At 68.9% G+C, this 450,433-nt stretch carries 412 protein-coding genes and 9 tRNA genes (2 of these 421 only partly in view); 178 read left to right on the top strand and 243 right to left on the bottom strand.

The genetic code is table 11. From position 1 onward, the window contains the following. Positions 1-1,104, top strand: the 3' portion of a protein-coding gene (locus AC1VNM_RS02305; RefSeq protein ID WP_377156135.1) for a fumarate hydratase. Its footprint begins 435 nt before the window's first position; the window shows 1,104 of its 1,539 coding nt (coding positions 436-1,539); its start codon lies beyond the left edge, outside the window; the stop codon is at positions 1,102-1,104. A gap of 103 nt (positions 1,105-1,207) precedes the next feature. On the opposite strand, the gene AC1VNM_RS02300 is transcribed toward AC1VNM_RS02305, so the two are convergent. Continuing rightward, positions 1,208-2,089 carry an AraC family transcriptional regulator gene (locus tag AC1VNM_RS02300; protein WP_483105731.1) on the bottom strand — a complete coding sequence of 294 codons (882 nt, stop codon included), beginning with the start codon at positions 2,087-2,089 and terminating at the stop codon, positions 1,208-1,210. A gap of 119 nt (positions 2,090-2,208) precedes the next feature. On the opposite strand from AC1VNM_RS02300, the gene AC1VNM_RS02295 reads away from it, so the two are divergent. Together AC1VNM_RS02295 and AC1VNM_RS02290 are read left to right on the top strand one after the other, a co-directional pair. Next, on the top strand, positions 2,209-3,354 hold the full coding sequence (locus AC1VNM_RS02295; RefSeq protein WP_483105730.1) for a M23 family metallopeptidase: 1,146 nt from the start codon (positions 2,209-2,211) through the stop codon (positions 3,352-3,354). Between the two features lie 256 nt (positions 3,355-3,610). Next, positions 3,611-4,516, top strand: a complete 906-nt coding sequence (locus AC1VNM_RS02290; protein ID WP_483105729.1) for a c-type cytochrome — start codon at positions 3,611-3,613, stop codon at positions 4,514-4,516. A 45-nt stretch (positions 4,517-4,561) separates the two neighbouring features. On the opposite strand, the gene AC1VNM_RS02285 is transcribed toward AC1VNM_RS02290, so the two are convergent. Beyond that, a complete protein-coding gene (locus AC1VNM_RS02285; protein ID WP_483105728.1) occupies positions 4,562-5,917 on the bottom strand; it encodes a mechanosensitive ion channel family protein in 1,356 nt (451 codons plus the stop codon). Positions 5,918-6,089: 172 nt separating this feature from the next. Beyond that, on the bottom strand, positions 6,090-7,043 hold the full coding sequence (locus AC1VNM_RS02280) for a histone deacetylase family protein (protein WP_377156139.1): 954 nt from the start codon (positions 7,041-7,043) through the stop codon (positions 6,090-6,092). Between the two features lie 58 nt (positions 7,044-7,101). On the opposite strand from AC1VNM_RS02280, the gene AC1VNM_RS02275 reads away from it, so the two are divergent. The 5 genes from AC1VNM_RS02275 (at position 7,102) to mltB (ending at position 13,653) form a co-directional block, all read left to right on the top strand. After that, the gene (locus AC1VNM_RS02275) at positions 7,102-8,055 is read left to right on the top strand and encodes an AAA family ATPase (protein WP_377156142.1); all 954 of its coding nucleotides are present in this window, start codon (positions 7,102-7,104) and stop codon (positions 8,053-8,055) included. A gap of 72 nt (positions 8,056-8,127) precedes the next feature. Beyond that, positions 8,128-9,162, top strand: coding sequence for a DUF58 domain-containing protein (locus AC1VNM_RS02270; protein WP_377156143.1), 1,035 nt, complete (start codon positions 8,128-8,130; stop codon positions 9,160-9,162). A gap of 145 nt (positions 9,163-9,307) precedes the next feature. Then, positions 9,308-10,105, top strand: a complete 798-nt coding sequence (locus tag AC1VNM_RS02265; protein WP_483105727.1) for a CPBP family intramembrane glutamic endopeptidase — start codon at positions 9,308-9,310, stop codon at positions 10,103-10,105. 93 nt (positions 10,106-10,198) lie between these two features. Next, a complete protein-coding gene (locus AC1VNM_RS02260; protein ID WP_483105726.1) occupies positions 10,199-12,262 on the top strand; it encodes a transglutaminase TgpA family protein in 2,064 nt (687 codons plus the stop codon). A 236-nt stretch (positions 12,263-12,498) separates the two neighbouring features. Continuing rightward, complete coding sequence (gene mltB / locus AC1VNM_RS02255) at positions 12,499-13,653, top strand: lytic murein transglycosylase B (RefSeq protein WP_483109221.1); 1,155 nt, start codon at positions 12,499-12,501, stop codon at positions 13,651-13,653. Between the two features lie 37 nt (positions 13,654-13,690). On the opposite strand, the gene AC1VNM_RS02250 is transcribed toward mltB, so the two are convergent. Further along, a complete protein-coding gene (locus AC1VNM_RS02250) occupies positions 13,691-14,263 on the bottom strand; it encodes a hypothetical protein (RefSeq protein ID WP_483105725.1) in 573 nt (190 codons plus the stop codon). A gap of 176 nt (positions 14,264-14,439) precedes the next feature. On the opposite strand from AC1VNM_RS02250, the gene AC1VNM_RS02245 reads away from it, so the two are divergent. Continuing rightward, positions 14,440-16,572, top strand: a complete 2,133-nt coding sequence (locus AC1VNM_RS02245) for a glycoside hydrolase family 13 protein (RefSeq protein WP_483105724.1) — start codon at positions 14,440-14,442, stop codon at positions 16,570-16,572. Positions 16,573-16,578: 6 nt separating this feature from the next. Here the strand turns inward: AC1VNM_RS02245 and AC1VNM_RS02240 are convergent, their stop codons facing one another. The 3 genes from AC1VNM_RS02240 to glk all read right to left on the bottom strand — a co-directional run bounded on the left by AC1VNM_RS02240 (position 16,579) and on the right by glk (position 21,404). Continuing rightward, positions 16,579-16,950, bottom strand: coding sequence for an XRE family transcriptional regulator (locus AC1VNM_RS02240; protein ID WP_377156152.1), 372 nt, complete (start codon positions 16,948-16,950; stop codon positions 16,579-16,581). A 409-nt stretch (positions 16,951-17,359) separates the two neighbouring features. Beyond that, the gene (locus AC1VNM_RS02235) at positions 17,360-20,152 is read right to left on the bottom strand and encodes a TonB-dependent receptor (RefSeq protein ID WP_483105723.1); all 2,793 of its coding nucleotides are present in this window, start codon (positions 20,150-20,152) and stop codon (positions 17,360-17,362) included. Positions 20,153-20,402: 250 nt separating this feature from the next. Continuing rightward, the gene (gene glk / locus AC1VNM_RS02230; RefSeq protein WP_483105722.1) at positions 20,403-21,404 is read right to left on the bottom strand and encodes a glucokinase; all 1,002 of its coding nucleotides are present in this window, start codon (positions 21,402-21,404) and stop codon (positions 20,403-20,405) included. 422 nt (positions 21,405-21,826) lie between these two features. On the opposite strand from glk, the gene AC1VNM_RS02225 reads away from it, so the two are divergent. The 5 genes from AC1VNM_RS02225 (at position 21,827) to AC1VNM_RS02205 (ending at position 43,908) form a co-directional block, all read left to right on the top strand. Then, complete coding sequence (locus AC1VNM_RS02225; protein WP_431102547.1) at positions 21,827-23,740, top strand: glucokinase; 1,914 nt, start codon at positions 21,827-21,829, stop codon at positions 23,738-23,740. 176 nt (positions 23,741-23,916) lie between these two features. Next, positions 23,917-29,442, top strand: a complete 5,526-nt coding sequence (locus AC1VNM_RS02220) for a hypothetical protein (protein WP_483105721.1) — start codon at positions 23,917-23,919, stop codon at positions 29,440-29,442. Beyond that, positions 29,364-40,124: a C80 family cysteine peptidase gene (locus AC1VNM_RS02215; protein WP_483109220.1), complete on the top strand. Its 10,761-nt coding sequence runs from the start codon at positions 29,364-29,366 to the stop codon at positions 40,122-40,124. Before AC1VNM_RS02220 ends, AC1VNM_RS02215 begins: the two co-directional genes overlap by 79 nt. Positions 40,125-40,189: 65 nt before the next feature. Continuing rightward, positions 40,190-42,403, top strand: a complete 2,214-nt coding sequence (locus AC1VNM_RS02210; protein WP_483105720.1) for a type I secretion system permease/ATPase — start codon at positions 40,190-40,192, stop codon at positions 42,401-42,403. Then, positions 42,400-43,908 (top strand): HlyD family type I secretion periplasmic adaptor subunit, encoded by a 1,509-nt coding sequence (locus tag AC1VNM_RS02205; RefSeq protein ID WP_483105719.1) that lies wholly within the window; start codon positions 42,400-42,402, stop codon positions 43,906-43,908. The genes AC1VNM_RS02210 and AC1VNM_RS02205 overlap by 4 nt, the downstream gene beginning before the upstream one ends. A 191-nt stretch (positions 43,909-44,099) precedes the next feature. Here the strand turns inward: AC1VNM_RS02205 and AC1VNM_RS02200 are convergent, their stop codons facing one another. From AC1VNM_RS02200 to AC1VNM_RS02185, 4 genes are all read right to left on the bottom strand, one after another. Then, entirely contained in the window at positions 44,100-45,212 is a 1,113-nt protein-coding gene (locus AC1VNM_RS02200; RefSeq protein ID WP_483105718.1) for a TIGR03364 family FAD-dependent oxidoreductase, read from the bottom strand. A 114-nt stretch (positions 45,213-45,326) separates the two neighbouring features. Beyond that, positions 45,327-47,051, bottom strand: coding sequence for a putative 2-aminoethylphosphonate ABC transporter permease subunit (locus AC1VNM_RS02195; protein WP_483105717.1), 1,725 nt, complete (start codon positions 47,049-47,051; stop codon positions 45,327-45,329). Beyond that, positions 47,048-48,130 (bottom strand): ABC transporter ATP-binding protein, encoded by a 1,083-nt coding sequence (locus tag AC1VNM_RS02190; protein WP_483105716.1) that lies wholly within the window; start codon positions 48,128-48,130, stop codon positions 47,048-47,050. The genes AC1VNM_RS02195 and AC1VNM_RS02190 overlap by 4 nt, the downstream gene beginning before the upstream one ends. Positions 48,131-48,142: 12 nt before the next feature. Continuing rightward, positions 48,143-49,234 (bottom strand): putative 2-aminoethylphosphonate ABC transporter substrate-binding protein, encoded by a 1,092-nt coding sequence (locus AC1VNM_RS02185; RefSeq protein WP_483105715.1) that lies wholly within the window; start codon positions 49,232-49,234, stop codon positions 48,143-48,145. A 114-nt stretch (positions 49,235-49,348) separates the two neighbouring features. Here AC1VNM_RS02185 and AC1VNM_RS02180 point away from each other — a divergent pair, with 114 nt between their 5' ends. Continuing rightward, positions 49,349-50,212, top strand: coding sequence for a LysR substrate-binding domain-containing protein (locus tag AC1VNM_RS02180; protein ID WP_483105714.1), 864 nt, complete (start codon positions 49,349-49,351; stop codon positions 50,210-50,212). 53 nt (positions 50,213-50,265) lie between these two features. On the opposite strand, the gene AC1VNM_RS02175 is transcribed toward AC1VNM_RS02180, so the two are convergent. Then, the gene (locus AC1VNM_RS02175; protein ID WP_483105713.1) at positions 50,266-52,356 is read right to left on the bottom strand and encodes an alpha/beta hydrolase family protein; all 2,091 of its coding nucleotides are present in this window, start codon (positions 52,354-52,356) and stop codon (positions 50,266-50,268) included. Between the two features lie 282 nt (positions 52,357-52,638). Here AC1VNM_RS02175 and AC1VNM_RS02170 point away from each other — a divergent pair, with 282 nt between their 5' ends. Further along, positions 52,639-53,112, top strand: coding sequence for a hypothetical protein (locus AC1VNM_RS02170; RefSeq protein WP_483105712.1), 474 nt, complete (start codon positions 52,639-52,641; stop codon positions 53,110-53,112). Between the two features lie 37 nt (positions 53,113-53,149). On the opposite strand, the gene AC1VNM_RS02165 is transcribed toward AC1VNM_RS02170, so the two are convergent. The 3 genes from AC1VNM_RS02165 to AC1VNM_RS02155 all read right to left on the bottom strand — a co-directional run bounded on the left by AC1VNM_RS02165 (position 53,150) and on the right by AC1VNM_RS02155 (position 55,284). Beyond that, positions 53,150-53,992: a tripartite tricarboxylate transporter substrate binding protein gene (locus AC1VNM_RS02165; protein WP_483105711.1), complete on the bottom strand. Its 843-nt coding sequence runs from the start codon at positions 53,990-53,992 to the stop codon at positions 53,150-53,152. 187 nt (positions 53,993-54,179) lie between these two features. Continuing rightward, the gene (locus tag AC1VNM_RS02160) at positions 54,180-54,953 is read right to left on the bottom strand and encodes a class II aldolase/adducin family protein (RefSeq protein ID WP_483105710.1); all 774 of its coding nucleotides are present in this window, start codon (positions 54,951-54,953) and stop codon (positions 54,180-54,182) included. Between the two features lie 85 nt (positions 54,954-55,038). Further along, on the bottom strand, positions 55,039-55,284 hold the full coding sequence (locus AC1VNM_RS02155) for a hypothetical protein (RefSeq protein WP_483105709.1): 246 nt from the start codon (positions 55,282-55,284) through the stop codon (positions 55,039-55,041). Here AC1VNM_RS02155 and AC1VNM_RS02150 point away from each other — a divergent pair. The 3 genes from AC1VNM_RS02150 to AC1VNM_RS02140 all read left to right on the top strand — a co-directional run bounded on the left by AC1VNM_RS02150 (position 55,277) and on the right by AC1VNM_RS02140 (position 56,334). Beyond that, the gene (locus AC1VNM_RS02150) at positions 55,277-55,426 is read left to right on the top strand and encodes a hypothetical protein (RefSeq protein WP_483105708.1); all 150 of its coding nucleotides are present in this window, start codon (positions 55,277-55,279) and stop codon (positions 55,424-55,426) included. The two genes, AC1VNM_RS02155 and AC1VNM_RS02150, sit on opposite strands and share 8 nt — an antisense overlap. A gap of 106 nt (positions 55,427-55,532) precedes the next feature. Continuing rightward, on the top strand, positions 55,533-55,730 hold the full coding sequence (locus AC1VNM_RS02145) for a hypothetical protein (RefSeq protein ID WP_377156185.1): 198 nt from the start codon (positions 55,533-55,535) through the stop codon (positions 55,728-55,730). A 64-nt stretch (positions 55,731-55,794) separates the two neighbouring features. Beyond that, positions 55,795-56,334 (top strand): hypothetical protein, encoded by a 540-nt coding sequence (locus AC1VNM_RS02140; protein WP_483105707.1) that lies wholly within the window; start codon positions 55,795-55,797, stop codon positions 56,332-56,334. A gap of 134 nt (positions 56,335-56,468) precedes the next feature. On the opposite strand, the gene AC1VNM_RS02135 is transcribed toward AC1VNM_RS02140, so the two are convergent. The 16 genes from AC1VNM_RS02135 to AC1VNM_RS02060 form a co-directional block, all read right to left on the bottom strand. After that, positions 56,469-57,293: a nucleotidyl transferase AbiEii/AbiGii toxin family protein gene (locus tag AC1VNM_RS02135; protein ID WP_483105706.1), complete on the bottom strand. Its 825-nt coding sequence runs from the start codon at positions 57,291-57,293 to the stop codon at positions 56,469-56,471. 44 nt (positions 57,294-57,337) lie between these two features. Further along, positions 57,338-58,156, bottom strand: coding sequence for a type IV toxin-antitoxin system AbiEi family antitoxin domain-containing protein (locus tag AC1VNM_RS02130; RefSeq protein WP_431102529.1), 819 nt, complete (start codon positions 58,154-58,156; stop codon positions 57,338-57,340). Between the two features lie 102 nt (positions 58,157-58,258). Next, entirely contained in the window at positions 58,259-59,452 is a 1,194-nt protein-coding gene (locus tag AC1VNM_RS02125; RefSeq protein WP_377156193.1) for an acyl-CoA dehydrogenase, read from the bottom strand. 81 nt (positions 59,453-59,533) lie between these two features. Next, a complete protein-coding gene (locus AC1VNM_RS02120) occupies positions 59,534-59,986 on the bottom strand; it encodes a RidA family protein (RefSeq protein ID WP_483105705.1) in 453 nt (150 codons plus the stop codon). 13 nt (positions 59,987-59,999) lie between these two features. Beyond that, complete coding sequence (locus tag AC1VNM_RS02115; RefSeq protein WP_377156195.1) at positions 60,000-60,443, bottom strand: acyl-CoA thioesterase; 444 nt, start codon at positions 60,441-60,443, stop codon at positions 60,000-60,002. Positions 60,444-60,476: 33 nt separating this feature from the next. Then, positions 60,477-61,190 (bottom strand): ABC transporter ATP-binding protein, encoded by a 714-nt coding sequence (locus AC1VNM_RS02110; protein ID WP_483105704.1) that lies wholly within the window; start codon positions 61,188-61,190, stop codon positions 60,477-60,479. Beyond that, a complete protein-coding gene (locus tag AC1VNM_RS02105) occupies positions 61,187-62,005 on the bottom strand; it encodes an ABC transporter ATP-binding protein (RefSeq protein WP_483105703.1) in 819 nt (272 codons plus the stop codon). Before AC1VNM_RS02105 ends, AC1VNM_RS02110 begins: the two co-directional genes overlap by 4 nt. After that, on the bottom strand, positions 61,998-63,047 hold the full coding sequence (locus AC1VNM_RS02100) for a branched-chain amino acid ABC transporter permease (RefSeq protein WP_483105702.1): 1,050 nt from the start codon (positions 63,045-63,047) through the stop codon (positions 61,998-62,000). Before AC1VNM_RS02100 ends, AC1VNM_RS02105 begins: the two co-directional genes overlap by 8 nt. Before the next feature lie 4 nt (positions 63,048-63,051). After that, positions 63,052-63,972, bottom strand: a complete 921-nt coding sequence (locus AC1VNM_RS02095; protein ID WP_431102524.1) for a branched-chain amino acid ABC transporter permease — start codon at positions 63,970-63,972, stop codon at positions 63,052-63,054. Positions 63,973-64,009: 37 nt separating this feature from the next. Then, positions 64,010-65,233 (bottom strand): ABC transporter substrate-binding protein, encoded by a 1,224-nt coding sequence (locus AC1VNM_RS02090; protein WP_483105701.1) that lies wholly within the window; start codon positions 65,231-65,233, stop codon positions 64,010-64,012. 46 nt (positions 65,234-65,279) lie between these two features. Continuing rightward, entirely contained in the window at positions 65,280-66,938 is a 1,659-nt protein-coding gene (locus AC1VNM_RS02085; protein ID WP_483105700.1) for a benzoate-CoA ligase family protein, read from the bottom strand. Between the two features lie 10 nt (positions 66,939-66,948). Continuing rightward, positions 66,949-68,100 carry an acyl-CoA dehydrogenase family protein gene (locus tag AC1VNM_RS02080; RefSeq protein WP_483105699.1) on the bottom strand — a complete coding sequence of 384 codons (1,152 nt, stop codon included), beginning with the start codon at positions 68,098-68,100 and terminating at the stop codon, positions 66,949-66,951. 8 nt (positions 68,101-68,108) lie between these two features. Then, positions 68,109-68,948, bottom strand: coding sequence for an enoyl-CoA hydratase family protein (locus AC1VNM_RS02075; RefSeq protein WP_377156208.1), 840 nt, complete (start codon positions 68,946-68,948; stop codon positions 68,109-68,111). A gap of 73 nt (positions 68,949-69,021) precedes the next feature. After that, positions 69,022-69,597: a MarR family winged helix-turn-helix transcriptional regulator gene (locus AC1VNM_RS02070; protein ID WP_377156210.1), complete on the bottom strand. Its 576-nt coding sequence runs from the start codon at positions 69,595-69,597 to the stop codon at positions 69,022-69,024. Next, positions 69,597-70,385: an SDR family NAD(P)-dependent oxidoreductase gene (locus tag AC1VNM_RS02065; protein WP_483105698.1), complete on the bottom strand. Its 789-nt coding sequence runs from the start codon at positions 70,383-70,385 to the stop codon at positions 69,597-69,599. The genes AC1VNM_RS02070 and AC1VNM_RS02065 overlap by 1 nt, the downstream gene beginning before the upstream one ends. A gap of 16 nt (positions 70,386-70,401) precedes the next feature. Further along, the gene (locus AC1VNM_RS02060; protein ID WP_483105697.1) at positions 70,402-72,750 is read right to left on the bottom strand and encodes a bifunctional salicylyl-CoA 5-hydroxylase/oxidoreductase; all 2,349 of its coding nucleotides are present in this window, start codon (positions 72,748-72,750) and stop codon (positions 70,402-70,404) included. 232 nt (positions 72,751-72,982) lie between these two features. Between AC1VNM_RS02060 and kynB the strand changes: the two genes are divergently transcribed. The 5 genes from kynB to AC1VNM_RS02035 all read left to right on the top strand — a co-directional run bounded on the left by kynB (position 72,983) and on the right by AC1VNM_RS02035 (position 78,367). Then, the gene (kynB, locus tag AC1VNM_RS02055) at positions 72,983-73,630 is read left to right on the top strand and encodes an arylformamidase (RefSeq protein ID WP_483105696.1); all 648 of its coding nucleotides are present in this window, start codon (positions 72,983-72,985) and stop codon (positions 73,628-73,630) included. Between the two features lie 29 nt (positions 73,631-73,659). After that, positions 73,660-74,976 (top strand): kynureninase, encoded by a 1,317-nt coding sequence (gene kynU / locus AC1VNM_RS02050; protein WP_483105695.1) that lies wholly within the window; start codon positions 73,660-73,662, stop codon positions 74,974-74,976. An 8-nt stretch (positions 74,977-74,984) separates the two neighbouring features. Beyond that, entirely contained in the window at positions 74,985-75,893 is a 909-nt protein-coding gene (gene kynA / locus AC1VNM_RS02045; RefSeq protein ID WP_483105694.1) for a tryptophan 2,3-dioxygenase, read from the top strand. A gap of 243 nt (positions 75,894-76,136) precedes the next feature. Beyond that, positions 76,137-77,954, top strand: coding sequence for a M24 family metallopeptidase (locus AC1VNM_RS02040; protein WP_483105693.1), 1,818 nt, complete (start codon positions 76,137-76,139; stop codon positions 77,952-77,954). Positions 77,955-78,085: 131 nt separating this feature from the next. After that, on the top strand, positions 78,086-78,367 hold the full coding sequence (locus AC1VNM_RS02035) for a hypothetical protein (RefSeq protein WP_483105692.1): 282 nt from the start codon (positions 78,086-78,088) through the stop codon (positions 78,365-78,367). A gap of 43 nt (positions 78,368-78,410) precedes the next feature. Here AC1VNM_RS02035 and AC1VNM_RS02030 read toward each other — a convergent pair whose 3' ends face one another. The 4 genes from AC1VNM_RS02030 to AC1VNM_RS02015 form a co-directional block, all read right to left on the bottom strand. Further along, on the bottom strand, positions 78,411-79,253 hold the full coding sequence (locus AC1VNM_RS02030; protein WP_483105691.1) for a LytR/AlgR family response regulator transcription factor: 843 nt from the start codon (positions 79,251-79,253) through the stop codon (positions 78,411-78,413). Between the two features lies 1 nt (position 79,254). Then, entirely contained in the window at positions 79,255-80,346 is a 1,092-nt protein-coding gene (locus AC1VNM_RS02025) for a sensor histidine kinase (RefSeq protein ID WP_431102510.1), read from the bottom strand. Between the two features lie 226 nt (positions 80,347-80,572). Beyond that, a complete protein-coding gene (locus AC1VNM_RS02020; protein WP_377156224.1) occupies positions 80,573-80,827 on the bottom strand; it encodes a hypothetical protein in 255 nt (84 codons plus the stop codon). Positions 80,828-80,976: 149 nt separating this feature from the next. Next, entirely contained in the window at positions 80,977-81,546 is a 570-nt protein-coding gene (locus AC1VNM_RS02015; protein ID WP_483105690.1) for a hypothetical protein, read from the bottom strand. Positions 81,547-81,793: 247 nt separating this feature from the next. On the opposite strand from AC1VNM_RS02015, the gene AC1VNM_RS02010 reads away from it, so the two are divergent. After that, positions 81,794-84,058, top strand: a complete 2,265-nt coding sequence (locus AC1VNM_RS02010) for a RelA/SpoT family protein (RefSeq protein WP_377156228.1) — start codon at positions 81,794-81,796, stop codon at positions 84,056-84,058. Here the strand turns inward: AC1VNM_RS02010 and greB are convergent, their stop codons facing one another. Beyond that, a complete protein-coding gene (gene greB, locus AC1VNM_RS02005; protein ID WP_483105689.1) occupies positions 84,059-84,628 on the bottom strand; it encodes a transcription elongation factor GreB in 570 nt (189 codons plus the stop codon). A 117-nt stretch (positions 84,629-84,745) separates the two neighbouring features. Between greB and AC1VNM_RS02000 the strand changes: the two genes are divergently transcribed. Then, entirely contained in the window at positions 84,746-85,855 is a 1,110-nt protein-coding gene (locus AC1VNM_RS02000) for a CaiB/BaiF CoA transferase family protein (RefSeq protein WP_483105688.1), read from the top strand. A 116-nt stretch (positions 85,856-85,971) separates the two neighbouring features. Here AC1VNM_RS02000 and AC1VNM_RS01995 read toward each other — a convergent pair. The 6 genes from AC1VNM_RS01995 to hemC form a co-directional block, all read right to left on the bottom strand. After that, positions 85,972-86,048 (bottom strand) — tRNA-Arg (locus AC1VNM_RS01995). A gap of 111 nt (positions 86,049-86,159) precedes the next feature. Continuing rightward, positions 86,160-86,236 (bottom strand) — tRNA-Arg (locus tag AC1VNM_RS01990). 94 nt (positions 86,237-86,330) lie between these two features. Then, entirely contained in the window at positions 86,331-87,578 is a 1,248-nt protein-coding gene (locus tag AC1VNM_RS01985) for a heme biosynthesis HemY N-terminal domain-containing protein (RefSeq protein ID WP_431102505.1), read from the bottom strand. Positions 87,579-87,588: 10 nt separating this feature from the next. Beyond that, positions 87,589-88,767 (bottom strand): uroporphyrinogen-III C-methyltransferase, encoded by a 1,179-nt coding sequence (locus AC1VNM_RS01980; protein WP_483105687.1) that lies wholly within the window; start codon positions 88,765-88,767, stop codon positions 87,589-87,591. After that, complete coding sequence (locus AC1VNM_RS01975; protein WP_483105686.1) at positions 88,764-89,618, bottom strand: uroporphyrinogen-III synthase; 855 nt, start codon at positions 89,616-89,618, stop codon at positions 88,764-88,766. Before AC1VNM_RS01975 ends, AC1VNM_RS01980 begins: the two co-directional genes overlap by 4 nt. Next, positions 89,618-90,547: a hydroxymethylbilane synthase gene (gene hemC / locus AC1VNM_RS01970; protein WP_377156235.1), complete on the bottom strand. Its 930-nt coding sequence runs from the start codon at positions 90,545-90,547 to the stop codon at positions 89,618-89,620. The genes AC1VNM_RS01975 and hemC overlap by 1 nt, the downstream gene beginning before the upstream one ends. A gap of 456 nt (positions 90,548-91,003) precedes the next feature. On the opposite strand from hemC, the gene ppc reads away from it, so the two are divergent. Continuing rightward, positions 91,004-93,748 carry a phosphoenolpyruvate carboxylase gene (gene ppc / locus AC1VNM_RS01965; protein WP_431104845.1) on the top strand — a complete coding sequence of 915 codons (2,745 nt, stop codon included), beginning with the start codon at positions 91,004-91,006 and terminating at the stop codon, positions 93,746-93,748. Between the two features lie 19 nt (positions 93,749-93,767). On the opposite strand, the gene AC1VNM_RS01960 is transcribed toward ppc, so the two are convergent. After that, a complete protein-coding gene (locus AC1VNM_RS01960) occupies positions 93,768-94,595 on the bottom strand; it encodes a LytR/AlgR family response regulator transcription factor (RefSeq protein ID WP_483105685.1) in 828 nt (275 codons plus the stop codon). A 58-nt stretch (positions 94,596-94,653) separates the two neighbouring features. Next, on the bottom strand, positions 94,654-95,844 hold the full coding sequence (locus tag AC1VNM_RS01955; RefSeq protein WP_483105684.1) for a sensor histidine kinase: 1,191 nt from the start codon (positions 95,842-95,844) through the stop codon (positions 94,654-94,656). Positions 95,845-96,006: 162 nt separating this feature from the next. Between AC1VNM_RS01955 and argH the strand changes: the two genes are divergently transcribed. From argH to AC1VNM_RS01935, 4 genes are all read left to right on the top strand, one after another. After that, positions 96,007-97,461, top strand: a complete 1,455-nt coding sequence (argH, locus tag AC1VNM_RS01950) for an argininosuccinate lyase (RefSeq protein WP_483105683.1) — start codon at positions 96,007-96,009, stop codon at positions 97,459-97,461. Continuing rightward, positions 97,458-97,976 carry a hemerythrin domain-containing protein gene (locus tag AC1VNM_RS01945; RefSeq protein WP_483105682.1) on the top strand — a complete coding sequence of 173 codons (519 nt, stop codon included), beginning with the start codon at positions 97,458-97,460 and terminating at the stop codon, positions 97,974-97,976. The genes argH and AC1VNM_RS01945 overlap by 4 nt, the downstream gene beginning before the upstream one ends. 55 nt (positions 97,977-98,031) lie before the next feature. Next, on the top strand, positions 98,032-99,279 hold the full coding sequence (dinB, locus tag AC1VNM_RS01940) for a DNA polymerase IV (protein WP_377156245.1): 1,248 nt from the start codon (positions 98,032-98,034) through the stop codon (positions 99,277-99,279). A gap of 140 nt (positions 99,280-99,419) precedes the next feature. Further along, positions 99,420-99,686: a hypothetical protein gene (locus AC1VNM_RS01935; RefSeq protein ID WP_483105681.1), complete on the top strand. Its 267-nt coding sequence runs from the start codon at positions 99,420-99,422 to the stop codon at positions 99,684-99,686. Positions 99,687-99,995: 309 nt separating this feature from the next. Here AC1VNM_RS01935 and AC1VNM_RS01930 read toward each other — a convergent pair whose 3' ends face one another. Beyond that, positions 99,996-100,490, bottom strand: coding sequence for a YbaN family protein (locus tag AC1VNM_RS01930; RefSeq protein WP_483105680.1), 495 nt, complete (start codon positions 100,488-100,490; stop codon positions 99,996-99,998). A gap of 100 nt (positions 100,491-100,590) precedes the next feature. Between AC1VNM_RS01930 and AC1VNM_RS01925 the strand changes: the two genes are divergently transcribed. Continuing rightward, the gene (locus AC1VNM_RS01925) at positions 100,591-101,550 is read left to right on the top strand and encodes a LysR family transcriptional regulator (protein ID WP_483105679.1); all 960 of its coding nucleotides are present in this window, start codon (positions 100,591-100,593) and stop codon (positions 101,548-101,550) included. A gap of 104 nt (positions 101,551-101,654) precedes the next feature. After that, complete coding sequence (locus AC1VNM_RS01920; protein WP_483105678.1) at positions 101,655-102,806, top strand: alpha-hydroxy acid oxidase; 1,152 nt, start codon at positions 101,655-101,657, stop codon at positions 102,804-102,806. An 82-nt stretch (positions 102,807-102,888) separates the two neighbouring features. Here the strand turns inward: AC1VNM_RS01920 and AC1VNM_RS01915 are convergent, their stop codons facing one another. Beyond that, positions 102,889-105,048 (bottom strand): S46 family peptidase, encoded by a 2,160-nt coding sequence (locus AC1VNM_RS01915; protein WP_377156252.1) that lies wholly within the window; start codon positions 105,046-105,048, stop codon positions 102,889-102,891. A gap of 240 nt (positions 105,049-105,288) precedes the next feature. Here AC1VNM_RS01915 and AC1VNM_RS01910 point away from each other — a divergent pair, with 240 nt between their 5' ends. From AC1VNM_RS01910 to AC1VNM_RS01900, 3 genes are all read left to right on the top strand, one after another. Then, positions 105,289-105,552 (top strand): hypothetical protein, encoded by a 264-nt coding sequence (locus AC1VNM_RS01910; RefSeq protein ID WP_377156253.1) that lies wholly within the window; start codon positions 105,289-105,291, stop codon positions 105,550-105,552. Positions 105,553-105,755: 203 nt separating this feature from the next. Next, positions 105,756-106,448 carry a DNA adenine methylase gene (locus AC1VNM_RS01905; RefSeq protein WP_483105677.1) on the top strand — a complete coding sequence of 231 codons (693 nt, stop codon included), beginning with the start codon at positions 105,756-105,758 and terminating at the stop codon, positions 106,446-106,448. Next, on the top strand, positions 106,445-107,296 hold the full coding sequence (locus AC1VNM_RS01900; RefSeq protein ID WP_483105676.1) for an 8-oxoguanine DNA glycosylase: 852 nt from the start codon (positions 106,445-106,447) through the stop codon (positions 107,294-107,296). The genes AC1VNM_RS01905 and AC1VNM_RS01900 overlap by 4 nt, the downstream gene beginning before the upstream one ends. A gap of 65 nt (positions 107,297-107,361) precedes the next feature. On the opposite strand, the gene AC1VNM_RS01895 is transcribed toward AC1VNM_RS01900, so the two are convergent. Then, the gene (locus tag AC1VNM_RS01895) at positions 107,362-108,912 is read right to left on the bottom strand and encodes a methyl-accepting chemotaxis protein (protein WP_483105675.1); all 1,551 of its coding nucleotides are present in this window, start codon (positions 108,910-108,912) and stop codon (positions 107,362-107,364) included. A 133-nt stretch (positions 108,913-109,045) separates the two neighbouring features. Then, positions 109,046-111,490: a DNA internalization-related competence protein ComEC/Rec2 gene (locus AC1VNM_RS01890; RefSeq protein ID WP_483105674.1), complete on the bottom strand. Its 2,445-nt coding sequence runs from the start codon at positions 111,488-111,490 to the stop codon at positions 109,046-109,048. 90 nt (positions 111,491-111,580) lie between these two features. On the opposite strand from AC1VNM_RS01890, the gene AC1VNM_RS01885 reads away from it, so the two are divergent. The 4 genes from AC1VNM_RS01885 to AC1VNM_RS01870 all read left to right on the top strand — a co-directional run bounded on the left by AC1VNM_RS01885 (position 111,581) and on the right by AC1VNM_RS01870 (position 114,667). After that, the gene (locus tag AC1VNM_RS01885; RefSeq protein ID WP_377156260.1) at positions 111,581-112,048 is read left to right on the top strand and encodes a RidA family protein; all 468 of its coding nucleotides are present in this window, start codon (positions 111,581-111,583) and stop codon (positions 112,046-112,048) included. After that, positions 112,048-112,545 carry a disulfide bond formation protein B gene (locus AC1VNM_RS01880; protein ID WP_483105673.1) on the top strand — a complete coding sequence of 166 codons (498 nt, stop codon included), beginning with the start codon at positions 112,048-112,050 and terminating at the stop codon, positions 112,543-112,545. Before AC1VNM_RS01885 ends, AC1VNM_RS01880 begins: the two co-directional genes overlap by 1 nt. A gap of 49 nt (positions 112,546-112,594) precedes the next feature. Continuing rightward, positions 112,595-112,984 carry a VOC family protein gene (locus AC1VNM_RS01875; RefSeq protein WP_377156263.1) on the top strand — a complete coding sequence of 130 codons (390 nt, stop codon included), beginning with the start codon at positions 112,595-112,597 and terminating at the stop codon, positions 112,982-112,984. A 93-nt stretch (positions 112,985-113,077) separates the two neighbouring features. Next, on the top strand, positions 113,078-114,667 hold the full coding sequence (locus AC1VNM_RS01870; RefSeq protein WP_483105672.1) for an alkaline phosphatase D family protein: 1,590 nt from the start codon (positions 113,078-113,080) through the stop codon (positions 114,665-114,667). A 145-nt stretch (positions 114,668-114,812) separates the two neighbouring features. On the opposite strand, the gene AC1VNM_RS01865 is transcribed toward AC1VNM_RS01870, so the two are convergent. The 7 genes from AC1VNM_RS01865 to AC1VNM_RS01835 all read right to left on the bottom strand — a co-directional run bounded on the left by AC1VNM_RS01865 (position 114,813) and on the right by AC1VNM_RS01835 (position 124,257). After that, a complete protein-coding gene (locus AC1VNM_RS01865; RefSeq protein WP_483105671.1) occupies positions 114,813-115,478 on the bottom strand; it encodes a helix-turn-helix transcriptional regulator in 666 nt (221 codons plus the stop codon). 253 nt (positions 115,479-115,731) lie between these two features. Beyond that, positions 115,732-117,120: a DUF1501 domain-containing protein gene (locus AC1VNM_RS01860; RefSeq protein WP_483105670.1), complete on the bottom strand. Its 1,389-nt coding sequence runs from the start codon at positions 117,118-117,120 to the stop codon at positions 115,732-115,734. A 38-nt stretch (positions 117,121-117,158) separates the two neighbouring features. Beyond that, entirely contained in the window at positions 117,159-118,955 is a 1,797-nt protein-coding gene (locus tag AC1VNM_RS01855; protein WP_483105669.1) for a DUF1800 domain-containing protein, read from the bottom strand. 357 nt (positions 118,956-119,312) lie between these two features. Beyond that, positions 119,313-120,707, bottom strand: coding sequence for a DUF1501 domain-containing protein (locus tag AC1VNM_RS01850; protein WP_377156270.1), 1,395 nt, complete (start codon positions 120,705-120,707; stop codon positions 119,313-119,315). Positions 120,708-120,731: 24 nt separating this feature from the next. Next, positions 120,732-122,456 (bottom strand): DUF1800 domain-containing protein, encoded by a 1,725-nt coding sequence (locus tag AC1VNM_RS01845; RefSeq protein ID WP_483105668.1) that lies wholly within the window; start codon positions 122,454-122,456, stop codon positions 120,732-120,734. 450 nt (positions 122,457-122,906) lie between these two features. Then, the gene (locus AC1VNM_RS01840; RefSeq protein WP_483105667.1) at positions 122,907-123,545 is read right to left on the bottom strand and encodes a CoA transferase subunit B; all 639 of its coding nucleotides are present in this window, start codon (positions 123,543-123,545) and stop codon (positions 122,907-122,909) included. A gap of 10 nt (positions 123,546-123,555) precedes the next feature. Continuing rightward, positions 123,556-124,257 (bottom strand): CoA transferase subunit A, encoded by a 702-nt coding sequence (locus AC1VNM_RS01835; RefSeq protein ID WP_377156275.1) that lies wholly within the window; start codon positions 124,255-124,257, stop codon positions 123,556-123,558. A 167-nt stretch (positions 124,258-124,424) separates the two neighbouring features. Between AC1VNM_RS01835 and AC1VNM_RS01830 the strand changes: the two genes are divergently transcribed. From AC1VNM_RS01830 to AC1VNM_RS01815, 4 genes are all read left to right on the top strand, one after another. Then, positions 124,425-124,847 (top strand): PaaI family thioesterase, encoded by a 423-nt coding sequence (locus tag AC1VNM_RS01830; protein ID WP_483105666.1) that lies wholly within the window; start codon positions 124,425-124,427, stop codon positions 124,845-124,847. A 29-nt stretch (positions 124,848-124,876) separates the two neighbouring features. Next, complete coding sequence (locus AC1VNM_RS01825; RefSeq protein WP_377156278.1) at positions 124,877-125,431, top strand: LuxR C-terminal-related transcriptional regulator; 555 nt, start codon at positions 124,877-124,879, stop codon at positions 125,429-125,431. Positions 125,432-125,700: 269 nt separating this feature from the next. After that, positions 125,701-126,051 (top strand): HU family DNA-binding protein, encoded by a 351-nt coding sequence (locus AC1VNM_RS01820; RefSeq protein ID WP_377156279.1) that lies wholly within the window; start codon positions 125,701-125,703, stop codon positions 126,049-126,051. A 106-nt stretch (positions 126,052-126,157) separates the two neighbouring features. Continuing rightward, entirely contained in the window at positions 126,158-128,140 is a 1,983-nt protein-coding gene (locus AC1VNM_RS01815) for a B12-binding domain-containing radical SAM protein (RefSeq protein ID WP_483105665.1), read from the top strand. Positions 128,141-128,264: 124 nt separating this feature from the next. Here AC1VNM_RS01815 and AC1VNM_RS01810 read toward each other — a convergent pair whose 3' ends face one another. Continuing rightward, on the bottom strand, positions 128,265-129,572 hold the full coding sequence (locus AC1VNM_RS01810; RefSeq protein ID WP_377156282.1) for a cyanophycinase: 1,308 nt from the start codon (positions 129,570-129,572) through the stop codon (positions 128,265-128,267). Positions 129,573-129,809: 237 nt separating this feature from the next. Between AC1VNM_RS01810 and AC1VNM_RS01805 the strand changes: the two genes are divergently transcribed. Further along, complete coding sequence (locus AC1VNM_RS01805) at positions 129,810-130,889, top strand: hypothetical protein (protein WP_483105664.1); 1,080 nt, start codon at positions 129,810-129,812, stop codon at positions 130,887-130,889. Between the two features lie 151 nt (positions 130,890-131,040). Here AC1VNM_RS01805 and AC1VNM_RS01800 read toward each other — a convergent pair whose 3' ends face one another. From AC1VNM_RS01800 to AC1VNM_RS01770, 7 genes are all read right to left on the bottom strand, one after another. Next, positions 131,041-132,138 (bottom strand): threonine aldolase family protein, encoded by a 1,098-nt coding sequence (locus AC1VNM_RS01800; RefSeq protein WP_483105663.1) that lies wholly within the window; start codon positions 132,136-132,138, stop codon positions 131,041-131,043. 150 nt (positions 132,139-132,288) lie between these two features. Then, on the bottom strand, positions 132,289-133,038 hold the full coding sequence (locus AC1VNM_RS01795; RefSeq protein ID WP_377156288.1) for an SDR family NAD(P)-dependent oxidoreductase: 750 nt from the start codon (positions 133,036-133,038) through the stop codon (positions 132,289-132,291). 101 nt (positions 133,039-133,139) lie between these two features. After that, positions 133,140-133,724, bottom strand: coding sequence for a TetR/AcrR family transcriptional regulator (locus AC1VNM_RS01790; RefSeq protein WP_483105662.1), 585 nt, complete (start codon positions 133,722-133,724; stop codon positions 133,140-133,142). 77 nt (positions 133,725-133,801) lie between these two features. Continuing rightward, entirely contained in the window at positions 133,802-136,042 is a 2,241-nt protein-coding gene (locus tag AC1VNM_RS01785) for a xanthine dehydrogenase family protein molybdopterin-binding subunit (RefSeq protein ID WP_483105661.1), read from the bottom strand. Continuing rightward, complete coding sequence (locus AC1VNM_RS01780; RefSeq protein WP_331617973.1) at positions 136,039-136,512, bottom strand: (2Fe-2S)-binding protein; 474 nt, start codon at positions 136,510-136,512, stop codon at positions 136,039-136,041. The genes AC1VNM_RS01785 and AC1VNM_RS01780 overlap by 4 nt, the downstream gene beginning before the upstream one ends. 2 nt (positions 136,513-136,514) lie before the next feature. Further along, on the bottom strand, positions 136,515-136,835 hold the full coding sequence (locus tag AC1VNM_RS01775; protein ID WP_483105660.1) for a c-type cytochrome: 321 nt from the start codon (positions 136,833-136,835) through the stop codon (positions 136,515-136,517). Positions 136,836-137,147: 312 nt separating this feature from the next. Continuing rightward, positions 137,148-137,474, bottom strand: a complete 327-nt coding sequence (locus AC1VNM_RS01770; RefSeq protein ID WP_483105659.1) for a hypothetical protein — start codon at positions 137,472-137,474, stop codon at positions 137,148-137,150. 74 nt (positions 137,475-137,548) lie between these two features. On the opposite strand from AC1VNM_RS01770, the gene AC1VNM_RS01765 reads away from it, so the two are divergent. After that, positions 137,549-137,788, top strand: a complete 240-nt coding sequence (locus AC1VNM_RS01765) for a hypothetical protein (protein ID WP_483105658.1) — start codon at positions 137,549-137,551, stop codon at positions 137,786-137,788. After that, positions 137,785-138,339 (top strand): hypothetical protein, encoded by a 555-nt coding sequence (locus AC1VNM_RS01760; protein WP_483105657.1) that lies wholly within the window; start codon positions 137,785-137,787, stop codon positions 138,337-138,339. Before AC1VNM_RS01765 ends, AC1VNM_RS01760 begins: the two co-directional genes overlap by 4 nt. Positions 138,340-138,361: 22 nt before the next feature. Here AC1VNM_RS01760 and AC1VNM_RS01755 read toward each other — a convergent pair whose 3' ends face one another. Further along, on the bottom strand, positions 138,362-139,603 hold the full coding sequence (locus tag AC1VNM_RS01755; RefSeq protein WP_483109219.1) for an MFS transporter: 1,242 nt from the start codon (positions 139,601-139,603) through the stop codon (positions 138,362-138,364). Positions 139,604-139,694: 91 nt separating this feature from the next. Here AC1VNM_RS01755 and AC1VNM_RS01750 point away from each other — a divergent pair, with 91 nt between their 5' ends. Beyond that, entirely contained in the window at positions 139,695-140,141 is a 447-nt protein-coding gene (locus AC1VNM_RS01750; RefSeq protein WP_483105656.1) for a winged helix-turn-helix transcriptional regulator, read from the top strand. A 12-nt stretch (positions 140,142-140,153) separates the two neighbouring features. Here the strand turns inward: AC1VNM_RS01750 and AC1VNM_RS01745 are convergent, their stop codons facing one another. Together AC1VNM_RS01745 and AC1VNM_RS01740 are read right to left on the bottom strand one after the other, a co-directional pair. Further along, positions 140,154-140,729 carry a hypothetical protein gene (locus AC1VNM_RS01745; protein WP_483105655.1) on the bottom strand — a complete coding sequence of 192 codons (576 nt, stop codon included), beginning with the start codon at positions 140,727-140,729 and terminating at the stop codon, positions 140,154-140,156. Positions 140,730-140,849: 120 nt separating this feature from the next. Further along, the gene (locus tag AC1VNM_RS01740; protein ID WP_377156303.1) at positions 140,850-144,200 is read right to left on the bottom strand and encodes a di-heme oxidoredictase family protein; all 3,351 of its coding nucleotides are present in this window, start codon (positions 144,198-144,200) and stop codon (positions 140,850-140,852) included. A gap of 342 nt (positions 144,201-144,542) precedes the next feature. Between AC1VNM_RS01740 and AC1VNM_RS01735 the strand changes: the two genes are divergently transcribed. From AC1VNM_RS01735 to AC1VNM_RS01720, 4 genes are all read left to right on the top strand, one after another. Continuing rightward, a complete protein-coding gene (locus AC1VNM_RS01735) occupies positions 144,543-145,202 on the top strand; it encodes a TetR/AcrR family transcriptional regulator (RefSeq protein WP_483105654.1) in 660 nt (219 codons plus the stop codon). A 100-nt stretch (positions 145,203-145,302) separates the two neighbouring features. After that, on the top strand, positions 145,303-145,917 hold the full coding sequence (locus tag AC1VNM_RS01730) for a Dps family protein (RefSeq protein ID WP_377156319.1): 615 nt from the start codon (positions 145,303-145,305) through the stop codon (positions 145,915-145,917). 22 nt (positions 145,918-145,939) lie between these two features. Then, a complete protein-coding gene (gene xth, locus AC1VNM_RS01725; RefSeq protein ID WP_483105653.1) occupies positions 145,940-146,746 on the top strand; it encodes an exodeoxyribonuclease III in 807 nt (268 codons plus the stop codon). Positions 146,747-146,978: 232 nt separating this feature from the next. Next, positions 146,979-148,550, top strand: a complete 1,572-nt coding sequence (locus tag AC1VNM_RS01720) for a hypothetical protein (protein WP_483105652.1) — start codon at positions 146,979-146,981, stop codon at positions 148,548-148,550. A 103-nt stretch (positions 148,551-148,653) separates the two neighbouring features. Here the strand turns inward: AC1VNM_RS01720 and AC1VNM_RS01715 are convergent, their stop codons facing one another. Further along, positions 148,654-149,565 (bottom strand): LysR family transcriptional regulator, encoded by a 912-nt coding sequence (locus AC1VNM_RS01715; RefSeq protein WP_483105651.1) that lies wholly within the window; start codon positions 149,563-149,565, stop codon positions 148,654-148,656. A 210-nt stretch (positions 149,566-149,775) separates the two neighbouring features. Here AC1VNM_RS01715 and AC1VNM_RS01710 point away from each other — a divergent pair, with 210 nt between their 5' ends. The 4 genes from AC1VNM_RS01710 (at position 149,776) to AC1VNM_RS01695 (ending at position 154,213) form a co-directional block, all read left to right on the top strand. Continuing rightward, complete coding sequence (locus tag AC1VNM_RS01710) at positions 149,776-150,129, top strand: cyclophilin-like fold protein (RefSeq protein WP_483105650.1); 354 nt, start codon at positions 149,776-149,778, stop codon at positions 150,127-150,129. Positions 150,130-150,200: 71 nt separating this feature from the next. Continuing rightward, entirely contained in the window at positions 150,201-151,301 is a 1,101-nt protein-coding gene (locus AC1VNM_RS01705; protein WP_483105649.1) for an alpha/beta hydrolase, read from the top strand. Beyond that, positions 151,298-152,521, top strand: coding sequence for an MFS transporter (locus tag AC1VNM_RS01700; RefSeq protein ID WP_377156329.1), 1,224 nt, complete (start codon positions 151,298-151,300; stop codon positions 152,519-152,521). The genes AC1VNM_RS01705 and AC1VNM_RS01700 overlap by 4 nt, the downstream gene beginning before the upstream one ends. 114 nt (positions 152,522-152,635) lie before the next feature. Further along, a complete protein-coding gene (locus AC1VNM_RS01695) occupies positions 152,636-154,213 on the top strand; it encodes a hypothetical protein (protein ID WP_483105648.1) in 1,578 nt (525 codons plus the stop codon). A gap of 79 nt (positions 154,214-154,292) precedes the next feature. Here the strand turns inward: AC1VNM_RS01695 and AC1VNM_RS01690 are convergent, their stop codons facing one another. Together AC1VNM_RS01690 and AC1VNM_RS01685 are read right to left on the bottom strand one after the other, a co-directional pair. Beyond that, entirely contained in the window at positions 154,293-154,706 is a 414-nt protein-coding gene (locus AC1VNM_RS01690; protein WP_483105647.1) for a hypothetical protein, read from the bottom strand. A gap of 130 nt (positions 154,707-154,836) precedes the next feature. Continuing rightward, complete coding sequence (locus AC1VNM_RS01685) at positions 154,837-155,736, bottom strand: LysR family transcriptional regulator (RefSeq protein ID WP_483105646.1); 900 nt, start codon at positions 155,734-155,736, stop codon at positions 154,837-154,839. A 146-nt stretch (positions 155,737-155,882) separates the two neighbouring features. Between AC1VNM_RS01685 and AC1VNM_RS01680 the strand changes: the two genes are divergently transcribed. Continuing rightward, positions 155,883-156,632, top strand: a complete 750-nt coding sequence (locus AC1VNM_RS01680; protein WP_483105645.1) for an SDR family NAD(P)-dependent oxidoreductase — start codon at positions 155,883-155,885, stop codon at positions 156,630-156,632. 148 nt (positions 156,633-156,780) lie between these two features. Continuing rightward, positions 156,781-157,794 carry an SDR family NAD(P)-dependent oxidoreductase gene (locus tag AC1VNM_RS01675; RefSeq protein ID WP_483105644.1) on the top strand — a complete coding sequence of 338 codons (1,014 nt, stop codon included), beginning with the start codon at positions 156,781-156,783 and terminating at the stop codon, positions 157,792-157,794. A 111-nt stretch (positions 157,795-157,905) separates the two neighbouring features. Here AC1VNM_RS01675 and AC1VNM_RS01670 read toward each other — a convergent pair whose 3' ends face one another. Then, positions 157,906-158,769 carry an alpha/beta fold hydrolase gene (locus AC1VNM_RS01670; protein WP_483105643.1) on the bottom strand — a complete coding sequence of 288 codons (864 nt, stop codon included), beginning with the start codon at positions 158,767-158,769 and terminating at the stop codon, positions 157,906-157,908. Between the two features lie 74 nt (positions 158,770-158,843). Then, entirely contained in the window at positions 158,844-159,845 is a 1,002-nt protein-coding gene (locus AC1VNM_RS01665) for an alpha/beta fold hydrolase (protein ID WP_483105642.1), read from the bottom strand. A gap of 228 nt (positions 159,846-160,073) precedes the next feature. Here AC1VNM_RS01665 and AC1VNM_RS01660 point away from each other — a divergent pair, with 228 nt between their 5' ends. The 3 genes from AC1VNM_RS01660 to AC1VNM_RS01650 all read left to right on the top strand — a co-directional run bounded on the left by AC1VNM_RS01660 (position 160,074) and on the right by AC1VNM_RS01650 (position 163,344). Next, complete coding sequence (locus tag AC1VNM_RS01660; RefSeq protein ID WP_483105641.1) at positions 160,074-161,165, top strand: LysR family transcriptional regulator; 1,092 nt, start codon at positions 160,074-160,076, stop codon at positions 161,163-161,165. A gap of 162 nt (positions 161,166-161,327) precedes the next feature. Further along, positions 161,328-161,822, top strand: a complete 495-nt coding sequence (locus AC1VNM_RS01655; protein WP_377156350.1) for an Ohr family peroxiredoxin — start codon at positions 161,328-161,330, stop codon at positions 161,820-161,822. 85 nt (positions 161,823-161,907) lie between these two features. Then, entirely contained in the window at positions 161,908-163,344 is a 1,437-nt protein-coding gene (locus AC1VNM_RS01650) for a catalase (RefSeq protein ID WP_483105640.1), read from the top strand. 70 nt (positions 163,345-163,414) lie between these two features. Here the strand turns inward: AC1VNM_RS01650 and AC1VNM_RS01645 are convergent, their stop codons facing one another. Continuing rightward, entirely contained in the window at positions 163,415-163,921 is a 507-nt protein-coding gene (locus tag AC1VNM_RS01645; protein WP_483105639.1) for a hypothetical protein, read from the bottom strand. Positions 163,922-163,972: 51 nt separating this feature from the next. Then, the gene (locus tag AC1VNM_RS01640) at positions 163,973-164,452 is read right to left on the bottom strand and encodes a carboxymuconolactone decarboxylase family protein (protein ID WP_483105638.1); all 480 of its coding nucleotides are present in this window, start codon (positions 164,450-164,452) and stop codon (positions 163,973-163,975) included. Positions 164,453-164,670: 218 nt separating this feature from the next. Between AC1VNM_RS01640 and AC1VNM_RS01635 the strand changes: the two genes are divergently transcribed. From AC1VNM_RS01635 to AC1VNM_RS01610, 6 genes are all read left to right on the top strand, one after another. Next, the gene (locus AC1VNM_RS01635) at positions 164,671-165,651 is read left to right on the top strand and encodes a LysR family transcriptional regulator (RefSeq protein ID WP_483105637.1); all 981 of its coding nucleotides are present in this window, start codon (positions 164,671-164,673) and stop codon (positions 165,649-165,651) included. A gap of 170 nt (positions 165,652-165,821) precedes the next feature. Further along, positions 165,822-166,301 carry a carboxymuconolactone decarboxylase family protein gene (locus tag AC1VNM_RS01630; protein ID WP_377156354.1) on the top strand — a complete coding sequence of 160 codons (480 nt, stop codon included), beginning with the start codon at positions 165,822-165,824 and terminating at the stop codon, positions 166,299-166,301. Between the two features lie 98 nt (positions 166,302-166,399). Then, positions 166,400-167,155, top strand: coding sequence for an SDR family oxidoreductase (locus AC1VNM_RS01625; RefSeq protein ID WP_483105636.1), 756 nt, complete (start codon positions 166,400-166,402; stop codon positions 167,153-167,155). A gap of 192 nt (positions 167,156-167,347) precedes the next feature. Further along, complete coding sequence (locus AC1VNM_RS01620; protein ID WP_483105635.1) at positions 167,348-167,980, top strand: glutathione S-transferase family protein; 633 nt, start codon at positions 167,348-167,350, stop codon at positions 167,978-167,980. Between the two features lie 13 nt (positions 167,981-167,993). Next, entirely contained in the window at positions 167,994-168,755 is a 762-nt protein-coding gene (locus AC1VNM_RS01615; protein WP_483105634.1) for a CDGSH iron-sulfur domain-containing protein, read from the top strand. Further along, on the top strand, positions 168,752-169,483 hold the full coding sequence (locus tag AC1VNM_RS01610) for a peroxiredoxin-like family protein (protein WP_483105633.1): 732 nt from the start codon (positions 168,752-168,754) through the stop codon (positions 169,481-169,483). The genes AC1VNM_RS01615 and AC1VNM_RS01610 overlap by 4 nt, the downstream gene beginning before the upstream one ends. Before the next feature lie 197 nt (positions 169,484-169,680). On the opposite strand, the gene AC1VNM_RS01605 is transcribed toward AC1VNM_RS01610, so the two are convergent. The 6 genes from AC1VNM_RS01605 to AC1VNM_RS01580 all read right to left on the bottom strand — a co-directional run bounded on the left by AC1VNM_RS01605 (position 169,681) and on the right by AC1VNM_RS01580 (position 177,719). Then, positions 169,681-170,868 carry a bifunctional alpha/beta hydrolase/OsmC family protein gene (locus tag AC1VNM_RS01605; protein WP_483105632.1) on the bottom strand — a complete coding sequence of 396 codons (1,188 nt, stop codon included), beginning with the start codon at positions 170,866-170,868 and terminating at the stop codon, positions 169,681-169,683. 12 nt (positions 170,869-170,880) lie between these two features. After that, positions 170,881-171,264 carry an OsmC family protein gene (locus AC1VNM_RS01600; protein WP_377156366.1) on the bottom strand — a complete coding sequence of 128 codons (384 nt, stop codon included), beginning with the start codon at positions 171,262-171,264 and terminating at the stop codon, positions 170,881-170,883. A gap of 109 nt (positions 171,265-171,373) precedes the next feature. After that, positions 171,374-172,255: a glutathione S-transferase family protein gene (locus AC1VNM_RS01595; RefSeq protein WP_483105631.1), complete on the bottom strand. Its 882-nt coding sequence runs from the start codon at positions 172,253-172,255 to the stop codon at positions 171,374-171,376. Between the two features lie 49 nt (positions 172,256-172,304). After that, complete coding sequence (locus AC1VNM_RS01590; protein ID WP_483105630.1) at positions 172,305-172,757, bottom strand: cupin domain-containing protein; 453 nt, start codon at positions 172,755-172,757, stop codon at positions 172,305-172,307. A 184-nt stretch (positions 172,758-172,941) separates the two neighbouring features. Next, a complete protein-coding gene (locus AC1VNM_RS01585; RefSeq protein ID WP_483105629.1) occupies positions 172,942-174,864 on the bottom strand; it encodes a CocE/NonD family hydrolase in 1,923 nt (640 codons plus the stop codon). 29 nt (positions 174,865-174,893) lie between these two features. After that, complete coding sequence (locus tag AC1VNM_RS01580; protein WP_483105628.1) at positions 174,894-177,719, bottom strand: ATP-binding protein; 2,826 nt, start codon at positions 177,717-177,719, stop codon at positions 174,894-174,896. 136 nt (positions 177,720-177,855) lie between these two features. Between AC1VNM_RS01580 and AC1VNM_RS01575 the strand changes: the two genes are divergently transcribed. The 4 genes from AC1VNM_RS01575 (at position 177,856) to AC1VNM_RS01560 (ending at position 181,579) form a co-directional block, all read left to right on the top strand. Then, positions 177,856-178,851: a LysR family transcriptional regulator gene (locus AC1VNM_RS01575; RefSeq protein WP_483105627.1), complete on the top strand. Its 996-nt coding sequence runs from the start codon at positions 177,856-177,858 to the stop codon at positions 178,849-178,851. Positions 178,852-178,950: 99 nt separating this feature from the next. After that, a complete protein-coding gene (locus tag AC1VNM_RS01570) occupies positions 178,951-179,568 on the top strand; it encodes a glutathione S-transferase family protein (protein ID WP_377156375.1) in 618 nt (205 codons plus the stop codon). 10 nt (positions 179,569-179,578) lie between these two features. Beyond that, a complete protein-coding gene (locus AC1VNM_RS01565) occupies positions 179,579-180,637 on the top strand; it encodes an acyltransferase family protein (RefSeq protein WP_483105626.1) in 1,059 nt (352 codons plus the stop codon). Between the two features lie 72 nt (positions 180,638-180,709). Next, positions 180,710-181,579: a hypothetical protein gene (locus AC1VNM_RS01560; RefSeq protein WP_483105625.1), complete on the top strand. Its 870-nt coding sequence runs from the start codon at positions 180,710-180,712 to the stop codon at positions 181,577-181,579. Between the two features lie 43 nt (positions 181,580-181,622). Here the strand turns inward: AC1VNM_RS01560 and AC1VNM_RS01555 are convergent, their stop codons facing one another. Beyond that, complete coding sequence (locus tag AC1VNM_RS01555) at positions 181,623-182,042, bottom strand: acyl-CoA thioesterase (RefSeq protein ID WP_483105624.1); 420 nt, start codon at positions 182,040-182,042, stop codon at positions 181,623-181,625. A gap of 106 nt (positions 182,043-182,148) precedes the next feature. Then, positions 182,149-184,032, bottom strand: coding sequence for a hypothetical protein (locus AC1VNM_RS01550; RefSeq protein ID WP_483105623.1), 1,884 nt, complete (start codon positions 184,030-184,032; stop codon positions 182,149-182,151). A gap of 397 nt (positions 184,033-184,429) precedes the next feature. Here AC1VNM_RS01550 and AC1VNM_RS01545 point away from each other — a divergent pair, with 397 nt between their 5' ends. From AC1VNM_RS01545 to AC1VNM_RS01520, 6 genes are all read left to right on the top strand, one after another. Beyond that, on the top strand, positions 184,430-184,714 hold the full coding sequence (locus AC1VNM_RS01545; protein ID WP_483105622.1) for a hypothetical protein: 285 nt from the start codon (positions 184,430-184,432) through the stop codon (positions 184,712-184,714). A 68-nt stretch (positions 184,715-184,782) separates the two neighbouring features. Beyond that, entirely contained in the window at positions 184,783-186,198 is a 1,416-nt protein-coding gene (locus AC1VNM_RS01540) for a M20/M25/M40 family metallo-hydrolase (protein WP_483105621.1), read from the top strand. Then, on the top strand, positions 186,195-187,130 hold the full coding sequence (locus AC1VNM_RS01535) for a LysR family transcriptional regulator (RefSeq protein ID WP_377156386.1): 936 nt from the start codon (positions 186,195-186,197) through the stop codon (positions 187,128-187,130). The genes AC1VNM_RS01540 and AC1VNM_RS01535 overlap by 4 nt, the downstream gene beginning before the upstream one ends. Before the next feature lie 72 nt (positions 187,131-187,202). After that, positions 187,203-188,186, top strand: coding sequence for a Bug family tripartite tricarboxylate transporter substrate binding protein (locus AC1VNM_RS01530; protein WP_483105620.1), 984 nt, complete (start codon positions 187,203-187,205; stop codon positions 188,184-188,186). 11 nt (positions 188,187-188,197) lie between these two features. Further along, the gene (locus tag AC1VNM_RS01525) at positions 188,198-189,436 is read left to right on the top strand and encodes a CaiB/BaiF CoA transferase family protein (protein WP_483105619.1); all 1,239 of its coding nucleotides are present in this window, start codon (positions 188,198-188,200) and stop codon (positions 189,434-189,436) included. Continuing rightward, positions 189,433-190,254, top strand: coding sequence for an enoyl-CoA hydratase/isomerase family protein (locus AC1VNM_RS01520; RefSeq protein ID WP_483105618.1), 822 nt, complete (start codon positions 189,433-189,435; stop codon positions 190,252-190,254). The genes AC1VNM_RS01525 and AC1VNM_RS01520 overlap by 4 nt, the downstream gene beginning before the upstream one ends. A gap of 19 nt (positions 190,255-190,273) precedes the next feature. Here the strand turns inward: AC1VNM_RS01520 and AC1VNM_RS01515 are convergent, their stop codons facing one another. The 3 genes from AC1VNM_RS01515 to AC1VNM_RS01505 form a co-directional block, all read right to left on the bottom strand. Continuing rightward, positions 190,274-190,924, bottom strand: coding sequence for a YceH family protein (locus AC1VNM_RS01515; protein ID WP_483105617.1), 651 nt, complete (start codon positions 190,922-190,924; stop codon positions 190,274-190,276). Between the two features lie 16 nt (positions 190,925-190,940). After that, the gene (locus AC1VNM_RS01510; RefSeq protein ID WP_297525207.1) at positions 190,941-191,723 is read right to left on the bottom strand and encodes an SDR family oxidoreductase; all 783 of its coding nucleotides are present in this window, start codon (positions 191,721-191,723) and stop codon (positions 190,941-190,943) included. 100 nt (positions 191,724-191,823) lie between these two features. Continuing rightward, a complete protein-coding gene (locus AC1VNM_RS01505; protein WP_431102441.1) occupies positions 191,824-192,225 on the bottom strand; it encodes an OsmC family protein in 402 nt (133 codons plus the stop codon). Between the two features lie 268 nt (positions 192,226-192,493). On the opposite strand from AC1VNM_RS01505, the gene AC1VNM_RS01500 reads away from it, so the two are divergent. Then, positions 192,494-194,179 (top strand): electron transfer flavoprotein-ubiquinone oxidoreductase, encoded by a 1,686-nt coding sequence (locus AC1VNM_RS01500; protein ID WP_483105616.1) that lies wholly within the window; start codon positions 192,494-192,496, stop codon positions 194,177-194,179. 106 nt (positions 194,180-194,285) lie between these two features. On the opposite strand, the gene AC1VNM_RS01495 is transcribed toward AC1VNM_RS01500, so the two are convergent. The 11 genes from AC1VNM_RS01495 to cysS form a co-directional block, all read right to left on the bottom strand. Beyond that, positions 194,286-194,561, bottom strand: coding sequence for a hypothetical protein (locus AC1VNM_RS01495; RefSeq protein ID WP_377156400.1), 276 nt, complete (start codon positions 194,559-194,561; stop codon positions 194,286-194,288). Then, positions 194,554-194,820, bottom strand: coding sequence for a hypothetical protein (locus AC1VNM_RS01490; protein WP_483105615.1), 267 nt, complete (start codon positions 194,818-194,820; stop codon positions 194,554-194,556). Before AC1VNM_RS01490 ends, AC1VNM_RS01495 begins: the two co-directional genes overlap by 8 nt. Before the next feature lie 195 nt (positions 194,821-195,015). After that, positions 195,016-195,864, bottom strand: a complete 849-nt coding sequence (locus AC1VNM_RS01485) for a hypothetical protein (RefSeq protein WP_483105614.1) — start codon at positions 195,862-195,864, stop codon at positions 195,016-195,018. Positions 195,865-195,981: 117 nt separating this feature from the next. After that, positions 195,982-196,659 (bottom strand): hypothetical protein, encoded by a 678-nt coding sequence (locus tag AC1VNM_RS01480; RefSeq protein WP_483105613.1) that lies wholly within the window; start codon positions 196,657-196,659, stop codon positions 195,982-195,984. A 48-nt stretch (positions 196,660-196,707) separates the two neighbouring features. After that, positions 196,708-197,349, bottom strand: coding sequence for an FMN-binding negative transcriptional regulator (locus AC1VNM_RS01475; protein ID WP_483105612.1), 642 nt, complete (start codon positions 197,347-197,349; stop codon positions 196,708-196,710). 134 nt (positions 197,350-197,483) lie between these two features. Further along, a tRNA-Ser gene (locus AC1VNM_RS01470) sits at positions 197,484-197,576 on the bottom strand. 69 nt (positions 197,577-197,645) lie between these two features. Continuing rightward, the gene (locus tag AC1VNM_RS01465) at positions 197,646-198,917 is read right to left on the bottom strand and encodes an aspartate kinase (protein WP_067269429.1); all 1,272 of its coding nucleotides are present in this window, start codon (positions 198,915-198,917) and stop codon (positions 197,646-197,648) included. A gap of 38 nt (positions 198,918-198,955) precedes the next feature. Next, positions 198,956-200,446: a tRNA lysidine(34) synthetase TilS gene (tilS, locus tag AC1VNM_RS01460; protein ID WP_483105611.1), complete on the bottom strand. Its 1,491-nt coding sequence runs from the start codon at positions 200,444-200,446 to the stop codon at positions 198,956-198,958. After that, positions 200,415-201,386 carry an acetyl-CoA carboxylase carboxyltransferase subunit alpha gene (locus tag AC1VNM_RS01455; protein ID WP_483105610.1) on the bottom strand — a complete coding sequence of 324 codons (972 nt, stop codon included), beginning with the start codon at positions 201,384-201,386 and terminating at the stop codon, positions 200,415-200,417. The genes tilS and AC1VNM_RS01455 overlap by 32 nt, the downstream gene beginning before the upstream one ends. A gap of 2 nt (positions 201,387-201,388) precedes the next feature. Then, positions 201,389-202,042 (bottom strand): DNA-3-methyladenine glycosylase family protein, encoded by a 654-nt coding sequence (locus AC1VNM_RS01450; protein WP_377156412.1) that lies wholly within the window; start codon positions 202,040-202,042, stop codon positions 201,389-201,391. Next, positions 202,042-203,439 (bottom strand): cysteine--tRNA ligase, encoded by a 1,398-nt coding sequence (gene cysS, locus AC1VNM_RS01445; protein ID WP_483105609.1) that lies wholly within the window; start codon positions 203,437-203,439, stop codon positions 202,042-202,044. The genes AC1VNM_RS01450 and cysS overlap by 1 nt, the downstream gene beginning before the upstream one ends. A 153-nt stretch (positions 203,440-203,592) precedes the next feature. Between cysS and AC1VNM_RS01440 the strand changes: the two genes are divergently transcribed. The 5 genes from AC1VNM_RS01440 to AC1VNM_RS01420 all read left to right on the top strand — a co-directional run bounded on the left by AC1VNM_RS01440 (position 203,593) and on the right by AC1VNM_RS01420 (position 206,927). Next, positions 203,593-204,138, top strand: coding sequence for a tetratricopeptide repeat protein (locus tag AC1VNM_RS01440; protein ID WP_377156414.1), 546 nt, complete (start codon positions 203,593-203,595; stop codon positions 204,136-204,138). A 73-nt stretch (positions 204,139-204,211) separates the two neighbouring features. Further along, complete coding sequence (locus AC1VNM_RS01435; RefSeq protein ID WP_377156415.1) at positions 204,212-204,787, top strand: peptidylprolyl isomerase; 576 nt, start codon at positions 204,212-204,214, stop codon at positions 204,785-204,787. A 12-nt stretch (positions 204,788-204,799) separates the two neighbouring features. Next, positions 204,800-205,303, top strand: a complete 504-nt coding sequence (locus AC1VNM_RS01430; RefSeq protein WP_431102432.1) for a peptidylprolyl isomerase — start codon at positions 204,800-204,802, stop codon at positions 205,301-205,303. Positions 205,304-205,320: 17 nt separating this feature from the next. Then, positions 205,321-206,139 (top strand): UDP-2,3-diacylglucosamine diphosphatase, encoded by an 819-nt coding sequence (locus AC1VNM_RS01425; protein WP_483105608.1) that lies wholly within the window; start codon positions 205,321-205,323, stop codon positions 206,137-206,139. Further along, complete coding sequence (locus AC1VNM_RS01420) at positions 206,136-206,927, top strand: M90 family metallopeptidase (RefSeq protein ID WP_483105607.1); 792 nt, start codon at positions 206,136-206,138, stop codon at positions 206,925-206,927. Before AC1VNM_RS01425 ends, AC1VNM_RS01420 begins: the two co-directional genes overlap by 4 nt. 182 nt (positions 206,928-207,109) lie before the next feature. Here AC1VNM_RS01420 and clpA read toward each other — a convergent pair whose 3' ends face one another. Together clpA and clpS are read right to left on the bottom strand one after the other, a co-directional pair. Next, positions 207,110-209,434, bottom strand: coding sequence for an ATP-dependent Clp protease ATP-binding subunit ClpA (gene clpA / locus AC1VNM_RS01415; RefSeq protein WP_377156422.1), 2,325 nt, complete (start codon positions 209,432-209,434; stop codon positions 207,110-207,112). Then, positions 209,431-209,796, bottom strand: a complete 366-nt coding sequence (gene clpS, locus AC1VNM_RS01410) for an ATP-dependent Clp protease adapter ClpS (protein ID WP_377156424.1) — start codon at positions 209,794-209,796, stop codon at positions 209,431-209,433. Before clpS ends, clpA begins: the two co-directional genes overlap by 4 nt. A 165-nt stretch (positions 209,797-209,961) precedes the next feature. Here clpS and AC1VNM_RS01405 point away from each other — a divergent pair, with 165 nt between their 5' ends. Next, positions 209,962-210,276, top strand: coding sequence for a cold-shock protein (locus AC1VNM_RS01405; protein ID WP_377156425.1), 315 nt, complete (start codon positions 209,962-209,964; stop codon positions 210,274-210,276). 224 nt (positions 210,277-210,500) lie between these two features. On the opposite strand, the gene AC1VNM_RS01400 is transcribed toward AC1VNM_RS01405, so the two are convergent. Continuing rightward, the gene (locus tag AC1VNM_RS01400) at positions 210,501-211,370 is read right to left on the bottom strand and encodes an OmpA family protein (protein WP_483105606.1); all 870 of its coding nucleotides are present in this window, start codon (positions 211,368-211,370) and stop codon (positions 210,501-210,503) included. 32 nt (positions 211,371-211,402) lie between these two features. Beyond that, a complete protein-coding gene (locus AC1VNM_RS01395) occupies positions 211,403-211,810 on the bottom strand; it encodes a hypothetical protein (protein ID WP_377156429.1) in 408 nt (135 codons plus the stop codon). A 551-nt stretch (positions 211,811-212,361) separates the two neighbouring features. On the opposite strand from AC1VNM_RS01395, the gene AC1VNM_RS01390 reads away from it, so the two are divergent. Beyond that, on the top strand, positions 212,362-213,177 hold the full coding sequence (locus tag AC1VNM_RS01390; protein WP_483105605.1) for a hypothetical protein: 816 nt from the start codon (positions 212,362-212,364) through the stop codon (positions 213,175-213,177). Then, positions 213,129-213,290: a hypothetical protein gene (locus AC1VNM_RS01385; protein WP_483105604.1), complete on the top strand. Its 162-nt coding sequence runs from the start codon at positions 213,129-213,131 to the stop codon at positions 213,288-213,290. Before AC1VNM_RS01390 ends, AC1VNM_RS01385 begins: the two co-directional genes overlap by 49 nt. Before the next feature lie 183 nt (positions 213,291-213,473). Here the strand turns inward: AC1VNM_RS01385 and icd are convergent, their stop codons facing one another. The 3 genes from icd to hemN form a co-directional block, all read right to left on the bottom strand. Further along, positions 213,474-214,727, bottom strand: a complete 1,254-nt coding sequence (icd, locus tag AC1VNM_RS01380; RefSeq protein WP_279759129.1) for an NADP-dependent isocitrate dehydrogenase — start codon at positions 214,725-214,727, stop codon at positions 213,474-213,476. A gap of 109 nt (positions 214,728-214,836) precedes the next feature. Next, complete coding sequence (locus AC1VNM_RS01375) at positions 214,837-215,625, bottom strand: urease accessory protein UreH domain-containing protein (protein WP_483105603.1); 789 nt, start codon at positions 215,623-215,625, stop codon at positions 214,837-214,839. Further along, positions 215,579-217,081: an oxygen-independent coproporphyrinogen III oxidase gene (gene hemN / locus AC1VNM_RS01370; RefSeq protein WP_483105602.1), complete on the bottom strand. Its 1,503-nt coding sequence runs from the start codon at positions 217,079-217,081 to the stop codon at positions 215,579-215,581. The genes AC1VNM_RS01375 and hemN overlap by 47 nt, the downstream gene beginning before the upstream one ends. Positions 217,082-217,173: 92 nt before the next feature. Between hemN and AC1VNM_RS01365 the strand changes: the two genes are divergently transcribed. Continuing rightward, positions 217,174-217,980, top strand: coding sequence for a cyclic nucleotide-binding domain-containing protein (locus AC1VNM_RS01365; RefSeq protein ID WP_483105601.1), 807 nt, complete (start codon positions 217,174-217,176; stop codon positions 217,978-217,980). Positions 217,981-218,077: 97 nt separating this feature from the next. On the opposite strand, the gene AC1VNM_RS01360 is transcribed toward AC1VNM_RS01365, so the two are convergent. The 8 genes from AC1VNM_RS01360 to AC1VNM_RS01325 all read right to left on the bottom strand — a co-directional run bounded on the left by AC1VNM_RS01360 (position 218,078) and on the right by AC1VNM_RS01325 (position 225,621). Beyond that, positions 218,078-218,350 (bottom strand): hypothetical protein, encoded by a 273-nt coding sequence (locus AC1VNM_RS01360; RefSeq protein ID WP_377156440.1) that lies wholly within the window; start codon positions 218,348-218,350, stop codon positions 218,078-218,080. A gap of 71 nt (positions 218,351-218,421) precedes the next feature. Next, positions 218,422-219,858, bottom strand: a complete 1,437-nt coding sequence (gene ccoG / locus AC1VNM_RS01355; RefSeq protein ID WP_483105600.1) for a cytochrome c oxidase accessory protein CcoG — start codon at positions 219,856-219,858, stop codon at positions 218,422-218,424. After that, entirely contained in the window at positions 219,855-220,757 is a 903-nt protein-coding gene (gene ccoP / locus AC1VNM_RS01350; protein WP_483105599.1) for a cytochrome-c oxidase, cbb3-type subunit III, read from the bottom strand. Before ccoP ends, ccoG begins: the two co-directional genes overlap by 4 nt. After that, entirely contained in the window at positions 220,750-220,923 is a 174-nt protein-coding gene (locus tag AC1VNM_RS01345) for a cbb3-type cytochrome oxidase subunit 3 (protein WP_377156444.1), read from the bottom strand. Before AC1VNM_RS01345 ends, ccoP begins: the two co-directional genes overlap by 8 nt. A gap of 12 nt (positions 220,924-220,935) precedes the next feature. Next, the gene (gene ccoO, locus AC1VNM_RS01340; protein ID WP_377156446.1) at positions 220,936-221,562 is read right to left on the bottom strand and encodes a cytochrome-c oxidase, cbb3-type subunit II; all 627 of its coding nucleotides are present in this window, start codon (positions 221,560-221,562) and stop codon (positions 220,936-220,938) included. Between the two features lie 21 nt (positions 221,563-221,583). Further along, a complete protein-coding gene (ccoN, locus tag AC1VNM_RS01335; RefSeq protein WP_483105598.1) occupies positions 221,584-223,056 on the bottom strand; it encodes a cytochrome-c oxidase, cbb3-type subunit I in 1,473 nt (490 codons plus the stop codon). A gap of 76 nt (positions 223,057-223,132) precedes the next feature. Beyond that, a complete protein-coding gene (ccoS, locus tag AC1VNM_RS01330; protein ID WP_067269376.1) occupies positions 223,133-223,279 on the bottom strand; it encodes a cbb3-type cytochrome oxidase assembly protein CcoS in 147 nt (48 codons plus the stop codon). A 14-nt stretch (positions 223,280-223,293) separates the two neighbouring features. Continuing rightward, positions 223,294-225,621: a heavy metal translocating P-type ATPase gene (locus tag AC1VNM_RS01325; RefSeq protein WP_483105597.1), complete on the bottom strand. Its 2,328-nt coding sequence runs from the start codon at positions 225,619-225,621 to the stop codon at positions 223,294-223,296. A 35-nt stretch (positions 225,622-225,656) separates the two neighbouring features. Between AC1VNM_RS01325 and AC1VNM_RS01320 the strand changes: the two genes are divergently transcribed. Continuing rightward, positions 225,657-226,145: a DUF192 domain-containing protein gene (locus tag AC1VNM_RS01320; protein ID WP_483105596.1), complete on the top strand. Its 489-nt coding sequence runs from the start codon at positions 225,657-225,659 to the stop codon at positions 226,143-226,145. Positions 226,146-226,277: 132 nt separating this feature from the next. Here AC1VNM_RS01320 and AC1VNM_RS01315 read toward each other — a convergent pair whose 3' ends face one another. Both AC1VNM_RS01315 and xseA read right to left on the bottom strand, forming a co-directional pair. Beyond that, positions 226,278-226,862, bottom strand: coding sequence for a superoxide dismutase (locus AC1VNM_RS01315; protein WP_377156454.1), 585 nt, complete (start codon positions 226,860-226,862; stop codon positions 226,278-226,280). Positions 226,863-226,978: 116 nt separating this feature from the next. After that, positions 226,979-228,343 carry an exodeoxyribonuclease VII large subunit gene (gene xseA, locus AC1VNM_RS01310; RefSeq protein WP_483105595.1) on the bottom strand — a complete coding sequence of 455 codons (1,365 nt, stop codon included), beginning with the start codon at positions 228,341-228,343 and terminating at the stop codon, positions 226,979-226,981. A 328-nt stretch (positions 228,344-228,671) separates the two neighbouring features. On the opposite strand from xseA, the gene AC1VNM_RS01305 reads away from it, so the two are divergent. The 7 genes from AC1VNM_RS01305 to AC1VNM_RS01275 all read left to right on the top strand — a co-directional run bounded on the left by AC1VNM_RS01305 (position 228,672) and on the right by AC1VNM_RS01275 (position 233,481). After that, complete coding sequence (locus AC1VNM_RS01305) at positions 228,672-229,376, top strand: MotA/TolQ/ExbB proton channel family protein (RefSeq protein ID WP_377156458.1); 705 nt, start codon at positions 228,672-228,674, stop codon at positions 229,374-229,376. After that, positions 229,373-229,786, top strand: coding sequence for an ExbD/TolR family protein (locus AC1VNM_RS01300; RefSeq protein ID WP_297530697.1), 414 nt, complete (start codon positions 229,373-229,375; stop codon positions 229,784-229,786). The genes AC1VNM_RS01305 and AC1VNM_RS01300 overlap by 4 nt, the downstream gene beginning before the upstream one ends. A 37-nt stretch (positions 229,787-229,823) precedes the next feature. After that, positions 229,824-230,879, top strand: a complete 1,056-nt coding sequence (lpxK, locus tag AC1VNM_RS01295; protein ID WP_483105594.1) for a tetraacyldisaccharide 4'-kinase — start codon at positions 229,824-229,826, stop codon at positions 230,877-230,879. Next, positions 230,860-231,063, top strand: coding sequence for a Trm112 family protein (locus AC1VNM_RS01290; protein ID WP_483105593.1), 204 nt, complete (start codon positions 230,860-230,862; stop codon positions 231,061-231,063). The genes lpxK and AC1VNM_RS01290 overlap by 20 nt, the downstream gene beginning before the upstream one ends. Further along, a complete protein-coding gene (gene kdsB, locus AC1VNM_RS01285; RefSeq protein ID WP_483105592.1) occupies positions 231,060-231,818 on the top strand; it encodes a 3-deoxy-manno-octulosonate cytidylyltransferase in 759 nt (252 codons plus the stop codon). Before AC1VNM_RS01290 ends, kdsB begins: the two co-directional genes overlap by 4 nt. Positions 231,819-231,965: 147 nt before the next feature. Further along, positions 231,966-232,619, top strand: coding sequence for an adenylate kinase (gene adk, locus AC1VNM_RS01280; protein WP_377156464.1), 654 nt, complete (start codon positions 231,966-231,968; stop codon positions 232,617-232,619). Positions 232,620-232,722: 103 nt separating this feature from the next. Further along, the gene (locus tag AC1VNM_RS01275; protein ID WP_088405199.1) at positions 232,723-233,481 is read left to right on the top strand and encodes a 3-hydroxyacyl-CoA dehydrogenase; all 759 of its coding nucleotides are present in this window, start codon (positions 232,723-232,725) and stop codon (positions 233,479-233,481) included. A gap of 145 nt (positions 233,482-233,626) precedes the next feature. On the opposite strand, the gene AC1VNM_RS01270 is transcribed toward AC1VNM_RS01275, so the two are convergent. The 14 genes from AC1VNM_RS01270 to tadA form a co-directional block, all read right to left on the bottom strand. Beyond that, the gene (locus tag AC1VNM_RS01270) at positions 233,627-234,877 is read right to left on the bottom strand and encodes a hypothetical protein (protein ID WP_483105591.1); all 1,251 of its coding nucleotides are present in this window, start codon (positions 234,875-234,877) and stop codon (positions 233,627-233,629) included. Between the two features lie 84 nt (positions 234,878-234,961). Further along, positions 234,962-235,393 (bottom strand): ExbD/TolR family protein, encoded by a 432-nt coding sequence (locus AC1VNM_RS01265; RefSeq protein ID WP_431102407.1) that lies wholly within the window; start codon positions 235,391-235,393, stop codon positions 234,962-234,964. 12 nt (positions 235,394-235,405) lie between these two features. Beyond that, positions 235,406-235,834: an ExbD/TolR family protein gene (locus AC1VNM_RS01260; RefSeq protein WP_067269350.1), complete on the bottom strand. Its 429-nt coding sequence runs from the start codon at positions 235,832-235,834 to the stop codon at positions 235,406-235,408. Between the two features lie 28 nt (positions 235,835-235,862). After that, positions 235,863-236,714, bottom strand: coding sequence for a MotA/TolQ/ExbB proton channel family protein (locus AC1VNM_RS01255; RefSeq protein WP_067269348.1), 852 nt, complete (start codon positions 236,712-236,714; stop codon positions 235,863-235,865). 101 nt (positions 236,715-236,815) lie between these two features. Then, on the bottom strand, positions 236,816-237,454 hold the full coding sequence (locus AC1VNM_RS01250) for an energy transducer TonB (protein ID WP_483105590.1): 639 nt from the start codon (positions 237,452-237,454) through the stop codon (positions 236,816-236,818). 586 nt (positions 237,455-238,040) lie between these two features. Further along, a complete protein-coding gene (locus tag AC1VNM_RS01245; RefSeq protein ID WP_483105589.1) occupies positions 238,041-238,754 on the bottom strand; it encodes a 2OG-Fe(II) oxygenase in 714 nt (237 codons plus the stop codon). A gap of 74 nt (positions 238,755-238,828) precedes the next feature. After that, entirely contained in the window at positions 238,829-241,546 is a 2,718-nt protein-coding gene (locus AC1VNM_RS01240; RefSeq protein ID WP_483105588.1) for a TonB-dependent receptor, read from the bottom strand. 518 nt (positions 241,547-242,064) lie between these two features. Beyond that, entirely contained in the window at positions 242,065-243,522 is a 1,458-nt protein-coding gene (locus AC1VNM_RS01235) for a dipeptide ABC transporter ATP-binding protein (RefSeq protein ID WP_483109218.1), read from the bottom strand. A 5-nt stretch (positions 243,523-243,527) separates the two neighbouring features. Then, the gene (locus tag AC1VNM_RS01230; protein WP_483105587.1) at positions 243,528-244,010 is read right to left on the bottom strand and encodes an ATP-binding cassette domain-containing protein; all 483 of its coding nucleotides are present in this window, start codon (positions 244,008-244,010) and stop codon (positions 243,528-243,530) included. Between the two features lie 13 nt (positions 244,011-244,023). Beyond that, positions 244,024-245,514 carry an ABC transporter permease gene (locus AC1VNM_RS01225; RefSeq protein ID WP_483105586.1) on the bottom strand — a complete coding sequence of 497 codons (1,491 nt, stop codon included), beginning with the start codon at positions 245,512-245,514 and terminating at the stop codon, positions 244,024-244,026. Positions 245,515-245,559: 45 nt separating this feature from the next. Next, positions 245,560-246,543, bottom strand: coding sequence for an ABC transporter permease (locus AC1VNM_RS01220; RefSeq protein WP_377156482.1), 984 nt, complete (start codon positions 246,541-246,543; stop codon positions 245,560-245,562). Continuing rightward, positions 246,543-248,864, bottom strand: a complete 2,322-nt coding sequence (locus AC1VNM_RS01215) for an ABC transporter substrate-binding protein (protein ID WP_483105585.1) — start codon at positions 248,862-248,864, stop codon at positions 246,543-246,545. Before AC1VNM_RS01215 ends, AC1VNM_RS01220 begins: the two co-directional genes overlap by 1 nt. Before the next feature lie 141 nt (positions 248,865-249,005). Further along, complete coding sequence (locus tag AC1VNM_RS01210; protein ID WP_483105584.1) at positions 249,006-250,010, bottom strand: LD-carboxypeptidase; 1,005 nt, start codon at positions 250,008-250,010, stop codon at positions 249,006-249,008. Beyond that, on the bottom strand, positions 250,007-250,705 hold the full coding sequence (gene tadA, locus AC1VNM_RS01205) for a tRNA adenosine(34) deaminase TadA (protein ID WP_483105583.1): 699 nt from the start codon (positions 250,703-250,705) through the stop codon (positions 250,007-250,009). The genes AC1VNM_RS01210 and tadA overlap by 4 nt, the downstream gene beginning before the upstream one ends. Before the next feature lie 48 nt (positions 250,706-250,753). On the opposite strand from tadA, the gene AC1VNM_RS01200 reads away from it, so the two are divergent. Beyond that, positions 250,754-251,890 carry a DUF72 domain-containing protein gene (locus AC1VNM_RS01200; RefSeq protein WP_483105582.1) on the top strand — a complete coding sequence of 379 codons (1,137 nt, stop codon included), beginning with the start codon at positions 250,754-250,756 and terminating at the stop codon, positions 251,888-251,890. A 45-nt stretch (positions 251,891-251,935) separates the two neighbouring features. Here the strand turns inward: AC1VNM_RS01200 and AC1VNM_RS01195 are convergent, their stop codons facing one another. The 3 genes from AC1VNM_RS01195 to AC1VNM_RS01185 all read right to left on the bottom strand — a co-directional run bounded on the left by AC1VNM_RS01195 (position 251,936) and on the right by AC1VNM_RS01185 (position 253,545). Beyond that, positions 251,936-252,487: a 2'-5' RNA ligase family protein gene (locus tag AC1VNM_RS01195; RefSeq protein ID WP_483105581.1), complete on the bottom strand. Its 552-nt coding sequence runs from the start codon at positions 252,485-252,487 to the stop codon at positions 251,936-251,938. Between the two features lie 29 nt (positions 252,488-252,516). Further along, entirely contained in the window at positions 252,517-252,729 is a 213-nt protein-coding gene (locus AC1VNM_RS01190; RefSeq protein ID WP_377156491.1) for a hypothetical protein, read from the bottom strand. A gap of 75 nt (positions 252,730-252,804) precedes the next feature. After that, positions 252,805-253,545: an NIPSNAP family protein gene (locus AC1VNM_RS01185; RefSeq protein ID WP_483105580.1), complete on the bottom strand. Its 741-nt coding sequence runs from the start codon at positions 253,543-253,545 to the stop codon at positions 252,805-252,807. Positions 253,546-253,787: 242 nt separating this feature from the next. Here AC1VNM_RS01185 and AC1VNM_RS01180 point away from each other — a divergent pair, with 242 nt between their 5' ends. Continuing rightward, positions 253,788-254,003 carry an AbrB/MazE/SpoVT family DNA-binding domain-containing protein gene (locus AC1VNM_RS01180; protein WP_377156494.1) on the top strand — a complete coding sequence of 72 codons (216 nt, stop codon included), beginning with the start codon at positions 253,788-253,790 and terminating at the stop codon, positions 254,001-254,003. Further along, a complete protein-coding gene (locus AC1VNM_RS01175; RefSeq protein WP_483105579.1) occupies positions 253,990-254,490 on the top strand; it encodes a PIN domain-containing protein in 501 nt (166 codons plus the stop codon). The genes AC1VNM_RS01180 and AC1VNM_RS01175 overlap by 14 nt, the downstream gene beginning before the upstream one ends. A gap of 67 nt (positions 254,491-254,557) precedes the next feature. Here the strand turns inward: AC1VNM_RS01175 and guaA are convergent, their stop codons facing one another. The 3 genes from guaA to guaB all read right to left on the bottom strand — a co-directional run bounded on the left by guaA (position 254,558) and on the right by guaB (position 259,015). Further along, positions 254,558-256,171, bottom strand: a complete 1,614-nt coding sequence (guaA, locus tag AC1VNM_RS01170) for a glutamine-hydrolyzing GMP synthase (protein WP_377156499.1) — start codon at positions 256,169-256,171, stop codon at positions 254,558-254,560. A gap of 70 nt (positions 256,172-256,241) precedes the next feature. Continuing rightward, entirely contained in the window at positions 256,242-257,537 is a 1,296-nt protein-coding gene (locus tag AC1VNM_RS01165; protein ID WP_483105578.1) for an MFS transporter, read from the bottom strand. A 5-nt stretch (positions 257,538-257,542) separates the two neighbouring features. Then, positions 257,543-259,015 (bottom strand): IMP dehydrogenase, encoded by a 1,473-nt coding sequence (gene guaB / locus AC1VNM_RS01160; RefSeq protein WP_483105577.1) that lies wholly within the window; start codon positions 259,013-259,015, stop codon positions 257,543-257,545. A 63-nt stretch (positions 259,016-259,078) separates the two neighbouring features. Between guaB and AC1VNM_RS01155 the strand changes: the two genes are divergently transcribed. Continuing rightward, positions 259,079-259,594, top strand: a complete 516-nt coding sequence (locus tag AC1VNM_RS01155) for a DUF4124 domain-containing protein (protein WP_483105576.1) — start codon at positions 259,079-259,081, stop codon at positions 259,592-259,594. Between the two features lie 124 nt (positions 259,595-259,718). Here the strand turns inward: AC1VNM_RS01155 and AC1VNM_RS01150 are convergent, their stop codons facing one another. After that, positions 259,719-260,042, bottom strand: coding sequence for an RnfH family protein (locus AC1VNM_RS01150; RefSeq protein WP_377156506.1), 324 nt, complete (start codon positions 260,040-260,042; stop codon positions 259,719-259,721). Continuing rightward, positions 260,029-260,493, bottom strand: a complete 465-nt coding sequence (locus tag AC1VNM_RS01145; protein WP_377156507.1) for a type II toxin-antitoxin system RatA family toxin — start codon at positions 260,491-260,493, stop codon at positions 260,029-260,031. Before AC1VNM_RS01145 ends, AC1VNM_RS01150 begins: the two co-directional genes overlap by 14 nt. Positions 260,494-260,629: 136 nt before the next feature. Here AC1VNM_RS01145 and smpB point away from each other — a divergent pair, with 136 nt between their 5' ends. Together smpB and AC1VNM_RS01135 are read left to right on the top strand one after the other, a co-directional pair. Then, positions 260,630-261,094: an SsrA-binding protein SmpB gene (gene smpB / locus AC1VNM_RS01140; RefSeq protein WP_377156508.1), complete on the top strand. Its 465-nt coding sequence runs from the start codon at positions 260,630-260,632 to the stop codon at positions 261,092-261,094. A gap of 283 nt (positions 261,095-261,377) precedes the next feature. Next, on the top strand, positions 261,378-262,760 hold the full coding sequence (locus tag AC1VNM_RS01135; RefSeq protein WP_483105575.1) for a hypothetical protein: 1,383 nt from the start codon (positions 261,378-261,380) through the stop codon (positions 262,758-262,760). On the opposite strand, the gene AC1VNM_RS01130 is transcribed toward AC1VNM_RS01135, so the two are convergent. Next, complete coding sequence (locus AC1VNM_RS01130) at positions 262,732-263,940, bottom strand: PLP-dependent transferase (RefSeq protein ID WP_483105574.1); 1,209 nt, start codon at positions 263,938-263,940, stop codon at positions 262,732-262,734. The genes AC1VNM_RS01135 and AC1VNM_RS01130 overlap by 29 nt on opposite strands. Before the next feature lie 169 nt (positions 263,941-264,109). Between AC1VNM_RS01130 and AC1VNM_RS01125 the strand changes: the two genes are divergently transcribed. Continuing rightward, positions 264,110-265,294 carry a hypothetical protein gene (locus AC1VNM_RS01125; protein WP_483105573.1) on the top strand — a complete coding sequence of 395 codons (1,185 nt, stop codon included), beginning with the start codon at positions 264,110-264,112 and terminating at the stop codon, positions 265,292-265,294. Here AC1VNM_RS01125 and rimO read toward each other — a convergent pair. Then, positions 265,236-266,663 carry a 30S ribosomal protein S12 methylthiotransferase RimO gene (rimO, locus tag AC1VNM_RS01120; protein WP_377156513.1) on the bottom strand — a complete coding sequence of 476 codons (1,428 nt, stop codon included), beginning with the start codon at positions 266,661-266,663 and terminating at the stop codon, positions 265,236-265,238. The two genes, AC1VNM_RS01125 and rimO, sit on opposite strands and share 59 nt — an antisense overlap. A 212-nt stretch (positions 266,664-266,875) precedes the next feature. Here rimO and AC1VNM_RS01115 point away from each other — a divergent pair, with 212 nt between their 5' ends. The 3 genes from AC1VNM_RS01115 (at position 266,876) to AC1VNM_RS01105 (ending at position 269,580) form a co-directional block, all read left to right on the top strand. Continuing rightward, positions 266,876-268,636, top strand: coding sequence for a sensor histidine kinase (locus AC1VNM_RS01115; protein WP_483105572.1), 1,761 nt, complete (start codon positions 266,876-266,878; stop codon positions 268,634-268,636). Positions 268,637-268,692: 56 nt separating this feature from the next. Beyond that, positions 268,693-269,160: a GFA family protein gene (locus tag AC1VNM_RS01110; RefSeq protein WP_377156516.1), complete on the top strand. Its 468-nt coding sequence runs from the start codon at positions 268,693-268,695 to the stop codon at positions 269,158-269,160. A 150-nt stretch (positions 269,161-269,310) separates the two neighbouring features. Next, a complete protein-coding gene (locus AC1VNM_RS01105) occupies positions 269,311-269,580 on the top strand; it encodes a hypothetical protein (RefSeq protein WP_483105571.1) in 270 nt (89 codons plus the stop codon). A gap of 18 nt (positions 269,581-269,598) precedes the next feature. Here AC1VNM_RS01105 and phaR read toward each other — a convergent pair whose 3' ends face one another. The 13 genes from phaR to AC1VNM_RS01040 all read right to left on the bottom strand — a co-directional run bounded on the left by phaR (position 269,599) and on the right by AC1VNM_RS01040 (position 281,635). Beyond that, positions 269,599-270,189, bottom strand: coding sequence for a polyhydroxyalkanoate synthesis repressor PhaR (gene phaR / locus AC1VNM_RS01100; protein WP_377156519.1), 591 nt, complete (start codon positions 270,187-270,189; stop codon positions 269,599-269,601). 137 nt (positions 270,190-270,326) lie between these two features. Continuing rightward, entirely contained in the window at positions 270,327-271,331 is a 1,005-nt protein-coding gene (locus AC1VNM_RS01095; RefSeq protein WP_483105570.1) for a tripartite tricarboxylate transporter substrate binding protein, read from the bottom strand. Between the two features lie 147 nt (positions 271,332-271,478). Continuing rightward, positions 271,479-272,510 carry a LacI family DNA-binding transcriptional regulator gene (locus tag AC1VNM_RS01090; protein WP_377156522.1) on the bottom strand — a complete coding sequence of 344 codons (1,032 nt, stop codon included), beginning with the start codon at positions 272,508-272,510 and terminating at the stop codon, positions 271,479-271,481. A gap of 63 nt (positions 272,511-272,573) precedes the next feature. Continuing rightward, entirely contained in the window at positions 272,574-272,945 is a 372-nt protein-coding gene (locus AC1VNM_RS01085) for a PIN domain-containing protein (protein WP_483105569.1), read from the bottom strand. Continuing rightward, positions 272,942-273,202 carry a hypothetical protein gene (locus AC1VNM_RS01080; protein ID WP_483105568.1) on the bottom strand — a complete coding sequence of 87 codons (261 nt, stop codon included), beginning with the start codon at positions 273,200-273,202 and terminating at the stop codon, positions 272,942-272,944. The genes AC1VNM_RS01085 and AC1VNM_RS01080 overlap by 4 nt, the downstream gene beginning before the upstream one ends. Positions 273,203-273,285: 83 nt before the next feature. Then, positions 273,286-273,918 (bottom strand): hypothetical protein, encoded by a 633-nt coding sequence (locus AC1VNM_RS01075; protein WP_377156527.1) that lies wholly within the window; start codon positions 273,916-273,918, stop codon positions 273,286-273,288. A gap of 19 nt (positions 273,919-273,937) precedes the next feature. Beyond that, positions 273,938-275,512, bottom strand: a complete 1,575-nt coding sequence (locus AC1VNM_RS01070) for a vWA domain-containing protein (RefSeq protein WP_483105567.1) — start codon at positions 275,510-275,512, stop codon at positions 273,938-273,940. 20 nt (positions 275,513-275,532) lie between these two features. Beyond that, positions 275,533-276,789, bottom strand: a complete 1,257-nt coding sequence (locus AC1VNM_RS01065) for a toxic anion resistance protein (RefSeq protein WP_483105566.1) — start codon at positions 276,787-276,789, stop codon at positions 275,533-275,535. Positions 276,790-276,812: 23 nt separating this feature from the next. Further along, positions 276,813-277,937, bottom strand: coding sequence for a hypothetical protein (locus AC1VNM_RS01060; protein WP_483105565.1), 1,125 nt, complete (start codon positions 277,935-277,937; stop codon positions 276,813-276,815). A 219-nt stretch (positions 277,938-278,156) separates the two neighbouring features. Then, a tRNA-Val gene (locus AC1VNM_RS01055) sits at positions 278,157-278,233 on the bottom strand. Positions 278,234-278,340: 107 nt separating this feature from the next. Next, positions 278,341-278,417: transfer RNA gene (locus AC1VNM_RS01050), tRNA-Val, on the bottom strand. 104 nt (positions 278,418-278,521) lie between these two features. Beyond that, the gene (locus AC1VNM_RS01045) at positions 278,522-280,795 is read right to left on the bottom strand and encodes a RelA/SpoT family protein (protein WP_483105564.1); all 2,274 of its coding nucleotides are present in this window, start codon (positions 280,793-280,795) and stop codon (positions 278,522-278,524) included. Positions 280,796-280,840: 45 nt separating this feature from the next. Then, complete coding sequence (locus AC1VNM_RS01040) at positions 280,841-281,635, bottom strand: alpha/beta fold hydrolase (protein WP_483105563.1); 795 nt, start codon at positions 281,633-281,635, stop codon at positions 280,841-280,843. Between the two features lie 119 nt (positions 281,636-281,754). On the opposite strand from AC1VNM_RS01040, the gene AC1VNM_RS01035 reads away from it, so the two are divergent. Then, on the top strand, positions 281,755-282,525 hold the full coding sequence (locus tag AC1VNM_RS01035) for a 3-hydroxybutyrate dehydrogenase (protein WP_483105562.1): 771 nt from the start codon (positions 281,755-281,757) through the stop codon (positions 282,523-282,525). A gap of 3 nt (positions 282,526-282,528) precedes the next feature. Here the strand turns inward: AC1VNM_RS01035 and AC1VNM_RS01030 are convergent, their stop codons facing one another. After that, on the bottom strand, positions 282,529-283,266 hold the full coding sequence (locus tag AC1VNM_RS01030) for an SIMPL domain-containing protein (protein WP_483105561.1): 738 nt from the start codon (positions 283,264-283,266) through the stop codon (positions 282,529-282,531). A gap of 237 nt (positions 283,267-283,503) precedes the next feature. On the opposite strand from AC1VNM_RS01030, the gene ompR reads away from it, so the two are divergent. Both ompR and AC1VNM_RS01020 read left to right on the top strand, forming a co-directional pair. Next, on the top strand, positions 283,504-284,232 hold the full coding sequence (ompR, locus tag AC1VNM_RS01025) for an osmolarity response regulator transcription factor OmpR (RefSeq protein ID WP_067269272.1): 729 nt from the start codon (positions 283,504-283,506) through the stop codon (positions 284,230-284,232). 4 nt (positions 284,233-284,236) lie between these two features. Next, complete coding sequence (locus AC1VNM_RS01020) at positions 284,237-285,562, top strand: ATP-binding protein (RefSeq protein WP_331613380.1); 1,326 nt, start codon at positions 284,237-284,239, stop codon at positions 285,560-285,562. Positions 285,563-285,773: 211 nt separating this feature from the next. Here the strand turns inward: AC1VNM_RS01020 and ispF are convergent, their stop codons facing one another. The 3 genes from ispF to ispD form a co-directional block, all read right to left on the bottom strand. Further along, on the bottom strand, positions 285,774-286,262 hold the full coding sequence (ispF, locus tag AC1VNM_RS01015; protein WP_483105560.1) for a 2-C-methyl-D-erythritol 2,4-cyclodiphosphate synthase: 489 nt from the start codon (positions 286,260-286,262) through the stop codon (positions 285,774-285,776). Positions 286,263-286,345: 83 nt separating this feature from the next. Then, complete coding sequence (gene map, locus AC1VNM_RS01010) at positions 286,346-287,101, bottom strand: type I methionyl aminopeptidase (protein ID WP_431102376.1); 756 nt, start codon at positions 287,099-287,101, stop codon at positions 286,346-286,348. Next, positions 287,098-287,847 (bottom strand): 2-C-methyl-D-erythritol 4-phosphate cytidylyltransferase, encoded by a 750-nt coding sequence (gene ispD / locus AC1VNM_RS01005; RefSeq protein WP_431102375.1) that lies wholly within the window; start codon positions 287,845-287,847, stop codon positions 287,098-287,100. Before ispD ends, map begins: the two co-directional genes overlap by 4 nt. A 178-nt stretch (positions 287,848-288,025) precedes the next feature. On the opposite strand from ispD, the gene AC1VNM_RS01000 reads away from it, so the two are divergent. After that, complete coding sequence (locus AC1VNM_RS01000) at positions 288,026-289,084, top strand: RNA methyltransferase (RefSeq protein WP_483105559.1); 1,059 nt, start codon at positions 288,026-288,028, stop codon at positions 289,082-289,084. 42 nt (positions 289,085-289,126) lie between these two features. Here AC1VNM_RS01000 and AC1VNM_RS00995 read toward each other — a convergent pair whose 3' ends face one another. Continuing rightward, on the bottom strand, positions 289,127-290,257 hold the full coding sequence (locus tag AC1VNM_RS00995) for a ShlB/FhaC/HecB family hemolysin secretion/activation protein (RefSeq protein WP_483105558.1): 1,131 nt from the start codon (positions 290,255-290,257) through the stop codon (positions 289,127-289,129). 431 nt (positions 290,258-290,688) lie between these two features. Here AC1VNM_RS00995 and mfd point away from each other — a divergent pair, with 431 nt between their 5' ends. The 5 genes from mfd (at position 290,689) to AC1VNM_RS00970 (ending at position 298,119) form a co-directional block, all read left to right on the top strand. Beyond that, positions 290,689-294,156 (top strand): transcription-repair coupling factor, encoded by a 3,468-nt coding sequence (gene mfd, locus AC1VNM_RS00990; protein WP_483105557.1) that lies wholly within the window; start codon positions 290,689-290,691, stop codon positions 294,154-294,156. Positions 294,157-294,243: 87 nt separating this feature from the next. Next, positions 294,244-294,786 carry a hypothetical protein gene (locus tag AC1VNM_RS00985; RefSeq protein ID WP_483105556.1) on the top strand — a complete coding sequence of 181 codons (543 nt, stop codon included), beginning with the start codon at positions 294,244-294,246 and terminating at the stop codon, positions 294,784-294,786. Continuing rightward, entirely contained in the window at positions 294,773-295,354 is a 582-nt protein-coding gene (locus AC1VNM_RS00980) for a PIN domain-containing protein (protein ID WP_483105555.1), read from the top strand. Before AC1VNM_RS00985 ends, AC1VNM_RS00980 begins: the two co-directional genes overlap by 14 nt. A 148-nt stretch (positions 295,355-295,502) precedes the next feature. Further along, a complete protein-coding gene (serB, locus tag AC1VNM_RS00975; RefSeq protein ID WP_483105554.1) occupies positions 295,503-296,225 on the top strand; it encodes a phosphoserine phosphatase SerB in 723 nt (240 codons plus the stop codon). Positions 296,226-296,280: 55 nt separating this feature from the next. Continuing rightward, positions 296,281-298,119 (top strand): putative bifunctional diguanylate cyclase/phosphodiesterase, encoded by a 1,839-nt coding sequence (locus AC1VNM_RS00970; protein WP_483105553.1) that lies wholly within the window; start codon positions 296,281-296,283, stop codon positions 298,117-298,119. A gap of 25 nt (positions 298,120-298,144) precedes the next feature. On the opposite strand, the gene rraA is transcribed toward AC1VNM_RS00970, so the two are convergent. The 6 genes from rraA to AC1VNM_RS00940 all read right to left on the bottom strand — a co-directional run bounded on the left by rraA (position 298,145) and on the right by AC1VNM_RS00940 (position 303,158). Further along, on the bottom strand, positions 298,145-298,681 hold the full coding sequence (gene rraA, locus AC1VNM_RS00965) for a ribonuclease E activity regulator RraA (RefSeq protein ID WP_483105552.1): 537 nt from the start codon (positions 298,679-298,681) through the stop codon (positions 298,145-298,147). 4 nt (positions 298,682-298,685) lie between these two features. Next, positions 298,686-298,919, bottom strand: coding sequence for an RNA-binding S4 domain-containing protein (locus tag AC1VNM_RS00960; protein ID WP_377156560.1), 234 nt, complete (start codon positions 298,917-298,919; stop codon positions 298,686-298,688). 14 nt (positions 298,920-298,933) lie between these two features. Continuing rightward, positions 298,934-300,658, bottom strand: a complete 1,725-nt coding sequence (locus AC1VNM_RS00955; protein WP_483105551.1) for a thiamine pyrophosphate-binding protein — start codon at positions 300,656-300,658, stop codon at positions 298,934-298,936. Between the two features lie 112 nt (positions 300,659-300,770). Then, entirely contained in the window at positions 300,771-301,238 is a 468-nt protein-coding gene (locus AC1VNM_RS00950) for a hypothetical protein (RefSeq protein ID WP_483105550.1), read from the bottom strand. Further along, positions 301,235-301,708: a Panacea domain-containing protein gene (locus tag AC1VNM_RS00945; protein ID WP_483105549.1), complete on the bottom strand. Its 474-nt coding sequence runs from the start codon at positions 301,706-301,708 to the stop codon at positions 301,235-301,237. The genes AC1VNM_RS00950 and AC1VNM_RS00945 overlap by 4 nt, the downstream gene beginning before the upstream one ends. Positions 301,709-301,892: 184 nt before the next feature. Further along, entirely contained in the window at positions 301,893-303,158 is a 1,266-nt protein-coding gene (locus AC1VNM_RS00940; RefSeq protein ID WP_483105548.1) for an MFS transporter, read from the bottom strand. A 69-nt stretch (positions 303,159-303,227) separates the two neighbouring features. Here AC1VNM_RS00940 and AC1VNM_RS00935 point away from each other — a divergent pair, with 69 nt between their 5' ends. The 3 genes from AC1VNM_RS00935 (at position 303,228) to AC1VNM_RS00925 (ending at position 305,712) form a co-directional block, all read left to right on the top strand. Next, positions 303,228-304,121: an AraC family transcriptional regulator gene (locus tag AC1VNM_RS00935; RefSeq protein ID WP_483105547.1), complete on the top strand. Its 894-nt coding sequence runs from the start codon at positions 303,228-303,230 to the stop codon at positions 304,119-304,121. A 12-nt stretch (positions 304,122-304,133) separates the two neighbouring features. Beyond that, positions 304,134-305,246: a quinolinate synthase NadA gene (nadA, locus tag AC1VNM_RS00930; protein ID WP_483105546.1), complete on the top strand. Its 1,113-nt coding sequence runs from the start codon at positions 304,134-304,136 to the stop codon at positions 305,244-305,246. 178 nt (positions 305,247-305,424) lie between these two features. After that, positions 305,425-305,712, top strand: a complete 288-nt coding sequence (locus AC1VNM_RS00925; protein WP_377156568.1) for a late competence development ComFB family protein — start codon at positions 305,425-305,427, stop codon at positions 305,710-305,712. A 1-nt stretch (position 305,713) separates the two neighbouring features. Here the strand turns inward: AC1VNM_RS00925 and nadB are convergent, their stop codons facing one another. Then, on the bottom strand, positions 305,714-307,327 hold the full coding sequence (gene nadB / locus AC1VNM_RS00920; protein WP_483105545.1) for an L-aspartate oxidase: 1,614 nt from the start codon (positions 307,325-307,327) through the stop codon (positions 305,714-305,716). 46 nt (positions 307,328-307,373) lie between these two features. Beyond that, positions 307,374-308,354 carry a GlxA family transcriptional regulator gene (locus AC1VNM_RS00915; RefSeq protein ID WP_483105544.1) on the bottom strand — a complete coding sequence of 327 codons (981 nt, stop codon included), beginning with the start codon at positions 308,352-308,354 and terminating at the stop codon, positions 307,374-307,376. A gap of 136 nt (positions 308,355-308,490) precedes the next feature. Here AC1VNM_RS00915 and AC1VNM_RS00910 point away from each other — a divergent pair, with 136 nt between their 5' ends. From AC1VNM_RS00910 to AC1VNM_RS00885, 6 genes are read left to right on the top strand one after another with little or no spacing between them, the layout of a single operon-like run. Next, positions 308,491-309,060 (top strand): GNAT family N-acetyltransferase, encoded by a 570-nt coding sequence (locus tag AC1VNM_RS00910; RefSeq protein WP_483105543.1) that lies wholly within the window; start codon positions 308,491-308,493, stop codon positions 309,058-309,060. Between the two features lie 19 nt (positions 309,061-309,079). After that, the gene (locus AC1VNM_RS00905) at positions 309,080-309,820 is read left to right on the top strand and encodes an iron-containing redox enzyme family protein (RefSeq protein ID WP_483105542.1); all 741 of its coding nucleotides are present in this window, start codon (positions 309,080-309,082) and stop codon (positions 309,818-309,820) included. Beyond that, positions 309,817-310,617, top strand: coding sequence for an MFS transporter (locus tag AC1VNM_RS00900; RefSeq protein WP_483105541.1), 801 nt, complete (start codon positions 309,817-309,819; stop codon positions 310,615-310,617). The genes AC1VNM_RS00905 and AC1VNM_RS00900 overlap by 4 nt, the downstream gene beginning before the upstream one ends. After that, positions 310,554-311,096: an MFS transporter gene (locus AC1VNM_RS00895; protein WP_483105540.1), complete on the top strand. Its 543-nt coding sequence runs from the start codon at positions 310,554-310,556 to the stop codon at positions 311,094-311,096. The genes AC1VNM_RS00900 and AC1VNM_RS00895 overlap by 64 nt, the downstream gene beginning before the upstream one ends. A 56-nt stretch (positions 311,097-311,152) precedes the next feature. Next, entirely contained in the window at positions 311,153-312,373 is a 1,221-nt protein-coding gene (locus AC1VNM_RS00890) for an aminotransferase class V-fold PLP-dependent enzyme (RefSeq protein WP_483105539.1), read from the top strand. A 9-nt stretch (positions 312,374-312,382) separates the two neighbouring features. Then, positions 312,383-312,601 (top strand): hypothetical protein, encoded by a 219-nt coding sequence (locus AC1VNM_RS00885; protein ID WP_377156576.1) that lies wholly within the window; start codon positions 312,383-312,385, stop codon positions 312,599-312,601. A gap of 56 nt (positions 312,602-312,657) precedes the next feature. Here AC1VNM_RS00885 and AC1VNM_RS00880 read toward each other — a convergent pair whose 3' ends face one another. From AC1VNM_RS00880 to AC1VNM_RS00870, 3 genes are all read right to left on the bottom strand, one after another. After that, positions 312,658-313,032 (bottom strand): response regulator, encoded by a 375-nt coding sequence (locus tag AC1VNM_RS00880; RefSeq protein ID WP_331617228.1) that lies wholly within the window; start codon positions 313,030-313,032, stop codon positions 312,658-312,660. Between the two features lie 143 nt (positions 313,033-313,175). Next, positions 313,176-313,343 carry a hypothetical protein gene (locus tag AC1VNM_RS00875; RefSeq protein ID WP_377156579.1) on the bottom strand — a complete coding sequence of 56 codons (168 nt, stop codon included), beginning with the start codon at positions 313,341-313,343 and terminating at the stop codon, positions 313,176-313,178. Positions 313,344-313,471: 128 nt separating this feature from the next. Then, on the bottom strand, positions 313,472-314,890 hold the full coding sequence (locus AC1VNM_RS00870; RefSeq protein ID WP_483105538.1) for an aldehyde dehydrogenase family protein: 1,419 nt from the start codon (positions 314,888-314,890) through the stop codon (positions 313,472-313,474). A gap of 129 nt (positions 314,891-315,019) precedes the next feature. On the opposite strand from AC1VNM_RS00870, the gene AC1VNM_RS00865 reads away from it, so the two are divergent. Further along, positions 315,020-315,931, top strand: coding sequence for a LysR family transcriptional regulator (locus AC1VNM_RS00865; RefSeq protein WP_483105537.1), 912 nt, complete (start codon positions 315,020-315,022; stop codon positions 315,929-315,931). Here AC1VNM_RS00865 and AC1VNM_RS00860 read toward each other — a convergent pair. The 12 genes from AC1VNM_RS00860 to AC1VNM_RS00805 form a co-directional block, all read right to left on the bottom strand. After that, positions 315,922-318,858 carry a hypothetical protein gene (locus tag AC1VNM_RS00860; protein WP_483105536.1) on the bottom strand — a complete coding sequence of 979 codons (2,937 nt, stop codon included), beginning with the start codon at positions 318,856-318,858 and terminating at the stop codon, positions 315,922-315,924. The two genes, AC1VNM_RS00865 and AC1VNM_RS00860, sit on opposite strands and share 10 nt — an antisense overlap. Before the next feature lie 128 nt (positions 318,859-318,986). Continuing rightward, positions 318,987-321,038, bottom strand: a complete 2,052-nt coding sequence (gene paaZ / locus AC1VNM_RS00855; RefSeq protein WP_483105535.1) for a phenylacetic acid degradation bifunctional protein PaaZ — start codon at positions 321,036-321,038, stop codon at positions 318,987-318,989. A 151-nt stretch (positions 321,039-321,189) separates the two neighbouring features. Beyond that, on the bottom strand, positions 321,190-322,353 hold the full coding sequence (locus AC1VNM_RS00850) for an ABC transporter substrate-binding protein (RefSeq protein ID WP_483105534.1): 1,164 nt from the start codon (positions 322,351-322,353) through the stop codon (positions 321,190-321,192). A 117-nt stretch (positions 322,354-322,470) separates the two neighbouring features. Continuing rightward, on the bottom strand, positions 322,471-323,133 hold the full coding sequence (locus AC1VNM_RS00845; RefSeq protein WP_297530878.1) for a TetR/AcrR family transcriptional regulator: 663 nt from the start codon (positions 323,131-323,133) through the stop codon (positions 322,471-322,473). 21 nt (positions 323,134-323,154) lie between these two features. Further along, positions 323,155-324,234 (bottom strand): 1,2-phenylacetyl-CoA epoxidase subunit PaaE, encoded by a 1,080-nt coding sequence (paaE, locus tag AC1VNM_RS00840; protein WP_483105533.1) that lies wholly within the window; start codon positions 324,232-324,234, stop codon positions 323,155-323,157. A gap of 54 nt (positions 324,235-324,288) precedes the next feature. After that, positions 324,289-324,879, bottom strand: a complete 591-nt coding sequence (paaD, locus tag AC1VNM_RS00835) for a 1,2-phenylacetyl-CoA epoxidase subunit PaaD (protein ID WP_483105532.1) — start codon at positions 324,877-324,879, stop codon at positions 324,289-324,291. A 34-nt stretch (positions 324,880-324,913) separates the two neighbouring features. Next, positions 324,914-325,687, bottom strand: coding sequence for a 1,2-phenylacetyl-CoA epoxidase subunit PaaC (gene paaC, locus AC1VNM_RS00830; RefSeq protein ID WP_483105531.1), 774 nt, complete (start codon positions 325,685-325,687; stop codon positions 324,914-324,916). Positions 325,688-325,697: 10 nt separating this feature from the next. Beyond that, entirely contained in the window at positions 325,698-326,003 is a 306-nt protein-coding gene (gene paaB / locus AC1VNM_RS00825; protein ID WP_377156593.1) for a 1,2-phenylacetyl-CoA epoxidase subunit PaaB, read from the bottom strand. A 73-nt stretch (positions 326,004-326,076) separates the two neighbouring features. Continuing rightward, positions 326,077-327,078: a 1,2-phenylacetyl-CoA epoxidase subunit PaaA gene (gene paaA / locus AC1VNM_RS00820; protein WP_483105530.1), complete on the bottom strand. Its 1,002-nt coding sequence runs from the start codon at positions 327,076-327,078 to the stop codon at positions 326,077-326,079. 78 nt (positions 327,079-327,156) lie between these two features. Then, entirely contained in the window at positions 327,157-328,467 is a 1,311-nt protein-coding gene (gene paaK, locus AC1VNM_RS00815; protein ID WP_483105529.1) for a phenylacetate--CoA ligase PaaK, read from the bottom strand. 45 nt (positions 328,468-328,512) lie between these two features. Beyond that, positions 328,513-328,980, bottom strand: a complete 468-nt coding sequence (gene paaI / locus AC1VNM_RS00810; RefSeq protein ID WP_483105528.1) for a hydroxyphenylacetyl-CoA thioesterase PaaI — start codon at positions 328,978-328,980, stop codon at positions 328,513-328,515. Beyond that, a complete protein-coding gene (locus AC1VNM_RS00805; protein WP_377156600.1) occupies positions 328,980-329,843 on the bottom strand; it encodes an enoyl-CoA hydratase-related protein in 864 nt (287 codons plus the stop codon). The genes paaI and AC1VNM_RS00805 overlap by 1 nt, the downstream gene beginning before the upstream one ends. 151 nt (positions 329,844-329,994) lie before the next feature. Here AC1VNM_RS00805 and AC1VNM_RS00800 point away from each other — a divergent pair, with 151 nt between their 5' ends. Further along, positions 329,995-330,606, top strand: coding sequence for a phenylacetic acid degradation protein PaaY (locus AC1VNM_RS00800; RefSeq protein ID WP_483105527.1), 612 nt, complete (start codon positions 329,995-329,997; stop codon positions 330,604-330,606). 84 nt (positions 330,607-330,690) lie between these two features. On the opposite strand, the gene AC1VNM_RS00795 is transcribed toward AC1VNM_RS00800, so the two are convergent. Next, a complete protein-coding gene (locus AC1VNM_RS00795) occupies positions 330,691-331,653 on the bottom strand; it encodes a carbohydrate kinase family protein (RefSeq protein WP_483105526.1) in 963 nt (320 codons plus the stop codon). A 168-nt stretch (positions 331,654-331,821) separates the two neighbouring features. Between AC1VNM_RS00795 and moaA the strand changes: the two genes are divergently transcribed. Genes moaA through AC1VNM_RS00780 form a run of 3 tightly spaced genes read left to right on the top strand, consistent with a single transcriptional unit; the run spans position 331,822 to position 334,110 of the window. Continuing rightward, positions 331,822-332,958: a GTP 3',8-cyclase MoaA gene (gene moaA / locus AC1VNM_RS00790; RefSeq protein ID WP_483105525.1), complete on the top strand. Its 1,137-nt coding sequence runs from the start codon at positions 331,822-331,824 to the stop codon at positions 332,956-332,958. Then, positions 332,958-333,575: a molybdenum cofactor guanylyltransferase MobA gene (gene mobA, locus AC1VNM_RS00785; RefSeq protein WP_483105524.1), complete on the top strand. Its 618-nt coding sequence runs from the start codon at positions 332,958-332,960 to the stop codon at positions 333,573-333,575. The genes moaA and mobA overlap by 1 nt, the downstream gene beginning before the upstream one ends. Further along, a complete protein-coding gene (locus AC1VNM_RS00780) occupies positions 333,550-334,110 on the top strand; it encodes a GNAT family N-acetyltransferase (RefSeq protein ID WP_483105523.1) in 561 nt (186 codons plus the stop codon). The genes mobA and AC1VNM_RS00780 overlap by 26 nt, the downstream gene beginning before the upstream one ends. 156 nt (positions 334,111-334,266) lie before the next feature. On the opposite strand, the gene AC1VNM_RS00775 is transcribed toward AC1VNM_RS00780, so the two are convergent. Beyond that, positions 334,267-335,031 (bottom strand): YceI family protein, encoded by a 765-nt coding sequence (locus AC1VNM_RS00775; protein ID WP_483105522.1) that lies wholly within the window; start codon positions 335,029-335,031, stop codon positions 334,267-334,269. A 190-nt stretch (positions 335,032-335,221) separates the two neighbouring features. On the opposite strand from AC1VNM_RS00775, the gene AC1VNM_RS00770 reads away from it, so the two are divergent. Next, on the top strand, positions 335,222-335,752 hold the full coding sequence (locus tag AC1VNM_RS00770; protein WP_377156611.1) for an Mpo1 family 2-hydroxy fatty acid dioxygenase: 531 nt from the start codon (positions 335,222-335,224) through the stop codon (positions 335,750-335,752). 168 nt (positions 335,753-335,920) lie between these two features. Next, on the top strand, positions 335,921-336,349 hold the full coding sequence (locus AC1VNM_RS00765; protein ID WP_431048096.1) for a CBS domain-containing protein: 429 nt from the start codon (positions 335,921-335,923) through the stop codon (positions 336,347-336,349). Positions 336,350-336,352: 3 nt separating this feature from the next. On the opposite strand, the gene AC1VNM_RS00760 is transcribed toward AC1VNM_RS00765, so the two are convergent. The 19 genes from AC1VNM_RS00760 to tolB form a co-directional block, all read right to left on the bottom strand. After that, positions 336,353-336,931 carry a nitroreductase family protein gene (locus AC1VNM_RS00760; protein ID WP_483105521.1) on the bottom strand — a complete coding sequence of 193 codons (579 nt, stop codon included), beginning with the start codon at positions 336,929-336,931 and terminating at the stop codon, positions 336,353-336,355. A gap of 37 nt (positions 336,932-336,968) precedes the next feature. Next, the gene (gene phnE, locus AC1VNM_RS00755; protein WP_483105520.1) at positions 336,969-338,603 is read right to left on the bottom strand and encodes a phosphonate ABC transporter, permease protein PhnE; all 1,635 of its coding nucleotides are present in this window, start codon (positions 338,601-338,603) and stop codon (positions 336,969-336,971) included. After that, positions 338,600-339,415: a phosphonate ABC transporter ATP-binding protein gene (locus tag AC1VNM_RS00750; protein WP_483105519.1), complete on the bottom strand. Its 816-nt coding sequence runs from the start codon at positions 339,413-339,415 to the stop codon at positions 338,600-338,602. Before AC1VNM_RS00750 ends, phnE begins: the two co-directional genes overlap by 4 nt. A gap of 15 nt (positions 339,416-339,430) precedes the next feature. Continuing rightward, a complete protein-coding gene (locus tag AC1VNM_RS00745) occupies positions 339,431-340,318 on the bottom strand; it encodes a putative selenate ABC transporter substrate-binding protein (protein ID WP_483105518.1) in 888 nt (295 codons plus the stop codon). Between the two features lie 185 nt (positions 340,319-340,503). Next, positions 340,504-340,599: transfer RNA gene (locus AC1VNM_RS00740), tRNA-Sec, on the bottom strand. Positions 340,600-340,615: 16 nt separating this feature from the next. Continuing rightward, positions 340,616-342,673: a selenocysteine-specific translation elongation factor gene (selB, locus tag AC1VNM_RS00735; protein WP_483105517.1), complete on the bottom strand. Its 2,058-nt coding sequence runs from the start codon at positions 342,671-342,673 to the stop codon at positions 340,616-340,618. Beyond that, positions 342,670-344,208 (bottom strand): L-seryl-tRNA(Sec) selenium transferase, encoded by a 1,539-nt coding sequence (gene selA / locus AC1VNM_RS00730; RefSeq protein WP_483105516.1) that lies wholly within the window; start codon positions 344,206-344,208, stop codon positions 342,670-342,672. Before selA ends, selB begins: the two co-directional genes overlap by 4 nt. Before the next feature lie 2 nt (positions 344,209-344,210). Beyond that, entirely contained in the window at positions 344,211-345,218 is a 1,008-nt protein-coding gene (fdhE, locus tag AC1VNM_RS00725; protein ID WP_483105515.1) for a formate dehydrogenase accessory protein FdhE, read from the bottom strand. Next, entirely contained in the window at positions 345,215-345,835 is a 621-nt protein-coding gene (locus tag AC1VNM_RS00720) for a formate dehydrogenase subunit gamma (protein ID WP_377162058.1), read from the bottom strand. Before AC1VNM_RS00720 ends, fdhE begins: the two co-directional genes overlap by 4 nt. 17 nt (positions 345,836-345,852) lie before the next feature. Then, positions 345,853-346,833, bottom strand: coding sequence for a formate dehydrogenase subunit beta (gene fdxH, locus AC1VNM_RS00715; protein WP_483105514.1), 981 nt, complete (start codon positions 346,831-346,833; stop codon positions 345,853-345,855). 12 nt (positions 346,834-346,845) lie between these two features. Next, on the bottom strand, positions 346,846-349,914 hold the full coding sequence (gene fdnG, locus AC1VNM_RS00710; RefSeq protein WP_483105513.1) for a formate dehydrogenase-N subunit alpha: 3,069 nt from the start codon (positions 349,912-349,914) through the stop codon (positions 346,846-346,848). A gap of 345 nt (positions 349,915-350,259) precedes the next feature. Further along, positions 350,260-351,363, bottom strand: coding sequence for an iron-sulfur cluster carrier protein ApbC (apbC, locus tag AC1VNM_RS00705; RefSeq protein WP_483105512.1), 1,104 nt, complete (start codon positions 351,361-351,363; stop codon positions 350,260-350,262). 170 nt (positions 351,364-351,533) lie between these two features. Further along, positions 351,534-351,609, bottom strand: a tRNA-Lys gene (locus tag AC1VNM_RS00700). A 177-nt stretch (positions 351,610-351,786) separates the two neighbouring features. Further along, positions 351,787-351,862: transfer RNA gene (locus AC1VNM_RS00695), tRNA-Lys, on the bottom strand. A 34-nt stretch (positions 351,863-351,896) separates the two neighbouring features. Further along, a tRNA-Lys gene (locus AC1VNM_RS00690) sits at positions 351,897-351,972 on the bottom strand. A 100-nt stretch (positions 351,973-352,072) separates the two neighbouring features. Then, positions 352,073-352,885, bottom strand: coding sequence for a tRNA threonylcarbamoyladenosine dehydratase (locus AC1VNM_RS00685; protein WP_377156628.1), 813 nt, complete (start codon positions 352,883-352,885; stop codon positions 352,073-352,075). A gap of 46 nt (positions 352,886-352,931) precedes the next feature. Continuing rightward, positions 352,932-353,741, bottom strand: a complete 810-nt coding sequence (gene ybgF / locus AC1VNM_RS00680; protein ID WP_377156630.1) for a tol-pal system protein YbgF — start codon at positions 353,739-353,741, stop codon at positions 352,932-352,934. Positions 353,742-353,750: 9 nt separating this feature from the next. Then, positions 353,751-354,284, bottom strand: a complete 534-nt coding sequence (pal, locus tag AC1VNM_RS00675) for a peptidoglycan-associated lipoprotein Pal (RefSeq protein WP_377156631.1) — start codon at positions 354,282-354,284, stop codon at positions 353,751-353,753. 274 nt (positions 354,285-354,558) lie between these two features. Beyond that, positions 354,559-355,884, bottom strand: a complete 1,326-nt coding sequence (gene tolB, locus AC1VNM_RS00670; RefSeq protein ID WP_483105511.1) for a Tol-Pal system beta propeller repeat protein TolB — start codon at positions 355,882-355,884, stop codon at positions 354,559-354,561. Positions 355,885-356,133: 249 nt separating this feature from the next. Between tolB and AC1VNM_RS00665 the strand changes: the two genes are divergently transcribed. Together AC1VNM_RS00665 and AC1VNM_RS00660 are read left to right on the top strand one after the other, a co-directional pair. Then, on the top strand, positions 356,134-356,973 hold the full coding sequence (locus tag AC1VNM_RS00665; protein WP_483105510.1) for a type 2 periplasmic-binding domain-containing protein: 840 nt from the start codon (positions 356,134-356,136) through the stop codon (positions 356,971-356,973). Further along, positions 356,970-357,572 (top strand): hypothetical protein, encoded by a 603-nt coding sequence (locus AC1VNM_RS00660; RefSeq protein WP_377156635.1) that lies wholly within the window; start codon positions 356,970-356,972, stop codon positions 357,570-357,572. The genes AC1VNM_RS00665 and AC1VNM_RS00660 overlap by 4 nt, the downstream gene beginning before the upstream one ends. Here AC1VNM_RS00660 and rng read toward each other — a convergent pair. The 9 genes from rng to AC1VNM_RS00615 form a co-directional block, all read right to left on the bottom strand. Then, entirely contained in the window at positions 357,551-359,044 is a 1,494-nt protein-coding gene (rng, locus tag AC1VNM_RS00655) for a ribonuclease G (RefSeq protein WP_483105509.1), read from the bottom strand. The two genes, AC1VNM_RS00660 and rng, sit on opposite strands and share 22 nt — an antisense overlap. A 127-nt stretch (positions 359,045-359,171) precedes the next feature. After that, the gene (locus AC1VNM_RS00650) at positions 359,172-359,792 is read right to left on the bottom strand and encodes a Maf family protein (RefSeq protein ID WP_483105508.1); all 621 of its coding nucleotides are present in this window, start codon (positions 359,790-359,792) and stop codon (positions 359,172-359,174) included. 96 nt (positions 359,793-359,888) lie between these two features. Then, positions 359,889-360,359: a 23S rRNA (pseudouridine(1915)-N(3))-methyltransferase RlmH gene (gene rlmH, locus AC1VNM_RS00645; protein ID WP_483105507.1), complete on the bottom strand. Its 471-nt coding sequence runs from the start codon at positions 360,357-360,359 to the stop codon at positions 359,889-359,891. A gap of 4 nt (positions 360,360-360,363) precedes the next feature. Next, complete coding sequence (gene rsfS / locus AC1VNM_RS00640) at positions 360,364-361,323, bottom strand: ribosome silencing factor (protein WP_483105506.1); 960 nt, start codon at positions 361,321-361,323, stop codon at positions 360,364-360,366. Further along, the gene (nadD, locus tag AC1VNM_RS00635; protein WP_483105505.1) at positions 361,324-361,989 is read right to left on the bottom strand and encodes a nicotinate (nicotinamide) nucleotide adenylyltransferase; all 666 of its coding nucleotides are present in this window, start codon (positions 361,987-361,989) and stop codon (positions 361,324-361,326) included. A gap of 10 nt (positions 361,990-361,999) precedes the next feature. Continuing rightward, positions 362,000-362,935 carry an oxygen-dependent coproporphyrinogen oxidase gene (hemF, locus tag AC1VNM_RS00630; RefSeq protein WP_377156646.1) on the bottom strand — a complete coding sequence of 312 codons (936 nt, stop codon included), beginning with the start codon at positions 362,933-362,935 and terminating at the stop codon, positions 362,000-362,002. Further along, positions 362,932-363,630 (bottom strand): 1-acyl-sn-glycerol-3-phosphate acyltransferase, encoded by a 699-nt coding sequence (locus AC1VNM_RS00625; RefSeq protein ID WP_483105504.1) that lies wholly within the window; start codon positions 363,628-363,630, stop codon positions 362,932-362,934. The genes hemF and AC1VNM_RS00625 overlap by 4 nt, the downstream gene beginning before the upstream one ends. Positions 363,631-363,636: 6 nt before the next feature. Further along, on the bottom strand, positions 363,637-364,920 hold the full coding sequence (gene purD, locus AC1VNM_RS00620) for a phosphoribosylamine--glycine ligase (RefSeq protein WP_431102314.1): 1,284 nt from the start codon (positions 364,918-364,920) through the stop codon (positions 363,637-363,639). Continuing rightward, positions 364,917-365,642 carry a YebC/PmpR family DNA-binding transcriptional regulator gene (locus tag AC1VNM_RS00615; RefSeq protein ID WP_377156647.1) on the bottom strand — a complete coding sequence of 242 codons (726 nt, stop codon included), beginning with the start codon at positions 365,640-365,642 and terminating at the stop codon, positions 364,917-364,919. Before AC1VNM_RS00615 ends, purD begins: the two co-directional genes overlap by 4 nt. Before the next feature lie 105 nt (positions 365,643-365,747). On the opposite strand from AC1VNM_RS00615, the gene AC1VNM_RS00610 reads away from it, so the two are divergent. From AC1VNM_RS00610 to AC1VNM_RS00595, 4 genes are all read left to right on the top strand, one after another. Next, the gene (locus tag AC1VNM_RS00610) at positions 365,748-367,373 is read left to right on the top strand and encodes a helicase HerA-like C-terminal domain-containing protein (RefSeq protein WP_483105503.1); all 1,626 of its coding nucleotides are present in this window, start codon (positions 365,748-365,750) and stop codon (positions 367,371-367,373) included. Positions 367,374-367,645: 272 nt separating this feature from the next. Further along, positions 367,646-368,164, top strand: a complete 519-nt coding sequence (locus tag AC1VNM_RS00605) for a DUF6622 family protein (RefSeq protein ID WP_483105502.1) — start codon at positions 367,646-367,648, stop codon at positions 368,162-368,164. Between the two features lie 50 nt (positions 368,165-368,214). Further along, a complete protein-coding gene (locus AC1VNM_RS00600; RefSeq protein WP_483105501.1) occupies positions 368,215-369,402 on the top strand; it encodes a sensor histidine kinase in 1,188 nt (395 codons plus the stop codon). Positions 369,403-369,432: 30 nt separating this feature from the next. Beyond that, on the top strand, positions 369,433-370,290 hold the full coding sequence (locus AC1VNM_RS00595) for a LytR/AlgR family response regulator transcription factor (RefSeq protein WP_483105500.1): 858 nt from the start codon (positions 369,433-369,435) through the stop codon (positions 370,288-370,290). 61 nt (positions 370,291-370,351) lie between these two features. Here the strand turns inward: AC1VNM_RS00595 and AC1VNM_RS00590 are convergent, their stop codons facing one another. Then, on the bottom strand, positions 370,352-371,062 hold the full coding sequence (locus AC1VNM_RS00590; RefSeq protein WP_483105499.1) for a hypothetical protein: 711 nt from the start codon (positions 371,060-371,062) through the stop codon (positions 370,352-370,354). A gap of 284 nt (positions 371,063-371,346) precedes the next feature. On the opposite strand from AC1VNM_RS00590, the gene AC1VNM_RS00585 reads away from it, so the two are divergent. Beyond that, on the top strand, positions 371,347-373,176 hold the full coding sequence (locus AC1VNM_RS00585; protein WP_483105498.1) for a glutamine--tRNA ligase/YqeY domain fusion protein: 1,830 nt from the start codon (positions 371,347-371,349) through the stop codon (positions 373,174-373,176). 19 nt (positions 373,177-373,195) lie between these two features. Here the strand turns inward: AC1VNM_RS00585 and AC1VNM_RS00580 are convergent, their stop codons facing one another. Beyond that, on the bottom strand, positions 373,196-373,720 hold the full coding sequence (locus AC1VNM_RS00580) for a hypothetical protein (protein ID WP_483105497.1): 525 nt from the start codon (positions 373,718-373,720) through the stop codon (positions 373,196-373,198). 324 nt (positions 373,721-374,044) lie between these two features. Here AC1VNM_RS00580 and AC1VNM_RS00575 point away from each other — a divergent pair, with 324 nt between their 5' ends. From AC1VNM_RS00575 to AC1VNM_RS00545, 7 genes are all read left to right on the top strand, one after another. Next, positions 374,045-375,313, top strand: a complete 1,269-nt coding sequence (locus AC1VNM_RS00575; protein WP_377156657.1) for an efflux RND transporter periplasmic adaptor subunit — start codon at positions 374,045-374,047, stop codon at positions 375,311-375,313. 77 nt (positions 375,314-375,390) lie between these two features. Further along, positions 375,391-376,131: an ABC transporter ATP-binding protein gene (locus AC1VNM_RS00570; RefSeq protein ID WP_483105496.1), complete on the top strand. Its 741-nt coding sequence runs from the start codon at positions 375,391-375,393 to the stop codon at positions 376,129-376,131. A 14-nt stretch (positions 376,132-376,145) separates the two neighbouring features. Further along, the gene (locus tag AC1VNM_RS00565) at positions 376,146-377,468 is read left to right on the top strand and encodes a TolC family outer membrane protein (RefSeq protein WP_483105495.1); all 1,323 of its coding nucleotides are present in this window, start codon (positions 376,146-376,148) and stop codon (positions 377,466-377,468) included. A gap of 17 nt (positions 377,469-377,485) precedes the next feature. Beyond that, positions 377,486-378,799, top strand: a complete 1,314-nt coding sequence (locus AC1VNM_RS00560; RefSeq protein WP_483105494.1) for an ABC transporter permease — start codon at positions 377,486-377,488, stop codon at positions 378,797-378,799. A gap of 64 nt (positions 378,800-378,863) precedes the next feature. Continuing rightward, positions 378,864-380,096 carry an ABC transporter permease gene (locus tag AC1VNM_RS00555; RefSeq protein WP_483105493.1) on the top strand — a complete coding sequence of 411 codons (1,233 nt, stop codon included), beginning with the start codon at positions 378,864-378,866 and terminating at the stop codon, positions 380,094-380,096. A 106-nt stretch (positions 380,097-380,202) separates the two neighbouring features. Next, on the top strand, positions 380,203-381,552 hold the full coding sequence (locus AC1VNM_RS00550) for a sigma-54-dependent transcriptional regulator (RefSeq protein WP_483105492.1): 1,350 nt from the start codon (positions 380,203-380,205) through the stop codon (positions 381,550-381,552). Next, positions 381,549-382,967 (top strand): sensor histidine kinase, encoded by a 1,419-nt coding sequence (locus AC1VNM_RS00545; RefSeq protein ID WP_483105491.1) that lies wholly within the window; start codon positions 381,549-381,551, stop codon positions 382,965-382,967. The genes AC1VNM_RS00550 and AC1VNM_RS00545 overlap by 4 nt, the downstream gene beginning before the upstream one ends. A 3-nt stretch (positions 382,968-382,970) precedes the next feature. On the opposite strand, the gene AC1VNM_RS00540 is transcribed toward AC1VNM_RS00545, so the two are convergent. Then, a complete protein-coding gene (locus AC1VNM_RS00540) occupies positions 382,971-383,216 on the bottom strand; it encodes a DUF3297 family protein (RefSeq protein ID WP_377156667.1) in 246 nt (81 codons plus the stop codon). A gap of 169 nt (positions 383,217-383,385) precedes the next feature. Between AC1VNM_RS00540 and AC1VNM_RS00535 the strand changes: the two genes are divergently transcribed. Then, positions 383,386-383,889, top strand: coding sequence for a DinB family protein (locus AC1VNM_RS00535; RefSeq protein ID WP_483109217.1), 504 nt, complete (start codon positions 383,386-383,388; stop codon positions 383,887-383,889). 75 nt (positions 383,890-383,964) lie between these two features. On the opposite strand, the gene AC1VNM_RS00530 is transcribed toward AC1VNM_RS00535, so the two are convergent. Beyond that, positions 383,965-384,231: a hypothetical protein gene (locus AC1VNM_RS00530; protein ID WP_377156671.1), complete on the bottom strand. Its 267-nt coding sequence runs from the start codon at positions 384,229-384,231 to the stop codon at positions 383,965-383,967. Positions 384,232-384,462: 231 nt separating this feature from the next. Here AC1VNM_RS00530 and AC1VNM_RS00525 point away from each other — a divergent pair, with 231 nt between their 5' ends. The 3 genes from AC1VNM_RS00525 to AC1VNM_RS00515 all read left to right on the top strand — a co-directional run bounded on the left by AC1VNM_RS00525 (position 384,463) and on the right by AC1VNM_RS00515 (position 387,195). After that, the gene (locus AC1VNM_RS00525; RefSeq protein WP_483105490.1) at positions 384,463-385,122 is read left to right on the top strand and encodes a class I SAM-dependent methyltransferase; all 660 of its coding nucleotides are present in this window, start codon (positions 384,463-384,465) and stop codon (positions 385,120-385,122) included. Positions 385,123-385,189: 67 nt separating this feature from the next. After that, positions 385,190-386,260, top strand: a complete 1,071-nt coding sequence (locus AC1VNM_RS00520) for a type IV toxin-antitoxin system AbiEi family antitoxin (RefSeq protein ID WP_483105489.1) — start codon at positions 385,190-385,192, stop codon at positions 386,258-386,260. A 17-nt stretch (positions 386,261-386,277) separates the two neighbouring features. Beyond that, entirely contained in the window at positions 386,278-387,195 is a 918-nt protein-coding gene (locus AC1VNM_RS00515) for an antitoxin (protein WP_483105488.1), read from the top strand. 4 nt (positions 387,196-387,199) lie between these two features. On the opposite strand, the gene AC1VNM_RS00510 is transcribed toward AC1VNM_RS00515, so the two are convergent. From AC1VNM_RS00510 to AC1VNM_RS00490, 5 genes are all read right to left on the bottom strand, one after another. Next, on the bottom strand, positions 387,200-387,544 hold the full coding sequence (locus AC1VNM_RS00510; protein WP_297532068.1) for a translation initiation factor Sui1: 345 nt from the start codon (positions 387,542-387,544) through the stop codon (positions 387,200-387,202). A gap of 30 nt (positions 387,545-387,574) precedes the next feature. Then, a complete protein-coding gene (locus AC1VNM_RS00505; protein ID WP_483105487.1) occupies positions 387,575-389,884 on the bottom strand; it encodes an alpha/beta fold hydrolase in 2,310 nt (769 codons plus the stop codon). Then, entirely contained in the window at positions 389,881-390,963 is a 1,083-nt protein-coding gene (locus tag AC1VNM_RS00500) for a tRNA dihydrouridine synthase (protein WP_483105486.1), read from the bottom strand. Before AC1VNM_RS00500 ends, AC1VNM_RS00505 begins: the two co-directional genes overlap by 4 nt. Before the next feature lie 94 nt (positions 390,964-391,057). Continuing rightward, positions 391,058-391,633: a YgjP-like metallopeptidase domain-containing protein gene (locus AC1VNM_RS00495; protein ID WP_483105485.1), complete on the bottom strand. Its 576-nt coding sequence runs from the start codon at positions 391,631-391,633 to the stop codon at positions 391,058-391,060. 7 nt (positions 391,634-391,640) lie between these two features. Further along, positions 391,641-393,632 carry a M3 family metallopeptidase gene (locus AC1VNM_RS00490; protein WP_483105484.1) on the bottom strand — a complete coding sequence of 664 codons (1,992 nt, stop codon included), beginning with the start codon at positions 393,630-393,632 and terminating at the stop codon, positions 391,641-391,643. Between the two features lie 33 nt (positions 393,633-393,665). Between AC1VNM_RS00490 and AC1VNM_RS00485 the strand changes: the two genes are divergently transcribed. From AC1VNM_RS00485 to AC1VNM_RS00450, 8 genes are all read left to right on the top strand, one after another. Beyond that, positions 393,666-394,070 carry a 2Fe-2S iron-sulfur cluster-binding protein gene (locus tag AC1VNM_RS00485; RefSeq protein WP_483105483.1) on the top strand — a complete coding sequence of 135 codons (405 nt, stop codon included), beginning with the start codon at positions 393,666-393,668 and terminating at the stop codon, positions 394,068-394,070. Positions 394,071-394,272: 202 nt separating this feature from the next. Further along, entirely contained in the window at positions 394,273-395,817 is a 1,545-nt protein-coding gene (locus AC1VNM_RS00480; RefSeq protein WP_377156685.1) for a methyl-accepting chemotaxis protein, read from the top strand. A 189-nt stretch (positions 395,818-396,006) separates the two neighbouring features. Continuing rightward, positions 396,007-397,554, top strand: coding sequence for a protein adenylyltransferase SelO (locus AC1VNM_RS00475; RefSeq protein WP_483105482.1), 1,548 nt, complete (start codon positions 396,007-396,009; stop codon positions 397,552-397,554). After that, positions 397,551-398,006, top strand: a complete 456-nt coding sequence (gene msrB / locus AC1VNM_RS00470; RefSeq protein WP_088409021.1) for a peptide-methionine (R)-S-oxide reductase MsrB — start codon at positions 397,551-397,553, stop codon at positions 398,004-398,006. The genes AC1VNM_RS00475 and msrB overlap by 4 nt, the downstream gene beginning before the upstream one ends. Positions 398,007-398,031: 25 nt before the next feature. Further along, a complete protein-coding gene (locus tag AC1VNM_RS00465) occupies positions 398,032-398,679 on the top strand; it encodes a septation protein A (RefSeq protein WP_483105481.1) in 648 nt (215 codons plus the stop codon). Further along, on the top strand, positions 398,676-399,020 hold the full coding sequence (locus AC1VNM_RS00460) for a BolA family protein (RefSeq protein WP_483105480.1): 345 nt from the start codon (positions 398,676-398,678) through the stop codon (positions 399,018-399,020). Before AC1VNM_RS00465 ends, AC1VNM_RS00460 begins: the two co-directional genes overlap by 4 nt. Positions 399,021-399,089: 69 nt before the next feature. After that, positions 399,090-399,887, top strand: a complete 798-nt coding sequence (locus tag AC1VNM_RS00455; protein WP_377156693.1) for a peptidylprolyl isomerase — start codon at positions 399,090-399,092, stop codon at positions 399,885-399,887. 98 nt (positions 399,888-399,985) lie between these two features. Next, positions 399,986-400,546, top strand: coding sequence for a DUF2062 domain-containing protein (locus AC1VNM_RS00450; protein WP_377156694.1), 561 nt, complete (start codon positions 399,986-399,988; stop codon positions 400,544-400,546). A 3-nt stretch (positions 400,547-400,549) separates the two neighbouring features. On the opposite strand, the gene AC1VNM_RS00445 is transcribed toward AC1VNM_RS00450, so the two are convergent. Further along, the gene (locus AC1VNM_RS00445) at positions 400,550-401,245 is read right to left on the bottom strand and encodes an ABC transporter ATP-binding protein (RefSeq protein WP_483105479.1); all 696 of its coding nucleotides are present in this window, start codon (positions 401,243-401,245) and stop codon (positions 400,550-400,552) included. Between AC1VNM_RS00445 and AC1VNM_RS00440 the strand changes: the two genes are divergently transcribed. The 5 genes from AC1VNM_RS00440 (at position 401,244) to AC1VNM_RS00420 (ending at position 407,175) form a co-directional block, all read left to right on the top strand. After that, the gene (locus AC1VNM_RS00440) at positions 401,244-401,948 is read left to right on the top strand and encodes an arylesterase (protein WP_483105478.1); all 705 of its coding nucleotides are present in this window, start codon (positions 401,244-401,246) and stop codon (positions 401,946-401,948) included. The genes AC1VNM_RS00445 and AC1VNM_RS00440 overlap by 2 nt on opposite strands. A 43-nt stretch (positions 401,949-401,991) precedes the next feature. Next, entirely contained in the window at positions 401,992-403,653 is a 1,662-nt protein-coding gene (locus tag AC1VNM_RS00435) for a phosphoethanolamine transferase (protein WP_483105477.1), read from the top strand. 125 nt (positions 403,654-403,778) lie between these two features. Further along, the gene (locus AC1VNM_RS00430) at positions 403,779-405,101 is read left to right on the top strand and encodes an Nramp family divalent metal transporter (protein WP_483105476.1); all 1,323 of its coding nucleotides are present in this window, start codon (positions 403,779-403,781) and stop codon (positions 405,099-405,101) included. A gap of 9 nt (positions 405,102-405,110) precedes the next feature. Further along, entirely contained in the window at positions 405,111-406,211 is a 1,101-nt protein-coding gene (locus tag AC1VNM_RS00425; RefSeq protein ID WP_483105475.1) for a tetratricopeptide repeat protein, read from the top strand. A 148-nt stretch (positions 406,212-406,359) separates the two neighbouring features. After that, positions 406,360-407,175, top strand: a complete 816-nt coding sequence (locus AC1VNM_RS00420) for a tellurite resistance TerB family protein (RefSeq protein WP_483105474.1) — start codon at positions 406,360-406,362, stop codon at positions 407,173-407,175. Positions 407,176-407,193: 18 nt separating this feature from the next. Here the strand turns inward: AC1VNM_RS00420 and AC1VNM_RS00415 are convergent, their stop codons facing one another. After that, positions 407,194-408,021 (bottom strand): SPFH domain-containing protein, encoded by an 828-nt coding sequence (locus AC1VNM_RS00415; protein ID WP_483105473.1) that lies wholly within the window; start codon positions 408,019-408,021, stop codon positions 407,194-407,196. A 12-nt stretch (positions 408,022-408,033) separates the two neighbouring features. Then, positions 408,034-408,216 carry a hypothetical protein gene (locus tag AC1VNM_RS00410; RefSeq protein WP_377156706.1) on the bottom strand — a complete coding sequence of 61 codons (183 nt, stop codon included), beginning with the start codon at positions 408,214-408,216 and terminating at the stop codon, positions 408,034-408,036. A gap of 527 nt (positions 408,217-408,743) precedes the next feature. On the opposite strand from AC1VNM_RS00410, the gene AC1VNM_RS00405 reads away from it, so the two are divergent. From AC1VNM_RS00405 to AC1VNM_RS00395, 3 genes are all read left to right on the top strand, one after another. Continuing rightward, the gene (locus AC1VNM_RS00405; protein ID WP_331613886.1) at positions 408,744-408,926 is read left to right on the top strand and encodes a hypothetical protein; all 183 of its coding nucleotides are present in this window, start codon (positions 408,744-408,746) and stop codon (positions 408,924-408,926) included. Then, on the top strand, positions 408,919-410,880 hold the full coding sequence (locus AC1VNM_RS00400; protein ID WP_483105472.1) for an AAA family ATPase: 1,962 nt from the start codon (positions 408,919-408,921) through the stop codon (positions 410,878-410,880). Before AC1VNM_RS00405 ends, AC1VNM_RS00400 begins: the two co-directional genes overlap by 8 nt. A gap of 113 nt (positions 410,881-410,993) precedes the next feature. Beyond that, the gene (locus AC1VNM_RS00395) at positions 410,994-411,392 is read left to right on the top strand and encodes a GFA family protein (protein WP_483105471.1); all 399 of its coding nucleotides are present in this window, start codon (positions 410,994-410,996) and stop codon (positions 411,390-411,392) included. 99 nt (positions 411,393-411,491) lie between these two features. Here AC1VNM_RS00395 and AC1VNM_RS00390 read toward each other — a convergent pair whose 3' ends face one another. From AC1VNM_RS00390 to AC1VNM_RS00380, 3 genes are all read right to left on the bottom strand, one after another. Continuing rightward, entirely contained in the window at positions 411,492-412,016 is a 525-nt protein-coding gene (locus tag AC1VNM_RS00390) for a GNAT family N-acetyltransferase (protein WP_483105470.1), read from the bottom strand. 3 nt (positions 412,017-412,019) lie between these two features. After that, positions 412,020-412,223 (bottom strand): hypothetical protein, encoded by a 204-nt coding sequence (locus AC1VNM_RS00385; protein WP_431102269.1) that lies wholly within the window; start codon positions 412,221-412,223, stop codon positions 412,020-412,022. Positions 412,224-412,290: 67 nt separating this feature from the next. Continuing rightward, entirely contained in the window at positions 412,291-413,193 is a 903-nt protein-coding gene (locus AC1VNM_RS00380; RefSeq protein WP_483105469.1) for an IclR family transcriptional regulator, read from the bottom strand. A 140-nt stretch (positions 413,194-413,333) separates the two neighbouring features. Here AC1VNM_RS00380 and AC1VNM_RS00375 point away from each other — a divergent pair, with 140 nt between their 5' ends. From AC1VNM_RS00375 to AC1VNM_RS00350, 6 genes are all read left to right on the top strand, one after another. Next, positions 413,334-414,287, top strand: a complete 954-nt coding sequence (locus AC1VNM_RS00375) for an MBL fold metallo-hydrolase (RefSeq protein ID WP_483105468.1) — start codon at positions 413,334-413,336, stop codon at positions 414,285-414,287. A gap of 176 nt (positions 414,288-414,463) precedes the next feature. Beyond that, positions 414,464-416,311: an FAD-dependent oxidoreductase gene (locus tag AC1VNM_RS00370; RefSeq protein WP_483105467.1), complete on the top strand. Its 1,848-nt coding sequence runs from the start codon at positions 414,464-414,466 to the stop codon at positions 416,309-416,311. After that, a complete protein-coding gene (locus AC1VNM_RS00365; protein ID WP_483105466.1) occupies positions 416,302-416,574 on the top strand; it encodes a DUF2783 domain-containing protein in 273 nt (90 codons plus the stop codon). The genes AC1VNM_RS00370 and AC1VNM_RS00365 overlap by 10 nt, the downstream gene beginning before the upstream one ends. Continuing rightward, positions 416,571-417,944, top strand: coding sequence for a homogentisate 1,2-dioxygenase (gene hmgA / locus AC1VNM_RS00360; protein ID WP_483105465.1), 1,374 nt, complete (start codon positions 416,571-416,573; stop codon positions 417,942-417,944). Before AC1VNM_RS00365 ends, hmgA begins: the two co-directional genes overlap by 4 nt. A gap of 14 nt (positions 417,945-417,958) precedes the next feature. Next, positions 417,959-419,281, top strand: a complete 1,323-nt coding sequence (gene fahA, locus AC1VNM_RS00355; protein ID WP_483105464.1) for a fumarylacetoacetase — start codon at positions 417,959-417,961, stop codon at positions 419,279-419,281. Between the two features lie 187 nt (positions 419,282-419,468). Then, the gene (locus tag AC1VNM_RS00350) at positions 419,469-420,236 is read left to right on the top strand and encodes a DUF481 domain-containing protein (protein WP_377156729.1); all 768 of its coding nucleotides are present in this window, start codon (positions 419,469-419,471) and stop codon (positions 420,234-420,236) included. 16 nt (positions 420,237-420,252) lie between these two features. Here AC1VNM_RS00350 and AC1VNM_RS00345 read toward each other — a convergent pair whose 3' ends face one another. Then, positions 420,253-421,125, bottom strand: a complete 873-nt coding sequence (locus AC1VNM_RS00345; RefSeq protein ID WP_483105463.1) for a LysR family transcriptional regulator — start codon at positions 421,123-421,125, stop codon at positions 420,253-420,255. Between the two features lie 136 nt (positions 421,126-421,261). Between AC1VNM_RS00345 and AC1VNM_RS00340 the strand changes: the two genes are divergently transcribed. The 3 genes from AC1VNM_RS00340 to AC1VNM_RS00330 are packed head-to-tail and all read left to right on the top strand — an operon-like array spanning position 421,262 to position 423,959. After that, a complete protein-coding gene (locus tag AC1VNM_RS00340; protein WP_483105462.1) occupies positions 421,262-422,263 on the top strand; it encodes a Bug family tripartite tricarboxylate transporter substrate binding protein in 1,002 nt (333 codons plus the stop codon). An 11-nt stretch (positions 422,264-422,274) separates the two neighbouring features. Then, entirely contained in the window at positions 422,275-423,045 is a 771-nt protein-coding gene (locus AC1VNM_RS00335) for an RraA family protein (protein ID WP_483105461.1), read from the top strand. After that, positions 423,042-423,959, top strand: coding sequence for an NAD(P)-dependent oxidoreductase (locus tag AC1VNM_RS00330; protein WP_483105460.1), 918 nt, complete (start codon positions 423,042-423,044; stop codon positions 423,957-423,959). The genes AC1VNM_RS00335 and AC1VNM_RS00330 overlap by 4 nt, the downstream gene beginning before the upstream one ends. 80 nt (positions 423,960-424,039) lie before the next feature. On the opposite strand, the gene AC1VNM_RS00325 is transcribed toward AC1VNM_RS00330, so the two are convergent. Together AC1VNM_RS00325 and def are read right to left on the bottom strand one after the other, a co-directional pair. Next, positions 424,040-426,154: a DUF6600 domain-containing protein gene (locus tag AC1VNM_RS00325; RefSeq protein WP_483105459.1), complete on the bottom strand. Its 2,115-nt coding sequence runs from the start codon at positions 426,152-426,154 to the stop codon at positions 424,040-424,042. 253 nt (positions 426,155-426,407) lie between these two features. Further along, complete coding sequence (gene def, locus AC1VNM_RS00320) at positions 426,408-426,944, bottom strand: peptide deformylase (RefSeq protein WP_377156738.1); 537 nt, start codon at positions 426,942-426,944, stop codon at positions 426,408-426,410. Positions 426,945-427,065: 121 nt separating this feature from the next. On the opposite strand from def, the gene AC1VNM_RS00315 reads away from it, so the two are divergent. Continuing rightward, positions 427,066-428,067, top strand: a complete 1,002-nt coding sequence (locus tag AC1VNM_RS00315; RefSeq protein WP_483105458.1) for an MBL fold metallo-hydrolase — start codon at positions 427,066-427,068, stop codon at positions 428,065-428,067. 108 nt (positions 428,068-428,175) lie between these two features. Further along, positions 428,176-430,107 carry an NPCBM/NEW2 domain-containing protein gene (locus AC1VNM_RS00310; RefSeq protein WP_483105457.1) on the top strand — a complete coding sequence of 644 codons (1,932 nt, stop codon included), beginning with the start codon at positions 428,176-428,178 and terminating at the stop codon, positions 430,105-430,107. 96 nt (positions 430,108-430,203) lie between these two features. Here the strand turns inward: AC1VNM_RS00310 and ntrC are convergent, their stop codons facing one another. The 10 genes from ntrC to AC1VNM_RS00260 form a co-directional block, all read right to left on the bottom strand. After that, positions 430,204-431,700, bottom strand: a complete 1,497-nt coding sequence (gene ntrC, locus AC1VNM_RS00305) for a nitrogen regulation protein NR(I) (RefSeq protein ID WP_377156740.1) — start codon at positions 431,698-431,700, stop codon at positions 430,204-430,206. Positions 431,701-431,742: 42 nt separating this feature from the next. Then, complete coding sequence (glnL, locus tag AC1VNM_RS00300; RefSeq protein ID WP_377156742.1) at positions 431,743-432,852, bottom strand: nitrogen regulation protein NR(II); 1,110 nt, start codon at positions 432,850-432,852, stop codon at positions 431,743-431,745. A 63-nt stretch (positions 432,853-432,915) separates the two neighbouring features. Then, complete coding sequence (locus AC1VNM_RS00295; protein ID WP_377156744.1) at positions 432,916-433,455, bottom strand: hypothetical protein; 540 nt, start codon at positions 433,453-433,455, stop codon at positions 432,916-432,918. A gap of 219 nt (positions 433,456-433,674) precedes the next feature. Continuing rightward, positions 433,675-435,093, bottom strand: a complete 1,419-nt coding sequence (gene glnA, locus AC1VNM_RS00290) for a type I glutamate--ammonia ligase (protein ID WP_377156747.1) — start codon at positions 435,091-435,093, stop codon at positions 433,675-433,677. Positions 435,094-435,336: 243 nt separating this feature from the next. Then, on the bottom strand, positions 435,337-436,131 hold the full coding sequence (locus tag AC1VNM_RS00285; protein ID WP_377156749.1) for a competence/damage-inducible protein A: 795 nt from the start codon (positions 436,129-436,131) through the stop codon (positions 435,337-435,339). 54 nt (positions 436,132-436,185) lie between these two features. Beyond that, positions 436,186-437,163 carry an EI24 domain-containing protein gene (locus tag AC1VNM_RS00280; RefSeq protein WP_483105456.1) on the bottom strand — a complete coding sequence of 326 codons (978 nt, stop codon included), beginning with the start codon at positions 437,161-437,163 and terminating at the stop codon, positions 436,186-436,188. Further along, the gene (locus AC1VNM_RS00275; RefSeq protein ID WP_377156753.1) at positions 437,163-438,215 is read right to left on the bottom strand and encodes a sterol desaturase family protein; all 1,053 of its coding nucleotides are present in this window, start codon (positions 438,213-438,215) and stop codon (positions 437,163-437,165) included. The genes AC1VNM_RS00280 and AC1VNM_RS00275 overlap by 1 nt, the downstream gene beginning before the upstream one ends. A gap of 71 nt (positions 438,216-438,286) precedes the next feature. After that, complete coding sequence (locus AC1VNM_RS00270) at positions 438,287-439,159, bottom strand: polysaccharide deacetylase family protein (RefSeq protein WP_483109216.1); 873 nt, start codon at positions 439,157-439,159, stop codon at positions 438,287-438,289. Between the two features lie 98 nt (positions 439,160-439,257). Then, on the bottom strand, positions 439,258-440,286 hold the full coding sequence (locus AC1VNM_RS00265; protein WP_483105455.1) for a YncE family protein: 1,029 nt from the start codon (positions 440,284-440,286) through the stop codon (positions 439,258-439,260). A 293-nt stretch (positions 440,287-440,579) separates the two neighbouring features. Beyond that, positions 440,580-441,392 (bottom strand): TIGR00266 family protein, encoded by an 813-nt coding sequence (locus tag AC1VNM_RS00260; protein WP_377162067.1) that lies wholly within the window; start codon positions 441,390-441,392, stop codon positions 440,580-440,582. Positions 441,393-441,475: 83 nt separating this feature from the next. Between AC1VNM_RS00260 and AC1VNM_RS00255 the strand changes: the two genes are divergently transcribed. Next, positions 441,476-442,282 carry an IclR family transcriptional regulator domain-containing protein gene (locus tag AC1VNM_RS00255; protein WP_377156757.1) on the top strand — a complete coding sequence of 269 codons (807 nt, stop codon included), beginning with the start codon at positions 441,476-441,478 and terminating at the stop codon, positions 442,280-442,282. A gap of 82 nt (positions 442,283-442,364) precedes the next feature. On the opposite strand, the gene phbB is transcribed toward AC1VNM_RS00255, so the two are convergent. From phbB to phaC, 3 genes are all read right to left on the bottom strand, one after another. Then, complete coding sequence (phbB, locus tag AC1VNM_RS00250) at positions 442,365-443,102, bottom strand: acetoacetyl-CoA reductase (RefSeq protein ID WP_377156759.1); 738 nt, start codon at positions 443,100-443,102, stop codon at positions 442,365-442,367. Positions 443,103-443,232: 130 nt separating this feature from the next. Then, positions 443,233-444,420 (bottom strand): acetyl-CoA C-acetyltransferase, encoded by a 1,188-nt coding sequence (locus AC1VNM_RS00245; protein ID WP_431102245.1) that lies wholly within the window; start codon positions 444,418-444,420, stop codon positions 443,233-443,235. 112 nt (positions 444,421-444,532) lie between these two features. Continuing rightward, positions 444,533-446,326, bottom strand: a complete 1,794-nt coding sequence (gene phaC, locus AC1VNM_RS00240) for a class I poly(R)-hydroxyalkanoic acid synthase (RefSeq protein ID WP_483105454.1) — start codon at positions 446,324-446,326, stop codon at positions 444,533-444,535. A 149-nt stretch (positions 446,327-446,475) separates the two neighbouring features. Here phaC and AC1VNM_RS00235 point away from each other — a divergent pair, with 149 nt between their 5' ends. Beyond that, the gene (locus AC1VNM_RS00235) at positions 446,476-446,826 is read left to right on the top strand and encodes a hypothetical protein (protein ID WP_483105453.1); all 351 of its coding nucleotides are present in this window, start codon (positions 446,476-446,478) and stop codon (positions 446,824-446,826) included. Here AC1VNM_RS00235 and pgeF read toward each other — a convergent pair. Beyond that, positions 446,746-447,567, bottom strand: coding sequence for a peptidoglycan editing factor PgeF (gene pgeF / locus AC1VNM_RS00230; RefSeq protein ID WP_483105452.1), 822 nt, complete (start codon positions 447,565-447,567; stop codon positions 446,746-446,748). The genes AC1VNM_RS00235 and pgeF overlap by 81 nt on opposite strands. 19 nt (positions 447,568-447,586) lie before the next feature. Beyond that, the gene (gene maiA / locus AC1VNM_RS00225; protein WP_483105451.1) at positions 447,587-448,225 is read right to left on the bottom strand and encodes a maleylacetoacetate isomerase; all 639 of its coding nucleotides are present in this window, start codon (positions 448,223-448,225) and stop codon (positions 447,587-447,589) included. Positions 448,226-448,277: 52 nt separating this feature from the next. Between maiA and AC1VNM_RS00220 the strand changes: the two genes are divergently transcribed. Then, entirely contained in the window at positions 448,278-448,826 is a 549-nt protein-coding gene (locus AC1VNM_RS00220) for an NUDIX hydrolase (RefSeq protein WP_377156768.1), read from the top strand. Positions 448,827-448,841: 15 nt separating this feature from the next. Here the strand turns inward: AC1VNM_RS00220 and AC1VNM_RS00215 are convergent, their stop codons facing one another. The 3 genes from AC1VNM_RS00215 to AC1VNM_RS00205 all read right to left on the bottom strand — a co-directional run. After that, positions 448,842-449,126 carry a type II toxin-antitoxin system RelE/ParE family toxin gene (locus AC1VNM_RS00215; RefSeq protein ID WP_377156770.1) on the bottom strand — a complete coding sequence of 95 codons (285 nt, stop codon included), beginning with the start codon at positions 449,124-449,126 and terminating at the stop codon, positions 448,842-448,844. Continuing rightward, the gene (locus AC1VNM_RS00210; protein ID WP_377156772.1) at positions 449,123-449,446 is read right to left on the bottom strand and encodes a hypothetical protein; all 324 of its coding nucleotides are present in this window, start codon (positions 449,444-449,446) and stop codon (positions 449,123-449,125) included. The genes AC1VNM_RS00215 and AC1VNM_RS00210 overlap by 4 nt, the downstream gene beginning before the upstream one ends. A gap of 108 nt (positions 449,447-449,554) precedes the next feature. Further along, positions 449,555-450,433: the 3' end of an EAL domain-containing protein gene (locus tag AC1VNM_RS00205; RefSeq protein ID WP_483105450.1), read on the bottom strand. Its footprint extends 1,050 nt past the window's final position; the window shows 879 of its 1,929 coding nt (coding positions 1,051-1,929); its start codon lies beyond the right edge, outside the window; its stop codon occupies positions 449,555-449,557.

The raw sequence follows: 450,433 nt of genomic DNA, 5'->3' as shown, positions 1-450,433 counted from the left end.
ATCGTCGCGGCCAAGGGCGGCGGCTCGGAGAACAAGAGCAAGGTCTACATGCTCAACCCGAGCGAGAACATCGTCGACTGGGTGCTGAAGACCGTGCCGACGATGGGCGCGGGCTGGTGCCCGCCGGGCATGCTGGGCATCGGCGTCGGCGGCACGGCCGAGAAGGCCGCGCTGCTGGCCAAGGAAGCCCTGATGGACGACATCGACATGTACGAGCTGCTCGAGCGCGGTCCGAAGGACAAGCTCGAGGAGCTGCGCATCGAGCTGTACGAGAAGGTCAACGCGCTGGGCATCGGCGCGCAGGGCCTGGGCGGCCTGACCACGGTGCTGGACGTCAAGATCAAGACCTACCCGACGCACGCGGCGTCCAAGCCGATCGCGATGATCCCGAACTGCGCCGCCACGCGCCACGCGCACTTCGTGCTCGACGGCTCGGGCCCGAGCTACCTGACGCCGCCGAGCCTGGACCTGTGGCCCGACGTGAAGTGGGCGCCGGACTACAACAAGAGCAAGCGCGTCGACCTGAACACGCTGACCAAGGACGAGGTCGCCAGCTGGAAGCCGGGCGACACGCTGCTGCTCAACGGCAAGATGCTCACGGGCCGCGACGCCGCGCACAAGCGCATCCAGGACATGCTGGCCAAGGGCGAATCGCTGCCCGTGGACTTCACCAACCGCGTCATCTACTACGTCGGCCCGGTCGATCCGGTGCGCGATGAAGTCGTGGGACCGGCCGGTCCCACGACGGCGACCCGCATGGACAAGTTCACCGACATGATGCTGGAGAAGACCGGCCTGATCGCGATGATCGGCAAGGCCGAGCGCGGCCCGGTCGCGATCGAGTCGATCAAGAACCACAAGTCGGCCTACCTGATGGCGGTGGGCGGCTCCGCGTACCTCGTGTCCAAGGCGATCAAGCACGCCAAGGTCGTCGGCTTCGAGGACCTGGGCATGGAAGCGATCTACGAGTTCGACGTGGTCGACATGCCGGTGACGGTGGCGGTCGACGCCGGCGGCACCAGCGCCCACATCACCGGCCCGGCCGAGTGGCAGCAGCGCATCGCCGCAGGCAAGCCGATCAAGATCCCGGTGGCGGCGGGCTGAGCGCCCTCCCCCTCGCGATCACCAGCGTCGCGATCGCGAATGACAAGACCACCCTCGGGTGGTCTTTTTCATTGCGCCGCCGACGCCTCCTCGGTCGGGCTCTTCAGGCTTCCACAGGCACGTGGAAGTGGATGATCGAACCCGGCTTCTGAGGGTCGAAGCGGCCGTCATAGAGCTCGAAGTCGGGACCCTCGGCGACCTTCAGGCCGGAAGCCGGAAGCAGTTCGCCCCAGATCGTCGCCATGGCCTGCTTGACCTGCGGGTGCAGCGCGGTGCCGTTCAAGGTGATGCGGAACACCGCATAGGTCGCAGCCGGAATCTCCATCGTCGAGAAGCCCGGCGGCGGCACGCAGCCGGGCTCGACGCCGACGCCCGCCATGTACTGGAAGCCGCCCTCCTCGTGGTCGACATCGGAGACGACGCCGTAGGTCGCCCAACTTCCGACTTGACCCTCGAACGGCAGCCGGCCGATCAGGGCGGACCACAACTGAGGGATCTCCGCCTTGGTCGCCTGGTCGAAGCGGCGCATGGGACCGGCGACGCAGAACGCCGGGATCTTCGCGAGCTCTGGAAGTCGGATGACAGCAGTGTCCTGGGCGATCGGGAGAGTCATGGGAAATTGGCCTTCAAGGGGTTCAACGGCGAAGCCGCTGCGGAACCGACCCGGCGAGATGCCGAACATGCGCTTGAACGCACGGGTGAAGGCCTCCTGCGACTCGAAGCCGCAGTCGAACGCCAGGTCGACGAGTGGGAGATCCGGTTCGTGGCAAAGCCGCCGGGCGCCGCGCACGAGCCGGCGGCCCCGCACATGCGCCATGACGCTGCGGCCCATGCGCGCGGTGAACAGCCGCGAGAAGTGATACGGCGACAGTCCGGCCCGCTCCGCGACCTGCTCCAACGTCAGCGGCTGGTCGAGCTGCTTCTCGATCCAGGCGACCACGTCGGGGAACCGGTCGGTGGCGGGAGGCGTCGTCGTGCTGTCCATGTGCCCATCTTCGCAAAGGCGGGGGGACGCGTCCTGACCGAACTTGCTCTTGTGAGCTCATGCGACGCGTGCCTTCCGGCACTTCGCGTCGCGGCCCCATCGCGCGTATCACTGCGGACATGAACGCCTCCACCGACAGGCTGGCTCACCTTCCGCGCCGAACCTTCACGGGCGCCGCCCTGGCGATGCTCGCCGCGCCGCTGGCATGCGCGAAGGCGACGGCGACAGCGATGGACGCTGCTCCCGCAGCGTCGCGGAACCGCCCGCGGCTGATCGCACCGGGCGGCCCTGTGCGCGTGGAGGGCGCGGACGAGCTCGTCGGCGAGATCCATCTCGCCTGGCCCGCCGGAGAGCCGTCGCCGACGACGGTGCGGCTGCTCGATGCCGATCGCGGCGACACCTTCGCGGCGCTCCAGGACGCCACGCTCACGCGGCGTCTCGCGCGCATCGACGAGGACCGGCTCCTCATCCACGTGGAGCTGCGCTCGCGACCCGGACAGCCTCTACCACCTCGCCTGTTGCCGATCGTCGCGTGGGGGCCGGATCGGGAGGTCCGGGGTGATGCGCTCGTCGTGCCGGCGCAGGGCGCGACGGTCTTCGGTCCTCCGCTCGGGGAGGGCCTGTGGGTCGCGATCCACGATCCCGCCTGGGCGCGCGGCCACCGGCGCGTCGGATTCCAGCAGGCGGATCGTTGGACGATTCCCGGGCGGCATGCCATCGACTTCGTCCAGGTAGACCCGGACGGACGCATCGCGCGAGGCGACGCCGATCGACCCGCCAACCACTTCGGGTATGGGGCGCCGGTGCTGGCCGTCGCGGACGGCGTCGTGATCGCGACGAGGAACGACATGGCCGAGGCGACGTCGATCGCGGGCAACCGCCGTCATGCCTTGATCGACGCGCCAGGCAACCACGTCATCCTGTCGCTGGCGGGCCGGGGACACGTCCTCTACGAGCACCTGCGCCCGGGCAGCCTGACCGTCCGCCCCGGCGACCGCGTGCGCAAGGGCCAGGTGCTGGGCGAGCTGGGATTCACCGGCGACTCCACCGGCCCCCACCTGCATCTGCACCTCTGCGACGAAGGCGTGCCGAACAGCGGGGAAGGCCTGCCGTTCGTGTTCGAGCGCTTCGAGCGGCTGGGTGGCTATGACGACCTCGCGACGCTTGGCCGCGCGCGGTGGCAAGCGGCTCCGGAGGGACTTGCCACGGTCCGCCTTCGCGAAAAGCCGGCCTCCCATCGGGTGATCCGTTTCACCCCTGCATAGCCCTCCCCTAGTTCAAGGGTGAACCCACACTCACCTCCCCGTTCATCGCCGCCGATCGCGCTTGATCGCGCGCCACGCGCATTTCATCGCAGCCGCGATGGTGCGGCTCAGTGCCCCTCCCAGAATCCGCCGCCGTGCCCTTGAGCGCCCCGCCGAAGCCGCGGAACGCCGTGGGCATCGGGTCTGTGCGCCGACCGATGGCGGCGCGCAGGCGCGACCCCACGCGCATCGGATGAGAGTTTCGGGAGTGAGAGTGATGAATCGATGGATCCAGCGAGGCCTGTTCGGTCTCGCCACCTTGGCCTTCCTGGCCGGCGCGTGCGCACTGGCCGCCGTGCACATGGCCGACACGAAGATGAACCGCCGCATCGAGGTCGCGTCGCGCGACGTGCCCATCCCGGCGGATGCGGCCAGCCTGGCGCGCGGCCGCTACCTGTACGCGACGCGCGGCTGCGTCGACTGCCACGGCGCCAATGGCGCCGGGCGCCGCTTCATCGACGACGACGGCATGCGCGTCGCCGGTCCCAACCTGACGACCGGCCCCGGCGGCGTCACGATGGGCTACACGCCGGCCGACTGGGAGCGCACGCTGCGGCACGGCGTGAAGCCCGACGGCACGCCGCTGCTGATCATGCCGAGCCAGGACTACAACCGGCTCACGGATGAGGACGTCGGCGCGCTGGTGGCCTACATCCGCTCGATGCCGCAAGCGCGCGGCGGTCCGGCGGAGATGCAGCTGCCGCTGCCGGTGCGCGTGCTCTACGGCCTCGGGCAGATACCGGACGCGGCCTCGCGCATCGACCACACGCTGGCGCCGGAAGCGCCGGTCCCCGCGGGGCGCACGGTGGCCCACGGTCGTTACCTCGCGGCGATGTGCATCGGCTGCCACGGCGAGCAGTTGCAAGGCGGCCGCATTCCCGGCGCGCCGCCCTCGTGGCCGGAAGCGGCGAACCTGGCCGACGCCTCCGGGCCGATGGCGTCACGCTACGGCGACGCGGCGACCTTCGCGCGCATGATGCGCAGTGGCCAGCGCCCGGACGGCTCGACGATCGCGGTGATGCCCTTCGAATCGCTGCGCGAGCTCACCGACGACGACCTCGCCGCGCTGCACAGTTACCTGACGCGGCACGGGACGCAGGTGGCGTCAAGCAGCGGGCGCTGACCGCGGCGCGGACGGGACGGGACGGGACGGGACGGGCACAACAACTCAGGCGCCTCGCCCGGCCCCCTCCGGCACCGTCGGTGTTTCGGCAATCGTCCGCACCACCCGCTGCGGGAACGGGATGTCGATCTCCAACCGATTCAGCAGCCGCAGGATCGCCAGGTTGACGTCCGAGCGCACGCCGCCCTGCCCGTTGTGCGGATCCGAGATCCAGAAGCCGATGGTCAGCTCCAGCCCGTCGGCGGCGAAGTTGCTCAGCGACACCGACGGCGACGGCTCGGACAGCACGCGCGGGACGCGCTTCACTTCCTCGATCAGTTGCGGGAACAGCGCGTCCACGTCGGTGCCGTAGGCCACCTGCACCACCGTCGACACGTTCACCTGCGGGTCGGCGAGCGAGAGGTTCTCCACCCGCGTCGTGATCAGCGACTCGTTGGGCACGATCGCCTCGCGGCCGTTGAGCGCGCGGATCACCGTGTAGCGCGTCTTGATGTCGCTGATGCGGCCTTCGAAGTTGTCGACCTTCACCATGTCGCCGATCCGCAGCGATCGCTCGGCCAGGATCATGAAGCCGGAGACGTAGTTCGCCGCGATCTTCTGCAGCCCGAAGCCCAGGCCCACGCCGACCGCGCCGCCCAGCCAGGACAGCGCGCTCAGGTTCAGGCCCACCATGTTCAGCGCCACCATCGCGCCGACCACGAGCAGCGCCGTGCGCGTCAGGTTGACCGCGATCTTGCGCATCGAGAGGTCGAGCACCGACTTGCCGCGCAGCAGGCGCGACTCGATGGCCGACGATAGCCACAGCACGACCAGCATGATCGCGCCCACCTGCAGCACGCCGATCAGGAGGTCGTACACCGTCGTCGATTCGCCCCTGGCGTTCTTCGGCAGGAAGCCCAGCTTGTAGTCGTCGAGTTCGTCGATGAGGATCGGCAGCAGGCCGACGATCCACAGGATCGATCCCAGCCACGCCACCCACGACACGCTGCGCTCCAGCAGCTTGATGCCGATGGAATCGGGCATCGTGGCCCGCAGCACGCGCGCGACAAGGCGGATGACCACCAGAGACAGCAGCACCGGGATCACCACGCGGAACAGCGCGACCGGCTCGCCGATGAACGGCATCAGCCGGCGCGCGCCCAGCGCCAGCAGCAGCGCGATGACCGGGAACAGGACGCCGTCGAAGACGCGGTGACCGAGCAGCACCGAATGGTGGCCGGGTGCCGACGTGACGTGTTTGCTGATGCGGTAGACGATCAGCCAGGACAGCGCCAGGCAGGCGAGCACCAGGCCGACCTCGATCAGCGCGCGCGGCCGCGCCAGCATGGTGAGCAGCGACTCCAGCTCACGCAGGCTCAGCGTGTGGTTCAGGGAAGAGGTGGTACCCAAGGTGGCGTTCAAGGAGGAGATCAAGTCGGCATCCGGCGCGGGCCGGGTCGTTCAGTCGAGGGGAATGCTGGGTGGTCGCCCGTGCGTGACGAGTGCGGCGAGCGCGGCTCGTGCGGCTCGTACGGCAAGCGCGTGCGGCAAGCGCGCGCGGCGGGGGATTGCGGAAGAAGACCGAGGCACCGGCTCAGATCCCGGCCAAGGTCCGCAGGTGCACGCCGACGCTGCGCGCCAGCGCGCCCAGGTCGTAGCCGCCCTCCAGGCAGGACACGATACGGCCCTTCGCGTGGCGTCGGGCCACGTCCATGATGCGCAGCGTGATCCATTCGTAGTCGGCCTCGACCAGGCCGAGCTGCGCCAGATCGTCGTCGCGGTGCGCGTCGAAGCCGGCCGAGACGAAGATCATCTGCGGCTTGAAGCGCTCCAGCGCCGGCATCCAGAGCGACTCGATCATCTCGCGCACCTCGGCGCCGCGCGTGTAGGGCGGCACCGGCACGTTGAGCATGTTCGCGCCCTTGGGCTCGGTGCCGGAGTACGGATACAGCGGGTCCTGGAAGATGCTGACCATCAGCACGCGATCGTCGCCGGCGAGGATGTCCTCGGTGCCGTTGCCGTGGTGGACGTCGAAGTCGATGACCGCGACACGGTCCAGGCCGCGCACGTCCAGCGCATGCCTGGCCGCGACGGCCACGTTGTTGAAGAAGCAGAAGCCCATCGCCTGGTCGCGCGTCGCGTGGTGGCCGGGCGGACGCACCGCGCAGAAGGCGTTCTCGGCCCGGCCGTCGACGACCAGATCGGTCGCGTGCACCGCCGCGCCCGCCGCGCGCAGCGCCGCGGCCCAGGTGTGCGCGTTGGCGGTGGTGTCGGGATCGAGCGCCTTCATCGGATGGGGCACGCCCTGCTTCGCCTGCCACTCGAGCGCCTCGAGTTCCGCCTTCAACTCCGCGACGTAGCGGGCCGAATGCGCGCGCTCCAGCGACTGCAGCTCGGCGCGCGGCGCCTCATGACGGTCGAGCGCGACGTCGACGCCGTGCGCGATCAGCCAGTCCTCGATCGCGCCCAGGCGCTGCGGGCATTCCGGGTGACCGGCGCCCATGTCGTGACGATGGCAATCGGGGTGGCTGATGAAGGCGGTGGACATGGTCGGGGCATGTTCGGAGCTTCGTCGGAGCGAAGGGATTCTGAGATATCGTGCGCCGATGAGTTCCGCCGCTCCGACCCTCGCCTCCCAGCCGCTGACCGACCTGCGCCGGCAGATTAGCACGATCATCAAGGGCAAACAGGCGCAGACGGAGGACTGTCTGGCCTGCCTGCTGGCCGGCGGCCACCTGCTCATCGAGGACCTGCCCGGCGTCGGCAAGACGACGCTGGCGCACGTGCTGTCGATCTCGCTGGGGCTGCGCTTCTCGCGGGTGCAGTTCACGACCGACCTGATGCCGTCGGACCTGCTCGGGGTCAACATCTACCAGCCGGGCGCGCAGGCGGCCGGCGGCAATCCCTTCCAGTTCCACCCCGGACCGGTGTTCAGCCAGGTCCTGCTGGCCGACGAGATCAACCGCGCCGGCCCGAAGACGCAGAGCGCCCTGCTCGAGGCGATGGAGGAGTACCAGGTCAGCGTCGACGGCACGACGCATCCGCTGCCGCTGCCCTTCTTCGTCATCGCGACGCAGAACCCCAGCGAGCAGCTCGGCACGCATCCGCTGCCGGAGTCGCAGCTGGACCGTTTCCTGATGTGCATCAGCCTGGGGTATCCGGACCGGCAGGCCGAGCGGGAGCTGCTGATGGGCGGCGACAGCCGCGAGCTGCTGCGCGCGCTCAAGCCGGTGATGACGCCGGACCAGCTGCGCGAGCTGCAGCGCGCGGTGCTGGCCATCCATGTCTCGCCGGCGCTGCTGGACTACCTGCAGGCGCTGCTGGAGGCGACGCGTTCCGGCGAATGGTTCCAGGAAGGCCTGAGCCCGCGCGCCGGTCTGGCGCTGCTGCGCGCAGCGCGGGCGAAGGCGCTGCTGAGCGGGCGCGACTATGTCTCGCCGGACGACGTGCAGGCGATCCTGCCGCAGACCATCGCGCACCGGCTGCGGCCGCGCGGCGGCAGCGCCCGCGGTGCGCGCGAACAGGTGCGCGCGATGATGGCCGCGGTGCCGCTGCCCTGATCGCAACGCCGCGATCCGCCGACCGCCGCCGCCGACCGTCTACCGCAGCCCACACCGTCGCCCAATACCGCCATGCGCGTTCCATCCTGGAAGCTCCCCTCGCTGAAGCTGCCGACGGTGCGCTGGCCGTGGCAGCGGCGCTGGGAGAAGTGGTGGCAGGGCCGCCACCCGGCCAGCGACACGACCGCGCTGACGCAGCGCAACCTGTACATCATTCCCAGCCGCCCGGGCGCCGCGTTCGTCGCGACGCTGCTGGTGCTGCTGCTGGCCTCGATCAACGACCAGTTGAGCCTGGGCTACCTGCTGACCTTCGTGCTGGCGGGCGCGGGCATGGCGTCGATGAACGCGACGCACGCCAACCTGCGCGGCCTGAAGCTGGACCTGAAGACACCGCCCGCGACCTCCGCCGGCCAGCCGCTCGCGCTGGACATCCGGCTGCACAACACCGGCGCGGCGCGTTTCGGCGTCGGCCTGAGACTGCCCGACGCCAAGGCGGCGGACACGGCCTACGCCGATGTGCCGGCGCAGGGCCATGCGCAACTCCACCTCCAGCTGAGCTTCGCGACGCGAGGCCGGCATGCGCTGCCGCGCTTGCGCATCGAATCGCAATTCCCCTTCGGGCTGTTCGTGACCTGGAGCTACTGGCGCCCGGCGGCGCAGGCCTGGGTCTATCCGGCGCCGGAGCTCGACGCGCCGCCGGCCGCGGCCGTCGAGGAAGGTCTGCCGCAAGGCCAGGGCCAGCCGGGCCTGGGCGACGATCCGGGGCTGCGGCCCTACCGGCACGGCGACTCGCCGCGACAGATCCTGTGGAAGAAATCGGCGCTCGCGCTGGCGCAACCGCAGCCGGCGTCGGGCAGCGGCGGCGGCGCGTCGCTGCTGGTGCGCGAGCGCCTGGGCAGCCGCGCCAGCGAGCAATGGCTGGACCTCGCCGCCACGCGCGGCCTGCCGTTCGAACAACGCGTGTCGCGTTTGACGGCCTGGGTGCAGCGGGCGGAGGAAGAAGGCCTGCCCTACGGCCTCCGGCTGCGTGACATCGCGATCGAGCCGGACCTCGGACCGGATCACTTCCGCGTGTGCATGGAAGCGTTGGCGCTGATCCAGGAGTAGTTCGAGCTTGCGGCGTCGGGCCATGCTGGCAGCGTCGCGACCACAGGAATCAGTGGGTGGCTTGGCTCAATCCGGTGGGACTTGCCGCAGAGTTGACCCTCATCTGCCATAGCCAGCAAGACCCGACCCCGCAAGACTGTGCGTCATGACTCTCCGTCAACGCACAGCCTCCATGGCGCGGGTATTGCTCGGCCTCTACCTGATCGGCCATGTCACCTACAGGTTGAGCCTGTGGATCTGCCTGAACATCCTCCAGGTCCCGTCGATCCACGCGCCGCTGGGCGCGTCGGTGCTGACGTCCCTGCTGGACCTGTCCATCGTCTACCTCCTCTTCGGCCGCGTACTCCTCGGGAGACTGACCAGCGGCCGAACCTGCCGGTGCGCCGTTCCGCTCGGCGTGCTGATGGCCATCGGCCTCGTCGCATCGATGATCGTGGGAGCGACGTTCGGTGCGGTCAGATGGATCCCCCACGACACGCGCGACGTCCAGTGGTTCTACCTGATCGGCTTTTCATTCCATGCCGCGGTGTCCGAGGAACTGCTCTGTCGATTCCTCGTCCTGGACCGGCTCGGACCGGTCATCGGCAAAGCGCCCGCCTTCGTCTTGCAGATCCTGCTGTTCGTCTACCTCCACCTGTTCGGTCCGCCGCTCGACCTGCGCGCCGCGCTTCACCTGGCCCTGGGCGCCGTCATGATCGGATCCTTCTATCTATGGAGCCGATCACTGCTCGGCGCGATGGCCTTGCACCTGGCCTACGACGTGCTGGTCTCGCTGGCCTTCGGCGGATCCTTGGACGGGCTGGCCATCTACCCCCTGGTCGCCGGAGACAACTTCTCCCTGCTTCACAGCTATCAGGCCAGCGCCGCCTTCATGTCCTGCCTGTCGGTCTGGATGCTGTGGAACGCCCGACGGCCACGGCGACTTCCGACGTACATCCTCTGACCCCAATGTCACCCTGACCTGTGCTACGTTGCGTCCTTCCGAGCAATTCCCCTGAATCACCGCCGCGAGACCCGCGATGCGGACGCCGACGCGATGAGCGCTTCCTTCCCTCCGACCGCCGCCGCAGGCGGCTCGATCAAGCACCGCAGCCCCCTGCCGCGCGAAGCGCGCGACACGCTGTTCCTGCTCGCGATCATCGCGGCCACGCTCGTCCCGCACGCCGGCCATCTGCCATGGTGGTGCAGCCTGCTCACCGCCCTGATGCTCGGATGGCGCGCGCGGCTGGCCTGGCGCAGCGAGGCGCTCCCCGGACGCTGGAGCCTGCTGGCCGTGCTCGCGCTCGTCGTCGGCCTGACCTTCGCCACGCACAAGACCATTCTCGGCCGCGAAGCGGGCATCACGATGCTCGCGATGCTGATGGCGCTGAAGACGCTCGAGCTCCGCGCCAGACGCGACGCCTTCGTCGTCTTCTTCCTCGGCTTCTTCCTGGTGCTGACGCAGTTCCTGTACTCGCAGTCGCCGCTGATCGCGATCTGGATGATCGCCTGCGTCTGGGCGCTGCTGTCGGCGCTGGTGCTGGCGCAGATGCCGCAGGGCGTCCCCAGCCTGAAACTCGCCGCGCGCATCGCCGCCCGCAACACGCTGATCGGGCTGCCGGTGATGGTGGCGCTGTTCCTGCTCTTCCCGCGTTTCCCGCCGCTGTGGGGGCTCCCCAAGGACTCGGGCGCGCGCACGGGGCTGTCGGACTCGATGAGCTTCGGCGCCTTCGCGGACGTTGCCGTCGACGACACCATCGCCATGCGCCTGCGCTTCGACGGCGCGCCGCCGCCGCAGCCGCAGCTGTACTTCCGCGCGCAGGTGCTGACGCGCTTCGACGGCAAGACCTGGACGACGCCGCGCGTGACCTGGTCGCCCGGCGACGATGCGCCCGCGCTCCAAGGGCCCGTGTTCCGCTACGAGGTCACGATGGATCCATTGCGCGTGACCGCGATCCCGCTGCTCGAATTCAGTCCCGGTGCCAGCGGGGCACGGCTGCCGCTCGGACGCCTGACCGCGACCCGCGCGCCGCAGGGCCAGTGGCAGGTGCCGCTGCCGGTCGCCGAGGTGCTGCGCTTCCGGCACGAGGCGTGGCCGCGCGCCGCGCCGAGCACCCGCCTCGGCCGGGCCGACCGCAATGAATCCCTGAGCCTGCCCCCGGGCGTCAATCCGCGCGCCCGGGCCTACGGCGCGTCGCTGAACCAGCGCTTCGCCACGCTGGACGAGGACGCGCTCGCCCAGGCGGTGAACCGGGAGCTGCTGACGCAGATCCGCCGCGACGGCTTCGGCTACACGCTGGCGCCGGGCGTCTACGGCGAGACGACGCCCGACGCGATCGACGAGTTCTGGTTCGATCGCAAGCTCGGCTTCTGCGAACACTTCGCCTCCGCCTACGTCGTGCTGATTCGCGCGGCGGGCGTGCCGGCCCGCGTGGTCACCGGATTCCAGGGCGCCGACCCCAACCTGCAGGACGGCGACCTGATCGTGCGCATGAGCCAGGCGCATGCCTGGGCCGAGTTCTGGTCGCCCTCGGGCGGCTGGCAGCGCGCCGACCCGACCGCGGCGGTCGCGCCGGAGCGAGTCCAGGGCCGGCCGCTGCGGCCGGAACCGGGCCTGTTCACGGGCGCGCTCGACCAGTTGCGCCCCGGCCTGCTGACGGACCTGCGCGCCGTCTGGGAGCGGCTCAACAACCGCTGGCAGCAGTCGGTGCTGAACTTCTCGACCGGCGACCAGATGAGCCTGCTCAAGCGGCTCGGCTTCGACAACCCCGACTGGACCACGCTGGGACAGGTCGCCGGCGCGCTGTTGACGGCGACGGCCGTGATCGGCGCCGGCGTGGCCGCGTGGCAGCGGCGGCCGCACGACCCGTGGTCGCGCCAGCGCCTGCGGGTACGGCGCGAGCTCGATCGGCTCGGCCTGCCGACCCGCGACGACGAGACGCCGCGCCGCTGGGCGGCCTCGCTCGTCGAACGCCATGGCGCGCGAGCGGAGGCCGTGGCGGCGTCGCTGTTGCAATTGGAAGCGCAGCGCTATCGCCAGGACCTGGCTGCGGCCACGTCACAATGGCAACGCCTGTTCGCGGCGCAATGCGCCGAGCTCCGGCAAGGCCTGACCCGCTGATCCGCTGATCCGCTTTCCTTCCGCTTTTCCTTCCGCTGCCGTTTCTCCTCCCGATCCGCCGCTCCGCGTCCCTGCATCACCGCCGCGCCCCGCGCGCTCCCGTTCGCAAGACCGCCCGCATGACCGCCCTCCGCCGTACCCGCAGTTCCTCTCCCCGTCGCGTGTTCCTGAGCACGCTCCTGCAGACCGCGATGACCGCCTCGCCGCTGATGGCCGCGCTGGCGGCGACGCCGGCGATGGCGCAGTCGCCGGCACCGGCCGGATCGCAGGCGGCCCCGCATGCCGCGTCGAAGGCCTCCCCCTCGAAGAAGGCGGCGAAGAGGCCCGCGCGCAAGCCGGCCGTGCTGCCGGAGTACGGCGATCGCGCCGACGTGATGGCCTTCGCCGATGCGCAGGCCGAGTCGCTCGGCTACCGGCGCGAGGAACTGCGCGCGGTGCTGGCGCTGGCGCGTCCGCAGCCGACGGTGCAGCGGCTGATCCTCCCGGGACCGCCCGGACAGGCGAAGGACTGGGGCGCCTACCGGCAACGCTTCGTCGAGCCGCAACGGCTGCAGGCCGGTCTCGCGTTCTGGGCGACGCACGAGGCGGCGCTGGCGCGCGCCGAGGCGACCTACGGCGTGCCGGCGGAGGTCATCGCGTCGATCATCGGCGTGGAGACCTTCTACGGCCGCATCATGGGCGGCTTCCGCGTGCTGGACGCGCTGGCGACGCTGAGCTTCGACTACCCCTCGCCGCTGCCGCCGGGTGCGCGCGACCGCAGTCCGTTCTTCCGGGAGGAACTGCGCCAGTTCCTGATCCTGACGCGCGAGAACGGCCTGGACCCGATGTCGATGAAGGGCTCGTACGCGGGCGCGATCGGCTGGGGCCAGTTCATGCCGGGCAGCTGGCGCCGCTACGCGATCGACTTCGACGGCGACGGCCACGTGGACCTGGTCAACAGCCCCGTCGACGCGATCGGCTCCGTGGCCAACTTCCTGAAGGAGCACGGCTGGCAGCGCGGCATGCCGACACATTACGAGGTGCAGGTGCCCAACGACACGGCGGCGCGGGCCCAACTGCTGATCAGCGACGTGCTGCCGCAGCTGGACGCGCGGCAGTTCGAATCGGTCGGCGCGCAGCTGTCGCCGCAGGGCCGCGCGCACACCGGACCGCTGGCGCTGATCGAACTCCAGATGGGCGGCGCCGCGCCGGTGTACGTGGCGGGCACGCAGAACTTCTACACGGTGACCCGCTACAACCAGAGCAGCTACTACGCGATGGCGGTCATCGAGTTCGCCACCACGCTGGCGAGCTGGAGGAAAGCGACGGGGGCGACGGGGGTTACAGGCACAACCGGCACGACCGGCACAACGGGCGCGATGCCGGCGTCGGGCGCGGCGAGCGGGAACTGAGGCCGGCGCTGCCGCGCCGGCCAGAGCGCGCGCTCGATCAGGTCTGCGCGGCGAGCATCGGCGCGAGCCGTGATGTCGATGCCCAGGCGTCGGGCGCGCCGCCACTGAAACCCTCCTGCGGCGCGGCGCTGGCCATCGCCTGCGTCATCTCCGCGACCGAGCGCTTGAAGCGATGCCGCGAGGACACCGAAGCGCCGGTGTTCGGATCGACGTAGTGGGAGTCGATGTACCCGCGGCGCTCCGCGCCCCGGTCGATGGCAGGCGAGCGCCAGTCGTTGTACATGGCCGGCCAATGCCATGACCGCACCTCCGACCAGCGCCCACTGGACTTGCTCCCGACGTCGCGTGCGGTGGCGGGAGCAACGCTTTCGCTGCTGTTGTTGAGCTTCAGCGAGGCCGACTGGAACCAGTTGATGATCTTCCCGGATCCGGGCTGGCGCGATGCTTGCGCGGACCCGTTGACACCCGGTAGTCCGAAGGTCACCTCCCACGGGTTGCGGATCGGCGCGGCGCTGCTCCGCCCGACCAGATGCGGCTTGATCCCGCTCTTTGGTCCGTAGGCAGCGATAGGCTCAGTCATCGCGCGCTGCGCGTCATTGATCGGTTTCATGGCGATTGCACTCCTTCAAAGAGAACTTCGAGACGACCAGCGATGAGGGCACGTCAGTCGGCTGGCCGGAGGCGCAAGTTCATGCGATCCGATCGACAACAAGTCGGGCGCATGACCACCCGGGATGCGGAGGAACACCAGCATCCATCTGCATCGCTTCGCGGTAGCGTTGACCCATGAAAGCCCTGCCTCGTCTTTCCCGCCGCGTGTCGTGCATCGCGCTGCTGATGCCGCTGCTTGCGTCCGGCCAGGCGCCCGCGCCGCAGGCCGCGGAGGCGCCGGCCTCTCCCGCCTCTTCGGCCTCGATGCCCGCCCTGCCGCCCATCGCGGCCAGCCTGCGTTACGACTCACGCCTCGTCGAATTCAAGAAGCCTTTCGGCGCCTTGCCCGCCAAGACCTGGATCGACTTCCAGCTGACCGCCCTGCCCGGCGTCGACAAGCTCGAGCTTGTGATCGAGCGCCGCCGCGTCGAGGGCAATGAGGACCTGATCGCCTACGCCGAAGAAGCCCGCGTGCCGCTGCACAAGGCCGGCGTTGCCGCCGGTCGCGATCGATGGCAGGCGCGCCATCGCTTCGGATCGCCAGGGGTCTACGGCTACTACTTCATCGCCACCATCGGCGGCGCGCGCTACGTCGTGCAGAACAATGCCGACGCCATCTACTGGACCAAGGAGAAGGGCTCGATGGGCCCCGCGGCCATCGCCCCGCTGCCCGAGGGCCCCGATGCCAAGGGGCCGTTCTCGATCCGCCGCTACCGGCAGACGATCCATGCCTCCGACTTCGCCGTGCCGGACTTCGCCCGCGATCTCGTCTACTACTACGTCTTCCCCGAGCGCTTCCGCAACGGCGACAAGCGCAACGACCCGCAGGTCGGGCAGGCGAAGTACCAGGACCACGGCATCGAGCGTCACCCGCGCTGGCTGGACCGGCCGTACAAGCCCGGCAGCGGCGACGGCTCCGATGCGGTCTACAACAACGACTTCTTCGGCGGCGACCTCGCCGGGATCATCGAGAAGCTCGACGATCTGCGCGACCTCGGCGCCAACGCGCTCTACCTGACGCCCGTGTTCCAGGCCGCCAGCAATCACAAGTACGACACCGGCGACTACAAGCGCATCGATCCGGCCTTCGGCAGCAACGCCGACTTCGAACGCCTGACCAGCGAGGCCGGCAAGCGCGGCCTGCGCGTGATCCCCGACACCTCGCTGAACCACGTCGGCGCGGACTCGCCCTACTTCAACCGCTTCGGCAACTTCCCTGCCGGCGGCGCCTTCGACAACGGCAAGCCCAATCCCGCCTCGCCGTATGCGAGCTGGTTCAAGTTCGATCTTTCCAGGAGCCAGCCCGACGAGCAGTACGCCGCCTGGATCGGCATCAAGGACCTGCCCGAACTCGACAAATCCAGCCGCGCGTTCCGCGACTACGCCTTCGGCCGGGACGGCGTGATGCAGTTCTGGCTCGATCGCGGCGCGGCGGGCTGGCGCATGGACGTGGCACCGTGGGTGCCGGACGACTTCTGGCGCGCCTGGCGTGTCGCAGTGAAGCGCCACCAGCCCGGCTCGCTGACGATCGCGGAGACCTGGTTCGACGCGAGCAAGTTCTTCCTCGGCGACACCTTCGACGCGACGATGAACTACATCTTCCGCAACGCGGTGCTGGACTACGCGGCCGGCGCGCCGGCGGACCGCGTCTACCAGAACCTCGAGCTGCTGCGCGAGTCCTACCCGGCGCCTTCGCTGTTCGCGTCGATGACGCTGCTGTCATCGCACGACCAGCCGCGCGCGCTGCATCACTTCGGCGTGCGCGACGACAGCCCGCCGGAGAAGATCGCCGACGGCAAACGCCGCCTGCTGCTGGCGGTCTTCTTCCAGATGACGTATCCGGGTGCGCCGACGATCTACTACGGCGACGAGGTCGGCCTGGGCGGCGGCGAGGACCCGTACAACCGCGCGCCGTATCCGTGGGCCGACGAGGGCGGCCAGCCGGACCTCGCGCTGCGCGACCAGTTCAAGCGCCTGGTGGCGCTGCGACACGCGCAGCCGGTGCTGCGGCACGGCACCCTGTCGGCGCCGCTGTGGCTTGACGAACACGTCATCGTGCTGCTGCGCCAGGACGGCCAGCGCAACGCGATCGTCGCGATGAACAACGCCACGGAGCCGATGCGCGTCGAACTCACGCTGCCCGCCGCGCTGCGCGGCATCCCGTTCATCGATGCGATGACGCCCGGCGCGCCGATGAAGGCGGCGACGAACGGCAAGCTGTTGATCGAGATCGGGCCGATGTCGGGGCGGGTGCTGGTGGGGGATTGATGCGATTCAGGGCGGCGCCTTGATTGGCATGCGAGCAAGGCGCTCGTCAATGGTCGTCCGCTTTCGTACCGATCGCTTCATGGCCACGCGGACGGCGGCTTCAAGAGCGCCCCGGTCGCACTCCGGTGCGGCAAGTCCTGGCAACGCAGAGTCTCTACCGATCAACCAAAGCGCAGTGGCGTAGACGGCCATCGACACCGTCGGATCGCCGCGCTCCATCCTCGCGAGCGTCGGCTCCGACACGCAGATCCGTTGCGCCCAACTCTTCATCGGTTCTTCTCTTCGCTTGCGCGCGATCGCTAGGTTCTCTCCGAGCTCACGCAAGTGCGCGAGCACCGCCGGAGGCATCTGCTCTTTGACTGGTGTGTTCTTTGACATCACATACGTGTGAGTGAAAGCGCCATTTCACCAACGTATATGTTGGTTGGAGGAAAGTGGTGTGAACACCGTGCCACAGCTTGCGTTCTCTGAATGACTAGTCGATGCCCCTCATAAGTTTGGCGACGGAAGTCCTGAGGGGAAATGGCCTCGGGACGTCTTCGAGGACTACCGTCAACGCTTCACTTCTGCACGCGATGTAGCGGAGCGCTTGACGAAGGACGTGGCTCGACTTGTAGCGACGAAAACCGCCGACCGCTGATTGCTGGTCGATCGTGTACACGGCGTGCCAAACGCCGGAGATGCGCGGACACGATCGACAAACAAATGGCCCCGCCCGGCTCACGCCGGACGGGGCTGCATCGTTCGCTGAACCGGACCCGATCGGGCCAGGCGGCTCAGTCGTTCATCAGAACTTGTAAGTCGCGCCGATCAGGTAGGTCCTGCCCCACTTGATGTACTCCAGCGGCCGGTCCTTGGTGGCCGCGTAGGTGCGGTAGGCCTCGTCGGTCAGGTTGTTGACCTGCGCCAGCAGGCCCAGTCCCTTGAGCGGACCCTCGGTGAAGTTGTAGCCGATCTGCGCGTCGACGATGCTCTCGCCGACCACGTAGCGCAGCGTGCGCGCACCGTTGAAGTTGCCGATCTCGCCGATGAAGTCCGAACGCTTGCGCTGGCTGATGCGGGCCTCGAAGCCGTTGGCCTCGTAGTACGCGGTCAGGTTGTACACGCGCTTGGACAGCCCCGGCAGCGTGATGAAGCCCGATCCCACGCTGCTCGCGCTCTCGGGATCCTTGATCTCGATGTTGCTGCTGTTGAAGCTGGCGCTCGCGACGATGCCGAAGCCGTTCAACGACTTGCTGAACAGGTTGAACGGCAGCGAGGCCGTCAGCTCCATGCCGCGCAGCTTGCCGCCCTGGCCGTTGTACGGCGCGGTGTAGGTGCCGGTCAGTTGCGCGTCGGGCTGGCCCGGCTGCGGCGTGTAGCCGGCGACGAAGCGCGAGAAGTCGTAGCGGTCGTTGCCCTGCGTGTAGATGTAGCTGCGCAGGTCCTTGTAGTAGCCCGCCACCGACACGTAGGCCTTGGAGCCGAAGTACTTCTCCCAGGACAGGTCGACCGCGTTGGCGCGCCACGGATCCAGCTCCGGGTTGCCGCCGCTCGCGCCCGGCTTGCCGGTCGTCGCGTCGACGCCGAAGTCCAGCGCGGAGCGCAGCTGGTCCACCTTCGCGCGGGCCATCTGCTTGGCGACGGCGAAACGCAGCGTCTGGTCATCCGTCAGCGACCACGCCAGGTTCAGCGCCGGCAGGTAGTCGGTGTACTTCTTGCCGCCGTTGAGCGGCTTGACCTGCTGGCCCGCCGGGGCCGTGCCGTCGAAGTAGTTCGACTGCGACGACTGGTCCGTGTGCACGACCTGCAGGCCGATGTTGCCGCGCATCGGGATGCCGAAAGCCGTCGAGTCGATGTTGCCCTTGAAGAACACCGTCGCCACCTTCTCCTTCACGTCCCAGGCCTTGGAGATCAGGTAGCTCTCCGTGTCCGTCGGGTTGAAGGTCATGTAGCGGCCGACCGCGCCCGGCACATTCCACGCCGGGATCATGCCCAGACCCGCGAAGCTCAGGTCCACCGGGCTGTACTGGAATTCCGGTCCGATGGGCGTATCGCCCTGCGCGCCGACGTTGATCGCGCCTTCGGGCTGGCGCTTCTTCTTCGACCGGTCGGCGTAGTTCAGGCCGACGTCGAAGTCCGAGAACCAGCCGTTCACCGCCGCCGGCGCCGGCAGGTTGCCCACCAGCTTGAAGCCGGTCAGCTCGTCCTTGACGCTCGGCGTCTTGCCGTAGCCCGAGCCGTAGATCGTGTTCTGCAGGTACAGCAGCTTCGGATCGGCGTAGCTCCGGCCCGGGATGATCTGCGAGAAGTCGCCCGAGCTGAAGGCCAGCTTGACGTCATCCACCGGCCAGCCGCCCGCGCGGCTGAGCTGGGTGTTGTTCTCGAGGTTGATCTCGTTGCGGGTCGCACGCGAATAGTTGACGTCGGCCGTCAGCGACAGGCCGCTCTCGAACTTCAGCTTGTTGTTCCAGCCGGTGGCGACGATCTTGTCATCGCGCTTGTTGTACATGCCGCGGACCAGCGGGTAGGCATTCAGCAGCGTCCCGCCGGTCTGCGTGCCGTTGGCGTTGACCGTCGGGTTGGACCAGTTGAGCGCCGGCGGCGGATTGAGGGTATCAGCGCCGTTCCAGGTCATGCTCATCTCGAACTGGTTGGCCGTGTCCACCGCCTTGGCCTTGGTCCAGAAGCCGTCGACGACGCTGGTCCAGTTCTTGGTCGGGCGGAACTCGACCGTGCCCATCAGCGCGTCGCGTTCGGTCTTGCCGGTGCGGCGCAGCGCCTTGATGCCGCCGGAGTTGTAGGTGCCCGCGGCCAGTCCGGTGCGCGCCGAGGTGTCCCAGGGCTCGTACAGGCCGACCTGCTCTTCCTGCGTCGGCGTTTCCTGGTGCGCGTAGCCCAGCGACACGCCGATGGTGCGGTCGGCGAATTGGTCGATGTAGCTGGCGCTCAGGCGATTGCCGGTGGCGCTGGCGTTGGCGGCCGAGCCCAGCGAGTTGCGCTGGCCGCGCGCGTTCAGCGTCACGACGCGGTTGCTGAAGTTGAGCGGACGGACCGTCTGCATGTCGATCGTGCCCGACAGGCCCTGGCCGACCAGGCCGGCGTCCGGCGTCTTGTAGACGACCACGCCGCTGAGCAGCTCGGACGGGTACTGGTCGAACTCGACGCTGCGGTTGTCGCCGGTGGAGACCAGTTCGCGGCCGTTGAGCAGCGAGGTCGCGAAGTCCGGCGACAGGCCGCGGACCGAGATCACCTGCGCGCGGCCGGCCACGCGCTGGGCCGACAGGCCGGGCAGGCGCGCGATCGACTCGGCGATCGACACGTCGGGCAGCTTGCCGATGTCTTCGGCCGACACGGCCTCGACGATGGAGTCGGCGTTCTTCTTCACCGAGATCGCGGCCTCGATGCCGCGGCGGATGCCGGTGACGGTCACGGTTTCCAGCTGGCGGTCCGCGGCGGCCTTCTCGGCGGCCTGCCGGTCAGCTTCAGTCTGGGCTTGTTGTGCGTGCGCGGCGCCGGCCATCAGGGCCAGCGTCATCAGGCAACCGGCAGCGACGGGCTGCACCCGGAACAACTCGCGCGAGGCGTGCGATGTCTTCATTTGTTTGTCTCCTGTTTGAACGACGGTACCCAACGTTCTGAAAGAATTCTGTACTAAAACTAGATCACGATCCAAGCTCTCGCAAACCCTGGACAACAGGAATCGCAGCTTCCATGGTGGAAAAACGACGAAGTTACTTCGGGTTTCCACGGATAAACATGCAAATTAGGGACGTGAAATGAAAAACGGCGGCCACTCGGGCCGCCGTTGAGAAGTCGTTATGTAGCTGGACTACAACCGACTGTGGCGCTCAGCGCACCGACTGCTCCAACGCGAACGCGGCGCCGGCCAAGGCGGTCAGCGTGTCGGTGATCAGCACGCAGGGCACCGAGGCCAGGTAGGGCGCGAAACGGCCCTTGTCCTCGAAACGCGCCCGGAAGGACGACTGGAAGAAGCGCTCCCCCAGGCGCGGCACGATGCCGCCGCCGATGTAGACGCCGCCGCGCGCGCCCAGCGCCAGGGTGACGCTGCCGGCGAAGCTGCCGAGGAAGGCGCAGAACTGGTCCATCGTCTTCGCGCAGATCGCGTCGCCGGACAGGGAGCCCTCGACGATCTGCTCCGCCGTCAGCCGCTGCGCCGACGGCTGGCCGGCCACGGCCGCCACCGCCGCATGCAGCGTCGGCAGGCCGATGCCGGACAGGAAGCGCTCGGCGGAGACATGCGGGAACTCCTTGCGCGCGGCCGCGAGCAGCTCGCTCTCGTAGTCGTTGGTCGGCGCCAGCGTCATGTGACCGCCCTCGCCCGCCAGCGCAACCCAGCCGCCCGAGGTCTCGATCACGCCGCCCACGCCCAGGCCGGTGCCCGGCCCGATCACCGCCAGCGTGCCGCGCGGCGTCGCCAGCGACGGGCCCGGCACGGCCGCGACCTGGTCCGCGCGCAAGCCCGGCAGCGACAGCGCCAGCGCTTCGAAGTCGTTCAGCAGGCGCAGTTCATCGAGTCCCAGGTCGGCCTGCAACTGGCTGCGCGAGAAGGTCCAGTGACTGTTGGTCAGCTCAATGCGGTCGCTGTTGATCGCGGTGGCCAGCGCCAGCGAGGCCCGCCTCGGCCGCGCCGACACGCCCAGCCCGGCGAGTTCCTTCAGATAAGCCTCGGCCGCGGCCCGCAGCGAGTCATAGTGGGCGACCGGCAGCTTGCGCACGTGCTGGACGCGCTGCCCGGCGCCGTCGACCCAGGCGAAGCGGGCATTGCTGCCGCCGATGTCCGCGACCAGCCACGGATATCCCGCGGCGTCCCCTGTCTGGCTCGAAGCCACACCCTGATCTGCTTGCACTGTTCTTGTCCTGCTGCTGGTTCGGCGGAGTCGCCGGTTCGGCTCGTTGGCGGCGCGTGGCGTGTGTCCGTCGCCGCGCCGGAGGCCGCCCCAATGGCGGCATCCGCGCAAGGTAGCAAAACTACACACATCGCACAAGAGCGAAGTCACCGGGTCGTCGCTCGCCCGCCGCACGATATCAGAGGACGGTTCGACTCCCGTTCGCAAGTGATTGTCAGGGATGGAGTTTTTATTCCCCCGATCCGGCCGCGACGTGTTTATATTGCTGTAGTCACACTACAGCACCGACCGATCCAAGCCGGCAAACCGCAGGCCTGCGGGCGCCTCGCCGCCGCTAGGGCGAACCCTTCCGATCCATCCAGGGCGGCGCGCCATAATCGCCTCCCGGTCACCGCCCCTCCTTCATGCGTGAATTCGACAGTCCCCGGTTGATCGCCGACATCGGCGGCACCTTCGCCCGCTTCGCCCTGGAGACCACCCCGGGGGAGTTCGAGCACATCGCGCTGCTGCGCTGCGCCGAGCACGCCGACTTCCACGCCGCGGTGCGCGCCTACATGGACCGGCTGCCGCGCCAGCTGAAGGTGGCCCACGCGGCGATCGCGATCGCCAACCCGGTCGAGGGCGACCTGGTGCGCATGACCAACTACCACTGGCAGTTCTCGATCGAGGAAGCCCGTCAGCGCCTGGGCCTGGACACGCTGGTGGTCGTCAACGACTTCACCGCCCTGGCGATGGCCCTGCCCCGGCTGCACGGCAGCGAGATCCGGCAGATCGGCGGCGGCGAGCCGCGCGCCCACAGCGTCATCGGCCTGCTGGGCTCGGGCTCCGGCCTGGGCGTCTCGGGCCTGATCCCCGCCGGCGACGGCTGGATCTCGCTCGGCTCCGAAGGCGGCCATACCAACTTCGCGCCGCGCGACGAGCGCGAGATCGCGCTGCTGCGCTTCGCCTGGAACGAGTACGAGCACGTCTCCTTCGAGCGCCTGCTGTCGGGGCCAGGTCTTGAGCTGATCCATCGCGCGATGGCGGACTACCTGAAACGTCCGTCGGAGCCGCTGAGCGCGCCCGACATCACCGCGCGGGCGCTCGAGGCCGCCGACCCGGTCTGCGAGGCGACGCTGGACCTCTTCTGCACGCTGCTGGGCACCGCCGCGGCCAACCTGGCGGTGACGCTGGGCGCGCTGGGCGGCATCTACATCGGCGGCGGCATCGTGCCGCGGCTGGGCGAGTACTTCGACCGCTCGCGTTTCCGCGAACGCTTCGAGGACAAGGGCCGCTTCACCGACTACGTCGCCGCGATCCCGACCTTCGTGATCACGGCCGAACACGCGACCTTCAAGGGCGCCTCGGCGATCCTGGAAGCGCAGCTGCGCAGCCTGCAGACCAGCGGCGGCGCCTCGGCGATCGTCAGCCAGATCCGGCGCGCGCGCGACGGTCTCTCGCCGGCCGAGCAACGCGTCGCGGACCATGTGCTGGCGCATTCGCGCAAGGTGCTGAACGACCCGATCGCGGAGATCGCCCGCGCGGCCAGCGTCAGCCAGCCGACGGTGATCCGCTTCTGCCGCTCGCTGGGCTGCGAGGGCCTGTCCGACTTCAAGCTGCGCCTGGCCTCGGGCCTGACCGGCACGGTGCCGGTCAGCCACACGCAGGTCACGCAGGACGACTCGATGGTGGAGCTGGGCGAGAAGGTGCTGGGCAACACCGCCTCGGCGATCCTGCAGGTGCGCAGCCAGCTCAACCGCGACATGATCGACCGCAGCATCGAGCTGCTGCTCAAGGCCTCGCGCATCGAGTTCTTCGCCATCGGCCATTACGGCGTCGTGGCGCAGGACGCGCAGTTCAAGTTCCTGCGGCTGGGTGTCGCCTGCAATGCGTATGTCGAGCCGCGGCTGCAGCTGCTGGCCGCGCAGACGCTCAAGGCCGGCGACGTCGCCGTGCTGATCAGCAGCAGCGGCAAGCTGCCCGAGCTGATCGCGGTGGCGGATGCCGCGCGCGAACGCGGCGCGCATGTGCTGGCGATCACGGCGAGCCAATCGCCGCTGGCGAAGAAGGCCGACGCGGCGCTGATCGTCGACCACGTGGAGGATGTCGCCACGCACCTGCCGATGATCAGCCGCATCCTGCACCTGCTGGTGATCGACATGCTGGCGGTGGGCGTCGCGATGCGACGCGACAACGCCGGCGCGGCCGGACTGGCGCTCGGCGCGGCGCATCCGGAGCTCGACGAGACCGACGCGGACGGCCGCCCCAGCGCGCGCCGTGCCGCGCCCGGGATCAGCCTGGCCTCGCCGCTGGCGAAGCTGACGGCGCACAGCCGCTGAGCCTGCGCGGACGCCGCCGGCAGGGCGGCGGCACGGTCGGCGGAAAGCACGGCAGAAGGGTCGGCACAAGCGTCGGCAAAGAGCGCGGAAAGCGCTGCACCAGCAGCGGCGGCGGTTGTCATGCCCCCTCGCAGGCGGTGCTCACTGAAGCGTCTCACTCCTTCGCGTGAGACGCCATGATTCCCTTCTTCCCTGCCTCCCACGATCACGCCGGCCCGTCAGCCGATGCGGACGGCCTGGCCGCCAGCAAGCAACGCGCGGCCGCCATGGCCCGGACGCTGCAGGGCGAGCTCCAGGACCCGCCGCTGCGGGACACGACGGCGGAGCAGATGCGTCGCCTCGGTGCCCCGCTCGGCACGATCGCCCGGCGGATCCTCGTCAGCGACAGGCCGGATCTGCTGGCCAAGGCGGCGGGACATGTCGCGGTCGGCATGCTGGACGGGTCGTTCGCGCAGCTCGCGCGGGCCTACGACGACCTGCTGGACGCCTTCACGCGCCCGGGTCTCTCGCTGTCCCAGATCGAAGCGCAAGCGCTGCGGGGAATCGAGCGCCTGAAGGACAAGCTGGTCGAAGGCCTGGACGAGCTTCCCCACGAGCGCGAAGCGTCGAATGCCCTGGCGGCGGCGTTCCTCCGGCGGCTGCGTGAACCGGCGGCGCCGTCCGTCGACGTGACGCCGCGACGGGCGAGGTCCGCGCCGCAGGACGATCCCGGGCGCGGGGCGGTGATCGCCGTTATGCTGGATCAGCTCACCGATTCGTGGCCCGACGACGAGGCCCTGCTGCCGTCGCTGAGGATCGGGCTGCGCCAGGCCTTCGACCGCCTGCCGCTGTCCGGCATCGACTCGCCCCTGGGCTCCACCGACCTGCGAGCGTTGGCGGGGCGCTTGTTCGACGCGATCCTGGACGAGGGTCCACTGGGGCTGGGTCAGGTCTACACCGCGCTGCTCGAGGCCGAACGCCAGGACCAGGGAGATGCCGGCGCCGGCGCGCGCGCGACGAAGGTCTTCCAGACCCTGGTCGAGGAGGCGGGCGGGCTCCTGGTCGGCCATGTCGATCCGACGGCCCGGACAGGGACGGTCCGGGGTCGCGAGCTCGCGACCTTCTTCGGCGAACTGCTCGAGGCCAATGGTCCCGACCGACCGTTCACGGTCAGGCTCGACGACCTCCTCCGGGCGCGCCACCGCGGCGTGGCGCAGCCTTCGCGGTTCCGCGCGGGACTGCGGCTGGCCGCACTGGACCGTCTGCGCCTGCTGGAAGCCACCGGCGTGATCGGCCCGCTGCGTTTCGTGGCGGCGCCGATCCTGCCCGGGACGCAGGCCGCGGGAATCGACTGGACCCGTGGCCCTGGCGGCTACGAGACCAGCCCCGCCGGCGCCGCGCGCGTGCTGGCGGGTCGCTTCTTCGATCCCGTCCGCGAGCGGATCACCCGGCTGAGCGATTCCGAACTCATCGCGATCCTGCGCGAGCCGTGGAAGAAGTTCGTCGCCTTCACCGACAGCATCGCCCCGCCGCCCGGCACACCCTCGCGGCAGGGACTGTCCCGACTGAGGGCCCTCGCGAAGGCAATCCTCGCCGACATCGACGGCCTGGACCGGCTCCCGCTGCTGCAGCGGGCCGTCGTCATGGGGCCGCAGGCCTGGGAGCGCCGGCAGGCCGAGGCGACGGAGCAGATCAACGCGCTGCGCGCCGAGCCCGCCGTGACGCCGGAGGTCCTCGCCCGCGCCGAGCGGCTGGAAGCGTTGATGACCGACTTCCCCGATCTCTGGCTGGGAGAGTGGGTGAGGCAGTCGGCGCTCGGCTGGCACGCGTTGGGCGGCCTGACGGACACGCAGCCCCTGCCCCTGCTGGCCGCGCTGGCGCCGCAGGTGGGCCAGCGGCTGGATCGGACCACGGGCACCCTCGAACTCGACCTGGGCGCGACCGGCACGCGGGTCTGGCAGGTGCAGGCCTTGCGCGATCCCGCCGACACCGCGGCCCGGGTGGCGCAGGACATGGCGCTGCGCCGGATGGATGCATCGATCATCCGTCGCCATTGGCGCGGCGACGCGGGATCGCTGCAGGACCTTCCCGCCGCGCTGCGCCTCGTCGACGACGCCCTGGAGGTCGACGGCGTCGTCATCGAGCGGTTCGCGCCCGTCGTCGACGCCACCATCCTGGCCGACGCGCTGCCGCCTGCCGATCCGACGCGTCCGCAAGAGGACCTGTCGACGACAACGACCGAGTCGGAGTCGGAGTCGGAGTCAGAGTCAGAGTCGGAGTCAGAGTCGACGTCGGGCTCAGGCTCGGGCTCCGGCCCGGACTCCGCCTCCGAGGCCACCGCGATCGATCCGTCAGCCGACGGCCACACGACGCCGCGCGAGACCGGTCGCGGGGGGGCCGGCGGGTCCAGCGTGCCGCGGCCGTTGTCGCGCTGGTCGCCGGATCCCACCGGCGCGTTGACGATCGAGCAGCGCGCCACCACGATCGCGGCGGCATTCCAGGCGGCCACCGCCGACTGGCACCTGGCACTTCCCCAGGCTGCCTCACTGCGCGAGCCCCTGCTGAAGGCGCTGCGCGCCGCGGCGGCGGCCCAGCCCAAGGCCCTGCCGGCGGCCGTTCTCGACGCCGCGGCCGCGCACCTGCTGGACGCCCTGCTCCTGGGCTCGCCGCTGCGCTGCCGCGATGCCTACCTGACGCTGCTCGACGCCGTCGATCCGTCGCGACGCCGCGCGCCCGCCCAGCTGGCGGAGGCCTCTTCCCGTTTCGCCTCGCTCAAGCGCCTGGCCTGGGACCAGGTCGCGCAGGCGAGCCCGGCGTATCAGGCGTCGACCTCCCAGGCGCTGGCCGACCGCTACCTCTCGGCGATCGACGCCGGACCGGGCAAGCCGCTCAAGCTGGGCTTCGACGAGATGAACTTCTCCTCGATGGACAACCGGTCGCGCTCGAAGGACGTCGCCGCCGGCGTCGCCTTCGAGCTCTACGACGTGCTGCGCCAGCTGGAACACGCGGGGCTGATCGGACCGGTGACCTGGACCTCCGGCAAGCGGCACGCCGAAGGGCATTGGCAGCCTGAGCCGCAGAGCACCCGCTTCCTGTCGACCGACGACATGCGCGGCCCGCGCAGCCGATGGCGTTTCGAGCCCACGGCCGGCCTGCTGGAACTGCTCGAGCGCCGGCCGCTCGAGCCCGTGCCGGTCGACGCCTCCCGACCGCTGCGCACCCTGGCCGCGCTGGCCCCCGACCTGCGGCAGACGCTGGACCGGGACGCGGGCACGGTGCGACTGGCCTGGACCTCCCGGGACACGCGCGGCTACGCGCTCCTGGCCTTCGCCGGCAAGGATCCGCTCACCGCCGCCGAGGGGGATGCGCAGCTGCGCCAGCTCGATCTGCTGGTCTCGGCCCACGTCGCACGCGCCGATGCCGCCAACCTGAACGCGCTGCCGGCCCGCCTGACCTTGTCGGACAGGCAGCTCGCCGACAGTACCCACGTCATCGCCCGCGGCACGCCGTCGGGGTGGACCTTCGAGCACGCGCCCGAATCGTCGGGAGCGAGCGGCGCCGCCAGACCGATGCCGGTGGACGGCGCCGGCCGCGTCGAGGTGATCGCCTCGCTGCTGCACGGGGCCACCGCCGCCTGGTCCGCGCCGGCCGGCTGGACCGAGGACGGCAAGATCGGCCTCATCGACGCCTTCGGCCTGAGCGCCTTCGATGCCCCCGCCGGCAAGGACAGCCGCACGCTCTCGATGCGCCCCGTGGCCGAGACCCTGCTCGCCGGGATCCTCGACGCCTCCGTCCCCACGCTGCGCCGGGCCCATGACCTGATCATCGGTGCGGCCCGGCCCGGTCGGGATCCCGCGACCGTGCACCGGCAGGCGGCCCGGGTCTTCCGCGAGCTGGTCGACCGCGCGACCCCCTTCCTGGCCGCCCAACCCGACAACGGGCAGGCGGCGATGCGCAGCCTCCCCGGGCGCACCCTGGCCGGCCTGTTCGCCGACCTGTTGACGTCCGCCGCCGGCGATGCGCCGCTCACGCTGGACTTCGAGGCGCTGAGGACCGCGCTGGAGCGCCCCTACCGCAACGATCCCGCGGCCACGCGGTACGCGGGCCTGGTGCTGTCCTTGCGCGACCAGCTCCGGCTGATGTCGGCCACCGGCGTCATCGGTCCGATCCGCTACGTCGCCGACCGGGTGCCTCACGACGACAACACGCCGGGCTGGACCTTCGAGGACGGTCGCTGGACGACGCGGCGCGACATGCTCGCCAAGTGGCCGACGGCCGTCGCCGATCCGGTCACCGCGGCGGTCGAGATCCTGCCCCGCGACGACCTGCGCGAGACCTGGCAGGACTTCGTCGCCGAGCTGGACAGCTGGTCGTACGAGGATGCCGACGACGCCGCGGCGGCCCTCCGGCTCACGGACTGGGCCGACGACCTCGGCGACGAGCTCCATGCCTTGTCCGCCAAGCCGACGGCCGACCGGTCGGCCGCGATGGGCGCCGCCGCCTGGACCCGTCGCCTGGCCCAGGCGCGCGCGCTGCGCGACGAGATCCACGCGATGGACGTCGGCACGGAGATCTCCGGTTTCGCGAACCAGTTGGTGGAGGTCACGAAGGCCGCCGAGCGCCTCGCGGCGACGCCCACCCGGCAGGCCGCCTTCGGCCGCGGCACGCTGCCCGCGATCGACGAGGCCGCGCCGCTGCCGCTGCTGCGACGGATCGCGCCGGGGGTGTCGCAGCGGCTGGACCGCGCCGCGGGCGTCGTCCACCTGAGGGAGGGCGCGACGACCGTCACCTGGCGCCTGCCCGCGGCGCCCACGACGTCCGTGACGTCCGTGACGTCCGTGACGTCCGCGACGCCGGAGATCGACGTGGCCAGGACCTGGCAGCAGGACGAGGCCCTGCGCGAACTGGACGTCTTCGTCGCGGTCCGGCACTTTTCCCCCGCCGGCCCGCTGTCCCTGGATGGCCTGCCGCCGTCCCTGAGCTACGACGACAGCGACCTGCGTTCCGGCACCGGTGACCTGCTCGCCCGACGCCAGGTCATCGATCCGGTGCGTCCGCCGCCGACGCGCACCGCCTTGCCCTCGCCCAACGACACCGGCGCGGAGGGCGACATCAGCATCGTGGAATCGACGCCGAGCCCGGACGTCATCAGGGTCGCGCGCCGCCGTCCTGCCCCCCGCGAGCGCCCCACCGTCGACAGTCCGTCCGGCAGCAGTCGCGACACGGCCATCGATGTCGACGCGGAGCCGGACGGACCTCCCGCGCCGACCGGCGACCGGGCCCTGCACCGATGGGGCCTCTCCGCGATGGATGTGCTGATCGAGGCGTGGCTCAACAAGCAGTGGCAGGTGGCCGCCAAGGTGCCGGGATGGAGCGCCATCAGCGGGGACGCCCCCCTCCCCCGCTCCACAAGGTCGCGGCGGCGGCCAAGGACCTGGGCCTGGAAGGCGCGCCGAGGCTCTTCTCGGAGTGGGATGCGTTCACGGCCACCTCCAGCAGCCTGCTTGTCCTGGACGAGAGCCTGCGTCGGCTCGCCGTCGCGCGGCGACGCTCGCGGCCCTGGACGAGGGACGACACCGTCGCGCTGCTGGACGCCGTCTACGACACGCGCCGCTCGCCGTCCGCCCCGGGATCCAGCGCCGGCATGCGGGCCAGGATGCTGTTCGACGTCATCGATGCGGCGCGCCACCGCACGGCCCTGCGGATCGACGTCGACCGTCTGAGGCGCTGGCATGACGAGGGCGGCCACCTCGGGCAGCAGATCGCCGCGCAGGTCGCCGACCTGGGCCCCGTCTTCAGGGAACTCTCGCGCCGCGGCGTCATCGGCGACGTGCTCTGCGTGTCGTCCGAGGCCGGCTCCCGGCAGCGCGGCCGCTGGCGCCAGGAGGGCGACCGCCATGTCTCCGACAGCCCCTTGCATGAAGTCCTCGGCTTCGGCGAGGAGCTGCCCCACGTCTACAGCCGGGACGACGCGCTGCCCGGCGCCCACCTGACGTCGAAGATGGATTGGACGTCCCGCCAGGTCGGCTTTCCCCGCGCGCGGCTCCGGCCCTCGGGACTGCTGAGAATCCAGATCACCCGCACCGGGAAAGTCAGCGGATTCGACTTCGAGCCGCGGGACCGTGGCGACCTCGGCGCCTCGGCGATGGATCTCGACGTGGCGATCGCGCGCCTGATCGGCAACGGGCCGGCGACCCGGCGCCTGCCCCGCGCCTTGTCGTGGGACGGAGAGGATCTCCTGCTGGCGAGATCGGCGCAGCGGCGCGGGAACGCGCCCCCGCTGCTGAGGCGCCAGCACACCGGGGCCCTGGTGGCGGACGAGACCGCGATCCGGGGCTATCAGGCGTTCGCGGACGACACCGGCGCCCCGGCCGAGCTGCTCGCCCGCCCCGTCGCCCGGTGGCGCGACGAACTGACGCCGGGCAAGCAGCTGTCCACCGCCTGGACCCTGCTGAAGCACGAGGTGATGTCGGCGGAGCCGGCGGCCAAGCAGGCCCGCCGCGATCTGAAGATCGTCGTGCTGCAGATGGACGATTCGCCGCAGGCCTTCGAGGCCAGCCTGCGGCATGCCGCGCAGTCCATCGAGCGCTGGCGCGGCGTGCTCTGGCTGCAGGTGGACCGCGAGGGCGGATCCCGGATCGTGACGGGCGAAGGCTTGACCCGGCCGACGACAGCGGGCGACGAGATCCAGCTGGTCGTCGTGGGTCAGGGATCCACCGACGACGCTCAGTCGCGACGCCTGAGCGGCTACAACGGCAGGCAGTTGTCGGAGCGCATCGACCAGGCCCTGCGCCGGCACCTCGATGGCCCGGCGGCCCCGGCCCGCAAGGTCACGCTGCTGGCCTGCGACCTGGAGTCGCCCTATGCGCGCCGTCGTTTCGTCGAGGACTTCGTCGACCACTTCCAGCCCGGCGCCACCTACGAGGTCACCACCTTCCGGGGCCGGGTGCTGTTCTCCGCCGACGACCCCGCCGACCCCGCGCTCACCCGGCGATGGACGCTGGGCTTCGGCGACAGCCAGGCGCTGAACCGCGCCAAGGACGGCGTCTTCGTCACCCGGGTCCTGTCCGATCCTGTCGGGCGGGCGGGCGACACGGTCGCCAAGTACGCGGGCAACACCCGGCCGGACCGGCTGTCGGAAGCAGAGACCATCGCCGCGCTGGAGTCGGCGCTGGACGTCGACCCGCAAGCCGCCGCGGAGCGGGCCGCCAACCGGCTGACGCCGCGCCAGCGGGCCCTCGAGGCCCGACGGGTGCGGCTGGTGCTGGAGGTCCTGGGGCAACTCCGGCCGGAAGAACTCCTGCGCTTCCAACGCGACCGCGGAGAGCGCGCCTTCGCCATGTCCGACGCGGTCCTGGCCCAGTTGTCGATGGTCTTCGGCAGCACCGACGAGGTGGCCGCGGCGCAGTTGCGCCGGATGGCCGACCACATCACGCAAGGCCTGCTCAGCGACCCCGCCCGATTGCTGGACGCCTACGAACTGCTGGGGCATCTGAGCCCGCGCGACAGGGCCTCGGTCGCGTCGCGCGGCTGGCAGGCCCGCGCGCAAACCTCGCCGCACATCGCGCGGACCTTGACCGAGATTGCCGGCGGCACGTCCAGCATCACCACCGCGTCCGCCCTGTTCATCCACGCGCTCATCGCGGCACGGGACGGCCTGATCGGGGGCAACCGGACCGGCACCGAGTCCACCAACAGGATCTACGGCCGCACCATCCTCTTCATCGCCGCCGTCGGGGCCGCGGCCTCGGACAGCGCCCTCTACGTCGACCTCTCGGCCCTCCCGCCGGGCGCCGACGGATCGCCGGCGCGGGACATCGATCTCCTGCGCGCCCGCGCGGCGCTTCGTCATCTGCGGGACCTCGGCGCGCTGCAGGAGGTCGTCGCCCTGTCCATCGATGCCCCGCACGCGACGCCGCGCCCGATCGCGCAGGGATGGGGAGAGCCGGACCTCGTCCATCTCCGTTCCCACGGCAATCTGGCCTCGCTCGCCGTCGCCGTCCAGGCCGCGCCCCTCACGGACGCGCTGATCGAGCAGGCCATGCCGCAGGTGACGAGGATCCTGCGGGACGGACAGATCACCTGGTCGGGCACCAGCGCCGCCACGCTCGCCCTCGCGGCAGGCAGGCTGGCGGAGCCGTTCTCGGAGGCCTTCGAGCGCCTGCAGACCTGGCAGCGGGAGGCCGAGGGCGCCGCCGCGGACCGGACCGAGCAACTCATCCTCAAGACCATGACCGAGGACCTCGAAGCGAGGCTTCGACGGCAGCACGGCGCCAATGCGCGCGCGTTGACATTGGAGACGCTGCTCCGCGAGGTCCTCGGTGCTCCCGGCGCCGAGCACCTGAGCGGCCAGGCGCTCACCGTGGCGGATGTGGCGACCTGGGTCGAGCAACTCGGATCCGACCGGAGCACGCGGATCAACCAAGCCCTGGAGACCTACCGGGACGCCGTGCGCGTGCACGGCGAGCGGGTCGAACAGCTCCGGGAGGCGCTGGCCGGTCACCTGCCGGGCACGTCCGCCGACGCGATGGACCTGCTGCCCGATGACCAGCCGTTCGCGGCACTGGTGGACCAGGCGTCGAACATGCGCCAATCGCTGGACCGCGCCGCGGGCCTGATCCGGCTCGAGTACCCGAACACCCCGATCGACACGACGCTGCAGCTCGACCCGCTGAGCGCCTATCGATCGGACGGCCTGAGCGAGCACGCCGCCAGCGTCCGGCAGGACATCGACATCCGGACCGCGGAAGCGCTGATCGTCCGGCTCCTGCAGACGTCCCCGCTGGCGCCGCTGGACCATCCGGAAGCGCTGGGGAACCTGCCGCGCCGCATGAGCCTGCGCAACGGCGAATTCAGCGTCAACGAGCAGGTGGTCGCCCGGCGACGCACCGGCGCGCTGGCCGTCGACGACGCCTCGGGCCCGGCGGCCTGGATCCCCGATCCCGACGGCATCGCCTCGGCGCTGCGTCCGCTTCGATCCTCGGACGGCTGGACGGCGTCGTCGTTCGACAGGAACGATTTCGGCCTCGATCCGCTGCCCGATCCCGAGGTCCATGGCGTGCCCTCGAAGCTGAAGCTGAAGCTGATCGTCCAGGTCGGGGCCGACCGCGACAGCACCGTCGCAGCCTGGCTGCTGGCCCGCAAATACGCCGGGATCGCGGCCTGGGTGCAGATGGAAGAGAGCCGCGACCTGTTCCAGCGGCCCCACTTCTACAAGGGGGTCGGGCAGGCGCTGCTGGCAGCGGCCACGTCGGCCACGGAGATCGACATCCTCGTGGTCGGTCACTCCGGGATGCAGCTGGGCGGGCACCAGACCTTGAGCGGCTGGGACCCCTACACGCTGGCCAAGAGCCTGCGCACGGGCGTGTTCGACCACGACGAGGACCCTGCCCTCCTGCCCCGGCTGCGACGCGTCAGCCTGGTCGCCTGCGACATGCACGCCCCGTCGATGGAGACCTCCTTCGCCGCCGAGTTCCTGAAGCATCTGGTCCGCCATCCCGGCTGGACGGACCGCGCCGAAGTGACGGCGCGAACGGGCCACGTCCATGTGGCGGAGGTCGAGGTCGACGAGGGCCCGATGCGGATCATGAAGCTGACCGGGCGCCTGGACGCGCAGGAGCGGCTGACCCTGCGGCATCAGATGCCGGGCGATACGAAGCTGCTTCGCATGGACCCGTCCGACGGCGGATTCACGGTCACCGACGTGCATCCCGACACGGACGACTACGACGTCCGGCAGTGGCAGCGGCCGGCCGACGAGCTCCACCTGATGTTCGACTCGGTCCTGCGCGACACGGTGCCGACGCCGCTGATCCGGCTCTTCACCGGCGCGGACGGCCAGGTCGACGAGGCCCGCATGCGCCGCGTGGCGGCCGACCCCGCCGAGGTCCGCGTGCTCGCGGACGACCTCGCGTCGGCCCTCGCGTCGCTGCCTGAATCGGCGCGTGACGCCGTCCAGGCGCACGAGCTGCTGTCGCACTCGCTCGCCGGACGTGTCGTCGCGCTCGACGGCCGGGACGTGTCGGCGACGGCCGTCCTGCGCGACGAGCGCCTGATGGACGAGCTCGCGCGCCAGACGCTGGACGAGGACACGCTCGGCCTGGACGCGATCTCGCGCACGACGACCGAAGGGGCCCTGCGCGCGCTGCGCGACAGCGGCCTCGTGGCGGTCGATGCGCGCGGCCATGCGCGACTGGTCGAGCAGCGCCTGCAGGCGCTCGTGGCCGGTGACGACGACGCCGGACTGATGCGCGCGGGCGCCTCGCTGCTGCATCTGTCCGATGCGGAGTTCGAGGCCTTGCGCGTGGGCGCGGGCCCGGAGGGGGAGCGTCTGCTGGGCAAGGCCCGGGAGGTGCGCGCCGGCTTCGCGGGCCAGTTGGGCAGCGAGTTGGGTAGCGAGTCGGGCAGCCAGGCGGAGGCCGTCGCGGGGCACGGCGTGGGCCTGATGAACACCGTCATCGCCACCACGCAGCTCGTGCAGGGCTGGCGCCACATGGACGCGGCGATGAAGGGCCTGCTCGTCACCCAGACGGGCAGCATCGTGATCACGCCGATCACGGTGAAGGTGGGCCAGTGGTTGCGCGAGGCCGCCCTCTCCGCCTCGCTCTCCTCGACCTTGTCGGCCGGGAGCAAGGCCGCCTCGACCCTCGAGTCCGCGCTCTCCACCATCGGCACGGCGCTGGAAGGCGGGGCCGCCGACCTCGGCCTGTCCGCGCTCGGCCTGGTCGTGATCGGCCTGCAGTGGGACGAGTTCCGCAAGAGCGGCCAGGGCACGGACAGCTTCGCCTTCAGGAACCTGGTCGCGAACACGACCATCATGACCTTCTTCACCGCCACCTCGCTGGTGTCGGCCGGCATCCAGGTCGGCGCGGCCTTCGCCGGCGGCGCGGAGGCGATCGCCGGCACCGCGCTCGGCATGGCCGCCGGCGTGGCGGGGGCCGCGGCCCTGCCGCTGGCCTTGCTGATGATCGCGGTCAACGGCGCGGTCGGCAGCTTCATGTGGCTGGAGGAATACGGCGACTACATCCGCCCGTCGACCGATCTGGGCGACCTGATCGGCGCGGGCATCGCCAAGTTCTTCGGCATCGAGACCGACGTCATGAAGCGGGCGGAGGTCGAGAAGAGCGCCGTCGGCACCGCGTCGGCGCGCGAGCGGACGCTGGACCAGGACCGGCGGGCCTACATGGCCTTCCGCGGCGAGCAGCTCGCCAAGTCCGGCTACGGCTCGATCCGGTATCCCCATCTGGATCACGCCGTCGGCCATGCGACCTTCAGGGTGCCGAAGCAGGACCCCGACTACACCTTCGTCCTGCAGGACCGGGAGATCCCCTTCAAGGACCGGGTCCTGGCCGGGTATCTCGCCGGGCAGACCGACCGCTGGGAATCGCCGACGCCGGAAGGCGCCGGGGCCCGGTCCGGCACGGCCTGGCTCGATCTTCGCCACCACGTCGGCTACGGCCGGTCGGCGACCGCCGACCACGGGCCGCAGATGTTCGAGCTGCAAGGCGCCTGGGGCCAATTCAACGGCGGCGCCGACCGCGATGTCTTCCTGCTGGACGGGCACAGCCACGCGGACGTGCACGGCAACGGCGGGCACGACGAGGTCGACCTGGACGCCAGGGACCGTCTCGTGAGGATCCGCCATGACGACCGGCTCGGCGGCCTCCGGCTCGCCACCGACGACCCGGACCAGCCCGCGGACCCCTTCATGGACGACGTGCTGCTGGGCATCGAAAGCGTGACCATCCGCGATGCCCTCCGTGCGGAGGTGAGCGGCGGCCCCGGCGACGAGCGCTTCGACGTGACCGCCCTCCAGACCGCCATCACCGGCGGCGGCGGCCGCAACACCTACGTGCTGCGCGAGGGCAACCGCATCGCCAGTGCATCGGACGATGCCGCCCTCTGGTCCGGCGGCGTGAACGCGTTCATCGACGTCGGCGGCAATCGGCCCGGCAGCCTGCTGCTCAAGGTCGACGTGCCGCACGAGGATCTGAGCTTCCGGCGCTACCACGGCCACCGCCTCGTCATCCGCAACGGCGCGGGCGACGGCGCGGGTTCGCTGACGCTGGAGGGCTTCTTCCCCCGCGCGGCCGCCGGCGCGACGGCCTCGGCCCCCGGGACCGCCTCGGCCCCGGCGTCGCTCTTCATCGTCGATGCCCTCGGCACCCATCTGACGCTGGTCGACCCGCGCCGCCTCGACGAGCGCGAGTCCGCCTCCGCCACGCTCGACAAGCACCTGTTCTTCGACGCGTCGACGCCCGACGCCCGGCGGGCGCTGACCGGCGACCACGGTCACACGCGCCATCACCTCGCCTCGGGCAGCGGCGACTTCCTGCTGCGTCCCCGCACGTCCATGCCGATGGACGTCACGCTGGACGTGCCGCTCGACCGGCTGAGCTATCGCCGCGAGGGCGACGACCTGGTGCTCATCGAAACCCCGTCCGCGCAGGCCCCGGCGGACGTCACGCCCTTGCGACTGACGCTGCCCGGCTACGCCCGGCGCGACTGGGCCGCGTCGCACGGCCAGCTGGCTTTGTGGGCGCGTGGCACCGCGGACCCGGAGAACCGCGCCGTGGTCAAGCTGAGCCATCCGTCTCCCCAGGATCCGGACGAAGGCGTCCTGCGGGCTGCGGCGCCGGACGTCGCCCCGGGTGCGGCGTCGACCACGGCCGCCTCGGCGCCTGTGCCGTCCACGCCCACACCGACGTCCACATCGACGTCCACGCCACCACCGGTGGCAGGGACCGAGGCCCTGACCGGCAGCGACGGCGTCGATACCTACGAAGTGGCGACGCAGCGGCACGTCGTGATCGACAACACCGCGATGACGACGACGCGGGACATCCTCCAGCTCGACGCGATGCCCCGGCGGCTGTGGCGTTCCGGCGCGGACCTGATGATCGAGGCCGAGGGCGGCAGCATCACCGTGCGCCGCCATGCAGTGGAGCCGCTGGCCCGGCACCTCTCGATGGCGATCGACGGCAGGCGCTACGCACTGCCGGTGATCCACGACAGCGGCGTCATGGTCTACGGTCCCGACGCCGACGACGGCGACATCCTCGCCACGCTGCCCGGCACGCACCTCGTGCTGGCCGCCCCGGACGCCGCGTGGGCGACGGCCCCGGCCGGCCGGTCGGTGGTCGTGGCGTCGCCCTCGGCGGTGCGCCGCATCGGTCGCAGCATCGATCTCCGGTCCGATGAGACGCGCAGCCGGGTGATCCTCAAGGATTTCCCGAGCTGGGCGAGAGAGGGAAGCGGCCTGCAACTCCGCCTCCCGGACGGGTCGGCGCCGCAGCTCGCGCCTGCCCTGCTCGACGCGGCGTGGCGCGATGCGGTCGAGCGCCAGCAGCGGGCCGGACTGCCCGACGACCTCTTCCTGGCCCGGGCATTCGCGGACGACGGCCTCTGGGACGCGGCGCTGATGACGGCGGTCGCCGCGCTGAGGCGGGACCTCGTCACCGACAGCACGCCCTCGGAGCGCGTCCATCCGGTCGAGGCCGTCCAGGCCTTCCTGCGCATGAGCGGACTCCCCGTCGACATCGCCGATGCCGTCCGCTCGACCACGATCGGCCAGGTCCGCCGGATCCGTTCATTGCTCGCCGCGCTCGGCGATGGCAAGACCTGGCCCTCGGCGGCGCTGCTGGACGACTACGCGACGAGCACATCCGTGCTGCCGTTGTCGGCGTCGCGCCACGGCGCGATGCTGCGCCGTCTCGTGGCCGCTCAACGGCCCTGGGCCTACCAGGAGGTGGTGCTGGGCGGCGACCTGTCGCCGCACGCGCTGGACGCATTCGAGACCTGGGCCACGACCCGGCACGCCGGCATGCCGGACGACGACGCGCTGCTGGACGACCTGAAGGAATTCAACCGCCTGCTCCTCGGCAGGCCCGATGCCGACGAGGTGATCTCGGCCGACACGCGAGAGCTGCTGCGGATCGCGCTGCGGGTGAAGGGCCGCCCCGACGAGGTGGCGGACCAGATGGCCCGCGCGATGATCGCCGTGACGATGGACGAAGCCTGGATCGATGGGATGCTCCAGGCGGGCGTCCTCGACCACGCGGTGCTGCGGGCGTTGTGGGACGCGAAGATCCCGGTGCGGGACGTGCTGCTCGCCAACGCCAACCGCCTGGCCTACGAGGGCACGGGCAATCGCTCCGGCCTGATCGAGGTCCGCGCGGCGGACGCCTTCAGGACACCCGAGACCACCGTGTCGCGCTACGTCGTGAACCGCTACCTGAAGCTCGACGACAACGGCAACGACTTCATCGTCCATGACCGGCCCCGGCGCGGGGTCACCTACGACCTGCTGCCCGGCACGGTGCTCGACGCGGCGGGGCAATCGCCCGCCGCGCTCTCGCCCGCGGAGCGGGCGCGCTTCGAGCAGTCCGTGAGGAGGGACTTCGACCGGGATTGGGACAAGGCCGAAGACCGGACGCCCCGGTCGCCCTGGGACTCCGCGCTCACCTTCAGCCACCTGACGCCCAAGCCTGCCTCCCGGCGCGAGGAGCACTGGCCGGCGACCCGTTTCGCCGCCTTCGCCAAACGCTCGTCGCTGTACGCGATGCTGGAGAAGGGCTTGGTCACCGTGACACAGGAGACGCTGCCGGGCCGCGACAGCGACGGACGCAGCAGCCCCGCCAACCTGGTGGACGGCGTCGCCCGGGCGGGGGAAGCGACGGCCTGGCGGCCGCCCGCGGACCTCCAGCGGGTGTCGTCGTCCGCGGACGGGAGCGAGGCGCTTCGCGCCCTCGAGTTCGACTTCAAGGACCCCGTCGCCTTGTCCGGATGGCGTCTTGCCCTCCAGCACGAGGGTCAGGTCGCCGGCGGCGGCCCCGTCATGGAACGCTGGACGCTGCAGGCGCAGAACCGGCAAGGCGACTGGGTGCATGTCGACGACGGCATTCCGTACCGTCGCTACCGGATCGTGGGCATCCAGGAGGACCTCCCGGCCGGCACCTGGTTCACCGAGGTGAGCTTCACGACGGCCGAGGTCGGCGCCAGCCCGCTGGTCGCGCGACTCCAGTCGGGCGGCTACGACCGGCGGGACGCGCAGGCCCTGCTGGCGCTGGGCCTGCAGACCGACAAGGCGGTGGAACGGGCGATCGAGCTGCGCCGGCTCGGCGGCCCGTTGCGGCCGGACGTGGTCGCACGGCAAGTGCTGGACAAACGGGTCCATGTCTCCGTGCTCATCCAGCGGGCCACGGCCTTGATCGGCCACCTGTCCTACGGCGACTGGAGCAACGGGCGGATCCGCGAGCGCGAGCTCGCCCCCTTCCGTGCCGATGTGAAGCGGTCGCTGACGGAGAGCCTGCTCGCGGGCGTCGACGCGCCGCCGTCGCCGCCGGTCGACGAGGGTCTGGGACGCCTGTCCGATCTGGTCCTCCGAGCGGCGACCTGCGATCGCGATGCGCTCCTCGAGGCGATCCCTCTGGCCAGCGGCCTGGCCCACCAGGCGCGCACCGGCGACGCGGACGACACGCAAGCCGGTCATGAGATCGAAGCCATCGCGCTGTCGTCCTTGAGCCGGGCCCTCCGCGTCGTGCTGGGATTCTGGGAATCCCGGCGGGAGCACCTGAGCCTGCAGATTCAGACGGCCAAGACCATCGCGCCGTCGATGGTCGCGGACATGCTCTCCGCCCTCGCCTCGGGCACGCCGTACGAGTTCCGGCTGCCGTCCCTCGATCTCGCCGAGACACCGTTCACGCGCGTCCATTCGGGCTCCGGCATCCGCCTTCCCCTCGAGCTGCAGACGAACAACCTCGTGATCGTCACGCGGCAACGCAGTGCCGCCGACATCCAGGCCGCCCGCGACGCCGGTCTGCTGGCGGTGGCCGTGACATCGGAAGAAAGACCCGCGTTCGGCGCGCTGGACTGGCGGCAGCGCGGCGACTCGACGGGCTGGACCACCGACGCGCCCCTGCCGGCGGTGTTCAACGAGCCCGGCCTGTACATGCTTTCGCACGGCATCGCAGCGAAGCGGATCGATGGGATGTTCGCCGCGGGCATTCGGACGCCCGCGCAGCTCGACCGGGCCATCGAGTTCCAGCACGCGCTCCACGACCAGGATCTCGGCATCGCCTGGGCGCTGAGCGATCCGCGTCCGCCGCTCGATACCGACACCGTCGCCTGGATGCGCCGCATGCGCCAGGAGGGTCTGGGGCCGACGGACGTCCTGCGGATCCTGGCCAACGGCGTGCCGGAGAGGCACCAAGGGGGCGGCGGGACGAGCACGACACGCCCGCCAGGCCCTCAGGGGGACGAGCCCTTCCCGGCGCTTCGACTCGCCGCCGGGCTGGTCCAGGCGATGGCCGCGTCGGACGAGCACCCGCTCGGCGTGGCAGGTGCGGTCGCGATGTCCGCGTTGCGACCGGACGCGCTGTCGCAGTTGTCGCCGTCGCCCGCCTGATCGATCGACGACACGGAGTCCCGGTCGTCTGCACTCACGCGTCTTTCCCGAGACCGTGAGTCCCGATGGCCGATACGACCCTTCCCCTTCGCCTGCCGCCTCCCGGCCCGACGCCGCCGCGGGTCTCCCCGCTGGCGGCGCTGTGCCTGGTGGCCGCCTTCCATGAGATCGCCGCCGAACCCGACGCGCTGGCGCACCAGCTCGGCCTCGGTCCGAACGATCTCGTCGAGCCGGACGACCTGCTGCGCGCCGCGCGACTGCTCGGCCTGAAGGCGCGCCGCCTGCGCGGCGACGCGGCCCGGCTGGCGCGCGTGCCGTTGCCCACGGTGATCTGGCTGCGCGACGAGGGCAGCGATCCTGACGAGCCCGGCGCCCCGGTGCGTCCGGTCGTGCTGGGCCGCTTCGGCACCAGCGAGGCCCTGATCGCCGATCCCGCCGTGGAGGGCGGCCGCCCCTCCAAGCTCACACGCGACGCCTTGCTGGCGCGCTGGAACGGCGAGCTGATGCTCGTCGCCAGCCGCGCCAGCCTCGTCGGCGAGATGGCCCACTTCGACTTCTCGTGGTTCATCCCGGCCCTGGTCAAGCACCGGCGCCTGCTCGGCGAGGTGCTGCTGATCTCGTTCGTGCTGCAGGGCTTCGCGCTCGCGCACCCGCTGTTCTTCCAGGTCGTGATGGACAAGGTGCTGGTGCATCGCGGGCTGTCCACGCTGCACGTCATCGTCGTGGGCCTGGTCGTGGTGATGCTGTTCGAGAGCCTGCTCTCCGGCCTGCGCCACTACATCCTCAGCCACACGACCAGTCGCATCGACGTGGAGCTCGGCGCGCGGCTGTTCCGTCACCTGGCCGCGCTGCCGCTGGCCTACTTCCAGGCGCGGCGCGTGGGCGACTCGGTGGCCCGCGTGCGCGAGCTGGAGCACATCCGCGCCTTCCTCACCGGCCAGGCGCTCACCGTGGTGCTGGACCTGTTCTTCTCGATCGTCTTCATCGCGGTGATGTTCCTCTACAGCGTGCCGCTGACGTTGATCGTGCTGGCGAGCCTGCCCGGCTACGTGCTGCTGAGCCTGCTGATCGTGCCGGTGCTGCGACGGCGGCTGGACGAGAAGTTCGCGCGCGGCGCCGAGAACCAGGCCATGCTGGTCGAGTCCGTCACCGCGATCCAGACGGTGAAGGCCGGCGCGCTCGAACCCGCCTTCGCGCGCCGCTGGGACAAGCAGCTGGCGGCCTACGTGTCGGCCAGCTTCCGCACGCAGAACCTCGCGGCCTGGGGCCATGAGGGCGTCGGTCTGGTCGGCAAGCTGACGCAGGCCGCGACGCTCTGGTGGGGCGCGCAGGAGGTGATGGACGGCGCGCTGACGGTGGGCCAGTTCGTCGCCTTCAACATGTTCGCGCAGCACGTCGCGCAACCGGTGATGCGCATGGCCAACCTGTGGACGGACTTCCAGCAGACGGGCCTGTCGATGGCGCGGCTGGGCGACATCCTGAACACGCGCACCGAGGCGCCGCCCGCCAGCGCCGCGCAACTGCCCGCGCTGCGCGGCGCGGTGGCGCTGCGCGACGTGACCTTCCGCTACCGGCCCGAGGCCGCCCCGGCGCTGCGCGGCGTGGACCTGACGATCCGCGCCGGCGAGGTGGTCGGCATCGTCGGCCGCTCCGGCAGCGGCAAGAGCACGCTGACGACGCTGGTGCAACGCCTGCACCTGCCGCAGGAGGGCCGCGTGCTGATCGACGAGGTCGACAGCGGGCTGATCGACGCGGCACAGCTGCGGCGCCAGATCGGCGTGGTGCTGCAGGACAACGTGCTCTTCAACCGCACGCTGCGGGAGAACATCGCCATCGCCGATCCCGCCGCGCCGATCGAGGCGGTGGTCCGCGCGGCGCGCCTGGCCGGCGCGCACGACTTCATCAGCGAACTGCCCGAAGGCTACGACACGATCGTCGGCGAACAGGGCGGCTCCCTGTCCGGCGGCCAACGCCAGCGCGTGGCGATCGCGCGGGCGCTGTTCACCGACCCGCGCATCCTGATCCTCGACGAGGCCACCAGCGCCCTCGACTACGAAAGCGAAGCCGTGCTGCACAGGAACATGGCGCAGATCTGCCGCGACCGCACCGTGCTGATCATTGCGCACCGGCTCAGCGCGGTGCGCCACGCCGACCGCATCATCGTGATGGAACGCGGCCGCGTCGTCGAAGAGGGACCGCACGACGCGTTGCTGGCCTTGCGGGACGGCCTGTACCGGCGCTTGTGGTCGATGCAGGACGGACCGGGAGCACGCGCATGAGCGGCCGTTGGAACGCTCGCTGGAACGCCCGGGCCGGGGTCCGGATCAGGCGACTGAAGCGATTGCAGGAGCTCGGCGCCGCGCTCAGCCACCGCTTCGGCGCGCCGGTGGAGATGCTGCGTCGCCATCGCGAGGTGTTGGCCGCCGCGTGGGCGGCGCGCCGCGACCTCGTCGGACCGGCGCGCCACGCCGAGGAGGCCGCCTTCCTGCCCGCGGCGCTGGCGGTGCGCGACACGCCGCTGCATCCGGCGCCGCGGCGCACGGCCTTCGTGCTGATCGGGCTGGCGGCGATCGCGCTGGTGTGGTCCCTGGTGGGCCGCGTGGACATCGTCGCCGTGGCCGAGGGCAAGCTCGTCGTCAGCGAGCGCAGCAAGGTCGTGCAGCCGCTGGAGCGCTCCGTGGTCCATCGCGTGCGGGTGCGCGACGGCGAGCATGTCACGGCGGGCCAGACGCTGGTCGAGCTCGATCCGACGGCGCCCGCCGCCGACCGCGAGAGCCTGGACGAGCAGCGCCTGGCGGCCCTGGCCGAAGGCTGGCGCGCGGAGCGGCTGCTGGCGTCGCTCCAGGCGCCCCCGCAGGCGCCACCGTCGCCGCCGGACGACTGGCCCGTTGCGCGACAGCGCGAGACGCTGGCGATGCTGCGCGCCGAGTGGGGCGATCTGCAGGCCCGCCTGGAGCGGCTGGACGCCGAGGCCGACCGCCGCCGCGCCGAACGCGACACCGCCCTGGCCGCGGCGACGCGGCTGGCATCGGCGCTGCCGCTGGCCGCGCGGCGCGAAGACGACCTGCGCGCGCTCGCGGGCGAGGGATTCGCCTCCACGCATGCCTGGGAGGATCGGCGGCGCGAGCGGCTCGACCTCAGCGGCGAGCTCGACACCCAGCGCGCGCGGTCCCGCGAGACCGACGCCGCGTTGACCGAGACCCGGGCGACCCGCGCCGCGCTGATCGCCGAGGTCCGCCAGCGCTGGCACACGACGCGGGAGCAGGCCGCCGCGCGGCTGGCGCAGATCGAGGCGGAGCGCCGCAAGGCGGGCCGACGCGAGGAGCTGACGCGGCTCGTCGCGCCGGTGGACGGCACGGTGCAGCAACTGGCGATCCACACGCCGGGCGGCATCGTGACCGAGGCGCAGGCGCTGATGGTGATCGTGCCCGACGACGCGCCGGTGACGGCGGAGGTCATGCTCCAGAACAAGGACATCGGCTTCGTGCGCGTCGGCGACGCGGCGGCGATCAAGCTGGAGGCCTTCCCGTTCACGCGTCACGGCACGCTGCCGGCGACGGTCACGCGGGTGAGCCCCGACGCGATCGACCATGAACAGCTGGGACCGCGCTTCGCCGTGACGCTGACGCTGGACGCGCGCGACATCGAGGTCGACGGCGCGCGCGTGCCGCTGCGACCCGGCATGGCGCTCAGCGCCGAGGTGCGCACCGGGAGCCGACGCGTCATCGGATTCCTGCTGAGTCCGCTCGAACGCGTCAGGAGCGAGAGCCTGAAGGAACGCTGAGGTGCGATGCGGAACTCCCTCTCCCGCTTGCGGAGGAGGCGCCGTGCGGAACTCCCCCTCCCGCTTGCGGAAGAGGCGCCGTACGGAACTCCCTCTCCCGCCTGGGGGAGAGTCGCCGTGCAGGACTCCCTCTCCCGCTTGCGGGAGAGGGCCGGGGGTGAGGGCCAGCGGCGGTGGAAGTACTGAAGCCCCTACCAGTCTGCGAGGACTTCTTCCGCCAATCCGAACGCGGTGCTGGCGCCCGTGCCGCTGGTGACCATCACGAGCCGCGTTCGCTCGTCCGGCGCCTCGACGAGGCACGGTGCGGCCGCGCTGACCGGATAGACACCGGTCCAGCGCTCGACCACCTCCACCGAAGGCAGCGCCAGCTGGCGATGCAGTTCGTCGAGGATCAGCCGGTCCACCGCCTCGCTCGCGAACGGCGGCAGCACCGGACCGTAGTGATGCGAGTCGCCGACCACCAGCGTGCCGTCGGCGCTCTGCACCACGATCAGGTGGATGCCGTGCGCCAGCGCGTCGTGCCGCTGCGCCGACAGACGTCGCAGCAGCGGCTGCGCCTCGGGCAGCGCGGCGTAGCCTTCGTAGCGCACCAGGCTCAGGTCGGCCATCAACGCGGCGTTCAGGCGGAAGCCCGACGGCGGCCGCACACGCAGCATCTGCAGCTGGCACAGCGACAAGGCATGCGGCGTCCAGCGATCGGCGAAGAGCCCGTGCAGCTCCGCGCCCGAACACACGGCGACGCGCTCGGCGCGGTAGCTTGCGCGGGAGGTGCGCACGTGCGGGGCCTCGACCTCGAGCACCGATTCGCCGAAGCGGAACTCGACGCCATGCCGCTCCGCCAGCCAGGCGGCGAGGCGCGGGATCGCGTCGCGCGATTCGACGCGCAACTCGTGCGGGCTCACCAGCGCGCCGATCAGGCCGTCCTCGCGCAGGCCGGGTTGGCGCGTCGGCGCGTCCGCGGCGCCGAGCCACGCGCAGCCCTCGCCCATCTCGGTGGCGAGGAAGGCCTCGAGCAAGGCTTCCGATTCGGCGCAGCGCGCGGCCAGCAGCAGGCCGGCGTGCTCGATGCGCAGGCCGGCCTGCGGCGCGAGCTCGGCCCAGAGATCGCGCGATCGCCGCGCCCGGCGCCAGTGCGCACCGCGCTGCTGACCGGTCACGGTCACGAAGCCGAAGTTGCGGATCGACGCGCCGATGCAGGCCGCGTCGCGTTCGACGACGACGACGCGCCAGCCGCGCTTTGCGCCGGCCCAGGCATGGGCCAGGCCGACGATGCCGGCGCCGACCACGAGAAGGTCACAGTTCATGAGAATGCCTATCGAAGGAATGAAGCGCGCTGGCTTGGCTCCCTCTCCCGCTTGCGGGAGAGGGCGGGGGTGAGGGCCAGCGGCGGTGGCAGTACGGCAGCTCTCTGGCCAGGGCTATCGGGCTCGCCACCGCTGGGTCCGTTGCACAAGGACGTGGCCGACCAGGCCGATGACACCTCGCCCGATCGCCGCGGTCACGAACAACAACGTCGCCATCGCGGCGGCCGGCGCGGTGTCGCCGGCGTCGTCCATCGCGAGCACCGCGATCGCGGCCAGCGTGGTGTCGGGCGAGTACAGGAACACCACCGCCGACACCGTCGTCAGCGCGCTGACGAAGAAGTAGCCCGCCACCTGCACCAGCGTCGGGATCGCGATGGGCAGGTGCACGCGGCGCAGGTGCGTCCAGAACGGCAGGCCGAGCGACTCGGCGACGCGTTCGTACTCGGGATCGAGCTGCCGCAGCGCGCCGAGCTGCGTCAGGTGCGCGACCGAGTAGTAATGCGCCACCGTGCACAGCACCAGCAGGCCGAGCCCGCCGTACCAGCCGCGCAGCGGATTCCACGGCGCGTTGAAGAACAGGATGTAGCCCAGCCCCAGGGCAAGACCCGGCACCGCCATCGGCAGCGTCGCCAGCGCGTTGAGCACGCCGCGCGCGGCGGCGAAGCCGCGCGGCTTGTCGACCAGCCAGGCCAGCACGAAGCTCAGGCCCGCGCCGGCGAGCGCGGTCCACGCGGCCAGCCGCAGCGAGTTCCCATAGCTGGCCCAGCCGCCGCCGTCGCTCATGTCGAACTGGTAATGCGTCAGCGTCGGCGCGAGCTGGTACGGCCAGTACTGCGCGAACGATGCGTACACCGCGATGCCGAAGACGCCGACCAGTGCCGCCGCGACCAGCGCGCAGTACAGCAGCGCGGCGAGGTCACGCCCCGCGCGCGGCGACGGCACGTGCGGGACGGCGCGCAGGCTCAGCACCGCGCGCTGGCGCGCGCGCAGGCGCTGCTCCAGCACGAAGGCGCCCAGCGCCGGCAACAGCAGCAGCATCGCGACGACGGCGCCGCGGTCCAGGCGCTGCTGGCCGACGACTTCCTTGTAGATGTCGGTGGCCAGCATCGCGGTCTGCCCGCCGACGACCTTGGGCACGCCGAAGTCGGTCAGCACCAGCACGAACACCACGACCAGCGAGATCAGCAGCCCATAGCGGCTGGCCGGCAGCGTCACCGTGCGGAACACGCGCCAGCCGCTGGCGCCCAGGCAGCGCGCGGCTTCGATCGTCCGCGCGTCGCTGCTGGACAGGGTGGTGACGAGGATCAGCATCGCGTGCGGGAAGGTCCACAGCACCGAGCCCAGCACGATGCCGGCGGGGCCGTAGATGCTGTCGATCCCGAGCGCCTGCATCGGGCCCTTCAGCAGGCCCTGGTTGCCGAAGGCGTAGACCAGCCCGATGGCCGCCAGCAGCGAGGGCGCGAGCAGTGGCAGCAGCGCGAGCGCGCGCCACAGGCCCTTGGCCGGCAGCGCCGTGTGCGTAAGCGCCCAGGCATAGCCGTAGGCGAGCGCAACGCAGACGACGGCCGAGACCGCCGACAGCGCGACGCTGTTCCACAACGCGCTCCATCGGCCGGTCGAGAAATACGCGATGAAATGCGACGCGCCGACGAAGCGCCCCTGCCCGTCGAGCACGCTCTGCGCGAGCAGTGCCACCAGCGGCAGCAGGATGATCACGGTCAACACGACGAGTCCGGCGGCCAGTAGTGCGCGCAGCACCCACGATTCGAGGCGGCGCCCCCGCCGGCGCGGCAGCGGCACCTGAGGTGCCCGCGATGCCTGATCGAACACCAGGCTCACGCGGCTCTCCGCATCGACAACGGCGCGTCGAAAAGCTGGAGCGCTGCGGCGGGCAATCGCAGGCCGCGGACTTCCCCTTCGCTGAGACCGGCGGCTTCGCCGCTGGGAATCTCGAGCATCAACGCCCCGCCGACTCTCGCACCGGTGCCAGCGCCGAGCGCTTCGCAACGCAGCAGCACCTGCGTGACCGCGCCATGGAACTGCAGCGCCTCGATGCGGGCGCGGAGCATCGCGCCCTCCCCGTCGATCAGCCGGATCGCTTCCGGGCGGATGCCCACGCGCACGACGCTGCCGGTCTTGTAGAGGCGGCTGTCGCAATCGAGCAGCGTCGTGCCGACGCGCACGCGTCCCTCGGCGACGACCTGCCCGTCCATCCAGTTCATCCGCCCGACGAATCCCGCCACCAGCGCGCTGGCCGGCTGGTCGTAGAGCTGCCGCGGCGCGCCCTGCTGCGCGATCTGTCCCTTGGCCAGCAGGACCACGCGGTCGGACATCGCCAGCGCCTCGTCCTGGTCGTGCGTGACCATCAGCGTCGTGATGCCCAGCCGCTGCTGCAGCGCGCGGATCTCGGTGCGCAGCTCCTGCCGGACCTGCGCGTCCAGCGCCGACAGCGGCTCGTCGAGCAGCAGCAGCTTCGGTCCCGGCGCCAGCGCGCGGGCCAGCGCGACGCGCTGTTGCTGACCGCCGGACAGCTGCGCGGGGAACTTGCCGGCCTGCTCCAGCAGGCCCACCAGCGCGAGCATCTCGTCGGCGCGGGCGGCGGCCTCGCGCCGGGGCAGCTCATTCAGGCCGTAGCGGACGTTCTCGCGCGCCGTCATGTTGGGGAACAGCGCATAGGACTGGAACACCACGCCGAAACGGCGCTGCGACGCCGGCCACGCGGTGATGTCCTGGCCGTGCATCAGCACCTGGCCGGCCTCGGGCGTCTCGATGCCGCAGACGATGCGCAGCAGCGTCGTCTTGCCGCAGCCCGACGGGCCGAGCAGCGACACGAACTCGCCCGGGCCCAGGTCGAGGTCGATGCCCTGCAGCACCGTCTGCGGGCCGAAGCGCTTGGTGATCTGGCGCAGATGCAGCATGGGAGGTCCGGATTACTTCTTCTCGGCCTTGGCCTCGTAGCGGCGCGACCACTCGGCAAGGATGCGATCGCGGTTCGCGGCGGCCCAGTTGAAGTCGTTCTTCGCCAGCAGCTTGTCGAGGTCGGAGGGCACGTACTCCAGCTGTTCCTGCACCGAGGACAGCGCCAGCACGGCGAAGTTCTTCGCGTAGAGCTCGTTGGCCTTGCGCGTCACGGACCAGTCGGCCAGCGCCCGGGCGGCCTCCGGCTTCTTCGTCGTCTTCATGACGGCGGTGGCCTCGACGTCCCAGCCCAGGCCCTCCTTCGGGAAGACGATGTCGATGGGCGCGCCTTCCTTCTTGGTCTTGTTGGCGCGGTACTCGAAGGACAGGCCGACCGGGAACTCGCCGGCGCCGGCTTGCCGGCAGGGCTTGGAGCCGCTGTGCGTGTAGACGCCCATGTTCTGATGCAGCGCGTCCATGAAGGCCCAGCCCTTGGCCTCGCCCATCATCTGCAGCCAGGCGGAGACCATCAGGTAGCCGGTGCCGCTGGAGGCCGGATGCGGCATCGTCAGCAGGCCCTTGTAGACGGGCTGGGTCAGGTCGGCCCAGGAGGCGGGCTTGGGCAGGTTGTGCTTCGCGGCCTCGGCGGTGTTGAAGCAGACGGCCGACGACCACAGGTCCATGCCGACCCAGGTCGGCTGCGGACGCGGGTCGCGCATCGTGGCGCGGACCTGCTCCAGGCCCTTGGGCGCGTAGGCCGCGAGCATGCCCTCCTTGTCCAGCAGCATCAGCGAGGTCGCGGCCAGGCCCCAGACGACGTCGGCCTGCGGGTTGGCCTTCTCGGCCAGCAGCCGGGCGGTGACGATGCCGGTGGACTCGCGGACGAACTTCAGCTCGATGGTGGGATGGTCCTGCTCGAAGGCGGTCTTGTAGGCCTTGATCTGGTCGGCCTCGAGCGCGCTGTAGACCAGCAGCTCGGTCTTGCCCTGAGGGCCCTGGGCGCCCTGGGCATGGACCTCGGGGCTGGTGAACGCGGCGATCGCGGCCAGGGCCAGCGCCGCGGCGGCGTGGAGGACGGTCGAGAGGGAGGTCGACCGCGAGGTCGGCAGGGGAGAGATCGTCATGGGCGCTCCATCGGGTGAATCGATGGGGGACACTGTAGGAATGGCATATGTCATTGACGCGTCAAACGCCCCAAGTTCGTGGAAACCGGTATTGGCCGATTTGGGAGCCCTCCGGTGCTCGTGAACCAGCTGAAGGCCTTCTTCGCCGTGGCGCGGCTGGGGTCCATCACCGGCGCGGCCAAGCAGCTGGGGCTGTCGCAGCCGACGGTGACGACGCAGATCCGCGCGCTGGAGGAGCAGTACGGGGTGGAGCTGTTCCACCGCGGCGGCGGCCGCCTGAGCTTGAGCGACGCGGGCCGGCGGCTGATGCCGCAGGTGGACGCGCTGCTGCAGCAGGAGCTGGACATCGAGTTCGCGCTGCGCGATTCCGCCGAGCTGCGCGGCGGCGCGCTGCGGCTGGGCGCGACCGCGCCGTACTACACGCTGACGCTGGCGCAGCGGTTCCGGACGCGGCACCCGCGGGTGGAGCTCAGCATCGCGGCCGGCAATTCACGGCAGATGGTGGACGCGCTGCTGGCCTACGAAGTGGACCTGGCGACCTCCAGCCACCTGGTGGACGACGCGCGGCTGCACCGCGTCGAGCTGGGTGCCGACCCGCTGGTGCTGCTGCTGCCGCGCGGCCATGCGCTGGCGCGGCGCACGGCGGTGTCGCTGACGGCGCTGGCGGAGGAGACGCTGCTGGTGCGGGAGCGCGGCTCGATGACGCGGACCTTGAGCGAGCAGGCGCTGGACGCAGCCGGCGTGCGCCCGAAGGCGCAGATGGAGATCGCCAGCCGGGAGGCATTGCGCGAGGCGGTGGTGCGCGGGCTGGGGCTCAGCATCTTCGCGGCGCACGAGACCGGGCGACACCCGGACCTGATCGCCCTGCCCTTCGAGCAGGACGTGCCGCTGGTGCGGGAATACCTCTACTGCCTGCGGGAGCGGCAGGGGGCGACGCTGGTGGCGGCGATGCTGGCCTGCGCGCCGACGGAAGACTGAAGTCGGATCGAGTCTTCCGCCGCTCGCGATGACGCGGGCGCGGGCGCGGCGGCTTACTGCCCGCCTGGTTGGGTGCCTTGCCCGTCCTTCAGGTGCTTGGCGAGGAAGACCTCGACGCGCTTGGCGAAGTCGACCCTGTTGTCGAGGTTGGTGAAGCTGTGGCCCTCGCCGCGATAGGCGATCCATTCGGCCGGATGTCCGGCCTTCGTCAGCGCGTCGCGCATGCGTTCGCCGTGCTCCAGGGGGACGCGACGATCGCGCTCGCCGTGGGCCAGCAGCAGCGGCGCACGGATGCGCTCGGCCTGCAGCAGCGGGGAGTTGGCCTTGAGCATGTCGGCGTCCTTGGCCGGGTCACCGATCTCGACCGGGGCCAGATAGCTGCGATACACGCTGCCGGCGTCGTCGTCGACCCAGCGATCGCCCTTGAGGATCAGCATCAGGTCGGTCGGCGCCGCCGCGGCGACGCCGCAGCGGTACAGGGCTCCGTCCTTGGCCAGGCCCATCAGCGTGCTGTAGCCGCCATAGCTGATGCCCATGATGCAGGCGCGATCGGTCGCGAGCTTCTGCCCCTGGGCCCAACGCAATGCGTCCGCGACGTCGTCCTGCATGGCCTGACCCCACTGCTTGTAGCCCGAGCGGAAGTGCGTGTCGCCGTAGCCCTTGCTGCCACGGAATTCGGGCTCGATGACCAGGTAGCCGCGCGAGGCGAGGAACTGCGCCCAGCCGTTCCATTCCCAGGTGCGCCCGCGCATGAACGGACCGCCGTGGACCAGCACCACGGCCGGCGCCGGCTTGCCGGGTGCGACGCCGCGCGGCAAGGTCAGCCACACCGGCAGATCGACGCCGTCGCGGGCCTTGATGCGGTGCAGCTCCTGTCCCGCCATGGCGCGCGGATCGACGTCCGGACGCTGGCGGCCGACCGGCTGCCAGCGGTCCGCCTCCGGCGCGGAGGCGCGGTAGATCCAGTATTCGCCGGGCTCGCGATCGGAGAAATTGCGCACCAGCGCGACCATGTCGGGCTTGCCGCAACGCCGGCACTGGATCTCGTTGATGCCTTCAGTGAAACGGGCGTCGACCTGCTTCTGGAAGTCGCGCATCGCCGGATCGAACCAGGCGGTCGACAGGCCATCGGTCTGATAGCGCACGCCGACGGTGCGCCCCGCATCGAGGATCACGCCCACCTCGTCGTACTCCGCGACGCCGCCCAGGGCGTCGAAACCGGGCGTGGCGAGCAGCGCGCGTGGCTCGGGCTGCTTCTTCTCGAAGTCGAAACGGGTCAGCACCTGATAGCCCTGCGGGCCCTCGAGGCGTGTCACGAACAGTCGACCGCCGTCGTCCACCGATCGGGGCACGAAGGGCAAGCCCTGCTGATCTCCGCGGGTCATTTCCGTCCAGGTCTTTTCGCCCGGCGCCCGCCAGTGCGCGACGACGACATTCTCCTGTTCCGTGACGACGACGCGGGCCTCGCCATGGCTGTCGAAGAGGAAGCTCGTCGCGCCGCGAGGTTCGTCGTAGGTGGCGGGCAGCGCGCGTCCGGTGTCGACGTTGAGCCAGAACGGCGTGTACGCGCTGGCGTTGTTGGACCGGTTGAGTCCGTACTTGCCGACCAGCACGCGGTTGCCGGGCTCGCCCGGATGGGGGTACGGCACGCTGAGCAGGACATGGTTGAAGGTCAGCGCGCCGCCGAAGGCCTTGCGCTCGCCTTCGCTGTCGCTGTCGCGCTGGACGATCTGGCGCACGCCGGAGCCGTCGGCCGCGACCGAGAAGAGCCCTTGGGCTTGGTAGTGGGTCCCGGAGGCGATGCGCCGATCGGTCGCGGAGAAGACCAGCTTGTCGTCGTTGACCCAGTAGAAGTCGCCGACGTCGTCATTGCTGAACTGGACGACGCGACGGGCCTCGATCTTGGCGCCCAGTTCGAACACGTAGAGACCGACCCGCAGTCCGGGGCCGCCCGGCGCCGCGACGGCCAGGCGCTTGCCGCTCGGCGAGAGCTTGGCCTCATTGAGCTCGGCGTTCTTGAAGAACACCTCCGGCGGCACGGAGGCCGGCACGGGCGCCGGCTGCGCATGGGCGACGCCCTGCAGGCCGGCCAGCGCAAGGGCGAGCGACAGCGCGCAGCGGCGCGCGACGGAGATCGGTGTCATCGGGAACTCCCTGTTGCGCCGCGCCGCGCAGGCGACCGGCGATGGTCTTTTCTTGGCGGGGGATGCTAGCCGCGTCGCGAGGGGCGATGTCTGGGGGATGTCCCGGAGCTCGGCAACTATCCAGTCCTCCCAGCTCTGCTCACTGCACGGACTGGTGATGTCCCTCAACGCCCAGCCGCTGGTCCGATCGAAGGCGGCAGCGGCAACGGCACCAGCCGCGTAGATACTCGGCGCCTGCGGCCGACAGCGCCGCGAGCCAGCTGCACAAAGCGAAATCCACCGATGTCCATTGAACTGCGCCACCCGATGAGCTCGCTCGTGATCGGCACGATCAGCGCGGCGTTCTTCTTCTGGCTCGCCGCCGTGTCCTTCATGACCGGCACGCACCCCGCGGCCACGTTCGGCACCGCACTCTGCTTCGGCGTGCTCGGGCTGATGGCGCTGCCCATGGTCGCGGACTACTTCTTCGCCCGCCATCGTCTGTCCGACGAGGCCATCGACTACGGTCGCCGCTTCGGCGGCCGCGGCACGATGCGCTGGGCCGACGTGCGACTCGTCCGCTTCTCGCCGACGATGAAATGGTTCGTGCTCGAGGACCCGTCCGGACTCAAGGCGAGGGTGTCGGCCAGCCTCGCCGGGCTGCCGGAGTTCGCCAGACTCGTGCTCGCGCACGTGCCGCCCGAGGCGGTCGACAAGAAGACGCACAAGCTGCTCGTCGATGCCAGCCTCGGCAGGCGGCCCCGCGTGTGGCTCTGAGCGAGGCAAGACCTGACGCTCGGGGGAGCGCGCGAGATCAATCCGCGGTGATCCCCCGCTCCTTCACCAGCTTCGCCCATTGCGGCAGTTCCTTCTCCAGCCGCGCGCGCGCCTGCGCCGGCGTCGACGGCGTGGCCTCGAAACCTTCCTTCGCCATCCGGTCCTTGACCGCCTGGGCGGTGAGCACCGCGTGCAGCGACGCGTTCAGCTTGTCGATCACGGGCCGGGGCGTGCCTGCCGGCGCGAAGACCATGAACCAGGTCTCGAAGGAATAACCCGGGACGCCGGCCTCCGCGATCGTCGGCACGTCCGGCATCAGCGGCGAGCGTTTCGGTCCGGTCACGCCCAGCGCGCGCAGCTTGCCCGACTGCACGTGGCCCTGCGCCGCCGACAGCACCGGGAAGGACATCTCGACCTGCCCGCCGATCGTGTCGCTCAACGCGGGACCGCCGCCGCGATACGGGATGTGGACGATGCTCACGCCCGCGACCGCCTTGAACAGCTCCGCCGACATGTGGAAGGTGCTGCCCGTGCCGGCCGACGCGTAGGAGAGCTTGCCGGGCCGGCTCTTCGCCAGCGCGATCAGCTCCTTGACCGACTTCGCCGGCACCTGTTCGTTGACGACGAGCACGTGCTGCGAGCTCGCGACCATGCCGATCGGCGCCAGGTCCTTGAGCGTGTCGTAGGGCATCTTCGGCGTCAGCGCCGGATTGATCGCGAGCGAGACCGTCTGCAGGCCGATGGTGTAGCCGTCGCCGGCGGACTTCGCGACCTCGGCCACGCCGACGTTGCCGCCCGCGCCGGCCTTGTTCTCGACCACCAGCGGTTTGCCGAGCGCCTTGCCCCATTCGTCCGAGATCAGCCGCGCGACGCGAATCATCTTGTCTCCTGTGAAGCCCCGGTCGTGCGCCGGAGTCGGCCCATGCTAGGCCGGAGACGGCTGTCCGGCATGTCGATCCGGATCATTCACTCGTTCCCGCAGGGAATGGATCGCCCGCGCTGCGCTCCGCGCTCCGCCCGACCGGTCGCGTGCTGTGATCAAGCCGTGAGCGTTCCCGGGCCCGTGCTCAGACGTCGAAGCCGGGACACTGCCTTCTCGCCTGCCGCAGCAGCGTCGGCCACACGAAGGCCCCGCCCAGGCCGCCGGTCTGCACGCGCATCGACTCGGCGGTCCCGCGGATGATCGCTTCGGGGACGGGCGTCAGCTCGACGCCGCCGGCCTGCGCCGCGATCTGGATCTGGCAGGCGCTCTCGAAGGTGTACATCGACAGGAAGGCATCGCCGATCGTCTTGCCGACGGTCAGCAGCCCGTGGTTGCGCAGGCAGTAGAAGATCTTGTCGCCGAGGTCGTTCTGCAGTCGCGGCCGCTCGTCGGCGTGGATCGAGACGCCCTCGTAGTCGTGGTACGCGAGCGAGGCCAGCACGAAGGTCGATTGCTGCGAGATCGGCAGCACCCCGCCCTTCTGCGCCGACACCGCCACGCCGGCGCGCGTGTGCGTGTGCAGCACGCAGCCGATGTCGTGCCGCGCCGCGTGGATGGCGGAATGGATGATGAAGCCGGCCTGGTTCACCGGGAACGGCGTCTCCTGCAGCTTGTTGCCCGACGCATCGACCTTGATCAGGCTGGAGGCGGTGATCTCGTCGAACATCAGCCCGTAGGGATTGATCAGGAACTCATGCGCGTCACCGGGCAGGCGCGCGCTGATGTGCGTGAAGATGAGGTCGCTCCAGCCGTAGCGCGCGACGAGCCGGTAGCACGCGGCGAGGTCCACGCGCAGTTGCCATTCGGCGTCGCTGACCTGGCCCTTGAGCGAGGGAATGCGGGCGGTGATGTCGTCCATGATCGTCTCCTGATCGCGCCGGACCATCGAACGGGGCCGGTCAGCGGGGGATCGTGCTACCGGAGCTTCGGTATCGCTGTCGCATTCACGACAGAGCGGCGGTCGCCTCGTCGTGCTTGCTCAGGCAATTCATGAAGCGGTTCTCTTGACCCTCCAGCCACCGCCCGAGGGCATTGTTTGCGGCCTTCTGGATGTCATCGCGGCTGGGCATCAGCGCGTGCACTTCAGGCGATGGCTCACGGTCGCGCCCGCGAGCCATCAACCGCTGACTCGCGCGCCTGATGGTGTGCACGGTGATGGACTTGCGAGCGGCCGATGACTTCATGTTCATGATGCGATTTGCCGGGCACGAGATCGATTCCGGCATCATCGGATCAGATGGCGTCACACTCAATGACATCAATGAGCTAGCGAATCTGAGTTCTATTCAGGCGACAACCTTCTTCGCAGAATGGACCGCGATGTTGCCCTGAAGCGGGCACCCAAGACGCCTCAGATCGGCGTCATGGCGCGCGTTCACCTGCAATGTCGCAGGTAGCCACAGGCCGAGTGCTTTCGGCCAATCGAGAGAAAGAATCAATGACTGATGTCGATGGTTTGGTCGAGTTGACCGATGACGAGATTGATCAGGTTGCTGGCGGCTTCTGGAAGAGCCTCGTGGCCTCCGCAGCCTGGGACGCCATCAAGGGGTTCGGCTCCTGGGTAGGCGAGAAGGCTCCCGGTGGCGCAGACGACGGGACCTGGGAGCAGATTGGCCGCTCGCAGATGACTGCATAAGGTGACGACGCGCCAGCGCGGTCGTCGATCGCTCGCTGGCGCGTCCCGCACTTCTCGACAACTCATGAGCCTGAATCCAATGAGTGCCGAACAGAATGCGCGACCGCTCCGCCCACTCGATTCGCGGCGCTTTACTCTGGACGTCACGGGACCGCTATTCATCTATTGCTTGAAGGTCTTGGTCCTCTCGCTGCTGGCGGCGACAGGACTGCAGGGACTCGCGACCATCGTCGCGCAAGCGACCGGCTTGCCAGCGCCGCCCATGCCGAACATGGCGATCCAGTTCATCGACTGGGTCGGCGCGGTGCTTCTGTCACCACTCATGGAGTCGCTACTCCTCTGGGCCGTCGGATCAGTGGCCCGTAGCATCACGCGGGCGGTATGGGCGCTCAGCATGGTGATCGGCCTGATCGCAGGCGCTGCCCACGGTGCGCTTCACTCCATGTGGTTCTTCGGCCCCGCCGCATCGTTCGCTGTCTTCGCATGGGCGTGGCTGCGATGGAGAGACGCCGGGCGCTCGCATCACTTCCTGATCCTTCTTGTCCCACACATGCTTCAGAACATCGTCGCGATGTCTCTGCAGGCCCTCGTCGAGCGCTTCTGACCGGCATCGTCACGATTCGCCCGGAGACCTCGATGGGAAGGAACCTCCAACGATTTTCACCCGCCCAATCCATATGCAGAACGATGCAAAACTGCGGTGTTCTGCATATGACTTGGGCAAAGTGGTCCGAGCAGCTACACGCCTTCGAGCAGGCGCGGAAACTTGCGGACGCGAAACTCGTCCAGCACGTCGGAGGTCCGCTTCCATGCATCGCCAGGGAGATGGACGATCACCTTGCGCCAGACGTTCTCAAACGCAGCGATCGCATCCACCTCCTCGAATCGCATGCCCGCCGGCAGCAGTGGCCCGATGTCGTCGGTCAGACTGGCGATCAGCTTCTTGAGCATGCGCTCTTCGGCATGGGCTCGAGTGATCGTTGTTCCTTCCAGGCCGAGGTAATGGTCGAAGCCCATGATGACCATGCGCGCGTCGAGATCGAGAGACTCCAGACCGTGATGCAGATCGAAGAGGTCGCGATTCTTCCGGCGCTGGAGCAGCGCGCGCAACTTCGTCCCGAAGAGCTCCTCCGGCGCGAAGGTGGTGATGTCGCATGCGCCGCTGTACCAGCCGTTTCGCACGTCGAAAGGCATCTCGCGCAGCCCCATCAGATTCGCGTGCTCCCGGGTGTTCATCTCGACCTTGAGAAGCATGCGCTCCGCGGGCGCCAATTCCGGATTGAACTTGTAGACGAGGTGCATCGAGTGCGCGGCCACCTTTCGCGACGGCACGCCGAGCCACGCCAACGCCTCCCGGATGGCGTCAATGGTGCTGCCAATCGGCTCCGGCCGCGTCTGCACCAGATCAATGTCCTCCGAGTAGCGCAGCGGCTCGGGGAACAGCAGCTTGTTGATGGCGGTACCGCCACGAAAAGCGATCCGGCCCTTCAGGGCCGGCGAGTTGAACAGGTCACACAGCGCGCGGCAGATGATGAGGTCTTGTTCAACCTGTCGTTCATCCACCCAAGGGGCAGTCTGCGCCCAGGCTTCCAGGTACTTCCGAGTAATCAAAGATCGATCTCCACCTCCTGGTTCAACAGGAGTTTCCATTTGGCGTTCTTCTCGAAGTCTTCTGCCAACGAAGGGATCACGGGCTTGGCCACCGGATCCAGCAACACCGTTGTCTTCGCGCCAGCGGCGAAAGGCTCCAGAGCCCTCGCCTGCTTGTCGTGATGAAAGTGCTCGAAAAGAAAACCGAGTCTTCGCACACACGGCGTCTCGTAATGGGAGGCCAACTGCGCCAAGCGCCCTGATCTGGCCTTGTCGCCGAACGTCATCACCAGCTGCGCGACGCCGTTGATGCCGCCCGCCTTCTCTGAATAGCGAGCCGCATCGAGGAGCGTCAATTCGACCCCCGCCGCTTTCGCAAAGCCAGCCCGCGTCTTGATCGTTGTCAGAAAATCAGCTTGATTCACCGCAAAAAAATCTTCCGCCCCCTGCGTCAGGAACTGGATCCTGCTGCGCCCGATCTCGAAGCTGCGAAGTTGCCTTGGGACGATCACCTGGAAGACCATCGCGGCCTGGTGCGAAGAGCCATGGAGCGCGGCGGCCCGATACAGCGACACGCGATAGTCCAGGTCCAGGTAGGCCATGAGCGGACCGATCCACTGGGCCGGATCAGGAATGCCATAAGCCCGGTCCTCGGGCCGCATGACGACATAGAAGCCCTTGTGGACGTTGACGATCCGTCCGCGCTTTCCCAAGCGCACAAGGGCTGCATCGAGCCCCGCCTTCGTCAAACCCAACGCCTGCTCCGCTTCTTCCCGCGAAAACGTCGCCTCCCCGACGGTGAGGCGCTGATCCACGAAAAGGTCGAGTGCAGACATGCCCAAACCATATGCAGAAACTTGCAGATTTGCAAGTTTCTGCATACAACTTGGGAACGAAAAAGGGCGCCGCAGCGCCCTTCCTTCCGGGGAAACCCAGCCTCAGAACGCCGCGATCCCCGTCTGCGCGCGCCCCAGGATCAGCGCGTGGATGTCGTGCGTGCCCTCGTAGGTGTTGACCACCTCCAGGTTGACCAGGTGTCTGGCGATCCCGAACTCGTCGCTGATGCCGTTGCCGCCCAGCATGTCCCGCGCCGTGCGCGCAATGTCCAGCGACTTGCCGCAGCTGTTGCGCTTCATGATGGACGTGATCTCCACCGCCGCCGTGCCCTCGTCCTTCATGCGGCCCAGCCGCAGGCAGCCCTGCAGGCCCAGCGTGATCTCGGTCTGCATGTCGGCCAGCTTCTTCTGCACCAGCTGGTTGGCCGCCAGCGGCTTGCCGAATTGCTGGCGGTCCATCGTGTACTGCCGCGCCGTGTGCCAGCAGAATTCCGCCGCGCCCAGCGCGCCCCACGCGATGCCGTAACGCGCGCTGTTCAGGCAGGTGAACGGGCCCTTCAGTCCGCGCACGTCGGGGAAGGCGTTCTCCTCCGGGCAGAAGACCTCGTCCATCACGATCTCGCCGGTGATCGACGCCCTCAGGCCCACCTTGCCGTGGATCGCTGGCGCGCTCAGGCCCTTCCAACCCTTCTCCAGCACGAAGCCGCGGATCTGGCCGCCGTCGTCCTTGGCCCAGACGACGAACACGTCGGCGATCGGGCTGTTGGTGATCCACATCTTGCTGCCGCTCAGCGAATAGCCGCCGTCGACCTTGCGCGCCCGCGTCACCATCGAGCCCGGGTCCGAGCCGTGATTCGGCTCCGTCAGGCCGAAGCAGCCGATCCATTCGCCGCTGGCCAGCTTGGGCAGGTACTTGCGCTTGGTCGCCTCATTGCCGAATTCATTGATCGGTACCATCACCAGCGAGCTCTGCACGCTCATCATCGAGCGGTAGCCGCTGTCCACGCGCTCCACCTCGCGCGCGATCAGGCCGTAGCAGACGTAGTTCAGGCCGGCACCGCCGTATTCCTCGGGGATCGTCGGGCCGAGCAGGCCCAGCTCGCCCATCTCGCGGAAGATCGCCGCGTCGGTCTTCTCGTGCCGGAAGGCCTCCAGCACGCGCGGCGCCAGCCGGTCCTGGCAGTAGGCCGCCGCGGCGTCGCGCACGGCGCGTTCGTCGTCGGTCAGCTGCTGTTCCAGCAGCAGCGGATCGTCCCAGTGGAATGCGGCCTTCGCGGCCTTGGATGCGTGGCTCATGTGTCTCTTCCGTTCGTGAATGCGTGGAGGCCGGCGGTGCGCTGGCCGGAGGCCGTCGTTCGCGGCGGGTCGATGTCGATCCTAGTCCCGCGCCGGCACCACCGCTGTCACCTCGATTTCAACCTTCGCACGGTCCTCGATCAGACCCGCGACCTGGACGGCGGTCATCGCGATGCCGTACTCGCTGCCCAGCACCTCGCGGTAGGCCTGCCCGACCTCGCGGCCCCGGGCGACGTACTCGCGCTTGTCGAGCAAATACCAGGTCATCCGCACGATGTGCCGCGGCTCCGCGCCGGCTTCGGCCAGCACCGCCTTGATGTTGACCAGCGCCTGGCGGCACTGGTCGATGAAGTCGTCGCTCTCGAACTGGCAGTGGCCGTTCCAGCCGATCTGCCCGGCCACGCTGACCACCGTGCCGGTCGCGGCCACGCCGTTCGCGTAACCGCGCGGCGGCGCCCAGCCCGCGGGCTGCAGCACGCGCTTGGCGGCGCCTGTCTTTTCGTTGTCGTTGTTGTTGTCGTTGTTGTTGCTCATCGTCGTGACTCCTCTACTGCTCTGACGATTGATGGGATTGCTGCTGCTGGACCGCCCGCACCAGCGCGGCGCGGACGTCCTCGGGGAAAGGTTGCGACTGGTGCGTCTCGAGCGAGGTGCACACCAGCACCTGCCCGAAGCTGACGCGCGGACCGTCCGCGCCGTCGAAGCTCACGCGCAACGACAGCGAGCTGCGCCCGACGCGCTCGATCCACAGCCGCTGCGTCAGCCGCTCGCCCTGGCGGCTGATGCGCTCGAAATTGGTCTGCAGCTGCACCGTCGGCAGGCCGACGCGGCGCGGGCCGAGCAGCTCCGCGTACGGCACGACCAGCCCCTCGTTGAACCAGTCCTCGACGAAGGCGTTCAGCATCTCGAAGTAGCGCGGGAAGAACACGATCCCCGCCGGGTCGCAATGCCCGAAGCGGATCAGCACCTCGCGCTCGAAAGCAGCCGTCATGTCGTCCTCCTCGTCATGTCGTTCGGTCTCGGCTCACACACCCAGGTGCCGGTGCCACAGCCCCTGATCGGTCGCCAGCGCCGCGGAGTCGCCACGCCACACGACCTGACCCCGTTCCAGGATGCTGTGCCGGTCCGCCAGCCTGATCAGCCGCTTGACGTACTTGTCGACCACCAGGATCGTCTGCCCAGCCTGCCGGAGCGTGTCCAGGCAGCGCCAGATGTCCTCGCGGATCAATGGGGCGAGGCCTTCGGTGGCCTCGTCCAGCACCAGCAGCCGCGGATTGGTCACCAGCGCGCGGCCGATGGCGAGCATCTGCTGCTCGCCGCCCGACAGCTGCTGGCCCATGTTGCTCTCGCGCTCCTTCAGCCGCGGGAAGAGCGCGAAGACGCGCTCGACGGTCCAGGGCTCCGTCGCGCGGCAACGGTTGGCCTCGAAGGCCCGCAGGTGCTCCAGCACGCTGAGGTTGGGGAAGATCTGCCGGCCTTCAGGCACGATCGCCAGCCCCAGGCGCGCGATGCGGTCGGCGCGCCAGCCGGTGACGTCCTCGCCCGCGAAGCGGATGCGGCCGCCGTTCGGCGCCAGCCAGCCGGTCAGGCAGCGCAGCGTCGTGCTCTTGCCCATGCCGTTGCGGCCCAGCAGCGTCGCGACCTCGCCCGGGGCGATGCGCAGGTCCAGGCCGAACAGCACCTGGCTGTCGCCGTAGCCGGCGCGCAGGCCTTCGATCTCGAGCAGCGCGTCGCTCATGGCGCCACCTCCGCGTCCGCCTCGTCGCCGAGGTAGGCCAGCTTCACCGCCGCATCGTTGCGGATCTCGTCCGGCGAGCCGGTCGCGATGACGCGCCCGCTCACCAGCACCGAGACCCGATCGGCGAGCTTGAACACCGCGTCCATGTCGTGCTCGACCAGCAGCAGGGTCAGGTGTTGCGCCTTCAGCGCGGACAGCAACTCGACCATCCGCGCCGATTCGTCCGGGCCCATGCCGGCCATCGGCTCATCGAGCAGCAACAACCGCGGCCGCGCGGCCAGCGCCAGTGCCAGTTCCAGCTGACGCTGCTCGCCATGCGCCAGGCTGCCCGCGACGCGGTCGGCCATCGCCGCGAGACCGACCAGCGTCAGCATCGCCTCGGCGTCGGCATAGGCGGCCTCGTCCGCGCGCGCCGCGCGCCACCACGGTGGTGCCGACGGCCGCCGCGCGAGCACCGCCAGCACGACGTTGTCCAGCACGGTGAAGCGGCGGTAGATGCTGGTGATCTGGAACGAACGCACCAGGCCCTCGCGCACGCGGCGCGGCATCGGCAGCGCGGTCACGTCCTCGCCGTCGAAGAAGATGCCGCCGCCGTCGGGCGCCAGCGCGCCGGAGATCTGGTGGATCAGCGTGGTCTTGCCCGCGCCGTTCGGACCGATCAGCGCGTGGGTCTCGCCGGCGCGGACGTCGAAGCTGGCCTCGTCCGTCGCCGTCAGCGCGCCGAAACGCTTCACCAGCCGATGGACCTGGAGCAGCGAGAGCTCCGGCAGCGGCGATGAAGACGATGACAAGGGCGCCGTCGTGGTGTCACGCATGCGCGGCTCCCTTGGACTTCGACGGCGCCGTCGAGGACGTCGCCTGCTTCACGCCGAAGCGATCGAAGATCCCCGCCAGTCCACGCGGCGCGAAGAGCACCACGATGAGCAGGATCGCGCCGAGCGCAAACTGCCAGTGGATGGTCACGCCGGACAGCAGTTCCTCGAGCAGCAGGAACACCGCCGCGCCGATCGGTCCGCCCCACAGCGCGCCAGCGCCGCCGAGGATCACCATCACCATCAGTTGTCCCGACTGCGACCAGTGCATCAGGTGCGGCGAGACCAGTCCGTTGAGATTCGCGAGCAGCGCGCCAGCGAGCCCCGCGATCGCACCCGCGACGACGAAGGCCGACCACTGCACCGCGAAGACGCGACCGCCGGTCGCGGTGACGCGGGTCTCGTTCTCGCGCGCGGCCTGCAGCAGCCAGCCCAGCGGCGAATTGACCAGCCGCCGCAGTCCCGCGAAGACCAGCGCGAACAGCCCCAGCGCGACCCAGTAAAAGGACGCGTCGTCGGCGAGGTTGACCGGCAGACCGTTCAGCGCGGACCGCGCCGGCACCGGCAGGCCGTCGTCGCCACCGTAAGCCTTCAGCGAGACGGCCAGGTAATGGAACATCTGCGCGAAGGCCAGCGTGATCATGATGAAGTAGACGCCGCGCGTGCGCAGGCTGATGGCGCCGATGAGCGCCGCCGCCGCACCGGACAGGCCCATCGCCGCCGGCCAGGCGATCCAGGCCGAGGTCACGCCCGCGTCCGCCAGCACGCCCACCGTGTAGGCGCCGATCCCGACGAAGGCCGCATGGCCGAAGCTCACCAGGCCGCCGAAGCCGAGGATCAGGTTCAGGCTCGCCGCCGCGATCGCGAAGATCAGCACGCGGGTCGCGACCACCGTGTAGAACTCCAGGCCCAGCGCCTGCAGCAGCGGCGGAAGCGCCGCGAGCGCGACGAACAGCGCCCAGATCCAGGCACCGCCGGCGCGGTGGTGCAGCAGCGTGCGCCGGGGACGCAACGGGCCGGTGGGGCGGGTGATCGGATCGGTCATCGGATCAGCCTCTCGCGGGGAACAGGCCGCGCGGTTTCCAGAACAGCACCGCCGCCATCAGCACGTAGATGAGGATGGCCGCGAGCGACGGGCCCAGCGTGGACGCCACCTCCGGCGACGCGACCTGCCGCAGCACCGCCGGCAGCAGCGTGCGCGAGCCGGTGTCCACCAGCCCCACCAGCAGCGCGCCGACCAGCGCGCCGCGGATCGAGCCGATGCCACCGATGACGATGACGACGAAGGCCAGGATGAGGATGCTTTCGCCCATGCCGACCTGCACCGCCAGCAGCGGCCCCAGCAGCGATCCGGCCAGCGCGCACAGCGCCGCGCCGATGCCGAAGACCGCCGTGAACAGCCGGTCCGCGGGCACGCCCATCGCCGTGGTCATCGCGCGGTTGGACGCGCCGGCGCGCACCCACATGCCCCAGCGCGTGCGTGTCACCAGCAGGTAGAGCCCGACGGCGACCGCCAGCCCCACGCCGATGATCAGCAGCCGGTAGGCCGGGTACATCAGGCCGGGCAGCAACTCGACGGGGCCGGACAACGCCGCCGGCGTGTTGAGCAGCAGCGGCTGCTCGCCCCAGATCATGCGCACGCCCTCGTTGAGCATCAGGATCAGCGCGAAGGTCGCCAGCACCTGGCTGAGGTGATCGCGCTGGTAGAGCCGGCGCAGCAGCGTCACTTCCAGCAGCATGCCGAACAGCGCCGTGCCCGCGACCGCGGCCAGGACCGCCACCCCGAAGGACGCGCCCGCCGCGATCGCCGCGGCGGCCAGGTAGGCGCCGACCATGTACAGCGAGCCATGCGCCAGGTTGATCAGGTCCATGATGCCGAAGACCAGCGTCAGGCCGGCCGCCAGCAGGAACAGCATCAGCCCGAACTGCAGGCCGTTGAGGGCCTGCTCGGCGATCAGGATCGCGTCCATCTCGGTGGGCTCCCGCTCGTCACTTCAGTCACCTCAGTCACTTCATCTTGCACTGCGGCGCATAGGCGTCCGCGTGCTGCTCGAAGATCTTGCCCAGCGTCCGGTTGGTCACGCGGCCCTGCGGGTCCTTGGTGATCACGCGCAGGTAGTAGTCCTGCACCGGATACTGGTTGTGGTTGAAGCGGAAGGGGCCGCGGACCGACTCGAACTTCGCCGCCTTCAGCGCCTTCAGCAGCGCGGGCTTGTCCTCGATCTTCCCCTTCACGTCGCGCACCGCCGCGCCGATCAGCTGCGCCGCGTCGTAACCCTGGCTCGCGTACAGCGAGGGCAGCCGGCCGTAGGCCTTGACGAAGTCCGCGACGAAGCGCTTGTTGGCCGGGTTGTCCAGGTCATGCGCCCAGTGCGAGCTGTTGAACATGCCCAGCATCGGCTCGCCGACGGCCTTGATCACGTCCTCGTCCGCGGAGAAGCCCGGCCCGAACAGCGTGATGTCCTTGGACAGCCCGGCGCCGACGAACTGCTTGATGAAGTTGATGCCCATGCCGCCGGGCAGGAAGATGTACATCGCGTCGGGCTTGGCCGCGCGCGCCTGCGCCAGCTCCGCCGAGTAGTCGAGCTGGCCGAGCTTGGTGTAGATCTCGTCGGCGACCGCGCCCTTGTAGTAGCGCCGGAAACCCGCCACCGCGTCCTTGCCCGCCGGGTAGTTGGGCGCGAGCACGACGACCTTCTTGAAGCCCTTGTCCATCACCGTCTTGCCGATGGCCTCGTGCAGGTTGTCGTTCTGCCAGGCGACGTTGAAGAAGTAGGGGTTGCACTGCTCGCCCGCGTACTGCGACGGGCCGGCGTTGGCGCTGACGTAGGGCACCTGCGCGGCAAAGACGCTCGGGCCGACCGCCAGCATCACGTTGGAGAACACGATGCCGGTCATGATGTCGACCTTGTCGCGCTTGAGCAGCCGCTCGGCGGACTGCTTGGCGACCTCGGGGTTCTGCTGGTCGTCGGCGGTGACGGTCTCCACCGTCAGGCCGCCGAGCTTGCCGCCGTTGTGCTGCACCGCGAGCGCGAAGCCGTCGCGGATGTCGACGCCCAGGCCGGCGCCCGCGCCGGACAAGGTGCTCAGCATGCCGACCTTGAGCTTGTCGGCCGCTTGCGCGGCGGGGACGGTCATGGCCAGCGCGGTGAACGCGACGAGCGCCGCGGACGCGGTGCGGGCGACGGTCGGGGCGGGCAGGAACGCGGGGGACTTCGACGGCTTCTTCATCGGCTTCTCCGGGGAGGAAAGGGGACGGTCGGTCGGAAGACTGCGGTTACTGCTCACGCAGGCGGAAGCGCTGCAGCTTGCCCGTTTCGGTGCGGGGCAGACTGGCGCGGAACTCTATCGCACGGGGGTACTTGTACGGGGCGATCGTGGCCTTGACGAAGTCCTGCATGGCCTTGATCAGCGCGGCTTCGTCGGTCCCGCCGAGCGAGCCCGGCTTGAGCACCACGAAAGCCTTCACGACCTGGCCGCGCTCGTCGTCGGGCACGCCGACCACCGCGCATTCGGCGACCGCCGGATGCGCGAGCAGCGCGGACTCGACCTCGGGGCCGGCGATGTTGTAGCCACCGGAGATGATCATGTCGTCGGTCCGCGCCTGGTAGACGAAGTAGCCGTCGGCGTCGATGAGGTAGGCGTCGCCGGTGAGGTTCCAGCCGCGCTGCACGTACTTGAGCTGCCGGTCGTCCGCCAGGTAGCGGCAGCCGGTCGGGCCCTGCACCGCGAGCTTGCCGACGCTGCCCTGCGGCACATCGTTGCCCTCGTCGTCGACGACGCGGGCGCGATAGCCCGGCACCGGCTTGCCGGTCGCGCCGGGGCGTGCCGTCTCCTCGGTGTGCGAAACGAAGATGTGCAGCATCTCGGTCGCGCCGATGCCGTCGATCATCTCGATGTCCGTCGTGTCCTTCCACAGCTGACGCGTCGCGGCGGGCAGCGCCTCGCCGGCGCTGACGCACTTGCGCAGCGAGGACAGGTCGTGCGCCCGGACCGCGCCGGTGCCTGCCGCGGCGATCGCCGCGGCCATCGCGCGATAGGACGTCGGCGCGGTGAAGCACACCGTCGCACGGTACCGGGCGATGGCCGGCAGCAGGGCATCGGGCGAGGCCTTCTCCAGCAGCACCGCCGTCGCGCCGACGCTCAGCGGGAACAGCAGGAGGCCGCCGAGGCCGAAGGTGAAGGCCAGCGGCGGGCTGCCGATGAAGACGTCGTCGGCCTGGGCGCGCAGGCAGTGCACCGGCCAGCACCGGCAGATCGCGAGCACGTCGCGGTGGAAGTGCATCGTGCCCTTGGGCTGTCCCGTCGTGCCGGAGGTGAACGCGATCAGCGCGCAGTCGTCGGAGGCGGTGTCGACGTTCTCGAAGCTGGCCGACTGGTGCTCGACCAGCGCTTCCAGCCCGTCCGGCGCATCGCTGCGGAACAGGCACACCCGCGCCAGCACGGGACACTGCGCGCGCGCGGTCTCCAGTTCGTCGGCCAGCGCCGCGTCGCACAACGCATGCGAGACACGGGCCTTGTCGATGACCTGGCCCAGTTCCTTGGCCCGCAGCAGCGGCATCGTCGCCACCGCGATCGCGCCGGCCTTCATCACCGCGAACCAGCACGCGGCCATCTGCGGCGTGTTGGCGCCGCGCAGCAGCACGCGGTTGCCGGGCACCACGCCCAGCTCGTTCACCAGCACGTTGGCGATGCGGTTGGCATGCGCCTGCAGCTCGGCGTAGGTCCAGCGGATCTCGCCGCCGCGACCGTCGCCGCCGATCACGCACGTCCGACCGCCCTGCCCTTCGGCCACCCAGCGGTCCAGCAGATCCCACGAGCAATTCATCCGCTCCGGAAACTGCAGCTCCGGCAAATCGAAGACCAGCGCCGGCCACTGGTCCTGCGGCGGCAGGTGGTCGCGAGCAAAGGTGTCCTGGTGGGCGGTGCGGTGCATGAGCGCGTCCTTATCCGTTCTTCAACAGGTCTCGTCCGATGATCAGTTGCTGGACCTCGCTGGCCCCTTCGTAGATGCGCAGCGCGCGGATCTCGCGGTACAGGGACTCGACGATCTCGCCGCGCCGCACGCCGCGGCCGCCGTGCAGCTGCACCGCCGCGTCGATGACGCGCTGCGCGCCTTCGGTGGCCATCAGCTTGGCCATCGCCGCCTCGCGCGTGATCGTGCGGCCCTGGTCGCGCTCCCATGCGGCGCGGTAGACCAGCAGCGCGCTGCTGTCGACGGTGCAGGCCATGTCGGCCAGCTTGGCCTGCGTCAGCGGCAGGTCGGCCAGCGTGGCGCCGAACATGGCGCGCTCCTTGGCCTGGTTCAGCCCTTCCTCGAGCGCCCGCCGCGCGAAGCCCAGCGAGGCCGCGGCGACCGAGGTGCGGAACACGTCCAGCGTGCGCATCGCCACCTTGAAGCCCTCGCCCGGCGCGCCGACCATGGCGGTCTTCGGCACGCGGCAGCCGGTGAAGCGCAGGCGCGCCAGCGGATGCGGCGCGATCACGTCGATGCGCTCGGCGATCTCGAAGCCCGGCGTGCCGGCGTCGACGATGAACGCGCTGATGCCGCGTGATCCGGGCGCTTCGCCCGTGCGTGCGAACACGACGTAGAAGTCCGCGATCCCGCCGTTGGAGATCCAGGTCTTCTCGCCGTCGATGACGTAGTGCTCGCCGTCCTCGCGCGCCGCGCATTGCATCGCGGCGACGTCCGATCCGGCCTCCGGCTCGGAGAGCGCGAACGCCGCCAGCGCCTCGCCACGCGCGACGCGCGGCAGATAGGCCTCGCGCTGCGCCGGTGTGCCCATCAACGAGATCGCGCCCGATCCCAGTCCCTGCATCGCGAACGCGAAGTCCGCGAGGCCGTCGTACCGCGCCAGCGTCTCGCGCAGCAGGCAGATGGCGCGCGTGTCGATCACCTCGCCCTCGCCCGCCACCGCGTGCCGCAGCCAGCCGCCGGCGCCGAGCGCCTTCACCAGCGATCTGCAGCTCGTGTCGACGTCGTCGTGATCGACCGCGCCATGCGCCAGGTTGCGCGCGCACCAACCGTCCAGCTCGCTGGCGAGCGCGCGGTGCCTGTCCTCGAAGAACGGCCAGTCCAGATGCTTCTGATGATTCATGGCCGTCCTCAATCGCCCTTGAACTCGGGCCGCTGCTTCGCGACGAACGCGTGGTACGCGCGGTGGAAGTCCTGCGTCATCATGCAGATTGCCTGCGCCTGGGCCTCGGCCTCGATGGCCTCGTCGACGCCCATCGTCCACTCCTGGTGCAGCATCCGCTTGGTCATCGCATGCGCGAAGTTCGGACCGGCGGCGATCTCCGCGGCCCAGGCCACGGCCTGAGCCTCCAGCGCGTCCGGCTCGGCGATGCGGTTGAGGAACCCCCACTGGTGCGCCTCTTCGCCGCCCAGGCTGCGGCCCGTGTAGAGCAGGTCCGACGCGCGCCCCTGACCGACGATGCGCGGCAGCAGCGCGCAGGCGCCCATGTCGCAGCCGGCCAGGCCGACGCGGGTGAACAGGAAGGCGGTCTTGCTGCGCGCCGTGCCGACGCGCAGGTCCGAGGCCATCGCCATGATCGCGCCCGCGCCGGCGCAGACGCCGTCGATCGCGGCGACCACCGGCTGCGGGCAGGCGCGCATCGCCTTGACCAGGTCACCCGTCATGCGCGTGAACGCCAGCAGGTCCGGCATCGCCATCTTCGTCAGCGGGCCGATGATCTCGTGCACGTCGCCGCCGGAGCAGAAGTTGCCGCCCGCGCCCTGCACGACGATCGCGTTCACCTCGTCCACGTAGGCCAGCGTGCGGAACAGGTCGCGCAGCTCGGCATAGGACTCGAAGGTCAGCGGGTTCTTGCGCTCGGGGCGGTTCAGCGTGATGACGCCGACGGCGCCTTCCTGGCGCCATGCGAAGTGTTGGGGCTCGAAGCCCTTCAGGCTGCGCGTGTTGCCGCTGATGAGATGGCTGTCCATCGATGGGTACTCCTGTTTTTCCCGGGTTCGCCGCGGCGATCAGTCGCTGGTGGCGGTCATTGCCCGGTGAGGTTCATTTGCGGGCGGCGTCGAGCTGCGCGAGGTGGCCCTTCAGCCCCGCCAGCAGCTCGTACACCTGCGTCTTCTGTTCGGGCGGCCAGCCGGCCAGCAGCTCGACGATCCAGCCCTCGTGCGTCGCGGCCATGCGCTTGAACTGGCGTCGCCCGGCCGGCGTCAGCCGCACCGTGACGCTGCGCCGGTCCGACGGATGCGGCTCGCGCACGACGTGGCCCTCGGCCTCGAGCTGGTCGGTGATGCCGGTGACGTTGCCGCCGGTGACCATCAGGCGCTGAGACAACTCGCGCATCGTCAGGCCATCGGGACTGCGCTCGAGCTGCGCAAGCAGGTCGAAACGCGGCAGGGTCGTGCCGAAGTCGTTGCGCAGGCGCTGACGGATCTGGTCCTCGATGCGCGTCGTGCAGGCCAGCAGACGCAGCCAGAGCCGCAGCGCCTGGTGATCGCCGTCGTGCATGCGCGATTCCAGGTCGGGGCCGAACTCCGCGCCCGGATCGTCGTCGACGTCCGGACCCGCCCCTTTCGTCGCGGCGCGCGTCGCACCGTGGGTGGCATCTCGTGCAGCATCGCGCATCACATCACCTCCCCGCCGGCGACCGCGATCGCCTGTCCCGTGATCGAGCCGCTGTCGCGGCGCGCCAGCCACGCCACCGACGCGGCGACCTCCGCCGGATCAATCAGTCGCCCTTGTGGATTGGCCGAGGCCAACTCGGCGCGCGCTTCGTCCGGCGTGCGGCCGGTCTTGGCGACGATGGTGTCGATCGCGCCGGCGACGATGTCGGTCTCGGTATAGCCCGGGCAGACCGCGTTGACGGTCACGCCCTTGCGCGCCGTCTCCAGCGCCAGCGCGCGCGTGAGGCCGAGCACGCCGTGCTTGGCCGCGCAGTAGGCCGCGACGTAGGCGTAACCCTTCAGCGCCGCGGTGCTCGCGACGTTGACGATGCGGCCGAAGCGGCGCTCGGTCATCGCGGGAAGCACCTCGCGGCTGCACAGGAAGCTGCCGGTGAGGTTCACGTTGAGCAGGCGCTGCCAGGTGTCGAGCGAGGTCTTCGCGAGCGGCGCCGTCTCGACCTGGCCGGCGTTGTTGACCAGGAGGTCGATCGGCCCGGCCGCGGCCACCGCCGCCGCGAAGGCCTGGCGCACGCTGGCCTCGTCGCCGACGTCGCAGACCTGCAGCTCGACGGACGGGCCGCCGTCGATGTTCAGCCTGTCGCGCTGTTCCTTCAGCTTGTCGATGCGCCGGCCCATCAGCGTGACGCGCGCGCCGTCGACGATCAGCGCCTGCGCGATCGCCGCGCCGATGCCGGAGCCGCCGCCGGTGACGACGGCGTGCAGGCCTTCGAGCGGGTACTTGTTGCTCATGTCGGTGGTTCCCGTCTCAGACGCCGAGCGCCCGGTTGGCCTGTTCCTGCGCGGCGGCCCCGCCGCCCGTGGCACGCTGGCGCTCGAACTCGCGCTCCATCTGGCTCTTGCCGGAAAGGTACTGCGCCGGCCAGTCGAGGCCCGGGCCCGACAGGTAGCCGATCCTCGCCGCCTCGGTCAGCGTCCATGCCGGATTGGCCAGGTGCGGACGCGCGATCGCGCAGAGGTCCGCGCGGCCGGCCGCGATGATGCTGTTGACGTGGTCCGCCTCCGAGATCGCTCCCACCGCGATCGTCGCGATGCCGACGCGGTTGCGCACGCTCTCGCTGAACGGCGTCTGCCACATGCGGCCGTAGACGGGCTTCTCCTGTTTGCTCACCTGGCCCGAGGAGACATCGATCAGATCAGCCCCCGCGGCCTTGAAGGCCTCGGCCATGGCGACCGCGTCCTCGGTCGTCGTGCCGCCGGGCACCCAGTCGTTCGCGGAGATCCGCACCGACATCGGCCGATCCTGCGGCCACACGGCGCGCATCGCGGCGAAGACTTCGAGCGGATAGCGCAGGCGGTTCTCCAGCGAGCCGCCGAACGCATCGCCGCGCTGATTCGTCAACGGCGACAGGAAACTCGACAGCAGGTAGCCGTGCGCGCAGTGCAGTTCCAGCCAGTCGAAGCCGGCCTCGGCGGCCCGGCGCGTCGCGGCGACGAAGTCCGCCTTGACGCGGTCCATGTCCGCACGCGTCATCTCGCGCGACCACTGGCTGACGCCGTCCAGATACTGCTGCGGCGAGGCCGAGATCAACGGCCAGTTGCCCTCGTCCAGCGGTTGATCGATGCCGTCCCAGGCCACGCGCGTCGAGCCCTTCGCGCCGGCGTGGCCGAGCTGCATCGCGATCTTCGCGGTCGAGCTGCGATGCACGTGGTCGACGATGCGCCGCCAGCCGTCGCGCTGCGCGTCGTTCCACAGGCCCGGGCATCCCGGCGTGATGCGCGCGTCCGGCGAGACGCAGGTCATCTCGACGAACACCAGCCCCGCGCCGCCCATCGCGCGGGCGCCGAGGTGGGCCAGGTGGTAGTCGCCGGGCTGGCCGTCCTCGCAGGAGTACTGCGCCATCGGCGACACGACGACGCGGTTCTTCAAGCTCACGCCGCGCAGCGTGAACGGCGTGAACATCGGGGGCGCCGCGCGGTCCAGGCCCGCGCGCCGCGAGAGCCACGTCTCGTACTCGCCGACGTAACGCGCATCGCGCAGCCGCAGGTTCTCGTGCGAGATCCGCTGCGAGCGCGTCAGCAGCGAGTACGCGAACTGCTCCGGCGCCAGGCGCGCGTGGCGCTCGACGTTCTCGAACCACTCCGTCGAGTTGCGCGCGGCGTTCTGGATGCGCAGCACGTCGATCGACCGCGTGGCTTCGTATTCCTCCAGCGCGGCGGGCAGGCTGTCGACGCCGCCGCCGTGACGCTCGATGTCGCGCGCCAGCGCGATGGCGTCCTCCAGCGCGAGCTTGGTGCCCGAGCCGATCGAGAAATGCGCCGTGTGCGCCGCGTCGCCCATCAGCACCACCGGCGCGCGACCGTTGTGATGCACCCAGCGCCTGCAGACGACGCGAGGGAAACGGATCCACTGCGCCGAGCCGCGCAGATGCGCCGCGTTCGAGATCAGCGGATGGCCGTCGAGCACTTTGGCGAAGAGCTTTTCGCAGAAGGCGATGCCCTCTTCCTTGCTCATGCCCTCGAGGCCAGCGGCCTGCCAGACCGACTCCGGCGTCTCGACGATGAAGGTCGAGTGCGTGTCGTCGTAGCGGTAGGCATGCGCCTGGAACCAGCCCCACTCGGTCTTCTGGAAGTCGAAGGTGAAGGCGTCGAAGAGCTTGGTCGTGCCGAGCCAGACGAAGCGGCAGTGCCGCAGGTCGACGTCGGGCTGGTAGGTCGCGGCGTACTTCTGGCGCAGGCGGCTGTTGAGGCCGTCGGCGGCGATGATCAGGTCGGCGTCGATGTCCGCGTCGTCGGCGACATCCGTCTCATAGCGCAGGACCACGCCCAGTTCCTCGCAGCGCTCGCGCAGGATGTCCAGCAGCTTGCGCCGGCCGATGCCGCAGAAGCCGTGGCCGCCGGACACCATCGTGCGTCCGTCGATGTGGACGGCGATGTCGTCCCAGTGGTTGAAGGACTGCAGGATCTGCTCGGCCGTCTTCGGGTCGGCCTCGCGCAGCGCGGCCAGCGTCTGGTCCGAGAACACCACGCCCCAGCCGAAGGTGTCGCCGGCGCGGTTGCGCTCCAGCACCGTCACGTCGTGCGCCGGGTTCTGCCGCTTCATCAGCAGCGCGAAGTACAGGCCGGCGGGACCGCCGCCGATGCAGGTGATACGCATGGTGGGAAACCCGGCGAGCGTCGGGCGAGGACTGCTTGATGGGATCACTTTAGGCATTGATAGTTGAAGTGTCAACGATCAAGGGACGCTAGATAACCCTGAGTCGATCGACGTCGTCGGACCGGGCGGCTTGCGCAAACGCTCCGGCCTTGTTGGAATTAACCGACACCACGGCCCAGGACGCCGCGCTAAGGTGCGCGCCGTCGTGCCGCAAGCCCGGCAGGAGCAGCAGATGAAGTCAACCAGTCCTTCCCCTCGGCGATCGCTGTGGGACATCTCGCCGGTGGTGGCGCCCGACGCGCCGATCTTTCCCGGCGACGAGCCTTATGCGTTGAAGTGGACCGCCCGCCTGTCGCCGGACTGTCCGGTGAACCTGAGCGCGATCACGATGTCGCCGCACGTGGGCGCGCATGCCGATGCGCCCTTGCATTACGCCGACGGCGTCGCGAGCGCGGCGGAGGTCGCGCTCGATCCCTACCTCGGGCCCTGCCGCGTGATCCATGCGATCGGCTGCGGACCGCTGATCCGCATCGAGCATCTGGAACACGCCGGGCAGGACCTGCCGGCGCGCGTGCTGGTGCGCTGCAACGAGCGCGCGGACACGGTCTGGAATCCCGACTTCAGCGCCTATGCGCCGGAGACCGTCGAGTGGCTCGCCGCGCGCGGCGTGAAACTGATCGGACTCGACACGCCGAGCGTCGATCCCGCGACCAGCAAGACGCTGGACAGCCATCAGCGGCTGCTGCGCCTGGATCTGCGCGTGCTGGAGAACCTCGTGCTCGACGAGGTGCCCGAGGGCGACTATGAGCTGATCGCGCTGCCGCTGAAGCTGGCCGGCGCGTGCGCGTCGCCGGTGCGCGCGGTGCTGCGGTCGCTGTGACCCCTCTTCCCAATTCATCTGGACCATTGATGACGACAAGACAAGACTGCCTGGCCCTGGACGCCGCCGATCCGCTGGCGCCGTTGAAGGACCAGTTCTCGCTGCCCGCGGGCACGCTCTACCTGGACGGCAATTCGCTCGGCGCGATGCCCAAGGCGACCGCCGCGCGCGTGCAGCAGGTCATCGCCGAGGAATGGGGCCGCGACCTGATCAAGAGCTGGAACACCGCCGGCTGGATCGACCTGCCCTCGCGCATCGGCGACAAGATCGGCCGCCTGATCGGCGCAAAGCCTGGCGAGACCATCGTCGCGGATTCGACCTCGCTCAACCTCTACAAGGTGCTGAGCGCGGCGCTGCGCATCGTCAAGGCGGACGAGACCGACACGGGCGGCCATCGCCGCACGGTCGTCGTCTCGGAACGCAGCAACTTCCCGACCGACCTCTACATCGCGGAAAGCCTGGCCGAGCAGTTCGGCATGACGCTCCACCTGGTCGACCACGTCGATGAGATTCCTTCGCTGCTGAACGATCGGCTCGCGGTGCTGATGCTCACCGAGGTCAACTACCGCACCGGCCGCAAGCACGACATGAAGGCGGTGACCGCCGCGGCCCACGCGGCCGGCGCGCTGACGGTGTGGGACCTCGCACACTCGGCGGGCGCGATCCCGGTCGACCTGAACGGCGCGGATGCGGACTTCGCCATCGGCTGCGGCTACAAGTACCTCAACGGCGGTCCGGGCGCTCCCGCCTTCGTCTGGGCGCATCCACGCCACGCGGATCGTTTCTGGCAGCCGCTGTCAGGCTGGCTGGGTCACGCATCGCCGTTCCAGTTCACGTCGAACTACGCGCCCGCGCCAGGCATCAAGCGCTACATCTGCGGCACGCCCGCGATCCTCTCGACGGCGGCGCTGGAGTGCGGCGTGGACACGCTGCTCGCGGCAGAGCCCTTCGGCGGGATGGCTGCGTTGCGCGAGAAGTCGATCGCGCTGACCGAGCTGTTCGCGCGTCTGGCCGAGCAACGCTGCGGCGAGCAAGGCATCTACGTCGTCTCGCCGCGTGACGCCGCGCTGCGCGGCAGCCAGGTCTGCCTGGCGCTGAAAGCACCGCTGCACGAGACCACCGGCTATGCGGTGGTGCAGGCGCTGATCGAGCGCGGCGTGATCGGCGATTTCCGCGCGGGCGACCCGACTCGCCTTGACGAGGTGCCGCACATCCTGCGCTTCGGCTTCACGCCGCTGTACATCGGCTTCGCCGACGCGTGGGATGCGGTCGAGCATCTGCACCAGGTGCTGGCCACCGAGGAATGGCGCGAGGCGCGCTTCAACAAGAAGGCGGCAGTGACATGAGTTGCCCGATGGGACATGGGTCCGGCGCGGCGCCCGACAACGTCGACAAGCGCTCAGCAGACGCCGGGGGAGACGCCGGGCAAGGCGGCGAAGCGATCGTCCGCGAGGAAGGCGCGCAGCTCGATTTCTCCAAGGACATGAGCTACGGCGACTACCTGCGCCTGGATCAGGTGCTGAGCGCGCAGCACCCGCTCTCGCCCGACCACAACGAGATGCTCTTCATCATCCAGCACCAGACCTCGGAGCTGTGGATGAAGCTGATGCTGCACGAGCTGCACGGCGCGGTGACGCACGTGGCCTCGGACCAGTTGCCCGAAGCCTTCAAGATGCTGGCGCGGGTGTCGCGGATCATGGAGCAGCTCGTCCACGCCTGGGACGTGCTCAGCACCATGACGCCGCCGGAATACTCGGCCATCCGGCCCTACCTCTCCAACAGCAGCGGCTTCCAGAGCGCGCAGTATCGGCGCATCGAGTTCATGCTCGGCAACAAGAACGCCGCGATGCTCAAGCCGCACGCGCATCGCGCCGATCTGCTGGCCGACGTGCAGGCGGCTTACGAAGCGCCCTCGCTGTATGACGAAGTCCTGCGGCTGCTGAAGCGCCGTGGCATCGACGTGCCGGCCGCCGCGCTCGATCGCGACTGGACGCAGCCGCGCTCCGCCGACGACGGCGTCAAGGCCGCGTGGCTCGAGGTCTACCGCGATCCGAAGGCGCATTGGGACCTGTACCAGATGGGCGAGGAACTCGTCGACCTCGAAGACGCCTTCCGGCTTTGGCGGTTCCGCCACGTCACGACCGTGGAACGCGTCATCGGCTTCAAGCGAGGCACCGGCGGGACGGGCGGCGTCAGCTACCTGCGCAAGATGCTCGACGTCGTGCTGTTTCCCGAGCTGTGGGCGTTGCGGACGGAGCTCTGAATTCAGGGACCGAGCGCTCGCGGGGCGACCAGGCCCCCTTGACGCCATCTCCCTCCTTTGGCGGCCGCCACGGCCGCCAAATTCCCTCCCTAAGTTCCGTCAAGGGGGCCTGGTCGCCCCGCTCCGGTACACCTCGCACGCTCGTTGGAGGGGCGGGACGGTCGCTTCTACAATTCGGGGACTTCGAAGTGGGGGATCTATCCGGTCACCCACGGTCCGCTCGCCAACCCGCCGAGGCCCGCCATGGATACCCGCCTTTCCCAGATCAAGCTGCGCATCTCCAGATTGCGCGACGCACTGCGCAACGCCGGCGCCCACGCCATCCTCGTCCCCTCGGCCGATCCGCATCTCTCCGAATACCTGCCGCGTCGCTGGCAAGCCCGCGAAGTCTTCTCCGGGTTCACCGGGTCGATGGGCACGCTGGTCGTCACGCTGGATGACGCCCAACTCTTTGCCGACAGCCGCTACTGGACCTCGGCCGAACGCGAACTCGCCAACAGCGGCATCAACCTCTTCAAGATCCCCACCGGCGCCTCCAGCCAGCACATCACCTGGATCGCGGACAAGCTCCAGAGCGGCCAGACGCTGGTCGTCGACGGCCAGGTGCTCGGCCTTGCGGTGGCGCAGCAGCTGCGCGCCGCGCTCGGCGCCAAGGGCGTGCTGATCAACACCGCCATCGACCTGATCGACCAGGCCTGGGACGAACGCCCCGGACTGCCCGACGCCCCCATCTACGAACACGCCTCGCCGCAGGCCACCGTCAGCCGCGCCGACAAGCTCCAGCAGGTCCGCGAAGGCATGGCCAGGCACGGCGCATCCCACCACCTGATCTCCAGCGTCGACGACATCGCCTGGCTGTTCAACCTGCGCGGCTCGGACGTCACCTACAACCCGGTGTTCCTGGCGCATGCGCTGCTCGACAAGAATGGCGCGACGCTGTTCGTGCAACCCGGCAAGATCGACGCAGCCCTCGAGCAGCGTCTCTCGGCCGACGGCGTGCGCCTTGCGCCTTATGCCGACGCCCGCGCTTCGCTGGGCGCCCTGCCCGCGGATGCCAAGGTGCTGATCGATCCGCGCCGCGTCACGCTCGGCCTGCGCGAGGCGCTGCCCGCGTCGGCGACCGTCATCGAAGCCATCAACCCCAGCACCCTGCTGAAGAGCCGCAAGAACGCGGCCGAAGCGCAGTTCATCCGTCAGGCGATGGAGCAGGACGGCGCCGCGATGTGCGCGTTCTACGCCTGGTTCGAAGCAGCGATGGCGCGCGGCGAGGCGATCTCCGAACTCACTATCGACGAACGTCTGACCGCGGAGCGCGCCAAACGCCCCGGCTTCGTCGGCCTGTCGTTCTCGACGATCGCCGGCTTCAACGCCAATGGCGCGATGCCGCATTACCGCGCGGTGCCGGAGTCCTTCTCCCAGATCGACGGCAACGGCCTGCTGCTGATCGACTCGGGCGGCCAGTACCTCGGCGGCACGACCGACATCACCCGCGTCTGGCCGATCGGCACCATCACCGACGACCACAAGCGCGACTACACGCTGGTACTCAAGGGCACGATCGCGCTGTCGCGCACCGCGTTCCCCCGCGGCACGCTGAGCCCGATGCTCGACGCCATCGCCCGCGCCCCGCTGTGGGCCTACGGCCTGGACTACGGCCACGGGACCGGCCACGGCGTCGGCTACTTCATGAACGTCCATGAAGGCCCGCAGAGCATCTCGAAGGCCGTGCCCGATGCGAACATGGCCATGGAGCCCGGCATGATCACGTCGATCGAACCTGGCCTCTATCGCCCCGGCCAATGGGGGGTGCGAATCGAGAACCTGGTGCTGAACGTGGCCTTCGACACCCCCGAAAAGGGGCAGTTCGGCGAGATGCTGGCGTTCGAGACGCTGACGCTGTGCCCGATCGACACGCGTTGCATCGCGCTGGCCTTGCTGTCGGAAGACGAACTGGCATGGCTGAATGCGTATCACGCCGAAGTGCGCCGCCGCCTGGCACCACTGGTCGACGGCGAGGCGCTGGCGTGGCTGAACACCCGCACCGAGGCGCTGCAACGTTGATCGCCAGACCGTCCATGCGACGGATGGCGGAAAAGCGCGGTTGATCCGCGCTTTTTTACGTCCGGCCTCGCTGGAAGCGCTCCGGGCCGCCACCTAGACTTGTTCCAGGTTGTCGACGAGGAGCAGAGACCATGGACACCCGACTCTCTCAAGCGTGGAACGGCTGGCGCGCCTTGGCGCGACACAGGCCGCCGACCAACGACGAGCACGAGCTACACCGTTTCTCCGACGGCGCCATGCACACGGCCTTGATGGTCGCGATCATCGCGGTGGCCGTGATGGCCGTCGTGCAGATGGTCAACGTCGCCGCCCCGATGTGGCAGCTGGAACCCGTCGTCGTGCAGGGCAAGGCGCAGCAGGTGCCGCTGCCCGCCGCGCCGCAGCCACTGGAACAGGCGCAACCCGGGCGCTGAGCCCCGCGGGACCGGCCACGCCGGTCCCCGCTGCCGGCCCGTCTCACATCTGCCGGAACAGGTGCAGGTAACTGCGGCTGACCGGCAGCACTTCGGGGCGGGCCTTCAGGTGGAGGTCCGCCGTTTCATTGGGACCACGCGTGACGTGACTGATCGCGTGCAGGTTCACGACGACCGAGCGATGGACCTGCACGAAGCGCTGTGCGTCGAGCCGCTCGATCAACTCTCGGATCGGCGTGCGGATGAGGGCCTCCCCCTCCGCGGTGACGACCAGCGTGTACTTCTCATCCGATCGCAGGAACAGGATGTCGTCGACCGGGATCAGCTTCAGCGTCGAGCCCACCGAGGCTCGGATCCATTGCAGCGGTCCGGTGTCGGTCGCCAGGCCGCCGGCCGTCGGCGCAGGCGCGCCCGGCGGACGGGCCATGCGCCGGGCGAGCTCGTCGATGACGGCTTCGAGCGCCGCCTGGCTCCCCTCCGCGCGCGATCGCCGGGGCGATTCGGCCAGACGCTCCTTGAGCCGCCCGACCGTGTCGGCAAGGCGAACCTCGTCGACCGGTTTGACCAGGTAGTCGATCGCGCCGCGCTCGAAGGCCTGCAGCGCATATTCCTCGAAGGCGGTCACGAACACCACCTGCGCCTGGCGCGCGATCTGCCGCGCCGCTTCCATCCCGTTCAGGCCCGGCATGTGGACGTCGAGGAAGGCGATGTCGGGCCGATGGACTTCGAACATCTCGACCGCCTCGCGTCCGTTGCGCGCCTGCGCGACGACGCGCAACTCCGGCCACAGCAAGCCGAGACTGCGCTGCAGGCTGTCGCGGAGCAGCGGTTCGTCATCGGCGATCAGGGCCGTCGGCGCGTGGGCGGAGTGGGTGGAGGAGCTCATGTCATTGCGGCGTGAAGCGCAGTTCGGCGCACAGGCCGTGCGGCAGATTCTCGGTGAGCGCCAGCGTGGCGCCGAGGCCGTAGAACAGCGTCAGCCGCTCGCGCAGGTTGCGCAGTCCGGTGCCGCTGCCCATGCTCTGCGTCATGCCGACACCGGAATCGCTGACCCACAGCCGGACCTGCCCGTCGTGCAGCGCGCCGCCGACCTCGATGCGGCCACCCTCCTCGCTCGGATCGATGCCGTGGCGCACGGCGTTCTCGACCAGCGTCAGCAGCGCCATGGGCGGAAAGCGCAGGCCGCCGAGTTCCGGCGGCAGCTCGACGACGTAGTCCAGCCGGTCCGGCATCCGCAGATGCATCAGCTCAAGGTAGGCACGGACCAGCGCCACCTCGTCCGACAGCGTCGTGGCATCGCCTTGCAGCCTCGGCATCGCCGCACGCAGGTAGGCGATCAGGCTCCGCAGCACCGGTGCGGCTTGCGGCGAACCGGTCTCCACCAGCGCACGGACATTGGCCAGCGTGTTGAACAGGAAATGCGGCTCCACCTGCGCTTGCAGCAGCCGCAGGCGGGCGTCCAGCGCCTGGCGCTCCAGCTCGCTCCGTTCGAGCTCGAAGCTGAGCGCCTGGTTGCGGGCTTCGGCGTCCCGCTGGCGGTAGAGCGCGCCCATCGCCAGCAGCGGCCCGACCACCAGGCCCGAACCCGCAATCCAGAGGAAGCCGAGCATCCGGGATTCGGACTCGACGAAGCTGGAAAAGTCGCCGCCGACGGCGACCATGTAGACCGCCAACGTGGCCAGCGGCACCGCCGCCGCCACCACGACGACCTGGAACAGCCAGCGCGCCCACCAGCGCGGCAGACGGCGCGGCCATTGCCCCGCCGCGGAGAACGCCAGCAGCGCCAGCATGCCCACGAACATCGTCCGCCCCAGCAGGACCGGGAACGGCGTGATGAAGATCGGTTGCAGCGCCAGCGCGAAGACGGTGGCCAGCGCCAGGGCCAGCAGGACGCGCTGGGGCGTCAGATAGGAGACGAAACCATGCCAGGCCGGGTGCGGAGGCTCGACGGGGCTGACAGGGAGGACCGGGGTCGACATGCCCGCACGATAGCGGGCCCGCCGCGACGATCCAAGCGCGGGCCGGCTCTCACGCGACGAAGCACGGGATGGGCCGCTTGAGCCACGAAGACCGGGCCGGCAATCGCCCCCACTCGCGGCAGCGTGGTCAAGAAATCTTCGAACAGCCTGTCGTCGGACAGGGGGGCGTCGGAGAAGTCGTCGGAGCAGTCGTCGGACAGGCCGTCCTCGAACGGGCCGGCCGCGTTCATGCGTACATCCCGATCCGGCACATCACCGCTTCCTTGCCGGCATTGATGGCGAAGCGCAGCGCCTCCGCCGGCGTCGCCCAGCCGTAGCCGCCGGCCAGGTTCTCGTCACGGAAGGCCTCGCGCTTGTTCACCGCCTCGCTGTGCCCCGTCCGCACCACGACGACCGCCGCCACATAGCCGAACTGGCGCGGACGTTCGATCGCGCCGGCATAGATGCGGTAGTCCCCGGTCTCGATTTCGGCGAAGTGCATGGCTGACTCCTTCAACGACAGGCAGCTCGTCGGGAGCCGCGATGGAGTCGACTGTGCGCGCTGCAACGCGCGATGCATACCCAACTGAGGAGGGCCCTCGGAAGGGGGAGTCCGTCCCGGATCCCCCAATCGGGCGATGGGCCCGGGCTTCAGAACTGGTTGTTCGCGATCGAGGTGTACTCGCGCAGCTCGGCTTCGACGACGCGCTTGGGCGGCACGTCCGCCGGGCGCTGGCCCAGCGTGGGATGGAGGACGTCATAGGCCCGACGCTCCGACGGCGAAATCACGCCGTTCTGGTCGGAATCGGCTTCGGCATACACCAGGTTGGGCACCAGGCTGATCGGCTCGGGGAACTTCTCATCCTCGGACACCACGGCGGCACGGGCATTCGACGGCTGGAAGGAGGTGCTCTGCGCCGTCACGGTCGTGGGGGCGGCCGGCGCCGGTGCCGGTACTTGAACTGAGGCCGTTTGGGTCGACGCCACTTGAGCGGGCGCCGTTTGAGCGGACGGCGTTTGAGCGGACGGCGTCTGAGCCGGCGACGCCGTGCCGGAGGCCGCCAGGCTGGTCGCCTGCGGGGACAGGCTCACCACGGCGGACGCCTCGGCCTGCGAAGCGGTCGAGGGGTCGTAGACATCGGCTTCGCGCACGCGGGCCGACTGCCCGGTGCTCGCACCGGGTCCGTTCACATTCGTCGAGTTGTTCAGGGCAGCAATCATGGCGAGCCTCCCGCGAGGTGTCCGCACATTTCGGCCAGCGGATGCCGGGACCGGGACACGTCCCGGGCCAACGCCCTTTCAGGGCATGATCGGTTTATCGGCGGGCGATCTCCGGACTTTAGGCCTCAGTCCGCGCCTTTCGCACTTTCTTGATAGGGATAAACCCCTAATCCCGTGCGGGAAGGAGCTTCGAGCCCGCAAGCCCACTCACCGGAAACCCCTGTCGCCTTCGGTTAAATTGCAACGCATGGGTCTCCGCTCCTTCGCAACCGCTCACATTCCAGGTCTGACCGGACTGGCAGGCCCCAAGGCCACGCCGGACACGGCCGCCGAGGCGTCCTCGTTCGACGCGCTCGTGGATCGCCTGCACTACCTCCCCAAGGCCGACGTCAAGCGCATCCGGGAGGCCTACAAGTTCGCGGACGAGGCCCATCTGGGCCAGTTCCGGGCCAGCGGCGAGCCCTACATCACCCATCCGATCGCCGTCGCCGGCCTGTGCGCCGACTGGCGCCTGGACGCGCAGGCCATCATGGCCGCGCTGATGCACGACGCGATGGAGGATTGCGGCGTCACCAAGACCGAGCTGATCGAACGCTTCGAGGCGCCGACCGCGGAACTGGTCGACGGCCTGACCAAGCTGGACAAGCTGCAGTTCTCGACCCGCGAGGAATCGCAGGCGGAGAGCTTCCGCAAGATGCTGCTGGCGATGGCGCGGGACGTCCGCGTCATCCTGATCAAGCTGGCCGACCGCCTGCACAACATGCGCACGATGCAGCACATGGCGTTCGACAAGCGACGACGCATCGCCCGCGAGACGCTCGACATCTACGCCCCCATCGCCCACCGGCTCGGCCTCAACGAGATCTACCGGGAACTGCAGGAACTGTCGTTCCAGTACATCCACCCGTGGCGCCACGGCGCGCTGGCCAAGGCCGTCACGAAGGCGCGCGGTCACCGGCGCGACCTGGTGTCGCGCATCGAGCGCGATGTGCAGAAGGCCTTCGCCGAGGCCAACCTGCGCGTCGAGATCCAGGGCCGCGAGAAGACGCTCTTCAGCATCTACAAGAAGATGAGAGAGAAGCACCTGAGCTTCGCGCAGGTCAGCGACATCTTCGGCTTCCGCGTCATCGTGCAGGACCTGCCGCAGTGCTACTGGTCGCTGGGCGTGCTGCACCAGCTCTACAAACCGCAGCCGGGCCGCTTCAAGGACTACGTCGCCATCCCCAAGCCCAACGGCTACCAGTCGCTGCACACGACGCTGGTCAGCCCGCTCGGCACGCCGGTGGAATTCCAGATGCGCACCGAGGCGATGCACATGGTCGCCGAGAAGGGCGTGGCCGCGCACTGGCTGTACAAGAGCAAGGGCGACGCCAAGGGCGCGCAGCAGCTGGGATCGCGCTGGCTGCAGTCGCTGCTGGACATCCAGGACGAGACCCGCGACGCGACCGAATTCCTGGAGCACGTCAAGATCGACCTGTTCCCGGACGCGGTCTACGTGTTCACGCCGAAGTCCAAGATCATGGCGCTGCCCAAGGGCGCGACGCCGGTGGACTTCGCCTACGCGATCCACTCGGACGTGGGCGACCATTGCGTCGCCGCCAAGGTCAACGGCGAGCCCGTGCCGCTGCGCACCGAGCTGCGCAGCGGGGACGTGATCGAGGTGGTCACCGCCGCCGGCGCGCGGCCGAATCCGGCCTGGCTGAGTTTCGTGCGCACCGGCCGGGCGCGCTCCAAGATCCGGCACTTCCTGAAGAACCTGGAGCAGGAGGAATCCCGCGAGCTCGGCCATAAGATGCTGGCCCAGGCGCTGCGCGCCGAAGGCCTGGCGCTGCCCAGCCTGCAGCCCGAGGACGAGACCGCCGCCGCGCTGTGGCAGGACCTGGCCCGCTGGGCGGGCAACCGGCATGTCGACGAGCTCCTCGTCGAGATCGGCCTGGGGCGCAAGATCGCGACGATCGTCGCGAAGAAGCTGGCGCGCACGCTGTCCGACCAGGGCCAGCGGCCCGACGCGGTGCTGCTGACGATGGGCCGTTTCGCCACCGATGACGCACCGGCGCAGGGTCAGGTCTTGATCGACGGCAGCGAGGGCGCATCGGTGCGGCTGGCCACCTGCTGCCGGCCGATTCCTGGCGACGACATCAAGGGCTATCTCGGCCGCGGCGAGGGGCTGGTGGTGCACACGGCCGAGTGCTCGGTCGGTAGACGCCTGTTCCAGCGCGACAGCGAGCACTGGATCGCCGTGGGCTGGGGCGAGGAACTGAGCCGCAGCTTCGAGGCGGAGGTCGGCGTGCTGATGCGCAACGGCAAGGGCGTGCTGGCGCAGATCGCGACCGCCGTCAGCAGCGCCGAGGCCGACATCACCCACATCGCGATGAGCGACGACTCCCAGCAGCGCGAGACGGCGGAGATGACGCTGTTGCTGGCGGTGCGCGATCGGCTGCACCTGGCCGACGCGCTGCGCACGCTCAAGCGCTCGAGCGCCGTGATGCGCGCGTGGCGCGTGAAGCCCTGATCAGGCGCCGGGCTTGGCGGGCGTCGGGTAGCGGACCTCGACAACCTCGATCGGCTCCACGCCGACCGGCGTCACCAGCTGCAGTTCATCGCCCTCGCGCGCCTTCAGCAGCGTGCGCGCGATCGGCGACACCCAGCTCACCTCGCCCGCCAGGCTGTCCGACTCGTCGATGCCCTTGATGGTGATGGTCCGCTCCTCGCCTTTCGAATTGGCGTAGGTCACGGTCGCGCCGAAGAACACCTGGTCGCTGCCGTGATGGGCGCTGGGGTCGACGACCTCGGCGATGTCCAGCCGCTTCGTCAGGAAGCGCAGACGGCGGTCGATCTCGCGCAGCCGCTTCTTGCCGTAGAGGTAGTCGCCGTTCTCCGAGCGGTCGCCGTTCTTCGCGGCCCAGGAGACGATCTCGACGATCTTCGGGCGCTCGACGTCCAGCAGCTGCATGAACTCGGCGCGCAGCCGGGCGTAACCCTCCGGCGTCATGTAGTTGCGCGAGCCCTGGGGCAATGCGGGCAGCGACGGGCCGTCGTCATCGTCGTTGCTCTCGGATTCCTTCGTGAATGCCTTGCTCATGAGGCTATTGTGTCGCGCACCGGGCCTGCCCTGATCGTGTCGTCGTCCAGCGGTCCGGAGAATCAGGCCCCAACACGCTATGGTGTGACGACTCCACATCCCCAGGGAAGGCGCGGCATGAACGACACCACGGACCCGGGCGCGAGCGGGCCCTTGAACGGATTGCGAATCGTCGAGTTCGCCGGCATCGGCCCCGCGCCCTTCGCAGGGCTCGTGCTGGCCGATTTCGGCGCCGATGTGACCGTCGTCGAGCGCCCGGGCGGCGAAACCCGGCTCGGTGGCGGCGCGGCGCTGAATCGCGGCAAGACCGTCGTGCAGGCGGATCTGAAATCACCCGCCGGTCTGGCTCGGGTGCGCGAGCTCATCGCGGGTGCCGACGCGCTGATCGAAGGCTTTCGGCCGGGCGTGATGGAAAGGCTCGGATTGGGCCCGGACACGCTGCTCGCGGCCTACCCCAGGCTGGTTTACGCCCGGCTCACCGGTTGGGGCCAGACAGGGCCGATGGCGCAGCGTGCCGGCCATGACATCAACTATGTCGCGCTGAGCGGCCTGATGCCCTTCGCGGCGCGTCCCGGCCAGGCGCCCGCGCTACCGGCCACCCTGCTCGGCGACATCGGCGGCGGCGCGTTGACGATGCTCTTCGGACTGATGTGCGCGTTGTGGGAGTCGCGCCTGTCAGGCCGGGGGCAGGTCGTGGACGCGGCGATCGTCGACGGCGTCGGCTACATGGGGACCCTCATCCAGGCGCTGCGCGCCGGCGGCCGGTGGGACGACGATCCGTCGCGCAACCTCTTCCTGCATCGCTCGCATTTCTACGATTGCTTCGAATGCGCGGACGGTCGCTGGCTGTCGCTGGGGGCGATCGAAGCGCCCTTCCAGCAGGAACTCATGGCGCGGCTTGGCCTCCCGGCGACGTCCCAGGACGATCCCGCGCATTGGCCGGCGTTGCGCGAGGCGGTCGCCACGCGGATCCGGCAGGAGCCGCTCGCGCACTGGGTGGCTGCGTTCGAAGGAAGCGACGCCTGCGTCGCACCGGTACTGACCGCCGCTGAAGCGCCCTTGCATGCCCATCAGCAGGCCCGCCGCAACTTCTTCATGCAGGACGGACTGGCGTGGCCGATGCCGGCACCGAAACTCTCCCGCACGCCAGCCCGGCCAGGTCCTCCGGTCACCGAGAACGATCTCCCGCAGGAGTTATTCGGTGCGGACGATATTCGCCCAAGATAATCCCCCGCGGTCATTCAATCTGTCTCACGCATGGATTTCACGGGGAATCAGCGGAAATCCGAAAATGCGTCGGACAAAGAAAAACGCCAGCGTCTTTCAACGCTGGCGTTTCGATTTGGTGCGGCTGGCAGGATTCGAACCCACGACCCCTTGGTTCGTAGCCAAGTACTCTATCCAACTGAGCTACAGCCGCTCGACTTTTACTGATCAGGAACCGCCGTCGTGGAAGCGATCCCAGGTTTTTGTTGTTACTTTTTCTTTTGCTTGCCGAATCTCCGGTGACCCGGACATTCAACAGTTTTTCTGGTGCGGCTGGCAGGATTCGAACCCACGACCCCTTGGTTCGTAGCCAAGTACTCTATCCAACTGAGCTACAGCCGCTGAAAGACTGCGACTATAGCATGCGTTTTTGCGGGTCTGCAAGTATCTCGGCGAAAAATCATTCCATCGACCGGGCTGCGTCCCACGCGAACCCTCAGCCCAAGCGCGCGGCGGCTTCGTAACAGCGCGCGCGGCGTTCCGCGTCGTCGTCCTGGTCCGCCATCTCGGCCAGCCGCAGCCAACTGCGGCGACGCGCGTTGACCGTCAATTCGCGGTCCTCGGCGGCCTGCTCCAACATCAGGCGCGCCTTGCCCCACAACTGCCGTTCCGCCAGCGCGTGGCCCAGCGCGAACGCCATCATGCCGTCGCGGGGGAAGCGCTGCACGGCGCCCTCCAGCCGCTGCAGCCACTCCGGCCCCAGTCCCGGCATGCACAACACCAGCGCCTCGGCCAACGCCTGGCGTTCGTCCGAGCCCTGCTCGGCGATCGATTCCCAGAACGGACGCAGCCAGCCCCGACCGTCCTCCGGCGCCCCGAGACCGGCCGCGCAGTTCGCGGCCCGCGAGGCCACGAACACATCGCGCCGATCCGACGCGTCCAGTTGCTGCCAGATGCCGCGCAGTTGATCGATGTCGCGCGCGGTGTCCAGCGCCTCGCAGGCGAGCGAGCGCAGCAGCCCCTGCGCCGCCGCCTTCGAGAAGCCCTGGTGCTTGGCCAGCAGGCGCGCGGTACGCAGCGCCTCGAGAGGCTCGTGCGCGAGCCGGCTGCCCTGCAGCTTCAGTCGCAGCGCCTGCGTGCGGCGCGCGACACCCGGCGTGAGTTCCCCCAGCAGCCCCAACGCGCGCGGCGCGTCGCGATCGTCGAGCGCCCATTCGGCGGCCAGCAATCTCGCGCCCTCTTCCTGCACGCGGGCACCGGCCGTCGTCGCCGCCACCTGCAGAGCCTGACGGAGGTGCTCGTCGCGGTTGCGTCTGTCCTGCAGCCGGTGCGCGCTCTGTGCCGCCACCAGGTGCGCCAGGGCCATGAAGGCGCCGTCCTGCGCCAGGTCGGGCGTCTGCGCCTGGATGGCGAGCGCGCGCTGCGCCGCCTTCTGCGCGCGGCTGTAACGGGCGCCGAAATATTCCGCCCACGCCTCGCGCAAGGCGATCTGGGCGCTGCGCTCGCGCTGGGCCATGCGCCACAGGCGCGCGCGCTTGGGCAGCGTCAGCAGCGCGTCCAGCGTCTGCATCAGCGTCATCAGCGCAAAGCAGCCCGCCACCAGCAGCAGCAGGAACAGGTTGAGCGACAGATCCATCCGCCAGCCGCGCCAGTAGAAGCTGGCGAGACCGTCGTTGTTGCCCAGCGTGAGCGCCGCCACCACGGCGGCGACGAACAGCAGCACCAGCCAGATCACCATGCGCATGGCGATCTCCTCAGCGCGCGACCGCGCTCAGCGCGGCCAGCGTGTCGTCGGGGCGCGGCACGCTCACCTGACGGGACTGGCCCTGCACCTGACGCAGCAACTCCGTCGTCTGGGTCAACTTGCGTGAGCGCGCGTCGAAGTAGCGGTCCAGCATCGCCTGCGCCTCGCGCAGGTCGGCCTGCGCGGTGTCGAACTGCCGGCTCAGCAGCGCCAGTCTGGCGTTCAACAGCCGCAGCTTGAGGTTCTCGCGAAGGAAGAAGGACTGCTCGGGCGCGATCAGCGCGGCCTCGGGATGGTCGATGCGGGTCACGCGCAGCAGACCGCGCGCCTCGCGCCAGACGTCGCCGGACAGCGTCGTCCAGCGATCGCCGGCCTGGTCCCAGAGGCGGGTCCACCAGCCAGGTTCACCGTCCCCGTCGGCCTGCGAAGCGCCCGCCGATGCCCCGGAGGCGGGCTTGCGCGGCGCGGCGGTCTTCACGGCGACGGGCGACGGGGTCGGGTGTCGCGCGGCCGGAGCACCCGACGCGGCGGTCGCGCCGGAGGGATCCTGCCCAGGCTGGGCGACCGCCAGCAGCGGGAGGTCGTCGACCTGGCGCACGACCTCGTCCAGCTTGATCGTCAGCGTCGACACGTCGACGACGCTGACCGCCTTGATGCGTTCCAGGTCCCGCGTCACGGCGCGGCGCACACCTTCCAGGCGCGGTTGCTTGTAGCGGCCCAGCCGCTCGTCGGCCTGCCGCAGCGCGGCCACCAGCGGTTCGGCGCTGCCGGTGATGGTGCTCTGCTGCATCGCGACCCGCAGCGAGGCCTCGATGTCACCGACGACGTTCTCGTCGCGCGAGCGGTTCATCGACTGCATCAGCGTCTCGAGCTGCTCGCGCTGCACGGCGACCTCGGACAGACGCGCGTCCAGCAGCGCGACCTTGGCCGCGGTGTCACGGCTGAGGTCCTGCGCCTGGCGCGCCTGGTCGCGGGCGATGTTGGCTTCGCTCTGGCTGCTGTCCTGGCGCCGGACCAGCTCCTGTTCGACCTGCTTGAGCCGCTGCTGGCTCTGCCAGGCCAGACCGAGGGCCAGCAGGGCCACCAGGCCGACGCCGGCCACGACGGCCTGGGTCAAGGTGGCGCCGGATTGCCGGGCGGGCTTGTGGGTCGACGAAACGTCGGCTGCGGGGGTGGTGGTCTCGCTCACGTCGGCGATTCTAGGGTGGACCCTGACAGCATCCGGAACCCGGCCGCGACGGCCTCCGCTTCCGGTCGCACCAAAACCACATGCCCCACCCCGAGGGCTTGTGCGCGGGCCGCGATGCGTTCGTGGGTCGCCAGCGCCCGGACGTGCCCCCAACCGGGGAGAGACGGGTCACCACGCCCCCCCTCGACGCTGTCCGCCCGCGTCCCCTTTTCGAGGGCCTCCAGGTGGCCGATCGCCTCCGAACTGCTGAAGAGCCAGACATGACGCTCCGGCGCGGCCATCGCCGCGCGCAGCAGCGCGGCCGTCGCCTCCGAGAGCCGGGGGCAGGTCCGGCGGTAGACGCTGACCGCCTCCACCTCCGCGCCGGCATCGCGCAGCCGGTCACCCAGCCATTCCCGCCCGCCATCGCCGCGCACCAGCAGCGCACGGCGGCCGGACCAGTCCGAGCCCGCGACGCGGACCAGTTCCGGCCAGAGGTGTTCCGAGTCGAGGCTGTCGGATGCCGCCGGCGGCTGGACAAGGCGCGCCTGCGGCACGCCGCGCTCGACCAGTGCCCGCGCGCTGCCGGGGCCGACGGTCGCCGCCCAGGTCCGTTCGGGCCAGGCGGCCTCGGCGGGACGATGGTCGAAGAAGTGCTCCACCGCGTTGGGACTGACGAACATCGCCAGCGCCATGGCCGGCAGGATCGACCAGGCGGCCGCGATGGGCGCCGGATCATCAGCCGGTTCGATCTCGATCAGGGGCAGCGAGTCGGTCGGCACCCCCAAGGCGGCCATGCGTCTCGCGCAGTCGTCGGCCTGGGCCCGCGGACGGGTCAGGATCAAACGGACCGGGGCGACGGCGCCCGGCATCAGACGTCCTTCAGGTACGCGGCAGCCCCGAGCTCGCGCAGCGCGGAGGCGGCGGCGATGCCCAAGGCCTCGGCGGCCTCCAGGTCCGCCACCGCCGCCTGCGCGCCGGATCGCAGCAGCGCCCGCTCCGGCTCGACCGGATGTCCCAGGGCGACGGAGAGCGTCAACTGGCCATCGGCCGTCCAGACCGCGTGCGCGGCCAGCGGCATCGAGCAACTGCCGCCGAGTTCGCGCGAGACCGCGCGCTCCGCCGCGGCGGCCAGCCACGTCGGCCGGTGCGCCAGCGCCTCCAGATGCGCGCTCAAAGGCGCTTGACCCGCACGGATCTCGATGCCCAGCGCGCCCTGCCCCGCGCACGGGATCATCTCGTCGATGTCGAAGTACTGGCGGATGCGGCCGTCCAGGTTCAGGCGCTTCAGGCCGGCGGCGGCGAGCACGATCGCGTCGTACTGGCCCTCGTCGAGCTTGCGCAGCCGCGTGTCGAGGTTGCCGCGCAGCGGCTCGATGCGCAGGTCCGGGCGCAGGTTCTTCAGCTGGGTCACGCGGCGCAGGCTGGACGTGCCCACGCACGCGCCTTGCGGCAGCGCCGCCAGGTTCGCGTACGTCGACGACACGAGCGCGTCGCGCGGGTCCTCGCGTTCCAGCACCGCCGCGAGCACGAAGCCCGGCGGCAGCTCCATCGGCACATCCTTCAACGAGTGCACCGCCAGCTGCGCGCGGCCGTCCTCGAGCGCCGTCTCCAGCTCCTTCACGAACAGGCCCTTGCCGCCGACCTTGGACAAGGTCCGGTCCAGGATCTGGTCACCGCGCGTCGTCATCCCGAGCAGCGTCACGTCCAGGCCGCGTGCGCGCAGCAGCGCCTGCACATGTTCCGCCTGCCAGAGCGCCAGACGGCTCTCGCGCGTGGCGATCACGAATTCTTGGTTCATGGGCCGGCATGCTAGCCGAGCGGATGCGCCTGTCGTCCCTCCATGGAGGGAAGCTCGTTTGCCGCGAAGCGTCGCTTGCGCGATCCCGGAGCAAATCGCGGCGCGCGCGCCACGCCAGGCCACGCCAACGGGCGAGCCGCGCACGAAGAAACTGCTAAAGTCAACCGAAGGTAACTTCGTTACATCACCCCCTCCGCCGGTCCCTGACGAACCTCTGACGCCGCCATGCCCGCCAGTACCACCCCCGCCTCCTCGAAGTCCCGCGCCAAGGCCCGCGCCAAGCCGGCGGCAACACCTGCCCCCAAGACGACGCCGAAATCGACGCCCAAATCGACACTGAAGTCGGCGCCGAAGTCGACGAGCAAGGCGGTCGCCAAGCCTGCCGCCAGGCCCACCCTCAAGGGGACGACGGGCACCCGTTCGATCAGGACGATCAAGGACAAGAACCAGCCGCTGATGGACGACATCCGCCTGCTGGGCCGCATCCTGGGCGAGGTGATCCGCGAGCAGGAAGGCCGCGAGGCCTACGAACTGGTGGAGCGCGTGCGTCAGCTGTCGGTGGCCTTCCGCCTGAAGCGGGACACCCAGGCCGGCAAGCAGATGGACAAGCTGCTCAAGGGCCTGTCGGGCGAGCAGACGGTGAGCGTGATCCGCGCGTTCAGCTATTTCTCGCACCTGGCCAACATCGCCGAGGACCGCCACCACGTGCGCCGCCGCGAGGTGCACGAGCGCGAGGGCTCGCTGCAGCCGGGATCGCTGGGCTATGCGCTGGAGCGGCTGTTCGACGCCGGCGTGCGGCCAGCGGAGGTCGCGAAGACGCTGGCGCACGGCTTCGTGTCGCCGGTGCTGACGGCCCACCCGACCGAGGTGCAGCGCAAGAGCATCCTGGACGCCGAACGCGCCGTCGCCGAACTGGTCGGTGCGCGCGACCGCCTGCACACCGAGCGCGAACTGGCCGCGAACGAACTCCTGATCCGCGCCCGCGTCACGCAGTTGTGGCAGACGCGGATGCTGCGCTACTCGAAGCTGACCGTCGCCGACGAGATCGAGAACGCGCTGAGCTACTACCACGCGACCTTCCTGCGCGAGATCCCCAAGCTCTACACCGAGCTGGAGGAGGCGCTGCCCGGCGAGGACGTGCCGCCCTTCCTGCGCATGGGCCAATGGATCGGCGGCGACCGCGACGGCAATCCCAACGTCACCGCCGACACGATGCGCCTCGCGCTGCGCCGCCAGAGCGAGCTGGCGCTGCGCCACTACCTGACCGAGATGCACGAGCTGGGCGCGGAGCTGTCGATCTCGCTGCGCCTGGCGGGCGTCACGCCGGCGATGCAGGCCCTGGCCGAGCGCAGCCCCGACCAGAACGAGCATCGGATGGACGAGCCCTACCGGCGCGCGCTGACCGGCATGTACGCGCGGCTGGCGGCAACGCTCGAGTCGCTGACCGGCACCGAGGCGCTGCGCCACGCGGTCGCGCCGCAGGACCCGTACCTGTCGCCCGAGGAACTGCTCGCGGACCTGCGGATCATCAAGGAATCGCTCGAGCACCACCATGCGCACGCGCTGATCGCGCCGCGGCTCAAGCCGCTGATCCGCGCGGTGCAGGTCTTCGGCTTCCACCTGGCGACGCTGGACCTGCGCCAGAGCAGCGACCAGCACGAGCTCACCATCGTCGAGCTGCTGAAGACGGCGCGCGTCTGCGAGGACTACTCGGCACTCGGCGAGCAGGAGCGCCGCGCGCTGCTGATCGACCTGCTGAACCAGACGCGCCCGCTGCGGGTGCTGGGCGTCGACTACAGCGAGCGCACGCTGGGCGAGCTGGCGATCTTCGAGACCGCGCGCGAGTCGCTGAAACGCTTCGGCCGCGAGGCGCTGCGCCACTACATCATTTCGCACACCGAGGACGTCAGCGACCTGCTGGAGGTCCAGCTGCTGCTCAAGGAAGTCGGCCTGCTGCGCGGCACGCTCGACGGCGACGCGGTCAGCGACCTGATCGTGGTGCCGCTGTTCGAGACCATCGCCGACCTGCGCAACGCGCCCGGCATCATGCGCGGCTTCTACGAGCTGCCCGGCATGGCCGCGCTGGTGCGGCGCTCCGGCGGCGAGCAGGACATCATGCTGGGCTACTCCGACTCCAACAAGGACGGCGGCGTGTTCACCAGCAGCTGGGAGCTGTACCGCGCCGAGATCGCGCTGGTGAAGCTCTTCGACGAACTGCGCCAGCAGGGACCGCTGACGCTGCGGCTGTTCCATGGTCGCGGCGGCACGGTGGGCCGCGGCGGCGGTCCGAGCTACCAGGCCATCCTCGCGCAGCCGCCCGGGACGGTGAACGGGCAGATCCGGCTCACCGAGCAGGGCGAGGTCATCAACTCCAAGTACGCCAACCCGGAGATCGGCCGGCGCAACCTGGAGACGCTGGTCGCCGCGACGCTCGAGGCCACGCTGCTGCATCCCACCAAGCAGGCGCCGCAGGCCTTCATGACCGCGGCGCAGGCGCTGTCGGATGCGAGCTTCGCGGCTTACCGCGGACTGGTCTACGACACGCCGGGCTTCGCCGACTTCTTCTTCGCCACGACACCGATCCGCGAGATCGCCGAGCTCAACATCGGCTCGCGTCCCGCCTCGCGCAAGGCGACGCGCGCGATCGAGGACCTGCGGGCGATCCCGTGGGGCTTCAGCTGGGGGCAGTCGCGCATCACGCTGCCGGGCTGGTGCGGCTTCGGCTCGGGCATCCAGGACTTCCTCGGCAAGGACAAGGCGGGCCGCGACGAGAAGCTGGCCCTGCTCAAGCGCATGCACAAGCAATGGCCGTTCTTCAAGACGCTGCTGTCCAACCTGGACATGGTGCTCGCGAAGGCGGACCTGGACATCGCGCGCCGCTACCTGGAGCTCGTCGAGGACAAGCGCCTGGCCAAGCGCATCTTTGGCGCGATCGAGACCGAGTTCGCACGCACCGAGGAAGCCATCGCGCTGATCACCGGCGAGAGCGGCCGCCTCGCGGCCAATCCGGCGCTGGCCCGTTCGATCGAACACCGGTTCCCCTACATCGATCCGCTGAACCACCTGCAGGTCGAGCTGATGCGGCGCTACCGCGCGATCCCGGCGGAGAAACGCGCGGAGGATCCGCGGCTGGAACGCGTCCAGCGCGGGATCCACCTGTCCATCAACGGCATCGCGGCGGGCTTGCGCAACACCGGCTGAGGTCGCGCGGGCCGGTGCGTCAGCGCTGGCCTGCCAGGGCCTCCCGCACGGCGGCGACCTGCCGTCTCGAGACGGCCAGCCATTCATTCACATGGGCGATCCGCACCGCCCATCCGAGTTCGCCGCCGTTGTCGCCATCGCCGTCGGCGGGACCGTCGGTCGGCACGTGGCGCTCGAGCTCGCGCACCGCCGACCGCGCGACCAGCGCGTTGCGATGCACGCGCAGGAAGCGGTCGCCCAGGCGCTGCTCCAGATCGCTGAGCGAGCCGTCCATGACATGGCTCTGCGTCGCGGTGCGCAGCGTGAGGTACTTGAGCTCGGCCTTGAAATAGAGCACTTCCGCCAGCGGCACGCGCAGCAGCCGCCCGCGCTCGGTGATGTTGATGACGGGCGCCTCCGTGCCCGGCGACGATTCCTGGCCGTTGACGTCGCGCTCCTCGCGCGCCTTGGCCGCGGCCCGTTCGTCGATGCGCTGCACGGCTCTCGACAGGCTGGCCTGCAGCCGCTCGCGCCGCACCGGCTTGGTCAGGTAGTCCAGGGCCTCCAGCTCGAAGGCCAGCAGCGCGTGCTGCGCATGCGCGGTGACGAAGACGATGGCCGGCGCGAAGGGCCGTCCGCGCAGCGCCTGCGCCAGTCCCAGCCCGTCCAGGCCCGGCATCTGCACGTCCAGCAGGATCAGGTCGCAGGCATGGTCCTTGAGCCACGCCAGCGCCTGGTCGCCGCTGCCGGCCTCGGCGACGACCTCGGCGCGCGGTTCCTCGTTGGCCTCGACGAGGCCGCGCAATCGGAGCCGCGCCAGCGGCTCGTCGTCGACGATCAAGACCCTCAGCGGCGGATGCGTCAGCATGTCCTTCCCTCCCGTCCCATTGCTTTCATAACCCCCGTGATCGTCGCGATGTGCCGCCTCAGCGCGGCATCACGATGCGCACCACGAATCGTCCCTCGCCAGGACCCGCCTCCAGGCGCGCCGCCACGTCGTGCATCAGCCTCAAGCGCTGCCGCACATTGCGCAGCGCCAGTCCGTGCCCCTTGCCGCGCGACGGCAGGCCGACGGTGTTGACGACGCGGATCTCGATCTCGCTGCCGCGCGCGCGCGTCACGATGTCGACATCGCCGCCGCCGTCGTTGGGCTCGACGCCATGGCGCACGGCGTTCTCCACCAGCGGCTGCAGCAGCAGCGGCGGCACGCGCGCTTCCGCGGCATGCGGATCCAGCTGCCAATGCACGCGCAGCCGGTCGCCGAAGCGCAACTGCTCGATCGCCAGGTAACGTCGCGCCAGTTCGACCTCCTGGTCCAGGCGCACCCCTTCGGCGGTCGGTCCCGCGTCCGCGAGCGCCACCCGGAACAGCTCGGCCAGATCCTCCAGCACCTCCTCGGCGCGGTTCGGATCGACGCGCACCAGCGCGATCGCGGTGTTCAGCGTGTTGAACAGGAAGTGCGGCCGGATGCGCGATTGCAGCTCCACCAGCCGCGCCAGCGCGTCGGCCGGCGCCTGCGCGCGCTCGCGCAGCTTGAGCCAGCCCAGCAGCACCCCCGCCGCCATCGCCCCCGCCAGCACCGCCGCGGTGCGCTGCAAGGTGCCCAGCATGCCGATGTCCACGGCCTCCAACAGGAGCGCACCACCGTGTGCGCAGATCGCGCCCAGCCCGATCGGCAGCGTCCATTGGGCCCACTCGGGCAAGCGCGCCAGCACGCGCTTGGCCGCGCACACGATCAGCAGCCAGGCCAGCACGCCGCTCAGCGCCGCGACGGAGGCCCCGCCCATCGACCAGGTCCATTGCGCCACGGTCTCCGAGGTCATCGCCAGCCCCAGCGACAGCACCAGCTGCACGCCCAGCACCGCGCGCAACACCAGGCCGACATGGCAGACGTCGAAGCGCCGCTGCGCGTCGATCAGGCGCGGCGGTTCGGCCGCCCGCGCGTCCAGGCGGGTTTCCTCCCAGGCGGGCTGCATCGGCATCGGCCGGCTGTCCAGCGGTTGCGTGCTCATGGGTTGGGTGGACGGCGCCAGCGCGTCCATCGCCTCCGGCGACGGCTGGGTCGACCGCCACGGGTCCTTCCCGGGCGAGCTCCCGTTCCTTGCCTTCGTGGCCATCGGATCCTCCCGTCCCCGCACTGTCCTGTCCTCTGACTGCAGCCCCTCGGGCGCCACGGCGGCGCCCCTTTAGAATCGGCGGCTCATTCTCACCCAGGCGTCCGCCCGCTTCCCATGCGGATACGCCCGGGGCGCCGCGAAGTCGTAACGCCTTGCAAGCCGATGTCCTCCTCCCCCACTGACTCCTCGTCCACCCCGCCGGTCGCCGACAACCAGCTCGCCAACAAGACACAGGCCTGGTCCGCCCTGTTCTCCGAGCCCGTGAGCGAGCTGGTCAAGCGCTACACCGCCAGCGTCGACTTCGACAAGCGCCTGTGGGCCGCCGACATCCAGGGCTCGCTGGCCCATGCGGACATGCTGGCCGCGCAAGGGATCATCGGCGCCGAAGACCTGGCCGCGATCCAGAAGGGCATGGCGCAGATCCGCGAGGAGATCGCCTCCGGCCGCTTCGAATGGAAGCTGGACCTGGAAGACGTCCACCTGAACATCGAGGCCCGCCTGACCGAGCTGGTCGGGCTGGCCGGCAAGCGCCTGCACACCGGACGCAGCCGCAACGACCAGGTCGCCACCGACGTGCGCCTGTGGCTGCGCGGCGAGATGGACACGCTGGTCGGCCTGCTCGCCGAGCTGCAGCGCGTGCTGGTCGACCAGGCCGAACGCCACGCCGACGTGATCCTGCCGGGCTTCACCCATCTGCAGGTCGCGCAGCCGGTGGCCTTCGGTCATCACATGCTGGCCTACGTCGAGATGTTCGCCCGCGATGTCGAGCGGCTGCTCGATGCCCGCAAGCGCGTGAACCGCCTGCCGCTGGGCGCCGCCGCGCTGGCCGGCACGAGCTACCCGCTGGACCGCGAGCGCGTCGCGCGCACGCTGGGCATGGAAGGCGTCGCGCAGAACAGCCTGGACGCCGTCAGCGACCGCGACTTCGCGATCGAGTTCAGCGCCGCGGCCGCGCTGATCATGGTGCACATCTCGCGCCTGTCGGAGGAGCTGATCCTCTGGATGAGCCAGGCCTTCGGCTTCATCGCGCTGCCGGACCGCTTCTGCACCGGGTCGAGCATCATGCCGCAGAAGAAGAATCCGGACGTGCCCGAGCTGGCGCGCGGCAAGAGCGGCCGCGTGGTGGGCCACCTGATGGGCCTGATCACGCTGATGAAGGGCCAGCCGCTGGCCTACAACAAGGACAACCAGGAAGACAAGGAGCCGCTGTTCGACACCGTCGACACGCTGAGCGACACGCTGCGGATCTTCGCGGAGATGATGGCCGGCCTGACGGTCAAGGCCGACGCGATGGAGCGCGCCGCGCTCAAGGGCTACGCGACGGCGACCGACCTGGCGGACTACCTGGTCAAGCAGGGCCTGGCCTTCCGCGACGCGCACGAGATCGTCGCGCACGCGGTGAAGACGGCGCAGGCGCAGGGCATCGACCTGTCGGCGCTGCCGCTGGAGTCGCTCCGGCAATTCGATCCGCGCATCGGCGAGGACGTCTACGAGGTGCTGTCGCTGCAGGGCTCGCTGAACGCGCGCAACATCCTCGGCGGCACGGCGCCGGCGCAGGTGCGCGCGCAGGTGGCGCGCCACCGCGCGCGCCTGGCGACCACCGATGTGAAGGCATGAGCATGAGCGCGCTGGCCTGGACCGACGAGCTCGTGCTGAATCAGCCGGAGCTCGACCACACGCACGAGGAATTCGTCGCGCTGCTGAACCGCTACGCCGACACGCTCGATCGCGGCGAGGACGCGCTGCCGGCATTCAAGGAACTGCTGGCCCACACGGAAGAGCACTTCGCGATGGAGGAACGCTGGATGGCGGCGACCGGCTTCGAGCCGGAGAACTGCCACAGCAGCCAGCATGCGATGGTCCTGAACGTGATGCGCGAGGTCGTACGCTACGCCGAGGAGCTGGGCGACCGCGAGCCGCTGGCGATCGTGCGCACCGAGCTGTCGCAGTGGTTCCCCGGTCACGCCGAGATGATGGACGCGGCGCTGGTCTACACGATGGAACAGCGCGGCTTCGATCCGAAGACCGGCGAATGCCGCGATCCGATCCGGGCCGCGGGAAGTGCCGAGGCCCAGGCCGCAGACACCGCGTCGGCCGTCTCGGCCTGCGGGTCGACGAGCTGCGGACACTGACCGCCGCCGGCCCTGCTGACAGCGACTGTCAGCGCCGGCGCTCACAATCCTTCGCATGGCCGAGCCGACGCCAGCGTTGCCCGATCGCCTGATCGCCCATCTGGACATGGACGCGTTCTACGCGTCCGTGGAGCTGCTGCGTTATCCGGAGCTCAAGGGTTTGCCGGTGGTGGTCGGCGGCCGGCGCGCCCACACGCCGCAGGAGCGTCCCGACGGCACGCGCGAGTTCTTCAAGCTCGCCGACTACACCGGGCGCGGCGTCGTGACGACGTCGACCTACGCGGCGCGTGACCTGGGCGTGTTCTCCGCGATGGGGCTGATGAAGGCGGCGCTGCGCGCGCCGCAGGCGATCCTGCTGCCGGCGGACTTCGATTCGTACCGGCACTTCTCGCGGCTGTTCAAGGCGGCGGTGCGCGAGATCGCGCCGGTGATCGAGGACCGCGGCATCGACGAGATCTACATCGACCTCACCGACGTGCCCGGCGCGCGCGACGCGGTCGGGCACGACCCGCTGGGCGGCGTGCGGGGGATCGCGCGGGAGATCAAGAATTCGGTGCAGCGCGCGACCGGGCTGACCTGCTCGATCGGGGTGACGCCGAACAAGCTGCTGTCGAAGATCGCATCGGAGCTCGACAAGCCCGACGGCCTGACGCTGATCATGATGGAGGACCTGCCGACGAAGATCTGGCCGCTGCCGGTCCGGCGCATCAACGGCATCGGGCCGAAGGCCGGCGCGAAGCTGGAGAGCCTGGAGATCCACACGATCGGCGAGCTCGCGGCCGCGGCGCCGGAGCTGCTGCTGCAGCATTTCGGCGCGGGCTACAGCGCATGGCTGCACCAGGCGGCGTGGGGCCTCGACGAGCGGCCGGTGGTGACCTACAGCGAGCCGGTGTCCATCAGCCGCGAAACGACCTTCGAGCGCGACCTGCATGCCAAGCGCGACCGGCCGGAGCTGTCGCGGATCTTCACCGCGCTGTGCGAGCAGCTGGCATCGGACCTGCAGCGCAAGGGCTACCTGGGGCGCACGATCGGCATCAAGCTGCGCTTCGAAGGCTTCCGCACGGTGACGCGCGACCTGACGCTGGACGCGCCGGTGCAGGATGCGGCCTCGATCCGGCACGCGGCGGGGCTGTGCCTCAAGCGCGTGGACCTGAGCCAGCGCCTGCGGCTGCTCGGCGTGCGGGTCGGCAAGCTCAGCCGGCCGGGCGATGTCGAACCGAAGACGCGGGGGCGAGCCGCGCCCGCACCGAAGGACGACTCGCCCGCGAGACCGAAGCCGGAGAACCTGACACTGTTCAGTTGAGGCGCAGTGCGACGCCAGAGTCACCGACCGATGCGCTCGGTCATGAGGATGTGGAAGAGGAAGGAACGGAAGTTGATATTTCGCAAGACTTGCGTCGACGCCTCCCCCATGCGACCGGCTGCTTGCATTTTGATACGCCCATGGACGCGCACAGTGATCGCTCCAGCAGTCATGAAGAGCGATCCATGCGCAGCCCACTTCCTTCAATTTCCAGCCATTTCCACTGCGAGGGAAAGTCCACCTACGACCGTTGGTTCGGCGTGATCCGAACCACCTTGGGAGGGGGCGGTTTCCTGAGCGTCTGCAGCGGCTTGTTCTTTCCCCAGGGCGTCTACCGAGACCTCGCGGCGATCGCGATCGCCGCAGTGATCACGCTCTGGTTGGACCGCAATGAGCGGAATCGTTGATATGAGAACGGAGCATCAGCAATGCCCGATTTCATCGACGCCTCCATCCACGACGTCCTTTGCGTGGCGATCGCCGCCTTGGCCACCGCCTGGGTCCGCCTTCTGGGAAAGGGATCCGCCGATCGCCCCATCGTGCGTGACCTCTGGGATGGACTCTCGCTCTATCCTTGTCTCTTGATGTCGACGGCCGTGTTGTCGACATCCGCCGTCAGCGCACTGATGACCACCAATCGCGTCTTCATCACCGTCGCCGGCCTTGTCGCTCTGGATGCGGCCATCAGGGGATTGGTGGGAACATCGTCTGTCGGATCAGGCAGTAGGCAAACGCCAGAGCCAGATGCCGACCGCCAGGCAGCAGACGGCGGGTAACCAGGGAACGACCGGCATGACGAGGGCCGAAATGATCGAGCTGATCGCCATCATTCCCCAGGCCATCTGCTTGGCCCGGAGGGGCACCGCACGATTGGCGCGCCACTGGACGATCATCGGCCCGAAACGGGGATGGCCGACCAGCCACGCCTCGCAGCGCGCAGACCCGCGCGCGAAGCAGAACGCGGCCAGCAGCACGAACGGGGTCGTCGGCAAGAGCGGCAGGAAGATGCCGATCACGCCCAGCGCCAGGCTCAGCGCGCCGCCCACCATCCACGGCAGACGGCGCCACAGGGAAGCCTGCTCCAGCACGCGCACGGTGGCATCGTCGGCAGCGGCCTCGTCAGCGGCGTCATGCGCGACCTCATGCGCGACCGCCTCGCGGGCCGCTGCATCAAGCACCCGGGCGGGGCGTCTCTCGGGAACTTCGGACATTGCGTCACTGTAGCCGCGCTGTGCGACCCCACGTGCGCTCGACATCCGTCGCCCTGAAGCGCTGAGGGCCTGGGCAGTTCCGGACGCTACAGTCGCGCCCATGAGCGACTCCTCGCGCCTCGCCCCTGACGAGCCCCTGGCCGACACCTTGCGCCTGCCCTCGATCGACGGCCTGCTGGCCTTCGAGGCCGTCGCGCGGCTCGGCAGCCTGGAACGCGCCGCCGAGGGGCTGCACGTCAGCGCAAGCGCCGTCGGCAAGCGCATCGCGACGCTGGAGGAACGTCTCGGCCAGCCGCTGCTGACGCGCAACCCGCTGCGCCTGACCGCCGCGGGCAAGGAGTACCTCGCCCAGGTCCGGACCGCGCTCTCGCTGCTGGCCGCCGTGCCGCTGCACCGGCGCGAGCAGCAGCGTGTCGTCCGGCTCAGCATCTCCAGCCCTCCGACCTTCGCGCGCCAGGTGCTGGTCCCCGCCCTGCCCGGCTTTGAGGCCGAGCATCCGGACATCGAGCTCGAACTGCTGTTGTCCACCCCGTTCCTGGACCAGCCCGCGCCTCCCGCCGAGGTCGAGATCTTCGCCGGCACCGTCCCGGCGGGCGGCGATGTCCTGCTGGTCGACGTCATCACGCCGATGGCCGCGCCCTCGCTGCTCGCGCGTCTGCCCGCCATCCACGCGCCGGCCGACCTGGCCTCGGCCCCGCTGCTGCGCACGCCGCTGCAGCCCTGGCAGCCGTGGCTGCGCGCCGCCGGCCTCGACTGGCCCGAGCCCGCGCAGGGCACGCGCTTCGTCGACCTGGGCCTCACGCTGGAAGCCGCCGCCTGCGGCCAGGGCGTCGTGCTCGGCCGGCCGAGCCTGGCCGCGACCTACCTGCGCAGCGGCGCGCTCAAGCGCCTGTTCGATCTCGCCGTCCCGGCGGCGATGCCGTATGGCTTGGTGAGGCACGCGGACGGCGACGCGGCGCGTTCCTTCGCACGCTGGCTCGTCCAGCATTGCCGGTCGCTGAGCGCTGACGGGGGCGCCGACGGGGGCGCCGGTGCGCACGCGGGCTCGGGCGCCGTCTGACCCGCGCCGCCCCGGGAACGCCCTGAGTCCGTCGGAACGATCCTCCGACCCGGCCCGCGAAACTTTCCGGTCATGGTCCGCGCGGCTCGCCTAGCATGCGGCGCATGAACGTCATCACCTGCATCGAAGACCTGCGCGTGCTCGCGCAGCGCCGTGTCCCGCGGATGTTCTACGACTACGCGGATTCCGGGTCCTGGACCGAGAGCACCTACCGCGCCAACGAATCGGACTTCCAGTCCATCAAGCTGCGCCAGCGCGTCGCCGTGAACATGGACAACCGCAGCACGGCGACCACCATGCTCGGCCGCCCCGTCGCGATGCCCGTCGCGATCGCGCCGACCGGCATGACCGGCATGCAGCACGCCGACGGCGAGATCCTCGGCGCGCAGGCCGCCGAGGCGTTCGGCGTGCCCTTCACGCTGTCGACGATGAGCATCTGCTCGATCGAGGACGTGGCGGCCCACACGACCGCGCCCTTCTGGTTCCAGCTCTACGTGATGAAGGACAAGGGCTTCATCCACAGCCTGATCGATCGCGCCAAGGCCGCCAAGTGTGAGGCGCTGGTGCTGACGCTGGACCTGCAGATCCTCGGCCAGCGCCACAAGGACCTGAAGAACGGCCTGTCCGCGCCGCCCAAGCTGACGCTGCCCAACCTGATCAACATGGCGACCAAGCCGCGCTGGTGCCTGGGCATGCTGGGCACGCCGCGGCGGCAGTTCGGCAACATCGTCGGCCACGTGAAGGGCGTCGGCGACATGAGCTCGCTGTCCGAATGGACCGCCAAGCAATTCGACCCGCAACTGAGCTGGAGCGACGTGCAATGGATCCGCGACCGCTGGGGCGGCAAGCTGATCATCAAGGGCATCATCGACGAGGAGGACGCGAAGCTCGCCGCGGCCACCGGCGCCGACGCGCTCATCGTCAGCAACCACGGCGGACGCCAGCTCGACGGCGCGGAGTCCAGCATCCGCGCGCTGCCGCGCATCGTCGACGCCGTGGGCGACCGCATCGAGGTACACCTGGACGGCGGCATCCGCTCGGGCCAGGACGTGCTCAAGGCCTGGGCCCTGGGCGCGCGCGGCACCTACATCGGCCGGGCGTTCCTGTACGGACTCGGTGCGATGGGCCGCCCCGGCGTGACCCGGGCGCTGGAGATCATCCACCGGGAACTCGAGCTCACGATGGCCTTCTGCGGCCACCGCGAACTGCGCGGCGTCGGCCGCGACATCCTGCTGCCGGGCACCTTCCCGCAGTAAGCGTCCGAATGCAAACGCCCCGCGCGAGGCGGGGCGTTGATCGGAGCGACCGCGAGGATCGCTCAGCCGGAAGACCGCGCCATCACAGCGCGTTCATTTCCTTCAGCAGGCGGTCCGCCTTGTCGACGACCTTCATCTGCCACAGCATGTAGCGCGCATCCAGGCAGATGCTCCGGTTCATGTGGTCGTTGAAGTCCCAGTCGGAGATCACCGCGTCCAGCGTGCCGTCGAACAGCAGGCCGACGAGTTCGCCGTTGCCGTTCAGCACCGGCGAGCCGGAGTTGCCCCCGGTCGTGTCCAGCGTCGCCAGGAAGTTCACCGGCACCGAGTCCAGCGCCTTCACGCCGTACTTGTCGAACTGGCGCGCCTTGATCGCGGCGAGCTGCTCGGCGGGCGCATTGAACTCGCCCGTGCCGGTGTGCTTGGCCACGATGCCGCGCAGCGTCGTGAACGCGGTCCAGGTCGTGCCGTCCACGCCCGGCGTGCGGCCCTTCACCTGACCGAAGGCCACGCGCAGCGTGCTGTTGGCGTCCGGATAGACCGGCTGGCCGCGGCTGGCCTTGAAGTCGATCTCGGCCTGCATCGTCGCGGCATAGGCCTGCTGCAGCTTGCCGGCCAGTTCCTTGTCGCGGTTCTCGCGCGCTTCCTCGTCGGCGTGCAGCGCCACGGCGGCCTTGACCAGCGTGTCGGCGCTCGCCTCGAAGGCGGCGGCATCCCGCGACAGCCAGGCGGTGCGCTCGGCCTTGTCGGTCAGCTTCGTGCCCGCGTACAGCGCATCGACGCGCGCCGTCACGGCCGCCGCATCCATGCCGGCACGCACGCCCAGCGCGTTCAGGAACGCAGCGTTCAGTTGATCCGCCGGCAGGGCCAGGTATTGCGTCAGGAAGTGGCTGACCACCTTCTTCTCGGTGATCTCGTCGAAGCGGCGGTCCACCGTTTCCACGGCCTGCTTGCGACGCAGCTGGTCGCGGTCCTGGTAACCGGCCTTGCGCTCCGCATCGGGCTTCTTGCGCTGCAACGACTGCTCGTACAGGTCGCTCGCGCTCTTGACCAGCGAGGGCGTCGCGTAGCTCAGCAGGAACTCCCGGCGCACGATGGCCTGACGCTCGGCGATCAGGCGCTCCACCTCGACCAGCGACGGACCGTAGGCGGCGCGGCGCTTGGCGTCGGCGTTCACCCAGGTCTTCATCGCGTCGAAGGCCGCCTGCTTGCGCGCGAGGATGTCGCTGCCCGCGTAGCTGGCCATCTGGCCCTGGTAGTTCTTGTAGTAGTTGTTGACGCCGGCGACCGTGTTGGCCAGCTTGATCTCGGCATCGCGGCGGCCCGTGGTCGCCTCCTTGATCAGGTCGAGCTGCTCGCCCATCGCCTTGACGCGATGCGGGAAGTCCCATGAGAACGCGAAGTCGACTTCACTGGGCAGGCGATGACGGTTCGTGCGGCCCGGATAACCGGCCACGGCCACGAAGTCGTTCTCGTTCAGCGGCGTGCTCGCCAGCTTCAGGAACTGCTGCGGCTGGAAGGGCTTGTTGTCCTTGCTGAAGTCCGCCGGCTTGCCGTCCGGACCGACGTAGGCGCGGTAGAAGCTGTAGTCGCCGGTGTGGCGCGGCCACATCCAGTTGTCGGTGTCGCCGCCGAAGACGCCCACGCCTTCAGCCGGCGCGTGGACCAGGCGCACGTCGCGGATCTCGAGCTGCTTGGTCAGCTGGTACATCAGGCCGCCGTAGAACGCGCCCACCGAGCAGCGGTGGCCGGCGTCCTTCTCGCACGCGGCGACCAGCGACTTCTCGTTGGCCTCGATCGCATCGACGCGGGCCTTGCCCTGCAGCGCGGCGGTCTTCTTGTCGATCACCTTGTCGGTGACGTCGCTCAGCGCGACGGTGACCAGGATGCGGCTGCCGGGCGCGGCCGGCAGTTCATCGGCCAGCGACGCGGCCAGGAAGCCGTTCTTCAGCAGGTCCTTCTGCGGCGTCGAGTTGTACTGGATGCTGCCGAACGCGCAGTGGTGGTTCGTCACCACCAGGCCTTGCGGGGACACGAACGAGGCCGTGCAGCCGCCCAGGCTCACCACCGCGCCCATCGGATACCCCAGCGGCTGCGACAGCCGCGCCGGATCGAACTTCAGGCCCAGGGCCTTCATGTCCTTGGCCACCAGGGGCAGCTGCTGCGGCATCCACATGCCTTCATGCGCCTGGGCGCCGGCCGCGGCGTACAACGCCAGCGCGGCCCACATCAGTCGTTTCATTCGCGGGACTCCTGTCCACCTTCTGAGAAGGGGCGAACCATACACGAGCCCGCCGACCCGTCCCCCGTGCCAATCGGCACCCGGCCCCCATGCCGCATGGCGGGATAACCCGGAGTTCCACTCGGGCTCCACGAGCGTGGGATGGGGAAACCCTGACTCCAAACTTACACTTCCACCCGTCCGGTTTCCCACTCATCGAGGCCGTCCAGGCCCCCCTCTCCCGTCGTCCAGGAGCCCGTCATGACTCTCACGCAGCTCAGCCAGGTGAAGCGCTGGATGGTGATGCACAGCGCCCGCCACCCGGTGGAGCTGGCGGTCTGGAACGTCGTGCTGACGATCTGGATGCTGGGTTTCATGGGCGTTCCGGGCGCGTTATTGATCCAGGCGTGGATCGCACTGCCGTTGTGCCTGATGGCCTGGCTGCTGCCGATGGCCTACACCGGCGGCCGACGCCGGCTGCACCGATCGGGCCGCCTGCGCTGCGACTGGCTGACGGCGCTCTGACCGCCGCCGCACGTCACGCACGTCACGCACGACCCGCAGACCTCGGTGATTCGAAGCCGGCGGAGCCGGTGCCCCTCGGAGCGAATTCCGAGCGGCGAGGAGGAGATTGAGCGGAGAGGGGCACCGGCTCCGCCGGCTTTCGCTCGCCCGATCGACCGCCTCCCGCCTTGACATCATCGTCACTTCTGACGATGATCCGGCGCATGAAGTATCCAGGCGGCAAGGGAAAGACGTACCAGCACGTCATCAACCTGATGCCTCCGCACCGGGTGTACATCGAGACGCATGTCGGCGGTGGCGCGGTCCTGCGCCACAAGCTGCCGGCGGCGCGATCGATCGCCATCGACGCTGACGAGCGGGTCATCGCGCACTGGCAAGGCCTGGCCCTGCCCGGTGTCGAGCTGGTGCATGGCCGCGCGGAGGATTTCCTCGCGCGGCATGTGTTCGAGGGGGATGAGCTGGTCTACGTGGACCCGCCCTACCACCCCGAGACGCGTCGGCAGACGCGCATCTACCGGCACGAATACGACGCCGCGGACCACGAGGCGCTCCTGGCGCAGCTCGCGGCGCTGCCGTGCCGGGTGATCGTGTCGGGCTACGCGCATCCGTCGTACGACGCCCTCCTGCGGGGGTGGCGGACGGTGGCGTTCCGCGCGAAGACCCACACCGACGTGCGGACGGAGACGCTGTGGTTCAACTTCGAACCGCCTGAGATGCTTCACGACAGCCGGCACCGCGGAGCCACCTTCCGCGAGCGCCAGACCCACAAGCGGCGTCTCGAACGCCTTCAAGAGCGTGTCCATGCCATGGATCCGGTCGAGCGCGCCGCGTTCGCCCAATGGCTGAACACCACCTATCCAGCCGCCCAGAGAGGCGGCGTTCCCCTTCTCCCATGACCCAGATCGTTGCCCTCGTCTCCCGCCACGGCTCCCTCCAAAGAGAACTTCCCGATCCCCACCACCTCCTGCTGACCGGCGTGCGCTGGGGCGCCGTCGAGGAATTCCCCACCCCCGCCTACTGGACGCAGCAGGCGCTGCGCCGTCGCCTGGAACGCCAGGATGCGACGGCGCCCGCGGCGTCCGGCCGTTCGCTGGCCGAGGAGGTCGGCGCGTCGCTGCTGGGCGGGCCGGGCATCCCGGCCGCCGTGGGCCTCGCGGCGTTCGCGCGCATCCGCGAGCGCGGGGCCTTCGTGCAGCCCGGCGTCTGCGAGCTCACGCTCACCGCGTGGCTCAGCGAGCCGCTGCACGTCGAGGGCAAGGCGCTGGGTTTCCGCTTCGCGGCGCAGAAGGCCAGGCACCTCGCGGCGGTGATGCCGGCGCTGCTCTCGGCGCCGGACTTCGAGGCCGGCCAGGACGTGCGCAACTGGCTGATGGAACTGCCGGGCGTCGGACCGAAGACGGCATCGGCCATCGTGCGCGGCTGGTCCGCGTCGGAGGACGTCGCGCTGCTGGACGTGCATCTGCTGCGCGTCGGCCAGGTGATGGGCCTCTTCTCGCGCAAGCTGACGGTGGAGCGGCACTACCTCGAGGCCGAGGCGCGCCTACTCAAGCTGTGCACGGCGATGGACGTGCATCCGTCGGAACTGGAGGCGGTCGTCGCGGCGGAGATGAGCCGCTCGCCCGAGACGGCGCGTTTCCTGGTGGATCACCTGAAGGCGACCGAGCCGGGCGCGAAGGCCGCGCCCTCGGCGAGGGCCCGCGCCATGCGCGAGCCGGAGCAGATCGCGCTGGTGTTCACGGCGTAACCTCAGCGCGCCTGCAATCATCCGCTGATCCGGCCACGTCTACGCCGGCGACAGCCCGCTGACCCTCACCCCGCCAACTGGAACCTCGCCACCACTTGGCTCAGGCGCGCGGCCTGTTCCTTCAGCGCCTCGGCCGCGGCGGCGGACTCCTCGACCAGCGCGGCGTTCTGCTGCGTCATGCCGTCGAGCTGCGTCACCGCCGCGTTGACTTCCGACAGGCTCTGCGTCTGTCCGCCGGTGGCCGAGGCGATCTCGCGGATCAGCTGACTGACCTGCGTCACCGCGTCGACCACCTGCGTCATCGTCGACCCCGCGTCGCCGACGGCGCGCGAGCCGGTCTCGACCTGCTCGACCGAATCCGCGATCAGCGACTTGATCTCGCGCGCCGCTTGGGCGCTGCGCTGCGCCAGGCCGCGCACCTCGGACGCGACCACCGCGAAGCCCCGGCCCTGCTCGCCCGCGCGGGCCGCCTCGACCGCGGCATTGAGCGCCAGGATGTTGGTCTGGAAGGCGATGCCGTCGATCACGCCGATGATGTCGGCGATGCGCCGCGACGACTGCTGGATGCCCGCCATCGTCGAGACGACCCGCCCGACCATGTCCCCGCCGCGGCTGGCCACGCCGGCCGCGTCCTGGGCGATGCGGCTGGCCTCGTCGGCGCTACTCGCGCTCTGGCGGGCGGCATCGGTCAGCTGGTGCATCGCCGCCGAGGTCTGCTCCAGGCTGGACGCCGCCTGCTCGGTGCGGCTGGAGAGGTCGAAGCTGCCGTTGGCGACCTCGCGGCTGGACTCGGCGATCTGATCGGCGCTGGCGCGCACCGTCGACATCGAGGCATGCAGCGCGTCGCGCATCTTGCCCAGCGCCCGCAGCAGGTCGCCGAGCTCGTCCCGGCGAGACGCCGCGGCGATGTCGCGCAGGTCGCCGTCGGCGATCCGGTCGGCCGCGGCCGAGGCCGCGCGCAGCGGCAGCGTCAGGGACCGCGTCAGCAGCCAGCCGACCAGCGCGCCCAGCGCCATGGCGACGGCGACCAGCGTCCAGATCGCGGTCAGCACGACGCGGTAGTCGGCGCGCGCCTGCTCGTGCGCGACATGGGCACCGTCGGTGTTGATCTTCACGAGTTCCGCCTGACGCTGGGTCGCGCCCCGGAACGCGGCGCGTGAATCGCCGCGCAGCAGGGTCACGGCCTCGTCCCGCTGACCGGCACCCAGCGCCGCCACGTAGCGCTCCTGCGTCGTGCGATACGCCTGGACCTGGCGTGCGAGATCGTCGAAGACCTGCCGCTCCTTGTCGCTGGAGATGAGCTTCTCGTAGGTCGACAGCAGACCGGGCAGCACGCGCCATTGATCGGTGAGCCGCGCCGCCTCGTCCGCGATCGTCTTCGGATCGCCGCCGACGAGCATCTGCAACTCCGCGCGGCGCATCTGGTTCATCGATTCGCCCATGGCGCCGAGCGTGCGCGTGCTCGGCAGCCAGTTGGTGGCCAGGTCCTCCACCTTTCCCTCGACCTGCGCCACGCGGCTCGCCGAGAAGGCGCCCATGGCCAGCATCAGCAGCACCAGCAGCGCGAAACCCAGACCGAGCCGCATTCCCACCTTCAAGTCGGACAGCATTCCCATGTGATCCTCCCTTCGGCGCCCGTTGTGGCGTCGCCCTCGGAAGCTAGCACCTGTCCGGCGGCATGCACAGCCCCGGTGACAGGGGGCAGCACCGGTCGCACCCGGGGTGGAACGCGCTCAGGGTGGAACACCCTCAAGGGGGAACGCCAGGGGGAACAACGTCGGCGGCATCCGGCTCCGGAACGCTCGCGGGGAGGTCGGCGGGCGACGGCAGGGTCGGGAGGTCCGGGCGGACACCCGGCGGCAGGCGCAGCCAGTAGCGCCGACGCGTCGCCCGTTCGCAGTCGTCGACCGGTGGTGACCAGCGGTCGCTGCGCCAGCGCCACGCGCCGCAGTCCACCGTGTTGAGCAGCAGCGCGTCCGCGGCGAGGTAGCGCGCCACGACGTCCGGCTTCGGATGGCCGAAGCGGTTCAGATAACCCGACTGAACCGCCGCCACGCGCGGCGCAACCGCCCCCACGAACGCGACCGTCGACGAGGTCCGGCTGCCGTGGTGCGGCACGACGAGGACCTCGGACCGCAGGCCGTCCCCGCCCTCCTCGCGCACCAGGCGCGCCTCCTGCGGCGCTTCGATGTCGCCGGTCAGCAGCACACGCCGGCCGGACGCCTCGACGCGCAGCACGCAGGAACCGGCGTTGCGCCTGGTCTCCTTGCGCCTCTGGCCCGCGCCATCCGGCTCGCCCGGCTCACCGTCGGCGATCGGCCACAACACCTCGAAACGCACGCCGTCCCAGGTCCATCGCTGTCCGCGCCGGCAACCCTCCCCGCCGGGCACGGCGCCGAGCCGCCGCTCGACCGGCATCCCCGCGAGCAGGCTCGCGGCGCCGCCCACGTGGTCCTGGTCCGCATGGCTGACCATCAGCAGGTCCAGTCGCCGCTCGCCGAGTCCGTGCAGCAGCGGCAGCAGCACGCGCTGCCCGGCATCGGAGCCCGGCCCCCACGACGGGCCGGCGTCGAAGACCATCGTGTGGCCCTGCGTGCGCAGGATCGTGGCGCCGCCCTGGCCGACATCGGGTAGCCAGAGGTCGAGGTGCCCCGGCGCAGGCCGCTCGATGACGGGCCAGAACATCGGCACGCACAGCGCGAGTCCACCCAGCCGCAACCGCCATGGCCACGGCATTGCGAGCACGGCACCGCCGACCAGTCCCAGCACCTGCGCCCACGCCGTCGGCCACGGCAGGTGCCAGACCGCCAGCGGCAGGACGCGCAGCGCTTCCAGCATCGCGTTCATCAGCGCGACGCACCACGCGCCCAGCGTCCACAACGGCGGACACAGCGCGCCGAGCATCGCCAGCGGCGTGATCACGTAGGACACCAGCGGGATGGCGAAGGCGTTCGCCACCAGGCCCACGATGGACAGTTGCTGGAACAGCAGCAGCGTCAGCGGCGCGAGGCCGAGCGTCACCACCCACTGCGTGTGCCAGGCGTTGCGCAGCGCGCCGCGCCAGCCGGGATCGGCGCGGTGGTCCGCCGCCATCAGCAGCGCGACGGCGACGAACGAGAGCCAGAAGCCGGCCTGCGTCAGCGCCCACGGATCGGCGGCGCAGACCCCGGCGGCGGCGGCGCACAGGCTCGTCGGCCACGGCCAGCGCGCACCGGCCTGACGCAGGAGCGCGAGGATCGCGAGCAGCCCGACCGTGCGCTGTGACGGCACGCCCCAGCCGGAGAACAGCGCGTACAGCCCGGCGGCGACCACACCGATCCACATCGCCGCGCGCGGCGCGGGCACGCACAGGCACAGCCGCGCGCTGCGCCGCCAGGCCCAGCCGGCGGCGGCGCCGGCGAGCCACGCGAACATCGTCACGTGCAGCCCGCTCACGCTGAGCAGATGCGACACGCCGGCATCGCGGTACAGCCCCCAGTCGGCGGCATTCACCGCGCCTTGATCGCCCAGGCTCAGCGCGGCGAGCACGCCAGCGCCGCGGCGGTCGCGCCGCTCGCTCAGCTGGCGGTCGATCGCGTCGCGCATCGACTGCCGCAACGCGTCGACACTGAAGCCGCTGGCCGCCAGTCGCTCCTGTCCCTTGCTGCGGCAACTGCCGGCGGCCGGCAGGTCCTGGTCGAGCATCCACAGCGCCTGATCGAAGCCGCGAGGATTCATGAGGCCGTGCGGACGGCGCAGCTTGACGTCGAGGCGCCACCGCTCACCGGCGCGCGGCGGGAGCGGCATCTGATAGCAGGACAACAGCACGCGCGGCGGCGCACCGGCGCTGACCGCGGGCGGCTCGACGTCGAGGATGAAGCGCCAGCCCTCGACGCCGCCGATGCCGTCGGTGCGCTGGGGAAGACTGCCGATGCGGCCGGTGAGGGTCATGACCTGGCCCTCGCGGTCGGCGGCCGGCACCTCGGCCATGCGCGCGCCGGCCCGCGCCGCGGTGAGCCCGGCTCCGGCGATCGCCGCGAGCAGCGACCAGGCCAGCCAATGCGTCGTCCAAAGCGTCGTCCGGTGGGTGGTCCAACGGGTGGCCCAACGGGCGGCCCGCAACACCATCGTGAACACCAGCATCACGGCGATCGCGGTCCCGGTCCGCCAGGCGGCGGGACCGGGCAGTTCCGGGAGGGCATGGACCAGCCCCATGCCCAGCAGGGCCGCGAGCGGGACGAGTGTCCAACGCCAGGCCGGGGTGTAGGATTCCCGGCGATTTTTTCCACTTCCGCGCAGATCCTCATGAGCACTTCCGTCTACGACCGCCTGACCCAACTCGGCATCGAACTTCCGCCGGTGGCGGTGCCCGCCGCGGCCTACGTGCCGTTCGTCCGCACCGGCAACCTCGTGTTCCTGTCCGGTCATATTGCGAAGAAGGACGGCAAGCCCTGGGTGGGCCAGCTGGGCAAGGACACCGACACGAAGACGGGCCAGCAGGCCGCGCGCGCGATCGCGATCGACCTGCTGGGCACGCTGCACGCGGCGGTCGGCGACCTGAACAAGGTCAAGCGCGTCGTGAAGCTGATGAGCCTGGTCAACAGCACCGGCGACTTCACCGAGCAGCACCTGGTGACCAACGGCGCGTCCGAGCTGATCGGCGAGGTCTTCGGTCCCGAGAAGGGTGCGCATGCGCGCAGCGCCTTCGGCGTGGCGCAAATCCCGATGGGCGCCTGCGTCGAGATCGAGCTGATCGCCGAGATCGCCGACTGATGCGTGCGCTGACCCCCTCGCGCGTGCTGGCCTTCAGCGCGCTGGTGTCGCTCGCCGCCGTGGCGGCCGCGTTGGTGGCGCAGTACCAGTTCAACGTCAAGCCGTGCCCGTGGTGCGTGATGCAGCGGGGGATCTTCCTGCTGATCGCCGCGGTCAGCGTGCTGGGCTGGGTGCTGCAGCGCGTCGGCTTCGTGCGCGTGCTGTCGCTGCTGCTGTCGGGCGCGCTGGGCGTGGCGGGGCTGTTCGCCGCGGGTTACCAGCACGAGGTTGCCTCCAAGCTGGCCAGTTGCGACATGACCTTCGCGGACCGCGTGCTGACGATGTTCAAGCTGGAAGATCGGATCCCGAGCATCTTCATGGTCACGGCCAATTGCAGTGAAGCGTCCGCGTACACGCTGCTCGGTCTGCCCTACGAGATCTGGAGCGGCGCCCTGTTCACCCTGATCGCGCTGCTGTGTCTGCTGACGCTCAAGCGCGGAGCGGTGCATCGTCGGTGAGACGACCGTCGATGTCTTTGAGATCGATCAACCTGTCGGGAGTTCCCACATGAAACGAGTCACTGGCATCGGCGGCATCTTCTTCAACGCCAAGGACCCGGCGGTCCTGCGCGACTGGTACCGGACGCACCTGGGCGTCGATGTCCAGCCGTGGGGCGGCGCGGCGTTCACATGGACCGACGACGCGGGCCAGCCCACGGGCGGCTCGACGATCTGGTCCATCGGCGCGGCCGAGGGCGGCGACGGCTTCGGGCCGAACAAGGCGCCCTTCATGATCAATTACCGGGTGGCGGATCTCGCGTCGCTGCTGAAGGCGCTGCGCGACGAGGGCTGCAACGTCCTTGAGAAGACCGACGACTCGGAGTACGGCAAGTTCGGCTGGGTCATCGACCCGGAAGGCAACAAGGTCGAGCTGTGGGAGCCACCAGCGGGGCAGTGAGGACCGTCGGCTGACGCCGGCCGGTCACCGCCTCGTCACACCCTCCCGGCAGCATCGCGGGCTTCGCCTTTCTGATCTCTCCGGGAGACCCGCATGGACCGCCGCCGCTTCCTCCACGCCAGCACCCTTCTGGGTGGCGCCTCGCTTCTGACGCTGCCCGGCGCGCGGGCGCAGGCCCCCGCCGTCATCACGCGCGACGCGATGCGCCCGCAGATGCCGCACGGCATCCAGTCCGGCGATCCCATCGCCGACGGCGCCATCGTCTGGACCCGCGGCGACCGCCCGAGCCGCCTCTGGCTCGAGTGGTCCACCACCGCCAGCTTCGCCAACCTCCAGCGCGTGCGCGGACCGCATCTGCTCGAGGACTCCGACTTCACCGGCCGCATCGACCTGCGCGGCCTGCCCACCGGGCAGGAGATCTTCTATCGCGTCGTCCTGCAGGACCTGCACAACGAGCGCGTGCTGTCCGAGCCCGTCGCCGGACATCTGCGCCTGCCGGCCGCCTTCGGCGCGAAGGGCCTGCGCGATGTCCGCTTCGCCTGGAGCGGCGACACCTGCGGCCAGGGCTGGGGCATCAACGAGCAATGGGGCGGCATGAAGATCTATGAGCAGATCCGCCGCATCAATCCCGACTTCTTCCTGCACAGCGGCGACACCATCTACGCCGACAGCCCCATCCCGGCCGAGATCAAGCTCCCCGACGGATCGCTCTGGCGCAACGTCGTCACCGAGCAGACCAGCAAGGTCGCCGAGACGCTCGACGAGTACCGCGGCCGCTACCGCTACAACCTGATGGACGCCAACGTCCGCCGCATGTCGGCCGACGTGCCGCAGATCTGGCAGTGGGACGACCACGAGGTCACCAACAACTACTCCGACAGCAAGGACCTCTCCGGCGACGCGCGCTACACCGAGAAGAACATCCCGCTGCTCGTCGCCCGCGCCACCAAGGCCTTCCAGGAATACGCGCCGATGCGCTGCTTCGGCGACGTCGAGAGCGAACGCATCTACCGCCACCTGCCGCAGGGGCCGCTGCTGGACGTCTTCGTCGTCGACATGCGCAGCTACCGCGGCCCCAACAGCGCCAACCTCCAGACCGAGGAGAACGCCGACAGCGCCTTCATGGGCCGGCCGCAGATCGCGTGGCTGCTCGAAGGACTGAAGCGCTCGAAGGCCGTCTGGAAGGTCATCGCCGCCGACATGCCGATCGGCCTGCACGTCAACGACGGCAAGGACGCCGAGGGCCGCGACAAGTGGGAGGCCATCGCCAACGGTGACGACGGCGCGCCGCGCGGCCGCGAGCTGGAAATCGCGCGCCTGCTCAGCGAGATAAAGCGCCACCAGCTGCACAACATCGTCTGGCTCACCGCCGACGTGCACTACACCGCCGCTCACTACTTCGATCCCGCCAAGGCGAAGCACACCGACTTCCTGCCCTTCTGGGAGTTCGTCTCCGGCCCCTTGCACGCTGGCGGCTTCGGCCCCAACAAGGCTGACGGCACCTTCGGCATGCAGGTCGCGTATCAGAAGGGGCCAGGCATTGCCAACGCCGCGCCGGCGCCCGACACGCAGTTCTTCGGCCAGGTCGACATCGACGCAAAGACACGTGCGATGACGGTCACCCTGAAGGATCTGGAGGGCTCGACCCTCTACAAGAAGACGCTGGAACCGAAGCGCGCCTGAAGCTCGTTGCAGTCCCCGGCAGCAAAACCGGGCAAGTACGGTGATGGTTGGGGACGGGAGGTCGAGGGGTTTTGGCGCTTGACGCCAAGGCCCCTTGACCTCGCGGCCAACGCACGATCCTCAGCAGGAAGGCAGGCAGGCAGCCTCAAACCCGCTCCATCACCCGCAACACGCCCTGCATCGGCGGCAACTGCGCCACCATCGACACCAGGTCGCGGATGCTTTCCGTCGCCGTCTTCGCCCGCACGCTCGCGATCTGCGTGCGCACGGTCGAGATGGCGACCCCGTGGCGATGCGCGATCTCTTGCGGTTGCAACCCGGAGCAGAGCGACTGCAGCACCTGCAGCTCCGCCGCCGTCAGTTGATGTTCACGCGCGAAGGCGAGCATCGGCAGTTCCCCGCACAGGTTGCGTTTGCCGAGCACGACCATCGCCTGCGACGGCCGGCCGTGCCCGTCCTGCAGCGGCAGCACCGACAGCGACAGGCGCCCCGGCCCGCGCCCGAGACAGATGAGATGCCGCAGCCCGCGCTGCACGTCGGCCAGCGCGCTTTCCAATCGCAATTGATCGTTGCGCTGCGCCGCGATCAACTGACCGTCGACGATCTGCAGCGGCGACGTCTCGTCGAGCTGCCGCCGCGCGGTGCTGTTGGCATAGAGCAGCAGCCCCTCGCCGGCGACGAGACAGACCCCGAGGTCGATCTCTTCCAGCGCATGGCGCCACCACCGATCCGGCGATCCGCGCCGGCGTTCCGGCCCTCGATAGGCCATCAGCCGACCCAAGTCCGGGGTCCTCCCCAACATTCCGTCCATCTCAGCCTCCCTGATCGGGCCATGCGTGGATCGCCGCCCTCGACTGCGCACGGTCTTGTCGCCGTGATCGATGTGCGGGGCGTCGTCGAGATGTTAGGAGAACGTCAGGGTCTTGCGTAGCAGAACTCGACCGGCGGCGCCCCCTAGGGTTGGGGGAGCGGGCATGTCGGTTTCCGGGCCGATTTGCCGGGAGCCCGCCGGATCGCGGAGAAACCCCTATCCATCGGGGTCGTCTGCGATCCACGATGGTGCGTCAGGACATGAAGCCGAGATCCGTGCCGGCGAAGTTGCCGATGTTGGGCAGCACCGTCCGCAGCTCGGAAGGCGGCACGCCCATCCACAGCGCCAGCGTCGACGCGAGTTGGTCCACCGAGGTGGTCGGCAGCAGCCGGCCCTGGCCGACGTCGTCCGGCCCGTTGACGCTGACCGACGGCGCCGTGCCGTAGAAGCGTCCGCCCTTGACCGCCCCGCCCATCACCAGGTGATGCGCGCCCCAGCCGTGATCGGTGCCGTCGCCGTTGCTGCTGAGCGTGCGGCCGAAGTCCGACGCGGTGAAGGTCGTGACTTGGTCGGCCATGCCCAGCTCCCGCAGCGCGGCGTCGAAGCTTGCCATCGCCCCGCCGACCTGCTGCATCAGCGCCGGATGGCGCGTCGTCAAGCCGTCATGCAGGTCGAAGCCGCCCAGGCCGACGAAGTAGACCTGCCGCGTCATGCCCAGCGAGGAACGCGCGGCGATCAGGCTCGCCACCATCTTCAGCTGTCGCGCCAGCGCGTCCGCCGCGAAGGCGGTGGACAGCGTCGCCCCGCCGGTCAGCGCGGTGCTCAGCGTCGTCTGCAGATCGATCGAGCGGGCGGTCACGCGGTTGAGCTCCGATTCCATCGGATGGGTCCGCTCCTCGGTGATCAGCGCCCGCAGCAGTTTGGCGCAGGAGGTCGACCCGAACACCTGGCTGCCGATGCCGGTGATCGGCTTCTTGCCGCCCGGGCCGGTCAGGTACTGGAACGCGGCGTCGCCGGCCTGGAAGACCGCGTTGCCGTAGACATTGATGCAGGTCAGCCCCGCGCGGCCGTTGCCCGACAGCATGAGGTCGGCCATGCGACCGCCCCACCCGGTCCGCGCGCCCTCGACGTTGGAGGACTGCCAGAGGCTGGACTGGTCGTTGTGGGAGAACAGCTTGGGCGGCGCCGGCACCGCGCCGGACTTGAACTGCGCCAGCGTCATCGGCGCGGTCAGCGTGCCGATGTTCAGCATCACCGCGAGCCGGCCAGCGTCGAAGACGGGCTTGATCGCCGAGAGCCCCGGCGCCAGCGCCATCTGGCGGCCGTCCGGCAGCGCCACCGTCGGCGCCAGTGCGGTGGCCGCGAGCGCGTCGCGTCCGATCGCCAGCGTCGGGCGGATGGCCGTGTAGGCCTGGTGGCTGACGGCGTCGTACGGGATCACGGTGTTGCCGTGGTCGTTCCCGCCGTACAGGAACACGCACACCAGCGCCTTGTAGTCGCCGCCCGTCGTCGCGGCGGCGGCGTCGCCGATCGCGGCGAGCTGCAAGGCCCACGGCGCGGCGGCGCCCACGGCGGACGCGACCGAAGCGCGCTTGAGGAACTCGCGACGATGCAGCGAGGACAGCTTGGACACATGAGCCACGGAAGTTCTCCGGTGAACGTCGCCGCAGGGCGACGTCGTCATTTCTGGATCTGGTATTCGGGGCAGGCGAGCAGCAGCATCCAACCGGCTCGGGCGCGGTTGATCTTGCCGTCGTCGGTGTTGGCCGCGATCGTCGTGACCGCGGCCGCGATGCGCTGCTGCGTCGCGTCGGAGACCGCACCGCCGCCGAGCAGCAGCGCCTGCCGCGCCACCATCGCGCGTGCGTCGGTGGAGAGCGCCATGTCGTCCGTCAGGTCCGGCTTCGCATCGCCCTGCCCGGTCGTCAGCAGCGTCTGCATGAAGTTCAGGTAGCCGGTGACCGTCACCTCGTTGAGCAGCTGGAACTCCGGCGCGGTGACGCCGGTCGCCGTCATCGACGAGTTCGGCGGCACGTAGCCCGGCCGATAGAAGTTGAAGACCGACGGGCTGAAGAACGGACTCTGGCCGAGCCGGGTCTCGGGGTCGCTGGTCTCGGGGATGGTCCACTGGCCGGCCGAGCTCAGCTTGACCGACCTCGCCACCTGGACGAAGCGCAGCACCGGCTCGCGCAGCTTGCCGGAGCTGCTCACGCCGGCCTCGATCAGGCGCGCCTCGGGATCCAGCAGCACGGCGCGCAGCACCGCCTTCAGGTCGCCGCGCACCCCTTGGCCGTTGTTGTTGAACACCTGCGCCACGCGCTGCACGTAGGCGCCGCTCGGGTGGGAGCAGACGAAGCGCTGAATCAACTGCCGGCCGAAGAAGGGCCCGACGTTCGGATGATTGGCCAGCGTGTCCAGCGCCTGGCGCAGCGCGGTCGGGCCGTCGACGCCCGCGGAGATGGTGCTGCCCAGCACCGACTTCGCGCCGCTCGAGAAGTTGGCCGCGTTGTGCACCATCGGACGGCGCATGAAGGAAGGATCGGCACCCGCGGCGTTCGCGGTGTCGAAGTCCCATCCGGTGAAGGCGCGCGCCAGCTGCGTGACCGTGGTCTGGTCGTAGGTCTCGATCGGCCGGCCGGCGGCGGTCTGCACGGAGCCGTCCAGGTTCAGCTGCACCAGTCCGATGGTGAACAGCTGCATCACCTCGCGGGCGAAGTTCTCGTCGGGCTGGCGGCCCTTGCCGTCGTCGTTCCGGCTGCCGCGCATGGCCAGGAAGGTGCCCATCGCCGGCGACAGCGCCACCGCCTCCAACAGGCCGCGGAAGGTGCCGAACGCATGGTCCTCCAGCACGTCCGCGTAGGCGGCCAGCATCATCGTCCGCCATGGCAGCGTCGCGCCCACGGCGGAGACGACGAAGATCTCCGACAGCGCCAGCACCATGCGCTGCCGCAGTTGGTCCGGAGAAGCGATGAGCTTGCGCCACACGCTGTTGGGGAAGCCGTCGAAGTTGGCGTTCTTCCTGGCGTCGGTCGCGTAGCCGTTGCGCGTGAGCCAGTCCCAGTGCGACTCGGTGCGCGGTGCGAGGAACTGCAGGTCCAGCCAGTTGTTGTAGCCGACGGACTTCAGCGTGGCGATGTCGGCCTCGCTCGCGGCGAAGCCCGCCTGCGCGAGGAAGCGCGAGGCCTGGGCGTCGTTGGGCAGCGGCAGGACGATGCTCGCCGCGGGAGCGGGCGACGGGGCCGGTGCGGGGTCCGGCGCGGGCGCGGGTGCGGGCGGGGGTTCAGGAGCAGGCGCTGGTGCCGGCGCAGGCGTCGGGCTCGGCGCCGTCGAGGGCGCTGGAGCGGGCGAGCCGTCGGGCGTCTGCCCGGAGCCGGACGGGGCTGCGGACGAATCGCCGCCGCCTCCCCCGCCGCCGCAGGCGCTGAGGGCAGCGGCAGCAGCCGTGACGGCTGCGGAAGACCAGGGGAAACGGAACATGGTGGGGGTGCGTCGTTACTGCTGACGGCCGCGACTCTAGAGAGTCCCGCCCCCGAAATCAGCATCCGATCCGCAACAGCGGAAAGGCCCGGAAACGCATCCGGTTACCGTGCCGTTCGACCTCGACAGTCGCCCGTTTCCCCCGTGATCATCGGCGCTCCCGACGATCGACCGGTATTTGTTCCGGCTTCCTCGAACGGCCCGTGCGACTTCTCACGACCTGACCCTCCGGTCCCGTCCCGATCCCGTCGACGCGGTCCCGACGCGTCCTCGATCCCCGGTCACGCCGACCTCGCCCGATGTAATTGGCGCGTACAAACCGGCCAGTCCCGGCGATCGCCGCCGAGATGTTCGAAATCAGGCCGCAAAGAGCCCGAGGTCTTTCTGGTTGAAGTTCACGATCCCCGGAAGGATCCCCGGCAGGTCGGTCGCGGGCACGCCCATCCACAGCGCCAGCGTCGCGGCCAGCTGGTCGACCGAGGTGGTCGGCAGCAGCCGGCCCTGGCCGACGTCGTCGGGACCGTTGACGGCGACCGTCGGCGCCGTGCCGTAGAAACGACCGCCCTTCACCGCGCCGCCCATGACCAGGTGGTGGCTGCCCCAGCCGTGGTCGGAACCGTCGCCGTTGGAGCTCAGCGTGCGACCGAAGTCGGAGGCCGTGAAGGTCGTGACGTTCTGGGCGACGCCGAGCTCGACCAGCGCCGCGTCGAAACTCGCCATCGCGCTGCCGACGTTGCCCAGCAGCACCGGCTGCTGCGACATCAGGTTGTCGTGCAGGTCGAAGCCGCCGATCGACACGAAGTACACCTGCCGCTGCACGCCCAGCGAGGCGCGGGCGCCGATCAGGCGCGCCACCGTCTGCAGCTGGGCCGCCAGGCCGTTGCCGTTGGTCTCGAACGGCGTCTGCAGCGTGGTGGTGGACAGCGCCGTGGTGATCGTGCCCTGCGCATTGACCGAGCGTGCGGTGACGCGGTTCAGCTCCTGCTCCATCCAGTGCTGGCGCTCGCCGGTGATCATGCCGCGCAGCGCTTCCGCACACGCGGCGGAGCCGAACAGCGAGCGGTTCGCGCCATTGATGGCGACGGCGCCGCTGCTGCTCATCTGGTACTGCACCGCCTGGCCGCCCGACATGAAGACGGCATTGCCGGAGACGTTGATGCAGCTGAAGGTGGCGTTGCCGTTGCTGGACAGGAACTGGTCGGCCACGCGACCGCCCCAGCCGGAGGTCGCGCCTTCGGGCCGCGACGATTGCCAGAGGCTGGACTGGTCGTTGTGCGAGAACAGCTTGGGCGGCAACGGCACGTTGGCGGCCTTGTACTGGGCGAGCGTCGTCGGCTGCATCAGCGGGCCGATGTTGAGCATCACCGCGAGCCGGCCCGCGTCGAAGACCGGCTTGAGCCGGTTCATCGTCGGCGCCAGCGCCAGCTGCCGGCTGTCGGGCAGCGCGAGGGACGGCGTCAGCGCCGTGGCGGCGAGCTGATCGCGCGGGATCGCCAGCGCCTGGCGGATGTTGGCGTAGGCCTGGTAGTTCGCCGTGTCGTACGGGATCACCGTGTTGCCATAGTCGTTGCCGCCGTACATGAACAGGCAGACGATGGCCTTGTAGTCGCCCGGCGCGGCGGCCGCGGCGGCCTCGCCGATGGCGGCCAGCTGCAGCGCCCAGGGCGCGGCGGTGCCGGCGATGGAGACCGCCGAGGCGCGCTTGAGGAATTCGCGACGGCGCAGCGAGGGAAGCTTGGAGAGGTGGGTCATGGTCGGCACTCCGCTCACGGCTGGTTATTTCTGGACCTGGTATTCGGGCGCCGCCAGCACCATCAGCCAGGAGGCCTTGACGCGGTTCAGCTTGTTGGTATCGGTGTCGGCCTTGATCGTGGCGACGGCGGTGGCGATCGTGGTGATCGTGGCCTCCGAGATGTCGCCGCCGCCCATCAGCTGCGCCTGGCGCCGCACCAGCGCCGGGACGTCGGCGACCAGCGCGAGATCGGCGGTGTAATCGGGCTTCATGTCGCTGACGCCGTTGCCGATCAGGCCCTGCATGTAGTTCAGGTAGCCGGCGACGGTGCTCTCGTTGCAGAGCTGGAACTCGGGCGCGGTCACGTTGTTGGTGCCCAGCTGCGAGTTGGGCGGCACATAACCGGGCCGGAAGAAGTTGAAGACCGAGCCGCTGCGCATCGGGCTCTGCCCCAGGCGCGACGACGGGTTGCTGGTGTCGCCGACGGCCCAGAGGTCGCCGGGCGAGCTCAGGCCCACGGTGCGCGCCCACTGGATCATGCGCTGCAGCGGCTCGCGCAGCTTGCCGGCGCTGGGCGCGGTGGACCGCGTGCGGGCCTCGGTGTCGAGCAGGATCGCGCGGATCACCGCGCGCATGTCGCCGCGCACGCCCTTGCCGTTGTTGTCGAAGACCGCGGCGACGCGCTGCACGTAGGCGGGGCTCGGGTTCGAGGCCACCAGGCGCTGGATCAGTTGTCGGCCGATGAACGGGCCGACGTTGGGATGCGCGGTCAGCGTGTCCAGCGCGACCTTCATCGCGGCGGCGCCGTCGGCCGTCGCGGGGATGACGGCGTCCAGCACCTTCTTCTCGCCGGTGGAGAAGCGCGAGGCGTTCTGCCGCATCGGGCGCTTCATGTAGCTGAAGTCGAGGCCCTCCACGTCGGAGGAGTCGACGTCGAAGTCCCAGCCCGTGAACACGCGCGCCAGATCGGTGATCTGCTGCAGCGTGTAGGTGTCGACGGTCTTGCCGTTGACCATCTTGGGCGTGCCGTCGGCATTGAGCTGGTTCAGGCCGATGGTGAACAGCTGCATCACCTCGCGGGCGTAGTTCTCGTCGGGCTGGCGGCCGCTCTTCACGTCTTCCTTGCGGTTGCCGCGCATGGCCAGGTAGACGCCCATCGCCGGGGACAGCGTCACGCCCTCGATCAGCGCGCGGAAGCTGCCGAAGCAACGCTCTTCCAGCATGTCGACGTAGCCGGCGGTCGCGAATTGCGGCCACGCGATCGGCAGGCCGTTCATCGAGACGACGAAAATCTCCGACAAGGCCAGCACCACGCGCTGGCGCAACTGGTCGGGCGAGCCGATCAGCTTGCGCCACAGCGTCGCGTCGACACCGTCCAGGCTGTAGCGGTTGGCCTCGGCGCCCTTGCCCTTGGCCACGAGCCAGTCATAGTGGCTCTGCGTGCGCGGCGCGTCGAACTGCTGGTCCAGCCAGCGCGCGAAACCGACCGTCTTGACGCTGGTCAGGTCCGCCGCGCTGGCGGCAAAACCGGCCTGGCCGAGGAAGCGCGCCGCCTCGGGTTCGGTCGTGGGCACGTTGGTCTGGGGATCGCTGTCCGGGCCGGCGGTGCTGTCGCCGCCCCCACCGCCGCCGCCGCAGGCCGCGAGCAGTGCCGCAGCAGCGGCGGCCGCCAGGGCGGCCGTCGTGCCGACGGTGGTGGTGTCTTCAACGACGCGATCGTCGTCGGGCAGTGCGGGCGGTGCAAAGTGGGTAGTGGCGGCGGCAGTCATCTCGGCATCGGCTCCAGGCAGCGGATGCGGGATGGTGGCGAGGACCGGACTTCAATTCACCGTCATTCGTACAACTTGTGAAAGGCGCGGCAACAGGCTGTTGCGGCGTGATTTATTCACGAGTCGAACTTGTCGGGGTGGGATATGCGCGAGAAACGAACTGGAAATACATCGCCCGCGCGTGGCACATGAGATGCCTGGACTGCCATTTTCCTGCGCGCGGCACGTGTGGCGTGACTCCCTCCCCCGCTTGCGGGAGAGGGTAGGGGTGAGGGCCAGCGGCGGGGGCATTGCGCACTCTCCTGCGAGAAGCCAAGCGCGGGCGCTCCAGGGTGCAGGGGGCATCCCTCCGGGAACCCCCAGCACCCTTCCGGCCCCATCCGCTCTCGCTGCCCAGGGGCCTGGGGAGTACGTGTGGCAGGTCTTGCCACGAGTGGGGCCAGGTCTTGCTCAGATCAGCGTCACGCCGGTCTTGCTCTGCACGAACTCGCGGGTCACTTCGGGGGCGAGCTCGACCAGCTTCAGGCCCTGCGGAGTCACGTCCATCACGGCCAGGTCCGTGATGATGCGGTTGACCACGCCCACGCCCGTCAGCGGCAGCGTGCAGGTCGGGATGATCTTCAGGTCCTCGGTGCCGTCCTTCTTGCGGGCGACGTGCTCCATCAGCACGATCACGCGCTTGACGCCGGCGACCAGGTCCATCGCGCCGCCCATGCCCTTCACCATCTTGCCGGGGATCATCCAGTTGGCGAGGTCACCGTGCTCGCTGACCTGCATCGCGCCCAGGATGCTGAGGTTGATCTTGCCGCCGCGGATCATCGCGAAGCTGTCATGGCTGCCGAAGATGGACGAGCCAGGCATCGTCGTCACCGTCTGCTTGCCGGCGTTGATGAGGTCGGCGTCGACCTCGTCCTCCGTCGGGAACGGGCCGATGCCGAGCATGCCGTTCTCGCTCTGCAGCCACACTTCCTTGTCCGCCGGCACGAAGTTCGCCACCAGCGTCGGAATGCCGATGCCGAGATTCACGTAGAAGCCGTCTTCCAGTTCCTGCGCGGCACGTGCCGCCATCTGGTCTTGGGTCCAGGGCATGTCTCTCTCCTCAAGCCGCGGGGCGGATGGTGCGCTTCTCGATGCGCTTCTCAGGATTCGGGTTGTGCACGATGCGGTGCACGTAGATCCCGGGCAGATGGATGCTGTCGGGATCCAGCTCGCCGACCTCGACGACCTGCTCCACCTCCACCACCGTGACCTTGCCGGCCATCGCGCAGGCCGGATTGAAGTTGCGCGCCGTGCGCCGGAAGATCAGGTTGCCGCTCTTGTCGGCGATGTGCGCCTTGACCAGCGCCACATCCGGATTGAGCGCGCGCTCCATCACGTACTGATGGCCGTCGAACTCGCGGATCTCCTTGCCCTCGGCCACCAGCGTGCCGACGCCGGTGCGCGTGAAGAAGGCCGGGATGCCCGCGCCGCCGGCGCGCAGCTTCTCGGCCAGCGTGCCCTGCGGCGTGAACTCGAGTTCGAGCTCGCCCGCCAGGTACTGGCGCTCGAACTCCTTGTTCTCGCCGACGTAGCTGGAGATCATCTTCCTGATCTGCCGCGTCTCGAGCAGCTGGCCCAGGCCGAAGCCGTCCACGCCCGCGTTGTTGCTGATGACGGTCAGGCCCTTGGTGCCGCTGTCCCGCAGCGCCGCGATCAGCGCCTCCGGAATGCCGCACAGGCCGAAGCCGCCGACGGCCAGCAACTGGCCGTCCGCCACGATGCCGTCCAACGCCGCCTTGGCATTGGGGAAAAGCTTGTTCATCCGATGTCTCCTGCTTGCCGTTGATCCACGGGTTTCAGAACTGGTCCAGAACTGGTCGAGCAATCTACTACGTAAGGCATTAGGTAAGCGCTACGTAGAATTGATTAAGCATCCGCCGCTGCCTCCCCGCGCAGCCATCCCGCCACCGAGTCCCCGAAGGAAGCCCGATGACCCTGCCCCCGGACGCCCTGTCCCTGGACGCGCTGCGCGCGCAGATCCCGAAGATCTTCGCGCCCTGGATCGTCGCACTCGGCCTGGAGCCCGTCCATGCGGAAGATGGGCTGCTGCGATTGACGATGCCGGTCGCGCCCGAGCTGGTCCACGTCGGCGGCGTGATGTGCGGGCAGGCGTCGATGGCCGCGGCCGACACGGCGATGGTGTTGCTGATGATGCGAGAGCTGGGCGAGTTCCGCCCGATGACGACCGTCCAGCTGCAATCGACCTTCATCCGCCCGGTCTCCGGCGCCCGCTGCACGATCGAGGCGCGCCTGCTACGCCGCGGCAGGAACCTGGCGTTCGGGCAGATCGACCTGCTCGACGAGCAGGGCCGGCTGGCCGTGCAGTCGACGACGACCTACGCGCTGTTGTGACTGTTGCAGCCCGTTCCGACCTGCTTCCCATGAGCCTCGACTACCGCACCGCGTTCGACCAGGCCCCGATCGGGCTGGTGATTTCCGAGAACCGCCTGATCAAGGACTGCAACCGGCTGGTGCTGGAGATCTTCGGCGCGCAGCGCGAGCAGCTGATCGGCCACAGCTTCGCGCTGCTGTATCCAAGCCCCGTCGAATTCGAGCGCACCGGCGAGCGCATCGTCGCGAGCCTCGATGCCGCCGGCTATTACGCCGACGAGCGCGTGATGAAGCGCGTCGGCGGATCGCGCGCGGGCGAGCTGTTCTGGTGCCACGTGTCGGGCCGCGCGCTGGACCCGTCGCAGCCGCATGCGAGCGGCATCTGGAGTTTCGAGGACCTGTCCGCGACACGCCAGCTCAAGGCCGACCTCACGCCGCGCGAGCGCGAGATCGCCGCCCTGCTGATCGAAGGCCTCACCAGCAAGCTGATCGGCCGCAAGCTCGGCGTCAGCCCGCGCACGGTCGATGTGTACCGCGCACGCTTGATGAAGAAATACGGCGCGGCGAGCACGCCGGACCTTGTCCATCGCCTGCTCGTGTCATGAGATTCCTTGCGTGACGTATTGCCGGGCAAGGCCTGAAGCCTGGGAGAATTCACCTGGAATGCCCCCTTGGCAACAGGATGGAAACCTCGTTGCAAGCGCTCACAAGATCCTCAGAAGCACCGATGGATACGGCAATCGAGCAAGACGTGACCCCGGATAGGCGATTTCATCGATGATTTGCGGGGCAACCCGGGGATGCGCGCGTGATTTCTCACGCACAATACGCGCCGTCCGGCGTGAAGCCGGGCCTTAACCGCAGAGTCAAACGAATGAACAAGACTGAACTGATCGAACACCTGGCTTCCAAGCACGAACTGACCAAGGCCGAAGCTGGCCGCATCCTGGAAACGCTGCTGGACGCGGTGGTGTCCACGGTGAAGAAGGGTGGCGCTGTCTCCATCCCGGGCTTTGGCGCCTTCAAGCAACACGCCCGTGCCGCCCGCACCGGCGTGAACCCCAGCACCGGCGACAAGATCAAGATCGCCGCCGCCAAGCTGCCGAAGTTCACCCCGGGCGCCGGCTTCAAGGCCGCCGTGGACCCGAAGGCTGCCGCTCGCAAGGCTGCCGCCAAGCCGGCCAAGGCTGCCGCCAAGCCCGCCAAGAAGGCCGCCAAGAAGTAATCCACTTCTGGCGCACGCCGATCGCCAGGGTCGCTTCAGCGATCCGGGCGGTACCGAACAAACCCGGCTTCTGCCGGGTTTGTTTTTTTGCTCCTACAGTTCCGACATGTCCGCCCCCGCGCCCACCGCCGCGTCCGCCCCGACGCCCGCCCTTGCGCCCTCCCCGCGCGTGCTCTCGCTCATCCCCCCGATGACGCAGCTCAACACGCCCTACCCGTCCACCGCGTACCTGACGGGTTTCCTGCGCTCGCGCGGCTTCCAGGCGGCGCAGCGCGATCTGGCGCTGGCGCTGGTGCTCAAGCTGTTCTCCCGCGACGGCCTGACACGCGTGCGGGCCGCCGTGCAGGCGATCCCGCTGCCGGACCGCGGCATCGCGTCGCGCCATTTCGACGAGTCCTTCGACCGCTACTTCGCCACGATCGCGCCGGCGATCGCGTTCCTGCAGGGGCGCGACCCGACGCTGGCGCACCGCATCAACACACGGACTTTCCTGCCCGAAGGCGCTCGATTCCAGACGCTGGAGGTCTACGTCGCCGATGACGGCGAGGATCCGCTGGCCTGGGCCTTCGGCGCGCTGGGGCTGCAGGACCGCGCGCGGCACCTGGCGACGCTGTACCTGAACGACCTCGCCGACGTGCTGCGCGAATCGGTCGATCCGCGTTTCGAGTTCGTCCGTTACGCCGAGCAGCTGGCGACCAGCCAGCCGACCTTCGATCCGTTGCACGACGCGCTGAGCGCGCCGCCCAACCTTGTCGACGACCTGCTGCGCGAGCTGACGCTCGCCGCGATCGATGCGGAACAGCCCGACGTGGTGCTGCTCTCGGCGCCCTTCCCCGGCGCCGTCTACGCGGCGCTGCGCATCGGGCAGACGATCAAGCGCGAGCGGCCCCACATCAAGATCCTGTTCGGCGGCGGCTTCGTCAACACCGAGTTGCGCGAGCTGACCGAGCCGCGCCTCTTCGACTACGTGGACTTCGTGTCGCTGGACGCGGGCGAGCGGCCGCTGCTGGCGCTGCTCGATCACATCGCCGGCAAGCGCAGCCGGCAGCGGCTGGTGCGCTGCTTCATCCGCGAGGACGACGGCGAGGACGCGGAGCGCGCCGGAGGCACGCGGGCGGGCCAGGTCCGCTACATCAACTTCGTCGAGCCGGACGTCCCCTTCGAGGACGTCGGCACGCCGACCTGGGACGGTCTGCCGTTGCACGACTACCTGTCGCTGCTGGACATGCTGAACCCGATGAACCGGCTGTGGAGCGACGGCCGCTGGAACAAGCTGACCATCGCGCACGGCTGCTATTGGAAGAAGTGCAGCTTCTGCGACATCACGCTGGACTACATCTCGCGTTACGAGGCAGCCTCGGCGAAGACGCTGGTGGACCGCATCGAGGCGATCGTCGCGGAGACGGGCCAGACCGGCTTCCACTTCGTCGACGAGGCGGCACCGCCCAAGGTGCTGAAGGCGCTGGCGCAGGAGCTGATCGATCGCGGCGTGTCCATCAGCTGGTGGGGCAACGTGCGCTTCGAGAAGACCTTCACCCCCGAGCTCTGCCAGTTGCTCGCCGACAGCGGCTGCATCGCGATCAGCGGCGGGCTGGAGGTCGCGTCCGATCGACTGTTGAAGCTGATGCAGAAAGGCGTGTCCGTCGAGCAGGTGGCGCGCGTGACGCGCGCGTTCACCGAATCCGGCATCCTCGTCCACGCCTACCTGATGTACGGCTTCCCGACGCAGACGGTGCAGGACACCGTCGATGCGCTCGAGTACGTGCGCCAGCTCTTCGAGAACGGCTGCATCCAGAGCGGCTTCTTCCACCGCTTCGCCTGCACGGTGCACTCTCCGGTGGGACAGGACCCGAAAGCCTTCGGCGTCGAACTGCTGCCGCTGCCGCCGTCGCCGTTCGCGAAGAACGACGTCGGCTTCGTCGACCCCACCGGCACGGACCACGATGCCATGGGGGAAGCACTCAAGAAGGCGCTCTACAACTTCATGCACGGCATCGGCGTGGAGCAGGACGTGCGACGCTGGTTCAGCGTCAGGGTGCCGAAGCCCAAGGTGTCCAAGCAGTTCATCGCCGAGGCGTTGGACGCGTGAGGATGCCGGCGTCCGCGCTGCCAGGCGCGGGCTCTCCACGGTGCATGGGGGATCCCTCCAGGACCCCCAAGCACCATTCCGGCCCCACCATCACTCGCTGACTTCGGGCCTTGGTTGGCGCTGGTCAGCGCATGCCGGCGGGCGCGATCATCGTTGCGGCCGGGACCGCGTTCGTCGTGGGACCCGCACCAGGATCGGGCAAGCGCACCGGGCGGATGTCGAGCCGCACATCGAGCAGCGTGACGTCCTTCGCGTCGCCATCGGTGTCGATCCATCCCTGCGTGTCCGCACCGCGATAGAGCCGGAAGACAAAGCCGGTGCGGTCGCGATCGCCGGTGGCGTCGGGACGGATGCGCGCCGCCATCGCGCGCACCTCGGCCGCAGGCGAACTCAGCAGTTCAGTCATCGCCTGGACGATGCGGTTGTCGCCGAGGATGTCCGGCTGGAAGCTGTCCACCGGCCCGCGTGAGGAAGCAGCCCCTCCCTGCATCGAGGCACGGACCGGCACGGGGGATCCGGCGGCGGTCTTTCTGGGCGCCGGCATCGTGACGCCGGAGCGCAGGTCGTGGCGGTCGCCGTTGTCGAGGTAGCTGAGCCGCGCGCCGCGCACGTTGAACATGCCCAGCGACGGATCGCTGCGCGCATCGCGCAGGTCGACGAACAGCGCGCCTCGTCCGCCGATGACATCGATGCGATCGCCATGCACGACGGCGGCGCTGTTCTCCTCGACGCCGAGCCCGAAGCGGTAGCCCTTGGCCATCATCAGCGGCAGCATGCGGCCGATGCGCCCGCGCTTGAGGAAGTGCTGGTCGACGAACAGCTCGCTGCCGACGAAGCCGAGGCCCTGGTCGATCTCATGGCCCTCGCGCAGCGTGCCGCGCATGACCTCCATGACGTTGAGCGCATCGCGGAACATCACGCGGCTCATGATGGCCGCGCCGGCGCTGGTGCCCGCGACGACACCGCCGCGCCGATAGACATCCCAGATGGCATCGAGCATCGCCGTGCGCCGCCCGTCAGGCTGCAGCGTGTCGACGATGAAGCCCTGCGCGCCGCCCGAGAAGAAGACGGCATTGGAAGCGCGCACCTTCGCGATCAGCTCGGGGTCGTTGAGGTTCTTCTGCAGGTCGGCGCCTTCGAGTCGCGGCGCCACGGGGATGTGCTCGGCCTGCGCGCCGTGTTTCCTGAGCACGTCGATGATGAGCTTGGCGGAGAGCTCCGGATTGGCCGCGGCGGTGGCGAGCACGGCGAAATGCGCCTTGCCGGGGCCGCCGGCCTCCTGGACGATGCGCTGCCAGACAGCGTCGTTGTCCATGCGCAGCGCACCGCCGATGACGATGGCGGTCTGGGCCGAGGCGGCGCCGGCACCCAGCAACGCCGCCGCGGCGAGCAGCGCGCGGACCCGGATCGAGAGGAGTCGGAAGGCATGCATGCCGCCTATCTTGCATATCGCATGCCAGATGGGAAGCAGGCTCCACCTTCAACCTGGGGATACGAACGGGCATTACGGCCCGCCCTCCCCTGAACGGATGGGTATCGATCGGGGCGGACACCGCACGGCAGAAGCGGGCACGGGAGTGTCCGAGCGCGTCCCCTCCCTGTGGGATGACGCATGACAAGCGCGTTTCCATACTCGTCCACGGTCCGATCCGGGCCGAGGAGACACGCGATGACGACGAAGATGTACTCGAACGAGGACCTGAGACAAGGGCGGACCGATTTCAACCAGTTCGTCCCGGTGATCGCGCACGGCGACTCGTGGGGCTCTTTCGGCTCATTGCCGACCTGGCTGACGGGAAGCCTGTTCAACGCCCTGGACTTCGGCAAGGACGTCGGCATCGTCAACTACGCCATGCCGGGCCAGTTGCTGCGCGACCTGCCGGACGCGAAGAAGTTTTCGAAGTTCAATCAGGCGATGACGGCGAGAGGCGCGCCCAACTGGCGCGCGCTCATGATCTCAGGCGGCGGCAACGATCTGATCGACTGGATCCGCCGCAGCCCCGGCTTCGATCTCTCGCAGCGCATCCTGCGCCGGCAGGACGAGTGGCAGGACGCGAGTCTCGGCGTCGCGCGCTACCTGTCGCAGTCCGGCTGGACCAACCTCTGCGAGGAATTGATGGAGGCCTATGTGAAGCTGGACGCGCTGCGCGACGGCAACTTCGCCGGCATGGTCATCATCACGCATGTCTACGACTACATGACGCCGCGCTTTGCGCCGGTGATCGGCGGCGGATCGAACGCCTGGATGGCACCGGCGTTCGAGATGGCCGGCATTCCGAAGGGCGACTGGAACGCCGTGGCCCACGTGCTGGTGGACTGGTTCCACGACTTCCTCGAGCATCAGGTGAAGGCACGCATCGGCGGTTTCCTCGTGCTGGACACGCGCGGCGGCAGCACCCCGGCGGCGCCGGGCACGACCGGCGTCAGCAATGACTGGGCGAACGAGATCCATCTGACAGCACAGGGCTACAAGAAGCTCGCCGCGGCGACATGCAACGCCACCTTGACGGCCTTGGCCCAGACCTGGACGACCGGTGAAATCGCGGCGTCCGACACCCCACCGGCAGCGGCGGGACTCCGCGCGCTGGAGTCGGCGCTGCGCGAATCGGGACACGCGTCGCCGAAGTCCGCAAAGGCGATGAAGAAGGCGCCGGACGCTCCCGCGAAGAAGGGGAAGAAGACGGGGCAGAAGACGGGGCAGAAGACGGCGACGAAGGCGGCGACGAAGGGGGCGAAAAGGCCCCGCTGATGCCGATCGAAGCGGAGCTCCGCTTCTTCGCCATCGCCGGAAGCATCGTGACGGGGCGTGCTACCGGGTCGTCAACGCGGCGAACTCCTCCGGCGGAGACCGCGTTGCTACGCGGTCCGGCGCCGTCTACCGACGCGCCGGGTGAGCGAGCTCAGGCCCGACCCGCGAGATCGATCAATCGCTTGAACGCTGCAACGACGACCTCGTCGCCCAAGGCGAGCAGGTTGTCGCCGACATAGATCTCCGTCACTGCCCGACCCGGAGAGCCCATTTCGCGCGCGGCATTGAACAGCCAGAGGCCGTCGTTCTCGGCGATCGCGTTGCGCGCCTCCACGAGGCGTTGCACCTCGCCGTCCATGTGGACATGGAACATGTTCGCGTGCGGCGCGGTGGGATTGATCCGGAGGCCGTCGACCTGGCTCAACGCCTGGACCACCTGCGCCGTGCGCTCGAACAGGCGAGGCATCAGCGCCAGGCGCTCGTCCAGACGGCAGGCCGCCGATGCCGCGAGCGGCGCCAGTTGATAGATCGTTCCGCCCATGCGTCGCCGCCACAGGCGCGCCTGGGCCATGACGCGTTCCTCACCCGCGAGCAGCGCGCCCGAGAATCCGCCGAGCCCCTTGTAGGTCGAGACATAGACGGTGTCGAAGCCGGCGGCGAGATCGGCGTAGTCCTTCCCGTACCACGCGGCCGCCTCCCACAGGCGCGCGCCATCGAGGTGGAGTCTTGTGTCCGTCTCCATCCCCCAGGCCTTGATCGCGACCAGTTCCTCCCATGTGGGGGACTGCCCGCCGATCACGCGCGCCGGGAGTTCGAGCACCACGGCGGCCAAGACCTCCGCGGGCTGTTCCAGATCGCTCCTGTTGAGCGTCCGGTGGGACTGCCCGAGGAACGCCGCATGCAGCCCCATCACATGGGAATAGGCCTGTTCCTCTTCCGTTGCCAGATGGCAGGTCGCGTGCATGCCGAAGCGCTGCAGACGCTTGTCGTCCGCGTGGAGGCGCAAGGCGATCAGCTGCGCCATGACGCCGCTGGGCATGAAGACGGCGGCCGGCTTTCCCAACAGACCGGCGACGCGCTGCTCCAGCAGTGTGACTGCGCCACCGTCGCCGTACACGTCGGCAGCGACGTCGTTCGCCCGCGCCCAGGCCGCGACAGCTTCCAGATCCTCGGCGAACGATCGGGGCGCAAAACCTGACACCCACCGGGTGCAGCGCTTCTTCAGGGCTTGGATCTCAGAGGGCGTCATCGCTGTCTCGCTCGCGGCAACCGGATCGCGATTGAATCACGATCGCGGACTCGCGGACTCGCGGACTCGCAGCACGCGGCACGGGGCTCGACGAGGCGCCGTCTTTGCGCCTCGCCCCGCTCCGGTCCGCCTCGCCCCACACCGCCTGGCTTACAGCTTCGTGCCGCCGCTCGCGTCGACGATCTGCCCGGTGGTCCAGGCACCGTCCGGCCCCGCCAGGAAGGCGACCACGCCGGCCACGAATTCCGGCTTGCCGACGCCCGGCAGCGCCTGCACCTGCGCCAGCGTTTCCTTGCCGCCCGGCTCGTTGATCCAGGCGCTCATGCGGGTGTCGATGGCGCCGGGCGCCACGACGTTGACCGTGATGTTGCGCGGGCCCAGCTCAGCCGCCAGTTGCAGCGTCAACGCGTCCACAAAGCCCTTGCTCGCGGAGTAGGCCGTGATGCCCGGGAACGCGATACGCGTCGCCGCCGTGCCGATGTTGATGACGCGGCCGCCGTCGGGCATCACCGGCACCACGCCCTTCGTGACGTGGAACAGGCTGCGCATGTTGACGCTGACGAGGCGCTCGAAGTCCTCGACGCTGGTGTCGGCCAGGCCGGCGAACACGGCGATGCCGGCGTTGTTGACGAGGATGTCGACGCGCGGCAGCTTCAGCGCCGTCACGCGTTCGACCAGTTGCTGGCCGCCGTCGACGGCCGACAGGTCCGCCTGGACCACATGGGCCTTGCCGCCGGCAGCGCGCACCGACGCTGCCAGCGTTTCCACTTCATCGCGGCCGCTGCCGTAGTGCAGCACGACCTCCGCGCCGTCGGCGGCGAGACGCTGCGCGATGGCGGCGCCGATGCCGCGCGAGGCGCCGGTGACCAGGGCGATTTTTCCTGCAAGGGACTTGCTCATGATGTGCTCCAAATAGACCGATCGGTCAAAATAGGGGGAAAGAAAAGCCGCTCACGCGGCCGGTGGGAAATCGGGGTGGAGGGGCGGTGTTCAGCGGCGGATCACGCCCTGTCGAGCACCGCCGTCGCGAGCGCCACGGAGCGCTCCATCTGTTCGCGGCTGCGGCCCGCCTGTGCGGCCACGCGCAACCCGCTGGTCAGCGCAATCATCAGTTCGGCGAGCTCCGCCGACGGTGTCCTGTTGGCGATCGAGCCATCCCGCTGACCGCGCTCGACAGCTGCGCGCAGCATCTCGTGCGTGGCCTGCCAACGGCTCGTCAGCGCCCAGGCCAACGGTGCATCGGACAGGCCTTCCAGCAGGCCGCTGGTGACGATGCAATGCTTGTCGACGGGGTTGGGACTGCTGCAGCTGGCGACCATCGCCTCGAAGTACACCTCGATCGCCAGGCGGCCGGTCTCCGCGGCCTGCACTGCGGCGACCGTATGCGCAGCGCGTTGCACCGCGCAGTCGATGGCCTGCAGGTACATGGCCTGCTTGTCGCCGAAGGTGTTGTACAGGCTCTGCTTGCCCAGGCCGGTCGCTTCCTGCAGGAGCGCCAGGCTCGTGCTCGCATAGCCGTGCGTCGCGAAGACGTCGGTCAGACGCTCCAGGACTTCGGCTTCGGAAAAGCGGCGTTCGCGTGGCATGGGACGGATCCTACGGCGTATTGGACCGATCGGTCAATAGCCGTAGTTTCCGTCCGGTCTCACGCCGATCGCAGAGCTCACGCCTTCGACAGGTCCGTGTCCTTCAACGGCAGTTGCCGGATCCGCTTGCCGGTAGCCGCGAACACCGCGTTGAGCACGGCCGGCGCGGCCACCGCGATCGTCGGCTCGCCGACGCCGCCCCAGAAGCCGCCCGACGGCATGACGATCACCTCCACCGCCGGCATGTCGTACAGGCGCATGACGCCGTAGGTGTCGAAGTTGGTCTCCGCGATGGCGCCGTCCTTCACGGTGTTGCCGCCGAACAGTGCCGCGCCCAGCCCGTACACGAACGAACCCGCCACCTGCGCTTCCACCTGCTGCGGATTGACGACATGGCCGGGGTCGGTGGCCGCGACGATGCGGAGCACCTTGAGTTGCCCGTCCTTGACGGACACCTCCGCGACCGCGGCCGTGTAGCTGCCAAAGCCCATGTACTGCGCGATGCCGCGGAACACGCCCTTGGGCGCCGGCTTGCTCCAACCGGCGCGATCGGCCACGGCCTGCAGCACCGCCAGGTGCTTGGGCCGCTTGGCCATGTGCTGCTTGCGGAACTCGAAGGGATCCTTGCCGGCGGCGTGCGCGAGCTCGTCGATGAAGCACTCGCTGTAGATCGCGTTCTGGTTGGTGTTCACGCCGCGCCAGTAGCCGGGACGCACATGCGGATTGCGCATCGCGTGGTCGATCAGCAGGTGCGGCACCTCGTAGCCGAAGTGACCTTCCGGCGAATCCGCGAGCAGGCCCTGGAACACGGTCGCGTCGCCGTTGGCGGTGATCGCCTTCGGGTTGACGAAGGACGTGATGGACTGGCCGGCGATGCGCATGTGCAGCGCGGCGATGCGGCCCTGCCCATCGAGCGTCGCGCGCAGTCGGCACTGCGTCACCGGATGGAAGCGACCCTGGAGCATGTCCTCCTCGCGCGTCCACATCATCTTGACGGGCACGCCGGGGCGCTGCCTGGCGATGCGTACGGCCATCGCCAAGTAGTCCGTTGCGAGGCGGCGCCCGAAGCTGCCGCCAATGCGCATCGGGTGGACCTCGCAGGCGGTGATATCGAGCCCCGCGGCGTCGGCCACCGTCGCGAGCGCCGCTTCGGCCACCTGCGTCGGCGCCCAGACGTCGCAGCGCTGCGGCGTCCACTGCACGGTGGCGGACAGCGGCTCCATCGGCGCGTGGTTCTGGAACGGCGTGCCGTAGTCGGCCTCGATCACGCGGGAAGCGCCCTGCAGCTGCGCCTTCGCATCGCCCAGCCGGTTGCCGACGAAGGGCGTGTCGCCCTGCAGGCCCTCGCTGATCATCGCGGCGATGGAGGCGCTGCTGACCGACGCGTTCGGCCCCTTGTCCCAGACGATGGGCAAGGCGTCGAGCGCGCGCTTCGCTTGCCAGAAGCGGTCCGCGAGCACGGCGAGGGTGGCGTCGTCGACCTTGATCACGTCGCGCACGCCCGGCATCTTGAGCACGGCCTGCTTGTCGAAGCTCACCAGCGTGCCGCCATGGACGGGACAGGCCTTGGGCAGCGCGACGATCATCCCGGGCAGGCGCAGGTCCATGCCGTAGACCAGCGAGCCGTTGAGCTTGTCCGCGGTGTCGAGCCGCTTCAGCGGCTTGCCGGCGATGCGCCACTGCGACGGATCCTTGAGGACGACGTCCTCGGGGATCGGCAGCTTGTTCGCCGCTGCGGCGACGGCGCCGAAGGTGGTCTGGCGCTTGGAGGCCGCATGGCGGATCGTGCCGCTGTCCACGGTGCATTCGGCGACGGGCACGGCCCACTGCTGGGCGGCCGCGCTGACCAGCATCGAGCGCGCGGCCGCGCCGGCCTTGCGCACGTAGTCCTGCGAGCCGCGGATGCCGCGCGAGCCGCCGGTGCCCATGTCGCGCCACACACGGGCACGCGCCCGGTTGACGCCGGGCTTCACCAGCTCGAAGCGGACGTTGGCCCAGTTGCATTCGAGCTCCTCGGCCACGAGCTGCGCGAGCCCGGTCAAGGTGCCCTGCCCCATCTCCGCCCGCGCGATGCGGATGACGACGGACTCATCGGGATGAATCAGCAGCCAGGCCGTCACTTCGCCAGCCGGCGCCGCGCCCGACGACGGTGCCTGAGCCGGCGTCTGCGCTTGCGCCATCGCGCCGGTCACGGGCAGCGTGAACTCAAGAGCGAGGCCACCCGCCGCGAGGCCGGTCGCTTTCAGGAAATGGCGTCGCGTCGCGCCCGTCGCGGCGGCGTTGGTGGCTGCGGCGGCGTTGGTGGTTGCGGCGCTCATCGCTGGGCTCCCGCGCCGCGCAGGCGTTGGGCGGCCAGCTTGGTCGCGGCCAGCACCCGCGGATAGGTCCCGCAGCGGCAGATGTTGGTGATGCCCGTGCGGATGTCTTCATCGCTGGGATCGGGCGTCTGGGCGATCAGGGCGGCGGCGGCCATGATCATCCCGGGCTGGCAGTAGCCGCACTGCGCGACATCGAGTTCGGCCCAGGCCTCCTGCACGACCTTCAGCCGCGTCTGGCCCAGTCCCTCGATCGTCACGATCTTCGCGGTGGCCGGCACCGCGCTGGCCGGCATCACGCATGAGCGCAGCGCCGCGCCGTCCAGGTGCACCGTGCAGGCGCCGCACTGCGCGACGCCGCAGCCGTACTTCGTGCCGGTGAGCTGCAGCTCTTCGCGCAGCACCCACAGCAGCGGCGTGTCGCCGTCGACGTCCGCGCGCAGTTGCCGGTTGTTGACGTTCAGCTCGGTCATGGTCATGGCTTGCCTCCCTGTTCCAGGATCCAAGTGGAGAGCGCCTGGGCCTCCTCGGCGCTCACCTGCGGATTGGCGGGCATGGGCACGGGACCCCAGCGGCCCGAGCTGCCCTTGACGATGCGCGTGGCGAGGTCCGCGGCGACGCCGTCCTGCTTCGCGTACTTGGACGCGATGTCCTTGAACGACGGCCCGACGAGCCGCTTGTCGACGGCGTGGCAGGCCATGCAGTTCTTCTTCTGCGCGAGCGCGGGGTTGGCCAGGGCAAGACCCGGCACGGCGACCAGCAGCGCACAGCACGCGAGTGCGGACAGCTTCCTCATGAATGGCTTCTCCGAAGTGGCTTTTCGAGGCGGCGTTGGCGCCGTGCAGGCACTCTAGGCGCGAGAGCAGCCGCCCACAATGCGCGAAAGCCTGCTTTGGGCGGCGGGCGCCCCGCACCGCAGTGCACGGCGCGGAGACAGTGAATGCCCCAGCCGGAAGCCTCTCGGCATGCGTCTACCGGCACGACATCACGGGTAAAGCCTTCTGACGTGAAGGCGGCAGGCCGTCTGGTCGCTTGCTCGCCCTCGCTGCTCCATGGAAGGTCTGCAAAACCTGGTTCATCGGCCGGTACGGCGATTCCTGGCTTGCCTTCACAGCCTTTGCCGCAGAGTGACTTGCCAGGGGCTCACGACCAGCGCCAGTGCAGTCTCCATCGGCCAGCCAGGGGCGGTTTCGATCAGATGCAGCAGCGACCAAGCCAGGCCAAAGCAGTCATCAGGACCAAAGAGTCCGCAGAGTACCGTGGCCTCCGTGTCGGATACGGGCCTGCTGACCTGCTGCAATAGTCGCTCGAACATCTCCAACGTCGGCACTTCCGCCACGGCAGAGGCAGGGAGTGGCCCCAGCCCGACTATCGCTTCAACCGCTGCTTGCATTTGCGCTTCCTTCGTCGACGCTGGCCTGAACGCCTTCGTCATGCTCGCGTTAGTTTCCCAAAGCGGCTTCTCTATCGTCAGCCTGACTGGCGCAGGACGTCCCGCACGATGCGAACATGACCCGCTTCTACCGGCGAGTGGAACCCCAACTGACGTTCGATCAGGTGTGGTTTCCTATCCTGTTCGGCAACAACAGCCGCTACGTCCACATCGGCAATGTCTCCGATGGGTGCGTGACGGTCATGGACTTCGCGCGTTGGCCGGCGATTCACGAAACGCTGCTCAGCCATCGCACCGCCGACGGACGCGGGGTCGCTCTGTTGACCGTCAAGGGCAAGCCGGCGCGTGAACGATGAGTACGAAGGCACTCTCGCGGTTCGCGCTCGCCCCCATCCTCGCCTCGCTGCTTGCACTTACTCTGGCATGCGCCGGAGGACCCAAGGCCGCGGCCGAAGAAGATCGGAAGGCCGCGGCTGCGCTCAACCGCGACGGTGACCGCGCCTATCAAGAAGGTCGATTCGACAAGGCGCTGAAGGCCTACATGAACTCGTATCCCAACCACGCGACTTCGCACGCCTACCTGATGGCCGGCGACGCCTACTGGCGAGCTGTTCTTGCGGCCAACCAGACGCTGGCGTCGTCGAAGGGAAAGGATGCCTGTCCGCTGACAAACGCCTACTTCGCGCAAGACGCAGGTCGAAGCCTGGATCAGTACTACCGCCCCGGATTGGCGTTGATCGACAAGGAACCTGCCGACGCCAAGGGTGTGATTCAACTTCGCGAGCGCTCGCGTACAGCAGCGAGCTGCCTGGCCGCCGTTCAGGCGAAATATGCAGCGTTGCCCAAGACTGCCTGCGTGGACCTGCGTGACGTCGCCTCGTGTGTGGGCGAGCCGCTCAAGCCCTAAGGTCAGGTGTTGTTCGACCTGCTCAGGTTCTTGCTTTCGCTCCTGCCACGGTCACGGTAGCGCAGTGACCATTCCGAAGTTCAGCCGCAGCCCAGTACCCGAGCGCCACCACGCTGATCCCCGCGCCGAGCAAGCACACCGCCGTCCATCCCCCCATGGCATAAACCATCGTCGATGCCATCGCCCCTGCCCCGCTGCCGACAGCATAGAACAGCATGTAGCAAGCGATGAGCCGCCCGTGCGAGTCTGCCGGCCCGCGCAGGATCAGGGCCTGGTTGATGACATGCAACGCCTGGCACCCCAGGTCGAGCACGACGACGCCCGCCATCACCCACCACAGCGACGCTCCCATCCCCGCCAACGGCGCCCACGCGAGCACCATCAGCAACAGCGCACCGGCGCTCGCCTGTCGGCTCCAGCCGCGGTCGACCCACCGCCCTGCCCTGCCGGCAGCCAACGCCCCGACCGCACCCAGCAGCCCGAACGCCCCAACCGCCGAATGCGAGAGCGAATACGGCGCGGCGGTCAACGGCAGCGACAGCGCACTCCAGAAGACGTTGAACGCGGCGAAGAGCAGCAGGCCGAGGATGCCGCGGCGAAGGAGCACGCGATCCGTTCCCAGCAGCGCCAGCGTCGAGCCGACCAACTGCGGATAGCTCAAGCTCGACCGGGTCGTGGGCAGCGACGGGAACCGTCGCCAAGCCACGATTCCGACACCCGCAACCACGGCCGCGGATGCCAGATAGACGCCTCGCCATCCGAGCAGATCCGCGATGCCGCCTGCCCAGACGCGGGCCATCAACAATCCGATGACCACGCCGCCTTGCGTGGCGCCCACCACGCGTCCGCGTTCACGCGGCGCCGCGGCGCTGGCCGCATACGCCAGGATGCCCTGTGTCATCGCCGTGCCCAGCGCGCCGACGAGCACCGTCGCGCCCATCAGCAAGACGTAGTGGCCGGCCATGGCGACCGCCAGCAGGGACAGCACGAGCCCGATCAACTGCAGCCGCATCAGCCGGCCTCTGGCGTACCGGTCACCGAGCGGCACCACCAGCAGCAGTGCCAGCACCGACCCGACCTGCGTCGCCGTCACGATCGAGCCGATGGCACCCGGCGCCACGTTGAAGTCGGTCGCCAGACTGTCGAGCAGCGGCTGAGCGAGATAGACGTTGGAGACGCTGACGCCGCCCGTGACGGCGAACAGCACGAGCTGCCGCGCGGGCATCGATTCTGAAGACGAGCCCGTGGACGAAGGATCTGGCATGGCGCTACTGGTTTTGTTTTGAAACCAGTCCAGCATATCAGCTGGTTTTAAAATGCAACCTGATGACCTGACCTGCCGATAGGAGATCGAGATGGCCGAGCGCAAACGCATGAACGACGCGACGTGTCCTGTGGCCCGCGCGGTGGACATCGTGGGGGACCGGTGGTCGCTGCTCATCGTGCGGGATGCCTTCGATGGCATCACCCGCTTCGGAGACTTCCAGACCAGCCTGGGGGTCGCGAAGAACATCCTCGCGACACGCCTGAAGACGCTGGTCGCTGACGGCGTGCTGGAGGTCCAGCCTGCAACGGACGGATCGGCCTACCAGCAGTACGTGCTGACCGCCAAGGGAGAGACGCTCTTCCCGATCGTGGTGGCGCTACGCCAGTGGGGCGAGGACCATCTGTTCCGCCGCGGCGAACGTCATTCGCGCCTGGTGGAGAAGCAGACGGGGCAGCCGGTCGGCAGGCTGACGGTCACGAACAAGCGCGGTGAGGCCTCAGGCTTCGACGACTTCGAGGTCGTGGGCAAGACCTGACCCGAGGCCTGCTCATCTGCCAACCAGCTTGAAGTCGAAGTTGATCGACAGCTTGTTGTCCCCGGCCTTCACCGCGTCGATCTTGAGCGCCTGCACTTCCCCCTGCATGCGGCTCCCTGAGCCCTTGAGCATCTCCTCGACCGCCTTCTTCACATCGAACTCGACGGCACCAGGCAACGCTGGCGCGAGGCCCAGGTTCAAGAGGTTGCGCGTGTTGGGATCTTCCACCTCGTCCACGCGGATCTCGGTCAAGCGCACAACGTGACCCTGCGCGACCGGAGCCGCTGACACTGTCGCCCAGCTCGCCAACCCGACGCCAAGGCAGTCCCGTCCCGAGGGAACACCCAGCTTGCTGCTGAGATGGACCCGGATGACCACTCGCCCGCTCTGGAGCGACACCTTGGGATCCTCGAGATAGGCGTAGCAGGCGCCCTTCTGCAGATAGAGCCGCCCTTCTTCCCTGAACAGTCCTTCGATCAGCAGCGACTGGACCGCCGACTGCTCCAGGACGATCTCCGCGCACCGACCGATACCGGGCACGCCGAGCAACGCGGCGGCGAGGCTTCCACAGATGAGGAGTTTCTTCATGATCTCCCCAGTCTGCCACGTCACACGGAAACGGCGTCCCAACGAAAAAAGGCCGTGGCATGCCGCCACGGCCTTCGTGTCGAGGAACGGGCGCGCGAAGCGCCCGTCCCGTTCAACCCATCACAGCGTCCGCAGCCACGCCAGCAGCGCGTCGCGATCCGCCTTGGACAGCTGCTCGAAGCGCTGACGCGACTTCTCGCCTTCGCCGCCGTGCCACAGGATGGCTTCGGTCAGGTTGCGGGCGCGGCCGTCATGCAGGTAGCCGACCGGTTGACCCTGGGCCACCTTCTCGGTGTAGCCGATGCCCCAGAGAGCCGTCGTGCGCCACATCGCGCCTTGCGCCTGGCCTTCCGGCAGGTTGTCCGCCAGGGCCGGGCCCATGTCGTGCAGCAGCAGGTCGGTGAACGGGCGGATCGTCTGGTCGCGCAGTTCCGCGAACGGATGGTTCTTGCCCGTCTTCATCTCCGCCGTGTGGCACGCCGCGCAACGCAGCGCGTCGAACACCTTGCGGCCGTTGGCCACCTGGACCGCATCCACGCGATGCTCTTCCGTCGGCGCCACACCCTTCGGGAATCCGCTCGGGATGCTCCGTTGGGCCGGCACGGCCAGCAGCTGCATGTACTGCGTCAGCGCGGTCAGATCGGCTTCCTGGATGCCCTTCTGCGCCGGCGCCGTGCGGCAACCCTGCGGGTCGGTCGCGCAGCTGCGGTTCGGGTACACCGGCGAGGTCACCGACATGTCGTTCAGCAGCGCGTTGGCCACCTGGTGACGGATGCTGGCCTTGGACGCCTTCCAGCCGAAGCGGCCCAGACGCGTCGCGCCGGTCTCCGGATCGAAGGTGTAGTTGGCCTTGCCCACCACGCCGTCCTGGTCCGGCGACGTGCGCGCACGGGCCAGGATGTCCGCTTCAGGCACCGCTTCCAGCAGGCCGACACCCAGCAGCGGCAGGGCGGCGCGCGCCGACCACAGCTGCGGCGTGGGACCGTCGAAGGCGAACTTCGGCTTGCGCAGCTCGATCTTCGTGCCGTCCGACAGCGTGACGCTGCTGGTCTCGAAGCCCGCGACCTTGACCGCGTTGCCCCAGTCCTGCGGCGCGCCCGTGGACGACGTCGAGTTCATCTGGATGGCCGAGCCGTAGCGCGGGTCCGGACGGATCGAGCCGTCGGCGGCCTTGACCGCGACGTGGAAGGCCATCTTGTCCAGGCGCTGGTCCACCGTGAACGGCGCGGGACTGCGACCGTTGTTGGTGTGGCACTGCACGCAGGCCGTGGCGTTGAAGCGCGTCCCCGCCAGGTTCTGGATCGAGGTCATCGGATCGTTGCCCGGCTCGATGTGCTGCCCGGTCACGAAGCTGCTGTGCACCGCGCGGCGGCCTTCAACGAAGCGCTGCAGGTTCTGCATGCCGATGTTGTTGAAGGGCTGCTGGAACATGCGCCAGCCTTCGTCCGAGTAGTTGTACGACACGGACCCGATGCCGCCCGACAGGACGGCATCCGGCAGCGGCACGCTGTTCAGGCGCGGCTGCACGCCGTACCACGGACGCAGGCCGGTGCCCATGACGTAGATGACTTCGCTGGTGTAGTAGCGGTAGTCGCCCTTGTCGCCGATCGCGTCCATCGCGGCGCGGCTGGAGAAGAACGAGCCCGTGAACTCGATCGCCTCGCCCAGCTGCAGCGGACGCGCCGGGATGTTGACGCCGTTGGGCACCAGCACGCCGTTGGCGTTGGGCGCCAGGTCGGTGTGACCCGGCATGTTGTCCAGCACCACGGAGCAGCCGTCGTTCGCGCCGATCACGCCCTTGAAGCCCGAGTTGGGGTTGGCCAGCGCGTTCTGTGGCGGCTTGGGCACGACCGGGCAGGAGGTCTTGTCGACGAATCCGTCCGTGTAGGTGGTCGGGTCCAGCAGCTGGCCCGGCGACATCCAGCCGTAGCCGGTGACGTTCGGGTCGTCGATGCGGCGGAAGAAGGAGTGGCCGCCGCCGCGCTGCGCCTGCGGGAAGTACTGGTTGACGATCAGTCGCGGCTTGGTGACGCCCGCGACGCGGCTGTTGTCGATGAACTCCACGCCCCACGTGCGATTCTTGAAGTAGTTCGCGACGAAGTTCATGTAGTTGCCCGGGCCCTTGTCCACCGGGTTGCCGTTGGCATCCACGGTTTCATTGGGGCCGAAGCCGATCTCGTTCCAGTCCTCGCCGCGCTCGCGACCGTGACGGCCGACGCCGCGCTGGCCGAAGCGCGTGATCAGCGTGCCGTCGGGCAGCGTGATCTGGATCTGCTCGATCGGGGCCTGCGGGTTGTACAGCGGGCCCACGTTCGCGCCGTTGGCCGGGAAGGCGAACGGCGTCGTGGTCGTCGTCGGGATGCTGTTGTCGCTGCCGACGGTCTTGAACTCGACCTCGAACAGCGAGTAGCCGTAGTTCGTCGCCCGGGTCACGCCCTGGATGCGGACGAAGCGCGTCTTCACGCCGAGGTTGAAGTACTCCTCGGTGCCGCCCTTGCCGGCCGGCTGGTTGCGCAGACGGGTCCAGGTCTTGCCGTCGTCCGAGATCTGGATCTCGTAGGCCTTGCCGTAGGCGTTCTCCCAGACCAGCTTCATGTAGCCCAGCGCTTGCGCCGTGCCGAAGTCGTACTGGATCCAGGCGCCGTCTTCCGGCTTGGACGCCCAGCGCGAGGCCAGGTTGCCGTCGATCGTGTTCTTCGCGGACAGGCCGTCGTTCTCCGGCGTCGACGAGATCGCCGCCACGGGCTTGATCGCCACGCCCGGCTTGCTCGTGTCACCCACGGGCTCCGTCGGCTGCGTGGGCGTGGTCGGATCGGTGGGGGTGGTCGGCGTCGTCGGATCGGTGGGATTCGTCGGCGTGGTCGGGTCCGTCGGGGTGGTCGGCGGGACCGGCGTGCCGGTGAAGGCCTGGATCTCGAAGATCGAGTAGCCGTACTGGGTCGAGCGCGTCACGCCCTGCACGCGCAGGTAGCGGCCCTGGCCGCCGAGGTCCTTCAGGTCCTCGACGCCGCCCGGGCTGTTCTCGACCGTCTTGATCGTGGTCCAGGTCTTGTTGTCCTCGGACGTCTGCAGCAGGTACTTCTTCGCGTGGGCGTTTTCCCAGTTGATGCGGACCCGCGTGATGGTGACGCTGCTGCCGTAGTCCAGCGTCAGCCATTCGTTGTCGGTGAACGCGGAGCCCCAGCGGCTGTTGTCGTCCTTGTCGATGGCCTTGGCGCCGTTCAGGTCGCCGCGCTCCATCGAGCTGCCGGTGGCGGAGACGGGCGTGAGCGCCGTCTCCGTGCCGCTGTCGCCGGCCATGCGCTTGGCGCGTGCCGCGGAATCGGCGCTGCCGCCGCTGTCATCCGAGGCGATCTGGACGCTGCCGTCCTGCTGGCCGTTGCCGCCGCCGCATGCGGCAAGCAGCGCACTGCCCAGCAGGGCAGGGACAAACGCCCTGCCCATCAAGATGCCGAGTTGCTTGAACTCCATGGTGGTTCCCTCCCGTGCCTGTGGGTGCGATCGGTGCCGCGGAGGGTGGTGTCCGCGGCCGCTCTCATGTGGACCTGGTCTGGTCCGGCGCACGTGCCGCCCATCGGCACGCGTCGCAGCTTGTCCCTCCTGAGAGGGGCAGGCGGCGGCAGTGTCCGCGTTTGTTTTGCCGGGCGGCAAGTTTTAATGTGTGTCGAATTGATGCCCCTCTTGATGCCGGCGCAACGGTATCGATACCAACGCACCAAGACGGGCAACACGGGCGATACGCAATTGAAATTCAAGCTCGAAAGCTACCTCCGCCGAGGTAGTACGGCGCGCGACGAAGGCATGATGGCGGACATGAGCACTCCGGATACTTCCACGCCCCGCCGCCGCGAGCAGCAGCGCTCGGCCGACACGAAGCAGGCGATCCTGAAGACCGCGCTGAAGGAATTCGCCGAGCGCGGCTTCGAGGCGGCGAGCATGCGCGCGATCGCGGAGCAGAGCGGGCTGACGCATCAGCTGATCACCTACCACTTCCAATCGAAAGAGGTACTGTGGCAGGCGGTGGCGACGCTGGTCTATGAGGAGCTCGCCCGGGCACGCGAAGGAATGATCCGGCAAGCGAAGCCGGCGACCGCGATCGGGCAGTTGCGGCAGGAGTTCATCGCGTATTTCCAGTTCACGCTGGACCAGCCGCACCTGCACCGCTTCATGATGCAGCGGCGCGAGGGCGCGCACAGCGAGGACCGGCAGGAGTGGCTGGCGCAGCATTTCCTGCGGCCGCATTTCGGGCTGGCCAAGCCGCTGATCAAGGCGGCGCAGAAGGCCGGCGACCTGCCCAAGGGCGAGCCGGTGCTGCTGTACTACGCCATGGTCTCGCTGGCCAACTCGCTGGCGGTGATGGGGCCGGACATCGCCGCCACGACGGGCGTGCGGGCCGACGACGCGAAGACGGCCAAGGCCTACATGAAGGTGATGGACGCGGTGCTGTTCAGCCGAGGGGCCGCGACGAACTGAAGGCCGGGAGCCGGCGTGGCGGGGAAATCCGGCGCCGCGCGGCGCGGGATCGACGCTTGCCCTCCAGGGCAGCATCATTCCTACCGCTCTGGAGTTCCGCATGGCCACCAAGAAGAAGTCCTCCCCGAAGGCGGGTCGCGTCGACGCCGCCCACGCCGCCACGACCCCGACGATCGACAAGTCCGTCAAGACCCAGTCGCAGGAGACCCAACGCTTCGGCGAGGTCATCAAGATGCCGCACGGGCTGCCCGAGGCGGTCGTCAAGAAGAGCGTGAACTCGCTCAACCAGGTGCTGGCCGACACCATCACGCTGCGCGACATGTACAAGAAGCATCACTGGCAGGTGGTCGGGCCGACCTTCAACCAGCTGCATCTGCTCTTCGACAAGCATTTCGAAGCCCAGGTCGAGCTGGTCGACCTGCTGGCCGAGCGCATCCAGATCCTCGGCGGCGTGTCGCTGGCGATGGCCGCGGACATCGCGGAGGAGACGCGCATCCCTCGCCCGCCGCGCGGCCGCGAGCCGGCCACCGTGCAACTCAGCCGCCTCATCGAGGCCCACACGATGATCCTCACCTACGCGCGCGAGCAGGCCGAGAAGGCCAGCGACGCCGGCGACTCGGGGACGGACGACCTGCTCGTCAGCGACGTCGTGCGGACCAACGAGCTGCAGGTGTGGTTCCTGTCCGAGCATCTGGTGGCCGCCTCGCCGATCTGACGCCTCGTGATGCGGTGACGCCGTGATCGTCGCGACCTGGAACGTCAACAACGTCCGGAAGCGACTGGACCAGTTGCTCGACTGGCTGGCCCGGCGCCGACCCGATGTCGTCGCGCTGCAGGAGCTGAAGACGCCCACGGAGGACTTCCCGGTCGACGCCCTCCGCGAGGCCGGCTACGAGTCCGTCGTGGTCGGCCAGAAGACGTGGAACGGCGTCGCCCTCCTCGCCCGCGGGCATGCACCGCTGCCCGTGATGAAGGCGCTGCCCGGCGACGCCAAGGACCGACAGGCGCGCTACGTCGAAGCCGCCATCAACGGCGTGCTGGTGGCCGCGATCTACCTGCCCAACGGCAATCCGTTTCACGGCCCCAAGTTCGACTACAAGCTCGCGTGGATGGCGCGGATGCGCCAGCGCGCCGATGCGCTGTGGCAGGCAGGCCATCCCACCTTGCTCCTGGGCGACTGGAATGTCGTGCCCACCGACGCCGACATCTACAAGCCGGACACGTGGCGAGACAACGCGCTTCTGCAACCGGAAGCGCGTGACGCCTTCGCGGCCTTCCTGGAACAGGGCTGGACCGATGCGCTGAAAACGGCGCATCCCAAGGACACGCCGTTCACGTTCTGGGACTACCGCCGCAAGCGGTGGGAGCGGAATGCGGGTCTGAGGATCGACCACATCCTGGTGAGCGCCGCGTTCAAGGTCGTGGCCGCCGGCGTCGACCGCGAAGAGCGCGGGATGGACAGCCCGAGCGACCATGCGCCCGTGTGGGCGGACCTCGCTGCGTCGAGGCCGGGCAGGAAGAAGACAAGCAAGGCCGCCGTTTGAAGGCAAGCCCTGACCCCTGCCTCTCAACATCCGTCGTTGGCGTTGACACCGCAGAACTTCCAGCCTCCTGAAGGATGAATCTTCCAAGAGGCGAATGACGCCGTCGCCGTGTTCGCGAATGCCGCGACGGGCTCGGCATCCCGGCGCCCCGAAATCAGCAAACCACCGATGGACCGTGGGAAGCGCGGCCGAAAAGATGGCGGCGGACAGTCCCTTCCGCCGGAGATTCGACATGCCACGTCTTCCACGCACCGGCCACGATGCGCCTGCCATCGGCCCGGCCGCCGAGCGCGACGGGCATATCGCCGGATCGCCGCTGCAGCACGCGCCGGCCAAGGACGCCTGGTCCGCCCAACTTCAGGGCAGCGCGCGGATGCGCGAGGAACGCGCGCTGCACCAGCGCCTGTTCGGCGCCGCCGCTGAGGGGCCGGTGGCCCAACGCACCATCCACCAGTACAAGGACAGCGAATGGTGGATCCGAGAGCGCGGCACGAAAGGCGGGCACCCGCTGCCCGTCGACGACAGCAAAGGCGCCTTCTTCAACGACGTGACCGGCGTGAACGGAGCCACGTTCGAGGCTGTGCGCGCAGGGCTGGTCGACCGGATGATGGAAAGCGGCGGCTTGACGGAGCTGCCGCAGGAGCAGGGCGAGCTGGACAGCAGCTGGTCGCAGCTGTCCGCCAAGCTGGCCGCCTATGCCAAGGTGAACCTGAAAGCCATCGACGAGAACAAGAAGAGCGAGAAGGACCGCATGCTCACCGTCGGCAACATGTACCTCTGGTACGAAGGCGACGATCTGATGTCACGCAGCACGGCTCACGACGACATCAAGAATGAGAAGACCCTGGCCGGAGAGACTGAGGATTTCGTCTTCGATCTGATGGCGGCGAACAATCAGCTCGCGTTCATCGAGCAGCAGGACTGGTTGAAGAACGGCTACCACGTCTGCATCGAGATGAACTACTACTACAACCGTCCGATGTCGGATGACGGCGCGCTGAGCATGCACAAGGACACGGGCGGCGACAACCTGTTCGTCAACCTCGTCTTCGACAACGAGGAAGACACGCCGGCCACCGAGTGGACCCAGGACCGGGCGCCCATCGACGGCGCCAAGCGCGAGGTGATGACGGACCACTATGCGCTGCCCGACTCGATGCTGACCAACATCGACGCCGCCAAGCAGAAGCTCGGCGAAGCCGACAACCGGGCCGCCGGCAAGGCAAAGATCAAGGGCGGCGTGATGCCACGCCATGCCTACGTCTCGTGGGTGGACGAACTGGTCTGGCATTCGACGCCGACCCTCGCGAACCGGACCCGCTTCGCCAAGGGCAACGGGAACTGCGAGTACGTGCGCCGCGTGCTCAACAAGACCGGCAAGATCACCGCCTACGGGATCTTCTTCGACGTGATGATCGCCTTGCGCGAGACCTTTCCCACCTCGGTGCTGCACAAGATCGACCTCGACGCGGCTCGCGTGGAGGCCAATCCCGAGGCCTTGCGCAAGTGGCTGGACGACAACATCACGTCAGAGGACGTGGCGAAGCTCAACCTTGAACTCGACGCGCTGATGGAGCTGGGAACGGTCAAGTCCAGCGGCCGGGCCGGCAACGAACTGGACGAAGACGGCGACAAGCAGACGAAGAAGATCTACAAGCCCACCGGCGTTGCCGGGCGCAGCCGCTCGAACAGCGCGGCCAGCAAGCTCCAGGCGGTGAAGGAGGCCGCGGCACGCCAGAAGTTCCGGTCGTTCATCCGCACGTGGGTGCGCATCATGAAAGGCGCCAAGCCCGACGGGTTCTAGGGCTTGTTCGTGCCGCGCAAGCCGCTCGGCGATCAGACCCCGGCAGAGATGTTCAAGCGATGTGTTGCATCGACAGGCTGAATCCGCCAGCGAAAGCGGTCTTTCATTTCCTCGACATCGATCGACCGTCGAAGCGCAGGGCGTTCAAGACCAAAGAGAACGCAGGTGAAGGCTGGCGTCGGCTTGGATAGTAGAGGTGGTAGCCCGCAAAAGGTGGGCACCAATCCTCCAGCACGCGCACCAGGCGCCCCTCTTCGACGTGAGACCCGAGCTCATCCTCAGGCAGCAGGGTGATGCCCATACCAGCCAGCGCTGCGTCGACCTGCGGCGGGGCTGTGTTGAAGATCAACGGACCATCGACACGCACGTTCACCTGTTTGCCCTTCTTGGCGAAGTCCCAGACATACAGGCCACCCGAACTGGGCATGCGCTGGTTGATGCAGCGGTGCTCAGTGAGGTCCTTCGGCGTCCTGGGTATGGGGTGTGAGGCGAAGTAGTCTGGAGAAGCCACAACGGCCATGCGCAGCGGTGGGCCGATGGGTACGGCGATCATGTCCTTGTCGATGGTGTTGCCCAAGCGCACCCCTGCGTCGAAGCGGTCGGCCACGATGTCCCTGAACCCATAGTTCATGTCGAACTCGAGGGTGATGTCCGGGTTCTCCTTCAAGAGCGGCATCAACTTGGGCAGCAGCACCGCATGCATGACTTGGTCACCACAAGTGATGCGCACTGTGCCGGCGGGCTTGTCTCGCAGTGCCGTCAGCGCATCCAGTTCGGCCTCAATCTCGTCAAAGCGGTGTCCTATGGCCTGAATGAGCCGCTCTCCGGCCGGCGACGCCGAGACGCTGCGGGTGGTGCGCGTGAGCAGCCTGATCTTCAGACGTTCCTCAAGCGCTCGAATCGTCTGGCTCAGCGCCGACTGGGTCACGCCCAACACCGCGGCACCCCGGGTGAAGCTGCCTTCACGAGCCACCGTGACAAAGGCCATCAGGTCATCGAGATTTCGCTTCGCCATGGTGCGCACACGTCGATTGATTAGAAATTCTAATAAGCATTATCGCGATTCATTATCTAGTCAGTAAAGCGGCCGATCAGCAAACTTCCAGGCATGCAACGCACCCCACGCACCGACACCCTTGGAAGATCGACGCGAGCATGCCTCGCGGCAGTGGTCGGGCTGGCCGGGGGCCTGGGGTCATTCACAGCATCCCCGCAAGGAAAGCCCATGAAAGTTCGCCTGAATGTCGACGGACAGGTCGCGATGGCCACGCTGGACGACACCGCCGTTGCGCGCGACTTCGCGGAGTTGCTGCCTCTGACCTTGACGCTGAAGGACTACGCACGCATTGAGCGCATTGGGGACCTGCCGCGCAGGCTCTCGGTGGTCGGCGCACCCGCCGGGCACACCCCCACAGCGGGCGAACTGACCTATTACGCGCCCTGGGGCAATCTGGCCATCTTTCTCGAAGGCAACGCGCACGCGCAAGGGCTCGTGCGCCTCGGCCAGGTCGACAACGGACTCGCGGCGCTTCAGCGCCCCGGCCCGTTCAAGGTCCGCATCGAGCGAGCCTCTGACTGACGCAGGAAGCTCGGTCGCGGGGAGCTCATCCCCCCACCCACATCACCCTATCCCTCACAGGAGCCATATCCATGCACGCAATTCCGGAAGAAGGCCAAGCCTCTGATCGACGCGACTTCCTTGTCCAAGCAGCCTCCGGTGCCGCCGCCCTGGGCTTGCTGGTGGCAACCGGAGGGGCTCAAGCCGCACTACCCGCGGTCGCCGGAGCCGACAACTTCTATCGCAGTGACAAGGTCACGGCGCGGAAAGTCGTGTTCAAGAACCAGTACAAGATGAGCGTGGCGGGCAACCTGTTTATGCCCAGAGCTCTCGGGGAAGCTGTCAAAGCCCCCGCGCTCGTCGTCGGACACCCGATGGGCGCAGTGAAGGAGCAGAGCGCCAACCTGTATGCGACGAAGATGGCGGAGAGAGGCTTCGTCACCTTGTCCCTGGACCTGTCGTTCTGGGGTGAAAGCGATGGCGAACCGCGCAACGCTGTCGCGCCGGACATCTACGCCGAGGATTTCAGTGCTGGAGTGGACTTCCTGCGCGCACAGAGCTTCGTCGACCGCGAGCGCATCGGCGCCATCGGCATCTGCGGCAGCGGCAGCTTCGTCATCAGCGCGGCCAAGATCGACCCGCGCATGAAGGCCATTGCTACCGTCAGCATGTACGACATGGGTGCAGCCAATCGCAACGCACTCCACCATTCGCAGACGCTTGAGCAGCGCAGACAGATCATCGCCGCCGCCGCAGCTCAACGCGACGGTGAGTTCGCAGGTGGCGCCACGCAATACACGAGTGGAACGGTGCACGAGCTCACCTCCGATACCCACCCCATCCAGCGTGAGTTCTACGACTTCTATCGCACGCCTCGCGGGGAGTACACGCCCAAAGGCGCTTCGCGGCTGACCACCACGCATCCGACGCTGAGCAGCAACGCGAAGTTCATGAACTTCTACCCGTTCAACGACATCGAGACCATCTCTCCGCGGCCGCTGCTCTTCATCACTGGCGACCAGGCTCACTCCAAGGAATTCAGCGAGGACGCCTTCAAGCTTGCGGCTGAACCCAAGGAGCTGCACTACGTTCCGGGTGCGGGCCATGTCGACCTGTATGACCGGGTCCATCTGATTCCCTGGGACCGGCTGACCGCCTTCTTCAATCGGCACCTCGCCAAGGCCGGCGTATGACGGCTGCATCGCTGGACGCCGACGCACGCGGCGTGGACGGCAATGGTTCGGAAGCACGACCCGAAAGGTGGGCCGGGGTGTTTGCGATGTCTCTATGCGTCTTCGCACTCATCGCCTCCGAGTTCATGCCCGTCAGCCTGCTGACGCCGATGGCCGCCGATCTTGGCGTCAGTGAAGGTGTCGCAGGACAGGGCTTGGCCATCTCCGGTGCCTTCGCGGTCCTCGCCAGCCTGAGCGTGGCTTCCCTGGCCGGCCGGCGGGACCGTAAAGCGCTGCTGCTCGGCCTCACCGCGCTGATGTGCCTCTCCGGCGGCATCATCGCGCTCGCCGGGAACTTCGCCACCTACATGGCGGGCCGAGCGCTGATCGGCGTCGTTGTCGGTGGCTTCTGGTCCTTGTCCGCCGCCACGACGTTGCGGCTCGTTCCGACAAGCAAGGTGCCCAGGGCTCTTGCCATCCTGAACGGTGGCAACGCGCTGGCCACCGTGTTGGCGGCGCCTCTGGGCAGCTACCTCGGCAGCGTTGTCGGATGGCGAGGAGCCTTCTTCTGCCTGGTGCCGATCTCACTGCTCGCCCTGGTCTGGTTATGGATCAGCCTACCCGCCTTGCCGGCGCAGGGTCAGGCAACCCGCAACGCGAACCCGGTGAGGCTTCTTCGCGTCGGTCGCGTTGCTCTGGGCATGCTGGCGGTCGGTGTCTTCTTCTCCGGGCAGTTTGCGTTGTTTACCTACCTTCGACCGTTTCTGGAGACCGTGACGCGAGTGCACGCTGCACAGCTATCCGCCATCCTGTTGGTCATCGGCGTCGCGGGACTTGCGGGGACCCTGCTCATCGGCGCGGTGCTCAAGCACGGGCTGTACCGCACCCTGCTGGCCGCGCCGGTGCTGATGGCGGTGACAGCTGTGGGACTGGCGTTGTCCGGAACGGCAGTCCTCCCCGTCACAGGGCTGCTTGCAGCATGGGGCTTCGTGGCGACGGCAACACCAGTGGGTTGGTGGATGTGGATCGCTCGCACGATGCCGAAGGACGCAGAAGCAGGCGGCGGATTGATGGTCGCGGTGGTCCAACTGGCCATTGCATCCGGCTCGACCCTGGGAGGGGTGCTCTTCGACCATCACGGCCATCTCGGCACGTTCATCGCGAGTGCGGCTCTGCTGTTGGCCTCTGCGCTGCTGGTCTTCGTGACCGCACGGGCCGACAGGCGTAGTGGCGCCCGATAGGGGCAGACGTTCCCGGTGCGCGCGCGGGCGGCCGAATCAGCAATCGACCGATAGCCCGCACGGTCGGTGCCCCCTATCGTGGCGCCTGCACGTCAACCCTAGCGAGGACGCGTCATGAAGCTCCACGAGGGCGACGCCCAAGCGGCGCCGCGCCAGCCTGCCGCCGACACGGCGCGCAAGACCGGGGAAACGCCGACCCCGCAGACTCGGATCGATCAGTCCCCCCGGATGGTCGCGCAGCGCAATGGCCTGCAGGCCCTCCGCGGTGATGCGGTGCGACGCCGGGAGACGCCGACCACGCAGGCTCGGGTCGACGAATCGCCCCGGATGGTCGCGCAACGCGGCATCCTGCAGGCTCTGCGCGGCGACGCGGTGCAGCGCCGGGGCGCGCCGGTGATCCAGCGCTACGTCACCTTCGACAAAGCCCAGGAGCTGCCCGTGGTCCTCGGGCACCAGGGCCCGGAGAGATATGACCTCAGCACCTCGGAGAAGCTGCTCACGACGCTCTTTGGCAACGAGCCGACGGACTCCAAGACCTTCGATACGCTGGGCCCCTTCCTGACCGAGGCGCAACACATCTGCTTCAACAGCGTCGGCAGCGCCGTCAATTGGATCCTGGCGCAGCGCGGGGTGCCGGAGAAATCCAGTGAGCCACGGGAAGAAAAGGAGGAAGAGAAGAAGACGGCGAGCGCGAAGGGCGGGGGCATCGTGTGGGCGTACCGGATGGAGGGCGCCCCCAAGAGCGACAAGCAGCGCTCCAACGTGGCGAAAAATGTCACGCCGCAAGCCGCCCTTGAGACGATCTTGTCCGAGATGGGCGAGAAGCTCGAGGGCCAGGAGAAGCTGATCGTCGGGCTGCGCGAGAAATGGTCCGAGGTTGCGCTGGAAGAAGCCCCCAAAAAACGCGCAGACCTGGCGACCAAGCTGCACAAGCAGCTGCGGAGCAAGACGCTGGACATGAAGAAGCTCCTGCTGGACGTCTACGCGAAGAAGGACCTGTTCGACGCCCAGTCCGCGACCGGTGAAATCTTCGCCTCGCGCATCTACCTCGACGGCACGAACATGATCCCGGCGGGCAAGGAAAGCGGCCGGGTGACCGGCCTGCACACGTGGTTCAACTTCAGCGTCGGCTCGGCAGATCACGCCTCGTATTTCGCCTCCACTTTCGGCAGCGACGGCAGCGGCATCGTGATCCGCTTCGCGCTGGAAAAGGGCCTCTGGCGCAAGTGGAAGACGGAGCAGACCGGCCCGCAGGAGCGCCGCCTCGGTCCGAGTTCGCCGAACACGACCACCACGCTCAACGACGTGGGCCAGCCGGGCGTGAAATACGAGATGTCCAGCCCGCAGACGAAGACGTTCTTCGAGGAAGTGGTGGTCAAGGACATCCCGGCGCAGGTGACTCCGCTCGCGCCGGTCAGCGGCGTCTGGAAGCCATCCGACGAGGACGTCGCGCGCACCGTGCAACGCTTGGCCAAGGCGCAGAAGAAACTCGAACAGGAACTCGGGGGTCTCGAGCCGTCGGCACCCGAGTTCGCGACCGAGCGGGCGCAGAACGCGACCGCCACGGAACAGCTCCAGAAAGAGTGGAAGGCGGGGCCGCTCGAGCAGATGAAGGCCCTCTACACGGCCATGAGCCTAACCAAAAATGCGCTCCATTCCGTGCGCCGGAAGAAGGGACCGCAGAACCAGTGAGCCGCCCTCGGAACGTGCGAGTGAATCCGGCGAGCCGGAGAGGGGCGTCAAAAGGCGTCCGATCACAGCCCCAACCGCCCTATTCCTGGCCGCCGCGCGGCGCGAGCCTGCACGACACCGCCTGTCTCTTCCTCCGATCCGACACCGTGCCCTCAAGCCTGTCCGACCGCGTGCGCAGACGCCAGTGACGTCCCTCGATGTCCTTGAAGGTCCAGCCTTTCAAGCCATCGCCTCGCACCTCGACCACGCCCACCCGTCGGCCCTGCTCCGTCAGCAGCACGCCCTCGGTCATCGGCTCTGTGACCAACCGACAGGCTTCTCCATCGCAGCCTTCCGCCGCGCTGACCTGACGCCAGTGCATCAGCATGACCCATCCGGTCGCCCGGCAGTGCCATCTGGACTCGGGCATCTCGCCATGGGGAGTGGCCTGGAGGCCCGTCGCAGCCAGCAATGCCGGCAGCCCCAGGGCACGAAGAATGGCGCGAGCGTTCATGCGAGTTCCTTCAGATCGATTGCGCCGTGAAGGCCATGTCTGAATGCTAGGAAGCCGTCCGCTCGTCCGGTAGGTCCGCCAGACTCAACACGTCGTTGAGCGGCGCACACCCGTCGACCGCGGTACCGCATCAGTCCGGCGCCGTGTCGTCGAACCACTCGACGAGGAAGTCGATGAACCGCCGCACCCGTGCCGGCGTGTGCCGCCCGAAGGCGTGCAAGGCATGGACGGGCACCGAGGGCATCGGCAGCTCCGGCGCCGCCTGCAGCAGGCGCCCCTCGCTCAAGTCCTCGCGCACCGACCACGCGAGGATCTGGGCGACGCCCCGTCCGCTCAACGCCGCCGTCCGCAGGACGTCGCCCGAATCCGTGTCGAACACCGGCGTCGGCTCGACCTGCCGGCCGTCCCCGAGCACGATCGGCTGCGGTCGACCGTTCAGCACGTAGCGCAGATGCGCGTGGCGTGAGAGTTCGTCCACCGTCGTGGCACGACCGCGCGCCGACAGGTAGTCCGGCGAGGCGACCAGCACCAGCGACATCCGCGCCAGCAGACGGGCATTCAGCCGGTCGTCCTCGACCTCGCCCACGCGGATCGCCACATCGATGCCTTCGCGGATCAGGTCGACGGGCCGGTCGGTGACGCTGAAATCCAGGTGCAGCGCGGGATGTCTGGGGGCGAACTCGCGCAGGATCGGCAGCGCCAGGACGCGGCCCAAGACCGCCGGTGCCGACACGCGCAGCGCGCCTTGCACGGTGTCGACGGCGCGCACGGCCTCGCCCGCTTCGTCGAGCGCGCGCAGCAAGGGCGCGACACGCTCGAAGAAGGCGCCACCCTCCTGCGTGGGGATCAACGCGCGCGTCGTGCGTTGCAACAGACGGACGCCCAGTCGCTTCTCCAGGCGTCCCACGGCCTTGGATACCGCAGAGGGCGTGGCCCCGAGCGCGCGCGCCGCCGCGCTGAACGATCTCATCTGCACGCTGCGTACAAAGGCCAGCAAGCCCTGGGTCTGGTCGGGCGTCGGCATCACCATGGATTACCTCCTTCCAGGAACAGCGCCTGTTCCTCCCCACCGGCTAGTGGACGGGCATCCCGCTGTCTAGAGTGATCGCCATGCCGCGCGGCCTCGAAACGCCCGCGGTCGTCCTCAAGCAGCACCACACCGGAAAGGAATCCCCCGTGAAGAAACTGGAAGGCAAAGTCGCCGTCGTGACCGGCGGCAACAGCGGCATCGGCCTGGCCACCGCGCAGGCGTTCGTCGAGGCCGGCGCGTCCGTCGTCATCGTCGGCCGCCGCGCGGACGCCGTCGACGCCGCACTGACCCGGCTCGGCCCGCGCGCGACGGGCGTCGTCGGCGACGTCGCCGACCTGGCGACGCACGACCGGGTGGTCGACCACATCGCGCGGACCCACGGCCGCATCGACATCTACGTCGCCAACGCCGGGATGGCCGTGCTTCAGCCTTCGTCCGCGGTGACGCCGGAGGACTTCGATGCGCACTTCGCCACCAACGCGCGCGGCGTGTTCTTCGGCGTGACCAGGGCCGTGCCGCTGATGTCCGACGGCGGCGCCATCGTGCTGGTCAGCTCCATCGCCGGCACGAAGTACATGGAGAACCACGTCGTCTACGCCGGCAGCAAGGCCGCGATCGAAGCGTTCGCGCGCAGCTGGTCCATCGAGCTCAAAGACCGCCGCATCCGGGTGAACGTCATCAGCCCCGGACCCGTCGACACGCCCATCCTCGAGAAGCTGGGCGTGGATCCGCAGAACAAGGCCGAGTTCGAGAAGACCGTGTCCGCGGCGATCCCGCTGGGACGATTCGGACGCCCCGAGGAACTCGCCCGCGCCGCGCTGTTCCTCGCGAGCGAGGACAGCAGCTTCATCACCGGCGTCAACCTGCTGGTGGACGGCGGCATGAGCCTGCTCTGACCCCAGACGCCGACGGATACGGGGCCGCGCACGGACACCAGGCCTTGCGCGGCCCCGTTGCGTGTCACGACTGTGTTGCCGCGCACGCACCAATGCGAGCGCCTGCGACCGGGCCCCGACTTCCACAATTCCCGCCATGACAAACCCCTTGCAATTCCCACCTTCTCGCGTGGCCGCCGTTGAAGGCGCCAACGGCCTCAACGTCTTCGACGCCCGCTCCACCGCCGACGACGTGCTCGGCGACCTCGACCTGCGCGGACGTCACGTCCTGCTCACCGGCGCCTCGTCCGGCCTGGGCATCGAAACCGCCCGCGTGCTCGTCGCCCGCGGCGCGCGCGTCGTCGGCGCGGTGCGCTCGCCCGACCAGGCCGCCGCGGCGACCGCCGTCGTGCGCGAGGCCGCTCGCGATGGCGGCGGGCTCGACCTGGTCCCGCTCAACCTGGCCTCGCTGGCCAGCGTGCGCGGCTGCGCGCAGGCCCTGCTGCAGCGCGCGCAGCCCTTCGACGTCGTCGTCGCCAACGCGGGCGTGATGGCCACGCCCTTCGCCCGCACCGACGACGGCCTCGAGATGCAGCTGGCGACGAACCACCTCGGGCACTTCGTGCTGATCAACCGGATCGCGTCCCTGATGGGCGCGGGCAGCCGGCTGGTCGTCGTCGCCTCGTCCTCGCACCGCGCGGCCGACGGCGACTTCGACGACCTCAACGTCGAGCGCTCGGACTACCACTCGCAACTCGCCTACGCCCGCTCCAAGCTCGCCAACGTGCTGTTCGCCGTCGAGTTCGACCGGCGCCACCGCGATCGCGGCGTGCGCGCCTCGGCGGTCCATCCCGGCACGATCCGCACCGGGCTGGGCCGACACATCGGCCAGGACGTCATGGACCAGGCCGTGGCGCAGATCAGCGCGAGCCTCACGGCGCAGGGCGAGCCGCCCTTCCAGTGGAAGAGCGTCGAGCAAGGCGCCGCGACCTCGGTGTGGGCGGGCTTCGTCGCGCCGGCCGACGAGGTCGGCGGACGCTATTGCGAGAACTGCCACGTGTCCGACGTCGTCGATGCGTCCGCGAGCCCGCTGGCCGAAGGCGTCAGCGCGATCGCACTCGATCCCGCAGCTGCGGCGCGGATGTGGCATCACAGCGAATCGCTCGTCGGCGAACGCTTCTGAGCACTGGACTTCGGCAACGCGATAGCTCAGCAGCTCAGTTCCCCAGGATCTCGGATCGCGAATCGCGAATCGCGGATCCCGGGCTTCTGAGGCACTGGGATCCGCGGCCCCTCACCCGCCGCGCGCCGCCTGGACGATCACCTTCGTGACCGTCTCCGGATGGCTGATCATCGGCACATGCGAGGCCGAAGGAATGGACACCGTGCCGCGCGAGTTCGCGCGTTCGGCCATCCACGCCAGCGCGGCCGACGGGATGTTCCTGTCGTCGGTGCCGAAGACGAAGTACGACGGCAGCGTCTTCCACGCCGAGCCGATCTCGCCGGTGGGTTCGTTCAGCGCGGCGTCGGTGATCGGGCGTTGACCGACCGCCATCAGCAGCGCGTCGCCTTCCGGGACGTCCGCGGCGAACTGCTGCCAGAAGCGGTCCTGCCGGATGTAGAGATCCGAAGCGCCGCCGTCCTGCGGCACGGCTGCGGCCAGCGCGCCGCCCAGCGAGCTGCCGGGGAACTTGCCCGACAACGAGGCGCAGCTCTCGCCGGCGTCCGGCGCAAAGGCCGCCACGAACACGAGCGCCTTCACGTTGGGCTTGCCCACGGCCGCCGCGCTGATCACCGAGCCGCCATAGGAATGACCGACCAGCACCACGGGACCGCTGATGCCGTCGAGCACGCGGGCCGTGTAGCGCGCGTCGCTGGCCACACCGCGCAGCGGGTTCGCGATGGCCGTCACGGCATAACCCTGGCCGCGCAGACGACGCGCCACGTGGTTCCAGCTGGACGCGTCGGCGAAGGCGCCGTGCACCAGCACGATGGTCGGGCGCGGCTCGGCGGTCTTGCCGGACGGCTCCGACCTGGCGCCCTTGGCGGTAGCGGCAGCTTCGGCGCGCAGCGGGAGGGCCAGCATCGCGGCCAGCGCCCCGAGCACCAGCAGCGCCGGGATCGAGAAGCCCCGCAGGATTTGGGAAGTGGTGTTCATGATCGTGAGGAAATGAGGAGAAGAAGAGACGCGGCAGGAGACTCGGCACGGCCGCCGGGGCGGCCGATGTCCGATCACGACTGGATGAAGCTCAGCAGGTCCGCGTTCAGCCGGTCCGCATGCGTCTCCGCCAGACCGTGCGGCGCGCCCGTGTAGACGATGAACTTCGCGCCCTTGACCAGTTGCGCGGTGCGGCGGCCGCCGACGTCGATCGGCACGACCTGGTCGTCGTCGCCGTGCACCACCAGCGTGGGCTTGTCGAACTTCTTCAGGTCCTCGCGGAAGTCGGTTTCCGAGAACGCCTTGATCGAGTCGTACACAGCCTTGTGGCTGCCCTGCATGCCTTGCAGCCACCAGTAATCGATCATCCCCTGCGACGGCTTGGCGCCCGGACGGTTGAAGCCGTAGAACGGGCCCGACGGGACGTCCTTGAAGAACTGCGCGCGGTTCTTCAGCAGCGCGGCGCGCGACTCGTCGAAGGCCGCGATCGGCACGCCGTCCGGATTGGTGGGGCCCTTCGCCATCAGCGGTGGCACGGCCGAAATCAATGCGATCCTGGCCACGCGCTTCGTGCCATGACGGCCGATGTAGCGCGCCACTTCGCCGCCGCCGGTCGAGAAGCCCACGTGCACCGCGTTGCGCAGGTCCAGCGCTTCCACCACGGCCGCCAGGTCGTCGGCATAGTGGTCCATGTCATGACCGTCCCACGGCTGGCTGGAGCGGCCATGGCCGCGGCGGTCATGCGCCACGACGCGGAAGCCGCGATCGGCGAAGTACACCATCTGCGCATCCCAGCTGTCGGAGCTCAGCGGCCAGCCGTGGCTGAAGACGATGGGCTGGCCGGTCTTCGGCCCCCAGTCCTTGTAGTACAGCTGCACGCCGTCCTTCGTCGTGATGTACGACGAGGACCCGGCGGCCCCGCCCGAGCTCTGGCTGGAGCCCGAGCCGCCGGCGGCGGATGCGCCATGCGCGGCGGCCATCGTCAGCGCCGCCGCGGCCAGCGCGGTCGTGCCGCTGCCGATCAGCAGGCGGCGGCGGGACGCGCCGCCGGACAGGTCGATTTCGTTCGTGATCATGGGTGGATTCCTTGTGGGTGATGGAGGGATCGCACATCGTCTGTCCCCGTCGTTCATCCGATGACGAGGGGCCGAGCGTCGATGTGTTGAGCGAAATGTAGGAATCCGGTCCGATCGCGGCCAGCCCTCGGCGAGTCGTCTCTGTGTTGCCCGACGAACACCAATCGCGGCGACGGCATCCCGCATAGTGGCGCGGCCCAACGACACGCAGTACAGGTCCGAGACGCCATGTCAGTTCCCTCATCCAACGCCTCTTCCTCGTCGACCCTGTCGGCCTCATCGACCTCCTCGACCTCATCGACCTCATCGACCTCGCCGGACGCGCTCGCGTCCAGCTTCGCCACGAGCTATGCCGGCGTCGTCGCCTTCATGACCGTCGTCGCCGAGGGCAGCTTCGCCAAGGCCGGCGATCGGCTCGGCATCGGCCGTTCCGCGGTCAGCCGCGCCATCCAGAAGCTGGAGACCCAGCTGGGCGCACGGCTGCTGAGCCGCACCACGCGCAGCCTGGCGCTGACGCGCGAGGGCGAGCTCTTCCACGGGCGCTGCCAGCCCGGCGTGGCGCAGATCTCGCAGGCGCTCGAGGACCTGCGCGAGCTGCGCGACGGACCGCCCAGCGGGCGGCTGCGCATCTGCGCCACGGTCGACTTCGGCCGGCGCATCGTGGCGCCGCTGCTGCGCGAATTCAGCGCGCGTTATCCCGACGTCACGCTGGACCTGGTGCTCAGCGACGCGCCGGCGGACTTCACCTCGGACCGCGTCGACGTCGCCTTCCGCAACGGCCGCATGGAAGACAGCCAGATCATCGCGCGGCAGATCGTGCCGATGCAGCTGCTGGTCTGCGCCTCGCCGGCCTACGTCCGCGCGCGCGGCATGCCGACGTCGATCGAGGCGCTGGCGCAGCACGACTGCGTGAACTTCCGTGCCGCCTCGGGCCGGGTGTTCGAATGGGAGTTCAAGGTCCAGGGCGAGCTGCGCAAGTTCGCGCCGCAGTCCCGCATCACCTTCAACGATGCGGACCTCGTGCTGCAGGCCGTGCTGCAAGGCCAGGGGCTGGCGCAGCTCGCCGGCTACCAGGTCTGCCAGCTGCTGCGCGAGGGGCGTCTGCTCGTTTGCATGCCGGAGTACGCGCCCGACGACCGCGGCCACTACATCTGCTACCTCAGCCGGCAGCACCTGCCGTCGCGGATCCGCGTCTTCGTCGACCACATGACCGCGGCCATCCGCGCGTCGGAGCTGCAGTGCGCGGACGGTTTCCTCGACCTCGCGTCGCTGCCATCGGCGACATCCGCCGCCATTGGTGCGGCGCAGTCAACAGTGTGATGGCCCCGGGATGGCTGGCGCGTAGGCATCGCCGTTCCTAGCATTCATCGAACGCCCCGCACCGCCCGCCCGCGTGCCCTGCATGCCGGCGTGCACGCCTGGCACTCGCCGCACTCCTCGCATTCCTCGCATTCCTCGCACTCCTCGCACCGAAACAACATCGTGACCGACCTGCGCCCTCCGCCGACCAGCCTGCTCGACGCCTACCGCGGCGCCGAGTTCCAAGCCCTGTATGTGACCACCGTCCGCGTCTCGGGCGGCGAGGCGCGCCACGCGCGCGCCTCCGGGTGCATCCGGTCGGACGACGGCGCGCTCGACATCGTGCTGCGCCTGCCCGAGGAGATGGGCGGCGACGGCGGCGGCACCAATCCCGAGCAGCTCTTCGCCGCCGGCTACGGCGCCTGCTTCCACGGCGCGCTGAACCTGCTCGCCGCGCGGCACGGCATCGCGATCGACGACTGCGCGGTGCACGTGACCGTCGCCTTCGGGCGCGATCCGGTCGACGGGCGGCACACCATCACCGCGGACCTCGTCGTCAAGCTGCCCGGCCACGACCGCACGTCCGCCGAGCGCCTGGTGCGCGAGACCGAGCGCATCTGCCCCTACGCCAAGATGGCCCGCGAGGGCATCGCCAGCACCGTCCGGGTCGAGACCTGACCCCCGGGTCCGATCCGTTTCCACCCCTGCCCCGCGACGGAGGCGGCCATGAGCGCTTCCGCCACGGGCTCTCAAGCAGCCCCACATGAAGAAACTCACCCACGCCAACGGCGCGCCGGTCGCCGACAACCTCAACATCGCCACGGCCGGTCCGCGCGGTCCCGCGCTCCTGCAGGACCTCTGGCTGATCGAAAAGCTGGCCCACTTCGACCGCGAGGTCATCCCCGAGCGCCGCATGCACGCCAAGGGCTCGGGCGCCTACGGCCACTTCACGGTCACGCACGACATCCGGCGCTTCACGAAGGCCCGGCTGTTCTCCGAGATCGGCAAGCGGACCGAGGTCTTCCTGCGCTTCTCGACGGTTGCCGGCGAGCGCGGCGCGGCCGATGCCGAGCGCGACATCCGCGGCTTCGCGATGAAGTTCTACACCGAGGAAGGCAACTGGGACCTGGTCGGCAACAACACGCCGGTCTTCTTCATGCGCGACCCGTTGCGCTTCCCGGACCTGAACCATGCGGTCAAGCGCGATCCGCGCACCAACCTGCGCAGCGCGCAGAACAACTGGGACTTCTGGACGCTGCTGCCGGAGGCGATGCACCAGGTCACGATCGTGATGAGCGACCGCGGTCTGCCCGACGGCCATCGCCACATGCACGGCTTCGGCAGCCACACCTTCAGCCTGATCAACGCGCAGGACGAACGGGTCTGGGTCAAGTTCACGCTCAAGACGCAGCAGGGCATTCGCAACCTGACCGACGCGCAGGCGGCCGAGATCATCGCCAACGATCGGGAGAGCGCGCAGCGCGACCTCTTCGACGCGATCGAGCGCGGCGACTTCCCGCGCTGGACGATGTTCATCCAGGTCATGACGGAGCAGCAGGCGGCGCAGAGTCCTTTCCACCCGTTCGACCTGACCAAGGTGTGGCCGCATGCCGACTACCCGCTGATCGAGGTCGGCGTGCTGGAACTCAACCGCAACCCTGAGAACTACTTCGCCGAGGTCGAGCAGGCGGCGTTCTCGCCGGCCAACCTGGTGCCGGGCATCGGCGTGTCGCCGGACAAGATGCTGCAGGCGCGGCTGTTCAGCTACGGCGATGCGCAGCGATACCGCCTGGGCGTCAACGCGCATCAGATCCCGGTCAACGCGCCGCGCTGCCCGTTCCACACCTACCACCGCGACGGTGGCATGCGCGTGGACGGCAACAAGGGCCGCATCCCGGGCTATGTGCCCAACAGCATGGGCGAGTGGGAAGACAGCCCGCTGCAGTCCGATCCGCCGCTGGCGCTGCACGGCGAGGCCTGGCATTGGGACCACCGCGTGGACGAGGACTACTGGTCGCAGCCGCGGGCGCTGTTCCAGCTGATGTCGGCGGAGGAGCGTCAGCGCCTCTTCGACAACACCGCGCGCTCGATCGCCGGCGCGAGCGAGGCGGTGCGGCAGCGCCACGTCGTCAACTGCACGACGGTGGATCCGGACTACGGCGCCGGCGTCGCGGACGCGCTCGAGCGGATCGGGAAATGAAGGAAGCCCCGCCGAGGCGGGGCTTCGTGCCGCGCTGAGCTCAGCCTCGGCTTCGGCCTTGGCTTCGGACTCAACCTCGGGCGATGAACCGGTCGGCGCGCGCCGCCTCGACCACGGCGGCCGGATCGCTCCGCAGCAGATCGAGCGGCCAGTGATCGTCGATCCAGCAATTGGGTTGGACGAACCAGTCGGCGACCTCGCGATCATCGAAGGCGCCGTTGAGTTCGTCGAGCACCTGGCGGACGACGACGAGCACCTCGCCCGTGGCGGCGTCGAACTGGAACAGCGGCACCAGCAGCGCGCCGTGCCCGGCCACGACGACGATGTCGCGACCGACGATCCAGCGCGCGAGACGGGAGATCGGCTGGTCGCAGCGCTCGCGCAGGTGCAGCGCGAGCGTGTTGGCCTCGATCAGCCCGCCGCTGCGGCGGTAGCTCTGGACGAGGTCGTCGAGCCGCTGCGCCTCGATGCGGCGGAAGGCCGCCTCGACGAAGCAGCGCGCGCGCTCGCTCACTGCCGCGGCCGCGCCTGGCGCGAAGTCCGCGGGCGTGTGGAGGAAGAAGGGCCAGGCCAGCATCGGAGGCTCCTGCGTGGGCGGGGCCCGGCGAGGCGCGCCGGGCCGGTGCGCTTACTTGAGCTTGGCCTTGTCCAGACCGAAGGTCTTGTCCCAGGCACCCGGAGGAATATGGAAGGCAACATTGGCGCGATTCCAGGCATTGATCAGCATCACGAGATAGGTCAGGTCGACGATCTCCTGCTCGCTGAGCTGGGTCCGCACGCGTTCATAGACGTCGTCGGGCACGCCGCCGTCGGGCAGGCGGGTGAGGAACTCGGTCCAGGCCAGGCTGGCGCGCTCGCGCGGCGAGAACAGCGCCGACTCGCGCCAGGTCGCGACGTGGTGCAGGCGCAGCTCGCGTTCACCGAGCAGATGAGCCTGCTTGACGTGCATGTCGACGCAGAAGCCGCAGCCGTTGATCTGCGAGGCGCGCAGCGCGATCAGCTCGTTGATCGCCGGTTCGATCGAGCCGGCGTGGGCGGTCTGCGCGAGCTCGACCAGTTTCTTGAACAGCTCGGGCGACTGCTTCATGTAGTTGATGCGTTCGGACATGGGTGCTTCCTTGGTGGAGAGGGACAACCGGTCCCGCCACCATCGGCGAGACGCAGACGGATGCTAGGAATCCCCCTCCCCGCGCGGTAGCCCGCCGCGCGTCCCCACAGCGTTGCTCCGCCGGAACCAATGCGACGTCCGAGCGTGGATGTCACAACCGGGCGCCCTGCGTCGTCTTGTCGGTAGCGGCGATCTCTACCTCACGCCGCCCCACCGCCATGGATGACCCGTCCGCCCACGATCCGCTGCCTGCTTCCTTCTCGACCAGCTACGCCAACCTCGTCGCCTTCATGGCCGTCGTGATCGAGGGCAGCTTCGCGAAGGCGGCTTCCCGCCTCGGCGTCGACCGCTCCGCGGTCAGCCGCAGCGTGAAGCGGCTGGAGGAGCATCTCGGCGTGCGGCTGCTGCGGCGCACGACGCGCAGCCTGTCCCTGACATCGGAGGGCGAGCTGTTGCATGACCAATGCCGACCCGGGATCGAGCAGATCGGCCAGGCCTTCGAGCTGCTGCGCGAGCTGCGCGACGGCCCGCCGCAGGGCACCTTGCGCATCGGCGCGGAGGTCGATTTCGGCCGCCGCGTGATCGCGCCGCTGCTGCCCGCCTTCCAGTCGGCGTATCCGGGCATCGGACTGGACGTGGTCCTCGACGACATGCCGGTCAACTTCATCGATGACCGCATCGACGTGCGCTTCCAGCGCGGCCCGCTGGCCGACGGCCACGTGGTCGCGCGACGCCTGATGCCGCTGGACCTGACCGTCTGCGCCACGCCGTCCTACTTCCACTGGCACGGCGTGCCGTTGACACCCGAGGACCTGCGGCGACACCGCTGCGTCGGGCGCCGTCTACCCAACGGCCGGCTGCAGGACTGGGAATTCAGCGTCCAGGGCCGGCTGCTGCGGCAGCGCGTGACGCCCCGCCACATCGTCAACGACGACGAACTGCTCGCGCGCGCCGTCGGCGAGGGCCTGGGCATCGGGCAGCTGCCCGGCCATCTGGTGCGCGACCGGCTGGCCGACGGCTCCCTGGTGCGCTGCCTGGAGGACCACGCCGTCGAGGACGCCGGCTACGAGCTCTGCTACCCGCGCCGCACGCACATGCCAACCCGCGTGCGCGTGTTCATCGACCACATCGCCGCAGCGCTGCCCTCGCGCGGCGGCGGGATCGGACGCATTCGTGAATCGCAGGCAACAGTGCGTTGATGCCTGGCCGGCTACCGGCGCGGCGACGCGATCCCTAGCATCCGTTCCGTCGGTCACCGCACCGCGACGCACACCGGACCGATCGCCCGCGATCGCCCGGATCCCCGATTCCATCGGCCTCATCGACCCGTCGACCCCGTCGACCTCATCGGCCGTCACCAGGACCCATCATGACCCAGCGCATCAACTTCATGCAGCAGTCGCCCGAGCTCTTCAAGAAGTACATCGAGTTCAACAACGCCGTGAAGGCCGGCGCGATCGACGAGACGATCCGCAACCTGGTCACCGTGCGCATCTCCCAGCTCAACGGCTGCGCCTTCTGCCTGGACATGCACGTCAAGCAGGCCCGCATCGCCGGCGAGCGCGAACTGCGCCTGCACCACCTGGCCTCGTGGCGCGAGTCCACGCTGTTCGTGCCGCGCGAGCGCGCCTCGCTGGCCTGGGCCGAGGTGCTCACCCGCATCCCCGAGCAGGGCGTCTCCGACGAGATCTACGAGCGCGTGCGCACGCAGCTCAACGAGCAGGAGATCGTCGACCTGACCTTCCTGGTCATGTCCAGCAACGCCTGGAGCCGCCTGAACATCGCCTTCAAGGCGGTGCCGGGCGCGTCGGACGCGGCGCTCGGCCTGGACAAGGCCGGTCTGGCCTGACCCGTTTGAATCAAAGGGGTTCCCACCCCTTTTCCCGCGGGCGCCGTCGCGGAAGCCGCCGCAAGCCCCGCCCTTTTTCCCACCAGCAGGAGTCTGAAATGAAAGTTGTCGTCATCGGCGGAACCGGCCTGATCGGTTCGAAGCTCGTCGCGCGCCTGAAGGCCGCGGGCCATGAGGTCGTCGTGGGCTCGCCCAACACCGGCGTGAACACGATCACCGGCGAGGGCGTCGATGCCGCGCTGGCCGGCGCGAGCGTCGTGGTCGACGTCGCCAACTCGCCGTCGTTCGCGGACGAGGCCGTGATGACCTTCTTCACCACCTCGGGCCGCAACCTGCTGGCCGCCGAAGCCAAGGCCGGCGTCAAGCACCACATCGCGCTGTCGGTCGTCGGCACCGAGCGCCTGCAGGCCAGCGGCTACTTCCGCGGCAAGCAGGTCCAGGAAGACCTGATCAAGGCCGCGAAGATCCCCTACACGATCGTGCACTCGACGCAGTTCTTCGAGTTCGCCGGCGGCATCGCGCAGTCGTCGACCGTCGGCGACGAGGTCACGCTGCCGACCGCGAAGATCCAGCCGATCTCCTCGGACGACGTCGCCGACGCGATGTTCGACGCCACCGTCGGCCAGCCGCTCAACGGCACGCAGGAGATCGCCGGTCCGGAGGCCTTCCGGCTGCACGAGCTCATCGCGCTCTACCTCGACACGAAGAAGGATCCGCGCCACGTCAAGGGCGACTCCGCCGCGCTGTACTTCGGCGCCGCGCTGGACGACACGACGCTGGTCCCCACCGCCGGCAGGACGCCGCGCCTGGGCAAGGTCACCTTCCGCGACTGGCTCGCCACGCAGACGACCTGAGTCCACCCATCAATGCCTCCTGCCCGTCGCGACGAAGATGACGGGTGTCAGTTCGTCGAGGCGGCTGTAACGGGCGTGCACTTTCCATCCGTTCGTGCACGGGACCAACCCACGCTGGCGCGGCGTCCCCGCAAATGCCGGTCAGCCACACGACGAATGCGCGGGCGGGAGGCACCCCCAACGGAGTGCCCCATGAAGCTGTACTACTTTCCCGGCGCCTGCTCGCTCGCCGGTCACATCGTGCTCGAGTGGATCGCGCGTCCGTACGAGACCGTGCGCATGAGCCTGGCCAGCATCAAGACGCCGGACTACCTCGCCATCAATCCCGGCGGCACCGTGCCGCTGCTGACGCACGACGACTTCTCGCTGACCGAGAACGTCGCCATCCTCGGCTACCTCGGCGACCTGCATCCGGAGTCCGGCCTGCTGGGCGACGGCAGCGCGCGCGGACGGGCCGAGGTGATGCGCTGGCTGGCCTTCTTGAACTCCGACGTGCACAAGGCCTTCAAACCCATCTTCCAGCCCGGGCGCTTCCTGGAGGACGCCGACGCCGCCGCGCCGCTCGCAGAGAGGGCGCGCATCCACGTGCGGCACTACCTGGAACGCCTGGACGCGCAGCTCGAGGATCGCGACTGGCTCACGGGCGAGCGCTCGGTCGCCGATCCCTACCTCTTCGTGCTGATCCGCTGGGCCCTGTCCAAGGGCATCGACCTCTCGGACCTCGGCAACCTGCGCGCGTTCCGCGCCCGCATGCACGAGGACCCGGCGGTGCAACGCGCGCTGGCCGCCGAGGAAGGCGAGCAGTCGCTGAAGTCCGTGCTCTGACGGGAGCGCCGCCATGGACTCGCCCCTGCCCGCCCAGCCCGCCGCGCCGGCGCTCCCCGTGACGGCGCCGGAGATCGCGGCGCCCTCCGGGCCGCATCCGGTCGAGCGCGCCTGCAGCGCCTGGCTGGAAGTGCGCTTCGACGGCAACCGCTGCATCCATACGCGGCAGTGCGTCACCGGCGCGCCGGCGACCTTCCTCGCCGACGTCGACGGGCCGTGGATCCGGCCCGCGATGACGCCGTTGCAGGACCTGATCGCCGTCATCCGCAACTGTCCGTCGGGGGCCTTGAGCTATCGCCGCCTCGACGGGGGCGCGCCCGAACAGGCACCACCGGTCAACCTGCTGTCGGTGCGGGAGAACGGCCCCTACGCCGTGCGCGCGCGCATCGTCCTCGACCGCGACGAGACCACGCCCGTCGCCCCGATCGGGACGGCGGTCGGCCACCGCGCCACGCTGTGCCGCTGCGGCCACTCCCGGCGCAAGCCCTTCTGTGACAACTCGCACCGCCGCATCGGCTTCGAAGCCACCGGTGAGCCGATCAGCGGCAACACGGCCGCGCTGACGGTGCGGGACGGTCCACTGGAGATCTCCCCGCAGATCGACGGCCCGCTGGAGATCCGCGGCGCGCTCGAGATCATCAGCGGCACCGGCCGCACCGTCGAACGCTGCACCTCGGCCACGCTGTGCCGCTGCGGCGCCAGCCGCAACAAACCCTTCTGCGACGACAGCCACCTGCGCATCGGCTTCCGCAGCACCAACGAGGCATCGCCATGAACTTCCCGATTTCGCCCCCCGCTCCTTCCTCCACTTCGACGATCACTTCCATCCCCTCCTCCTCTTCCGCCTCTTCCTCTTCCTCTTCCATCCCGGCGCCCGCAGCCACGGCGCCTCAGGCCACCTTCGGCAGTCCGTATGCGGCGCCCGATGCGGCGGCCGAGCTGCTGCGCTCGACCGGCATCGGCGTCCGCGCGCTGCGCGCCGGTGACGCGGCGCCGTATGGCGCGCTGCTCGATGCGCGCGGCGGGACGGTCGCGTTGCCGGACGCCTGGCGCAACGGCCCGGCGATCGTGCTCTTCATCCGGGGCGGCTGGTGCCGCGCCTGCAGCCTGCTGCTGCGCCACTGGCGCGAGTACGGCGACGAACTGCGCGCGCTGAACACGACGCTGATCGCGGTCTCGCCGCAATCGCCGGAATTGACGGACCGCACCGTGGTCGACAACGGCGTGGACTTCGCCGTGCTGAGCGATCCGGAGCTGGCTGCCGCGAATGGTTTCGGCATCTCGTTCACCTTGTCGCCCGATGCGGTGGACCTGTACGCGGCCAACGGCATCGACGTGCCGGTGCTCAACGGCAACGGCCTGTGGGTGCTGCCTGTGCCGGCGACCTATGTGGTCGGCCCCGATGGCGTGATCCGCTACGCGCATATCGAAGGCGATCCCACCCCGGCACCGAAGCCGGAGGATGTGCTCTTCGAGGTGGAAGAGCGTTTCGGCTGGCAGTGAACTCGTCGCAGTCCGCGACTGCCCATGACAGTCCGCCACTGCCTGGTGGCAGTCCGGCACTGTCTGGTGGCAGTCCGGCACTGCCTGGTGGCAGTCAGCGACTGGTTGGGGACGGAGATGCTTGGGGTTTTGCCGCTTGCCGGCAAGGCCCCATGCATCTGCGGCCAACGCCCCGGACTTCGCAGGCAAGGCATTCCTCAGCCGTCGATCGTCGGCTCACTGAACACTGCGCCTGCTTCCAGCGTGCGGTGAACCGGGCACCGCTGCGCGACCTCCACCAACCGTGCGCGCTGCTCGTCATCGAGCTCGCCCTCGATCGTGATGTGCCGGGAGAACTCGTCGGCCGGCACCGCGTCCTTGCGCTTGCGATGGCTGACGCCCGTGCGGATGCGTCCGATCTGCCATCCCTTGAGCTCGGCGAAGTGGCGGATCGTCATCGTCGTGCAGGCCGCAAGCGCCGACGACAGCAGGTTGTAGGGCGACGGTCCCGACCCGAGGCCGCCGGCCGACTCCGGCTCATCCGCCAGCCACCGCGAGCCGCCCGACTGCAGTGCCAGCTGGAACTTGCCGAGTCCGGTTTCCTCTGCCTCGGCGTCGGGCGACGGCACTGCCATCGGCTGCGGATCGTGGAGGTAGCGGATCGCCCAGGCCGCGACGCAGGCGCTCGCGTGCACGGCATCGGCGTGGTCGCGCATCAGATGGTCCGCCTTGTCCAGCGAGACGAAGCTCTTCGAATGGTGGGCGGCCAGGAAGATGCGGCTGGCGTTCTCGATGTCGACGACCTGATCCATCGGGCTGTGCAGGATCATCAGCGGCACCTTCAACTCGGCCAACCGCCGGCCGGCATCGTGCAGACGCAGGTCTTCGACGAAGGCCTTGCCGATGCGCACCGGAAACCCGCCGAGCAGCAGCTCGATCGCGCCGTGCTCGTCGAGCGCCTGCAGGTCCTGCGCGGTCGCATGGCCGAGCAGATGCGACGCGTCGAACGGCGCGCCGATCGTCGCCACCGCGCGCACCGACGGCATCCGCGATGCTGCCGTCAGCACCGCCGTGCCACCGAGGCTGTGCCCGATCAGCAGCGCCGCCGGCATGCCCGCCTCGGCCATCGCCTCGCCGGCCGCGACGAGGTCCTCCACGTTGAGCGTGAAGCTCGTGTCGTCGAAATGGCCATCGCTGCCGCCGAGGCCCGAGAAATCGAAGCGCAGCACCCCGATGCCCTGCGCGGCCAGGCCGCGCGCCAGCGCGACCGCCGTGCGGCTGTCCTTGCCGCAACTGAAGCAGTGCGCCAGCAGCGCCCAGCCGCGCACCACGCGCTCCGGCATCTCCACCTTGCCGGCCAGACGCTGGCCATGCGCGTTCACGAAACTGAAGCCGCGGGTCGGCATGTCGCTCGCGCCTCAGCCGAGGTAGGTGTCGATCGAGACGCCGCCCAGCAGCGTCAGCGTGACCGGCGTGCGTTCGGCGATCTCGGCGAGGCGCTCGCGCTGCGCCTCGTCCAGGCCCGCGATGCGCAGCGTGCGCACGACGCGGGGGCCGTCCTCCTCCTGCCGCCATTGCAGATCGACCTCGAGCGACTCGAGGGGCCAGGTCTTGCGGTCGGCGTACATGCGCAGCGTGATCGCCGTGCAGGCCCCGAGGCTGGCCAGCAGCAGGTCGTAGGGCGCGGGACCGGCGTACGCGCCGCCGAGCACCTCGGGCTCGTCCGCGACGAGCGTGTGCGCGCCGAGCTCGATGTGGGTGCGATAACGATCCTGCCCGATGCGGGCGATTCCGTGGGCCATGGCCGTGCTCCGAAAGAGTGGAAGGGAGAGAAGAAGGAAGGAACGAGACAGAGACAAGGAAGAGACCAGGAATGAGCGGGGCGGACCCGCGCCGCGGGTCCGCGAACGATCAGACGCGGATCGCGCCGTCGCCGAGGTAGCGGGTGAACAGCGCGAGCGGCATCGCCGCCTGACCGCGGTACTGCTCGTCGCTCCAGGAGATCACGACGTCGGCCTCGCCGACGACGACCTCCACCGCGCCGCGGCGGACCTCCTGCGGCACGCCCTCGCCTTCGCGGTACTCGACGACGCCGACGATCTCCGCCAGCAGCGAGCCCCTGCCCGGCGCCGGCAGACTCACGTCCGGCCGGCCCGGCGCGGGCGTGCCGGTCAATCGTTCCTCGACCGCCAGCGCGGCGCGCACGCCCCGGTCCTCATGCAGCCGGCGCAGGAAGGCGGCCAGGTCCGGGAACTCCGCCAGGCCGATCTTGGTCGTCAGCGCCCAGCGCAGCATCACGAACAGGTAGGCGTCGGCGATCGAGCGCTCGCCGGTCAGCCAGGACAGGCCCGCCAGCTGGGACTCGATGCGCCCGAGCAGCGTGCGCACGCGATCGCGCGCGACGGCGGCGATGTCATCGACGTTCGCGTCGGCGTTCGCGTCGCCGAAGCGGAAGCGCTCCGGATAGAAGATCGGCGCGAAGGCCTTGTGCACTTCCGAGTTGAGGAAGGCCAGCCACTGCAGCGTCCTCGCGCGGCCGCTCGCGCCGGCCCCGCCCCACAGGCCGGCGGCCGGGTAGACATCGGCGATGTGCGCCAGGATCGCCACGCTTTCCGTCAGGCACAAATCCTCATCCAGCAGCACCGGCACGGTGCCCATCGGGCTCAGCACGAGGAACTCCGGCGAGCGCAGCCGCGACCGCGTCATGCGCACGGCCTCGTAGCCGCCGCCCGCCCACTCCAGCGCGATGTGGCTCGCCAGCGAGCCGGCGCCGGTCATGTAGTACAGCTTCATCGTGGTCTCCTGCCCGTCGCGGGCCCGTCATGGCGTGCCGGGTGCGGCATCAGTGCGCGGGCAGCACGGCATCGACGCCCTGCTTCTTGACCAGGAAGACGACGAACTTCGCCGGCTTGGTCGTGCTGGCGTTGCGGCCGACGGTGTGGATGTCGGCGGGGCCTTCGTAAAAGGTCTCGCCGGGGCGCAGCGTCACTTCCTTGCCGCCCTTCACGCCCATCACGATCGAGCCTTCGAGCACGTAGATGAAGCCGTGCGCGTCATGGCGGTGGACCGGGTCGGCGCCGCCGGGCGGGTACTCGACCACCAGCATCAGGCCTTCCTGGCCGGGCAGGTTGCCGAGCGGCTTGTTCATCAGCGCCGAGACCTTGGGTTCGGGCGGCGCCGCATGGGCGTCGTTGACGATCAGGCCGGTGGACAGCGTCGCGCAGAACGCGACGGCGAGCACGGACAGCACCGAGCGGCGCAGCACGACGCCGCGAGGGGAGCGGATTCGGAACATGGGCTTCTCCTTGGAATGGATGTCCCCATGCTAGGAATCGCGCGGCGGCGGCGGAAGCCATGCCGCGGTTCTCACCGTGTTGCCGGCGAGGCACCAATGCGGGCGTATCGGCACGCGCCGCCTGGTCCGCACACCTGCCTGCCAGTCCCCGTGGGCACGGGGACGCAGGCAGGTGCCGCACTCGTCAGTGCGAGGCGCCGGCCAGCGGATCCGGCCGGCACGGCTGCATCAGCAGCGTGCCGCAGGCGGGGCGTTCCGCGGGGCCGCGCACGCCGTCGAGCACGCCCAGCCGCAGGACCGAGTCGTGGCGCGCGTTGTGCAGCACGTGGAGGCGCTGGCGCAGCGAGAACGGATCGAAGACCATGCCGCCGGACTGCGCCGGCGTGTCGATCCACAGCCGCAGCCGCGATCCCTTGCGGAAGTAGTGGCCCATCTTCTGCACCTCGACGCGCGCGAGCACCGGCCGGTTGGGCAGCAGCGGGGCGATGTCCTGGGGCCGCTCGCCGTGCCACGGCAGCAGCCGCGTCGATCGCGCCGGATCCAGCGTCCGGTTGGACAGCCGCAGCCATCCGCGTTGCACGTAGGTCTCCTGGCCGTCGGGCCGCAGCTCGGTGACGGTGACCTGCAGGTCCGCGTCGCCGCCGGTGGCCGCGACCCAGAGGTCCGCGCTGCCGGGACCGTAGACCAGCAGGTCCTCGCCCAGCGGCGCGGAGGTGTAGGCCAGGCTCGTCGACTTCCAGTCCGCCGGCAGCGGCCCCCAGAACGCGTTGCCGAGGATGTCGTTCACCGCGACGCCCGTGCCCGGCGCGTCGAAGCCGTCGGCAGCGCCGCCGGTCTGGTCCGCCAGCACGCCGCCCTCGGCGAGGTGGAAGTCGCGGACCCGCAGGTCGGACTCGCGGATCGCCTCGCGGTTGATCGTCCAGCCCGCCCGCGCCCATGCGCCGCTCTGCTGGTCCTTGGCCGCGCCCCCGGTCGTCTCCATCCACAGCGACAGCCGCGGCGTGTCGCGCTCGAAGCCGTTGTCGACGCCCTTCACGAAGCGGTCGATGAAGCGCAACGCCGTCGCCTGGAAGGCCGGTGCATCGTAGAAATCATGCGCGCCGTTGGACTGCACGTGCCACAGCAGCTTCGGGTCCAGCCGCGCCTGGTAGTGGCTGCCGCGCGGCGTGAGCGCCTGGTCCTGGAAGGCTTCCGTCGACAGCACCGGCACGCGGATCCAGTCCATGCCGCGCGACAGGTCGAAGCCGTTCATGTACTCGTCGCGCAGCGGATGCGCGGTGAAGAACTGCATGATCGAATGCGGCTCCTCGTTCTCGAGGTTGCGGGCCACCTGCCGGATGCAGGCGGCATCGCCCTCCTCCTGCGCGGTGCGCAGCACGACGGTCTGCCACCACGCGCGGAAGACGACGCGGAAGCCGGTGATGAAGCCGGGCTGCGGCACGCCGCCGGGGTTGAGCGCCTCGCGGTAGTCGACCAGCGGCGCGCCGGGCACGATCGCGCGCAGGTGCGGCGGCTGGAACTGCGCCGTCGCCAGCTGCGACGAGCCGCTGTACGAGAACCCCATCATCCCCACGCGGCCGTTGGACCAGTCCTGCGCCGCCGCGAACTCGACCGCCTCCGCGCCGTGCCGGCCCAGTTGCGGGCGGATGTATTCGAGCGTGCCGGTCGAGCAGCCGGTGCCGGCGGGGTTCAGGCCCATCACGGCGTAGCCGGCCTCGAGCAGCCTGCGGTCCAGCGCCAGCCGCTGCGCGGTCTGGCCGCGCCGGTAGGGCATGCCGCCGATCGAGCCGGCGTCGTAGCCGTTGATGAAGAGGATCACCGGCACGCGTTCGGCGCCGGTGCGCTTGGGCAGCAGCACGCTGTAGCGCAGGCGCTCGCCGTCGGCGGTGGTGAGGTAGCCGGTGCGGCGCTCGGCCCAGAAAGGATCCACCGCAGGCGCGGCGGGGAACTCGAAGGCCGGCGCGGCGGGCAGGCCGGTGTCCGGATCGAGCGCTGGCGCGGATGCCGGCGCGGGCGTCGCCGCCTGCGCCCACAGCGCCGGCGTCGCGAGCAGTCCCGATGCCATCACGGCGGCGGTCGCCAGCCTTGTCTTCATGCGGATCGTCATCAAGATCGTCCTCCCTCGGTTCATCGTCGTCATCGTGATGGTGGTGATTCGTTGGACGGGCCGCGGCCCGCGGCGTCGAGCAGCTCCTGCGCCTGCGCGGCCTTGCCCTGCGACGCCCACAGCGCCGCGAGGCTGCCCGCCGCGCGGCGTTCCCATCCGCGCGTGCCCTGCTCCCGCGCCACGTCGACGGCACGGCGGTAATGCCGCTCGGCGTCTTCCAGCCGGCCCGCCCGCTCGTCGCGCCAGCCCGCGGCGCGCCAGATCTCCGGAGCGCACCACAGGCCCTCGCCGAGCGCGAGCCGCTCGACCAGCGCGTCGTCGAACCACTCCGCGCAGAAGGTCACCAGCATCTCGCGTCGCGGCGCGTCGTAGCCCGGCAGCTCGGCGCGGACCGACTCGATGTAGGCCGCGCGATCCGGCTCCTCGGCCAGCCGCAAGCCCTGCCAGAACCACTCCGCATACCGCAGCCAGCCGGTCAGCCCGCGGCGACGGGCCTCGTCGGTCATCAGGCGGATCCAGCGCGCGGCGAGCTCATGTTCCCCAGCCCACAGGGCGACCACGCAGGCGCCGTAGAGCGCCGAGCACATCGATACCGAATGTCCCATCGCCTGCGCCCGGTCGACCGCCTCGGTGGCCAGGGTCAGCGCGCCGGCGGCGTCCCCCTGGATCCACGCGGTGCGGCAGAACAGCGCCTTCGTGGCGACGACCGAGTCCGGCCCGACGAGGTTGGCGTTGGTGCGACGCGGCGTCGCCGCGGCGAGCGCGGCCTCGCTGTGACGGCGCGACTCGTCGAAGCGGCCGCAGAAATGGTGGGCCATCGCGCAGACCCGGTGCGACAGGATCAGCGCCGCCGGGTCGGCCCAGGCCGTCGCCGTCGACGCCAGCGTGTGGGCGTGACGCAGGGCCGCGCTGTACTCGCCGCGGAACATGTCATGCGTGCACCGTCCCCACCGCGCCCGCAGCTCCAGCGCCGACGAGCCGATCGCCAGCGCGCCTGCGAGCGCGCGGTCGCAGGCGTCGTTCAGTTCCTCGACGCTGCCGCCGGTGTGCAGCAGCGCGGTGATCAGCACCGTGTAGAGCGAGGTCGCCGTCTCGACGTCGGGCTCGGCCTGCTCGTCGACCAGCCGCAGCGCGGCCTGCACCCAGTGCTGGTACTCGGCCACCAGCGATAGGTGGAACCACAGCGGCGCGGACGCGATGACCAGCGCATTCGCGGACTTGGCGTCGGTCTCCTGCACCAGGCAATGCTCTAGCGCCGAGCGCACGTCGTTGAGCCGCCAGGCGTGGCGATCGTCCCAGGCCTGCTCGCTGAGCGTCTGCAGGTCTGCGGTCGCCGTCTTCATCACTTCCACCATCACCGTCGCGTGACGGTGCAGCAGCGCGGCCCGTTCGTCGCTCTGCGCCAGCAACGCCGACGCGTAGCTGCGGGTGGTGTCCAGCAGCCGGTACGGCGCGAACGCATCCTGGCTGTCGAAGAACACCAGCGACTTGGCCGCCAGCGCGATCAGGGTCTCGAAGGCCTCCTCCGGATCGGCGTCCAGCGCGACGCCCAGCGCCGACTCGACGTCGAAGCGCCCGCGGAACACCGACAGCCGCCGGAACATCGTCAGCTCGGGCTCGCTGAGCAGCGCGATGCTCCAGTCCAGCGCCGCCGCCAGCGTGCGATGACGCGGCAGCGCGCTGCGGTTGCCGATGGAGAAGAGCCGGATGTGGTCGTCCAGCCGCAGCGCGAGCTCGCTCACCGACTGCACCGCCAGGCGCGCGGCCACCAGCTCGATCGCCAGCGGGATGCCGTCGAGCTGCCGCGCGACCCGCGCCAGCAGCGGCCCTTGCGCGTCCTGGAACGGTCCCGCGCCGGCCGCGCGCGCGCGGCCCACCAGCAGCTGCACCGCGGGCGCGCGCAAGGCTTCGGTGAGCGACGGCGCGTCCTCCGCCGGCACCGCCAGCGGCGCCAGCCGCAGCACCAGTTCCCCGGGCACGCGCAGCGCCTCGCGGCTGGTGGCGAGGATGCGCAGACCCGGCAACGCGCCCAGCAGCCGCAGGACCGGCGCGGCCAAGGTCTCGATCACGTGCTCGCAGTTGTCGATCACCAGCAGCACGTCGCGGCCGGCGATGGTCTGCGTGATCGCCTGGATGGTGTCGGGCATGTCCGGCGCGGCGCCCAGCGCCCGCGCCATCGTGCTGAGCACGTGGTCCTGCGAGATCAGCGGCGCCAGGTCGACGAAGGCCACCGGCGCGCCCTGGCGCTGCTGGAGGCATTCCGAGGCGCGGGTCGCGACGCTGGTCTTGCCGATGCCGCCCGCCCCGACCAGCGTCACGAGCCGGTGGCCGTCGAGCGAGCCGAGCACCGTGTCCACGTCGGCGTCGCGGCCGATCAGCTCGGTCAGCAGCGTCGGCGGCGCGGCGAAGGTGCGCGACGCGGCGCGCAGCCGGACCGGGGCCGGCGCGGCGTCGCCCTCGACCGCCTCGCGCCGCACCCGTCCGTTGAAGCGGTAGCCGCGCTGCGGCACCGTGGAGATCCATTCATGGCAGCCGTCGAGCTCGCCCGGCTCGCCCAGCGCCTTGCGCAGCATGGACATGTGCACGCGGACGCTGGCCTCCTCCACCACCACGCCGGACCAGACGGTGGCCAGCAGTTCCTCCTTGGCGATGTACTCGCCGGCGCGGCGCACCAGGTGCAGCAGCAACTCGAAGGACCGCGGACCGATGCGCACGGCCTGTGCGCCATCCGCCCCGGCGCCTGCCGGGTCGGTGCGCTCGAGACGGCGTTGCATCTCCCAGAGCACGAAGGCGCCGAAGAACCAGCGGTAGTCGGCGGCCGGCGCGTCGATCGGCGCCGCGGGCGGTGCTTGCATGGCGGACGGACCTTGTTGTTGGGCGGCCGAGTATGTGCGGAACCGCGCACGGCGGTAAAGGCGGCGGCCCGGCTCCGGCCTCAGCTTTAACGCGCTTTAACTCGCCCTCGCGCGCAGCTTCGACCAGAGTTCGTCCATGACTTCACCGGTCCCCGCCATGATCCCGTCCGGCCACCCCGATCCCCTTGCGTCGAGCTTCGCCACGACCTACGCCGGCGTGATGGCGTTCATCGCCGTGGTCGCCGAAGGCAGCTTCGCCCGCGCGGCGGAGCGGCTGGGCATCGGCCGCTCCGCGGTCAGCCGCAGCGTGCAGCGGCTGGAGGACCAGCTCGATGTCCGGCTGTTCACGCGCACCACGCGCAGCACCTCGCTGACGCGCGAGGGCGATCTCTTCTACGCCAACTGCCATGCCGGCGTGGATCGGATCATGCAGGCGGTCGAGGAGATGCGCGATCTGCGCGAGGGGCCGCCGCGCGGGCATCTGCGCATCGGCGCCTCGGTGGGTTTCGGCCGCCGCGTGGTGGCGCCGCTGCTGAACGCCTTCCAGGACACCTATCCCGACGTCGCCATCGAGCTGCTGCTCAGCGAGCGGCCGACGGACTTCATCGCCGACGGCGTGGACGTGGCCTTCCGCCACGGTCGCATGGAAGATGCTCAGATCATCGCCAAGCAGATCGTGCCGATGCAGATGCTGGTGTGCGCCTCGCGCGAATACGCGCAGGTGCACGGCCTGCCGGCGAGCGTCGAGGAGCTCGACCGCCATCCCTGCATCAACGTGCGGGTGCCGTCGGGGCGCATCGTCGACTGGGAGTTCCAGGTCGACGGCCAGACCCGGCGCGTGCTGCCCAAGGCGCGCCTGACCTACAACGATGCGGACCTGGTGTGCCAGGCCGTGCTGGACGGCCAGGGCCTGGCGCAGATGCCGGACTTCATGGCCTGCGACGCGCTGCGCGACGGCTCGCTGGTGGCCTGCCTGCCGCAGCATGCGCCGGTCGACCAGGGTCACTACATCTGCTTCCTGAGCCGGCAGCACCTGCCCTCCCGAATGCGGGTGTTCATCGACTTCATGACCGCGCGCATCCGCGAGCGGGACCTGCGTTGCCCGGACACGATCCCGGCCGCGCATTCGTGACCTCCGGGCAACAAGGTGTTGCGCGGGCGTCGCCTAGCCGGAGAAGGGCGTGGCTTCTAGCATTCGCCCCCGTTCCCGGGTCGAGGAGAGGACCGATCGATGATGCAGCTCTACTACCTGCCCGGCGCGTGCTCGCTGGCAGATCACATCGCGCTCGAATGGACGGGGGCGCCGTATGCCGCCGTGGCCATGACGCCGCGCGCGCTGCGCGCGCCGGAGTACCTGGCGCTGAACCCCGGCGCCAACGTGCCGTTGCTGCGCGACGGCGACCTGCTGCTGACCGAGAACGTCGCGGTGCTGCACTACCTGGCCGAGTGTTTTCCCGAGGCCGGGCTGCTGGGCGACACGCCCCGCGCGCGGGCCGAGACGATGCGTTGGCTGGCCTTCATGAACTCGGACGTGCACGGGGCGTTCAAGTCGGTCTTCGCGCTCAAGGCACTCGACGAGGGCGACCCGCACGCCGCGCTGCGCATCAGCCCCGCACAGCGCCAGGTGCGGGCCTGCCTGGAGCGGCTGGACCGGCAACTGGCCGGCCGCGACTGGCTGACCGGGACGCGCTCGATCGCCGACCCCTACCTGTTCGTGATGTTCCGCTGGGCGGTGGGCGCCGACGTCGGGCTGGACGGCCTGCGCAACCTGACCGCCTTCGCCCGGCGCATGTACCTGGACCGCGGCGTGCGCGCCGCGCTGTTCACCGAGGAGGGCCTCGCCCTATGATTTCCCCGCCATGAGCTCGCCCAGCCTGCCCTACAACCCCGCGCTGGACGGCCTGCGGGCGCTGTCCATCCTGGTCGTGATCGCCTTCCACTGCCTGGTGCCGGGCTTCGGCGGCGGCCACATCGGCGTCGACCTGTTCTTCGTCCTCTCGGGGTACCTGATCACCGCGCTGCTCGCGGCCGAGGTCCGCCAGGGCGGCATCGCGGTCGGCCGGTTCTACGCGCGCCGGCTGCTGCGCCTGTATCCGCCGCTGCTGGTCCTGGTCGTGGCCTACCTCGCGCTCGCGCCGCTGCTGTTCCCGCAGGAGCCGCGCTGGACGATGGCGATCCTGGCGCTGACCTACGTGATGGACTACGCCATCGCCTTCAACGTCCTGCCGCCGACGCTGGGCGTCACCTGGTCGCTGGGCATCGAGGAGAAGTTCTACCTGCTGTGGCCCGTGCTGCTGCCGATGCTGCTGCGCGCGCGGCGGCCGATGCACTGGCTGCTCGGCGCCTTCCTCGTGGTGACGGCGTGGCGATACGCGGTCGCCGTGCAGTGGGGATGGGGACAGGCCTACTTCCGCTTCGACACGCGCGTGACCGGCATCGTGCTGGGCGTGATCGCCGCGCTGCGACCTACCGCGATGCCGCGGTGGGTCGTCCTCGCGGCCTGGGTGGCGATGGTCGTCAATCTCGCGCTGCCCTCCTTGCCCTTCCAGTGGCTCACCGCCGGCGCCACGGTGCGCGTCACGGTGGCGGAGATCGCCGCCTTCGTGCTCGTCAGCCACGCCGCCGCGCATCCGACCGGATCGTGGCTCGCACAGCCGTTGATGGCGTGGCTCGGCCGCCTGTCCTATGGTCTCTTCCTGTGGCATTTCGCGGCGATCAGCGCATTCGGTCGCGGCCACGGGCCTTGGGTCCTCCTGGCCGTCGCCCTGCCCTTCGCCCTGGCCATGGCGATCGTGTGCCACTACCTCATCGAGCGGCCGGTGAGCCGATGGCGCCGCCGCCGCTTCATGCCGGACAGCCCGGGCGGCTCCGCGACGGCGGCCACGGACATTCGTGTCCGGCATTCAACAGGCCGGTGATCGGGACGCGCCTGTCGAGGCGGGCCTTGCCCGTCTAGCATCCAGCGATATCCCCCCAGTCCTGGAGCTTTCATGCGAGTCCTTCTTCAAACCACGATCGCCGCGGATCCGGACGATTGGTCCATCGCGCGGTTCAGTCTGCTCAAGGAGTTTCTGGCGTCGCGTCGCGATGGCGACGGCCGCCCGCTGTACGAGGTCACCGCGCGGGACCGCGACCCCGGCCCCGGGCCGGACGCCGTGCTGCGCAGCCTGGACACCTCGTCCTTCGATCAGATGTGGCTGTTCGCGGTGGACGTGGGCAACGGCCTCACGCCCGAGGACTGCGACGGCATCCGGCGCTTCCACGAGCGCGGCGGCGGCCTGATGCTGACGCGCGATCACATGGACCTGGGGTCGTCGCTCTGCGGGCTCGGCGGCTGGCTGGGGCGGGCGCACCACTTCCACTCCCGCAACGAGGAGCCGGACGAGCAACGGCGCTGCGTCGACGACACGTTCACGTCCTCGATCCTGTGGCCGAACTATCACTCCGGGGCCAACGGCGACTACCAGGAGGTCCGGGTGGTGGAGCCCGCGCATCCGGTGCTGCGCGACCCGCTGTCCGAGACCGGCCTGCTGCGTTATCTCCCCGCCCATCCGCATGAGGGCGCGGTGTGCTCGCCGGGGGACGACGGCGGCGCCCGCGCGATCCTGCAGGGCACCAGCCGCGTGAGCGGGAATCGCTTCAACCTGGCCGTGGTGAGCGAACGTTCGGCGGAAGGCGGACCGGTGCTGGCGCAATCGACCTTCCATCACTTCTGCGACTTCAACTGGGACGTCAGCAAAGGCTCGCCGTCCTTCGTCAGCGAGCAGCCGGGGGACGGGATGCAGCGCCATCCGGAGGCGCTGCGGTCGACGCAGCAGTATGTGCAGAACGCGGCGCGGTGGCTGGGGGGCAAGGACTGACCCTGGGGGGCCTGAGCGCCCCGTCAACCATCCGCGATCGCCATCACTCAAGATGCTGCCGCAGCCACTCCGGCAACGGCACGGACCTCTGGATGGTGGCGTCCTGCCACACGGTCGTGGCGCCGCCCGAGGCGTAGATGACGCCGGGCTCGTCGAGGCGCTCCAGCGTGATCCACGTGTCGAAGCTGGAGCGCCCGGGATTCGAGACGTAGTGCTTCGCCAGGATCTCGCCCGGATAGGCGAGCTGCCGATGGAAGTTGCAGAACGCGTTGACGATGACCGGGCCTTGGCCATCCGGGCTCGGCGGATGGCCGAGGCTGGCTAGCCATTCGACGCGCACGATCTCCAGGTAGCGGAAGTAGACCGTGTTGTTCACATGGCCCATCGCGTCCATATCGCCCCAGCGGATCTGGATGCGGGTTTCATGGACGAGCTTCTTGGCGTCGGGGAGTTCGAATCGCATGGTGGTCATCCCTGGTTCAGTTGCGTGCGCTGCGAGCGGAAGAGCACGCATCGGCATTGAGCGCCGGTTACATTCCATGACCGCTGTCGTGGAAGACGACATCTCGTCAGTCCAGCAAAGCGACAAGCGACGCGTCGTTTCCCGTCACCCGCTTATCTGCCGGTTCAAGTGCCAACAAGACCTGCTCGAACCGGTGCCGCTGACGTTCAAAGAATTCCGCTGGTCCCGTCAAGGTCGGCACGCCAGCGAAGACCTTCAGCATCGACTTCAACGTCATGCGAAGGTAGTACTCCAGGTTGGCGCACAGCAGACTCGCCATGACAACTTGCCGGGCCGCATGCACGATATCGCAGCGTGCCCGGTAGATGCGCTCGATCTGCCATCGGACGCGACGGTCATGCGCACGAAGCATCGCAGCCGTCCTGGTGGGCGATTCCAAGCTGTCCATGAACGCCGACAGATGCTTCCACAGGTAGGGCTGCTGCGCGCAACTGGCCTCCAGCGCCGGCCGCTGCGTCGGATCCTTCAGGGCCGCGTAAAGCGCAGCGTTGGAGCAGTCCTTCACCTGGACGCGCCCACCGCCGCCCATCACCGCGACATCCAGGGCAGCCAGTGCCGTGCGAAACGTTGCCAGATGCTTGGGCAGATAGGTCAACGCCAAAGTGGGAGCCAAAGCATTTTTCACCTTGTCGCCAATGCCTCCGGCAGTCTTGGTGCCGCTGGTGAGGTACTCAACGCCGGTCCACCAGTTCACCAGTTTGTTGTCGAACATGCTGGTACCGGTGCCGAGTCGATACAGCCGGAAGGCGGAGAAGATCCGATCCCTGGTTTCAGTCTGAGAAGGATCCCGCGCTGCCAGGCCGCCCAGGTGGTCCACGAATTCCTGCAAGCTCCTGGTGGGCGGCTCAGCCTCCGGATTCGGAATCAATTGAGGCAGTTGGAGCAGGCGAAACTTCTCTTCGTCCTGAAGAAGAAAGCGCGTTTCGGCCTGGATCTGAGGTGTGTCGTATTCGAAGCGCATCAAATCCAGAATCTGGCCAATCTGTCGGTAGGCGTCCAGCCCCGCCGAGCGACCATCCTTGCTCCTCACGATCGCAGTCGCGAACAATCGACGTGGCCGCGACGAGAACAAGTTTTTCGCCGCGGGTGATGACTGCTCCGGGAGTTCCGGCGGGATGCGTGAGATGGTGATGGCCCCGAAATCCCCACAGCACACGTCGGAGGCCACGTTGGTACATCCATTGATGACGAAGAAGAGCCGACGCACCTGAGGTTCCATCAGAATCTCGCGCTTGACACGCGCAAAGCGCTCGGCGAAGTCGTAGGCCAGAGCCGCACCGCCCCGGTCCTCGACTTGGCTGATCTGCGGCAGTGGCGCCGGATCGGCCTCTGCGGCAGAGCCTCGCTCAGTGCCCAGCACGAAGATGCGGTAGAGGTGGAACAGACTTTCAAGGCTGAATCCCTCATCGTGGGCAACACTGAGGATGTCGCGACAGACCCGGTCGATGCTTGCCTGACTAGCGTCGCGATGCTCAGCCGTCTCGCTGATCGGAATCTCAGCCAGCGCCTGCTCCATCCATTCAAAACAATCTCGCAAGAAGTATTGCTCCAGAGAGGATTGCAATTCCCTCATGAAAGACTTCAGCAGCAGCGCGCTCTTCTTGAATCCGCCCTCCTTCGCGCCCGCGGCCTCGGCAACCAACGAGACTGTGTCATCCAGAGCGGCATAGTGCTCCGCCCGAGCGACGATGACCGGGTGCTTGTCCAATATCTCCAGCGCTTCCGCCGCCACGACCTTGCAGTCGTTCTCGTCAGCGGGAGGCTCGAACATGCGTTGCAGTTCACGCAGGATGTTCAGTGGGTTCATCGCGCGCACGCGATAGGAATCGAGCGAGTGCTCATGGACCAGGTTGAACCATGCCCCGAGGAACAGGTGCTGTCGAGCGTTGATACCGAGGAGCGCGGGGTTCAGGCGTTGGTCGATTCGCATGCGATGGCGGGCGTTGCTGGTCGCTGAGTTGCTCCGGCTAGAATAGCCTTACGCCGCGAGGTCAACTTCGACTCGCGCCACCGAAAAAGCCAGGAACTGGAGGTGCAGGCTGGGTTAAGACCCGCTGCACTCTCCTTTTCCCCTACACCGATCACGGGCCGCCATGCGGCCCGTGTTTCTTTGTGCGGCCGTGGACGCTCGCCGCTTGCGCTTCGCTCGCTCGCAACGGACGGTCCGAGCATCACTTCCACACCTCGTCCAACGTCCCCGTCTTCCTTGCCTCATCTCGGTCACTGCTGACGCCGTCACGTCGCGACTTCACGGTCACTTCACCGCCAGCCTTCATGCTCCTCATCACCGCGCACGAGGCCGTGCGTCCCGCAACGAGGAGCCGCCGATGAACCATCCCACCCGCCAATCACCGTCGTGGCGCCTCGCCCTCTGGGGCGGTGCCCTGCTCCTGCTCGTGCTGCCCTGGGCGGCCATGCAGGTCACCGCTGAAGTCCGCTGGGACCTGGCCGACTTCCTCGTGTTCGGCGCCATGCTCGCCGTGGCCTGCGGGGCGTTCGAAGCGGCGGTGCGTCTCACCGCCGACCGGCGTCGCCGCGGGTGGGCCGGCGCCGCGATCCTGGTCGCTTTCCTGCTCGTGTGGGCGGAGCTGGCGGTCGGCATCTTCAACTGACAAGACCGGGCGTCTTCGAGTTTGGCGCGGGCGTATCCTTCGCGCGCCACCACCGAAGGGAGACGCCAATGACCCGTGCCTGGTCGACGCTCGCCGTCGCGCTCGCGATCCTGATTCCCCGCGCCGAGGCGCTCGCCGCGGACGCCACGCCGCCGCGCGAGCTGCGTCGCTTCCACGAGATCTTCAAGGAGCTCGTGGAGACCAACACGACGAACTCCTCGGGCAGTTGCACCGTCGCCGCCGAGGCGATGGCCAGGCGTCTCAAGCAGGCCGGCTATGCGGACGGCGACATGCAGCTCATCGTCCCGCCCGACGCGCCGACGAAGGGCAACCTCGTCGTGCGCTTGAAGGGCAACGGCGAGAAGCGCCCGCTGCTGCTGGTCGCGCACCTCGACGTCGTCGAAGCGAAGCGGGAGGACTGGGTCCGCGATCCCTTCAAGCTGATCGAGGAGAACGGCGTCTACTACGGCCGCGGCACCTCCGACGACAAGTCGCAGGTCGCCACGCATGTGAGCAACCTCATTCGCTACAAGGAAGAGAAACTCGTCCCGAAGCGCGACATCATCATGGCGCTCACCTGCGACGAGGAGATCATCCCGTCGAAGTGGGACGGCCTGGACTACCTGCTCAAGCACCACCGCGCGCTGATCGACGCCGAGCTCGCGCTCAACGAGGGCGGCGGCGGGACGCTCGACAAGAACGAGCAGCCGGTCTCGTACAGCCTGCAGATCGGCGAGAAGGTCTTCGTCGGCTATGAGCTCGAAGTAACGCACCCCGGCGGCCACAGCGCAGTCCCCGTGCGGGACAACGCGATCTACCGCCTCGCCGAAGGGCTCGCGCGTCTGTCGAAGTTCGACTTCCCCATCCAGTTCAACGACACGACGCGCGCCTACTTCGAGCGCGTCGCCCAGCTCGACGGCAACAAGGACATCGCGGCGGACCTGCGCGGACTGCTCGCGAGGCCGACCGACACCGCGGCGCTGGAGCGCCTGTGGGCGAAGTCGCCGGTCTACAACTCGAGCGTGCGCACGACCTGCGTGGCGACGATGGTCGAGGCCGGTCATGCGACGAATGCGCTGCCGCAGCGCGCCCGCGCGACGGTGAACTGCCGCATCCTGCCGGGCCAGTCGGCCGAGGAGGTGCAGAAGACGCTCGTGAAGGTGATGGCCGACGAGCGCATCACCGTCCGCGCGACCAACGAGGCGCTGGCCTCGCCGCAGCCGCCGATGTCGCCGCTCGTGATCCAGGCGGTGGAAAGCACCGCCGCCGAGTTCTGGCCCGGCGTGCCCGTGATCCCGACGATGCTGGTCGCGACGACCGACGGCCGCTTCCTCAACAACGCGGGCATCTGGACCTATGGCGTGGGCACCTTCTCCGGCGTGGAGCCCAGCGGCGTGCACGGGCTCAACGAGCACATCCGGGTGAAGTCGCTGAACGACTTCCAGGAATTCATGTATCGCCTCGGGAAGAAACTGTCGTCATGACGCTGAAGCTCCCCGCACGTCCGCACTTCGATCTCACGACGGTGCACCTGTTCATCGCCACGGCGGAGCTCGGGAGCGTCACGCGTGCGGCGGAGCGACTGCACATCGCGCCGGCGGCCGCCTCGCGGCGCATCGCCGAGCTGGAAGCGCAATTCGGCCTGCCGTTGTTCCTGCGTCGCCCCCACGGCATGGCATTGACCGACGCGGGCCGCGCGATGCTGGCCCATGCGCGCAACATCACCCACACCGTGCTGCGCATGCAGGACGACGCCGCCTCGTTCGTCGGCGGTGCGCAGGGCGTCGTGCGGCTCGCCGCACCGAAGTCGGCCGTGCTGCAGTTCGTCCCCGCCGACATCGAGCGCTGCGCCGCCGCGTGTCCCGGCGTGAGCATCGACCTGCAGGAGATGAACAGCCTCAACGTCCAGCAGGCGCTGACGCGCGGCACCGCCGACATCGGCATCTTCGAATCCTCGCTGGGCGCCGTCGATCTCCCGACGATGCCTTATCGGGCCGATGAACTCGTGCTGGTCGCGCCGCGCGGTCATGCGCTGTTCTCGCACGCGCCCGCCACGCTCGACAACATCCTGTCCTGCGACGTCATCGGCCTGGGGGAAGGCTCCGCGATCTTCGCCCTGCTCGAGCGGCTGGCCAACGAGTCCGGCCGCCTGCTGCGCATGCGCATGCGCGTCGGCGGCTTCGACAGCATCGCGGCGCTCATCGCGCAGGGACTCGGCGTCGGCGTGATGCCCAAGGCCGTGGCGAAGACCGTCGCGGGTGGTGCGCACTTCCTGCGCGTGGCGATCCCCGAGCCCTGGGCGCATCGCCAGTTCGTCCTCTGCTGCCGCCCCGCCGACAGCCTGTCGCCCGCGGCGGTCAGCGTCGCCGAGGTCTTCGCGCGTACGAATTTCGCGAAACCAGATCCGCCGAATTAGCGATGGCCGGCAGGCCCCTCGTTGCTCAATAGTCGTCCTCACGGAAATTCACGAGAACGACAGGAGACAACGATGCGCCGCAGAACCTTCACCCGCGCCGGCCTCTGTGCCGGGATGGGCGCCCTCGCCCTCCCCTCGCTGCTGCGCGCGGCCCCGCTGCCGACGTCTCCCGTGCGGATCATCGTCGGCTTCGCCGCCGGCGGCGGCACCGACGTGCTGGCACGCGTGCTCGCGCAGAAGCTCACCGGGATGTGGGGCACGCAGGTCCTCGTCGAGAACAAGCCCGGCGCGACCGGCGTCATCGCCGCGGACTACGTGTCCAAGCAGCCGGCGGACGGCACCACGCTGCTGATGGCGCACGTCAACAGCAACGCCATCGCGCCGGCGTTGATGCCCAACGTCAAGTACGACCCGCGCCGCGACTTCTCCCCCATCGTCATGGTCGGCGTCACGCCCAACGTGCTGACCTGCGTGGACACGCAGAAGGTGCGCACGGTGCCGGAGATCGTCGAGCTCTGCCGGAGCAAGCCGGGCCAGGTTTCGTTCGGCTCGTCGGGCATCGGCTCGGCGCAACACCTGGCCCTCGAGATGTTCCTGCTCGCGACCAAGGTCAAGGCCACGCACGTGCCCTACAAGGGCTCGTCGGCGCTGCTGGTCGACCTGATGGGCGGACAGATCGACTTCGCCTTCGACACGATGACCGCGGCCACGCCCTTCATCAAGCAGGGCAAGGTCACCGCGATCGCGCAGACCCGGCTCAAGCGCGCCAAGAGCTACCCCAACGTCCCCACGCTGGCGGAGTCGGGATGTCCCGGCCTGGACGCGGCATCGTGGTACGGCCTGGTCGGCCCCAAGGGCATGCCCGCCGAGATGGTCCAGCGCATGAACCAGGACGTGAACAAGGTGCTCGCGCTGCCCGAGATCGCGGCGAAGCTCGATGAATTCGGCGCGGAAGACGCCGGCGGCAGCAGCGAGAAGTTCGGCGCCTACATCCGGGCCGAGTGCACGAAGTGGGCCAAGGTCGTGAAGGACGCGAACGTCCACGTCGAAGCCTGAAAGGAGTACCGATGACCGCATCGACCGCATCCACCCGCCCGTTGCCGCTCAAGGGCGTGCGCGTCCTCGACGTGAGCCAGGTCATGGCCGGCCCGTATGCCTGCATGCTGCTGGCCGACCTCGGCGCCGACGTCGTGAAGATCGAGCCGCCCGAAGGCGACCAGACCCGCGGCGCGATGGGATTCAAGATGAAGGGCCCCGACAGCATGGGCTTCCTCAACATGAATCGCAACAAGCGCAGCGTGACGCTCGACCTGAAGTCCGAGGCCGGCAAGCAGGTGCTGCACCGCATGGCCAAGGAGGCGGACATCCTCGTCGAGAACTATCGGCCGGGCGCGATGAAGCGGCTCGGCATGGACTATGAGACGCTCAGCCAGATCAACCCGGCACTGGTGTACGTGAGCATCTCGGGCTTCGGACAGTCGGGGCCGTGGTCGGAGCGGCCCGGCTTCGACCTGATGGCGCAGGCGATGTCCGGCGTGATGAGCGTGACGGGTTATCCGGGCGGTCCGCCGGTCAAGGCGGGCGTGCCGGTGGCCGACATCGGCTGCGCGCTGTTCGCGGTCTACGGCGCGCTGTCGGCCTACATCGGCGCGAAGGCCAGCGGGCGTGGGCAGTACGTGGACGCGTCGCTGTTCGACTCGGCGTTGGCTTTCTCGGTCTGGGACACCTGCGAGTACTGGGGCACCGGCCGCGAGCCGACGCCGCTGGGCACGTCCAATCGCATGAGCGCGCCGTACCAGGCGGTGAAGGCCTCGGACGGCTACTTCGTCATGGGCGCGACGAATCAGAAGCTGTGGCAGAAGCTGTGCGGGCTGCTGGAGCGTCCCGACCTGCTGGCCGAGGAACGCTTCGGCTCCGTGGCCGCGCGGCTCGCGAATCGCGAGGAACTCATCGAGTCGCTGGAGCGCAGCTTCGCCGCCGACACCACCGAGCACTGGATCGATCGGATGCTGGCCGCGGGCATTCCGGCGGGTCCGATCCTGACGTATCCGCAGGCGTTCAACAGCGAGCATGGCAAGCATCGCCAGATGCGCATCGAGATCGATCATCCGATCGAAGGCAGCGTGCCCAACATCGGCTTCGCGGTGAAGCTGCTGGGCACGCCGCAGGAAGTGCGGCATCCGCCGCCGCTGCTGGGTCAGCACATCGACGAGGTGCTGGCGGAATACGGCATCGAAGCGGCAGAGTTGAGCAAGCTCGCCGAGGCCGGCGCCTTCGGTGAACAGCGTGCGAAGGCAGGCCCATGAGCGAGGGGACCAACGAGACCACGAACCAAGGCACGAGCGCGGGCTGCGTGCGCCTGAGCCGCAATGGCGCGATCGCGACGATCACCTTCGACCGGCCCGAGGCGCGCAATGCGATGACCTGGGAGATGTACGGGCAGCTCGCGGCGCATTGCGAGTCGCTCGCGCATGATCGAGAGATCCGCGTCGCGGTCTTTCGCGGTGCAGGCGGACAGGCGTTCGTCGCCGGCACCGACATCGCGCAGTTCCTCGCGTTCCGACATGGGGCCGATGGCGGCGATGACGGCGTCGCCTACGAGCAGCGCATCGACCACGGCGTCCAGCTCGTCGAGCAACTGCCGATGCCGACCGTGGCGGTGATCGAAGGCTGGGCCGTGGGCGGCGGACTGGCGATCGCGACGGCTTGCGATTTCCGTATCGCGACGACGGATGCGAAGTTCGCGGTGCCCATCGCACGGACCTTGGGCAACACGCTGTCCGCGGCCAACATCGCGCGGCTGCAGGCGGCGTGGGGACAGCAGCGCGTGCGGCGCATGCTGCTGCTGGCGGAGTCGCTGCTGGCGGATGAAGCGCTGGCGTGCGGCTACCTGCACGCGGTGTGCGCCGCGAGCGAGCTGGACGCCGCACGCGACGCGCTCTGCGACAAGCTGAGCCCGCTCGCACCGGTGACGCAAGCGGTCAGCAAGGAGATCCTGCGCCGCATCACCTCAAGCAACCTGCCCGACGTCGACGACCTGATCCGGCAGTGCTACGGCAGCGCGGATTTCCGCGAAGGCGTGGGGGCGTTCACGGAACGCAGGAAGCCGGTGTGGCGGGGGTGAGGGCCAGCAGCCTCGGCAGTCAGTCGGAAATGCCGAGCTCTGCCTGAATCTTCGCCACGACCGCTTTCAGTTGGTCGACCTCCGCGCGCAGCGCCGCGATCTCTTCATCGCGCGCGCTGTTCGATGACGAACTGGCGCTCGACGACGCCGCCGACGCCACGTACACCGGCACCGCCGGCTCGCCGCTCAGCAGATGCGCCCATCGCGCCTCTCGCGCGCCAGGCGCCTTCGCCAGCTTCACCGCCAGCGCGGGCTCGCGCGCCGCGAGTTCGTCGAGGAATCCCTCCACCGACGACACGTCCGCGAAGCGGTGGATGCGCTCGCAGTTCAGCCGCAGTTCCGCCGAGGTCTGCGGGCCGCGCAGGATCAGCACCGTCAGCAGCGCCTCCGCCTGCCCCGGCACACCCAGCACGCGCTTCATGTTGTGCTCGAAACGCGCCACGCGGCTGCCGCTCACCGTGTTGACCAGGCTCATCGCCTTCAACTCGTCCAGCACCGCGGCCACGTCGGACTCGCTCGCGTTCATCACCGGATCGCGCGCGGTCTTCTGGTTCACGCCCAAGGTCAGGCTGTTCAGCGACATCGGGTAGCTGTCCGGCACCGTGGACTCCTTCTCCACCAGCACCGCCAGCACGCGCGCTTCCAGCGCGCTCAGTTCTCTCACAGCCATCGACTCGTTTCTTTCCTCAAACTCCGAATCCGTCGTCCGCCTGGATGACCGCGCCGTTGATGAAGCGGCTTTCCTTCGCGCACAGCATCAGCAGCGTCGTGTCCAGGTCCTGCGGCGTGCCCACGCGCTTGCGCGGCAGCAGCTCCACCAGCTTGCGGCCCTGGTCGGTCTGCCAGTGGTGGTGGTTGATCTCCGTGTCGATGTAGCCGGGGCAGATGGCGTTGACGTTGATGTCGAACTTGCCCCACTCCAGCGCCATCGCCTTGGTCATGTGGATGACCGCCGCCTTGCTCATCGCATAGACGCCGATCTGCGACAGCACGCGCAGCCCCGCCATCGACGCGATGTTGACGATGCGCCCGCCCGTGTACGTGCCAGGCGCCGCGCCGCGCGCCCGCGCCAGCATGCGCTTGCCCACTTCCTGCGCGACGAAGAACGCGCCGCGCACGTTCGTGTCCATCACGAAGTCGAAGTCCTCCGGCGACACGTCGACCAGCCGCTGCGTCGTGCTCACGCCGGAGTTGTTGATCAGGATGTCCAGCGTGCCGACTTCCGTCTCCGCCCGCGCCACCGCCGCGGCGATGCTCTCCAGGTCGGTGACGTCCATCTGCACCACGTGCGCGTCGCCGCCGCCGGCCTCGATCTCCGCGCGCAGGTCCTTCAGGCGGTCCACGCGTCTTGCCGCCAGCACCACGCAGGCGCCCGACTTCGCCAGGGTCCTGGCGAACTGCGCGCCCAATCCGCTGGACGCGCCCGTGACGAGGGCCACACGGCCCTCCAGATCGATGCTGTAGCTCATGGCAAGGTCTCTCGCAAAACTTCTCGTGTGACCGGACAGGTGCCGATCACGATAGCACGCAAGACCCGCCCCGATGATGATCCCGGGCCTCAGCAGGCCATCAACCGGCCATCACGGTTTCGATCTCCGTCTTCACCTGCGTCATCAGCTTGTGCACCGGACACTTGTCCGCCACCGCCAGCAGCTGCTGGCGTTCCTCGTCACTCAGGGTGCCCACGAAGGTCAGCGACGCCTTCAGCTTGTAGAGCCCTTGCCGCTCCTGCGAGCGGTCGCTCTCCACGTCCACCAGCACGTCCTCCAGCGCCATGCCTTTGCGCCGCGCGTACCAGAGCACCGTCAGCGCCTTGCACGAAGCCAGCGCGGCGTCGTAGAGCTCGTGCGCATCGGGGCCGGCGTCCTCGCCGCCACCTTCGACCGGCTGGTCCGCCGTCAGCACGTGCTTGCGGATGCTCACCGTCTGGCGCATCGGGCCGGTCTTGTCGCGTTGAACGTGAATGCTCATGAGGGTCCTCGGTTCGAAGGCTTGGAAGATGAATCGCTTCGCAGGCATGGTACGGCGCGTGCCCCTGGCACAGGAGCCCCATTCGGGTCGGCCCGCATGCAGGTCGCGCTATCGACACCCCTCTCTATTTCACAAAAAGCACGACCGTTCTTTTTTCCCTTCACGCGGCTAGAATGCGCCGCAAACCGCCCCAGCCAGACAGCGAGCCGGCCCCCGCCGATCCGCGCGTGCACGGCCAGGACTCCGACTAGAACGAGCAAGGATGACCATGACCTCCGAAGAACTCATCGCCCAGTACGGTCCGCGCGACAGCATGGAATACGACGTGGTCGTCGTCGGCGGCGGTCCCGCCGGCCTGGCGACGGCGATCCGGCTCAAGCAGATCGCCGCGGAGAAGGGCCAGGAGATCTCGGTGGTGGTGCTCGAGAAGGGCTCGGAGGCCGGCGCGCACATCCTGTCCGGCGCGGTCATGGACCCGCGCGCGATCACCGAGCTGTTCCCCAACTGGAAGGAACTTGGCGCGCCGCTGGGCCAGCCGGTCACCGGCGACCAGGTGCTGTTCCTGAGCGAGTCCGGCCACACCGACACGCCGCAGGCGCTGATCCCCCGCTGCTTCCACAACCACGGCAACTACGTCATCTCGCTGGGCAACGTCACGAAGTGGCTGGCGCAGCAGGCCGAGGCGCTGGGCGTGGAGATCTTCGCCGGCTTCGCCGCCGCCGAGGTCGTCTACGACGAGCAGGGCCGGGTCAAGGGCGTCTCGACGGGCAACGTCGGCCTCGGCAAGGACGGCAAGCCGCATGAAGGCTTCCAGCTCGGCATGGAGCTGCACGGCAAGTACACGGTCTTCGCGGAAGGCGCGCGCGGCCACCTGGGCAAGCAGCTGATCGCGAAGTTCCAGCTCGACGCGGGCAAGGATCCGCAGACCTACGGCATCGGCATCAAGGAGCTGTGGGAAGTGCCGGCCGACAAGGCGCAGCCCGGCCTGGTGGTGCACACGGCCGGCTGGCCGATGGACAACTCGACCTACGGCGGCGGCTTCCTGTACCACCTCGAGGGCAACAAGGTGACGCTGGGCTTCGTGGTCGGCCTCGACTACCAGAACCCGTGGCTGTCGCCCTTCGAGGAGATGCAGCGCTGGAAGACGCACCCCGCGATCCGCAAGCACATCGAGGGCGGCAAGCGCCTGGGTTACGGCGCGCGCGCGATCACCGCAGGCGGTCTGCTGAGCCTGCCCAAGCAGGTCTTCCCGGGCGGCGCGCTGGTCGGCGATGACGCCGGCTACCTGAACGCGGCGCGCATCAAGGGCAGCCATGCCGCGATCAAGTCCGGAATGATGTGCGCCGATGCCATCGCCGAGGCGCTGGCCGCGGGCCGCTCGTTCGACGAGCTGAGCGCCTACCCGGCCGCCTTCGAGAAGAGCTGGCTGCGCGAGGAGCTGGATCAATCGCGCAACTTCAAGACCTGGTTCAAGAAGGGCACGACCGTCGGCGCGCTGATGACGGGCATCGAGCAGTGGCTGCTGCCCAAGCTGGGCATCAAGAGCCCGCCGTGGACGCTGCATCGCGACAAGCCCGATCACGTCTTCCTGCGCCCCGCGTCGGAGATGCCGAAGATCGAGTACCCGAAGCCGGACGGCAAGCTGACCTTCGACCGGTTGTCGTCGGTGTTCGTGTCCAACACGAACCATGAGGAGAACCAGCCGGCCCACCTGACGCTGAAGGACAACAGCATTCCCGTGCAGGTCAACCTGGCGAAGTACGCCGGCCCCGAGGCCCGCTACTGCCCGGCCGGTGTCTACGAGTTCGTGAAGACGGATGACAACGTCGAGCGGCTGCAGATCAACGCGCAGAACTGCGTGCACTGCAAGACCTGCGACATCAAGGACCCGACGCAGAACATCGTCTGGGTCACGCCGGAAGGCGGCGGCGGGCCGAACTATGTGAGCATGTGATCGAGGGCGGCTCCAACGCCGCCTCGCCCAACAAAGAGAAGGCCCGCTTGCAGCGGGCCTTCGTTTTTGGCCACCGTTGTTTCAGTTCACGGCAGCGGTTGACGGATCAATGAGCAAGGATCATGGCGGGCTGCCTGCGGAAGCAGCCGCCGCCCACGGCCCCGGCAAGCGTGAGCCCCCCGAAGGTCCCCGCAAAGATGAGCGGGTTTGCCATCGAAAGACCGGCCACCAAGCCTCCGATCATTCCGCTGAAAACGCCGTCGGTACATGAACTGTGACCGGACCCCTTGTCCAGCGGAGACACCTTCATCGGGCCGCCACCGCCATTGCCCATGCCACCGGACACACAGTCAATCTCTTCTTCAGTCAGCACTTCAAACATCATTCTCTCCATTGATTTGATCGCCCTTCGAGCCGGATGGCCGATGAGCCTCATGACGGCAATGCCGCCACACGCGATACAACAAGTCAAAGAGCGGAATGACACAAAAGACCGCGCCCATCGTGACCACATAGTTCGGAATCCTTTCACCGAACCCTGCGAGCTTCAGCATGAACGCGACGAAGAAGCTCCCGGCAAAGCGCAAGAGAAATCTCCATGCCTCTCGCCGCGCCCAATCCTTGTTTTCTTCCTCTGTCACGTCACCATCTCCTTGCGTTGTTGCAGAGCGCAACGTTAGGAGGACGCGTCTCGAAGATCACTGACCCAAAGTTGCTGGGCGTGTTCGGGGAAGTCCTAGATGGCAGACCGGGCGCAAATTGGCAAGACCTGACCCCGAGAACGATTGCCAGTCCAGAAAGGTGGCTGGACAGAAGCGACTCGAACCAATTCTTGACTAGCTCGACGTTGGCGACCCCGTGAGGATTTCAGCCAACGGCTGCGCCAGGCTCACGCACGCCACGCCGCACACTTCCAGCACGGTCATGTAGTAGCTCAGCGCCTCGATGAACGCGTCGCGGCCCAGCCCTTGCCGGTACAGGCCGACGCCGTGTTCCAGGCGCAGTTCGAAGATCTCGTAGGCGTCGGCCACGATACGGAAGAGCGCCTCGCTCTCGACCGCACGACCGGTGCCGATCAGGATCTTGACGTTCAGCGTCCACTGCTCCTCGAACAGGAGCTTCGGTTGCACCAGCATGCACAGCACACCCGTGTCCAACGGGATCGAGAGCGACACCAGACGCTCTTTCGCATCCCAGCGAGGCGTCATTCGGGCGGACATCTCCGGCATCACCGCGGCGGCCAACTCGCCCACCAGCTTCAACATGCCGCGGCCTTGAACCGCCGTCTCGAGCGGAGGCGGAAGGAGATTCGGCAAGGCCGTCGCGACAAAGGAGGCGGCCATCCGCAGGCGCTGCGGCTTCATCACGCGGTCCCGGTAGTCGTCCCAGGAATGCGTCGAGCGCCAGCGCTGCTCCGCGGGACCGATCGGCACGCTGCCCGAGATCACGCAGGGGGCGGCAAGGATGCGCTCCTTGCCGTCGATCAGCAGGCTCGTGGCGCCGTTCCGGACCGCATCGATCAGCGGACTGCGCGAGGTGGCTCCCTCACCCGTCGTCGGGTTGTAGATGCCGATCCAGCCGAAAGCCTCGCGGCGGAAGGCGGCGTCGATGGCGAGGTCGATGTCGGCTTGCGGGTCCCCGTCCCATGTGGCTAGGTGGAAGGGCAGCAGGCGGTGCGACTGCAAGCCGAGGCGATCGAGCGCTCTACAGGTCTCGTCTGCGAAGCGAGGAAATCCCGCCGCCATCGATCGGCCCAATGCCAGCCGACCGTCGACTCCCAGAACCGTCCGAACCGTCATCGTTCAGAAGTACGGCTGGTAGCCGAGAAACTTCAGGCGGTCGATCTCGCCCTCGAAGGTCAGCGCGCCGATGGACTGGTTGTCGACGCAGCTCGATCGCACGTGCACGCCGAAGTGGGTCGGACTTCCGAGCATCGCGGGAATCTTCGAGAGGTCGCCGATCGTCGACCGCGTTTTGGGTTGCCCCCGGCAGAAGAAGAGATCCTTCCCCAGGACCTTCTCGTTCAGCATCGCCGCCGCTTTGGGATACACCACCGCAAACTCCGCGGGCGTCAGGCCCATTGCCGACACGTAAGCGTCGCTGCCCGGCTCGGGGCAGCCGTCGCCGGCGACGGCCATGTAATCGACCGACATCCGGTCGTGGTCAGTCCAATGGCCCGTCTTCGCGTCACGCATGGCCATGATCACGCGAGTGATGCAGACCTGACCCTCTCGCCGGGCTGCGAAATGGTAGAACTCGAGCGCATCGGGCGAGCCATCGTAGACGCACGATCGTCCGACCACCGCTTTCTTCACAGGATCGCTCGCCTGGGTCATGTCGATCGCGGTGCAGACGATCGACCGGGAGAGTTGGCTGGCCTGCGATGGCGCCGGCATGAGCGCCATCAAGAACAGCGCCGCCGCAATGAGTCGAGCGAAATGAAGCATCACGAAAGTATCCGGATTCAATCGTGACAGCACGCTGAGGATTCGATGACGGCCAGGCACTCCGGCGTCTGCCGCCGGGCGTCAACGCGGCGCGAGTTCGCGCACCCATCTTGCCAGGATCTGCTCCTCCAGCGAGCCGTGGTGCTCCTGATGCGCGAGGATGCGCTCGCGCTCGGCGGCGCTGCGGTTCTGGCTGATCTTGGCCTTCATCGTCCAGCGCTCGACCGGCACGCGGAAGCCGACGATCGCGCCCAGCATCTTGTGTTGGAAGTCTTCCGGCAGACCGCGCCACGTCGCGGCGTAGTCGGGTTCCTGCGTCGCGATGAGGCGCTTGAGCAGCGCGTCCTTCGCGTGCTCCTCGTCGATGATCTGCACGCGGCCATGGACCTGCAGGGTCAGGTAGTTCCACGTCGGCACCGACAGCGGCGTGTCGTAGTGGCTCGGCGAGATGTAGGCGCCGGGACCGTTGAACTGCACGAGCACTTCGCCCAGCTCCGGCGACTTCAGCGCGGCCACATGCGGGTTCGCGCGCGCCAGGTGGCCTTCGAGCCACCAGCCCTCGCCATCGGCGGGATCGGTCGGCGCACCCCAGATCATCGGCACCGGCGTCGCCGACAGGCCGTGCGTCGGATCGATCAGCATCAGCGTGGACAGCGGATGCTCCTGGATCATCAGCCGGGCATGCGACAGGTCCGGCAGGTCGAAATGCTTGGGGGTGTACATGCGATGACTTTAGGACACATCGCCCGAAGACCGCTGAAAGTTTTCCTGACCCACTGCAGTAGTCTGGAATGCATTCAGTCGCCCCGGAATGCAAAAACCCCCGCAACTTGCGCTGCGGGGGTTTCACATCTGGTTGGCGGAGACGGAGGGATTCGAACCCTCGATGCAGGTTTTGCCCACATACTCCCTTAGCAGGGGAGCACCTTCGGCCACTCGGTCACGTCTCCAACCGGAGAAGCAGCGACTATAGCATGGCTTCTCGCGCGCTCAAGTGAAACGCAGGCGTCATTCCTTCATCAGGCCTCGATGTCCTGATCCAGATCGAACGCGCGATGCAAGGCGCGCACAGCCAGCTCCATGTACTTCTCGTCGATGACGACGGAGGTCTTGATCTCGCTGGTCGTGATCATCTGGATGTTGATGCCCTCTTCCGACAGCGAGCGGAACATCTTCGACGCCACGCCCACGTGCGAGCGCATGCCGATGCCCACGATCGAGACCTTGCAGATGCGCTGGTCGCCGGTCACCTTGGCGGCCTGCACCGCCGGTCCCACGACCTTCTCCAGCAGCTCCATCGCGCGCTGGTAATCGTTGCGGTGCACGGTGAACGAGAAGTCGGTCTTCCCGTCCTGCGACACGTTCTGGATGATCACGTCGACGTCGATGTTGGCGTCGGCCACCGGGCCCAGGATCTGGAACGCGATGCCGGGCTTGTCCGGCACGCCCAGCAGCGTCACCTTGGCCTCGTCGCGGTTGAAGGCAATGCCGGAGACGACGGCTTGTTCCATTTGTTCGTCCTCTTCAAAAGTGATCAGGGTGCCAGACTTGGCTTCTTCGTCGATGTCGATGTCCCAGGGCGTGAAGCTGCTCAGCACGCGCATCGGGACGCGGTACTTGCCCGCGAATTCCACCGAGCGGATCTGCAGCACCTTGGAGCCGAGCGAGGCCATCTCCAGCATCTCCTCGAAGCTGATGGTGCTCATGCGGCGCGCTTCCGGAACGACGCGCGGATCGGTCGTGTAGACGCCGTCGACGTCGGTGTAGATCAGGCACTCGTCGGCCTTGATCGCCGCGGCGATCGCCACCGCCGACGTGTCCGAGCCGCCGCGGCCCAGCGTCGTGATGTTGCGGTCCTCGTCCACGCCCTGGAAGCCGGTGATGACGACCACGCGGCCGGCGTCGAGGTCGGCCTTGACCTTGGCGTCGTCGATGCTCTCGATGCGGGCCTTTGTGTAGGAGTTGTCCGTCGACACGCCGACCTGCCAGCCGGTGTAGCTGACGGCGTCCATGCCCTCGGCCTGCAGCGCGATCGCCAGCAGGCCGACGGAGACCTGCTCGCCGGTCGAGGCGATCATGTCGAGTTCTCGCATCAGCGACGGCGACGAGCTGCCCGGCGACAGTTCCTTGGCCAGGCCGAGCAGGCGGTTGGTCTCGCCGCTCATCGCCGAGGGAACCACCACCATCTGGTGGCCCGCCCGCGCCCATTTGGCGACGCGCTTGGCCACGTTGCGGATGCGGTCGGTCGACCCCATCGAGGTGCCGCCGTACTTGTGAACGATCAATGCCATGGGAGTGTCAGAGGCCTGCTGCGGGTGGATCGGCGATTCTAAGACCCGCCCTTGCCCGCAACGTCGCTGTCCATGCGGGATCCGCATGCCTCAGGCACCCAGCGCAGTGCCATTTGTGCTTCATCGGCCGGCGCGATCCAGCGCGCGTCGATGCCCAGACCGGGCGCGAAGAGCAACGCGCCATCGACGTAGATCAGCGGCCCTTCCCTCTGGACAGCGGGGATTCCGGCGGTCTGCCAGCACTTCCTGAGCGAGCGGGCCAGGCCCTTGGCATGCGCCTGGAACTGCTCGCCGCCTTCGCGCGGGCGCAACTCGACATTGCTGAGCGCAGAAAGCGAAACACCCCCCGTGGTCACGGGTTCGACATCGAATGCGCCGCCCCACGCCGCCACCGGGTGGCGCCCGGGCCGGGTGAGGTCGATGCGCATCGTCGTGTCGGCCACGGCGGCGGCGACCCCGAGTCCCAGCAGCGATGCGGGCAGTGCCTCCGCTCGAGCGGGACTTCGCACCCGCGGTGGCGCTTGCACGAAGAACCTGCCGCGATAGAGATGCAGCTCGACGTCGCCCAAGGGCCAGCGCGCCACGGTTGCGGCCGGCGCCTCCGCCATCAGGCGACGAATCAGGGTCGCGGGTGCTGTCCGTCCTGTCGCGCGATGCAGCCAGGCGCGCAATGCGTTGGACGCGCGCGCCGGACTGAGCGTGCCCAGCATGGTTTGCGACAAGCCGTCGCCATCGGACCAGCGGGCCAGGTCCTCCTCGGCGATCTCGCGCTGGAGTTCCGCCGCTTCCTGCGCCCATGCGGCGGCCTGCGCCAGCGCGGCTTCCGCGCCGGGAGCCTCCGCGGTCAGCGCGGGCCATGCCTGCAGGCGAAGCCGGTTGCGGGCGAAACGCGCGTCCCCGTTGCTGTCGTCTTCGATGAAGCGCAAGCCATGTTCGGCGACATAGGCCTCGATGGATTCGCGCCGACGATCCAGCCACGGACGAACCCAGCAGACGCCGTCGCGCCACTGCGTGCGCGGCATGGCGGACAGTCCGGCCACGCCGGCGCCGCGCATGGCCTGCAGCAGGAAGGTCTCCGCCTGATCACGCCGGTGATGAGCCAGCAGCAACAGATCGGCGCCGGCCGCGAGGGTCAGGCGTTGCAACGCCTGATGTCTGCCGGCACGAGCCCAAGCTTCGATGCTGTCGCCGGGTCCGGGCGCGCCGTCCAACCGCTCATGCACGAGCGACACGGGCAGGCCTTCAGCCGCCCAGCCCGCGATCTGCGCCTGCAGATGCGTCAGCCACGCGTCGGCGTGATCGCTCAACCCATGATGGATGTGCAACGCCACCACGTGCAGCCCGAGCGGACGGGCGGCAACAGCGGTGGCGTGGAGGAGCGCCGTCGAATCGCGGCCGCCGCTGGTGGCGACCGCAATCACGCGGCGGGAGGCGTCGTCGGAGCCGGCTTGAGCACCGGGCTGGTCGCCGGCAGCAGCACCGGCGTCGGAGCGCAGATCAGCGGCTCTTGGTGTCGCCGAATCGACCATAGGCCTGCAGACGCTCGTAGCGGCGGTCCAGCAGTTCCTTGGTCTTCAGGTCGGAGACCTGGCGGAGCGCATCGCCGAGCGCGCGCTTCAGGTTGGACGCCATCTGCTTCGGATCGCGATGCGCGCCACCGACCGGCTCGCTGACGATCTTGTCGATCAGGCCCAGCGCCTTCAGGCGGTGCGCGGTGATGCCCAGCGCCTCGGCGGCCTCGGGGGCACGCGCCGCCGTCTTCCACAGGATCGACGCGCAACCTTCCGGCGAGATCACCGAATAGGCCGAGAACTGCAGCATCAGCACCTGGTCGGCCACGCCGATCGCCAGCGCGCCGCCGGAGCCGCCCTCGCCGATCACGGTCGCGATGATGGGCACTTCCAGCTGCGCCATCTCGAAGATGTTGCGGCCGATCGCTTCGGACTGGCTGCGCTCTTCCGCGCCGATGCCCGGGTACGCGCCCATCGTGTCGATGAACGTGAACACCGGCAGACCGAACTTCTCGGCCAGCTTCAGCAGGCGCAAGGCCTTGCGGTAACCCTCGGGGCGCGGCATGCCGAAGTTGCGCAGCGTGCGCTCCTTCGCGTCGGAACCGCGCTGATGGCCGATGACCATGCAGGCCTGGCCGTTGAAGCGCGCGAGACCGCCGACGATCGCGGCGTCATCCGCGAAGTGGCGGTCGCCGTGCAGCTCTTCGAACTCGGTGAAGACCTCCGCGCAGTAGTCCAGCGTCTGCGGACGTTGCGGATGGCGCGCGACCTGATAGACCTGCCACGGCAGGACATTCGAATAGATGTCCTTCGTGAGCTGCAGGCTCTTCTTGCCGAGGCGGTCGATCTCTTCCGAGATGTCCACCGCGGACTCGCTCTGCACGTAGCGGAGCTCGTCGATCTTGGTTTCGAGCTCGGCGATCGGCTGCTCGAATTCGAGGAAGTGTTTCTTGCTCATTCTCAGTAATCCACGGGTAGCGGATCGAGGCTCCGCCAAATGTACCATGTGGCCACCGAGCGATACGGGGCCCAGCCCTCGCCCAGCTCTCGGGCCTCCGCGCGCGACACGGGTTCGTCGCTGAAGTAATGCTGGCTGATGCCTTTCAGCAGTCCCAGATCGTCCAGCGGCAGCACGTTCGGCCGCATCAGGTGGAAGATCAGGAACATCTCCGCCGTCCAGCGACCGATGCCGCGGATCGCGACCAGCTCGTCGATGATGGCTTCGTCTTCCATCTGCGCCCATTGACGCACATGGACCTGACCGGTTTCGAAATGCTGGGCCAGGTCGCTGAGGTACTCGACCTTGCGCACCGACAGCCCGACAGCGCGCAGCGCGGTCTTGTCGAGGCTCAGCACCTCGGTCGGCTTGATGCGGTTGGACGGTCCCGAGGTCAGCTCGGCGAACTTGTCCCACACGCTCTGCGCCGCCTTCACCGAGATCTGCTGGCCGACGATGGAACGCGCCAGCGTCGTGAACGCGTCGCCGCGGCTCTGCAGCCGCGCCTCGCCGAATTGCGGGATCAGCTTCTTCATCACCCGGTCGCGCTTGACCAGATGTCTGCAGGCTTCGTCCCAATAGTCCGGGGTCACCCCGGCGGTCGCCACACGCGCCATCAGGCCTGCTCTCCAACCTTCGATGCACGAACCCAGGTCGTGCCGGTCGGGGAATCCTTCAGCTCGATGCCTTGTTCGGCGAGCGCCTTGCGGATGCGGTCGGCCTCGGCGAAATCGCGGCCGGCCTTGGCGGCGGCGCGCGCGGCGATCTGCGCGTCGATCGCGGCCTCGTCCAGGCCCGCGCCGGCTTGCAGGAAGGTCTTCGGCGCCTGCTGCAGCACGCCCAGCACGCCGCCCAGCGCCTTCAGCAGACCGGCGTCCTGCGCGGACCGGTCGCGGTTGACCTGGTTGGCCAGTTCGAACAGCACGGCCAACGCGCCCGGCGTATTGAAGTCGTCGTCCATCGCGGCCTTGAACGCCACCGCCGGACCTTGCGTCCAATCGATGGTCACGTCCGCCGGCGCGACCGCGTCCAGCGCCGTGTACAGCCGGCGCAGCGCGGTGCGCGCATCGTCCAGGCTGACATCGCTGAAGTTGAACGGGCTGCGGTACTGCGTGCGCAACATGAAGAAGCGGATCGACTCGCCGTCGAACTTCTCCAGCACTTCCTGGATGGTGAAGAAGTTGCCCAGGCTCTTGGACATCTTCTCGCCGTCGATGTTCAGGAAGCCGTTGTGCAGCCAGTAATTGACGAAGTGGCCGAAGGCGCCTTCGCTCTGTGCGATCTCGTTCTCGTGGTGCGGGAACTGCAGGTCCATGCCGCCGCCGTGGATGTCGAAGCGCTCGCCCAGCAGCGCGCAGCTCATGGCCGAGCACTCGATGTGCCAGCCCGGGCGGCCTTCGCCCCAGGGGCTGGCCCACTTGGCCTCGACGGGCTCGTCGGCCTTGGCCGACTTCCACAGCACGAAGTCCAGCGGATCGCGCTTGCCGTCGTCGACCGCGACGCGTTCGCCGGCGCGCAGCTGGTCCGGCGACTTGCCGCTGAGCTTGCCGTAGCCGTCGAACTTGCGCACCGCGTAGTTCACGTCGCCGCCGCCGTCGGCCTGGTAGGCCAGGCCCTTGGTCTCGAGCCTGCCGATGATGTCCAGCATCTGCGGGACGTACTCGGTGGCGCGCGGCTCATGCGTCGGCTTGGCGATGCCCAGCGCGTCGAAGTCGCGATGCATCGCGGCGATGGTGTCGCTGGTGAGCTGGCCGATCGTGATGCCGCGTTCGAGCGCGCGACGGATGATCTTGTCGTCGATGTCGGTGATGTTGCGCACGTACGTGACGTCGAACCCGCTGGCCTGGAGCCACCGGTAGACGACGTCGAACGCGATGTTCATGCGCGCATGGCCCATGTGGCACAGGTCGTAGACCGTGATGCCGCAGACGTACATGCGGACCTTGCCCGGCTCGATCGGTTGGAAGTCCTGGAGCTGGCGGTCCAGCGTGTTGTAGATGCGCAAGGAAGACATACGGGGCTCGCGCCGCGCTGGCGACGGGTCGCGAGGGGCGGCGCAATCGACAGTTCGGACGGTGCGGTGCGGGTGGGCCGGAGAGCCGGCCGGGAGGCGAGCGGGAGACGAAAGCTCGCTCTAGAATGCCCGGCAGTATAGCGGCCCGACCCCATGCCAAGACTTCCGTCAAGACTTCCCGCCCTGATCCGCTTCTGCTGCGTCGCCCTGGCGCTGACCGGCGCGACCCTGACGCATGCCGCGACGCTCGACGACGCGCAGGCCCTGTGGGCCGCCGGCAAACGCGACCAGGCGATCCAGACCGCCGAGACCGGCCTGAAAGCCACGCCCGACGACCCGCGCCTGCGCTTCGCGCTGGGCACGATGCTGCTCGAGCAGCAGCAGCTCGAGCGCGCCCGCGCGCTCTTCACCGGCCTGACCGAGGACTTCCCCGACCTCGCCGATCCGTACAACAACCTGGCCGTCATCCACGCCGCGCGCGGCGAGTACGAGGCGGCCCGCCAGGCGCTGACCCGCGCCCTGGACCTGCAGCCCGACCACGCGCAGGCGCAGGAGAACATGGGCGACGTGCTGATGCGCCTGGCCCAGCAGTCCTACGAACGCGCACTGAAGCAGGCGCTCGGCGACGACACCGCGCTGAAGGTCAAGTTGCAACGCGTCACAGCGTTCAACAACGCCAAGGGCGTCCAGGCGCGATGATCGCGGGCGGCGCGCCGACGGCGCGTCGTCGAACACCGCCCCTTCCACCGTTCCCCACACAGACATCAGGACCATGCGGACATCCAAACTCCTGCTCGCCGCCGGCGCCGCCGTGCTGGGCCTCGCGGCCTCGTTCGCCCAGGCCCAGGTCGTCAAGCTGAGCACCACCGCCGGCGACATCACGATCAAGCTGGACGCGGAGAAGGCGCCGAAGTCGGTCGCCAACTTCCTCGCCTACGTGAAGGCCGGCCATTACAACGGCGTGATCTTCCATCGCGTCATCGGCGACTTCATGATCCAGACCGGCGGCTACACGCCCGACCTGAAGCAGCGCCCGACGCGCGCGCCGATCCCGCTGGAGGCCGGCAACGGCCTGATGAACATCCGCGGCTCGATCGCGATGGCGCGCACGAACGACCCGAACTCGGCGACCTCGCAGTTCTTCATCAACACCGTGGACAACCCGGGACTGGACCCGGGCTACGCGTCCGATGGACGCGGCTACGCCGTGTTCGGTTATGTCACCGAGGGCATGGACGTCGTGGACAAGATCCGCGCGGTGCCGACCGCGCCGTCGCCGAAGAACCCGGCGTTCCAGAACCTGCCCAACACCCCCGTCCTCATCAACAAGGCCACCGTCGAGAAATAAGGAGTTGACGACATGAGCAAGAAAGTCGAACTGCACACCAACCATGGTCTGATCACCGTGGAGCTGGATGACGCGAAGGCCCCCAAGAGCGTCGAGAACTTCCTGGCCTACGTGGCCAAGGGCCACTACGACGGCACGATCTTCCACCGCGTCATCAAGGGCTTCATGGCCCAGGGCGGCGGCTTCGAGGAAGGCATGAAGCAGAAGCCGACCGACGCCCCGATCCAGAACGAGGCCAACAACGGCCTGAAGAACGACAAGTACACGCTGGCGATGGCGCGCACGAACGCGCCGCACTCGGCCAGCGCCCAGTTCTTCATCAACACGGTCGACAACGACTTCCTGAACTTCAAGAGCGAAAGCCCGTCGGGCTGGGGCTACGCGGTGTTCGGCAAGGTCGTCGGCGGCCAGGACATCGTGGACAAGATCGAGAAGGTCAAGACCAGCCGCTCGGGCTTCCACGACGATGTGCCGGTCGATCCGGTGATCATCGAGCGCGCCGTCGCGGTCGAGTGAGTCCCGGGTCCGTCGCCTTGCCGCTGCCCCGTGCGGTGGTGCCCCTGGTACCGCTGCGGGCGGCGGGCGGCTGGCGGCGGATCGACCTGCTCTCCGACCTGCACCTGTCGCCGGACATGCCGGCGACGCTGGCGCGGTTCCGCGCGCACCTGGCGGCAACGCCGGCCGACGCGGTCTTCCTGCTCGGCGACATCTTCGAGGCCTGGATCGGCGACGACGCGCGCTGGCAGGCCGGCACTTTCGAGCAGTTCGCGCTCGATCTGCTGCGCGAGGTGTCCTCGCGCAAACCCCTCTTCTTCATGCATGGCAACCGCGACTTCGCGCTCGGCGAGGCGATGGCGGCGGATGCCGGCATGCGGCTGCTCGCCGATCCGACCCGCCTGGAGGCGTTCGGGCGTTCGTGGCTGCTGAGCCATGGCGATCAGCTCTGCCTGGGCGACGTCGGCTATCTGAAGGCCCGCGCGGTGGTGCGTCGGCCCGACGTGCTGGCGGCGCTGCGTGCGATGCCGCTCTTCGCGCGGCGCGCGTTGGCGCGCCACCTGCGCGCGAGGAGCCGGATGCATCAGTCCGATCCGTCCACCTGGGCGGATGTCGATGACGACGCGGCGCGCGCGTGGCTGCGCGCCTCGGGCTGCGGCACGCTGATCCACGGCCATACGCACCGGCCCGCACTGCACGATCTCGGCAACGGGCTCACGCGCGCCGTGCTGTCCGATTGGGACTACGACCATGGCGGCCCTGGCGGCGGTCGCGGCGACGTCTTCGTCCTCGATGCCGACGGCCTGCGCCGGATTGCCCCGATGACATCGGCCATCGAGGTCACCCTCGCATCATGATTGGCGGCCTGCTCCAACGCTGGCGCGATCGCCGCGAGCGCAAGCTGCTCGATCAGTTCGCGATTCCCGACCCGCTGTGGGAACTCACGCTCACGCAGTACCCCTTCATCGCCCGCCGCAGCGATGCGGACCGCACCGAGCTGCGCCGGTTGTGCTCGCTCTTCCTGGCGGCCAAGGAGTTCCACGGCGTCAATGGCTTCGAGGTGACCGATCAGGTCGCGGTGGCGGTGGCCGCGCAGGCCTGCCTGCCGGTGCTGCGCCTGGGGCTCGAGTGGTACGACGGCTTCGTCGGCATCGTGATGCACGAGGGCGAGGTCGTCGCCGCGCGCGAGACGATGGACGAGGACGGCGTCGTCCACGAATACGACGAGACGCTCGCCGGCGAAGCCATGGAAGGCGGGCCGCTGATGCTCGCCTGGAGCGAGATCGCGCCCGAGGCCACCGAGCGCGTCGAGGGCCACGACTCCGTCTACAACGTCGTGATCCACGAGTTCGCGCACGTGCTCGACATGCGCGACGGCGAACCCGACGGCGCACCGACCATCGACGATCCCGCGCTGCGGCTGCAGTGGGGAGCGACGATGGAAGCCGAGTGGCACTGGTTCTGCGATCAGGTCGACGCGGGCGTCGCGACGCTCATCGATCCCTACGGCGCGGAAGCCCCCGAAGAGTTCTTCGCCGTCGCCGTCGAAGCCTTCTTCGTCGCGCCTCGCGAGCTGCTCGCAGAGCAGCCGCGCCTCTATCGCCTCCTCGCCGGGTTCTTCAGGCAAGACCCGGCACACGGCTGAGCAACATCAAGGGAACCCGGGCCCCGTCTCCTCCGTCTCCCTCCTTTGTCGGCCGCCCCGGCCGACAAATTCCCTCCTTAAGCTGCGGAGACGGGGCCCGGGTTCCCTTGATGCGATACATCGAGCACCACACCAATGAAAAAGCCCGCGTGAGCGGGCTTTAGGGGTCAGGTGTTGCGGGGTCAGTCCGCCGTGGCGGGCTCGGACTTGGGCTTGTTGTCCTTCTTGTTGGGCGTGATGTCCAACTGGACCTCGCCCTTGTCGTCGACGTCCACGCTGAGGCGGCCGCCGTCGATCAGGCGACCGAACAGCAGTTCGTCGGCCAGGGCGCGACGGATCGTGTCCTGGATCAGGCGCTGCATCGGACGGGCACCCATCTGCGGATCGAAACCCTTGGCGGCGAGGTGCTTGCGCAGCGCGTCGCTGAAGGTGACCTCGACCTTCTTCTCGGCCAGCTGACTTTCGAGCTGCAGCAGGAACTTGTCCACCACCCGCAGGATGATGTCCTCGTTCAGCGCGCCGAAGTTGACGATCGCGTCCAGGCGGTTGCGGAACTCCGGCGTGAACAGGCGCTTGATGTCGGCCATCTCGTCGCCCTGCTCACGCTTGGTCGTGAAGCCGATCGTCGACTTGGTCATCGCCTCCGCGCCCGCGTTCGTGGTCATGATGATGATCACGTTGCGGAAGTCGGCCTTGCGTCCGTTGTTGTCGGTCAGCGTGCCGTGGTCCATGACCTGCAGCAGCACGTTGAAGACGTCCGGATGCGCCTTCTCGATCTCGTCGAGCAGCAGCACCGCGTGCGGCTTCTTCGTGATCGCCTCGGTCAGCAGACCGCCCTGGTCGAAGCCCACGTAGCCCGGAGGCGCGCCGATCAGGCGGCTGACGGCGTGACGCTCCATGTACTCGGACATGTCGAAGCGGATCAGCTCGATGCCCAGGATGTAGGCCAGTTGCTTGGCGACTTCCGTCTTGCCCACGCCCGTCGGGCCGCTGAACAGGAAGGAACCGATCGGCTTGTCCGGCTTGCCCAGGCCCGAGCGCGCCATCTTGATGGCCGCGGCCAGCGCGTCGATGGACGGATCCTGGCCGAAGACCACGCTCTTGAGGTCGCGGTCCAGGCTCTTGAGCTTGCCGCGATCGTCCGACGACACCGAGGCCGGCGGAATGCGCGCGATCTTGGCGACGATGTCCTCGACCTCCGCGCGGGTGATCGTCTTCTTCTGCTTGCTCTTCGGGAGCACGCGCTGGGCGGCACCAGCCTCGTCGATGACGTCGATGGCCTTGTCGGGCAGGTGACGGTCATTGATGTACTTGGCCGAGAGCTCCGCAGCGGCCTGCAGCGCGGTCAGCGCGTACTTGACGCTGTGGTGCTCCTCGAAGCGCGACTTCAGGCCCTTGAGGATCTCGACAGTCTGGTCGACGGTCGGCTCGACCACGTCGATCTTCTGGAAGCGCCGCGACAGCGCCGCGTCCTTCTCGAAGATGCCGCGGTACTCGCTGAAGGTCGTCGCGCCGATGCACTTCAGCTGGCCCGACGACAGCGCCGGCTTCAGCAGGTTGCTCGCGTCCAGCGTGCCGCCCGACGCCGCGCCGGCGCCGATCAGGGTGTGGATCTCGTCGATGAAGAGGATCGCGCCGGGCTGGTCCTTCAGCTGCTTGATCACCGCCTTGAGGCGCTGCTCGAAGTCGCCGCGGTACTTGGTGCCCGCCAGCAGCGCGCCCATGTCCAGCGAATAGACCACCGCCTCGGCCAGCACGTCGGGCACCTGGCCCTCGGTGATGCGCCAGGCCAGGCCTTCGGCGATCGCGGTCTTGCCCACGCCGGCCTCGCCGACCAGCAGCGGGTTGTTCTTGCGGCGGCGGCACAGCACCTGCACCACGCGCTCGACCTCGAGCTCGCGGCCGATCAGCGGATCGATCTTGCCGTCGCGGGCCAGCTGGTTGAGGTTCTGGGTGAACTGCTCGAGCGGGCTGCCCTTGCCGCCGCCCTGGCCCTGGCCGCCCTCGCCTTCCTCGCGCTCGGACTCGCCGCTGTTGCCTTCCGGGCCCTTCGGGGGCTCGGGCGGCTCGCTCTTCTTGATGCCGTGGGCGATGAAGTTGACGACGTCCAGCCGCGTCACGCCCTGCTGGTGCAGGTAGTAGACGGCGTGGGAGTCCTTCTCGCCGAAGATCGCGACCAGCACGTTGGCGCCGGTCACTTCCTTCTTGCCGTTGCCGGTCGACTGGACGTGCATGATCGCGCGCTGGATCACGCGCTGGAATCCCAGCGTGGGCTGGGTGTCCACCTCGTCGGTGCCGCCGACGGTCGGCGTGTTCTCCTTGATGAACTGCGCAAGCGACTTGCGCAGGTCCTCGATATTCGCCGCGCATGCGCGCAGCACCTCCGCCGCGGACGGGTTGTCCAGCAGCGCCATCAGCAGGTGTTCCACGGTGATGAACTCGTGGCGCTGCTGGCGCGCTTCGACAAACGCCATGTGCAGGCTGACTTCAAGCTCTTGCGCAATCATGCGGCCTCCATAATGCACTGCAGGGGGTGACCGGCGCGCCGTGCGGCCGCCAGCACCATTTCGACCTTGGTGGCCGCGACATCCTTGGTGAAAACACCGCAGACGCCACGACCGTCGTGATGGATCTTCAACATGATCTGGGTGGCCGTATCCAGGTCATGGCGGAAGTACTCCTGCAAGACCATCACCACAAACTCCATCGGTGTGAAGTCGTCATTGAGCATCAGCACCTGGTACAGGCGCGGCGGCTCCGTCTTCTGAGCGACACGCTCCAGGGTGGTCGAATTCCCACCGTCCTCCGGACCCGGCGGCTGAGGGCCGGGCGGTCCCGCGGGTGGGGGCTGTTGGGCAAACAATGGCATGAACCGATTCTATAAACAGCGGGAGCACCCTACATGGGGACAGGCTTCCGCCTGTCAATGCCCCGAGTTTGTCACCTTCGCGGCTCCGTACCCCGGGGAGTTCCTCAATTGACACTGACTTGACACGGATTTGAGAATCCGCCCCGGTGCGAGAAAGACACCGGGATGGAGAAGAACATGGCAACAGGCACGGTCAAGTGGTTCAACGATGCCAAAGGGTTTGGCTTTATTGAACCCGAACAAGGCGGAGGCGACGTTTTCGCGCACTTCTCAGCCATTCAGATGGACGGCTTCCGGACGCTCAAGCAAGGCGGCAAGGTGAGCTATGAGCTGGTGCAAGGCCCCAAGGGCCAGCTGGCGCAGAACATCCGTCCCATGGACGGTGGCGACGGCGGCGACGCGATCGAGGCGCCCCTGGACGCGCCGATCGGGATTCCGCTGATGGCGGACGCCCACGCCGGGCAGCAGGCAGCGGCCTGAACAACCCCCGCTGATCTGGATCGCACGCAAGAAAGCCCGCGCAAGCGGGCTTTCTGCATTCCGGCGGCGGGCGGCCACCGGCCGACCGACCAGCGCGGTTGGCGGCCGGCCAGGCGACCGGGCCGGCCTGTGGTCAGAAGGAAACATCGACCCAGGATCGGTCAAGGACTCGCTCGAGAAACCAGGCGCCGGGACGCCCGATTCCCCGCCCGGACCTACCGATTTCAACGTACCCCTGCAAACGCGCCGCGCTCGTCGGAGAACACGATCTCCACGCGCCGGTTCTGCTGGCGCCCGGCGGCGTCAGCGTTGGAGGCTACCGGGCGCGCTTCCCCGTTGCCGCGCACATCGACCCGCCCAGCGGCGACGCCGCGCTTCACGAGCGCATCCCGCACCGACTCTGCCCGCGCCCGGGACAGGGCGAGGTTGCTCTCGGCGCTGCCCGTGCTGTCGGTGAAGCCCTCGATCAGGATGCGGCGTTCCGGGTGGTTGCGCAGCGCCGAGGACAAGGTGTCGAGGCGGCTGTAGGCGCCTTCCTTCAGCGTCGCCCTGCCGGTGTCGAACAGGACGTCCTGCAGCATGACGACGAGGCCTTGCGGCGTCGGCTTGGCCTGGATCTCCGCGAGCTCGCGCTGCAGGCGGTTGGCGCGCTCGGAAGCAGCCATGGCGGCGGCCTCCGCAGTGGCCGCCTGGCCTTGCGCGACCTGAGCCTGTCCCTGTGCGACCTGGGCCTGACGGGTGCGGACCTCCGCGCGCAGGCGCTCGCGTTCGAGGCCGGCCGATTCGACCTTGGCGTCGGCGGCGCGCGCGGCGCCCAGGTTGATCGCCGTCTGCGCACGTTGGGAAGCGATCGTGGCGGCGCTGTCCAGCTCAGACGGGTCCTTGCGCTCCCGCCAGGCGAAGTCGGCCCGGTCCAGGGATTCCCTGGCCTTGGCGAGCTCCGTCGCGGCGTAGCGACTGGTGTTCGGATCGCTGCTCGCTTGCGCGTAGTCGCGCTTCGCTGCTTCCAGGCCCGCGTGGGGAACGGGCACCGACGAGCAGGCGGCCAGCGCCAGGGCCGTGAGTCCGCCAGCGAAATTCCAATATCGATTCATGATGTCTCCTCAGAGTGGAAGTCGCTGACAGGTCAACGGTTGGGCGCGGCAGAGGCCGGACCTCGGTTGAGCTCCTCGCGCAAGGTCGAGAGGCTGCGGTCGAGTTCGGCAGCGGCCTTCTCGGAGCGGTCGCGCGCGGACTTGGAACGCGCCAACGAGGCGGCGGCCTCGGCTTCGTCGGCCTTGCGGCGGGCGAGCGCGTGATCGCCCTTCTTCTGGGCCTCCTGGGCTTCAGCCAGGCGTGCGCGGGCCACGACCAGGTCGGGCGAATCGCCGGCACCGATGCTGGTCTGCGCGGCATCGAGGGCACCGCGGCTCTCGCCGACCTGCGAGGCGGTCTCGACCTTGTTGGTCGAGCATCCGGTCAGCGCGGCGACGGCGAGAACGCCCGCGGCGATGAGGACGCTCCTGGGCGAGCGGAGTAAGGGTTGGTGTCGCATGAACAATCCTTTGATGTCTGGATGTTCATGGACAGGCAAGCGCGGGTCCCGCGCCGACGGTCAGGCCACCGTCTTCAGGAAGCAGAACCCCGTCAGCCAGCTCCACTGCGGATGCGTGGCATCAATAGTTCCTCCCGGGTCATCCCCAGATGCCGCGTTCTCGCTGCAGCCCCGCTGGGGCGCCAGGATGTTGGTGCAGGAGCGGCTGATGCGTCCGCACGAACCAAAGATCCAGCCGAATGCTGGATTCGCCTCCTCGTAGCCAGCTTCGCGTGCGCACGACAGTGCGCTCCGAAAGGCCGACACCATGAGGCAAGACCATTTGCCCCGGGGGCACTTCAATGAAGCTTCACAGTGACGCGCCAACGACGAGCCCTCAGATTGGCCAGACTCAGCAATCGAATCCGCTCAATCGCTCGCCATCGGGAGAAGCTGGCGCTGCCCGGCCACCAGGCTCATATGAACTGTCGGGCCTTGCCGCAGCCCCCAGTCGCAAGCCATCCCTGCCGCTGTCCGCCGGCTCGCCCGCGACAAAGCGCCTGGCTGATGACATGGACATGGCGGCGGATCAACCGGCGAAGCGAATGAGACAGAACGCCGTCCTGCCACCCCGCACCGAGCACCTGGCATCAGCCACGACGGCACAGGCATCGCAGATCGGCGCCATCTCATCGCATGCCGCCGGAGCCAGCCAACTCGGCGGAAAGGTGATCGACGTTCCCGGTCTTCCGATGTACTCGCGGGTTCCGACCAAGGGGCAGGCCACGGAGATCGAATCGACAATCAAGGACGCGTTGCAAGGCCAGCACGGGCCTGTCCAAGTGTTCGGCTATCACGTCACCACTCAGGAAAACGCCGACGCGATCCGGAATCAAGGCTTTTCTGCCGATGCAAATCACGGCCTGGGTGGCGGCGTTGCCGGAATGAACATTCACGGATCCGGGCTCTACACGTCCATCCGTCCCGTCGACGACTACGTCAAGCCCGACAAGACCAATGTCATGTACGCCGTGGTGGCACCGCAAGGCGCCGGGTTCAAGGAGGGAACGCGCGAAACAGGAAAGTCGTGGGACGCCGCGAGCAACGCTGCCAGTGCCCACGATGGGGATTTCGTGAATAGCATGAGTGGCGACCGCAAGGTCAACCCAGGCGCCATTTCCAAGGTGGCTCTGGTCCCAGTCGCGACGATTCCCCCTCGATGCCGCCGGAGCTTCTCGCCATGCAGGCTGGCACTTCGCATAGGCCGGCACCGGCGAAGACAGTGTCTCCCGAACTCCATGACTTCATTTCCGGTGCAGTCGAGAAACATCCGGAGGCCGTGCAGGCCATCCACGACCAGCCGGATCCCGATAAGAAGCTCGACCTGATAGTGGCCCTCAAGAACAAGATCATGGCGGACGGTGGCATGCCTGAAGGCGCCACCAGCCGGCTCCTGATGATGGATCTCAAGCCACGCTATCAGCGGCCGACCGAAAGCTGAGCCACTTTTGCCTGCGGCCGGTCGTCAACACCTGACCCTGGCCGCGCCTGACCCGCTCTGACTCAATCCTGACAAGGGAGAGCGCGTGAGCCCACGGATCGTCTCGACATGAAAAAACCCCAGGCGCTTTCGCGCACTGGGGTTTTTGACCGGAGCCCGGCGAAGCCGCCGGGCCTGCAACGATCACATGTTCTCGATCATCACCTGACCGAAGCCCGAGCACGACACCTGCGTCGCGCCGTCCAGCAGGCGGGCGAAGTCGTACGTGACCTTCTTCGACAGGATCGACTTCTCGATCGACGAGATGATCAGGTCGGCCGCTTCCGTCCAGCCCATGTGACGCAGCATCATTTCAGCCGACAGGATCTCGGAACCGGGGTTCACGTAGTCCTTGCCCGCGTACTTCGGCGCCGTGCCGTGGGTGGCTTCGAACATGGCGACGGAGTCGCTCAGGTTCGCGCCCGGGGCGATGCCGATGCCGCCGACTTGAGCCGCCAGCGCGTCGGAGATGTAGTCGCCGTTCAGGTTCAGCGTCGCCACGACCGAGTACTCGGCCGGACGCAGCAGGATCTGCTGCAGGAACGCGTCAGCGATGCTGTCCTTGACCACGATGTCCTTGCCGGTCTTCGGGTTCTTGAACTTGCACCACGGGCCGCCGTCGATCAGCTCGGCGCCGAATTCCTTTTGGGCCAGGGCGTAGGCCCAGTCACGGAAGCCACCTTCGGTGAACTTCATGATGTTGCCCTTGTGGACGATCGTGACGCTCGGCTTGTCGTTGTCGATCGCGTACTGGATGGCCTTGCGGACCAGACGCTCCGTGCCTTCGCGCGACACCGGCTTCACGCCGATGCCCGAGGTCTCCGGGAAGCGGATCTTCTTGACGCCGAATTCCTCTTGCAGGATCTTGATCAGCTTCTTGGCCTTCTCGCTCTCGGCTTCGAATTCGATGCCGGCGTAGATGTCTTCCGAGTTCTCACGGAAGATGACCATGTCCGTCTTGTGCGGTTCCTTGACCGGCGACGGCACGCCTTCGAACCAGCGCACCGGGCGCAGGCAGACGTACAGGTCCAGTTCCTGGCGCAGCGCGACGTTCAGCGAGCGGATGCCGCCGCCGACCGGCGTCGTCAGCGGGCCCTTGATCGAGACCACGTAGTCCTTCAGGACCGTCAGCGTCTCTTCGGGCAGCCACACGTCGGGGCCGTAGACCTTCGTCGACTTCTCGCCGGCGTAGATCTCCATCCAGTGGATCTTCTTGGCGCCGCCGTAAGCCTTCGCCACGGCCGCGTCCACCACCTTGATCATCACCGGGGTGATGTCGAAGCCGGTACCGTCACCCTCGATGTAAGGAATGATCGGGTTGTTCGGAACGTTGAGCGAGAAGTCGGCGTTGACCGTGATCTTCTGGCCGCCCTCGGGCACCTTGATGTGCTGGTACATGGAGTCGTCTCCGCGAGTCGCGTGGGTGGTTTGGGGTAAACCGGAAGCGCCGATTCTATGACAGCGAAACTTTCAATCGGCTGATGCCCGGACCATGTCCCTGGGACGGTCAGCCGCAGAACGCGCGGATCTGCGCCCACAGGCCGTGACCGAGCGCCCAGAGCGACCCCGCCGCCAGCATCGCGCCGGACAGACGGGTTGCCATTCGCACACCCGAGCCGCCCGCGGGACCGCCCCGCATCCCCGCGCCGCCCAGGCGGGCCAGCAGCCAGGGACCGGCGAGCAAGCCCGGCGATGAGCCGAGCGCGAAGGCCGCCATCACGCCGGCGCCCTGCCAGGGGCCTTCCGCGAGCGCCGCGACGGTCAGCGCGGCATGCAGCAACCCGCAGGGCCAGGCCAGCCAAGCCAGTCCGGCCAGACCGGCGCCGGCCGTGCGCACGGGAGACAACGCGACGGCGCCTGCGCCGAGCGACGCGACCGGAATCCCGACCGCCGTCGGCGCCCGGGTCGTCCAGAGTCGCAGCACCCACCGCGGCGGCTCCGCGCGCCAGAAGAGGAACGCCCCCATCGCCAGCGCCGCGAGATGCACCATCAGCCACAGCGGCCGCAAGGCCCCGGAGGTCGCCTCCCAACGCAGCAGGCCGCCGACGCTGGCCGCGACCATGGCCCCGGCCGCCGCGTAGCCCAGCAGCCTCCCCCGTGGAAGGCGGCCATTCCGCCGCGCCGGCCGCCGGTCACCGCCGCACACGGCGCGACGCACATCGCCGCGCAATGGAGGCTGCCGGCGGCACCCATCACGAGCGCGGTCCCGGCAAGCGCGAGCGACAGCATCCCGTATCCGTCCTTCGACTTCAGAAGATGCGCGAGAAACGCACCGGCGACTCGACCGACGCGCCATCGGCGGCGCTCATCGCATCGGCGGCGCTCATCGGCGTCGTCGCCGAGGTCGCCGAGGTCGCGAACGATGCGCCCGCGGTGCTTCCCGGCCTCAGGTACCGGTCGAACACCATGGCGACCGCCCGAACGAAGAACCATCCCATCGGCGTCACCTGCACCGCGCTCGGCTCGATCGTGACGAGTCCGTCCGCCGCCATCTGGCGCAGACGATCGAGCTCCCCCGCGAAGTACTCGGCCGCGACGATCCCGTGCGAGCGCTCGATCGGCTCGAAGTCGAGCCGCCCCTGGCACATCAGCGCCATGATCGCGTCACGCCGCACGAGGTCGTCCTGGTCGAGGACCAGACCGCGCTCCACCGGCAGCCGGCCCTCGCGCAAGGCCGCGTAGTACTCGGGCAGCGTCTTCACGTTCTGCGCGAACGAGGCGCCCAGCTTCGAGATCGCCGAGACGCCCAGCGCCACGAGGTCGCAGTCCGGCTGCGTGCTGTAGCCCTGGAAGTTGCGATGCAGGCGCCCTTCCCGCTTCGCGACGGCCAACGGATCGTCCGCGAGCGCGAAGTGGTCCATGCCGATGTAGCTGTAGCCCCGCGCGAGGAAGCCTGCGATCGCGCCGGACAGCATGCGCAGCTTGTCCCCGGGCGGCGGCAGCGCGGCGGGCTCGATGCGCCGCTGCGGCTTGAAGCGGTGCGGCAGGTGCGCGTAGCCGTAGAGCGCGATGCGATCGGGCCGCAGCGTCGCCACCTGTTCGATCGTGCGCGCGAACGAGGTCGGCGTCTGCAGCGGCAGGCCGTGGATCAGATCGACGTTGATCGAGCGGAACCCCAGGTCGCGCGAGGCGCCGATCAACGCGGCAACGCTCTCCAGGCTCTGCTCGCGATGCACGGCGCGCTGCACGTCGGGGTCGAAGTCCTGCACGCCGAAGCTCAGCCGGTTGAAGCCCAAGGCGCGCAGATGACGCAGCCGCGCGACGTCGATGGTGCGCGGGTCCACCTCGATCGAGATCTCGGCATCCGCGGCCAGGCGGAAATGGCGACGCAGCAGCGCCATCAGCATCGACAGCTCGCGATCGGCAAGGAAGGTCGGCGTGCCGCCGCCGAAGTGCAGCTGCGACACCAGCCCGCGATCGCCGAGCCGGCGATGCACCAGGCCCATCTCGACCTCGAGTGCGTCGACGTAGGCCGCCGCGCGCTCACGGTGCCGCGTGACCACCTTGTTGCAGGCGCAGTAGTAGCAGACCGATTCGCAGAATGGGATGTGCACGTAGACCGACATCGGCTGCCGCGCCGCGGGGCCGAAGGCGCGCAGCGCCAGCATCTCGCCGTGGCGCTCGGCATCGAGGCCCGCGTGGAAGCGGTCCGCCGTCGGGTACGAGGTGTAGCGCGGTCCCGCGATGTCGAAGCGGCGCAGCAGATCGGCATCGGGGATGCTGCAGTCCCAGGGGGTCGGGTCAGGGCACATGGGCGCCATCCTCACCCTTTGTTGGCAAAGCGTCATTGATTGATGTCATTGCCGGCGTCGATGCCCCGGCAAAGAATCCGCCGCTTCCTCGCATGTCCGACGATCTCATGCCGAGCGCCACCACCTTGCCCGCCCCACCCCCTCCTCCCGCTTCGGCGCCCGCGCCTGCGCGGCCCGTGCTGTCCGCGCCGCCCGACACGACCCGGATCACCTGCGCGACCTGCACGGTGCGGCAGGTCTGCCTGCCGACGGGACTGCCGGCCGCCGACGTCCATCAGCTCGAGCGCATGGTCTCGGACCGCCGGCATGTCACGCGGGGCACGGTGCTGTTCAAGCCCCGCGATCCGTTCGACGCCCTCTACATCGTGCGCACCGGCTTCTTCAAGACCTCGGCCTCGGCGGAGGACGGCCGCGATCAGATCACCGGCTTCCACATGGCCGGAGAGATGCTCGGCCTCGACGGCATCTTCAGCGGCGCCTACGCCAGCCAGGCGGTGGCGCTGGAGGACTCGCACATCTGCGTCGTGCCCTACGGCCGCATCGAGGACATCACCCGCGAGGTCGACCGGCTGCGTCGACAGTTCCACCGCCTGATGAGCCGCGAGATCGTGCGCGACCAGGGCGTGATGATGCTGCTCGGGTCGGTGCGCGCCGAACAGCGCGTGGCGACCTTCCTGATCAACCTGATGCGGCGGCTGCGGGCGCGCGGCTTCTCGTCGTCGAGCGTCGTCCTGCGGATGACCCGCGATGAGATCGGCAGCTACCTCGGCCTGACGCTGGAGACGGTGAGCCGCACCTTCTCCCGGATGCAGGACGATGGCCTGCTCGAAGTGCGGGCGCGCGAGGTGCGCGTGCTCAAGCCACGACAGCTGCTGCAGCTGGTCCGGCGCACCGCCTAGCGGCGCATCGGCGACGTCGGCGACATCGCCAACGTCAGCCACGGGATCCACGTCATCGACGTCATCGACGTCATCGACGTCATCGAGCATGGCGACCTCAGCGCGACTGTCCGCCCGTCGCCGCATGGTTGCGTGCCTTCAGCGCGGGCGTCGTGGCAGGGTCGCTGATCTCGTCCGCAGCGACGCCACTGCGATCGACCGCACTCGTCGAATGCACCACCGGGTCGGGATGCACGATGGCGAGCGTCAGCGTCGCCATCGAGGCCACCACCACGATGCTCGGGCCACCGACGACCAGCCACATCGTCGGGTGTCGCCACCAGGGACCGCTGGCAGGGAGATCGGCGTCGTTCAGGCGTGTGGGGGTCATATCCGCTCCTGATGAAGAGGCAAAGAGAGAAAGGGGAAAGGGGAATGGAGGAAAGGGGAAGGCGGCCGCGCTCATCGCGGCACGACGAAGGTCGATTTCTCGAGCAGCTCGCGCTCCGTGGCATCGACGGGGCCCATCGACGCGCCAGGCGGCGCAACCCGTCGGACGGCGAAGCGCATCGGATGCGCGCCGGGACCGAGTTCACGCGCGACCTCAGGCGGCAGACGCAGCGCGACGGTGACCCAGCGCGCCTCCGCGGGCCCGAGCGCCAACTCCCCGGACGGCGAGGCCACGCGAAGGCCATCGATGCCCCGCACATCCACGACGAAGCGCTGCGTCGATTCCGCGGCGTTCATCAGCTGCAGGCGGTAGAGGTTCTCGACCACGCCGTCGTCGACCTCGCGCGCGAGCGTCGCACGATCGCGCACGACGTCGACCTTGAACGGCAGACGGACGGCCAGGCTCCAGACCAGACCGCCCGAGACCAGCAGCAGGATCGCGCCGTAGACCAGCACGCGGGGCCGCAGCACGCGACGCCACTGCTGAGCCGCCGTCCAGCGATGGCGCATGCCGTTCTGCGTCGCATAGCGGATCAATCCGCGCTCGTAGCCGAACTTGTCCATCACGTCGTTGCAGACGTCGATGCACGCGGCACAGCCGATGCATTCGTATTGCAACCCCCGGCGGATGTCGATGCCGGTCGGACAGACGTGGACGCACTGCTGGCAATCGACGCAGGACCCGAGGCCCATGACCGACGGGTCTGCCTTCTTCGAACGCGGGCCGCGCGGATCGCCGCGCGCGGTGTCGTAGCTGATGATCAGCGTGTCGCGGTCGAGCATCGCGCTCTGGAAGCGCGCGTACGGGCACATGTACTTGCAGACCTGCTCCCGCAGGTAGCCGGCGTTGCCGTAGGTCGCCAGGCCGTAGAACAGCACCCAGAAGAGCTCCCACCCGCCGAGCGCGAACGCGGCCGCGTTGCCGCCCAGCGCGCGGATGGGCTCGAAGTAGCCCACGAAGGTGAAGCCCGTCCACAGCGCCACCGCCAGCCACGCGGCGTGCTTGCCGCCCTTGCGCAGCAGCTTCTCCAAGGTCCAGCCGGCGCGGTCGAGCCGGATGCGCGCGGCGCGGTCGCCTTCGGTGTGGCGCTCGATCCAGAGGAAGATCTCGGTGTAGACCGTCTGCGGACAGGCGTAGCCGCACCACAGCCGTCCCGCCACCGCCGTGAAGAAGAACAGCCCGAACGCCGACACCACCAGCAGCGCCGTCAGGTAGATGAAGTCCTGCGGGTAGAGGATCAGGTCGAAGATCAGGAAGCGGCGCGCCTCCAGATCGAACAGCACCGCCTGGCGTCCGTTCCACTGCAGCCACGGCAGACCGTAGAACAGCAGTTGCGTGGCCCACACCAGCGCCCAGCGCCACACGGCGAACCAGCCGTGCACGGCACGGGGGTAGATCTTCGCTTCGGCTTCGTAGAGCGAAACCGCTCGCCGTTCAGGGCCGCTCATGGCCGCTCATGGGACAGGCCCCAGACATACGCGGCGAGGACGCGGATCTGTTCCGGGCTCAGGCGCGAGCCGTGCTCGGGCATGTGGCTGTGCTTGCCGTTGTTGACCATGGCGACGATGGCGGACTCGCCCCACCCGTGCAGCCAGACCTTGTCGGTCAGGTTGGGCGCGCCCAGCGCCTGGTTGCCCTTGCCGTCCATGCCGTGGCAGGCCGCGCAGGCGCTGAACTTGGACTTGCCGAGCGCCGCCGCCACCGAGTTGTGCGGACTGCCCGACAGGCTCAGCACGTAGTGCGCGAGGTTGCGCACGTCCTCGCCATTGCCGACCGCCGTGGCCATCGGCGGCATCGTGCCTTCACGCCCCTGCGTGATGGTCTGGACGATCGTGTCGCCGCTGCCGCCGTAGAGCCAGTCGTTGTCGGTCAGGTTGGGAAAGCCCTTCGAGCCCTTGGCATCGGAACCGTGGCACGTCGCGCAGTTGTTGGCGAAGAGCCGCTCGCCGATGGCCTGGGCCTGCGGATCCGCCGCCAGCGACTCGACCGGCTTGCCGTCGAATCTCGAGTAGATCGTGTGCATGGCCACGCGCGCCTGTGCCTGCTCGGCCTCGTACTGCCCGGTGCTGGACCAGCTCAGCGAGCCCGCGTACGCACCAAGGCCCGGATAGAGCGCCAGGTAGAGCCCCGAAAACACCACCGTCAGCACGAACAGCACCATCCACCAGCGCGGCAGCGGGTTGTTGAGCTCGCGGATGTCCTCGTCCCAGACGTGGCCGGTGGAGTTGTCCTCGGCCATCACCTTGCGGCGGCTGGCGATGATCAGCAGCGCCAGGCACAGCACCAGGCCGAGCACGGTCGCCGCGGCGACGAACAGCGACCAGCCGTTTGAAACGAAATCACTCATGACGACCTCCTCGCGGCGCGTCCTCGCCCGTCAGGACGAGCGCGCCCAGGTCTTCGAAACGTTCGCGGTTGTGCCGGGCATAGGCCCAGACGACGATGCCGACGAACACCAGCAGCGACACCACGGTCACCGCCGAGCGCAATGCATTCAGATCCATGTCGGGCATGGGGTCCTCCGATCAGGGCTTGAGCGCGGTGCCCAGCACCTGCAGGTAGGCGACGACCGCGTCCATCTCGGTGTGTCCCTTGACCTCGTCGCCCGCCTGGGCGATCTGCTCGTCGCTGTAGGGCACGCCGACGATCCGCAGCCCGCGCATCTTGGGCGCCAGCTCTTTCGGATCGAGCGCCGCGCCCGCCAGCCAGGCATAGGCGGGCATGTTGGACTCGGGCACCAGGTCGCGCGGGTTGGTCAGGTGCAGGCGGTGCCACTCGTCGCTGTACTTGCCGCCGACACGCGCGAGGTCCGGCCCGGTGCGCTTGCTGCCCCACTGGAAGGGATGGTCGTAGACGAACTCGCCGGCCATCGAGTAGTGGCCGTAGCGCAGCGTCTCCGCGCGCAGCGGCCGGATCATCTGCGAGTGGCAGTTGTAGCAACCCTCGCGGATGTAGACGTCGCGACCGGCGAGCTGCAGCGCCGTGTAGGGCTTGAGGTGTTCGACCGGCTGCGTGGTCGAGCGCTGGAAGAACAGCGGGACGATCTCCACGATGCCGCCGACGATCACCGTCAGCAGCACCAGCACGATCATCAGGAAATTGCTGGTCTCGATGCGCTCGTGACCGGCGGGGCGGGCATGGGTGTTGGCCATGGCGTGCTCCTGTCGATGCGATCAGGCGGCGGCCGCGAGCGCGGCGCCGGGGATGGGGTGGCGGGCCGGCCGGCCGGCGCGGACCGTCATCACGACGTTCCAGGCCATCAGGCACATGCCGCCCAGGTACAGCAGGCCGCCGAGCAGGCGCACCACGTAGAACGGATAGGTGGCCTTGACGCCTTCGGCGAAGGTCCAGGTGAGCGTGCCGTCCGGGTTCACCGCGCGCCACATCAGGCCCTGCATCACGCCGGCGATCCACATCGCGGCGATGTAGAGCACGATGCCCAGCGTGGCGATCCAGAAGTGCAGCTCGATGGCGCGCTTCGAGTACATGTCGATGCGGCCGTACATGCGCGGGATCAGGTGGTACAGCGCCCCCATCGAGATGAAGCCCACCCAGCCCAGCGCGCCGCTGTGCACGTGGCCGACGGTCCAGTCGGTGTAGTGCGAGAGCGCGTTGACGGTCTTGATCGACATCATCGGTCCCTCGAAGGTCGACATGCCGTAGAACGACAGCGCGACGATCAGGAACTTCAGGATGGGGTCGTCGCGCAGCTTGTGCCACGCACCGCTCAACGTCATGACGCCGTTGATCATCCCGCCCCAGCTAGGCGCCAGCAGCACCAGCGAGAACAGCATGCCCACGCTCTGCGCCCAGTCGGGCAGCGCGGTGTAATGCAGGTGGTGGGGCCCCGCCCACATGTAGGTGAAGATCAGCGCCCAGAAGTGGACGATGGAGAGCCGGTAGCTGTAGACGGGCCGGTTGGCCTGCTTGGGGATGTAGTAGTACATCAGCCCGAGGAAGCCCGCCGTCAGGAAGAAGCCAACCGCGTTGTGGCCGTACCACCACTGCACCATCGCGTCCTGCACGCCGGCATAGGCGGAGTAGCTCTTCGTGAGCGAGACCGGGATCTCCGCGCTGTTGACGATGTGCAGCAGCGCGACGGCGATGATGAAGGCGCCGAAGAACCAGTTGGCGACGTAGATGTGGCGCACGCGCCGCACGCCGATCGTGCCGAAGAAGACGATCGCGTAGGACACCCAGACGACGGCGATCAACAGGTCGATCGGCCATTCGAGCTCGGCGTATTCCTTGCCGGTCGTCAGGCCCATCGGCAACGTGATCGCGGCGAGCACGATCACCAGCTGCCAACCCCAGAAGGTGAACCACGCCAGGGCCGGCGCGAAGAGCCGCACATGGCAGGTGTGTTGGACGACGTGGAAGGCTGTGGCCATCAGCACGCAGCCGCCGAAGGCGAAGATCACCGCGTTCGTGTGCAACGGCCTCAGCCGGCCGTAGCTGAGCCAGGGGATGCCGAAGTTCAGTTCCGGCCAGGCGAGCTGCGCGGCGATGATCACGCCGACCAGCATCCCCACCACGCCCCACAACACCGCGGCCAGCGAGAACGCGCGGACCACGCCGTCCTCATAACTGGGCGCATCACCGGCCGTGATGGCGCGTCCTCCCTCCGACCCTGATCTGCTTGCCATGCTGGCTCCTCGAGGCGCTTGCTGCGCCGATGGCAAGGATTGTTCGGCGCCGCTCCGAAGCGCGTGTTGATACGCGTCAAGCTTGCGCGTCGTCCTCGAGGATTCGTTGACCTTCCCGGTCCAGCGACTCGAGTTGACCGTCCTGCACGGCCCAGCCGAACACGGCCAGCACCAGCAGCACGAGCACCACCGACAACGGGATCAGCAGATAGAGGATGTCCATCGCGGCAGCGTCCTTCAGATGTCGATCGATCGGCGGACGATCACCGCGGACCCCGTCGCATCGCGGCCCAGTCGGGCCGCATTGGCGACGACGAGCAGCGAGCTCGTGGCCATGCCCAGGCCCGCGGCCCACGGCGGCAGCCAGCCGATCAGCGCCATCGGCACGCACACGGCGTTGTAGAGCGCCGACCAGGCCAGGTTCTGGCGCACGACGCGGCGCGTGCATCGCGCCAGGGTCAGCGCGACGGTGATCGCGTCGAGGCGATCGGCAGTCAGCACCGCGTCGGCGCGCGCTTTCGCGAGGTCGGCGCCCTGTCCCATCGCGATCGATACCTGCGCCCGCGCGAGCACAGGCGCGTCGTTGATGCCGTCGCCGATCATCAGCACACGATGGCCGCGCGACTGCAACGCGATCACGTGCTGGAGCTTGTCCTCCGGCGTGGCGCCGCCGCGCCAACGCGCGATCCCGGCCTGCTTCGCGACGGCTTCGACGCGCGCGGGCGTATCACCCGACAGCAGTTCGACCGTGGCGCCCATGGCCTGCCATCCGGCGATCGACGCCGTCGCGCCAGCGCGCAGGTGTTCATCGACGTGCCAGGCGGCGCGGACGACACCGTCGCAGGCCAGGACGATCTGTGCGTCGAACGGGTCCGGTGTCGGGCCTGGCGTCGGGCTTGATATCGGGCCCGCTTCGACCGCCCAATGCGGCGATCCCAGCCGCCATCGATGTCCGCAGGCATCGCGGCCTTCGACACCCCGGTTGCTGAACTCTTCGATCGCCCACCCGTCATCGATCGGGGGTGGCTCGGCGAGCGACGCTGCCAGCGCGCGCGACAGCGGATGATGAGAGGCTGCGGCCAGCACCGCGGCCGCCGTCTTGGCCTCCTCCTCCGCATCGGCATCGGCATCGGCATCGGCATCGGCATTCTCAGCATCGGGCCGCACGCGTCGCAGACAGGGTGCGGGGTCCGTCAGCGTGCCGGTCTTGTCCATCACGATCCGGTCGACGTCGGCGAGCGACTCGATGGCGTCGAGCCGCGACAGCAGCAGACCGCGCCGCGCCAGCGCGCCGGCGGCCGCGACCCAGGCCGCGGGCGCCGCCAGCGACAGGGCGCAGGGGCAGGTCACGATCAGCACCGACACCGCCACCGCGACCGTCCGCGACGGATCGACGAACTGCCAGACGAGCGCGGCCACGCCGGCGAGCAACAGGACCGCCGCGAGGAACCAGCCCGCGACGCGGTCCGCCGTGCGCAGCATCGCCGGCCGGTCCTGGAACGCCTGCGCCATCAACTGGCGGATGCCTGCCAGACGAGTCTGCTCGCCGACGTGGCGCACGCGCAGCGTGAGCACGCCGGAGAGATTCAGACTGCCGGCGAGCACGGCATCGCCCGGCGCTTTCGCCACCGGGCGCGCCTCGCCGGTCAGCAGCGACTCGTCGGCCGCGCCGTTGCCGGCCTCGACGACCGCATCGGCCGGCACGCGCTGCCCCGCGGCGACGCGCACCCGGTCGCCGACCGCAAGCGCCTCGATCGCCACGCGTTCCGCCGTGCCGTCCGGCCCCAGCCGTTCGACCTCCTCCGGCAGCGCTTCCGTGGCCTGTTCGATCGCCGCCGCCGCGCGATGACGCGCGCGCAGTTCCAGATACCGCGCGCCGAGCAGGAAGGTCACGAACATCGTGATCGAATCGAAGAAGACCTCGTGCCCGAACGAGCCGCCGGGGTCCAGCGTCGCGCCGCTGCCGGCCACGAAGGCGACGGCCAGGCCCAGCGCCACCGGCACGTCCATCCCGAGGCGCCGTCCGCGCAGCTGACTCAGCGCCGCGCGGAAGAACGGTCCTGCGGCCAGGAGCATCACCGGCAGCGTCAGTACCCATTGGCCCCAGCGCAGCAGCGCGGCCTGGTCGGGCTCAAGCTCCCCTGACGCGGCGACGTAGGACGGCCACGCCAGCATCATCACCTGCATCATCAGGAAGCCGGCGACGAACAGACGCCAGAGCGCCTGGCGATGCTCGCGCCGCCGCAGGTCGCGCGCCGGCCCGGCGACGTCGGGCACGAAGTCGTAGCCGGCGGGCGCGAGCGACTGCCGCAGCTGCTCGAGCGTCACGAGCGCCGGTCGCCAGTCCAGCACCAGCGTCTGGGTCGACGGCTGGACCTCGGCCGATCGCACGCCCTGCTGCGCAAGCAGGAGGGACTCGACCAGACCTGCGCAGGTCGCGCAATGCAGGCCCGACAACCGGAACCGGGCGCGCGTCAGCGCTGCGTCGGGACCGGGGCGATTGGCGCGTCCGGCATCGGCGCCCAGGGCACCGGCGGACACCGAGGCGGCTGGGGCGGGCAACATGGCCGCGATAATCCGCCAAACCTTGAGGTGACAACATGCTCAATATCAAACAAGCGGCATCGTCCGTCGTTCTTTCGACCCTCCTGTCGACCGTGTTGTCGATGGCCGCCCTGACGGCGGCCGGTCCGGCGGCGGCCCAGCAGATCCCCCAGACCGGACTGCCGGTGGTCGAGCTCGGCGCCGGCATGCACCTGATCCATGCCGAGGTCGCCCGCACCGACGAGCAGCGCGCCATCGGCCTGATGGCCCGCAAGGAGATGGCTCAGAACGCCGGGATGATCTTCATCTTCGAGCAGCCGTCGCAGCAGTGCTTCTGGATGCGCAACACGCTGATCCCGTTGTCGGCCGCCTTCGTCGCCGACGACGGCACCATCGTCAACGTCGTGGAGATGCAGCCGCTGTCCGACACCTCGCACTGCTCGACCAAGCCGGTGCGCTACGTGCTCGAAATGAACAAGGGCTGGTTCGACAAGCGCGGCCTCAAGGCCGGCGCGAAGCTGCGCGGCGGCCCCTGGCCCAAGTGATCGCGCCGCCGGCCTCGAGGGGCGACTCCCGCGGCGTCGGATCCCCTGCGATCCGGACGCTGAAATGACAACGGCCCGGGAGCGATCCCGGGCCGTTCCTTCATCGGCTCCCGCGGAGCGGGCGCCGGTGGGTCAGTTGCCGAAGTTGGCCTGGGCGAAGTCCCAGTTCAGCAGGCTCTTCAGGAAGGTCTCGACGAACTTCGGACGCGCGTTGCGGTAGTCGATGTAGTAGGCGTGTTCCCACACGTCGATGGTCAGTAGCGGCGTGTCGCCGGTCGTCAGCGGGGTGCCGGCGGCGCCCATGTTGACGATGTCGACCGAGCCGTCGGCCTTCTTCACCAGCCAGGTCCAGCCGGAACCGAAGTTGCCGACGGCGCTCTTCTGGAAGGCTTCCTTGAAGGCGTCGACGCTGCCCCACTTGGCGTTGATCGCGTCGGCCAGCTTGCCGGTCGGCGCGCCGCCGCCGTTGGGCTTCAGGCAGGACCAGAAGAAGGTGTGGTTCCAGATCTGCGCGGCGTTGTTGTAGATGCCGCCGCTGGAGGTCTTGACGATCTCTTCCAGCGTCTTGTTCTCGAACTCGGTGCCCTTCTGCAGGTTGTTCAGGTTGTCCACGTAGGCCTTGTGGTGCTTGCCGTGGTGGTACTCCAGCGTCTCGGCGCTGATGTGCGGCTCCAGCGCCTTCTTGTCGTAGGGCAGCTCGGGCAGGACGTGTTCCATGAGGGACTCCTAATCGGTGGTTGGTGGTGGGACGGGTGTCGCGGGCGATTGTAGGCAGCGAAATCATGCCCCTGACGGGAGCGCGCATACCGCGCCACAGAGGGCGCGGACCGCCCTCAGACCTCTCGGCGAACGACGCGCCCGACTGTCAGATCGGCTTCGCCGTCGGACAGGACGGCGCGCAAGTCCTGACCCTCGCGGAGCTGGTCGACCGAGCTCAGCGCCCGCCCCTGCCCATCGTCCAGCCAGGCGTAGCCGCGGGCCAGCACCTGGCGCGGATCGAGCGCCTGGAGGCGCGCCTCGAGCGCGTCCAGCCGGTGCGCGCCGCGCTGCGCCTGTTGCGGGAGTGCCCGGTCGAGCCGCTCCGCGAGATGTCTCAGCCGCTGCGTCTGCAGCGCCGCGGCGCGGGGTGCGATCTGGTTCAGCCGCTGTTCCAGGTGACGCAGACGTTGCGATTCCAGGGAGACCGTCTTCGGCGCCACCTGACCCAGCCGCTGGGACAGCAGATCCAGCCGGCGCCGCTGTCTCGCCAGGGCGTCGCCCGGCCGCGCGAGCCGCAAGGCCAGCCGGTCGAGCCGCTGCGCGGAGGCGTCCAGGCGCTGTTCGACCCGGCGCGTCAACTGGCGTTCCAGCGCGTCCAGCGTCTCCAGGCACTGCTGACGCGAGACCGTGGCCAGCTCCGCCGCCGCCGTCGGCGTCGGGGCGCGCAGGTCGGCCGCCAGATCCGCCAGGGTGATGTCGGTCTCATGGCCGACGCCGCAGATCACCGGCAGCGGCGATTCGGCCACCGCCTGCACGACGCGCTCGTCGTTGAAGGCCCACAGGTCCTCCAGCGAGCCGCCGCCGCGCACCAGCAGCAGCACCTCGGCATCGGCGCGCTCGTTGGCCGTGGCCAACGCCCGCACGATCGCCGGCGGCGCCTCGGCGCCCTGGACCAGCGTCGGATAGAGGAAGACACGCGCGTGCGGCGCTCTGCGGCGCAGGGCGGTCAGCACGTCCTGCAGCGCGGCCGCACCGGTGGAGGTGATCACGCCGATCCGCCGCGCGTACCTCGGCGGCTGGCGTTTGCGATCCGCGTCGAAGTAGCCCAGCGACTCCAGCTTCGCCTTCAGGCGCAGGAACTGCTCGTAAAGCGCGCCCTCGCCGGAGCGGCGCATCGCCTCGACGATGAACTGCAGTTCGCCGCGCGGCCCGTACAGGTCGAGCCGGCCGCGCACTTCGACCGTCATCCCGTCCCGCGGCGCGAAGTCCACCATCGACGCCGCGCGCCGGAACATCGCGCAGCGCAGCATCGCCGGCTGGCCTTCCGCGTCCTTCAGACTGAAATAACAGTGGCCGCTGGCCGCGCGCGTGAAGCCCGACAGCTCGCCCTGCACCGTGATGACGGGGAATCTGGCCTGCAATGCGTCGGAGAGGGCCGTCAACAGGGCCGCGACCCCCCAGACCATCCGTGGTGATGCGGGTTTCGGGGCGTCAATCATGCGCAAACCCAATGCCGGCGCGGGTCCGGAACTCCACAGCCGCGTCAATGCTGGCTCCGCGGGCCATATTGGCCGTCATGCCCGCGTCACAGATCGATAAGCGCTTGTTTTTCAAAAGCTTTTTCCTGCCTTTTTTTGGAGCAGCCTAATCCTTGCCGTTTGGCGACGGGGCCTGGCGCGGTTCCGAGACCAGTTGCCCACAAAGTTATCCACAGGAACGGTGGATGTTTGTAAGGGCTTGTGATGAGGGTCCGGAGTGGTCGGCGCCAGCGTTGCGGGGCGCCATAATGCGCCGCCGGGCCGGAGATGCCCGTACGGAGGGAAAGCCTTGTTTTCGATCATACAAGCCGCCGGCTGGCCGATCTGGCCCTTGCTGCTGTGTTCCGTCGTGGCCCTGGCGCTGATCATCGAGCGCGTCGTCAGCCTGCGTGCCGCGCGCGTCGCGCCGCCCAGCCTGATCGAGGAAGTGCTGGGCGTGACCCAGCTGCAGATCCCGAGCGGTGAAGTCGTCGGCAAACTGGCCGAGAACTCGCTGCTGGGTCAGGTCCTGGCGGCCGGGCTGCGCACCTCGCAGGCCGATCCGCGCGCCGGCGAGACCCGCCTGCGCCAGTCCTTCGAACTGGCCGGCCGCCATGCGATCCACCAGATGGAGCGCTACCTCAACACGCTGGGCACCATCGCCGCGGCCGCGCCGTTGCTCGGCCTGCTGGGCACCGTGGTCGGCATGATCGAGATCTTCGGCAGCCAGAGCCCGGGCCCCGGCGGCAACAACCCGGCGCTGCTGGCGCACGGCATCTCGATCGCGCTCTACAACACCGCCTTCGGCCTGGTCGTCGCGATCCCGTCGCTGATGTTCTACCGCTACTTCCGCGGTCGCATCGAGTCCTACGTCGTCGACATGGAGCAGGCCAGCGAGCGTCTGCTCACCCACCTGGTCAACCGCGCGATGCCCGGCGTCCATGCCGTGAACGCCGGACCGGCCACGGTTCCGCCGCCGGTGGCCGCGCCCGCCTCGGGGAAGGCCAAGGCATGAAGTTCCGCCGTCGCCAGGGCGAGGAACCGGAGATCAACCTGATCCCGTTCATCGACGTGCTGCTCGTCGTGCTGATCTTCCTGATGCTGTCGACGACGTACTCGAAGTTCACCGAGCTTCAGCTGACGCTGCCGACCGCCGACGCCCAGCAGCTCAAGGAGCGGCCGGCGGAGATCATCGTGGCGATCTCGGCGGACGGCCGCTATTCGATCGACCGCAACGCCGTCGAGGGCCGCAGCGTGGACCTGCTGACCGCCGCGCTGCTGCAGTCGGCGCAGGGCAAGCAGGAGCCGGTGGTGATCATCTCCGCCGACGCGGCCACGCCGCACCAGGCGGTGGTCAACGCGATGGACGCGGCCCGCCGCGCCAACCTCACGCGACTGACCTTCGCGGCCAACAAACCTCAATGATTGCCGCAATGAGCGCGGCCATGGCCCGGGACCGGACATGACCCGGCCGGCCCTCGAGGACCGGCTGCAGCGCGCCTGGCGCGATGACGACCGCCTCGCCCACCTGCTGCGGCCCTTGGCCGCGCTGCATGGCGCGGTGCTGCGGCTGCGCGTGGCGCTGTACCGCTTCGGCCTGAAGAAGGCCGAGACGCTCCCCGTGCCGGTGATCGTCGTCGGCAACTGGGTGGTCGGCGGCGCCGGCAAGACGCCCACGACGCTCGCGCTGCTGGACACGCTCCGGCGCATGGACATCCGCGCCGGGGTCATTTCGCGCGGCTACGGCCGTGCGGATGACGCGCAGGTCCGCGTGATCGCCGACGGCGACCGCGCCGAAGACGTCGGCGATGAACCCCTCCTGATCAAGCTGCGCGCGGGCGTGCCGGTCGCGGTCGGCCGCGACCGCATCGCGGCGGCGCGCGCGCTGCTCGACGCCTGCCCCTGGATCCAGGTGCTGGTGTCGGACGACGGTCTGCAGCACTGGCGGCTGCCGCGGCAGCTCAGCGTGCTCGTGTTCGACGAACGCGGCCTGGGCAATGGCCGCCTGCTGCCGGCCGGGCCGCTGCGCCAGGCGCGGGCCCTGCCGCCGCCGCCGGGGTCCTCGCCGGACACGCTGGTGCTCTACAGCACCGGTCGGCCGAGCACCGCCCTGCCCGGCTACGTCGGCACCCGCCAACTGGCCGGGGCCGCCGCGCTGGCCGACTGGTGGCGCGGCGAGCCGGGACGCCTGGAGCGGCTGCACGCGCTGCGCGGCAAGCCGCTGCTGGCCGCGGCCGGACTGGCGAGGCCGCAACGCTTCTTCGACATGCTCGGCGAGCAGGGCCTGAACTTCCGCGCGCTGGCGCTGCCCGACCACGCCTCGCTGGACCCGTTGCCCTGGGCCCGCACCGACGAGGTCGTCATCACCGAGAAGGACGCCGTCAAGTTGCGTCCGGAGGCGCTGCAGGGCTGCCGCATCTGGGTGGTGGCGCTAGACTTCCGCCCCGAACCCGCTTTTGAAGAGGCGTTGCAGCGCGAGCTGCGGCGGCTGCTCCCCCATGGACCATCGACTGATTGAGATGCTGGTGTGCCCCGTCTGCAAGGGCCCGCTGGACGACCGCCGCAATGCCCCGGGCACCGGCCTGCCGGACCGCGAACTGCTGTGCCCGGCCGACCGCCTGGCCTTCCCGATCCGCGACGGCATTCCGGTCATGCTGGCCAACGAGGCCCGTTCCACGGACGCCGAAGGCGACGCCGCGTGAACACCGGCTTCCACATCGTCATCCCGGCCCGGCTGGCGTCGACACGCCTGCCCAACAAGCCGCTGGCCGACATCGCCGGCGCGCCGATGATCGTGCAGGTGGCGCGGCGCGCGGCGCTGGCCGGCGCGGCGCAGGTCGTCGTCGCGACGGATGCCGTCGAGGTGAAGGCCGCCTGCGAGGCCCACAATGTCCGCGCGCTGATGACGCGCGCCGACCACGCCAGCGGCAGCGATCGTTTGGCGGAGGCCGTCGAGCTGCTCGGACTGCCGGATGACGCGCTGGTCGTGAACGTCCAGGGCGACGAGCCGCTGATCGCGCCGGAAATGATCCGTGCCTGCGCCGACCTGCTCGCCGCGAAGCCGCAATGCGCGATGGCGACGGTCGCGCACGCGATCGACGACGACGCCGAGTTCGCGAACCCGAACGTCGTCAAGCTGGTCACCGATGCCCAGGGCCTGGCGCTGTACTTCTCCCGCGCGCCGATCCCGTGGTGGCGCGACGCGCCCAGCGGCGGCGCCCGCGTGAAGCCCGAGGCCGTGCTACGACACGTCGGGCTGTATGCCTATCGCGCCGGTTTCCTGCGCCGCTTCCCGACGCTGGCGGTGTCGCCGCTGGAGCAGATCGAGGCGCTGGAGCAGCTGCGCGTGCTGTGGCACGGCGAGCGCATCGCGGTGCATGTCAGCGCCGAGCGACCGGGGCCGGGCGTGGACACGCCCGAGGACCTCGAACGCGTCAGAAGGCTGATGACAAGCTGAATCGCGGCCCGGCCCGACAGGGTTACACCGCAGTTCATTCGCCTGCCGCGTCAGCGGGCCGTAGGCCAGCGCGTGCTATTCTCGCCCGCAGTTTTCGAGGGCGCGTCGACCCGTGCGGCGCGCCCTCTCCCTATATCGAGGAGACCCATGCGACTGATTCTTCTGGGCGCCCCCGGCGCCGGCAAAGGCACTCAGGCCTCTTTCATCTGCCACAAGTTCGGCATCCCGCAGATCTCCACCGGGGACATGCTGCGTGCCGCCGTCAAGGCCGGCTCCGAACTCGGCGTCGCGGCCAAGAAGGTCATGGATGCCGGTGGCCTGGTCAGCGACGACATCATCATCGGCCTGGTCAAGGAACGCATCGCCCAGCCGGATTGCGCCAAGGGTTTCCTGTTCGACGGTTTCCCGCGCACGATCCCGCAGGCCGACGCGATGAAGGCCGCCGGCGTGAAGCTGGACTTCGTGCTCGAGATCGACGTCCCTGACAGCGCCATCATCGAGCGCATGAGCGGACGGCGCGTGCATGTCGGCTCGGGCCGCACGTACCACACCAAGTTCAATCCGCCCAAGGTCGAGGGCAAGGACGACGTCACCGGCGAGGACCTGATCCTGCGTGACGACGACAAGGAAGAGACCGTCAAGAAGCGCCTGGAGGTCTATCAGGCCCAGACGCGTCCGCTGGTCGACTATTACTCCAGCTGGGCCGCCAGCGGCGACGCACAGGCGCCGCAGTACCGTCGCATCGAAGGCATCGGCACGGTCGACGAGATCACCGGCCGCGCCCTCGCCGCGCTGAGCTGAACTCACTCCGACCCGTGATCATGGCGGCCCGCGTGGCCACCATTTTTTCGTCGACAATTGACGTTTACGTCAACGGCAACCAACAACTCGGAAGGAGACATCCATGGACATCGCGAACAAGGTCTTCATCGTCACCGGCGGCGCCTCGGGCCTCGGCGAAGGCACGGCCCGCATGCTGGCGCGCGAAGGCGCGACGGTCGTCATCGCCGACCTGCAGGTCGAACGCGGCGAGGCGCTCGCCAAGGAGCTGAACGGCGCCTTCGTGAAGTGCGACGTCAGCCAGGAAGCCGATGCCCAGGCTGCCGTCGCCAAGGCGGTCTCGCTGGGCAAGCTCATGGGCCTGGTGAACTGCGCCGGCATCGCGCCGGCCGCCAAGACCGTCGGCAAGGACGGCGCACATGCGCTGGCGACCTTCTCGAAGGTGATCACGGTCAACCTGGTCGGCAGCTTCAACATGATCCGCCTCGCCGCCGAGGCGATGAGCAAGAACGAACCGGAAGCCACCGGCGAGCGCGGCGTGCTGATCTCGACGGCCTCGGTGGCCGCCTACGACGGTCAGATGGGTCAGGCGGCCTATGCGGCCTCCAAGGGCGGCGTCGTCGGCATGACGCTGCCGATCGCGCGCGACCTGGCGCGCAACGGCATCCGCAACATGACGATCGCTCCCGGCATCTTCGGCACGCCGATGCTGTTCGGCATGCCGCAGGAGGTGCAGGACGCGCTGGCCGCCAGCGTGCCCTTCCCGTCGCGCCTGGGCCGTCCGGAGGACTACGCCAAGCTGGTCCACCAGATCGTCACCAACGACATGCTCAACGGCGAAGTGATCCGCCTGGACGGCGCGATCCGCATGGCGCCGAAGTGACCCTGGTGTCGACGCCGACGAGCCGCTGATCCACAGATCATCGAATCATCGGCCCACGAAAAAGGCCTCCCGGCGCAAGCCGGGAGGCCTTCTCACTGGATCGCGCCGATCGCGACCCGGCGGACCGGATCGCGAGGCGGAGGGATCAGTGCTTCGCGCTGCGCGCGTAGACCGACCACAGGCCGGCCAGATCGGCCGAGCCGTCGGTGCCCTTGACGGTGCGCCAGGTGGCCTGCGCCTTGGCCTTGTCGCCGCCCAGGAACTGCGCCAGGCCCAGGTAGAGCTTGGCGTCATCCGGACGCTTCAGGTTGCCCTTGGCGATGCCTTCTTCCATCAGCTTGATGCCGGCGGCGGCCTGGCCGCGCTGCACCTGAGCGAAGCCGACCTTCACCAGCTCGTCGCCTTCCCGGGCGCCGCGGGCAGCCTTCTCGGCCTCGGCTGCACCCGCCTTGGCTTCGGCGATGCGCTTGTCCAGCAGATCGGCCAGACGCTTCGGACGAGCGTTGTCGTCGGTCGGCTTCAGGACGCCGGCGGCGAAGCCCTTGTCCAGCACCTTCTTGCCTTCTTCCGGATAGCCAGCAGCACCGGCGAGCTGGGCCAGCTCCATGTAGTCGTTGGCCCCCGTCATGTTCTCGGTGACCAGACGCAGACGCAGCACGTCGACCTGATAACGACCGGCCGCGAAGCCCTTCTTGGCCTGCAGCGTGCCCAGCGACTGTGCCCACAGCTGCTTGGTCGGGTAGTAGTTCAGCAGCTTCTGGATCAGCACCGATTCCGTGCCGCCGTCGCCCTTCTTGTTGGCCGCCCACAGCGCCGTGTTCAGCTTGTCCTGGGACGGCGCGCGACCCGCCTTCTCGTCGGCGGAGATGTCGGCCAGCGTGTCCTTGAGGATCGTGGTCACGTCGCCCGAACGCAGCTGCGCCGCGGCCTGGACCTGCTTCATCGCCGGGCTGTTGCCGCCGGCGGCGTTGTACTTGTTGACCCACTCCAGCGCCTTGGCGCCGTTGCCCGCGCGCAGGTAGGTACCGGCGATGGCTTCCATCGTCGGCAGCTTGTTGGCGGCCGGCAGCTTGCCGGCGGCGCTCAGCGCGTCATAGGCCTTGACCATGCCGTCGGCATCGCCCAGGCGCGATGCGGCGGACAGGCGCAGACCTTCCAGCGTCGCGTTCTCGTCCGCGTTGCGGCCGGGCACGGCCTCGGCTTCGCGGATCTTGGCCATCGCTTCCTGCGCCTTGCCCGCCTTCAGCAGATCGGACGCGGCCTTCAAGGCGCCGCCGACTTGCGGACGCACCTGCGCGGCGGCTTGGGACAGGACGCTCAGGCTGCCTTCGGGCGTGGAGCCCAGCACCAGCGCAGCGGCGCCGACAGCGGCGGTTGCCAGCAGTTTGAGTTTCATTCGCTTGCTCTCCAAAGAAGAAAAACGCGCCGCCCTTTCGGGCAGGCGCGTTCTGGTCAGACACCGATCAGGCGGTCATCCGGCTCAGTTCAGGAACTGTTCGTTCCCGACCATCGCCATTTTCTTGACGCCCAGGCGCTGCGCCGACGCCATCACATTGGCCACGTAACCGTACTCGGCCAGCTTGTTCGGCTTGATGTGCACTTCCGGCTGGTCCGGCATCGCGGCGATCTCGGACATCCTGGCCTCCAGCGCCGCGTGGTTCGGCACGGCGGCGCCGTCCCAGAACACCGTGCCGTCGAAGTCGATCGCCACTTCGTGGACGACCGGCTCGTTGGGCGGCGGATTGTTGTTCGGCGGCGGCATGTCCAGGTTGACCGAGTGCAGCTGGATCGGGATGGTGATGATCAGCATCACCAGCAGCACCAGCATCACGTCGATCAGCGGCGTCGTGTTGACGTCCAGCATGGTTTCCGGCTCGTCGCTGCCGCTGGAGCTTCCAACGTTCATACCCATGTTTCAGCTCCTTCAGCCACCGCGAGCCGGCGGCTCGGTGACGAACTTGATGGACATGATGCCAGCACGCTGGCACGCCACCATGACCTTGCCCACGTTCTCATAGCGGGACTTGTCGTCGCCGCGGATGTGAACTTCCGGCTGAGGATTCAGAACCGCCACCTTCTTCAGGCGCGCCACCAGCGTTTCCACGTCGGGAACCGGCTGCACGCCCCAGTAGATGTCGCCATCCTTGGTCACCGCGATTTCGATGTTCTCCGGCTTCGTGACGCGGACGACGTTCGTCTCCTTCGGCAGGGTCACCCCCACCGACTGCGTCACCACCGGCACGGTGATCAGGAAGATGATCAGGAGCACCAGCATCACGTCCACGAGGGGCGTGGTGTTGATGGTCGAGACCACTTCGTCGTCGCCACCGGACGAACCTACGTTCATCCCCATATTGCGTCTCCGGAAACTGCGGTGCGGATTAGCGGCCTGCGACCTTGCGGCTGCCCATCAGGACGCCGTGCAGGTCAGCAGCGAAGGCACGGACCTGGCCCATCACCGTCTTGTTGCGGTTGACCAGCCAGTTGTAGCCCAGCACGGCCGGAACGGCGACGGCCAGACCGATGGCGGTCATGATCAGCGCGGCGCCCACGGGGCCGGCCACCTTGTCGATCGAAGCCTGACCGGCGACGCCGATCTGCGTCAGCGCCTGCAGGATGCCCCACACCGTGCCGAACAGGCCGATGAAGGGGCTGGTCGAACCGACGGTCGCCAGGAAGCCCAGGCCGCCTTGCAGACGGGTGTTGACTTCGCTGACGGCGCGGTCGATGTTCATCGTGACCCACGTGTTGTGGTCGATGTTCTCGGTCAGGGCGCCTTCATGGTGCTCCGAGGCTTCCACGCCGGTCTGGGCGATGAAGCGGAACGCACCGGATTCGCTCAGGCTCTTCAGGCCTTCCTGCAGGGAAGCCTTCTTGAAGAACGACGCGCGGACGTCCTTGGCTTCACGCGAGATCTTGGAGGTGTCCCACAGCTTCGTGAACAGGATGTACCACGAGCCCATGGACATGATGGCCAGGATGGCCAGCACGGCCTGGTCGACCACGTTGCCGTGGGCGACGATGTTGCCCAGGCTGTAGGGGTTGTCGACCGGCTTGGCGGCGGCCGGCTCGGAGACGGCGGCAGGAGCGATGTCGGCAGGAGCGGGGGCGGTGTCAGCGGCGGAGGCGGCGGCCGAGGCAGCCTGGTCCTGCGCTTGGGCGGCCAGCGGGGAGACGGCCAGGGTCGCGGCGCAGGCGACGGCCGCAAACAAGGCAGACAGACGAGAGATCATGGAGGGTGCTCCTACGAGAAAAGTCTTGAACTCAGGTTGAGAGGTCGGGGCGCGTCAGGCGCCCCGTGTTCGATCGATCGCGGGTGGGACAGTCCCGCGGATCATTCCATGTTGAACACGAATTCCTGTTCGAGGATCGCGTCCGTGCACTGGTATTCCGTCAGCGCCGCCTGGATGGCGTTCTTGAGCGCGCGTTCGGCCTTGCGGTCGTTGGCGCCGCGCAAGGCGGTGAAGGTCACGTCAGCCACCTTGCCGCCCTTGACGGTGAAGGTCGCCTTGTAGCTGGCGGTACCGCTCCAGTTGAGGGCCGGCATTTCGGGCTTGGCCATCTTGGTGCAGTTGCCGATCGCCGAGCGCGGGCGGTCCGACGGCGGAGCCGGCGGCGCGGGCGCCGGTTGCGGCGGCGCCGGACGGAATTCCTGCGCCGGGGGCGGCGTCGTCGACTGCACGGCCACCGTCTGCGTCGGCGGCGGCGGAGCCGTCACGACCACTTCGGGCGGGGGCACGAACGGCGGCGGGGGCGCCTTGATGTCCGGCGGGGGCGGCACGACCTTGTCGGGCGGCGGCGGCGGCTTGACCTTTTCCTCGACGACCTTGACGTCGATCGGGCCCTTGACGGCCTCCTTGATCTTGGTCGCCAGACCGCTCGCCAGCGCCCAGATGATCAGGGCGTGGATGACGATGACGATGCCGATGCCAGTCACGCGCGATGACCCAGCTTTATCCTGCGCAAAGTTCATGCGCGCTCCTTCATCAAACTGCGAATTTCTTTCATCGAAGCTACAAGGGGAGTTCGACTCAACACAGCGTCTGGTCGGATCAGGCGTTCGCGCCGCAACCTGGGGTCAGCAGCGCCTGTCTTGCCGGCTGTGCGAGCGGCGGAGACGACCGGTGCCACATCGCCGAAGCGCCACGGACCGCCGCCCCGCCGAAGGCAGGAGGGACACACGAAGACTCGAAAACCCAGGGCACGATACGAACCCGACTCAACAAAAATGCCCGTCAGCTTGTGGCCGCGGGCGTCTCGAGGATCAGTCAAAATTCTGTAGCAAAACTACAGAATTCGACCACCTTTCACGACCTTGATCATAAACGACATGCACAAGCCGCAAGCCATGGGGTTTGCCCGAGCATGCGCGCATCGCCCATCGCACGAATCACCTGCGGTTACAGCGGGTGCGCCGTCCAACGGTCAAGTGCATCGACCCTGGTATTCTACTGGTATGCCCCCTTGCCCCCTCCCCTGGAATCCTAGGGCTAACCCGCAAAGCCGTTACCAGACGAACTGCTCTGCGTACGAGGCAATCCTTGTGCCAGCCGGCGTCCTCAGGCCGCTTTCGGAGCGGCAATCAACCAGCCGGTGATCGCCTGGCGTTCGGCCATGGCGAATGGCGGCACATAGGAGACAAAATGTCGCTGAGGTACCGTGAACAGTGACAGTGAGTTGAAATGCGGGAAGTAGGTATCCAGTACCGATCCATCCTCCGCCGCGAAGTGGAGCATCCCGCCCCAATCCGGACGCCAGTGCCGGGTGAGGTTGATCACATAGGCGATCCGGCGGTCCTCGCGGTCCACATGATCGTCATGGGTGGTCAGGAAGTTACCGCGCGAGTACATCGTCGCCTGCGCGAAGACGCCATTGATTTGAGGGTCACCGCTCAGTTCGCGCATGGGCGAGAGGAACTCGTCTCCGGCCATCCAGAGCATGAATCTGGCGAGCAGGTCGGTGCGCCCTTGGTGCACGGCGTGGACCAGCGAATCGGAGAAGAAGGAAAACTGGAAGCCACGGCGAGCCACCGCGTGGATGCCCTCATTGAGATCCATGCGCTGCGGCGGCGTCAGCGCGCGCAATTGCTCGCCGGTGAGGCGCCGGTCGCCCTGGGCATCTCGGTAGACGAGTTCCCAGTCGATGGCCCGGAGCGCGCGTTCGAGGGCCTCGACAACCTGCGGGGCAAAGAAGTCGCGGATCTGCACCCGCCCCCGCGTCCGTAGCGTGTGGCCCAGGGCATCGAAGTCGAGCGAGGGGTTGATGTAATCCATGACGGGTCGAAGCCTGGGTGATCAATGAAAAGCGGGCCCCGAAGGGCCCGCCGGTTCGGATCCGCGTCAGCTGATCAGAACTTGTAGGCGCCACGCAGATAGAAGGTACGGCCCTTCACATCGGCGTAGGTCGGATCGAAGCCGACCTGGAAGTAGTCTTCCTGGACGGTGACCGGCGGCTTGGTGTCGAACAGGTTGCGCAGACCGACCGTGAAGGTCATGTTCTTGACGCCGCGGTACTGCGCCTGCAGATCGGTCAGGCCATAGGCCTTGACCTTGCCCGCAGCCTCGTAGTCCTCGTAGCCGTTTTGGCGATAGTAGCGGACGCCGACGCCCCATGGTCCCTTGTCCCAGTCCAGCGTCAAGGTCTGCTTGAAGCGGATCACCGGGCCGCCCACGTCGTACTTGCCGAGCTTGTCGATGATGTCGCCGGTCACGACGTTGGTTTCCTCGGCCTTGGTCAGGATCGTGCCTTCCCAGCCCGGGGTGAAGTTGCCCCACTCGGTGCGGATGCGGGTCCGGGCACTCAGGTCGAAGCCGGCCACATGCGACTTGCCGACGTTCTCTTGCGACGCGTTCACGAACGACAGGTAGCCGGTGGCCGGATCGCGGACCAGACGGTTGGCATACGCCGAGGAACTCGTCGTCGCGCCCGTCTGGTTCTTGTACCAGTCCTTGAGGATGTCGTCGCCGGTCAGCGCGCGGATGCCGTTGGTGATGCGGATGTCGAAGTAGTCCACGCCGAAGGTGGTGTCCTTGATCATCTCGAACACCAGACCTAGGGTGAAGGTCTTGGACTTTTCGGGCTTGAGCTGCGGGTTGCTGTTGTTCACCGCCGTCAGCTGCGTGTTGCAGAAGTTGGCGTTGAACTTGAGCGTGCAACCGTCCTTGGTCAGACCGTCCTTGGGGTCGACGCCGGTGTTGATCGTCTTGTAGAACGGATCGTCCCAGTTGCCGCCGGTGTTGGTGCCGGCGGACGGGGCGTACATGTTGTCCAGCGCCGGGGCGCGGAAGCCCTTGCCAGCCGAGGCGCGGAACAGCAGCCCGCTCATCGGGTTGAAGCGCAGCGAAACCTTCGGGCTGGTCGAGGACAGGTTCGGCGACGAGAACGACCCGTCGCGCGATTCACCCTTGGTGCCGCTGTAGCGGTCATGGCGGACGGCGGCGTTCAGTTCCAGCGTCTTCAGGATCGGGAAGTTCATTTCCGCGAAGAGGCCGCTGATGTCGCGTTCGCCCTGAACCTTGCCGGCGTTGCCAGAGCCGCCCACGATGTCGCCGGAGCCGGCGATGTCGGAGTAGCCGTCGTTGTACTTCTCCTTGCGGAACTCGCCGCCGAACGCGACGCCGGCATTGCCGGCGCCGACGTTGAACAGCTCGCGCGACAGCGTGAAGTCGAAGCCGGTGTTGCTCGTTTTGGAGCTGCGGTTGTTGCCCGACAGTTCGGCGCTCTTCAGCGCGGCCAGGCCGGCGGCGTCGTTCGGGCCCCACGGGTTGATCAGGCCGGTGGCCAGCGCCTTGACCAGGGCCGCATCGGAGTAGATGCCGCTCACGAAGTCATCCTTGGCCTTGCCCTCGGCATAGACGAAGGCGGCCTTGTAGTCGAAGCCGGCCAGTGTGCCCTCGGCGCCGACGACGGTGCGGGTGGTCTGGCTGGTCACCTTGTCGCGACGCTGACCGCCGTCGACCATGCGCCAGTTGATGAACAGGTCGCCGCGATAACCCGGCGCGACCGCGTCCACCGCGGCGGTCGGATACCACTTGCCGCCGGCGGGGTAGAAGTAGTCCGGCTTGCCGGTGGTGGTCGACGGCGTCTGCGAAGAACCCAGCGTGATCTCGTTGCGGCTGTAGGAGACCTCGGCGAACAACGAATTGTCGTTGTCGACCGCGAACGTACCCTTGGCGAGAGCGCCGTAACGCTCCTGCTCGGGCACCAGGTCGATGTAGTGCGTGTAGTCGTAACGGCAGACCGAGCTGCCGGGCTTGGAGAAGCTGTCCGGACGGGCGCAGTTCGGATAGTTGGAGGCGCCGGGAATGTACGTGCCGTCCGAAGTGAAGCTGTTGGCCGGGAAGGTGTTGCCCGAGTCTTTCACGATGCCCAGGTCGGGCCGGTTGCCAGTGGACGCGTACTTGCGGTCCATGGCGCGGATCGGGTCGTACTTCTGGTAATTGACCGTCCCCATGAGGTTGAAGCGCTGCTTGCTCAGGTCGCCCACGCCGGCGCCGGCGGAGAACGAGAACACATCGCCGACCTTGTGCGGCGTCTCCAGGCCGACGCTCAACTCGCCACCCTGCCAGTCCTTGCGGGTGATGAAGTTGATCACGCCGCCGATGGCGTCGGAACCGTAGGTCGCCGACGCGCCGTCACGCAACACTTCGATGCGTTCGATCGCGGCCAACGGGATCGAGTTCAGATCCACGCCCTGACCCGAGAACGGGTAAGTCGGCATCCGCCGGCCGTTCAGCAGGATCAGCGTACGGGCGCGGCCCAGGCCGCGCAGCGAGGCACCGGTCTGACCGGTCGCCGAGGAGTCACCGATCGACTGGCCCAGCGCGATGCCGCCGCCGTTGTTGTAGCTGAGGCGGTCGATCAGTTCCTGCACGTTCGACGCGCCGGTCTTGTCGATGTTGTCCTTGGAGATGACGCTCACCGGCAGTGCCGTCTCGGCATCAATCCGCTTGATCGAGGTACCGGTGATTTCCACGCGGTCGAGCTGTTGCTGGGCAACTGCCGGCAGCGCAATGGCGCCCAGCGCGAGGAGCGCAGCGGCGTTGATGCTCTTTCGTTTGAACATGAGGACTCCTTATCCAGAAACACTTGTGACTTGTTCCCGGGAACACGGGCGGCCGGGGTTTCGGCCAGCGCCCTCCGAGCGGTGTTCCCGGGTCAGGGCCGGGCCAGTTTCTTGTCGGCTGCGAAAAGGAATCCCCCGTAATCTCCCTATGCAAGTCGTGACTAGCCTGTTTCTGGCAGGAAAACGCGGGTAAACACCAAAGTGCGCATTGCGACACGCGTTGCGGCGGCGCGACGCGCGCTCAGCGCCCGAAACGAGGTATTGACCGCTGCAAATGACCAAGAAATGCACCATTTGTGCGCATGACATCGAATTCCCCACTCACCAATCGCCCCACCGCACGGACGGCGTGCAAATGAATGCCAGCGCATCAAGGCCACCGCACGCCGTACGCGGAAACATGGGTTCACGACGCTGCCTCAGCACCAGAACAGTGCGAACGCCCGGCGACTGGCCGACGCCATGAAAAAGGGCCGCAAGAGCGGCCCCGAGGTGAGGAGGATCGGTCGGATCAGGGATCAGGCGATCGTCCCTCGTTCGACGCGGGGAACGGCGGCGAGCAGCGTGCGGGTGTACGCCTCCCGCGGGGCGCCGAGCACGGCGTCGCAAGCGCCCGACTCGACAATGCGGCCCGCCTGCATCACCGCCACCTCGTCGGCGATGTATTCGACGACGCCGATGTTGTGGGTGATGAACAGGTAGGACAGGCCGCGGCTGCGCTGGAGTTCGCGCAGCAGGTTCAGGATCTGCGCCTGGACCGACACATCCAGCGCCGAGGTCGGCTCGTCGCAGACGATCAGGCGCGGCTCGACGGCCAGCGCGCGGGCGATGGCGATGCGTTGGCGCTGACCGCCGGAGAACTCGTGCGGGAAACGGGCCAGCGCGTCGCGGCGCAGGCCCACCTGGTCGAGCAGATCGTGCAGCAGCCCCAGGCGTGCTGGCGCGTCCAGTTCGGGGCGCAGCGCCAGGAGACCCTCCTCGAGCACCTCCTGCACCCGCAGCCGCGGGTTCAATGATGCGAACGGGTCCTGGAAGATGATCTGCACCTGACGCCGGGCTTCCCGCAGGGCCACGCCGTCGAGATGGAAGAGATCCGTCGGCGCCCCGCCCTGCCCCGCCGGACCGGCGGTCGCGGCGGCGGGCGGATGCAGCAAGGCCTGACCCTCGATGACCGCGACGCGGCGCAGCAACTGGACGATGGCCTTGCCGGACGTTGTCTTGCCGCAGCCCGATTCCCCGACCACCGCCAGCGTGCGGCCCGCCTCAATCGAGAACGAGACGCCACCCACCGCGTCGAACCATCGCTTCGCGCCGCCGAAGAACCCGCGCGACATCGGATACCGGACGTGCAGATCCTTGACCTCGAGCAGCATCGCCGGCGACTGCTCGGAGCCGGCGGCGCCGGTGCCCCTCGGAGCGAATGCCGAGCGTGAGGAGGCGATTGAGCGCAGAGGGGCACCGGCGCCGCCGGCGCTCTCGGACACTGCCACCGGCTCCCTGCGATCCGTGTAGAGCAGGCACCGGACTTCATGCGCCGCGGCCCCGCCCGCGACCGAGGCCAGCACCGGCGGTGTCGATCCGCAATGGACCATCGCCCGGTCGCAACGCGGCGCGAAACGGCAGCCTTCGAAGATCTGCCAGAGCGGCGGCACGGTGCCCGGAATCGCGGCCAGCGGCTCCCCGCGGCGCTGCGCGTCCGGCAGTGCCTGCAGCAACAGCCGCGCATACGGATGCTTCGGCGCGGCGAAGAACTCGGCCGCCGGCGCCACTTCGACGATCTGCCCCGCGTACATCAGGGCCACCTGATGCGCCATGCCGGACACCACGCCCAGGTCGTGCGTGATCAGCAACAGGCCCAAACCCCGCTCGCGCTGCAGGTCCTTGAGCAGGTCCAGGATCTGCGCCTGGATGGTGACGTCGAGCGCGGTGGTCGGCTCGTCGGCGATCAGGAAGTCGGGCTCCGCCGCCAGCGTCATCGCGATCATGATCCGCTGCTTCTGCCCCCCGAGAGCCGGAACGGGTACTCGTCGATGCGGCGCTCGGGCTCGGGGATGCCGACGCGGCGCAGCCAGTCGATGGCCTTCTTCCGGGCCGCCTCGCCGCGCAGCGGCGTGTGCGCCTCGATCGCCTCGACGATCTGCGCGCCGACCTTCATCACCGGATTCAAGCTGGTGCCGGGCTCCTGGAAGATCATGCCGATGCGCCCGCCGCGCACGTCGCGCATGCGCGCCTCGCTCAGGTCGAACAGGTCCTGGCCGTCGAGTTCCAGCCGGCCGCCGGCGATGCGGCCGTTGTCGGGCAGCAGCCGCATCAGGGCGAGCGCCGTCATGCTCTTTCCGCAGCCGGATTCACCCACCAGCGCGAAGGTCCGGCCCTGCGCCAGCGTCAGCCGCATGCCGTCGATGGCGCGCACCAGGCCGGCGTCGGCGTCCAGGTGGACGTGGAGGTCGTCGATCTTCAACATGTCGCGGCGTCCCTCACGAAGCCTTGGCGGCCTTGGCGGCCTTGCCGGCCGGACCGACGGGCTCGCCGGTCCTGTTCTTCTTCAGCGACAGCACCTGCGGCCGCAGCTTGCGCGCGCGTGGATCGAAGGCGTCGCGCACGCCGTCGGCGAACAGGTTGGCCGCCAGCACCAGGCTCACCATGAAGCCGAAGGCCGCCACGAAGCTCCACCACACGACCGGGTCGCGGCTCATTTCCGAGCGCGCCAGGTTGATCATTCCGCCGAAGCTGTTCATGCCTGGATCGACACCGACGCCGACGTAGGTCAACACCGCCTCGTAGAGGATCAGGTCGGAGAAATTCAGCACCAGCGAGATCAGCACCAGGTGCATCACGTTGGGCACGATGTGACGGACCATGATCGTCGTGTCACGCACGCCGAAGGCCGTGGCGGCCTGGACGAAGTCGGCCTCGCGCAGCTTGAGCGTCTCGCCGCGCACCAGCCGGCACAGCGTCGCCCAGCCGGTGACGCCCAGGATCACGCACAGCAGGAAGATCTTCAGATCCGCGCGCTCGGCGCCGGTCTCGAAGGCCTCGGGATGCTTGTCCAGGAAGACCTGCACCATCAGCACGCAGGCCGCGATCAGCAGCACGTTGGGCACCGAGGTCAGCACCGTGTAGAAATACTGGATGACCTCGTCGACCCAGCCCTTGAGGTAGCCGGCCAGGATGCCCAGCACCAGCGCGAAGGGCAGCGTCGCCAGCGTCGACAGCGCGCCGATGACGAAGGCGGTGCGGATGCTCTTGAGCGCCTGGTAGAGCACGTCGTTGCCGGTCTGGTCGGTGCCGAACACGTGGTAGTGGCCCATCAGCGCGATCACCGGGCCGGCCAGCAGCGCGATCACCGACAGGGTCGCGAGCGCCGCGCGCCACGGATAGTGCGTGCGATCGCCCAACAGGTCCTTCAATCCCTGACGGAAGCCGCCGTGATGCGGCGCGAGCACCGCCCCCATCAGCAGCGCCATCAGCACCGACGCGACGGCGCCCAGCGCCAGCCCCGTCAGCGCGCGTCGCGACAGGTCGCCATGCCAGTCGCGCTCCGGATCCTGCAGATGCGCGCCGCCGAAGGCCAGGCGCGGGAACTCGCGCACGATCTCACTGCCGTGCGCCACGCTGTCCAGCGTGAAGCCCTGGTACGCGAGCGGCGCCGAATAACTGGTCTCGCGCATCTCGATCTGGCGCGCCAGCAGCAGGTCCAGCACGGACTCGGTGCGGGTCTCGTAGAACTGCTGGCCGGCGGGACTGTCGGCCAGCGCGCGGCGGAAGTGCAGGCTGTCCAGCGCGGTGACGCCGAGGAACAGCACCAGCACCACGCCCGCGCTCAGCGCCGCCGGATCACGCAGCACGCGCTGCCAGTTGGCGCGCAGGTGCGGGCGGCGGACCAGCCGCACGATGTAGAGGACCAGCGCCGCGAACATCGCCCACAGCGCCACGTCGGTCCAGAGGAAAACGACCTTGAATCCCATGTCGACTCTCGTGTCCTGTCTCGAATCCCGAACGCGCCGGGCGCGTCAGGTCAGCCTCACGCGCGGATCGACCCAGGTGTAGATCACGTCGATCAGCGCGTTGCTCGCGATGTAGAGGAGCGCGCCCAGGAACACCATGGTGCGCACGATGGCGAAGTCCTGCCCGGTGATCGCCTCGATGACGAAGGCGCCCAGGCCGGGGATGCCGAAGAAGCTCTCGAACACCAGGCTGCCCAGGAACACGTACGGCAGGTAGGCGCCGGCGCTGGTGATGATGGGGATCAGCGCGTTGCGCAGCACGTGGCGCATCAGCACGCGCGGCTCGGACAGGCCCTTGGCGCGGGCGGTGCGCACGTAGTCCTTGCCGACCTCCTCGAGCAGCATCGCGCGGTACAGCCGCGCCTCGCCGCCCAGGCGCGACAGCAGCGACAGCGCGATCGGCAGCGCCAGGAACTTGATCGCGTCCAGGCCCGGCTCGTAGCCGTTGATCGGCACCAGCCGCAGGATGCGGGAGAAGAAGAACTGGCCGACGATGATGTAGAACAGGCTGGAGATCGACAGCATCAGCACGCACAGCACGACGCCCCAGAAGTCGATGCGCGAGTTGCGGAAGAAGGTGAGCAGCAGCGCGAAGGCGACGCTCACGATCAGCTGCAGCACGAAGATCGGCACCGCCAGCTGCAGACTGACGCCCATGCGGGTCTTGATCTCGTGGCCGATGTCGACGGCCTGGCGCGCGTCGGAGCGGCCGAACTCCAGCAGCATCAGCGAGACCGAACGCTCCCAGAAGACCGTGTGCGTGACCTGCTCCGTCCCGGCGCGCGACGCGTCCCAGTACAGGGGCTTGTCGTAGCCGCGTTCGGCCTTCCACTTGTCGATCTGCTCCTGCGACACGCGCTTGCCGCCGATGTTCAGCCGGGCCATGTCGTCCGGCGTGTTGACGGTGAAGAACAGGAAGAAGGTCAGCAGGTTGACGCCGACGAGGATGGCCAGCCCGTAGACCAGGCGGCGGGTGAGGTACTTGAACATCAGTCGGCTCCCCGCGGAGCGCTCGTGGCGGATTCTGCGGAACGGGCGGCCGGCGCGGCCGTGCCGCGCGCGGTCGCGGTCTCGCGCTTCTGGAAGCTGCGGCGCGTCATCCAGACGATCGCCACGCCGCCGATGGCCAGCACCAGCAGCGGCCACCAGACGGGCCGGTTCCATGCGCCCTGCAGTTGCGCGCGCTGCTGCGGATCGATGCGGTAGTAGCGCACCGGATCGCGGATCACGATGCTGGGCTTGCCGTTGTGCACCCAGCTCTGGTACGCCTGACCGGTCCAGGCCCAGTAGCCGAAGGCCCAGGGCGAATCCTGCTGGACGATCTCGACCATGCGATCGATCACCTGCTGCTTGGCGGGGCCGTCGTCCAGCACCTGGATCTGCTTGAACAGGCGGTCGTACTCGGTGTTCTCGTAGTTGGCCGAGTTCTCGCCCTCATGCAGCGACTTGCTGTTGGGCCCGTACAGCAGGAACAGGAAGTTCTCCGCGTCCGGGTAGTCCGCGAACCAGCCCCACCAGAACACCTGGTGCTTGCCTTGGTGCAGCTTCTCCTGGAACTGGTTGTAGTCGGTGGCGCGCACGTCGAGCTGCACGCCCAGCTTGGCGAACTGCTTCACCAGCCAGTCGTTCTCGGCCTTCACCTCGGGCGTGACCGTCCGCATGAAGTCGTAGTTCAGCACCAGCGGCTGGCCGCTCTTCGCATCGCGGCCGTCGGGGTAGCCGGCCTCGGCAAGCAGCTGCTTCGCCTCCTCGATCGAGCGGCGCTCGATCCTGCCGTCGACCCGCTTGTGCGTGACCGGATTGAAGAAGCCCGGCTGCGCCTCGCGCGAGCCGAACACGCCCGGCGGCACCGGTCCGAACGCGGCCACGCCGCCGCGGTTCTTGAAGATGCGGCCGTAGCCCTCCTCCCAGTCGATCGCGATGGACAGCGCCTGGCGCAGCTTGCGATGACGGGTCTCGTCCTCCGGCGTCTTCCCCTTGCCGATCACCGGATCGAGCATGTTGAAGCCGAGGTACCAGTTGTTCGGGTCGGTCGATCGCGGGAACGCGAAGCCGCGCTGCTTGAAGAAGGCGTCGGTCTCCGCGGAGTCGCTGGCATCGGCGTAGAACTCCACGCCCCAGTCGCCGCGCTCGAGGTCGGGCACGTCCAGGTAGCCCTGCTTGAACATCTCCTTGCGCGGCACCTTTTCCTTGATGAGCGTGGCCACGATCCTGTCGATGAAGGGCAGCGGCTTGCCGCAGTCGGCCAGGCGGCCGGCGGGACCGTCGTCGGGCATGCCCTCGCAGGGATAGAGATCGTCCTTGCGGTAGTTCGGGTTGCGCGACATCACGTGACGGCGGTCCTGCTGGTACTCCGTCATCATGTAAGGCCCCGTGCCCACGGGCCACTGGTTCCAGGACAGGCCGTGCTCGGCCATGCCGGGCTGGGCGTAGAACAGGTCCACCTCCCACGGGATCGGCGCGACGAAGGTCGTCGACAGCCAGTACGACCACTGCGGGTACTTGCCCTTGATGCGCACGCGCAGCAGGTGCTTGTTCACCGCCTCGGCGCCGGCCAGCGGCCACTTGCGGAAGTCCAGGAACGGCTTGTCGGGCGAGCTCTCGGGCAGGCCCTTCAGCAGCTTGGCGTTCTCCTCGCGGATCAGCGCGCCGTACTCCTTCAGCCCGACGACGTGCTCGGAGAACAGGCCGTAGATCGGCGCCTCGACGCGCGTGGTCGCGTGGCGCTTGAGCGCGTAGACGAAGTCCTCGGCCTCGATCTCGCGCGTGCCCAGGTGCTCGAACTGCCACGGCGAGCGCTTGTCGCCGAGGTCCTTCGCGCTCAGGTGGTGATAGAGGTAGTGCCCTTGCGCGTCCTTCGCGAACGCGGGGCTGGGCGCGTACTTCACGCCTTCGCGCAGGGGCACGTCGTAGACGCTCTGCGCGATCTGCTCGACCGGCGCGTCGTCGGGCAGGCGCTTGCCCTGCGCATCGACGTAATACGGCTTGACGACGGCCGCCGCGGCGCGCGGGATCAGCTCGTAGGGCCGCTTCAGATAGTGGTAGCCGTAAGGCGGCTCCATGATCTGGTAGGTGTAGACCGACTCCGGCGAGGTGTAGGACGCGGTCGGGTCGAGATAACGCGGCGAGCGCTCGTCGAAGGACAGGTAGAGCGTGTTGTCCTTGGCCGCGCCGGCCGGATACGGGCTGTTGTTGCAGGCGGCCAGGAGCAAGGCGGCGAGCAGCCCCGCCATCCGGGCCATCGGGGCCACCCACGTCCCGCGCCAGCCTTCAGCCGCGTGCAGCGACGCGTTCCACAGCCCCGACGACATCGTCATCCTTCCAAAAAGCAAACGCCGCATCCTGAGGATGCGGCATTGCCAGATTGTTGCCAAGGCCGCTCCTCGCGCAGAGGCCGGCCGATGCCGGGGCGGATCATAGCGGCCCGGTTCGCGGGGCGCGTGTGACGTCAGTCAGTGGTCGTGAGGCCCGTGGTCATGGTCGTGGCCGTCGTGACCATGATCATGCGCGTGTCCATGGCCGTGGTGATCGTGGTGGTCGTGGCCGTGATCGACGTGGCCCCAGGCGACGATGACGTCGCGGCCCTCGACCATCATCTCGGCCTTCGCGCCGACGGGCAGGCAGACCTTGGTCGGCACGTGACCGAAGGGCAGGCCGGTGAGGATCGGCACCTTGACGCGCTCGCGCAGCGCCGCGACGCAGGCCTTCATCGAATAGCCGCGATCCAGCGGCGACTTCTTCCAGCCGCTGAAGCTGCCCAGCAGCACCGCCTTCTGCGCGTCCAGCACGCCCGCCTGCCAGAGTTGCAGCAGCATGCGCTCGACGCGATACGGGTGCTCGTTGACGTCCTCGAGGAACAGGATGCCGCCCTTGATGCGCGGGAAGTGCGGCGTGCCCAGCAGCGAGCACAGCACCGCCAGGTTGCCGCCCCACAGCGTGCCGCGGGCCTCGACGCCGTCCAGGCCGGCTTCGGTGCGGAAGCCGATGGCCTCGAGCGATCCGTCCATCGCCTCGAGGAAGCAGTCGCGGGTGATCTCGTCGACGCCGCCGTCCGTGTCGGCGCGGCCGAAGTCGTCGCAGGCGAGCGGGCCCGCCCAGCTCGTCTGCTTCGTGTGGGCGAGCAGCGCCAGCTGCAGCGCGGTCACATCGCTCAGGCCGACCCAGCGCGTGCCGCGCTCGACGCTGCGGGCGATCGTCGGCCAGTCGATGCGGTCCAGCAGACGCGTCAGGCCGTAGCCGCCGCGCGTGGCCAGCGCCACCGACGGCGCGGCCTGCGCGACACGGTGCAGCGCGGCCAGCCGCGTCTCGTCGTCGCCGGCGAAGCGCTGATGCTTCGCGAGCGCCGCGTCGTCGATCGCCACCTCGAAGCCGAACGCCGTCAGCCGCTTGGCCGCGCGCTTGAGCGCTTGCGATTGCGCCAGGACGCCGGACGGGGTGTAGAGGGTCAGGGAGCTCATCGCTGCGTGTCGTCCTGCGTGTTGTCCTGCGAAGGATCGGAATTCATGGGAAGGTACTGCGCGTCACCGACGGGGATCTCGGGAAACTCCTGGACCTCGGGCAACGCGCTCAACGTGTCGAGGCCGGCGTCATCAAAGCCGTCGCCCGTGGCCCCGGTCTCGACCGCGGCGCGGCGGCGGGCCTCGCGCAACTGGCGCGCCGCCTCGCGGCGCTCGGCGAAGAACTCGCGCAGCAGCCGCGACGACGCCTCCGCGAGCACGCCGCCGTGCAGCGCGGTGTGGTGGTTCAACTGCTTCTGCCCGAACAGGTCGAGCACCGAGCCGGCGACGCCGGTCTTCGGATCCGGCGCGGCGAAGACGACGCGCTTGAGCCGCGCATGCATCATCGCCATCGCGCACATCGCGCAGGGCTCGAGCGTCACGTAGAGCTCGCACTCCGGCAGCCGGTAGTTGCCGAGCAGTTGCGCGGCGTGGCGCAGCGCGACGATCTCCGCGTGGGCGGTCGGATCGTGGGTCGTGATCGGGCGGTTGTAGCCGGTGGCGATCACCTGACCGGCCCGCATGATCACGGCGCCCACCGGCACCTCGCCGACGAGCCAGGCGTTCTGGGCCTGGTCGAGGGCGAGCCGCATCGCGTATTCATCCGCGGGGTCGGCGGGGTCGGCGGGGAGGATCTGGGGGGACTCAGTGGTCATGGCGGCGCTCGCGCGGCAGTGTAGCCGCGCCCGCTATGCTGCCGGCCCATGCAACAGGAGTTCCCCGGTCACCAGGACGATCTCTTCGGCGAGCTGCTGCCGCCCGCGCCCGCCGCACCCGCGCCGCGGGTCGCCGATCGCGACGACCTCGACGGCGATGACGACGTCGGCAGCGACCGCGCCGACACGCCCGCAGCCGGCGTCGCGCCGAAACGCCGTCGCGCCGGCATCCAGGCCCAGTCGCCGGACGAGGCCCAGGTCGTGCTGGCGGCCGCGTTGTCGCCGAGGATCCGGCTGGGCACCTCGTCGTGGAGCTACCCGGGCTGGCAAGGCATCGTCTGGGAGGGTCGGCATGGCGAGTCCAACCTCTCCCGCAACGGCCTGACCGCCTATGCGCAGCAACCGCTGCACCGCGCGGTGAGCATCGACCGCGGCTTCTACCAATCGCTCACGGCCAGCCAGTACGAGCGCTACGCGCAGCAAGTGCCTGAGGACTTCCGGTTCACGGTCAAGGCTCCCAGCGTGATCACCGACGCCCAGGTGCGCGCCGAGGACGGCCGCGGCCGCCAGGCCAACACGGCCTTCCTCGATCCGCGCCTGGCGATCCAGGAGTTCCTCGAGCCGGCGATGGCTGGACTGGGCACGCGCATCGGCGCGCTGGTATTCCAGCTGAGCCCGCTGCCGCTGGCGATGCTGGACCGCATGCCGGAGCAGCTCGACCGCCTGCACGCGATGCTGGCCGCCCTACCCTCGCTGCGCGACGTGGCGCCGGAGGCGGTCGTGGCCGTCGAGGTCCGCGACCCGGAATGGCTGACACCGGCATTCGTCGCCGTGCTCAAGGACTGCGGCGCGCGCTACTGTCTGGGCCTGCATCCGAAGCTGCCGACGATCGAGGAGCAGCTGCCGCTGCTGCGCGCGATGTGGCCGGGACCGCTGGTCTGCCGCTGGAACCTGCACCGGATCCACGGCCCCTTCGGCTACGAGGACGCGGAGAAGAAGTACGGGGAATACGCCGAGCTGATGGATCCGGATCCGGAGACGCGGGCCGTGCTCGCGAAGGTGATCCGGGCGACGGCGCAGGCGGGCCACCCCGCCTACGTCACGATCTCCAACCACGCCGAGGGCTCCGCGCCGCTGAGCCTGCGCGCACTGGCGCGGGAGATCGTCGCACCAGGCGAGGCCTGACCCCCGCGCATTGCGGCGCATGACGACGAATCGCGGCTGACCGGCTCAAGCGAGCGGCCAGCGCGCGAGCTCAACGTGTGTGGACTGTCCCTGCAGACTGTCCATGAGCAGGACCTCCGTCGCCGTCCAGCCGGGCACGATGAACGGCTGCGGCTCCACGACATGATCGTCGTAGAACAGCGTCAAGTGCGGCGTGAAGTGGGGATCGGTCCGCAGGCCGCTGGCGCGCAGGCGCTCGCCGAGCGCGGCCCGCATCGTCCGCACGGGGTCGAGACACGCGCTGCCGCTGAGCACGAGCGGCAGGTTCCGCCGCTTTCGGGTGAAGCTCAGGAGCTGGTCGAAGTCCACCTGGACCGGACCGTGCCGCAACGAGGCGGCAGCGACTTCGGCAAGCAGCCTCACCTCCGCCATCACCTCGGCCTGGTCGGTCTGGTCGTCGTACCAGCCCAGGTGGTGCAAGGTCACGTGGAGGCGTTCGGTGCGCGCCGCCTTGGCGCGCAGGCCGAAGCGCCGCACGAGCTCTCCAGAGATCACGCTCAATCTCGCCGCGGTCTCCAGATCGGGGCGCAGGCAGAAGAAGAGCGCATGGACGGTCACGATGCGATCACGACGCCATCACGGCGCGCTCATTCCGCTTCAGACGCGCGCTGCTCGCCCTGCTTCATCAGGTCCTGCACCTGGCGGCCGACGGCCTCCGGCTGAGGCAGCGCCGTCGATGCCGCGGACGCCGCCGGGTCCGCCGAGACCGGCGGCTTCATCGCCTGCATCTGCTTCTTCGCGGTCAGCATCACGATGGCGAGCACGATGACGAGGGCGAGGATGGACAGGGCGCTGCGCATGCAAGAACTCCGGAGTGGAAGCGGGGATGACGCGAAGCATAGCCACACTCCGCCGACCCGCCGTCACCCGGCGGCTCAGCGCGGCACCGAGGCGATGCCCGGTCGCAATCGCAGGATCTGCGGCGATCGCTCCTGCGCGTCACGCCAGCGCGGCTCGAGCGCACGCCACGCGGTCGAGTGCCGGCAGGCACTCCACCGAATGGCCCAGTCGTCGGCGTCCGCGGCGCGGGTCATCCAGACGAAGACCTTCTCCCCCTCGCGGACCGGCAGGCGTGGGAAGTTGTTGGGCGAGCGCTCCGGCACGAAGCTGCCGATCACCGGCAGGCCGGCCGCCTGGATGACCGGCGCGACCTCGTGCTCGAAGAAACGCGCGAAGCCGTCCTCGGGATCGGCCGGGTCCTTCCAGAGGGTGCAGAGGTGCAGGACCACGAGCCCCGGCGATGCCCTTCGCCGCAACACGCCGGCATCGCGCGCGCCGTCGATGCGCGCCGGCTGCGGCCCGACGCCCGGGTTCCTCATCAACAGCACGTTGTCGTTGTCGACGAGCATCGGATTCGCTTCGTCGCGATGCGCCTGCCACACGGGGCCGAAGTAGAACTCGCTCAGCGTCTTCTCGCGCGCCGCCATGTCGTCGAAACCACGGATCCAGACAAAGCGGTCGGGGTCGTCGAGATCGGCGAACTGCCCGTACAGCCGCATGCCGACGGCCTCCTGCGATTCGACGAAGGCCGCGTCGAACAGCCGCATGAAGCGTTCGCGCTCGCCCTTGACGATCTTGTACTGGCGCAGCTCGTAGACGGGGTGGTCGTCGGCCATGGGGTCTCCGGAGTGGTGGCTAAGCGATCCGCCGATTCTGGACAGAGGCCCTGACATCGCGTGTCAGCACAGGAACTTCGTGAATTCATCCTATGGCCATGAACGTCAATCACACAAGCAAGTTGAAGCGATACCGATCGTCGCCAGTACAGACTGACTGCCCACCGATCGAGGCCGTGGATCAGGAAGAACCGGAAGCGAAGAATCGCCAGTCTTGTTTCGCTAGACGCACTGGAGTCCACATGCCCGCGCCCGTCGCCATCCTGTCCTCACGACACCGCGTCGCGCTTCCGAAAGAGATTCGAGACACGCTCGATTGGAAGCCAGGAGAGGAACTCAAAGTCGTCCGACACAAGGACGGCATCTTCATCTACAAGCGCATCACCATCGACCAGATCATGGGCATTGCAAAAGGCGCTGACACGGGCAACTACCGGGATCGCAATGACCGCTACTGACCACTCCGGCTCACAGAATTCAGGACGAAACGTGGTCGTAGACACGTCCGCCTGGATCGAGTGCTTTGCCGAATCTGACTTGGGTCGATTGATCTGGCCCAACCTCCCGCCCTTGCAGCACTGCATCGTCCCGACGATCGTGCAACACGAGATTGAGAAGTGGGCACTCCGAACCTTGGACGCCGAGCGCCATGAAAGTCTTGAACGGACCTTGGAAGATTGCCCTGTCGACGAGCTCGACACCGCCACGGCCAAGGAAGCCGCAAAGATCAACGCCAAGTACAAGCTCGCGTCGGCAGACGCTTTGATCTACGCGACAGCGCAGAAGTTCGGTGTCGAAGTGATCACCTGCGATGCTCACTTCAAAGACCTTCCCTCGGTCAGGTTCTACCCGAAGAACGCCAAGCCCCGCAGCGTCGGCATCGGACCTGACGGGTGTTGGGAAGGCTGGCCGACATCGGCTCAAATGTCTCCGATGATTCAATGAATGGGTTGAGAGCTCAAAAGCAAACAAGGGCCTGACGGGCCCCTGTTTGCTTGTCAGCGCGAAGCGCTCATTCCCATTCGATCGTCGCCGGCGGCTTGCTCGAGACGTCGTAGGTCACGCGGTTGATGCCGCGCACCTCGTTGATGATGCGGCCCGAGCAGCGCTTGAGCAGGCTGTACGGCAGTTCCGCCCAGTCCGCCGTCATGAAGTCGCTGGTCTGCACCGCGCGCAGCGCGACCACGTAGTCGTAGGTCCGGCCGTCGCCCATCACGCCCACGCTCTTCACCGGCAGGAATACCGTGAAGGCTTGGCTCGTGAGCTCGTACCAGGTCTTGCCCGTCGCCTCGTCGCGCGTGTTGCGCAGCTCCTCGATGAAGATCGCATCGGCGCGGCGCAGCAGGTCCGCGTACTCCTTCTTCACCTCGCCCAGGATACGCACGCCCAGGCCCGGGCCCGGGAACGGGTGGCGGTAGACCATCTCCGGCGGCAGGCCCAGCGCCACGCCCAGTTCACGGACCTCGTCCTTGAACAGCTCGCGCAGCGGCTCCAGCAGCTTCAGGCCCAACTGCTCCGGCAGCCCGCCCACGTTGTGGTGGCTCTTGATCGTCGTGGCCTTCTTCGTCTTCGTGCCGCCGCTCTCGACCACGTCCGGATAGATCGTGCCCTGAGCCAGGAAGGTCGCGCCCTTGTGGACACCCTTGCCGCCGTCGCCGGACTTCAGCCGCTCGGCCTCGGCCTTGAACACGTCGACGAACAGGCCGCCGATGATCTTGCGCTTGCGCTCCGGATCGGTCACGCCGGCCAGTTGGCCGAGGAACAGCTCGCTCGCATCGACGCGGATCACCTTCGCGTGCAGCTTGCCCGCGAACATGTCCATCACCGCGTCGCCTTCGTTCAGGCGCAGCAGGCCATGATCGACGAACACGCAGGTCAGCTGGTCGCCGATCGCGCGATGGATCAGCGCCGCCGCCACCGACGAATCGACGCCGCCCGACAGGCCCAGGATGACTTCCTCGTCACCCACCTGCTCGCGGATCTTCGCGACGGCTTCGGCGATGTAGTCGCCCATGATCCAGTCGCCCTTGCAGCCGGCGATCTCGCGCACGAAGCGGTTGAACACCGCCGCGCCCTGCACCGTGTGCGTGACCTCGGGATGGAACTGGAACGCGTAGTAGCCCTTGTCCTCGTTGGCCATGCCGGCGATCGGGCAGCTCGGCGTCGAGGCCATCAGCTGGAAGCCCGGCGGCAGCGCGGTGACCTTGTCGCCGTGGCTCATCCAGACCTTGAGCATGCCGTGGCCTTCGGGCGTGGCGAAGTCCTGGATGCCGTCCAGCAGCTTGGTGTGGCCGTGCGCGCGGACCTCGGCGTAACCGAACTCGCGGTGATCGCTCCACTCGACCTTGCCGCCCAGTTGCACCGCCATCGTCTGCATGCCGTAGCAGATGCCCAGCACCGGCACGCCCAGGTCCCACACCGACTGCGGCGCGCGCAGCTCGTGGTCCTCGTAGGTCGAGGCGTGGCTGCCCGACAGGATGATCGCCTTCGGCGCGAACGAGCGGATGAAGTCGTCGCTGACGTCGTTGGGATGGATCTCGCAGTAGACGTGGGCCTCGCGCACGCGGCGCGCGATCAGCTGCGTCACCTGGGAGCCGAAGTCGAGGATGAGGACTTTGTCGTGCATGGTCAGCTTCTGGGGATGCTTGGGAATACTGGGATGTCGGGGATCGGGCGGAAGCCGGTGGCGCGCCGGCTCAGGCCTTGGCCGCGGCGGCCTGCGCCGGCGGGTCCGTGTTGAAGTGGCGCCACGCGAAGGCCAGCGAGGCCAACTGCAGCAGCGCGCAGAGGTAGAACGGCGCGCCGATGCGCCAGTCGGTCTTGGGGAGTTCGGCGACCAGCGCCATCAGCCCCAGGCCGGCGATCGGCGAGATCACCGCCATCAGGCTGTTGATCGCGGCCACCGCGCCCATGGTCTCGCCCTGCGTGCGGGCGTCGGCGGCATTGGAGATCAGGCTCTGCATCGCCGGGGCCGCGGCCACGCCGGCGATGTTCAGGAAGATCGCGCCGACCATCATCCAGGCCTCGGTCGACAGGCCCCAGATCAGGTTGGTCAGGATCGAGGTCGTCAGGCCGATCAGCACCAGGCGCCGCGCGCCCAGCCAGCGCATCAGCGGCTGCAGCAGCACGCCCTGCACCACCACCGCGACCAGACCCACGACGAACAGCGACAGGCCGTTCTCGCGCGGACCCCAGCCGAACTTGTGCTGGTTGTAGAGCACCCAGCTGGTCTGGATCACCAGCTGCGCCAGGCCCGAGCACGCGATCACGTAGATCAGCGGCCCGACGCCGTTCAGCTTGCGCAGCCGGCCCAGCGCCACGACCGGATTGGCCTTGCGCCACTCGAAGGGTCTGCGGTGCTCCGGCGCCAGCGACTCGGGCAGCACGAAGAAGCCGTACAGCCAGTTGAGCAGCGCCAGCGTGCCGGCGACGTAGAACGGCAGGTGCAGGTCGATGCTGCCCAGCAGCCCGCCCATCACCGGACCGAGGATGAAGCCCATGCCGAAGGCCGCGCCCAGCATGCCGAAACGCTTGGCACGATCCGCCGGCGGCGTGATGTCGGCGACGTAGGCGTTGGCGACGGCCGCGTTGGCCTGCATCGCGCCGGAGAACAGCCGCACCACGACCAGCATCCACAGCGCGTTGGCCAGCGCCGTCACGAAGAAGCTCAGCGCGAGGCCGCTGAAACCGATCAGCATCACCTTCCGACGGCCGAAGCGGTCGGACAACCCGCCCAGGATGGGCGAGCCGAAGAAATTCGCGATGCCGAAGGCGAACGCCACGGCCAGTTGCGCCAGCGTGTGCTGCGTCTCGCTCTGCGTGAAGGTTCCGACCAGCGGCGGCAGCACCGGGATGATCAGGCCGATCGACACCATGTCGATCAGCACCGCGATCAGGATGAACGACATGGCGGCCTTGCGGCCGCCATGCGTCGTCGTTGCTGCGGCGGCGTCGGGGCCGGAGCCCCGCGCCGCGTCGACCTGTTCGGACAAGGGCGTCACTCCAGGCGGTAGTTGGGCGCTTCCTTCGTGATCTGCACGTCGTGGACGTGGCTCTCACGGATGCCCGCCGAGGTGATCTCGACGAACTCGGCCTTCTCGTGCATGTCCGAGATGCTGCCGCAACCGCAGTAACCCATCGAGGCGCGCACGCCGCCGGCCATCTGGTGCACGATCGCGACCATCGACCCCTTGTACGGGACGCGGCCTTCGATGCCTTCCGGCACCAGCTTGTCCGCGTTCGGGTTGGTCGTCTCGTCGTTTTCCTGGAAGTAGCGGTCCGCCGAACCGGCCTTCATCGCGCCGATCGAGCCCATGCCGCGGTAGCTCTTGTAGCTGCGGCCCTGGTAGAGGATCACTTCGCCCGGGGCTTCCTCGGTGCCGGCGAACATGCCGCCCATCATCACCGTGCTCGCGCCGGCGGCGATGGCCTTGGCGATGTCGCCCGAGTAGCGGATGCCGCCGTCCGCGATCGCCGGCACGCCCGTGCCCTTCAGCGCGGTGGCGACGAAGTCGATCGCCGCGATCTGCGGCACGCCGACGCCGGCCACGATGCGGGTCGTGCAGATCGAGCCCGGGCCGATGCCGACCTTGACCGCGTCCGCGCCGGCTTCCACCAGCGCCAGCGCCGCGGCGCCGGTGGCGATGTTGCCGCCGATGACCTCGACGCCGGGGTAGTTCTTCTTGACCCAGCGCACGCGCTCGATGACGCCGCTGCTGTGGCCGTGCGCGGTGTCGACGACGATCGCGTCGACGCCGGCCTTGACCAGCAGCTCGACACGCTCCTCGGTGCCCTCGCCCACGCCCACCGCCGCGCCGACGCGCAGCTTGCCGTGCGCGTCACGCGCGGCGTTCGGGAAGTTGGTCTGCTTGGTGATGTCCTTGACGGTCATCAGACCGCGCAGTTCGAACGCGTCGTTGAGGACCAGCACGCGCTCCAGCTTGTGCTTGTGCATCAGCGCCTTGCCGTCGCTCAGCGAGGCGCCCTCGGGCACCGTGATCAGACGCTCGGCCGGGGTCATGATCTCGCTGACCGGGATGTCCATGCGCGTTTCGAAGCGCAGGTCCCGGTTGGTGACGATGCCGACGACCTTCTGCCCCACCAGCACCGGGAAACCGGACACGCCGTGGTGCTCGCTCAGCTGCTTGACCTGGCGGACGGTGGTCTCGGGCGTGATCGTGATCGGGTCGCGGAGCACGCCGGACTCGTAACGCTTGACCCGGGCCACTTCCGCGGCCTGCTGCTGCGGGGTCAGGTTCTTGTGGACGATGCCGATGCCGCCTTCCTGGGCGATGGCGATCGCCAGGCGCGCCTCGGTCACGGTGTCCATCGCGGCGGACACGAGCGGCAGGTTCAGGCGGATGCCACGCGTGAACTGCGTGGCCAGACTGGTGTCGCGCGGCAACACCTGGGAGAACGCCGGCACCAGCAACACATCGTCGAAGGTGAGGGCCTTTCCGAGTAGGCGCATGAGGGAAGCTCCAGACGCAAAGGCGCATTATAGAGAAGCCCGGCGGTACACTCCACGACCATGATGAATCCCCCACTCCCGCGACGCCCGCGACGCCCGCTGGGCATGATCTGCGCGCTCGCGCTGATGGCGCTGACCTCGGTCGCGCACGCCCAATGGAAGTGGCGCGACGCCGATGGCCGCACGCAATACAGCGATCGTCCGCCGCCGCCGAGCGTCGCCGAGAAGGACATCCTGCAGCGCCCGTCCAACGCGGCGCGTGCCGCCCCGTCGCCAGCGCAGGTGGCGCTGGCAGGCGCCTCCGCGGCGGCTTCGGCCGCTTCCGCGCCGGCCCGTGCGGCGAGCGAGGCCTCCTCGCGCGAGAAGGTCGAGCGCGAGCGCAAGGCCCAGGAAGACAAGGCCCGCGCGGACGCGATGGCCGAGAACTGCCGTCAGGCCCAGAACCGCCAGCGCGTGCTCGAGTCCGGCGTGCGTCTGCGCAGCGGCACCCAGACCGGCGACTCGCAGCCGATGACCGAGCAGATGCGCCAGGAAGAGATCCGCAACATGCAGGCCGTGGTCACGGCGAACTGCAAGTAAGGCCGGAACGAGTCCCGGAAACAACACCGGCGGGCAAACCGCTCGTAAGTCCGGTGACCGCTGGTAAGACAAAAGGCCGCTGATGCGGCCTTTCCTGTTTCCGGGCCCGGACCTGCGTCCGGTGTCAGGCCTTGCGGCCCAGCGGTCGATGCCGCGTGACGATGCGGCTGCCCGCGGCCTGGAAGCGCTGGCGGCGTGCTTCCTTCGGATCGACCGTCAACGGACGGTAGACCTCGACCCGGTCCTGTTCGCGCAGCGGGGTCTCCAGCGGCACGGTGCGCCCCCAGATCCCGGCCGTCAGCGCGGCGATCTGGTCCGGCGCGAACCAGGCGCTGGCCGCCAGGGCGTCGCGCAGGGTGCTGCCGGCGGGCAGGGTCAGTCGTTGCTCGCGCAGTTCGCCCTGGGCCGGGCTCCAGAAGAGCTCGATCGACAGGTCAGCGGGCGCCATGGACCTGCTCGGCGCGCTTCACGAAGCTGTCGACGAAGGTGTTGGCGATGCGGTCGAACACCGGACTGACGACGGCCTCGAGCGCAAAGCTCGAGAACGCGTAGCGCAGCTCGAACTCGATCTTGCAGGCGCGCGGCTCACCGTCGGCCGGCGCACCGGGGCGGCTCAGCGGCAGGAACTGCCAGTCGCCGTCGAGCATCGAGAACGGCCCGTCGACGAGTCTCATGCGCACGCGCTGGTTCGGCTCGTTCGTGTTGCGGGTGGTGAACGCATGACGCAGGCCGGCGTACTGCAGGGACAGCTTCGCGGTCACGCCGTCGTCGTGGCGTTCCAGGACCTCCGCGGACGAGCACCAGGGCAGGAACTCCGGATAACGCTCGACCTGGGTGACCAGGTCATACATCTCGCGCGGCGAGTACCAAAGGAGGACGGTCTTCCGGACGTGCTTCATGGCGGTTCTTAGAATGGCGGGATTGTAGGCGGCCCGATCGACCCCATCTGGGCGTCACCGGGCCGCCATCCGGCCCGCCTGCCCTCGGCGCTTGCGCCGACCTGGCGCGCCCGCGACCCGCACAAGAAGAGCTCCCATGTCCATTGCAGAAAACCGTCGCGCCCGATTCGAGTACCACCTCGAGGAGCAGTACGAAGCCGGCATCGTCCTCGAAGGCTGGGAGGTCAAGGCCATCCGCTCCGGCCAGGTGCAGTTGCCGGACGGTTATGTCGTCATCCGAGACGGGGAACTGTTCCTGATCGGCTGCCGGATCGATCCGCTGCGCACGGCGTCGACGCACGTCAACCCGCTGGCCGACCGCACGCGCAAGCTGCTGATGAGCGGCGCCGACATCCGCCGGCTGATCGGCAAGGTGGAGCAGCGCGGCTTCACGCTGATCCCGCTGGACCTGCACTACAAGAATGGCCGCGTGAAGGTGCAGATCGCGCTGGCCAAGGGCAAGGCCCAGCACGACAAGCGCGAGACCGAGAAGAAGCGCGACTGGGAACGCGAGAAGGGCCGCCTGATGCGGCACAAGGTCTCGGGGCCGTCGAAGGACTGAACGGCCGGCGGCCCCCGGCCAACTCAGCGCGCCTTCGTCGACGAGCGCGCACCGCTTCGTCGCTCCTCCAAGCAGCGGCAGCGGCAACGGTGCCGGGGAGTCGACCGTGTTCATCCCGTCCCATCCAGGCCCAGCGACATCGCCTCCATCGGATGACCCGTCGCCGGAGGCCTCGTCCGCAGGTCCCGATCCGTCATGCGATCCGGACGGGCCTGACAAGCCTCGGCAGCCCGATCGCTTGCGCTTCGGGTCGGCCCCTCGGCTTGCGGCCACCAACTCCCTGTTGGTCGCAAGAGGACTGACCGATCTCGACGCCACGCTGCGACACGTCGTCCTGTCCCTGCCACCGGGCAGGGACGGCAGCGCCGAGACCCTGATCCGCCTTCGCGCGATCAGTGCGCACCTGGCGCAGTCCGCTGCGGACACCGCCCAGCGTCGCGCGCTGGCCGAGCAGTTGATCCGGTGGGATGTGGTGTCGCACATGATCCGGATGAACCGCGCTGATGGCCATCAACAAAGGTTCCCAGACTCCGCGATGGGCGGACGCGACCAGGAATGCTGGCGTCAGCTCGACGCCGTGCAGGCCTGCGCGAACGCCAACTACATGACGCTGCTGGGACGCCTCGCGACGAGCGGCGTGCTCACGCCCGAGGAGGTCTGGACCGCCCTGTCCACGGTGCCGCCGGGACGCACCCTCGATGCCTACCTGAACGTGGCGGCCAACACGCTGTGCATACGGCCGCCGCAGCCCCATCGGCGGCTCCTCGCGACCGTGGATCTCGGCGACGCGGAGGCCCTGGCGCAACTGCTTGGCGACCTGCTCCCGCGGCTCTCGGGCCTGGACGACCGGAGCCACTTCGAACGGCTGGCCGCCGTCGGCAGATCCAGCCATGGCGATGCGCGCACGGCGCCGCCACGCTTCTACGACCGCCTGTTGCCGGAGAACTCGCGGACCCTGTCTCTCCCGCTGGCCCTGTTCTGCCGCGAGCTGGACGCATTGGACGCCGGCGTTCCACCGCCGCGTCGCGCGCCGAAGTTGCTCGGCTGCTGCGCCGGCGCGCCGCCTCCTTCCCTGGCCCGCCGCTTCGAGGCGGCATTGAAGGCCGTGCGCTCCTCGAACGAGCTCCCCCCGCTCGGGCAACGGCATCCAAAGGCTTTCGCGGCGATCAGCGATGACCTGGCGGGTGCACTCGACTGGGACGAACCGCGATCGCGCTGGGGTTACCGCAACGCGTTGTCGCGATTCCCCTTGCCCCTGTACCGGCGATGGAAAGCGGAGGACTTCGTCGATCGGCAGATCCGCGACGTGCTTCAGCGTCAATGGCAGTCGGAGGCGCGGCGAACTTCGCGGTCAGGGGACCGCTGCGGTCCGGCGCACATGCCCGCCGCGCTGATGGAGACGCTCTGCAGCGAGACGATGAGGTCCGCCGTCGCCGCCCATTGGATCCAGGAGATGACAAGGGCCCCGAAGGAGCTGTTGCCGTCGGTCCAGGAGCGATTCATGAGCGCCATCGAGACACACCTCGCGCACAACGGCGGCCTGACGGCACGTGTGGCCTACGCGGCCGTCGCCGCGAAAGAGCGACCGGCCGGCCCTCCGGTCGTGACGCAAGCGCGCGACACGCCCCGAACGCGGCTCACGCCAACGCCGACAGGGCCTGCGTGAGGTCGGCCCGCAGGTCCTCGACCTCCTCGAGCCCGATCGCGAAACGCACCAGCGTGCCGCCCTCTTCCGCTGTCCACGGCAGCCCCAGCGAGCGGCTGCGACTGAGGTCGTAAGGCACGACCAGACTCATCGGGCCGGCCCAGGAATAGCCGATCCCGAAGCAGGTCAGCGCGTCCACGAAGGCGTCGACGCGACGCGCGTCGAACTCGGGACGGAACACCGCGGAGAACAGGCATCCGCCTGCCTGCGGGCAGACGCGTTGCCAATGCGCATGGCCGGGCGAGTCCGGCAACGCCGGATGCAGCACCCGCGCCACTTCCGGTCGCGCGGCCATCCAGCGCGCAAGTTCGCGGGCAGCCGCATCCTGCGCGCGGTAGCGCAGCGCAATGCTCGGCAGGCCGCGCAGCACCGCCTCGACGTCGTTCTGGCCGACGCCGTAGCCGAGGTACTCGTGCGTGGCCACCAGTTGGCGGTTGAGCACCACATCGCGCGTGCAGACCGCGCCCATCAGCAGGTCCGCGCCGCCGGACGGGAACTTGGTCAGCGCCTGCATGCTGATGTCGGCACCGAGTCCCGGCGCGACGTCCGGCGCCACCTCGAAGGCATTGAAGGCCAGCCCCGCGCCCCAGGTGTTGTCGAGCGCCGTGAGCACGCCGCGCGCGCGGCAGGCCTGGAGCAGGCCGATCAGATCGGGGAACTCCAGCGTGATCGATCCGGCGGCCTCGAGCCAGACCAGCTTCGTGCGTGGCGACAGCAAGGCCTCGAACGCCGGCACGTCCAGCGGATCGTAGAAGCGGTGCGTGATGCCGAGCCGGGTCAGCAGGCCGTTGGCGAGGTGCCGGTTCTGGCCATAGACGTTGTCGGGCAGCAGCACCTCGTCGCCGGGCCGCAGGAAGGCCAGGCTGGTCAGCGTGATCGCGGACACGCCGCTGGGGGTGAGCACGCAGTGCTCGGCATGCTCGAGCGTCGCGATGCGCGCGGCCAGCGTGTAGGTCGTCGGTGTGCCGGGCAGGCCATAGCGATAGCTGACACCGTCCTGCGTGCGCGGCCGGTGCAGTTCGGCGGTGTTCCTGAACAGCACCGTCGACGCCTTGGCCACCGGGACGTGCACGGCGTCCCAGCCCTCGGGCGCCCGGTACGGGTGATGGATCTGTTCGGTGGACGGGCCGCGTCGGGTCACGACATCTCCTTGGAGTCAGGGGAACCAGACGGGCATTCTCCGGCACGCGTCAGGTCCGATGTCGAATGCGTCAAGCGGGCGCCCCGTGAACGGCGCCTGCATGGCGCCAGATGGGTTGTCGACCGGAAACACCCACTGAGCCCGACGACTCCACTCCCAAGGACCCGCGATGCCGTCGATTTCACGCCTGCTCTCACACCTCATTCCCTGCTTCAGGCAGTCACCGCCGCAGACGCCACCCGGCCGGCCGCGCCCTTCCGACGACGGCCCGGTGACGCTGTCCGATCGGCTCGCCCCGTTGAAGGAGGAATGGCCTGCGGCCGATTGCGCGGCCAGCGCCAGGATGAAAACGCTGAACCAGAGGACGGCCATGCCCACCGCGACTCAACAGCTGCTGCACGCGATGCATCTTCACCTGGCGCTGAGAGCAACGGTGAGACGCGGCGGGAGCGATTCCGGCCCGCCACCACCCGACCTGACTCGAGCCATCACGCAGGCTGCCACCGCGCTGACCCAGACCGAACGCCGGGCGTTGCAGCCCCATCTTGCGGAGCCGCAAGGATGGCTGGAATGGTCGAGATCCCAGCTGCTGCGCCGAGGCGAGAAGGCCGCGGTCGCGCGGAAACAGGGCGTCCTTGTCGAGACCGATGCCCAGCGCCTGCTGCAGTCGTTACGAGACGCCTTGAGGTCGCCCGCCCCGCGTGACGGGACGAGGATTTCCGCGAAAGCCGCGCAGATCGACGATCCGGAGGACGTGCATCAACAGCTTCGGAAAGCAGCGGCGGAGATCCGCACCTCCGGACATTGGACTGGAGCGGGGGGCGACCTGGCGCCGCATCTGGTCACGACCATGCCGGGATGGCCCGAAGGCCTCTCACTGCGAATCGAGGACAAGGCGGGGATACGGGCCCCGATGGAATTCGGTCAATTGGCGCCGGGCCGGACGCCCGTCACGGTCCAGATCGACCATGTCCGCCACCACTATTCGCCGATCGTCGATGGACGACCGCGCGACGTGCCGGCGAAGGGAGACTGCTTCTACGAATCGGTCCTTCGGGCGATGCGAGTGGAAGACCAGCGCGCGCTCTTCAAAGGCATGCGCTTCCAGAAAGGCGCCGGCATGGGCGATCTGATCCGGGCCATGCGTCGCCAGGTGGCGGATGAACTCGAACGCCAGATCGAGCGTCCGGGCGGTCCACCGGATGAACTGTGCGCACAGGTGATCGCCCGGTGGGAGCGGGCGGATGTCCGCGCGCTTCCGGAGCGGCGCGCATCCCACGGATTGACCCAGGGATTCAGATCGGCAATGCGATCAGGTCGTGGCCCTCGACACCCACGATGCGGGCGCGGGTGAACTCGCCGACGCGCAGTTGCTTGCTGGCCTTTTCGGGCGGCAGCAGGCGCACGGTGCCGTCGATCTCCGGTGCGTCCGCGTACGAGCGGCCGACGCCGCCCTTGCGGCCGAGCGCCGGCGCGGAGTCGACCAGCACCTGCATCGTCGCGCCGATGCGGCGTTGCAGCTTGGCGATGGAGACTTCCTCGGCCACGGCCATGAAGCGCGCGCGGCGTTCCTCGCGGACCTCGTCCGGCAGCGCGCCGTCGAGCGCATTCGCCGGCGCGCCTTCGATTGGCGAATAGGCGAAGCAGCCGGCGCGGTCGATCTGCGCCTCGCGCATGAAGTCGAGCAGGTACTGGAACTCCGCCTCGGTCTCGCCGGGGAAGCCGGCGATGAAGGTCGAGCGGATCACGAGCTCGGGGCAGATCTCGCGCCAGCGCAGGATGCGCTCGAGGTTCTTCTCGCCGTTGGCGGGGCGCTTCATGCGCTTCTGCACGTCGGGGTGCGCGTGCTGGAACGGCACGTCCAGATACGGGAGGATGAGGCCCTCGGCCATCATCGGCACGATCTCGTCGACGTGCGGGTAAGGGTAGACGTAGTGCAGGCGGACCCACGCGCCGTAGGGCTTGGCGATCTCGCCGAGCTGGGCCACGAGGTCGAACATGCGCGTCTTGACCGGCTTGCCGTCCCAGAAGCCGGTGCGGTACTTGATGTCGACGCCGTAGGCGCTGGTGTCCTGGCTGATGACCAGCAGCTCCTTGACGCCGGACTCGAACAGCGCCTTGGCTTCGGACAGCACGTCGCCGATCGGGCGCGAGACCAGGTCGCCGCGCATGCTCGGGATGATGCAGAAGCTGCAGCGGTGGTTGCAGCCTTCGGAGATCTTCAGGTAGGCGTAGTGCTTGGGCGTCAGCTTGATGCCGGCGATGCCGCGGGCCTCGGGCACGAGGTCGATGAACGGGTCGTGCGGCTTGGGGACGTGGGTGTGGACGGCGTCCATCACTTCCTGCGTCGCATGCGGACCGGTCACGGCGAGCACGCTCGGGTGGATCTCGCGGACCATGTTGTCGGAGCTCGCGCCGGCCTTCGCGCCGAGGCAGCCGGTGACGATGACCTTGCCGTTCTCGGCCAGCGCCTCGCCGATGGTGTCCAGCGATTCCTTGACGGCATCGTCGATGAAGCCGCAGGTGTTGACGATCACGAGGTCAGCGCCGGCGAAGGTCTTGGACGTCTCGTAGCCCTCGGCGCGGAGCTGCGTCAGGATCAGCTCGGAATCGGTCAGCGCCTTCGGGCAGCCGAGGCTGACGAAACCGATCTTGGGCGCCTGGCTGCCGGTGGGGCTGCCAGTCTTCGCGGCGGCGGTGGGGTCGTAAGTCGTTGATTCCATTTGGGTTCCGCCGGGCGATCTGGCTGATGGGCTGGGGCGGCATTGTAAGCGAGGCGCTACTTTCCAGACAGGGGCCGGTTCTTTGCGCCCCGCCCGCCACCGTGGACGAGTGCCGCTGCACGCGCCCGGCCATGGCCCCGGTCCGCCGCGTGCCGGCCCTGCCGGTCGCTGCGTGGATACTCGCGCTCCGGTCTCTCCTCACGTCCGCCTCGATGTCCGACCCTTCCTCGCGCTCCGAGCTCCTGCCCCTGATCGGCGACCGTGCCTCGGTGGAAATCGCCGCGCTGGTGATTCCACCGGCCGTGATCGCGAGCACGCAGGCGGGACCGGCCAGTGGGGCGTGGACGTGGGCGTGGGCCTGGGCGACCGCCTGTGCGCTGGGCTCGATCGGCGTCGCCGTCGCGCGCCGCCGCTTCCGGCGCGAGGCCGCGCTCATGAAGCCCGACGACTTCGTGACGCGCTGGTCGCGACCGCTGGAGCGCTTCGCGCTCGCCTCCGGTCTGCTGTGGGGTCTGCTGCCCTGGGTCGCCGCCACCGACGGTGTCTTCGAACACGCGGTCTTCCTGTACCTCCTGCTCGCCGACACGACGGCATCGATGGCGGCCTTCGCGGCCGCGGACCTCCCGTTCTTCGCCCGCTTCCTCTGTCCCGCGTGGGCGATGGCGGCGGTGGCGGTGCCGTTTGCCTTCCCCGCGCAATGGACGATCGTCCTGCCGCTGTGCCTGCTCTTTCCGTGGCTCGTGTGGCGATACGCACGGACGTCCAACGGCCTCCTCGTCCAGCAGTCCCAGCTCAAGCGCCAGAGCGAGTCCCTCGCGCTCGCGCACAAGGAGGCACGCGATGTCGCGAACGCCGCGTCGCGCGAGAAAAGCCTGTTCCTGGCCACCGCCTCGCACGACCTGCGCCAACCGCTCTACGCGCTGACGTTGACCGCGCAGGCCGCGCTCCAGCGCAACCAGGATCCGTCGCTGCGGCCGCTGCTGGTCGACATCGCCCAGGCCGCCGGCCACGTCAACGATCTGCTGAACTCGCTGCTCGATGTCTCCGTGCTGGACAGCCGCAGCGCCGAGCTCGCGCTCCAGCCATTGGCGCCGGCGCCACTGCTGTCGGAACTGCATGAGCGCTTCCAGCCGGAGGCGCAGGCGCGCGGCCTCGACTGGCGCATCCGGGGCCCGGAGGCGCCCGCCTGGGTCATCGCCGAGCCGATGCTGCTGCGCCGCGCGCTCGCCAACCTGTTGCACAACGCCTTGCGCTACACGCCCGAAGGCGGCGTGCTGCTCGCGGTACGGCGCCGCGGCGGGAACTGGGCCATCGAGGTCTGGGACACCGGCATCGGCATGGCCGCGGCCAGGCGCGAGGCGCTGTTCTCCGAATTCCGTCGCGGCGACGACGCCGCGCAGGTCAGCGGCGACGGCCGGGGCCTGGGCCTGTCCGTCGTGCGCGATTGCGTGCAACGGATGCAGGCGTCGATCGACTGGCACTCCACGCCGGGGCGGGGTTCCTGCTTCCGCATCACCTTGCGCGGCGCGGCCGTCCCGACAACGCCGGTGAAACGCGCGCCCATGGCGCCGCATGCGTTCGAGCCGCTCATGGGCCGCGTGCTCGTGGTCGACGACGACCTCGGCGTGACGCGCGGCCTCGTCCATCTGCTGGGCGAATGGGGCCTCGATTGCCGCGTCGCCGGTGACGCCGCCCAGGCGCATGCGGCCCTTGATGCGGGCTTCGAGCCCGATGTCGTGATGAGCGACCTGCGGCTGCGGCACGACGACGGCGGCTACGCGCTGCTGCAGGACCTGCTGGACCGGCTCCCGCTCGCGCGCGGCCTGGTGGTCACCGGCGAGCTCGACCTGCCCGACCTGCGCCGCGCCGAAGCCGATGGCCACCTCGTGCTGCGCAAGCCGGTGCAACCGGGGCCTCTGCACGCGGTGCTGCGGTCGATGCTCCCGTCGCGGGGGCGGTCGTCACCAGGCTGATCGAGCACCCGTGGCATGCGCGTTGCCGGCACAGAGCGATGAAGGAGAGCATCCCCATGCACCTCGAAGGCTCCTGCCACTGCGGCCGCATCCGCTTCTCGGTCGACTCGACCGAGCCGTATCCGTTCATGCGCTGCTACTGCACGATCTGCCGCAAGACGGCCGGCACGGGCGGCTACGCGATCAACATCGGCGCCGACCACCGCACGTTCAAGCTGATCAAGGGCCAGCGCGACCTGCGGGTCTATCGCGCCCTCCTCGACGGCAAGGAAAGCAGCGGCCAGCGCCACTTCTGCGGACATTGCGGCACCGCGCTCTGGATGTACGACGACAACTGGCCGGACCTGATCCATCCGCACGCCAGCGCGATCGATACGCCGCTGCCGGAGCCTCCGGAGAACGTGCACGGCCTGCTGGACTCCAAGGCGTCCTGGGTGAAGGTCGAAGGCCAACCGGGCGATGCCCGCTTCGGGCACTTCCCCGACGAATCCCTGGCCGACTGGCACCGGCGGCACGGCTTCTAGGGCAGCGCTTGTGCCGATCACCGGCGAGCGTTGCCGGCCCCCTCGACCCGGGGGACCGCGGCGCCGGATCCTCACGCGCCGCGCATTCGGTCACGGCGACGCGGACGCCACCCGCCGACGATGCAGGACCGGCTGACTAGCATCGCGCCCATGTCGAACACACGCCCCGCCCCGCTCCTGGACGTCGCGCCGCGCACGCGCGCGCAGCCCTTCGCCTGGATGAATCGGCGACCCGTGCTGGCGGCGCTCGCCCTGATCGCGGCGATCGTGCTGCTGGCGGTGTGGACGGGGCAGGACCCCTACGCCGATCGCGACGACTGCCTGGCGCGGCAAGGCACGCCGGTGGTCGTGAACGCAGCCCTGCATCAGACCGAGTGCCGCATCGTCGGCGAAGGCGCCGACGACGGGCTCAAGCGCTGAAGGTGCCGAACGCGCCGCTCACTTCTTCGGCGGCGGCGGCGGGAAGCCCGGCATGCCGGGAACGCTCGGGAAGATGTTCCCGGCGCTCTGGAACTGCTCCTGCATCTGCAGGAACAGGTTCTTGGACTGCTCGAGATAGTTGCCCATCAGGCCCTGCATCATCGGCGCCTGACCGCTCATGAACTGCGACCACAGCTGCGGATCGAAGCCCCCGCCCTTGCTCGGGTCGGCGAAGCGGCTCTGCAGCTCGGTGACGGCCTGCAGGTTCTTCTCGAGGTAGGCCCCCATCAGGCCCTGCATCGCATGGCCGTAGAAGCGGATGATCTGCGCCAGCAGCGGCGTCGAGAACATCGGCATCCCGCCCATCTCTTCCTCCAGGATGATCTGCAGCAGGATGGAACGGGTCAGCTCATCGCCCGACTTCGCGTCGCGGACCTCGAAGTCCTCGCCGCCGAGCACCATCTTCTTGACGTCCGCCAAGGTGATGTAGCTGCTGGTCTGCGTGTCGTACAGCCGCCGGTTGGGGTACTTCTTCAGCACCCGCGGCCCCTTGGGGTGCGCGGGGTCCTCGCTGCCGGTTGCGGTCTTGCCGCGTCGGGCCGTCGCCATGCTGTCTCCTCTGAGGGTCTTCAACCCATTCTAGGAGGCGCCCGGCAAGCGGCCCGCCGGGTGATTTCCCTTGCTGTGCGGGAGGCGGATGGGGCTGCCGTCGATGAGCCGCCAGTCTCCCGCCAGCTCCGTCCGGCTCAGTCCGGCTTGACGTTGCCGTCCTTGATCACCTTCGCCCACTTGGCCTGCTCGGCCTTCTGGAATTCGAGGAACTGCGCCGGCGTGTTGGGCGTGTACTCCAGGCCCAGCGATTCCATCTTGGCCTTCACCTCGGGCAGCGCGACGATCTTCTGCACTTCGGCATTGAGCTTGGCCACGATGGGCGCCGGGGTGCCCGCCGGGAAGTACAGCGCCTGCCAGCTCGAGACGTCGAAGCCCGGCACGCCGGATTCGGCCAGGGTCGGCACATCGGGCAACTGCGCGCTCCGCTTGGCCGAGGTCACCGCCAGCGCCTTCACCTTGCCGCCCTTGATCTGAGGCAGGGCCACGGTCACCGTCTCGAAGCTCATCGGCACCTGGCCGCCCATCACGTCCTGGATGGCCGGCGCACTGCCCTTGTAGGGCACGTGCGTCAGGTCCGCGCCGGTCATCAGTCGGAACACCTCGCCCGAGAGATGCTGCGACGTGCCCTGCCCCGCCGACGCGAAGGTGATGTCGCCGGGCTTGGCCTTCGCGGCGGCGATGATGTCCTTCACCGTCTTGGCCTGCGAGCCGGGCCCGATCAGCAGCACGTTGGAGATCTTGCCCAGCAGGATCACCGGCGCGAAATCGCGATCGGCCTTGTACGGCATCTTGGGCAGCAGCGAAGGATTGATCGCATGCGTCGCGATCGTGCCCAGCAGCAGCGTGTAGCCGTCCGGCGCGGCCTTGGCGACGCTGTCGGCACCCAGCACTCCGCCGGCGCCGGCCTTGTTGTCGACCACGATGGTCTGCTTGAGCGAGACCTGCAGCCGAGCCGCGATCTCGCGCGCCAGCACGTCGGACGTGCCGCCCGGCGCGAAGGGGACGATCAGCTTGACCGGCTGGGCCGGCCAGTTGCCGGTATCGGCGGCCTGCGCCGCCGTCATCGCCGCCATGCCCAGCACCACCGTCGCCGCCGCAGCGGCCAGGGCGCGCACGCGACCCCGCATCACCGAATTCATGTCGCTTGTCTCCATCCATGACGGCACGCAGCCCTCGCCGTGATCGACTCGGTACCGATACCATCTTCTTGATGAGAGGAATGGTATCGGTACCATCCATCGCGTCAAGATCGTGTTGATGAGGGATTTCACCCGGTCAGTGGCCGTTCATGCGCTGGCCCGCTGGACGAGTTCGAAACCGATGTCGACGGTGCGGCGATCGACCGTTCCGCCGGCCCGGTCGAGTATGAAACGCGCCGCCTGCCGGCCGATGGCGAAGCCGTCGATGCGCACCGTGGTCAGTGCCGGTTCGAGGTCCCGCGCCAGCGCCAGATCGCCGAAGCCGACGATCGCGAGGTCGTCGGGGATGCGCAGGCCGCGCGCCTGCGCCTCGATCACGACGCCCAGCGCCAGCGAGTCCGAGCTGCAGAACACCGCGTCGACGCCGTCCGGATGCGCCAGCAGTTCAGCCAGGCCACGGCGGCCGCTGCCCAGCGTGGTCGGCGTGGCGACGGTGGCCACGGGCACGTCGGCGATGCCGAGCGCCCCGGCCTGATCCTGGAAGGCGCGGAAACGCCGCATCGCGCGCTCGTCGCTGCCCGCCACGCCGGCCAGGCGGCGGTAGCCGCGTGCATGCAGATAGGACGCGACCTGCCGGCCCACCTCGACATGGGAGAAGCCGACCAGCATGTCGATCGGATCGGCGCTCTGGTCCCAGGTCTCGACGACGGGGACGCCGGAGGCGCGCAGCCGGGTGCGCGCCTGCTCGGAATGGCTGGTGCCGGTGAGCACCAGGCCGTCGGGCCGCCGGCCGATCATCGCGTCGAGCCAGGCTTCCTCGCGCGCGTTGTCGTAGCCGGTCTGGCCGAGCAGCACCTGGTAGCCGGCCTCGAACAGCGCCTCGGTGAGGCTCTGCACGGTGTCGAGGAACACCGGCCCGGCGATCGTCGGCACGGCGACGCCCACCATGCGGCTCTTCATCGACGACAGCGCGCCGGCGAGCAGGTTGGGGACGTAGCCGGTCTTGCGCACCGCCTCGGACACCCGTTCGCGGACCTCGGGCGACACCTGCGCGGGGGTGTTGATCGCGCGGGACGCGGTGATCGGCGCCACGCCCGCGAGCTGCGCCACGTCGCGCAGCGTGACGGCGCCACTGCCCTTGCGGCGGCGGGGACGGGGGAAGGTCTCGATGTCGGACATATGGCGGCTGATTATGGCGGTCGGGCGCAGGCGCGCCGGCGGACGATCGCGCGTCCGGCGTGTTCAGCGACGCCCCTCGTAGGCCATCACGACGTTGCGCCCCGCGCCCTCGATCCCGTCGCGGCGCGAGGTCACGAATATCAGCTGATTGACGTTGGCCGTCGCCCAGGCGATCGCACGCGGATGATCGAGCGACGGCGAAACGAGCCGCAGCCGCAGCGCCTCGTCGGCGACGGCTTCGCTGATCGACAGGCGCTCGAAGCTGCGGAGAAAACCGCGCGTCGGCGCCAGCAGTTCAGGCGGGCAGCGCGCCATCACCGCGAGCCAGGTGAGCACGCTGATCGAGCGGTGCGTGCAGGCGTCCAGCGCCCGCGCCGCCGTCGGCACGCCGTTCAGGTAGTCGAGCAGCACGTCTTCGTCGATGACGGCATTCATCGCCGGGGACTCCGCCGGGGCGCGTCGTCGTTGGATCTGCCCGGCCGGCCCGCCCCGCCCGCCTCGCCCGCCGGGTCGACGGAGGCGCCGCGCGAGGCCCACAAGCCGAAGGCCTCCGGGGTCACGTCGGCGTGGCCGTCCGCAAAGGCGACCAACGCGCGTCGCACGGCTTCGGCGCGGGAGATGCCCATCAGCTTGCACAGACGGTCGATCTCGACGAGCTGCGCGGCCGGGATGTCGACGATGGTGCGGGTCATGCGGGCCTCCGGGTTCTACGCTGAGGGTTCTACGCTGAGGGTTCTGCGCTGAGGGTTCTGCGCTGACGCGTGCCGCGCCCGGCTCAGCGCGCGAGGAAGTCGGGCTGGCGGAACTTCTCTTCGAGGAAGTGCCCGTTGGCGATCAGCGCCTGCGCGTCCTGGCGGGCGACGTTGGCGACAATCTCGCGCATCTGGGTCTCCAGCAGCGACAGCTGTTCCGCGAGCAGTTGCCGCGCCGTCTTTCCGTCCTTCAGCGCATGGCTGACGCGGAAGGCCGGCGGCAGCGCGACGTAGTTCGCCAGCGTCTCCGGCAGATAGCGCAGCACCGTCTGGCGGACGGTGAACAGATCCTCGTTGTGCAGGCCGGTCGCGCGCAGCCGCGGCAGCACCTCGGCGACGGCGTCGCGGATCGCGGCCAGACGGGGCTTCACGTCCTCGGGCAGGTGCGGTGAGGCGTGCGCGATGACCTCGTCCAGGCGCTGCATCGTCTGTTCGAAGCTCAGGCTGTCCTCGATCGCGCGTTCGAGCTCGGGCTGGCGGCGACCCAGCAGCAGACCCGCGACGTACAGGCCCGCCGTGATCGCGAGCCAGCCGCGGTCGATCACGCCGGCGAACAGCAGCGCCGGTCCGACCAGCGCCAGCGCGCAGCCCAGGATGTTGCCGCTGCCGTAGAGGAACAGCAGCGCCCGCAGCTTCAGCGATCTCGATGCGGCCATGGCGGCGTTCCCGGCGCGCTCACTGATAGCCGCGGATCTCGCGGAAGACCTGCGCCAGGCGCGAATGGCGTCCGTCGAATTCCCGCCCGCCGGTCATCTGCGCGATCTGCTTCATCTCGTCGACGTTGCCCTCCCCGAACAGGATCGGGAACACGCGCGCCGGCGCGCCCTGCCCGTAGCGCGAGCGGAAGGCGGCGAACGACATCCCGCTGTTGCTCTCGCCGTCGGTCAGCAGCGCGATGCTGACGAAGCGGTCCGGGTGCTCGCGCGATTCCCGCGCGGCCAGTTCCAGCGCGGCCGACAGCGCCGAATACACGGCGGTGCCGCCGCGCGGCCGCAGCTCGTCGGCGACGCTGGTCAGCCGCGCCCGCGCGGCATCGATGTCGCCGGCGTCGAAGGGCACCAGCACCGGATCGCTCACCCGGTCGTCGAACGGGATGAGGATCACCCGCTCTCGGCCCTGGAAAGCGCTGAGTCGCGCGCTGGTCGTCGCCTGCGACGCGCCGCTGAGCACCTTGAGCGCTTCGCGCATCAGCTCGATGCGCTCGCCCTTCATCGAACCGCTGATGTCCAGCACGAAGATCGATGTCGACGGCTTGCGCCAGGTCGACTGGTAGGCGGTCAGCACCGCGTCGATGACCTCGAGCCGGTTCGGGAATGAGAGCTCCGCGATCGCCGCCGTCGGCAGCGCCGCCGCGGTCGCGACCTGGGGATTCGCGGGCCGCAGGAAGGCGGGGCCCAGCGCGTCGCGCTGGAAATCCACCGCCTTCAACGCGGCGACCAGCTTGTTGTACGGCTCGCGCTGCGCTTCGCGCAACAGCATCAGCGGATAGTCGGCCGAGATCATCCCGTCCCGCGGATAGACCAGCGTCAGACGCTGGTCCTGGGCCAGCTTTTCGTTGGCACGCAGGATCACGGCCTCGTAGTTCACCATCGCGTCGATGGCAGCCGGGTCCTTCGTGAAGGCGTCGGCCAGCCAGCCGGAGCTGCCCGCGGTCAGCCGCTGGCCGGACAGGAAGGCGGTGATGACCTTGGCGTCGACATCGGACGCGGCCATGTCCTCGGTCTTGCCCGACGACGCGGCGGCCACCGCGAAGAGCGCGCTCATGCCCGAGTTCGAACTCGCCGCATTGGTCATCGCGTAGCGCAGCCTGCCGGTGCTGGCGGCCTTGGCGATGTCGGCCCAGGTCGGCGCGCGCTGGCTCCAGCCGAGTTCGGCCACCTTGGCCGCCTTCACGCCCAGCGCGATGCGCGAGTAGAAGAGCTTCTCGCGCGCCAGCGGCGGCGTCTGGAGCGCCAGCGACGGGTAGGCGCCGTTGGGCGGCAGGATCGCGTCGAAGCGCTCGCCGGCGTTGATCCGCTCGACGATGTCGAGCGTGCCGGCGTAGCTCATGCGCACGGACAAGCCCGCCGATCGTCCAGCCGCGACGATCGCCGGCTCCAGGTCCTTGACCTCGGAGCCCGCGAGCACGGTGAACGCGGCCTCCGCATTGCCCGCCTCCGCCGTCCTGGCCGGCGGCGCGTCGGACTCACGCCTGCCGCAGCCGCCGAGCACCAGCGCCATCGACAGCAGCGCGAGGGAGCACCATCCCATCGCAGTGCGGCGCGCGACGCTCACAGCGACACCTCTCCCGACGCCTGCAGCGCCGCGGCGGATTCCTGACGCCGCACCCGGTCCAGGTAGGTCCTGCTCTTGGCGACCTCGTCGGACAGCGTGTCCACGGTCGTCTGCATCGACGCCAGCGCCTTCGTCTTGAAGTCGGCGATGGTGTCCATCGTCTGGTGGATGTTGGTGAAGGCCAGCTGCAGCTTCGCGATCTCGATCGTGCTGGACGCGGCCTGCTGATGGATCGCGGCGCTCTGGTCGCGCAGCATCTCGCTGGTGCCGGCGATGAGCTGGCCGGTAGTGGTGTTCAGCGCGGCGATCTGATCCAGCACCAGCTTCTGGTTGTTGAGCGCCTGGGCGACGATGACCGCGGTGCGCAGCGCCGACACGGTCGTCGTCGTCGCGCGGTCGACGCCCTTGACCAGCTCCAGGTTGTTCTTGCGGATCAGGTCGAGCGCCAGATAACCCTGGATGTTCACCGCCTGCTGCGTCAGCAGGTCCGTCACCTTCTGGCGGGTGTAGAACAGCATCTCCTCGCGGACGACGCGCGCCTTCTCGCCGTCCGAGTGTTCGAGCTCGCGCGCCTTCGCCTCGAGCTGGCCGTCGAGCGTCCGGCCGATGTGGATGTACTTCTCCAGCCGTTCCATCAGCGTCCAGAGGTTGACCTTCTCCTGCTCGATCGCCGCGTTGTCGCGCAGCAGCTCGTCCTTGCCGCCCTTGAGCGCCTCGATGATGCCGTTCAGGTGCGACTGCGAGGACTGGTAGCGGTCGAAGTAGTCGGCCAGCCTGTTGCCCAGCGGGATGAAGCCGAGCAGCTTGCGCGCCGAGAACAGGTCGCCCTGGCGCGACGGGTCGAGGTCCTCGACGGTGCGGCGCAGGTCGACCAGCGATTGCCCGATCTGCGCGCCCTGGTCCAGGAGGCCGCTCTTCAACGATCCGACGGGCCGGTCGAGCATCCGGTTGGACGCGGCGGACGCGGCCTCGATGTCCTTGCTGCCCATCGCGTGGATGCGTTCGACGGCCTGCTTGAAGGTCGGATGCTGGCTGTCGTGCGTCGTGATGTCGTCGATGAACTGGCGGACCTGGCCGTCGAGCTCGGCGACCTCCTCCGGCTTGAGCTTCACCTTGCCGCCGGCGGTCTCGACAGGCACGACCTGCACCGGCGCGGGCGGCTCCAGCGTGAAGGCCTGCGGGGGCTGGAGTTCGTCGAGTGCGACATTGCCGGTCGAGTTCGGGACGGGCGTCGGGGTCTGCGATGCGGTCATGTGGTCCTCCTCGGGATGAAGCGTCACTTGAACCGGGCCTCGATGCCCTGGATCATGCGTTCGAGCCATTCATGGCTGGGCGGGTCGACGACGTCGACGAGCACCGGCGGCACCTTGACGCCGCGCAGGGCCCAGGTCTCCGGGCCCTTCACGTCGCCGCCGGTGCGGAAGCCGTATTCATGCGCGAGCTCGCGCAGCTTGGGGTCGGTGTCGAGTGCCTCGCCCAGGCGGGCGCCCTTCTCGTTGTAGGGCACCAGCACATGCTTCGAGTACACGGTCGGACGCGGGTAGAGCACGACCATGTCGCCCTTGAGCCGATCCGGATTGCGCAGCCAGAACTCGACCATCTGCGACTCGTAGGCCGCGAGCAGCGGCGCCTTGCCCATGCCGAGCGCGAGGTAGTCCTCGAACGGGCCGGCGGAGCTCTGCTCCTGGAAGCCCTGGCGCAGGAACAGCGGGGCGACGAGCGGGAGGACCTTGTCGACTTCCTCCTGGCTCTGGACGATCTGCTGCTGGTTGGCGAGATAGCTCGCCAGCGCGAGGTACATCGCCGCGGAGTTGGAGGTGCGCACATCGGTGGAGTTCACCAGCACCGCCTTGCCGGTGGCGAAGGCCTCGCTCTTCTTGAGGTCGCGCCAGCGGGCGTTCTGCTCGATCAGCGTCATCAGCCGCTGGAGATCGACGATGTAATAGAAGTCGCCCTCGCGCTGCGCGATGCCGTTGGCGACGAGGATCTCGGCGATCGGCTTCCAGCTGGCGAAGACGACCGGCGTATAGAACGGCGTGTAGACGTTGGCGGCCTTGGCGGCCACTTTCAGCTGCTGGCCCGCGGGGGCGCCGGACGGGAAGCCGAAGTCGTACTTCGACGCGTCGACGCGGTTGGCGATGGCACGGGACCCGGCCTTCTCGACCGTGACCGTGAGTCCTCGGGCAGCCAGCGCCTGCTGGACGCGGGGGTCGTTGAAGAAGGCTTCCTTCTCGGAGCCGATGAGACCGCGGAGCGTGACCTGTCGGTCCCGCACCTGCTGCGCGGTGACGGCGGCGACCTTGTCCTGGCCGAGCCGCGCGTTGGAGTACCAGACGCCGCCGCCGACCGCGGCGAGCAGGGCGATCGCCAGCACGGGGGCGACCAGTTTGCGAATGTCCAAGGTGACGAGCCCCTGAAGGCGCGTGGAAGGGTCACGCTGCGGCGGACGATATCGCCGGGTGATGACGGAAATGTGTCACACGACTGTCACGAGCGCGGGAGTCCGCGGCGTCCGGCAGGCGCTCGCCGCTGGTCTACCCGACAAGTGGAAAGCACAAAGCAGAACGCCCGCTAAGAAGCGGGCGTTCTGCCGAGGTGTCCCGAAGGACGTCCTACCGTCTGGTAGGCGCGATTGGATTCGAACCAACGACCCCCACCATGTCAAGGTGGTGCTCTAACCAACTGAGCTACGCGCCTGAAAAACTCGGCCAGTGGTGGTCAATCCACTGGTCCGTAAACAGAATCGCCCGCCGTTTGAAGCGGGCGACCTGTCGAGGTGTCCCGAAGGACTTGCCTACCAATTCTGGTAGGCGCGATTGGATTCGAACCAACGACCCCCACCATGTCAAGGTGGTGCTCTAACCAACTGAGCTACGCGCCTGAAGAGCCTCGCAGTATATGCCGGATTTTGAGGTCCGTCCAGGAAGTCGCCCGAAAAAGAACGTCAGACGCACGACGGTCTCAACGATGAACTGAGCGATGAACTCAGCGACGTCGCGCGCTCCGGATGCCCGAGACCTGCGACAGCGCCACCAGCGTCTGCTGCAGGCGCTGCGCATCGCTCACCTCGACGGTGAAATTCATCCGCGACAGGTCGCTGCGCGCGGGCTTGCCCTTGCCGCTCTGCTGGTTCACCGAGACCACGTTGAGCTTGTCCTTCGCGAACAGCTCCAGCACGTCCCGCAGCAGCCCCGGCCGGTCCGTGGCCTCGACGACCAGGTCCACCGGATACATCGCGCCCTTGCCCGCCCGGTCGGGCGCGGGCTCGCCCCACGCGACCGCGATCACGCGCTCCGGCGCCGCCTGCGCCATCTGACGCAGGTTCGCGCAGTCGCAGCGATGGATCGCCACGCCCTTGCCGCGCGTCACATACCCCGTGATCTGATCCGGCGGCGCGGGCCGGCAGCAGCGCGCCAGGCTCGTCAGCAACGAGTCCACGCCCACCACCAGCACGCCGCCCTTGGGCGTGCGTCCTTCCCCGACCGCGCCTTTCGTGTGGCGCTGGACGAGCAGTTCCTCCTCGTCCGCCTCCGGCACCGGGGGACGCAGCAGCGTCTCGATGTTGCGCAGCGAGTACTCGTCCTTGCCGACGACCTCGAACAGCGCCTCCGCGCTCTTGAAGCCGAGCCGCCCCGCCAGATCGTCGAGCTTGATCGCCGTCTTGCCTTCGCGCTGCAGCAGCTTCTCGACCAGCTCGCGGCCCTTGGAGATCGTGTGCGTCTGCACCTGCGCGTTGAACCACGCGCGCACCTTGGCCTTGCTGCGCTGGCTCTGCAGATAACCGAGCTCCGCGTTCAGCCAGTCCATCGACGGGCCGCCCTCCTTGAGCGCGACGATCTCCACCGTCTGGCCGCTCTGCAGCGGCGTGTTCAGCGGCACCATCTGGCCGTCGACCTTCGCGCCGCGGCAGCGGTGCCCCAGGTCGGTGTGCACCGCATAGGCGAAGTCGATCGCGGTCGCGCCCGCGCAGAGCTCGACCACGTTGGCCTGCGGCGTGAACACGTAGATGCGGTCGTCGAAGTTCGAGTCGGTCTCGGCGACGTAGTCGCGTTCCCACGCCAGCAGTTGCCGCAGCACCGCCTTGCGGGCCTGCGCGACCTGCTCCTCGAACTCGCCCGCGGCGCTCACGCCGGCGTAGCCCTTGGTGCCCGCTTCCTTGTAGGCCCAGTGCGCGGCGACGCCGTGCTCCGCATGCTCGTGCATGGCACGCGTGCGGATCTGCACCTCCATCGGCCGGCCGTCCGCCGCGATCACCACCGTGTGCAGGGACTGATAGCCGTTGGGCTTCGGACGCGCGATGTAGTCGTCGAACTCGCCGTCCACCGGCAGGTAGCGCTCGTGCAATTGCGCCAGCACCGCGTAGCAGTCCGCGACCTCCGGCACGACGACGCGCAACGCGCGCAGGTCGAAGACGCGTTCCAGCGTCAGGCCCTTGCCGCGCATCTTCTTCCAGATGCTGTACAGGTGCTTGGGCCGGCCCTGCACCTGCGCGTCGATGCCATGCGCCTGCAGTTCGCGCTCGAGCGCGGCCCGCACCGTTTCCACCGATTGCTCGCGCTCGACGCGCTTCTCGTGCAGGCCCTTGGCGAGCTGGTGGTAGTGCTCGGGCTCCAGGAAGCGGAACGCCAGGTCCTCCAGTTCCCACTTGATCTGCCAGATGCCGAGCCGGTTGGCCAGCGGCGCGAAGACCTGCAGCGATTCCGCCGCCAGCTCGCGCGGGCACGGCGTCTTGCTGGCCGCGAACCAGCGCAGCGATTGCAGCCGCGACGCCAGCCGCAGCAGCACCACGCGCAGGTCGCGTGAGAACGCCAGCAGCATCTTGCGCACGAGCTCGGTCTGCTCCTGCCGGCGTTGCTCCTCGACGCGCGCCTCGCGCGCCGCGCGCTGGATCTGCACCAGCCGGCGCGTGTGCGCGACCAGGCTCGCATCGCTCTCGCCGAAGGCCTTGGCGACGATCTCTTCAGGCTTGTTCAGGTAATCGCCGGCGTACACCAGGTAGGAGGCCGCCTGCATGGACGGCGCCGCGCCGACGCCGGCCAGGATCGCCGCCACGCCGTCCGCGTGGTCGAGCGCCGGCTCCCCGGTGCCCAGCAGGTGATCGGCCAGCAGCGGCTCCGCGAACGCGCGGGCGCGTCGCACCGGGTCCGCCGTCTCCTCGGCGCGCGGCTGCGCCGCGGGCAACCGGTGAGGCAGGTCCCCGTCCAGCAGGGCCACGATGGGCGCCGCCTGGTCCTGCCGCAGCCCCAATTCCGTCTTCATTCGTCGTTCATCCGTGTCGTCGGGGGCGCGTGCGCCGCCGGGACGTCATCCGCGGTCGAGGAATTGCTCCACCACGCGGATCTGTTCTTCATGCACCAGCGTCGGCGCATGGCCGACTCCTGGGAACTCGTGCAGCTCGGCGCGCGGGCCGCGCTGCGTCATCAGCTCGGCGGTCGTGCGCGTCAGCAGGTCCGAATCGCCGCCGCGCAGCAGCAGCGTCGGACAGCGCACCGCGTCGTAGGCCGCCCAGAGCTGGGCCTCGCCGGCTTTCGCCAGCTCCGGCGTCAGTCCGGCCAGGCCCTGGCCGATGCGCGGGTCGTAATGCAGCCGGCAGCGATCGCCGTCCGGTTTGAACATCGCCCGCGACAGCGCCAGCCACTGGTCGTCCGTGTGCGGCCCGAAACCTTGCGAGATGCCGCGCAGGTAGTCCGCGCCCTGCTGGCAGTTCTCGAACTGCGGCGCCCGGCCGAGGTAGCTCGCGATGCGCTGCAAGGCGACGAACTCGATCGTCGGTCCCACGTCGTTGAGGATCAGCCGCTTGATCGGGCTGGCCGGCATCGCCGCCAGCGCCAGGCCGATCAGGCCGCCCATCGAGGTCCCCAGCCAGTCCACCTGCGCAGGACCCAGGCGCGCCAGCAGCGTGACCATGTCCGAGACATATTGAGGAAGCTGGTAGTTGCGAGGATCGCCCAGCCATTCCGACTCCCCGCGACCGACGACGTCGGGGCAGATCACCCGGAAACGGTCGCTCAGGCGTCGCGCGATCACGTCGAAGTCGCGGCCCTGCCGCGACAGCCCGTGCACACACACCAGCACCCGCGGGTTGTCGGCCTGCCCCACTCCCAATACGCGACCCGGTGAAGGCCACAAGGGCTCAGCGCCTGGACTTTTTTCAACAAGGGTTCAGACATCGCTCGTATCCTTTGTCCCCATCCTAACAACCCTGAAGAGGACGCGGCATGTTGAAAGGCAAGACGGCGCTGGTCACCGGCTCCACGAGCGGCATCGGATTGGGGATTGCCCTGACCCTCGCCGAGCAGGGCGCGAACATCGTGCTCAACGGCTTCGGCGACCACGCGGGTCCGAAAGGACAGGTGGAGGCGCTCGGCGTGAAGGTCGGGTATCACGGCGCCGACATGAGCAAACCCGCCGAGATCGAGGCCATGATGGCCTACATCGACCAGGAATTCGGAGGCTGCGACATCCTGGTGAACAACGCCGGCATCCAGCACGTGGCCAATGTCGACGAGTTCCCGCCGGAGAAGTGGGACGCGATCATCGCGATCAACCTCAGCTCCGCCTTCCACACGATGCGCCTGGCGCTGCCCGGCATGAAGAAGAAGAACTGGGGCCGCGTCGTGAACATCGCGTCGACGCACGGGCTGGTGGCGTCGGCCGGCAAGTCGGCCTACGTGGCCGCCAAGCACGGCCTGGTCGGCCTGACGAAGTCGGCGGCGCTGGAGACCGCCCTCCTCCCCGTCACCGTGAACGCGATCTGCCCCGGCTGGGTGCTGACCCCGCTGGTGCAGAAGCAGATCGACGACCGTTCGGCCAGGGAGAAACTCGATCCCGCCGAGGCCAAACGTCAGCTGCTGGCCGAGAAGCAGCCCTCGCTGCAGTTCACGACGCCTGAGGAACTCGGCGCGCTGACCGTGTTCCTGTGTTCGGACGCCGCGATCAACGTGCGCGGCCAGGCCTGGGCCATGGACGGCGGCTGGACCGCGCAGTGAGCCTCACTTCGTCATCAGCACGTTGCCGTTGACGTTCACCGTGACGGTGGCCTTGCCGGATTCGACCGGCAGGGCTTCGTCGGCCGACGAGGCCATCGTCTTGAAGCGCGCCTGGGCCGCCATCATGACGGGCGCCGGCTGGTCGGCGTTCACGCTGACCTCGCCGATGCGGTAGCCCGAATAGCCGAACTGCTTCGCGTACAGGGCCGCCTTGGCCTTGTAGCTGGCGATCGCCTGCGCGACCACGTCGTCCTCGGCCTTCTCGCGCGCCTCGCGCGACAGCCCGTAGCTGACGTTGGCGATGGCCAGCGAGTTGATGCGGCCGCTCAGCTTGGAGATCGCGTCGATGTCGCGGCCCTGCACCAGCAGCTCGACGCTGCCCTGCCAGCCGGTGATCTGCGGCGCGGCGCTCGAGCTGCCCTTGGGCTGGCCGTAGCGCGGATAGACCGACAGGTTGCCCGCCTGCAGATCGACCTGCCCCGGCCTGGCGACCTTGCGCGCCTCGGTCAGCGCGGCCTCGAGCGCCTGCTTGAGCTCGTTCTGGACGGCGCCCGCCTCCTTGCCCTCGCGGGTGGTGGAGAAGCGCAGCTGCAACAGGTCGCGGGTCACTTCGGTGGTGGCCGAGGCATTCAGCGCGAGCACGTCGGTCCGGGCGGCCTGGGCCTGCGCCATCGCGGGCAGCACCGCCACCGCACCGGCGGCGATCAGGGTGCGGGCAAGGATCTTGGAGCTTCGGATCATTCGGGTTCCTACGGAGAGTCCAGGTGGGAACCAGCATAACGCGTGAGGAAAGCGTCACGGTTGACCACCACGGCGCGCCGTCCATCCGCCTTTTTGGGTCATTCATCGACCTCCGGTAGGGATATGGACAGCCCTGTTACAAAAGATGTAACCATCCGGTAAGGACTGATGCATCCCGCAAACAGGTCGAAAAACAGCCCTTACAGTCCCGCTGTTACAAATTCCGGAGTGGCCGCCATGCAAACCACAACCCGCCCCAACCGTGTCCTGGTCGTGGATGACGACGCCCGCATCCGCGACCTCCTTCGCCGCTATCTGGCCCAGGAGGGCTTCGAGGTCCTGCTGGCCGAAGACAGCAAGGCGCTCAACAAGCAGCTGACGCGCGAGACCGTGGACCTCATCGTCCTGGACCTGATGCTGCCCGGCGAGGACGGCCTGTCCATCTGCCGACGGCTGCGCGCCGCGGGCGACAGCACGCCCATCATCATGCTGACCGCCAAGGTCGAGGAAGTGGACCGGATCGTCGGCCTCGAAGTCGGCGCCGACGACTACCTGGCCAAGCCTTTCAACCCGCGCGAACTGCTGGCCCGCATCAACGCGGTGCTGCGCCGCCGTCCGCCGCCGGAAGCGCCGGGCGCGCCGTCCAAGGAACCGATGACGGTCCAGTTCGGCCCGTTCGAGTTCGACCTGGCGCTGCGCCGCCTGGCCAAGAACGGCGATCCGGTGCCGCTGACCACCGGCGAGTTCTCGATGCTGAAGGCGCTGGTGCGCCACCCGCGCCAGCCGCTGTCGCGCGACAAGCTGGCCATGCTGGCCCGCGGCCGCGAGTTCGAGCCCTTCGACCGCAGCCTGGACGTGCAGGTCTCGCGCCTGCGCAAGCTGCTGGAAGAAGATCCGGCGCAGCCGCGCTTCATCCAGACCGTGTGGGGGGTAGGCTACGTGTTCGTTCCGGACGAGGCGGCCTGATCCCGTGGCTCCCCCGCGTCTGGCGCTGAACCTGTTCTGGCGCACCTTCGCGCTGCTGGCGCTGCTGCTGGCGGCCGGTGTGCTGGCGTGGCAGCAGACCTTCAAGGCCCTGGAGGCCGAACCCAAGGCCCTCGAGGCGGCGCAGCAGCTGGCCGGCCTGGTCAACCTGTCGCGCGTGGCGCTGTCCAGCACCGACGCGATCAACCGCGTGGCGGTGGTCAAGTCGCTGGCGCGCAGCGAGGCTGTCTCCGTGGAAGTCGCCGAAGCGACCGACCGTTGGCTCCCCTACGAGAACTCGCCCTTCGCGCAGCGTCTGCGCAAGGAGCTGGTCTCGCGGCTCGGCCCGCAGACGGTGCTCGCAAGCGGCCTGAACGGCGTGCCGGGGTTGTGGGTGAGATTCGATGTCGGCCCGGACCAGTTCTGGCTGCAGACCAATCCGGCGCCGCTGCAGGCCAACATCTCCAGCAACTGGTGGTGGATCGCGATCGCGCTGGGCGCGTCGCTGCTGGGCGCCGCGGCCATCGCGCGGCTGATCAACCAGCCGCTGCGCGAGCTGTCGATCGCCGCGAGCCGCATCCGCGAAGGCGAGTACGACTCCCGCCTGGACGAAAGCACGCTGACCAGCGAGATCCGCGAGGTCAACATGGGCTTCAACCGGATGGCGCGCGAGCTGGCCAAGATGGAAGAGGACCGCAGCGTGATGCTGGCGGGCATCTCGCACGACCTGCGCACGCCGCTGGCGCGGCTGCGGCTGGAAGCGGAGATGAGCGTCAACGACGAGCAGGCGCGGACCTACATCGCGCAGGACATCGACCAGCTCGACGCGATCATCAACAAGTTCATGGACTACGCGCGGCCCAGCGAGCTGCAGCTGCAGGCGCTCAACCTGCGCGAGCTGGTGGAACGCGAGGCGCAGGGCTTCCGCGACCCGCAGCAGATCCAGATCAGCGTGCGGCTGTCCGCGGCGCTGCGCATCTGGACCGACCCGACCGAGCTGGGCCGCATCCTGCTGAACCTGTTCGAGAACGCGCGCCGCTACGGCCACCACGGCGACGAGCCGACGCGCGTCGAGGTGACGGCCGAGGCCGACAGCGCCTGGGTGCTGCTGACGGTGCGCGACCACGGGCCCGGCGTGCCGCCGGACAAGCTCGCGAAGCTGACGACGCCCTTCTACCGCGGCGACACGGCGCGCACGGCGGCGACCGGCGCGGGCCTGGGCCTGGCGATCGTCGAGAAGTCGGTGCAGCGCCTGGGCGCGCAACTGCGGCTCGCGAATGCCGACGACAGCGGCTTCGTCGCGCAACTGAGGCTCAAGCGCGCGAGCGTCTGACCGCGTCCAAGCGCGAGAGCGTCTGACCGCAGTCGGCATTCCCGCTCGCGCAGTCAACCTGCCTCTCTTGCTCCCTCTCCCGCTTGCGGGAGAGGGTGGGGTGAGGGCCAGCGGACTCGGCAGTCAGCAAGAAGGCTTCAGCACTTCCACCGCCGCTGGCCCTCACCCCTGCCCTCTCCCGCAGGCGGGAGAGGGAGTGCGACCGAGCGATTCAGTCGGAGCGGACAAGCAGGCAGACGGCGCGTGCCTCGATCGCCTTGAGTTCGCCGACGGGCCCCATCTTCTCGGCCGTCTTGGCCTTCACGTTGATCTGGCCGGGGTCGATGCCCAGCACTTCGGCGAGCCGCTGGCGCATCGCCGGGATATGCGGCGCCATCTTGGGCTGCTGCGCAATGATGGTGCCGTCGAGGTTGCCGATCACCCAGCCCAGGTCCTTCACGCGCCGGTAGGCCTCTTCGAGCAGCACCATCGAATCGGCGCCCTTGAACTCGGCGGCGGTGTCGGGGAACAGCTTGCCGATGTCGCCCAGCGCGGCCGCGCCGAGCAGCGCGTCGGTGATCGCGTGCGCGAGCGCGTCCGCGTCCGAGTGGCCCAGCAGGCCGTGCGTGTGCGGGACCGTGATGCCGCCGAGGATCAGCGGGCGGCCGGTGACGAGCTGGTGGGTGTCCCACCCCTCGCCGATGCGGAAATTCAGGACCATGAGGATGTGGCGTTGACTGCGGGGAACAAGCGGGGCGGCGGTCGAAAAAGCAGACGCGACGGAAGGAGTGGACGGGGCAGCGCTCAGTGCGGCAGCGCGTTCGTGACGACGAGCGGACCGTTGCGGGTGACGATCATCGTGTGCTCGAACTGCGCGGACAGGTTGCCCTTGACGCCGGAGAGGGTCCAGCCGTCGGCCTCCTCGTCGACCCAGCGGCTCTTGGTCGACAGGAAGGGCTCGATGGTGATGACCATGCCTTCGGTCAGCACGCGCGTGTCGTTCGCGTCGTAGTAGCCGGGGATGCTCTTGGGCTCCTCGTGCAGCGAGCGGCCGACGCCGTGGCTGCAGAGGTTCTCGATGATCTTGAACTTGTGCGCCTTGGCCACGCGTTCGATCGCGTGACCGATGCGGTTGATCTTCGCCCCGGGTCTCACTTCCTTCATCGCCTGCTCCAGCGCGTACTGCGCGGCGAAGACCAGCTGCGTCTTCGTCGGCGTCGTCGGCGGGACGATGCGCGTGCCGCCGGTGTCGCCGAAGTAGCCGTCCAGCTCGGCCGAGACGTCGACGTTGACGACGTCGCCCTTCTGGATCACGCGGTCGCCGGGGATGCCATGCGCGGCCTGCTCGTTGATCGAGATGCAGGTGGCGCCGGGGAAGTTGTACATCACGCGCGGCGCGGACTTCGCGCCGAATTCCGTCAGCCAGCGCTCGCCCATCTGGTCGAGCTCGAGCGTGGTCATGCCGGGCCGGATCGCGTCCAGCATGCGGCGCAGCACGGTGGCGACGGCTTCGCCGGCGGCCTTCAGGCCCTGGATATCGTCATCGGATTCGACAGTCATGCGCGGCTCCTGAGCAGGCGTTCGGCCAACGCGAAGTCGGCGGGATAGGTGACCTTGAAGTTTTCCATGGAAGCTTCGACCAGACGCGGCGAATGGCCCAGCGCCTCGACGGCGCTGGCCTCGTCGGTGATGCCTTCCATCGGGCCGGCCAGCGCGGGCATCAGCAGGCCGAGGCGGAACATCTGCGGCGTCTGCGCGGCCCACTTGCCGCGGCGGTCGACGGTGGCGGCGACGCGCGTCGACGGCGCCGCGCCGGGATCGGTGCCCGGGCTCGCGACCACCGCGTCCTTGAGCGTGTCGGCCACGGGCAACGCCAGCAGGCCGCCGACCTCGTCGTCGTCGCAGGCGTCGATCAGCGCATCGACCCATTCGGGGCGGAGCAGGCAACGGGCGGCGTCGTGGACGAGCACCCAGTCGTGCGGCTGGGCACCGCGTTCGCGCAAGGCCTGCAGGCCGGCGGCGACGGTGTCGGCGCGTGTCGCGCCGCCGGTCCTTGCGATCCAGCCGTGCTCGCCTTCGAAGCCAGGGACGGCGGATTCGAACTGGTCGTCGTCGGGTGAGAGCACTACCAGCGTGGCCTCGACCCGCGCGACGGCGCCGAGCGCCGCCAGCGTGTGCGCGATCAGGGCGCGGCCGGCGAGCGGGACGTACTGCTTGGGGCGGTCGGCGCCGGAGCGACTGCCGACGCCCGCGGCCGGCACCAGCGCGAAGCAGCGCGGCGTCAGGCCGATGGGAAAGGAACTCATGGGGTCGATTGTAGGGAGCGCCTTGTAGGGAGCGCCAACCTCGGCATGAACTCCCTCTCCCGCACCGCGGGAGAGGGCGGGGGGTGAGGGCCAGCGGCGGTGGAAGTGCGGCCCGATGCGGGGACGCCGATTCGATCGGCGAAAATCCCGTCACCTGCCCTCACCTCTTCCGAATGCCGTGTTCGCCATCGCCGACATCCACCGCCGCCTGACCGCGCTCGGCGCCAACGAGGCGCACGCGGGACGCGTGCTGCGGCACTGGGTCCAGGCCCGGCCGCTGACCGAGGGCCGGCGCCAGCTGGTGCACTACCTGCCGCTGGCGGTCCGCGACGCGCTGCCGGCGCTGATGGACGAACTGCACGGGCTGGCGACGCTGGTCGAGCGGCATCCGGGCGAGGACGGCTCCGCGCGACTGCTGGTGCGGCTGCAGGACGGCCAGACGGTCGAGAGCGTGCTGCTGCCGCGCGACGGCCTGTGCGTGTCGAGCCAGGTCGGCTGTGCCGTGGGTTGCCGCTTCTGCATGACCGGCAAGGACGGGCTGCTGCGGCAGGTCACCAGCGCCGAGATCGTCGCGCAGGTGGCGCTGGCGCGTCGCGAGCGGGCGGTGAAGAAGGTCGTGTTCATGGGCATGGGCGAGCCGTCCCACAACCTGGAGGCCGTCATGGAAGCGATCGAGCTGCTCGGGCTCGAAGGCAACATCGGCCACAAGCACCTGGTGTTCTCGACGGTCGGCGACCTGCGCGCGTTCGAGCGGCTCGCCTCAGGTCCCGTGAAGCCGGCACTGGCCCTGTCGCTGCACACGACCAAGCCCGACCTGCGCCGCGAGCTGCTGCCGCGCGCGCCGCGGCTCACGCCGCGCGAGCTGGTCGAGGCTGGCGAGCGCTACGCCCGCCAGACCGGCTATCCGATCCAGTACCAGTGGACGCTGCTGGCGGGCATCAACGACGGCGAGGACGAGCTCGACGGCATCGTCGACCTGCTCAAGGGCCGGTACGGCGTGCTGAACATGATCCCGTACAACAGCGTGCCCGAGCTGCCCTACGTGCGGCCCGACTGGGACAAGGCGCGCGACATCGCCCGCCGGCTGCATCAGCGCGGCGTGCTGACGAAGCTGCGCGACTCCGCCGGGCAGGATGTGGACGGCGGCTGCGGGCAGTTGCGGGCGCGCAGCCTCGATGTCCAGCCGACGTCGATGCGCGAGGCCCGTCGGTCGATTCCCATCGCCTCGGCGAACTGAGCATCAGCGCGCCTCGACGCGCATCACATCAACGCGCCTCGCTCACAACGCATAAGCGACGCTCATCCACAGCTGCGGCATCCGCGCCTTCGGCGCCGACACCGACCTCCGATGCATCGCCGTGCCGAGGCGCCATCCCGCCGTGCCGTCTGCGCTCCAGGGCCCGTGCTGCCAGCGCAAGCCGACGCCCGCACCGGCGAGCGTGCGACCTGGGGGCAAGACGCGCGCGCGGGCGCTCGTCTCCCACGGCGTGTGGCTGAACTTCACCCGCCCGGCATCGACGAACCCGAACGGCTCCAGGGCCTTCCACCGGTATCGCAGCTCCATCTGCGCCAGGACACCGTGGTCGCCCGAAGCCTCGCCCAGTGGCCACGCCCGCACGCCGTGCGCGCCGCCCAGCGGAAACTTCCTCGAGGCATCCAGGTTCTTGTCCGCAATCTGCCCGCTCCCACGCAGCAGCAGTCCCCACGCGGTCCACTGCTTGAGCCATGCCAGGTCGCTCGACAACAGCAGGTATTCACCCGCTGAGCGCGCGCTCGCGGCATCCGTCGCCACCGCCGCATCGCGCAGGCGCACGTCGCCGACCTCCATCCACACACCGCCCCAGGCAGCACTGCCCGGCGACGGAACCATCGCCGCCTGCAAGCCAGTCGTCACCGCCACCGCCCGTCGCGGATCGGTGAACGCCATCGCCTTGCGCGCGTTCGACGAGTTGGACGCGTTGGACGTGGCGGATGCCTTGGACGTTGCGGATGCCTTGGACGTATTGCGCGCGTGGTCCATGCGCCGCAACTCCACGCCGATCTGCCAGCTCAGCCGCCCCGTCCCCGTCGTGGTCAGCGGCACGACCATCGCCGCCCCCACCGCGTCGACCTGCCCCTGCGCGCCGGACCGCGCGAACGCCCTGCCCAGCCCGTAGTGGTGATGGCTGGCCGCCACCGCTCCTCGCATGCCACGCGAGCCGAGCGGGAACTGATAGGCCGCGATGCCGTCCCAGCCCTTGGCGCCCGACCCCGCACCCGAGGTGATCGAGACACCTGACGGGCTCGACAACGCCCGCACCTGAGATCCTGTCGACAGCGACGCGGGTGATCCGGTCGGCGGCGACGAGGGCGTCGGGGTCTGACCGAGGACCGGCGCCACGCCCGTCAGACAGGCGAGGCCAACCGCCACGGACAGCGCGTGCCGCCGGGCACCGGGAGAACACACGGATCGCCGCGACAACCGTCCGGTCGCTGGCACCCCTTCGATGAATGAACTGTGCATGCTGGAGAAATGCTCAATGAGAGACCCCCATTCTTCGAAGCGCGGGCGTTCTCACCAATCGCCGCGGATCACCAACGCGGCGTCACCACCAGCCTGATCGCGGCACCTCGACCCTGGAATGCATCAGGAACCGCGCGCCGGGTACGCCGACTGCTCCCGGGATGCTCCGCACAACGCCCATGCGCCCCTGAGCCTCCTTGCAACTCCGCCTTCTTGCGTCCCCTGGCGCCCCCCGTGCGTCCCCCGAGCGTCCCTTGTCGCTCCTGTCATGCCGTGTCGCGGCGGGCTCCCTACAATTCCCCCGAGCCCCTTCCCGGGGCTGTTCTCATTTGTGCGCCATGCAGCTGTCCACGATCTCCCCCGGCAAACGCTTCACCCTGCCCCGCCCCACCGGCTCCGCCGACGCGCTGCTGCTCGCCCGCTTCGCGCGGCAGCAGCAGGCCGCCGGCCGGCTGACGCTGATCGTCACCGCCGAGCCCGGCGACACGCAGCGCCTGGAGGACGAGCTCAAGTTCTTCGCGCCCGAACTGCGCGTCGCCGTCTTCCCCGACTGGGAGACCCTGCCCTATGACAGCTTCAGCCCGCACCAGGACCTGATCTCCGAACGGCTGGCCACGCTGTGGCGGCTGCTGCAGGCCAACGGGAAGCCGGTCGCCGAGCGCGACCTCGACGTCGTGCTGCTGCCCGCGACCACCGCGCTGACGCGGCTGGCGCCGCCGTCCTTCCTGGCCGCGACGACCTTCAACTTCCGCCAGAAGCAGCGCCTGGACGAGGCCGGCCTGAAGCGCCAGCTGACGCTGGGCGGCTACCAGCACGTCAGCCAGGTCGTCTCGCCCGGTGAATACGCCGTGCGCGGCGGCCTGATCGACCTCTACCCGATGGGCTCGCTGGTGCCCTACCGCGTCGACCTGTTCGGCGACGAGGTGGACTCGATCCGCGTCTTCGATCCGGACTCGCAGCGCTCGCTGTACCCGGTGCCCGAGGTCCGCCTGCTGCCCGGGCGCGAGTTCCCGATGGACGAGGCCTCGCGCAAGGCCTTCCGTGCCCGCTGGCGCGAGAAGATGGACGGCGATCCGACGAAATCGCGCATCTACAAGGACATCGACACGGGCCTGGCCACCGGCGGCATCGAGTACTACCTCCCGCTGTTCTTCGACGAGGTCGCCAGCGTGTTCGACTACGTGCCCGCCGAGGCCGGACTCGTCCTGCACGGCGAGGTGGACGAGGCGCTGCAGCGCTACTGGACCGACACGCGGGAACGCCACCGCTTCCTGCAGCACGACCCGGACCGCCCGATCCTGGCGCCCGAGGAGATCTTCCTGCGGCCCGAGGAGTTCTTCACCGCGACGCACCGCCACGCGGTGCTGGCGGTGCGGGGCCACGAGGCCGTCGACTACGCACGCCCGCTGCCCGACGTCAGCGTCGAGCGCGGCGCGCAGGAGCCGCTCGCGCGCCTGGCCGCGCACCTGAAGTCCACCGACTTCCGCGTGCTGCTGCTCGCCGAGAGCGAAGGCCGCCGCGAGAGCCTGCTCGAGCTGCTGCGCGACAACAAGATCGATCCGCCGTCGGTGAAGGACCTCGCCGAATTCGAGGCGAACAAGGACGAGCGCTTCGCGATCACCGCCGCGCCGCTGGCGGCGGGCTTCTTCTGGTTCGAACCCGACGAGGGGCGCCAGATCCAGCTCTTCACCGAGACCGAGCTCTTCGCGACCACGCCCACCACGCGCCGGCGCCGCAAGCAGGAGCAGGTCAGCGACGTCAACGCGCTGATCAAGGACCTGTCCGAGCTGAAGGTCGGCGATCCGGTGGTGCACACGAACCACGGCATCGGCCGCTACCTCGGCCTGATCAACATCGACCTCGGCGACGGCCCCAGCGAGTTCCTGCACCTGGAGTACGACGACAAGGCCACGCTCTACGTGCCGGTCGCGCAGCTGCACCTGATCAGCCGCTACACCGGCGTCAGCGCCGAGGAGGCGCCGCTGCACCGCCTGGGCTCGGGCCAGTGGGACAAGGCCAAACGCAAGGCCGCCGAGCAGGTCCGCGACACCGCCGCGGAGCTGCTCAACCTCTACGCCCGCCGCGCCGCGCGCGAGGGCCACGCGTTCCGCTACTCGCCGCACGACTACGAGGCCTTCGCCGCGAGCTTCGGCTTCGAGGAAACGCCCGACCAGCGCGCCGCGATCCACGCCGTCATCCAGGACATGATCAGCCCCAAGCCGATGGACCGGCTGGTGTGCGGCGACGTCGGCTTCGGCAAGACCGAGGTGGCGCTGCGCGCCGCCTTCGTCGCGGTGATGGGCGGCAAGCAGGTCGCGTTGCTGGCGCCGACGACGCTGCTGGCCGAGCAGCACTACCAGAACATCGCCGACCGCTTCGGCCGCTGGCCGGTCAAGGTCGCCGAGATGAGCCGCTTCCGCTCCGCCAAGGAGATCAAGGCGGCGATGGAGGGCCTGGCCGACGGCTCGATCGACATCGTCATCGGCACGCACAAGCTGCTGTCGGCCGACGTCAAGTTCAAGCGCCTGGGACTGCTGGTCATCGACGAGGAGCACCGCTTCGGCGTGCGCCACAAGGAAGCGATGAAGGCGATGCGCGCCGAGGTCGACGTGCTGACGCTGACCGCCACGCCGATTCCGCGCACGCTGGGCATGGCGCTGGAGGGCCTGCGCGACCTGAGCGTCATCGCCACCGCGCCGCAGCGGCGTCTGGCGATCAAGACCTTCGTGCGCAGCGAGACCAGCGGCACCATCCGCGAGGCCATCCTGCGCGAACTCAAGCGCGGCGGGCAGGTCTACTTCCTGCACAACGAGGTCGAGACGATCGAGAACCGCCGCATGAAGCTCGAGGAGCTGTTGCCGGAGGCGCGCATCGTCGTCGCCCACGGGCAGATGCCCGAGCGCGAGCTGGAACGCGTGATGCGCGAGTTCGTCGGCGGCAAGCACAACGTGCTGCTGTGCTCGACCATCATCGAGACCGGCATCGACGTCCCCAGCGCCAACACCATCGTCATCAGCCGCGCCGACAAGTTCGGCCTGGCACAGCTGCACCAGCTGCGCGGGCGCGTCGGGCGTTCGCACCACCAAGCCTATGCCTACCTGATGGTCCCGGACGTCGAGGGCCTGACCAAGCAAGCGGCGCAGCGGCTGGAGGCGATCCAGGCGATGGAGGAGCTCGGCTCGGGCTTCTACCTCGCCATGCACGACCTGGAGATCCGCGGCGCCGGCGAGGTGCTGGGCGAGCACCAGAGCGGCAACATGATGGAGATCGGTTTCCAGCTCTACAACGAGATGCTGTCCGAGGCCGTGCGCTCGCTCAAGGCCGGCCGCGAGCCGGACCTGCTCAGCCCGTTGTCGGCGACCACCGAGATCAACCTGCACGCCCCCGCGCTGCTGCCCGACGCCTACTGCGGCGACGTGCACCAGCGGCTGTCCTTGTACAAGCGGCTCGCGACGGCGGACCGCGCCGAGCAGATCGACGCGATGCTCGAGGAGATCACCGACCGCTTCGGCAAGCTGCCGGCGCAGGGACAGACCTTGTTCGACACGCACCGCCTGCGCGTGCTGGCCAAGCCTTACGGCGTGATGAAGATCGACGCGGCGCCCAGCGTCATCAACATCAACTTCCGGCCCAACCCGCCGATCGATCCGATGCGGGTGATCGAGCTCGTGCAGAAGAACCGCAACATCAAGCTGGTGGGCAACGAGAAGCTGCGCATCGACAAGGCGCTGACCGATCCGAAGGACCGCGCGCAGGCCGTGCGCGAGGTGCTGCGGCTGCTCGGCGCGCCGGTGGCGCAGGCCTGATCGCAGGTCTGCTTTGCAAGGGTGAAACGGCGGCTCCGGCCGCCGTTTTCAATGGCAATCCGGAGAAGTGACTGACCCTCACTTGAATTGCTGGAAGACGATCTGCAGGTCCACCAGTTCGAGTCAATGACCGCGGAGGAACCGCTTCCTAGACTGACGGCTTCTCAACTTCTGGGGATGCCGATGCATCAACACACGCCACTGTTACCCCTGATCGAAGCAAGCCGTCGGATCGATGCAGTCGAATCGATCGATGTCATGGCCGCCCGCCAAGCACAGGAAGACGCGGAAGAGGCGGCCTGGGATGCCGCACGCGAAGCCGAGTTCGCTGCCAAGGAGAGGGGATGCGCCTACGCGATGACTTGCTTCCAGTGCCGGCACCTGCCGCCGGACGACCGGCTGACCGATCCGGATTCGCTCATCCGCGCGATCTCCGAAAGCAAGCGCATCTCTCGCCTTATCCTGCATGCGCGCGAGGGCTGCGAGACCTGCCCGTACCTGCCGGAGAACTACGGCAAGCCGGTGCGGGCCCGGGTTCTCGGGCTGGACGACTGGGAGGACGATGCTGAAGTCGACAGGATCCGTCGCGCGCGCTTCGACGCCTGGGAGGCGCAACATGGATCGCGTTGAACCGCTCTACATGCTCGACACGAACATCATGAGCTACCTGATGGAGCGTCCCGGATCGGAACGGCTGGCTCACTGCCAGAAGCGCCTCGATTCACTCACCGGACGTGTCGCCATCAGCGTCATCGTGCAAGCCGAGATCTTCGCCGGGCTTGAGAAGAAGAACTCCAACCGCAAGGCGCTGCGCTTGCGGGAGCTGATGCGAGAGATCCGGGTCGAGTATCTCGATCGAGGACTCTGGTTTTCCGACCTCTACGCTTGCATCAGGTCCGCCAGCGAGCAGCGCGGCCAACGCATCGAACAGTTCGACGCAGCCATCGCCGCGCACGCGATGGCGCTGGGCGCAACCTTGATCAGCAAGGACAAGGGCCTGGCGCGTGTGGAGGGCCTGAAGCTGGAGTCCTGGGATGTTCCTGGCATCAGTGACCGGCAGCACGCCCCTCGCGTCTCGGAGCCGGCCGCCGCATACCTCTCGCGCTTGAGCGATACCCGCTTCGGTTGGGCCGAAACGCCGACATTCTGGATGACCGGCACTCGCGGAGCGACCTACGTCGGCGCGCATGCGCGCTGAGGCTTGCCTCGGCGAGTGCGCTAAGCTCCCGCCCGTCCCCGCCGACTGATCCAAGTGATCATCGGCGGGGACCTTCCGCATTCAAGGTCCCGCGCGCCGGGCCCCATCTTCCAGGCCCGTTTCCAGGCCCGCTGCAGGTTCCGATCGCATGACCACCACGCCGTCCCCGTCGTCCACCTTCTCCCCGCTCGTCCTGCAGGGCTTCACGCCGCCGCTGGCGCTGAGCGACTTCAAGCTCGCCGCGTTCGACATGGACTCGACGCTGATCTCGATCGAGTGCATCGACGAGATCGCCGCCGCCGCGGGCCGCAAGGCCGAGGTCGCCGCGATCACCGAGGCCGCCATGCGCGGCGAGATCACCGACTTCAAGGACAGCCTGCGCCGCCGCCTCGCGCTGCTGAAGGGCGTCGGCGAGGACGCGCTGGCACAGGTGCTGCGCGAGCGGCTCAACTTCAACCCCGGCGCGCGCGAACTCTGCGCCGCGCTGAAGGCGGCCGGCCTGAAGCTGGTGCTGGTCTCCGGCGGCTTCACCTACTTCACCCGCTTCGTCGCCGCCGAGCTGGGCATGGACTTCGTCCGCAGCAACGAGCTGGAGATCGTCGACGGCCGGCTGACCGGCGCCCTCGTGATGCAGGACTGGGGCGACATCTGCGACGGCGAGGAGAAGCGCCGCATGATGCTGGCCTGCGCCGGGCACATCGGCGCGACCTCCGCGCAGTGCATCGCCGTCGGCGACGGCGCCAACGACCTGCCGATGATGGGCGCCGCCGGGCTCTCGGTCGCCTATCACGCCAAACCCAAGGTCCGCGAACAGGCCATGGTCGCGATCAACGACGGCGGACTCGACCGGTTGCTGACAGTGTTGCGCTGAGGTTCTTGCCGACCGGCGTCGAGCCTGCGATGCTCCCGGCAAACAGGGAGCAGCGATGCGAGAACAGCACGCGACAAGGACGGACGAGCAGGCCGACATCGATCACCTGCAGCGCGACGTGCTGGAAGCCGTTGCGCTCGGCCGCCCGCTGGCGGCGGTGATGGACCTGCTGTGCCGCGCCGTGGAGGCGCTGGCACCGGAGGTGATCTGCTCCGTGCTGGCGGTGGACGAGGACGGTCGCGTGCACCCGCTGGCCGCCCCCAGCCTGCCGACCACCTTCAGCGGCGCGCTGGAAGGCTTCATGATCGGTCCGCAGGCCGGCTCCTGCGGCACCGCCGCCTGGCGCCGCCAGCCGGTCGAGGTCACCGACATCGCCAACGACCCGCTGTGGGCCGACTTCCGCGAGCTCGCGCTGCCGCACGGGCTGCATGCCTGCTGGTCCACCCCCATCCTGCTGGGCGCCGACCAGGTCGTCGCCACCTTCGCGCTGTACTACCGCGAACCGCGCGGCGCGGCGCCCTTCCACCGCCGCATGGTGCAGGCCTGCACGCAGCTGTGCCAGATCGCGTTCATGCACGACCGCCACCAGCGCGAGATCGAGCGCCTGGCCTACTTCGACGGCGTCACCGGCCTGCCCAACCGCACCCTGCTGGCCGACCGCGCCCGGCAGACGCTGATGCAGGCCTCGCGCACCGAGGCGCCGGCCGCGCTGCTGCTGCTCGACATCGACCGCTTCAAGACCGTCAACGATTCGCTGGGCCATGCCGTCGGCGACCAGGTGCTGAAACACATCTCCGAGCGGCTGCTGGGCGCGCTGCGCGACAGCGACACCCTGGCGCGCCTGGGCGGCGACGAGTTCGTCGCGCTGCTGCCGGGCTGCTCGGCGGACGACGCGATGCATGTGGCCGGCAAGCTGCGCGCGGTGCTCGAGGCTCCGATCCCGCTCGCCGGCAGTCATGCGCGCGTGCAGATGACGGCCAGCATCGGCGTCTGCGCCTATCCGCGGGACGGGCTCGACCTCGACCAGCTGCTGAAGAACGCCGACATCGCGATGTACGAAGCCAAACGCGCCGGCCGTGACTGCGCGCGCTTCTTCCTGCACGCGATGAACCAGGCGTTGGACGAGCGGCTCGACATCGAGGCCGCGCTGCGTCACGCGCTGTCCCACCAGTTGCTGCAGCTGCACTTCCAACCCAAGGTGCGGTTGACCGACCGCGCGCTGGTGGGCGTCGAAGCGCTGCTGCGCTGGCACGACGCCGAACGCGGCTGGGTGTCGCCGGACCGCTTCATCCCGGTCGCCGAGGAGAGCGGCCTGATCAATGCGCTGGACGCCTGGGTGCTCGCGCAAGCCTGCGCGCAACTGGCACGCTGGCGAGCCGAGGGGATCGCCGTGCCGGGCGTGTCGGTGAACGTCTCGCCGCAGCGTTTCCATCAGGACGACGTCGCCGCCCATGCACGGGCGCTGCTCGCGAAGCACGGACTGGCGGCGAGCGATCTGACGCTGGAGGTCACCGAGCGGTTGATGCTCGACGACACCAGCCGCCCCCGCGAGCAACTGCAGCAGTTGCACGAGATGGGCGTCGGCGTGTCGGTCGACGACTTCGGCACCGGTTATTCAAGCCTGAGCTACCTGAAGCGCCTGCCGGTGACCGAGCTGAAGCTCGACAAGAGTTTCGTGCGCGACCTGGAGCAGGACGCCGACGATCGCGCGTTGTCGAGCGCGGTGATCGGCATCGGGCGTTCGCTCGGACTGACCGTGGTCGCGGAAGGCGTGGAGACCGAGGGGCAGCGCGCCGTCCTCGTCGCGATGGGCTGCGACGCGGCGCAGGGCTGGCTGTTCGGCAGGCCGATGGCGGCGGAGGCCCTGGCCGGCTGGATCGCCGCCCAGGGGTGAGATCCGGGCCCGGCGCAGGCCTCGCTCAGCCGGCCGCGTGCACGGCCTTGGGCGTGACGACGACGCCGTCCTCGTCGGCGTAGAGCCAATCGCCTGGACGGATCCAGACGCCCTCGATCTGGACGGGCAGGTCCGCGAGGCCCTGCTCGCGGCGCTCGGTCGGCATCGGCACATGGCCCAGCGCGAAGATGCCGACGGCCGCCGCGCGCAGCTCCTCGAGGTCGCGCACCGCGCCATGGACCAGCACGCCGGCCCAGCCGTTCTTCGCCGCGCTGACGGCGAGGTTGCCGCCCAGCAGCGACCGCCGCAACGAACCGCCGCCGTCGACCACGAGCACGCGTCCGGCGCCGAAGCTCTCGACGGCCGCCTTCACCTGCGAGTTGTCGTCCAGGCATCTCACCGTGGCCACCGGGCCGGCGAAGCGCGGATGGCCGCCGTAGCTGCGATACAGGCTGCCCGGCAGCCAGCGCGTGTCGCCGCTGGTGTCGGCCTTCAGCGAGTCGCAGAGATCGCAGGTCGAGAAACGGATCGCGGCGCGGGTCGCGGCGCTGGGACTGGTCATCGGGTCACTCCTCCGGGTCGTTCAGGATCTCGATGCGTTGGCCGTTGAACTCGACCACCTGGCCGGCGCGGATCTTGGCGGTCTTGCGCAGATCGACCTGACCGTCGACGCGCACCTGGCCCTCGGAGATGAAGTGCCGGGCCTCGCCGCCACTGCTGGCCAGCGAGGTGGCCTTGAGCAGCTTGTCGAGTTCGATGTATTCGCCGCGCAGGGCGAAGGGGATGGCGGAAGCAGTCATGGCGTGATTTTCCGTCATCCGGCTTTCCGCTTCAGCGCCGCCTCGCGGATGCTGCTGAGCGTCGCGCGGCTGGTGGAAATCTCGACCGGCAGCTTCAGGTGGATCAGCGTCGGGACCTGCGCCGAGAGGGCCTGCCGCAGCGCGGGCTCGACGTCCTCGGTGCGGGCCGCGCTGAACGCGAGCCAGCCGTAGGCGCGGGCGAGCGCGGCGAAGTCCGGGTTGTGCAGGTCGCTGCCGCTGACGCGGCCGGGATACTCGCGCTCCTGGTGCATGCGGATCGTGCCGTAGCTGCCGTTGTCGACCACCAGACAGATCAATCGCCGCGCGCCATGGGCCATCGCGGTGGACATCTCCTGGCCGGTCATCAGGAAGTCGCCGTCGCCGGCAATGTTGACGACCCAGCGCTCGCGCTGCAGCAGCGCTGCCGCGACGGCGGCCGGGAAGCCGTAGCCCATCGCGCCGCTGGTCGGCGCCAGCTGCGTACGGCCGCCCTGATGCAGCGCCGTATAGCGGTGGAAGCGATGCAGCCAGCCGCTGTAATTGCCGGCGCCGTTGGTGAAGATGGTCTCCGCGGGCAGCAGCCGGTCCAGCAGATGCATGACCTCGGCCAGGTCCATCGGGCCGACCGGCAGCGCCTGCTGGTTGCGCTGGTAGTCGGCATGCGCGTCGCGCGACCACTGCAACCACGGCAGCTCTTCGACGTCGGCGGGCGGGCGCAATTGCTGCAGCGCCAGCGCGGCGCCGCTCATGCTGGCCTGGATCATCTGGTCGGCCGCGTAGACGCGGCCCAGTTCCTCGGACCCGGCATGGATGTGCACCAGTTGCTGGGCAGGCCGCGGCGCCTTCAGCAGCGTGTAGCCGCCGGTGGTCATCTCGCCCAGGCGCGGGCCGATGGCGATGATGAGGTCCGCCTCGCCGATGCGTTTGGCGAGCGCCGGATTGATGCCGATGCCGACGTCGCCCGCGTACAGCGGATCGCGGTTGTCGTAGAGGTCCTGGAAGCGGAACGCGCAGCCGACCGGCAGCTGCCAGGCGTGGGCGAAGTCCTGCAGCGCGGCGCAGGCCTCGGCGGTCCAGCCGCCGCCGCCGGCGATGACGAACGGCCGCTGCGCGCCTTCGAGCCGCGCCTGCAGTTCGACCAGGTCCGCCGGTGCCGGCCACGCGACGGCGGGCTTGGCGCGGGGAAGCACCGGCGCGTCGGTGAGCTGCGTGAGCATGTCCTCGGGCAGCACGAGGACGACCGGACCGGGGCGTCCCTGCATGGCGGTGTGGAAGGCCCGCGCGACGTATTCCGGCAGGCGATGCGGGTCCTGCACCTCGCCGACCCATTTCGCCATGCCCAGCGTGCCCGGGCCGAACATCTGGCGGTAGTCGACTTCCTGGAAGGCTTCGCGATCGCGCTGATCGGAGGCCACCTGCCCGATGAACAGGATCATCGGCGTCGAGTCCTGGAAGGCCGTGTGCAGCCCGATGCTGGCGTTGGTGGCGCCGGGTCCGCGGGTCACGAAGCACACGCCGGGGCGACCGGTCAGCTTGCCCTGGGCATCGGCCATGAAGGCCGCACCGCCCTCCTGCCGGCAGCCGATGAAGCGGATGCGCTCGCGGTGCTCATGGAAGCCGTCGAGGACCGCGAGGTAGCTCTCGCCTGGAACTCCGAAGACCTCCGTGATCCCTTGCTCGATCAGGGCCTCGACGAGGACGTGCCCGGCGGGGCGGCTGACGGTGCGGTGCTGATCCATGACGGACGACTGTAGCGAGCGGCCCCGCCATTGCAAGCGGGTGGGGTGTCCCCTGTTGCGGCGCGGATGCGGGTTGCGAAATCCAGTGCTTCGGGGTCAAGTGTTGCCCGGGCTATTTCCTGGGTTCGAACACGCGTTCCAGCGCGTTGGCGAACTTGTCCGCGACCGTGGTGAAGACGGTGTCCGGCAGCGGCTCCTTCTTCGGTGAAGCCATCCGCAGGATGGCGATCAGCAACACTGTCGGAACGGAAAACAACGCCAGCATCACACCCGCGACGCCGTGCCAGCCATCGCCCTGGATCATCGGGTTCGTGCACTCCACGATGCGCGCGAAGGAATCGGTGATCTCCGCCAGCGGCGAGCAGTTGAAGGGCCAGATGGTCATCAGCTTCAGGATGACCAACACACCGACGATGTACAGGGTGCCGGCGACGCTCAGTCCACCGAAGGTGCTCGCGCGCTTGATCTTGTAGTCGAGCACTTCCGAATCGAACTTCTTCAACTCCCCCGCTGCCGGTTCATCGACCGGGGGGACCGGCATCAGCGGCGGCTCCGCCATCGGGAAGGACGACTCGTTCATTGCAGCTTCTCCCGATAGAAGGAGCGGATGCTGTCGTCGGGAATGACAGCCTGTTTGGCGGCTCGCGCAGTTGACCAGGGACCGCCCGGTTCATGCCCTAGCGTCGACAACTGCGACGCGCTGAGCCCGCCATACCGGTCCATCACCTGATCGAGAACGCGCCAGAACGCCGCATCCTCGGTGGACGGCATCAGCGCCTGGTACGCATTGGTCCGCGCCTCGACAGTCTCGATGTATTGGCAGATCGCCTCATGACCGAGGTTCTTCAGCCGGTGAAAGAGCGTCTCGAAAACGGGGCCGTATTCCCACGCCTCCGGTCGTTCGTCGACCGCGGGCAGCCCCTGCAGCGCGAGGCGCCACGCGTGGATGAAGAAGATCAGCTTCTGCAGCTTCAGATGACTGATGCGAATGCCACGCTGTTTCGCTCGGTAGAGCACGGCATTGGCGACGATGGCGGGTGAGTAGGGCATGGTTTGCGGACTCCAGAGCCAACGACTCTAGATCCGCCGCATGCCGCTGCAAACGAAGGTCCCCGCGCTGTTGCGTCCACGACGCGATGCAAGTTCCGGGACCAGCCTCGATTGCTATGACGACCTCGGATGACCACCTATGCCAGTCACCCGGCACCTCGCATTGACTTCCCCCTGAGGGGTGTCAGCGCTTCCCTTGCCGCACCAGGCTCGCCGCGCCGATGCCCAGCAGCAGCGCGAACGACGCGCCGAAGAACACCGCGTTGTTCCAGTGCCGGTCCATCAGCGCGCCGAAGATCGGCGCCGCGACGGCGAAGCCGGTGTCCAGGCCGGAGTACACCGTGCCGTACACGCGCCCCGTCGCTCCGGGGGGGGCCGCGCGCTTGATCAGCATGTCGCGCGACGGGCCTGCGAGACCCGTGCCGAAGCCTGCCGTCGCCGCCGCGATCAGCGCTGCCGTCGCCGGCAGCCAGCCCGTTGCCGTCAACGCCAGCAGCGCCGCGGCGACGAACATCGCGCCGGCGATGTTGCGCTCCAGGTTCTGCGACTTCGCCACCAGGAAGCCGCCGACGATCATCCCCGCCGCGCCGGCCAGCATGTAGCCGGTCACGACGAACGCGGTGCTGGCCAGGCTCACGCCGTACATCGCCGACAGCGCCGGCGACGCGAAGCTCTGGATCGCGCTCAGCGCGGAGGTCGTGAAGAAGAAGAACGAGAAGCACAGCCACACCGACGGCAGCTTCAGGAAGGCCATCGGATGCTCGTCGACGGGCGCCTTCGCCGCGCCGGCCTTCTCATGGCCCCACGAGCCCTGCGTGTCGTCGATCGCGTCGCGCTTGAAGACCAGCAGCGCGATCACGAACAGCGCCCACGCCGCCGTCGCCGCGTAGCCCAGGCGCCACTGGCCGGTCGCCTCGTGCATCGAGATCAGCAGCACCGGCGCCACGGCCCAGCCGAGGTTGCCCGTGATGCCGTGCACCGAGAACGCATGCCCCAGCCGCTGCTGCGACACCCGCTTGTTCAGGATCGTGAAGTCCACCGGGTGGAAGGGCGAGTTGCCCAGGCCCGCCAGCGCCGCGGCCAGCGCCAGCCCGACGAAGCTCTGGGCCGTGCCCGCCGCCAGCGACGCCAGCACGAAGCAGCCCAGCGCCGCGAACAGCACCGGCCGCGCGCCCGTCCTGTCGACCAGGAAGCCCGACAGCGCCTGCCCCACGCCCGAGATCACGAAGAAGATCGTCACCAGCAGGCCGAGCTCGGAATAACTCAGCCCGAACTCCCGCATGAACACCGGGAACAGCGGCGGCAGCAGCATGTGGAAGAAGTGCGAGGTGCCGTGGGCCAGACCGATCAGGCTGATGGTCTGGATGTCTCGTTGCCTGCTCTGTGCGGCGCTCTGTTCGGGGCTCGGCGACAGGCCGGCCGCGTCGGCGGTGGTGGTGGCGGTGTTCATGAACGGAATGGTGACAGGGCCTTTACGTCGGAATTACGATAGCCGGACAAGTTCTGTCGAGTTTCCGCCATGGATCATCCGACCCCTCCTTCGCACCCTCCTTCGGCCTCTCCTTCACCCGCTCGTCCGACGCCGCACCCCACCCCGACCCTCACCCGTCGCACCAGCCTGCCGCCGCTCGATCCGCGCCGCTATGCGCCCAGCGCCGTGCGCCCGGTGCGGGCCAAGTCGCGCAGCCTGGACGGGTTCATGGACATCCAGGCCCACCACCACACCTGGGGCCAGTTCGTCTTCTCGGTGACCGGCGTCGTGCGCGTCAGCACCGACCGCGCCACCTTCCTGGTCCCGCCCTCGCGCGGCGTCTGGATCCCCGCCGGCGTGGTCCATGCGGTGACCGCCGTCGAGCGCTGCGAGCTGCGCACCCTCTACCTGCTGGATCCGCCCGACGACGGCGAGGTCTGGGCCGAGAACCGCGTCCTCGAGGTCTCCCCGCTGCTGCGGGAGCTGGCGGTGCAACTCGCGCGGGACGAGATCGAGCCCGCTGGAACCGTGGCCGAGGTCGTGGCCGACCGCGAGGGCTGGATCGGCAAGCTGATCCTCGACGAGATCCGCCGCGCGCCCAGCCTGCAGCTCGGCGTCGCGCTGCCGACCGACAAGCGCCTGCGCCGCCTCTGCGAGGCCGTGCTGGCCGAGCCGATGCGCCATGCCAGCCTGGACGACTGGGCGGCGGAAGTCGGCGCGAGCGCGCGCACCGTCTCCCGCCTCTTCCGCCAGGAGCTGGGCAGCAGCTACGCGCAATGGCGCCAGCAGGCGCTGCTGGCCGAGGCGCTGCGGCTGGCGGCGCATCGCAAGCCGATGCAGGTCATCGCCGCGGAGCTCGGCTACGCCAGCGCCAGCGCCTTCACCGCGATGGTCACAAGGACGGTCGGCATGCCGCCGAGCCGGTTTTTCGGCCAGACCTAGAATTCCTCCCCTATGGAACAGGTTCTCTACGACTTCGCCCGCCAGGATGCGGACGGCGCCACCTGCACCGCCCATGCGTGGGCCAAGGTGCCGGCACCGTTGACGCCCAGCCAGCGCCGACAACTCAAGGCGCGTGCCGCCGAACTGCTCAAGGCCAAGGGGGCGGTGCTCGTCGCCCACTACTACGTCGACGGCGACCTGCAGGACCTCGCGCAGGAAAGCGGCGGCATCGTGTCCGATTCGCTGGAGATGGCGCGCTTCGGCCGCGACCACGCGGCGCAGACCCTGGTGGTCGCCGGCGTGAAGTTCATGGGCGAAAGCGCCAAGATCCTCAGCCCCGAGAAGCGCGTGCTGATGCCCGACCTGGACGCGACCTGCTCGCTGGACCTGGGCTGCCCGGCCGAGGACTTCGCCGCCTTCTGCGACGCGCATCCCGACCGCACCGTCGTCGTCTACGCCAACACCAGCGCCGCGGTGAAGGCGCGCGCGGACTGGATGGTCACCAGTTCCTGCGCGCTGGAGATCGTCAGCGAGCTCAAGGCCCGCGGCGAGAAGATCCTGTGGGCGCCCGACCGCCACCTGGGCCGCTACATCCAGGAGCAGACCGGCGCCGACATGCTGATGTGGAACGGTGCCTGCATCGTCCACGACGAGTTCAAGGGCCTGGAGCTGGAGCTGCTGCGCGAGCAACACCCCGACGCGATGATCCTGGTCCACCCGGAGTCGCCGGCCTCGGTGGTCGCGCAGGCGGACGTCGTGGGATCGACCTCCGCGCTGATCAAGGCCGTGGTCGAGGGCACGGCGCGCGAATACGTCGTCGCCACCGACAACGGCATCCTGCATGCGATGCGGCAGATGGCGCCGGGCAAGGTCCTGATCGAGGCGCCGACGGCGGGCAACAGCGCGACCTGCAAGAGCTGCGCGCACTGCCCCTGGATGGCGATGAACGGCCTGCAGGGCCTGGTCGATTGCCTGGAGCGCGGCAGCGGCGAGATCTTCGTCGAAGAGACGATCCGGGTCGAAGCGAAGTCGTGCATCGACCGCATGCTGGACTTCACCGCGAAGCTCAAGGCGAAGAAGGCGGCGGAAGCGGGCGCGATGGTGCCGGGCATCGGCGCGGCCTGATCGCACTTCGACGGCCGCTGGCCCTCACGCCTGCCCTCTCCCGCAAGCGGGAGGAGGCGTCTCGTGAGGGCGTCTCGTGAGTGCGCCCCGCGTGAACGAGTGTCACCGGGGGCTTTCCATCTGCGCGGGGGGCGGCCTATGCTGTGGCCATCCCAGTTGCCCACGGCAGGACGTGCTCATGGACTTCACCTCGCTCTACAACCATCACGAACGCGAAGTGTTTGCCGCGGTGATGGAGAACGCTCCGCAGTTCCCCGAGATCCACCGTGAAGCCGAATTGCTGGCCGACGTGGCCTGCGTCGCGCTGAACCGGCTGCCTCCGCGCTACATCCGCCATGCGGTGGACTACTCGTTCTACCTGACCGAGCAGGAGCGGTTGGACGTGGATGCCGCGATCAAGGAAGCGGTCAGCTACGCCTTCAACTTCGTGCAAGCGCGCAGCGTGCTGCGCACGAAGCAGCGATAGATCAGCGCGTATTGCCGTTGCGCACCAGCACCGTCGGCAAGCTCGCCGGCAGCGTGCGCGGGTAGTCGCGGCTGTAGTGCAGCCCGCGGCTTTCGTGCCGCAGCAGCGCCGAACGCACGATGAGTTCCGCGCAATCGACCAGGTTGCGCAACTCCAGCAGGTCGCGGCTGACGCGGAAGTTGGCGTAGTAGTCGTCGATCTCCGCGCGCAGCAGGTCGATGCGATGCAAGGCGCGCTCCAGACGCTTGGTCGTGCGCACGATGCCGACGTAGTTCCACATCAGCGAACGCAGCTCGTCCCAGTTGTGGGCGATGACGACCTGCTCGTCCGCGTCCTCGACCTGGCTTTCGTCCCAGGCCGGCAGCGGCGCCGGAGGGAGCACCTCCTGCGCCAGGATGTCGGACGCACAGCCCTGGCCGAGCACGACGCATTCCAGCAGCGAGTTGCTCGCCAGCCGGTTGGCGCCGTGCAGGCCGGTGTGGGCGGTCTCGCCGACCGCGTAGAGGCCGGGCAGGTCGGCGCGGCCCTGCAGGTCGGACACCACGCCCCCGCAGGTGAAGTGCACCGCCGGCACCACCGGGATCGGCTGGCGCGCGATGTCGATGCCCAGCGCGAGGCAACGCGCATGGACGGTCGGGAAGTGTTCCTTCAGGAAGTCCTCGCCCAGGTGCGTGGCGTCGAGCCACACGTGGTCGAGGCCGTGTTTCTTCATCTCGAAGTCGATCGCGCGGGCGACCACGTCGCGCGGTGCGAGTTCGAGCCGCTCATCGTGCGCGGCCATGAAGCGCGTCCCGTCCGGCAGCTTCAGGTGACCGCCCTCCCCGCGCAGCGCCTCGGTGATCAGGAAGCTGCGTTCCTGCGGGTGGTACAGGCAGGTCGGGTGGAACTGGATGAACTCCATGTTGGCGATGCGGCAGCCCGCGCGCCACGCCATCGCGATGCCGTCGCCGGTGGAGGTGTCCGGATTGGTCGTGTAGCGGTAGACCTTGCCGGCGCCGCCGGTGGCCATCACCACGGCGCGCGCCGCGATCGCGTCGACGCGCTGGGCGTCCATGTCGAGCGCGTAGATGCCGTAGCAGCGGGACGGCTCGTCGCGCTGCACATGCCGCGAGGTGATCAGGTCCAGCGCCATCCAGCGCTGGCGCAGCTCGATGTTGGGATGGGCCTTCGCCTTGGCCAGCAGCGCATCGTGGATGGCCTTGCCGGTGGCGTCGGCGGCGTGGGCGATGCGGCGCACCGCGTGCCCGCCCTCGCGGGTCAGGTGCAGCCCGAGCGGCCCCTGCTCATCGAGCGTGAACGGCACGCCCTGCTCGACCAGCCAGCCGACGGCATCGGCGCTGCGTTCGGCGATGTAGCGGGCGGTGGCCTCGTCGACCAGACCGGCGCCGGCTTCCTGCGTGTCGCGGACGTGGCTCTCGATGCTGTCGTCCGAGCCGAGCACCCCGACGATCCCGCCCTGCGCCCAGGCGGTGGCGGCCTCGTTGAGTTCGCGCTTGGCCAGCACGATCACCGGCACGCGGTCGGCGAGGTGAAGCGCCACGGTCAATCCGGCCAGGCCGGCACCCACGATCACCACCGGCGCCAGCGCGGCGTCGGTCCGAACAGCTGCTGTCATCGTCATCGCCCGGTCATCGGGGCGTCATCGCTTGGGAGTGGGGATTCTAAGCATCGGACCGTGGCGCGCCCCCGCCGCGTCGAAGCAGCGAGGGCGGCAGGCGCTCGTGCTTGTTCCAGTTCGCGCGGAAGGCCTGCACGCTGCCGTAGCCGCAGGTGGCCGCGATGTTCTCCAGCGACAGCCGTGAACTGGTCATCAGCCGGCGGGCCAGGTCCATGCGCAGCGCGATCTGGTACTGCTTGATGCTGACGCCGGTCTCGGCGAGGAACAGCCGGGCCAGATGGCGTTCGCTCAGGCCGGCCTGAGCGGCCAGTTCGTCGATCGTGACGCGACCACCCAGTTGTGTCGCGATCGCATCCTGGACCGCATGGATGCGCTGGTTGCCGTGGGCGCGGTAACGCGTCGCGGCGGACAGTTCGGGGTCGGCGCCGAAGCGGCGGAAGTTCACCACGTTCTCGCGCGCGACCTGGATGGCGACGTCCTCGCCGAAGGCCTGCGCCACCAGGTGCAGCGCCAGGTCGATGCCGGAGGTGACCCCGGCGGACGTGAGCAGGTCCCCGTCCTCGACGAACACGCGGTTCTCGAGCACCGTCGTCTTCGGACTGGCCGCGCGCAGTCGGGCGATGAAGCGGTGATGCGTGGTGCACAGGCGGCCGTCGAGCAGGCCGGCATCGGCCAGCAGGAAGGTGCCGGTGCAGACGCCGCAGATCCGCAGCCCGTCCGGCCGGTCGCGGCCCAGTTGCGCCAGCCAGTCCACGGCCTTGCGCCAGGCCGACGAGCGCATCAGCGCCGGCGTCAGTTTGCTGCCGACGATGAACAGCACCGAGTCCGGCGGCAGGGTGTGCGGCAGCGGGCGGATGTCGGTCAACGTCAGCGGCTGGAAGGCGCCGACCGAGACCTCCGGCCCGATGCAACGCACATCGACCGTGCCGGCGCCGATCTCGCCGATCGAATGGATGACTTGCAGCGGGCCCGCCAGGTCCAGCACATGCGCCGACGGGATCATCAGGAAGTGGACGCTCTTCATCGCCGAAAAAGTTCCTCAGGACTTATCCCCTCCCATCATGGCCGGTTTCTTGCCGTTCTGAGCGCGTTTGTTGCCGCGTCGGCCGCGGAGGCGTCGCTAATCTGCCCCTCCCGATCAATCGCGAAGGAGACCGCCCGTGAAGTCAGAGCCATCGTTCATTGCCCGTTACGACTGGATCGATCGGATCGACGATCGACTCGCCGGGCAGCTTGTCGAGCTCGTCAACAGCACCGTGGCCGACGGCGGCATGCTGGGCTTCGAGCGGACGCTGACGCCGCATCAGGAAGTCCAGTTTGTTGCCGCCCTGCGCGTGGGCATCGCCTCGGGCCGGACCCACCTGTTGATGGGACGCGTCGACGCGCGACCGGCCTTCATGGCGCTGCTGCATCTCAACGGCATGGCCACCTGCCGTCACCGCGCGGAACTGGCCAAGGGCGTGGTGCACCCGGACTTCCGCGGCCTGCGCTTCGTGCAGCTCGCGCTGCGCGAGATCACGCGCCGCGCCGAACAGCTGGGCGTCGAGCAGCTGGTGCTCGACGTGCGCGAGAACACCCGCGCCCACCACCTCTGGCAGTTCTTCGGCTTCGAGACCTATGGCGTCCTGGAGGACTACGCCCGCGTCGGCGACGCGGTCCATCGGGGCCATTTCATGGCGCAGGCGGTGCAGGCATTGCGCCGCCGCGTCGATGCCCCCGCCGCCCTTTGATCCCGCACAGGAGTCCCCCATGCCGCAATCCAAGGCCGCCTTCAAGGAACAGCTGCGATCGCTGCTGCACAGCCATCTGACGATGGCGCATCCCCTCTTCGACCGCCTGATGAATCCTGACGGGAAGGACATCGTGCTGCTGCGCCAGGTGGCGCTGCAGGGCTATCAGCTGACGAAGCATTTCCTGGGCTACGTCGAGCACCTGTTCTTCCACTGCCCGCTGCCGACGTTCAAGCGCGCGCTGCTGATCAACCTGTACGAGGAGGAAACCGGCCGGCTCTCCAGGACCGACAACCACGTGGTGCTGATGCAGAACTTCCTCCGTGCGCTGGGCATCGGCGATGAGGAGCGCGACGCCGCGCGCCCGCTGCCCGCGACGCAGGACCTGATCGACTACCGGCTGTACGCGGTGCGGGGCCGCGGCAGCTATCACATCGCCGCCGCCGCGGTGATGATCGCCAGCGAAGGTCAGAACCTGGAGCTCAAGGCCGGCGAGGCGCGCCACGAACTGCTGGGCAAGGTCTACGTATTGACGGAGGAGGACCTGTTGTTCTTCTCCGTCCACCAGGCCGAGGATGTCGGCCATGTCGAACAGGGCTTGAACCTGGTCGCCGAGCTGTGCGACACCGACCGGCTGCAGCAGGAAGCGCTGCACGCGGTCGATCACACCTGCCGCCTGTTCTACACGATGTACGACGGCATGTACCGCGCCTACTGCCTTCCGGCCACGCGCCGCGGCGTCCCGGGGCTGGTCGCATGAAGCCGGCAACGCCTTCCCGGCCGCTGGTCCACGCCCTCGTGGCGGTGGGCTTCCTGGTGATGTTCTTCTCCACCAGCATCAAGAGCCTCTACCAGGTCTACTTCGCCGACCTGGCGACCCACTTCGGGCGCGGCCGTTCCGACTTCGCCTGGTCGGGCGCCGTGTTCATGCTGGTCACCGGGCTGGCATCGCCGCTGGTGGGGTGGCTGAGCGATCGCCACGGGCCGTTGCGCACCGTGGTGATCGGCTGTCTGGCCGCCGGTGTCGCGCTCGCGGGTACCAGTCTGTTCGACCGGTCGCTCCCGGTCTTCGTCCTCGGCTACGGGCTGTTCGCGGCCTTCGGCCTGGCGGCCATGACCTATGTGCCGATGGGCGTGCTGGTCGATCGCCTCTTCGAGCAGAAGAAATCCGGTCTGGCCTTCGCGGTGGTCACCAATGGCACCTCGATCAGCTTCATCGTGCTGTCGCCGTTCTGGCTGTGGCTGGCGCCGAAGGCGACGTGGGAGACCACCTTCCTGCTGACGGGCGCTTTCCTCGCGCTGCCGCTCGCCGGTCTGGCGTGGTTCGCCGCGGCGAAGTCGAAGGCGGCCGGCCTGGATGCCGCCGACGCCGCTTCCGAAGCGGACGAGTCGACGGTGACGGCGAAGGCACCTCCCCCCGCGCCTGGTCCCTGCTGCGGCGCGACAGCGGCTTCCATGCGCTGGCGATCGGCTTCATGGGCTGCGGCGCGAGCATGGCCTTCATCGATGTCCACCTGGTCGCGTTCTGGCAGGACCATTCGACGCCGCGCGCGCTGATGGGCGTCAGCCTGAGTCTGCTCGGCGTGCTGGAGCTGATCAGCGGCTTGCTGACCGGCTGGCTGGCGATGCGGCTGCCCAAGCGCACGCTGCTGGGCGCGTTCTACGTGCTGCGGTCCTGCGCCGTGCTGCTCCTGCTCGGAGCGTCGGAAGACCTTCGCACGCTGGGCTTCGCCGTCGTGTTCGGCGCGACCTACCTGGGCACGGTGGTGCTGACGTCGATGTTCTGCCTGGCGCGCTACGGCGCGGCGATCAAGGGACGGGCCTTCGGCTACCTGTTCCTGGCGCACCAGTTCGGCGGCTTCGCCTCGGTGCAGCTGGGCGCGCTCAGCCATGACCTGTGGGGCAGCTACCAGCCCTACATCGTCGGGTTGGCAGGCCTGACGGCACTGGGCGGTGTGACGAGCTGGCTGTTCCTGCGCGATCCGGACGTCGACACCGCCCCGCCTCCGGGACTGCAAGCCCGGCCCTCCGCCTGACACGTCGCCGTCCGTCGGCCACGGCCCCACCGAAACGCCTTCGAGAGGAAGCTGCCTTGGATCACCAATCCTTCACCAACGCCGTCCGCACCGGCCAGTTCCAGGACCTCAGCGACGCGCACTGCGAACCGGTCGCCATCACCTCGGCCTATGTCTTCGCCTCGGCGGCGGACGCGGCGCGCAAGTTCAGCGGCGCAGCCGCGGGCAACGTGTACTCGCGCTTCTCCAACCCGACCGTGCAGGCGCTCGAGCGACGCATCGCGGCGATGGAGCGCGCGGAGGCGGCGGTCGCCTTCTCGTCGGGCATGGCGGCGATCGTGGCCATGGCGCAGGCGTGGGTGGCGACCGGCAGGAACATCGTCTGTTCCCGCGATGTCTTCGGCACGACCCTCATGGCCTTCCGCCATCACTTCGGCAGACTGGGCGTCGACGTGCGCGTCGTCGACCTGACCGACCTGGCGCAATGGGACGCCGCGATCGACGATCGCACCGCCTTCGCGTTCATGGAGACGCCGTCCAACCCGCTGCAGAACGTGGGAGACATCGAGGCCATCTCCCTGCTCGCCCATGCGCGCGGCGCGCTGCTGGCGGTGGACAACTCGCTGCTCACGCCGTACCAGCAGAACCCCTTGCGCCTGGGCGCCGACATCGTCATCCATTCCGCGGGCAAGTACATGGACGGTCACGGCCGCGTGGTGGCGGGTGTCGCGGTCGGTGCCGAGCGGCTGATGGCCGACCTGCGCGGCGTGCTGCGCGTGACCGGCGCCTCGTTGGGCGCGATGGACGCGTGGCTGCTGCTCAAGAGCCTGGAGACCTTGCATCTGCGCATGGCGGCGATCTCCGCCAACGCGATGCAGCTGGCGCGCTGGCTGAAGGCGTCCCCGAAAGTCGCCGCCGTGGTCTACACCGGCCTGGCGACGCACCCGCAGCATGCGCTGGCGGCGGCGCAGCAATCGGGCTTCGGCGGCGTGGTGGGTTTCCGCGTCCCGAGGGGCCGCGAGGGCGCATGGTCGGTGGTGGATGCGCTGCGGCTGATCTCCATCGCCACCAGCATCGGGGACACGCGCAGCATGATCACCCATCCCGCCTCGACCACGCACGGCAGGCTGTCGGTGGCGGAGCGCCGGCAGTCCGGTATCGGCGAGGACCTGCTGCGGCTGTCGGTCGGCCTGGAGAACGTGTCCGACCTGATGTCGGACCTGGATCTCGCGATGGCCGGGCTGCCCGATCACGAACCGGCCGGTGGGACGCTGCAAGGTGTCGCGGCGCTGGGCTGAACGGTCATCATGGACACCGCCCTGCACGCGCTGTTGACCGCGCTCTTCATGCTTGGCGTCGGCGCGCCCTTCCTCATCTCGGCATGCCGCCCGCTGCCGCGGTCGGCGCGGGCGCTGCGCGTGGGCCTGGGCGTGCTGGTCATGGGGGCGTCGCTGGCGTCGGACCCCTTGTCCGTCGCGCTGCTGCACGTCGACGGCCTGATGGCCATGGCCGGCTGCGGCCCCTGAGCGGCGCCATCCCCGCGATGGCCCCTTCGACGCGACAGTCGCGAGCGCCGCGCGCCTCAGAACAGCGGCTTCTCGCCGGCCAGCACGCGCAGGTCGTCGAGCAGCTGCAGCTGCTCATGCGCCTTGTCGTAGAAGCCGTCGGCGCCGTGCTTCTCGCACAGCGAGCGGTAGAAGTCGGGGTCGCGGCTGCTGAGCACCCACAGCTTGCCGGTGTAGCCGCCGGCGCGTGCGCGCCGCAGCACATGCATGCCGGAGCCGACCTGCAGGTTCAGGTCGAGCAGCACCACATCGGGTTTGAGCACCGAGATCGCCTGCACGGCGTCTTCCTCGCTGTCCGCGTAGCCCACCACTTCCACGAAATCGAGTCCCTCGAACAATCGCAGGAACTGCTCGCGAACAAACTCGGAATCCTCGACGAGCAAGACGCGCATGCCCTTCCCTTCCTCTCACTGAATCGTTCGTCACATTTTGGCGCGGCACCGATTCACACGCGGCCGTCAGGGGCGTCGACTTAGCAACGGAGCGTAAAACCGGCGCCTGTGGCGTGCGCTCCTCGCGCCGGCTTCAGGGGCGCTCAGACGACCGCGGCGATCGCCGTGCAGACGCCGCCCAGACCGGCGGCGGAAGCGAGGAAGGTGACGTCTCGCCGCTCACTGCCGCCCTTCCACGCCATCAGTGCGACCAGGGCCAGGGTGCCGGTGAACAACAGACCGGCGATGACGGGAGTAGTGAGGAAGTCCAAGGCAGTTCGAAGTGGGGTCAACAGAGGCCTCAGTGTGGGCGGCCCGCGCACGCGGCTCAAGGTCGAACTTCCTTGCCCGCCATTCGGCTTTGCCGATCCCGCGAAGGCCCTCCGCCGTGCCGGCCGCCTCAGGCGGTGGTGATCGTCTTCGGTTCCAGGAAGGCCTCCATGCCCATCCCGCCGAACTCCCGGCCCACGCCCGATTGCTTGACGCCGCCGAACGGCGCCAGCAGGTCCGGCGCGACGCGGTTGATCAGCACCGTGCCCGCCTCCAGTTGTGAGGCCACGCGTCGCGCGCGGTCCGCGTCGGCGGAGAACACGTAAGCCTGCAGCCCATACGGCGAGTCGTTGGCCACCGTGATCGCCTCGTCCTCCGAGTCCACCGGGAGCACGGACAGCACGGGGCCGAAGATCTCCTCGCGCGCGATGTCCATGTCGTTGCGGACATCGACGAAGACCGTCGGCCGCACGAACCAGCCGCGATCGCGTCCGTCCGGCCGCCCCTCTCCGCCAGCGATCAGCGTCGCGCCCTGGTCGAGGCCGCGGCGGATGAAATGCTGGACGCGCTCGTACTGCGCGCGGCTGACCATCGGACCGATCGTCGTCGCCGGATCGCGCGGATCGCCGACGCGCATCGCGGCGACGGCGGACCGGATCCGCTCCACGACCTCAGGCATCCGGGCACGCGGCACCAGCAAGCGTGTGCCGGCCACGCAGGCCTGCCCGCTGTTCATGAAGGCCGCAGCCAGCGCGAGGGGGAGCGCCACATCGAGGTCCGCGTCGTCCAGCAACAGCGAGGCCGACTTGCCGGTCAAGGCCAGGCTCACGCGCTTCATCGTGTCGACGGCGCCACGCGCGATCAGCTTGCCGGTCGGCGTCGAGCCGGTGAACGACAGCTTCGCGACGCCCGGATGCGTGCCGATCTCGGCGCCGACGTCGACACCGCGGCCGGTCACGATGTTGACGACACCCGGCGGCAGGTCCGCCGCGTGGATCGCGCGAGCGACGACATGCGCCTGCCACGGGCTCAGCTCGCTGGGCTTGATCACCGTCGCGCAGCCGGCGGCGATGGCAGCCGCGAGCTTGCTGGCCATCGTGCCGGCGGTGCTGTTCCAGGGCGCGAAGAGCCCGGACACGCCGACCGGCGCCATCACCACGGTCGATGCGCCGACGCGGCGTTCGAACGCGTAGCTCGGCAGCGCCCGCGCCGCGTCGCCGAAGCACTGCGACGCGTAATTGGCGACCCACTGCGCGCGGGCGACGGGACCGCCGTACTCGGTGATCGTCGCTTCCAGGAGGTCCTCGGCATGCGCCAGCATCGCGGCCTGCAGGCGCTCGAGCATCGCGACGCGCTCCGCGACGGAAGTCCGCCCGAAGGCCGGCTGGGCGCGCATCGCGGCTTCGACGGCGCGACGGGCATCGTCGCGATGCGCGAGCCGGGCCTGACCGACCACGGCCTCGGTGGCGGGATCGACGATGTCGACGACCTCGTCGCCGGTCACGGCAACGAAGGCGCCGTCGATGTAGTTCTGGTCGAAGTTCCGCATGGCTTGTCCTTTCGGCATGAACCTCAGCGACACGCCGTGGCTCGATGGGATGACTGTAGGCAGCGGCGTCCATGTCGATAAGCCGTCCAATGATGGACGAGTCATCCCGATTCAAAGAACAATGCAGACATGCAGAAGGACAGCCTGATCGAATTCGAGGTGGTGCTCGCCGTCGCGCGCAGGCAGGGCTTCCGGCCGGCGGCGGTGGAACTGGAGATGTCGACTTCCGCCGTCAGCAACGCCGTTGCGGGGCTGGAGGCGCGAATGGGCGTGCGGCTCTTCCATCGCACGACGCGCAGCGTGTCGCTCACCGAGGCGGGGCGGCGCTTCATCGACCGGGTCGGTCCGGCGGTGGCGCAGATCCAGGAGGCCGTCGCGTCGGCCGACGATCATGCGGGAGCGCCCACCGGCACCTTGCGCCTGAACAGCTCGCTGGGCGCGGCGCAGATGGTGTTCCGGCCGATCCTGGCGGAGTTCCTGCGTCGGCATCCGGGCGTCACGCTGGATGTCGTCACCGAGGGGCGGCTGGTCGACATCGTCGCCGAGGGCTTCGACGCGGGACTGCGGCTCGCGCCGCAGGTGCCGCGCGACATGATCCGCGTGCCGATCGGCCTGCCGCTGCGGATGGCGGTCGTCGGCTCGCCCGACTACTTCGAGCGCCACGGCCTGCCAGCGACGCCCGCGGACCTCGCACGCCATGCCTGCATCCGCGCGCGGATGCCGAGCGGACTGCCGTCCCCGTGGGAATTCGCACGCGCGAAGCGCGGCAGAGCCGCCGCGAGCGAGACGCTCGACGTGCCGGGACCGATGGTGCTCGACTCGCCGCTGCTGATGCTGGAGGCGGCGCGCGCGGGACTGGGGCTCGCGCAGATCGCCGAGTGGTATGTCGCCGACGATCTCGCGACCGGCCGGCTCCGCCGCGTGCTGGACGACTGGGCGGCTCCGCTACCGGCGCTGTGCCTGTATTACGCGGGCCATCGGCACATCCCGGCGACGCTGCGCGCGTTGATCGACTTCATCCACCAGCAGCATCAGCGATGACCGCGCCGGCGAGGGCCGGGATGCCCGCGCCAGCGTCCGGAGCTTGAGTCATCGGCCTCCCCGTGGCGACGGCGCCACTCCTCGGCCACCCGCTCGAGCCGACGCCTGGCGTCGACGAACGCCGCTCGCGGCGACTGCGCCGCATCCGCATTGACCGCCAACCCGCCTTCCTGCCGCCGGGCTCGCACCAGCAACCGACCGACCGAGTTCCACACCAGCCTTTCAGACGGACCGCGGCTGTGCTCCAGCGTGTCCGACGCCCACGCCATCCAGGGAATCATCAACAGGGGATCGGGGTGGTCCAGCTTGCCGATGGCGGTCAGAGCCGCCGACGCCGGCGTGAAGAACGCCGGACCGGACCGCAAGTGACGAAGGAAGCGGGCGAGTTCCTCCTGCAGGTCCGGCGCTCCCGTCTTGGACATCCATGAGATCAGCGCCGTGCGAACCGTGTGCTCGTCCGGATGACGGGAGAGCCAGGCACGGAGGATCTGCAGGCGCCGCCGGGTCGACGCCTCGTCCGCATACTTCAGCAGCCAGGTGATCAAGGCCGACTGGGCGCTCCGGTCGAGTCCCTCGTCGAGGCTGTGCCAGAGCCGCTCGACGCCGGCCGCCAACAGCGCTTGGTCGTTCCGGACCAGCCTGCCGACGAACGAGATGGCCCGACCGGCGGCGATCGAGAAGTCGGCCTGAGCGATGACGCGGGCCAGGCGGTCCCGACCGCCTTCGGCCGCCTGGTCGCCGTCCACGATCCACAACGCCAGTTGCGCCAGCCAGCTCTGCGAGTCCAGCGCCGCGGCCCGCTTCGACAGCGCCTGCCGCAAGGACGCGGGCACCTTGATGCCCCCCTGGTGACATTGCATGACCAGGCTGAACAGGTTGCGCGTCTCCAACTTCCCTTCGGGCGCCTCGGCCCAAGCCGTGGCGATCGCCACCATCAGTTCGTCGAAGGCCGGCATGCGGCCGTCCGGATCCTGGGCGGCATACAGGCGCAGCGTGGCCAGTGCGATGCCCAGCAGCCGGGCGCTGCCGGCCGCCTCGACAGACGCCGTCGCGATCAGGCGTTCCATCTCGCCCGTCTTCACGGGTCGATGGCGCCAGGCCATGTCGGCGACCCGCGCATGCATGGAAGCCACGCCCGACCAGGCCCGCCCGAGCTTGTGGTCGAGCTCGTGCATCTGGAAGATGTGCCATCCCTGCGCGCTGACCAGATGCGAGAGCCTCTCGCCGGCGGCGTGCCCGGACTCGGTGGCGAGCGGGAGAAAAGCCTCCAGCAGCAGCAGCGGACAGACCGCGTAGGCGCGATGGAAGTAGGCGACCAGCGTGAATGCCGCGATCTCCCAGGACAAGTCCTTGAAGGTCGCGCGGGCGGGCGGCTTGCGTCCATCGTTGAGCGTTTTCCAGATGCCCTTGACGATCGAGTCGAAGGGCTTGCCGGCCTGCGCCACCATGGCCAGGATCAGCAGGTCCTCCTCGGTCTTCATCAACCAGTCGCGATGCCCCGGATAGATCTCGGCCAGCGCGAGACGCTCGCGATCGTCCGGCCGCGCGACCCCGTGCCGCGGCAGCTCGTCGATGTTCTCGAGAAGATGCTCGCTGTTCTCCAGCAGCAGGTCGGGCGTCGCGGCGAGAACGACCAGGGCAAGCGGCCGCTTGCCCAGCTCCTTGAGGATGCGCGGCCATCCGCTGTTGGCGCCGAACGGATCGTCCAGCAGCAGGAGCACTGGCCGATGGTCTCCGGTCACCGCGCGCACCGAGTCGACGATGCGGTTGCCAGCGCTGGTCTCCTGGTCCTGCATGAAGCGCCCGTCGAGCACCACGCAGGCGCCGTCCAGCGCGAGCAGCGTGGCAACGCGCAGGGCCAGGGTGCTCTTGCCCGTGCCCGGTGCGCCCACCAGCCACTGCACACGCAACTGGCCCTCCCGGCGCAGGCTCAGCGCCAGCGCCTGCCCCAGACGCGCGACCAGGCCGGGCGTATCGCTGCGTTCGAAGAAGCCGTTGAAATCCTCGCCGCCGGCGACGACGTCGCCCCAGTCGGCGCGCCGAGCCACGAACCAGGGGCGGAACTGGTCCTGTCGGAGCTTGCGGAGCCGCGTGCGATCGACCAGATCCAGTCCGCACTCCAGTCCGATCGCGCGCGCCGTGAACGGAAACAGGCGATCGGAGACGTGATGCGTCAGCAGTTGCTGAGGTTCCTGTTGGCACCAGTTGATCGTTCCGTCGGGACTGCGGTCGGACACGGGCATCACCGACAACAGCGCCCGCAGCGCCTGAAGCACGCCATCGAGGGCGCCGGGGGCGGGGTCCAGGCCCAGGCCGCCCGCCGCCAGCTCCTTCATCGCCTCCTGCTCGGCGTAACGCCGATCCGCCGCCGCATCGACCGCCTCGTTGGGCATGTACAGCACGGCGGTCGCCGACCACAGTTCGTCGAAGAGCGCCTCGGGACCATGCGTGATCGCTGCCGCTTGCCAATGCGCTCGATCGGAGCTCTCCGTCGGTGGCGTGAGCACCGTCCTGAGGAAGTGCACCCGCGCGGCGTCCCGTGCCGACCCGGGCAGTTCGCCCGACCGGATCGCATGCACCTTGTAGGCAAGGTCCGGGGTGACCAGCCGGAGCTGGAGCAAGGCCCGCTTGTGCGGCGCGATCCACAGCCATTTCGGCGCGAAGGCCAGCAGCAACTCCGCCAGCTTGCCAGCGGTCGCCCAGTGGTCGCCGACCTTGCATTGCCACAGGACGATCCGGCCATCACGGTCGATCTCGTCGATGTCCTCGGCCCACTCGTAGCGCAGCCGCACAGGCACGTGCCCATCCACCGGAGACACGGCCCGGCCCAGGACCATCGCGGCCAGGCGAAGCACCGCGAAGGCCCGCTGGTACTCGAACCCGTTGAGCGCGATCCGGCCGCCGCGCGTTCCCTTGAGCTGGCTCAATCGCGCTTCGTCGATCGGGAACGTTTCCAGGCCTGACAATGCCGCCTCCCCAGGTGGTCGCGAGGCAGTCTAGTCTTCCGCGTCCAGGCTGTCCCCGTGCGATCGGGGGGCGGCGGCCCCGCGCGAGGTCAGGCGCTCTTCTTCGCGACCAAGGTCAGGATGTCATAGCTCGCCACGAGCTCACCACGCTGGTTGGTGACCTGCACGTCCCAGGCGACCACCCCTTGCGGCGGCTGGTCGGGGCGATTGCCGCGGTCGATGCGGCGCTTGCAGGTGAGGCGCGCCTGGATGGTGTCGCCGATGGCCACGGGGTTCACGAAGCGCAGCGTGTCGAGGCCGTAGTTGGCGAGGACCGGTCCCGGCGCGGGCGACACGAACAGGCCCGCCGCCGCCGACAGCACGAAGTAGCCGTGCGCGATGCGCTGGCCGAATTGCGTGTCCTTGGCCGCGACCTCGTCGAAGTGCATGTAGAAGAAGTCGCCGCTGATGCCGCCGAAGTTGACGATGTCCGCCTCGGACACCGTGCGGCGATGCGTCAGCAGCGAGTCGCCGACCTGGATCTCTTCGAAGTACTTGCGGAAGGGGTGGATCGCGTCCTCGGTGACCTTGCCGCCGCGCACGTACTCGCCGGTGATGGCCGTGAGCATCGTCGGCGAGGCCTGCACCGCGCAGCGTTGCAGGTAGTGCTTGACGGCGCGGATGCCGCCAAGTTCCTCGCCGCCGCCGGCGCGGCCCGGGCCGCCGTGCTTGAGCATCGGCAGCGGCGAGCCGTGGCCGGTCGACTCGCCGGCCGCGTCGCGGTCCAGCACCAGCAGTCGGCCGTGGAAGGCGGCCGCGTGATAGACGGCCTGCGCGGCCAGCGCGGGCGTCTTCGTGACCACCGATCCCACCAGGCTGCCTCGGCCCTTGGCGGCGAGCGCCAGCGCTTCGTCGAAGTCGTTGTAGCTCATCAACGTCGACACCGGCCCGAAGGCCTCGACGTTGTGGACCGCCTCGTTGTTCATCGCGTCGCGGCACAGCAGCAGCGTCGGCGCGAAGAAGGCACCGTCGCCGACGCCCTCGCCCACCGGCGCGAAGCCGTCGCGCTCGCCGTAGACGACCTCGTTGCCCTGCGCGAGCTGCGCCAGGCGCTCGGCCACGTCGGCCTGCTGCGCCTTGGACGCCAGCGCGCCCATGCGCACGCCCTCGATGGCCGGATCGCCGATCTTGATCTTCGCGAGCCGCTCGCGCAGCGCCGCGGCCACCGCGTCGATCTGCGCGGCCGGCACGATCGCGCGGCGGATGGCCGTGCACTTCTGGCCGGCCTTGGCGCTCATCTCCCGCATCACTTCCTTGACGAAGAGATCGAATTCGGGATCCCCGGGCACCACGTCCGGGGCCAGGATCGCGCAGTTGAGGCTGTCCGCCTCGGCGTTGAACGGCACCGAGCGGCGGATCAGGTTCGGATTGACGCGCAGCTGCGCCGCGGTGTCCGCCGAGCCGGTGAAGGTGACGACGTCCGTCTCCTCCAACCGGTCCAGCAGATCGCCGGAACTGCCGATGACCAGCTGCAACGCGCCGGCCGGCAGCAGGCCGGACTGTTCGATCAGGCGCACGCAGGCCTCGGCGACATAGCTGGTCGCGGTGGCCGGCTTGACGATGCAGGGCATGCCGGCGAGGAAGCTCGGTGCGAACTTCTCCAGCATCCCCCACATCGGGAAGTTGAACGCGTTGATGTGCACGGCGACGCCGCGCTTGGGCACCAGCACGTGCGTGCCCATGAACTGCCCGAGCTTGCCCAGCGCCTGGGCCGGGCCTTCATGGACGATGTTGCTCGAGGGCAGCTCGCGGCGGCCCATCGACGCGTAGGCGAAGAGCGTGCCGAAGCCGCCTTCGATGTCGATCCACGAATCGGGCCGCGTCGCGCCGGTGTGCGCGGAGATCGCGTAGAGCGATTCCTTGTGTTCCTGCAGATAGGTCGCCAACGCCTTCAGGATCGCGGCGCGCTGCTGGAAGTCGAGCGCCAGCAGCGCCGGCAGCGCCTGCCGGCGCGCGAAGTGCAGGCTCTCGCCGAAATCGATCTCTTCCGCATGGGTCTGCGTCACCAACCGTCCGTTGACGGCGCTGTGCAGGCCGCGCGCGGCGGTGGCGCCGATCCAGCGACCAGCAATCAAGCTCTGAAGAACGGGGGTAGCGCTCATAGGATTCTCACAACGTCAATCGCAGGATATTTCGCGGACGAGCGGCGTAGCGAGCGGGTCGAGGTTGGGCCTGAGGCGCGCAGCCATACTCCTGTATGGCGAGCACCGCAGGCCCAAGATCGGCCCGCGCAGTAGCCGAGCGTCGGCGAAATTAGGGTTGGTATTTCCAGGTGCCGTTCTCGATCTTGACCATCACGCGCGCGCGCTGGTCCAGACCCAGATGGTCATTGGGCGACATCGTGAACACGCCGTGCGCGGCCGGCAGTTCCTTGACGCCTTCGAGCGCATCGCGCAGCGCCGCGCGGAACTGCGGCGTGCCGGGCTGGGCCTTCTTGATGGCCTCGGGAATCGCCGCCTGCAGCAGCAGTCCCGCATCCCACGCATGGCCACCGAAGGTCGACACGCTGCCCTTGCCGTACGCGCCCTCATAGGTCGTCACGTAGGTCTTGGCGCTTTTCTTGGCCGGATGGTCCGCCGGCAGCTGATCGACGACCAGCACCGGGCCCGACGGCAGGAAGGTGCCCTCGACGTCCTTGCCGCCGACGCGCAGGAAGTCGTTGTTGGCCACGCCGTGGGTCTGGTAGTACTTGCCCTGGTAGCCGCGCTCCTTGAGCGTCTTCTGCGGCAACGCCGCCGGCGTGCCGCTGCCGCCGACCAGCACCGCGTCCGGCTTGGCCGCCATGATCTTCAGCACCTGGCCGGTCACCGAGGTGTCGGTGCGGTTGTAGCGCTCGTTGGCGACGATGCTCAGGCCCTTGCTGGCGGCGACCTTGTTGAACTCGCCGTACCAGCCTTCGCCGTAGGCATCGGCGAAGCCGACGTAGGCCACCGTCTTCACGCCCTGCGCCTGCATGTGGCTGGCGATGGCCAGCGCCATCATGATGTCGTTCTGCGGCGTCTTGAAGACCCACCGCTTCTTCGCGTCCATCGGCTCGACGATGCGCGCCGAGGCCGCCATCGAGATCATCGGCACCTGCGCCTCCGACACCGCGTCGATCATCGCCAGCGAGTTCGGCGTGACCGTCGAGCCGACCACCACGTCGACCTTGTGCTCGGTGATCAGCTTGCGGGTGTTGGCGACCGCCGTCGTCGTGTCCGACGCGTCGTCCAGGATGATGTAGTTGACCTTCTGCCCGGCAATGGTCTTGGGCATCAGCGAGAAGGTGTTCTTCTCGGGAATGCCCAGCGACGCGGCCGGCCCCGTGGCCGACACGGTCACGCCGACGTTGATGTCGGCCCAGGCGCTGCCGCCCGCGCCCATCAGCGCGGCACCCGTCATGGCCATGGCCAGCAGGGTCTTCTCGATGCGTTTCATGTTGTCTCCTTCGGAATGTGTTTTTCAGGAACGCAAGGTCAATGAGGTACTGCTACTGCGATGACTGCAAGCACTGCTTGGATTGCATGTCGGGGGCGATGGTCCTCCGCGAAGCCTTCATGAGACTTGCGGCGCCGCCGGGTCGAGTTCGTTGCGCTCGTGGCGCGCCGAAGGATCGGTGAGTTCGGTGCGGACCGCGCCGAGCCCGCCGAAGAACAGGTCCGCCACCATCGGCGCCACCGCCTCGTAGGTCAGCGCGCCGTCGGGCCGCAGCCAGGTGAAGGTCCAGTTGATCATGCCGAACAGCAGCATGGTCAGCGGCTTGTGCAGGTGGGCGCCGCGCAGTTCCGGCCGCACCGCGGCCACCGCGTCGGCGAAGCGGCCGACCACCTGGCGCTCGACCGCCACCATGCGCTCGCGGTGTTCGTCGTCGAGGAACTTCAGGTCCTCGGTCAGCACGCGGTGCTCGTTCTGCGCCTCGCCGTAGGCCTGCACGAAGCGGTGGATCAGCCCGCGCAGGTGCTCCGGCGGCGGCAGCTGCTGCGCGCTGACCTCGTCGACCAGGTCGACCAGGTGCTGCAGATGGTTCTGGCAGATCTGCGCGAGCAGCTCATGCTTGTCGCGGACGTAGTGGTACAGCGTGGGCTTGCTGACCTCGCAGGCCTCGGCAACCTGGTTCATCGAGGTCGCGGGGTAGCCCTGGTTGGCGAACAGTCGGGCAGCCTGCGCGAGGATCTCCTCGCGGGTGGCATCGAATCCTGGAGCTCGACCTCGGGCCATGGGTGTTGTTTTCCTTGTGAATCAGCGTTCGTCGAACGAGATCACGACGCGCGGCGTCAATGCGTGCGCTTGGCAGCTCAGGATGAATCCCGCCGCCACTTCGTGCTTCTCAAGGGCGAAATTCTTATCCATCCGGACCTCGCCCTCGATCAGCTTGCAACGGCAGGTCGAGCACACGCCGGATTTGCAGGAGAACGGCACGTCCATGCCGGCCCGCGCCGCGGCGTCGAGCAGGCTGGGATCGCTCTTGCGGAACTCGATCTCGCGCGACACGCCGTCGCGGATCACGACGACCTTGGCGGCCTCCGCGTCCTCTTCATGGACCTCGTGCGGCGCCGGGCGGCCGGTCTGCATCTCGGGCGTGCCGAAGCGCTCGATGTGGATGCGTTCCTCGGGCACGCCGGCCGCGCGCAGCGCCGCCTCGGCCTGCTCGTTCATCTCGAACGGGCCGCAGACGAAGACTTGGTCGATGCCGGCCGCGGGGACGGGACCGCTCAGGAAGTCGCTCAGCTTGGCCTGGTCCAGCCGGCCCGCCATCAGCGGCGAATCGACATGCTCGCGCGAGAACACGTGATGCAGCGTCAGCCGCGTCATGTAGCGGTTCTTCAGGTCCTCGAGCTCTTCCTTGAACATCGTCGACGCCGGCCGGCGGTTGCCGTAGATCAGCGTGAAGCGGCTCAGCGGCTCGCGGGCCAGCACGCTCTTCATGATCGACAGGATCGGCGTGATGCCCGATCCGGCCGCGATGCCGACGAAATGCCGACCGACGGCGGGCTCCAGGGGCACGTGGAAACGCCCCTGCGGCGGGAAGACCTGGATCTCGTCGCCGGCCTTCAGGTGCCGGTGGACCCAGGTGGAGAAGGCGCCGCCGTCGACCTGACGGACGCCGACGCGCAGCTCGCCGTCGTCGACACCCGCGCAGATGGAGTACGAGCGGCGCAGGTCCTGGCCGTCGACATCGCCGCGCAGCGTCAAGTACTGGCCTTGCGTGAAGCGGAAGGTCTCGCGCAGCGCCTCGGGCACGTCGAAGCACAGCACGACGGCGTCGTCGGTGTCCTGGTGCTTGGCGCTCAGGCGCAGCGGGTGGAAATGCAGGCTCATGGCGGTGGCTCGGCGTCTTGTGGTCTGCGGGATCTGGGCGATCGGCACCCGGGCTCAGATCGGTTTGAAATGTTCGAACGGCTCGCGGCAGGCGAGGCAGCGGTACAGCGACTTGCACGCGGTCGAGCCGAAGGCGGACAACTGCTCGGTGTGCGCGCTGCCGCAGCGCGGGCAGGCGATGGCCTCGCGGCGGCGGACGATGCGGATGGGCACGCCCTGCCCCGCGTCCACCGGCCCCGGCGGCGCGATGCCGTACTGGCGCAGCTTCTCGCGGCCTTCGTCGGTGATCCAGTCGGTGGTCCAGGCCGGCGCGCGGCGCATCGTCACGGTGACGGTGCCGAAGCGCGCGAGCGCGTCCCGCACGCTCTGCTCGATGACCTCGGTGGCCGGGCAGCCGGAGTAGGTCGGCGTGAGCACGACCTCGACGCCGTCGGCGGTTTCGACCAGGTCGCGCACGATGCCGAGCTCGACCAGCGACACCGCCGGCACCTCGGGATCGAGCACCTGCGACAGCACCTCCCATGCGGCGGACAGGCGTCCGCAGCCGAAGTCCGTCGCGCCGCCATCGGACGACGGCGAGCTCGGTGCGACCGGCGTCAACGACGACAGCCAGTTCAGATGCGACGGTGTCGGGGCGGCGTTCATGGCGTGTTCATCGGTGTTCGCGGCGATCCGGGGATCACCACCCCCCGCCCGGGTAGGTGCGCTGCAGCGACTGCATCGTCGCCAGCATGTGGCCCATGTGCTCGCTGTGGACGCCGCGCACGCCGGTATAAACGTGCGGCGTGTCCTTCGGCCGCGCGAGGCGCGCCTCGGCGAGGACCTCGTCCATCGCCGCGTCCCAGTCGGGCTTCAGCGACGACCAGGCGGGACCCAGGCCGCTGGCCTCGGCCGCGGCATCGATGTCGTCCGATGCGAACAGCTCGTTGACGTAGGGCCACAGCTGCGCAAGCGCGTCCTTCATCCGCTGCGCCGACTCGTCCGTGCCGTCGCCCAGGCGCACCACCCACTCGGCCGCGTGCTGCTGGTGATAGCGGACTTCCTTCACCGCCTTGGCGGCGATGGCGGCGACCTCGGCGTCGCTCGACGCCTGCAGCCGCGTCCACATCGGCATCAGCCAGCAGGCGGCGATCAGGTTGCGGGCCTGCGTGAAGGCGAAGTCGCCGCGCGGCAGCTCCATCATCACCGGGTTCAGGTAGTGGCGTTCCTCGCGCAGGTAGGCGAGCTGGTCCTCGTCGAGCGGCTGCTCGTTGAGCTGGCCGGCGCGCGTCAGCAGCGCGCGCGACTGGCCCAGCAGGTCCAGCGCGATGTTGCCCAGCGCGAGGTCCTCTTCCAGGATCGGCGAGTGGCCGATCCATTCGGAGATGCGGTGCGACAGCACCAGGCAGGCGTCGCCGACGCGCAGCAGGTACTGGACGTCCGCGCGTTGGCCGGGTTGGACGGAAGTGCTCATCGTCCGGTCCTCACATGTGGTCGAGCGATTCGGGCAGGTCGTAGAAGGTCGGGTGGCGGTACACCTTGTCCTCCATCGGATCGAAGTACATCGACTTCTCGCCCGGATCGGACGCGACGATCGCCGACGACGGCACGACCCAGATGCTCACGCCTTCCTGGCGGCGGGTGTAGACGTCGCGGGCCATCTGCAGGGCCATCTTCGCGTCGGGCGCGTGCAGGCTGCCGCAGTGCTTGTGGTCCAGGCCCGCCTTGTTGCGGACGAAAACTTCCCACAGGGGCCATTCGTTGGCGCCGGTCGTTTGGTTGATGCTCATGATTCGGGTGCTCTGAACGGTTCGTGGCGGAGGCGGCGTGATGGCTCTTGCACTGATGCGCGGGGGCGCTCGATCAGGCCGCCTTGGCGTCGGTGGCGCGCTTCTTCGCGTGGGCGAGCGCGGCGTCGCGGACCCAGGCGCCGTCGTCCCAGGCCTTGACGCGGGTGCCCAGGCGTTCGGTGTTGCAGGGGCCGTTGCCGCCGACGACGCGCCAGAACTCGCTCCAGTCGATCGCGCCGAAGTCGTGGTGGTCACGCTCGGCGTTCCACTTCAGATCGGGGTCGGGCAGCGTCACGCCGAGCAGCTCGGCCTGCGGCACCGTCGCGTCGACGAACTTCTGCCGCAGCTCGTCGTTGGTCAGGCGCTTGATGCCCCAACGCATCGACTGCTCGGAGTTCGGCGAATCCTTGTCCGCCGGTCCGAACATCATCAGCGACGGCCACCACCAGCGGTTCACCGCGTCCTGGACCATCGCCTTCTGCGCGGCCGTGCCCTCGCGCATCATCACCAGCAGGCTCTCGTAGCCCTGGCGCTGGTGGAAGGACTCCTCGCGGCAGATGCGGATCATCGCGCGCGCATACGGGCCGTAGGAGCAGCGGCACAGCGGCACCTGGTTCATGATCGCCGCGCCGTCGACCAGCCAGCCGACCACGCCGATGTCGGCCCAGGTCAGCGTCGGGTAGTTGAAGATCGAGCTGTACTTGGCCTTGCCCGTGTGCAGCGCGTCCAGCATCTGGTCGCGGCTGGTGCCCAGCGTCTCGGCGGCGGAGTACAGGTAGAGCCCGTGGCCACCCTCGTCCTGCACCTTGGCCAGCAGGATCGCCTTGCGCTTGAGCGTCGGGGCGCGCGTGATCCAGTTGCCCTCGGGCAGCATGCCGACGATCTCCGAATGCGCATGCTGGCTGATCTGCCGCACCAGCGTCTTGCGGTAGTGCTCCGGCATCCAGTCCTTGGCCTCGATGAAGTCGCCCGCGTCGATGCGGGCCTCGAAGGCCTCGTTGCGCTGCTGCTCTTCAGCAGTCTGCAGCTTGGTCGCCTGGTCCTGCGGACCGACGCTCATGGCTTGCGTGTACATGGATGCTCCTTGCTTCCTGCTTCGAAGCGGCGTCCTTGTGGGACACCGCCGCGTGGCCGTCGGACGCCGTCCGACGGGTTACGAGTTCTTCGGTCGCTGGTCGACAACGCGGCGGGCTTTTCCGACCAGCGTTCTTTCGATTGAATCCGGCGCGCCGACCGTCACCCGGGTCGACACGCCGATCAGCGTCTTGATGCGGTGCTGCAGCGACTTCGACATCGCCGACGCGTCGCCGCCGCCCGCGGCCGACAGCTCGCAACGCACCTCGACCTCGTCGAGGTGGCCGTCGCGGCTGACGACGATCTGGTACTGGCCGGACAGGCCGGGCTCGGCGAGCACCAGTTCCTCGATCTGCGTCGGGAACAGGTTGACGCCGCGGATGATCAGCATGTCGTCGCTGCGGCCGACGATCTTGCCCATGCGCCGCATGCTGCGCGCGGTCGGCGGCAGCAGCCGCGTCAGGTCGCGCGTGCGGTAGCGGATCACCGGCAGCGCCTCCTTGCTCAGCGAGGTGAACACCAGTTCCCCTTCCGAGCCCTCGGGCAGGACCTCGCCGGTTTCGGGGTCGATGATCTCGGGATAGAAGTGGTCCTCCCAGATCACCGGACCGTCCTTGGTCTCGATGCATTCGCTGGCAACACCTGGCCCCATCACCTCGGACAGGCCGTAGATGTCGACCGCGTCGATGCAGGCCTTGTGCTCGATCTCGCGTCGCATCGCCTCGGTCCAGGGCTCGGCGCCGAAGACGCCGGTCTTCAGCGAGGACGCGCGCGGGTCCAGGCCCTGTCGCACGAATTCCTCGACGATCACCTGCATGTAGCTCGGCGTGACCATGATGACGTCGGGCTTGAAGTCCTGGATCAGCTGGACCTGCTTCTCGGTCTGGCCGCCCGACATCGGGATGACGGTGCAGCCCAGCCGCTCGGCGCCGTAGTGCGCGCCCAGGCCGCCGGTGAACAGCCCGTAGCCATAGGCGATGTGCACGATGTCGCCCTTGCGGGTGCCGGCGGCGCGCAGCGATCGCGCGACCAGGTCGGCCCAGGTGTCGATGTCCTTCTGCGTGTAGCCGACGACCGTTGGTTTTCCGGTGGTGCCTGACGACGCGTGCACCCGCACCACCTGCTCGCGCGGCACGGCGAAGAGACCGAACGGGTAGTTGTCGCGCAGGTCCTTCTTCGTCGTGAACGGGAACAGGCGCAGGTCGGTCAGGTCCTTCAGGTCATCCGGATGAACGCCCTTCGCATCGAACGCGGCCTTGTAGTGCGGCACCTGCTCGTAGGCGTGCTTCAGCGACCACTTCAGGCGCTGGAGCTGCAGCGCGCGCAGCTCGTCCTGGCTGGCGCGCTCGATGGGCTCGAGGTCCTCGGGCCGGAAGGTCTTCACCGTCATGGGGTCTGTCTCCTAACCTGTCTCGTCGTTCCGGGGCGGGCGCGCTCAGCGCGCGGTCGCCAGTTCCGGCACCACGGGCTTGCCCTTGATGCGGTAGGAACGTCCGCGGAAGACCGCGATCAGCTCGTCGCGTTGATTGGTGATGCGGATGTCGTAGACGCCGGTGCGCCCGGCCAGCGAGATCTCGGTGGCGCGCGCGCTCAGCACGTCGCCCAGCCGGGACGGCGCGACGATGTCGATCGCGAAGCCCGAGGCGACCGTCACCTCGTTGTGCGAGTTGCAGGCGAAGGCGAAACACGAATCGGCCAGCGTCGTCACGAAGCCGCCGTGGCAGATGTCGAAGCCGTTGAGCATGTCCTCGCGCACCGTCATCGACAGCGTCGCGGTGCCGGGACCGATCGCATCGATGCGCATGCCCAGGCCCTTGGAGGCCCGGTCGTTGGCGAACATGGTGTCGCGGACCGCTTCGGCCACGCGCTGCGCATCCATAAGGGGATCCAGGGTCGCGCTCATCAGCGGTCCTTGAAGGTCGGGGACCGCTTGGTCAGGAACGCGGCGGCGCCTTCGAGATAGTCGTGCGCATAGCCGAGCTGGCTCTGCAGCCGGGCCTCGAGCTTGAGGGCGTCCTCGAACTCCAGGTCCATCGAGGCGTCGAGCGCCTCGCGCGTCTGCACCAGCGCCTTGGTCGGCATCTTCGCGAGCTTCTGCGCGGTGGCCATCGCCTCGCTCTGCAGCTCGGCATCGGCGACGCAGCGCGCGATCAGGCCCCAGGCCTGCGCGTCGGCGGCGGGCAGCTTGTCGCCGAGCAGCGCCAGCTGCATCGCGCGAGCGCGGCCCACGAGGCGCGTCAGCAGCCAGGTGCCGCCGCAGTCGGGCACCAGCCCGATCTTGGAGAAGGCCTGGATGAAGGACGCCGACTGGCCCGCCAGCACGAGGTCGCAGCCGAGCGCGAAGTTTGCGCCGGCGCCCGCGGCCACGCCGTTGACCGCGCAGATGGTCGGCACCGGCATGCTGCGCAGGCGCAGCGCGAGCGGGATGTAGTAGTGGTCGAGCAGGTTGCCGATGTCCTTGGCCTTGGGCTTCTTGTGGGCATCGACCTCGCCGGAGTGCTCGTCGAACTCCGGCTTGATGTGGGGATCCGACAGGTCCTGGCCCGCGCAGAACGCGCGGCCGGCACCGGTGATGAGCACCGCCCGCACGGTCTCGTCGTGCGCCGCCTCGTCGAGCGCGATCCGCAACTGGCCGAGCAGGCCGGTCGTGAATGCGTTCAGCGCCTGCGGCCGGTTCAGCGTGAGGACGCGCACGGCGCCCTCGGTGCTGATCAGCAGCGGACTGTCTTCGGCAGCGGTGGATGGGGTCGTGTTGGCGGTGCTCATTCGGCTTGTCTCCTCGGCCGTCGATGGATTCAGCTTTTTCTGCTTTTATCGGTCGGCTTCTATTTACCGACCGGTCGGTAGATACTACGAGCCATCGCATCGCAAGACAAGGTCGGAAACCTAGGGTTACCACCTAAAAAGGAGCTGTCCCATGCCCTGTTACGCCATCGACGGCCTCTCGCCGGTCGTCCATCCGAGCGCCTACGTCCACCCGACGGCGGTGCTGATCGGGGACGTGATCGTCGGTCCGGGGTGTTATGTGGGGCCTTGCGCCTCCCTGAGGGGGGACTTCGGCCGCATCCGGCTGATGGAGGGCGCCAACGTGCAGGACACCTGCGTGATCCATGGCTTCCCGGATTCGGACACCGTCGTCGAGACCAACGGCCACATCGGCCACGGCGCGGTGTTGCACGGCTGCGTGGTGCGGCACGACGCGCTGGTGGGCATGAACGCGGTGGTGATGGACGAGGCGGAGGTCGGCGCGTACAGCATCGTCGCGGCCTGCGCGTTCGTGCGCGCGGGGCTGAAGCTGCCGGAGAAGTCGCTCATCGCGGGCCTGCCGGCGAAGGTGATGCGGCCGCTGACGGACGACGAGATCCGCTGGAAGCGCGTCGGCACCGAGACCTATCAAGACCTGGCACGGCGCTGTCATGCGAGTCTGGTCGAGGTCCAGCCGCTGGCCGAGGAGGAAGCGGGCCGCCCTCGCCTGCAGGTCGGCGGGCCCAAGACCCTGGTCGCGACGAAGCGCGACGGCGACGGCTGATCGACACGCAGCGCCGTCCCGCGACCTCGCACGCGAGGTCCCCGTTGGGTTCCCTGGGAAGGCGCCGGGCCGCCAGGCCCAGCGTTACGCCATCTCGGCGCGCCTGACCTGCACCTGGTCGATGAGCGAGGTGACCAGCCCGGCCGACAGGCCGTCCACGCCCGCGCCGGCGCAGGCCGCCGCGCCCGCGGCGACGGCCCAGCGCAGGTGGTCCTCGGGATCCTGCGTGCCGCCGTTCATCAGGCTGTAGAGCAGGCCGGCCATGGCGGCGTCGCCGGCGCCGATGGTGTCGACGATCTGCTCGAGCGGCGGCGGCGCGGCGCTGAGGTCGGCTTTCGGATGGAACAGCTGCGCGCCGCGTTCACCGAGCGTCAGCATCACGATCGCGCGCGGGTTCCAGGCCGAGATCTGCGCCAGTCCGAAGTGGTGGTCGCGGCTGCGGAACAGGCCGCGGAGGTCTTCGTCCGAGACCTTGATGACGTCCGCCAGCCGGCACATGCGTTCCAGCGTGCGGTCGTAGCGGGAGTCCATGGACATGCGGTAGTTGGGGTCGTAGCTGATGCGCACGCCCTCGTCCTTGAGGGATTCGGCCAGTGCGATCAGCCGCGCCGCGAGCGGTTCGCGGGTGAGGCTGATCGAGCCGAAATGCGCCCAGCGCAGTGCGCGGCGCCATCCGGCGGGCAACGCGTGGGGGCGGAAGTGCAGGTCGGCGCTGTCGTCGCCGACGAAGGCGTACTCCGGCGGATCGACCTGATGGACGTAGGCCACCAGCGGCGACTTGGCGAACTGCTGGATGAAGCGCAGGTCCAGGCTGGCATCGGCGCTGGCCTGCCAGATCGCCTGGCCGAACGCGTCCTTGCTGATGCCGCCGGCGAAGGCGCTGAGCTGGCCCAGGCGGGACATCCCGATGGCGACGTTCCAGGGCGAGCCGCCGCTGCGGCTGCGCCAGTGGTCGTGGCCGACGCGGATCATGTCGGTGAGGGCTTCGCCGAAGGAGACGAAGCTGGCCAGGTCCGCATGGACCACGGTCGTGGGGGTCAAGCTCATCCCGCGATTCGACCGCTGCCGGCCTCGCTGCGCAAGTGACAGGTCCTACAGGGTGACGACGCGGTCTCGGATGCATAGCGCACAGCTCAGCCCCTGGCGCAGGAGCACAGTGGCTCCCCGAAGGGCCTCCGCGGGCGCGGGCGGGCTGTCGGCGGCACAATCCGCTTCATGACCGATGGTGTGATTCCGCTGCTCGATCTGCGCCAGATCGGGCGGACGCCTCCCGTGCCGCATCCGCTGCCGCCACCCCGCAGCGGCCCGTGGCTGGATGCGCGCGGCCGGCCACTGCGCGACCTGCGGATCTCCGTCACCGACCGCTGCAACTTCCGCTGCAGCTACTGCATGCCGAAGGACGTGTTCGACAAGGACTACGCCTTCCTCCCGCACCGCGACCTGCTCTCCTTCGAGGAGATCGCCCGGCTCGCCCGCGTGTTCGCCCAACTCGGCGTCCAGAAGCTGCGCCTCACCGGCGGCGAACCGCTGCTGCGCCGCAACCTCGAGGCGTTGATCGCCCAACTGGCCGCGCTGCGCACGCCGGAGGGGCAGCCGCTTGACCTCACGCTCACCACCAACGGCTCGCTGCTCGCCCGCAAGGCCCAGGCGCTCAAGGACGCCGGCCTGAACCGCGTCACCGTCAGCCTGGACGCGCTGGACGACGCCATCTTCCGGCGCATGAACGACGTGGACTTCCCCGTCGCCGAAGTGCTGCGCGGCATCGAGGCCGCCCACGCCGCCGGCCTGGCGCCGATCAAGGTCAACATGGTCGTCAAGCGCGGCACCAACGATGACCAGATCGTCCCGATGGCGCGCCACTTCCGCGGCACCGGCGTCGTGCTGCGCTTCATCGAGTACATGGACGTCGGCATGAGCAACGGCTGGCGCATGGACGAAGTCCTGCCGTCCGCCGAGGTCCTCGCCCGGCTGCGCGAGCACGCCGACCTGGTGCCGCTCGCGCCCTCCTCCGACGGCGAGACCGCCACGCGTTGGGGCTACGCCGACGGCAGCGGCGAGATCGGCCTGATCTCCAGCGTCACGCAGGCCTTCTGCGGCGACTGCAACCGCGCGCGGCTCTCGACCGAGGGCCGCCTCTACACCTGCCTCTTCGCCGGCGACGGCCACGACCTGCGCGCGCTGCTGCGCGGCGATGCCGCCCACGACGCGCGCAGCGACGACGAGATCGCCGCCGCGCTCGGCGCGCTCTGGACGCGGCGCAACGATCGCTACTCGGAACTCCGCGCCAGCCTGCCCGCGGCCTCGGAATCCGGCCCGGCGCGCCGCGTCGAGATGCACTACATCGGCGGCTGATGCGCGTCACCGCGCTGCTCCTCTGCGGCGGACGCGCCACGCGCATGGGCGGCGTCGACAAGCCGCTCCAGCCCTTCCAGGGCCGGCCCCTCGTCGATCACGTGCTCGACCGCATCGCCCCGCAGACCGGCGGCCACGTGCTCATCAGCGCCAACCGCCACCTCGACGACTACAGCCGCCTCGGCCATCCGGTCCTCGAGGACACGCTGCCCGACTTCCCCGGACCGCTCGCCGGGATCCTTGCGGGACTGGAGGCGATCGCCGCTGCAGATGAGCGCGACGATTGGCTGCTCGTGGTCAGCGGCGACAGCCCCTGGCTGCCCGTCGACCTCCTCGCCCGCCTGGCCGAGGGCCTCGCCCCTGACCGGACCGCGGCCATGGCGATGGGCCGCGAGGCGCCGGACGCACCGCTGCGCAGCCAGCCGCTCGCGAGCCTGATCCACGCCGGCCATCGGGCCTCGCTCGATGCCGCGCTGCGCGCGGGCGAACGGCGCGTCGAGGGCTGGCTGTCCAGCCTGCCGCTGGCGCGCGTCGCCTTCGATCGACCGGGCGACGACCGCGCCTTTGCCAACATCAACGACAGGAGCGAGCTTGAGCGACTCGAACGACTCCGATAGCGCGAACGTCGGCGCCATCACGCTGCGCTTGCTGACCGAGGGCGACCTGGACGCCTACAAGGCGCTGCGCGACGCGATGCTGGCGAGACACGAGCAGGCCTTCACCTCCGACGCGGAGACCGAACGCGCCCGCGAGGCCGCGAGCTATCGCGTGCGACTGCATCCGCAGGCCGGCGGCAAGTCGCTGTTCACGCTGGGTGCGTGGCGCGGCGAGCAGTTGGTGGGTGCGCTGACCTGCGAGCACGAGAACCGCAAGAAGGTGCAACACATCGCGCATCTGATCGGGATGATGGTGGACGACCGGTTCCGCGGACGCGGCATCGGCAAGCGCCTCTTGCAGCAGGCGCTTGCCTTGCTGCGCCGCGAGCCGCGCCTGGAGACCGTGACGCTCAGCGTCACCGCCGGCAATCAATCCGCCATCGCGGTCTACCGACAGGCCGGCTTCACCCGCTACGGTCACCTCCCCCGCGCCATCCGTCTCTCCGACGGCCGTTACTACGCCAAGGACCTGATGAGTCTCGATCTCCGCGCCTGACCCCGACTCCCAAGGCCCGATCACGGCCAGGCACCGGACCGAACTCCCAGGGCCTGATCACAGCGAGTCCCACTGGGGCCGGAATACTGCTTGGGGGTCCTGGAGGGATCCCCCATGCAGTGTGGAGCGCCCGCGCCAGGCCTCCCGCAGGCGACATCAATCGCAGGCCACCGAAGGCCGAGCCGCCACATCGACGTCGACCGTCAGTTCATCCTGGATGGCGAGCAGCCCTCCGAAGACGGAGAACGGCGCGATACCGAAGTCGCTCTGCCGCAGGACGAGCGCGCCTTGGGCGTGCAGCGGCGCATCCCCTGAAGGTCGTGCGACCCGCACGGGCACGTCGATCTCGCGGACCTGCCCGTGCCATCGCACCGCGAGCTTGACTGCGAGCACCGGGAACGCGCCACCCACCGCCGAGCTGCGCATCGAGATCGCCGGGAAGCGTTCGCCGTCGATGGCGCGGAGCATGTTGGTCCGCGTGCCGGCGACGTCGGAGGCCGTCGGCACGCTGGCGAATTCGGGGCCGAGGCTGGCGCGCCATTCGGGCTTGTCGATGCCGATGTCGTCGAGGCGGAACCCGAGTTCGACGCCTGCGCCCGCGATCCCGTCGGCGGGCAGGAAGACGTGGCCGTCGAGCCGTTCGACCCCGAGCACATGGTTGTGGCCGAGCTTGGCGAGCCGTCCGGCGCGGAAGACGTGGATCCGGACCTGCGAGCCTGCGGCGTCGACGCGGTAGAGCCGCCCCTCGCCGCGCTGCTGCGCCGCGAGCCAGGTGGGGCATGAGGACGGCGGCGCATCAGCGCCCGGCGCCGCGCCGGATGCAGTCGATATGGCCGATGCAGCGGCTGCACTGCGGCCCGTCGTCGACTCCGCTGTCGCCCCGATTGGTGCACTGCCGCATCCTGCGACCGCCAGCGCCACAGCGACGATCGCCGCGTGGGCCGCCCCCCGTGTCCACGGGGTCCACAACACCGGAGGCACCTCGCTTGCCCGCGTCAACACTTGCATAGGGGTAAACCAAGAGTGGTCAGACCTGCATTCTGAACGGCACAAACAAGCTGGTCGCACTAGCATTGCGACATCACGACGACACCTCGCACGGAGGACTGCCATGGCACGCCAAGCCAACGACCTGATGGCGCAGTACGCCGCCTACCACCGCGACCGCCGCAACATCGCCACCCACTTCGTCGGCATTCCGCTGATCGTCTTCGCGATCGGCGTGCTGCTGGCGCGGGCGCAATTCCACGTCGCCGACTGGACCGTGTCCGCCGCCTGGGTGGTCTGGGGCGCCGCCACGATCTGGTACCTGACGCGCGGCAACTTCGTGCTGGGCCTGTCCACCGCGATCGTCAACGCGGTGCTGATGGCGCTGGCACATCCGCTGGCGGCGGGTTCCGTCGGCGGCTGGCTCGCCTGGGGACTGGGCAGCTTCCTGGTCGGATGGATCATCCAGTTCGTCGGTCATTATTACGAGGGGCGCAAGCCCGCCTTCGTGGATGACCTGATCGGGCTGCTGGTCGGGCCGATGTTCGTTGTCGGCGAAGCGCTCTTCGCGATGGGCTGGGGCCGCGACCTGCTCGCCGAGATCGAACGCCGCGCCGGTCCCACCCATCTGCGCGACTTGACGCATCCTGCCTGAGCCTCGCGCGGCATCACGACCTCGCTCCTTTGGGGGTCGGGTCTTGATGGGGCTTGCGGCGCGCCGCCAAGGCGCTTATCTTGGGGCGTCCGAATCCGTCAGCGATTTGCCCAAGTCCCGGCCGGGATTCAAGTCAGGATCCCAGCCAGGATTCCGCCAGGAGGCCCCATGAAACCGGTGTCCGAACTGTTGAAGAACCGCGGCCCGAGCGTCTGGCGCATCACGCCGGAAGCAACGGTGTTCGATGCGCTGCATCTGCTCGCGCAGCATGATGTCGGTGCGCTGCTGGTGATGGAGGGCGAGCGGCTGCTCGGCATCTTCTCGGAGCGTGACTACACCCGCAAGATCGCGCTGCAGGGCAGAGATTCGCGCAACACGCAGGTCAAGGAGGTCATGACGGCCAACGTGTTCGTCGTGAAGCCCAACACCGAGTGCCGCGAGTGCATGAGCCTCATGAGCCAGCGCAAGATCCGCCACCTGCCGGTGGTCGAGGGATCGACCGTCGTGGGCATGCTGTCGATCAGAGACCTGATGGACAACATCATCGCGGACGATGAGCTGACCATCGCTCAATTGCAGAGCTACATCTACGGTTAGGGGCTAACCGCCCCAGAACTGCAACGCGCGGTCGGCGCCGTCCTTGGCGGCGCGCGGCTTGGGCGGCTTGTCCGACGGCGTCGGCGTGCCCATCGCGATCCAGCCGAGCAGCGTCTCGCCCGGCTCGCAGAACGCGGCGATCAGACCCGGATCGCGCGCCTTCGCGCCGCTGAGCATCTTTCCGCCGAAGCCGAGCGCCTGCGCGGCGTTCAGGAAGTTCGTCAGCGCCCCACCCACGCAGGCCCACTGCTCGTGCGCCGGCACCTGCGGATGCCCCAGGTCCAGCCGCACGACGACGGCCACCGTCACCGGCGGTCGCAGCGCGCGTTCTTCGTCCATCGCCAGGCCGGCGGCGTCCTTGCCCGCGCGGCGCGCAGCCTCGGCGAAGAGCGCCGCCATCGAGCGCTTCGCCTCGCCGCGCACGACCTTGAACCGGAAGGGCACCAGCCCGGCGTGATCGGGCGCGTGCAGCGCGGCATCGACCATCAGGCGCAGATGCCCGTCGTCGGGCCCGGGTTCGATCAGGTACTTCGGCCCGACCGAAGCACGTGTCAGCAGCAGCTTGAGGGCTTCGTCGTTCATGGCGGCTCACTTCCACGTTGCTCGGCAACGTCTCTCTTCAACGATTCAATTTCCGGCGCGCCGCGTAGGAACAGGCGTCGACCAGCATCACCAGCGCCAGCATCGCCAGCAGCACGGTGCAAGTCTCGCGCATCTGGAACAGGCTGAGGTGCAGGCTCAGCATCTGGCCGAGCCCGCCGGCACCGACCACCCCCAGCACCGTGGCGGCGCGGATGTTGTTTTCCCAGCGGTACAGCGTGTAGCTGAGCAGTTGCGGCGCCGCCTGCGGCAGCGTCGCGAACGCGAAGACCTGCCAGCGTGACGCGCCCGCCCAGCGCAAGGCCTGGGCGGTCTGCGGCGGTGCGTTCTCAAGCGCCTCGGCCATCAGGCGGCCGAGCACGCCCGTCGTGTGCAGCGCCAGCGCCAGCGTGCCCGGCATCGGCCCCAGGCCGGCGGCGACCAGCAGGATCGCCGCCCAGACCAGTTCCGGCACGCTGCGCAGCACGTTCAGCAACAGCCGCGAGGTCCAGCGCAGCAGCCCCGGCGGCCGGCTGGCCAGCAGCGCGATCGCGAGCCCGGCCACCGCTGCCAGGACGCTGCCCAGCGCCGACATCGCCAGCGTCTCCAACGCCCCCTGGCCGACGCGTCCGAGAAAGGCCGGCGCCCACTGCGGCGGAAAGAACTCCGCGATGAAGCGGCCCATCTGGGCGAGCGCCCCCGCCCCCAGCAGTTCACCCCAGCGCAGCGGCAACGTCGCGAAGCTCGCGACCAGCAGCATCAGCAGGCCGATGAGCAGCCCCCGCACGCCCCATCGCGGAGACGGCCGGGCGGTGCGACGGGACGCCTCCGCGCCCTGGCCGGCTTCACGCGCCGGACGCAGCCAGGCGCTGATCCGATCGGCCATCGCCACGAGCGCGATGAACACGAGCAGGATGGTCGCGACCTCGGCGCCGGCGAACATCTTGGTCGCGTTGTCCAGTTGCTGACCGAGCCCGCCGGCGCCGACGAAACCGAGCACGACCGAGGACCGGATCGCGCATTCCCAGCGGTAGACGGTGTAGCTCACGAGCTCGTCGGCGCATCCGGGCAAGGTGCCGAAGAGCAGCGCCTGCAGACGTCCGGCGCCACCGCGCAGCAGCGCCTGCGTGGGCGCGGCGTCGGCGCTTTCGAGGATCTCGGCGTAGACCTTGCCGAGCATCCCGCCATAGGACAGCGCGATCGCCAGCACGCCGGCGCCGGGGCCGAGGCCGATCACGCGGACCAGCATCAGCGCCCAGACCAGCTCCGGGACCGAGCGCAGCACGATGAGCACGAGGCGCACGATCCCGCGCAGCGCCGCCGGCCCCGGGCCCATGCGACCCGCCACCGCGGACACCGACAGCCGCGCCGTCGCCAGCAGCGCCATCGGCACGGCGATCACCCAGGCGAGCGCCATCCCCACCGTCGCCATCGCCACGGTGCGCCACGTGTCGGCGGCGAGCATCGTCAGGAACTCGGCATCCAGGCGCGGCGTCAGGAACTGCGCGCCGAAACGCATCGTCGCGCGCAGGCTGCGTTCATCGAGCAGTTCCCAAGGACGGAACTCGCACCAGACGAGGAGCGGCCACAGCAGCACGAGCAGGCCGACGGCCAGACCGAGTCGTCGCGTGGCGGCGGGATCGCGGCGCCACGGGGCCGCGGCGGCGGCGCTCATCGACACATCGCCTGTGGCAACGACGCCGGCGGCAACGTGTCCTGCGCCACAGGCGGCGGCTCGTTCAGCAGGTCGGCGTAGATCTCGTCCAGTTGACGCGCGCCGAGGTCCCGCGGCGGGCCGTCGTAGACGAGGCGCCCTTCGCGCAGCGCGATCACGCGAGGAAACACCCGGCATGCCAGGTCGACCTGGTGCAGGCTGCAGACCAGCGTGCGGTCCTGGGCGCGGGCCGTGTCCCGCAGGACCTCGAGCACGCGCTGCGCGCGCTGCGGGTCCAGCGCCGACAGCGGCTCGTCGGCGAGCCAGAGCCGCGCCTTCGACACCAGCAGCCGCGCGACCGCGACGCGCTGGCGCTCGCCGCCGGAGAGCTGATCGACGCGCGACCAGAGCCGATCGCCGAGCTCCAGACGGTCCAGCGCGTCGAAGGCGAGCCGCGCCTGCGCCTCGGTCGGGTTGAACAGCATGCGCAGGGTCTGCGCCATCGACGCGCCGGGCAACTGCCCGGCCAGCACCGCGGTGACCACGCGCTGGCGCGGCGGCAGCGGCGGATGCTGCGGCGCCAGCATCAGCTCGCGGCGCAGCCAGTGGCGATCGCGGGACGCCAAGGCCCAGGCGTCCTGCCCCGCCAGGCGCATGGTCCCGCCCACAGGTGCCAGCGCCATCGCCATCGCGTGCAGCAGCGAGGTCTTGCCGGCGCCCGACGCGCCGATCAACGCGACCTGCTCGCCGGTCTCGATGCGCAGCGTCAGCGGCTCGACCAGCGTGCGCGCCCCGGCCCTCAGGTGCAGGCCGTCCAGTTCCAGCAGCGGCATCGCGATCGTCTCAACTCACTTCAGCAGACCGGCGTTCTCGGCGGCGGCCTTGATGCCGGCGTAGTTCTCGGGCTGCGTCGGCACGAACTTCGTCGCGCGCTGCAGGTCGAGGATCTCCTTGCCTTCCGGCGTCGACGGGTTGAGCTTCAGGAACGCGGCCTTGAGCTTCTCCTTCGTCGCGGCCGGCATGTCGGCGTGGACGCTCCAGTTGTAGTCGTAGTACGGCGGCGTCGTGAAGAAGACCTTGACGGCCGCGGTGTCGACCTTCTTCTCGGCGACGAGCTTCTCCCAGACGGAGATGTTGAGCGCACCGGCGTCGACCTTGCCCGAGGACACGGCGGCGACGGTGGCGTCATGCGCGCCGGAGAAGGAGATGCGCTTCAGATCCGCGTCGGGGTTGATCTTCGCGGCCAGCAGGAACGAGCGCGGCATCAGGTGACCCGAGGTCGACGACGCGGAGCCGAAGCTGAGCGTCTTGCCCTTGAGGTCCTCGAGCTTCGTGATGCCCGACCTGGCGTCGGTGATGAAGACGGAGCGGAACTTCTCGTCCTCCTCGCGCTGGACCAGCGGGACGATCCTGCCGCCCGAGCGCACGTTGGCCTGCACGAAGGTGAAGCCGCCGAACCAGGCCAGGTCGATCTTCTTGTTGACGACGGCCTCGACGGCGGCGGCGTAGTCGGTGACGGGCGTCCACTCGACCTTCACGCCGAGTTCCTTCTCCAGGTACTTGCCGAGCGGCGCGAACTTGCGGGCCAGCTCGGTCGGCGATTCGTCGGGGATGGCGGTCACGCGCAGCACCTGCGGCGTCTGCGCCATCGCGGGCCCGGACAGGCCCGCCGCAATCAGCGACGTGGCGACGATTCCCTGCAGCGCACGGCTGACTTGTCGGAAAAGGCTAGGCATCAAAGGCTCCAGTCAAAACGGTCGAAGTCAAAGAAATTGCCGCCCCGAGGACGGCCGCACGAACCAGCGACATCGGATGGCCGAAGCGAGCGGCCCGAGCTTGCGCCGAGGCGCACAGCCGTACTCCCGTACGGCGAGCACCGCAGGCGCAAGATCGGGTCGCGCAGCCGGCAAGCCGATGTTGCTGGCGGAGAGACGTGGGAGTCGAACCCACCCGGCGATGCGTGGCATCACCCACCGGATTTGAAGTCCGGCCGATCCACCAGGATCGTTGTCTCTCCATTGATCGTTGCGCGTTCATGCGGTCTCGACGGCGTCGACGCGCGCGGCGCCGCCCCCCTCATGATCGTCGATGAACAGGCGGCTGTCGGTTCGCAGCCGGTGCGCGTCGCCGACGCGCCGCAGCACGCCGACCTTGTCGAAGAACTCCAGCACCTGGATCGCGCGCTTGCGCCCCAGGCCGCTGCGGTCGCGGAACACCGCGGCCTTCACGTCGCCGCCGATCGCCGAGGCCCGCGCGATGCGCGCCAGCTCATGGATCGCCGTCGGCGCGTAGTACAGGTCCTTCACGACCTGGAACAGCTCGCCCCGCTGCGACAGGCGCGCCAGGGTCGTGCGCACCAGCGCTTCGGGCTCGTGCGCGTCCTTGGCCAGGTCGCGCGCCCAGGCGCCTTCGAAGCCCGCCGCCAGCAGCCGCGGCATCACCTTCTGCGCGAGGCGCTCGTCCAGCGCCGACAGCTGGATGCCGTGCGCCGGCAGATGCGCCGACGCGCCGCTGATCGCCACCTGTCCGGCCGACGCCATCCACCGCACGAGCGACTGCCACAGCGCCTCCGCCATGCGTGGCGCGGCCAGTCGCCGCCAGCGCGCGAGGTCGGGACCGAGCTCCTCGGGCTGTTCCTCGTGATACCGCGCCAACCTGACCAGCGCGACGCCCTCCCACTGCGCCGTCTGCGCGGCGCCGAGCGCCCACGCCGGTCCGTCGGCGCCGGGCACGACCATCGACGCACTGTCCGCCGCCAGCAGGGCCGCGCGCGCGTCGCTGGCCACGCCCTGCCCCGCGGCGAATCGCGCGAGATCGACGCCCATCGGCGCCTGCGCCAGCAGGCCGGCCAGCCGTTGCGCGGGCGAGTCCGCCGTCAGCGCGACGAGTTCCGCAAGCCGCTGCGTCGTGCGGCGATAACGCGCCGGCGCCTGCGGATCGAGCACGACCCCGCCGGCCAGCGCGCGCGTCGCGGACGCGTCGCGCAGCACGACGCGATCACCGGCCCAGACGCCGATCGGTCGATGCAGCACGAGCTGCACCAAGCCCTCCTCGCCCGGCTGCAGCGCCTCAGCCGGCGCCACAGGGCTCACTCCCTCTCCCGCTTGCGGGAGAGGGCAGGGGTGAGGGCCAGCGGCCTGCGCCGTACCGAAGCGTCCGAGCATCGCCACCGTCCCGGTGACCGCGTCCGCGCCGACATGCACGTGCACCGGCAGGCCGCTTCGCAGCGCGCGGGCTTCCTCGGGCCACAGCCGCAAGCGCGCGTCGAGGCGGTCCGTCCACTGCGCGATCTCCGGCGCGGCCAGCCATTGGCCGCGCTCGACCTCGTCCTTCTCCAGCCCGGCAAGGCCGATGGCGACGCGTTGTCCGGCCGACGCGCGCTCCGCCGGCTCGTTCTGTGCATGCAGGCTGCGCACGCGGCCGCGCCGCGGCGACTGTCCCGGCGCGGGCGGCAACAGCAGGAGTTCGTCGCCGACCGCCACCTCGCCCGCATGCGCGGTGCCGGTGCAGACCGTGCCCACACCGGGCAGGCTGAACACGCGGTCCACCGCGAGCCGGAAGGCCTGTCCCGCGACCTCGTGCGGCGGCAGCGCCTTCGCCTCGGCGATCAGGTGCTCGCGCAACGCGCGCACGCCCTCGCCCGCGGTCGCGGCCACCTCGAAGAGCGGTGCGTCCGCCAGCGGCGTACCGGCCACCAGCGCGCGGATCTCCTCGCGCCGCTGCGCGCGCGTCGCGATGTCCACGCGGTCGCACTTCGTCAGCGCGATCGTCCCGCGCGCGATCCCCAGCAGCGACAGCAGCGCCAGGTGCTCGCGGGTCTGCGGCATCACGCCGTCGTCGGCGGCCACCAGCAGCAGCGCGTGGTCGATGCCGGTCGCGCCGGACAGCATCGTGTGCACGAGGCGCTCGTGTCCCGGGACGTCGACAAAACCGATGCGCGGGCCCTCGCTCGCGTCCAGGAACGCATACCCGAGCGCGATGCTGATGCCGCGCCGCTTCTCCTCGGGCAGCCGATCCGTGTCGACGCCGGTCAGCGCCTTCACCAGCGTCGTCTTGCCGTGGTCGATGTGGCCGGCGGTTCCGACGATCACGCGAGCGCCTCCTTCAGCTGCGCGAGCTGCTCGAGGAAGTCGGGCTCCTCGCGCGCCTCGTCCAGGCAGCGCAGGTCCATCCAGAGTTCATCGGCCTGCACGCGCGCGATGACGGGCAGCGGCAACCCGCGCAGTGCCGAGAGCAGGTCGTCAAGCGCGCGCCCGATTCCCCGCTTGCCGGGCAGCCGCGGCGTCAGCACCAGCCCCGCCGACGGCAGCGTCTCCACCGGCAACGAGCCCGAGCCGATCTGCCCGCGCATCGCGCTGACGCGCGCGTCGAAACGCGGCGCGACGGCATCCTCGACGCGGGCCAGCAGCCGCTGCGCCTGCGCCTCGATCTGGCCCACCGGCCGCGTCAGCAGCCGCAGCGTCGGCAGGTCCTGCGTCAGCCGGTCCGGCTGCAGGTACAGCCGCAGCGTCGCCTCCAGCGCGGCCATCGGCAGCTTGGACAGGCGCAACGCGCGCTTCATCGGGAACTTGCGGATCTTCTGCACCAGGTCCTTGCGACCGACGATCAGACCCGCCTGCGGCCCGCCCAGCAGCTTGTCGCCGCTGAAGGTCACGATGTCGCAGCCGTCGGCCAGCATCGCCTGAGGCAGCGGCTCGGCCGGCAGGCCCCATTGCGCCAGGTCGACCAGCGAGCCGCTGCCCAGGTCCGTCATCAGCGGCACGCCCGCGGCCTTGGCGATCGGGGCGAGTTCGGCCTCGCTCACCGACGACGTGAAGCCCTGGATCGCGTAGTTGCTGGTGTGGACCTTCAACAGCAGCGCGGTGTCCGGACCGATCGCGGACTGATAGTCCCGCGCATGCGTGCGGTTGGTCGTGCCGATCTCCACCAGCCGCGCCCCCGCCGCCGCCATCACGTCGGGCATGCGGAACGCGCCGCCGATCTCGACCAGCTCGCCGCGCGACACGACGACCTCCTGGCCGCCGGCCAGCGCGGCGATGCCCAGCAGCACCGCGGCGGCGTTGTTGTTGACGACCGTCGCCGCCTCGGCGCCGGTGATGTCGCACAGCAGCGATTCGACGAGGCTGTCGCGGTCGCCGCGCTCACCGCGCGCAAGGTCGAACTCCAGGTTGTTGGGCGAGCTCATGCAGCTCAGCACATGGCGCAGCGCCTCGTCGGCCAGCAGCGCGCGGCCCAGGTTGGTGTGCAGCACCGTGCCGGTGAGGTTGATCACGCGGCGCATGCGCGGCGCGAGGCGCTCGACGCACAGGCGCTCGAGCTCGGACGTCAGGCGCTGAAGTTCCTCTGCCGGCAGCGTGCCCGCCAGCGCGCGCTGGCGCCACGATTCGAGCAGGTGTCGCGCCTGCGCGGCGACGAAGGCGTGACCGTGTCGCGCCATCAGGTGCGTGACCGCCGGATCGCGCAGCAGACGATCAACGGAGGGAAGGTCCTTCGGGGCCGCGGCCGCGGCGCGCGGCGCGGCCTGCCGGCGCGAGGGAACAGAGCGATCGTCGGGCGCGGCTGGGTCCTGACTGCTGACCGGGGAGCCTGCCGTCGGACCATGAACCATGGATGCCTCGGGCTTCATGCTCAGTGTCCTCCGGGGTCCGGAGGAGGCGCCTCGGCCTCGCCGAGGATCAGCAGCGGGTTGAACCCCTGCCTCACGAGGCCGAGTTCGCCGACCAGCAGATCGAGCGTCAGCGTCGCCAGGTCGTCGGCCAGCGGCTCGACCTGCAGGTCCTTTTCCATGTGGACCTGCTTGAGGTAGTGCCCGCAGGTCTCGCAGCACTCGGCCGCGACGGCCTCGGACTTGTTGCCGTCGGCGTCGACGAGGCTCTGGAAGGTGATGCCCTTCGTGCCCTGGCAATGCGTGCACTTGATGCGCACGTAGTGCCACTGCGCGCCGCACAGCGAGCAGGCGAGGAAGCGCTGCCCGGACTGTTCCGCGGCGATGCGTGTGATCGAGGCCACCGGTCGCGAGCCGCAGCACGGACAGACCGTCGGATCGTCGATCATGCCGAAGGGCGCGACGTGCTCGCCCTGGTCGCTGCCGTCGTAGCGCGCCTGCAGCTGCACGACGAGCCGCGCCCAGTACACCTGCAAGGCCGCGGCGATCAGCGGCGCCGCCGCCGGGTCCAGGCCCGGCGCTCCGCCGGCGAGCAACGCGCCCGCCTGCTGCTCCAGCCAGTCGTCGTCGGCTTCGCCCAACTGCGTCACCAGTGCCTTCGCCGGATCGGGGATCGCCGCCGTCGCCATCGCGCGCAGCAAGGCGCGGAGTTCCTCGCGCCACACCGGATCGCGCCGGAAGGTCGACACGTCGAGCGGCGGCACCCCGCCGACCATCGCGCTGTTGACCAGCACCTCGTCCAGCAGCTTCATCGGCTCGGCGCGCCGGAAGCGCTCATGCTGCGCCTGCGCCAGCTCGGCCACGAACAGCAGGTAGTCCCGCATCGCATGCCCCTCGGCCAATTGGCGCAGGCGCAGCGCGCGCTCGGCGAAGAGGCCGGGCTCCGGCACCTTCACCGGCGCGGCGCGTGCGCCGGCGTTGACCGCGATCTCTTCCGGGGTCATGACCCGGACGGGGCTGGGGGATGTCATGCGCGGGGCCGCTCCTTCGCTTCCTTGTGCCACAGCGGGTGATGGTGCGCGGCCCAGGTGTCGGTGACCGTACCACGGGTCATCGCCCGGAACGAGCCCTTGACCCAGATTGCCGCGTAGACATGGATGATGATTGTCAGGATCAGGATCGTCGCCGATACCGAGTGCAGCAGCACCGCGATGCGACGCAACATGATGTTGCCTTCCGGGAACCAGGCGTGCCAGAACATGAAGCCGGTGACCAGCAGGAGGATCAGCGTCACGACCATCACCCAGAACACGATCTTCTGGCCGGCGTTGTACTTGGCCGCGGGCTGGACGCCCTCCTTGCCGGCGCCGGTGATCATGGCGGGGCTCTGCCGCATCCATTGCGTGTCGGCGCCGATCCAGAGGTTGTCGCGCCACATCCGCACCGCGAGGAAGGCGAAGGCGATCACCATGCCCACGCCCAGGTAGGGATGCAGCACGCGCGTCCACGGCCCGCCGCCGAAGAGATTGCTGAGGAAGTAGAGGCTCGGGTGGAAGAAGGCCAGGCCCGAGAGCCCGGCGCACAGGAACAGCAGCACGATGAGCCAGTGGTTGAGCCGCTGGCTGTCGCGATAGCGTTGCAGCAACATGGTGAGCTCCCGGTGGGTCAGAGGCCGCCGCTGGGCGGGGTGTACGTCGAACGCCGCGGCTCACCGCCCGGCGCGCCGTCGGGGCCTTCGCCATGCTTGGCGCGTTCGTAGGCCAGTTCCTCTTCGGGATCCGGCTCGTCGTGCTCCGTCTTCTGCGGACCGACCTTCATGTAATGGAAGAAGCCCGCCACCGCCGCGCCGACCATCGCGGCGACCGCCAGCGGCTTGGCCGCGCCCTTCCACAAGGACACCAGCGGACTGATCTGCGGATCCTTCGGCAGCCCGTGATAGAGCGTCGGCTGGTCCGCATGCTGCAGCACGTACATCACGTGCGTGCCGCCGACGCCCTGCGGGTCGTACACACCGGCGTTCTGGTAGCCGCGCTCCTTCAGGTCGACGATGCGTTCGGCGGCGAACTCGTGCATGTCCTCCTTCGAGCCGAAACGGATCGCCCCCGTCGGGCAGGCCTTCACGCAGGCGGGTTCCAGGCCCACGCCGACGCGGTCCGAGCACAGGCTGCACTTGTAGGCCTTGTTGTCGGCCTTGCTGATGCGCGGCACGTCGAACGGACAGCCGGTCACGCAGTTGCCGCAGCCGACGCAGTGCTCGGAGATGAAGTCGACGATGCCGTTCTGGTACTTCACGATCGCGCCCGGCGCGGGGCAGGCCTTCAGGCAGCCGGGGTCCTCGCAGTGCATGCAGCCGTCCTTGCGGATCAGCCACTCCAGCTTGTTCTCGACGACCTCCACTTCCGAGAAGCGCATCACCGTCCACGACTGCGGGGTCAGGTCGCGCGGGTTGTCGTAGGTGCCGTGGGTCTCGCCGACGTCGTCGCGCAGGTCGTTCCACTGCATGCAGGCGACCTGGCAGGCCTTGCAGCCGATGCACGAGGAGACGTCGATCAGCTTGGCGACTTCCGTCGTCGTGCGCCGCGCGTCGGGGCTGGGCAGCGTCGTCGCGGAGCGCTTGGCGATGTCGAGGGATTGCAATGAAGACATGGCTGAGGCTCCTCAAGCTTTCTCGATGTTGACGGTGAAGCTCTTGAACTCCGGCGTCTGGGTATTCGCGTCGCCCACGAACGGGGTCAGCGTATTGACCAGATAACCGGGCTTGGCCACGCCGACGAAGCCCCAGTGATTCGGCAGGCCCACGGTGTGGACCCGCTTGCCGCCGACATCGAGCGATGCCACGCGCTTGGTCACCACCGCCACGGCCTTGATGAAGCCGCGGTTGGAACTGACCTTCACCTGGTCGCCGTTGCCGATGCCCTTCTCCTTCGCGAGTTCCTCGCCGATCTCCACGAACTGCTGCGGCTGGATGATCGCGCTCGTGCGCACGTTCTTGGTCCAGTAGTGGAAGTGCTCGGTGAGCCGGTAGCTGGTCGCCACGTAGGGGAACTTGTCCGGCTTGCCGAACTGCTCGCGGTCGGCCTTGAACACCCGGCCGGCCGGGTTGTTCATCGCCTTGGCGTTGGTCGGGTGCATCGGGTTGACCGTCAGCGGCGACTCGAAGGGCTCGTAGTGCTCCGGCAGCGGGCCGTCGACCATGCCGCTGGGCGCGAACAGGCGCGCCACGCCCTCGGCGGTCATGATGAAGGGCCGCACCGCGTCCTCGTCATTGGGGTTGGCGTCCGGCCGGATGTCCGGCACGTCGGAGCCGCCCCATTTGTCGGTGTAGCTGATCAGTCGCCGCTTCGGATTCCACGGCTTGCCGCTCGGGTCGCAGGACGCGGCGTTGTAGAGCACGCGCCGGTTCGCCGGCCAGGCCCAGGCCCAGTTCAGCGTCTGGCCGATGCCCCACGGGTCGCTGTTGTCGCGCCGGGCCATCTGGTTGCCCGCCTGCGTCCACGCGCCGGCGTAGATCCAGCAGCCGCTGGAGGTCGTGCCGTCGTCGCGCAGCAGGCCGAAGCCGGAGAGCTGCTCGCCCGCCTTCGCCAGGACCTTGGTCGGGTCCTTCGGATCGGTCACGTCGGCCAGCGCCTTGCCGTTGAACTCCATCGCCAGCTCCTCGGCCGAGGGGCTGTGCGGGATCTTGTACGGCCAGCTCAGGTTGACGATCGGATCCGGATACGCACCGCCGTCCTTCTGGTACAGCGCGCGCAGGCGCAGGAAGATCTCCGCGATGATCTCCGCGTCGCCCTTGGCCTCGCCCGGGGGCTCGGCGCCCTTCCAGTGCCACTGCAGCCAGCGTCCGGAGTTGGTCAGCGAGCCGTCCTCCTCCGCGAAGCAGGTGCTCGGGAAGCGGAACACCACGGTCTGGATCTCTTCCGTCTTCACGTCGTTGTGCTCGCCGTAGTTCTTCCAGAACTCGGCGGTCTCCGTGTTGAGCGGATCGATGATCGCGAGGAACTTCAGCTTGGACAGGCTCTCGACCACCTTCTTCTTGTTGGGGAAGGAGCCCACCGGGTTGAAGCCCTGGCAGATGTAGCCGTTGACCTTGCCCTGGTGCATCAGCTCGAAGGCCTGCAGCACGTCGTAGCCCTTGTCCCACTTCGGCAGGTAGTGATAGGCCCAGTCGTTCTCCTTGGTCGCGGCCTTGCCCCACCACGCCTTCTGCTGGCTGACGAAGAACTTCGGATAGTTCTGCCAGAAGCTCATCTGGTTGGGACGCAGCGGCTTGAGCGCGCGGGTCTTGTAGTAGGTCTCGAGGTCCTGCTCGGAGTCCTTGGCCAGCGACATGTAGCCCGTCAGCGAGGTCGACAGCAGGCCCAGGTCGGTGAGGCCCTGGATGTTGCTGTGGCCGCGCAGCGCGTTCATGCCGCCGCCGGGCTGGCCGATGTTGCCCAGCAGCAGTTGCACCAGCGCGCCGGTGCGGATGATCTGCGAGCCCTGGCTGTGCTGCGTCCAGCCCAGCGCGTACAGGATCGTCATCACCTTGCCGGGGGCCGAGGTCTCGCCGATCTGGCGGCAGATCTCGACGAACCGGTCCTTGGGCGTGCCGGTGATCTCGCTGACCTTCTCGGGCGTGTAGCGCGAGAAATGCTGCTTCATGACGTTGAGCACGCAGCGCGGGTGCTGCATCGTCATGTCGACCTTGGCGAAGCCCTTCTCGTCCATCTCATAGGCCCACGACGCGTTGTTGTAGGCGCGCTTGGCCTCGTCGTAGCCCGAGAAGATGCCATCCTCGAACTTGTAGCCCTCACCGACGATGAAGGGGGCGTTCGTGTAGTGCCGGACGTACTCGGTCTGGATCTTGTTGTTGCTCAGCAGGTAGTGGATGACGCCGCCCAGGAAGGCGATGTCGGACCCCGCGCGGATCGGCGCGTAGTAGTCGCTCATCGCGGCCGAGCGCGTGAAGCGCGGGTCGACGACGATCAGCCGGGCCTTGTTGTGATGCTTGGCCTCGATCACCCACTTGAAGCCGCAGGGATGCGCCTCGGCGGCATTGCCGCCCATGATCAGCACGAGATCGGCGTTCTTGATGTCCACCCAGTGGTTGGTCATCGCGCCGCGTCCGAACGTCGGGGCCAGACTGGCCACCGTCGGTCCGTGTCAAACGCGGGCCTGGTTGTCGAACGCGAGCATCCCCGTCGAGCGCATCGCCTTGTGGGTGATGTAGCCCGACTCGTTCGAGGATGCCGAAGCGCAGATCATGCCGGTCGAGAGCCAGCGGTTGACCGTCTTCCCGTCGGCGTTGCTGGCGATGAAGTTGGCGTCGCGGTCGGCCTTGAGCAGCTTCACGAAGCGGTTCATCGCCTCGTCCCAGCTGACGCGCTTCCACTCCTTGGCGCCGGCCTCGCGGATCTCCGGGTACTTCAGCCGGTTGGGGCTGTGGACGAAGTCCAGCAGGCCCGCGCCCTTCGGGCACAAGGTGCCGCGATTGACCGGATGATCGGGGTCGCCCTCGATGTGGATGATCTCGGAACTGACGTTCTTCGCCTTGTCCCCGAGCGAGTACATGATGATCCCGCAACCGACCGAGCAGTAGGGGCAGGTGTTGCGGGTCTCGGTCGCCCGGGCGAGCTTGAACTGGCGCGTCTCGGCCAGTGCGGCAGTCGGAGAGAACCCCAACGCCACGAGGCTCGAGCCCATCACGGCCGCCCCGCTCACCCGGAAGAAGTGCCTCCGGTTCATGTCCATCTTGTGCCTCCTGGGCTCGGCCTCCGCTCACGAAGACCGACCTGGGTGAAATGCACGGCCGTCACGCGGCCCGTTCGAGCATTTCGGCACAAAGCTCCCGCTTTGTCCAATGGGGACTCACCCTCTGACGCGAGGGAGAACCGCAGGGCGCACCGCGATAGGCGATGGGATTTTCTGACGGTCCGGTTTGTGCGTTGCAGCGACCGAGCGGCCCGCCGCGCAGGCCGGTGCCCCTCTGCGCTCAATCTCCTCCTCGCCGCTCGGAATTCGCTCCGAGGGGCACCGGCCTGCGCGGCTCCCGTTGCAGTGCAGCACTGCGTGGAGGGACCGCCGCGGGCGGTGGGGTCAGGTGTTTTTCGAGATGGTGATCGTCGGGAATTTCGATGAGTAGTCCTTGGCCTGGCCGGCCAGCTTCACCGCGATCTTGCGCGCGATCTGCTTGTAGGCCTGGGCGTGCGGGCCGTCGGGCTCCGCGACGACCGTCGGCTTGCCGCTGTCGGCCTGCTCGCGGATGGACAGCGCCAGCGGCAGGGAGCCGAGCAGCTCCTGCGAGTACTGCTCCGCCATGCGCTGGCCACCGCCGCTGCCGAAGATGTGCTCGGCATGGCCGCACTGGCTGCAGATGTGGATGGCCATGTTCTCGACGATGCCCAGGATCGGCACGCCGACCTTCTCGAACATCTTCAGACCCTTCTTCGCATCGATCAGCGCGATGTCCTGCGGTGTGGTCACGATCACCGAGCCGCTCACCGGCACGCGCTGCGACAAGGTCAGCTGGATGTCGCCGGTGCCCGGCGGCATGTCGATCACGAGGTAGTCCAGATCGCGCCAGCGCGTCTGGCGCAGCAGCTGATCCAGCGCCTGCGTCGCCATCGGACCGCGCCAGACCATCGCCTGGTCGTCCTCGACCAGGAAACCGATCGACATCAGTTGCAGGCCATGCGATTCCAGCGGCTCCATCGTCTGGCCGTCGGTGCTCTCCGGACGCCCATGGATGCCCAGCATCAGCGGCAGGCTGGGGCCGTAGATGTCCGCATCGAGCAGGCCGACGGTCGCGCCTTCGGCCGAGAGCGCCAGCGCCAGGTTGGCGGCCGTCGTGCTCTTGCCGACGCCGCCCTTGCCGGACGCCACCGCGATGATGTTCTTCACCCCCGGCAGCAGTTGCACGCCGCGCTGGACGGCGTGGGCGGTGATCCTGGTCGTCACGCCGACGCTGACGTTGCCGACGCCCGGCACCGACCGCGCCGCCTCGACCAGCGCCGCGCGCAGCGCATCGATCTGGCTGGCGGCGGGATAGCCCAGCTCGACGTCGAAGCTGACCGCGTCGCCCTGCACCTTGAGGTTGCGGAGTTGCTTCGTGGAGACGAAATCGCGACCGGTGTTGGGATCGACGACCTGCTGCAGGGCCTGCAGCAGCGGCGCTTCTTGAATCTGGGGAGCTTGGGACATGGGCGAAGGTGATCGTGGCGATCAGAGGAATGTCGACGGGCAGTCTAGCCGAGCGGCCAAAACCCGATACTCGAAGGCGGATGCCGGAATCAGTTTCCGGCGCACTTTCCGGGCACATCCGGCGCAGAAAAGGAAAAAGGGGTTGCAGCACTGCTGCAACCCCTTTGTTCTGGTGGGCCCTGAAGGATTCGAACCTTCGACCAACGGATTAAGAGTCCGCTGCTCTACCAACTGAGCTAAGAGCCCGAAATTCTCTTTGTCTTCTTGTCGTCCTGCAGGTTTCTATCGAAACTTGCGAAGCCGAGATTATGTCAGATATTTTGTCCTCGTCACACCAAATCCCCTCTGACATCGTCTCGTCGTCCGTGAATCGCACGCAACATCCTGCGCGTCTTTCACTCTGACGATCCGACAAGGATCGGTTGGTGGGCCCTGAAGGATTCGAACCTTCGACCAACGGATTAAGAGTCCGCTGCTCTACCAACTGAGCTAAGAGCCCCCGAGAACAATCAACTGACTGCCATCTGAAACGATGGTGGGTCGTGCAGGATTCGAACCTGCGACCAACGGATTAAAAGTCCGCTGCTCTACCGACTGAGCTAACGACCCGAAGCCTGCACGCCTAAGCCTGCTTCAAGCAGTGAAAGCCGAGTTGCCCCGACCTCCGCTGCATCGCTTCGAGGTGTTCGCCCCTCAGCAGAGCCTCACATTATAGGACGGTTTTTTGGGGTCGCGCAAGCGCCTTCAGATACCGTTTCACCAGCTCCGCCGCCGCGACCATGCCGAAGCCGGCAGTGACCGCGACACTCGATCCATACCCATGGCAATTCAGGTTGCCATCCAGGTCGCAGGCATCGACGCCTTCCGGCCGCGTCACCGGCTCTCGCGAGAACACGCAGGTCACGCCCATCGCGCCCTGGCGCGGCGCGGCGTGGAACTTGCGCAACCGCTGACGCAGGTTGGCCAGCAGCGGATCATGGGTGGTCTCGGACAGGTCCAGGATCTCGACGTCCTGCGGCCGGTGCTTGCCGCCGGCGGCGCCGATGCAGATCTGGGGGAGCTTGAGCGCCCTCGCCCACGCCGCGATCTGCGCCTTGGCGCGGACCTGGTCGCAGGCATCGACGATGCCGTCGACCTGCACGTCGCCGAGCAGCGAGGGCCAGTTCTTGTCGTCGACGAAGTCCTCGATGGTGACGACCTCGCAGCCCGGGTGGATGTCCGCGATGCGCTGCTTCAGCGCTTCCGCCTTGGCCATGCCCAGCGTGCTGCCGAGCGCCTGCACCTGGCGGTTGATGTTGGATTCGGCGACATGGTCGAGGTCGACCAGCACCAGTCGCGCCACCCCCATGCGGGCCAGCGCCTCGACGACCCAGGAGCCCACGCCGCCCAGCCCCACGACGCAGAAACGCGCCGCGCGCAGCCGCGCGTAGTCCCGCTCACCGTGCAGACGGCGCAGACCGCCGAAGCGGCGCTCCGCGTCCGCTTCCAGATCGAGGGGGCCGTGCCCGGTCTCCAGACTCAAGATCGTTGCGCGCCGGAGCGCGTCCTCAGCAGGTCGGCAAAGCGGTTCAGCGCAGTCCCGCAGCGCGTTCCTTGGCGGCCTTCGCGGCCTCGCTGCCGGGGTAGGCCTTCTGCAGGTCTTCCAGCGTCTTGCGGGCGCTCTTGGTGTCCTTGAGCTCGATCTGGCAGTTGGCGATCGCCAGCAGGCTCTCGGCCGCGCGCGGATGGTCCGGATTCGCGGCGACGAAGGCCTTGAAGGTCGCGATCGCGCCCTTGTAGTCGCGCTTGCCGTATTGCGCGTTGCCCAGCCAGAAGCGCACCGAGTCGGAGAAACCGCTCGCCGGGAAACGCTGCAGGAAGGACGTGAAGGCGGACACCGCCTCGTTGAAGTCGCCGCGGCGGATCAGGCCCATCGCGGCATCGAACTGGCGCTTCTCTTCCGGATCGGCCTGGAATTCCTTGCCGTCCAGCGACACCTTCTGCGGCTCCAGCGGGCGCAGCCGGTTGTCGAGCGTGGCCGACTGGTCGGCCACCTTGCGCTGGGTTTCGGACAGGTCGCGCGCCAGCTGTTCGTTCTGGCCGCGCATCTTGGCCAGGTCCGACTTCAGCGCCTCGATCTGTCCGGACAGGTCCAGCAGACCGCGTCGCGCGGTCTCGAGCTGGCCCTGCAGCTCCGTGACACGGGCACGCTGCGCGTCCTCGTTCTGCGCCATCTTGGTCCGCAGGTCGAGGATGGCCTTGCGGGCCTCGTCGTCCTCGAACAGCGCCGCCCGCGCGGGGCCGGCGGCGCTCAGCGCCATCAGCACGCCGATCAGCGCGGCCTTGGCCGCCGACACCGGCGCGAAGGGGAAGGAACGATGGAATCGCAGCATGCTCATGTCACCGGATCACTTGTCGCGCAGTTCGACGCGACGGTTCTTGGCCCACGCCTCTTCGTTGTGGCCGGTGTCGGTCGGACGCTCCTTGCCGAAGCTCACCGCCTCGACCTGGCCCGAGGACACGCCCAGCAGCGTCAGCGACTTGGCGACGGCTTCGGCACGCTTCTGGCCCAGGGCCAGGTTGTATTCGCGGCCGCCGCGCTCGTCGGCGTGGCCTTCGAGGCTCAGCTGCAGCGCCTTCTTGTTGTTCAGGCGCTTGGCGTGGTTCTCGATCAGGCTGCGGTACTCGTCCTTGACGACGAAGCTGTCGAAGTCGAAGAACACGACGCGCTGGTTGGACACGGCGGCGTCCAGCTGGGCACCCAGGTCGACGGTCTCGACCTTGCGTTGCGCGTTGGCGTTCGGGTCGACCTGCGGGCCGCTCGGCTGCGTCACGACCGGGGTCTTGTTCTCGACCGGGGCCGGTTCATCCAGCTTGGTCGAGCTGCAGGCGGACAGGGCTGCCGCGGCCACCAGGCCAAGCATCAGTTTTTCGAGTTTCATGGGCATACGCTCCTAGAGGTCAAGCGGGCGGGAGTTACGGTCTGGACATGGCGGTGGACAGCGCCGCCGGTGAAGCCGCGGGGAACAGCAATTGTGAATCATCGGCTAACACATCCGTGGGGCCGGCATGCCGGCGCGGAGGGGTCGTCGAATCGTCGCGATCACGCTTCGCACGGGATGGGCGAAGCGCGACGCCAACGTAGGCAATCCATGTGCCCGGCGTTGCGAAATGCGTCGATTTCCCGGACGTGCGAGCGCTCGGCACCGGAGGTCCTCAGTTGCCGAAGGGGCCCCACGCGGGTTCCCGGATGTCCGAGACGCCCGGCGTGGCCAGCTTCGCCTTGACCTTGCCGTCGAGCGTCGTCGTCATCAGGACGTCGCGGCCGCCGGCGCGTGTCGCGTAGACGATCAGCTTGCCGTTCGGGGCGAAGCTGGGGCTCTCGTCGTCGCTCGTGTCGGTGATCTGCTGGACCTGGCCGCCGCCGAGGTCCATCACGCACAGCTTGAAGGTGCCGCCGCCCACGCGCGTGACATAGGCCATCGTGCGGCCGTCGGGGCTGATGGACGGGCTGATGTTGTAGTTGCCGCTGAAGGTGACCCGCTCCGCGTTGCCGCCGCCGGCCGGCATGCGGTAGATCTGCGGCGCGCCGCCGCGGTCGCTGACGAAGTAGATCTGCGCGCCGTCGGGCGAGAAGGTCGCCTCGGTGTCGATGGCCGAGGTCTGCGTCAGGCGCTTCGCGCCCGAGCCGTCCTTGTTGATCAGGTACAGCTGCGAGCCGCCTTCGCGCGAGAGCGTGACCACCAGTTGCTGGCCGTTCGGCGAATACGAGGGCGCGCTGTTGGTGCCGCGGAAGTCCGCGACCTTGCGGCGCTTGCCGGTGCGCAGGTCCTGGATCCAGACCACCGCCTTGCGCGACTCGAAGCTGACGTAGGCGACCTCGTTGCCGTCCGGCGACCAGGCCGGCGAAATGATCGCCTCGGGGCTGTTGAGCACGGTCTGCTCGCCCTCGCCGTCCGCGTCGGCGACGCGCAGCGAGTAGCGCGGGCCGGCCTTGTTCACGTAGACCAGCCGCGTGGCGAAGACGCCGCGCTCGCCGGTGAGCTTCTGGTAGATCGTGTCGGCGATCTTGTGCGCCGCCAGGCGCAGGTCGCCGGCGACGACGGGGACGCTCTCGCTGCCCAGGTCCGTGCCCTTGACGACGTCCCACAGGCGGTAGCGCACGTCGAAACGGCCGTCGGCCAGGCGCGTCGCGGAACCGGCCGCCAGCGCGTCGGCGGCGCGCGCGCGCCAGTCGACGAACTGGGGTTGGGAGGTCTCGCTCATGCCGGCCTGGCCGGGCACGATGCTGAACTGGCCGCTGCGCTCGAGGTCGGCGCGGATGATCGCCGCCAGGGGCTGGCCGGTGGCCGATTCGTTGTTGAAGTCGCTGATCGCGATCGGCAGCCGGGTGGCGCCGACACCGGCGATCTCGACCCGGAACTGCGCGAGCGCCGGCATCGCCAGCCCTGCGGCCATGCCGCCGAGCAGTCCACGGCGCGTCAGCGCGCCGATGCCGGGAGGAAGAAGAGCGGAAGGGGTGGCAATCGTCTTGGTGCTCATCGGCTTGCGGAACGAATGGAGGCCTGATTGTGCCCGAGGCCTGAACGGGTGTTTCGGATCGGCGAGGTTACAAAGGGCAAGGCCCTCGGCAAGCAGCGCGCCACCCTGCATGGACAAGTTGGCCGACTACTCGAACCAGTTGATTTCAACGGCGCGTTCCATCAATTGCAGTCATGGCGTCGGATCCGGCCTTTTCCCAGAATCACTTCTTTCGCCCGCGCGCCCCGGCGCGACCACCGAAAGGAAGTCATGTCCCTGCCGCCCTCCGTCCATCGCCCGCCCGCCTGGTCCTGGTGGTCGTTCGTCGGCCGCCTGCTTCTGCCGCGCATGGGCGGCACGGTCCAGGCGTGGCTGATCGCCATCGTGTGCCTGGTGTGCATCGGGCTCTACCGGGCCGTACTGGCCCAGACGCCGCCCCCCGCCACGGACACCCGTGAAGGGTCGTTGACGCTGGTGATCCCGTTCAGTGCCGGCAGCGGACCGGACCATGTCGCGCGCACGATGGCGCTGGTCTGGCGCGAGCGTTCAGGGGAGCAGGTGCTGGTACGCAATCTCCCGGACCGCCAGGGCTACGTCGCGTCGCGCCAGGTGGCGAGCGCGCCACCCGACGGACGGATGCTGCTGCTGACCTGCAGCACCTTGCTGGAGCGCCCCGCGCGCCTGGCCGACGACCCGTTCCAGCCCCCGACCGCTTCGGCGGAGGACTTCACCCCGATCGCGCGTGTCGGCCAGCTCCCGTTCGTCACCGTGTTCCCGCCGCGCATGTTCGGTCGATGGCTGACGCCGCTGTCGACGCCGCCGTCCCTGGCCGGCGTGGCCAGCGCCCTCCCCGCGTCGATCGCCGATCCCCGGTTCGCGGCCGGTGCGGCACTGGCCGATCCGCCGGATCGTGCGGATTTCGACGACCTCGACATGCGCGACGTGCCGGCCTGGAACGCGTTGCTCGCACCGCCGCGACTGCCCGGTGCACTCGCGGCCCGGTTGCGCACGGTCTGGGGGCAGGTCGTGTCCGATGCCCGCGTGCGCCTCGCGCTGGCGCAGAGCGGCACGGAACTGTGGGAACGGATCCCCAAGGAGTCCTCGCGATGACCGGCATTTCCTTCAAGCACGTCGTGGCGGCGACCGCGCACTTCCACCGGCTGGTCCGCGCCCGGCTGGTGATCGAGGACGGCCTCGCCCACGCGCAGACGCAGATCCTCGGCGCCGCACGGCTGGCGGGTCTGCTGATGTTCCGCAGCTTCCGCGTCGACATCGCCACGCTCGCGCCGGGCATGCGACTGCCGTCGGAAGAGGCCGAGCTTCACGGTGCCCGGCTGCGGGAGGTCCTGCTGGCGACCTTGCAGCAGCTCGGCCATGCGCTCCACCTCGACGAGGTCGATCATCACTGCAAGAGCGCGGCACTGTCCCGGCTGGCGTTCGTCGAAGTGCACGAGCGCCTCACCCTGCCGGTGCTGGCGTACCTGGAGCAGTCGCCGATGAGCGTGCGCGATGCGGCGGTGGCCGCGGCCACCGCGACCGCCGGCGTGATCCATGACCATGCGCCCGCGATGCCCGCGTACCAGGCCACGGCGCTCGCGCTCCACGGCTTCGAGGAAGGCTTGACGACCGTGCCCTGGCCGCTGGCGTCGACCTGCGCCGCCGCGATCTTCGGCCGGCCCTCCCGGGCCTACATCAGCACGATGTCGTAGTGCTCGGTCTGGTTCGTCGGCTCGGCGGTCAGCGAGATCGGCTTGCCGATGAAGTCCGACAGCCCGGCCAGATGCTGGTTCTCCTCGTCGAGCAGCATCTCGACGACGTTGGCCGCCGCCACCACGCGGAACTCCTTCGGATTGAACTGGCGCGACTCGCGCAGGATCTCCCGCAGGATCTCGTAGCAGATGCTGCGGGCGGTCTTGACCTGGCCGCGGGCCTCGCAGGTCGGGCACGGCTCGCAGAGCATGCGGGCCAGCGACTCGCGCGTGCGCTTGCGCGTCAGCTCGACCAGCCCCAGCTGCGTGAAGCCGCCGATCGTGACCTTGGTGCGATCACGGCTGAGCTGCTTGCGGAACTCCTGCAGCACCGCGGTCTTGTGCTCCTCGCGGGTCATGTCGATGAAGTCGACGATGATGATCCCGCCCAGGTTGCGCAGCCGCAGCTGGCGCGCAATGGCGCCCGCCGCCTCGAGGTTGGTCTTGAAGATCGTGTCGTCGAAATTGCGCGCGCCGACGAAGCCGCCGGTGTTGACGTCGATCGTCGTCATCGCCTCGGTCTGGTCGATGATCAGGTAACCGCCTGACTTCAGGTCCACGCGCCGCGCCAGCGCGCGGGCGATCTCCGCATCGATGTTGTTGAGGTCGAAGATCGGGCGCTCGCCGCGATACAGCTCCAGCTTGGCGGTCGCCGTCGGCATGTAGGTCTCGCCGAACTGGCGCACCACGTCGTACTGGAGCTTGGCGTCGATCCGGATCGAATTGGTCCGGTCGCTGGCCAGGTCGCGCAGCACGCGCTCGACCAGGCTCAGGTCCTGGAACAGCAGGCTGCCGGGCGGCAGGCTCAAGGACTTCTCGCGGATCGAGTTCCAGGTCTTGCGCAGGTAACCGATGTCCGCGCCGAGTTCCTCGTCGCTGGCCTCCTCGGCGTTGGTCCGCAGGATGAAGCCGCCCGTGTTGCCGTCCTGCACGCCGGCCGAGACCAGCGTCTGCATGCGCGCCCGCAACGCGTCGCGCGCCTCGGGCGAACCGATCTTCTGAGAGATGCCGATGTGGTTGTCCTGCGGCAGGTGCACGAGCAGCCGGCCGGCGATCGAGATCTGCGTCGACAGCCGCGCGCCCTTGGTGCCGATCGGGTCCTTGATGACCTGCACGGTCAAGGCCTGGCCCTCGTAGACCTGGCGCTCGATCGGCACGGCCTGGGTGCCGTCCCCGTGCGCGCCGTGATGGCCGCGGGGATTCACGCCGTTCAGGTGCAGGTCCGCGACATGCAGGAAGGCCGCCCGCTCCAGCCCGATGTCGATGAAGGCGGACTGCATGCCCGGCAGCACCCGCGCGACCTTGCCGAGATAGACGTTGCCGACGAGGCCGCGTTCCAGCGTCCGTTCGATGTGCAGTTCCTGCACGGCCCCGTTCTCGACCACAGCCACCCGCGTCTCCTGCGGGGTCCAGTTGATCAGGATGTCTTCCATGTTCTTGTACTCCAGCGCTCTCGTCAGCCTCGGGGCTGGCGGCAACGCTCGAGTCGCCTTACGGAAAGCTTTGTCGGTCCAGGGTCCGCTCTTGATGCTTCGTCAGGCTCCGCGCCGCGCTCCGGTCTCAGACAACGACACCGGCCTCCCGCAACAGCTGAGCCGTTTCGAACAACGGCAGGCCCATGATGCCCGAATAACTGCCGGCGATGTGTTCGATCCAGGCGGCGGCCTGACTTTGTATCGCATAGGCGCCGGCCTTGCCCATGGGTTCGCCGGAAGCCACATAGGCGCGCAGGCGCTCGTCGCCGATCTCGGCGAAACGCACCAGCGACACGTTGACCGCGCTCAGCACGCGGCCGTCCGGCGTGCCGATGGCGACGGCCGTCAGCACGCGGTGCTCGCGGCCGGACAGGCTGGCCAGCATGGCCGACGCATGCGCGGCGTCGTCGGGCTTGCCGAGGAGGCGATCGCCGATCGCCACCGTCGTGTCCGAACACAGCACCGGCGCCTGCGGCAAGCCGCGGCGTTCGCGGCGTTGCAGCGCAGCATCGAGCTTGGCCGCGGTGACGCGGCTCACGTAGGCGTCGGGCGATTCGCCGTCGATCACGGCCTCGAGCGCTTCGGCATCTTCCTCGGCGCCGGGCAGCAGCAGTTCATGGCGGATGCCGATCTGTTCCAGCAGTTGCCGGCGGCGCGGGCTCTGGGACGCCAGGTAGACGAAGTCGGGCGAAGGGACGGCAGTCATGTCGTGGCGCTGAAGCGTTGCGGAGGCGATGGCGTGTCGAAGTGGGATCGAGGCCGATCGGCGAGGCGGATCCTCGGAACGGCTCACTCGCGGCGATCATTCGCGGTGGTAAGGATGCCCTTCCATGACGGACCAGGCCCGGTAGAGGCCCTCGGCCAGCAGCACGCGGACGAAGGCGTGCGGCAGCGTCAGGTCGGACAGGCGCAGCTTCTCGTCGGCGCGCGACTTGATGCTGGCGTCGAGCCCGTCCGGGCCGCCGATGAAGATCGCGACGTCGCGCCCGTCGCCGCGCCAGGTCTCGAGCCGCTGCGCGAGCTGCTTCGAGGTGACGCGCTCGCCGTGCTCGTCGAGCACCACGCGCCTGGCGCCCTTGGGGCAGGCGGCGTCGAGGCGCTGGGCCTCGGCCGCCATCAGCTGCTCGGTCGACTTGCCGGTGGTGCGCGGTTCCGCCTTCACCGCCTTGAGCTCCAGCCGCATCTCGGGCGGGAAGCGCTTGGCGAAATCCTCATAGGCCTCATCGGCCCAGGCCGGCATCTTCTGGCCGACCGCGCACAACACCAGGCGCACGGGGTCAGGCCTTGGCCTTGGACTTCGTGCCGGTCTTCACCGTCGTCTTCTTGGCGGCGGGCTTGGACACCGACTTGGCCGCCGGTTTCGCCGCCGGCTTTCTCGCCGCGGCCGCCGGCTTGGCGGCGGCGACCTTGGGCGAGACCTTCTTCGTCGCCGGCTTCTTGCTGCCGACCTTCACCGTCTCGACCGGCGCCTTGGTGGCGGCGGGCTTGCGGGCGGTCTTGGCGGCAGGCTTGGCCGCGGCCGCGGTGGTCTTGATGCTCGTCTTCTTGGCGGCAGGCTTGCCAGCCGGCTTGGCGGACTTGGTCGCGGCGGACTTCGCCGGCGCGGCCTTCGTCGCCGACTTCGCGGCGGCGGACTTCGTGCCGGTCGCGCGCGTCGGGGCCTTCTTGGACGCGGCGCCGATCGCCTCGCCGTCGACGGACTTGAGCTTGGTGGACTTCTTGTCGGCCTTCTCAGCCTTCTCGGCCTTCTCAGCCTTCTCGGCCTTCTTGTCGGCCTTCTTGTCCGCGCCCTTGTCAGCCTTGTCGGCCTTCTTGGCGGAGGACTTCTTCGCCTTCGGCGCGTCGTCCTCGTCGTCCATCGGCTCGGACGCCTTCACCAGCTTCGTGCCGCTGTTGCCCAGCTTGAGCTTCACCGGCTTGCCGCCCCAGATCTCTTCCAGGTGGTAGTACTGGCGGATCGCCGGCTGCATCAGGTGGACCACGGCGGCGCCGCAGTCGACGATGATCCATTCGCCGTTGTCCTCGCCCTCGGTGCGCATGACCTGCATGCCGCGTTTCTTGACCGTCTCGCGCACGCTGGAGGCCAGCGCCTTGGTCTGCCGGTTGCTCGTGCCCGAGGCGATGATCACGCGCTCGAACAGCGGCGACAGGCGCTCGGTGTCGAAGACCAGGATGTCCTGGCCCTTCACATCCTCAAGACCATCGACGATGGCACGTTCCAGTTTCTTGATGTCCATTCAGTTCTCACTGTAGAGACGGTGCCGGGCAATATAACCCGCCACCTCGTCGCCCACCACGGGCCCTACGTCAGCGCCCTCGGCCGCCAGTCGGCGGGCCTCGGTGGATGACCATTCCAGCGCCGGCATCGTCAGCCGGACCAGCCGATGCGGCCGTTCCAGCAGCGCCGCCGGCGCCTGTACCTTGTCCTGCGCGCGGGCCGCGACTGCCAGCCCCATGCGCTCGACCAGTTCCTCCCAGCCGTTCCAGCTTGGGAAGCCGGCCAACTGGTCCTGCCCGAGGATCAGCCAGAGCGCGTCGTCGGGGCGCTCCTGCTGATACTCGCGCACCGAGTCGAGCGTGTAGCTCGGCCCGGCGCGTGTCATCTCGCGATCGTCGAGGACGAAGCGCGGATCCCCGCCCGCCCCCGCGATCGTCAACCGCACCATCTCGGCGCGGTCCGCGGCGTCCGCCATCTGGCGGCCCGACTTCTGCCACGGTCGCCCGGCGACGATCCAGCGGACCTCGTCCAGCGCCAGCTGGTCGAGCGCCGCATGCGCCAGCGCCAGGTGCGCGCGGTGCACCGGATCGAAGGACCCGCCGAACCATCCGACCTGCCGTGCCCGGTCCGGGCGGTCCGGGTGGTTCAAGCCGTTCGAGGGCCCCTCGGCAGCGCTGTCGCTCACTCGCGTCCCTTCAGAACCACAGGTGCGTCGGCACTTCGTCCGCCCAGTCGCGGGGGCGGAGGAAGTCGCTGTAGAGCTTCGCCTCGGGCGAGCCTGCCTCCGGCTGCCAGTCGTAGCGCCAGCGCGCCACCGGCGGCATCGACATCAGGATGGACTCGGTGCGCCCGCCCGACTGCAGCCCGAACAGCGTGCCGCGGTCGAAGACCAGGTTGAACTCGACGTAACGTCCGCGCCGGTATTCCTGGAAGTCGCGCTCGCGTTCGCCGTAGGCCAGGCCGTGCCGACGATCGACGATCGGCTCGTAGGCGGGCAGGAACGCGTCGCCGACGGATTGGACCATGCCGAACGCCTTTTCGACGCCGCCCTCGGCGAAATCGTCGAAGAAGATGCCGCCGACGCCGCGCGGCTCGTTGCGATGCTTCAGGTGGAAGTACTCGTCGCACCACTGCTTGAAGCGCGGATAAAGCGCGTCGCCGTGCGGCTCCAGCGCCGCGCGGCAGGTGCGATGGAAATGCTGCGCGTCGCGCTCGAAGCCGTAGTACGGCGTCAGGTCCATGCCGCCGCCGAACCAGATGACCGGCTCGCGGTCGGGCGGCAGCGCCGCGAACATGCGCACGTTCATGTGGACCGTCGGCACGAACGGGTTGTGGGGGTGCAGCACCAGCGACACGCCCATCGCCTCGAACGGCGCGCCGGCGAGCTCGGGCCGATGCGCCGTCGCCGACGGCGGCAGCACGCGGCCGCGCACATGCGAGAAGTTGACGCCGCCGCGTTCGAACACGGCGCCGTTCTCGATCAGGCGCACCAGGCCGTCGCCTTCGAGGCGGCCGCCGGGCTCGCGCTGCCAGGCGTCGGTGATGAAGTCCTGACCGTCCAGACGCTCCAGCGTCGTGACGATCCGCTGCTGCAGACCGAGCAGGTAATCGCGCACCAGTTGCGTATTCATCGGGGATCTCCGTCCTTGGCGGCTTCGGGGTGGAATGCGGGGTGGGCGGCTGGGGGGGACGCCGGTCGGGGGTCAGTCTTCAACCGGATCGCTCCGGCGTTCCCGGGGTGCTTGCCCTGGCGGCCGCCCAGCACCTCGGCGAACAGCGCGAAGTCCTGCGCCGGATCGCCGCTGACCTCGACGAAGTCGGTGAACAGCACGCGCTTCGTCGAGAAGTCGAACGAGGCCAGCCCGACCGGCACGCCGGCCTGGACGGCGACGTGGTACGCGCCGGACTTCCAGTGATCGACATGGCCGCGCGTGCCCTCGGGCGCCACGATCAGCCAGAAGGAGTCGTCGCGCGCCTTGGCCTCGAGCATCTGCTGGACCGTGTCGGCGACCATGCCGTTGGCCGAGCGCCGGTTCACCGGCACGCCGCCGATCGCGCGCATCCAGCGGCCGACGACCGCCGGCTTGAACAGGCTGTCCTTGGCCCAGAACTTCAGCTGGAAGCCCAGGCTCCACTTCGTCAGCACGCCGACCGGGAAGTCCCAGTTCGACGTGTGCGGATAGACCATCACGACCCCCTGCTTCGCCGGCAGGCCGTCGCAGACGATGCGCCAGCCGAAGGCGCCCAGCACGGCGCGCGCCAGCGCGCTGCCGCCGGGCATCGGCGTCAGCGCGCCGGTCCATCGGCGGGGAGCGGAAGGGGCCACGTCAAGTCAGCGCTTGATGGCGCGATGGCCGATGTCCTGGCGGTACTGCTTGCCGTCGAACTGGATCGATTGCGCGGTCTGGTAGGCCAGCTGCTGCGCGTGGCGCACGGCCTCGCCCAGCGCCGTCACGCACAGCACGCGGCCGCCGCTGGTCACCAGCTGGCCGTCGTCCTGCATCGTGGTGCCGGCGTGGAAGACCATGGCCTCCTCGCCGTCCTCCGGAAGACCGGAGATCGCGTCGCCCTTGCGCGGCGACAGCGGATAACCGCTCGCGGCCATCACGACGCCCAGCGCCGCGCGGCGGTCCCACTGCAGCTCGACCTGGTCGAGCGTGCCGTCGGTCGCGTGCATCAGCACCTCGAACAGGTCGCTCTTGAGCCGCATCATGATCGGCTGCGTCTCGGGGTCGCCCATGCGGGTGTTGAACTCGACGGTGCGCGGCTGGCCGTGCGCGTCGATCATCAGCCCGGCGTACAGGAAGCCGGTGAACGGGGCGCCGTCGCGGGCCATGCCCTGGATCGTCGGCATGATGATCTCGTGCATCGCCTTGGCGTGGACGTTGGGCGTCACGACCGGCGCGGGCGAATACGCCCCCATGCCGCCGGTGTTCGGGCCCTGGTCGCCGTCGAGCAGGCGCTTGTGGTCCTGGCTGGTGGCCAGCGGCAGGACGTTGCGGCCGTCGCACAGCACGATGAAGCTGGCTTCCTCGCCTTCGAGGAACTGCTCGATGACGACGCGCGCGCCGCCTTCGTTGTGCACGACGCCGAGCTTGTTGTCCGCGAGGATCCAGTCGATCGCCTCATGCGCCTCGGCCAGCGTCATCGCGACGACCACGCCCTTGCCCGCCGCCAGGCCGTCGGCCTTGATGACGATCGGGGCACCCTGCGCGTCGACATAGGCATGCGCCTGGGTCGCGTCGCTGAAGGTCTCGTAGGCGGCGGTCGGGATGCCGTGGCGCTTCATGAACTCCTTGGCGAAGGCCTTGGAGCTCTCCAGCTGCGCGGCGGCCTTGGTCGGGCCGAAGATGCGCAGGCCGCGGGCGCGGAACTCGTCGACGACGCCGGCGGCCAGGAAGGCTTCCGGGCCGACGACCGTCAACGTGATCTTCTGCTCGATGGCGAAGTCGGCCAGCGCCTTCACGTCGGTGATCGGGACGTTCTTCAGCAGCGGGTCGCGCGCGGTGCCGCCGTTGCCGGGGGCCACGAAGACCTGGGTGACACGCTCGCCCTGCGCCAGCCGCCAGGCCAGCGCGTGTTCACGGCCACCATTGCCAAGGACCAGGACCTTCATTCGGACAGGCTCGCGTTGTTGTAGACGTCCTGGACGTCGTCCAGGTCCTCGATCACGTCCAGCAGCTTCTGCATGCGGGCGGCATCTTCGCCGGTCAGCTCGATGGTGTTCTCGGCGCGCATCGTGACTTCGGCGATCTCCGGCTTCAGGCCGGCGGCCTCGAGCGCGTTCTTGACGGCTTCGTAGTCGGCGGGCGCGGTCAGCACCTCGATGGCGCCGTCGTCGTCGGTCAGGACGTCCTCGGCGCCGGCTTCCAGCGCGACTTCCATGACCTTGTCCTCCGACGTGCCCGGCGCGAACACCAGCTGGCCGCAGTGCTTGAACTGGAAGGCCACCGAGCCTTCGGTGCCCAGGTTGCCGCCGTACTTGCTGAACGCGTGGCGGACTTCGGCCACGGTGCGGACGCGGTTGTCGGTCATGCAGTCCACGATGATCGCGGCGCCGCCGATGCCGTAGCCCTCGTAGCGGATTTCCTCGTAGGTCACGCCGTCGAGATTGCCGGTGGCCTTGTCGACGTTGCGCTTGATGTTGTCGGCCGGCATGTTGGCGGCCTTGGCCTTCTCGATGGCCAGGCGCAGGCGGGGATTCATCGCCACGTCGGCACCGCCGGCGCGGGCCGAGACGATGATTTCACGCGTCAGACGGGTCCAGACCTTGCCGCGCTTCTCGTCCTGGCGGCCCTTGCGGTGCTGGATGTTCGCCCATTTGGAATGCCCTGCCATGTCCTCGTTCTCCTGTGACGCGGCCTGGAACAAATTCTCCGGGCCGGCGCGGTGGTTGCTTCGTTAGACTGCGATTTTAGCTTTTTTGCCTCTGGAGACTTCCGCATGGCCGACCCGATCCTGCTGGCCCGCCACGGCGACATCGAGTGCCAGTTGTTGCCCGCGCTGGCCAACCGCCACGGTCTCATCACCGGCGCGACCGGCACCGGCAAGACGATCAGTCTGCAGAAACTGGCCGAATCGTTCAGCCAACTGGGCGTTCCGGTCTTCATGGCGGACGTCAAGGGCGACCTGACCGGCATCTCGCAGGCCGGCGCGCCGTCGGCCAAGCTGCTGGCGGTGCTGAAGGAACGCGGCTTCGAACCGCCGGCGCCCATCGCCTGCCCGACGACGCTGTGGGACGTGTTCGGTGAACAAGGCCATCCGGTGCGCGCGACGGTCTCCGACATGGGACCGCTGCTGCTGTCGCGGATGCTGGGGCTCAACGAGACCCAGGGCGGCGTGCTCCAGATGGTGTTCAAGATCGCCGACGACCACGGCCTGGCGCTGCTGGACCTGAAGGACCTGCGCGCGATGCTGCAGCACGTCGGTGACAACGCCAGCGAGTTCACGACCCAGTACGGCAACGTCTCCGCGGCCAGCGTGGGCGCGATCCAGCGCGGACTGCTGCAGATCGAGGCGCAGGGCGGCGACAAGTTCTTCGGCGAGCCGATGCTCGACATCCACGACTTCATGCAGACGTCGGATGGACTCGGGGTCATCAACATCCTGGCGGCCGACAAGCTGATGGCCGCGCCGCGGCTGTACGCGACCTTCCTGCTGTGGATGTTGTCGGAGCTGTTCGAGGCGCTGCCCGAGGTCGGCGACCTGGACAAGCCCAAGCTGGTGTTCTTCTTCGACGAGGCCCACCTGCTGTTCAAGGACGCGCCGGCGGCGCTGGTGGAGCGCATCGAGCTGGTGGTCCGGCTGGTGCGCTCGAAGGGCGTCGGCGTCTACTTCGTGACGCAGAACCCACTGGACATCCCCGACACGGTGCTGGGCCAGCTGGGCAACCGGGTGCAGCACGCGCTGCGCGCGTTCACGCCGCGCGACCAGAAGGCGGTCAAGGCGGCGGCGGACACGATGCGTCCGAAGCCGGGGCTGGACATCGCGATGGCGATCACCGAGCTGGGCGTCGGCGAGGCGCTGATCAGCCTGCTCGACGAGAAGGGCCGGCCCGCCATCACCGAGCGGGTGTTCGTGCTCCCGCCGGGCAGCCAGATCGGACCGATCACGCCGGAGCAGCGCAAGGCACTGATCGCCGGGTCGCTGGTCGCCGGCGTCTACGAGAAGCACGTCGACCGCGAGTCGGCGTATGAAAAGCTGACCGGCCGGGCCGCCACGTCCGCCGACGCGGCGCCGCAGCCGTCGCAGGCCGGCTCGCCGCGCGGTGGCGCCGGGGCCGGGTCGATGGCCGACGAGGCGGACCAGGCCTTGCGCCACGCGCCGACCACGGGCCGCGGCGGTTCGCCCGCCCCCGCACCCGCGCAGGACGACGGTGGCGGTCTGCTCGGCGGGCTGAAGGACGTGCTGTTCGGCAGCACCGGCCCGCGCGGCGGGCGTCACGAGGGGCTGGCGGAGACGGCGGCCAAGTCGGCGCTGCGCAGCATCGGTTCGTCGGTGGGTCGGGAGATCGTCCGGGGCGTGCTGGGCAGCCTGCTGGGCGGCGGATCGACCAAGCGTCGACGCTGAGAGCCCCGCTCCAGCGGTAGACCGCCCACCTGCCTCGAGCGGGGCGTAGGCCGCCGAGGTATGGGGCCCCCGCGGCCAGCGCGGAAACCCCACACCTCACCGTCCCCGACCACTGTCGCACTTCCCCGGATCTGCGACCGAGGACTTCGGGTGGCGACGTACGGAGGTCGTTCGCGCCGGTTTTCGGCGCTTCGTCGCCAGACGCTGGGCAAGGGAGCACCGTTTCGGGACAGTCGCGTCCATCGACAACGCCTGTTCCACCGGAGCCCGCCATGCACCCCACCCCGCTTCAGATCCTGTCCCACATCCCCGGCTTCGTCTGGGCGATCCTCGTGGTGATCCTGTACTTCGGCCTCAAGCAGAGCACCGCCACCGCGGTGCGCGCCAAGCGCCTGATCGTGCTGCCGGCGCTGTGGCTGGTGTTCGGCGCCTGGGGCGTGGAAAAGAGCTTCGGCCTGGACGGCCTGCCGGGTCTGGCCTGGCTGGGCGGAATCGTCGTCGGCGTGCTGGCGCTGCGCGCCCTGCGCTGGCCCGGCAACGTGCGCTACGACGCCGCCAGCCGCCGCTTCCTCGTCCCCGGCAGCTGGGTGCCGATGGGGCTGATGCTGGGCATCTTCGTCCTGAAGTTCGCCTCCGGCATGAGCCTGGCGCTGCACCCCGACTACGCCCACAACACCGCCTATGCGATCGGGTTCAGCGCCGCCTTCGGCCTGTTCAGCGGCGCCTTCCTGGGCCGGGCGATCAACATCCTGGGCCACCGTCCCCAGACGTCGGACGCGGTCGCTGCCTGAGTGCCGGCCTGAGTTCCGACCCTCGCCGCGATCGCCGACACTCCGACCCCATGAGCACCCTGCCCCTCTCCCCGCCCGTGCGCTGGATCGTCCGGCACGTGCTCATCGTGCTGACACTGACCCTGGTCATCTCCCTGGCGCTGACCATCGTGTTCAGCCAGCCCTTCGGCCCGACGCTGATCTACTGCTTCTTCATCTCGCTGTTCTGCGCCGCCAGCATCAACCTGCTGCGCTACGGCCTGGGCTGGATCCGCTGGCGGCTGCTGGACCGCTTCGGCCGCGCGCCGGCCGAGCCCTTCGACTGGCCGGGCTGGCCGCTGATGGTGCTGTGCCTGCTGCTGGGCACCGGCGTGGGCTACAGCCTGGGCGTGGAGGTCGGCAACATGGTGACCGGCCTGCAGGAGAAGAGTCTGCTCTCCAGCCCCTTGCGTCGCGTGCTGAGCGTGATGGTGATCGCGCTGATCCCCGGCTTCGGCGCGACGCTGTTCTTCCTGTCCCGCCATCGCATCGCCGCCGCCGAGGCACGCGCCGAGACGCTGCGCCGCCAGGCCGCCGAGACCCAGCTGCGGCTGCTCGAATCGCAGCTCGAGCCGCACATGCTGTTCAACACGCTGGCCAACCTGCGCGTGTTGATCGGAATGGACGCGGACCGGGCGCAGGCGATGCTGGACCACCTGATCGCCTTCCTGCGCGCGACGCTGTCGGCCTCCCGCGCCGAACGCCATCCGCTGAAGGAGGAGTTCGCCCGTCTGGCCGACTACCTGGCGCTGATGCAGGTCCGGATGGGGTCGCGGCTGCGCTTCGAGTTCGACCTGCCCGAGGCCCTGCGCGAGGTGCCGGTGCCGCCGCTGCTGCTGCAGCCGCTGGTGGAGAACGCGATCAAGCACGGCTTGGAGCCGCACGTCGGCGGCGGCACGCTGCGCGTGCGGGCGGTCGAGGCCGAGGGTCAGTTGTTGCTCGACGTCGAGGACGACGGCGCGGGCTTCGACGCCGCGGCGGCGCGGTCGCCGGAGGGCGGCTTCGGCACGGTGCAGGTGCGCGACCGGCTGGCCGTCGCCTGCGGGCCGCAGGCGCGGCTGGAGCTGTCGCGGCTGGACCTGTCCCGCCCGGCGGGCGGCGGCACGCGGGCGAGGATCCGCATGCCGCTGCCCTCGCCCGCGCCCGCGCCCGCATCCGGGTCTGCATCCGGGTCCGCCTCGGAATCGGCGTCCAGGCCCGGCCCCTGCGTCACGCGCTGAATCGATCCGTCCCTTCTGGAGGAAACATCCATGCCCACCGCCCTGATCGCCGAAGACGAGGAACTGCTGGCCGCGCACCTGCGGCAGGAACTGAAGGCGCTCTGGCCCGAGCTGGAGGTCGTCGCGATGGCCACGCACGGCGAGGAGGCCGTGACGCTGGCGTTGCGGCACCGGCCGGAGGTCTGCTTCTTCGACATCCGCATGCCCGGCATGACCGGCCTGGAGGCGGCGGCGCAGCTCGCCGACGATTGGGACGACGAAGGACCCGGCGGCGCGGCGTTTCCGCTGCTGGTGTTCGTGACCGCCTACGACCAGTTCGCGCTTCAGGCGTTCGATCGCGCGGCGGTGGACTACGTCCTCAAGCCCGTGCAGCGCGAGCGGCTGGGGCAGACGGTCTCGCGATTGAAAGCGGCGCTCGCGCAGCGGCAACAGCCGCCCGCGGCGCTGGAGTCGGCCATCGAGCAACTGCGCGGGCTGCTGGGCGTCGGGGCGCACTCGACGGCGGGCGGGGCGACTGCCTCCGCGCCGTCCGGCGCGCCGGCCGCAGCCGGGAACACGGCAGCGACGCTGCGCCACCTGCAGGTCGGTGTCGGCGAGTCCATCGTGCTGGTGCCGGTCGACGACGTCGTCTACCTGGAGGCCGCGGACAAGTACGTCCGCGTGCTCACCGCCGATCAGGAATACCTGGTGCGGATCTCCCTGCGCGAGCTGCTCCCGCAGCTCGACGCGAACCGCTTCTGGCAGGTGCACCGCGGGCACATCGTGCACGTGGACGCCATCGAGCGCGTCCTCCGCGACGACACCGGCAAGCTCACCCTCCGGCTGCGCCGCCGGCCCGAGAAGCTGGCGGTAAGCCGGATGTACGGGCACCTGTTCCGGGCGATGTGAGACGCCGGACGGCGCTGACCCGTCCCCGGTGCGCCGGTCACTGGCCCGAGGAGCGCTGAGGTCAGAGGACGAAGGTCGCTCCGGACGCCAGGTGGATCGTCAGGTCCGTGCCGTGGTTCGCCGTGACGAGGGTCCGCGAGTCGAAGCGGGTGGAGATGTCGTCCCCGGGATAGGGATAGGTCTGGCCCTTCCCGTCCTTGTCGATGCCATCGACAAGCACCTCGACGTCCGCCCCCAGCAGGCGATCCATCGTCGCGTGCGGCGAATGCAATGCCAGTTCCGACGTGGCGGGCAGCGGCCGGCCCGGCGACTTGTCATCCATGTCCAGGATGGCATCGGACGTGGCGTCGGGCTTCCGATCCGGTTGGGGATCGGAAGCCGACTCCGGCTTCGGCTCCGGCGTGGGATCGGGCTTCGGCCTGGGCAGCCGTTCCGGCCTCGGCTCCGGCGTCGGCTTTGGCATGGGCGGCGTCGGCCCCGATCCCCCCGCCAGGACGGTCGCGGAGCCCGCGGTCAACGCGGCACCCACCAGCCCGGCCACCAGGGCGGGAACGGCCTTGTCGATCGCGCCATCGGCGTTGCAGGCGGACCCTGACGCAGCCTCGCGATCGGCCTGTTCAGGCGCGTCGCCGGCGACTGGAGCGACGCGCTCCGGTTCCGTGCCTGCCGACGCCTCGGCTTCGGGCTCGTCGGAAGGCGCTGGGGCGGACGCGGACTCGGCCGCCGGGTCGACGACGCGGCGCTGGCGCGGATCCGGTGTTTGAAAGCGCAAGGAAGACGTCGGGGTCGCAGTTCTGGAAGCTCGCATCGGCGTGTGTTCAGGTTGTCGCATGAAGAACCTGGCAGTCTCAAAGAGATGCTGATCCGCCTCCATGACCCTCACCGCCCGTCGCCGGATACGCCGCCCGCTCATCGAAGGGTGTCACCGGCTTCGATGCGGCATCCGCCCCAGGCGAACGCCGGCAGCGACGCCGCTGATCGAACATCTGCCCATTGAGAGTGAGCGCGTCGGCCCCCACGTAGAATCCACGGCCTTCCTTGAGACTTCATCCACCGATGTCCAGCCACGACAAGACCGCCGGCGCTCCCGCGCCCGACAAGACGGACGCCGCCGTCAAGCCCAGCAACTTCCTGCGCGCCATCATCGAGCGCGACCTGGAACAGGGCTTCCAGCCGGCGCGCCACTTCGGCGGCAGCCCGGGCGACGCGGCGCATCACGCCGCCGGTCCGCTGGACCCGGCCAGGATCCGCACCCGCTTCCCGCCCGAGCCCAACGGCTACCTGCACATCGGCCACGCCAAGTCGATCTGCCTGAACTTCGGCCTCGCGCGCGACTACGGCGGCATCTGCCACCTGCGCTTCGACGACACCAACCCGGAGAAGGAAGAGCAGGAGTACGTCGACGCGATCAAGGAGATGGTCGCGTGGCTGGGCTGGCGCTGGGACGCCGCGGACGCCGGCGGCCACGAGACCAGCCACCTCTTCTACGCCAGCAACTACTTCGACCTGATGTACCGGGGCGCGGAGTACCTGGTGTCGCAAGGCCTGGCCTACGTGGACGAGCAGTCCCCCGAGGACATGCGCGCCAACCGCGGCGACTTCGGCACGCCGGGCAAGAACAGCCCCTTCCGTGACCGGACGCCCGAGCAACACCTGACCCGCCTGCGCGAGATGCGCGACGGCAAGCACCCCGACGGCTCGATGGTGCTGCGCGCCAAGATCGACATGGCGTCGCCCAACATCAACCTGCGCGATCCGGCGCTGTACCGCATCCGCCGCGCGACGCACCACAACACCGGCGACCAGTGGTGCATCTACCCGATGTACACCTACGCGCATCCGATCGAGGACGCGCTGGAGTGCATCACGCACAGCGTCTGCACGCTGGAGTTCGAAGACCAGCGCCCGTTCTACGACTGGCTGGTCGAGCACCTGGCCGAAGGCGGCCTGCTCGCCCGCCCGCTGCCGCATCAGTATGAATTCGGCCGGCTGAACCTGACCTACGTCGTCACCAGCAAGCGCAAGCTGCGCCAGCTGGTCGAAGAAGGCCACGTCGACGGCTGGGACGATCCGCGCATGCCCACGCTGGTCGGCATGCGCCGGCGCGGCTACACGCCCGAAGCGATCCGCGCGATGGTCGAGAGCACCGGCGCGTCCAAGACGAACGCCTGGATCGAGTACTCGGTGCTGGACGGCTACCTGCGCGCCGACCTCGAAGGCAAGGCCGCCCGCGCGATGGCGGTGCTGGATCCGGTCAAGCTCAAGCTCAAGAACTACGCGGAGATCTTCGGCTCGACCGATCACCGCGAGCCGTGCTCAGCCCCCGCCCATCCGCATGTGCCGGAACTCGGCACGCGCGCCTTCAGCCTCGGCCCCGAGCTCTGGATCGAGCGCGAGGACTTCATGGAGGTCCCGTCCAAGGGCTACCACCGCCTGTTCCCCGGCAACAAGGCGCGGCTGAAGTACGGCTACGTCATCGAGTGCACCGGCTGCGAGAAGGATGCCGACGGCACCATCACCGCGGTGCTCGCGAAGCTGGTGCCGGACACGAAGAGCGGCACGCCTGGCGCGGACGCGGTCAAGGTCAAGGGCGTGATCACCTGGGTCGGCGCGCATGAAGGCATCGCCACCGAGCTGCGCCTGTACGACCGCCTGTTCACCGAGGCCCAGCCCGACGCCGGCGACCGCAACTTCCTGGAGCTGCTGAACCCGGACGCCAAGCGCGTGACGCGCGGCTACCTGGAGCCCTCGCTGAAAGACGCCGCTCCGGACACCAAGGTCCAGTTCGAGCGGCACGGCTACTTCGTCGCCGATCGCGTCGACCATCGGGCCGACGCGCCGGTGTTCAACAAGATCACCGGGCTGCGGGACAGCTTCGGGAAGTAAAGGCGGCGCGCCGCGCCGCTCAGACCACCGGGTAGGCAGGGACGGCGAGCGTGTCCATCACGCCCGCCGTCACGCCACCCGCCGCCACATACGCGAGCTCCGCCGCCTTCTCGACGGCGTGCTCATGCTCGGCCGGTCGGCTGAGGGCCGGCTCCCCCTTGGACCGGCGGAACATGTCGGGCGTTTCCTTGACGAGGATCGGCGGCAGGGCCGCCTCATTCACGTCGACGGCATCGACGCCCTTCGTCGAGTGCTGCGCGCGCACCCAGGCGCCCAGTTGGCTCAGCGCCGAGGCGAAGGTTTCCAACGCCTGCTCCAGACGGGGAGCGCCCGCGGCGAAGCCATCCTGGCAGGCGCCGGATCGAAAGCCCAGGCCCGTGTAGGGACCGAAGTCCCAGGTGGTCGGCGTGTACGTCGACCCAGGCTCGTACCTGTTGAACCCGCATCCATGGGAGAACAGGACGGGCATGACCGGCGTGACCGGCATGAGCGGCATGAGCGGCACGAATGGGACGGACGGTCCAAAGAAGAAGTTGTTGAACATGGCGATGCTCCATGCAGTGGGACAAGCCGCCAGTGTCCGGAGCGTTCCAGCGATGCGCCATCGCGCGAGCATGCCGCGCCCCGAGGGGCGGCTCCCATCGACGGGTCAGCCGATGCCCTGCCCGGGCCGCGGACGTTCGCGCGGACACACGACCTGTCCGGGTCTGTCCACCCAGCGTCCGCCGACTGTCCGCGGACACTGACCCGCGCTGGGTGCCGATCGACAACCCGTTGATTTCAAACGGGAATCCACGGGTCCGCCGTGTGGCACGCCCCTTGCGAACAAGTGCGGCATCGATCACACGGACCACCCTCGGACACCTTCATGATTCGCGACACCTCCGGACAGGACGTTCCCCTCGCCCGCCCCCAGGGACGCCGCCGCCTGTGGCTGGCGCTGGCCGGCGCAGGGCTGCTGATCGCCGCGGTCGCCGCCGCGCCCGCCGTGCAGCGGATGATGGGCAGCGGCAATTCGGTCAGCCTGCAGCGCCTGTCCGTCGCCCCCGTCGAGATCGGCCCGCTCGTGCGCGACGTGGCCGGCGAAGGCAAGGTCGTCGCCGCGATGAGCCCCACCGTCTACGCGCTGCACGGCGGCAACCTGGTGCTCAAGGTCAAGGCCGGCGACAAGGTCGCCAAGGACCAGTTGCTGGGCGTCATCGACAGCCCGGACCTGCGCGCCAAGCTCGCCCAGGAGCAGAGCAACGCCGACGCGCTGCGCACCGAGGCGCTGCGTGCCGAGGTCGACGGCCGCGAGCAGCGCGCCGCCCTGCGCTCCACGTATGAGAACGCCGCGATCGACCTGCAGACGGCCCGCAACGACCTCGACCGCCAGACCAAGGCCTACGAGGCCGGCGCCGTCGCCGGCATGCAGGTCGAGAAGGCCCGCGACGCGATGGAGAAGGCCCGCATCACCGCCGCCCACGCGCAGGCCGGCCTCGGTCTGAAGGACGACAGCCTGAAGTTCGAGCTCCAGTCCAAGCAGCAGGCGCTGCAGCGTCAGCAACTGCTGGTCAAGGACCTGGAACGCCAGGTCGCGGAACTCGAGCTGCACTCGCCGGTCGACGGCCAGGTCGGCCAGCTGCTGGTGGCCGAACGCGCCAACGTCGCCGCCGGCACGGGCCTGCTGTCCGTCGTCGACCTGAGCGCGCTGGAAGTGCAGATGCAGGTGCCCGAGAGCTTCGCCCGCGACCTCGCCATCGGCATGCCCGGCGAGATCTCCGGTAACGGCCGGCAGTGGAAGGGCCTGGTCAGCACGGTGTCGCCGGAGGTCGTCAACAACGAGGTCGCCGCACGCCTGCGCTTCGACGGCGCCACGCCCGACCAGCTCCGGCAGAACCAACGCCTGTCGGTGCGCGTGCTGCTGGACCGCCGCGACAAGGTGCTCACCGTCGCACGCGGCAGCTTCGTCGAGGACGGCGGAGGCCGCTTCGTCTACGTCGTCCAGGACGGCCAGGCGGTCAAGCGCCCGATCCGCCTGGGCGCGCAGAGCCTGTCCAAGGTCGAGATCCTGGAAGGCCTCAAGCCCGGCGAGCAGGTCATCGTCTCCGGCACCCAGGCCTTCGAGGGCGCCGAGCGCGTCACGCTCAGCCCATGAGCCCTTCAGGCATCGCCGCTCCGATCCCCACCCCTCCTTCAACGATTCCCACCCCATCACCGCCCGCGAGGAACCTCATGCTGAAGATGCAATCGCTCTCCAAGGTCTACCGCACCGAAATGATCGAGACCTACGCCCTGCGCGAGTTCAACCTGGACGTGCGCGAAGGCGAGTTCGTCGCGGTGACCGGGCCGTCGGGCTCGGGCAAGACGACCTTCCTGACCATCGCCGGCCTGCTGGAGGCCTTCACCGGCGGCCGCTACCAGCTCGACGGCGTGGACGTCAGCGGCATGGACGACACGCAGCGCTCGCGCATGCGCAACGAGAAGATCGGCTTCATCTTCCAGGCCTTCAACCTGATCCCCGACCTCAACGTGCTGGACAACATCGAGGTCCCGCTGCGCTACCGCGGCATGAAGGCCGCCGAGCGCCAGCAGCGCGCCCGCGACGCGCTGGCCCGCGTGGGGCTGTCCGCGCGCGAGCGCCACTACCCCGCCGAGCTGTCCGGCGGCCAGCAGCAGCGCGTGGCCATCGCCCGCGCGCTGGCCGGCTCGCCCCGCCTGCTGCTCGCCGACGAGCCGACCGGCAACCTCGACAGCGCGATGGCGCGCAGCGTGATGGACCTGCTCGAGGAACTGCACCGCGACGGCGCCACCATCGTCATGGTCACGCACGATCCGCAGCTCGCCGCGCGCGCGCAGCGCAACGTGCATGTGATCGACGGCCAGGTCGTCGACATCGCCGCCGAGCTCCACATGGACCCCGAGCTGCTGCGCGCCGCCAAGCCCGTCACCCCGACCACGCCGACCTCGGCCTGAGCCTCAGCCTGACCATGAGACTGCCCATCCCTTCGAGGCGCGCGGTGCTGCCGGCGCTCGCGGCAGCCCTGCTCTGCGCGGGCTGCTGCCTGCCGGCCGCGGCCGAGGACCTGCTCGAGATCTACGCGCAGGCCCGCGCCGCCGACCCCGTGCTGGCCGGCGCCCGCGCCGTGCGCGGCGAGCAGCAGGAACTCGCCGTCCAGGCCCGCGCGCAGCTGCTGCCGCAGTGGTCCGCGCAGTTGAGCGAATCCCACACCCGCGACGACGGCCGCCAGCACCAGCTGACGCACAGCCTGAACCAGGTCCTGGTCGATCTGAGCCGGCTGCGCAGCTGGGATGCGGCCAAGACGCTGGTCACCGCCGAGGACGCCCGCGTGCGCGCCGCCGAGGCCGACCTGTGCGCCCGCGTCGCCCGCGCCTACTTCGGCGTGCTGAACGCGCAGGCCACGCTGCAGACGGCGCAGGCGATCGAGGACGTGTACGGCCAGCAGGTCGCGCAGGCGCAGTCGCGCTTCGATGCGCAGCTGTCCGCGTCGCTGGACGTCGAGCAGGGCCGCGCGTATTACGAGCTCGCGCGCGGCAACACGGCGTCGGTGCGAGAGGACCTCCTCGACGCGCGCCAGGCGCTGGCGCAGATCACCGGCCGCATGCCGGGCGAGCTCAAGCCGCTCGCGCCCGACCTCGCGATGCTGATGCCCGATCCGGCCGATCCCGAGGCCTGGGTGACGCAGGCGCTGCGCGACAACCCGTCGCTGCAGGCCGCCGCACTGGCGGTGAGCGCCGGCGACCAGCGCGTCGCCGCCGCGCGTGCCGCGCACCTGCCGACACTGAGCGCCGGCCTGGACGGTCAGCGGCTGTCCGGCCCGGCCGTCGCGCCGCAGGATGCCGGCCGCTACACGACGACCGTGGGCCTGCGCCTGACGATCCCGCTCTTCGCCGGCGGCGCGACGGAGTCGCAGAAGCGCCAGGCGATCTTCCAGCGCGAGCAGTTGCGCGACGACCTCGAGAGCGCCCGCCGGGCCATGACGCGCGAGACGCAGGCGCAGTACCAGGCGGTGCTGTCCGCGCTGAGCCAGATGCGCACGGCCGGCGCCGCGGTGCAGGCCGCCGAGAAGGCGCTGGCCTCCACGCGCAGCGGCCTGGACCTGGGCCTGCGCACGATGACCGACCTGCTGCTGGCGATCCAGACGCAGAGCAACGCCCGCAACGCCTGGGAGCAGGCGCGCCACCGGTACGTGCTGTCCAAGCTGCTGCTGCAGCAGGCGGCCGGCGCGCTCGGCGAACCCGAGCTGGCGTCCGTGAACACGCTGCTGAATCCCGTGCCCGTCAAGCCGTGAGCTGAGAGAGGACCCCCATGCTGACCTACTACCTCGAACTCGCCCTGCGCGCCATGCGCAGCCACCGCGGCCTGACCGCGCTGATGCTGCTGTCGATCGCGATGGGCGTGGCCGCCTGCATGACGACGCTGACGGTGTTCCACGTCATGTCCGGCGATCCGATCCCGGACAAGAGCGGCCGGCTCTTCAACGTGCAGCTCGACGCCGAGACCAAGCGGGACTGGAAGCCCGGCGACGAACCGGTGCTTCAGCTGACCCGCTTCGACGCGGAATCGCTGCTGCGCGAGAAGCGCGGCGTGCATCAGGTGGTGATGACGGGCGCGTTCCTGGCGATCGACCCCGCCGGTTCCGGCGATGCGGCGCAACCGCCGTTCTTCACCGGGGCGCGATTCACCTCCGCCGACTTCTTCGCGATGTTCGAGACGCCCTTCAAGTTCGGCAACGGCTGGACGGCCGCGGACGACGGCGCCGAGGCGCGCGTGACGGTGATCTCGAGCGAGCTCAACGACAAGCTCTTCGGCGGCGCCGACAGCCGCGGCAAGATGCTGCGGCTGCGGGACAAGGACTTCACCATCGTCGGCGTACTCAAGCCGTGGCGGCCCGCGCCGCATTTCTTCGACCTGACGCTGGGCGCCTACGCCAAGCCGGCGGACGCCTACATCCCGCTGTCCACCTCGCTGGGACTGCGCTTCGGCGGTGCCGGCAACATGAGCTGCTGGGGCGACACCAACGGCCAGGATCCCCGCGCGCTCAACACGCCCTGCGCCTGGCTGCAGTACTGGGTCCAGCTGGACACGCCGCTGCAGCTCGCGGACTACCGGACCTACCTGACGCAGTATTCCAACCAGCAGCGCGAGGCCGGCCGGTTCGAGCGGCCCGCCAATCCGAAACTGAGTTCGGTGATGGACTGGCTGAACCAGCGCAAGGTCGTGCCCAGCGACATCCGGCTGCAGGTGTGGCTGGCCTTCGGTTTCCTGGTCGTCTGCCTGACCAACACCGTGGGCCTGCTGCTGGCCAAGTGCCTGCGCCGCAGCGGCGAGATCGGCGTGCGTCGCGCGCTCGGCGCGCCGCGGCGGCAGATCTTCCTGCAGTTCCTCGTCGAGGCCGGCACGCTCGGCCTGGTGGGCGGCCTGCTGGGCCTGGCACTGACCTGGGTCGGACTGTGGGTGGTGCGGCAGAACCCGTCGGACTACGCCCAGCTCGCGCAGCTGGACTGGGAGATGCTCGCGACCACGCTGGGCGTCTCGTTGGCGGCCAGCGTGATGGCCGGCCTGCTGCCCGCCTGGCGCGCGTGCCAGATCACGCCCGCCATCCAGCTCAAGACGCAATGACGCACTGACGGCGCCGCCGCACGGACGCGCCGCCGCACTACCGACGAGTCAAGGAGACCGCCCCATGGACATCCTGCCCATCCTCTCGACGCTGAAGCGTCACAAGACCGCCGCCGGGCTCATCGTGCTGCAGATCGCGCTGACCTGCGCGATCGTCTGCAACGCCCTGTTCCTGATCGCCCAGCGCATCGAACGCATCTATGCCCCCACCGGCATGGCGGAAGACGCGCTGGTGGTGCTCTCCCTCTCCAGCATGGCCCGGGTCGAGAACCCCGAGCCGCAGACGCAGGCCGACCTCGTCGCGCTGCGGCAGGTCCCGGGCGTGGTGTCGGCCAGCCTGACCAACCAGTACCCGTTCGGCCGCAACTCCAACAACTCCAGCGTGCGCCTGACCGCGGACCGCAACACCTCCAGCCGCGTGGTGGCCGGCCACTACACGGCCGGACCGGGCTTCCTCTCGACGATGGGGCTGCGCCTGGTGGAGGGACGCGATTTCCAGCCCGAGGAATTCGTGCTGGGCTCGACCCTGGACACCAACCCCGACCCGCGCGTGCCGGCGACGATCATCAACAAGCGCATGGCGGAACGGCTGTTCCCCGGCGAGTCGGCGCTGGGCAAGGCGATCTACGTCTACGGCAACGAGCCGCAACGCATCGTCGGCGTGGTGGAGAACCTGGCTTCGCCGAGCCCGGGCTCGCAGGACGAGAACGCACTGCACACGATGCTGATGCCGGTGCAACCGAGTTTCCGCGGCGGCACCTTCATGATCCGTGTCGCGCCCGGCGCCAACCCCGAGGCCGTGCTGAAGGCGGCGGGCGAGAAGCTGCTCGGCAACAGCCCGGGCCTGCGTCGCGTCATCCGCGAGCAGGAGACCTTCATCAAGCAGCGCAACGACTACTACCGCCAGGACCGCTCGATGATCCAGCTGCTGGCCGGCGTCTGCGTCGGGCTGCTGGTGGTAACGGCCTTCGGGATCGTCGGACTGGCCAGCTTCTGGGTGCAGCAGCGCACGCGGATGATCGGCACGCGGCGCGCTCTGGGTGCCACGCGCGGCCAGATCCTGCGCTACTTCCAGACCGAGAACCTGCTGCTGTCCACCGCCGGCATCGTGCTCGGCATGATCGGCGCGTACGGCATCAGCCTGCTGCTGATGCGCAGCTACGAGCTGCCGCGCCTGCCGCTCGTCTACCTGCCGCTCGGGGCGGTGGTGCTGTGGGCGCTCGGGCAGATCGCGGTGTTCGCGCCGGCGCGTCGGGCCGCGGCACTGCCGCCGGTGGCCGCGCTGCGCGGAGGCTGACGACCGACGGCCCGCACGCGGCCGTTCCGCTTCCCTCGCTCAGCGCGGGAACCTCACCGGCGCGAGGCCCTTCGCGCCGGTTTCCACTTGATATGCTGCGCCTCCAATGAGAACCGTCCTGATCATCGATGACCATGCCGGCGTCGGCGAGGCGCTGTCGCTGCTGCTCTCGCTGCACGACATCGAGGCGCTCTACGCGGCCTCGCCGGCCGAGGGGCTGGCGCTGCTGGCGCAGCGCCGCGTCGACCTGGTGATCCAGGACATGAACTTCAGCGCCGACACGACCTCGGGCGAGGAAGGCCGCGAGCTCTTCCAGCAGCTGCGCGGACGCCATCCCGACCTGCCCATCATCCTGCTGACCGCCTGGACGCAACTGGAGCAGGCGGTGGCGCTGGTGAAGGCCGGCGCGGCGGACTATCTCGCCAAGCCCTGGGACGATGCCAAGCTCCTGGCCACGGTGGAGAACCTGCTGGAGCTGGCCGAGAACGGCCGCGCGCTGCGCGAGAGCCGGCACGAGCAGCGCCAGCGTCGCGACGAGCTGCGCCGCCGCTATCGGCTCGACGGCCTGGTCTTCGAGTCGTCGGCGCTGCTGCGCTGCCTGGAGCTCGCCTGCCAGGTCGCGCGCTCGGCGGCGCCGGTGCTGGTCACCGGCCCGAACGGCAGCGGCAAGGAACGCGTCGCGGCCATCGTGCATGCCAACTCGGCGGTGGCCGACGGTCCCTTCGTCGCGATCAACTGCGGCGCGCTGCCGGGCGAGCTGATCGAGGCCGAGCTCTTCGGCGCCGAGAGCGGCGCCTACACCGGCGCGGCGCGCGCCCGCGAGGGCCGCTTCGAGACCGCCGACGGGGGCACGCTCTTCCTCGACGAGATCGGCAACCTGCCGCTGGCCGGCCAGGTGAAGCTGCTGCGCGTGCTGGAGACGGGGCGCTTCGAACGCCTCGGCTCGAGCCGCACGCGGCAGACGACGGTGCGCGTGATCTCCGCGACCAACGCGGACCTGCGCGCGATGGTGCGCGCCGGCACCTTCCGCGAAGACCTCTACTACCGGCTCAACGTGATCGAGGTCGCCCTGCCGGGACTGGCCGAGCGCGTGGCCGACATCCTGCCGCTGGCGGAACACTTCCTGGCCGGCCGCGCGGCGCTCAGCGACGGCGCGCGCGAGGCGCTGATGGCGCATCCCTGGCCGGGCAACGTCCGCGAACTGAAGAACGCCATCGAGCGCGCCGCGCTGCTGGCGCCGGGCCGCGTCATCGGGGAGCAAGACCTGGCACTGCCGGCCCTCTCGCCGCTGACCTCGCCGCTGGCCTCGCGCAACCTCGACGAGCCCAGCCGCGAGGCCGTGGTGGCCGCGCTGGCCTCGGCGTCGGGCGTGGTCAGCCGCGCGGCGCAGTCGCTGGGGTTGTCGCGCCAGGCGCTGTACCGGCGCATGGAGCGCTACGGGCTGGACGCCGGATGAAGGAGGCGCCGCCGGGCCCGACCGGGCACGCCACGGGGCGCGCCAACCGGCACGCGAGCTGGCATCGCTCGCTGCACATGCGGCTGGCGCTGTGCCTGATCGCCGCGGCCGTCGCGGCGGTCTCCATCCACCTGACCCTGACGCTGTGGCCGGTGCCTCAACTGCTGCGGTCCCTGGGCCACGACGCGCCGGCGACCTGGAGCGCCGCCGCGGTCGGACTCACCTTCCTGCTGATGCTCCCCATCGTCTGGGGCCTGGCGAGCCTGCTGCTGATGCCGTTGGCGCGGCTGCTACGGGCGCTGGAGAGCACGGTGCTCAGCTACCGCGACGGCGAGTTCGGCAGCGGCATTGCCGCCGATCCTCCCGGCGGGCTGGCGGAGCTGTCGACCCTCACGCGGCTGCACAGCGAGCTGGGCCTGGCCCTGCGCGAGCAGCGGCGCCACCTTGCGCAGCGCGAGCTGCTGCTGGACACGGTGGTGCAGAACACGCCGGTGGCGCTGCTCCTGACCGACGCGAACGAGCGCATCGCCTACGCCAACATCGCCGCGCGCCAGTTGATGGACCAGGGCCGCAGCCTGGCGGGTCGCGGACTCGACGAACTGCTGGTCGACGCGCCCGAAGACCTCCGCCTGGCCTTCGCGGGCGCACAGGACGGGCTGTTCAGCGTCATGCAGGATGGGCAGGAGGAGCGCTACCACCTGTCGATGCGCGACTTCCGGCTGCAAGGGCAGCCGCACCGCCTGCGCCTGCTGCGCCGCATGACGAAGGAGCTGTCGCGGCAGGAGGTGGCGAGCTGGAAGCGCGTGATCCGCGTGATCAGCCATGAGTTGAACAACTCGCTGGCGCCGATCTCGTCGCTGGCGCACAGCGGCGCGGAGCTGTCGCGGCGCGGCATGCACGAGCGCGTGCCCGGCGTCTTCGCCAGCATCGGCGACCGCGCGAAACACCTGCACCAGTTCCTGGCCGGCTACGCGAGCTTCGCGAAGCTGCCGGCGCCCGTGCTGGCGCCGGTCGAGTGGTCGCCCTTCATCGAGTCGCTGGGCGCGCACTACCCGTTCGCGCTGATCGGCGGGCTGCCTGCGGTGCCGGGGCGCTTCGACGCGGCGCAGATGGAGCAGGCGCTGATCAACCTGCTGAAGAACGCGCACGAGTCCGGCAGCGCGCCGGAGGGCGTGAGCCTGAGCGTCGGCGCGGCGCGCGAGGACTGGCGCATCGAGGTCGGCGACTGCGGCCCCGGGATGACCGAGGCGCAGCTGTCGCAGGCGCTGATGCCGTTCTACTCGACCAAGCGCAGCGGGAGCGGGCTCGGCCTGGCGCTCGCGCGCGAGATCGCCGAGGCGCACGGTGGCCGCATCGCGATGGGCAACCGCGAAGGTGGCGGCCTGTGGGTGGCGATCAGCTGGCCGAGAAGCTGATCGTCACTTGTAGAACGCTTCGACCTTGCCCTTGAGCTTGATCATCATCGGCTGACCCTTGCGGTCCAGCGTGCGTCCGGCGGGAACGCGGATCCAGCCTTCGGAGACGCAGTATTCCTCGACGTCCTTGCGTTCCTTGCCGTTGAAGAGGATGCCGATGTCGTGCTCGAACACGGCGGCGACGTGATGCGGGCTGCGCGGGTCGATGGACAGGTGGTCGGGCAGTTCGGGGCGGGTGGTGTCGCTCATGGTGTCGCTCATCACGGGGGCGTTCTAAGGGAATCGGAAAACGCGGCATTGTCCCGCAGACCGACGCCCTAATATCGCCGGCATGACAGCCAACGCCATGCCCTCCTCATCCCTCGCTCCATCCGGCGTCACGTCCCGCGCCTCATCCGGGGCCTTGTCCCGCTCCGCCATCGACGCCGTCACGCTGGACGCGCTGGCGGCCTTCCCCGCGCAACTGGCGGCGCACTTCGCGCTCTTCCCGGTTGAAGCGCGCCACTGGGCACCGTCCTCATGGGACGGCGTGCCGAGCGAACCGCTCACCGCGATCGAACAGGTCTGCCATGTGCGGGACATCGAGATCGACGGCTACCAGCAGCGCATCCGCCGCACGCTGGGCGAAGACGATCCGGTGCTGCCCTCGCTGGACACCGAGGCGCTGGCGCGCGAGCGCCGCTACGGGGAGGACGATCCGGCGGCCGCTCTGGCCGCCTTCGCGGCGGCGCGCCAGGAGACGCTGGCGCTGCTGGCCTCGATCACGCCGGAGCAGTTGGCACGTCGCGCGCGCTTCGAAGGGTATGGTCCGCTGACCTTCAAGTCGCTGATCCACTACCTGTGCAGCCACGACCAGCAGCACCTGGCGGGCCTGCAATGGGTGCTGGGGCAGTACGACGCGGCGCAACTCACGGCGCGTTGACCGCCTGGTCGGCCGGGTCTACCGAGCGCATCGAGCGCACCGGGCGCACTGAGCGCATCGACGTCGGTCAAGGACTCAGTCGTCGCAGCGCTGGACCACCGGCGTCGCGTACTCGTGGCCGACGACGGCGCGGGCGAAGAGGTAGTTCTCGCGGGCCTGCTCGCTGAGCTGGTCGAGTGCGACCTGGCCGCGCTCGTCGCACGGGAAGGACAGGCCGCGGCCGGAGTGGAACAGCGACTCGAAGCGCAGCAGGTAGCGGCCATGGCCGTGACCATGGACGTGGGCGTGATTGCTGCGGGAGCCTGATTCGCGCTGGAGCGCACCGAACTGGGAAGGACTCATGGACGGTCTCCGCGGCCCACGGGGAGGTGGGGCCGGACGAGACAACATTAGGACGCCGCCTCCAGCACCGCGCGTGCAAACGTCGCAAGTCGCGCGACTGTTTCCAACCCGCCCCCTCACTCGCGTGACGCTATGCGCCCAAGGTCCTGCTTCAGGTATCGCCTGACGTCTGCCTGACGTCCGCCCGACGCCCTGCCCGACGCTCGCGCGGAGCTGCGGCATCATGGATCCATGGACCCTCGCACCGACGACTTCTACCGGCGCTACGCCGGGCGCCTCGCCTCGCAGCCCGAGTCGCGACGCAGCGCGATGCTGCCCGTCGTCGAGGCGGCGCTGCCGCGCGGCAGCCGCGTGCTCGACGTCGGCGCCGGCGCGGGGCGCGATGTCGCCGGCATGCTGGCGGCGGGATTGGACGCTTATGGCGTCGAGCCAAGCGCAGAGATGCGCGAACGCGCGCTCGTGCAGTTCCCGGAACTGGCGGGCCGACTGCGCGACGGCGCCCTGCCCGACCTGGGACGCCCCTTCGGCGATGTGGCTCCGGACGGATTCGATGGCGTCGTGTGCAGCGCGGTGCTCATGCACGTCGGCGCGGACGACCTCCCTGGCGCGCTGTCCGCGTTGGCCGCCATGTTGCGGCGCTCAGCCGACGGGCAGCAGGCCGCGGAGGGCGCGGTGATGCTGCTGGCGCTGCCGGAGCAACGCGACGGCACGTTGGCCGAGGGCCGCGACGTCGACGGCCGCAGCTTCGCGAATCACGCGCCGGCGCGCGTGGCGGCGCTGCTGGCGACCATAGGTTTCTCACTCGCCGCGCACACAGTGAGCGACGCGGTGCTGAACGCGACAGGGACGCGCTGGCACACGCTGACTCTCCGCGCCGCCGATCGCGCTTGAATCCGACGTCAATATTTCGCATACTAGTCTTATTTACTCGTGACGAAATAAGGGCAAAAAACGAAATATGGCTTCACTTCGACCGTCGAACCGCAGTCGCGCTCAGCTCGTCGCGCTCGGCGAAGCGCTTGGCAAGCTGCCGCATGTGTCGCACGTGAAACCCAGCGCTACGGCTCACGCCATGGGGCACGACGCCTCGATCGATCTCCATGTGGCCGGGCGGAGGTTGACCTTGCTGGTCGACGTGAAATCGAAGGTCTATCCCCAACAAGCCCGGGATCTCATCGTCCGGCGCGAAAAGGGGCAGCACGTCGTCGTGGTCGCAGATCTCATCTCGCCAGGCGCTCGGGAGCTGCTGCTCGAGTCGGGGACCGGCAGCTTCTCAGCCGATGGGAAGTTGCGGCTCCCGTTTGAGGACATCTACGTCATCGTCGATCTCGACCCCAGCCCGGTCCTCGGCGCCGTTCGACCCTCTCGATTCAAGCTGTTCTCCTCCGCGCGCACGCCCGTGCTCCATGCCTTGTTGCTCGCGCCGGATCGATGGTGCTCCGTGAACGAGCTGGCCACGGCCAGCGGCATCTCGCCGGCGAGCGTGTCCAAGCTGCTGGCGCACCTGGAGTCAGACGAGTGGGTCGACACGCAGGGCAGCGGTCCGACCAAGGTTCGCAAGTTGGCAAAGGCGCCCGCGTTGCTCGACGCCTGGGTGACACAGGAGCAGGACCAACTGGGTCATCGGCGCGTGCATCGGTTCTTCGTACCCGGACAGAAAGGCGAGGATCTGCTGCGTTTCGCCGCGAGCGCTTTCGCCGGGGACGCCGACTCCACCGATGGCTATGCGATCACGAGCGAAGCGGCGGCGCAGATCTATGCGCCTTACCTGACCCAATGGAGCGTGGCGACTCTGCGCGCGACCCCTGCGGCGCTGGAGCGGGCCATCGCACGATGCGGCTTGCGGGAAGTGCAGCAGGGCTCGAACCTGAATGTGATCGAAGTCGAACCATCCGGACTGCGCTTCGTACAGCGGAGGGACGAAGTCCTTCTCGCCTCGCCCGTGCAGACCTATGTTGATCTGATGGTCGCCCCGGGTCGCGCACCCGATGCCGGCCGATTCTTGCGGGAGCAGGTGCTGGGCTTCTGAACGAAGGAGCCTCCACCGTGAACAAACCTCAGACGGCCGACGCCTATGCGGCCGATCTCACCCTCGATTGCGAGCGCCTGCTCGTCACCCTCATGCGCGGACTTGGACCTTGGGCCGATTCCGTCGTCCTGGTCGGCGGGCTGACGCCGCGCTACCTCGTCAAGCGCAATCCACCGGAGGTCCCGGAACACGCCGGCACGCAGGATGTCGACGTCGTCGTCGAGACCGCCTTGCTTGCAACGGTCGACGCCTACCGCTCACTCGAGGACAACCTCAAGAAGCTCGGCTTCGAACGAGGACTGAACGAGCGGCAACAGCGCATCAACTGGCGGTGGGAGGTCCGGACGGGCCGCACGCTGCTGCGGCTGGAGTTCCTGGCCGACATGCCCGGGCAAAAGCGTGTCGAGGCGCTGCCCACCGAGGGCAACATCAGCGCGCTCAACGTGCCGCATTCATCGATCGTCTTCGACCACTTCGAGACAGCGACGATCACAGCCGAGACGCTGGGCGGGAACGGCATCGTGACGCAACGCTTCAAGCACGCCGACCTCGTGGCATTCACGACGCTCAAGGCATTCGCGTTCCACCAGCGCTGGGAGCGCAAGGATGCGCACGATCTGGTGTTTTGCCTTGAACACGCCCGTCCGCTCCAAGTCGCGGCCGACGTATTCATGCGCGCGCTGACGGGCAGGTACGCAGCGGCCATTGAGGAGGCGCTGCAGCTACTGGCGCGGCATTTTGCGGACGACCTCGGCGTCGAGGGTTACCTCAAGGACGGTCCGGTCGGGACGGCCCGTTTCGAGTTGGGCGACGGGCCGGACGACGAGGAAATCCGCCTGCTGCGGCAGCGGGAGGCGAGCCACATCGTGTCCGAACTCCTGAAGGCGATCGCGACCCGGCGTGCCGGTGGATCAGGCTCGGACAGCAGCACCTGAAGCCTCAGCCCCCCGCCTTCTTCGGCGCGAATCCCGCCGTCGTCAGCCAGGCCATCACCTTGTCCAGGTGATCGCCCTGGATCTCGATCGTGCCGTCCTTGACGGTGCCGCCGCTGCCGCAGGCGGCCTTCAGCTTCTTGGCCGTCTCCGTGAGCTCCGCCGCCGTCATCGGCAGCCCGAGCACCACCGTCACGCCCTTGCCCTTGCGGCCCGCCGTCTCGCGGCGCACCCGCACCTTGCCGTCGCCCAGCACCGCGTTCGCCGCCTGCGCCTTGCAGCGGCAATCGGCCTGCGCCTGCCGGCAGTCCGGGCACACGCGCCCGCCGTTCGTCGAATACACCAGCGCCATCGCACCGCTCCTGTCTCGTGAGGCCCGCGCTCAGCGCGCCAGCGTGCGCGCGAAGAAGGCGTCGATCGTGCGGTACAGGTGCAGCTTCGCGCTGCGCCCCGCGATGCCGTGCGCCTTGCCCGGGTAGATCATCAGCTCGAACGGCCGCGCCTCGTTCTGCAGCGCCTCGGTCAGGCGCAGCGTGTGCTCGAACAGCACGTTGTCGTCCGCCGTGCCGTGCACGATCAGCAGCGGCTTGGTCAGCAGCTTCGCGCGCATCACCAGGTTGGACTGGCGGTAGGCGTCGCTTTGACCGTCCTTGCCCTCCTTGCCGTCCTTGCCGACATGCGGCATGCCGAGATAGCGCTCGGTGTAGGCCGTGTCGTAGAGCGTCCAGTCCGTCGGCGGAGCGACCGCCACCGCCGACGCCAGCGGCGTGTCGGCGTCCAGCATCGCGCGTTCCGCCAGGAAGCCGCCGTAGGACCAGCCGAAGAAGCCGATCCGCGTCGGGTCCACGCCCGCCACCTGCTTCGGCAGCTGACGCACCGCGGCGAACAGGTCGTTCACGTCGACGGCGCCGAAGGCCAGGCGATGCGCGCGCGTGAACTCGCGGTCGCGGTTCTGCATGCCGCGCGTGTCCAGCGTGAACACGCCGTAGCCGCGCCGCTGCCAGTAGGCGATCAGCGCCGTGTCGCGGCTCCAGTTCCAATTGGTCGTCGAGGTGCCCGGCCCGCCGTAGGCCATCGTGATCACCGGATGCGGACCGGCCTTGCCGTCCAGCGGCGCGAAGTACAGCGCATTCAGCGGCGTGCGGCCGTCGGCGGCGGTGACGTCGACCACCGCCGGCTTCGGCACGATGCGCGCCAACAGCGCGTCGGGCGCATCGCCCGGCAGCGACAACGGCTTCGCGCCGGCCTTCACCGACTGCAGCGACAGCGCAGGCGGCTCGCCCCACGCGCCACGCGTGACCAGCACCCGCGCGCAGTCTCCGTCGCCGCGGGCGTCCCGCCATTGACGCGGCTGTGCGCCGTCCAGCGGGCGGCTCGTGCCGTTCAGGTCGATCGCGAACAGCTCGCGCGAGCGGCCGCGATCGCGCGCCGCCGCATAGACCACCGTCTTGCCGTCGCTGCACACGCGGTGCGCGACCGGCTCGGGCTCGTTCGTCAGCGGCCGGCGTTCGCCGGTGCGGCGGTCCACCAGCACCAGCTGCCGGCGGCCCGAGGACTCGCTCGACCACAGCAGCGCCGGCTGACCCGACAAGGTCAGGCCGTCGATCTCCTGCAGGTCGTCGTGCACTTCGACCCAGGCCGGATCGCGCTCGTCGATCACGGTGCGGCCCGGACCGGCGCCGTTCGCGTATTCGGTCAGCGCCAGCTTGTGCTGGTCGCGCGTCAGCGTCTGCAGCCACGGCGTGCCGTCGCCGAACCAGCCGGCGCGGGCGATGTATTCGGCGTCCGAAGGCAGCGGCAGCGGCGTCATGCGGCCGTCCGCCACCTGCAGCGTCCACGCGGTGACACGGGCGTTGTTCTCGCCGGCGCCCGGGTAGCGCTGCTGCGTCATCGTCGTGCGGTCGGAGAAGATCTGCGCCCGCGTCTTCACCGGCACGTCGCGCTCGTCGACGTTCAGCGCCAGCAGTTGTTTGCCGTCCGGAGACCACCAGTAGCCGCGCTGTCGACTGAGTTCCTCCGCCGCGATGAATTCAGCCAACCCCCAGAAACGCGTCTCCGTCGCGCCCTTCGTCAGCGCGCGCGCGGCGCCGTCACCGTCCAGCGCCTGCACCCACAGCTCGCCGCCCTTCACGTAGGCGATGCGGCTGCCGTCGGGCGAGCAGGTCGGATCCTGCTCCGGCACCTGCTCGTCGTTGGTGAGGCGCTGCGCCGTCGGCCCCTGGTCGCCGAGACGCACCAGGTACAGGTCGCCCGACAGCGGGAACAGCAGCGCCTTGCCCGACGGACCGCACCACTGATAGCCGGTGATGCCGCCCTGCGAGATCCGCTTGCGCTCCAGCGCCATGCGCTCGGCCTCGGTCAGTTGCTGGCTGCGACCGCCGAGCACGTCCGCCGCCGAGACCAGCTTGCGCGGCGCGCCGCCGGCCGCCGGCTGCGCCCAGAGTTCGAGCTGCTCGCTGTCGGTCTCCGACGGGCGCAGGTAGCTGACCCACGCGCCGTCCGGCGAGATCTCAGCCTGGCGCACCAGACGCCCCTGCAACGGCGGATCGCCGAAGACACGTTCCAGCGTCAGCGGGACGATGTCCTTGGCGGAGGAAGAAGCGGTCGGGGCGGCCGTCGCGGCCCCGGCAAACACCGGCGCCAATGCGGCGGCGAGCGCCAGCAGGCGCGAGGTCAGGCGGTAAGCGGTCATGCGGCGATCAGCGAGTCGCTGTCTTGTTGTTGATCGGGATCGGAGAGGTCTGCGGCGCGCTCGCCCGGAGCGCGCTCATCTGCCTCGCAGGCGCTGAAGGCGTCGACGAGGTCGTCGTCCTCCGCATCGGGCGGCGGCGCCGTCGGATCGAGCGGACGGCCGAACAGCGTCATGGCCAGCACGTCCGGCGCGTTGATCGTGCGCACGCGCTGGTAGGTGTCTTCCGCCTCGGGATAACGGCGGCGCAGGTAATGCAGCCACTGCTTGAGACGGCCGGCCTGGTGGCGCGTCGCCACGTTGCGGCGCACCTGGGCGAAGAAGCTCTCCATCAGCGGGATCACGTCCGACCAGGGCAGCGCGGCGACGCCGGACGCGTGGCCAAGCGCCGCGCGCACCGCGAGCGCCAGTCCGGGATCGGCCACCATGCCGCGCCCCAGCATCAGCGAGGTGCAGCCGGACTCCTGCAGGCAGCGCAGCGCGTCCTCGACGGTCCACACCTCGCCGTTGGCGACGACCTCGATGCCGACGGCTTCGCGCAGCACGGCGATCTGGTCCCAGTAGGCCGGCGGCTTGTAGCCGTCGCGCTTGGTGCGGCCGTGCACGACCAGCTCCGACGCGCCGGCCGCCTCGATCGCGCGGGCGCAATCGAGCATGCGGCCGCGATCCTCGTTGCCGAGCCGCATCTTGGCCGACACCGGCAGGTGCGCCGGCACCGCGCGGCGCACGGCGGCGACGATCTCGCCGACCAGCTCCGGCTCGTCGAGCAGCACCGCGCCGCCGCGATGCCGGTTCACCGTCTTGGCCGGGCAGCCGAAGTTGAGGTCGATGCCCTCGGGATCGAGCTCGGCGAGCCGCGCGGCGTTCTCCGCCAGGCATTGGGGGTCCGAGCCGAGCAACTGCGCCCGCACCGGCACGCCGGCGTGCGTGCGTCCGCCGTGGAGCAGCTCCGGCACGATGCGCGTGAACACGCGGCGCGGCAGCAGCCGGTCGGTGATGCGGATGAACTCGGAGACACAGCGGTCCACGCCGCCGACACGGGTCAACGTGTCGCGCAGCATGTGGTCCAGCAGGCCCTCCATGGGCGCCAGCAGAATCATTGGAGGCAGGAAGCCCGCCGCGCTCGTGGCGCCGCGGGTCGGCGGTCTGGAAAGACCGGGAGCATAGCGGAAGCGCCTATTCCAGGGACTTCCCGGACTGTTCGGCCGGCTCGGCGCCCGCACCCGCACCCGCACCCGCGACCGGAGCCGTGCCGGCCTTCGCCAGCTTCTCCTCGCGATCGCGCACGCTCAGCCACAGGCGCACGTCGAACTCCAGCTGCGAGTAGGCCGGCTCCATGTGGTGGCACAGCGAATAGAACGCCTTGTCGTGCTCCAGCTCCTTCAGATGCGCGAGCTCATGCACGACGATCATCTTCAGGAACTCCGCCGGCGCCTCGCGGAACAGCGTCGCGACGCGGATCTCGCGCCGCGTCTTGAGCCGGTTGCCGTGCACCACGGCCTGCCGCGTGTGCGTGCCCAGCGCGTGCTGGATGACCTTGAGCTTGGCGTCGTAGGCGACGAGCGCCAGCGGCCCGGCGTTGCGCATGAAGCGCTGCTTCAGGTCCTGGGTGTAGTCGAACAGCGCCTTGTCGCTGCGGACCTCGTGCGCCTGCGGGTACTTGCGCGCCAGCAGCGGCCCGAGCTCGCCCGCGTCCAGCATCTGCTGCGCCTGCGCGACCAGCGCCGGCGAATAGCCCTGCAGGTACTTCACGACGCGGTCAGTGCGCCGCAGCGGCCGCCACTGGCGCCGGCGGCGTCGCGTAGTTCGCGCTGATCCAGTGCTCGAAGCGCTCGAACATCGCCTGCTCCGCCGACGCGCCGCCGTCGCCGTTGTCGGCCAGCAGTTCCGCGCCATGGACCACGCGGACATGCGCGTCCAGCGGCGGGCCCTCGTCGGCGCGCTCGCCGCGGCGCTCGGACGCGGCCAGCAGGTCCTGCGCCTTCGCCCAGGCTTGCTCGACGGTCTCGTCGCAGGCCTCGGCCAGGTAGCGGGCCGAGAAGCCCTCGCCGGTCAGCCGGCGCAGCGTCGCGTCGTGGGACAGGCTGTTGCCCGGCGCCCAGTAGGCCTGCGCGAGCGCCGGCCCGATCGCCGGGTTGTCGGTGAGATAACCGTCGCGCTGCAGGAAGAAGGCCCGGGTCTGGTAGACCGCCATGTGCGCGAGCAGGTAGCCCTGATACGACGCCGCCGACTCCTGGTTCAGCAGGTGCGGGATCGCGAGGATCGGCCGCGGCGCGCGATCGACGCCCTGGATGCGGCGCTCCATCGTCCGGGCCAGCGCGAGCACGGCCTTGGGCGTGCGCTCCTCGTCGGACATCGCGTACAACGCCGCCTCGAAGTACGGCACCACGGCGATCGCGCGCTCGTCGAAGGCGCGCATCGGCTGCGCCGAGGCGATGCGATCGTGGATCAGCTCGTCGGGGATCGCCTGCCCGTCGACGGTGCGCGCGTAGCGCTTGAGCCAGTCCGCGTCGCCGAGCAGGCTGTCGCAGAACATCGACTGCGTCTCCGCATAGGCCATCGAGGTCGGCGCGAACTCCTGCGAGAAGCACGGCGAGTTCTGCGTCACGTTGGCGAAGTGGGCCGCGTGGCCGCCCTCGTGGAACAGCGTCAGCATCGCCCGCGCACCGCTGCCGACCTGGTCGGGCTTGGCCTCGGCGGTGAAGTTGATCTCGCCGGCGTGCCAGCGGCCCTGCTCGTCGAACCACGTCGGCAGCGGGCCGTGGCAGAAGCCGTTCTGGTACTTGCCGGGACGCTGCAGCAGGTCCAGGCGCATCGTCGCGCCGCGGTACTGGATGCCCAGCCGGCGGAAGCTCCGCACCCAGCGCCGCAGCGCCGGACCGAAGGGCATGTACGGGTCCATCCGGCGGGTCACGTCGCCGGCGCTGTGGAAGCGCAGGTTCCAGGGCGCCAGCGCGTCCGGGCCGTGCTTCGCGACGAGCGCGTCATGCGCGCGCTTCTGCGCGGCCTCGGTGCGGGCGACGAAGTCGTCGAGCACACCGAAGAGCTCCGCCTTCGTCATGCGCTCGTTCTTGCGCAGCTTCATCTCGAAGTAGTCCGGGAAGCCCAGCGCCCGCGCCAGCCGGTTGCGCAGCGCGACGATCTCCAGGAAGCCGTTCTCCAGCACCCAGCGCTCGAGGCCGTGCAGCGCCTCGTAGGAACTGCGGCGACGCGATTCGTCCGGGTTGGTGGCCGCATTGGTCGACAGCATCGTCAGCGTGGCGGCCTCGGTCTCGCCGCGGTCGTTGACGTGCGTCGGCGCGAAGTCCTTGCGCTTGGCGAAGAGCAGGCGCTCGGCCTCGATCAGCTCGGCCATCAGGCGTCGGCCTTCGTCGTTGTCGACGATGTTGGCCTCGAACAGACCCAGCCAGCCGCGCAGGCCGTGGGCCAGCGCCTGACGCGCCTCCGCATCGGGGCCCGAGGCAGAGCCGCCCGGCGCGGCTTCCAACACGGCCTCGACGGCGGCCAGGTGCGCGCGCGTCGCGCCCAGCTTCTCCGGATCGGAGATGAAGGCCTTGTAGTCGGTCTCGGCGCGGCCGAAGCCCTCATGGTCGTCGCTGGTGGCCATGTAGGTGGCCCAGAACAGGTCTTCCTTGCGCTTGTGGACCGCGACGTAATCGCGGTTGAGCTGGTCGAAGAAGGCCTGGGCGGCTGGGACGGCCTGGGCGGTGGGCCCGCCGTCCACCGGTGTGGAAGTCGTGACGTGAGGCATCGGGCAAGCTTAGCGCACGGCATGATGGCGACCATGGATCACGCCCATGACGCCGCCGAGGACTCCGGCGCGCCCTCCCCGCCCTCGCACGCCCCGTCCGCCCCGGCCTCGCCGGCCGTCCACGCCGTCGAGCTCCATCCCCAGGGCTGGCGCTTCGACGCGCCCGAGGACCAGACGCTGCTGCTGGCGGCGCTTGACCATGGTCTGCGCCTGCCGCATTCCTGCCGCAACGGCACCTGCCGCGCCTGCATCGCGAAGCTGGCGTCGGGCCGCGTCGAGTACCGCATCGAGTGGCCCGGCCTGTCGCGGGAGGAGAAGGACGAGGGCTGGATCCTGCCCTGCGTCGCCTGCGCGCGCTCGGACCTGGTGATGGACCAGCCGCAGACGATCAACCTCTTCGACGTCCCGCCGCCGCCCGGGCCGGGTCCTCGGCGCTGAACGCATTTCGCACAAGCTGCGGCGATTCACCCACACGCGGGTTCACGACATCGCCTTCCGCGCTTTTGTTCACGGGCCACCCCGCTAATCCATCGATCAGTTTTCACCCCCAGCAGGCAGCATCGCGCCATCTGTCAAACCTGTCGGCAACGACACGACGGCCTTCCCGGGGGACGTCGGGCGAACAAGAAGGACTGTGGGAATGTTGAACCTGAATCGTTGGCGGCTGCGCAGCCGCGTGCTGGCCGGCTTCGCGCTGGTGATCGTGCTGATGGCGGTGGCCTCGGCGGTGGGCGTGATCCGGGTGTCGATGCTGCACCAGCGCATCGAGCGCCTGGTCGAGGTCGACATGCACACGCTGGAGATCTCGCGCCAGTGGTCGGGCCTGACCGAGGGCAACATCCAGCGCCGCATCGTGCAGCTGGTCGTCGACGACGAGAACTTCGTCAAGGCCTTCACCTCGCGCTCGAAGGAGCTGTCGGCGCGGATCGACAAGATCCAGAAGGAGCTGGACGACAGCATCACCGAGAAGGAAGGCGCGCGGCTGATCGACGAGATCGGCGCGGCCCGCAAGAAGTACCAGGACGCCCGCGAGGCGGCCATCAAGGTCAAGGAAGGCGGCGGCGACGTGAAGCCGATCGCCGCGTCGCAGCTGATCCCGGCGATGAACGACTACCTGGCCGCGATCGACAAGTTCGCCGAGCACACCCGCGACCTGCTGCAGGCCGCGCGCAAGGAAGCGCAGGCCGAGGCCGAAAGCACCCGCAACCTGGTCATCGCGCTGATGACGGTGGCGATCGTGCTGGGCGTGGGCATCGCGCTGGTGATCACGCGCTCGGTGACCGAGCCGCTGGCCGAGGCGCAGTCGCTGAGCCGGGCCATCGCCGAAGGCGACCTGAGCCGCCGCGGCCCTGACGTGGACGGTACCGACGAGGTCGCCGCATTGCGCCGCTCGCTGCAGGAGATGCAGCAGCGCCTGGCCAGCACCATCGCCAGCGTGCGCTCGTCCGCCGACCAGGTCCGCCACGCGTCCTCCGAGATCGCCACCGGCAACGCCGACCTGTCCAACCGGACCGAGCAGGCCGCGAGCAGCCTGGAAGAAACCGGCGCCGCGATGGCGCAGCTTGGTGAAGGTGTGAAGCTGAACGCCGAATCGGCGCGTGAAGCCGATGCCCTGGCGCAGACGGCCTCGCAGGTCGCCGGCCGCGGCGGCGCGATGGTCGAGCAGGTCGTCGCGACGATGAACGAGATCCAGCAGTCGTCCAACAAGATCGCCGACATCATCGGCGTGATCGACGGGATCGCGTTCCAGACCAACATCCTCGCCCTGAACGCCGCCGTGGAAGCGGCCCGCGCCGGCGAACAGGGCCGCGGCTTCGCCGTCGTGGCGAGCGAAGTGCGCTCGCTGGCGCAGCGCAGCGCGGAGGCCGCCAAGGAGATCAAGTCGCTGATCTCGGCATCGGTCGAACGCGTGGACGGCGGCTCCCGTCTGGTCGGCGAAACCGGCGCCACCATGCGCGAGATCGTCACCAGCGTCGAACGCGTCACCCGCGTCATCGGCGAGATCTCCGCGTCCAGCGCGGCGCAGTCGTTGACCCTCGGGGAAATCGGGCAAGCCGTGCGCCAGCTCGACCAGATGACGCAGCAGAACGCGGCATTGGTCGAGGAATCGGCCGCCGCCGCGGAGTCGCTCAAGGATCAGTCGGCTCAGTTGGTCGATACCGTCTCGAGCTTCAAGCTCGGCTGACACTCTTGAGAACCTGCGCTTAGCCAAGCGCGGGCTCTCCGCGGCGCAGGGGGCGCCCCTCCAGGGACCCCCAGCACCACTCCGGCCCCAGTGAGACCCCTCACTGCGGGCCTTTTCGCTTTCTGGGGCCTCATCCTCCTCGGTACCCCGTGGGCCGCAGGGCCATGGAGGGGTCGGTAAACTGGCGCAATGAATGCGCCTCTCAACGCGGCCCTCCACGCGGACTTCCCAGGCGCCGAGCCTGAACGCTGGACCCATCGCTTCGCGACACTCGGTCCCGACTTCTTCACCGAACTCCCCGGCACCGGACTGCCCGACCCGCATTGGGTCGCGACCAGCCCCGATTGCGCCGCCCTGCTCGGCTGGCCCGAAGACTGGTGGACCCGCCCCGCCGCGCTCGACGCCTTCAGCGGCAACGCCCGCCTCGCCGGCATGAAACCACTGGCCACCGTGTACAGCGGCCATCAGTTCGGCGTGTGGGCCGGGCAGCTGGGTGACGGACGCGCACTGCTGCTGGGCGGCGTCGATGGCCCGAACGGGCATTTCGAGTTGCAGCTCAAGGGCGCGGGGTTGACGCCCTATTCGCGTCGCGGCGATGGCCGCGCGGTGCTGCGCTCGTCGATCCGCGAGTTCCTCTGCTCCGAAGCGATGGCCGCGCTGGGCATTCCGACGACACGCGCACTCGCGATCACGGGCTCGACCTCGCTGAAGGTGCAGCGCGAACGCGTCGAGACCGGCGCCATCGTCACGCGCGTGGCGCCGAGCTTCCTGCGCTTCGGCCACTTCGAGCACTTCACGCATCACGGGATGGAAGCGCGCACGCGCGAGCTGTTCGACTTCTTCCTTCGCCACCACGCGCCGGAATGCGCCGACGCACCGAATCCGGTGACCGCCGCGCTGGCCAAGGTCGCCGCGCAGACGGCGGAACTCGTCGCGCAGTGGCAGGCCGTGGGCTTCATGCACGGCGTGATGAACACCGACAACATGTCGATGCTGGGCCTGACCATCGACTACGGTCCGTTCGGTTTCATGGACGGCTTCGATCCGGGCCACATCTGCAACCACTCGGACCATCAGGGCCGCTACGCCTTCGCGCGGCAGCCGCAGGTGGCGTTCTGGAACCTGCATGCGCTGGCCCAGGCGCTGCTGCCGTTGATGCCCAACATCGAGACGGATGCGGAAGCCGCCGGCGACGAGCTGATCGAGGCGCTCGAGATCTACCGCGAACGCTTCGGCGCCGCGCTGCTCGGCGCGATGCGCGCGAAGCTCGGCCTCACCGCCGAGATCGACGAGCGCGGCGAGGACGGCCCGCTGATCGACGACTGGCTGCGGCTGCTGGCCGCCCATCACACCGACTACACGATCGCGCACCGCCGGCTGGCCGGTTTCGATCCGGGTCAGCCCCTGGATGCGGCGGCGAATGCCGGCATCCGGGACCTGTTCCTGGACCGCACCGGGTTCGACGCCTGGGCGTCCCGGTACGCGGCGCGCTTGAAGATCGAGCCGATGGACGCACTTGGGACCCGTGCCCGACGGATGAACGCGGTCAACCCGGCGGTGGTTCTGAGGAATCACCTGGCCGAGACGGCGATCCAGCGGGCCGAGGCCGGCGACTTCAGCGAAGTGCGCCGGCTGCTCGATGTGCTGCGCCGTCCGTTCGACGAGCCCGCGCTGGCGTCCGACGCCGGTTTCCCGCCCGACTGGGCGCAAACGCTGGAGGTTTCCTGTTCATCATGAGCCGCTACGACAAGTTCATCCAAGACGCCACCGATCAGGACCGTGACCGCGACACGGCGTACCCCGTCAAGAAGACGGACGCCGAGTGGCGCGAACAGCTGGACCCGACCCAGTACCAGGTCGCTCGCCATGCCGCGACCGAGCGTGCGTTCACCGGCAAGTACTGGGACCACTGGGAAGCCGGGAACTACAACTGCGTCGGCTGCGGCACGCCGCTGTTCAAGGCGGACACCAAGTTCGACGCCGGCTGCGGCTGGCCCAGCTATTACGAGCCGATCAACGCCGAGGTGGTCGAGCGCGTCGTCGACTCGACGCACGGCATGGTCCGCGTCGAGGTGCGCTGCAACCACTGCGGCACGCACCTGGGCCACGTCTTTCCCGATGGTCCGGAACCGACGGGCGAGCGCTTCTGCATCAATTCCGCCGCGATAGACTTCGAGCCCCAGCGCTGAGCGCGCCGTACTGATTCCCGACCGAATGAAGCTCCTGCTCGATTTCCTGCCGCTCCTGCTGTTCTTCGTGACGTTCAAGTACGCCGACGGACAGCCGGACTGGGCAGCGGCCTTCGCCACCGAGCATCTCGGTTTCCTGGTCTCCGGCGGCAAGGTCGGTCCGACCGAGGCGCCCGTGCTGCTCGCCACCATCGTCGTGATGCTGGCGACGATCTCCCAGGTGCTGTTCCTGAAGCTGCGCGGCCGCAAGGTCGACCTGATGCTGTGGATCAGCCTGGGGCTGGTCGTCACGCTCGGCGCGGCCACCGTCTACTTCCACAACGAGACCTTCATCAAGTGGAAGCCGACGATGCTCTATTGGGCGTTCTCCGCGGCCTTCTTCGTCAGCCACGTCTTCCTCGGCAAGAACCTCCTGCGCAAGATGCTGGGCGCCGAACTGCCGCTGCCCGACGCCGCATGGACACGGCTCAACTGGGCGTGGGTGGCCTTCTTCGGACTGATGGGTTTTGCGAATCTTTACGTCGCTTACTCGTTCAGCACCGAGGCCTGGGCCAACTTCAAGGCCTTCGGATCGACCGGCCTGATCCTGCTGTTCACGCTGGGCCAGGGCGTCTACATGAGCCGGCATCTGCCGCACGAGACCGAGGCGCCCGCCGAGGAGCCCAAGCCATGAGCGGCGGCGACGACGGCGGGCATTCCTCGTCGACATCGAGAGCGGCGCCGAATCCGGCGGCCACGCCCTCGGTCGAGATCGAGGCCCGGCTGAGGGCCGCGCTGGCGCCGGTCTCGCTGCGTCTGCGCGACGACAGCGCACACCACGCGGGGCATGCGGGAGCGCGCGAAGGGGGGCATTACTACCTCGAAATCGTGAGCGCGCGCTTTGCCGGTTTACCCAGGGTGGCTCGGCATCGGCTCGTATATGATGCCCTCGCCGATCTGATGCAGAAGGGCATTCACGCGCTGGCCATCGAGGCTCGCGCGCCCGACGAACAGCAGAAACCAGGTCCTCAGTAGCGCCGCGTGTCGGCGCTTTGTTTTGGAGCGCTCACGCTCACCCGAGAGTCGAAAGGCCCTTTACCCATCATGAAGAAGTTTGTGCTCGCCGCCACCGTGGCGGTCATCGGCGCCGTGGCCCTGCCGGCCCTCGCCCAGAACATCGCGATCGTGAACGGCAAGCCCGTGCCGAAGGCCCGCGCCGACGTGCTGATCAGCCAGATCACCAAGGGTGGCCAGCCGCGCAGCCCGGAGATGGAAGCCAAGGTCAAGGAAGAGGTCGTCCTGCGCGAGATCTTCCTGCAGGAAGCCGAGAAGCGCGGCCTGAACAAGACCGACGACTACAAGAACCAGATGGAACTGGCGCGCCAGTCGCTGCTGATCCGTGAGCTCTTCGCCGACTACGCGAAGAAGAACCCGATCACCGACGCCGACGCCAAGACCGAATACGACAAGTTCAAGGCGCAGGCCTCGGGCACTGAATTCCACGCCCGCCACATCCTGGTGGAGAAGGAAGAAGACGCCAAGGCGCTGGTCAAGCAGCTCAACGGCGGCGCCAAGTTCGAAGACCTGGCCACCAAGAACTCCAAGGACACCGGTTCCGCCCAGAACGGCGGCGACCTGGGCTGGTCCGCGCCGGACGCCTACGTGCCTGAGTTCAGCGCTGCCCTGGGCAAGCTGAAGGCCGGCGAGATGACGCAGGAGCCGGTGAAGTCGCAGTTCGGCTATCACATCATCAAGCTGGAAGAAACGCGCCAGGCGCAGTTCCCGGCCTTCGACGACGTCAAGGGCCAGATCATCCAGCGCATGCAGCAGCAGAAGGTCGCGGAGTTCCAGGAGGAACTGCGTACCAAGGCCAAGACCGACTTCAAGTTCTCCGCGAACTGATCGCCGATCCGAACAGTCTTTGCTGTACTGTTCAGAGCCCGCGCCGCTGCAGGTCAGCCGCGCGGGCTTTTCACATCTGAAGCATCCCTGACGCCCCAATGACGGCTTCCCGACTTGCCCGCCGACTGCTGCCCTCGCCCGAGTCCCTGGAACAGACCAAGGGACTGAAGTGGCTCGGCCTCTACCTCAAGGAGCGCCCCTGGCTGTGGGTGGCGCACCGGCGGCGGGTCGCGCTGGGCGCGGGATTGGGGCTGGCCGTGGGGGTCATCCCCTTGCCGACGCAGATGCTGCTGGCGGCGGTGGTCGCGATCGTGTGCCGGGCCAACGTCGCCGCGGCGATCGCCGCGACCTGGCTGACGAATCCGTTGACGCTGGTGCCGATCTGGACGCTGGCGATCTTCCTGGGCCGCCAGGTGCTGGGCATTCACGGCCCGATTTCCGCCCCGAAGGAACTGGCGCTGAACTGGAGCGATCCTTCGAGCTGGTGGCACGCCTTGAGCCAATGGCTCTCCGAGCTGGGCACGCCGCTGCTGGTGGGCCTGCCGCTTGCGGGCGTGCTGCTGGGTCTGTGCCTCTACGTGATCGTCTACATCGGCTGGTGGGCCGTGATCCGCTACGAGCGCAGAAGGCGGCTGCGCGAGCGCGCGATGCGGACCTGACGCTCAGGCAGGCAGATCCGCCATCGTGATGTCCTGCAGATGGCCTGCCGAGATTTTCAACTGCCGCTCGCAGCGTGCCGCGATGCTCTGGTCGTGGGTGACCATGACCAGCGTCGTTCCGAGCTCCCGGTTGAGTTCGAACATCAACGCCATGACCTGCTCGCCAGTGGCGTAGTCGAGGCTGCCGGTCGGCTCATCGGCCAGCAGCAACGCGGGCTGCTGCACGAAGGCACGGGCGAGCGCGACGCGCTGCTGCTCGCCGCCCGACAGCACGCGCGGGTAGTGCGACAGCCGCTGCCCCAGCCCCACCCGTTCCAGCATGGCCTTGGCCTGCGACCGCGCATCGCGTTCGCCGCGGAGCTCCAGCGGGAGCATGACGTTCTCCAGCGCCGTCAGGTGCGACAGCAGCTGGAAGCTCTGGAACACGAAGCCCAGATGCGCCCCGCGCAGTGCGGCCCGGCCGTCCTCGTCGAGGATGAACATGTCCTGCCCCTGCAGACGCACGGTGCCCTCGGTGGGCGTATCCAGCCCCGCGAGGATGGACAGCAGCGTGCTCTTGCCCGAGCCCGAGGCGCCGACGATGGCGACGGACTCCCGCGCCTGCAGCTGGAAATTGATGTCATGCAGAATGGTCAGCACGCCGTCGGCATCCTGGACCGACTTGCTGACGTGATCGACTTCGAGGATGTTCTGAACCATGAATCAACCGCAGATGCGCCGCCGTGAATGGATGTTGCACTGTAGCGCCTGTGTCGCGACCCTCGTCGCGACGGGGGTCCTGGCCGGGCCTGTCGCGGCGCAAGGCCGCACCGAAGCGGGCGCTGTGGCCGGAGCGACTGGCGGGGCATCGCGCCGCATCGTCGTGCTCGGCGACAGTCTCTCCGCCGAGTATGGCCTGGCCCGCGGCAGCGGCTGGGTGGCGCTGCTGGAGCAGCGGCTGAAGGCGCAGAAGCTCGACGCCGAGGTGATCAACGCCAGCATCAGCGGCGACACGACCTCGGGCGGACGCTCGCGGCTGCCCGCGCTGCTGAAGCAGCATCGCCCGACGCACCTGATCATCGAGCTCGGCGGCAACGACGCGCTGCGCGGCCTGCCGCTGAAGATGACCCGCGAGAACCTGAAGGCGATGGTGCAGGCCGGCAAGGACGCCGGCGCGAAGGTGCTGCTGATCGGCATGCAGATCCCGCCCAACATGGGCGCGAGCTACGCGCGGGACTTCGAGGGCAGCTTCAAGACCGTCGCGCAGGAGGAGAAGGTGCCGCTGCAGCCCTTCCTGCTGGCCGGCGTGGCCGATCGGCCGGACATGGCCGAGTGGTTCCAGGGCGACCGCATCCACCCGCTGGCCAAGGCGCATCCGGTGATGCTGGACAACGTCTGGAAGGTCTTGAGGCCGATGTTGTGAGCGGGCACCTAGACTGCGCGCCTTCGCCGCTTTCTTCGACCTGATGTCCGCTTCGATTCCCGGACGCCCCGCGCTGCTGCGCTGGGGCGCTCTGAGCCTGCTCGCGCTCGCCTGCGCCGGCGCGGTGCTGGCCGGCCACGACAGCCGCCGCGCGGCGCAGGTCGGGTTGCTCGTCCTCCCCGTGCTGCTGTGGCTGCTGTGGCCGATCGAGCGCCTCGTCTGGCGCCGGGTGCGCTGGGTGACGGCCTTCGTCGTGATCTCGGCCTTCCTCGTCGACGGCGCGGTGCGCGCCTTCCTGCAGAACCAGTATCAGGCGGCGCCGGACAGCTCGCTCGTGCTCGCCGCGGCGGCGAACACGACTGCGCGCGAGTCGATCGAGTACCTCGTCTCGCAGGTGCCCGCGATGGCGATGGCCGTCGCCGCGTTGATCGGGATGCTCGCGCTCAGCGGCGTCGCGATCACGCTCGCGACCCGCGCGACCGGCGTGACTGGCGCGAGCGGCAATCGGGCGGTGCTCTCGCGCCGCGCCCGCATCGCGCTGCTCGTCGTGCTGGCCGTCTGCGCCCTCGCCCACCTGAGCAAGCCCTGGCGCCGGCATCATCCGCTGCTGTTCTGGCCGGCCTGGACGCAGCAGGTCGCCGACCTGCGCGCGAACTGGGCGGACCAGCAGGTCCAGCGCGAGCAGTTGATACGCAATGCCCGAGCCGCGTCGCCGGCGATGGTGACGAGCGGCCCATCGACCGTGGTGCTCGTGCTGGGCGAGAGCGTGAACCGCGACAACATGAGCCTCTACGGCTACGCACGGCCGACGACGCCCGAACTGATCGCGCTGCGCGACGAGGAACGCGCCAAGCTGCTGACGCTGCGCCACGCGTGGTCGACGCAGGCGACGACGGTCGCGTCGTTGAGCGGCCTGTTCAGCTTCGGCGAGCGCGACGAGGACGATCCCGCCGGCCGCACGCAGCACCTGATCGCGCTGGCGAAGAGCGCCGGCTACAAGGTCTGGTGGGTGAGCAACCATGACGACGTCGCCGTCGACCAGCAGCACGCGCGGCTGGCCGATGTGGTGGAGATGATCAACCGGCAGCCGGGACGCTCGTCGGGCTCGCTCGACGAGGACCTGCTGGACGAGGTCGAACAGGCGCTGGCCGATCCCGCGCCGCGCAAGCTGGTGGTGGTGCACCTGCTGGGCGCGCATCCGCACTACCGTCTGCGCATGCCGCCGGGCGAGCATCCGTTCGACGACCAGGACGGCGACGCCGTGGACGCTGCGATGGCGCGCGACGGCCGCGCCGCCTGGGTGCGCGAGTTCCGGCAGGACTACGACTCGGCCATCCACTATCACGACCGCATCGTCGCGCGGACGCTGCGGCTCACGCGCAGCCACCTGCCGGCGGGCGGACACGGCGCCTGGATGTTCCTGTCCGACCACGGCCAGGAGGTCGGCCACAGCCTCGACCACGCCGGCCACAGCCCGGGCACGGCCTCGGGTTATCGCATCCCCGCGCTGCTGTGGCGCAGTGGATCGGGCTTCGAAGCGTCGACGGCCTCGCGTCCGTTCCGCGCCGACTGGGCCGGCTGGACGCTCGCCGAGCTGATGCAACTCCGCTGGCCGGACATGCGCGACGAGCGCAATGTGCTCCATCCCGCTTACGCATGGGAAGCACCCGCGCTGCCGGTGAAGAACGTCCGCTTCGAGCAATAGCCGGCGGGCACAGCGCGGGACGTGCTTGAGCGTTGCCCGAGCATCGGGCGGGCCTCATGCGGACCTCGTGCGGAACTCGTGCGGGCATTGCGCTTGCCTGTGCCTCGGCAACCCAGGAGCCAGGCATGGATCGAATCGACAGTGACGCCGCGGCTCACGCGGAGAAGACGCCCGTCAGCGCGCCCTGGTGGAGCAAGCTCGGCCCCGGCCTGATCACCGGCGCCGCCGACGACGACCCGAGCGGCATCGCCACCTATTCGCAGGCCGGCGCGCAGTACGGCTACAGCGTCGGCTGGACCATCCTCGTGACCTTCCCGCTGATGGTCGGCATCCAGCTCGCCAGCGCGCGGATCGGCCGCATCACCGGCAAGGGGCTCACCGAGAACTTCTCCAAGCTCTGCCCGCGCTGGCTGGTCGTCGGGCTGGTGTCGCTGCTGGTCGTGGCCAACGTCATCAACCTCGGCGCCGACCTCAGCGCGATGGGCGATGCGATGCACCTGGCCGTCGGCGGTCCGCCGGGAGCGTTCGTCGTCGTCATGGCCTTGCTCTCCCTGCTGCTGCAGATCTGGCTGCCGTATGAGCGCTACGTGAAGCTGCTGAAATGGCTGACGCTGACACTCCTCGCCTACGTCGGCGTCGGCTTCGCGGCCCAGGCGGACTGGGTGCTCGCGCTGAAGTCGCTGGTGCTGCCGTCGCTGCACTGGGACCGCGACTACGCGACCACCGTCGTCGCGATCCTCGGCACGACGATCAGTCCCTACCTCTTCTTCTGGCAGGCCAGCCAGGAAGCCGAGGAGATCCGTCGCATCGACGCCGACCGTCCGCTCGCCGTCGCGCCGGAGCAGGCGGCCAGCCAGTTCCGCCGGCTGCGCACGGACACGTTGGTGGGCATGGGGTTCTCCAACACGATCGCGTTCTTCATGATCGTCGCGACCGCCGCCGCGCTGCATGCCCACGGCGTGCGCGACATCGAGACCACCGCGCAGGCCGCGCAGGCGCTCAAGCCGATCGCCGGGAACTTCGCGTTCGTGCTGTTCGCGGCCGGCATCGTGGGCACGGGCTTCCTCGCGCTGCCGGTGCTCGCCGGATCAGCGGCGTACGCGGTTGCCACGCTCGCGGGCGTGCGGCGCGGGCTCGACCGTCCGGCGCACTCGGCCAAGGTCTTCTACGCGATCCTCAGCGGGGCCATGCTCCTCGGACTCGCGCTCAGCCTGTCGGGGTTCAATCCGATCAAGGCGCTGTACTGGTCGGCTGTCGTGAACGCGCTGATCTCGGTGCCCATCATGGTCGCCGTGATGATCGCGGCCTCGCACCGGAAGATCGTCGGCGAGCTGCGCATGCCGCCGCTGTGGCGCGTGCTGGGATGGCTCGCGACCGGCGCGATGGCGCTGGCCACCGTGACGATGATCGCGCTGCAGACTTCCAGCATGGTCGGAGGCAGTCGCTAGACTGCCCCGATGACCGCACCCGCTCCGCTCCACGACGACTGGTCCCTGCGCATCGACGATGTCTGGCGGCGCGCACCGGATCTCACCGGCGCGCAGATCGTCGAGGCGATCGATGCGCTCGCGGCCGAACGTCCCGAGGGCGATGCGCGAGCCCTCTTCGAGCGCGCCTGCGCACGCGACACGGCCGGTCTCGAAGCGGAGGCCGAGCCGCTCTATCGCGCGGCGCTCGAAACGGGCGCGCTCGACCCGTACCGTCGCACGCGTGCGGTCATCCAGCTCGGCAGCACGCTGCGCTGGCTGAAGCGTCTCGACGAGAGCGAAGCGCTGCTCGTCGCCGAGCTGGCTCATCACCTGCAGCCCGGCCACGACCGCCCGCTGCATGACGAGGCGCGCGCGATCCTGGCGCTCACCTATGCGGCGCAGGGCCGCGGCAACGAGGCGGCCGGACTGGCGCTGGCGACGCTCGCGCCGCGGCTGTCGCGCTACAACCGCTCGATGCTGGCCTGCGCGAAGCAGCTCGCCGGCGAGGTCTGGGACGATGGGGCCGCCGTCGCGCCGGGCACGCCGGGCGTCGAGCTGATCGAAGGTCGCTTCGTGCTGCGGCCCTACCGCCCCGCCGACCTGCCGGACTTCGTCACCGCGGTCCGCGAGTCGCATGCGTCCATCGGCCGATGGATGAAATGGGCGCACGCGGATTTCTCCGCCGCTGATGGCGCCGAGTGGCTCGCCCACTGCGCCCGCGGCTGGCAGAGCGGCACCGCCTACGAGTTCGGCATCTTCGACCGCGACAGCGGCGACTTCGTCGGCGGCGGCGGACTCAACTCGCTGCATGCGGTGCATCCGTTCTGCAACCTCGGCTACTGGGTGCGTTCGTCCCGGGAGGGCCAGGGCGCGGCCTCATCGGCGGTGCGCGCGCTCAGCCGGCATGCGTTCGGCAAGCTCCAGCTGATGCGCGTGGAGATCGTCGTCGCCGACGGCAACGAACCCAGCCTCGCCGTGGCGCGGCGCTGCGGCGCGCACTACGAGGGCCTGCTGCGCAACCGGATCCGCGGCGTCGACGGCCAGGCGTGGGATGCGCACATGTTTTCGCTGGTGCCGGGCTCGTCATGAGGCGCTGATGCCCGCCATGTCACTGGCACCGAGGGCCTGGCCGAACAAGCAGGCCCGACCGAATCGATTGACAGGCCGATCGGACTTGGGGATGTCATCCGATGCCCTCAACTGACAGACTCTTCTACCGCGTTGAAAGGGGCTGGCGATGAGTGCGCATGGACTTCTGGATCAATTGCTGAGATCGGGTCGCGACCTGTTGGCAGGCGGCGGCGCACCGGGCCGAAGTGGCCCGGGCGGGCTCGGCGGCCTCGGCGGCCTCGGTGGACTGGGCGGGCTGGGCAACCTCGGCAATCTGGGGAATCTGGGGAATCTCGGCAACCTGGGAGGACTCGGACAGATCGGCGCAGGCGCTGGCGTCGCCGGCGTCCTGGGCGCCCTGCTCGGCAGCAAGCGCGGACGCAGCTACGGCGGCAAGGCGCTGAAGTACGGCAGCATCGCGGCGCTCGGGTTGATGGCCTACAAGGCCTATACCGCATGGCAGGCGCAGCAGCAGGCGCAAGGCCAAGGGCAGGCGCAGGGCCAGTCGTCTGCGCCGGGTTCGACGTCGTCGTCGCAGGCCAGCCTCACGGCGGAACCGCGCACGCTGGACCGGGTGCCTCAGGACGAAGCGGAGGAACACAGCCGCGCCGTGCTGCTGGCGATGATCGCCGCCGCCAAGGCCGACGGTCATCTGGACGACCGCGAGCGCGAACTGATCGAGCAGGCGCTCAGCCGCGTCGAGGACGATCCCGAGTTGCGCCGCTGGCAGGAGGACGTCCTGCGTCGTCCGCTCGATCCGGCCGCCGTGGCACAGGCTGCCACGACGCCGGAGATCGCCTCCGAGATGTACCTCGCCAGCCTGCTGATGGTCGACGAGACCAGCTACATGGAACGCGCCTACCTCGATGAACTGGCCCGCCAACTGAAGCTGCCGGAGGGCCTGAAGTCCCAACTCGAGGCCCAGGCGCTCGCGCAAGGCTGAAGCGTCCGCGCTGACCCGTCAGCGCGCCGGGTTGGCGTTCACGATGCCCTTGAAGTCGTAAGGGACGACGATCGTCTGCACCTTGCCGGCGGCGACGCCTTCGGCGATCTTCAGCTGGGCCTGCGCGTTCATGTACTCGATCGCCTTGCTGTTGGTGTTCAGCGCGGCGATCCGTTCGGCCTCCTTCTTGGCCGTCTCGACCTCGATCTCCTTGGCGCGCAGCGCGTTCTGCGCCGTCACCACGGCGTTGGCGGACGCGATGATGTCGTCCGCCGGCATCACCGTGCGCACCTGCACCAGCGAGACCGACAGCGCCGTCCCCAGCCCTTCCGACGCCAGCGTCTCCGTCACGATGCGCTTGATCTCGGACTCGATCTTCTGGCGGTTGTCCGCGACGGCCAGGGCCTTGTATTCGCGCACGGCCTTGTAGGCCGCGTTGTTGGCCACCGTGGTCATGTAGCCATGCATCAGGATCCAGTCGCGGTCGTCGCGGCTGAAGGCATGGAAGGTGCGGCTCTTGGTGGTCCAGAGGTCCGACACCGCCGAAGGATTGATCGAGTAGACCAGGGTCATGTCGAAATCCTTGAGCGTGCTGTTGTCGGACGTCAGCGGCTGCTTGTTCTCCAGCGTGACCGCGATGTCGCGGACCGGGAAGGTCAGCACGTCGCCGAACAGCGTCTGGTTGAAGCTGCCGGGCAACAGCTCGGCGCCGCTGATCTGCTTGTCGACGCCGACGCGCAGGCCGACCTCGCCGGTCTCGATGCGGGTGCAGCCGCCGAGCAGCGCCGCCACGGCCAGCATGCCGAGCGACAGGCGCGACGAACGCGCGCGATGGGTGGTGCTCATGTCTTCTTCTCCTCAGAACAGATAGATGGTGAGTGCCGCGAGCGCCAACGCGAGTACCGCGCCGCCGACGGCCCAACGCGCGAGCTGGAACCAGGCCAACGCCTGTCTGCGCGTCATCGAACGCACCCAGACCACCAGGCCCAGACAGGCCAGCCACAACACGATGAGCACCAACCAGGCGCGAATGAGAGCCATGCTTTTTCTCCTCGGCGTGCATTGTGGGACGGCGCACCGCGATCACGCTCGACTCCGTCGGGGGGACACCCCTCGGAGGGAGAACCGCGCGGCGGGGACGCCACATCGGCGTCATCACCTTCGGTCCGCCGGTGGGTGGTGCCAGGACTTGCCTGCTTGCAGCGGAGGCTCCCGCGTGCCGCTGTTCCGCGTTGGCGCGCCGCAACGCGAAATCGCTCCGCAGACGAATCGCACTTGCGCGTCCGCGCCGCAATGCGCATCATCCGCGCCCAACTGCTGAAGGCGCCCACGACAGCGCCCGCATGACGGAGATCCCTCTTATGTCCTCCTTGTTCACCTCGACGATCGACTGAACACGGTTCCCGAGCCCCGGCTGAACCGTGTCTGTTCACAGATACGGCCTCAGACCGCGCGGCAAGCAAAGCCCCGCCGCCATTGAGCCGGGGCTTTTGCTTTTCGGAAACCGAATGAGTGCACAACTCCGTTCCCGCGCCCTCCAGGAGGGGCGGGTCAAGGCCCTGCGCCGCATGAAACAAGCCATGACGCTGGTGCTCGAGACGAGCCCCGGTGCGCGCGACCCCGTGGCGCGCGCGATGGCCCAGCGTGGACTGCGTGGCGCAGGCCAACACATCCAGAGCCGCGGCGCGCAACGCCGCGCCGACCGCGTGGCGCTGCAGGCGCTGCTGCGACGAGAGGATTGGGATGAATGAATCCACCGACCTGCGCGCGCAGCTGGCGCAGAGAAACCAGCAGCTGCAAGACGTCGCCGCCCAGCTCAAGACCGAGCTGTTCGGCATCGACGCCATCATCGACCGCGTCATCGATTCGGTGCGGGCCTGGTACGTGCTGCCCGAACTCGTCTCGCGGCCCGTCATCGTCTGTCTCTGGGGCCTGACGGGCACCGGCAAGACGCAGCTCGTGCGCCGTCTGGCGCAGCTGCTGGGCTTCTACGACCGCTTCGTCGAAGTGCAGATGGACGGCTTCTCCAACGGCGCGGGCATGCGCGGCGCGCAGAGCATCTCGGGCATGCTGGGTCGGTCCGGCGTGCGCGAGGGCGAGCCCGGCATCCTCGCGCTCGACGAGTTCCAGCGCTTCCGCACCATCGACGCCAAGCGCGGCGAGATGCGCGTCGAACGCTACCAGGACGTCTGGGCCCTGCTCTCCGACGGCCGCCTGCCGCCGGCGCTGTCGCTGCTGCTCGACATCGAGTCGTCCATCGCCGAGGCCGCCTTCGACGCCGAACGCGCCGAGGCGTCGGACGCGAAGCTGCGCTTCAAGCTGCGCAGCTGGGAGGCGCAGGAGCTGCAGCGCACCCTCAAGCTCGACGAACCGCTGATGGAGATCATGGCCTGGACGCCGGACCAGGTGCAGGCGCGTCTGCGCGAGTTCCGCGAGCGCGGCCAGCAGCACTGGGAGACCGACTACAGCCGGCTGCTCGTCTTCGTCTGCGGCAACCTCGACGAGATGTACGAGGACCTCGCCACCAGCGTGGACGACTGCGACAGCGATGCCGACATCTTCCATGCGCTGACCGGCAAGCTCAGCGTGATCGACGTCAAGCAGGCGCTCAATCAGCGCTTCAAGCCGGAGCAGGTGGCGCGGCTGGGCAACGAGCATGTGATCTACCCCTCGCTGTCGCGGCGCGCATACGAGCAGGTGATCGCGCAGGGCTGCGCGCGGTATGTCCGCGAATCGGAGGCGCGCTGCGGCCTGCGCTTCGAGCTGGCCGACAGCGTGCGCGCGCAGATCTACGCGAACGCCGTGTTCCCGGCGCAGGGCACGCGGCCGCTGTTCTCGTCGCTGCACGCGATCCTCGGGACCGGGCTGGCCAAGGCGGCGCTGTGGGCGATCGAGCGCGGTGCCGCGCCTGGCGACGGCGTGAGCCTGAGCGCCGACGGCCGTTGCCTGATCGCGCATTGGCGCGGCGACTCAGGCACCATCGCCGAGCCCTTCGAGATCAACCGCCTGCGCCAGCGCACCAACGCCGATTTCCGGGCGCTGCTCGCGGTGCACGAGGCTGGCCACGGCCTGGTCCACGCGCTGCTGTTCGGCATGGCGCCGCGGGAGATCAAGATCCATGTGGCGAGCTTCGAGGGCGGCTACAACTCGTACACGTCCCGCAAGGTGTGGTCGCGCCGGAACCTGCTCGATGCCATCTGCACGAGCCTGGCCGGCCGCGCGGCGGAGCTGCTGGTCTTCGGCGCCGACCTGAGTTCCAGCGGCGCCTCGAGCGACCTGCGCAAGGCCACGCGGACGGCCGCGCGCATGCTCCGCTACCTGGGTCACGGCGATCGCATCGGCCGCGTCGACGTGTCGACGGACAGCGAAGAGCACGTCTGCACCGACGTCGAATCCACCAACGCGGCGATCGAAGCCCTGCTGCGCTCCGAGCACGCGCGCGCCACGGCGCTGATCGATTCGCATCGCGAGGCGCTGCTGGCGCTCGTGGACGAGCTGATCGCCGAGGGACAGGTGACGCCCGAACGCTTCGCGGTCGTGGTGGGGCTGCCGCTGGGCAGGACGGAGGATGCGCTGGATCCCTACGCGGAGAGCCTGGCGGCGTTCCGGGTGGCGGGGCGGAGGCCGTCGCGGCATCCCCCCGCCGAGGCAAGACACGAGCAGGCCCTTCCCGCCTTCGCTCTGCCGGCTCCGCAACCGGGATGACCATGGCCCTGGATCTCTACGCTGTCGCAGCGTCGCGAGCACATCGAGCCGCGGGACGAATGGCTGCTGACGGCATAGACTGCGCCGAGCTTGAACTTCGAGATCCGTCCGTCATGAAAGTCCACGGTTCCTGCCACTGCGGCGCCATCCGATTCACCGGCGACGTCGATCCGACGCAAGTCGTCGTGTGCCATTGCGACGACTGCCAGATCCTGTCCGGCGCGCCGTACCGGGCGGTCATCTCGGCACCGATGGAGACCTTCGAGATCTCTGGCTCGCCAAGGACCTACGTGAAGGTCGCGCAGAGCGGGAACCGGCGCGCGCAGGTGTTCTGTCCCGATTGCGGAACCGCGCTGTACGGCGCGGCGGCGGAGAACCCGACGCATGCGGTGCTTCGGCTCGGTTGCCTGGAAGAGCGCGACCAGCTGCGGCCGTCGCGGCAGATCTGGACGCACTCGGCTGCCGGATGGACCGGCAAGCTCGCCGAGGTGCCCGCTTCGCCGGAGCAGTGACCCGAACACGGGGAATCCCATGCAGGTCGGCGAGGCCGACATCTCCGTCGAGTACGGCCCGTCGTCGAACCCAGTCCACCGAGTCCTTCAGGCGCCCGGTCAGGAGGCAGGGAGGCGATGGAGGTCGATAAACATGGTCGTGAAGCTATTCACTTCATCCGCGTCCTCGCCCATCTTTGAAAAACCCTTGCGCAGATAGAAGCCGACCGAGTTCGGCTTGGCATCAACGACAAGGAAGCGGCAACCGGCGTACGGCATGATGTGCTCCTCCGCGAGGCCGATGGCGAAATCGACCAACTGCCCCCCAACGCCCTGCCCCTGCAATCCACTGTCCACGGCAAGACGTGCGAGCTTCACGGCAGGGTAGTCGGCATACCGGAAGCCATCCACGGGAGCCGGGCCTCCAAACTGCTGAACGGAGACATGGGTGCACACCAAGGTGATGTAGGCGAGCACTCGGGTCTCCCCGAACTCGACCATCACAAAGGTCTTTGCAAGGTTGTCCTTATGGAGCCGCTTGGCTTCCTTGCGGAGGAAGGTCTTCAGCGGGACCAGGTTCTGATCACCGAGACTCAGCGCGTTGCAGCCATCAGTCTCGTCAAGAGCGCGCAGCTCGTAAGACACGCGTTATTTCTTCGTCGAGGCCTTGGTCGACTTCAATTTGATGGCCACGGACCCCTTCTTTGCGAAGGTAGTGACCAGCTTGCGACCGTTGACGGCTGACTCAGCAGCTGCCTTCGTTCCGCGCGCATGGGTAATCTTCCGGGCGAACGATTTCGCATCGTCGCCGGAGACCTTCACGGATCCAAGGAAAGTGCTGTGGATAGCCATGTCGGAATTTTAGCAGCCGATGGCAACTTGAAGAATCAAGGGCGCGCGCGTAATACAGAAGGTGCGCCTATCGAAACATCTCCGGAAAGCGCCCGCCAATCTCCCGCATCAACGCTGTGGCCGCGCCGGTAAGTCCGCGCGCGACGGCACCGTCCCACGCCGCATCGAACGCCCCCGACGGCCCGATCGCCGTCAGCGCCAGCGCCATCTGCGCATCGCTGTCGAAGACCGGCACGGCCAGCGCGCTGACGCCCTCGACGATGCCGCCCACCGAGCGGTGCAGGACCCGGTCGCGGATCTCCGCCAGGGTCGCTGAGAACGCCGGCCATGTCGGCAGTTCACGTGGTCGATCGTGCGGACCGACGCGGGCGAGGTCCGCCGGCCCCTTGCGGCGCGCTTCCGCGAGCATCGCCTTGATCTCCGCCTCCGGCCGGTAGGCCGCGAACAGCGGACCCGACGCCGTGTCCGACAGCGACACCACCGTCCCGTGCCGCATCGTCACGTGCACCGCCGCCGGCGACGCCGCCGTGCGCACGATCGTCGCCCCCTGCGAGCCCCACACCGCGATCGCCACCGTGTGGCCGATCTCCTCGGCCAGCGCCTCCAGCCGCGCCGTCGCCAGTCGGATCGGGTCGATCTGCTGCATGCCGATCAGGCCCATCTCCATCGCCAGCGGGCCCAGGCCGTAGTACCCCGTCGCCGCGTCCTGCCGCATCAGCCCGAGCTTGCAGAAGCTCACCAGGTAGGGATGCGCCTTCGCCGGGCTCATCTCCGCCGCCTGCGACAGCGCCTTCAGCGGCAAAGGCTGGCCGCGCGCCGCCGCAGCCTTCAACAGGCGGCCGCCCACCTCGATGCTCTGGATGCCGCGCCGGTCCTCGCGGTCGTCACGATCCTCGCGATCCTCGCGATCCTCCCGGTCGTCACGGTCGTTGGCGTCCGGCCCGTCGCCGGCAATGTCTGGCATGGTCATTTCGCTATTGTTGAACGAATTCAGCGACACAGCTATATTTGCATCCAACAAACGAATTCCGTTTTGTTGAATTTCATCGTGCTTCGACGACCATCGAAGCGCTCCCCGCCTTCCCCCTCAGCCAACGCCCGGGACACGCCATGACCAAGCAGTTCGCCAGCCACGCCGACGTCGAGGAGAAGCAGGTCTCCTTCGTCAAGCTCAGCGACAACGCCTACGCCTACACCGCCGAGGGCGACCCCAACACCGGGATCATCATCGGCGACGACTCGGTGATGGTCATCGACACGCAGGCCACGCCCGTGATGGCCCAGGACGTGATCCGCCGCATCCGCGAGGTCACCGACAAGCCCATCAAGTACGTCGTGATGAGTCACTACCACGCGGTGCGCGTGCTGGGTGCGTCGGCGTATGAGCCCGAGCACATCATTGCCAGCCGCGACACCTACGACCTCATCGTCGAGCGCGGCGAGCAGGACAAGGCCAGCGAGATCGGCCGCTTCCCGCGGCTGTTCCGCAATGTCGAATCGGTGCCGGCCGGCCTCACCTGGCCCACGATCACCTTCCAGGGCGCGATGAGCCTCTGGCTCGGCAAGCTCGAGGTGCAGCTGCTGCAGCTCGGGCGCGGGCATACCAAGGGCGACACCGTCGCGTGGCTGCCCGAGCAGAAGATCCTCTTCTCGGGCGACCTCGTGGAGTTCGATGCCACGCCCTACGCCGGCGACGCGTACTTCAGCGATTGGCCGCAGACGCTGGACAACCTCGCCGCGCTCAAGCCTGTTGCGCTGGTGCCCGGCCGTGGCGCCGCGTTGACGACGCCTGAATCCGTCGCGCAGGGACTCGCCGGCACGCGCAGCTTCATCGCCGATCTGCACGCGTCGGTGAAGGCCGGCGTCGCCGCGGGCAAGGAGCTCAACGCCGTCTACAAGGACACCTACGCCGTCATGAAGCAGAAGTACGGCCACTGGGTCATCTTCGACCACTGCATGCCGTTCGACGTCACGCGTTGCTATGACGAGGTCACGCAGTTCCGCGATCCGCGCATCTGGACCGCGCAGCGCGATCAGGAGATGTGGCAGACGCTCGAAGGCTGATGGGCTTCAGCACTGCCACGGCCGCTGGCCCTCACCCCCACCCTCTCCCGCAAGCGGGAGAGGGAGCAAGAGGGCTTCAGCACTGGCTCCGACGCTGACCCTCGCCCCCAACCGCCGCCCTCTCCCGCAAGCGGGAGAGGGAGTTTGAATCGCTGACCTCCGCGATGGAGACCGCCGTGCATGCCACCTCGACCGCGCCGACGTCCGATGTCGACTATCAGCGCGTCGTCTATCCGTACCGTCGCAGCGCGGACCAGGACGCCCATGAGGGCGGCCGGGCCGCGCGCCATCCGGTGGTCGTCGTCGGTGCGGGCCCCGTCGGATTGACGGCAGCGATCGACCTCGCGCTGCAGGGTGTGCCCGTCGTGCTGCTCAACAACGACGGGCGGCTCTCCGTGGGATCGCGCGCGCTGTGCTTCGCGAAGCGGACGCTGGAGATCCTCGATCGCCTCGGCTGCGGTCAGCGACTCGTCGACAAGGGCGTCTCCTGGAACGTGGGACGCGTCTTCTTCCGCGACGAGCAGGTCTACCAGTTCAACCTGCTCGCCGAGCCCGGCCACCAGCGACCGGCCTTCGTCAACCTGCAGCAGTACTACGTCGAGGGCTTCCTCGTCGAGCGCGCCCTCGAACTCCCGCTGATCGATCTGCGATGGCACCACGGCGTGACCGGGCTGACGCAGCATGACGATCACGTCGCGCTGGAAATCGACACGTCCGAGGGGCCGTACACGCTGCTCGCCGATCACGTCGTCGCCTGCGACGGATCGCGCTCGACGCTGCGCAAGCTGATCGGCGAGGAGAGTCACGGCCGTACGTTCAAAGACCGCTTCCTCATCGCCGACGTGCGCATGAACGCGCCCTTCCCCGCCGAACGCTGGTTCTGGTTCGATCCGCCTTTCCATCCAGGACAGAGCGTGCTGTTGCACCGCCAGCCCGATGGCGTGTGGCGCATCGATTTCCAGCTCGGCTGGGATGCCGATCCCGAGCTCGAGAAACAACCCGAGCGCATCCTGCCGCGCGTGCGCACGCTAATGCGCGAGGCCTCGATCGCCGCGGGCGGCGACGGCGCGGTGCCTGAGATCGAGCTGGTCTGGGCGAGCGTCTACACCTTCGCCTGCATGCGCATGGATCGCTTCCGGCATGGGCGCATCCTGTTCGCGGGCGACGCGGCGCACGGCGTGTCGCCGTTCGGCGCGCGCGGGGCCAACTCCGGCATCCAGGACGCGGACAACCTCGCATGGAAGCTCGCGGCGGTCGTTCAGCGGCGTGCGCCTGACGCGCTGCTCGACACGTATGCCCGAGAGCGTGAGATCGCCGCCGACGAGAACATCCTGAACTCGACGCGCTCGACGGACTTCATTACACCGAAGAGCGACGTCAGTCGGATGTTCCGCGACGCGACGCTGACGCTCGCCAAGGACTTCGACTTCGCGCGCCGGCTGGTCAACAGCGGACGACTCTCCGTCCCGACGGTGCAGTACGGCATGCCTGCCGCGGACGCGCCGATCCGCATCAACGACTGCGACGACTGGTTGCTCCGCCAGATGCGGCCGGGTCGATTCACCTTGCTGGTCTTCCACGATTCGAACGAGCACGAGCACGAGCACGAGCACGAGCACGAGCACGAGCACGAGCACGAGCACGCGCACGCGCACGAGCACGAGCACGCGCATGAGTACGAGGACGCCGTCGCAGTAAGTCGGCGTCAACGAGTGCCTGTGGGGCCGGAATGGGGCTTGGGGGTCCAGGAGGGATCCCCCATGCCCCGTGGAGAGCCCGCGCTTGGCGACGCGGGGTCTGGGCTTGAGGCGGTGCTGACGATCCACGTTGATGAGTCGCTCGACGCACACGGGCTGGTCCGCCAGCGCTACGCCGCCGCCCCTGGCGCGGTGGTATTGCTGCGTCCTGACCAGCACATCTGCGCGCGTTGGCGCACGATGCCGGCTGGTAGGGCGATCCGTGCGGCAATGCATAGCGCGCTCGGCCATGATGTCTCTGTGGAGGAGCCAGCCGCATGCCTCTGATCACTGCTCCCAACCTGGATGCTGGCGACGATTTCTATGAAGCGCTGCTGAGCGCGCATCATGGTCTTGATGCCGAGGCGAGCCATGCTTTCAACGCGCGGCTGATCCTGCTGCTCGCGAACCACATCGGCCGGCAGGGCGTGTTGCTCGAGGCGCTGTCCGCGGCGGCCCGGGCCACTCCGGTTCCTCCGGCTTCCCAGGTTTCTCCAGTTTCCATCGATGCCCCGACCCCGGGCGCCGCTTCCCCACGAGGACAAGCATGAACGCACCAGAGACCCTCCGCTCGCCCGAGGCGACCGGCCAGGCGCCGAGCGCACTGGACTACCAGAGCGGCTTCGGCAATCAATTCGAGACCGAGTCCGTCCCCGGCGCGTTGCCGAAGGGCCGCAACAGCCCGCAGCGCGCGCCGATGGATCTTTATCCGGAGTTGCTGTCGGGCAGCGCCTTCACCGCACCGCGCGTGGAGAACCGCCGCACCTGGCTGTATCGTCGACAGCCCTCCGTCGTGACGGGCGCGTTCCACGCCTACGAGCAGCCGTTCTGGACCAGCGGCGCGGCAGGCGGTGTCGCGGCGCCGCCGGACCCGCTGCGCTGGCATCCGTTCCCGATGCCCGATGACAACGCGAATGCGCCGGGTGTCGACTTCGTCGACAGCATCAAGACCATCGTCAGCAACGGCGATCCTGACGCGCAGGTCGGCATGGCATCGCTGATCTACGCCTTCAACCGCCCGATGACCCGTCGAGCGCTGATGAACGCCGACGGCGAGATGCTGATCGTTCCGCAGGAAGGCGGCCTGCGCCTCACGACCGAGATGGGCCTGCTCGACGTCGTGCCCGGCGAGATCGCGCTGATCCCGCGCGGCGTGAACTTCCGTGTCGAGGCGCTCGATGGTCCGCAGGCCCGCGCACGCGGCTACGTCTGCGAGAACTACGGTGCCGCCTTCCGCCTGCCGGAGCTCGGCCCCATCGGCTCCAACGGCCTGGCGAACCCGCGCGACTTCCTCGCCCCCGTCGCGGCGCACGAGCCCGACGGCGCGCCGTATGAAGTCATCCGCAAGACCGGCGGCGCGCTGTGGCGCAATGCCCAGGCGGTGACGCCCTTCAACGTCGTCGCCTGGCACGGCAACCTGACGCCGCTGAAGTACAACACGAAGGATTTCATGACGATCGGCTCGATCAGCTTCGATCATCCCGATCCGTCGATCTTCACCGTGCTCACCTCGCCGAGCGACACGCCCGGCACGGCCAACTGCGACTTCGTGATTTTCCCGCCGCGCTGGCTGGTGCAGGAGGACACCTTCCGTCCGCCCTGGTACCACCGCAACGTGATGAGCGAGTTCATGGGGCTGATCTACGGCCAGTACGATGCCAAGCCCGAAGGCTTCCGTCCCGGCGGCGCGAGCCTGCACAACTGCCTGGTGCCGCACGGCCCCGATGCCGACGCCTTCGAGGCCGCCAGCACGCGCACGCTGACGCCGCAGAAACTGGACCACACGCTGGCCTTCATGTTCGAGAGCCGCTGGCGCTTCCGCCCGTCCGAGTGGGCGCTCAACGGCGGCGCACTCGACACGAACTACGCGGCCTGCTGGGGCGCGTTGAAGGACAAGTTCAATCCGAATGTCTCCGAATGACAAGGCCTGACCCCATGACCGACCTCGACCACACCCACGACCCCGCGCTGCGCAGCTGGATCGCCTCCGCCAACACGCCGGACACCGACTTCCCGATCCAGAACCTGCCGCTGGGCATGTTCCGCATGGCCGGCGCGACCGGCTCGTTCCGGCCCGGTACGGCGATCGGCGACCAGGTCCTGGACCTGATCGCCGCCGCCGATCTCGGCGTGCTGTCCGATGGACTCGGCGCCGTGCTGCGCACCTGCGAGGGACTCGGCCTCAATTCGCTGATGGCGATGGGCCCGGATCTGCGCCGGCAACTGCGCCATGAACTCGTCGCCGCGCTGAACGCGGACGCGGGATCGACGTCCTCCGAGCAGCTCGCGCCGGCGCTCAAGCCGATGACCGACGTCGAGATGACGCTGCCTTGCCGCATCGGCGATTACACCGACTTCTACGCCGGCATCCATCATGCGACGACGGTCGGCAAGCTGTTCCGCCCGGACAACCCGCTGCTGCCGAACTACAAGTGGGTGCCGATCGGGTATCACGGGCGCGTGTCGTCGATCGGGGTCAGCGGGCAGACCTTCCGCCGTCCCGTCGGCCAGACCAAGGCGCCCGATGCCGAGGTGCCGAGCGTCGGTCCGATCAAGCGGCTCGACTACGAGCTGGAGGTCGGCGCACTCGTCGGCACCGGCAATGCGCAGGGCCATCCGATCGCCATCGGCGACGCGGAGCAGCACCTGTTCGGTCTCGTGCTGCTGAACGACTGGTCCGCGCGCGACATCCAGGCCTGGGAGTACCAGCCGCTGGGCCCCTTCCTGTCGAAGAGCTTCGCGACGACCTTGTCGCCGTGGGTGATCACGATGGAGGCGCTGGCGCCGTTCCGTCGCGCCTTCACCCGGCCGGAAGGCGATCCTCAGCCGCTGCCGTACCTCGACGGCGAGGCGAACCGCGATCGGGGCGCGATCTCGATCCGCCTGGAAGTCCATCTGCAGACCCGCGCGATGCGCGACGCCGGCGAGGCGCCGGCGAAGCTGATGGCCTCGGATTTCGCCGACGCCTACTGGACCGTCGCGCAGATGCTCACGCATCACGCGAGCAACGGCTGCAACCTGCAGCCGGGCGACCTGTTCGGGTCGGGGACGATGTCGGGGCCGGAGGCCGGCCAGGGCGGATCGCTGCTGGAGTTGACGAACGGCGGCAAGCAGCCGATCACGCTGCCCAACGGTGAGCAACGCACCTTCCTGCAGGACGGCGACAGCGTCGCGCTGGTGGGTCGCTGCGAAGCGCCGGGACGTCGCACGATCGGATTCGGACCGTGCGTGGGCACGGTCGTGCCGGCGGTGGCCTGATCCGCCAGATCGGCCGGGTCACACACCGACACACCCTCAGGCGCCCGCTGTCGCCCCGCCATCCCGGCAGGTTGTCAGCGGAAGCCGACGGATGACGTCGGATTGAATCCAGTCCGTGCGCATTGCAGACGCACGGGATCGGAGGTTGCCGAAGCGGCGCATGCTCACTCTCCCCAAAGGAATCGACATGCCGCCGACGCGCCTCCTCGCCGTCTCCGCCGCCGCCTGCCTGGCCGCCTCGCCCCTGCTCTCCTTCGCCCAGGTCACCGTCAAGGACGACGGCCAGTGGCGTGCCCTCTTCACCGCCGGAGCCAGTCTCTCGTCGGGCAACAGCGACTCGACGACGGTCAACCTCAGCGGCGAAGCCGTCAAGGCCACGAAGACCGACAAGCTGTCGATCAACGGCCGCGCGCTGTACCTGAAGAACGACGACGACCAGGCCGAGCAGCGCTACGCCTTCGGCACGCACTACCAGCGCGACATCAACGACCGCGTCTTCGGCTTCGGGCAGTTCGACGCGCTCAAGGACGAGCCGTCCAACCTGTCGTCGCGACTCTCCGTCGGCACCGGTCTCGGTTATCACGTGATCAAGCAGGACAACGTGACCTGGGACGTCTCCACCGGCGTGGGCTACACCCGCGAGCGCTACGTCGAGCCGTCGATCGTCGACGGCGTGGCGCGCGACCGGTACGCCAACACCGAGCTGCTGTTCGCCGAAGAATCGAACCACAAGATCTCGGACAACACGACGCTCAAGCAGCGCCTGGCCTATCTGCCCGACCTGCGCAACAGCGGCGAATTCCGTGCCACCTTCGACGGCGGCATCTCGGTCGCGATGACCAAGCGGTTCAGCCTGACGGCCACCGTCCAGCACCGCTACGACAGCAATCCCGGCGATGGGCTGAAGAAGAACGACACGCTGTTCATCACCGGCGTGTCGTACCGGATCGATTGATCGAAGACCGTCCGCCTCAACCGAGCAGCGCAATGAGCCGCGTCGCCGCCGGCGGCAGGTAGGCCTGGGCGCGATGCGTCACCACCAGGTGGCGGCGCATCGTCGTCTCTTTCAGCACGACCTCGCGCAGTGATCGAAGCCGCCCAGGCCCTTCGAGGTGGCGGCGCGAGATGAAGCTGAGCAGCCCCGTCTCGGCGATCAGCGCGGGCAGCATCTGCAGCGAGCTGCTCTCCACCTGGACCACCGGCCGCGGCAGGCCGTGCCGGTCGAAGCCGTGATCGAGCCAGTCGCGCGTCGGCGCGCCCGCCGGCTGCAGCACCCAGCGGTATTCGCCGAGCGCCTTCAGGCTCGGTTTCCCCGAGAAGATCGGATGTTTCGCCGAGGCGGCGACGACGACGGCGTCCTCGACCAGCCGCTGCGACACGAAGCCCGCTTCCGCGCGCCGTTCGGTGCCGACGATCAGGTCCAGCTCGCCCGCGTGCAGCATCGGCATCAGCGCGTCGACCAGCGCGACCGTCGTCTTCAGCGTGACCTCGGGCGCCTCCTTCAACAGTCGATTCACCGCCTTGGGCATCAGGAACTGCGCCGCCGTCGGCACGACACCGACGCGGACTTCGCCCGACAGGCCGCGCCCGATGTCGCTCATTTCGCGCTGCGCGTCCTGCGCGTCGAAGCGCAGCTGACGCGCCCAGCGCAGCATCACCTTGCCGGCGGGCGTCAGACGGATGCCTCGCCCCGCGCGCTCGAACAGCGGCGCGCCGGCCGCCTTCTCAAGCCGGCGGATCGCGCCGGTCAGCGCCGGCTGGGTGCGATGCAGGCGTTCCGCCGCCTGGCCGACGTGTTCGAGCTCGGCGATGGTCTCGAAGTAGCGCAGGTCACGCAGATCCATAGCAAAAGCCGTGCTGATGAAAACGAAAGAATAATCGATTGGACCGGGGTGGAACGTCCGCCAATACTTGGCCTCGACAGCTTCAAGAACGTCCAGACCCCGGCCTGCGGACCGGGGCGCACACGGAGACAGACCCATGATTCGATCGATGCCCTCGCGCCGGGCGGCCCTCGCCGTTCCGCTGGCCATGCCACTCGCCCTGACGCTGGCCCTGTGGACGACCGCCAGCGTTGCCGCGCCCTATCCGAACAAGCCCATCCGCGTCTACGTGCCCTTCCCTCCCGGCGGCGGCACCGACGTGATCGCCCGAGAGGTCACGCAGGCGGTGGCGACCTCGACCAAGTGGGTCTTCGTCATCGAGAACAAGCCCGGCGCCGGCGGCAACCTCGGCGTGGACGCGGCCGCCAAGTCGGCCAAGGACGGCTACACGCTGGTGCTCGGCCAGAGCAGCAACCTCTCGATCAATCCGTGGCTGTACGCCCGCATGCCCTACGACCCGGCGAAGGACCTCGCGCCCATCGGCCTGGTCGCGCGGGCGCCGCTGGTGCTGGTGACCTCGGCCGATTCGAAGCTGAAGACCATCGCCGACGCCGTGGCTGCCGCGAAGGCCCAGCCGGGCGCGCTGAACTACGCCTCGGCCGGCAACGGCACGGTCGCGCATCTCGCCACCGAGCTGTTCCAGAAGGCCGCCGGCGTGAAGCTCCAGCATGTGCCGTACAAGGGCGTGGGGCAGGCGCTGACCGACGTCGTCAGCGGCAACGTGGACCTGTACATGTCGACCACGCCGTCGCTGCTCGGCCACATCCGCCAGGGCAAGCTGCGGCCGCTCGCGGTGACCTCGGACAAGCGGCTGCCCGAGCTGCCCAACGTGCCGACGCTGGCCGAGTCCGGCTTCAAGGGCGCGGAGTCGGCGACCTGGTTCGGCTTCCTCGCACCGGCCGGCACGCCGCCGGAGATCGTCGCGCGATTGAACAGCGAGTTCACCAAGGCGCTGCAGCAGCCCGCGCTCGTGAAGAAGCTCGGCGACGAAGGCGTCGCCGTCACCGTCAGCACCCCCGACCAGTTCAGCCAGCTCATCCGCCAGGACCTCACCCGCTGGGGCAAGGTCGTCAAGGACGCCGGCATCAAGATCGATTGAAGGAGAGCCCCATGAGTCAAGCCGCCGCATTGCCGAACGCGTTGCCAGACGCGAGGCAGAACGTGACGCCGAACGCGACGCCCGACGCGCTGCCCGACGCGCTGCCCGACGTGATCCGGGACATCGAACGCACGCCCGCGGAGGTCGTGGCACGCGCCGCCGCCTATCCGTCGTCCATCCTGGCCGACGTCGCGGGACGCCGCGGCGCGTTGCACGGGCGCATCCAGGGGCTGTCCCCGTCGATGCGCTTCGCGGGCACCGCCCTCACCGTCGAGGTGCGGCCGGGTGACAACCTCATGATCCACGCCGCCATGGCGTTGGCGCAGCCGGGCGACGTGCTCGTCGTCGACGGCAAGGGCGACCTGTCGAGCGCGCTGATGGGCGAGATCATGTCGCAGCAATGCGTGGCGCTGGGCATCGCGGCCGTCGTGATCGACGGCGCCGTGCGCGACAGCGAGGCGATCCGTGCGCTCGGCTTCCCGATGTTCGCCGCGGGCTTGAATCCCAACGGGCCGACGAAGTCGGTCTCCGGCCGCTTGAACCATCCCGTCTCCATCGGCGGCGTGACGGTGCATCCGGGCGATCTGGTCGTCGGCGATGCCGACGGCGTCACCGTGGTCGAGCGCGCCAGGGCCGCGTCGCTGCTGCCGCTGGCCGAAGCGAAGGTCGCCGCCGAGACGGCCCGCATCGCGGGCATCCGCGATCGCGTGGCGCTGCGGCCGGTCTGGCTCGACGGCGCGTTGCGCGCCGCGGGCGTGATCAAGGACGGAGAGACGCTGTGAGCCGTCCCGTCCTGCTGGTGACCGGCGCGGACCTGGCGCCGCAGGCGCTCGCGCTGCTGTCGGACTTCGAGGTGACCTACGCCGGCAGGACGCCCAGCGAGGACGACATCGTCGACCTCTGCCGCGCACGCAATCCGACGGCGATCATCGTGCGCTACAGCAAGGTCGGAGCGGCGGCGATCGAGGCGGCGCCGGCCTTGAAGGTGATCTCCAAGCACGGCAGCGGCACGGACACGATCGACAAGGCCGCCGCCGCCGCGCGCGGCATCCACGTGGTGGCCGCGGTCGGCGCCAATGCGGCGGCCGTCGCCGAGCAGGCGATGGCGCTGTTGCTGGCCTGTGCGAAATCGGTCGTGGCGCTGGACGCGCGTATGCGCAACGGGCACTGGGACAAGGCGACGCACAAGAGCATCGAGCTGGAGGGGCGCACGGTGGGTCTCGTCGGCCTCGGCGCGATCGGGCAACGCTTCGCGCGGATGGCCGACGCGATGGGCATGCGCGTGATCGGATCCGATCCGTTCGCGAAGGAACTGCCCCCGTTCATCGAGCGCGTCGCGCTGGATCAGCTCTGGCGCGAGGCCGACGTGATCTCGTTGCACTGTCCGCTGACGGCGGACAACGCGGGGCTGCTCGACGCGGGCACGCTCGCGGCGTGCAGACGTGGCGTGATCCTGGTCAACACGGCGCGCGGCGGCTTGATCGACGAGGCCGCGTTGCTCGAGGCCGTCCGCAGCGGACAGGTGGCCGGTGCCGGCCTCGACAGCTTCGCGATCGAGCCGATGCCGGTGGACCATCCGTTCATTCACGAACCGCGCATCCTGCTCAGTCCGCACATCGGCGGCGTCACCGCCGACGCCTACGTGAAGATGGGCATCGCCGCGGCGCGCAACGTGCTCGCCGCGCTCGCGAGCTGACAGGCTGATGGGCTGATGGGCCACCCCATCGGAGCAGGGCTCAAAAAGCACTGAGGGGCTCGCGCCCCTCAGTCTTCCGTTCAGCGCTCCATCTGACGGCCAGGACCGTCGTTGCGGCGCGGCGGATCCACCGCGCGCGGAGGTTCCGCGGCCCGCGGCGGCTCGGCCCGCGGGGCGGGACGCGGCGCCTCGACGCGCGGCTGCGGCTGCTGCGGCATCGGGCGCGGCGCTTCGACGCGAGGCTGCTCCACACGTGGCTGCTCCACGCGCGGTTGCTCGAACCGAGGTTGCTGCGGACGCTCGAAACGAGGCTGCTCCGCACGGGGCTGCTCGAAGCGCGGTTGTTCAACACGAGGCTGCTCGAACCGTGGCTGCTCCACACGCGGCTGCTCGACACGATCGGGGCCACGATGGCGCCAGTCGCTCCGATCGCGATCGCCATCGCGGCGCTCCGACGGACGTTGCACGTCGGGACCACGCTGCGGCACCACCGTCTGCGCGGGCGGCGTCTGCTGCGCCTGCGGCAGCTGCGGCCGCACCGTGGCGATGTCGGGCTCGGGGCGGATCACGCCGCGGACCGGGCGGCTCTCGCCGGGTCTTGCATCATTCGGCGCGTCCGGGCGACCGTCGCCGTTCCGGTCCATGAAGGGACGGCTTTCGTTCCGGCCATCGTTGCGACCGTTATTCCGTCCGCCATTGCGACCGTCGTTGGGGCCATCCGGCCGGCCGTCGTGATTGCGGTCCACGAATGCACGTCCGTCGTTGCGCCCGTCATTGCGGCCATCGGGGCGGCCATCAGGGCGGCCATCCGGACGACCATCGGCCTGCCCGATCGGACGCGGCGGCCACGCGCGCTGCGGCTGAAGCGCGGTCGCCGGCAGCGGCGCCGACACAGGGCGCTGCGTGTAGAGCGCGCCGTGGTCGCGCTCGTTCCGATAGGCCGGCGGACGCTGGCCCGGCCGCACGACGGTGGCCGGATTCGCATCCGGATTCACGCGGCGCCAGTAGGCCTGGCTGTGGCGGAAGCCCGGGGTCCAGGCCTCGCGCGGCGCCAGCGGCACCCAGCTGCCGTAGCGCGGCGGCGGCGGACGCCGGCCTCCCCCCACGACAACGCCGATCGAGATCCCCGGCCCCACCCCGCCGACCAGCGCCGGCGCATACGCGGGACGACGCACGTACGGTCCCGGCACCCAGCACCAGCGGTCGCGCCAGTAGGCCCAGCGACCGTAATGGAACGGGGCGAAGCCCCAGGGCATGTCGTCCACCCAGGTGTAGCCCCAGCGCGCGCTCCACATCCAGCGGCCGTAGCGGTACGGCGCCCAGTCGGAGACGACCACCTGCGGCACCCACACGGCACCGTAATCCGAGCTCTGTTCCCAGGCGCCGTAGCGCGCCAGATCTTCAGCGCCGGTCATCTCCGGCGACACGTAGGGCACGCTCGTGCCGCTGCCCACCAGCGGCTGGACCGCGTCGCGGCTGTCCTCCAGCATCAGGCGCGCGAAGCCGTCCTGCTGCAGCGGCTGACGCTCGGTGCGCGGACCGTTGTCCCACCAGAACTCGGCCTGTTCATTCGTTCCCAGCCAGACCGGCTGCGCATCGGTCGCGCGCGAGTCGAAGCGCAGCTTGCCCTGCCAGGCCTGCGCCTCGCTGCCGCGATCCAGCTGCGTCACGCGGTACAGGCCCTCGCGCTCGAAGCCGAAGCGACCTTCCAGCGTGCGCACCGTCCATTCGTCGGCCGACTCCTGGCCCCGCACCCGCAGACCGACCGCGCCCTTCACGATCTGCACCGCGATGCGGTTGTCGGCGAGCGCGTTGAACTCGATCTCGCTGCGCTGGTCGATCCAGAGCGTGGACGTGCCGATGGTGATCGTCGCGCCGCTGCCGTCATCGGAACGCAGCCGATCGCCTTCGCCGATGCTCTGGTTGCGGTGCATCTGCACCCATTCGCGTTCATCAGCGTCGTACAGCCACACCGAACCCGCCAGATCGGCCAGCCGCCCCGCGCGCGACGGGGCGTCCGCCATCGCCGGGCCGTGGGCCAGCAGCGCCACCAGCGCGACCAGCACCAGCGAGGTCGCCATCCACCAGCGTGACAGTGCCCCGCGATCCCGCGCACGCGCCAGCCCGGTGGTCGTCCGTCGGAACGACGAGCGCTCCGGCAGACGATCTGGTGAACGATTCAGCGAACGGGTCATCGAGTCTGTCATGGCCTTGAGCCTCCACCGGTGTCCGGAGGAATGCGGGACGCGGAGCTCCGCGATCGTTTCTTAACGCTTTGGCGACGTCCTGGTGCACGCCTGCTTACAACTTGACGCCCTGTTGCGCGGAGGTCAAGCGGACGGCGTATGTCCATCCGATATGCCCATCCAGTCCGAGCATGCGCCACCAGACGCTCGCAACAGTTTCTGGCCGTGCTCCGGCACCCGGCGCGCCCGGGACTGCGCCGGGTCAATCGTCGGTGTTCGGGTCCAGGCCCGGGAACAGGATCTCGGTGAAACCGAAGCGGCTGAAGTCCTTGATGCGCATCGGATACAGCGTTCCGACCAGGTGATCGCATTCGTGCTGGACGACGCGGGCGTGGAAGCCCTCCGCCTCGCGGTCGATCAGGCTGCCGAAGGCGTCGAAGCCCCGGTACCGGATGCGGCTCAGCCGCGGCACGACGCCGCGCAGCCCCGGCACCGACAGGCAGCCTTCCCAGCCCTCTTCCATCTCGTCGGACAGCGGCTCGATGGTCGGGTTGATCAGCACCGTCATCGGCACCGGCGGCGCCTCCGGATAACGCTCGTTGCGCTGGAAACCGAAGACGACGACCTGCAGGTCCACGCCGATCTGCGGCGCAGCCAGGCCGGCGCCGTTGGCGGCCTTCATCGTGTCGAACATGTCCTCGAGCAGTTGCTTCAGCTCCGGCGTGTCGAAGTCCTCCACCGGCTTGGCGTGGCGCAGCAGGCGCGGGTCGCCCATCTTCAGGATGTCTCGAACAGCCATGGCGGTTTCCTTGTGCGGTGGCTTCCGGGGGGAAGCGTGGCGGGTCATGCAGGCGACGGCGGCCAGGGGCGCCATCACGTAATCTGGGGACCATTCTAAGAACCCGATCCGGAGACTGCCCGTGAGCGCCACCACCGCCCTGCCCTCAGCCCCGGCATCACTGCCGGCCTACCTGGAACCGCTGGGTCCCGGCGTCTTCGCCATCGACACGGCCTTCCAGCGCGACCACTTCGACGCGGCTTTCCTGATCGTGGACGGTGGACGCGCGGCCTTCATCGACACGGGCACGCGGCTGGCGCTGCCGCGGCTGCTCGGCGCGCTGGAAGCGCTCGGCGTGCCGCGCGACGCCGTGGACTGGGTGATCCCGACCCATGTGCATCTGGACCACGCCGGCGGCGTCGGTCCGCTGATGGCGGAACTCCCGTCGGCGACGCTGCTGGTGCATCCGCGCGGACTGCGGCACATGGTCGATCCGTCCGCGCTGTGGGCCGGTGCGCTCGCGGTCTACGGCGAGGCGGAGATGCGCCGCTCCTACGGCGAGCTGGTGGGCGTCCCGGAATCGCGCGCGCGGGCGAGCAGCGATGAGCAGCGCATCACCGTGGGCGCGCGCCCGCTGCGGCTGATCGACACGCCGGGGCACGCGCGCCATCACCACTGCGTGTGGGACGAGACGAGCGGCGGCTGGTTCACCGGCGACACCTTCGGCTTGTCGTATCGCGAGTTCGACGATCCCGAACGCGGCGCGTGGATCATGCCGACGAGCACGCCGGTGCAGTTCGAGCCGGACGCGCTGCGCGCTTCGATCGCGCGGATGATGGCGACGCGGCCGTCGCGCATGTACCTGACGCACTACAGCGTCGTCGGTCGCGACGCGGCGGACGTCGAGCGCCTCGCCGCGCTGCTGGTCGCGCAGATCGACGAGATGGAAGCGATCGCGTTGCGACTGAAGGACGCGCCGGATCGCCACGCCGCGCTCAAGCGCGAGCTGCTCGCGCTGTACCAGCGCCGCGCCATCGCGCACTGCGGCGAGCGCATGCCGCCGACGCGTGTGGCCGCGCTGCTGGCGATGGACGTCGAGCTGAATGCCCAGGGGCTGGGGATCTGGCTGGACCGCCAGCGCTGATCTTTCGATTTGATTTCATCGAAAGGCATTTTTCTAGGTATCAACGATCTTCGAAATTATTCGAAAGCATTCGTAGACTTCCGTCCAAGCAAACTTCTGGGACGGACGATGACGCGACGATGGGGAAAGACGAGCCGCACCGTGCTGGCAGCAGCGGCCCTGCTGGCCACGCTGCCCGCGGGGGCCCAGCAGCATGCCGGGACGGCGTCATTGGCGCCCTCCGGCCGCTGGTCCCATGTGCCGGTGGGCAAGGCGCCGACGCCCCCCATGGGTTGGTCGAGCTGGAACGCGTTCCGGGTCGACATCTCGGAGGCCCGCATCCTCGACGCGGCTCAGCGCCTGGTCGACACCGGCCTCGCCGGCGCGGGCTACCGCTACGTCAACGTCGACGACGGCTGGTGGTTGAAGCGGCGCACGGGCGACGGGCGCCTGCAGGTGCGCACCGGCCTGTTCCCGAGCGCCGCCATCGGGGGGGCGAAGGGCTCATCGCTGCGGCCCTTCACCGATCGCCTCCATGCGATGGGACTGAAAGCGGGCCTCTACACGGACATCGGCCGCAACGCGTGCTCGCAGGCGTATGACGCCGACAGTCCCAACCTGCCCGAGGGCACGATGGCGGAGCGCGAAGTCGGCCTGTCCGGCTTCATGGACCGGGACATCGCGCTTTTCTTCGGCGAGTGGAACTTCGATTTCGTGAAGGTCGACGGCTGCGGGCTCTCGTCCTACGGCCCGGAGCGCGCCTACGTGGCGTCCGGTCAGTACCGCGAGGTGAAGCCGCTCATCATCGATCCCAACGTCTACCAGACCGACATCGCCGGCACGAAGCGGCTCTACGCGGGTTTGCGGGAGACGCTGCGGCGCGCCCGGCCGGACGGGGACTTCGTGCTGTCGGTCTGCCTCTGGGGCACGGCCAATGTGCGCAGTTGGGGCCAGGACCACGGGACGATGTGGCGCACCAGCAGCGACATCGACGACACCTGGAGCCACATGGTCCACAACTTCGACAGCGTGGCCACGCGCGAGTTCTACGCCGGCCCGGGTCGCTGGAACGACCCCGACATGCTGGAGATCGGCAACGGCGACTTCGACGGCGATCACCTCCTCCAGGCCCGCGCCCACCTGAGCCTGTGGGCGATCATGGCCGCGCCGCTGATGATCGGCACCGATCTCTCGAAGGCGCCGGGCGCGATCGTCGACCTCCTCGGCGCGCCGGAGGTGCTGGCCATCGACCAGGATCCGGCCGGTCACCAGGGCGTGATCGCCTACGCCGACAACGATCGCCAGATCGTCGTGAAGACGCTGGCCGACGGCCGCAAGGCGGTGCTGCTGTTCAACCGCACGCAGGCGCCGACGACGCTCACGCTGACGGCCGAGCATCTCAAGATGGAGGCGTCGACACCGATCACGGTCCGCGATGCGTGGGGACGGCAAGACCTGACCCCGTTCACCGGTCGCCGCAACTTCGAGCTCCAGGGCCGCGAGGCGCAGTTGCTCGTGGTCAGTGGTCGCCACGCGCTGCAGGCCGGCTACTACCTGTCGGAGCGGCCCGCGGAGGTTTACGTCGCCCGCGACGGCATCCGCGCTCTGCAGGCGGATCCGGTGATCCACCGGATGCTCGATCCCTACGGCGGCAGCACGGAAGGTTCGGGCAGCCGGCCGGTCTATGCGGGCTGGGGCGCGCCGCGCGCGGACGCCACGCCTTACGACGAGACGCTGCGGGTCGTGAACGTGCCGTACCGCCATGGGATCGGCGCGCTGGCCGGATCCCGCCTCGAGGTGAAGATACCCGCCGGCTCGCGGCGTTTCGAGGCCATGGTGGGTGTCGACGACTCCACGCGCGGCCAGGCCGCGTCCGTGGTGTTCGAGGTCTACGGCGACGGCCGCAAGCTGGCCGTGTCGCGACCGATGCGGTTCAACCAGGCGGCTGCGGCGCTCAGCGCCGACCTGCGCGGCGTGAAGGTGCTCGAACTCATCGCGCGCCAGGTCGGCACGGACACGGATCCGGTCCTCGCGACCTGGGGCGCGGCGCGCGTCGAATGAGCGCTCGATCCCGGCCGGTCTGAAAACAAGAAGGGGACCGCAGCGCGGTCCCCTTCAAGATGCGCCGCGCGATTCGCGCGGCGCGATCGTCTTGCCTCACGCGTCGAGGTTGAGCTCCTGGATCTTTCGCGTGATCGTGTTGCGCCCGATGCCCAGCTTCTGCGCGGCTTCGATGCGACGGCCGCGCGTCAGGTCCAGCGCGGTCAGGATCAGGCTGGCCTCGAAGCGACGCGTCAGCACGTCCCACACGTTGGGCTCGCCGGCCGCGAGCAGGCGTCTCGCTTCGCGCGCCATCTCGGCGACCCACGCGTCCGGCGACGGGGGGATGGGCACGGCCGGCAACGGCATCGAGGTGGATGCAGCCGAACTCGTCAGCCCGCTCGCCAGCGGCATGACCTCGGACGACATCGTGGCGGAGATCGCCGACGCATGCGCGCCGGGCTGCGCCAGCAATTCCTGCGGCAGGTCCTTGGCCTCCACCACCAGGCTCGGCGCCATCACGCTCAGCCAGTGGCAGATGTTCTCCAGTTGCCGGACGTTGCCTGGGAAGTCGAAGTTCACCAGGCGCTGCAGCGCAGCCTCGGACAAGCGCTTCGGCTCGACGCCCAACTCGCCCGCGCTGCGCTGCAGGAAGTAGCGCGTGAGCAGCGGCACGTCCTCGCGGCGCTCGCGCAGCGGCGGCAGTCTCAGGCGGATCACGTTCAGGCGGTGGAACAGGTCTTCGCGGAAGCGCCCTTCCTTGACCAGCGTCTCGAGGTTCTGGTGCGTCGCCGCGACCACGCGCACATTCGCCTTCTGCGGGCTGTGACCACCGACGCGATAGAACTGGCCGTCGGACAGCACGCGCAGCAATCGCGTCTGCAGGTCCAGCGGCATGTCGCCGATCTCGTCGAGGAAGAGCGTGCCGCCTTCGGCCTGCTCGAAGCGGCCGCGACGCGTCGCCTGCGCGCCGGTGAACGCGCCACGCTCATGGCCGAACAGCTCCGACTCCAGCAGGTCCTTCGGGATCGCCGCCGTGTTGATCGCGACGAACGGTCCGTCCGCGCGCGGGCTGTGCTTGTGCAGCGCGCGCGCCACCAGTTCCTTGCCCGAGCCCGATTCGCCGGTGATCAGCACCGTCACGTGGCTCTGGCTCAGCCGGCCGATCGCGCGGAACACGTCCTGCATCGCCGGTGCCTGGCCCAGCATCTCGGGCATCTGCACCTGCTCGGCCTCGCCGACGGCTTCGCGCTGGCTCTCTTCCTGCGCGCGCCGGATCAGTTCCACCGCGCGCGGCAGGTCGAAGGGCTTGGGCAGGTATTCGAAGGCCCCGCCCTGGAACGCGCTCACCGCGCTGTCCAGGTCCGAGTAGGCCGTCATGATGATCACCGGCAGCCCCGGCAGCTGCTTCTTGATCGTGCTCAGCAGCTCCAGGCCCGAGCCGCCCGGCATGCGGATGTCCGACACCAGCACCTGCGGCGTGTCCTCCTCCAGCGCGGCCAGCACCTCGCGGGTCTGGCTGAAGCTGCGCACCGGCAGCCCTTCGCGCGTCAGCGCCTTCTCGAGAACAAAACGGATGGAATGGTCGTCGTCAACAATCCAGATCGACTTCATCTATGGCTCCCCTTTCCCCCGTTGTCGGCTTGTGGCCGCGGCTCAGGGCAAAGGCAGGGTGATTCGGAAATCGGTCCGACCCGGCTGGCTGTCGCAATCGATCATCCCCTGGTGCTGTTGGGCGATCGTCTGCGCCAGCGTCAGCCCGAGACCGGAACCGCCCTCTCTCCCTGAAACCAGCGGAAAGAAGATGCGGTCCTTGATCTCCTCGGGCACGCCCGGGCCGTTGTCTTCGATATGCAATTCCAATGCCAAGCGCCAGCGCTGCTTGCCGATGGTCACCTGCCGGGCCACGCGTGTGCGCAGGGCGATGAAGGCATCGCCCATCGGGATGCGCTCGTGCAGCGCCTGCGCGGCGTTCTGGACGATGTTGAGCACCGCCTGGATCAGTTGCTCGCGGTCGCCGCGGAAGTCGGGCAGCGAGATGTCGTAGTCGCGGATCATCGTCAGCCCGCGCGGGTACTGCGCCAGCACCAGCGTGCGCACCCGCTCGCAGACCTCGTGGATGTTGACGTCGCCCACCACCTGCGCGCGCCGGTGCGGCGCCAGCAGCCGGTCCACCAGCGACTGCAGCCGGTCGGCCTCGTGGATGATGACCTCGGTGTATTCCTCGAGCTCCGGCCACAGGTCCGTCGGCTGCAGCTCCAGCGCGAGCAGCTGCGCCGCGCCGCGGATGCCGCCCAGCGGATTCTTGATCTCGTGCGCGAGGTTGCGCGTCAGTTCCTTGGTCGCGTGGACCTGGTCGAGGTTGCGTTCCTCGCGGTCCTGGCGCGTCTGCTGCGCGTTCTCGATCAGCTCGATCACCAGCCGCTGCGGGTCGTCGGTCTGGCTGACGATCACGTGCACCGGCAGCAGGTCGTCATGCGTGCGCGGGCCGCGACGGATGGTGGCGTCGAAGCGCGAACTCGAGAACGCGTTGCGGCTCACCTCCTCGAGCGCCTCGACCACGCGCCCGGTGTCGACAAACCATTCGAGCAGGTTGCTGCCCTGCACCGCGCGGCGCGGCAGGTTGAACAACGTCTCGACGGCGGTGTTGGCGAACTCGCAGGTGCCGTCGGCACGGACCACGGCGACCAGGGTCGCCAGCAGGTCGAAGCAGGCGTACTGCGCGTGATGCGGATCGTGGGGAACTGGGGCGGGCGTCTTCTTCATGCGGTGTCGCTCTCGTCGCCATCGACGCGCGACACACCGGCGGCCTGGCCCGCCGTCCCTCGATCAGAGGTTGGGCGGCGGCAGCTTGGCGAGCTCGCGCTTGATGGCCTGGACGTCGGCCTCCTGGCGCGATACCGAAGCCTTGAGCTCGGTCGTGCGGTCCAGGTACTTCTGGTAGTTGCGTTCGTCGCCGCGCCGCTCGGGCTGGCCGTTGTTGTATTCCTGCTGGATCTTGGCGAGCTTGCCTTCGGCGTCGCGCAGTTCCTGCTCGAGGATGCGGCGGCGGTCATCATCGCGGACGCGCTGGTCCTTGACATCGACCTTGAGGTCACCACTCTGACCTCCCGAGGCGGGCGCCGTCGTCGACGGCGCGCGCGGCTTGCTCGGCGCGATCACGGAGATCGGCGTGCCCTCGATGCTGCGGCAGCCCTTGTCGGCGGCTTCCTTCGCGGACATCGCGTCGGTGTACAGCACGGGAGGGCCGGGGCAGCGATACACCACGCCCTGCGCCGATGCCTGCCCGGCCGCCATGCCCACCATGGCGGTCAGCATCATCACCAACCACGAACGTCCCACCCGCTTGTGCTGCAGCGTCATCTGCATTCCCTGCTTCTAACTGACCAGAGTCGTCGGGCATTGTGACGCAATCAGTCACTGTCAGGCGAGGGCGTGCGTTCACGCGCTGTTGCCAGGTGTACGCACGGGCAAGGACCGGCACGGCGCGCCAAAGAGAAAGGGACGGCCGGAGCCGTCCCTCTGCGTGGTCACGAACGTGCGGAGCGGGCCGTGCCGAAGCGGTCATGGCGCCCTCCGCGCGGACGATCACAGCGAGTAGTACATGTCGAACTCGACCGGGTGGGTGGTCATGCGGAAGCGCTGGACTTCCTGCATCTTCAGCTCGATGTAGGCATCGATGAAGCTGTCGGTGAACACGCCGCCCTTGGTCAGGAACGCGCGGTCCTTGTCCAGGTACTCCAGCGCCTGGTCCAGCGAGTGGCAGACGGTCGGGATCTTCGCGTCTTCTTCCGGCGGCAGGTGGTACAGGTCCTTGGTGGCGGCTTCGCCCGGATGGATCTTGTTCTCGACGCCGTCCAGGCCGGCCATCAGCAGGGCCGCGAAGGCCAGGTACGGGTTGGCCGAGGGATCCGGGAAACGCGCCTCGATGCGACGGCCCTTGGGGTTCGCCACGTACGGGATGCGGATCGAGGCCGAACGGTTCTTGGCCGAGTAGGCCAGCTTCACCGGGGCTTCGAAGCCGGGCACCAGGCGCTTGTACGAGTTCGTGCCGGGGTTGGTGATGGCGTTCAGCGCGCGGGCGTGCTTGATGATGCCGCCGATGTAGTACAGCGCGAAGTCGCTCAGGCCGGCGTAGCCGTCACCGGCGAACAGGTTCTTGCCGTCCTTCCACACCGACTGGTGGACGTGCATGCCCGAGCCGTTGTCGCCGACGATGGGCTTCGGCATGAACGTGGCGGTCTTGCCGTAGGCATGCGCGACGTTCTGGATGATGTACTTCTGCAGCTGCAGCCAGTCGGCGCGCTGGACCAGCGAGCTGAACTTGGTGCCGATCTCCATCTGGCCGGCGTTCGCGACCTCGTGGTGGTGGACTTCGACGGGGATGCCCATCTGTTCCAGGATCAGGCACATCTCCGAGCGCATGTCCTGGCCGCTGTCGACCGGGGGCACCGGGAAGTAGCCGCCCTTGACGGTCGGACGGTAGCCGCTGTTGCCGTGCTCGTAGTCCTTGCCGGTGTTCCAGGCCGCCTCTTCCGCCTCGATCTTGACGAAGGAGCCGGACATGTCGACGTTCCAGCGCACGCTGTCGAAGATGAAGAACTCGGGTTCCGGGCCGAAGTAGGCGGTGTCGCCCAGGCCGGACGACTTCAGGTAGGCCTCGGCGCGACGGGCCAGCGAACGCGGATCGCGCTCATAGGCCTTGCCGTCGGTCGGATCGATGACGTCGCAGCTCAGGATCAGGGTCGGTTCTTCGAAGAACGGGTCGATGTTGGCCGTGTTCGGATCCGGGATCAGCAGCATGTCGGACGCTTCGATGCCCTTCCAGCCGGCGATCGAGGAGCCGTCGAAGGCATGGCCCGACGTGAACTTGTCTTCGTCGAAATGGGAGACGGGCACGGTCACATGCTGCTCCTTGCCGCGCGTGTCGGTGAAGCGGAAGTCAACGAACTTGACTTCATGCTCCTTGACCAGGTTCATCACGTCGGCGACGGTCTTGGTGGCCATCAATCACTCCTAGAGGGGGCTGGATGAGAAAGAAAGAGTCGTGGGGCATCGGCCCAGCGCGGACGATTTAGCAGTTTGCATGCCAACAGATGGCGGCAAGGTGACAGTCAGGCGCCAGAGCGGTGCATGGCACGCAAGCCCTTGATGCCCAACGCGCCACACGGGGGCGGTGTCAGGCAACCAGAGAGAACCGCTGCCCGACCACGCCCGGCATCGTCCGGGCGACCTGCCCGAAGCGGTGCATCATCGCACCAATTCAGTGCTGATGACGGCACCAAACTGAACCACGCCCGTCCGCAGGGCAGCGTAGGCGGCGTCCATGGCGGCCGGGTCGCCCTTGACGCCCAGTTCGATGTGCCGGCCCCATTGCGGGTGGTCGACGCTGGGCAGCGAGAAGACCTTGATGCCGGGGAAGTCGGACTCGACGCGTTCCATCAGCGGCGTCAGGCTGGCTTCCATCGCGCCTTGCACGATCAGCGAGCGCTCCCGCGTGCCGACCTCGCGATGCAGGTCCGCGTGCAGGTGGTCCAGGACCCACTCGATCATCGGATGCGCCATCACCGGGAAGCCGGGGACGAAATAGGCGCGACCGACCGAGAAACCGGGGATCTTGTTGTACGGGTTCGGGATGATGGCGGCCCCTTGGGGGAACACGCCCATCTCCATGCGGCGCCGCGTGTCCGGATGGTCACGCTCGGGCGTCGTGCCCTGCTCCGCAGCCATCTGCTGGACGCGTTGCCAGATCAGGTCCGCGGCTTCGGGATGCAGCTCGAGCGGTCGACCCAGCGCCGCGGCCGCGGCCTGCCGCGTGTGGTCGTCCGGCGTCGCGCCGATGCCGCCGCAGCTGAAGAACAGGTCGCCGCTGTCGAAGGCGGCGCGGTACTCGCGGATCAGGTGCTCGCGGTCGTCGCCGAGGTACTTCGCCCAGGCGAGCGACAGGCCGCGCGCGCCCAGCAGCTCGATCACCTTGGACAGGTGCTTGTCCTGGCGTTTTCCGGAGAGGATCTCGTCGCCGATGATGAAGAGGCCGATGTTCATGCGGGGTTCCTGCGAAAGCGTGGGAGCGGAGGTCGGCGCGGGCCTGGATCGGGATCAGAGCGGCGACGGCTTGTTCTCGATGCGGGGCGTCGGACCGGGGGCCGGGTCTTGCCTGTCGTCGACATTCTCGACCTGGTCGACCTGGTCAAGGACACGCGGCGGTGCCGCCTCGTAGTTCGCCGGCAGCGCGTCCATCACCGGATCCGGCGCGCGATCGGCGACGGTGTCGGCGCGCCGCATCTCCTGCAGCGCGGCCAGCGCGTAATGCGAGAACCACAGCGAGCTGAACGCGAAAACCAGCGTGTACAGCCACACCGAGACCAGGATCAGCACCGGCGCGAAGGCGATCGTCAGCGCGCCCATCGCCCAGATCGCGGCGGGCGCCGCACCGAGGTAGCCGGTGGCCAGTCCGAGCACCAGCAGCGGCATCCGGTGCTCGGTGATCAGGCGGCGGCGCTCGGGGCCGGACGCGTGTTCGGCGAGCACGTCGAAGGTGAAGACGCGGTAGCCCAGCCAGCCCCAGATCAGCGGCGGCAGGATCAGCGCCAGCGGCGGGATCAGCCAGAACGGCAGCGACGCGACCAGCAGCACGACGCACAGCACCGTGTGGCCGAGCGACCAGCTCAGGCTCGCGACGAAACCCGCGCCGTGCTTGCGCTCCAGGCTGGCGAAGCGCCGCTGCGCGACCAGGTCCACCATCGACGGCGTCATCAGCAGCGCCACCAGCAGCAGGCTCAGCACGACCAGCGCCGGCACGGCCATCGCCAGCACGATGATGGGCGCGAGCACGGTGCGGAAGGACGCGGCGCCGAGGCTGTCCAGCCACTTCAGCATCCCGTCGATGAGACTCCACGACTCCATCGTGGCGCGCACGCCGGCGACCGCCGCTTCCCAGAAGAAGTAGCCGAGTCCGAACGCCAGCGCCGCCGACACGATCAACGGCAGCAGCGACAGGCCGATCACCCGCGGATGCAGGCAGTACGCGGCGGCGCGCCAGAACGAGTCCGCCAGGCGGCTCATCGGCTTGATCATCAGTCGTTCCCTCCGGCCGGCGCGCGGCCGGCGATGTCCATGGGCGCGCCGCCGGACGGGGTCGATCCGTTCCCGGGCGCGTCCGCGATCTTGTCACGCCCGACCATCCGCTTGAGCCCCAGCCACTGCTGCGCCCAGAAGCCGCGCCCGTAGTCGCGACCGCCCTCCTCCGGCAACTGGTCGCGCACGCCGGTCGGATCCCAGCGGTCCTCGAAGTTGGCGGTGCGGAACAGCACGTCCCAGATTGGGAACATCACCGCGAAGTTGTGGCCGCCCAAGGTGCCGCGGCCGAAGCCCTCATGGCCGATGCCGATCGAATGGTGCAAGCGGTGGAAGCGCGGGCTCACCAGCAGCCGCTCGCCGATCAGGCCGAAGGTCAGTCGCAGGTTCGCGTGCTGCAGGTTCTCCAGCAGCTGCGAGATCGCCACCAGCGCGACGAACTGTCCGGGACCGACGCCGATCAGCCGCGCCGTCACCGCGACGGCGCTGTCGATGATCAGGTCGTCGAGCAGATGGTTGCGGCTGTCGCTCCACATCGTCATCTGGCGCTGGCTGTGGTGCAACGAATGCAGTGCCCACCACCAGTTCCACGAATGCTGCGCGCGATGCAGCCAGTACATCAGCAGGTCGAAGGCGACGAGGTACACCACGAAGCTGACCCACGCCACGTCGGTGACGCCGGGCCACAGCGCGTCGAGCTGGAAGGTCGGGATGCCGTGCATGCGCATCTCGCCGACGGCGCTGTCGAACAGCGGTTCCAGCGAGAAGAACATCACCAGCCGGAACAGGCCCAGCCGCTGGATCAGCGTGTAGAGGATGTCGATGCGGATCGCGTGGCGGTCGGTGACGGCCTCGGCCGGACGCCAGCGCTGCAAGGCGCCGATCACCGCCAGCATGACGATGATCTGGATCAGGCCGACGAGCAGCCAGCCGGTCGCGTCGAACGCGTCCTCGAGCAGGTTGCCGTAACCCAGGTTGAAGACGATCGGTTGAATGACGCTTTCGAACAGCGCCTGCTGCACCTGTCCGAACAGATCGGTGAACCAGTCCATCACGCCGTCGGCCCTCCTGAAAATCGATGCATCGCCGCTTCAGCCTGGAAGCACGTCCACACGCCGACGCCTCAGCGCTTGAGCGCGTCCTTCGGGCCCGGCGCCCCGGCGCCACCGCCGGACGCCGCGGTGCCCGCGGCCGACGTCGCCTTCAGGGCGACCGCCTCCTGCGGCCTGCGCATCCACGCGACGTACTCCGGATGATCGCGCAACGGCGCGAAGCACATGCCCCGGGCTTTCAACCCTTGCAGCAGCGGTTCCAGCACCATCGGCGCCCAGGGGTCCTGCCGCGACCAGATGCCCAGGTGCGCCATCAGGATGTCGCCGGGCTTCACGCGTCGCAGCGCCTGATCGAGCAGCGCCTGGTTGGGAAACTTGTCGCTCGGCAGTTCGTCGCCGAGGAAACCCGACGCGCTCCAGCCCACATGCCGGAAGCCGCAGGCCTGCGCCGCCGCGAGCAGCGCCGGCGAGGTGCGCCCGGCCGGCGCGCGGAAGATCATCGACATCGGCCGCCCCGTCATCTCGAGGAAGCGCCGCGCGGGGCGCTTGAGCTCCTCGCAATACTCCGCCGAGGTCAGCACGACGTTCTGCGGCACCTGCTCGCCCGCCGCGCGCTTGAAGCGGAACTTCCCATCGGGCAGATCCGCCGACCAGGTGTCGTGGAACCAGGTGTGCGAGCCGAAGTCGTGGCCCTGCTCCGCCAGTTGCTTCCACCAGGGCGCCCACTTGTCGTCGAGCGTCTGGCCGCCGTCCATCGTCGGCTCCTGCGCCAGGAAGAACGTCGCCTTCGCGTCGAAGCGCTTGAGCGTGTCGACGATCAAGGGCGCGACCCCCATGTGGCCGGTGTCGAAGGTCAGGTAGACGGGTTTGTCGCAGGGCGCGGCGGCCGGTGCCGACGCGGACTGCGGCTGCGCCTGCACGACCGCGGTCAGGCCGAGCAGCAGCACCGCGCCATGACGCGACACCTGACGCAGCGCATGACGGCGCGCCTGGCGCAGGACGAACGAAGTCTTCACGGGCAGTGGCCTGGGTGGGGACGCGCTCACTGGCGCGGCATCTGGTCGAGCGTCCACACGCCGTGCGGCGACTTGCCGACCTTGACCTGCTGCAGGATCTGCTTGGTCTGCAGGTCCATCACCGTCAGCTTGCGGGCCCAGCGCGACGTGAACATCAGCGTGCGGCCGTCGGTCAGGATCTCCATGTCGTCCGGACCGCCGGGGGCCTTGAAGGTGTCGACGACCGTGAAGTCCGCCAGCGCGATCTTGCTGATCGTGTTGGCCGCGCGGTTGCTCACCAGCACATGCTTCCTGTCGCCGAGCGCGCGGAACGAATGGGCGCCGTCGCCGGTCTCGATGCGCTTGACCAGCTTGGGTTGCGCTGCGCTGACGTCGTAGACCTCGACGCTGCGCTCGCCGGTCAGCGCGACCAGCAGGTACTTGTCGTCGGGCGTCAGGTAGAGGTCGGCGGGCAGCTTGCCGACGGGGATCTTCCAGCGCGCGGCCATCGTGTTCAGGTCGATGGACAGCAGCTCGCTGCTGTCCTGCAGGCTCGCGTAGACGACGCTGCTCTTGCTGTCGATGGACAGGTGGCTCGGCGTCTTCGGCGCGGAGAAACGCTTGAACAGCGCCAGCGGCTGGGCCGCGTTCTGCGGCTGCCACTTGTAGATGTCGACGTGGTCCAGACGATTGCCGGCCAGCACCAGCCACTTCATGTCGGGCGAGAAGCGCAGGTGGTACGGATCGGGAATGCCCCGCACGGTGCGCTGCACTTCGGCCGTCACCGGATCGAGGAAGGTCAGGGAATCGCCCAGCGCGTTCGCCACGACCATCGTCTTGCGATCGGGCGTCAGGTAGAGGTGATGGGGTTCCTTGCCGGTCGGGATGCGCTTGAGCTCGCGGAAGTCCTTCGGGTCGATGACGCTGATGTCGGCGTCCAGCGAGTTCAGCACGAAGATGGGACTGCCGACGGACGCGAAGGCGGCCGGGGCCGCGGTCAGCGCGCCCAAGGCGGTAACGACCAGGGCGGTGACGGCCAGGGCGGCCCGCACGGGCCGCACGAGGGAAGACAGCATGGAGATCCTCAACAGGAGATGCCCGGCGCGCCCAGCGCCACGCAGCCCTCAAGTGTAGGCGGGTTCACCCTAGGTCCCGGCCGGAACAGGACCGCGCCGCCCCTGCTGATGCGGGCTTGGGCGCCAGACAGGTCCGGGGCGTGAGCTGATCTTGAGCGATTCGAGGCGCCGCCTTCACGCCGCCAGCGCGCCAGGCACGGAGCGGTCGTCTGGGCCCGCCGTTGCATCCGGTTGCGCCAGACTTGCCGCCAGCGTTGCGGCAAGTCTGCGCATGGCGAACTTCGCCCGACGGCTTATTCGTCGTCGCCGCCCAGCAGGCCACCCAGCAATCCGCCGCCGGCGATGCCGGTCAACAGGCCGCCCTCTTCCCGCGAGCCCCCGCGTTGCGGGGCTGCGGCGAAGACACGCGAGGCCAGGCGCGAGAACGGCAGGCTCTGCAGCCAGATCTCGCCGGGGCCGGTCAGCTTCGCCAGGAACAGACCTTCGCCGCCGAACAGGGCGGTCTTGATCTTGCCTACGTACTGGATCTCAAAACTCACGCTGGGCGTGTAGGCGACGACGCAGCCGGTATCCACCAGCAGCGTCTGACCCGGCTGGAGCGTACGTCGAACCACGGTACCCCCTGCATGCACGAAGGCCAGCCCATCACCATCGAGCTTCTGCATGATGAACCCTTCGCCACCGAAGAAGCCAGTCGACAGGCGCTGCTGGAGTGCGATCCCCAGCGACACGCCGCGGGCCGCACACAGGAACGCATCCTTCTGGCAGATGAGCGTGCCCCCGAGCTTGCCGAGATCCATCGGCAGGATCTTGCCGGGATACGGCGCCGCGAAAGCGACCCGCAACTTCCCATGACTCTGGTTCGTGTAGACCGTGGTGAACAGCGATTCACCGGTCACCAGCCGCTTGCCGGCGCCCAGCAACTTCCCGAAGAAACCGCCCTGGTTGGCGGACCCGTCGCCGAACACCGTGTCCATGCCGATACCGGCATCCATGAACATCATGCTGCCGGCTTCACCGATCGCTGCTTCGCCGGGGTCGAGTTCGACCTCGACGAACTGCATCTCGGCACCCTTGATTTCGTAGTCGACTACATCCATGGCCATGGTCTTCACCTTCTGTCTTTTCACCCGGAAACGGGCGCGATATTAACGTCTCGCGGCCTTCCTATACTGCGGTCATGACGCCCATGTCTCCTGACGAAAGCGCACCCAACACCCCCCTGAAGCCCGGCGACAGCTACGTGCAATCCTTCGCACGCGGCCTGTCGGTGATCCGGACCTTCGATACCCACCACGCCCGGCAGACGCTGACGGAAGTCGCCAAGCGCTGCGGACTGACGCGCGCCGGCGCGCGTCGCATCCTGCTGACGCTGCAGACGCTGGGCTACGTGAGATCGGAGGGGCGGCTGTTCGAGCTGACGCCGAAGATCCTCGACCTCGGCTTCGCCTACCTGTCCTCGCAACCGCTGTGGCGCTTCGCCGAGCCGGTGGCCATCCAGCTGGCCAACGACCTGCGGGAGTCCGTCTCCATCGCGGTGCTCGACGGCGACGACGTGGTCTTCGTGCTGCGCGCGCCGCTGCGCAAGATCCTGTCCGACCCGATGGGCATCGGCAGCCGTCTGCCGGCGTGGGCGACGGCCACGGGTCGCGTGCTGCTGGCCTCGCTGACGGTCGAGGAACGCGAGACCCGCGTGGCGCAGGTGCAGCTGGCGCGACGCGCGAGCAACACCGTGCGCTCGCACGAGGAGCTGCGCGCCGCGATCGAGCAGGCGCGGCGTCAGCACTGGTGCCTGGTGGACCAGGAACTCGAGGATGGCGTGCTGAGCGTCGCCGTGCCCATCACCGGCCGTGACGGCCGGGTCGTGGCGGCGATGAATGTCAGCACGCATGCCTCGCGCACGCCGCCGCAGCTGCTGCTGGAACAGAGCCTGCCCAAGCTCCAGGCGGCGGCGCAGAACCTGTCGCAGCTGCTGGTGCTGATGAAGAAGGACTGAGGCTGAAGGGCGCAGTCTTGCGTCCAGCAACGACGAAGGGCTGCCGAGGCAGCCCTTCTTCATTGGAACCGGCGCCTGGCGCTCAGCCCATGTGCAGCCCACCGTTGCAGCTGAAGTCCGCGCCGGTGGTGAAGCCGGACGTCTCGCCGGCGAGCCAGCCAACGATCGAGGCGATCTCCTCGGGTTCGCCCAGGCGCTTCACCGGGATGCCCGCCACGATCTTCTCGAGCACGTCGGGCCTCACCGCCTTCACCATGTCGGTGCCGATGTAGCCCGGGCTGACGGTGTTCACCGTCACGCCCTTGGCCGCCAGCTCCTGCGCCAGCGCCATCGTGAAGCCGTGCATGCCGGCCTTCGCCGCCGAGTAGTTGGTCTGACCGACCTGGCCCTTCTCGCCGTTGACCGACGAGATGTTGATGATGCGCCCCCAGCCCTTGTCGACCATGCCCGGCACCACCTGCTTGGTGACGTTGAACATGCTGTTGAGGTTGGTGTCGATGACGGTGTCCCACTCGTCGCGGGTCATCTTGAGGAACATGCGGTCCTTGGTCACGCCCGCGTTGTTGACCAGCACCTCGATCGGTCCGTGCTCCGCGATCGTGCGATCGAAGGCGGCGACGGTCGAGTCCCAGTCCGCCACGTTGCCGACCGAGGCATAGAACGTGTAGCCCAGCGCCGTCTGCTCGGACAGCCACTTGGCGTGATCGCGGCTCGGACCGCAACCGGCGATGACCTTGAAGCCTTCCTTGTGGAGGCGCTGGCAGATGGCGGTGCCGATGCCGCCCATGCCGCCGGTGACGTATGCAACTTTCTGACTCATGCTTGCCTCCTGTATGACCCCCCGGTGCGCCGCGTCCGCGGTCGGGGTGCCTGGAATATCGGTACGGGAAAGACGCGAAAAAACCACTCCGGAACGAAGCGGGAAAGAAGCCGGGAAATCGCTGATCGCTTCAGCGCTCGACGCACAGGGCGACGCCCATGCCGCCGCCGATGCACAGGCTGGCGATGCCCTTCTTCGCATCGCGCTTGATCATCTCGTGCAGCAGCGTGACCAGGATGCGGGCGCCGGACGCGCCGATCGGATGGCCCAGCGCGATCGCGCCGCCGTTGACGTTGACCTTGCTGACGTCCCAGCCCATCTCCTGATGCACCGCGCAGGCCTGCGCGGCGAAGGCCTCGTTGATCTCGAGCAGGTCCAGGTCCTTGGGCTGCCAGCCGGCGCGCTGGAGCGCCTTCCTCGACGCCGGCACCGGGCCCATGCCCATGGTCTTGGGATCGACGCCGGCGCTCGCGTACGAGGCCAGGCGCGCCAGCGGCGTCAGCCCCAGCGACTTGGCCTTGGCGTCGGTCATCAGCACCAGGCCCGCGGCGCCGTCGTTCAGGCCCGACGCATTGCCGGCCGTCACCGAACCCGCCTTGTCGAAGGCGGGCTTCAGGCCGGCCAGCGCTTCGGCGTTGGACTTGCGGTTGATGAACTCGTCGGCCGAGAACACCACCGGATCGCCCTTCTTCTGCGGGATCGTGACCGGCACGATCTCGGCGGTGAAGCGGCCCGCGTCCTGCGCCGCGGCGGCCTTCTGCTGGCTGGCCAGCGCCAGCTCATCCTGCTGCGCGCGGCTGACGTGGTACTCCTTGGCCACGTTCTCGGCGGTGATGCCCATGTGGTACTGGTTGTACACGTCCCACAGGCCGTCGGTGATCATCGTGTCGACCAGCTTCCAGTCGCCCATGCGCTGGCCTTCGCGCGAGCCCGGCAGCACGTGCGGCGCCAGGCTCATGCTCTCCTGGCCGCCGGCGATGATGATGTCCGAATCGCCGTCGCGGATCGCCTGCGCGGCCAGCATCACGGCCTTCAGGCCGGAGCCGCAGACCTTGTTGATCGTCAGCGCCGGCACCGTCACCGGCAGGCCCGCCTTGATGACGGCCTGGCGCGCCGGGTTCTGCCCGACGCCGGCCGTCAGCACCTGGCCGAGGATGACCTCGTTGATCTGGTCGGGCTGCAGGCCGCTTCTGCGCAGCAGCTCCTGGATGACGATCGCGCCCAGCTCGCTGGCGGGGGTCTTCGACAGCGTCCCTCCGAATTTGCCGATCGGCGTGCGCGTCGCGGCGACGATGACGATGTCTTGGGGTGAACTCATGACGGTCTCCTTTTTCGAAACTGCTGGACGGCGGGCGTCAGCGGGTGACTGCTGGATGAACTGGCGGAATCAACTTTGAACCGGATGGGTTCTCACTGCGCGGGAGTGGGTTTCACGCGCGCTGCTTCACATAGCGGCCTGGCGCCGGCTCGATGGCCTCGTGGCCGTGACCGCCCGGCTTGCGCGGTGCCGCCTTCTGCGGACCCGCGTGGCCGGCCAGCCACTGCGACCAGTCGGTCCACCAGCTGCCGGGATGCTCGGTGGCGCCCTGCAGCCATTGCTGGTGATCGGCGGGCAGCGCCGCGCCTTTCCCCAGCCAGTGGCTGCGCTTCTTCTTCTCCGGCGGATTGATGACGCCGGCAATGTGCCCGGACGCGCCGAGCACGAAACGCTTCTTGCCCTTGAACACCTGCGTGCTGCGGTAGGCGGCGTCCCACGGGACGATGTGGTCCTCGCGCGAGCCGTAGATGTAGACCGGCGCCTGGATCGCGCCGAGGTCGATCTTCTCGCCGCAGACCGTCAGTTGACCAGGCACGCGCAGGTCGTTCTGCAGATAGGTGTGGCGCAGGTACCAGCAGTACATCGGTCCCGGCAGGTTGGTCGCGTCGCCGTTCCAGTACAGCAGGTCGAAGGCCGGCGGCGCATCACCCTTCAGGTAATTGCCGACGACGTAGTTCCAGACGAGGTCGTTGGGGCGCAGGAAGCTGAAGGTCGTCGCGAGCTCCTGGCCCTTGAGCAGGCCCGGACCGCTCACCGCCTGGTCGCCGAGCGTCATCTCGCGCAACTGCACGGCCTGCTCGTCGATGAACAGGTCCAGCACGCCGTTGCTGCTGAAGTCGATCAGCGTGGTCAGCAGGGTGACGCTTTCGGCGGGCTGCTCGCCGCGCGCGGCCAGCACGGCCAGCGCGGTCGCCAGGATCGTGCCGCCGACGCAGAAGCCCAGCGTGTTGATCGTGTCGGTGCCGGCGATCTCGCGTGTGACCTCGATGGCCTTGATCGCGGCGCGGCCGATGTAGTCGTCCCAGGTCCAGTGCACGCAGTCCGCGTCGGGATTGCGCCAGCTCACCACGAAGGTGCGGTGCCCCTGCGCCACCGCGTAGCGGATCAGCGAGTTCTCCGGCTGCAGGTCGAGGATGTAGTACTTGTTGATGCAGGGCGGCACCATCAGCAGCGGCCGCGCATGCACCTTCGCGGTGAGCGGCTTGTACTCGAGCAGCTGGAAGAACTCGTTCTCGAAGACGACGTTCCCTTCGGTCGTCGCGACGTTGCGGCCGACCTCGAAGGCGGATTCGTCGGTCTGCGACACGTGCCCGCGCCGCAAGTCGGCCATCAGCAGCTGCAGCCCGCGCGACAGGCTTTCGCCCTGCGTGTTCAGCGCGCGCTGCTGGGCTTCGGGATTGAGCGCGAGGTAGTTGCTCGGCGAGGCCGCGTCGACGAACTGCTGCACCGCGAAGCGGACGCGCGCCCGGGTCTTGTCGTCGGCCTGCACCTGGTCGGCCATCCGCTGCAGCGTCTTCGCGTTGAGCAGGTAGAGCTGCGCGGTGAAGTGGGCCAGACGGTTGTCGTTCCAGGACGCGTCGGCAAAGCGGCGGTCCTTCAGCGCAGCGGTCGCACCGGAGACCGTGGCGGACGCCGTCGAGGCGGCGGTCGCGCCGTGCGCGGCGGCCTGCACCGCCGCCTGGGAATCACCGAGCGCGGCGTTCCACAGCTCGCCGGCCTCGCGGACGTACTCGGACTGCAGCCGTGACCAGGCATCGGCGGGGATCTGCATGGCCTGCAATTGCTTGAAGGCATCGCCGAAGCCATGCGACAGACTGCTGGCCGTCTGTTGGGCCTGCTGGGCCCAGTGTTCGAAACCGTGGACCGATGCGCCGGGGAACCCGGCCGCGGCGTTGTTCGCGCTCATGTGTCTCCTCATGCCGACCTGAGCAAGAAGCTTGCCACAGCCGGTCACGCGGATCGACGGGGAGGCTTCGCATATGCTCAGGCGCTTTGTAGCCCGACCAGCTTACCCCCGCGTGACGCTGCTGTCGCGAAGAGCCGAGGAAATCGTTGATGTATCTGGTGGCCATCGCCTGGATGTACGTGGTGCTGATGATGGCGGTCGTCGAGGCCTTCAGCTCGCAGGGTTCGGTGCTGGGCGCACTGATCACCTTCGTGTTCTACGGCGTGGTACCGCTATCGATCGTGATGTACCTGATGGGCACGCCCGGGCGGCGCGCCGCACGCCGGAGAGCCGAAGCGTCCGGAAAGCCGCATGACGACGGCGAAGGCGATGTTGCGCCGATGCCGACGTCGAGTCCGATGCAGGCGGCCGCGCCGGCCTCAACGCAGCCGGATGACCGCAGCCATGCGCCCGCTGCGCAGTCGGGTGACGCGTTCGTGGCGGAACGAAAAGAACCGTGACGGCTCGCTGAGCGTGCACCAGCCGCCGCCGCTGACGGCGGCGATGCCGAGCGCTTCGAGTCTGCGCCGCGCCAGGCCGTAGAGATCGGCGCGCCAACGCGCCTCCCCCTGTTCGTTCGGCTGGAAGCGGAACATCGGCTGATCCTGATGGCACGGCTCCGCGCCGAAGGCCGCGAGCACGTCGGCACCGACCTCGAACTGCGCCGGTCCGATGCACGCGCCCATCCAGGCGCTGATCTCGCGAGGCTCGCAGCGCACGGCCTCGCACATCGCGGCGACGGTGTTCTCCAGCACGCCGCCCGCGAGACCTCGCCAGCCCGCATGCGCGGCACCGACCACGCCCGGTCCGGCGAACAGCACCGGCAGGCAGTCCGCCACCATCACCGCGCAGGCGAGCGCGGGATCGGTGCTGACGGCGGCGTCGGCGGGCTCGGGATCGGCGCCGGGAAGCGCGTGCTCGGCGCGAAGTCGCAGCACGGTGGTCCCATGCACCTGCTTCAGGAACACGGGCAGGCCGCCAATGGCGACCGCGACACGCCGGCGGTTCTCGGCCACATGCGCCGGATCGTCGCCGACCGAACGTCCGAGGTTGAGGCTCGCCAAGCCGCGTTGATCGTCGGGCGCTTCCGGCCCGCCGCTGACGCCGCCAGCGCGCGTGGTCATGAAGGCATCGACGTGCGACACGCTCCAAGCCGGCCGCAGCCAGTCCGGATGCGACGTCGCGGTGAACGCGTCATCCACGCCGCTCGTCTCCCTCCTCTCATTCGGCATCGGGACAGGCGCTCGGCTGCGTCTTGCTGAAAGCATCCAAGGCCATGCAAGCCTCGAAGATCTTCATGACCGTCGGCACGTGATCGAGCCGGCTGTTGAAACGCTGCGCATTGAAGATCTGCGGCACGAGCACGCAATCGGCCATGGTCGGGCTGTCGCCGAAGCAGAAGCGGCCCGATCTTCCTTCGACCTTCAAGCGATGCTCGACGACCGCCAGCCCGCTCTCGACCCAGTGATGGATCCAGCGGTTCTTGTTGTCATCGCCGACGCCGAGGTCCTTCACCAGGTAGCGCAGCACGCGCAGGTTGTTCAGCGGATGGATCTCGCAGGCGATGTCCTGCGACAGCGCGCGGATGTAGGCGCGGCTCAGCGCGTCGCCGGGCAGCAGCGGCGGCTCGGGGTACGTCTCGTCGAGGTATTCGATGATCGCCATCGACTGCGTGACCAGCGCGTCGCCGTCCTTGAGCAGCGGCACCAGGCGCGACGCGGACACGGCGGCGTAGGACTCGTTGAACTGTTCGTTCTTCGCGAGGTGGACGGACTTGTAGTCGAAGTCCAGGCCCTTGAGCGCCATCGCGATGCGGACGCGGTACGAGGCGGACGAACGGAAGTAGTTGTAGAGCTCCATGGCCGGCGATGATGCCACGGAGGCCCTGGCGGAGGCCGGTACACTGCGGGCCATGTTCCAAGCGCGGCGCTACCAGCATTGCCCCACCTGCGGCGGCCAGATCGAATACCGCGTCCCGGCCGATGACAACCGGGAGCGCGCGACCTGCACCGCGTGCGGCGCGATCCATTACGAGAACCCGTTGAACGTCGTCGGCACCTTGCCGGTGTGGGGCGATCAGGTGCTGCTGTGCAAGCGCGCGATCGAGCCGCGGCTCGGCAAGTGGACGCTGCCGGCGGGCTTCATGGAACTCGGCGAGACGCTGGCCGAAGGCGCGGCGCGCGAGACGGTCGAGGAGGCCGGCGCGCAGATCGAGCTGCAGAACCTGTACTGCGTGATGAACGTGGTCCGCGTCGGGCAGGTGCACACCTTCTACCGCGCGAAGCTGCTGAGCCCGGCGTTCGATCCGGGCCCCGAGACCCTCGAAGCGAAGCTGTTCCACGAGCACGAAGTGCCCTGGGACGAGATCGCCTTCCACACGATCCGCGAAGCGCTGCAGCGCTTCTTCGAGGACCGCCGCAGCGGCAACGGGTATCCGTTGCATACGGCGGATATCGACTGAGCATCAGGTCTCGGCTCAGATTGGCAGTGGCCGCAGTTGAGCGGTGTGCCAGAACCCGACGACCTGGATCACCACCGGTTCAACGACGTAGCGAAGCACATACTGCTTGCTTCGTCCGAGTCCCCACTCGCGCGTGCGAGTGCTCACGGGTCGACCAAACTCCGGATTGCGCGCAAGCAACTCTGAAGCATTGCGCACGTCGCGCATCAACCGGTCCGCAGCCTGCTGGCTGTGTTCCTCCAGGTACCGTCGTTGCTGCTTGAGTTGAATGGCGGCGGATGGGGTCCAACGAACCCTCATTGCGCCTCACCCCGCTGCTGGCGCGTTTCTTCCTCGATCTCGGCCATGAGGTCTTCATGAGAGATCGTGTCGCCACGAAGTGCGGCCTTCACCGCGTTGTCTTCCTGACGCTCCATGAGCACCTCATGAAGAGTGACATCCGGCTCGTTCGGGTCGGTGCGTTCAACCCAGCGCTTGACGAGGAACTCGACGAGATAGTCCATGTCCACAGTCAAGCGCGCTGCAAGCGCTTCGACGCGAGCCTTGAGCTTCTCATCGATCTGGACACGGAAATCGGCGCGAGGCATGAAGAATTCGGGGGCCTGTAGGAGTGCGGACATTCTGCACCTGCTCATTCAAAAACAAGAGGAAGGTGCGGATTCTCAGAGCTTCAAAACACTTGGCAAGAGTGCTTGACGGAGGTCAAGCGATTCACCGACTTCGATGAGTCAGGGCTTGATTTCCTGCGCCGACGCCCATGGTCCGGTGATGCCGTCGAGTTCGCAATCCCAAAGCGCCTGTGCGTCGAGCGCATCGGTAACGCCTTCCGCATAGACCTTCAGAGAGAGGCTGCGCAGCATGACCACCAGGCTGCGCACGAAAGCGGCGCGCGCCACGTCCGCCGACACGCCGCTGACCACCGAGCTGTCGAGCTTCACGTAGTCCAGTCCGGCCTGGAAAAGACGGTCGATTTGAGCCAGTCCCGCCCCCGCGTGTTCGAGGCCGAGCTGCACGCCCAACGGGCGCAATTGACGACCGAGTTCCTGCAGCGCCTCGAAGTGCTGCACCGCCGCCGGCTCGGCCAGTTCGAGGCCGATCTGCCGCCGCACCGCGGCCGGCGCGGCCTGCACCAGTTCGCGCGCACGGGCGATGAAGCTGCCGTCGTTCAGCGACGCCGGCGCCACGTTGACGCAGCGCATCCGCCCGTCACGCTGCGTGGCCTGCAGCGCCAGTGCCAGCGCCTGCAGATCCGCCTCGGCGCTCAGCCGATGGCGCAGCGCCAACGGCAACCAGCGCGCCGCGGGCTCGAACTCGCCGACCGGATTCAGCTTCAGCTGCAGCGGGCATTCGAGATGCAAGACCTGACGCTCGCGTCCGATCAGCGGGAACTCCAGCAGCCGGCTGCGCTGGTGCGCCAGCGCGTCCGAGATCAGCGCGCGCCACGCCCGCTCGCCCTGCGCGACCTCGTCCGACGGCGGCGCCTCGCGCAGCTCCAGCACGACGCCCTCGCCCTGCTCGGCCTTCGCCAGCGCCGCGTCGGCCGCGGCGAACCAGGCGCTCATCGGCTGGTCTCGCATCAGCTCGACCGCGCCCAGCGCGACGCCGAC

Source organism: Mitsuaria sp. MSU3D (assembly GCF_056867975.1).
Note: the sequence above shows the minus strand (reverse complement) of the source record. Positions and strands in the feature narration are given on the sequence as shown.

Excerpts from the sequence above, each read along its gene's own strand:
- AC1VNM_RS01600 (WP_377156366.1), bottom strand. The coding sequence starts at position 171,264 with ATGGCCCACGGAATCGCCCGCATCGGGCAGGATCGTTATCGCACCCAC.
- AC1VNM_RS00765 (WP_431048096.1), top strand. The coding sequence starts at position 335,921 with ATGAAACCGGTGTCCGAACTGTTGAAGAACCGCGGCCCGAGCGTCTGG.
- AC1VNM_RS01890 (WP_483105674.1), bottom strand. The coding sequence starts at position 111,490 with ATGGGGCTGGTCCATGCCCTCCCGGAACTGCCCGGTCCCGCCGCCTGG.
- AC1VNM_RS00220 (WP_377156768.1), top strand. The coding sequence starts at position 448,278 with ATGTTCCAAGCGCGGCGCTACCAGCATTGCCCCACCTGCGGCGGCCAG.
- AC1VNM_RS00425 (WP_483105475.1), top strand. The coding sequence starts at position 405,111 with ATGACCGCACCCGCTCCGCTCCACGACGACTGGTCCCTGCGCATCGAC.
- AC1VNM_RS01535 (WP_377156386.1), top strand. The coding sequence starts at position 186,195 with ATGACGCTGAAGCTCCCCGCACGTCCGCACTTCGATCTCACGACGGTG.
- AC1VNM_RS01095 (WP_483105570.1), bottom strand. The coding sequence starts at position 271,331 with ATGAATTCGGTGATGCGGGGTCGCGTGCGCGCCCTGGCCGCTGCGGCG.
- AC1VNM_RS01620 (WP_483105635.1), top strand. The coding sequence starts at position 167,348 with ATGAAGCTGTACTACTTTCCCGGCGCCTGCTCGCTCGCCGGTCACATC.
- AC1VNM_RS00505 (WP_483105487.1), bottom strand. The coding sequence starts at position 389,884 with ATGACCGCTTACCGCCTGACCTCGCGCCTGCTGGCGCTCGCCGCCGCA.
- AC1VNM_RS01610 (WP_483105633.1), top strand. The coding sequence starts at position 168,752 with ATGAACTTCCCGATTTCGCCCCCCGCTCCTTCCTCCACTTCGACGATC.
- AC1VNM_RS01435 (WP_377156415.1), top strand. The coding sequence starts at position 204,212 with ATGCGGACATCCAAACTCCTGCTCGCCGCCGGCGCCGCCGTGCTGGGC.
- AC1VNM_RS00510 (WP_297532068.1), bottom strand. The coding sequence starts at position 387,544 with ATGGCGCTGGTGTATTCGACGAACGGCGGGCGCGTGTGCCCGGACTGC.
- AC1VNM_RS01820 (WP_377156279.1), top strand. The coding sequence starts at position 125,701 with ATGAACAAGACTGAACTGATCGAACACCTGGCTTCCAAGCACGAACTG.
- AC1VNM_RS01825 (WP_377156278.1), top strand. The coding sequence starts at position 124,877 with ATGAGCCTCGACTACCGCACCGCGTTCGACCAGGCCCCGATCGGGCTG.
- AC1VNM_RS01935 (WP_483105681.1), top strand. The coding sequence starts at position 99,420 with ATGGACGCGCACAGTGATCGCTCCAGCAGTCATGAAGAGCGATCCATG.
- AC1VNM_RS00235 (WP_483105453.1), top strand. The coding sequence starts at position 446,476 with ATGTATCTGGTGGCCATCGCCTGGATGTACGTGGTGCTGATGATGGCG.
- AC1VNM_RS01080 (WP_483105568.1), bottom strand. The coding sequence starts at position 273,202 with ATGACCCGCACCATCGTCGACATCCCGGCCGCGCAGCTCGTCGAGATC.
- AC1VNM_RS01905 (WP_483105677.1), top strand. The coding sequence starts at position 105,756 with ATGAAGTATCCAGGCGGCAAGGGAAAGACGTACCAGCACGTCATCAAC.
- AC1VNM_RS01035 (WP_483105562.1), top strand. The coding sequence starts at position 281,755 with ATGTTGAAAGGCAAGACGGCGCTGGTCACCGGCTCCACGAGCGGCATC.
- AC1VNM_RS01760 (WP_483105657.1), top strand. The coding sequence starts at position 137,785 with ATGAGTACGAAGGCACTCTCGCGGTTCGCGCTCGCCCCCATCCTCGCC.
- AC1VNM_RS02215 (WP_483109220.1), top strand. The coding sequence starts at position 29,364 with ATGCGGGCCAGGATGCTGTTCGACGTCATCGATGCGGCGCGCCACCGC.
- AC1VNM_RS01345 (WP_377156444.1), bottom strand. The coding sequence starts at position 220,923 with ATGCCCGACATGGATCTGAATGCATTGCGCTCGGCGGTGACCGTGGTG.
- AC1VNM_RS02295 (WP_483105730.1), top strand. The coding sequence starts at position 2,209 with ATGAACGCCTCCACCGACAGGCTGGCTCACCTTCCGCGCCGAACCTTC.
- AC1VNM_RS01885 (WP_377156260.1), top strand. The coding sequence starts at position 111,581 with ATGAGCACTTCCGTCTACGACCGCCTGACCCAACTCGGCATCGAACTT.
- AC1VNM_RS02030 (WP_483105691.1), bottom strand. The coding sequence starts at position 79,253 with ATGAGCTCCTCCACCCACTCCGCCCACGCGCCGACGGCCCTGATCGCC.
- rsfS (WP_483105506.1), bottom strand. The coding sequence starts at position 361,323 with ATGGACATCAAGAAACTGGAACGTGCCATCGTCGATGGTCTTGAGGAT.
- AC1VNM_RS01230 (WP_483105587.1), bottom strand. The coding sequence starts at position 244,010 with ATGTTGAAGATCGACGACCTCCACGTCCACCTGGACGCCGACGCCGGC.
- AC1VNM_RS01475 (WP_483105612.1), bottom strand. The coding sequence starts at position 197,349 with ATGTACACCCCCAAGCATTTCGACCTGCCGGACCTGTCGCATGCCCGG.
- AC1VNM_RS00275 (WP_377156753.1), bottom strand. The coding sequence starts at position 438,215 with ATGGACTGGTTCACCGATCTGTTCGGACAGGTGCAGCAGGCGCTGTTC.
- AC1VNM_RS01215 (WP_483105585.1), bottom strand. The coding sequence starts at position 248,864 with ATGTCGTCGGGGCTGTGGAACGCGTCGCTGCACGCGGCTGAAGGCTGG.
- AC1VNM_RS01245 (WP_483105589.1), bottom strand. The coding sequence starts at position 238,754 with ATGGATTACATCAACCCCTCGCTCGACTTCGATGCCCTGGGCCACACG.
- AC1VNM_RS01405 (WP_377156425.1), top strand. The coding sequence starts at position 209,962 with ATGGAGAAGAACATGGCAACAGGCACGGTCAAGTGGTTCAACGATGCC.
- fdxH (WP_483105514.1), bottom strand. The coding sequence starts at position 346,833 with ATGTCTTCATTGCAATCCCTCGACATCGCCAAGCGCTCCGCGACGACG.
- AC1VNM_RS00885 (WP_377156576.1), top strand. The coding sequence starts at position 312,383 with ATGGACACCGCCCTGCACGCGCTGTTGACCGCGCTCTTCATGCTTGGC.
- AC1VNM_RS00400 (WP_483105472.1), top strand. The coding sequence starts at position 408,919 with ATGAATGAATCCACCGACCTGCGCGCGCAGCTGGCGCAGAGAAACCAG.
- AC1VNM_RS01465 (WP_067269429.1), bottom strand. The coding sequence starts at position 198,917 with ATGGCATTGATCGTTCACAAGTACGGCGGCACCTCGATGGGGTCGACC.
- AC1VNM_RS01685 (WP_483105646.1), bottom strand. The coding sequence starts at position 155,736 with ATGGTGATGCCGACGCCCGACCAGACCCAGGGCTTGCTGGCCTTTGTA.
- AC1VNM_RS01695 (WP_483105648.1), top strand. The coding sequence starts at position 152,636 with ATGAAGCTCCACGAGGGCGACGCCCAAGCGGCGCCGCGCCAGCCTGCC.
- AC1VNM_RS01400 (WP_483105606.1), bottom strand. The coding sequence starts at position 211,370 with ATGAATCGATATTGGAATTTCGCTGGCGGACTCACGGCCCTGGCGCTG.
- AC1VNM_RS01690 (WP_483105647.1), bottom strand. The coding sequence starts at position 154,706 with ATGAACGCTCGCGCCATTCTTCGTGCCCTGGGGCTGCCGGCATTGCTG.
- AC1VNM_RS01670 (WP_483105643.1), bottom strand. The coding sequence starts at position 158,769 with ATGAACACCACTTCCCAAATCCTGCGGGGCTTCTCGATCCCGGCGCTG.
- ispF (WP_483105560.1), bottom strand. The coding sequence starts at position 286,262 with ATGGTCCTGAATTTCCGCATCGGCGAGGGGTGGGACACCCACCAGCTC.
- AC1VNM_RS00870 (WP_483105538.1), bottom strand. The coding sequence starts at position 314,890 with ATGCGGAACTTCGACCAGAACTACATCGACGGCGCCTTCGTTGCCGTG.
- ccoG (WP_483105600.1), bottom strand. The coding sequence starts at position 219,858 with ATGAGCGGCCCTGAACGGCGAGCGGTTTCGCTCTACGAAGCCGAAGCG.
- AC1VNM_RS01545 (WP_483105622.1), top strand. The coding sequence starts at position 184,430 with ATGAACCATCCCACCCGCCAATCACCGTCGTGGCGCCTCGCCCTCTGG.
- AC1VNM_RS02130 (WP_431102529.1), bottom strand. The coding sequence starts at position 58,156 with ATGTCTGCACTCGACCTTTTCGTGGATCAGCGCCTCACCGTCGGGGAG.
- AC1VNM_RS01520 (WP_483105618.1), top strand. The coding sequence starts at position 189,433 with ATGAGCGAGGGGACCAACGAGACCACGAACCAAGGCACGAGCGCGGGC.
- AC1VNM_RS01630 (WP_377156354.1), top strand. The coding sequence starts at position 165,822 with ATGACCCAGCGCATCAACTTCATGCAGCAGTCGCCCGAGCTCTTCAAG.
- AC1VNM_RS00745 (WP_483105518.1), bottom strand. The coding sequence starts at position 340,318 with ATGCCTAGCCTTTTCCGACAAGTCAGCCGTGCGCTGCAGGGAATCGTC.
- AC1VNM_RS01895 (WP_483105675.1), bottom strand. The coding sequence starts at position 108,912 with ATGGGAATGCTGTCCGACTTGAAGGTGGGAATGCGGCTCGGTCTGGGT.
- AC1VNM_RS02160 (WP_483105710.1), bottom strand. The coding sequence starts at position 54,953 with ATGGACGACATCACCGCCCGCATTCCCTCGCTCAAGGGCCAGGTCAGC.
- AC1VNM_RS02120 (WP_483105705.1), bottom strand. The coding sequence starts at position 59,986 with ATGAGCAACAACAACGACAACAACAACGACAACGAAAAGACAGGCGCC.
- AC1VNM_RS01200 (WP_483105582.1), top strand. The coding sequence starts at position 250,754 with ATGCAACAGGAGTTCCCCGGTCACCAGGACGATCTCTTCGGCGAGCTG.
- AC1VNM_RS00795 (WP_483105526.1), bottom strand. The coding sequence starts at position 331,653 with ATGAGCTTGACCCCCACGACCGTGGTCCATGCGGACCTGGCCAGCTTC.
- hemC (WP_377156235.1), bottom strand. The coding sequence starts at position 90,547 with ATGAACCAAGAATTCGTGATCGCCACGCGCGAGAGCCGTCTGGCGCTC.
- AC1VNM_RS00285 (WP_377156749.1), bottom strand. The coding sequence starts at position 436,131 with ATGAACATCGGCCTCTTCATCATCGGCGACGAGATCCTCTCCGGAAAA.
- AC1VNM_RS00955 (WP_483105551.1), bottom strand. The coding sequence starts at position 300,658 with ATGGATCAGCACCGCACCGTCAGCCGCCCCGCCGGGCACGTCCTCGTC.
- AC1VNM_RS00465 (WP_483105481.1), top strand. The coding sequence starts at position 398,032 with ATGAAGCTCCTGCTCGATTTCCTGCCGCTCCTGCTGTTCTTCGTGACG.
- pal (WP_377156631.1), bottom strand. The coding sequence starts at position 354,284 with ATGAAACTCGAAAAACTGATGCTTGGCCTGGTGGCCGCGGCAGCCCTG.
- AC1VNM_RS01660 (WP_483105641.1), top strand. The coding sequence starts at position 160,074 with ATGTCAGTTCCCTCATCCAACGCCTCTTCCTCGTCGACCCTGTCGGCC.
- AC1VNM_RS01770 (WP_483105659.1), bottom strand. The coding sequence starts at position 137,474 with ATGACGAAGGCGTTCAGGCCAGCGTCGACGAAGGAAGCGCAAATGCAA.
- AC1VNM_RS01735 (WP_483105654.1), top strand. The coding sequence starts at position 144,543 with ATGAGCACTCCGGATACTTCCACGCCCCGCCGCCGCGAGCAGCAGCGC.
- AC1VNM_RS00485 (WP_483105483.1), top strand. The coding sequence starts at position 393,666 with ATGGATCACGCCCATGACGCCGCCGAGGACTCCGGCGCGCCCTCCCCG.
- AC1VNM_RS01125 (WP_483105573.1), top strand. The coding sequence starts at position 264,110 with ATGCCGTCGATTTCACGCCTGCTCTCACACCTCATTCCCTGCTTCAGG.
- AC1VNM_RS02010 (WP_377156228.1), top strand. The coding sequence starts at position 81,794 with ATGGGTCTCCGCTCCTTCGCAACCGCTCACATTCCAGGTCTGACCGGA.
- AC1VNM_RS01440 (WP_377156414.1), top strand. The coding sequence starts at position 203,593 with ATGCCAAGACTTCCGTCAAGACTTCCCGCCCTGATCCGCTTCTGCTGC.
- AC1VNM_RS01455 (WP_483105610.1), bottom strand. The coding sequence starts at position 201,386 with ATGAGCAAGAAACACTTCCTCGAATTCGAGCAGCCGATCGCCGAGCTC.
- tilS (WP_483105611.1), bottom strand. The coding sequence starts at position 200,446 with ATGGTCGATTCGGCGACACCAAGAGCCGCTGATCTGCGCTCCGACGCC.
- AC1VNM_RS01785 (WP_483105661.1), bottom strand. The coding sequence starts at position 136,042 with ATGAGCGCCGCAACCACCAACGCCGCCGCAGCCACCAACGCCGCCGCG.
- AC1VNM_RS02250 (WP_483105725.1), bottom strand. The coding sequence starts at position 14,263 with ATGAAACCGATCAATGACGCGCAGCGCGCGATGACTGAGCCTATCGCT.
- glnL (WP_377156742.1), bottom strand. The coding sequence starts at position 432,852 with ATGAAGAAGACGCCCGCCCCAGTTCCCCACGATCCGCATCACGCGCAG.
- AC1VNM_RS01450 (WP_377156412.1), bottom strand. The coding sequence starts at position 202,042 with ATGGCGCGTGTGGCGACCGCCGGGGTGACCCCGGACTATTGGGACGAA.
- AC1VNM_RS01635 (WP_483105637.1), top strand. The coding sequence starts at position 164,671 with ATGGATGACCCGTCCGCCCACGATCCGCTGCCTGCTTCCTTCTCGACC.
- AC1VNM_RS01605 (WP_483105632.1), bottom strand. The coding sequence starts at position 170,868 with ATGCCGACCCGCGGCTTCAGTTTCGTGAACGCGCATGGCCAGCGTCTG.
- AC1VNM_RS02205 (WP_483105719.1), top strand. The coding sequence starts at position 42,400 with ATGAGCGGCCGTTGGAACGCTCGCTGGAACGCCCGGGCCGGGGTCCGG.
- AC1VNM_RS02110 (WP_483105704.1), bottom strand. The coding sequence starts at position 61,190 with ATGAGCGACGCGCTGCTCGAGATCGAAGGCCTGCGCGCCGGCTACGGC.
- AC1VNM_RS01830 (WP_483105666.1), top strand. The coding sequence starts at position 124,425 with ATGACCCTGCCCCCGGACGCCCTGTCCCTGGACGCGCTGCGCGCGCAG.
- AC1VNM_RS01740 (WP_377156303.1), bottom strand. The coding sequence starts at position 144,200 with ATGGAGTTCAAGCAACTCGGCATCTTGATGGGCAGGGCGTTTGTCCCT.
- AC1VNM_RS01265 (WP_431102407.1), bottom strand. The coding sequence starts at position 235,393 with ATGGGTATGAACGTTGGAAGCTCCAGCGGCAGCGACGAGCCGGAAACC.
- AC1VNM_RS00460 (WP_483105480.1), top strand. The coding sequence starts at position 398,676 with ATGAGCGGCGGCGACGACGGCGGGCATTCCTCGTCGACATCGAGAGCG.
- AC1VNM_RS00380 (WP_483105469.1), bottom strand. The coding sequence starts at position 413,193 with ATGACCATGCCAGACATTGCCGGCGACGGGCCGGACGCCAACGACCGT.
- AC1VNM_RS01945 (WP_483105682.1), top strand. The coding sequence starts at position 97,458 with ATGAGCATGAGCGCGCTGGCCTGGACCGACGAGCTCGTGCTGAATCAG.
- AC1VNM_RS01915 (WP_377156252.1), bottom strand. The coding sequence starts at position 105,048 with ATGAAACGACTGATGTGGGCCGCGCTGGCGTTGTACGCCGCGGCCGGC.
- AC1VNM_RS01590 (WP_483105630.1), bottom strand. The coding sequence starts at position 172,757 with ATGTTCCGAATCCGCTCCCCTCGCGGCGTCGTGCTGCGCCGCTCGGTG.
- AC1VNM_RS00210 (WP_377156772.1), bottom strand. The coding sequence starts at position 449,446 with ATGTCCGCACTCCTACAGGCCCCCGAATTCTTCATGCCTCGCGCCGAT.
- AC1VNM_RS00580 (WP_483105497.1), bottom strand. The coding sequence starts at position 373,720 with ATGTTCAACAACTTCTTCTTTGGACCGTCCGTCCCATTCGTGCCGCTC.
- guaB (WP_483105577.1), bottom strand. The coding sequence starts at position 259,015 with ATGCGCCTACTCGGAAAGGCCCTCACCTTCGACGATGTGTTGCTGGTG.
- paaI (WP_483105528.1), bottom strand. The coding sequence starts at position 328,980 with ATGAGCGCGACCCTGGATCCCCTTATGGATGCGCAGCGCGTGGCCGAA.
- AC1VNM_RS01700 (WP_377156329.1), top strand. The coding sequence starts at position 151,298 with ATGACGGCTGCATCGCTGGACGCCGACGCACGCGGCGTGGACGGCAAT.
- AC1VNM_RS02085 (WP_483105700.1), bottom strand. The coding sequence starts at position 66,938 with ATGCACCGCACCGCCCACCAGGACACCTTTGCTCGCGACCACCTGCCG.
- AC1VNM_RS00385 (WP_431102269.1), bottom strand. The coding sequence starts at position 412,223 with ATGGCTATCCACAGCACTTTCCTTGGATCCGTGAAGGTCTCCGGCGAC.
- AC1VNM_RS01145 (WP_377156507.1), bottom strand. The coding sequence starts at position 260,493 with ATGAAGCACGTCCGGAAGACCGTCCTCCTTTGGTACTCGCCGCGCGAG.
- phnE (WP_483105520.1), bottom strand. The coding sequence starts at position 338,603 with ATGAGCGCCGCCGCCGCGGCCCCGTGGCGCCGCGATCCCGCCGCCACG.
- AC1VNM_RS01555 (WP_483105624.1), bottom strand. The coding sequence starts at position 182,042 with ATGCGATTCGAACTCCCCGACGCCAAGAAGCTCGTCCATGAAACCCGC.
- AC1VNM_RS01090 (WP_377156522.1), bottom strand. The coding sequence starts at position 272,510 with ATGTCCGACATCGAGACCTTCCCCCGTCCCCGCCGCCGCAAGGGCAGT.
- AC1VNM_RS00475 (WP_483105482.1), top strand. The coding sequence starts at position 396,007 with ATGAATGCGCCTCTCAACGCGGCCCTCCACGCGGACTTCCCAGGCGCC.
- AC1VNM_RS01705 (WP_483105649.1), top strand. The coding sequence starts at position 150,201 with ATGCACGCAATTCCGGAAGAAGGCCAAGCCTCTGATCGACGCGACTTC.
- hemF (WP_377156646.1), bottom strand. The coding sequence starts at position 362,935 with ATGAATACGCAACTGGTGCGCGATTACCTGCTCGGTCTGCAGCAGCGG.
- AC1VNM_RS00565 (WP_483105495.1), top strand. The coding sequence starts at position 376,146 with ATGAGACTGCCCATCCCTTCGAGGCGCGCGGTGCTGCCGGCGCTCGCG.
- phbB (WP_377156759.1), bottom strand. The coding sequence starts at position 443,102 with ATGAGTCAGAAAGTTGCATACGTCACCGGCGGCATGGGCGGCATCGGC.
- xseA (WP_483105595.1), bottom strand. The coding sequence starts at position 228,343 with ATGATTGACGCCCCGAAACCCGCATCACCACGGATGGTCTGGGGGGTC.
- paaK (WP_483105529.1), bottom strand. The coding sequence starts at position 328,467 with ATGACGGTGAAGACCTTCCGGCCCGAGGACCTCGAGCCCATCGAGCGC.
- AC1VNM_RS02040 (WP_483105693.1), top strand. The coding sequence starts at position 76,137 with ATGGATACCCGCCTTTCCCAGATCAAGCTGCGCATCTCCAGATTGCGC.
- paaA (WP_483105530.1), bottom strand. The coding sequence starts at position 327,078 with ATGTACACGCAAGCCATGAGCGTCGGTCCGCAGGACCAGGCGACCAAG.
- AC1VNM_RS01710 (WP_483105650.1), top strand. The coding sequence starts at position 149,776 with ATGAAAGTTCGCCTGAATGTCGACGGACAGGTCGCGATGGCCACGCTG.
- tadA (WP_483105583.1), bottom strand. The coding sequence starts at position 250,705 with ATGACCACTGAGTCCCCCCAGATCCTCCCCGCCGACCCCGCCGACCCC.
- AC1VNM_RS02065 (WP_483105698.1), bottom strand. The coding sequence starts at position 70,385 with ATGAGCAACAAGTACCCGCTCGAAGGCCTGCACGCCGTCGTCACCGGC.
- lpxK (WP_483105594.1), top strand. The coding sequence starts at position 229,824 with ATGACCCGGCCGGCCCTCGAGGACCGGCTGCAGCGCGCCTGGCGCGAT.
- AC1VNM_RS00600 (WP_483105501.1), top strand. The coding sequence starts at position 368,215 with ATGAGCACCCTGCCCCTCTCCCCGCCCGTGCGCTGGATCGTCCGGCAC.
- AC1VNM_RS00520 (WP_483105489.1), top strand. The coding sequence starts at position 385,190 with ATGGCTTCACTTCGACCGTCGAACCGCAGTCGCGCTCAGCTCGTCGCG.
- ispD (WP_431102375.1), bottom strand. The coding sequence starts at position 287,847 with ATGAGTTCCTTTCCCATCGGCCTGACGCCGCGCTGCTTCGCGCTGGTG.
- AC1VNM_RS02080 (WP_483105699.1), bottom strand. The coding sequence starts at position 68,100 with ATGAATCATCAGAAGCATCTGGACTGGCCGTTCTTCGAGGACAGGCAC.
- AC1VNM_RS02025 (WP_431102510.1), bottom strand. The coding sequence starts at position 80,346 with ATGTCGACCCCGGTCCTCCCTGTCAGCCCCGTCGAGCCTCCGCACCCG.
- AC1VNM_RS02020 (WP_377156224.1), bottom strand. The coding sequence starts at position 80,827 with ATGCACTTCGCCGAAATCGAGACCGGGGACTACCGCATCTATGCCGGC.
- AC1VNM_RS02275 (WP_377156142.1), top strand. The coding sequence starts at position 7,102 with ATGAGTTCCGCCGCTCCGACCCTCGCCTCCCAGCCGCTGACCGACCTG.
- AC1VNM_RS01360 (WP_377156440.1), bottom strand. The coding sequence starts at position 218,350 with ATGACCCCCACACGCCTGAACGACGCCGATCTCCCTGCCAGCGGTCCC.
- AC1VNM_RS01070 (WP_483105567.1), bottom strand. The coding sequence starts at position 275,512 with ATGGGATGGTGCTCCCTCGCGCTGCTGTCGATGGCGCTGGTGCTCGGC.
- AC1VNM_RS00970 (WP_483105553.1), top strand. The coding sequence starts at position 296,281 with ATGCGAGAACAGCACGCGACAAGGACGGACGAGCAGGCCGACATCGAT.
- AC1VNM_RS00915 (WP_483105544.1), bottom strand. The coding sequence starts at position 308,354 with ATGAAGAGCGTCCACTTCCTGATGATCCCGTCGGCGCATGTGCTGGAC.
- AC1VNM_RS00800 (WP_483105527.1), top strand. The coding sequence starts at position 329,995 with ATGCCCTGTTACGCCATCGACGGCCTCTCGCCGGTCGTCCATCCGAGC.
- AC1VNM_RS01720 (WP_483105652.1), top strand. The coding sequence starts at position 146,979 with ATGCCACGTCTTCCACGCACCGGCCACGATGCGCCTGCCATCGGCCCG.
- AC1VNM_RS00420 (WP_483105474.1), top strand. The coding sequence starts at position 406,360 with ATGAGTGCGCATGGACTTCTGGATCAATTGCTGAGATCGGGTCGCGAC.
- AC1VNM_RS00415 (WP_483105473.1), bottom strand. The coding sequence starts at position 408,021 with ATGAGCACCACCCATCGCGCGCGTTCGTCGCGCCTGTCGCTCGGCATG.
- AC1VNM_RS02225 (WP_431102547.1), top strand. The coding sequence starts at position 21,827 with ATGCGTGAATTCGACAGTCCCCGGTTGATCGCCGACATCGGCGGCACC.
- AC1VNM_RS01525 (WP_483105619.1), top strand. The coding sequence starts at position 188,198 with ATGACCGCATCGACCGCATCCACCCGCCCGTTGCCGCTCAAGGGCGTG.
- AC1VNM_RS02280 (WP_377156139.1), bottom strand. The coding sequence starts at position 7,043 with ATGTCCACCGCCTTCATCAGCCACCCCGATTGCCATCGTCACGACATG.
- AC1VNM_RS01190 (WP_377156491.1), bottom strand. The coding sequence starts at position 252,729 with ATGCGCAGCGCCCTGTCCATCCTCGCCCTCGTCATCGTGCTCGCCATC.
- AC1VNM_RS00895 (WP_483105540.1), top strand. The coding sequence starts at position 310,554 with ATGGCCTTCATCGATGTCCACCTGGTCGCGTTCTGGCAGGACCATTCG.
- AC1VNM_RS01750 (WP_483105656.1), top strand. The coding sequence starts at position 139,695 with ATGGCCGAGCGCAAACGCATGAACGACGCGACGTGTCCTGTGGCCCGC.
- AC1VNM_RS00865 (WP_483105537.1), top strand. The coding sequence starts at position 315,020 with ATGCAGAAGGACAGCCTGATCGAATTCGAGGTGGTGCTCGCCGTCGCG.
- AC1VNM_RS01845 (WP_483105668.1), bottom strand. The coding sequence starts at position 122,456 with ATGACTGCCGCCGCCACTACCCACTTTGCACCGCCCGCACTGCCCGAC.
- AC1VNM_RS00255 (WP_377156757.1), top strand. The coding sequence starts at position 441,476 with ATGTCTCCTGACGAAAGCGCACCCAACACCCCCCTGAAGCCCGGCGAC.
- AC1VNM_RS00345 (WP_483105463.1), bottom strand. The coding sequence starts at position 421,125 with ATGGATCTGCGTGACCTGCGCTACTTCGAGACCATCGCCGAGCTCGAA.
- AC1VNM_RS00365 (WP_483105466.1), top strand. The coding sequence starts at position 416,302 with ATGCCTCTGATCACTGCTCCCAACCTGGATGCTGGCGACGATTTCTAT.
- phaC (WP_483105454.1), bottom strand. The coding sequence starts at position 446,326 with ATGAGCGCGAACAACGCCGCGGCCGGGTTCCCCGGCGCATCGGTCCAC.
- AC1VNM_RS01250 (WP_483105590.1), bottom strand. The coding sequence starts at position 237,454 with ATGAACTTTGCGCAGGATAAAGCTGGGTCATCGCGCGTGACTGGCATC.
- AC1VNM_RS01790 (WP_483105662.1), bottom strand. The coding sequence starts at position 133,724 with ATGCCACGCGAACGCCGCTTTTCCGAAGCCGAAGTCCTGGAGCGTCTG.
- AC1VNM_RS00720 (WP_377162058.1), bottom strand. The coding sequence starts at position 345,835 with ATGTTGCTGCAACGCTATCGCGACAGCCAGCGGCTCAACCACTGGCTC.
- AC1VNM_RS01565 (WP_483105626.1), top strand. The coding sequence starts at position 179,579 with ATGAGCTCGCCCAGCCTGCCCTACAACCCCGCGCTGGACGGCCTGCGG.
- AC1VNM_RS02075 (WP_377156208.1), bottom strand. The coding sequence starts at position 68,948 with ATGGACAGCCATCTCATCAGCGGCAACACGCGCAGCCTGAAGGGCTTC.
- AC1VNM_RS00845 (WP_297530878.1), bottom strand. The coding sequence starts at position 323,133 with ATGGCCCGAGGTCGAGCTCCAGGATTCGATGCCACCCGCGAGGAGATC.
- adk (WP_377156464.1), top strand. The coding sequence starts at position 231,966 with ATGCGACTGATTCTTCTGGGCGCCCCCGGCGCCGGCAAAGGCACTCAG.
- AC1VNM_RS01580 (WP_483105628.1), bottom strand. The coding sequence starts at position 177,719 with ATGCAAGCACCGCCCGCGGCGCCGATCGACGCGCCGGCCGCCGACTAC.
- tolB (WP_483105511.1), bottom strand. The coding sequence starts at position 355,884 with ATGAGCACCAAGACGATTGCCACCCCTTCCGCTCTTCTTCCTCCCGGC.
- AC1VNM_RS01835 (WP_377156275.1), bottom strand. The coding sequence starts at position 124,257 with ATGAACAAGCTTTTCCCCAATGCCAAGGCGGCGTTGGACGGCATCGTG.
- AC1VNM_RS02155 (WP_483105709.1), bottom strand. The coding sequence starts at position 55,284 with ATGAACATGAAGTCATCGGCCGCTCGCAAGTCCATCACCGTGCACACC.
- AC1VNM_RS00440 (WP_483105478.1), top strand. The coding sequence starts at position 401,244 with ATGAATCAACCGCAGATGCGCCGCCGTGAATGGATGTTGCACTGTAGC.
- AC1VNM_RS02015 (WP_483105690.1), bottom strand. The coding sequence starts at position 81,546 with ATGATTGCTGCCCTGAACAACTCGACGAATGTGAACGGACCCGGTGCG.
- AC1VNM_RS02150 (WP_483105708.1), top strand. The coding sequence starts at position 55,277 with ATGTTCATGATGCGATTTGCCGGGCACGAGATCGATTCCGGCATCATC.
- AC1VNM_RS02235 (WP_483105723.1), bottom strand. The coding sequence starts at position 20,152 with ATGAAGACATCGCACGCCTCGCGCGAGTTGTTCCGGGTGCAGCCCGTC.
- AC1VNM_RS01665 (WP_483105642.1), bottom strand. The coding sequence starts at position 159,845 with ATGATCACGAACGAAATCGACCTGTCCGGCGGCGCGTCCCGCCGCCGC.
- AC1VNM_RS01900 (WP_483105676.1), top strand. The coding sequence starts at position 106,445 with ATGACCCAGATCGTTGCCCTCGTCTCCCGCCACGGCTCCCTCCAAAGA.
- AC1VNM_RS01650 (WP_483105640.1), top strand. The coding sequence starts at position 161,908 with ATGAAGAAACTCACCCACGCCAACGGCGCGCCGGTCGCCGACAACCTC.
- AC1VNM_RS02170 (WP_483105712.1), top strand. The coding sequence starts at position 52,639 with ATGTCCATTGAACTGCGCCACCCGATGAGCTCGCTCGTGATCGGCACG.
- AC1VNM_RS00770 (WP_377156611.1), top strand. The coding sequence starts at position 335,222 with ATGGCACGCCAAGCCAACGACCTGATGGCGCAGTACGCCGCCTACCAC.
- AC1VNM_RS00455 (WP_377156693.1), top strand. The coding sequence starts at position 399,090 with ATGAAGAAGTTTGTGCTCGCCGCCACCGTGGCGGTCATCGGCGCCGTG.
- AC1VNM_RS00560 (WP_483105494.1), top strand. The coding sequence starts at position 377,486 with ATGCTGACCTACTACCTCGAACTCGCCCTGCGCGCCATGCGCAGCCAC.
- AC1VNM_RS02185 (WP_483105715.1), bottom strand. The coding sequence starts at position 49,234 with ATGACGATCTCTCCCCTGCCGACCTCGCGGTCGACCTCCCTCTCGACC.
- AC1VNM_RS02100 (WP_483105702.1), bottom strand. The coding sequence starts at position 63,047 with ATGACCGATCCGATCACCCGCCCCACCGGCCCGTTGCGTCCCCGGCGC.
- moaA (WP_483105525.1), top strand. The coding sequence starts at position 331,822 with ATGACCGATGGTGTGATTCCGCTGCTCGATCTGCGCCAGATCGGGCGG.
- ccoO (WP_377156446.1), bottom strand. The coding sequence starts at position 221,562 with ATGGCCAACACCCATGCCCGCCCCGCCGGTCACGAGCGCATCGAGACC.
- AC1VNM_RS01640 (WP_483105638.1), bottom strand. The coding sequence starts at position 164,452 with ATGTCCGAACGCATCAACTACATGAAGCAGTCGCCCGAGCTGTTCAAG.
- AC1VNM_RS02060 (WP_483105697.1), bottom strand. The coding sequence starts at position 72,750 with ATGCGTATCACCTGCATCGGCGGCGGTCCCGCCGGCCTGTACTTCGCG.
- AC1VNM_RS00940 (WP_483105548.1), bottom strand. The coding sequence starts at position 303,158 with ATGAACACCGCCACCACCACCGCCGACGCGGCCGGCCTGTCGCCGAGC.
- cysS (WP_483105609.1), bottom strand. The coding sequence starts at position 203,439 with ATGTCTTCCTTGCGCATCTACAACACGCTGGACCGCCAGCTCCAGGAC.
- AC1VNM_RS01315 (WP_377156454.1), bottom strand. The coding sequence starts at position 226,862 with ATGGAACACGTCCTGCCCGAGCTGCCCTACGACAAGAAGGCGCTGGAG.
- ccoN (WP_483105598.1), bottom strand. The coding sequence starts at position 223,056 with ATGGCAAGCAGATCAGGGTCGGAGGGAGGACGCGCCATCACGGCCGGT.
- glnA (WP_377156747.1), bottom strand. The coding sequence starts at position 435,093 with ATGGCCACCAAGACCGTCGCCGACGTGATGAACCTGGTCAAGGAGCAT.
- mobA (WP_483105524.1), top strand. The coding sequence starts at position 332,958 with ATGCGCGTCACCGCGCTGCTCCTCTGCGGCGGACGCGCCACGCGCATG.
- AC1VNM_RS00435 (WP_483105477.1), top strand. The coding sequence starts at position 401,992 with ATGTCCGCTTCGATTCCCGGACGCCCCGCGCTGCTGCGCTGGGGCGCT.
- hmgA (WP_483105465.1), top strand. The coding sequence starts at position 416,571 with ATGAACGCACCAGAGACCCTCCGCTCGCCCGAGGCGACCGGCCAGGCG.
- AC1VNM_RS01115 (WP_483105572.1), top strand. The coding sequence starts at position 266,876 with ATGTCCGACCCTTCCTCGCGCTCCGAGCTCCTGCCCCTGATCGGCGAC.
- AC1VNM_RS01530 (WP_483105620.1), top strand. The coding sequence starts at position 187,203 with ATGCGCCGCAGAACCTTCACCCGCGCCGGCCTCTGTGCCGGGATGGGC.
- kynB (WP_483105696.1), top strand. The coding sequence starts at position 72,983 with ATGAAGTCAACCAGTCCTTCCCCTCGGCGATCGCTGTGGGACATCTCG.
- AC1VNM_RS01210 (WP_483105584.1), bottom strand. The coding sequence starts at position 250,010 with ATGAGCTCCCTGACCCTCTACACCCCGTCCGGCGTCCTGGCGCAATCG.
- AC1VNM_RS01560 (WP_483105625.1), top strand. The coding sequence starts at position 180,710 with ATGCGAGTCCTTCTTCAAACCACGATCGCCGCGGATCCGGACGATTGG.
- AC1VNM_RS00935 (WP_483105547.1), top strand. The coding sequence starts at position 303,228 with ATGGATCATCCGACCCCTCCTTCGCACCCTCCTTCGGCCTCTCCTTCA.
- kynA (WP_483105694.1), top strand. The coding sequence starts at position 74,985 with ATGGGACATGGGTCCGGCGCGGCGCCCGACAACGTCGACAAGCGCTCA.
- AC1VNM_RS00260 (WP_377162067.1), bottom strand. The coding sequence starts at position 441,392 with ATGGCCATGGATGTAGTCGACTACGAAATCAAGGGTGCCGAGATGCAG.
- AC1VNM_RS00395 (WP_483105471.1), top strand. The coding sequence starts at position 410,994 with ATGAAAGTCCACGGTTCCTGCCACTGCGGCGCCATCCGATTCACCGGC.
- ntrC (WP_377156740.1), bottom strand. The coding sequence starts at position 431,700 with ATGAAGTCGATCTGGATTGTTGACGACGACCATTCCATCCGTTTTGTT.
- AC1VNM_RS01065 (WP_483105566.1), bottom strand. The coding sequence starts at position 276,789 with ATGACCGCATCGCAGACCCCGACGCCCGTCCCGAACTCGACCGGCAAT.
- nadA (WP_483105546.1), top strand. The coding sequence starts at position 304,134 with ATGGAACAGGTTCTCTACGACTTCGCCCGCCAGGATGCGGACGGCGCC.
- AC1VNM_RS01290 (WP_483105593.1), top strand. The coding sequence starts at position 230,860 with ATGGACCATCGACTGATTGAGATGCTGGTGTGCCCCGTCTGCAAGGGC.
- AC1VNM_RS01585 (WP_483105629.1), bottom strand. The coding sequence starts at position 174,864 with ATGACGATCCGCATGAAGACAAGGCTGGCGACCGCCGCCGTGATGGCA.
- AC1VNM_RS01840 (WP_483105667.1), bottom strand. The coding sequence starts at position 123,545 with ATGCCCTGGACCCAAGACCAGATGGCGGCACGTGCCGCGCAGGAACTG.
- AC1VNM_RS00295 (WP_377156744.1), bottom strand. The coding sequence starts at position 433,455 with ATGCAGATGACGCTGCAGCACAAGCGGGTGGGACGTTCGTGGTTGGTG.
- AC1VNM_RS02000 (WP_483105688.1), top strand. The coding sequence starts at position 84,746 with ATGAACGACACCACGGACCCGGGCGCGAGCGGGCCCTTGAACGGATTG.
- ccoS (WP_067269376.1), bottom strand. The coding sequence starts at position 223,279 with ATGGACATCCTCTATCTGCTGATCCCGTTGTCGGTGGTGCTCGTGCTG.
- AC1VNM_RS00335 (WP_483105461.1), top strand. The coding sequence starts at position 422,275 with ATGAGTCAAGCCGCCGCATTGCCGAACGCGTTGCCAGACGCGAGGCAG.
- AC1VNM_RS02245 (WP_483105724.1), top strand. The coding sequence starts at position 14,440 with ATGAAAGCCCTGCCTCGTCTTTCCCGCCGCGTGTCGTGCATCGCGCTG.
- AC1VNM_RS01075 (WP_377156527.1), bottom strand. The coding sequence starts at position 273,918 with ATGGCCGCATCGAGATCGCTGAAGCTGCGGGCGCTGCTGTTCCTCTAC.
- AC1VNM_RS01540 (WP_483105621.1), top strand. The coding sequence starts at position 184,783 with ATGACCCGTGCCTGGTCGACGCTCGCCGTCGCGCTCGCGATCCTGATT.
- paaC (WP_483105531.1), bottom strand. The coding sequence starts at position 325,687 with ATGAGCACTTCCGTCCAACCCGGCCAACGCGCGGACGTCCAGTACCTG.
- AC1VNM_RS01730 (WP_377156319.1), top strand. The coding sequence starts at position 145,303 with ATGGCCACCAAGAAGAAGTCCTCCCCGAAGGCGGGTCGCGTCGACGCC.
- AC1VNM_RS00760 (WP_483105521.1), bottom strand. The coding sequence starts at position 336,931 with ATGAACGACGAAGCCCTCAAGCTGCTGCTGACACGTGCTTCGGTCGGG.
- AC1VNM_RS02140 (WP_483105707.1), top strand. The coding sequence starts at position 55,795 with ATGAGCCTGAATCCAATGAGTGCCGAACAGAATGCGCGACCGCTCCGC.
- AC1VNM_RS01300 (WP_297530697.1), top strand. The coding sequence starts at position 229,373 with ATGAAGTTCCGCCGTCGCCAGGGCGAGGAACCGGAGATCAACCTGATC.
- paaB (WP_377156593.1), bottom strand. The coding sequence starts at position 326,003 with ATGAGCATCAACCAAACGACCGGCGCCAACGAATGGCCCCTGTGGGAA.
- AC1VNM_RS00650 (WP_483105508.1), bottom strand. The coding sequence starts at position 359,792 with ATGACTGCCGTCCCTTCGCCCGACTTCGTCTACCTGGCGTCCCAGAGC.
- AC1VNM_RS01495 (WP_377156400.1), bottom strand. The coding sequence starts at position 194,561 with ATGTTTGAAGTGCTGACTGAAGAAGAGATTGACTGTGTGTCCGGTGGC.
- AC1VNM_RS01955 (WP_483105684.1), bottom strand. The coding sequence starts at position 95,844 with ATGGCCACGAAGGCAAGGAACGGGAGCTCGCCCGGGAAGGACCCGTGG.
- AC1VNM_RS01810 (WP_377156282.1), bottom strand. The coding sequence starts at position 129,572 with ATGCATGCCTTCCGACTCCTCTCGATCCGGGTCCGCGCGCTGCTCGCC.
- AC1VNM_RS01755 (WP_483109219.1), bottom strand. The coding sequence starts at position 139,603 with ATGCCAGATCCTTCGTCCACGGGCTCGTCTTCAGAATCGATGCCCGCG.
- AC1VNM_RS01185 (WP_483105580.1), bottom strand. The coding sequence starts at position 253,545 with ATGGCCGACGACCACCCCGTCTACGAGCTGCGCCAGTACAAGATCGTC.
- AC1VNM_RS00500 (WP_483105486.1), bottom strand. The coding sequence starts at position 390,963 with ATGGAGGGCCTGCTGGACCACATGCTGCGCGACACGTTGACCCGTGTC.
- AC1VNM_RS01715 (WP_483105651.1), bottom strand. The coding sequence starts at position 149,565 with ATGGCGAAGCGAAATCTCGATGACCTGATGGCCTTTGTCACGGTGGCT.
- clpS (WP_377156424.1), bottom strand. The coding sequence starts at position 209,796 with ATGCCATTGTTTGCCCAACAGCCCCCACCCGCGGGACCGCCCGGCCCT.
- maiA (WP_483105451.1), bottom strand. The coding sequence starts at position 448,225 with ATGGAGCTCTACAACTACTTCCGTTCGTCCGCCTCGTACCGCGTCCGC.
- paaZ (WP_483105535.1), bottom strand. The coding sequence starts at position 321,038 with ATGAGCGCTACCCCCGTTCTTCAGAGCTTGATTGCTGGTCGCTGGATC.
- AC1VNM_RS02290 (WP_483105729.1), top strand. The coding sequence starts at position 3,611 with ATGAATCGATGGATCCAGCGAGGCCTGTTCGGTCTCGCCACCTTGGCC.
- AC1VNM_RS01220 (WP_377156482.1), bottom strand. The coding sequence starts at position 246,543 with ATGTTCAAGTACCTCACCCGCCGCCTGGTCTACGGGCTGGCCATCCTC.
- AC1VNM_RS01085 (WP_483105569.1), bottom strand. The coding sequence starts at position 272,945 with ATGAATGCCGTCATCGACGAAGACGTGCTGCTCGACTACCTGAACGGC.
- AC1VNM_RS01395 (WP_377156429.1), bottom strand. The coding sequence starts at position 211,810 with ATGCGACACCAACCCTTACTCCGCTCGCCCAGGAGCGTCCTCATCGCC.
- AC1VNM_RS02300 (WP_483105731.1), bottom strand. The coding sequence starts at position 2,089 with ATGGACAGCACGACGACGCCTCCCGCCACCGACCGGTTCCCCGACGTG.
- AC1VNM_RS01920 (WP_483105678.1), top strand. The coding sequence starts at position 101,655 with ATGAACGTCATCACCTGCATCGAAGACCTGCGCGTGCTCGCGCAGCGC.
- AC1VNM_RS00555 (WP_483105493.1), top strand. The coding sequence starts at position 378,864 with ATGGACATCCTGCCCATCCTCTCGACGCTGAAGCGTCACAAGACCGCC.
- AC1VNM_RS01105 (WP_483105571.1), top strand. The coding sequence starts at position 269,311 with ATGTCGAACACACGCCCCGCCCCGCTCCTGGACGTCGCGCCGCGCACG.
- fahA (WP_483105464.1), top strand. The coding sequence starts at position 417,959 with ATGACCGACCTCGACCACACCCACGACCCCGCGCTGCGCAGCTGGATC.
- AC1VNM_RS01255 (WP_067269348.1), bottom strand. The coding sequence starts at position 236,714 with ATGATCTCTCGTCTGTCTGCCTTGTTTGCGGCCGTCGCCTGCGCCGCG.
- AC1VNM_RS01745 (WP_483105655.1), bottom strand. The coding sequence starts at position 140,729 with ATGAAGAAACTCCTCATCTGTGGAAGCCTCGCCGCCGCGTTGCTCGGC.
- AC1VNM_RS01155 (WP_483105576.1), top strand. The coding sequence starts at position 259,079 with ATGAATCCCCCACTCCCGCGACGCCCGCGACGCCCGCTGGGCATGATC.
- AC1VNM_RS02095 (WP_431102524.1), bottom strand. The coding sequence starts at position 63,972 with ATGGACGCGATCCTGATCGCCGAGCAGGCCCTCAACGGCCTGCAGTTC.
- AC1VNM_RS00350 (WP_377156729.1), top strand. The coding sequence starts at position 419,469 with ATGCCGCCGACGCGCCTCCTCGCCGTCTCCGCCGCCGCCTGCCTGGCC.
- fdhE (WP_483105515.1), bottom strand. The coding sequence starts at position 345,218 with ATGACATCCCCCAGCCCCGTCCGGGTCATGACCCCGGAAGAGATCGCG.
- AC1VNM_RS00750 (WP_483105519.1), bottom strand. The coding sequence starts at position 339,415 with ATGCCGCTGCTGGAACTGGACGGCCTGCACCTGAGGGCCGGGGCGCGC.
- AC1VNM_RS01815 (WP_483105665.1), top strand. The coding sequence starts at position 126,158 with ATGTCCGCCCCCGCGCCCACCGCCGCGTCCGCCCCGACGCCCGCCCTT.
- AC1VNM_RS02105 (WP_483105703.1), bottom strand. The coding sequence starts at position 62,005 with ATGCGTGACACCACGACGGCGCCCTTGTCATCGTCTTCATCGCCGCTG.
- AC1VNM_RS01575 (WP_483105627.1), top strand. The coding sequence starts at position 177,856 with ATGACTTCACCGGTCCCCGCCATGATCCCGTCCGGCCACCCCGATCCC.
- ompR (WP_067269272.1), top strand. The coding sequence starts at position 283,504 with ATGCAAACCACAACCCGCCCCAACCGTGTCCTGGTCGTGGATGACGAC.
- def (WP_377156738.1), bottom strand. The coding sequence starts at position 426,944 with ATGGCTGTTCGAGACATCCTGAAGATGGGCGACCCGCGCCTGCTGCGC.
- mltB (WP_483109221.1), top strand. The coding sequence starts at position 12,499 with ATGGCGCAGTCGCCGGCACCGGCCGGATCGCAGGCGGCCCCGCATGCC.
- AC1VNM_RS01420 (WP_483105607.1), top strand. The coding sequence starts at position 206,136 with ATGATTGGCGGCCTGCTCCAACGCTGGCGCGATCGCCGCGAGCGCAAG.
- AC1VNM_RS02210 (WP_483105720.1), top strand. The coding sequence starts at position 40,190 with ATGGCCGATACGACCCTTCCCCTTCGCCTGCCGCCTCCCGGCCCGACG.
- AC1VNM_RS01960 (WP_483105685.1), bottom strand. The coding sequence starts at position 94,595 with ATGCTGACGCATCCGCCGCTGAGGGTCTTGATCGTCGACGACGAGCCG.
- rng (WP_483105509.1), bottom strand. The coding sequence starts at position 359,044 with ATGGAAGACATCCTGATCAACTGGACCCCGCAGGAGACGCGGGTGGCT.
- AC1VNM_RS00660 (WP_377156635.1), top strand. The coding sequence starts at position 356,970 with ATGACCGGCATTTCCTTCAAGCACGTCGTGGCGGCGACCGCGCACTTC.
- AC1VNM_RS00265 (WP_483105455.1), bottom strand. The coding sequence starts at position 440,286 with ATGCTGTCTTCCCTCGTGCGGCCCGTGCGGGCCGCCCTGGCCGTCACC.
- AC1VNM_RS00950 (WP_483105550.1), bottom strand. The coding sequence starts at position 301,238 with ATGAACGAGTCGTCCTTCCCGATGGCGGAGCCGCCGCTGATGCCGGTC.
- AC1VNM_RS01045 (WP_483105564.1), bottom strand. The coding sequence starts at position 280,795 with ATGAAGACGGAATTGGGGCTGCGGCAGGACCAGGCGGCGCCCATCGTG.
- nadB (WP_483105545.1), bottom strand. The coding sequence starts at position 307,327 with ATGACAGCAGCTGTTCGGACCGACGCCGCGCTGGCGCCGGTGGTGATC.
- rraA (WP_483105552.1), bottom strand. The coding sequence starts at position 298,681 with ATGACCAGTCCCAGCGCCGCGACCCGCGCCGCGATCCGTTTCTCGACC.
- kynU (WP_483105695.1), top strand. The coding sequence starts at position 73,660 with ATGACGACAAGACAAGACTGCCTGGCCCTGGACGCCGCCGATCCGCTG.
- AC1VNM_RS01510 (WP_297525207.1), bottom strand. The coding sequence starts at position 191,723 with ATGAGCTACAGCATCGATCTGGAGGGCCGTGTGGCCCTCGTCACGGGC.
- AC1VNM_RS01275 (WP_088405199.1), top strand. The coding sequence starts at position 232,723 with ATGGACATCGCGAACAAGGTCTTCATCGTCACCGGCGGCGCCTCGGGC.
- AC1VNM_RS00575 (WP_377156657.1), top strand. The coding sequence starts at position 374,045 with ATGATTCGCGACACCTCCGGACAGGACGTTCCCCTCGCCCGCCCCCAG.
- mfd (WP_483105557.1), top strand. The coding sequence starts at position 290,689 with ATGCAGCTGTCCACGATCTCCCCCGGCAAACGCTTCACCCTGCCCCGC.
- AC1VNM_RS01775 (WP_483105660.1), bottom strand. The coding sequence starts at position 136,835 with ATGAGGAAGCTGTCCGCACTCGCGTGCTGTGCGCTGCTGGTCGCCGTG.
- AC1VNM_RS02265 (WP_483105727.1), top strand. The coding sequence starts at position 9,308 with ATGACTCTCCGTCAACGCACAGCCTCCATGGCGCGGGTATTGCTCGGC.
- AC1VNM_RS02090 (WP_483105701.1), bottom strand. The coding sequence starts at position 65,233 with ATGAAGAAGCCGTCGAAGTCCCCCGCGTTCCTGCCCGCCCCGACCGTC.
- AC1VNM_RS02145 (WP_377156185.1), top strand. The coding sequence starts at position 55,533 with ATGACTGATGTCGATGGTTTGGTCGAGTTGACCGATGACGAGATTGAT.
- AC1VNM_RS01375 (WP_483105603.1), bottom strand. The coding sequence starts at position 215,625 with ATGGCGCGTCGGTCGAGTCGCCGGTGCGTTTCTCGCGCATCTTCTGAA.
- AC1VNM_RS01175 (WP_483105579.1), top strand. The coding sequence starts at position 253,990 with ATGACCGCTACTGACCACTCCGGCTCACAGAATTCAGGACGAAACGTG.
- AC1VNM_RS02165 (WP_483105711.1), bottom strand. The coding sequence starts at position 53,992 with ATGATTCGCGTCGCGCGGCTGATCTCGGACGAATGGGGCAAGGCGCTC.
- AC1VNM_RS00585 (WP_483105498.1), top strand. The coding sequence starts at position 371,347 with ATGTCCAGCCACGACAAGACCGCCGGCGCTCCCGCGCCCGACAAGACG.
- clpA (WP_377156422.1), bottom strand. The coding sequence starts at position 209,434 with ATGATTGCGCAAGAGCTTGAAGTCAGCCTGCACATGGCGTTTGTCGAA.
- AC1VNM_RS01225 (WP_483105586.1), bottom strand. The coding sequence starts at position 245,514 with ATGGGATTCAAGGTCGTTTTCCTCTGGACCGACGTGGCGCTGTGGGCG.
- AC1VNM_RS02270 (WP_377156143.1), top strand. The coding sequence starts at position 8,128 with ATGCGCGTTCCATCCTGGAAGCTCCCCTCGCTGAAGCTGCCGACGGTG.
- AC1VNM_RS02070 (WP_377156210.1), bottom strand. The coding sequence starts at position 69,597 with ATGCGCGATGCTGCACGAGATGCCACCCACGGTGCGACGCGCGCCGCG.
- AC1VNM_RS00550 (WP_483105492.1), top strand. The coding sequence starts at position 380,203 with ATGAGAACCGTCCTGATCATCGATGACCATGCCGGCGTCGGCGAGGCG.
- phaR (WP_377156519.1), bottom strand. The coding sequence starts at position 270,189 with ATGGCGACGGCCCGACGCGGCAAGACCGCAACCGGCAGCGAGGACCCC.
- AC1VNM_RS01925 (WP_483105679.1), top strand. The coding sequence starts at position 100,591 with ATGAGCGACTCCTCGCGCCTCGCCCCTGACGAGCCCCTGGCCGACACC.
- AC1VNM_RS01805 (WP_483105664.1), top strand. The coding sequence starts at position 129,810 with ATGACGACGAAGATGTACTCGAACGAGGACCTGAGACAAGGGCGGACC.
- hemN (WP_483105602.1), bottom strand. The coding sequence starts at position 217,081 with ATGTGCCCTGACCCGACCCCCTGGGACTGCAGCATCCCCGATGCCGAT.
- AC1VNM_RS00325 (WP_483105459.1), bottom strand. The coding sequence starts at position 426,154 with ATGACCCGTTCGCTGAATCGTTCACCAGATCGTCTGCCGGAGCGCTCG.
- AC1VNM_RS01110 (WP_377156516.1), top strand. The coding sequence starts at position 268,693 with ATGCACCTCGAAGGCTCCTGCCACTGCGGCCGCATCCGCTTCTCGGTC.
- AC1VNM_RS00900 (WP_483105541.1), top strand. The coding sequence starts at position 309,817 with ATGAAGCCGGCAACGCCTTCCCGGCCGCTGGTCCACGCCCTCGTGGCG.
- AC1VNM_RS00445 (WP_483105479.1), bottom strand. The coding sequence starts at position 401,245 with ATGGTTCAGAACATCCTCGAAGTCGATCACGTCAGCAAGTCGGTCCAG.
- AC1VNM_RS01235 (WP_483109218.1), bottom strand. The coding sequence starts at position 243,522 with ATGACGCTGGCGGCGGAGCCCGACTTCCTGATCGCCGACGAGCCGACC.
- AC1VNM_RS01550 (WP_483105623.1), bottom strand. The coding sequence starts at position 184,032 with ATGCGAATCGACCAACGCCTGAACCCCGCGCTCCTCGGTATCAACGCT.
- AC1VNM_RS00450 (WP_377156694.1), top strand. The coding sequence starts at position 399,986 with ATGACGGCTTCCCGACTTGCCCGCCGACTGCTGCCCTCGCCCGAGTCC.
- serB (WP_483105554.1), top strand. The coding sequence starts at position 295,503 with ATGACCACCACGCCGTCCCCGTCGTCCACCTTCTCCCCGCTCGTCCTG.
- purD (WP_431102314.1), bottom strand. The coding sequence starts at position 364,920 with ATGAAGGTCCTGGTCCTTGGCAATGGTGGCCGTGAACACGCGCTGGCC.
- AC1VNM_RS01910 (WP_377156253.1), top strand. The coding sequence starts at position 105,289 with ATGACTCTCACGCAGCTCAGCCAGGTGAAGCGCTGGATGGTGATGCAC.
- AC1VNM_RS00340 (WP_483105462.1), top strand. The coding sequence starts at position 421,262 with ATGATTCGATCGATGCCCTCGCGCCGGGCGGCCCTCGCCGTTCCGCTG.
- AC1VNM_RS01240 (WP_483105588.1), bottom strand. The coding sequence starts at position 241,546 with ATGTTCAAACGAAAGAGCATCAACGCCGCTGCGCTCCTCGCGCTGGGC.
- AC1VNM_RS00215 (WP_377156770.1), bottom strand. The coding sequence starts at position 449,126 with ATGAGGGTTCGTTGGACCCCATCCGCCGCCATTCAACTCAAGCAGCAA.
- AC1VNM_RS00245 (WP_431102245.1), bottom strand. The coding sequence starts at position 444,420 with ATGAGTTCACCCCAAGACATCGTCATCGTCGCCGCGACGCGCACGCCG.
- argH (WP_483105683.1), top strand. The coding sequence starts at position 96,007 with ATGTCCTCCTCCCCCACTGACTCCTCGTCCACCCCGCCGGTCGCCGAC.
- AC1VNM_RS02240 (WP_377156152.1), bottom strand. The coding sequence starts at position 16,950 with ATGTCAAAGAACACACCAGTCAAAGAGCAGATGCCTCCGGCGGTGCTC.
- AC1VNM_RS00375 (WP_483105468.1), top strand. The coding sequence starts at position 413,334 with ATGACCAAGCAGTTCGCCAGCCACGCCGACGTCGAGGAGAAGCAGGTC.
- AC1VNM_RS01505 (WP_431102441.1), bottom strand. The coding sequence starts at position 192,225 with ATGAGCATTCACGTTCAACGCGACAAGACCGGCCCGATGCGCCAGACG.
- selA (WP_483105516.1), bottom strand. The coding sequence starts at position 344,208 with ATGAAGCCCGAGGCATCCATGGTTCATGGTCCGACGGCAGGCTCCCCG.
- AC1VNM_RS01180 (WP_377156494.1), top strand. The coding sequence starts at position 253,788 with ATGCCCGCGCCCGTCGCCATCCTGTCCTCACGACACCGCGTCGCGCTT.
- AC1VNM_RS01390 (WP_483105605.1), top strand. The coding sequence starts at position 212,362 with ATGGACATGGCGGCGGATCAACCGGCGAAGCGAATGAGACAGAACGCC.
- AC1VNM_RS01150 (WP_377156506.1), bottom strand. The coding sequence starts at position 260,042 with ATGGCGCCCGCTGACCTGTCGATCGAGCTCTTCTGGAGCCCGGCCCAG.
- AC1VNM_RS02035 (WP_483105692.1), top strand. The coding sequence starts at position 78,086 with ATGGACACCCGACTCTCTCAAGCGTGGAACGGCTGGCGCGCCTTGGCG.
- AC1VNM_RS02200 (WP_483105718.1), bottom strand. The coding sequence starts at position 45,212 with ATGAACTGTGACCTTCTCGTGGTCGGCGCCGGCATCGTCGGCCTGGCC.
- AC1VNM_RS01870 (WP_483105672.1), top strand. The coding sequence starts at position 113,078 with ATGGACCGCCGCCGCTTCCTCCACGCCAGCACCCTTCTGGGTGGCGCC.
- AC1VNM_RS01595 (WP_483105631.1), bottom strand. The coding sequence starts at position 172,255 with ATGAAGCTGTACTACATGACCGGCGCCGGCTCGCTGGCGAGCCACATC.
- AC1VNM_RS01780 (WP_331617973.1), bottom strand. The coding sequence starts at position 136,512 with ATGACCGAGCTGAACGTCAACAACCGGCAACTGCGCGCGGACGTCGAC.
- AC1VNM_RS01615 (WP_483105634.1), top strand. The coding sequence starts at position 167,994 with ATGGACTCGCCCCTGCCCGCCCAGCCCGCCGCGCCGGCGCTCCCCGTG.
- AC1VNM_RS01875 (WP_377156263.1), top strand. The coding sequence starts at position 112,595 with ATGAAACGAGTCACTGGCATCGGCGGCATCTTCTTCAACGCCAAGGAC.
- apbC (WP_483105512.1), bottom strand. The coding sequence starts at position 351,363 with ATGTCCCAAGCTCCCCAGATTCAAGAAGCGCCGCTGCTGCAGGCCCTG.
- AC1VNM_RS00945 (WP_483105549.1), bottom strand. The coding sequence starts at position 301,708 with ATGCCCTACTCACCCGCCATCGTCGCCAATGCCGTGCTCTACCGAGCG.
- AC1VNM_RS02220 (WP_483105721.1), top strand. The coding sequence starts at position 23,917 with ATGATTCCCTTCTTCCCTGCCTCCCACGATCACGCCGGCCCGTCAGCC.
- AC1VNM_RS01850 (WP_377156270.1), bottom strand. The coding sequence starts at position 120,707 with ATGACCCACCTCTCCAAGCTTCCCTCGCTGCGCCGTCGCGAATTCCTC.
- guaA (WP_377156499.1), bottom strand. The coding sequence starts at position 256,171 with ATGCACGACAAAGTCCTCATCCTCGACTTCGGCTCCCAGGTGACGCAG.
- ccoP (WP_483105599.1), bottom strand. The coding sequence starts at position 220,757 with ATGAGTGATTTCGTTTCAAACGGCTGGTCGCTGTTCGTCGCCGCGGCG.
- AC1VNM_RS00805 (WP_377156600.1), bottom strand. The coding sequence starts at position 329,843 with ATGAGCACCGCCAACACGACCCCATCCACCGCTGCCGAAGACAGTCCG.
- AC1VNM_RS00880 (WP_331617228.1), bottom strand. The coding sequence starts at position 313,032 with ATGCGCGTCTTGCTCGTCGAGGATTCCGAGTTTGTTCGCGAGCAGTTC.
- AC1VNM_RS02190 (WP_483105716.1), bottom strand. The coding sequence starts at position 48,130 with ATGCTGCATCTGCGCCAGATCACCAAGCGCTTCGGCCCGCAGACGGTG.
- AC1VNM_RS00610 (WP_483105503.1), top strand. The coding sequence starts at position 365,748 with ATGGCCGACCCGATCCTGCTGGCCCGCCACGGCGACATCGAGTGCCAG.
- AC1VNM_RS01645 (WP_483105639.1), bottom strand. The coding sequence starts at position 163,921 with ATGCTGGCCTGGCCCTTCTTCCTCCACACGCCCGCGGACTTCGCGCCA.
- AC1VNM_RS01795 (WP_377156288.1), bottom strand. The coding sequence starts at position 133,038 with ATGAGCAAGTCCCTTGCAGGAAAAATCGCCCTGGTCACCGGCGCCTCG.
- AC1VNM_RS01500 (WP_483105616.1), top strand. The coding sequence starts at position 192,494 with ATGACCTCCGAAGAACTCATCGCCCAGTACGGTCCGCGCGACAGCATG.
- AC1VNM_RS00405 (WP_331613886.1), top strand. The coding sequence starts at position 408,744 with ATGAAACAAGCCATGACGCTGGTGCTCGAGACGAGCCCCGGTGCGCGC.
- AC1VNM_RS00665 (WP_483105510.1), top strand. The coding sequence starts at position 356,134 with ATGTCCCTGCCGCCCTCCGTCCATCGCCCGCCCGCCTGGTCCTGGTGG.
- AC1VNM_RS00615 (WP_377156647.1), bottom strand. The coding sequence starts at position 365,642 with ATGGCAGGGCATTCCAAATGGGCGAACATCCAGCACCGCAAGGGCCGC.
- AC1VNM_RS01985 (WP_431102505.1), bottom strand. The coding sequence starts at position 87,578 with ATGCGCATGGTGATCTGGCTGGTGCTGCTGTTCGTCGCCGCCGTGGTG.
- map (WP_431102376.1), bottom strand. The coding sequence starts at position 287,101 with ATGACTGTCGAATCCGATGACGATATCCAGGGCCTGAAGGCCGCCGGC.
- AC1VNM_RS00925 (WP_377156568.1), top strand. The coding sequence starts at position 305,425 with ATGGACTTCACCTCGCTCTACAACCATCACGAACGCGAAGTGTTTGCC.
- AC1VNM_RS00530 (WP_377156671.1), bottom strand. The coding sequence starts at position 384,231 with ATGAGTCCTTCCCAGTTCGGTGCGCTCCAGCGCGAATCAGGCTCCCGC.
- paaE (WP_483105533.1), bottom strand. The coding sequence starts at position 324,234 with ATGAGCCTGCATTTCCACCCGCTGCGCCTGAGCGCCAAGCACCAGGAC.
- AC1VNM_RS01865 (WP_483105671.1), bottom strand. The coding sequence starts at position 115,478 with ATGGACGGAATGTTGGGGAGGACCCCGGACTTGGGTCGGCTGATGGCC.
- AC1VNM_RS00850 (WP_483105534.1), bottom strand. The coding sequence starts at position 322,353 with ATGAAACGCATCGAGAAGACCCTGCTGGCCATGGCCATGACGGGTGCC.
- icd (WP_279759129.1), bottom strand. The coding sequence starts at position 214,727 with ATGTACCAGCACATCAAGGTGCCCGAGGGCGGCCAGAAGATCACGGTC.
- AC1VNM_RS00605 (WP_483105502.1), top strand. The coding sequence starts at position 367,646 with ATGCACCCCACCCCGCTTCAGATCCTGTCCCACATCCCCGGCTTCGTC.
- msrB (WP_088409021.1), top strand. The coding sequence starts at position 397,551 with ATGAGCCGCTACGACAAGTTCATCCAAGACGCCACCGATCAGGACCGT.
- AC1VNM_RS00490 (WP_483105484.1), bottom strand. The coding sequence starts at position 393,632 with ATGCCTCACGTCACGACTTCCACACCGGTGGACGGCGGGCCCACCGCC.
- ybgF (WP_377156630.1), bottom strand. The coding sequence starts at position 353,741 with ATGAGCATGCTGCGATTCCATCGTTCCTTCCCCTTCGCGCCGGTGTCG.
- AC1VNM_RS02125 (WP_377156193.1), bottom strand. The coding sequence starts at position 59,452 with ATGAGCCACGCATCCAAGGCCGCGAAGGCCGCATTCCACTGGGACGAT.
- AC1VNM_RS00960 (WP_377156560.1), bottom strand. The coding sequence starts at position 298,919 with ATGACTGCTTCCGCCATCCCCTTCGCCCTGCGCGGCGAATACATCGAA.
- AC1VNM_RS01270 (WP_483105591.1), bottom strand. The coding sequence starts at position 234,877 with ATGAAACTCAAACTGCTGGCAACCGCCGCTGTCGGCGCCGCTGCGCTG.
- AC1VNM_RS01030 (WP_483105561.1), bottom strand. The coding sequence starts at position 283,266 with ATGATCCGAAGCTCCAAGATCCTTGCCCGCACCCTGATCGCCGCCGGT.
- AC1VNM_RS01930 (WP_483105680.1), bottom strand. The coding sequence starts at position 100,490 with ATGTCCGAAGTTCCCGAGAGACGCCCCGCCCGGGTGCTTGATGCAGCG.
- AC1VNM_RS01430 (WP_431102432.1), top strand. The coding sequence starts at position 204,800 with ATGAGCAAGAAAGTCGAACTGCACACCAACCATGGTCTGATCACCGTG.
- AC1VNM_RS00595 (WP_483105500.1), top strand. The coding sequence starts at position 369,433 with ATGCCCACCGCCCTGATCGCCGAAGACGAGGAACTGCTGGCCGCGCAC.
- AC1VNM_RS01855 (WP_483105669.1), bottom strand. The coding sequence starts at position 118,955 with ATGTTCCGTTTCCCCTGGTCTTCCGCAGCCGTCACGGCTGCTGCCGCT.
- AC1VNM_RS00430 (WP_483105476.1), top strand. The coding sequence starts at position 403,779 with ATGGATCGAATCGACAGTGACGCCGCGGCTCACGCGGAGAAGACGCCC.
- AC1VNM_RS01320 (WP_483105596.1), top strand. The coding sequence starts at position 225,657 with ATGCTCAATATCAAACAAGCGGCATCGTCCGTCGTTCTTTCGACCCTC.
- AC1VNM_RS01260 (WP_067269350.1), bottom strand. The coding sequence starts at position 235,834 with ATGGGGATGAACGTAGGTTCGTCCGGTGGCGACGACGAAGTGGTCTCG.
- rimO (WP_377156513.1), bottom strand. The coding sequence starts at position 266,663 with ATGGAATCAACGACTTACGACCCCACCGCCGCCGCGAAGACTGGCAGC.
- AC1VNM_RS00480 (WP_377156685.1), top strand. The coding sequence starts at position 394,273 with ATGTTGAACCTGAATCGTTGGCGGCTGCGCAGCCGCGTGCTGGCCGGC.
- AC1VNM_RS00310 (WP_483105457.1), top strand. The coding sequence starts at position 428,176 with ATGACGCGACGATGGGGAAAGACGAGCCGCACCGTGCTGGCAGCAGCG.
- AC1VNM_RS00980 (WP_483105555.1), top strand. The coding sequence starts at position 294,773 with ATGGATCGCGTTGAACCGCTCTACATGCTCGACACGAACATCATGAGC.
- AC1VNM_RS01975 (WP_483105686.1), bottom strand. The coding sequence starts at position 89,618 with ATGCCGGGCGCCGTCGCCCCGGTCCGTTTGATCCTGACCCGTCCGCGG.
- AC1VNM_RS01880 (WP_483105673.1), top strand. The coding sequence starts at position 112,048 with ATGCGTGCGCTGACCCCCTCGCGCGTGCTGGCCTTCAGCGCGCTGGTG.
- AC1VNM_RS02260 (WP_483105726.1), top strand. The coding sequence starts at position 10,199 with ATGAGCGCTTCCTTCCCTCCGACCGCCGCCGCAGGCGGCTCGATCAAG.
- AC1VNM_RS01800 (WP_483105663.1), bottom strand. The coding sequence starts at position 132,138 with ATGACGCCCTCTGAGATCCAAGCCCTGAAGAAGCGCTGCACCCGGTGG.
- AC1VNM_RS00545 (WP_483105491.1), top strand. The coding sequence starts at position 381,549 with ATGAAGGAGGCGCCGCCGGGCCCGACCGGGCACGCCACGGGGCGCGCC.
- AC1VNM_RS01765 (WP_483105658.1), top strand. The coding sequence starts at position 137,549 with ATGACCCGCTTCTACCGGCGAGTGGAACCCCAACTGACGTTCGATCAG.
- smpB (WP_377156508.1), top strand. The coding sequence starts at position 260,630 with ATGTCCATTGCAGAAAACCGTCGCGCCCGATTCGAGTACCACCTCGAG.
- AC1VNM_RS00280 (WP_483105456.1), bottom strand. The coding sequence starts at position 437,163 with ATGATCAAGCCGATGAGCCGCCTGGCGGACTCGTTCTGGCGCGCCGCC.
- AC1VNM_RS00905 (WP_483105542.1), top strand. The coding sequence starts at position 309,080 with ATGCCGCAATCCAAGGCCGCCTTCAAGGAACAGCTGCGATCGCTGCTG.
- AC1VNM_RS01570 (WP_377156375.1), top strand. The coding sequence starts at position 178,951 with ATGATGCAGCTCTACTACCTGCCCGGCGCGTGCTCGCTGGCAGATCAC.
- AC1VNM_RS02175 (WP_483105713.1), bottom strand. The coding sequence starts at position 52,356 with ATGACACCGATCTCCGTCGCGCGCCGCTGCGCGCTGTCGCTCGCCCTT.
- AC1VNM_RS01625 (WP_483105636.1), top strand. The coding sequence starts at position 166,400 with ATGAAAGTTGTCGTCATCGGCGGAACCGGCCTGATCGGTTCGAAGCTC.
- AC1VNM_RS00540 (WP_377156667.1), bottom strand. The coding sequence starts at position 383,216 with ATGAGCGACACCACCCGCCCCGAACTGCCCGACCACCTGTCCATCGAC.
- AC1VNM_RS00525 (WP_483105490.1), top strand. The coding sequence starts at position 384,463 with ATGGACCCTCGCACCGACGACTTCTACCGGCGCTACGCCGGGCGCCTC.
- AC1VNM_RS00570 (WP_483105496.1), top strand. The coding sequence starts at position 375,391 with ATGCTGAAGATGCAATCGCTCTCCAAGGTCTACCGCACCGAAATGATC.
- AC1VNM_RS00410 (WP_377156706.1), bottom strand. The coding sequence starts at position 408,216 with ATGGCTCTCATTCGCGCCTGGTTGGTGCTCATCGTGTTGTGGCTGGCC.
- greB (WP_483105689.1), bottom strand. The coding sequence starts at position 84,628 with ATGAGCAAGGCATTCACGAAGGAATCCGAGAGCAACGACGATGACGAC.
- ppc (WP_431104845.1), top strand. The coding sequence starts at position 91,004 with ATGGACGACATCCGCCTGCTGGGCCGCATCCTGGGCGAGGTGATCCGC.
- AC1VNM_RS02115 (WP_377156195.1), bottom strand. The coding sequence starts at position 60,443 with ATGACGGCTGCTTTCGAGCGCGAGGTGCTGATCCGCTTCGGGCATTGC.
- AC1VNM_RS01365 (WP_483105601.1), top strand. The coding sequence starts at position 217,174 with ATGTCCGACGATCTCATGCCGAGCGCCACCACCTTGCCCGCCCCACCC.
- AC1VNM_RS01325 (WP_483105597.1), bottom strand. The coding sequence starts at position 225,621 with ATGTTGCCCGCCCCAGCCGCCTCGGTGTCCGCCGGTGCCCTGGGCGCC.
- AC1VNM_RS01515 (WP_483105617.1), bottom strand. The coding sequence starts at position 190,924 with ATGGCTGTGAGAGAACTGAGCGCGCTGGAAGCGCGCGTGCTGGCGGTG.
- paaD (WP_483105532.1), bottom strand. The coding sequence starts at position 324,879 with ATGAACGCCGCCCCGACACCGTCGCATCTGAACTGGCTGTCGTCGTTG.
- dinB (WP_377156245.1), top strand. The coding sequence starts at position 98,032 with ATGGCCGAGCCGACGCCAGCGTTGCCCGATCGCCTGATCGCCCATCTG.